Below are 461373 nucleotides of genomic sequence, written 5' to 3' on the forward strand. Positions count from 1 at the left end.
CGGCTGCGCCGGCGCAGCACTTGGCAGGCGCCGTGGGCCATGAGGTCGTTGGCTGCGAACACGCCGTCCGTGTCCGGGTGGCGGTCCAGCAGTCCGACATGGCCGCGATACCGCTGTCGAGGGTCAAGCCGCCCTCGGCGAGTGGGACGTACGGGCGGCCGGACGGGCGAGCGTGTCGCGGAACCCGGCCAGGTGTTCCCGGCTCGCCGCTACGTCCAAGGGGCCGCATGGCCGAGGCCCGCGTCGAGCAGGGCACCGAGGGTGCGGGCAGCGGCCGGGGTGTCCGCGAAGGACTCCGTCGCGCCTCGACGTACCCGTGCACGACGATCCTCGGTTCTGCGCCTCGCCCCAAGAGGGCCGATCCGACACTGCCCCTGATCGGCCCAGCCACGGGACGCGGCGGGACCACACCTCCCTGGGCGGCCCTCACCGCACCCGCCGATGACCAAGATAATTCACGCCTTATATTTTGATGTATTGACGGCCGGGCGGGCTGCCCCTAGCGTCCGATCGGCATCGCGCCCCACATCGCGACCGAGGAGACACGTGTGACCGACGTTCCTGCCGCCGTTCCTGCCGCGCGCGTCCGCGCACCCCGTCGGCGCAGACGCACGGCCGCCCTCACGACAGCCTTCGTGCTGCCGGCCGCCGCCGGTATCGCGCTGGCTACCGCCCCGAGTGCCGCCGCCGCGAGCATCCCCACCGCTCCCACCGCCGTCGTCAACGCAGGCAGCGGCAAGTGCGTCGACGCGAGCGGCGGTGCCACCGGGAACGGCACAGCCGTGCAGCAGTACGCCTGCAACGGCACCGGAGCGCAGTCCTGGCAGTTCACCCCGACCGACAGCGGCTACTACCGGATCGGCGTGGCCTCAGCGCCGGACCAGGTCTGGGACGAGACCGGCGTCTCCACCGCCGACGGCGCGCTGACCCAGCTGTGGCTCTACGGCGGCGGCGCCAACCAGCAGTGGCTGCCGGTCGCGGAGGCCTCCGGGACGTACCACTTCGTCAACCGCAACAGCGGCAAGTGCCTCGATGTGCCGTCCGCGTCCACCGCCGACAGCGTCCAGCTGCAGCAGTACACCTGCAACGGCACCGCCGCCCAGTCCTTCTCGCTGTCCGCCGGCATCACCCCGCCGGCCGGCACCCCGGACTTCGGCCCCAACGTCACGGTGTTCGACCCGTCGATGCCGACGTCCACCATCCAGTCGAAGATCAACCAGGTCTACAGCACCCAGCAGAACAACGAGTTCGGCACCCAGCGCAACGCCCTGCTGTTCACCCCCGGCACCTACAACGTCGACATACCCGTCGGCTACTACACCCAGGTCGCCGGACTCGGCCTGTCACCGGACCAGGTGTCCATCACCGGCGGAGGCGTGCACGTCGAGGGTCACACCAGCGACGGCAACGCCACCCAGAACTTCTGGCGCGATACCGAGAACATGTCGGTGAGCCCCAGCTCCGGCAGCACCATGTGGGCCGTCTCGCAGGCCGACCCGTTCCGGCGCATGGACGTGCACGGCAGCATGAAGCTGTGGGACGACACCCACGGCACCAGCACCAACTGGTCCAGCGGCGGCTACATCGGCGACTCGCGGGTCTCCGGCCAGATCAACTCCGGGACCCAGCAGCAGTTCCTCACCCAGGACACCGCCATGAACGGCGGCTGGACCGGGCACAACTGGAACATGGTCTTCACCGGCGACACCGGCGCCCCGGCGACCAGCTTCCCCAATCCGCAGTACACCACCGTCGCCCAGAGCCCGGTGATGCGCGAGAAGCCGTTCATCTACGTCGACAGCTCGGGCAACTGGCAGGTGTTCGTCCCCTCGGTGCGCACCAATGTCCAGGGCCCGGACTGGACGAACGGCAGCGCCCCGGGCACCTCGCTGCCGATCAGCCAGTTCTACATCGTCAAGCCCGGTGACACCGCCACGACGATCAACAACGCGCTCGCCGCCGGCAAGAACCTGATCGTCACCCCGGGCGTCTACCACCTGTCCGCCCCGCTCAACATCACCCGCCCCGACACCGTCGTCCTCGGCCTGGGCCTGGCCACCCTCGTCCCGGACAACGGCGTCACGGCGATCACGACCGCCGATGTCGACGGCATCGACATCGCCGGCCTGCTGATCAGCGCGAACACCACCAACTCCAACACCCTCATGCAGGTCGGCCCGACCGGCTCGACTGCCAGTCACACCGCCGACCCGATCGTGCTGCACGACGTGTTCTTCCGCATCGGCGGCGACATCGCCGGCAAGGCCACCCAGTCACTGGTGATCAACAGCAACGACGTCATCGGTGACGACCTCTGGCTGTGGCGGGCGGACCACACCAACGGCGTCGGCTGGACGACCAACCCGGCCGCCAACGGGCTGATGGTCAACGGCAACAACGTCACCATGTACGGCCTGGCGGTCGAGCACTACCAGAAGTACCAGACCACCTGGAACGGCAACGGCGGCCGCACGTACTTCTACCAGAGCGAGACCCCCTACGACGTGCCCGACCAGTCCGCCTGGACCACCAGCGGGGGCGACCTCGGCTACGCCTCCTACAAGGTCGCCAACTCGGTCACCTCACACGAGGCATGGGGTGTGGGTGTCTACGCCTACCTCCGCGACAACCCCTCCGTCGTCCTCGGCCATGCCATCGAGACACCCACCACGTCCACGGTGAAGTTCCACAGCATGGTCACCACGGTCCTGGGCGGCGACGGCACCATCAACCACATCATCGACAACACGGGCAATCAGGTAACCCCCAGCAGCAACGTGGCGTACCTGGTGAGCTATCCGTAAGTCCGGCAACGGACCCGACGGCACACAGGGTGCAACTTGTCCGTGCCCTCTGCGGGTGACGTGGGCCGGGCAGACCGGCCGGACAAGGAGACCCGTCCGGCGCCCGCGTCGAGGTGGCACGGGCGCCGGACACGCAGGGCGGCCACAGGCTCATTTGTTCCCCTGGGCCGGTTCACAGGCGGTCGCCCAGAAGCGCGTCAGCACCTCGGGGCAAGAACCAGAGCAACGCCCCTCGGTCGCCAGGGCCTACCGCATCCTCGCCGAAGGCGAAACGGTCGAGATCCCGACCTGACTCGGGGGCCGTGGCCGCGATGCACTTCCGCGGTGGGACGTCCCGCGCCACCGGTACCTGCCCCAAGATGAGTCTGGCGCACAGCAGGTGTCCACAGACGTGCGCCACCAGGTGTCGCAGACCTGCCACGGCGGAAAGCTGGAGGGCCGCGTCGGGTTTGTCCACATTCTGCGGTTGAAGGTAGACCCATAGCCCCGTGACCAAAGCGGGCGAAGCAGCTGCTGTACCACCGCTGACTCAGGGACCGAGGAGTGCTTCACGTCTGCGCGGGACCAGATCGCTTGCTGGTCGGGGCTGAATCCCATCCGATTCCAGTGGAAGATGATGTGCCTGGCCAGGATGCTGCGGAGACCGAGGCCTAGACGGTTCGTCTCCGCCGCATCAGCCGGAGCTCGGCCGCGAGATGACACGCATCCGACCAGGCAGGATCCGAGGGCGTGGCCGCTCCGTGGCGCCATCGTCGCGTAAAATCCGTCGAGTTCACTCGCGAATCCTTTGACCTTCTCTGCCTCGTGGTCCGAATCTCAAGAGTGCGACGACGGTACGGTGTCCGCCCTCGTTGAAGTCGGTCATTCGTTCGCGTGTCACGCATACGAATGATGTTGTGGGCGGAGCTGACCGTGCAGTGGTTGGCGTGCTGGTTGACTGTGCAGCTGCTGGGATCCGTGCCGTGACAGAAATGCCTCCGGCCCTTTGGAGAGCCGCCACGCGCTGCCGTTGTTCGCGAGAGAAGGGAAGTGCTCCGAACCTTGGCTGACTTGTGGCGCCGTTGCCGCGGAGGTCCGACCGGACGGCACTTTGCTGGCCCTGGGCGTTACGGAAAGGGGAGAGCAGCAGCGTGACACCCCGACGGCTGCCGCGAAGTCTCGAGCCGTTGGAAGGCGAGTCCCTGCCGGGCTTCCTGCTCCGCACGGCCTACCGCTTGGATCGCTCGCCCGTCCGAATCGCGGAGCTGTGCGGCCTGGACGTGCGGCAGCGTCGCCTCTCCTCCGCTTGCCTTCGAACCATCCGCGAGGAGACGCTGCGACAGTTCGCCTTCACCGCACGCCTGACCGAGCACGAAGCCGACGGTCTGACCTTGCGACGATTCACCCAGACCTATCCGCCACTGAGCAGGCTCCGCACGAGTACCAACAGGATCGGATCTGCCGCTTCGGTCAATTGGGCGATGACCCGCTCCAGCCGCTACTGTCCCGACTGCCTGAGGGGGGACACCAGGGCGGTCGAGCAATCCCTGGGCGGAGGGTGGCAGTTGCTCTGGCATCTTCCAGTCGTCTTTGCCTGCCTGCGCCACCGTCGCCTGCTGGAATACCTCTGCCCGGCATGCAACCTTCCGCTCAATGCGGCTGGCGGTGCAGCCGGTCACGGCCGTTCGACTCTGATCAAGAACGCCGGGCTGACCGGGCTACACCCTTTGGAATGTCGGAACACTGTTCCCCGTCACACCGGCGACCGGTCCGACAGCGCGGAGCGAGCCCGGAGCGTGCTGTGCAGAGCACGACTGGACGACTTCAACTCCCGCATCGGCACTGGCCTACCCGACGACGACTTGGATCAGCTCCTGAGCCTGCAACAGCGCGTCCTGGACTACCTCTCTCCGCAAGAGCGCGGGTGGGGCAGGGACGCCATGCCCGACAAGTCCTACTTCTCGGACCTGATCGCGATCACCCACCTCATGAAACTGACGTGGCCGCTGGGCGCGGAGTTCCTCCCTTCCTCTCACTTGGCAGCTCTCGTCCAGGCACACGCAGAACCCGTTATCGCGCAGCTCACGGCCGAACATCAGGGACGCGGAGTACGGAGCAACCGCGGTGCGAAGGTTGCCCCCAACGATTCCTTGATATGCGGTGCCCTACTCCTCGGAGCCGATGCGCTCCTGGGCGATCGCGAACTCGGCGCGCTCCGGGCCCGTGTTCAGCCACTTGCCAGCGAAGCGTACCGCCGCGCAAGAAGCTACGCCGGAGGCATCTGCAGGAGCGCCGACATTTCAGCGGCCCTCGCCCGTGCCACGGCCCGACGTATCCATGGGCTTCCCCTCCGCCGCAACCTGCGCACCGTCTCGACCCAGCATCGATACCGAGTGGAAGAGATCCCCTCTTTCCTGCCCCGGCCGTGGTTTGAACGGCACTTTGCCGCCTTCATCACGCTCTTGCCGAGCGGCGACGCAGCGATCGAACGTCACCTACGTCGGGCCGCATCCCTGCGACTGGCGGAGCTGGTGTCAGGCACAACCTGGGCCGAATGCGCGGCCGCGGTGGGCATGCAGCAGAAGCTTGCCGAGCGCACTCTCAAATACCTTGGACGCCACCTGGACGGACTCGGGCTCTGGCCGGCTTTCGAAGACGTCGTCGAACAGATTGCGAAACACCTGGATGCGACCGCGCCGCGCGTTGACTATGCCGATCGGCGCCGACGGCTGGCGTCTTGGCGCCTGCCTGTACACGACTGGCGCGCCATGTGTGACGGGCTTCCCAGGCTGGATCGGCTGAAGGAGAACGCAGACACGCGGATCGGTTCGGCCCTCATCTGGGCTGAGGCCACCCAAGGCGAGCGCATGCGCAGCCCGGTAGTGCTCGACCTTCGACAACGCGGCGAGGACACCCAGCCACTCGCCAGCAGGTTGGGCAGGCTCAGCGACGGGCTCAGAGGTCCAAGCCTGAGGCTGCGTCGCAGACTCCGGCTGTATGCAGAACACCTTGCGACTTCATGCGATCACAAGCTTGACCTGGCCGTCCCTGTGTTGCAGATCGTCCGTGACGAGACAGACTTGGCCTCCAACGCCAACCATGACAAAATTGCACAAGAGGGTCTCGAAGCGATGTCGTGGGCCGCGAGACCGGGCCGTGCGGTCCGTGAGTTGACGGACCCCGTCGAACAAATGGTGCCAGACACTTTGTGGAGCCTATTCCAACAAGTGGTTCCGACAACACCTGAACGCAAACCGGCTATCACGTCCCCACGCCATGGCGACCGGGAGAGCCTGGCTGCGATCGTGTTCACTGCGACCTCGGGCTGCGGCTGGACGCAACTCCCACTCGGGTTCGGACTCTCGGGTCAAACCGCATACCGACGGTTCATCGAATGGACCGAGGCGGGGGTGTGGGTCCGGCTGCGCCAGCTGCTCCCCGCCATCCCTGTTACTCAGGGCGAGTCGGACTGGCCCCGCCACGCCATCGATGCTGTCAGCGCCCGCGCCGACAAGAGGGAACACAGGCGGCACCGAATGGGCGTCACCTCAACAGGAGCGCAACAAAAGGGCTCATCGACGGACCTTGGGACGCACGCCAACCTGTTCGGCTGAGCCACGAAGAGGAGCAGGGCCGCCCGCGGCGCTACCTGGATGGTCACGAAGTCCTCATGGCTGTCTCCGTCGCAGCGGGACGGCTGGTCTGCCCTGGAGCGGGGACGAGCTGTCGGCCGCTGCCGAGGACGTCGCGACGGCGCCGATGCACGCTTCGCCAGCCCGCGACGGCGAGGGATCAGGACCGCCTCATAGGCGGCCGATGCGCCTGGAACCCCTCCTGACCTGCGGTGTACAAAAGTGCCAACTATCCTTCTGAAACTGGCAGGAAGGTCCGTGAGGCTAGTTGGCATCACTGCAGGTCAACATCGTGCGTTAGTGCCAACTAAGAATCCTGGTCACAGAGATGCGACCACGGATGTCAGTTGTCACAAACCGGGGATGGTTACGAACTGGCTTCCATCAGCACGAGCGCTCGATGGACTGCTCGGACCAGATCGTTCTGCGGTTCCAGCCATGGCGGCAGCCCCAGCGTCCGGCGAGTTGGGCGACTAGGAACAGGCGGCCCCGGCCTCCCTCGTCCGTGGTCCGGGGGCGGCGCATGCGAGGCTGGGTGCTGCTGGAGTCGGTGACCTCGCAGACCAGAACGTTGTGGCGGATCAGCCGCAGCTTCGCCGGTGCACGGCCGTGGCGAATCGCGTTGGTGACCAGTTCGCTCACGATGACTTCGGTGGTGAAGAGCAGGTCGTCCAGCCCCCACGTGGTGAGTTGGCGGGCCGTCCATTCGCCTTCGACACCCGGCTCCACCACTCGCCGGTCCTCTCCATCGTCAACCCCACGGCATGGGTGCTGCTGTGCGCGGCCCTCGGCAGTTACGTCCGGGTGCGCCGCGAGTACGCCGCCGCCCGCGCCGAGCACGCCGCCCGGGAGCGTGAGGAGGAGGCCCGGCACCGGGTGTTCCAGGAACGGATGCGCATTGCACGGGAGTTGCACGACGTGGTCGCCCATCACCTCACTCTCGCCGACGCCCAGGCCGCCACCGCCGCCCACCTCGCACGGACCCATCCCGGCCAGGCGCTCGACATGATCGGCATGCTGCCCCAGACCACCTCCGCCGCCCTGCGTGAACTCAAGGCCACCGTCGGCCTCCTGCGCCAGGACACCGACAGCGACACCGGCGACGGCCTGGCCCCCGCGCCAGGGCTGCGGGACCTGCCCGGCCTGGTCGACGCCTGCGCGACGGCGGGCCTGGCGGTGACCGTCACCGTCGACGGCAAGCCCCGTGGCCTGACCCCGGTGCTCGACCTGACGGCGTACCGGATCGTCCAGGAAGCCCTCACCAACGTCAGCAAGCACGCTGTCACCCCGACCGCCCGGGTCCGCCTCGCCTACACCCCCCACCACCTCACCGTGACCGTCACCAACGACACCGGCCCGCGCCGCCCGGCGACCTCCGGTGCCCTCAAGGGCGGTTTCGGTCTCGTCAGCATGCGTGAGCGGGCCACCGCGGTGGGCGGCACCTTCCACGCGGGCCACCGCCCGCGGGGCGGCTTCGAGGTCGACTGCACCCTCCCGCTCGACAGCGGCGAACACGGCCGCGAAGACAGTGCCGACGAAAGACCCACCGGTCCGACGTGATGCGTTCGTCTGCACCTGTCCGCCGACCGCGCGAGGAGGGCCGCGGAGAACAGCAGACCGCGCAGCCGCCTTCGAGGGCATGACCGGGCGGCGTTGCGGGAACGATCCGGGGATGACGTCGTGGCCGGGGCTGCCCTGTGGGAGGTAGCCGGAGACACCCAGCGGCTGTGGTCACACCTGCGGGCACGGGTGATCCCGGGCTCTTCACGCCGGACTCCGTGACCTGGCAGATGCACTGCGACCCCATGATGTGGGTCGCAGGCATCCGCGCGCTGTACCTGCAGGCCCTGCACCCGCGCGCGGTGCGGGGCGTGATCCAGAACTCCGACTTCCGCAAGGACGCGTGGGGCCGGCTCAGGCGCACCGCCGACTTCGTCGGCACGACGACCTACGGCACCACCGAGGCCGCCGAGCGGGCCGGCGCCCGGGTGCGCAAGATCCACAGCATGCTCACCGCGACCGACCCGGCGACCGCGGAGCGCTACGGCGTGGACGAACCCGCGCTGCTGCTGTGGGTGCACTGTGCCGAGATCGACTCCTACCTGCACGTCCTGCGCCGCTCCGGCTTCCCGCTCACCGACGCCCAGGCCGACCGCTACATAGCCGAACACCGGGTCAGCGCACGCCTGGTGGGCCTCGGCCCCGAGACCGTACCGGCGAGCCGCGCGGAGCTGGCCGCGTACTTCGAGAAGGTGCGCCCGGAGCTGGCCGCGGGACCCGAGGCACGCGTGGTGGACGACTTCCTGCTCCGCCCGCCGACGCATCCCCTCCTCGTACCGGCGCGCCACCTGCTGTGGCGGCGCGTGGCGCACCTGGCGTACGCCGCCCTGCCGCCGTACGCCCATGAGCTGTACGGCAGACCGGCCCCCGCACCCGCGGTCGTCACCCGCCGGCTGCGGGCCACGGGCCGGGTCCTGCGTGGTGTTCCCGCACACGTGCGCTGGCAACTGCCGCCCAAACACGTCCTGCGCGCGGTGGCGAGGCTCGGCCCGGGTGCGCGTCCAGCGCCGTACAAACTTGGACGATAGGCCGCCATACTGGACGAGCAGGGGGGTGTGTCGCGGATCGGGCCGGCGCGGTGCGGCCAGGGGCGGTCCGCGGCCGGCCTCCCGGGGGCGGGGCGGACGGCGACGGGGGCGGCGGATCGCGATGGGGGAGAACAGGCTCATTCAGGACCGGTACCGGCTGCTCGAGCTGCTCGGGCGGGGCGGGATGGGCGAGGTGTGGCGGGCCCGGGACGAGTCCCTGGGCCGGCAGGTCGCCGTCAAGTGCCTCAAGCCGCTCGGCCCTTACCACGACCCGGCGCTCGCCCGCGTCCAGCGGGAGCGGTTCCGCCGCGAGGCCCGGGTGGCCGCCGCGCTCTCGCACCGCGGGGTGACCGTCGTCCACGACTTCGGCGAGTGCGACGGGGTGCCGTACCTGGTGATGGAGCTGCTGGACGGCCGCGATCTGAGCCGGCTGCTCCAGGACGGCAAGGGGCATCCGCTGCCCGTGGACGACGTGGCGGACATCGCCGCCCAGGTCGCCGCGGCCCTCGCCTACACCCATCGACACGGCATAGTGCACCGCGACTTGAAACCGGCCAACATCGTGCGGCTGACCGACGGGACCGTGAAGATCTGCGACTTCGGCATCGCCCGCCTCGGCGACGACATCGGCTTCACCGCCCGGCTGACCGGCACCGGTGTCGCCCTCGGCACCCCGCACTACATGTCCCCGGAGCAGATCGTGGGCGGCGAGGTGGACCGGCGCAGCGACCTGTACTCGCTGGGCTGTGTCCTGTACGAAATCGCCACCGGGGAACCGCCGTTCGACCTCGAGGACGCGTGGGCCGTCCTCGTCGGCCATCGCGACACGCCGCCCCGCCCCCTGCGGGAGCTGCGCCCGGAGCTGCCCGGCCACCTCGAGGAGACCATCCTCGCCCTGCTGGCCAAGCGACCCGAGGAACGGCCGTACGACGCGGGGGAGCTGGCCCGTCGGATCCGGGCCGGGTGCGAAACGGCCGCAGCCGTCAAGGCCGTGGAACCGCGGGACGCGGTGCCCGGGACCCGGCTGCCGTCCTGGACCCGGGGCATGACCACCGGCCGCAAGGCACTCGGCGCCGGGCCGGGCACACTGCCGCCGGACCCCGGGGCGGCCCTGTCGGGCCGGTGGGCCGCGGCTTTGGAGGTGGTCGCGCCCCGAAAGGACGCGGCGCACCGCGCGAGCGGCTACGACGGGCCCGCGGGCGCCCGGCGACCGGGTACGGCCTTTCCCGAAAGGCGGCCCGCGCCGCCCGGCCCCGAGCATCCCGAGACCCTGGCCGGCCGCTACGAGGCCGCCTTCAGCCTGGTCCGCACCGGCCGCGTCGCCGAGGCGCTCGCCGCCTACACGGACATCGCCGAGACCAGGGCGCGGGTGCTCGGCACCGACCATCCGGACACACTCGCCGCCCGGCAGGAGACCGCCTACGCGCTCGGCCGGCTGGGCCGCCACTTCGAGGCCCACCAGGTGTACAGCGCGGTGCTGGCCGCCCGGGTGCGGGTCATGGGCCCGGACCATCCGGACACCCTGCGCTGCGGGCACAACCTCGCCTGCAGCCTGGGCCGGCTGGGCCGGCTCGACGACGCCTGCCGCACGGCCCGGGAGGTGGCCGACGCCCGGGCACGGGTGCTCGGCCCCGAGCATCCCGACACCCTGGTCTCCCACTGTGAAGTCGCATACGCCCAGGGCCAGTTGGGGTGCTGGGAGGACGCCCTGCGCCTGTACCGGTCGGTCGCCGAGGCCCGGGCGCGGGTGCTCGGCCCGGACCATCCGGACACCCTCGCCGCCCGCTACGAGATGGCGCTCAGCCTCGGCCGTCTCGGCCGCAGTGCGGACGCCCTGAGCCTGTACCGCGACCTGATCGAGGACCGCACCCGCGTCCTGGGCCCCGCCCACCCCGAGACCCTCCGGACCCGGCACGGCCTCGGGGTCAACCTCGGCCGGCTCGGCCGCTGGGAGGAGGCCCTGACCGAGGCCCGCGACATATGCCTGCTGCGCGAACACGCCCTCGGCCCCGCCCACCCCGACACGCTCGTCAGTCACCGTGAGGTCGCGGTCGCCCTCGGCTGGCTGGGCCGCTGGACGGATGCCCTCGCCGAGTACCGGCGGGTCGCCGCCGCCCGCGAGCGCGTCCTCGGCCCGGACCATCCCGACACCCTCGCCAGCCGCAACGACGAGGCCCACTGCCTGGAGCGGCTCGGCCGGGGCGCCGAGGCCGGCGAGCTGTACCGCAGGGTCGCGGTGGTCCGGCAGCGGTACGCGTCCGGGGGAGCCTGACCTCGGCCCGGGGCGCACCTCTGGCCGCCGTGGATCAGCACGTGTTACGAAGGACCATGGCTGCCAATGAGGGAACCCGCACCTACGACGCCGTCATCGTCGGCGGTGGACACAACGGCCTGGTCGCCGCCGCCTACCTGGCCCGGGCCGGCCGCTCCGTGCTGGTGCTGGAGCGGCTCGACCACACCGGCGGCGCCGCCGTCTCCACGCGCGCCTTCGCCGGCGTCGACGCCCGGCTGTCGCGCTACTCCTACCTGGTCAGCCTGCTGCCGCAGAAGATCGTGCGCGACCTCGGCCTCGACTTCCGGATCCGCGCCCGCACCATCTCCTCGTACACCCCCGCCGAACGCGACGGCCGGCCCACCGGACTCCTCGTCGGCGGCGGCGAGCAGCGCACCCGCGAGGCCTTCGCCCGGCTGACCGGCGGCGAGCGCGAGTACACGGCCTGGCAGCGCTTCTACGGCATGACCGCCCGAGTCGCCGAGCGGGTCTTCCCGACCCTCACCGAGCCCCTGCCCACCCGGGACGAACTGCGCAGCCGCATCGACGACGACACTGCCTGGCGCGCTTTGTTCGAGGAGCCGATCGGCGTCGCCGTCGAGCGGGACTTCGCCGACGACCTGGTGCGCGGCGTGGTCCTCACCGACGCCCTGATCGGCACCTTCGCCGACGCCCACGACCCCTCCCTGGTGCAGAACCGGTGCTTCCTCTACCACGTCATCGGCGGCGGCACCGGCGCCTGGGACGTGCCCGTCGGCGGCATGGGCGCCCTCACCGACGCACTCGCCGCCGCCGCCCGTTCGGCCGGCGCGGTCCTGCGCACCGGCCACGAGGCGGTGCGGATCGCCACCGACGGGGACCGCGCCGAGGTCACCTACCGCGCGGCCGACGGCGAGGGCGTCGCGGCCGCCCGGCACGTCCTGGTCAACGCCTCCCCGCAGGAACTGGCCTCGCTCACCGGGGACTTGGCTCCCGAACCGGCCGAGGGCGCCCAGCTCAAGGTCAACATGCTGCTCACCCGGCTGCCCAGGCTGCGCGACCCGGACGCCGACCCGCGCGAGGCCTTCGCCGGCACCTTCCACATCGCCGAGGGCTACCGGCAGCTCGCCACCGCCCACGCCCAGGCCGCCGCCGGCGAACTCCCCGCCGCGCCGCCGTCGGAGATCTACTGCCACTCCCTGACCGACCCCTCGATCCTCGGCCCCGGACTCGCCGAGCGCGGCTACCAGACGCTCACCCTGTTCGGCCTGCACACCCCCGCCAGGCTCTTCGACCGTGACAACGACGCCGTCCGCGACGAACTGCTGAAGTCCACCCTCGCCCAGCTCGACGCCCACCTCGCCGAGCCGCTCGCCGACTGCCTGGCCACCGACGCCGACGGCCGCCCCTGCATCGAGGCGAAGACCCCGCTCGACCTCGAACGGGACCTCGGACTGCCCGGCGGCAACATCTTCCACCGCGCCCTGTCCTGGCCGTACGCCCAGCAGGGCACGGGGCGCTGGGGTGTGGAGACGGCTCACGCGAACGTCCTGCTGTGCGGCGCGGGCGCCGTGCGCGGGGGAGGGGTGAGCGGGGTGCCGGGACACAACGCGGCGATGGCGGTGCTGGAGGCCACCGCGTAACAGGGCCGGCGGCAAAAGAATCTGACGGGACGTCAGAAAGGTCTTCCGTCGTCCGGTCCGCTGCGGCATCCTGCGCCCATGCAGACGGAGCTGAGCAAGAAACTGGGAGTCGAGCACGCCGTCTTCGGCTTCACGCCGTTCCCTGCCGTCGCCGCGGCCATCAGCCGGGCCGGCGGCTTCGGCGTGCTCGGCGCGGTCCGCTACACCGAACCCGACGACCTCGGGCGCGACCTCGACTGGATCCAGGCGCACGTCGGCGACCGCCCCTACGGGCTGGACGTGGTGATGCCCGCGAAGAAGGTGGAGGGCGTCTCCGAGGCGGACGTCGAGGCGATGATCCCCGAGGGGCACCGGCAGTTCGTGCGGGACACCCTTGCCAAGCACGGGGTGCCCGAGCTGGCCGAGGGCGAGGCCTCCGGGTGGCGCATCACCGGGTGGATGGAGCAGGTCGCCCGTACCCAGCTCGACGTCGCCTTCGACTATCCGATCAAGCTGCTCGCCAATGCCCTCGGCTCCCCGCCCGCCGATGTCGTCGCCCGCGCCCACGACCGGGGCGTCCTGGTCGCCGCGCTCGCCGGCAGCGCCCGGCACGCCCGCAAGCACCAGGAGGCGGGCATCGACGTCGTCGTCGCCCAGGGCTACGAGGCCGGCGGCCACACCGGTGAGATCGCCACGATGGTGCTCACCCCCGAGATCGTGGACGCCGTCGACCCGCTGCCCGTCCTGGCCGCGGGAGGCATCGGCAGCGGACAGCAGGTGGCCGCCGCCCTCACCCTCGGCGCCCAGGGTGTGTGGCTGGGCTCCATATGGCTGACCACCACAGAAGCCGACCTGCACGCGCCCGCACTGACCCGCAAGCTGCTCGCCGCCGGCTCCGGGGACACCGTCCGCTCCCGCGCACTGACGGGCAAACCCGCGCGTCAGCTCCGTACCGAATGGACCGACGCGTGGGACGACCCGGCCGGACCCGGCACCCTGCCCATGCCGCTGCAGGGCCTGCTGGTGGCCGAGGCGGTCTCCCGGATCCAGAAGTACGAGGTCGAACCGCTGCTCGGCACCCCCGTCGGCCAGATCGTCGGCCGGATGAGCAGTGAACGCAGCGTCCAGGCCGTCTTCGACGACCTCACCCGCGGCTTCGAGCGGGCCGTGGACCGCATCAACCGCATCGCCGGAAGGAGCGGCCGGTCGTGAACGCACCCGTCAGCACACCTCCCGCCGGTTTCTGGGCGCAGGCCGCCCAGCACCCCGGGAACACCGTCCTCATCGCCCCCGACGGAGAGGAGTGGACCGCCGGCCGGCTGCACGCCGCCGCCAACCGGCTCGTCCACGGGCTGCGCGCGGCCGGCCTCGAGCGCGGCGACTCCTTCGCCGTCGTCCTGCCCAACGGCGTCGAGTTCTTCACCGCCTACCTGGCCGCCACCCAGGCCGGCCTCTATCTGGTCCCGGTCAACCACCACCTCGTCGGCCCCGAGATCGCCTGGATCGTCGCCGACTCCGGCGCCAAGGTCCTCATCGCCCACGAGCGGTTCGGCGATGCCGCACGCGCCGCGGCCGACGAGGCCGGACTCCCGGACACCCACCGGTACGCGGTCGGCGAGGTGGCCGGTTTCCGGCCGTACGCCGGGCTCCTGGACGGGCAGCCGGAGTCGGCCCCCACCGGCCGCGAACTGGGCTGGGTCATGAACTACACGTCGGGTACGACGGGACGCCCGCGCGGCATCCGCCGCCCTCTGCCCGGCAGGACACCGGAGGAGGCCTACCTCGGCGGCTTCCTCGGCATCTTCGGCATCAAGCCGTTCGACGGCAACGTCCACCTGGTCTGCTCGCCGCTCTACCACACGGCCGTCCTGCAGTTCGCGGGCGCGTCCCTGCACATCGGCCACCGGCTGGTGCTGATGGACAAGTGGACCCCCGAGGAGATGCTCCGCCGCATCGACACCCACAGGTGCACGCACACCCACATGGTCCCGACCCAGTTCCATCGCCTGCTGGCCCTGCCCGAGGAGGTGCGGGCCCGCTATGACGTCTCCTCGATGCGGCACGCCATCCACGGCGCCGCCCCCTGCCCGGACCACGTCAAGCGGGCCATGATCGACTGGTGGGGGCACTGTGTGGAGGAGTACTACGCGGCCAGCGAGGGCGGTGGGGCCTTCGCCACCGCCGAGGACTGGCTGAAGAAGCCCGGCACGGTCGGCAAGGCCTGGCCCATCAGCGAACTCGCGGTCTTCGACGACGACGGCAACCGCCTCCCGCCCGGACAACTGGGCACCGTCTACATGAAGATGAGCACCGGCGGCTTCTCGTACCACAAGGACGAGGCCAAGACCCGCAAGAACCGCATCGGCGACTTCTTCACGGTCGGCGACCTGGGCGTGCTCGACGAGGACGGCTACCTCTTCCTCCGGGACCGCAAGATCGACATGATCATCTCCGGCGGGGTCAACATCTACCCGGCGGAGATCGAGTCCGTCCTGCTCTCGCATCCGGCCGTCGCCGACGCCGCCGCCTTCGGCATCCCGCACGACGACTGGGGCGAGGAGGTCAAGGCCGTCGTCGAACCGGCCCCCGGGCACGAACCCGGACCGGCCCTCGCCGCCGCCCTCCTCGGCCACTGCGCCGAGCGGCTCGCCGGCTACAAACGGCCCAAGAGCGTCGACTTCGTCGCCGAGCTGCCCCGCGACCCCAACGGCAAGCTCTACAAGCGGCGGCTGCGGGACCCGTACTGGCAGGGCCGCACACGTCCGGTCTGAGTCCGGTGCGGACCCGCCCCCTGGTGTTCCGGTGACCCGGCCGCGACGGCCGGTCGCCTCAGGCGGCAGCGTCATGTGCCTCCCAACATCACTGAGGGAAGCGGCGGTTGGGCCCGCCGGTTAGTGCTTCCCGCCCCGGTGCTTGACCTGCCCCGGTGACGGACCGAGGATCATGAGTCATGACGCAGGGACAGGGCAGCACGGTTGACGGGGTGCTGCGGCGCAGCGCCCGGCGCACCCCGGCGAGGGTCGCGGTCGAGTACGGCGAGCGCAGGTGGACGTACGAGGAACTCGACGACGCCGTCTCCCGCGCGGCTTCGGTGCTGCTCGCCGAGGGACTCGCGCCCGGCGACCGGGTCGCCGCCTACGGCCACAACTCCGACGCGTACCTGATCGCCTTCCTCGCCTGCGCCCGGGCGGGCCTGATCCATGTGCCGGTCAACCAGAACCTCACCGGCGACGACCTCGCCTACCTCGTCGCCCAGTCCGGCAGCACCCTGGCGCTCGCCGACCCGGACCTGACCGGTCGGCTCCCGGACGGAGTACGGGCGTTGCCGCTCAGGGACGCCGAAGGCTCCCTCCTTTGCCGCCTGCCGGACGCACCGCCGTACGACGGGCCGGAACCCCGCACCGAGGACCTGGTGCAACTGCTGTACACCTCCGGCACGACGGCCCTGCCCAAGGGCGCGATGATGACGCACCGGGCGCTCGTCCACGAGTACTTGAGCGCCATCACCGCGCTCGACCTGAGCGCCGGTGACCGCCCGGCGCACGCGCTGCCGCTGTACCACTCGGCGCAGATGCACGTGTTCCTGCTGCCGTACCTGGCGGTCGGCGCGACCAACCTCGTCCTGGACGCCCCCGACGGGGACCGCCTCCTCGACCTGATCGAAGCGGGCCGTGTGGACAGCCTGTTCGCGCCGCCCACCGTGTGGATCGCCCTCGCGGGCCGGCCCGACTTCGCCACCCGCGCCCTCGACGGCCTGCGCAAGGCCTACTACGGCGCCTCGATCATGCCCGTCCCGGTGCTGGAGCGCCTGCGTGGCCGCCTGCCGAAGCTCGCGTTCTACAACTGCTTCGGACAGAGCGAGATCGGCCCGCTGGCCATGGTGCTCGCCCCCGGCGAACACGAGGGCCGCCTGGACTCCTGCGGCCGGACCGTGCTCTTCGTGGACGCGCGGGTCGTGGACGACCGGGGAGAGGACGTGCCCGACGGCACGCCCGGTGAAATCGTCTACCGCTCACCGCAGTTGTGCGAGGGCTACTGGGACAAGCCCGAGGAGACCGCCGAGGCCTTCCGGGACGGCTGGTTCCGCTCCGGCGACCTCGCGGTGCGCGACGCCGACGGCTACTTCACGATCGTGGACCGTGTGAAGGACGTCATCAACTCCGGTGGGGTCCTCGTCGCCTCACGCCAGGTCGAGGACGCCCTCTACACCCACGAGGCCGTCGCCGAGACCGCCGTGATCGGCCTCCCCGACGACCACTGGATCGAGGCCATCACGGCAATCGTCGTCCTCCGCGGTGAGGTGACGGAGGATCAGCTGATCGCCCACGTGAAGGGGCAACTGACCCCCTTCAAGGCTCCCAAACGGATCCTGTTCGTCGACGAGCTGCCCCGCAACGCCAGCGGCAAGATCCTCAAACGCGAACTCCGCGACCGCTTCAGGCACTAGAGGTGCCCTGCGTCCTGCCCCGCGTCCCGCGGCCGCAGGTCCACGATCCGGCGGATCTTGCCCACCGACCGCTCCAGCGACTCGGGGTCCACGATCTCCACGTCCACCGAGACCCCGATGCCGTCCTTCACGGCCGCGACGATGGACCGGACCGCCGCCTCCCGCGTCTGCGTCGGCGCGTCCGCACGGGCCTCGGCGCGGACGGTGAGCCGGTCCAGACGGCCCTCCCGGGTCAGCCGGAGCTGGAAGTGGGGCGCCACACCGGGCGTGCGGAGCACGATCTCCTCGATCTGGGTCGGGAACAGATTCACTCCGCGCAGGATCACCATGTCGTCGCTGCGCCCGGTGACCTTCTCCATCCGCCGGAACACCCGGGCCGTGCCGGGCATCAGCCGGGTCAGGTCCCGGGTCCGGTACCGGACGACCGGCATGGCCTCCTTGGTCAGCGAGGTGAACACCAGCTCGCCCCGCTCGCCGTCCGGCAGCACCTCGCCCGTGACCGGGTCGACCACCTCCGGATAGAAGTGGTCCTCCCACACGGTCAGCCCGTCCTTGGTCTCCACGCACTCCTGCGCCACACCGGGACCGATCACCTCGGACAGGCCGTAGATGTCGACGGCGTCGATCGCGAACCGCTCCTCGATCTCGCGCCGCATCTGCTCGGTCCAGGGCTCCGCCCCGAAGACACCGACCCGCAGCGAAGTGGTGCGCGGGTCCACGCCCTGCCGCTCGAACTCGTCCAACAGCGTGAGCATGTAGGACGGGGTCACCATGATGACGGCCGGTTCCAGGTCCTGGATCAGCTGGACCTGCCGGGCCGTCATGCCGCCGGACGCGGGGACGACCGTACAGCCCAGGCGCTCGGCGCCGTAGTGGGCGCCCAGACCACCGGTGAACAGCCCGTAGCCGTAGGCCACGTGCACGACGTCGCCGGGCCGTGTGCCGGCCGCCCGCAGTGAGCGCGCCACCATGTCGGACCACATGGAGAGGTCGTTGTCCGTATAGCCGACCACCGTGGGGCGTCCCGTGGTGCCGCTGGAGGCGTGCAGCCGGCGGATCCGCTCCCGGGGAACGGCGAACATGCCGTACGGGTAGTTCTCCCTGAGGTCGGCCTTGGCCGTGAAGGGGAAGCGGGCGAGGTCCGCGAGAGAGCGGCAGTCCTCGGGGTGGACGCCGGCCTTGTCGAAGGATTCCCGGTAGAACGGCACGTGGTCGTAGGCGTGCCGCAGCGAGGCGCGCAGCCGCTCCAGCTGGAGCGCCCGCAGTTCCTCGGCCCCGAGCCGTTCGCCCGCATCGCGCAGGTCCGTCGCATCCGCCATCGAGACGTCTCCCTTGCAGGCCGTACATTCCGGACGACCGATCATTCGGTCGACTCGTTCGGGGTCAGTAATTCAGGCCGTTCGCCATCAGGCAAGAGGGGTGCACGAATTTTCCGTGCGGCGGTCCCGCCTCCGCGCCCGGGATGCGGCGCCCGTGCGTAAAAATGTTGCCTGCCGCCGGGGCGGGCCGACATGATCGCGGCCATGCCGACCTTCACCGCGACCGACGGAACCCGGCTCGCCTACCACCTGCGGGGCGCGGGCGAGCCCCTCGTGGTGCTGCCCGGCGGCCCCATGCGCGCCTCCGCCTACCTCCGGGACCTCGGCGGACTGACCGCGCACCGCCGGCTGGCCCTGCTCGACCTGCGGGGCACCGGCGCATCCGCGGTGCCGGCGGACCCGGCGACGTACCGCTGCGACCGGATGGTCGAGGACGTGGAGGTGTGGCGTGCGCACATGGGTCTGGAACACATGGATCTGCTCGCCCACTCGGCGGGGGCCGCCCTGGCCATGCTCTACGCGGCCCGGTACCCGCGGCGGATCCGGCGGCTGGTGCTGATCACCCCGAACCCGTCCGCGCTGGGCATGCGGACGACGCCCGAGGACCGGCTGGCCGCGGCCCCGCTGCGCGCGGACGAACCCTGGTTCGCCGAGGCCTTCCCCGCCTTCCGGGCCTGGCTCGCGGGCGAGGCGGACTTCGACGACGCCTTCGTGCCGTTCTTCTACGGCCGCTGGGACGCCGCCGCCCGGGCGCACGCGGACGCCGAGGTGGAGCAGACCAACGAGGAGGCGGAAGCGCGCTACTTCGGCGCGGGGGCCTTCACGCCCGGGGCGACCCGGGCCGCCCTCGCCGGCCTGACCGCACCCGTGCTCGTCCACGCGGGCGAACTCGACGGCGGCCCGCGTCCCGACCTCGCCCGCCGGGCCGCCGCGGCCTTCCCCGAGGCCGAGTTCGGCGTCCAGCCCGGTGCCGGTCACTTTCCCTGGCTGGACGATCCGGAGTGGTTCGCCGGCCGCGTCCTCGGCTTCCTCACCGGATCGGCGGGCGCCGCTCCGCCCTCGGCGGAGTAGGCGGCCCGGCCCCGGCCCGCCCCGTCACCGGCCGGGCTCGGACCCATAGGCCTTCAGGAAGCGGTCGCGGAAGCTGTCCATCGGCCAGACCGGGGCGTTCGCCGCGGGCTTCAGCCCCTCCGTCCAGCCCCAGCCGGAGATCCGGTCCAGCACGTCGGGGTCGTGCGCGACGATGCTGACCGGCACGTCCCTGCGGGGACTGTTCCCGGTGACCGTCGGCACCGGCTGGTGGTCGCCCAGGAAGACCAGGACCGTGTTCTTGCCGCCGTAGCGCTGCAGGAACCCGAGGAGGCTGTGCAGCGAGTACTCGATGGAGGCGCGGTACGCGGCGCGCACGCTCTCCGGATCCCTCCAGACCTCCTCCTGGGACTTGCCCTCACGCCTGATCTGCTGGAACACCGTGCCGTCGCCCAGCTTCGCCCAGTCGGTCATGCGCGGGACGGGCGCCCAGGGATAGTGGCTGGAGGTGAGGATGATCTCCGCCATCAGCGGGCCGCGGCCCCGCCGTGCGAACTCAGCACGCCGGAAGGTGTCCAGGGCGAACTGGTCCGGCACCTGCGACCAGCCGAAGTCCGGGCCGCGGTAGCCGAGGTGATGGCCGTCGTAGACGTGGTCCAGGCCGAAGAACCGGCCCTCCGGCCAGGCCACCAGCACACCCGGCACGACACCGGCGGTGCGCCAGGCACCCGTCCTGCGGAAGGAACCGGTGAGGGTGGCGCGGTCGCTGGAGGTGAGGCTGCGGAACCGCTGCTGGTTGCTGATCCACAGGCCGGACAGGAACGTCGAGTGGGCCAGCCAGCTGCCGCCGCCCGTCACCGGCGAGCGCAGCCAGCCGCTGCGCGCCGTGAACCCGGCCGCCCGGAGACCGGCCGTGCTCTCCTTGAGGACCGCGTCGATGCGCGGGGCCATCGCCGGATCCTCGATCGCCGAGCGGCCGTAGCTCTCGACGAAGGTGAACAGCACGTCCTTGCCGCGCAGGCCGGTGAGCAGCCGGCCGGGCGGGGTGTGGGCGAAGGCGTCGACGGCGGCCTGCTGCCGGAAGAGGCGGGCGTCGGCGAGGGAGACGCGGACCTGGTGGGCGCGGTCGCCGAGCAGGTCGGCGTCGAGCGCGGCGGCGAGGGGCTGGCCGCCGTGGTGCAGGCCGAGCACGACGGAGGTGATCCACGCGGTGCCCAGCACGAGGATGCCGCGGACCGACCGGGCGCTGTGGCGGACCAGCAGGGTGGTCAGGCGGACCGTGGCGCCCGTGGTCAGGACGAGGACCGCGACCCCGAGCAGCACGGCACCGGCGATGGCGGCCAGCTCACCGGCCCGGCCGGACGTCTCGCGCAGGTAGTCCGCCGCGTTGCCGAGCAGCCCCCAGTCCAGCACCAGGTCGAAGGGGCGGAACAGCACCGTGTAGAAGCCGATGTCGAGACATTTGAGGAGGGTGAGCAGCCCGACCAGCACACCGGCCGCCACCGCCCCGGCCCGCCGCGCCCGGGGCGGCAGCACGAGCAGTGCGACCGCGAGCAGGATGCCCTCGGCCGGCAGCCGGACGAACGCGGTGGGGGTGAGGTGGTCGGGCTGGTCCGGCAGCAGCAGCGCGCCCAGCAGGAGGGCGACGGCGAGGACAGTGGTGCCGATGGTCACCCCCCGCCCGATCCGGGTGTGCCGACGGCACCACGCGAACCGTGGACGAGGCGTGGGATGCGACACCGGGAGGTCCTTCCGTGCGGGGCCGGGTGCCGGTGCGGGAGGGACCCGGGCCGGCATCACTCGCACGACCGATCGTCACTTTTGGTAATCAATTGACGTCAATCGTGCGCACAGGGTAATCCTCCGGTGCGGTCGGGGCGCGGCGGGACACCCCGCGTCCACCGCCTGCGCCTCCTGCCTACGGCCGGTCCGCCGCCGCCGCCACCTCGTGGGCCCACCGGTAGTCGGCCTTGCCGCTCGGGGAGCGCCGGATGGACTCCGCGATCACCAGCTGACGGGGGATCTTGTACCCGGCCAGCCGGGTGCGGCAGTGGCTCTGGATGTCGGCGAGAGAGGGGTGCGCGGCTCCTTCGCGCAGTTGCACCACGGCCGCCACGTGGTTGCCCCACGTCGCGTCCGGCACCCCGGCGACCAGTGCGTCGTACACGTCCGGATGGGCTTTGAGAGCCTGCTCGACCTCCTCCGGGTAGACCTTCTCGCCCCCGGTGTTGATGCACTGCGAGCCCCGGCCGAGCACCGTGACCACGCCGTCCGCGTCGACGGTCGCCATGTCGCCGAGCAGCACCCAGCGCTGTCCGTCCCTGGCGAAGAAGGTCTCGGCCGTCTTCCTCGGGTCGTTGTAGTAGCCGAGCGGCACATGGCCGCACTGGGCGACCCGGCCGACCTCGCCCGCCGCGACCGGCTCGTGCGTCGCCGGATCCACCACCCGGGTACGGGAGTTGACCCGGATCCGGAAGCCGCGCTCGGGGCCGGAGTCCTCGGTGGCCGTGCCGTTGAAGCCGGACTCGGAGGAGCCGAAGTTGTTCAGCAGCATGGCGTTCGGGACCAGTTCACGGAACTGCCGGCGCACCGTCTCCGACATGATCGCGCCGGACGAGGAGACGCTGAACAGGGCCGAGCAGTCGGTGCCCTTCAGCGGTCCGCTCAGCGCGTCGATCAGCGGCCGGAGCATCGCGTCGCCGACCAGCGACATGCTGGTGACCTTCTCCCTCTCGATGGTCCGCAGCACCTCCTCGGGCACGAACTTGCGGTGCAGGACCACGCGTTGGCCGAAGTTGAAGCCGATGAACGCGGTCAGCGTCGAGGTGCCGTGCATCAGCGGGGGAGTGGGGAAGAAGGTGATCCCGGTGCCGCCGGCCGCGACCCGCTCGGCCAGTTCCTGCGGTGTCCGCACTGGCTCCCCGGTCGGCGCCCCGCCGCCCAGTCCCGCGAAGAACAGGTCCTCCTGGCGCCACATCACACCCTTGGGCATGCCGGTCGTGCCACCGGTGTAGATGATGAACTGGTCGTCCCCGGAGCGCGCGGGAAAGCCGCGTCGCGGCGACCCGGCGGCCTCCGCCCGGGTGAACGGCACCGCGCCCGGCACCCCGGACGCGTCCGCCCCCACGCACACCAGATGCCGCAGCCCCGGCACCCGCGGCAGCGCCCCCGCCACGCGGTCCGCGAACTCCGCGTCGAAGACCAGCGCGACCAGGTCGGCGTCCCGGTAGAGATACACCAACTCCTCTTCGACATAGCGGTAGTTGACGTTGACCGGGACGACGCGTGCCTTCAGGCAGGCCAGCACCGTCTGCAGGTACTCGACGCCGTTGTAGAGGTGCAGGCCCAGATGCTCCCCGGGGCGGATCCCGCTGTCGATCAGATGATGGGCGATGCGGTTGGCGGCCGCGTCCAGCTCCGCGTAGGTCAGCCGACGCTCCGCACCGGTGCCGGGATGATCGACGTACACGAGCGCCTCGCGGTCCGCGGCCACGTCGACGACCGACTCGAACAGATCAGCAAGGTTGTACTCCACCGCTCCTCCTGACCGTCGCTTCGCCGGTCATCAGAGCAAAGGGCGCCGCAACTGTGAAGGGTCCGCGCCAATAAATCTGACTGACTGTCAGAAAACCCTTGAAGTGCCTCCCCGCCTCCTGCAACCTGTTCTCGTTCTCACCGAGGGGAGACAAGCCCATGGGCGGGACGGAACACCTCACCGTGCGGCGCGAGGGCGCCACACTGGTGCTCACACTCAACCGGCCCGACGCCAGGAACGCGCTCTCGCTTCCGATGCTCGTCGGCCTGTACGACGGCTGGCTCGAGGCCGACGAGGACGACGGGATCCGCTCGATCGTGCTCACCGGCGCGGGCGGCTCCTTCTGCGCCGGAATGGACCTGAAGGCGCTCGCCGGCAACGGCATGCAGGGCGAGCACCACCGCGACCGGCTGAAGGCCGATCCGGACCTGCACTGGAAGGCCATGCTGCGTCACCACCGGCCCCGCAAACCGGTGATCGCCGCCGTCGAGGGGTACTGCGTCGCGGGCGGCACCGAGATCCTCCAGGGCACCGACATCCGGGTCGCCGGCCAGTCCGCGACCTTCGGTCTGTTCGAGGTCCGGCGCGGTCTGTTCCCGATCGGCGGGTCCACGGTCCGGCTCCAGCGCCAGATCCCGCGCACCCACGCCCTGGAGATGCTGCTCACCGGACGGCCGTACAGCGCCGAGGAGGCCGCCCGCATCGGCCTGATCGGCCATGTCGTCCCCGACGGCACCGCGCTGGACGAGGCCCTTCGGATCGCCGAGCAGATCAACGCCTGCGGTCCGCTCGCCGTCGAAGCCGTCAAGGCGTCGGTGTACGACACCGCCGAGATGCCGGAGAGCGACGGCCTCGCGGCCGAACTCACGCGCGGCTGGCCGGTCTTCGACACCGCCGACGCCAAGGAGGGCGCCCGCGCCTTCGCCGAGAAACGGCCCCCCGTCTACAAGCGCGCCTGACCGCCGAAGGAGTCCCCAAGGATGCCCGAAGTCCTGCAAGCACCCCTCGTCGTGGAGTTCCCCTTCACCCGCTCCCTGGGCCCCGTCCAGAGCGCCTTCCTCACCGGCCTGCGCGAACGCGTCGTGCTCGGCGTGCGGACCGGCGACGGACGCACCCTCGTGCCGCCCGTCGAATACGACCCCGTCACCGCCGAGGAGATCCGCGACCTGGTGGAGGTCGCCCCCACCGGGACCGTCACCACCTGGGCGTGGAACCACGAACCCCGCCGCGGCCAGCCGCTCGGCACCCCCTTCGCCTGGGTTCTGGTCCGGCTCGACGGCGCCGACACCGCCCTGCTGCACGCCCTCGACGCCCCCGGCCCCGTCGCCGTGCGCACCGGCATGCGGGTGCGGATCCGCTGGGCCGAGGAGCGCACCGGCGCCATCACCGACATCGCCTGCTTCGAGCCGTACGACGGAGAACCCGGACAACCGGGCGGCCACGCGGGCGAGTTCGAGGACCCGCTGACCGGGATCGTCGCCCCGGCCCGCCTCGACTACACCTACTCACCCGGCCGCGCCCAGTCCGCCTACATCCACGCCCTGTCCGAACAGCGGACCGTCGGCGAACGCTGCCCCTCCTGCCGCAAGGTGTACGTCCCGCCGAGGGGTGCGTGCCCCACATGCGGCGTGGCCACAGCGGAACAGGTCGAGGTAGGTCCCCGGGGCACAGTCACCACCTTCTGCATCGTCAACATCAAGGCGAGGAACCTCGACATCGAGGTGCCCTACGTCTACGCGCACATCGCCCTCGACGGCGCCGACCTCGCCCTGCACGCGCGGATCGGCGGCATCCCGTACGACCAGGTGCGCATGGGCCAGCGCGTGGAGCCCGTGTGGACCGAAGGCGCGCGATACCCCGACCACTACCGGCCCACCGGCGAACCCGACGCCGACTACGACACCTACAAGGAGCTGCTGTGACCCGGGAGATCGCGGTCGTCGCCTTCGCCCAGACCGACCACCGCCGCTCCACCGAGGAATCCTCCGAGGTGGAGATGCTCATGCCGGTGCTGCACGACGTGCTCCAGCAGACCGGCCTCAAGACCGCCGACATCGGCTTCACCTGCTCCGGCTCCAGCGACTACCTCGCCGGCCGCGCCTTCTCCTTCACCCTCGCCCTCGACGGCGTCGGCGCCTGGCCGCCGGTCTCCGAGTCCCATGTCGAGATGGACGGCGCCTGGGCCCTGTACGAGGCCTGGACCAAACTGCTCACCGGCGACGCCGACACCGCGCTCGTGTACTCCTACGGCAAGTCCTCACCCGGCTCCGTGCGCGACGTACTGACCCGGCAGCTCGACCCGTACTACGTCGCCCCCCTGTGGCCCGACTCCGTCGCCCTGGCCGCCCTCCAGGCACAGGCCCTGATGGACGCCGGCCACACCGACGAGCCCGCGCTCGCGGCCGTCGGCGCCCGCAGCCGGGCCGCCGCGGCCGCCAACCCGCACGCCCAGCTCAAGGGCCGCACCCCGCAAGGCGACTACATCGTACGGCCGTTGCGCACCGGCGACTGCCCGCCCGTCGGCGACGGCGCCGCCGCCGTGATCCTCGCGGCGGGGGAGCGGGCCCGTCAGCTGTGCGAGCGGCCCGCCTGGATCCGCGGCATCGACCACCGCATCGAGGCCCACGGGCTGGGCGTCCGCGACCTCACCGACTCACCGTCCACGCGGCTCGCCGCCGAGCACGCGGGCGTCTTCGAACGGCCCGTGGATACGGCCGAGTTGCACGCGCCGTTCAGCGCCCAGGAGGTGCTCCTGCGCAGGGTGCTCCGCCTCGGCGACGACGTGCGCGTCAACCCCTCCGGCGGAGCGCTCGCCGCCAACCCCGTCATGGCCGCCGGACTCATCCGCATCGGCGAGGCCGCCGCCCGCATCCACCGCGGCGCGTCCGACCGGGCCCTCGCCCACGCCACCTCCGGCCCCTGCCTCCAGCAGAACCTGGTCGCCGTACTCGAAGGGGATCCACGATGAGCAAGGAGCCCGTGGCCGTCGTAGGCATCGGCCAGACCAAGCACGTGGCCGCCCGCCGGGACGTGTCGATCGCCGGACTCGTCCGCGAGGCGGCCCGAAGGGCCCTGGAGGACGCCGAGTTGACCTGGGCCGACGTCGGCGCCGTGGTCATCGGCAAGGCGCCCGACTTCTTCGAGGGCGTGATGATGCCCGAGCTGTACCTCGCGGACGCGCTGGGTGCCGTCGGCAAGCCGATGCTCCGGGTGCACACCGCCGGATCCGTCGGCGGATCCACCGCCCTGGTCGCCGCCAACCTCGTCGCGGCCCGCGTCCACGGCACCGTCCTCACCCTCGCCTTCGAGAAGCAGTCCGAGTCGAACGCCATGTGGGGCCTGTCCCTGCCCATCCCCTTCCAGCAGCCGCTGCTCGCCGGGGCGGGCGGCTTCTTCGCCCCGCACGTGCGCGCGTACATGCGGCGCAGCGGCGCCCCGGACGCCATCGGCTCCCTCGTCGCCTACAAGGACCGGCGCAACGCCCTGAAGAACCCCTACGCCCATCTCCACGAGCACGACCTCACGCTGGAGAAGGTCCAGGCCTCGCCCATGCTGTGGGACCCCATCCGCTACTCCGAGACCTGCCCCTCCTCCGACGGCGCCTGCGCCATGGTCCTCACCGACCGCGCCGGAGCCGCCCGCGCGCCCCGCCCGCCCGCCTGGATGCTCGGCGGCGCGATGCGCAGCGAACCGACCCTGTTCGCGGGCAAGGACTTCGTCTCCCCGCAGGCCGGCAAGGACTGCGCCGCCGACGTCTACCGGCAGGCCGGCATCGCCGACCCGCGCCGGGACATCGACGCCGTCGAGATGTACGTGCCGTTCTCCTGGTACGAACCCATGTGGCTGGAGAACCTCGGCTTCGCCGAGGAGGGCGAGGGCTGGAAGCTCACCGAGTCCGGGGTGACCGAACTCGACGGGGACCTGCCCGTCAACATGTCGGGCGGTGTGCTGTCCGCCAACCCCATCGGCGCCTCCGGGATGATCCGCTTCGCCGAGGCCGCGCTCCAGGTCCGCGGTCAGGCCGGGGAGCACCAGGTGGACGGCGCCCGGAAGGTCCTCGGACACGCCTACGGCGGCGGCTCGCAGTTCTTCTCCATGTGGCTCGTGGGCGCCACGCCGCCCGGCGCCTGAGCGACTGGCCAAAGTCCTTCCCACGTGGCCTGTCGGCCGTAGGAAGCGGTCGCTAGGCTGAGCCGCGGACGACGAACCGGGAGGAGCACGGACGTGGCCGAGAGCACCATCCAGCAGCAGCCGCTCGCGGGCTGGGACAAGCCGGACCTCGACCTCAGCAACGCCGAATGGCAGTCCAGCAGCAGAGGTCTGGGCGATGTCCAGATCGCCTTTGTCGAGGGCTTCATCGCGATGCGCAACAGCGGCCGCCCGGAGAGCCCCTCCCTGATCTTCACGCCCGCCGAGTGGGGCGCCTTCGTCTCCGGCGCGCGGGAGGGGGAGTTCGACCTGACCTGAGCCGCGCCACCGACGGCACCGGTCCTCGGCGAGAGCCGGCCAGGAGCCGAACCGGGGGTGTTCCGGGCCGATTTCCGGACACGCGACCTGCAGCGCCCCACGGGGGCCGATGCCTGGGCCAGGCTGGCTCCAGCAAGGGGAAGGTCGCATTCCGGAGGTGAGAACGATGAGCACTGCACCGGTCATCGCAGCGGTCGACGGCTCGGACGACAGCCTGCGGGCGCTGGACTGGGCCGTCGCCGCCGCCCGGCGCCGCGCGGCAGTGCTGCGGGTGGTGCACGTACGGCAGTACGCCGCCTGGGGCCAGGCCGACGTGCTGGTCGCCGCGCCGCCCGAGGCGGAGGGCGACCCCGTCCTGGACGAGGTCCGCACCCGGCTGGCGGGCCGCGTCGAGGAGCCCGCCGTGGAGTACGTCGCCCTGGAAGGCGTACCGGGCGCCGTGCTGCCCGAACTCGGCACCGACGCCCAGCTGTTGGTCCTCGGCTCGCGCGGCCGCGGCGGCTTCGCCAGCCTGCTGCTCGGCTCCAACGGCCTCGCCGCCGCCCGGGACGCCGAGTGCCCGGTGGTCGTCGTGCCCCGGCCCGGCCGGGAGGTGCACGGCGACGGACCGGCCGAACCCGGGCCCCGGGTGGTCGTCGGCCTGCACGCCGACAGCCCCGACGACGCCACCCTCGGCTTCGCCTTCGCCGAGGCCGCCCTGCGCGAGGCCCGGCTGCAGGTGATCGCCGCCTACCCGTGGCCGGTGCAGACCTGGACCGCGCCCGGTCAGATTCTGCCGCCCGTGATCGACCAGGTCGCCGTGGAGAGCGAGACCCGTGCGCTCGCCGAGGGCTTCCTCGCCCCGCACCGGGGGCGGCACCCCGAGGTCCGCGTCGACACCGAGGCGCTGCCGGGTGACGCGGCCGGACACCTCGTCGCCGCCTCCCGGGACGCCGAACTGGTCGTCGTCGGCCGTCACCGCCGTCGCCTGCTCTCCCCGGCCCGCATGATGGGCTCGGTCGCTCAGGCCGTCCTGCTGCACGCGGCCAGCCCGATCGCGGTCGTACCACCGGAGTCCCCGCAGGAGTGAGCAAGCCCGGTGGCCCCTGCCGTCGGGGAGGTGTCCGCCGTGCGCCGGGCGGGGGTCCGCCGTTCCGCCGTCCCCTTGGCCGACGGCATTCCCGCACGCCCCGGCGCCCGCGCCGTGTCACCGGGTGCCCACAAGTCACCCCATGCGGCGCGGGCACGTACCATGGCCGCATGTCGTTCCTCCGCCGCCGCAGCGCCACTCCTGCCGGACCCGACTTCGACGTGCTGGCCATGGACCCGGGCGACTGGCCGGGCAACCTCGGCGCGGGCCTGCTGCCTGCCCCCGACGGCACCTGCCAGGGCGTCTTCCTGCGCTACGACCTCTTCGGCGGCCGCGGCCCCGCGATGATCATCGGCAATCTCCCCGAGGGCTCCCCGGCCCGCGAGGTCGAGGAGGGCGAGATCCCCTTCGAGGTGGGCCAGCTGCTGCTCGCGCTGGAGAACGACGAGGAGGTCACCGTCCTCGACACCGAGGACACCCCGGTCCTGCAGGGCGACAACCTCCTCATCGTGCGGCGGCTGAAGCTGTCCGAGTCCCGGATCTCCTGCGTCCAGTTCGACCGCAGCGACGGCATCCTCGTGACCATCGCCGCCTGGGACCGCCCCATCACCGACGACCTCTACGCCCTGCTGAAGCCGCTCCCGGCGGAGCTTTTCCAGCAGGGCTGAGGCCCGGGCCCGACTAGCCGGCCGAGCCCTGAAGCGTGACGTCGGCCGCGCGGACGAACCCGACCCGGTGGCCGTACTGGATCTCGTAGTACAGGTCCTTGCCCAGCACGACGCGGTGCGAGTCGGTGGTGAAGGTGACCGAGTAGTAGTACTCGCCCGGCACCTCGTCACCGACCACGTACTTCTGCCCGGCCGGGATCGTGTACGGCAGCGGCACCACCGACTGCGCGGGAACGCCCGCCGGGTAGGCCTCCTTCTCCGGATAGGCCCGGCCGTAGACCGGGATGCTCGCGAGGCCGTCCCTCGGAGTGATCACCAGCCCCTTGGCGGGCACCGCCACCGGCTCGTCGGACGGGTTGCGGAACCAGGCCTTCTGCCCCAGGTACCAGATCGCCGTCCAGTCGCCCCAGCGGTCCGCGACCGCGTACTGCTGGCCGGTGGCGACCCGCGAGGACAGATCGTTGACATCGATGGTCGGGTCCTTGCCCAGACCGACGTCCTTGATCAGAGGGGCGCTCGTGTCGTGGTCCGCGTACAGCCGCACCTCGCTGGAGCCGTGCGCGGTGCAGGGCGCGCCCGATGTGGTGCAGCCCGTGTACTCCGGCTGGTTCGACGCGTAGTCCGGCAGGATCGTCACCAGGCCGGAGCGCTTGCCCGCGGTGCGCTTGAAGGGGTGGCCCAGCAGCTGGAAGTAGTGCCGCCAGTCCCAGTACGGGCCCGGGTCCGTGTGCATGGCGGGGATGACGGACGTGGTCGGACCGGGAACGTTGTCATGGCCCAGGATGTGCTGGCGGTCCAGCGGGATGCCGTACGTGCGGCTCAGGTACTTCACCAGCCGCGCCGAGGACCGGTACATCGCCTCGGTGTACCAGGCGTCCGGGTTCGCCAGGAAGCCCTCGTGCTCGATGCCGATCGACGCGGCGTTGACGTACCAGTTGCCGGCATGCCAGGCCACGTCCTTCGCCTTGACGTGCTGGGCGATCAGACCATCCGTTGAGCGGATCGTGTAGTTCCAGGACACATAGGTCGGGTCCTGGATCAGATGCAGCACCCCGTCCCAGGTGCCCTCGGTGTCATGGATGACGATGTACCTGATGCGCTGCGACACCGGGCGGTCACCGAGGTCGTGGTTGCCGTAGTCGTTGTTGCCGAACTGGGCGTACGGCGCCCAGACCGCCTCGCAGGACACCGACCTCGGGCACTCGGTGCCGTCCGCGGACAGCGTGCGCAGGCCGGTCCGCTCCAGCTGGGCGGTGTCCGGGGCCAGTCCCGGCTCGGCGGCGAGGGCCACCAGCTGGCCGTCGTCCGTGGTGCGCTCCTCGCCCGTGTGCAGGACGTCGTACACGTCGTTCGCGTACGCCGCAGCGGTCGCCGTGTCGTCCGCCCCGGAGAAACGGGCCACCGCGCCGTACCAGTCGGCCGGGTCGGTGCTCAGCGGCTCGCCCAGCTCCTTCTGCGCGGCGGCGAGCAGGGCGGCGCCGCCGGTCACATTGGCCGCCGGGTCGGTGCGCAGCCTCCCGGCCGGCAGGCCCGTCAGCCGCGCCGCCCTCGCCAGCGTCTTCAGCCGGGCCGGCACGGCGGACTCGGCCGGCACGTCGATCCTCGGGTGCACGGCCGAGCGGGCGCCGTCGCCGCGGGCGTCCTCCGTGCCTTCGGCGTAGTGCTCCGTGGTGGCGATCGCGGTCCGGGCGTCGGTCAGGTGCATGGGGCCGTAGCCTCCGGTCACGCTGGGCGCGCCGCCGTGCCAGTCCCAGCGGGACTGGAGATAGGAGACGGCCAGCAGGACACTCTGCGGCACGTGGTACTCGTCCGAGGCCGTGGCGAACGCCTGTTGGAGCCGGCCGGCGGAGGAGTCGGTGGTGCTCTGCGCGGGAGCCGCGCCGAGCAGCGGCAGCAGCAGGGCCGCGGAGGCGAGCGGGACCGCCGCCCGCCGCAGTTGTCTGTTGCCGGGGACGGACGTGGAATCAGTGGCGGAACCTCGCAATGCGGCCTCCTGTGACGGGCGGGCGTGGCGGGGCATGCGGCGCCGAGCTGGGTCAGTGGTACCGGCTTGCCGACGATCCGTCAATGATGCCTTCGGGCCAGCGATTTCCCACGTCACGGAGGGAATTCGGCGAGTTTCGCGGTGGCGGTGCGCGGGCCTGCGGGGCGTCACCGGCCTACACCAGTGGCCGACGTGGCCTGAACGTGGTGCGGACGCACGAAGGTCCGCGATGCGCCGCCGCTCTGGCGCATCGCGGACCTTCGTGCCCCGGCAGGCAACGTTTGCCCGGAGCGATCGTTGCCTGCCCGGGCACTAGCCCCGTCAGCGAGTGCCGACCGCCGCCCGGACGGCCTTGCGGGCCATCTGACAGTCGTCGTGCAGCCGCCTGAGCAGCAGCCGCTGTTCCTCGCCGGACGGTGCCGCACCGGGGTGGGCCGCACCCGGTGCCGTCGGAGCCGTGTCCTGCATCGAACGCTGCACGGCCGTCTCGTACGTCCGGATCTCCCGGGTCAGCAGCAGCATCAGGTTCACCAGGAAGGCGTCCCGGGAGGCCGGGCCCGCCGACTGGGCGATCTGGCTGATCTGACGCCGGGCCACCGGCGCGTCCCCGAGGACCAGCCACAGCGTCGCCAGGTCGTACCCCGGCAGATACCAGCCCGCGTGCTCCCAGTCCACCAGCACTGGACCGGCCGGTGACAGAAGGATGTTCGAGAGCAGGGCGTCGCCGTGGCAGAACTGGAGCATGCCGTGCCGGCCCACCTCGTGGGCGATCCCGTGCAGCAGCTTCTGCAGGTCGCCGAGGTCCCGGTCGGTGAGCAGACCCAGCTCGTGGTACCGGGCGATCCGGGCGCCGTAGTCCAGCGGCATGTCGAACGTGCCCGCGGGAGGCCGCCAGGCGTTCACCCGGCAGATCGCCCCCAGCGCGGCCCGGATGTCCGGGCGGGGCGGCGCCTCCCCCGGATGCCGCAGCAGCGCCGCCACGCGGCCCGGCATCCGCTCGATCACCAGGGTGCAGTTGTCCGGATCCGCCGCGATCAGCCGGGGCACGCGGACCGGGGGCCGGTGCCGGACGAACGAGCGGTATGCGGCTATTTCATGGCGGATCCGCTCGGCCCAGGCAGGCGAGTGGTCCAGCAGACACTTGGCCACGGCCGTACTGCGCCCTGTCGTCCCGACGAGGAGGACGGACCGCCCGCTGCGCCGCAGCACCTGCACCGGAGCGAACTCCGGACAGATCCGGTGCACCGAAGCGATCGCGGAGCGCAGCTGCGCCCCCTGGGGACCGGACAAGTCGAGTCTCCCGCTGAGCGGTGGGGTACCGGGCTGGCCCGGTACCCGCCGGAGCCGGCCCGCGACCGGCACGGGTCCGCCCGGACGCGCCACCGGGTCGAGGTACGGCCCGCCGCCCGCCGGGCGGGAGCGCAGCGGCCGGGGCGGGGCGGACACGGAGGACGATGCTGCGTACATGGGAGATACAGATCCCTTCGTGTGCCTGCAGTGCCTGCCTGTGCAAGTCCTTGCGCGCAACCCGGCCCGGCCGCCCGAGGGCACCCTGGGGAATGCCCCTGTCATATCGACACGCATCTCGACTCTCATCGACTTGGGGAGACCGGGTCGGGGTGGCGCGTTCCTACCTGACACCCGATGGGCAGTGGCACACCATCTGGCGCACCCTGGCGAACCGTGGCGAATAGTCGCTCGGCAACCTCCACGGGGCTACTGTCAACTCAGCCGAGTACCTGGGGGCTTGACGTGAGCGGACAATCCAACACCCGCCTGGCGGACCTGTTCGGCCTGGCCGGCTGGTCCAAGGGCGAACTCGCGAGGCTGGTCAACAAGCAGGCGGCGGCCATGGGCCACCCCCAGCTGTCGACCGACACCTCCCGGGTGCGGCGGTGGATCGACACGGGAGAGATCCCGCGCGATCCGGTGCCGCGGGTGCTGGCGGCCCTGTTCACCGAGCGTCTCGGCCGTGTCGTGACCATCGAGGACCTCGGTCTGGTACGGCACGGGCGTAGCGGGAAACGGCAGGGCGACGGGATCGAGGAACATCCCGACGGCGTGCCGTGGGCGCCCGAACGGACCGCCGCGGTCCTCACCGAATTCACGGGAATGGACCTCATGCTCAACCGACGCGGCTTGGTGGGCGCGGGTGCCGCGCTCGCCGCGGGATCCACACTCAGCAGCGCCATGCACGACTGGCTGCACACCGACCCGGCCCTGAAGGCCGACGCCCCCGTCCTCGACGACCCCCTGCACGCCGACCCCGCTGGGTTCGACCGTTACGAGGCCGCCCCCATCGGGTCGCAGGAGATCGAGGAACTGGAGCGCTCGGTCGAGGTGTTCCGCGCCTGGGACGCGGCCCGCGGAGGCGGGCTTCAGCGCAAGGCGGTCGTGGGCCAGCTCAACGAGGTGGGCGGCATGCTCGCCTACCACCATCCACCCCATCTCCAGCGGCGCCTGTGGGGCGTCGCCGCCAACCTCGCCGTCCTCGCGGGCTGGATGTCGCACGACGTCGGCCTGGAGCCCACGGCGCAGAAGTACTTCGTCATCGCCGCCCACGCGGCCCGTGAGGGCGGCGACCGGCCCCGTGCGGGAGAGGCCCTGTCCCGGGCGGCCCGGCAGATGGTGCACCTGGGCCGGCCCGACGACGCGCTGGACCTGATGAAGCTCGCCCAGTCCGGCTCCGGCGACAGCCTCCAGCCGCGCACGAAGGCGATGTTCCACACCATCGAGGCCTGGGCGCAGGCGTCGATGGGCAAGGGCCAGGCGATGCGCCGCACCCTGGGCCAGGCGGAGGACATGTTCGTCGCCGACCGGGGCGACGGGGAGCCGCTGGACTGGATGCAGACCTTCAAGGACGAGGACCTGTACGGCATGCAGGCCCTTGCCTATCGCACGCTGGCGGAGTACGACCCGGGCGCGGCCGCGCACGCCCAGTACTACGCGGAGAAGGCGCTCGCCCTGCGCGTCGACGGGCGGGAGCGGTCGAAGATCTTCGACCACCTGTCCATGGCATCGGCCTGCTTCATCGCCGACGACCCGGAACAGGCCGACCGCTTCGCCCGGCTGGCCCTGATGTCCATGGGCTCGAACTCCTCCCGGCGCACCTGGGACCGGCTGCGCCAGATGTACCAGCTCACCGCCCAGTACGCCGAGTACCCGAAGATCCACGAACTGCGGGAGGAGATCAGGAACGCCCTGCCCAAGCCGAGGTCCAAGGGCAGCAGCGCACAGGCGTGAGCGCTCAGCCACAGGGGGCTGAGCACTCAATTCCCCGGGCGGTGCCCCGAGTTCACGTGGCGGCCTTGTTCACGTGGTGACCTTGGCGTTCACGTGGTGATCCAGGCGTTCACGTGGTGACCCTGGCGACGAGCACGCACGCGTCGTCCTCGCGTCCGGCTCCGCCGAACTCCTCGACCAGCGTCCGTACACAGTCCTGCGCGGTGCGCGCCGCGCCGAACCGTGGGGCGAGGCCGAGCAGCCGGTCCACGGCCGCCGTCGTGATGTGCCCCGGCACCAGCCCGTCGGTGTGCAGCAGCAGGAGGTCGCCCGGCTGAAGGGTCTCCTCTGCCTGCCCGTAGACGGCCCCACAGGTCGCGCCGAGCAGTACGCCGTCCGGCGCGTTCAGCATGCGCCCCGTCCCGTCGCGGAACAGCAGCGGGGCGGGGTGTCCTGCCTGTGCCCAGACCAGGGTGCGGGTCGCGGGCCGGTAGCGGCAGCAGACGGCGCTGCCCAGGGCGGGCTGCACGGTGGCGTCCAGTAACTGGTTGAGCATGCCGAGGAGTTCACCGGGCCGGCTGCCGGCCATGGCCATGCCGCGTACGGCACCGAGCAGCATCGCCATGCCCGAGGCGACGGCCACCCCGTGCCCGGTGAGGTCGCCGACGCTCAGCAGCGTCTCGCCGTCGGGCAGGTCGAGCGCGTCGTACCAGTCGCCGCCGATGAGGGTGCTCGCCGCCGCGGGGAGGTGGTGGGCGGCGAGGTCGAGGGGCCGCGATCCCTGGTGCGGCATGCGCAGGGACCCGAGCCAGGGCGGCAGCACGGCCTGCTGCACCTCGGCCGCGATCCGGTGCTCGGTCTGCTCCTGCCGGCGCCGGCGCTGCAACGAGTCATGGGTCTCGCGCACCGTCCGCTGGCTGCGGCGCAGTTCGCTGACGTCGCGCAGCACCGCCCACATCGAAGCCGTGCCGCCGTCCGCGCCGAGGACGGGCTCGCCCATCATGTGCACGGTCCGCACGGAGCCCTCGGACCGCAGGATGCGGAACTCGCCGTCGATCGGCTTGCCGTCGACCAGGCAGCCCGTCACCATCGCGGTCAGTGCCGTCCGGTCCTCCTCCAGGACCAGCGACGGCAGTTCGTCCAGGGTGAGGGCGGGGCCGGCCGGGTCGCGGCCGAGGATCTGGTACAGCTCGCCGGACCAGGTCGCCTCGTCCGTCAGCAGGTTCCACTCGGCGCTGCCGACCCGGCTGAGCAGCGAGCCGCGCGGAACGGCGGCCGGCGCGGTGCGGACGGGGAGCGCGGTGGCGGGTCCGTCCGGGTCGGACGGCGGCGCCGGGGCCGGGCCGTCCCGGAGCTGCGCCAGGTGGGCGTCCAGGTCGTCGAGTTGGTGCAGCGCGAGGTCGCAGAGGGCGCGCTGCCAGCGTTCCTCCGGGTCCGTGCCGTCGCTGCGGGTGTCCCGCCGTACGGCGTCCACGTCGCCCTTGAGCCGCCGCGTCTGCGTGATCAGCGCCTCGACCGAGCCGCGTCCGGGCGGCTGGGCGGCTGGGCGGCCCGCGGAGACTGGGGACGGCATGACGCACTCCGATGGGGGACGATACGGCCAGCAGGACGGGGGACCGTTACGACTGTGGCACAGCCCGCGACGCCCTGTAAGGGATTTGGCAACACACGATACGGTGGTGCTTCCGGCATATGCCAGAGTCTTCCCGGAGTGATCCGGGCGTATGGACCACGTACGCGCCGGGTGGCTCAAGTCGTAGGAATCCTACGAGAGTTGTCCCGTGCGGGCGATCTTCGCGTAGCGCTCATTCATGCGTTCGAGGCTCCTGTGTTCCCCTGCGTCACCTCCGGCCTGTACCCGTCGAACTCTGACCGGATTTGGCAGCATGTGAAACGCCTCCACGGACTCCATATAAGCATGGACATCACTGTCGAACAGCCCGTGCTCGCCCGGCTCGTCACCGCGGAGGACCAGGAGATCCCCGTGTCGGCCACGCTGCGCTACACCGCGGACGACCCGCTCGCCGTCTTCGTGGACTTCCCCGCCGAGTCCGCCCTGGAGGGCGAGGAGGTCACCTGGACCTTCGCGCGTTCCCTGCTCGACCAGGGACTGCGCGCCCCGGCCGGTCACGGGGACGTGCAGATCTGGCCGTACGGCCGCACCCGGACGGTGGTGGAGTTCCACTCGCCCCACGGCCTGGCCCTGCTGCAGTTCCACGCCCTTGCGCTGCGCCGGTTCCTGTTGCGCACCTACGACGTCGTGGCTCCCGGACAGGAGGATGTGGCAAGGGTGGTGGAACGCGGGCTCAGCGCTCTGTTCGGCGGGGTGTGAGCGGTACCGGGTGACTTTGACTCTTGTTCATCTTCGCCTCATCGCACGGGTATGGACCTTGACGATCACCCCGTGCACCCTGTCGCGCGGCGTGCCGCAAGGGCACTCCAGTGACGAGGACGGGGCGAATGACACCGATCAGCCGAAGAGGCTTCGTGGGACTGGGCGCATCGGTCGCGGCCGGTGTGGCTCTGGGCGCCGGCACCACCCGTACGGCGGCCGCGGCCGCCACGGCGACCGGCACGATCAAGGACGTGAAGCACGTGGTGATCCTCATGCAGGAGAACCGCAGCTTCGACCACTACTTCGGCCGTCTGAAGGGTGTGCGCGGCTTCGACGACCGCAGCGGTATCACCCTCGGCGGCGGCTACCCGGTCTTCAACCAGCCGAACGGGCTGGGCCGCCAGTACCCGTGGAAGCTCAGCGCGACCCCCTCCGCCGGCGGCACGGACGGCGAGACGCTGGCCCAGTGCAACGGCGACCTGCCCCACTCCTGGTCCTCGCAGCACTCCGCCTGGAACAAGGGCCGGATGGACAACTGGGTCGCGGGCGTCGGCAACGTCCGCTCGCTCGGCTATCTGGACCGCTCCGACATCCCCTTCCACTACGCGCTCGCGGACAACTACACCATCTGCGACGCCTACTTCTGCTCCACGCTCAGCGCCACCGGCCCCAACCGCACCTACCTGTGGAGCGGCAAGGTCGACTCCTCCAGCTCCGACGGGGGCGACGAGTCGGGGCTGACCTGGCAGACCTACGCCGAGGCGCTCCAGGCCGCCGGGATGTCCTGGAAGGTCTACCAGAACGCGGCCGACAACTACGGGGACAACGGCTGCGCCTACTTCAAGAACTTCGCGAACGCCAGGGCCGGTGACCCGCTCCACGACCGGGGCATGTCCTCGGTGCCGAGCGTGACCGGCTCGACCCCGGACGACATCGCCGCCGCCCTCAAGGCGGACGTCCTCGCGGGCACCCTCCCGCAGGTCTCCTGGATCGTGCCCAACCAAGCCTTCTCCGAGCACCCCTACGCCCCGCCCGGCGACGGCGCGCACTTCGTCAACCTCGTCTACCAGGCCCTCGCCGCCGACCAGGACGTCTTCGACTCGACCGTCCTGTTCCTCAACTACGACGAGAACGACGGGTACTTCGACCACGTCCCGCCCCCGTCGCCGCCCGCCGGCACGGCCGGGGAGTTCCTCAACGGGGTGCCGTTCGGCTTTGGCTTCCGCGTCCCGATGCTCGTCATCTCGCCCTGGACGCGCGGCGGTTGGGTGTCGTCCGAGGTCTTCGAGCACACCTCGGTGCTGCGCTTCCTGGAGACCTGGACGGCCGCCCTCGGCACACCCGTCAAGTGCGCCAACATCAGCGACTGGCGGCGCGCGGTGAGCGGCGACCTGACCGGGGTCTTCGACTTCGCCAACCCGGTGTACGGCGCGGTCTCCCTGCCCGCGACCGGCGTCATCGGCATCAACACCTGCGGCCCACTGCCCAATCCGGTGCCGACGGACAACGCCCTGCCCGCCCAGGAGTCCGGCACCCGGCCCGCCCGCGCGCTGCCGTACCAGCCGGGCGGCGCCCTGGACCACCTGGAGTTCGACGCGGCCGGCAAGATCCTCGCCTGGTTCACCATGACCAACCAGGGCGCCCAGGCCTTGCGCGCGGCCCACTTCTCCATCCACCCGAACGCCTACCGCGACACCACGCCGTTCCAGTACACGGTCGCCCCGGGCGGCACCGCCTCGGACTTCTTCAACATCGGCACGGGCTTCGGCGGCGGCAAGTACGACCTGAGCATGATCGGCCCCAACCGCTTCCTGCGCCGCTTCCAGGGCGACGCGACCAAGGCGGGCAAGTCGGCGGAGGTGAGCACCCGTTACGCGGTCGAGCCGGGCACGGGCAAGCTGGCGATCTACTTCAGGATGACCAACTCGGGCTCCTCGCCGGTGACGTTCACGATCACCTCGAACCACTACCGGGGCGACGGTCCGTGGACCTACACCGTCGCCGCGGGCGCCTCGGCCGAGGACTACTTCAACGCCGTCGCGTACCAGAACGGCTGGTACGACTTCACGGTGACCGTCGACTCGGACGCGACCTGGTCGCGCCGGTTCACCGGGCACCTGGAGACGGGCGCGGCCAGCGTCAGCGGCTGACCCCGGCGCGGGGGTCGTACAGGTCCGGGCGCGCGGCGAGTTCGACGGCCACCCGGCCGCCGGTCTCCAGCGCCCGGACCCCCGCCTCGGCGACGACGGAGGCCGCGTAGCCGTCCCAGACGCTCGGGCCGGTGACCTCGCCGCGCCGGGTGGCGTCGACCCAGCTCTGCACCTCGCGGTCGTAGGCGGCGGCGAAACGCACGAGGTAGTCCTGCGCCACCTCCTCGCGGGCGCCGCCGCCGCTGGTGACCACCATGGTGTGCTCGTCGCCGATCCGGGCGCTGCCCCTCTCGCACACCGCCTCGCAGCGCACCTGGTAGCCGAAACCGCAGTTCACGAAGACCTCCACGTCGACCAGTGCGCCCCGCTCGGTCTCGAACAGCACGAACTGCGGGTCGAGCAGGCCGGCCGGGGCGCCCGAGGAGGGCGTGGGCCGCAGCACGGTCACCGCCGTCAGCTCCTGCCCGAGCAGCCAGCGGGCCGCGTCGATCTCGTGCGAGACCGAGCTGTTGACCAGCATGGCGCTGGTGAAGTGGTCGGGGGAGGAGACGTTGCGGTGCGTGCAGTGCAGCATCAGCGGCCGGCCAAGGCCTCCCGCGTCCAGCAGGGTCTTCAGCCGCCGGTACTCGGCGTCGTAGCGGCGCATGAAGCCGATCTGCGCCAGCCGGCGGCCCAGCCGCGCCTCGGCCTCCACGACCCGCAGCGCGCCGCCGGCGTCCGGCACCATGGGCTTCTCGCACAGCACCGGCAGTCCCCGGGTGAAGGCGGCGAGCAGCACCTCCTCGTGGGCCGGGCCGGGGGAGGCGATCAGCACGGCTTCGACGCCGGGTGCGTCGAGCGCGGCCTCCGGGTCCGTGTGCACGCTCACCCCGGTGAGTGCGGCCACCGACTCCTTCGCCCGCTCGATGTCGGGATCGGCCACGGCGGCCACCCTGGCTCCGCTCACCACGAGTTCGAGGCGTCGTATGTGATCGGCTCCCATGTGTCCCGCACCCAGTACGGCCACACCCAGCAGGTCACCCATGCGCGCGCTCCCTTACGCCGACGATCACGCCGTAGCGTACGCCGGGCAGGGAGCGCTGCCGGGGGAGCAGTCCGGGGCGGCGGCCCGGGCATCGGCCGGGAAGGAGGGTTCAGTACCGCAGGACCCCGGCGATGCCGTCGGCGTCGCCCAGGGCGCCGTCGGGCACGAAGCGGACGTCGGCGCCGGTCTCCAGGCACTGCTCCACGATCTCGTCCACGATGTCCTCGCGGGACTCCAGGTCGCCGGGTTCGGCCGGCAGCAGATGGTCGCCGAGGTCGTTGGCGGTCGCCCGGAAGTTCTCCTCGACGGCCAGCAGCCGCACCCGGCCGTCGCGGGCGCTCTGCCACAGCTCGTCCAGGCCGGCCGCGTAGGTCCGGTGGCCGCGTGCCGAGGTCAGCTCCCGGAGCACGGACGTGGTGTCCCTGCGGGCCTCGGCCTCCAGCACCGGCCGCAGCGCCTGCCACACGGCCTCCGGGCCGGCGTGTGCGAGGCCGCCGTGCGGGACCTGGACGGCGGCTCCGGCCACGCTGCCGACCTCGTCCAGCAGGGACAGCGCCGCCTGTTCACCGGTGACGTACAGCGGCCGTGGCTGCTCGCGCAGGAGCGCGGCCATGGCGGTGTCCGCCTCGCGCAGGAACCGCCGTGTGCCCTCGTCGCGGTAGGCGCTCGGCGTGTCGCCGATCTGCTCCTGACGCTCGGGGTCGAAGTTCGGCTGCGGGCGCTCCAGCGGGAAGCCGCCGGACTCGTCGGCCACGACGTGCCCCTCGCCGCCGCTCCACAGGGTGACGCGGTCCGCGGAGACCGACAGCACCCAGAAGGGCCGTTCGGCCGCCTGTGCGGCGACCAGGTTGCGGGTGAGGAAGGTGTCCGAGAGGACCACACGCTCGGGGACGGTGCGGGCCAGGGACCAGACCTGGTGCTCGCCCGGGGCGGCGAAGATCACCAGACCGTCCTCGGCGTGTGCCAGGTCCACCTCCGCGAGCGCCCGGTCGAGCTGGGCCACGACGTCGTTGCGCCGCTCACGCGTGACGGACGGGTCGGCCTCCAGGCGCTTGCGTGCCTCGGTGACGACATTGCGCAGCCGGACGGGGTCCTGCCCGTTGTCGGGTTCGCGGCGGTGTGTCGGGGTCAGCACGGACACCGCCGGGTAGGGACGCGGGCGCCGCAGTTCGGCCAGGGTCGCGGGACTCAGTGCGTGCTCCATGACAGCACGATAGGGCCGATTCACCCGTATGGCATTCGGGGTGGGCCGGGCCCGGCGCGCGCGGCAGCTCCCGGTGGGAGCCGGTGACGAGGCGCCCCGCGGCCGGTTACCGTACCCGCCAGTAACCAGACTGTGCCGCAAACTCCAGGAGGCCCCCATGCCGCAGCTCGACGTCGCCGGAGCGGCTCTGACGTACGACGACGAGGGTCCCCGTGACGCCCCCGGGGCACCGCTGGTGTTCGTGCACGGCTGGACCGCGGACCGGCACCGCTGGGACCACCAGGCGGCGCACTTCCGCGCCGGGCGCCGGGTGATCCGGCTGGACCTGCGCGGCCACGGGCAGAGCACGGGGGCCGGGGTGCGCACCGTGGCGGAACTGGCGGACGACGTCCTCGCCCTGCTCGATCACCTCGAGGTCGAGCGGTGCGTGCTGGCCGGCCACTCCATGGGCGGGATGATCGCGCAGACCATCGCCCTGTCCCGCCCCGAGCGCGTGGAGCGGCTGGTGCTGGTCGGCACCGTCGCCCGGATGGCGTACAGCCGGGGGCGGGCGCTGCTCATGGCCGCATCCACCCGGGTGCCGTTCAGGCTGTTCGTCGCGGCGAACATCCAGCGCGCCTTCGCGCCCGGCTACCCGCGCGAGCAGATCCGGGCACACATCCGGGCCTCGGCCGCCGTCCCGCGCGAGGTCGTCATGACGCTGTACGGCGCCATGCGGGCCTTCGACGTCCTCGACCGGGCCGGTGAGATCCGCATGCCCACCCTGATCGTGCACGGCTACCACGACGTCCAGCTGCCGGTGCGGCAGGTGCTGCGGCTGGCCAAGGCCTGTCCGGACGCGGTCGTCCGCATCCTCGACGCAGGTCATGAGCTGCCCCTGGAGAAGCCGGCCGAGCTGACCGACGTGCTGGACCGGTTCCTGGCTGAAAAACTCTGACCGATAGGGCGCTTGGCGAAGTTTTTGCTTGTGGCCGGTCCGTTGCGGCGCCGGCCCGGCAGCAAGGGCTTCGCTGGATTTCGCGCGAGCAAAACATGGCCGGATCATGGGGGCGTGCGTGTCGTACGCGTTACGGCCGCGTTGACTGCCTCGGGCAACTGACGGAGGCTCGAGATATAGATGCTCGATACAACTGGTTTGCCGACTGGAGCCCGGCGCACCGTGGAAGTCACACGTGAGCCCGGGAACAGGCCGCGAACCGGAGGCAGGAGGTAGTGCATGTGCGGCATCACCGGATGGGTCTCCTTCGACCGTGACCTGGCCGCGGAGGCCACCACATTGCATGCGATGACCGAGACGATGGCCTGCCGGGGCCCGGACGACCGCGGCACCTGGACCGAGGGCCCGGCCGCCCTCGGGCACCGCCGTCTCGCGATCATCGACCTTCCCGGCGGCCGTCAGCCGATGTCCCTGTCGACTCCCGGGGGAACCATCGCCATGGTCTACTCCGGGGAGGCGTACAACTTCACCGAACTGCGCCGCGAACTCGAAGGCCGCGGCCACCGGTTCACCACCGACTCCGACACCGAGGTCGTGCTGCACGGCTACCTCGAATGGGGCGACGCGGTCGCCGAACGCCTCAACGGCATGTACGCGTTCGCCGTCTGGGACGGCCGCCACGACAAGCTCGTGATGATCCGCGACCGCATGGGCATCAAGCCGTTCTACTACTACCCCACCCCCGACGGCGTCCTGTTCGGCTCCGAGCCCAAGGCCATCCTCGCCAATCCGCTGGCCCGCGGCCGGGTCACGCTGGACGGCCTGCGCGAGCTGTTCGTCATGATCAAGACGCCCGGGCACGCGGTCTGGGACGGCATGCGCGAGGTGGAACCCGGCACCGTCGTCACCGTCGACCGCTCCGGACTCCGCACGCGTGTCTACTGGCGGCTGCGGACCCTCGCGCACACCGACGACCGTGACACCACCATCGCCACCGTGCGCTCCCTCCTCGACGACATCGTGCGCCGTCAGCTGGTCGCCGACGTGCCGCGCTGCACCCTGCTCTCCGGCGGCCTCGACTCCTCCGCGATGACCGCGATCGCCGCCCGGCAACTCGCTTCACAGGGCGAGCAGGTACGCAGTTTCGCCGTCGACTTCGTCGGCCAGACCGACAACTTCGTCGCCGACGAACTGCGCGGCACCCCCGACGCCCCCTTCGTGCACGACGTGGCCAAGCTGGCGCAGACCGACCACCAGGACATCGTGCTCGACGTGCAGTCCCTCGCCGACCCCGCCGTGCGCGAGCAGGTCATCCGCGCCCGCGACCTGCCGGCCGGGTTCGGCGACATGGACTCCTCGCTGCTGCTGCTCTTCCGTGCCATCCGCGAGAAGTCCACCGTGGCCCTGTCCGGCGAGTCCGCCGACGAGGTCTTCGGCGGCTACCTGCAGTTCTTCGACGAGGAGGCGCGCCGCGCCGACACCTTCCCCTGGCTGGTGCGCTTCGGCCGGCACTTCGGCGACGACGCCGACGTACTGCGCCCGGACCTGGCCAAGTCCCTCGACCTGGACAGCTATGTCGCCGACGGCTACCGCGGCGCGATCGCCGAGATCGACCGGCTGGACGGCGAGAGCGACTTCGAGTACCGGATGCGGCAGATCAGCCATCTGCACCTCACCCGTTTCGTCCGGGTCCTGCTCGACCGCAAGGACCGGGCGAGCATGGCCGTGGGCCTGGAGGTCCGGGTGCCGTTCTGCGACCACCGGCTGGTCGAGTACGTCTACAACGCGCCCTGGGCCCTGAAGTCCTTCGACAGCCGGGAGAAGAGCCTGCTGCGGGAGGCGGCCGCGGACGTCCTGCCGCGCTCGGTGTACGAGCGGGTGAAGAGCCCCTACCCGTCCACCCAGGACCCGCTGTACGCCGTAGCCCTCCAGGAGCAGGTCAAGGAGCTGCTCTCGCAGCCCTCCCACCGCGTCTTCGACCTGGTCGACCGGGACCTGGTCCGGCAGGCCGCGCAGCGCGAGACTCCGGTCAGCACCCAGGTGGAGCGGCGCGGTCTGGAGCGCACCCTGGACCTCGCCAAGTGGCTGGACATCTACGCGCCGGAGGTCGTGCTCAGCTGAGGCCGATGGCCCGCACGTCGACTTGCGCGGTCCGGTCCGCCGCGAGCCGGTAGCCGCCGGTGCCGTCCGCCGGCACCGGCAGCGCGGACCCGTCCGGGCCGCCGAAGGTCACGGCGGTCACCCGGTCCACGCCGCACGCGCGGGCGCCGCGGTCGCTGACGCTCACCCGCACCACGGCCGGCTCGCCGGGCACGGAAGCTCAAGGGGTCTCCCTGTCGATCCGATCCTGATACCCGGTCGCGCCGCTCCTGTCCCCGGTGGTCATCAGTCGTCGGAGCCGGATGTGGCGCTCCAGTCCCGCCCGTCCGCCGGGCAGGAGCTGCCGCTCGGCGGCAGGGAGCCGTACAGCAGGAAGTCGTCGACCGTCCGGTGCACACAGGCGGAGGAGGTGTACCCGGTGTGCCCGTCCCCCTTGTTGTCGAGCACCACGGCCGACGGCCCCAGCCGCGCGGCCGTCTCCACCGTCCACCGGTACGGCGTCGCCGGGTCGCCACGTGTGCCCACCAGCAGCATCTTCGCGGTGTCGACGTTCTTGACCCGGTCACGGATGAAGTCGGTGCCCTTGGGGCGGCCGTAGCACATCAGCAGCTCGGTGAGCCGGTAGCGGCCGAAGACCGGGGAAGCCTGCTCGTACGTGGCCAGCAGGTCCTTGACGTCCCTGGCGAGCCGGGCGGCGTCGGGCCGGTCGGGGTCGTCCGCGCAGTTGACCGCCATCAGCGCGGCCTGGAGATTGTCCGTCGGGATGTTCTGCGGATCGACCGTGCCGTCGCCCGAGCGGACGGGCAGGGCGGAGCCGCCCGAGGCGAAGTTCAGCACGCCGCGGGTGTCGCCGTCCTGGACCAGCGAGGCCAGCGCCCGCTCCAGCGAGGGCCACAACTCCTTGCTGTAGAGGGCCTGTACGAGGGCGCCCACCAGGTCCTGCCCGGAGAACTTGCCGCCGAGGTCGGTGGGGACCGGGTTCGCGTCGAGCGAGTGCACCAGCCGGACGACCTGGTCCCCGGCGGCACGCCGGTCCTGGCCGAACGGACACGCGATGTCCGCCGTACACCAGTCCAGGAAATCGTCCAGCGCGGTCTGCTGCCCCTCGGCCCCTGCCACCCCCTGCTCGGACAGCGGCTCGGTCAGGGTGTCCACGCCGTCGAGGGCGAACCGGCCGACCTTGTGCGGGAACTGCGCCGCGTACACCGCGCCGAGCCGGGTTCCGTAGGAGAAGCCGAGGTAGTTGAGCTTCCCGTCGCCGAGGGCCTGGCGGATGACGTCCAGGTCGCGGGAGGCGTTCACGGTGCCGATGTGGGACAGCACCGGGCCGGAGTAGCGCACGCACTGGCCGACGGCCTTCTTCAACTGCCCGAGCAGCGCCTGCGGATGGTCGAGGACGGCGGCGTCGTCCGTCGTGTCCGATGCCTCGTCGGCGCCGTCACCGCAGCTGACGGGGGAGGAGCGGCCGACGCCGCGCGGGTCGAAGGTGACCACGTCGTAGCCGTTGGTGAGGTCCATGAACTGCCGCCCGCCGGTGGCGAGTTCATCGACGCCCTGACCGCCAGGACCGCCGAAGTTCAGCACCACCGAGCCCTGCGACTTGCCCGTCGCCCGGTAGCGGGCCAGAGCTATGTCGAGGGTGCCGGCGCGGGGCCGGGCGTAGTCGAGCGGCACGGTGACCTTGGCGCACTGCAGGTCCTTCGGCATCTCCGGGCCCTTGCAGGCCGTCCAGGCCGGCTTTTGCCGGTAGAACCGGGACAGATCCGGCTGCGGCCGGTCACCGGGGGCGGCGGGCAGCCCGGCGCCGAGCAGCGCCAGGGCGAGGACTCCGGTACCCGCGCAGCGCCGCACGGCGGGCCGTGTGGACAGCTTGGCCAGCATCGATCGCCTCCCGGGCGCCTCTCGCGGACCGGGGACGGCACCCTCGGATCACCATAAGCGGGCCCCGGAGCGCCCGCCTCCGGACGAGCGGGACCGCGTCGGGTGCCTTATGATCCGCGGCTTTTGTTCCCTGTTGTTGATCATTGAGTGGCTTTACGCGCGGTTCGATAACACTGTCGCTCGACGGGGTGAAAGGCCGATAAGCCATAACTCGGATGGTTCACCCGCGTTTTACGTGGTGCGGGTGAGTGCCCGCGATGATGTCTGGAAGGCAGGGAACCTATGAGACGGGCTACCCGAAACGGTGTGATCGCCGTCGCCGCAGCCTCCGGAGCGATGGCCATGGCGCTGCCGGTGTCCGCCGCCTTCGCGGCCGACGGAGCCACCGCCGACGGCTCCGAGGCCGGCTCGCCCGGGCTGATCTCCGGCAACGGCATCCAGCTCCCGGTGCAGCTGCCGGTGAACGTGTGCGGCAACACCGTGAACGTGGTGGGGCTGCTCAACCCCGCGGCGGGCAACCGCTGCGCGAACACGGACGGTGGCGCTAAGCGCCACTCGGCCACCTCCGGCGGCGCCACCGCTCACGGCGGCGCGCAGGACTCGCCCGGGGTGCTCTCCGGCAACGGCGTCCAGCTCCCGGTCGACCTGCCGGTGAACATCAGCGGCAACAGCGTCGACCTGGTCGGGATCGGCAACCCGGCCCACGGCAACACCTCGGTCAACGGCGGCCCCCGCAGCCCCGAGCCTCCGCGCACCCCGGCCCCCCGCCACCCGGCGCCCGTGAGGCACAGCCCGATCCCCCTCGCCCCGCAGCCGGCGGCGTCCACCCTGGCCCACACCGGAATGGACGCGACCATCCCCGCGGCCGCCGCGAGTGCCGCGCTGCTCCTCGGCGGCGCGGTCCTCTACCGCCGCTTCCGCCCGGCCCGCTCCCGCTGACCCCCACCCCCACCCCCACCGCGCAAGCCCCACCGGTCGCCCGCCCGGTGGGGCCGCACGCGCGTGAAGTACGTTGTCCCGGTGACGGACGGCCTACGCGGGCGATGGCGGGTACTGCCGCGCCGGATGCGCTGTGCCCTGGTGCTGTACGCCGCCGGATTCCTGGAGGGGGCCTGCGCCCACGCGCTGGACCTGGCCCGCGGCGGACCGCACGTCTACGCCGCCTTCGGCCCGCCGCCGTTGCAGGTGTTCTTCGTCGCCCTGGTCGTCCTCGATCCGCTGGCCGCCGTGCTGACCCTGCGGGCACGGCCCTCGGGCATCCGGCTGGCGTGCGCGGTGATGACGCTGGACGTTCTCGCCAACTGGTACGTCAACCGGTCCTGGGTGGCGGCCGATCCCAGCCGGCTGCTGCGGCCGGTGGGGCTGCTGCCGATCAGTCTCTTCGGTCTGTTCGTCGTCGCGACGGCGCCCGCGCTGCTGCGTGCGGTGCGCGGTGCAGCAACGGCTGATCTTCCCGTGGCGCGGCCCGAGTCGATCCGGAAGGATGCGGCACGGCAGTCCGGTCCCGACGGAAATGGAGCGCATCGATGACCCCTGCGGCCCCCCACGACCTCGTCGTCACCCAGGCCACCCTCGACGACTGGCCGGTGATCGCCGGGTGGGCGGCGGCGGAGGGCTGGAATCCCGGTGTGTCCGACGGGCCCGCGTTCTTCGCGCAGGATCCCGCCGGATTCTTCCTCGGCCGGATCGACGGGGAGCCGGTGTCGGCCATCTCGGTCGTGAACTACGGCCCGGACTACGCCTTCCTGGGCTGCTACCTCGTCCGCCCCGACCTGCGCGGCCACGGCCACGGCCTCACCACCTGGAAGACCGCCCTGGCCCACGCCGGGGAGCGCACCGTCGGCCTGGACGGAGTCGTCGCCCAGCAGGACAACTACCGCCAGTCCGGGTTCGAACTCGCTTACCGCACGATCCGGTTCACCGGTACCGCCCTGGTGGGCGAGCCGTCCGCCGGGGTCCGCCCGGCCGGCCCCGCCGACCTCGCCGCGATCACCGCCCATGACAGCGCCTGCTACCCGGCCGACCGTCCGCGCTTCCTCGCCCAGTGGCTCACCGGCCCCGGCCACCGGGCCTTCGTCCGCCACGACGGCACACGCCTCACCGGCTACGGCGTGCTCCGTCCCGGCCGCGACAGCCTGCGCATCGGTCCCCTGTTCGCCGACACCGCCGAGGACGCCCGGGCGCTGTTCGCCGCCCTCACGGCCGAGGCCGCCGGACGTGAGGTCGCCATCGACGTGCCCGAGCCCAACGCGGCCGGCATCGCCCTCGCCGAAGCGGCGGGATTCCAGGCCGTGTTCGAGACCGCCCGGATGTACACCGGGCCGGTCCGCCCGCACGCCCAGCACCGTGTGTTCGGTGTCACCACCCTCGAACTCGGCTGATCCGTGAAGGAGCCACGGCCGTGAGCGACGCCGGTGCAGCTCCCGGACCTGGCCGGCCGAAGCGCGACCAGCCGTAATCCCGTTGATCGGCCGGAGCGGACCTGCTCAGCTGGACGCATGGACCACACAGCAGTGCTTGCCCGCTACGACCGGGACATGCGCGAACGCGCCCGGCCGGACGGCCCCGGTGCCCGGATCGAACGCGTCGGCGGGGTGGTGCGCCAGGTGGCGGACGCCCAGGGCTGGAACGGCGTGCTCTGGAGCGATCTGGACGCGGCCGGTGCCGACCGGGCGATCCAGGATCAGATCGACCGGTTCAGCGCCCTCGGCCGGGACTTCGAGTGGAAGCTCTACGGCCACGACCGCCCGCTGGACCTGGGCGCCCGGCTCGCCGCCGCCGGATTCCGGGCCGAGCCCGAGGAGACGCTGCTCGTCGGCGAGGTCGGCCGGCTCGCCCTGGACGCCGAACCGCCCATGGGCATCCGCCTCGTGCAGGCCGCCGACGAGGCCGGCGTCGACCTCGTCGTGGACGTGCACGAGAAGGCCTTCGGCACCGACGGCACCCGGCTGCGGCACCAGCTGCTCGCCCGGCTGGCCGCCGACCCCGGCGCGGTCGTCGCCGTGGTCGCGCTCGCCGGCAGCGAACCGGTCAGCGCCGCGCGCATGGAGCTGGTGCCCGGCACCCCGTTCGCCGGGCTGTGGGGCGGCGGCACCGTCGAGGCCTGGCGCGGCCGGGGCATCTACCGCGTCCTGGTGGCCCACCGCGCCCGGCTCGCCGCCGCCCTCGGCTACCGCTACCTCCAGGTCGACGCCTCGCCGATGAGCCGCCCGATCCTCGAGCGCCTCGGCTTCCACGCACTGAGTACCACCACGCCGTATCTGTACGGGGGGTGACCGCGCAGGCGCCCCGACCGCGGCCCCGCCGAGAGAGGCGCCCTCTTTCCCCGCGGGGAGCGCCGGTTCATTGCCGGGACTTTCTGTTCACCGGTCCTTCATGCCATGTACCTTTCAATCAGTCCACGCGTGTAGAACCCTCAACCCGGCTCTACGCGCGCAGACTTGGCGGCCCCACACACCGCCGCTCCCCACCCTTCATGGAGGTTCGCCGGATGCTTGGATCCAGGAGATCCCGCCGCAGACTCACCACCGCCCTGGCCGGATTCGGGCTGCTCCTCACCGGAGCCGCCGTCCAGGTCGGCGCCAGCACCCCCGCCCACGCGGCGACCGCGCATCGCGTGCTGTTCGACAACGCCCACGCCGAGACGGCCGGCAACGCCGACTGGATCATCTCCACCAGCCAGCCCGACCCGCTCGGTGAGAACTCCTCCCCGTCCGCCGAGACCGACTGGACCGGCGCCCTGTCCTCCTGGGGCGTGGCGCTCCAGAAGACCGGCGGCTACAGCCTGAAGACGCTGCCCTCCGGATCCAGCCTGAGCTACGGCGGCTCGTCCGCGCTCGACCTGTCGAACTTCGACACGCTGGTCCTGCCGGAGCCCAACACGCTGTTCACGAGCGCCGAGAAGACGGCGATCATGAACTTCGTGAAGAACGGCGGCGGGCTGTTCATGATCTCCGACCACACCGGAGCCGACCGCAACAACGACGGCTACGACGCGGTCCAGATCCTCAACGACCTCATGACGAACAACAGCGTCGACTCCACCGACCCGTTCGGCTTCTCGATCGACTCGCTGAACATCGCCTCCGACCACCCGGCGGCGATCAGCGACAGCACCGACCCGGTGCTGCACGGCTCCTTCGGCACCGTCACCAAGAGCCTCATCGCCAACGGCACCACCGCCACGCTCAAGCCCGCCGACAACTCGTCGGTCAAGGGCCTGCTCTACCGCACCGGATACTCCGGCAACACCGGAGCCTTCTTCCTGACCAGCACCTACGGCAGCGGCCGGGTCGCCTTCTGGGGCGACAGCTCCCCGATCGACGACGGCACCGGCCAGTCCGGCAACACCCTGTACGACGGCTGGAACGACTCCAGCGCCACCAACGCGGCCCTCGCGCTCAACGCCACTGCGTGGCTCGCCGGTTCGGGCACCAGCAGCGGCGGGGGCGGAGGCGGAGGGGGCGGCGGCACCGGCACCGGCACCTGCACGGCCGCCCAGCTGCTCGGCAACCCGGGCTTCGAGTCCGGCAACTCCACGTGGAGCGCCACCAGCAATGTCATCACCAACTCCAGTGGTGAGTCGGCTCGTTCGGGCTCTTACTACGCCTGGCTCGATGGCAACGGCACCGCCACGACCGACACCCTCTCGCAGTCGGTGACCGTCCCGTCCGGCTGCTCGACGGCCACGCTCAGCTTCTACCTGCACATCGACACGGCCGAGACCACGACCAGCACGGCCTACGACACCCTGAAGGTCCAGGTCCTGAACAGCTCCGGCACGGTCCTCGGCACCCTGGCCACGTACTCGAACCTCAACGCGGCATCCGGGTACACCCAGCGCAGCTTCGACCTCAGCAGCTACGCCGGGCAGACCGTCACCCTGAAGTTCACCGGCACCGAGGGCTCCAAGTACCAGACGTCGTTCGTCGTGGACGACACCGCGCTCAACGTCGCCTGAGCAGGCTGCACAGCTGAACGGGGTGGGCCGGCCGGGCCCACCCCCACCTGCGTCAGGCCGCCGGAACCGTCCACTCCGGCGTGTTCCAGCCCGTGACCCGCACGCCCGGTGCCGAACCGTGCAGGCCGGCCGTGCGGTACGTGGCCGTCAGCGTCACCGACTCGCCGGGCCAAAGGCTCACCTCGTCGTCCGACCAGCGCACCGGCAGCACCGGTGTGCCGTGGGCGTCCACGAGATGGACGTCGGTCAGGAGGGCCGGGGTCGTCCCGGTCCCGGTGTTGCGCAGGGTGACGGTGGTCGTCGACGTACCGTCCGACGACTCCGTGGCCGCCGTCGCCGACACCGGCACCGAGGCCATCGAGGCGAGCCCGCTGAGGTCGGCGTAGCTCGTCGTCGGCGTGTAGTACCAGGTGGTGCCGGACCAGTCGAGGGTGTCGGGGCGGGTGGAGAGCCAGTACACGTTGCGGCTCACCTCCTTGCCGGCCGCGTCCGTCAGGTCCAGGCGGAGCAGATGGGTCGCCGACGGTCCGCTCACCGAGGCCGGCAGCGTGAGCGCGGTGGTGTGGGCGCCGTCCCCGTTCACCGACACCGCGCTCACCTTCTTGTCGTACCTCTGTGTGCCGTCGGGGTCGAACAGCGTGGCCCGGGCGGTGAGTCCGTGTGCCGCGTCGTGCCGGCGGTTCACGACGGAGACCGAGCGGTCGTCGTAGCCGTACTGGATGTGCAGCGGCTCGTTCGCCTTCTTCGCACCGAAGTAGGCACCGCCCTGGTCCAGGTAGCGGTCCGTCAACTGCCAGTGCAGGGACGTCCAGCCGCTGTTGAACATCCAGTGGATCACCCCGGTCGACGGCCCGGCTGCGTCCGTGGCGTTGCGCGCGTACGCCTCGAACTGGGCGCGGACGTTCTCGTACTGGGCCAGCTGGGCCTTGCGGACGTAGTCGGCGAGGCTGGTGGGGGCGCCGTAGCGGCCGGACAGGGCGTTGTCGTAGATCGTCAGTGTGCCGAAGACGGGGGAGGGGGAGCGGTGGTACTGCTTGACGCCCGGGTCCTTCCAGAGGGTGTCGAGTTCGGCCGGGGTCAGCATGCGGCGCAGGGTGTCCAGGGTGGGGATGCTCGGGCCCGCGCTGGTCTCGGAGTTGAAGCCGGTGGCCCCGCCCTCGCGCTTGGCGTACCAGTAGCCGGGCGGCACCCAGTCGTACGGCCCGGTCATCTTCATGCCCGAACTTCCAAGCTGCGGCGAGGAGTTGTCCGAGGCGGCGGAGACCACCGGGTCCGGCCAGTCGGCGGCCCGCAGGGCGTCCAGATAGGTCTTCTCGATCTTCGCGTCGGGCGCGAAGTCGCTGCCGATCAGGAAGGAGAGCACGCTGGGGTGGTCGCGCAGCCGGGTGGCCTCGGCGGCCATGGACGCCTTCGCCACCGGATAGTCGGCGTCGGTCCACGGCTCCCCGGGCTCGCCGTCGCCGTTGACGTTGCCCTCCCACTTGTCGCAGCACTCCCAGCCCGGGAGGGTGAGCACGCCGTAGCGGTCGGCCAGGCCGAAGAACTCGTCCGGCTCCAGATGCCCTTCCAGGCGGATCGTGTTCAGGCCGAGGTCGACGGCGTACTTCAGCCGGTCCTCGACATAGCGGCTGTCCCAGCGCAGGAACTCGTCGGGCGACCAGCCGCCGCCCCTGACCAGCAGCGGGCGGCCGTTGATCCGGTACTGCCGGGCGCCGGCGGCGTTCAAGGGGGCCTGGACGTCGCGGATGCCGAAGCTCTCGTGCGCGGTGTCCGACGTCGTACCGGCGACGGACGCCCTCAGGTCGAGACCGTACAGCGGCTGTCCGCCCATTCCGGCCGGCCACCACACCTTCGGGGCGGTCAGGTGCAGGCCGGGGGTGTCGGCGGGGGAGAAGGAGACGGTCTTCGTCTCGTGCGCGGCGAGCGGGACCTGCCGGGTGAAGGTCGTCGTGCCGATGGTGCCGGTGATCTCGGCCGTGACCGGAGCGCCGGTGTCGTTGCGCGCCTGCGCCCTGACCGTGAGGCCGGCGGTGGCGAGGGACGGCACGGCCAGTTCGGTCACCACGTGTGCGTCGCGCAGTGCCACCGGGCCGCCCCTGCGGACCAGGACGTCGCGGACGATCCCCATGTTCCGGTCGGGCGGCGGCTGGAGCCAGTCGATCCAGCCCGTGGTCAGGTCCCTGTCCGGGTCGTTGGGCTGGATCCGGAAGGCCACCGTGTTGGTGCCGGGCCTCACCAGTGAGGTGACGTCCAGCTCGTGGTGGGTGTAGGTGCCGGCCACATCCTTGGCACTCGCGACCTGGTGGCCGTTGACATATACGTCGGCCGCCGAGACGACTCCGCTGAAGTCGAGGTAAGTGCGCCGGGCGGTGTCCTGGACGCCGAAGTCGGAGCGGTACCACCAGGGGACCTGGAAGTCGGCCTTCGGGATCTTCTGCTGGTCGACCGAGAAGAACGGATCGGCGTAGACGCCGTCGGCGAGCAACGCGGCCAGCACCGTGGAGCGGGGGCCCGCCGGGTACCAGCCCGTCGCCGGATAGCCGGGCGAGGACAGGGCGGCGGCGGAGTCGGTCACCTTCGCCGAGGACTGGATGGCGTATCCGGCGAGCGGGGTGCCGGCGCCCGCGGCGGAGGGCACGCGCGTGACGGGGCCCGACGACGCCCGGTGCGGGGCGCCGGCCCAGGCACCGCTGGTGAGCGAGCCGAGCAGAGCGAGGACCAGGGCGGTGACGGCGTACCGGCGTGCCGCGGGGGCGGGGCGAGGGAACACGGCGGTCTCCAGGCTCGTAAAGTTAGGAAACTTTACTAACCTGGCTCACGCTAGGGCGCCGCACCGGCCATGTCAATGAGCGTGGCCGAGGGCGGACTTCGGCGGGTCAGGCGCCGCCCGCCCGGCGCGCGAAGACCAGGTCCCGGGCGGTGTCCAGCGCCGTCGCCACCGCGCCCAGCAGCACCGCGTCCTCGCCGAGCCGGCTCGGGGCTATGCGCGGGCGCAGCGGGGTGAGGGTGCGCAGCCGCTCCTGGACCGGGCCGAGCAGCAGGTCGACGCTGTGGCCGACACCGCCGCCGAGCACCACGAGATCCGGATCGAGCACGGCGGCGGCCGCCGCCACGGTGTGCGCGATCCGCTCGCCCTCCAGCTCCACCGCCCGCACGGCCGCCGGATTGCCCTGCCGGGCCGCGTCGAAGACGGCCTTCGCCGTGAGCTGCCCGCTCATCCCGAACTGCCGGGCGGCCTCCACCACGGCCACTCCGGACACCGCGTCCTCCAGTCGCTCCGGCTTCTGCCGCCCCGGCCAGGGCAGGAAGCCGATCTCGCCGGCCAGTCCGTGCGCCCCGGTGAACAGCCGTCCCTCGCTGACCACGCCCATGCCGAGGCCGGTGCCGATCAGGATGTACGCGAAGAGCCGGCTGCCGGTGCCCACGCCGTACGCGTACTCGCCGAGCGCGGCGAGATTGGCGTCGTTGTGCACCTCCAGCGGCACGGCCAGCTCCTCGCGCATCCGGTCGACGAGCCCCGCGCGTCCCCAGCCCGGCAGATGCATCGCGTACCGCACCCGCCGCTGCTTCTCGTCGTAGACGCCGGGCGTGCCGACCACCCCGTGCACCACGTCGGCCGGGTCCACGCCCGAATTGGCGATCACCTGGCGGGCGGTGCCCACGACCAGGTCGGCCAGCGCGGCGGAGGTGCGGGCCCGGTTGCGTACGTCGGCCCGGGCGACCATCGTGCCGTCCAGGTCGGCCACCGCCACACGCAGCCAGCCGCGGCCGATGTCCACGCCCAGGGCGTGCCCCGCCGCCGGGTCGGGGGCGTAGAGCACGGCGGTGCGTCCGCGCTCCGGGGCGTGGGTGCCGACCTCGTGCACCAGTCCGGCCGCCGCCAGCGAGGCCAGCGCGCTGGAGACCGTCGGCTTCGACAGCCCGGTCTCGCGGGCCAGTTGCGCGCGCGAGGCGGCGCCCTGGGCGCGCAGCCGGTCCAGCAGCAACCGCTCGTTGGTGCTGCGCAGGCGCCGGCGGCTCCAGGGCTGTTCGTGCTGCTCTACGACGTCGCTCGCGGCCATCGCACCATTCTCATGCATTTCTGACGCCTACTTGACGCAGCTAGTAAGGCTCCTTAACTTTATCGCCCAGTCAGCCCGGCCCGGGCGAGTGCGCAGGCGGACGGGCCGCGCGCCCGTCGCGTCAGGAGTCCCCATGTCCGGTAGCCCGCCGCCCACGGGCGGCTTCCTGCGCCGTGTCGGCCTGTTCCAGGCCACGGCGATCAACATGAGTCAGATGTGCGGCATCGGCCCGTTCGTGACGATCCCGCTGATGGTCGCCGCGTTCGGCGGCCCGCAGGCGGTCATCGGCTTCGTCGCGGGCGCGGTCCTCGCGCTGTGCGACGGACTGGTCTGGGCGGAGCTGGGCGCCTCGATGCCCGGTTCCGGCGGCAGTTACCTCTATCTGCGCCAGGCCTTCACGTACCGCACCGGCCGGCTGATGCCGTTCCTGTTCGTCTGGACCGCGATGCTCTTCATCCCGCTGATCATGTCCACGGGTGTGGTCGGCTTCGTGCAGTACCTGGGCTATCTCGCCCCCGGTCTCGGGCAGACGGCGGGCGATGCGATCGGGCTCGGCATCATCGCCCTGGTCGTCATCCTGCTCTGGCGCGGCATCGAGCACATCGCCCGCATCACCGCCGTCATGTGGACCGTGATGATCGCCTCGGTGCTTCTGGTGATCACCGCCGCAGCCACCGACTTCAGCCCGCACCTGGCCTTCACCTACCCGGCGGGCGCCTTCGACCTGACGAGCAACCATTTCTGGCTCGGCTTCGCCGCGGGCCTGACCATCGGGATCTACGACTACCTCGGCTACAACACCACGGCCTACATGGGCGCCGAGGTCAAGGACCCCGGCCGTAACCTCCCGCGCTCGATCCTCTTCTCCATCCTCGGCATCATGGCGATCTACCTGCTGCTCCAGATCGGCACCCTCGGTGTGATCGACTGGCACCGGATGACCGATCCGCACGACATCGCCGCCACCTCGGTGGCCTCCGCGGTGCTGGAGAAGACCTGGGGCAAGGGTGCCGCCGACACGGTGACCGTGCTGATCCTCGTCACCGCGTTCGCCTCCGTCTTCACCGGCCTGCTCGGCGGCTCCCGCGTCCCCTACGACGCCGCCCGCGACCGCGTCTTCTTCCGCCCATACGCGAAGCTGCACCCGAGGCACCGCTTCCCGATGCTGGGTCTCGCGACGATGGGCGTGATCACCGCGGTCGGCTTCCTGATCGGCCGGCACACCGACCTTGCGACTCTGATTCAGTTGCTCACCACGGTCATGGTGATCGTCCAGGCGCTCGCCCAGATCGTCGCGTTGACCGTGCTGCGCAGACGGCAGCCGGACCTGCCCCGCCCGTACCGGATGTGGCTCTACCCGCTGCCGAGCATCCTCGCGTTCGCCGGCTGGTGCGTGATCTACGGATACGCCGACAAGAACTCCCCGGGCCGCCACCCCATCGAGTGGTCCCTGGCCTGGCTGGCCCTTGGCTGCGTGGCCTTCCTGGTCTGGGCCCGGCTGGAGAAGGTGTGGCCGTTCGGCGCGAAGGAGATCGCCGAGGAGGGCAAGTCGGAGGACAAGTCCCTTGAGGTGAGCTAGAGTTACGGCAGTCTTCGCGAGCCTCCCCGGGCCGGACCCCAAGTCCGCCGGGGAGGCTTTCGTTTATGACCGACACATTCCCACCGGACCTGACCGTCCGCCCCGCGATCCCTGAGGACCGGCCCACCGTCGAGCGGCTGTGGCTGATGTTCCACCACGACCTGTCCGAGTTCCAGGGCGCCCTGCCCGGCCCGGACGGCACCTTTCGCAATGAGCGGGTCGAGTCCGCCTTCACCCGGCCGGACTGGGTGCCGTACCTGTTCGTCAGCGACGGGCGGCCGGCCGGCTTCGCGTTCGTGCGCGCGCTGTACGCGCCGGTGCGGGTGCTCAACAGTTTCTTCGTCGTGCGCGGGGCGCGCCGCCTCGGGATCGGGACGCGGGCCGTACGGGAAGTGGTGCGCCGGCACCCCGGGAACTGGGAGATCGCCTTCCAGGACGCCAATCCGGCCGCCGTACGGTTCTGGCCGCACGTCGCCCGGGAGCTGGCCGGGGACGCCTGGACACGCCGGCTCCGGCCGGTACCGGACCGGCCGGAGCTGCCCCCGGACGTGTGGATCTCGTTCGCCGTGACCGGCTGAGCGGGGACATCGTCGGCCTGTGCCGCCATGGAGACGGCGCTGGTGCGCAGGGCGCGAGGTTGACATGCAAGAAATTGCCTGCATAACGTTGAGTGTGCGATCAGGGGACGACACCGGGATGGACAAGGTCTTCAGGGCGCTGGCCGACGACACGCGAAGGCGCCTGCTGGACCGGCTCCACGAGAACAACGGCCAGACCCTGGGTGAGCTGTGCGAGCGCATCGCCATGACGCGCCAGGCGGTCACCCAGCATCTGGCCGTCCTGGAGGCCGCCAACCTGATCAGCACGGTGCGGCGGGGGCGGGAAAAGCTGCACTACCTCAACCCCGTGCCGCTCCATGAGATCCAGGAGCGGTGGATCGACAAGTTCGAGCGCCCGCGCCTGAGCGCGCTCGGCGCCCTGAAGCGACGAGCCGAGGAAGCCATGACCGGCAAGCCCAGCTTTGTGTACGTCACCTACATCGCGAGCACGCCCGAGAAGGTCTGGGAGGCGCTCACCGACGCCGACCTGACCGCCGCCTACTGGGGCCACCGCAACGAGTCCGACTGGCGGCCCGGCTCGCGCTGGGCGCATGTGCGCACCGACGGCTCCGGCGTCGAGGACGTCGTCGGCCGGGTCGTCGAGAGCGAGCCGCCGACCCGGCTGGTCACCACCTGGGCCGCGCCCGCCGAGGAGGACCGGGAGGACCGGCACTCCCGGGTCGCCTTCGAGATCCAGCCGTACGAGGACATCGTCCGGCTGACCGTCGTCCACGAGGACCTCAATGACGAGGGCGAGCGCTCGCAGGTCGGCGCCGGCTGGCCGGCCGTGCTGTCCAACCTCAAGTCGCTGCTGGAGACCGGCCGGGTCCTGCCGCAGGAGCCGTGGCTGGTGCCGAGCGGCTGAAGCGGGCACGGGAGAGGCCGGTCCGCCACGCGGACCGGCCTCGCATGCTCCCCTCTGCTTTCGTCTGCTCCCCTTCTCGCGTCTCCCGTTACGGCGTGGGTGCGCTCTTCGCCGCCGTGCCGGCGCAGACCAGTCCCAGGACGAGCGCCAGTGCGCCGATGACGACGTTGTTGATGATCACGCCCTTGTCGGGGCCGCTGCCCACGATCCAGGGAGCGATGATCATCCAGATGCCCAGGGCGCACATGGCCCAGCTGAGGCCGTACATCCGCTCGGGGGCCCTGGTGAAGCCGAGGGCGAGCAGGCCTATCGCTATCCCCATGATCAGGTTGTGGGTCATGAGTGAGGGCTGGCTCGCCGTGTAATGCACGATCCACGGAGATGCCGCGCAGTACAGGCCGAGCAGGAACACCGGCCCGTCCACGAGCGCCACATCACGACCGCCGAGCATGCGGGCGTAGCGGGCCCGCATTTCGGAGACATCGGGGTGGGTCGCCATGTCACCCCTGTGCGAGACGTTGGCCATGACTCGTCTCCTTTGACTTTGCAGGCCAGACCGTGTCTGGTGCGATGTGATATGTACACCGCTTGGGTCCAGTTTGCTCTTATTTCGTCTTTATGTGTAGATGCCCGCATGTGGCCTGGGTCACTCCGGGGCCGTCCGCTGCGCTCGCGCGGCCCGGCATCGAGGTCCCGCAGAGAACCGACGGGGAACGCCGGCCGGCCGGGCACCGCGAAACGCAATTCAATGGTCCGCGATACGAGACCGGTCGGCGCTTCCTTGAACGGCCCTCGCCGGTGGCTGCCACGATCAACGGCATGACGATGCGACTGGACCTCACGCGGCGACGCCATGTCGACCTCGCACGCGTTTCCAGCGCCTCCTGTCGCGCCGCGGCCTGACCGCCCTTTGGCGAGTCCGCCGCGATTTCTGCTTCTTCTCGCCGTCTCGCCTTTCCGTCTGAATTCACCGTGCCTGCACGGCTGTTGAATTCGGCGTGCCTGAAAGCATTCCGCGCCAGCGGCACCGCATGTCCGCAACACCCGCGCAGTTCGCCCACCGGGACGCTCAACTCTCCTATGGGGCAACGGAGTCGGAGTCCCACGTGGCTCGCGTCCGGCTGTCGGCACGATCGCGCACCCCCAGAAACGAGGCACCCATGGCCACCGTCCTGTCCGTCTCCGGCAGCCCCTCCGCCACCTCGCGCACCGGCCGCCTGCTGCGCCACCTGGACCAGCGGCTCATCGCCCAGGGCCACGAGGTGATCCCGCTCGACGTCCGTACCCTGCCGGCCGAGGCCCTGCTCGGTGCCGACGTACGGCACCCCGCCATCGTCCGGGTCGCCGCACTGCTCGCCCGCGCCGACGGCGTCCTGATCGGCACCCCGATCTACAAGGCGTCGTACTCCGGGGTGCTCAAGGCGCTGCTCGACCTGCTTCCGCAGTACGCCCTGACCGGCAAGACCGTGCTGCCGCTCGCCACCGGCGGCTCCACCGCCCATGTCCTCGCCATCGACTACGCGCTGCGCCCGGTGCTCAACTCCATGGGCGCCGCACACATAGTTCAGGGCTGGTTCACCCTCGACAAGGACATCACCGTGGGCGAGGACGGCTCGGTGACCCTCGCCCGCGCCACCGCCGAGGCGCTCGGTCAGGTGGTGGACCAGTTCTCGGCCGCCCTCGGCCGGACCCCGGTCCTGGCGGCCGCGAGCTGAGCGGCCCCGACGCCGTGCGCAGGTGACCGGCCGTCGACGACCAGGAGGGCGGCCGACGTTCTCCTTCACCTCGCTGCCGGCCCGTCGCCGGTCGAACCGGCACCTCGGCCGGTACCCGCCGACCGGGCCCAGGCCGCTCCGGTCGGGCCTGCACTGACGGACACTCGAGAACGGAGACCCACGTGTCCCTCACCTTCCACTGGTTCCTGCCCGCCAACGGCGACAGCCGTCATGTCGTCGGCGGTGGCCACGGCACCCCGGCCACCGCCTCCGGCCGGGACCGGCCGCCCACGGTCGCCTACCTGAGCCAGATCGCCCGGGCCGCCGAGCAGCTCGGCTTCGCCGCCGCGCTCACGCCGACCGGGGCCTGGTGCGAGGACGCATGGCTGACCACCGCCATGGTCAGCCAGAACTCCGAGCGGCTGAAGTTCCTGGTCGCGTTCCGGCCCGGCTCGGTCTCCCCGACGCTCGCCGCGCAGATGGCGTCCACCTTCCAGCGGCAGAGCGGCGGACGGCTGCTGCTCAACGTCGTCACCGGCGGCGAGAGCCATGAGCAGCGGGCCTACGGCGACTTCCTCGACAAGGACGCCCGCTACCGCCGTACCGGTGAATTCCTGCACATCGTGCGGCAGTTGTGGGAGGGCAAGAGCGTCGATCTGCACGGGGAGCACCTCCAGGTGGAGGACGCGAAGCTCAGCCGGGTGCCCGACCCGGTGCCCGAGGTGTACTTCGGCGGTTCCTCGCCCGCCGCCGGCGAGGTCGCGGCCCGGTACGCCGATGTGTACCTCACCTGGGGCGAGCCGCCCGCCCAGGTCGCCGAGAAGATCGCCGGGATCCGCAAACTGGCCGCGGAGCACGGCCGTACCCTGCGCTTCGGCATCCGGCTGCACGTCATCACCCGGGACACCTCCGCCGAGGCCTGGGCGGAGGTGGACCGGCTGCTCGACGGCTTCGACCGGGAGACGGTGGAGGCCGTGCAGGCGGGGCTCGCGCGCAGCGAGTCCGAGGGCCAGCAGCGCATGCTCGCCCTGCACGGCGGCAGCCGGGAGGGCCTGGAGATCCATCCCAACCTGTGGGCCGGCATCGGCCTGGTGCGCGGCGGCGCGGGCACGGCCCTGGTCGGCAGTCATGACGAGGTGGTCGAGCGGATCAAGGAGTACCACGCCCTCGGCATCGACGAGTTCGTCCTCTCCGGCTATCCGCACCTGGAGGAGGCGTACTGGTTCGGCGAGGGCGTGCTGCCCCGGCTCGCCGCGCAGGGACTGTGGAGGCATCCCGACGGCACGACGTCCGGCGCCTCGCCGCAGGTGCCGTTCGCCAACTGACCGACCCTCCCCGGCGGACTGCCGGTTCCTGAGTAGCTTCCTCGGGCAGCCACAGGCCCGCCAGCTCCAGCGACACCGTGCGCGCGGCCGTGAGGGCGGCGAGCCGCATGGCTCCGAGGCGCGCAGCCCCGGCTGGCACGCGGGCCGGGGTGTCGTCGATCCGGGGCCCGCAGTGCGTGCACGAGGTGACAGGAGGCCGAGAGGCGACGTGCCGCACGCCGTCCGCACCGGCCCGGAAGGGCGCGGGCGTGACCTCCGCGTGTGAGCGCCGTCACCCTGGATCGCCGGAATGAACTTGAGGACATGAAAGGTTGGCAAATACATCAACCGAGACCTAGGCTCGGGCCGAACCCGCCCGTGCACCACCAGCGAGGCATCCGTGAACCACCCCGCCATCGAGCAGCCCGCCGACATCGTGTCCCGGCTGCGCGCCACCTTCGCCACCGGCCGCACCAAGCCCGTCGAGTGGCGCACCGGCCAGCTGCGCCGCCTGCGCGCGCTGCTCACGGACCGCGGCGCCGACCTCGCCGCCGCCCTCCACGCCGACCTGGGCAAGAGCCGCACCGAGGCCTACCGCACCGAGATCGACTTCACGATCCGGGAGATCGACCACACCCTCGACCACCTTCAGGAGTGGCTGCGCCCGGAACCCGCGCCGGTCCCGGCCCACCTCGGCGCCGACGCCACGGCCTGGACGCAGTACGACCCCCTCGGTGTCGTCCTCGTCATCGCGCCCTGGAACTACCCGGCGCAGCTGCTGCTCGCCCCGGTGGTCGGCGCGCTGGCCTCGGGCAACGCGGTCGTCGCCAAGCCGAGCGAGCTGGCCCCGGCCACCTCGGCCGCCCTGGCCGAGCTGATCCCGGCCTACCTCGACACCGATGCGGTCGCCGTGGTCGAGGGCGGCATCCCGGAGACCACGGCCCTGCTGGCCGAGCGCTTCGACCACATCTTCTACACCGGCAACGGCACCGTCGGCCGCATCGTGATGCGTGCCGCCGCCGAGCACCTCACCCCGGTCACCCTCGAACTCGGCGGCAAGTCCCCGGTGTTCGTGGACCGGGGCGCCGACCTCGACGTGGTCGCGGACCGGCTCGCCCGCGGCAAGTTCCTGAACGCCGGGCAGACCTGTGTGGCCCCCGACTACGTCCTGACCGACCCGGAGACCGCCGCCGCCCTGGAGCCCGCGCTGGTGCGCGCGGTCGAGGCGCTGTTCGGCACCGACCCGGCGGCCTCGCCCGAGTACGGCCGGATCATCAACGAGCGCCACTTCGACCGCCTCTGCGCCCTGCTCGACTCGGGCCGCGTGGCGACAGGCGGCGCGAGTGACCGTACGGCCAAGTACATCGCCCCGACCGTCCTGGCGGACGTCGACCCGGCGTCGCCCGTCATGCGGGAGGAGATCTTCGGCCCGATCCTGCCGATCGTCACCGTGCCCGGCCTGGACGAGGCGATCGCCTTCATCAACGACCGCGACAAGCCGCTCGCCCTGTACGTCTTCAGCGAGTCCGGGCGCACGCGCGGGCGCATCGCCGCCGAGACCTCCTCCGGCGGCCTCGGGTACGGCCTGCCGCTCGCCCATCTCACCGTCTCCGACCTGCCGTTCGGCGGCGTGGGGGAGAGCGGTATGGGCAACTACCACGGCCCCTACTCCATCGAGACCTTCAGCCACCGCAAGGCTGTGCTGGACAAGCCGCTCGGCTGAACGCACCCGGGTGGCCGGCCGGATGCGCGACTCTGCGCCGAACGACCGCCGAGACGAACACCGCGGACGCCGCCCGGCCGAACTGCGCGAGGCCGGCCTGCAGGCGACGCGTGCTCGCCGCACAGACGCAGCGTCTCGTCGTCGACGGGGTCGGGACGGTCCAGCGCAGACATCCGGCTCGGGCGTGACGCGCCGGGTCCCGGACGCGCCCGGTCCCGGGCGCGCCGGGAACCGGCTGCCCCGTGCCGAGCCCGGGCCCGTGCGCTCCGCCCGCCTGGCCGACCGCCGCAGTCCCCGCGCTGCGCCGCTCCCGCTCCCGCTCCCGGCTCTCGCATAATGGGCAGACGGGCGCACAGCCGTACGAAGGACCGGTTGACTACCATCGTGCAGAGGCAATCCCGGGCCGCAGACGAAGACGGGGTGAGGAACGTTCCATGACCGAGGCGAAGGACGAGCGCCGGCCGGCCGGTGAACTCGAGGCGAGCGTCATGGCCGCACTCTGGGCCGCCGGCACGCCCCAGACCCCCGGCCAGGTCCAGTCGAGCCTCGGCACGGACCTGGCCCGTACGACGGTGACGACGATCCTCACGCGGCTGCACGACAAGGGAGTGGTCGAGCGGCACCGCCAGGGGCGCGGGTACGCCTACCTGCCGGTGCGTGACGTCCAGGACGCCCAAGGCCTGACCGCGCGCCGCATGCACAGCGAGCTGGACCGCGACAAGGACCGCGAGACCGTGCTGGCCCGCTTCGTCGCCCAGCTCAGCCCCGACGACGAACGCGTCCTGCGGGATCTGCTCGAACCCGACGAACGATGACCGCGCTGCTTCTGCTGCCCCTGCTGCTGCCGTTCGCCCTGCCGGCCCTGGCCCGCCGGGCCCTGGACCGGCTGGCCCCCGTCGCCGCGCTGTGGGCCGTCACCCTCTGTGCGATCGTCCTCGCGGGCTGCTCACTGACCGCGCTCGGCGCGTTCGTCCTGATCGGGCTGCTCCAACTCCCGCTCTTCGCCGCGCTCGGCGAACTGGTCCGCCCGCTGCACACCGCCTCGGCCCTCGTCGTCCTGCCGGCCGCCGCGACCTCCGTGGGTGTCCTCGCCGTGTGCGGCTGGACCCTGGTCCGCTCGGTGCTGCGCCAGGCGCGCGCCTTCCGCGCCGCGCGCACCCAGGCCGGGCACGGCCCCGCCGCCGGCGATCTGTGCGTGGTGGACTCGCCCCGCCCGGACGCCTACGCCCTGCCGGGCCGCCCGCACCGCATCGTCGTCACCACCGCCATGCTGCGGAGCCTGGACGGCCTCGAACGCGAGGCGCTGTTCGCCCACGAGCGGGCGCACAACGACGGCGGCCACCACTACTTCCTCGCCGCCGCCGAACTCGCCGCCCACTGCCACCCCGCCCTGCGACCGGTCCGCGAGACGATCCGCCTCGCCGCCGAGCGCGCCGCCGACGAGGCCGCCGCGGCCCGGGTCGGCGACCGGCGGCTGACCGCCCGGGCCATCGCCCGCGCGGCCCTCGCCGGACAGGCCGCGCCCACCGAGCGGCCCGACTTCGCGGCCGCCGCGACCACCGGACCCGTCCCGCAGCGGGTCCAGGCCCTGCTGACCGCCGCCCCGCGCACCCCCCGGGCCGGCCGTGCGATCGCCGCTGTCCTCCTCGTCTGCACCGCCGTCTCCTGTGTGGCCGCGGGCACCGGGATGGCCGACGTCCACCACCGTGTGGAGATCGCCCAGGGCGACGAGAACCCCTGACCCGGCCCGCCGGGCGAGACCCGTGGCACACCTGTGGCAACGCGCGTAGAACCGGACTGGCGTCCAGGAAGTTTTACGTATAACCTCACCGGCTAACCACCCCCACCGGAAGGTCCCGATGCGACGCGTCGCCCTGGTCACCCTCGTCGTGGACGACTACGACGAGGCCATCCGCTTCTACACCGAGGCCCTCGGCTTCCGCCTGGCCGAGGACGCCCCGCGCCCGGACGGCTCGCGCTGGGTCGTCGTCGAGCCGGGCGGTGACGGCTCCGGCACCGGGCTGCTGCTCGCCCGGGCCAAGGGCGAGGAGCAGCGGGCCCGCGTCGGCGACCAGACCGGCGGACGTGTCGGCTTCTTCCTGCACACCGACGACTTCGCCCGCGACCACGCCCGCATGGCCGCGGCCGGCGTGACCTTCCTGGAGCAGCCGCGGCACGAGCCGTACGGCACCGTCGCCGTCTTCCAGGACCTCTACGGCAACCGCTGGGACCTGCTCCAGCCCGCCGACCACTGACATCCCACCGCACCACCCGAGGAAAGCCCTGCCATGACCGAGCCCCGCATCGACACCGAGACCCTCCGCCGGCTCCCCAAGGCCGTGCTGCACGACCACCTCGACGGCGGCCTGCGCCCCGCCACCGTCGTCGAACTCGCGGCGGAGATCGGTCACACCCTGCCCACCACCGACCCCGACGAGCTGGCCGCCTGGTACGTCGAGGCCGCCGGCTCCGGCGACCTGGTCCGCTACATCGCCACCTTCGAGCACACCCTCGCCGTCATGCAGACCCGTGAGGGCCTGCTGCGCACCGCCGAGGAGTATGTGCTGGACCTGGCCGCCGACGGTGTCGTCTACGCCGAGGTGCGCTACGCCCCCGAGCTGAACACCAGGGGCGGGCTCGCGCTCAGCGAGGTCGTGGAGACCGTGCAGGAGGGCCTCGCCGCCGGCATGGCCAAGGCGGCCGCCGCCGGCACCCCCGTCCGCGTCGGCACCCTGCTGTGCGGCATGCGGATGTTCGACCGGGTCCGCGAGGCCGCCGACCTCGCCGTCGCCTACCGCGACGCCGGTGTCGTCGGCTTCGACATCGCCGGCGCCGAGGACGGCTTCCCGCCCGCCGACCACCTGGCCGCCTTCGAGCACCTGCGCCGTGAGAACGTGCCGTTCACCATCCACGCCGGCGAGGCCCACGGCCTGCCCAGCATCCACCAGGCCCTGCAGGTGTGCGGCGCCCAGCGCATCGGCCACGGTGTGCGCCTGACGGAGGACATCCCCGACCTCGCGGCCGGCAAGCTCGGCCGGCTCGCGTCCTGGGTGCGCGACCGCCGTGTCGCGCTGGAGATGTGCCCGACGTCCAACCTCCAGACGGGCTGCGCCACTTCGATCGCCGAGCACCCGATCACGGCCCTGAAGGACCTCGGCTTCCGGGTCACCGTGAACACCGACAACCGCCTGGTGTCGGGGACGACGATGACCCGGGAGATGTCCCTGCTCGTCGAGGAGGCGGGCTGGACGGTGGAGGACCTGCGCACGGTCACGGTGAACGCCCTCAAGAGCGCGTTCATCCCGTTCGACGCGCGCAAGGCCCTCATCGAGGACGTCGTCCTGCCGGGTTACGCGGCCGTGCTCTGACCCAGTCCCCTGAGGTAGGCGGCCTGTCCGACGTGCTGAAGGTCGTCGGACAGGACGCTCACCAGGCGGACGCCCAGTGTGACCGGGGGATCCCAGCGCTCGTCCACGATCCGTTCCAGGTCCTTGGCGGCAAGTGAGCGCAGTACGCCGAGGGTCTGCTCGTGGACCGCGTCGTGATACCCGGTCAGCAGCTCGGCCGAGTCGACCTTCACCTTCGCGACCTGTGCGGGGGTGTGCCCGTACCCGTGGTCGTGCGCGGGCAGGTCGAGGCCGAAACGCTTCTGCCACTCCTGGGAGAGCCAGACCTGATCGAGGCCGAAGGCGTCGGCGATGTGGTCGTCCTGCACCCGGGTCAGGTGCCAGACGAGCCAGGCGATGGAGTTGGCGCCGGGCGTCGGCCGGTGGTTCAGCTCGTCCGGTCCGAGGCCGTCGAGGGCGGCATGGACTTCTTCCTGGATGCGGCCGTAGCCGTCGATGAGGATGTCCTTGGCATGCATAAGGTCCACCATCGCGCATCCGGCGCCCTCACGCGTCCGGAATCCAGCTCCCGCGGAAGCCCGGGGGTACCGCCCGGGCAGGTGCACCCGTGCCACCGGCGCGCCGGCCACCGGATCCGGGTCGTGCGGGCGACCGCCCCGGGGTGTCCACGACCAGGTGCCGGACGTGGTCCCGGTCCGGACGGTAGGCGATCAGCCGTGGGCGGTGAGGTGGTCGGCGAGCGCGGTGAGTTCGGCGGCGCCGCGGCCGAGGCGCTTCATCTCGTACACCGTGAAGATGACCCGGCAGTGCGAGGCGTGCGGTGGTAGGCGGAGGCGACCGCTCCGCCGCGCGAGCGGCACGACGAGGCGGGCTGAGCGTCATACTTCGGACAGGCGTGCTGTTCGACGGCGTCGGCGTCCGAACGGTCGAGCGGGGAACATGTTCGTTACGATCGAGTTATGACTGCCAGAAGAGAGCCGATCAGCCGCCGGGAGCGGCCGGCGAAGCCCGCCCTGTCCCGGCGCTGGATTGTGGACACCGCCGTGCGGATCATGCGGGCGGAGGGGCTGAGGAAGGTCACGATGCGCCGCCTGGCGCAGGAGCTGGATACCGGCCCGGCGTCGCTGTACGTCTATGTCGCCAACACCGCCGAGCTGCACGCAGCCGTTCTGGATTCCCTGCTCGGCGAGGTCGACCTGACCGGGCGGGACGTCGGTGAGGACTGGCGCGAGCAGCTTCGTGCCGTCATGACGTCGTACACCCAGGTGCTGTTCGAGCACCCGCAGCTGGCGCGGGCCGCGCTCGTCGCCCGCCCGAGCGGGGAGAACTACCTGCGCCTGGTGGAGCGCATCCTCGATCTCCTCTCGGAAAGCGGCGCCGGTCGCGAGCAAGTCGCCTGGGGGGTGGACAAGCTGCTCCAGGATGCGACGGCCACCGCTGCCGAGCACTCGACGCGTGAGCACGATCCCGCTTCCGAGGACGACTGGAACGCCACGGTGCGTGCACTTCACGCCGTGGACGCCGCCACGCATCCGGCGATCACCGCGCACATGCCCGCCCTGATCGGCGGCTCGGTGGCGGACAGGATCCGCTGGAGCTTCGACGTCCTCGTCAACGGCATCACGCACACGCCCGTTCCGGGCGCAGGAGGCTGAGTTCCGGGCGGGCTCGCCCGCCCGGCCGGCGGCTGCGGCTCGGTTGAACGCAGTTCTCTCGCCGCCTGCCGCTGACACACAAACTGTACAGAACTTGTTCGCAACGAACATGTTCGCTACGGTTGGACGGACTGAGGTGTTCCCCTACTGCTTTCGGAGGGCCCGTGAGCACCAGCCATTTCCCGATCGCGATCATCGGTGCAGGTCTCGGCGGCCTGACCGCCGCCCGTGTCCTGCACGTCAACGGCATCGAGTCGGCGATCTTCGAACTGGAGGCGTCGGCAGCGGCCCGTACGCAGGGCGGGATGCTCGACATCCATGAGGAGAACGGGCAGAAGGCCCTGCACGCCGCCGGCCTCCACGACGACTTCCTCAAGATCGTCCACCAGGGAGGTCAGGCCATGCGTCTCCTCGGCCCCGACGGCACGGTGCACGTGGCCGAGGAGGACGACGGCACCGGCGGCCGGCCCGAGGTGGACCGCGGCGACCTGCGTGACCTGCTGCTCGGCTCCCTGCCCGACGGCACGATCCACTGGGGCCGGAAGGTCACCGGCGCCCGGGCGCTGGACGACGGGCGCCACGAGGTGACGTTCGCCGACGGCTCGGCCATCACCACCGATCTCCTGATCGGCGCGGACGGCGCCTGGTCCCGGATCCGGCCGCTGGTCTGCGACGCCTGGCCCGCCTACACCGGCATCTCCTTCGTCGAGACCGACCTGTTCGACGCCGACACCCGCCACCCGCGCAGCGCCGCGGTCATCGGCGGCGGGTTCTTCATCGCCCTGGGGGGCGAACGCGGTGTCCTCGCGCACCGGGAGAGCGACGGCAGTCTCCACGTCTACACGGCGCTCAAGGCCGACGAAGGCTGGCTGGACACGGTCGACTTCACCGACCACGCTGCCGCCAAGGCCGCGGTTCTCGCCCACTTCGAGGGCTGGGACGAGGGCCTGCGCGCCCTGGTCGCCGACGCGGACACGATCACACCTCGCCGTATCCACGCCCTGCCCCTCGGACGCCGCTGGGACCGCGTCCCGGGCGTGACGCTGCTTGGTGACGCCGCCCACCTGATGTCCCCCTTCGCCGGGGAGGGCGCCAACCTCGCCATGCTCGACGGCGCCGAACTCGCCCTGACCATCGCCGCCCACCCCGGCGACACCGAAGCCGCCCTGGCAGCGTACGAGGAGGCACTCTTCCCGCGCAGCGAGGCGTCCGCCGCCGAGTCCGCCGCCAACCTGGACACCATGTTCGGCGAGCGCGGCCTGGAGCAGATGGTCGCCTTCTTCACCTCCGACCCGGCAGCCCAGTGAGGCCCGCTCTCACGGCCACCGCGCCCTCAGCCACCGAACCCCCCGCATCCAGGAGCACCTCATGACCGCACCCCATCAGCGCATCATTGCGGTGCGGCCGGGCCTCGACCTCGAAGTGCGCGAGGCCGGCACCAGCGGCAGCCCGGTGCTCGTCCTGCACGGCGGCCCCGGCCCCTCCAGCATCTCGCCCCTGATCGACCACCTGGCACCGGATCGCAGGGTGGTCGCGCCCACCCATCCGGGCTGGGACGCCACCGTACGGCCGGGCGACCTGGACTGCGTGCCCGCACTCGCCGCTGCCTACCTGGAACTTCTCGGCCACCTCGGGCTGAACGACGTGACGGTGATCGGCACGTCCTTCGGCGGCTGGGTCGCCACCCAGACCGTCCTGGACGACTGCGAGGGCCGGATCTCCCGGCTCGTCCTCATGGATGCCATCGGCCCCGTCATACCCGGCCAGCAGATCACCGTGCCCGCCGGTCCGCCGGCTCCGGCGTCGCAGCGCGGACCGTCCGCACAGGCGATGGCCGCCATGCGCGCCTACGCAGGGCCTGCCATGGCAGACGCCGGCATGCTGTCCCGCCTTTCCACCGTCACGTGCCCGGTACTGGTGATCTGGGGCGCCGACGACACAGTCGTCACCCCCGACTTCGGCCGCGCCTACGCCGCGGGGTTCCCCCACGCGCGATTCGAACTCGTCCCCGGCGCAGGACACCTGCCCATCCGCGAAAAGCCCGAGACGGTCTTCACCCATCTCGACTCCTTCCTCACCCACCGAACCTCGGCCACCGGCCGGTGAACCCCTGCTGTCCGGTTCCCCGTCCGCGGGCCGAACACCCCGCCGCCGGAGCGGACTTGGATCGCGAGGGACATGGTGCTCACGCCCATGAAGGTGGCTCCGAACAGGACAGCGGCGGCGAGCGCGGGGACACTTCCGGCGGACAGGGCGGGCAGCGCGTTGCCGACGGCCTGCAACGACAAGGAGATCGTCAGCAGGGCCGGGCGGGACATGCGCCGGGCCAGGCGCATCCACAGGGCCGCGGCCCCACCCCCGGAACCGGGTACCAGCTCATGCCGACGGGTCCCTCCTCGGCTCGGTGCCTCACCCCGGTCAACGATCAGGAGGTCTGGGGCCCCTCCTGGGGTGGTGTCAGGACCCCTGTCGCGCCGCCTGTTTCCAGGAGCGTGAGGAGCGCGCGGGCGGCGGGGCTGGTGGCCCGGTCCGGCGGCAGCAGGGCGACCGTCTCGTACTCCGCCTCGCCCGTGCCCTTCAGCGGCAGCGCCGTGAGCGCGGGCCGCTTGTGCCGGAAGTGCCGGGGCACGACCGCGATCCCGAGGTTCTCGTCCACCAGGTCCAGCAGACTGTGCACGTCGTTGACCTCCAGCGCGACCGTGCGCCGGATCCCGGCCGCGGCGAACGCGGCGTCGGTGGTGCGCCTCGGGCCCCAGTCCGGATGGAAGTCGACGAAGACCTCCCCGGCCAGGTCGTCCGGGGTGAGCACCGCGCCCGCCGAGGCCAGCCGGTGCCCCGGGTGGCACAGCACAGTCATCGGCTCGCTGGTCAGCGCCACCGAGCGCAGCTGGTCGGAGTCCGCCCGGGTGCGGTAGGCGAAGGCCAGGTCGAGCCGGCCGGCCGCGACCTCCTCGGCCAGCGCGCCCGAACCGGCCTGCCGCAGCCGGATCTCCACGTCCGGGTGCCGCCCCCGGAAGCCCGCCAGCAGCCGTGCCACCTGCACCCCGGCGATGCACTGCTCGGTGCCGAGGGCCAGCGTGCCGCGCAGCACGCCCTGCACCGCGGCCACGGCCTCGTGCGCCGAACGCACCTGCGCCAGGATCCGCTCGGCCTCCGCCAGCAGCGCCCGCCCCGCCTCGGTGAGCGTCACCCGCCGGGTGGTGCGCACGAACAGCGGCGCCCGCAGCTCCCGCTCCAACGCCCTGATCGACGCCGACAGACCCGACTGGGACACCATCAGGCGCTCGGCGGCCCGGGTGAAGTGCTGGTCCTCGGCGACGGCGACGAAGTGCTGGAGATGGCGCAGTTCCATGATTGAGAAGCCTAGCCGCACAATTCCATCGGATTCTCCTGTTGGACCGCTGCGTGGGGGGCGCGGAAGACTGACGCGGGCAGACCAGGTGCCAACCCCTCTGGAGTCGCGTTGTACACCGCACACCCCGACCGCTACGACGGCATGCCCTACCGGCGCACCGGGCGCAGCGGACTGCAGCTTCCCCTGCTGTCCCTCGGCCTGTGGCACAACTTCGGTCCGGACCGCCCGTCGAGACCCAGCGGGCCATCCTGCGCCGCGCCTTCGACCTGGGCGTCACCCACTTCGACCTCGCCAACAACTACGGCCCGCCGCCCGGCGCCGCCGAGTCGGCGCTCGGCGAGGCCCTGAAGGCCGACTTCGCGCCGTACCGCGACGAGCTGGTGATCTCCACCAAGGCCGGTTACCTCATGTGGCCCGGCCCGTACGGCGAATGGGGCTCGCGCAAGTACCTGCTCTCCTCGCTCGACCAGAGCCTTGCGCGGATGGGCCTGGACTACGTCGACGTCTTCTACTCGCACCGCCCCGACCCGGACACTCCGCTGGAGGAGACGATGGGCGCCCTGCACTCGGCCGTGCAGCAGGGCAAGGCGCTCTACGTCGGCGTCTCCAACTACTCGGCGGAGCAGACCCGCGAGGCCGCCCGCATCCTCGCGGGGCTCGGCACCCCGCTCCTCATCCACCAGCCGCGCTACTCGATGCTCGACCGGCGCCCCGAGGACGAGGGCCTGCTCGACGCCCTGGACGAACTGCAGGTCGGCTCCATCGCCTACTCGCCGCTGGAGCAGGGCCTGCTGACCGGCCGTTACCTCGACGGCATCCCCGAGGACTCCCGGGCCGCCGGCGACAGCCCCTTCCTCAACTCGGACGCGGTCACCGAGGACCTGGTCGCCCGGCTGCGCGCCCTCGACGAGATGGCCAAGTCCCGTGGCCAGACCCTGGCGCAGCTGGCGCTGGCCTGGGTGCTGCGCGGCGGCCGGGTCACCTCGGCACTGGTCGGCGCGAGCAGCCCGCGGCAGATCGAGGACAGCGTCGGCGCCATCCGCAACCTCGACTTCGACGCCGGGGAACTGGCACGGATCGACGCGATCGTCAGGCCTTAGCCCCACGACGGGGCAGTGCGTGGGCGCGACGGCGGAGGCTCACGGCTTCGGCGGCTCGCCCGCGCTCCAGACGATCGCCGGGGGCACCACCCGCCCGCACAGCGGAGTGCCCTTGGCGTCGGTGAGGGCGAGCCGGCCCACCAGCGCACCGCGCCGCCGTGCCTCGGCGAGCACCTGAGGCGGAACGCCGGCGAGCATCAGCTTGGCGCGCCGGAACATCCGGGACGACTCCTCCTGCGGCTGCCTGCCGAGCCAGGAGAGGCAGACGAAGCGTCCGCCGAGCCGGTTCTGCACGTACGGGCCGCTCAGCTCGCCGCCGGCGGTGAACGTGCAGGGGAGCGTCCAGGCCGCCGTCGGGGCGTCGCCGGGCTGCGGATCGAGCAGCTCGGCGGGCCGGTCCTTGCGCTGGACCGCGACCTCGATCCCGCTGACCCCGTGGAAGCCGGGCCCGGGAGGGCAGTCCCGGCCGGGCAGGGCGTGGCCTTCGATGCGCAGGAGCATGCCACCAGTGTGCGAGGCGGCGCAGGACAACGCCCCGTTCCCGGACCCCGGCGCGCGGCGCGCGATCGTCAGGCCGTCAGCCGCTCACTGACCTCCAGCCCGGCGAGTCGCGGGCTGGTGGCACACCACACGCCGGTCGCCGCACCCTGCGCGACGGTCTTCTGCTGCCGGGCAGGGTGGCGGCGGAACCCGCCGTCGGCCGACCGGAGTCAGGCACTCGCCGGCACCCGGTCCAGGAAGCCCAGCACCTGCCGGATCCGGCCCTCCGAGTCCAGGGTCACCACGTCGAACCCGGCGACCGGCGCCGCGCCGTCGGCCTCGTTCACCAGCTCCCAGCCGAAGCGCGCGGTGTCGTGGTGGCCGTCCACCGCACCGAGCGGGCGGAAGACGAACCCGGGGAACTGCTCGTGGGCCAGGGCGATCACGGCCGCTATGCCCTCGTGGCCGCGGACGTCGGCGAGCGGGTCGGTGTAACGGCCGTCCACGGCCCACGCGGCGGCGACCGCCTTCTTCAGCGCCTCCGGCTCGGTGGCGTTCCAGGCCTCGAAGTAACGGGCGGCGGCGCTCTCGTAACGGTTGGTGTTCACGGACACGGTGAATCAGCCTCCATCGAGGTCGTATCTGCTGGTCAGGGCCGGATCCGGGGACTTCGCCGATCCGGTGTGACCACCATGCCGGAGGCCGGTGGGGCGGGTCGATTACCTCCCCGGTAATGCCGGGGGGCGTGCACAGCCCGGTGCATTCCAGGTCAGAACAGGCCGTGAATATGCCCAACAGGCTGGCCGGAAAGTCATGGTGACAGTGTTTCGGGAGAGGCGATACTCGAACGTCAGGGGCACTTCACCGCACAGGAGCCGCACGGGAAGCGAGCGCTTCGGCCGGCACACCAGCGAGGCGACGGGGGAGTGAGACGTGCACGACGAGTTCCTGTGCCATGTCACGGCGTACGGCATGTGCGACGGCCGGCGCATCGGCGTACCGCTCGGCACCTATCGCGCGCCGACGCTGGCCCTGGCCCTGTGGTGGCTGCGGGACCGGGCGTCCTGGATCGCCGAGCGGCTCGACCCCAGCCCGGAGGACTCCGCCTTCCCGGCCGGCGCGCTGGTGCCGGTCGCCGAGACGGTCGCCGACGTGCCCTGCCTGCTGCGTGCCTGGTGCGCGGACGACGCCGGGCAGGAGCGCGTGGCCGACGAGCTGGCGGGCGGCCGGCTGGTGCGGATCGCCGCCAGCGACGACACCACCGAGTACGAACTGCTCGCCGAGTCCGTCGACGCGCTCCGTATGCAGCGCACTGTGCCGGCGCTGGTCGTACCCGTCGGCTGACACGTGTCGGCCCCTCCTGACAGACGAGCCCACATGTGGGTCAATCGGTACAATTCTGGCCATGGCGGAGCGGCCGATCGCCCCGACGGCGCCCGAACTCGTTCTGGAGACCGACACGGGCTCCACGGTGATGAGCCCGGGCCGCGACTACCACGTCGGGCGCGACCCGTTGAGCGACATCGTCTTCGACGATGCCCGGGTCTCGTGGCACCACGCCGTGCTGCGCTGCGACCGCGACCACTGGACCCTGGCGGACCAGCACAGCACCAACGGCACCTACGCCGACGGCCGCAGGATCGAGGAGTGGGGAGTGCGCCCCGGCAGCGTGATCCGCTTCGGCAACCCCACCGACGGCCCCCGCGCAGTCCCGGCCGGTGCCCCGGAACCCGCCCCCGACCGCCCCTGCGCGGTGTCCCGGCCCGAGTGGACCGGCACCTTCCGCCGCCCCACCAGCATCCGCCCGCTGCCCGTACGCACCGTCCGGATCGGCCGGGCATCCGACAACGACCTCGTCGTGGACGACCTGATCGTCTCGCGCCGCCACGCCGAACTGCGCACGCACACGGACGGCACGTACGAGATCGCCGACCTCGGCAGCCACAACGGCACCTTCCTCAACGGCCGGCCCGTCACCCGCGCCCCCGTCTGTCCGGGCGACGTCATCGGCATCGGCCACTCCGCGTTCTGCCTGGTCGGCGACGAACTCCAGGAGTACGTCGACACCGGCGAGGTCTGCCTCGACGTCCAGGACCTCACCGTCGCCGTCGGCGGTGACGGCGGGACCAAGGTGCTGCTCGACCACGTGTCCTTCCCGGTGGGCGAGAAGTGCCTGCTCGCGGTGGTCGGACCGAGCGGCGCCGGCAAGTCCACCCTGCTGAACGCCCTGACCGGGCAGCGGCCCGCCGACCGCGGCGCCGTCCTGTACGACGGCCGCGACCTCTACCGCGACTACGCCGAACTGCGCCAGCGCATCGGCCTGGTCCCGCAGGACGACATCCTGCACCCCCAGCTCACCGTGCGCGCCGCCCTCACCTACGCGGCCGAACTGCGCTTCCCCGAGGACACCGACCCGGCCGAGCGCCAGGCCCGGGTGACGGAGGTGATCCGCGAACTGGGCCTCGAGGAGCGCGCCGGCCAGCCCGTGCACAGCCTCTCCGGCGGGCAGCGCAAGAGGGTCAGCGTGGCCCTGGAACTGCTCACCAAACCCTCCCTGCTCTTCCTCGACGAGCCGACCTCCGGGCTCGACCCCGGCATGGACCGCTCGGTGATGACCATGCTGCGCGGCCTCGCCGACGACGGCCGCACCGTCATCGTCGTCACCCACAGCGTGCTCAGCCTCGGCGTCTGCGACCGCCTCCTGGTCCTCGCCCCCGGCGGCAAGGTGGCTTACTACGGGCTGCCCGGCGACGCCCTCGCCTTCTTCGGCTTCGAGCAGTGGCCGGAGGCCTTCGAGGCCTTCGACCGCGACCCGGACCGCGACTGGGCCGGGGACTACCGCGACTCGCCGTTCCACCGGCACTACGTCAGCGAGGCCACCACCCAGCCCCGCCACCCCGGCCCGGCTCCCCTCACTCCGGCACCACCGCTGCGCCCGCGCGGCTGGACCGCCCAGCTCGGCACCCTGGTCCGCCGCTACACGGCCGTGCTGAGCGCCGACCGCACCTTCCTGCTCGTCATGATCGCCCTGCCGTTCGTCATGGGCGCCATGGCCCGTGCCCTCGCCGGCGGCCGGCTCACCCCGGACACCGCGATGAACACGCTGCTCATCCTGTGCGTCGGCGCCGTCCTGGCCGGGGCAGCGGGCGCGGTGCGCGAACTCGTCAAGGAGCGCGCCGTCTACCGGCGCGAACGCGCCGTCGGCCTGCCCAGATCGGCATACCTGATGTCCAAGGTCGTGGTGCTCGGCACGATCACCGTCGCCCAGGCCGTCGTCCTCACCCTGGTCGCCCTGCTCGGCGTCGACCTGAACGCCCCCGGCGGCAAGGGCGTCCTGCTGCCACCGCTCGCCGAGATCACCCTGGCCGTCGCCCTGCTGGCGTTCACCGCGATGATGCTCGGCCTGCTCGTCTCCGCGCTGGTGCGCAAGGAAGAGGTGACGATGCCGCTGCTGGTGCTGCTCGCCATCGTCCAGGTCGTCTTCTGCGGGGCCCTGCTCAAGCTGAACGGTGTGCCCGGCCTCGAGCAGCTGTCCTGGCTGGTGCCCTCCCGCTGGGCGCTCGGCGCGATGGCCGGCACGGTCGGACTGTCCCGGATCGTGCCCGGCCCACTGACCGCCGATCCCCTCTTCCGGCACTCGACGGGCGTCTGGCTGCTCGACCTGGGCATGCTGGTGGTGCTGTCCCTCCTCAGCGGCCTCGCGGTCGCCCGGCTGCTGCGCCGGCAGGAGCCGGCCGTGATGCGGAAGTAGGCGGCACCGTGACAGCGACGACAGCGACACGGAAGCAGGCGCCCCGATGAGCAGAGCGACCGGCCCCGGATTCCAGCCCACGCACGTCGTCCCGCCGCACGGCATGCCCGCCTGGCAGGCCCCCGACCCCGCCCGGCCCACCGTGCCCCTCGACCCGCTGCTGCCGGTCCAGCTCCTGGAGCGGCGCGGCGACTGGGGGCACATCCGCTGCGCCAACGGCTGGGCCGCCTGGGTCGACGGCCGTCACCTCATCGCCGTACCGGAGGACCCGCCCGCGGCCGGCGGCCCGCCCGGCGACGCCGACCCCCGGCCCCTGCTGGCCCGGGCCACCGAGGCCCTGGCCGACTACCGGTCCGCGGTGGAGGAGCTGGCGGCCGGCACGCTCGACGGCGAGGACTTCGCCGGCCGCACCCGGGGCCTCAGGCTCGGGATCGTGGTCGACGGCGAGTCCATGTGGCTGTACGACCCCGAGGAAAGCCGCTGGGTGTACGGCGAGGGGCGGCGGCTGACCACCTACGCCACCGACCGCGAGGCCCCCAGCGGGGACGACACCGGACACGCCCCGACCCGGCTGGTCGCGCCCGACGGTGAGCAATGATGGCGCGCCAGACCAGCCTGTTCTCCGGCCGGCCCGCCGAACTGATCGGCCGGAAGGTGGCGAACTACCTGATCGAGAGCGAGGTCGGGCGCGGCGGCATGGCCGTCGTCTTCCGGGCCCGCGACCTGCGCCTGGACCGCACCGTCGCCCTCAAACTGCTCGCGCCCGAACTCGCCCGCAACGACACCTTCCGCCGGCGCTTCACCCACGAGTCCCAGGTGGCCGCCTCGATCGACCATCCGCACATCGTGCCGGTCTTCGACGCCGGTGAGACGGACGGGGTGCTCTACATCGCCATGCGCTACGTCTCCGGCAGCGACCTGCGCCGTCTGCTGGACGACCGAGGAGCGCTGCCGCTGCCGGACGCCGTACGGATCGCCGCGCAGGTGGCCTCCGCCCTCGACGCCGCCCACGCACACGGCCTGGTGCACCGGGACGTCAAGCCCGGCAACATCCTGATCGCCGAGGGCACCGACAGCGACCACCCCGAGCACGTGTACCTCACCGACTTCGGGCTCACCAAGAAGTCGCTGTCGCTGACCGGCTTCACCAGCGTCGGCCAGTTCGTCGGCACCCTCGACTACGTGGCCCCCGAGCAGATCTCCGGCCGCCCGGTCGACGGCCGCTGCGACGTCTACGGGCTGGCCTGCGTCGTCCACGAGACCGTCACCGGCCGTCCGCCCTTCCAGCGCGACGACGACATGGCGCTGCTGTGGGCCCACCAGTACGACGAGCCGCCTCCGCCGAGCACGGTCCGCCCCGGGCTCCCCCCGGCCGTCGACGCCGTCTTCGCCAGGGCCCTCGCCAAGAGCCCGGACGACCGCTACGACACCTGCCTCGCCTTCGTCGCCGCGCTGCGCGCCGCCACGTCCGCCACGGCCGCACCGGCGGCAGGCCCGCACGTCGGGTCCCCGGCGACCGAGACGGAGACCGGGTCACAGACATTGACGGAAACAGAGACAGTGGCGGAGACGGAGACGGGGACGGATACGGATCGCGTGGTGACCGGAACGCCGCCTCCCCCGCACTGGGCCGGACCCGTGTTCCACGGCTGAGCCACCGCGTCGGTCAGGGCGGGGGCGGCTCGCTCACCTCGCCCCGGCGCCGCACCGGCAGCGCCAGCAGCCCGCCCAGCAACCCGGCGACCCCACCCCACAGCGCGCCCAGGCCCACCGCCTGCCACAGCCGCGGCTTGAGGAACAGCTCGCCGGACAGCCCGCCGCCCAGATTGCCGATGCCGAGCAGGGACAGGCCGTAGTGCGCCGAGACACGGCCCGTCAGGCAGATCATCAGCACGGTCAGCGCCAGCGCGACGCCCAGGTGCAGGGCGTGCTGCCACAGCCGGATCCGGGCCGGTGAGCGGACCGCCATCCGGAACGCCACGACGAGCAGCAAAATCGCGGCCACGACCACCAGCCACCACCAGCGGCCGTCGTGGTCGGTGAGCGTGCGCAGGTTCAGGGCGGAGACGTCCGGGGTGCGCAGCAGCACGTCCAGGACATGGGGCACGGGCAGGCCGAACGGGCCGCCCACCCGGCCGTTCCAGGTCGCGCCCAGGCCGAGGGTGAGGGCCAGCCAGGCCAGGTTGGGCAGGCCGAGCAGGATCAGCGCGAACGTCGCGGGGGCGTGCCCGCGGGTGGCCGCCGTGATCAGCGCGACGACGAGGCCGACGACGACGTAGGCGAGGAGCAGGACGACCACCGCGTGTGCCGCAGGGCGCACCGACTCCTGGAAGCGCAGCAGCCGCCCCGGCAGCGGAGCCCCGCGCGCGACCAGCACCGCCAGCAGCAGCACTCCGGCCAGCCACAGCAGCCCGAACAGCACGGTGAGCGGCACGTCCGTGGTGAACCCGACCTCCGGCGCGGCGTTGAACAGCCCGGCCAGATCACTGAGCGTGCCGCTGCCCACGTCGACGGCGAAGGTCTGCCGGCCACCGAGCGCCAGGCCGATCAGCACGAGCAGCCACAGCGCCGCGAGCCGGGCGGCCCAGCCGGCCAGCTCCGAGGCCGAGGCCACCGCCCGGTGCCGCAGCGGACGCAGGAAGCCCGCCCCGATCACCAGGGCACCGGCGAGCGTCACCGACAGCGGGATCATGGTGACGCCGGCCCGGCTCTGCGCCAGCGCCCCCGCGTTGCCGGACAGTTCCACGCTGCCGCCGACGGCCGTGGCCAGGGTCGCGGCCACCACCCTCGGGAACGCGCCGTCCGGCAGATCCGCCGCACCGGCCGCCCACAGCCCCAGCGCGGCCACCAGGATCATCACGGCCAGGCCGGTCAGCACCACGCCCACGGCCTGGGGCCAGCCGTGGCGGGCGACGGGCCGCGCGGAGACGGTCGGAGGGCTCACGCTGCCACGCTAAGCAGCAGCCGGGCGCCCCGCCCGTCGGCTTGCGAGCGTCGTGACCCTGCGACACACAATGGGCTCAATGTGCATCCAATTGCACTAAAAGGCACTTGATTGAGAAAAGCCGCGCATCGCGACGGGAAGAAGTGCGCGACGGGAAGAAGTGCTCGTGAGCGTCGAACCTCCGTCCTCCGGCCGCCCCACAGGGCCGCCCTCGGGCCCCCTGTCGGGCTCCTCCCAGCCGCCCTCGGGACCGCCCGCCGGACCGCCGAGCGGCGGCACCGGGCCCAAGGGGCCGCGCGGGCCGTGGTGGAAGTCCGCACCGCGCGTCGCAGCCCTCAGCGCCGCCGTGGTCGCCGCCGTGGTGCTCGCCGTCGTCTTCACCCGTTCGGGTGGCGGCTCCTCGGCCAAGGGCGGCGAGGTCTTCCTGCAGTCCGCCGCCAGTGCCGGCCAGGATCCCTTCACGGAGTCGACGGCGAGGCAGAGTTCCGCCCCGCCGCCCTCCTCCGCCCCGGCCGCGCCCTCCGGCCCGGCGGGCGCGGTGCAGGGAGTGGAGGGCGGGGCGCCCGGCCTCTACGGCGGCACCCAGAAGACCGCGGCCTGCGATGTGGAGCAGCAGGTCAAGGCCCTCCAGGCGGATCCGGCCAAGACCAGGGCGTTCGCCTCCGTGGCCGGTGTCCCGTCGTCCGGCGTGCCCGCCTACCTGCGTTCGCTCACCCCGGTCCAGCTGCGCGTCGACACGCGCGTCACCAACCACGGCTACCGGGGCGGTGCCGCGACCAGCTACCAGTCCGTGCTCCAGGCGGGCACCGCCGTACTGGTCGACAGCCATGGCGTGCCCCGGGTCCGCTGTGCCTGCGGCAACCCGCTGACCTCGCCGGTCGCCGAGAAGAACACGCCCAGGCTGGTGGGCCCGAGCTGGCCGGCGTACCGGCCCTCGAACGTCGTCGTGGTGACGCCCGCGCCGACGGTCATCGACGTCTTCGTGCTCTACGACCCGCACCACGACTACTGGATCCACCGCCCGCACGGCGACCAGGGCTGGCGGCACGACGAGCACGCCAAGCCGCCGAGGTTCCCCCACCCCTGGAATCCGCCCCGGTCTCCGTCTCCGTCTCCGTCCCCGTCCCCGTCGTGCCCGCCCGGTTCGAAGCACTGCCCGTCCACACCGGGCAAGCCGAGCCCGTCGACGTCGTCCTCGCCCCCGGCCTCGTCGAGCCCGTCCCCCTCGCCCTCGGCATCCTCGCCTTCACCTTCGTCCTCGCCTTCGTCGAGCACGTCCCCGCCGACGTCCTCCTCGTCTTCCGGCTCGCCGTCCTCTTCGAACTCCTCGCCGTCCTCCTCGTCGTCGGGACCGAAGTCCTCGGTGTCGTCCTCGACGGGACCGGCCTCGACGGGGGCGTCCGCGTCCCAGTCGTCCTCGGCCGTGGCCTCCTCCACCGGGCCGTCGTCACCCTCCCCGGGGCCTCCGTCGGCCGTGGAATCCACTCGGCAGAGGACGCCCGGAGCGACCGGCGGGCCGCCGGTGACCGCCACCGAGCCGCAGCAGCCGGGACCGTCCACGGGGTGACGATCGCCACTGTGCGCGCTCGGCGAACGCTCAGGGGGACTGCCGGGCCCGGCTCGGGGTATCAGACCGGTGCAACAGGCGACCGGCCGGACCCGGCATTCGAGAGAGACAGCATGACCGAGCACGTGGGCGGGCCAGTGATCCCGACTGGTTTCGACGTAACCGTGGAACCGCTGCGCCGTGCGGCGCACTACAGCGGCGAACCCGGCTCCATCGCGGAGGCGCGGGCCTTCGCCGCCCGGTTCCTCCAGCAGCTGAGGACCGAGTGGTGCGCGACCGTCGACCGCGGTGCCGAGGGGGAACTGCTCCTGCTCGTGAGCGAGCTGGTCACCAACGCCGAGCAGCACAGCGGCGGCCCCTACATCCTGGAGCTGGAGGGAACGGACAGCGCCGTCACGGTCTGCGTGTACGACAGCAGCTCCGCCCTGCCCCGCCGCTGCCCCAGGGATCCCGCGCGCGTCGGGCGGCACGGACTGGAGATCGTGGACGCCCTGGCCACGGAGGTCGTCGTGGAGCGCGTACCCGTGGGCAAGCGGATACGCGCCCGCTTCGACCTCGAGCGCTGAGCCGATTTCCCTCAGGGCGCAATGCAGGGGCCTTGTCCCGCGGCCCCCGCCTCCTAGGCTGACGTGGGTGAGCAACCAGGTGAGCAACGAAGCCCGAGTGATCCCGCTGCGGCCTGCGCCCGCCCGCCCGCGGGAGCCCGAGTCCGAGCCCCGGGAGGTCAGGGAGCCCCTGTGGCGCGACCTGGTCGGTGAGGTGCTGCGCCGCGAGCGGCGGGCACAGGACCGCACGCTGAAGGACGTGGCCGACGCGGCCCGTATCTCGCTGCCCTACCTCTCCGAGGTCGAGCGCGGCCGCAAGGAGGCCTCCTCGGAGGTCCTCGCGGCCGCCGCGCACGCCCTCGGCCTGGGCCTCGGCGACCTGCTGTCCCTGGTCCACGGCGAGCTGACCCGGCGCACGAGCACGCACCGCCGCCCGGCCGCCGTACCGCAGCGGCCCTACAACGGCCTGTGCCTGGCCGCCTGACCAGGCGGCCGGATCACTTCTCCCGCAACTGCCGGAAGAACGCCCGGACATCGCCGACCAGCAGGTCCGGTTCCTCTATGGCCGCGAAGTGCCCGCCCCGGTCGAACTCCGTCCAGCGCACGATGTTCTCGGTCCGTTCCGCCTTGTGCCGCAGCGGAAGCTGGAGTTCGGCCGGGAACACCGCGAGCGCGGTCGGTGCCGTGGACGGCTCGGCGGGCCGGGCCTGCCGGCCGGTGGCGTGCGCCCGCTCGTAGTAGATGCGCGCCGACGAACCGGCTGTGCCGGTCAGCCAGTACAGCATCACGCCGGTCAGCATCCGGTCCCGGTCCACCGCCTCCTCCGGCAGTTCCTCGGAGTCCGTCCAGGCCCGGAACTTCTCGACGATCCAGGCGAGTTGACCGACCGGCGAGTCCGTCAGCCCGTAACCGAGGGTGTGCGGACGGGTGGCCTGCAGTCCGGCGTACCCCGCGTCCTCTCGCAGCCACGCGTCCCACCGGCGCCAGGACCGCAGCGTCCGCTCCCGCTCCTCGGGCTCGAGCGCGGCCAGCTCCTCCTCGGCCGGCTTGGTGAGCGCCTGCGCGCCCGGCAGCAGATTGAGGTGGACGCCGATCACCCGGTCCGGATGGGCGCGGCCCAGCTCGCGCGAGATCGCGGCGCCCCAGTCGCCGCCCTGCAGCCCGAACCGCTCGTAGCCGAGCCGCCGCATCAGCTCCGCCCAGGCATCGGCCACCCGGCCCGCCTCCCAGCCCCGGTCGGCCGTGGGCCCGGACAGCCCGAAACCGGGGATGCTCGGCACGACGACGTGGAAGGCGTCGGCCGCGTCGCCGCCGTGCGCCACCGGGTCGGTGAGCGGCCCGACGACGTCCAGGAATTCCACGATCGAGCCCGGCCAGCCGTGGGTCAGCACCAGCGCGGTGGCGTCCGGTTCGGGTGAGCGGATGTGGGCAAAGTGGACGTGCGCGCCGTCGATCGTGGTGGTGAACTGCGGCCACCGGTTCAGCTCGGCCTCGGCCGCGCGCCAGTCGTAGGTGTGCCGCCAGTGGTGGACCAGCTCCCGCAGATAGCCGGCCGGGACGCCGTACTCCCAGCCTGCGCCGGGCAGTTCGGCGGGCCACCGGGTGCGGTCGAGACGGTCGTACAGGTCGTCGAGGTCGCTCTGCGGGACCGACAGGCGGAAGGGTTCGATGCTCTCGCCGGGTGTGGAGGTCATGATCGGGATGCTAGATCGGGTTGCCGGGCGGAGACTGCACACGCCCGTCGCGGATTTTTCCGCCCGGTTCTGCGTCCGGCCGATGAGTTTCGCGGCGCGGAGCGGTCGGTACAGATGACCGCGTTCCCCGCCCAGGAGGTACCCATGACCACCAACGGCTTCATCACCTGTCTCTGGTTCGACGGCCAGGCCGAGGAGGCCGCCGACTTCTACGTGTCGGTCTTCAAGGACTCCAGCGTCGGCCGCGTGAGCCGCTACCCCGAATCCGGGCCCGGTGAGGCCGGCTCCGTGCTGACCGTCGAGTTCACGGCCAACGGCCAGAAGTTCGTCGCGCTCAACGGCGGCCCCCAGTTCACCTTCAACGAGGCGATCTCCTTCCAGGTCGTCTGTTCCGACCAGGAGGAGATCGACCACTACTGGACCAGGCTCACCGAGCACGGCGGCGAGGCCGGCCCCTGCGGCTGGCTCAAGGACCGCTACGGCGTCTCCTGGCAGATCGTCTACGGCCGGCTGCCCGAGATGCTGCACGGTCCCGACCAGGACGGGACCGCCCGCGCCTTCAAGGCCATGATGGGCATGGGCAAGCTGGACGTGGCCGAGCTGGAGAAGGCGTACGCGGGCGAGTAGCGGCCCGGACGCCCTCGCCGGGGCCCCTCACCCGTCCTCGGTGAGGATCTCGGCGATGACATGCCGGGAGTTCTCCGCCAGCGCCGGGTTGGTGTCCCAGTAGTACGGCAGCTGGATCAGCGAGATCGACAGGGCCCAGCCCCGCCCGCGCGCCCACTCGGCGTCGTCGGCGCCGACCGCCTCGCGGAAGGCGCCCCGGGCGGTCGCCGGCAGCAGGTTCCAGGCGATGATCAGATCCACGGCCGGATCGCCGACGCCGGCACAGCCGAAGTCGATCACGGCGCTCAGCCGGCCGTCGTCGACCAGCACATTGCCGGGGGAGAGGTCCCCATGGGCCCATACGGCGGGACCCGTGGGGGCCGGGGCGTCCAGGGCCCGCTCCCAGCGGGCGGTGACCGCGTCGGTGTCGATCCGACCGCCCAGTTCGGCGATGGCGGCGCGGGTCGGCTCGTCCCGGTCCTGGAGCGGACCGGCGCGGTGGCCCGGCGGGCCGCCCTGCGGGTCGATCCGGCGCAGGGCGCGGACGAACGCGCCGAGGTCCGCGGCGAGCCGCCGCGGACCCCGGACGGACCCCGCCACCGGATTGGTCCCCTCCAGCCAGCCGTACACGGACCACGGCCAGGGGAATGCGTCGTCGGGCTCGCCGGTCCCGAGCGGCTCGGGCACGGCCACCGGCAGCAGCGGCCCGAGCCGGGGCAGCCAGCGCTGCTCGTGTATCACGTCCGGTACGGCACCGGGCCGCCGAGGCAGCCGTACCACCAGGTCGGAGCCCAGCCGGAACATGGCGTTCTCGGTGCCGGACGACGCGAGCGGGCTTACCGGCAGGCCGGCCCAGCGCGGAAAGCGGCGGGCGACCAGCCGGCCGACCAGCGGGGCGTCGAGGTGCATCTCGTCCGCGTGCATACGCGGCGGTGGGGTGACGGCATTCATCGAAGGCCATCCCACCGCCCCGGCGCCCACGCTGTCGACCGGATTTCAGCGGATCGCGGCCCGGCTCAGATCCGGTCGGCCACGATCAGCAGGTACTGGAAGCTGCCGTTCTTGTACGCGGTGAGGAAGGCGTCCTCGATCCCCGTCACCAAGTGGTCGGCCTCCTTGCGTAGTTCCCAGTACGGAATCGTCGCCTCGGTCAGGTCCTCCACATGGACCGGCACGAGCCGGTTCCTGGCCATCGCGCGGAAGTACTCCGACCTCGGGTGGATGTCGCAGATGTAGTGCGCGTTGATCAGCGACACCTCGCGCGAGGCCCGGCCGTAGGTGTCGTTGTAGCAGCCGGTGACCGTCACGTAGCGTCCGCCGCGGCGCAGCAGCCGGGCGTGCTCGGCGAACAGCAGCTCCAGCTCGACGTACATCGTGGACTCGTTGTTCCACGAGGCCGCGTACGCACCCGACTCGAAACCGGTGTCCAGCATGTTCCGGTGGTGGTAGCGCACCTTGTCGCCGACGTCCCGCTTGCGGGCCATCTCATTGGCGAAGTCGGCCTGCTTGGCGGAGATGGTGACGCCGTCGGCGTGGCAGCCGTAGCGCAGGTTCGCCACGATGCTGCCGCCGCCCCGGCCGCAGCCGGCGTCGAAGACCCGGTCGGCGGGCGTGAGCGGGCCGAGGTGGCTCGCCAGCAGTTCGGCCTGGGCGTGCTCCAGCCGGTGCAGCTCGCCGGTGATCCGCTTCTTGCGCAGCTCCGGGTCGGGCTCGTCGAGCACCGACCGGTCGGCCTCCCCGATCCCGTAGTGATGGTGGTACAGATCGTCGATCTTTCCGAGTTCGAGGTTGACCGGGTTTTCCTCGGCGTTCCAGTAGTCCGCGACGCGGTTCTGGTACCTGGACTGGGTCGGCACCGGGGCTGACGTGGTGGTCTTCCGGGCGACAGGGGCGGTGGTCAACAGTGACTCCTCGAAGTGCGTCTGACGGTGTTTCGGTCGGGCTCGGGAATTACCAGTAGTCGGGCAGGTGGTAGCGGTTGGTGTTGGTGGCGTGCCACTCGTGGTTGCCCGCGACCCAGGCGGCCAGGCCCTCGGCGTAGCGCGCGATCAGGGGTGAGGTGGCGGACAGGGCGGCCGACTCCTCCTCGAAGGCCTCCATGATCCGGTTGTGGATCCCGACGGACTTCAGATAGGCCGCCTTGAGCCCTCGCCGGTCGTTGGCCGCGACCACCTGCGGCAGATTGAGGTGGTCCGGGTCGCTCGCCAGCTCCTTGGTGAAGGAGTACAGGTCGTTCACGATCGTGGTGGCGTTGCAGGCCAGGGCGGTGATCCGCTGGATCTCCGGGCGGGCGTAGACCTGCTCGGGCAGTTCGTAGCCGTCCACGGCGTCGACCAGCGACAGACAGGGCCGGAAGTTGTTGAACTGCCGCATCACCAGGTACTCCCAGACCCGGGGCGTGTACCGGGTCTCCATCCAGGCGGCCTCGCCGAGATAGCCCATGTGCAGCCGGGCCATGTCGTGCACGAACCGGTCGGTCTGGCTGGGCGTGGCGAAGGTGGCGAAGTCCTCGAGGGCGGAGCGGTACGAGCGCAGCGGGCCGTCGGCCTGGAGGCCCTCCTGCCACTCCGCCTCCAGCTCCGGGACGCCGTGGAAGGGGTCGAGCGCCGACTGGGCGATGATCAGCGGGCCACCGAGGCCGCGCCGCGATCCGCCCCGCCCCTCGTCCTCCTCGCAGTAGCAGGAGTCCACGATGTTCTCGGCGAGCAGCAGCTTGCCGGCGGCGGTCAGCCGGTCCAGGTCGAGCCCGCCCGGATGCTGCAGGACGACGGCACGGCCGAACTGGAAGTCCGAGAAGTCCCCCGTCCAGGCCTCGGGGAACAGATCCAGTTCCCGGGCCCAGGTCTCCAGCCGGCGGTCGATCTCGGCGGCCTTGTCCGGGTCGGCGGGCACGGCGGGCCGGTGGTGCAGAGCGGGGATCACTCCGGTGCGCCGGGCCGGGCGCAGGGCCTGGGCGAGGTTCGGTGGTCCGGGCAGCGTGTAGGCGGTCGTGGGTGTGCTCATGGCGTGCTCCAGGCCGTCAGTCGGCGGTCCGGCCGAGCTGCACGTTCTCCAGGATCCCCGCCGCGTCCGGGACGAGGATGGCCATGGAGTAGTAGGCGGTGACCAGGTAGTTGATGACGGCCTGCTCGTTGATGCCCATGAAGCGGACGTTCAGGCCCGGCTGGAACTCCTCCGGGATGCCGGTCTGGTAGAGGCCGATGACCCCCTGGTCGGCCTCGCCGGTGCGCAGCGCGAGGATGCTGGTGGTGTGGTCGTCGGTGATCGGGATCTTGCTGCACGGATAGATCGGCACTCCGCGCCACGCCGGTACCTCGTGCCCGTCGACGCTCGCGGTTCCGGGCACCAGACCGCGCCGGTTGCACTGCCGGAAGAACGCCGCGATCGCCTTCGGATGGGCGAGGAAGACCTTGGTCTTGCGCCGCATGGACAGCAGCTCGTCCATGTCGTCCGGGGTCGGCGGGCCGGTGAAGGTGCTGATCCGCTGGCTGTAGTCGACGTTGTGCAGGAGCCCGAACTCGCGGTTGTTGACCAGCTCCCACTCCTGGCGCTCGCGGATCTCCTCGACGGTCAGCCGCAGCTGCTGCTGGGTCTGGTCCATGGGGTCGTTGTAGAGATCGGCGACCCGGGTGTGCACCCGCAGCACGGTCTGGGTGAGGGACAACTCGTACTCGCGCGGGGCGAGTTCGTAGTCCACGAAGCCGCCCGGCAGCGTCGGCTCGCCGACATGGCCGGCCTGCAACGGGACCTCGGCCTCGCCCTTGCGGTTCATGGGCTTGCGCTGCTGCTCGACATACGTCTGCAGATGCGCGGCGAGGGACGGAACCCGAGCGGTGACCTCCTGGACGACCGCCCAGGGCAGGGCGAGGACCACGCCGGCGGTGTCGGCCCGCACCGAGGACAGCCACAGCGGGTCGGACTGGCCGACCGCCTCGTCGCCCATCTGATCGCCGGCCGCGACGACCCCGATCACCTCCTGGTCGCCGTACTTGCCGTTGGCGTAGCGGGTGAACCGGCCGTGGACGACCAGGTACGCCTCCGTCACGGGCTGGCCGGCCTCGAACAGCACCTGGCCGGCGCGCACCTCGCGGGGCTGGAAGCGCCCGGCGATCTCCTGCAGGACGTCGAGATCGGAGTAGCCGCGCAGGATCGGCAGCTCGGTCAGCGTGTGCGGAATGACCCGGATGTCGTCGGCGCCGTTGTGCTCGAAGTGCACCCGGCCGCGTCCGGTACGCAGCTGCAGGCGGCGGTTGACCCGGTAGGTGCCGCCCCTGACGTCCACCCACGGCAGGGTCTTCAGCAGCCACCTGGAGGTGATGGCCTGCATCTGCGGTTCGGATTTGGTGGTCGTGGTCAGCTGGCGTGCCGCCTGGGTGCCGAGGCTGGTGAGCGGCCTTTCGGCTTCGGGCGCGTGGGCGGGCTCTTCGACGGCGGAACCGGTGGCGCTGTCCGGTGTGGACACTTTCCCTCCAGCAGGGCGGAACGGGGGTGACTGGATCGGTCGGTGATGTGCGTGGTGGTGCTGCGCCGGACCAGCCAAACAGGCCGGATGATCACGGGGAAAGGCGTGAAAGGGGGCGGATTCATGCGTCGGTTGTGCAAACCCATGGTTTGTGTCAAACAAGCCGAGCGCGGCTTTCCGTACGCTGCACCACACCTCGTTGCGGTGGTTTCATGCCCGCCCTTCACTCTCCGGAATGACTTGGAGTGGCCGAGGAGTCACATCTTGTAATCGAAGGTGTCCCTGGCTCCGGCCCCGGCCGCTCGGCGCGCGTGCCGACGGCGGGATGGCTAGCGTGAGCAGCGGGGAGGCAAGCGCGAGCTGTCTGGACACGTCTTGACATAAGGACATCAGGAGGGCCGTGAGCATGGCCGTGCAACCCGAGGGAACGCCCTGTTGGGCTGATGCGATGTTCAGTGACGTCGAGGGAGCCAAACGGTTCTACGGCGACGTCCTCGGCTGGACCTTCGGCGAGTCGTCGCCGGAGTACGGCAACTACACCCAGGCCCATGTGGGCGGCAAGGCGGTGGCAGCGGTCGTCCCGCCCATGCCCGGCCAGGAGGGGCAGTCGCAGTGGTGCCTGTACTTCGCCTCGCCGGACGCCGCCGCCACCGCGCGGAAGGTCCGCGACAACGGCGGCGAGATCCTGATGGAACCGATGAAGGTCGGCGACTTCGGCACCATGTGCCTGGCCCGGGAGCCCAGCGGAGCCGTGTTCGGCGTCTGGCAGGCCGGTACCCACGAGGGATTCGAGGCGACCGGGACCCCGGGCGCCTACTGCTGGGCCGAGGTCTTCACGCGTGAACCGGAGAAGGCCGACACCTTCCTCTGTGCCGTCTTCCCCTACCGCATGAAGCAGATGGAGGACCACGCCGTCGACTTCCGGCTCTTCGACGTGGCCGAGAACACCGTCCTCGGCCGGATGAAGATGACGGACGACTTCCCGCCCGAGGTGCCGTCGTACATCAACGTCTACTTCACCGTCGACGACTGCGACCAGGCGGTGGAGCGTGCCGTCAAGCTCGGCGGTGTCCTGCGCTTCGGGCCGATGAGCAGCCCCTTCGGCCGGTTCGCGGCCCTCAGCGACCCGCAGGGCGCGAACTTCTCGGTGATCGACATCACGACCACCGAGGGGGAGATGCCGTCGGTCAGGGACGTGTGAGGTCAGGGGCGGGTCACCGGCCGCCCGCGGCCGGACGCCGGACACGGCCGGCCCTGCGGCCATGGCATGATCGTGCGCATGCGTGAACGTGTGGTGGCCGCGTGCGACGGGGCTTCGAAGGGAAACCCCGGACCGGCCGGATGGGCGTGGGTGGTCTCCGACGACGAGCGGACGCCCGCCCGCTGGGAGGCGGGCCCGCTCGGCCGGGCCACGAACAACGTCGCCGAACTCACCGCCCTGGAACGCCTGCTCACCGCGATCGAGCCGGATGTGCCGCTGGAGATCCGCATGGACTCCCAGTACGCGATGAAGGCGGTCACCACCTGGCTGCCCGGCTGGAAGCGCAACGGCTGGAAGACCGCCGCCGGCAAGCCGGTCGCCAACCAGGACCTGGTCGTGCGCATCGACGAACTGCTCGACGGCCGGTCGGTTCAGTTCCGCTACGTCCCGGCCCACCAGGTCGACGGCGACCCGCTGAACGACTTCGCCGACCGCGCGGCCAGCCAGGCGGCCTCGGTGCAGGAGACGGCCGGCAGCGCGCTCGGCTCCCCGGAGCCGCCGCCCTCGCCCGACACCCCGAAGGCGGCGGCCCCGCGCAAGAAGGCGCCCCGCCGCACCGGCGGCGGGGCGGCCTCCGCGGTGTCCGCCGTGTCCTCGTCGTCTCGCACCATCAAGGCCAAGTTCCCCGGCCGCTGCCTGTGCGGCCGCTCCTACGCGGCGGGCGAGTCCATCGCCAAGAACGCGCAGGGCTGGGGCCACCCGGACTGCCGTACGGCCGAGGCCTGATCAGCCGTCACCGGACGTCCCCGACGTCCCCGGCTGCCGCCGGCCGTCCCCGGGCGGCCCCGGCTGCCCTCAGCTGTCGAAGGTGTAGAACTTCGTGTGGTCCAGCAGGTCCGCCGGGCGCACGTCGTTCCACGGCTTCATGGTCTCGTTCAGGTCCACGACGTCCGCGGTGCCGCCCGTCGGCACATACCCCGCGTCCGGGTGCCGGCTCTGCCACTCGGCCCACAGCTTGTCGACGTAGGCGTGGTGCAGCCAGAACACCGGGTCGTTGGGGGAGACGCCGGTCCCCATCTGCCCGCCGACCCAGACATGGACCCGGTTGTGCAGATTGACTCCGCGCCAGCCCTCCAGGTTGTTGCGGAAACCGTCCGCGGCGCTGTTGTACGGCTCCATGTCGTACGTCGATATGGACAGCACCGACTCCACCTCCGCGCGCGTGGGCAGCTCGCGCACGCCCGTGCCGAGCGAACGGCGCAGGAACGTACGCCCGTCCACCCGCACGTTCATCGGCCAGTTGCCGGCCGACGCGGCGAAGGGACCGTCCATCACCCGGCCGTCGGAGCTGCGCCCGGTGCCGCCGAGGAAGTCCGGTGCCCACAGGGAGGCGCGCAGGGTGCGGTCGGTGCTCCAGTCCCAGTACGGCAGGGCGACCGAGGAGTCCACCGACTGCAGCGCCTGTTCGAAGTCGAGCAGGAATCTGCGGTGCCAGGGCAGGAACGACGGGGAGCGGTGTCCGGTCCGCTCGCCGGTGTCGGTGTCCGACATGATGAACTCGTTGTGCGTGCGGACGAAGTCGTCGTAGCGTCCGCTGCGCTTGAGTTCGAGGACGGCGTCGACGAACCGCTTCTTCTCGTCGACGGTCAAGGTGGCCTGGTTCTTGCGTACGGTCATGATGCGCGTTGCTCCGAAAGTCCTTGCGGGGGCGGTCAGTTGGCGGGGAAGGGCAGCAGCGGGGCGCCCTGCAGCTCGTCCACCGCGGCCCGGGCCGCGGCGCGCGGGGTGGCCACCGGGGCGTAGTGGCTGACGACGCTGATCCAGGTGCCGTCGGCGTTCCGCATCACGTGCAGCTGGACACCGTCGACCAACACCTCGAATCCGCCGCCGTGTTCGTGGTGGTGGCCCCCGCCGCTCATCGGACGGCCCTGTATCCGGCGGCCCTTGTAGACCTCGTCGAAGTGCCCCGGGGGCTGCGGCATCGGCATGGGGTGCTCGTGGTCCGCGGCCGTGGCGGCGGGCGCGACGACGGTGGCGGCGGTGGCCGTCGCGGCCAGGGCTGCCGCCGCGGTGAGCGCGCGGCGACGGCTGATGTCGGGCATGCGGGTCCTCCTGGAGGGGTGCCTACGGTGGTGTCGACGCATGCCTATCGAGGGCCCCGGGAGCGGGAGAAATCCCCCGGAGCCGGTTGGCCGTGATCCGGACAATTAACCACATGTCGTACAGGATTGAACGAAGTTGATCTTGCTGTGGCGAACGGTCGATCCACTCCGGAACGAGGAATTCCTTGCCCCGCCGGCCGCCTTTCCGGTGATCCTTCTCGGGTTCCGTCTGTCCGAGTGGTGCTGCTCACCACGCCAGACTGACGCGATAGCGAGGCCCGGCCACCCTGCTACCCTGCGGTCCCGTCCGAACACGTTCAGTGACTGACAGGGGTGTGTGCGTGAAGGTCGTCTGCGCCGGCGGCGGGCCCGCGGGCCTGTATCTCGCCATCCTGCTCAAGCGGCAGGACCCGTCCCACGACATCACCGTCCATGAGCGCAACCCGGAGGGCTCGACATACGGCTGGGGTGTGACGTACTGGCGCGGCCTGCTCGACCGGCTCCAGGAACACGACCCCGACTCGGCGTGGGCGATCGAGGACGCGTCCGTCCGCTGGAGCGACGGTGTCGCCCACGTCCGCGATCTGACGACCCGTCACCGCGGTGACGAGGGCTTCGGCATCGGCCGGCACCGGCTGCTCGAGCTGCTCGCCGAGCGGGCCCGCGCGCTCGGTGTGCGGCTGGAGTTCGAGAGCGAGCTGACCGAGCCGCCCGCGGGCGCCGATCTCGTCGTCGCGGCCGACGGAGTGCACAGCACCCTGCGCACCCGGCATGCCGAGGCCTTCGGCACCGAGATCGCCGCGGGCCGCAACCACTACATCTGGCTCGGCACCACCCGGGTCTTCGACGCCTTCACCTTCGCCTTCACCGAGACCCCGCACGGCTGGATCTGGGCCTACGGCTACGGCTACAGCGGCGAGCACAGCACCTGCGTCGTGGAGTGTTCCCCGGGGACCTTCACCGGCCTCGGCCTGGACCGGGCGGACGAGGCGGAGGGACTCGTGCTGCTCGAAAAGCTCTTCGCGGACGTCCTCGACGGCCACCGGCTCATCGCCCGGCCCGGCGCCGGCTGGCTGAACTTCCGCACCCTCACCAACCGCAGCTGGCGGCACGGCAACGTGGTGCTGCTCGGCGACGCGGCCCACACCACCCACTACTCCATCGGCGCCGGCACCTCCCTCGCCCTGGAGGACGCCATGTGCCTCGCCGGTGCCCTGCGCACCCACGCCGACCTGCCCGAGGCGCTCGCCGCCTACGAGCGCCGCCGCACGTCCGAGCTGCTGTCCGCGCAGAGCGCCGCCCGCTACAGCGCCCGCTGGTACGAGAACCTGCCCCGCTACATCGACCTGCCCCCGCACCGGATGTTCGCCCTGCTCGGCCAGCGCCACTCCCCGCTGCTGCCGTACGTCCCGCCGCAGCTGTACTACGGCCTCGACAAGGCGGCCGGGCAGCTGGAGGTGCTGCGCCGCCTCAAGCGGTGGCTCGGCCCGCGGGCGGCGCGCGCCCTGCATGCCCGGTCCACGGCCCGCCGCTGAGCGCTCCGCCGGACCTGCCACGCGCCCCCTCGAAGCGCTGCCCCCACCCATCCCCCCGCACAAGGAGTCCCGTCCATGGCCGTGCCCGTCACGTTCGACCAGACCTCCTCCGGCTACAGCGTGCAACGCGCCTACTGGCTGGCCTGCGCGGCCGACCTGGCCTACAAGGACCGTTCCGTCATCGAGGACCAGGCCGCCGGGTGGGGCTTCGGCCAGGTGCGGCACCACGAGACACGGTTCACCCCGCCGTTCCCGCTGCAGGACACCCAGGCCTACACCATGGCCGGTGACCGGATGATCGTGACGGCGTTCCGCGGCACCGAACCCACCAGGATCAAGGACTGGCTCACCGACGCCACGACCCCACCCGTCGCCGGCCCCGGCGGCAGCGGACACGTCCACCACGGCTTCGCCGAAGCCCTGCGCTCGGTGTACGAGGACGTCGCCGCCGCACTCGAGGGCCTGCGCACGAACGGACAGACGCTGTACTTCACCGGGCACAGCCTGGGCGGCGCCCTCGCCATGCTCGCCGGTGCCCGGATGTACCTGGAGCACCCGCACCTCGCGGCGGACGGAATCTACACCTTCGGCCAGCCGCGCACCTGCGACGCGGCCCTCGCCGAGGCGTTCCACCAGGGGCTCGGCGGCCGTACGTACCGCTTCGTCAACAACAACGACATCGTGCCCCAGTTGCCGCCCGAGCCCGTCTTCACCCATGTCCGGGCGCTGCGCTACATCGACTCCAAGGGCAAGCTGCACGACAGCATGCCGATGTTCTCCGCGCTCACCGACCGGGCCATGGGGCTGACCGCCGACGTCTTCGCGCCCGCCTCCGACGGAATCCGCGACCACTTCATGCACAACTACCTGACAGCCTTGGAGAGGAATCTGGGCTGACCGGAGCGGGGCCGGAATGCGGGTAAAAGCCTACGGAGAAACGGCCTTCACTCGATAGGGTGAATTGTTATTCACCGTGTCCTCACCCTGTCCCCGGGAGTGCAGATGGACCAGCCCGCCCCGATATCCCAGCCGCCCGGCAGCCCGGCCCCGGCACCCGCACTGCGGGACCGGCTCACCATCCCGGTGCTGGCGTCGGGCGGCATCCTCATGGCGGTCATGCAGACCGTCGTCGTTCCCCTGCTGCCGGACCTGCCCCGGCTCACCGGCGCCTCCGCCGCGGCCGTCTCCTGGACGGTCACCGCGACCCTGCTCTCCGGCGCCGTGCTCACCCCGGTGCTCGGCCGGGCCGGCGACATGTACGGCAAGAAGCGGGTCCTCACGGCCGCGCTCGCGCTGATGACCGTCGGCTCGGTGATGTGCGCCCTGACCTCGGACATCGGCGTGCTCATCGCCGCCCGCGCACTCCAGGGCGCCGCCGCCTGCGTCGTCCCGCTGTCGATCAGCATCCTGCGCGACGAACTCCCGCCGGAGCGCCGGGGTTCGGCGGTGGCGCTGATGAGTTCCACGGTCGGCACCGGCGCCGCGCTCGGGCTGCCGCTCGCCGCGCTCGTCGTCCAGTACGCCGACTGGCACACGATGTTCTGGCTCACCAGCGCCCTCGGCGCGGTGGGCGTCGTGGCCACCTGGTGGGCGGTGAAGGAGTCGCCGCTGCGCGAACCCGGCCGGTTCGACGTGGTCGGCGCGCTGGGGCTCGCCGCCGGGCTGGTGTGCCTGCTGCTGGGCGTCTCCCAGGGCGGCACCTGGGGCTGGGGCAGCGCACGGATCACCGGGCTGTTCCTCGCGGCGGCCGTCGTACTCGCCCTGTGGTGGTGGCAGCAACTGCGCACCGAACGGCCGCTGGTGGACCTGAAGCTGGTGAGCCGGCCACGGGTGGGCCTGTCGCATGTGGCCGCCCTGCTGACCGGGTTCGCCTTCTACGCCAACTCCCTGGTCACCGCACAGCTGGTACAGGCGCCCAAGGCCACCGACTACGGCCTCGGCCTGTCGATCGTCGCCACCGGCCTGTGCCTGCTGCCCGGCGGCGTGACCATGCTGCTGCTCTCACCGCTGTCGGCCCGGATCTCCGCCGCGCGCGGCCCGCGGATCACGCTCGCCCTGGGCGCCGCCGTCATCGCCTGCGGCTACACCGTGCGCATCGCCGACAGCCGCGACCTGTGGATGATCATCGTCGGCGCCACGGTGGTGTCGACCGGCACGACCCTTGCCTACTCCGCGCTGCCGACGCTGATCCTGCGCGCGGTCCCGGCGGGCCAGACCGCCTCTGCCAACGGTGTCAACGTCCTCATGCGCACCATCGGCCAGGCCGTCTCCAGCGCCGCCGTCGCCGCCGTCCTGGTGCGCCACAGCAGCCCGGTCGGCGGCGTCCCCGTCCCGACCCTGCACGGCTATCTGCTCGCGTTCGCGATGGCGGGCGCCGTCGCCCTCGCCGCCTGCGCGGCCGCCCTGACGATCCCCGGCGACGGCCCCACGCAGGGCACCCGCCGGGCCCCGGGCGCCGCCCGCGGTGCGCGCGACGAGGCGCTGGAGGGAGCATGAGCACCGTGAACACCCCGACCAGGCCGGACAGTCACGCCCCGGGCCGCCGTGACGCCGAGGTCACCAAGGCCGCCATCCTCAAGGCCGCCCGCCATCTCCTGGCCCGGCAGGCCCACGCCGACATCACCCTGAAGGCGGTCGCCGAACGGGCCGGTGTCAGCCCGCCGTTGATCCTGAAGTACTTCGGCAACAAGGACGCCCTGTTCGCCCGCGTCATGTCCTTCGACACGGACGCCGACGCCCTGCTGGACGCGCCGCTGCCCGGCCTCGGCCGGCACATGGCCCGGCACGTCCTGGCCAGCCAGCGCGACCGCGGCGCCGACCCGCTGCTGCGCATCGCCTTCGCCCCGCTGCACGCGGACCACGGCGAGATCCTGCGCGCCAACTTCCGCGCCCAGGTGACCGAACGCCTCGCCGCCCGGCTCACCGGCCCCGACCCGGGCCTGCGCGCCGAACTCGCCGTCGCCGCTCTCGTCGGCCTCGGCGTGATGTACGGCATCGCCCGCGGACCGCACCTGCGCCGGTCCGACGTCGACGCCGTCGCCGACCGCTACGGGCCGCTCGTACAGGCCCAGTTGACCCCGGCCGGCTGATCAGGGCTCCTCGTCCGGCCCGGGCCGGCTCGACACCGGGCGGCGCGACGACCAGGACGCGCGGCTCGTCGTACAGGACCGTCACCCGCGTGCCCTGGGCCGGGCAGGGCAGCCGGGCCACGAACGCGTCCTCGCGGTGGTCGGCAAGCGCGTCGATGTCAGCGCAGGAGGCGGTCCAGGAAGCCGTTCCCGAAGACCCGGTGCGGGTCGAGGCGGTCGAGGGTGGTGACCGCCCGCGTCCACACCTGACGGCCGAAGGTGCCGGGCACGGCCGTGCCGAGCACCTCGGGGTCGGCCCAGGCCGAATCGTCCGTGTACGCCCAGCCCTTGGACCACTCCGCGCGGGCGAGGGCGTACCGGCCGTCGTAGCGGCCGAGCAGGAACCGCTCCAGCTCGCGCAGGAACTCCTCGGCGTACGGTGTGCCGGGCAGGGTGAGGACGTCCAGCCACACCGCGGTGTCCCAGTCGGGATGCTCAGCGCTCGGCCGCACCGCCGACAGCAGCGGGGCCTCGGCACCGGGCACGCCGGCGTCGGCCGGATCGTCCAGGCCGGTCATCCGGATCTCCACCGACCCGTTGACCGGGAAGCGGCCCCGCGCGGCGTACGCGTCGAGCAACTCCCGGTAAAAGCTGGTGAATTCGTGCACCACCCGTTGCACCGCGGCCCGCGAGGTGAGCACCGCGTACCCGTTCGCCGTCACCCGCAGCGTGGTCGGCCGCAGATACAGCAGCGTGTTCTTCGACGGTCCCCACAGGTCGGCCGAGTCCGTTGCCGCCAGTCCCAGCCTGGCCACCGTGAGCTGCGCGTTGCCCACCTCCGGCGCCAGATACCAGCCCGCGCCCGCCACCAGCCTGCCCACCAGGTCGGCCACGAGCGTCGGCACGCTGTCGGAGAAGGGGTAGTTGTACGGCGAGGTGACGTGCCGTGAACCGGGCGGCCGCTGCGGCGCGACACTCCACTCCTTCAGCCACGGGAACTCGGTGAAGGCGAACCAGATCGCCTCGAGGCGGCCCGAGCGGCGCAGAAAGCTCTCCAGGGTGCGCCCGCCCGAGCCGGGCGCCGCGAACAGCTCCCGGGCCGGAACGTCGGTGCGGCTGACACAGCGCAGGTTGCAATCCGGGCCGACCCGCAGCACCACCTCGGTGACGAAGGCCCGCCCGAGGTGGGTCAGCAGCGCGGCACAGTCCGCCTCCGCACGGCGGAACGTGCGCAGGACGTACGCCCCGCTGTCCGCGTCCCACACCACCGCCGTCAGCTCCAGCACGCGATTGCTGAGCGAGCCGAACGCCGTTCCGGGCGGCGGGCGTTCCCCCTCGGCCGGTACGGCGGTGCCGTGCGCGTCGATCGCCAGGGCGCCGCCCAGCGTCAGGTCCCCGGGCGCGGGCGTGGCGGTCAGGCCCAGCCCGTGTCCCTCCAGGAAGGTGAGCAGGGCCTCCAGGGTCACCCCGGTGCCGGCGCGCACCGCCGAGCCGGACTCCAGGGCCAGACCGGTCAGACCGCCCGCGGTGTCGACCAGCAGGGTCCGGGTGTCCGCCGTCGTCCCCTCGGTGATCGTCAGCGGTGACCAGCCGTGGGAGCGGCCCCGCGGGCGGACCCGCCATCCGCTGCGCCGGGCCCAGTTCACCACGGCGAGCACCTGCTCCGGACCGCTCGGCGCACAGGCCCACATGCCCTCGGCGGTGATCTCGCCCGCCCAGTTGCGGTACACCGAGCGGTAGGGCGTCACCTCGGCTGGAAACCCGGGGAGTCCGGCCGCGGCCACCGCCGGGCCGGCTGCCGGCAGGACGGGTACGGCGGCCAGCGCGGCGGCGGTGCGCAGCACGCCGCGACGGCTGACGTTGTCCGAACTGTCATAACTGTCATACATGGAACAGGAGTTGTCTGGGGTGTCCATGGAACGATCGATCGCACGTTCACGGTAGGCGCGCGCCCCTTGCGCCCCGCGCTTTCGTCCGGCCATATCACCCGTGTGGGTGAATGACGTGCATCTGGTGCACAGCCGGCCCGCCGGAGCGGCCCGTTCCGCGTGAACCGTGCCGGGTGACACACTGGCGCCATGGACGAACGCGAATTCGGCAGGTCGGGCCAGTGGGCCTCGGTGGTCGGTCTCGGCACCTGGCAGCTGGGCGCCGACTGGGGCGACGTGGACGACAAGGAGGCCCTGTCCGTCCTCGAGACGGCGGCCGAGGCGGGGGTCACCTTCTTCGACACGGCCGACGTGTACGGCGACGGACGCAGCGAGGAGACCATCGCCACCTTCCTGCGCGGACGGCCCGATCTGCATGTGCTGGTGGCCACCAAGATGGGCCGCCGGGCCGAGCAGATCCCCGGGAACTACGTCCTGGACAACTTCCGCGCCTGGAACGACCGCTCGCGCCGCAACCTCGGCGTCGACCGCATCGACCTGGTCCAGTTGCACTGCCCGCCGACCCCCGTCTATTCCTCCGGCGCGGTCTACGACGCGCTGGACACGCTCGTCGAGGAGGAGCGGATCGCCGCGTACGGGGTGAGTGTGGAGACCTGCGCCGAGGCGCTGACCGCGATCGAGCGGCCGAACGTGGCGAGCGTGCAGATCATCCTCAACCCGTTCCGGATGAAGCCCCTGTACGAGGTGCTGCCCGCCGCCCGCGCGGCCGGAGTCGGCATCATCGCGCGCGTGCCGCTCGCCTCCGGCCTGCTGTCCGGGAAGTACACCAAGGACACCGTGTTCGCGGCCGACGACCACCGCACCTTCAACCGGCACGGCGAGGCCTTCGACCAGGGCGAGACCTTCTCCGGCGTCGACTACGGGACCGGGGTCGAGGCCGCCGCCGAGTTCGCCGCGCTCGCCCCCGAGGGGTACACGCCGGCTCAGCTGGCGCTGCGCTGGATCATCGAGCAGGACGGCGTCACGACGGTCATTCCCGGGGCCCGCACCCCGGAGCAGGCCCGGGCCAACGCGGCCGCGGCCAAGCTGCCGCCGCTGACCGAGGAGACCGTCACCGCCGTCCGTAGGCTGTACGAGCGCCGGATCAAGGACCAGGTCGAGCAGCGCTGGTAGCCGTCCGGGCGGCCACCGTTTGAACCAAGCGCCGGGCGGTTACAGGCACCGCATGACGGAGGAAGGACGGCGCAGGGGGCGCGACGAGAGCGAGGAGGAGCGGGCCGACCGGATGTGGGGTGAACTCATCCAGGAGGTCCGGGTCGCCCAGACGGGCGTGCAGATCCTGTTCGGCTTCCTGCTGACCGTCGTCTTCCAGCAGAAGTACGCCACCCTCCCCGGCAGCGATCGGGTCATCTACGTCGTCACCGTCGTCCTGGGCGCCTCCGCGACCGGTGCCCTCATCGGACCGGTGTCACTGCACCGTCTGGTCTCCGGCCGCATGGTCAAGCCCCAGGCGGTGCGGATCGCCTCCTGGATGACCTTCACCGGCCTGCTCCTCCTGCTCGCCACGATGGCCTCGGCGCTGCTGCTGATCCTCCGGGTCGCCACGCACAGCACCGCGGTGTCCTGGCTCGTCGCGGCCGTCGTCGCCTGGTACCTGCTGTGCTGGTACCTCCTGCCGCTGTGGATCCGGCGCCGCCATACGATCCCCCCGGCCGCCCCGGCCGCGCCGCCGCGCAGGGACACCGGCGGCGACGACCGGGGGCAGGGCTAGGCGAAGCAGGTGACGCCGAGCGCGTCCAGACACGGCGCACGCTCAGCCCCGCGGCTGCTCCCCGCGCGCCCCGCGCAGTGCGGTCAGGCAGCTGCCGATGGCCTGCTGGAGTTCCTCCAGACGCTGGACCATGTCGTCCTCGTAGAAGTCCTGAGCGTCGTCGAAGGTCAGCTCCTCGAACGCCTTGGTGGCCTTGTGCAGACTGCTGTAGAACTTGGTCCGCCGCTCCTGCACGCGCAGTTCGGGGTCGGCCTCCACCGCCTCGACCACGAGCGACTTCATGGCGTCGTAGGCCTCGGTGGCCCACTCGCCGCTGTCCTCGCCGTCCTCCAGCTCGTCGATCAGCGACAGATGCCGTTCGGCCTCCTCGCGCAGCTCGGCGGGCGCCTCGACGGTCTGTCCGGCGGGCGTCTTGATCTGCCCGGACTCGGCGATCTGGCGGACGTATCCGATCCGGTCGGCGGCCCGGCTCTCGGTCGCGACGGCCTTCTTCAGATCGTCGGTGCGTACGACGTCACGCGCCAGCTCGGCCTGCAGCTCGGGGTCCTCCCGGACCCGGTCCAGCAGGGCGGCGCGGGCCGCGCGGGCGGTGGCGGGGTCGGCGAGGATCGCGGCACGCAGGGCGGTCGGGTTCTCGGCGACCTCCAGTGCCTTGGTGGGGCGGATGCCCTCCGCCTCGGCGGCCTCGGCGATCGCGGTGCCGCGCTCGGAGGTGGCGCTGTTGCGGGAGACGTAGTAGCCCAACCACACGTCCGCGTCCGGCAGTTCGACGCCCTGGCCCGGTTCGAGGGCCTCGAAGTGCGGGACGAGCCCGTCGTCGGCGGCCCGGTCCCAGGCCTTGTAGTAGCGCATGACCCGCTCCGGGGAGCACTCGGCCAGCTGTGCGAACTCCTTCGCCGACACCTTCGGCGTCTCACCGGCGGCCTGCCCGCCCGGCCGCACGCTGCGCGCCACCAGCAGCGCGAAGGCCCAGCCTCCGGTGCGCGCGTAGACGCCGAACTCACGGGCGTCGCGCGCCACCAGGTCGGACAGCGGCGGCGTGGCCGGGGCGGCCGTCCCGGCCGTCTCGGACGGGTCGATGACCAGGGTCACGGATGACTCTCCTGCGGGATGATCAAGGGGATCGAGCGACTGTGTCCGGGGCCGGGCACAGACCGGAAAGCCTATCGGGACCGAGGGACGGCGCGGGGCGGACGGATCCCGCGCGGCCGCCGTGAACGAGCCGGGGTGCGCCCGCCCCCGGTCCGGCGACACCGTGACGGGCGAGGGCCCGCGGCTCAGCTGCCCGGCCGGTTCTCCGGCGTACGGAACGTGGCCAGGAAGGTCTTCAGCGCCAGCCGGTCGGCCGCCTCGTTCCAGGCCGCGGCCGGGGTGGTGAAGCGCAGCGAGAACCCCCGGTGACCGCCCAGCAGGAAGCCGCGCCCGAACGTGTGCACCCGGGCGGTGCCGGTGCCCGCCAGCCACTCCAGGTCGGCGGCCCGGTGGCCCTGGTACGTGGTGGCCCGTACGGAGCCGACGCGCTGGTAGCCCGGGAGCCGTTCCAGGACCGGTTCGACGTCCTCGTGCCAGACGGCGACCGGGTCCGGGCCCACGCGCTCGCTGTAGGTGACGGCGAGCGTGGGCGAGGCGCCGCCCGCGCCGAAGGTGATGCGGTAGGCGTCCGTGACCCGTGACGTGGTGAGCCGCTTCCAGCCGTCCGGCAGGGCCACGGAGAAGCCCTCCGGGGCGTTGTAGCGGCGATACCCGGCGGGCAGCGCGGCCGGGGCCGTCGCCGAGGCGGTCGGCGTGGGAGTGCGGGTCGCGGCGGGCGGGCCGGCCGGGGCGGCCGAGGAGGCGGGCCGGGTCGGTGCGTGTGCGGTGCCGGTGCCCGGCAGCTGGTGGGTCGCGGCCAGGACCGCGGCGGCGATGACGACCACGGCCAGTGCGGTGCCGGCGATCGCCGCCCGCCTGCCGTGCTCCTGCCCGGCGGGCCGCAGGCTCGGGTACGCGCGGCGCAGCCGGGGCACGGGGGCCGGCTGCCGGTCGGCGTCGGCGTCCTCGTCCAGGGCCCGGGTCAGGGCCGCGCGGACCACGGGCCGGGTCAGCCGTTCCCGCGAGTTCTTGCGTAGCAGCCCCTGCACGGCCTGGGTGAGCGGGCCCGCGCGCAGCGGCGTGCGCAGCGGCAGCCGGTCCACGGCCTTCAAGGTGGCCTCGGGCCGGCCGCGGTCCCGGAACGGGGGCCGGCCCTCCACCATCGTGTACAGCAGCGCGCCCAGCGCCCACAGATCGGCGGCCGGCCCGATGCGCTCGTCGCGGGCCTGCTCCGGCGACGCGTACGAGGGTGCCGTGAGCCGCGGCACCAGCGTCGCCCCGGCCAGCCCGAACCCGGTGACGACGACCGGGCCGCCGTCGGGGACGAAGACCTGGCCGGGGCTCAGCTCGCCATGGGTGATGCCCTCGTCGTGCGCGGCCTGGAGCACATCGAGCAGGTCCAGGCCGATCCGGGCCGCGCGCACCGCGTTGAACGAGCCCTCCCGGTCGAGGAGTTCGCACAGCGGGGTGCCGTCGATCCACTCGGTGACCGTCCACAGCGCGCCGGCCTCCACCACGGCGTCCACGACGGCGGCGACCTGGCCGGGGCGCAGCAGCCGCATGGTCTCCGAGGTGCGGACGACCCGGGCCGTCACACGCCGCACGGTGTCCTCGGCGGAGGGCTCCGGCAAGGTGGTCTGCGCCACCAGCCTGGGCTGCTGCGCCGTCACGTCCTCGGCGTACCACCACAGGCGGTTCGTCTCGTGGGCGAAGACCTCCAGGAGCCGGTACCGTCCGGCGACCAACTCGTGTACGGAGACGTGCGCCTTGACCATGGTCATCCCTCGCTGGAACCCCTGTTTCGTGTCTCCCAGGGGTACGCGGGGCGCGCGGGGGTGCGTTCAAAGGAATCCCGGATGCGCCCCCCTTTTTCCGGGGATTCCGGAACGCGCCCCCTCTACGCTCAGATCAGCCCGAACCGGTCGGCCCAGCCGGTCAGTTCGCGGGGTGTCGTGTTGCCGCCGCACACCACGAGCCCCACCCGGGCGCCGTCGCCGACCCGGGCCAGCACCTGCCGGGCCGCCGGCAGCAGACAGCCCGCGGCCGGCTCGGCCCACACCTTGGCGTGCTCGGCGAGGTCCAGCGAGCCCCGCACGGCGTCCCGGTCCGGGACCACCAGCACCCCCTCGACCAGCGCGGACACATGGTCGTACGTCAGCTGGGACACGGAGGGCGCGCTCAGCGTGGTGACGAGCGAGGAGACCGGCACCTGCAGTGGGCCGCCCGCCTCCAGCGCGGCCGACATGGCCTCGGCGCCCGCCGTCTCCACGCCCCACACCCGTACCTCCGGCCACCGGGCGCGCAGCGCGACCGCCACGCCGGCGATCAGGCCTCCGCCGCCGATGCTGACGAGCACGTCCGTCGGTGCCGCGCTCTCCTCGACGTCCTCGGCGAACTCCAGCCCCACGGTGCCCTGTCCGGCGATGACGACCGGATCGTCGAACGGATGGACCAGGGTCAGCCCCTCGTCCCGCAGCCTGAGCACCAGTTCGAAGGCACTGTCCATGCCGTCGGTCAGCCGCACCGACGCCCCGGCCTCCCCGGCCAGTTCGAGGGAGCGCGCCGGTGCGGTGCGGGGCATCACCACGGTCGCCTTCACATCGAGGGCCGCCGCCATCACCGCGAGGGCGATGCCGTGATTGCCGCCGCTGACCGCGACCACGCCCGCCGCCCGCTCGGCCTCGCTCAGCGACAGCAGCTTGGCCGTCGCCCCGCGCGCCTTGAACGATCCGGTGCGCTGGAGCAGTTCGAGCTTGGCGGTGACGGGCACGCCGAGCAGCGCGGTCAGGCCCGGGCTCGCTACGGTCGGCGTCCGTACGACGTGTCCGGCGATCCGTTCCGCGGCGGCTTCGATGTCCGTGATGCCGATCAAGGTGTCTCATCCTCCCGGCGCGGGGGTGGGAACCGCGCCTCTGGCACCCTGACCCGCACGGACTGCCGAGGTCAACGTCGTTTTGCAGTGGCTCCCATGACCCTCACAGCTCGCGGCCCACCAGGAAGTCCAGCAGCGCGAGCAGATCCGCCGCCGCCGGGGCGGCCAGGGTCGCGTCCGCGAGGAGCGCGCGGGCCGCGGCCGTGTGCGTACGGGCCTCGGCCAGCGCGGCCTCACGGCCCCCCGCCGCCTCGATCAGCGCGGCCGCCTCCTCGGCCCGTTCCGGACGGCCGAGCAGTTCGGGCAGCCGGCGGGCCACGGGGGAGGCGAGCGCGGCCAGCACCGGGAACGTCTTCTTGCCCTCGCGCAGATCGCCGCCCGCGGGCTTGCCGGTGACGGCCGGGTCGCCCCAGATGCCCAGCACGTCGTCGACCAGCTGAAAGGCGATGCCCAGCCGGCGTCCGGCCCGCTCCAGCGCGGTCACCGTGGCCTCGGGCGCCCCGCCGAGCGCGGCGCCCAGCGCGGCGGCGCAGCCCAGCAGCGCGCCGGTCTTGCCCTCCGCCATCGCCAGGTACTGCGCGGGGGTCACCCGCTGCGGGCCGGTGTGGGGCCGGGTGGCGAACAGCAGGTCGTCGGACTGCCCGCGCACCAGATCGGCGAGGGCCGCCGACAGCAGCCGTATCGTGCCGGCATCGCGTGCCGCGCCGGCGAGGGTCTGCACCGCGAGGGCGAACAGGGCGTCCCCGGCCAGCACGGCCGGCCCGGTGCCGTAGGCCCGCCACACGGCCGGGCGCCGCCGCCGGGTGCCGTCGCCGTCCATGATGTCGTCGTGCAACAGCGAGAAGGCGTGCACCAGTTCCACCGCGACCGCCGCCGGTACACCGGCCCGGCCGTCGGTGCCCGCCGCCTGCGCGCCGAGTACCGCGAGTGCCTGCCGTACGCCCTTGCCGCCCGGCGCGGCGGCGGGCGCGCCGCCGACCTCGCACCAGCCGAAGGAGTAGGCCGCCATCTCGGCCAGCCACGGATGCAGCCCCGCCACCGCCTCCTCGAGCGCCGGACGCACCAACTTCCGGCAGCGGGCGAGAACTTCGGCGGCGGACGGCGGGGCCTGCACCGTGGTCATCGGGTGACCTCCGCGTCCAGGCCGAACTCCTCCTGCGCCCGGGCCACCATCTCCCGTGCGTGCTTCAGCCCGCTGCGCTCCAATATCTGTGCCAGATCGGCGAGTTCGGCCGCGGTCTCGGCACGGTCCTGGCCGAGCCTGGCCCGCGACTTGGCCAGGCCCAGCCGGGCCAGTGCCTCGCCGCGCGGCTCGCTCATCGTGCGGAACTCCTCCAGCGCCAGCTCGTACAGATCCCGCGCCTCGGTGTAACGCCCGGCGCGGTAGAGGACGTTGCCGCGCATCTTGTGGTTGTAGGCGAGTGCGCTCGTCAGGTTCATCTCCCGGCAGCCGGCCTCCGCCCTGGAGAGCAGCTCCAGCGCCCCCTCGGTGTCCTTGTCGCGCACCGAGAGGATGTCGGCGAGGCCGCGCAGCGCCCAGGCGTGCCCGCGCCGGTCCTCGGCCCGCTCGGCTATCTCCGCGGCCTCCTCGAACAGCGCGTACGCCCGGTCGTGGTCGCCGGTGTTGCGGTGCATCTGCGCGATGCCCTCCAGCGCCCACACCGTGTGCCGGGCCTCCCCGCGCCTGCGGGCCTCGGCGAGCAGCTGCTCGTGCAGCCGGCCGACCGCGGCGTAGTCGCCCTGGATCCGGCCGGTCTCCGCGAGGCCGGCCAGCGAGTAGCCGCGGACGACGATGTCCCCGCCACGCTCGCCGAGTTCGGCCGCGAGCGCGAGCAGCCGCCAGGCCAGCGGGAACGCTCCGCGCTGCCGGGCGAGGGTGCCGCCGCTCCACAGCGCCCACGCCATCGCGCCGGTGTCACCGGCGTCGCGGGCGGCACGGTAACTCGCCTTCCAGGCCCGGTCCGCCTCCTCGATGCGGCCGAGCCGCCGCTGTGCCTCGGCGACGGCGAGCCCGCAGCGGGCCGCCTCGGCGTGCTGCCCGGACCGCTCGGCCTCGCGCAGCCGATCGGTGCCCTCGGCCAGCACGTCGACCAGTGAGGAGTTCACGGACAGGGTGGTCAGGGCGCCCTGGTATTCCGGGGCGAAAGCCTTGCCGTACATACGCACCTTTCTATACACGACGTGTATACATGTCGTGTATAGCGGGTCGGGACAGCGCCCCGGCCAAGGGACCGGGGCGCATCGGTCTGTTGCCGATCAAGACGTCGGTACGGCGCCGGGGGTTGCCCGTGCGGCGCAGATCACCTTGTGCGGGGTCAGTGCTGCTGTGCCTGCTGCCCGGTCGCCTCGCTCGGCCGCACCACGACGAAGCCGTCGCCCTGGAGCAGCAGTTGCACGGCCTCGCCCGAACCGCCGCGCAGCATCGAGCCGATGGACTGTGAGCGGTGCAGCGAGGTCTCCAGGTGTGCGGTCCAGCCGACCACCGCGTCCGTGTCGACGTACACCGGGGACTGCGCGGAGACCGGGATGACCAGCGGATTGCCCTCGCAGACCAGACCGAGCCGGCCCTGCCCGCCGAACACGCTGTTGAACAGCCCGCCGCCGGCGATGCCCGACCCCTTCACCGTCTTGATCTCGTACGACAGCGAGGGATCGAAGCACAGCACGTTGCGCCCGTTGACGGTGAACCGGTCGCCCGCTTCGACCTCGACGATGAAGCAGTTCCCGGCCTCGTGCGCGAACCAGACCTCGCCCTGTCCGCGCACCGCCATGAGGGGCAGTCCCTCACCGGTGACCGCACGCTTCAGCATGCCGCCGACGCCCTGCCCCTTGCGCTCGAACTTCAGGTCGCCCCGGTAGGCGACCATCGCGCCCTGGCGGGCGTACATCTCGCCGTCCACCACGTAGCGGATGCACTTGGCGTTCTCGACCGACATGCCCGGCTCCACGGCCGGCTGCACCACATGCTCACTGGAAAAGAGGTCACCCTTCATGGCGGGCATCGTGTCCCGGAAGATGCCGTTCTGCCAAGATCACGGAACGTGGCCGGTCAGCCACCGAACAGCTGGCACCAGTAGGTGCCCGCCCGGCCGCCACCGGCGAAGCCGACGCCTATGTGGCCGAACTCCCGCTTGAGGATGTTGGCCCGGTGCCCGGGGCTGTTCATCCAGCCCGTCACGACCTCGGCGGGGGAGCGCTGACCGCAGGCGATGTTCTCGCCGATCGTGCGCCTGCGGGAGCCCGCGGCGGCCGCCCGGTCCCAGGGCCGGGAGCCGTCGGGGCAGGTGTGGTCGTAGAAGTCGCGGGCCACCATGTCCGCGCAGTGCGCCTGCGCCGCGGCCGTGAGCAGCGGATCGACGGCGAGCGGCGGCAGACCGGCCCGGCGCCGCTCGCCGTTGGTGAGCGCCACGGCCTCGGCGGCCGTACGGGACAGCGCGTCCGGGGTCAGCGGTGCGGCCCACAGCGCGGTCCAGTACCGGTCACCCGCGTCGGCGTGGGCCAGGGCGGCGTGCGCGAAGCCCGGATCGAGCAGAATCGCCCGGGACCGTTCCGCCCCCAGGCAGTACTCCACGAAATCCGCGGCGGTGCGCGGACCGGAGACCAGATGCTCCCCGACGGTGATGTACGGGTAGCCGGCGCCGGTGATCCGCTGGTGGACCGACACCCCGTCCCGCCCCTCACCGCCGAGCCGGCCGGCGTCCGCCATGGCCCGGGCGTGCGAGCGGGCTGCGGACAGGAGCCGCGCATCGAGGGTGACGCGCGGCGAACCGGTCTGCGCGCGGGCCGAGTTGACCAGCCGCAGGAAGCCGTCGTCGGTGGGGGACGGGGGCTCGGGCGACGGCCCCGCCGCTGCGGCCGCCCCGCTCTGCCCGCCGTCGTCGGTGACGTCCACCCCGAAGTCCCGGGCAAGTCCGGCCAGGCCGTCCGCGTACCCCTGCCCGATCGCCCGCAGTTTCCAGCCGGCACCCGGCCGCAGGTACAACTCGGCGACCAGCAGCACGCTCTCCGGTCCCAGGCGGGGCGGCACGAACCGGGCCACGACGGACCCGTGGGGATCCGTCACCTCCAGCCGGGGAGCGGGCAGCCGCCCGAGGGGCGTACCGGACTCGGCCGCGCTGACGACGACGGTGACGCGGCAGGCGCCGCCGCGCAGCCGCCCCGGCTCCACGGCCAGGGTGTCACCGAGCAGCCGTACCCCCGCCGCCCGGGGCTGGTTGTAGAACACGAAGTCGGCGTCGCACCCGACCCTCCCGTCGGCCCCGGTGACGAGCGCGGACACGTCGAAGGGTCCGGCCACCCGCAGCCGCAGCGGCCCCTCGGGCAGCGGTGCGTTGCCCCCGGGGACGAGTTCGCGCGTCACACCGCGGACAACGCCCAGCACCCCGGCGGAGGTTCCCCTACCGCGCAGACTTCTTCCCGGCCTGCCCGCAGAACGCGGAGTCCAGTACCGCGCCCATCGCCTCCTGCACCTTCTCGTTGTTGGAGGTGTTGGCGACAGCCGCGAGAGAGCGTGAACCGTCCTTCGTGGCGAAGGCGTACGTGTAGTACCCCTGCACGACCCCGGTGTGCCCGTACACACGGACGCCGCACGACAGCTCGCGCCGCCGCAGCCCGAGCCCGTACGCCGTCGTGCTGTCGACCCGGCCGGCCTTCTCCATCTCGGCCAGCCGCGCGGCGGACAGCAGCCTGCCGCGCAGCAGAGCGGAGTAGAACGTGTCGAGATCCCGCGCGCTGGAGATGATCGCGCCCGCGCTCTGCGCCCACGACACCGTCTGGTCGGTGGCGTCGAGCAGCGGGGAACCGGGCTCGTCGGGGGTGAGGTATCCGTGGGCGTACCGGCCCGGGATCGTGGTCCTCGGGTGGACGTAGAAGGTGTCGCGCAGCTTCAGCGGCTTGAAGATCCGGTCCTCGTACGCCGTCCGCACGGAGTGTCCCGTGAGCTTCTCGATGAGCATTCCGGCGATGACGAAGTTGGTGTTGGAGTACGAGTACGCGGCGCCGGGCGCGTTGGTGCGGGGCTTCTTCAGCGAGAGGGCGACCAACTGGCGGTAGGTGAAGACCTTGTTCCGTACCGCCTCGAAGCCGGACACGCTGTGGGCGAACATCTCGTCGGTGTAGTCGTACAGCCCGCTGCGGTGGCTCAGCACCTCGCGGACGGTGATCCGGTCGTCCGGCAGCAGCTTCGGCAGATAGCGGTTGACCGGGGCGTCGAGCGACAGCCGGTGTTCGTCGGCGAGCTGGAGCAGGACGACGGCCGAGAAGGTCTTGGTGACGCTGCCGATGCGGAACCGGTCGTCGGCGGTGATGGCGCGCCGGGTGTTCCGGTCGGCCAGACCGTACGTCACCTTGTACGTTCTCCCGTGGTCCTCGATCCGGGCCAGGGCGCCCGGCGCGCCGTCGTCCACCGCCCGGCGCAGCGCCGCGGCCACGGCCGTGGTGTCCGGGGCCGCGGGCGCCGGTGCGGCGCCCGGCCCCGCGGTCGCCGCCCGGGCCGGGACCGCGAGGAGCGAGAGCGCGACCGCACCGAGGACCGCGCCCCGCCCCACTGTTGCTGAGACCATCCGGCACCTGCTTTCAGTGATGACGAGAACACTTACGAGAACTGAAACGACGTGGGATGCGACGTCGGTCACATTCCGGGCCTGGAACCTAGGGGATTGAGCCGTCGTCTCCACAGCCGACACACAGTTGGTCAGATGGTGATCACTCTGTGGCGCACATTCGTAAAAGATTGCCATAGAAGATAGCGAAATCGATCATTCCATCTTTACGTGCACATGACTGATCCGTAAGGGTTACCCTCCGGGGCCCGACCAGCCCCCCATGGCGCCCAACCGCGCCATGCCGCAGGGCGGTTGGTGATCCCGGCCGCCTTCGAACGAAGGAACCCTGATCAGTGCGTAGACCGCACATACGCAGCGTGGCCGTCGCCATCGCCGTGACGACCGCTGCCACGGGCCTGGCCGGTACGGCCTTCGCGGGTCCCTCCACGGGGGAGCGGTCCGCCGTGTCCGCCGCTACGAACGCCTCGGCGGTGGTGGACGCGGCACGCGCCGCGGCCTTCGCCCACGCCTCGGCGACCGGCGTCTCCAAGGGCGACGAACTGCACGCCCAGGACGTGATGGCCGACCCCGAGGGCGCCCGGCACGTCCGTTTCGTCCGAACGCACAACGGTCTTGCGGTGCTCGGCGGTGACCTCATCGTCCACCTCGACCGGGGGCTCGCCTACACGGGCGTGACCCGTGCCGCCGACCACGCCGTCCAGCCGGCCACCGGCAAGGCCGAGCTGACCGCGGACCAGGCCGCCGCGAAGGCCGCCCAGGCCGCCAAGGGCGAGGCGGGCACCGCCCAGCTCGTCGTGGACGCGCGCGGCGGCTCCTCCGCCCTCGCCTACCAGGTGACGGTCACCGACCAGGAGAGCACCAGCACCGTCGTCGTCGACGCCGTCACCGGCAAGGTGCGCAGCAACACCCCCGACAGCGACGAGTTCCTGTCGCCGAAGCTGCTCGAGGACCTGCGCAAGCACGGCGAGACGATCGACCCGGCCACCGGCGCCGTCTCTGCCGCTCCCGAGGCCGGCCTGCTCGGCTCCGGCACCGTTGGCGCCGCGGCGTACCCGTCGGCCGCGAAGGGCACCGGCAAGACCCTCTTCGTCGGCAACGTGGGCCTCACCACCACGCAGACCTCGCGCGGTCACTACCAGCTCACCGACCCGAGCCGGTACGGCACCGAGGTGCGCGACGCCAAGGGCAGGACGACGGAGAACTTCGGGCAGGGCACGAAGTTCACCAGCACCACCAACGTGTGGGGCAACGGCACGACCGCCAACCGGGCCAGCGCCGCCGCCGACGCCCAGTACGGCATCACCGAGACCCTGGACTTCTACAAGAAGACCTTCGGCCGCAAGGGCATAGCCGACAACGGCAAGGCCGCCCACGGCCTGGTCCACTGGGGCAACAAGGTCGCCAACGCGTTCTGGGACCCCACCTGCAACTGCATGCTGTACGGCGACGGCGACGGCAAGACCTTCAAGAAGCCGCTCGTCGTCCTCGACGTCACCGGTCACGAACTGACCCACGGCGTGGTCGACGCCACCGCCAAGCTGCAGCCGACCTACGTCGACGCCAACGGCAACCAGTACGGCGAGCCGGGCGCGCTGAACGAGTCCCTCGCGGACATCTTCGGCTCCAACGTCGAGTTCTTCGCCAACAACAAGAACGACACGCCGGACTACCTGATCGGCGAGAAGCTGGGCCTCGCGCAGAAGTTCCTGCGCCGCCTGGACCACCCCTCGCTCGACAAGCTCGAGGGCACGATCGACTACTGGTCGCCGGACACCTACTACACCGAGGTGCACGCCGGTTCCGGTGTCTCCTCGCACGCCTACTACCTCCTCGCCGAGGGCAGCGGCAAGAAGACCATCAACGGTGTCGCCTACGACTCGCCGACCTACAACCACTCCACGGTCAAGGGCATCGGCCGGTCCAAGGCGACCGCCATCTTCTACCGTGCGCTCACCCGCTACATGGTCTCCACGACCGACTTCCACGACGCGCGCATCGCGACGCTGAAGGCGGCCAAGGACCTGTACGGCGCGAACAGCACCGAGTACAAGACGGTGGACGCGGCGTGGGCCGCGGTCAACGTCACCGCCGCCAACACCCCGGCCGCCCGTCACTGACGCGGCCGCCGCAGCGCCGGACCCCTGGATGCCCCGCCCCGCGCGGGGCATCCGCACGTCCGCGGCCGGCGGCGGGACGGTGGCCGGCCCCCCCGCAGGAACGGCCGACCATCGACGTGCGCATCCGGCGCATCGGCGGGACCATGACCTGCGTGGGATACGCAGGCACGTCCCGGACCGTCCTCCTGCGGCCCGGCGAGTCCGTCACGCTCCGGGAAATCGCCCGGTGAACGGCTGGTTCGGACGCGGCTGCCGCGTCACCGCCGCCCTGCTGACGGCCGTCGGCTGCCAGTCCGCGTCCGCTCGCGCGGCCGGCCCGCCGCCCGCGTCCGCCGCCCGCGCCTTCGGGGTCGTCACCTGGGCGGCGAGCGCCGACCGCCTGGGCCAGGGCACGCCGGGCGAGGGCTACCGGCTGATCGTGCACACCAGCGTCGGCGGCACCGCACTGCGCGTCCGTGTGACCGATGCCTTCGGCGACCGCCCGCTGACCCTGGACAGCGTCTGGGCGGGTGTGCGCGACCGGGGCGCCGCGCTGCGCCCGGGCAGCAACCGGCGGCTGACCTTCGGCGGCGCCCGCACGGTCACCGTACGGGCCGGAGCCGTCGCCTGGAGCGATCCGCTGCCCGGCACGCTGCGGCCCGGCACGGACCTCGTCGTCAGCCTGCACACCCCGGACGCGGCCGGCCCGGCGACCGGCCACGGGATGGCGCTGCAGACGTCGTACACCGGGCACGGCGACCACACCGCCGAGGAGAGCGGTGCCAACTGGACGCGGACGACGGGCTCCTGGTGGTACCTGGACGCCGTGTCCGTACGGCCGCCGAGCGCGGCCACCGCGGCCGTGGCCGCTCTCGGCGACTCGATCACCGACGGCCGGCACTCCACCAGCGACCTCAACCGCCGCTGGCCCGACTACCTGGCCCGGCGCCTGCGCACGGCCCGCACCGACATCAAGGGGGTCGCCGACGAGGGCATCTCCGGCAACAAGGTCCTCGCGGACGGCGCCGGGCAGAGCGCCCTGCACCGGCTGGACCGGGACGTGCTGTCGCTGCCCGGCGTGCGCACCGTCTTCCTCTTCGAGGGCGTGAACGACCTCAAGGCGCACACCAAAGTCACCCCGGCCGAACTGATCGCCGGATACCGGGAGATCGCCCGGCGGGCGCACGCGGCCGGCAAGTGTGTCGTCGCCGCCACCCTCAGCCCGTTCGAGGGCTGGCCCGAATGGGACCCGGCCGCCGAGTCCGTACGCCAGCAGGTCAACCGGTACCTGCGTACCACCCACGACGTCGACGCCGTCACCGACTTCGACCGCACCCTGCGCAACCCCCGCGACCCCGAGCGGATCCGGCCCCTCTTCGACGGCGGCGACCACCTGCACCCCAACGACAAGGGCATGCGGGCCCTGGCCGACGCCGTCGACCTGCACCGGCTGGACTGCGCACGCTGAGCGGGGTTCCGGCCGGGCCGCTGCGACCCGGCCGGTTCAGCGCAGCGTCTGCGCCCAGTTCGCCGGCACCCGTCCCGCCGGGCCCGGCACGGGCTGGTCCTCGGGATGGCCGGCCGGCGGGGCCAGGTCGGGGCCCGAGGTGTACAACTCCTCGGTGGCGTAGTTCCAGAACCACTCCTCGCCCGGCTCGAAACTCCGGATCACCGGGTGCCCCGTGGCGTGGTAGTGGGCGGTGGCGTGCTTGGCGGGGGAGTCGTCGCAGCAGCCGATGTGGCCGCACTGCGCGCACCGGCGCAGATGGAACCACCAGCCGCCGCCCTCCTCGCACTCCACGCACCCGGTGCCGCTGGGCGGGACGCCCGGATCGATCGCCTCGGTGCCGTCGGTCCTGCTCATCGGCTCTCCTCCGTTTCCTCGCCGGGAGTTTCCGCGGTCAGGGGCAGCAGCACCTGGAAGCGGGTGTCGCCGGGCACCGACTGCACGCGCAGGGTGCCGTGATGCTTGTTGACGACGATCCGCCAGGAGATGTCCAGGCCCAGCCCGGTGCCCTCGCCGACCGGTTTCGTGGTGAAGAACGGGTCGAAGATGCGGTCCTTGATCTCCTGCGGTACACCCGGCCCGGTGTCGCGGAACTCCACCAGCAGCCGCTCGTGGTCGAGCGCCGTCCGTACGGTCAGCGTGCCGGTGCCGCCCGCGCTGTTGACGGCGGAGACCGCGTTGTCGATCAGGTTGGTCCACACCTGGTTCAGCTCCGCCGGGTAGGCGGGCACCGGCGGGAGCGTACGGTCGTACTCCTTGACGACCTCGATGCCCGCACCGATCTTGGCGGAGAGCATCAGCAGTGTGCTGTCGAGGAGTTCGTGCACGTCGACCACCCGGTAGGGCGCCCGGTCCAGCTGCGAGTACTGCTTGGCCGCGTCGACGAGATGCGAGATACGGGTGGTGGAGTCCTCGATCTCGTTCATCAACAGCTCGGTCTCGATGGTGTAGTTGAGCCAGCCGACCGCCCCGGGCAGGATCTCCTGGTCCACGGCCGCCGCGACCTGCTCCAGCCAGTCGACGTCGAGCCCGGCCTGCACGAACGTCGGCGCCACCTGCCAGCCGTAGTCGATGCCGTGGTCGTCCAGCCAGTCGGTGAGCAGGTCCTCCCGGTCCGCGGCCTCCAGCGGGCTGAGCACCGGGGCCTTCGCGACCCGCTCGGCCGTCCGCTCCTGGAGCTCCATCAGGCCCGCCAACGCCTCGCGGGAGAACGGGCCTTCGGCGATCAGGGCGAGCTTGCGCCGCATCTTGGCGACCCGTTCGCGCAGCGTGGCCGTGGCCCGTACGGCCGCCGCCGCGGGGTTGTTCAGCTCGTGCGTGAGCCCCGCCGACAGCGAGCCCAGCGCCAGCAGCCGCTCACGCTGCCCGATCATCGCCTGGGTGTTCTTCGCCCCGAAGAACAGGCCCTCCAGCAGGTGCACGGCCATCGGGAACCAGTCGGTCATGACCTCCGCGAAGATGTCCGCCGGCAGCACGAAGAACCGGGTCGGCTCCGTCACCCGCATCGAGTTGTTGTACACCTGCCGCACCCGGTCGCCGAGGTACGCCTGCATCGCGCCCGCGTACACCCCGCTCTGCGAGGTGCGGGTGACCTCCACGTCGTCGCCGCCGACCCGGCGCGACAGCACCACCGTGCCCTCGATCATCACGAAGAAACAGGTGGCCGTGTCCCCCTCGGTGTACACCGGGCCGGGGTCGAACAGCTCCACCCGCCCCTCGCTGCACAGCCGCCCCAACTGCTCGGCGCTGAGCTTCTCGAAGAGGAACAGCGAGCCGATCTCCTTCGGACTGCACGGCATGATCCGACCGCTCATGTCTGCTCCAGACCGTTCATGACTGTTCCAGATACCGGTGGACGAGCATCACGGCCATGGCCCCCTCGCCGACGGCGGATGCGACCCGCTTGGCGGACTCGGCGCGCGCGTCACCCGCCACGAACACACCGGGCACGCTGGTCTCCAGGTGGTACGGCGCCCGGTCCAGCTCCCAGCCGGCCGGCGGGCGGCCGTCGGGGGTCAGGTCGGGTCCGGCCAGGATGAACCCGCGCTCGTCGCGCAGCACCGCGTCGCCCAGCCAGTCCGTCAGCGGGGCGGCACCGATGAACACGAACATCCAGTGCGCGTCCACCCGTTCGCTCTCGCCGGTCACCGTGTGCCGCAGCGTCAGCTGCTCCAGGCGGTCCGCGCCGTGCGCCGCGTCCACGACCGTGTGCGGGCGCACCGAGATGTTCGGCGCCTCGTCGATCTGCTGGATCAGGTAGTACGACATCGAGGCCGACAGGTCCGGGCCGCGCACCAGCAGCGTCACCGACTTCGCGACCCGGGACAGGTACATCGCCGCCTGGCCCGCCGAGTTGGCGCCGCCGACGATGAAGATGTCCTGCCCCTGGCAGGCCGCCGCCTCCGTCAGCGCCGAGCCGTAGAACACCCCGCAGCCGGTCAGGTCGGTGCAGCCGGAAGCCTCCAGCTGCCGGTACTGCACCCCGGTCGCGAGGATCACGCTGTGCGCGGCGATCGCCGAACCGTCCGCGAACCGTACGATCCGGGCGGCGCCGTTGACCTCCAGCCCGGTCACCTCCCGCGCGGTCAGCATCTCGGCGCCGAACTTGGCCGCCTGCCGCCGCGCCCGGTCGGTGAGCTGGGCGCCCGAGACCCCGTCGGGGAAGCCCAGGTAGTTCTCGATCCGGGAACTCTGCCCGGCCTGCCCGCCGGTCGCCGACCGCTCCACCAGCACGGTCCTGAGCCCCTCGGAGGCCCCGTACACGGCCGCGCCGAGCCCGGCGGGCCCGCCGCCGATCACGACGAGGTCGTAGAAGTCGGCCGTGGGCCTCGTCGCCAGACCCACCTTCGCCGCCAGTTCGGGCGCCTCCGGTTCCACCAGGGTGCCGCCGTCCGGGGTGATCACCAGCGGCAGCCGCTGTCCGTCCTGCCCGGCGGCGGCCAGCAGCCGCTGTCCCTCCGGCTCGTCCACCGAGTACCAGCGGTACGGCACCTGGTTGCGGGCCAGGAACTCGCGCACGTCCGAGGACCGCGCCGACCAGCGGTGACCGACCACCTTGGTGCTGGGCACGGCCCGGTGGTCGCTGGTGCGCCAGGCCTGCAGCAGATCGTCCAGGACCGGGTAGAGCTTCTCCTCCGGCGGGTCCCACGGCTTGAGCAGATAGTGATCGAGGTCGACCACGTTGATCGCGTCGATCGCCGCGTTGGTGTCCGCGTACGCGGTCAGCAGCACCCGCCGTGCCCCGGGATACACATCCAGCGCCTGCTCGAGGAACTCGATGCCGTTCATCTGCGGCATCCGGTAGTCGGCCAGGATCACCGCCACCAGGTCGCCGCGCAGCTTCAGCTCGCGCAGCGCCTCGAGCGCGGACCGGCCGGATTCCGCCCGCACGATCCGGTACGACTCGCCGTAGCGCCGCCGCAGATCGCGGGCGACGGCACGGGAGACCCCCGGGTCGTCGTCCACGGTCAGGATGACGGTCCGCGCTGCCTCGGCGGCCTGTGTCATACGTCTCCCACCCCGAGTCGGTTCCCGCGGCACGGCGTCCAGGGGAGCGCCGCACCGGTTCTCAGCCATCGTATGTTCGACGGCGCCGATTCGCCCCGGGATACCGAGGGGCCGGTGATCAGCCGGGCTGCCGTTCCCCGAGCCTGCCGCGGTGCCGGTCGGCGTTCCCGGCGCGTCCGGGAGATGATCGTTCCCGGTGGTGCACGCGCATCACGCACCACGCGGCGACGACGAGGAGACCACGCATGACACGCCCGATCACGGCAGGGGTGGACGGTTCCGAGGAGAGCCTGGCCGCGCTGGACTGGGCCGCCCGGGAGGCCGTACGCCGGGGGCTGCCGCTGCGTGTGGTGCACGCCTGGCGCTATGCCGAGCAGCTCGCCACGGCCGACCGCAGCGCCCAGCGGGGGTGGGTGTCGCAGGGCGTGCGGGAGGCCGTGCGGGCCGTCGCCGAGCGGCATCCGCAGCTCGCCCCGGCCGTCGACGTCGTCGAGGGCGAACCCGCGCACGCGCTGGTCCGGGCCGCGGCGGAGGCCGAGATGCTGGTGCTGGGCTCGCGCGGGCACGGCCCGGTCGTCGGGTTCCTGCTCGGCTCGGTCGGCCTGCAGGCGATCGCCGAGTCGGGCCGGCCGGTCGTGCTCGTGCGGGCCGGGGACAGGCCGGCCGCCGAGGCCGCCGGGCGGGACGTCGTGGTCGGCCAGCAGGGCGACGGCGAGGACAGCGCCGCCGCGCTGCGGTTCGCGTTCGAGACGGCGGCAGCGCGTGGCGCGACCGTCAGGGCCGTCCGGGCGTGGACGCTGCCGCCGGTCTTCGCCTACAGCCCCGGTTCGCTCAAGCTGCTGGACGACGCGGGCGGCCTCGAGCCGTACGAGAAACAGGCGCTGGCCGACGCCTTGCGGCCCTGGCGGGAGCGGTTCCCGGACGTGCCGGTGGCCGAGCAGGTGGAGCTGGGCAGCGCGGGCCAGGTGCTGCTGGAGGCGGCCGGCCGGGCCCAGCTGCTGGTCGTCGGGCGCCGGGCGCACCGTACGGCCGTGGGCGCCCGGATCGGCTCGGTCGCGCACGGGGTGCTGCACCACGCCGGGTGCCCGGTCGCCGTGGTCCCGCACGACTGAGGCTATTGCGGGGCGGACCGTGCCTTGGGCAGCACGTTCTCGGTGTAGTCCTTGACGGCCGTGTCGAGGCCGATGTCGTGCTGTGCGCGCTCGGACAGGTACCAGCGGTGTTCGAGGAGTTCGTGGTAGATCTCGGCCGGGTCCATCGGGCCGCGCAGCTCGGGCGGGACGGCCCGCACGGCGGGCCGGAAGACGTCCCGCACCCAGCGGTGGGCGAGGACCTCGGGGCGGGCGGCGAGGGGATCGCCGGGCGCGTAGTCGTCCTGCGTGGCCATCCAGCTCTCCAGGTCGCCGAGCAGCCGTCGTGCCTGGTTCTCCTCGGTGTCCAGGCCGGTCAGCCGCAGCAGCTGGCGCTGGTGGTGGCCGGCGTCGACGACCTTCGGCACGAAGGTGACCGTGTCGCCGCCCGAGGAGTGCTCGATCTGCATCTCGGCCACGTCGAAACCCAGCTCGTTCAGGCGGCGGATGCGGCGCTCGATGTAGTGGTACTTGCCCGCCGGGTACACCGAGGTGCGCGTCAGCTCCTGCCACAGCCCCTGGTAGCGGGTGCAGATCTCGTGGCCGAACGCCACGGGATCGACCGACGGGTGCAGCGCGCCGGACGCCTCCAGGTCCAGCAGCTCGCCGCTGATGTTCACCCGGGCCAGATCGAGGTCGTACGCCCGCTGCCCGGGACTCAGCCGCGGGTGCAGGTCGCCCGTCTCGGCGTCGACCAGGTAGGCGGCGTAGGCGCCCGCGTCGCGCCGGAAGAGGGTGTTGGACAGCGAGCAGTCGCCCCAGGCGAAGCCGGCCAGGTGGAGGCGGACCAGCAGCACGGCGAGGGCGTCCATCAGCCGGTGCATGGTCGCCGGGCGCATGGTCGTCTCGAACATCGAGCGGTACGGCATCGACCCGCGCAGATGCCGGGTGACCAGGACCGGCTCCAGCGGTCCGCCCGCGCGGCCGGTGCGGCCGGTGACCACCGCGAGGGGGTCGACGGCCGGGATGCCGAGCCGGTCGAGGTCGCGCAGCAGCTCGTACTCGCGCAGCGCGGGCCGCTCGGCCAGCTCCTTGACGGCGATCACCTCGTCGCCGGCGTGCGCGTACCGCACGACGTGCCGGGAGATGCCCCTCGGCAGCGGCACCAGGTACTCCTCGGGCCACTCCTCCACAGGCACGTCCCAGGGCAGGGCGAGCAGGAGCGCGGGGTGCTCCGGGTTCGTGGCGTTGATCTGCAGGGCCATGGCACGAACCCTAAGGGCCCGCGCCGGAGTTCTAGGAGGCCCTTTCCCGGGCCTGCTCGGCCGCCGCGCGCACCGGACCGTGGTGCACCGGCCCGTGTCCCGGCAGCAGGGTGTCGCCGTCGAGCGCGCCGATCAGCTCCAGCGAGGCGATCGCCCGGGCGCGGTCGTGGTGGAAGAAGTCGGTCAGCAGCTGCGGGCCCTTGATCCGCGAGATCGCGTGCCCGCTGACCAGCGCGTCGCCGGAGATGACGATCCCGGCGTCGGGCAGGTGGTAGACACAGTGGCCGTCGGTGTGGCCGGGAGTGTGCACGGGCACGGGACGGCCGGGCAGATCGAGCTTGCCGTCCGCGGGGAACGGCTCGGGAGCGGTGACGGGGTGCTGCTCGGTGCCGCCGACCCGCACCGTGTGCACCGCCCAGGACAGCACGCCCGGCCGCCAGAGATTGCGCGCCACGTCGCCCACGGTGGCCTGCTGGAGGAACTCCCGGCGCGCGTGCGGGACTTCGGCGGGATGCAGGAGGACCGGGGTGCCGTGGGCCGCGCGCAGGTACTCGGCCGAGCCCAGGTGGTCGTTGTGCGCGTGCGTGATCAGCACGGCGGCGACCGCCTCCGGTGAACTGCCCACCGCCGCGAGGGACTCCAGGACCCCCTGCCGGTCCCCGGGGTACCCGGTGTCCACGAGGGTGACGGCGTCCCCGTCCTTGAGGATCACCCAGTTGACGTTGCTGCCGTGCACCAGATAAGTGCCGTCGGCGACTTGCCGTACTTGTGCCCGCATGGTCTCCCCGCCCCCCGGTTGCCGCTGATCGTCGCGGGACAGCCAACCAGATGGCCCACCGCCCCGCGCAAGAGGGGTGACCGCCCGCGTCAGCGCACTCCGTGCGGCCGGAACTGGACGCTGATGCGCGGGCCCGCGGCGCGTGCGGTCTTCGGCACGCAGTGCTCCCAGGTGCGCTGGCAGGAGCCGCCCATGACGATCAGGTCGCCGTGCCCGAGCGGGCGCCGCAGGGTCTCGCCGCCCGTGCCCACCGGGCGCAGCAGCAGGTCCCGGGGCGCGCCGACGGAGAGGATCGCGACCATCGTGTCCTCGCGGGCGCCCCGCCCGATCCGGTCCCCGTGCCAGGCCACGCTGTCCCGGCCGTCGCGGTAGAAGCACAGCCCGGCGGTCGTGAACGGCTCGCCCAGCTCCTCGGCGTAGTGCCGGGACAGGGCGTCGCGGGCCTCCCGCAGCACCGGGTGGGGGAGCGGGTCCCGGTCCGCGTAGAAGGCCAGCAGGCGCGGCACGGCCACCACGTTGTCGTACATCTTGCGGCGCTCGGCCCGCCACGGCACCTGCGCCGCCAGCCGCTCGAACAGGGCGTCGGCCCCGCTCAGCCAGCCCGGCAGGACGTCGATCCAGGCGCCGGCGCCCAGTCCGGTCCGGCGCAGCCCGTCCAGCGGGCCGAGCCGCAGCTCGTCGGTCTGGTCGAACAGGGAGCCCTGGAGGTGGGTGGACATGAGCCCAGCGTACTCCTTAATCGAATATACGTTCCCATCGGCTCGCTGCGGCCCGCCCCGCTCGTGCGCGGGGCTTTCGATACATCGGTGTATCGGATACATTCGCGTATCGAACGGAGGGCGGTGACGGTGAACGACACACCCAGGCGCGTCACCCGGCGCCGGGTCGCCACCCGGGCCCGGCTGCTCGAAGCCGCCTTCGAGGTGTTCGCCGCCAAGGGCTTCGGCCGGGTCTCCATCGAGGAGATCTGCGAGGCCGCCGGCTACAGCCGGGGCGCCTTCTACTCGAACTTCGCCACGCTCGACGAGCTGTTCTTCGCGCTCTACCAGGAGCGCGCCGACCTCATCGCCGCCCAGGTCGCCGACGCCCTCGCCGAGGGCGGACCCGATCTCGACGTGCCGGCGTCCGTGGACCGGGTCACCGAAGTGCTGCTGCTCGACGTGGACTGGCTGCTGGTCAAGACCGACTTCCTGGTGCACGCCGCCCGCGATCCGGCCGTCGCCCGGGCCCTCCTCGACCACCGCGCACGCCTGCGGGAGGCCGTCGCCGACCGGCTCTTCCGGGCCCGCGGCCACACCGCACTGCCCGCCGTGCTCGGCGACGTGGACGGCGCCGCGCACGCCGTGGTCGCCGCGTACGACGGAGTCACCACCCAGCTGCTGCTGGACAAGGACGTCGAGACGGCGCGGGCCTGGCTGAAACAGCTGCTCACCGCGCTCCTCACCGACGGCGGCAACACCCCATCCACGCACTGAGGATCTGAGGAAGGAACCGGACGCCATGGACGCGGACGTCATCGTCGTCGGAGCGGGCCTCGCCGGCCTGGTCGCGGCGCACGAACTCACCAGCCGGGGACGCAGGGTGGCCCTGGTCGACCAGGAGAACGCCGCCAACCTCGGCGGCCAGGCGTTCTGGTCCTTCGGCGGGCTCTTCCTCGTCGACTCCCCGGAACAGCGCCGCCTCGGCATCAAGGACTCCTTCGACCTCGCCTGGAACGACTGGCAGGGCAGCGCCCAGTTCGACCGGCTGGAGGACGAGGACTCCTGGGCGGTGCGCTGGGCGCGCGCCTACGTCGAGTTCGCGGCCGGCGAGAAGCGCTCCTGGCTGCGGGGGCACGGCATCGAACTGCTGCCGACCGTCGGCTGGGCCGAACGCGGTGATCTCAGGGCGACCGGACACGGCAACTCCGTGCCCCGCTTCCACATCGCCTGGGGCACCGGCACCGGCGTGGTCGAACCCTTCGTGGAGTACGCCCGCCGGGCCGCCCGGGACGGACTGCTCACCTTCCACCACCGCCACCAGGTGGACGAGCTGGTCATCGAGGACGGCACGGCCCGCGGGGTACGCGGCACGGTGCTCGCCGAGGACCGCTCGCCGCGCGGCGTCGCCTCCAGCCGCGACCGGGCCGGCGACTTCGAACTCACCGCCCAGGCGGTCGTCGTCACCACCGGCGGCATCGGCGCCAACCACGACATCGTCCGCCGCTACTGGCCCGAGCGGCTCGGCACGCCCCCGGCCGAGATGGTCACCGGCGTCCCCGCCTACGTCGACGGCCGCATGCTCGACATCAGCGCCGGCGCGGGCGTCCGCCTGGTCAACCGCGACCGCATGTGGCACTACACCGAGGGCCTGCAGAACTGGGACCCGATCTGGCCGGGCCACGGCATCCGCATCCTGCCCGGCCCGTCCTCCGTCTGGCTGGACGCCCTCGGCCGCCGGCTGCCCGACCCCTGCCTGCCGGGCTACGACACCCTGAGCACCCTCAGGCACCTGCGCACCACCGAGGACATCGCCGGGTACGACCACTCGTGGTTCATCCTCACCCGCAAGATCATCGAGAAGGAGTTCGCGCTCTCCGGATCCGAGCAGAACCCCGACATCACGGCGAAGGACCGGGGCGCCGTACTGCGCGACCGGCTGCTCGGCAAGGGCGCGCCCGGCCCCGTCCAGGCCTTCGTGGACAAGGGAGCGGACTTCGTGACCGCCGGCAACCTGGAGCAGCTGGTCGGCAGGATGAACGACCTGACCGGCAAACCGCTGCTGGACGCGGCCGGGGTGCGCCGCCAGATCGAGGCCCGCGACCTGCAGATCGCCAACCCCTACAGCAAGGACTCCCAGGTCCAGGGCATCCGCAACGCCCGCCGTTACATCGGTGACCGTCTCGGCCGGGTCGCCGTGCCGCACCGCATCCTCGACCCGGCAGCAGGCCCCCTCATCGGCGTCCGGCTGCGCGTGCTGACCCGCAAGACCCTCGGCGGCATCCAGACCGACCTCGACTCCCGCGCCCTGGCCGCCGACGGCACCCCCATCGAGGGGCTGTACGCGGCGGGCGAGGTGGCCGGCTTCGGCGGCGGCGGGGTGCACGGCTACAACGCGCTGGAGGGCACCTTCCTCGGCGGCTGCCTGTACTCCGGGCGGGCCGCGGGCCGGCACGCGGCCCGGCAGACGGGCTGAGGGCCCGGGACGGGAAGCGGGCTCGAGGCCCTCCGGGCGGTCAGCCCTTCAGCAGGTCCAGCAGCACCTGGGCATGACTGCGCTCGGGCGTCTTCGACGCCGTCAGCAGCGTCATCCGGCCCTTGCGGGCCGCCTTCCTGAGGCCGTCGAGCAGCTCGGCGGCCGCAGGGGCCGCAAGCTCCGTCTCGTAGCGGTGGCGGAACTCCTCGTACGCGCCGCCGCCGTGGAACCACTTGCGCAGCTCGCTCGACGGCGTCAGCTCCTTGGGCCACTCGTCGACGTGCGCCTCGTCCTTGGAGATGCCGCGCGGCCACAGCCGGTCCACAAGCACCCGCCGGCCGTCGTCGGACTCGGGCTCGTCGTAGATCCGGCGCACACGCACGCTCACTTCGGGCCCCTCTCGGATCGCGGACGGTGCCGTGAGCCTAACCGCGGTGTTCCGGCCACCGGGTGCGACGCGGCGTAACGTGGCCTGAAGGAGCGGAACACCAGGACACCACCGTGCCTACTCTGGCGGCCAGACGATCACCGGCCACTCCTCGAGGAGCGCATGTGACGCCATCCCCCAGACAGCCCGCCCGGCGCCGTACCACGATCCGCCGGGCGGTCCGCGCCACCGTCCCCGTCGCCGTTGCGGCACTCGTCGCCGCCACCGGACCCGCAGCGCCGGGCACCGTCGGCGCGCCCGGCGCGGGCGACCCCTACTTCCCGCTCAGCGGCAACGGCGGCTACCACGTCCGGCACTACGACCTGACGCTGCGCTACGACACCACGACCCGGCACCTCGACGCCGGTGCGGTCCTCTTCGCCCGCGCCACCCAGCCACTGACCCGCTTCGACCTCGACCTCACGGGCCTGCACGTCACCGGCGTCACCGTCGACCGCACCCCGGCCGCCTTCCGCCGCAGCGGCCAGGAACTCGTCGTCACCCCCCGCCACGCCCTCCGCGCGGGCCGGCCCTTCCGGATCGCCGTCACCTACCAGGGCACCCCCGGACCGGTCACCGACCTCGACGGCTCCGAGGACGGCTGGATCCCCACCGACGACGGCGCCTTCGTGGCGGGCGAGCCGCAGGGCGCGATGACCTGGTTCCCCGCCAACGCACACCCCAAGGACAAGTCGTCGTACGACTTCACGATCACGGTGCCGCAGGGCCGCACCGCCGTCGCCAACGGCGAACTGCTCTCCCGGCGCACCGCGCACGGGCGGACGACGTTCCACTGGCGCGAGACCCGCCCGATGGCCGCCTACCTGGCCACCGCGACCATCGGCACCTTCCAGGTCCAGCGCTACACCACCGCCGACGGCATCCAGGTCTACAACGCCGTGGACCCCCGGGAGGCGCGCGCCGCCGCGCCCGTGCTGAAGAAGCTGCCGGCGGTCCTCGCCTGGGAGAGCAAGCTGTTCGGGCCCTACCCGTACCGCTCCGCCGGCGCGATCGTCGACCACGACCCGGACGTCGGCTACGCGCTGGAGACCCAGACCCGGCCGCTGTACGACTCCGCGCCCGACCTGACCACCCTCGTTCACGAGAGCGCCCACCAGTGGTTCGGCGACTCCGTCTCGCTCGCCGCCTGGAAGGACATCTGGCTCAACGAGGGCTTCGCCACCTACGCCGAGTGGCTGTACACCGAACAGCACGGCGGTGACAGCGCCCAGAAGACCTTCGACGCCCTCTACGCCACCCCGGCCGGCAACGGGCTGTGGGCCTACCCGCCGGGCGATCCGGGCAACGGCGAGAAAATCTTCGGCACGCCCGTCTACTTGCGCGGCGCCATGGCCCTGCACGAGCTGCGGGGGGCCGCCGGCGACCGGGACTTCTTCCGGATCCTGCGCGCCTGGGCGGCGGACCACCGCGACGGGCACGGCACGACCGCCCAGTTCACGCGGCTGGCCGAGCGGGTGTCCGGAAGACGGCTGGACGGGCTGTTCCACACCTGGCTGTTCACCAAGGGCAAGCCGAACAGCGCCTGAGCGCTTACCGATTCCGAACAGACCCTTACCGGTTTCAAACAAGTGTCGGCCAAGGTCGGCACCATGATCCATCGCAGAACCGCCGTCGCGCTCCTCGCCTCCCCGCTGCTGCTCACCGGCTGCGGCGGCGGAGCCGAGGCGACCGAGCGCCGGACGCCGTCCACCCCTCCGGCGCCCACCGGCACCCCCACCCCCGAAGTCCAGGCCGCGCAGGCACCGCAGGGCATACCCGGTCTCGGCCCCGCCCGGACCGCCGCGCTCCCCGAACGCTGCGAGCAGGCCGTCGTCGTCACCGGACGCGGCAGGGACTCCCCGGACTGCACTGTCGTCCTGCACGAACGCACCGCCACCGGCTGGCAGGCCGGCCCCGCCTGGCCCGGCCACAACGCGCTGCACGGCTGGAGCGGCCACCACATGCTCGGCGACCTGCGCTCCCCGCTCGGCGTCTACACCCTCTCCGACGCCGGCGGCCTGCTCCCGGACCCCGGCAGCAAACTTCCCTACCACCACTCCGGTGGCTTCCACTCGCCCGGCAGCGGCTTCGAGGGCGAACCGCTCGAGGGCTGCTTCGACTACGTCGTCGCCATCGACTACAACCGCAAGCCGGGCACCTCCCCCCTGGACTGGACCCGGCCGCTCGGAGCCGGGCGCGGCGGGGGAGTCTGGCTGCACGTCGACCACGGCGGGCCCACCCACGGCTGCGTCAGCGTCGCCAAGGCGCACATGAAGGACCTGCTGCGCACCCTCGACCCGGACCGGCATCCGGCCGTCGTCATGGGGTACGCCGACTGGCTCGCCGCCTGAGCCGCTTAGGATCCGGACCCGTGTGCGCACATGTTCTGGTCGCCGAGGACGACGAGAAGCAGGCCGAACTGATCCGCCGTTCCCTCCTGGCCGAGGGACACACCGCCACGGTCGTGCACGACGGCGCCGCCGCGCTGGACGCCGCCCGGCGCCTGCGGCCCGACCTCCTCGTCCTGGACCTGATGCTCCCGGTCGTCGACGGCTTCGGGGTGTGCCGGGTGCTGCGCGGCGGCGAGGATCCGGAGATCCCGGTGGTCATGCTCACCGCCCGCTCCGCCGAGGACGACGTACTGCTCGGCCTCGAACTGGGCGCCGACGACTACATGACCAAGCCGTACAGCCCGCGCGAGCTGATGGCCCGGATCCGTACGGTGCTGCGGCGCAGCGGGCGCGGCGCGGGTGCCCGGGACGGCGACGTGGTCGTGCGGGCGGCCGGGCTCAGTGTCGATCCCGAACGGCACGAGGTGCGCTGCGACGGCGTACCGGTGGAGTGCACGCCCGCCGAGTTCCAGATCCTGCTGGCCATGGCGGCGGAGCCGGAGCGCGTGTTCAGCCGGCGGCAACTGCTGCACTGCACCCGCGGTTTCGACCGGGCCTCCACCGAGCGGGCCGTCGACGTGCACATCATGAACCTGCGCCGCAAGATCGAGGCCGACCCGCGCCGCCCGGCCCGCCTGCTGACCGTCTTCGGCGTCGGCTACAAGCTGAGCGGCACACGAGCGTGAGACGGCGCGAGTCCCGTTGCGGGCGGGAGGTGCCCGACAAGCGCCGGATCCCGTTGCGCAAACGGCTGCTCGTGCGGCTGCTGTCCGTCTCCGCCCTGATCGCCGTCTGCTCGGTGGCCGCCACCGCCTGGCTCGCGGTCACGACGACGACCAGCGCCCTGAAGGAGGAGCAGGGCCAGGACCTCGCGGCCGACAACAGCATCCTGGCCCGGCTCAGCGGATACGCCGCCACACACGCCGACTGGTCCGGTGTCCGGCGCACCGTGCGGGAACTGGCCGACCAGACCGGCCGCCGGATCGCGCTCACCACCGCCGACCGCACCCTGGTCGCCGACTCCGCGCCCCATGGCACCCCGCTGCCACCCCGGCCCGCGGCCACCGTCGACCCCCTGCACACCGACACCTACAGCGAGACCGGTGCCCAGCTCAGCGGCATCGACCCGCGCGTGGTGGGCCCCTACCTGCTCCCGGCGAGGGAGCGGGCGAAGCTGGACACGCTCGCCGCCGCCCGCAAGCGGTGCTACGAGCGCTTCGGCCTGCAGGCCACCGTCGTCCGCACCGTGAGCGGGCGCCCCGTCGTCACAGGCACGGACGGCACCGACCCCGCCGGCAACGGCGCCACGGCGTGCGAGGACGGACAGCTCAACGCGCCGACCCCGACCGAGCGCACGTCCCTGGACGCGCTCACGGACCTCGCCCGGCCCTGCCTGAAACGGGCCGGACTCGACCTCGACGGCCCGCTGTTCCTCACCTACGACCCCAGTGGCAAGGACCCCTTCGGCGGTGGCTACCTCTTCGCCAAGTACGCCAGGGCGGGCAAGGCGGCGACGGCACACGCGGCCCAGCAGTGCCTGCTGACCGCCCGGCGCGCCCAACTGGAGCCGTACGTCGCGCCGGTGGCCGAGCTGTTCCTCGGCATCGGCGACCAGAGCCCGTCCCGCTTCGACATGTCCGCGGCCAACAAGGCCAAGGTGATCGGCGCGGCCGGCCTCGTCCTCGCCGTCACCGTCGCCGTGACCGCCGTCGTCGCCGTCCGGCTGGTACGGCCCCTGCGCGCGCTGACCGAGGCCGCGGGGGCGCCGCCCGAACTGCACATACGGGTCCCGGTGACCACGAGGGACGAGACCGGCATCCTCGCCGAGGCCTTCAACGACCTGACCGAGCGCCGTGAACGCCTGGAGGCCCAGCGCAAGGCTATGGTCAGCGACATCGCCCACGAACTGCGCAGCCCGCTCACCAACATCCGGGGCTGGCTCGAGGTCGTCCGGGACAAGGTCGTCGACCCCGAACCGGCCCTGCTGGACTCCCTGCACGAGGAGGCGCTCGTGCTGCAGCGGATCATCGACGACCTCCAGGACCTCGCCGCCGCCGACGCCGGCACCCTGCGACTGCACCGTGAACCGCTGCGCGCCGCCGACCTGCTGGAGCAGGTGGCCGCCGCGCACGGTGTCGCCGCAGACACCGCCGGGGTCGCCCTGCGCACCTCGGCCGACCCCGCCGCCTGGCTGGACGCCGACCCGGTGCGGATGCGGCAGGCACTGGGCAACCTGGTCTCCAACGCGCTGCGGCACACCCCGGCCGACGGCACGGTCACGCTGGCCGCCCGCCGGGACGGCACCGATGTCGTGCTCACCGTCACCGACACGGGGACGGGGATCGCGGCGGAGGATCTGCCGCATGTCTTCGAGCGGTTCTGGCGCGCGGAGAAGTCCCGCAGCCGTCGTACCGGCGGCAGCGGGCTCGGCCTGCCCATCGTGCGCCATCTGGTCGCCGCCCACGGCGGCACCGCCGAGGCCACGAGCGAGCCCGGCACCGGCACGGCCTTCACCCTGCGCCTGCCCGGCACCGAGCCGCTCACCGACGATCCCCTCGGCACCGCCCCGCCCCACGACGAGTGCTGACGGTCCGGGTCCCGGGTCAGCGCAGGCGGGGCCGGGAGCGTGCGCGACGGCGCAGGGTCCGGCGCTCCAGCTCGGTCGTGCCGCCCCAGATGCCGGTGCTCTGGCCCGTCGCCAACGCCCAGTGCAGGCACGGCTCCCGGGCCGGGCAGAGCCCGCACACCGTCTTGGCCCGCTCGGTCTGCACCAGCGCCGGTCCGCTTGTGCCGACGGGGAAGAACAGGTCGGGGTCCACGTGACGGCAGGCGGCATGGTCGCGCCAGTTGTCCATCGCAGTCTCCTGGATTCGTCTCCTGGATGGGATCGAACTCGTCCGGTGGTCGAAAACCGTGCTCAGGGTTTCGGGTGACCGGTCAGCGCGGCGGGAAACGGGGCAACTGCCGGAAATCAGGCCGGAAACGGAGCAGATGGGCCGCGGGGCCGAGGACACCCGTGCCCGACCGGGCACCGGGGACGCGGAGTTGGGGACGATGGCCGGATGGGCCGCTCTGCCGCGCCGCCGTCGGACCACCGTACCCCGCCCCGGGCCGCCCGGCACCGGTCGGACGGCGGGATTCCGGTGTCCGACCGGTCAGCGGCGCAGCGTCTCGGCCGCCGTCGCCGTCACCGCGTCGGCCAGGGCCGCCAGTGCGGGGGAGTCGAGCTTCCACTGCTGCCAGTACAGGGTGACGTCCACCCACTGGCCGGGAGCGAGCAGGCGCAGCCGTTCCTCGGCGAACAGCTGCCCGGCCTGGGCCTCGGGGAGCAGGCCCCAGCCGAGCCCCGCGGCGACCGCGTCGGCGAACCCCTCGGAGGTGGGCACATAGTGCCGCAGGGGGCTCGCGGCACCGTGACCCAGCCGGCGTACGAAGGCGTCCTGGAGATCGTCCTTGCGGTCGAAGACCACGACCGGGGCCTCGGGCAGCAGCCGGGTCAGCGATCCGGCCAGGTGCCGTCGCGCGAACTCCGGTGCGGCGACCGGCAGATAGCGCATCCGGCCGAGCGGGCGGACCGTGCACCCCGGTACGGGTTCGGGCAGGGTCGTCACCGCCGCCATCACCAGCCCCTCGCGCAGCAGCGCCGCCGTGTGGCCCTCGTCCTCCCGGTGCAGTTCGAAGCAGAGGCCCTCCACCCGGGTCAGCGCCGGCAGGAACCAGGTCGCCAGCGAGTCTGCGTTCACCGCGACCGAGACCCGGGTCGGCTCCCCGGCGCCGCTCAGCCCCAGCTCGCCCCAGGCGTCCCGCTCCAGCCGCGCCAGCTGCCGGGCGAAGCGCACCAGCACCGCCCCGGACTCCGTGGGCCGCACCGGCTTGGTGCGCTGCAGCAGCACCCGGCCGGTGCGCTGCTCGAGCGCCTTGACCCGCTGGCTGACCGCCGACGGCGTCACATGCAGGGCCGCCGCGGCGGCGTCGAAGGTGCCCTCGTCCACCACGGCGAGCAGGGTCCGCACATGGTCCAGGGGAAGCTCGTTCATCACGGCAGCTAAGGATACGTAAGAATCTTTAGCTGTATTTGCGCGGGAGGGTCTCCTAGCGTCGACGGCATGAACCACGCCCTGACCGCCGCGGCCGCCGGATTCGGCAGCGGACTCTCCCTGATCGTCGCCATCGGCGCCCAGAACGCCTTCGTCCTGCGCCAGGGGGTGCGCCGCGACGCCGTCCTGGCCGTGGTCGGCATCTGCGCCCTGTCCGACGCGGTGCTCATCGCGCTCGGCGTCGGCGGGGTGGGCGCCCTCGTGGTGGCCTGGCCGGGCGCGGTCCGCGCGGTCGGGATCGTCGGCGGCGCCTTCCTGCTGTGCTACGGCGCCCTCGCCGCCCGCCGGGTGGTCCGGCCCGGCACCGGGCTGCGCGCGGAGGGAGAGGCGGCCGGCTCGCGCCGCCGGGCGGTGCTCACCTGCCTGGCGATGACCTGGCTCAACCCGCACGTCTACCTGGACACGGTGTTCCTGCTCGGCTCGCTCGCCGCCGACCGGGGCGCGCTGCGCTGGACCTTCGGGCTCGGCGCCGCGTGCGCCAGCCTGTGCTGGTTCGCCGCGCTCGGCTTCGGCGCCCGGCTGCTCGGCCGCTTCCTGGCCCGGCCCGGCGCCTGGCGGCTGCTGGACGCGCTGGTGGCCGTCACCATGCTCGCCATGGGCGCCCTGCTCCTGGCCGGATCCTGAGTCGACCGCTTCGGCCCGTACGGCTGGTGTGCTGAGATAGTTAGGTTCGCGAATCGAAAAGATGTAACGAGCAACCAGGACACCCGTGGACACGAGCGAGAGCAGCACCACCGAACCCGGCCCCACGCGGCAGGAGGCGACGGCCCTGCCCCGGCGCGGCTGGCGCCGCTGGGCGATGGACACCCGCCCCCTGCGCATCCCCGCCTACCGGCGCCTGTGGACGTCGACGATCGTGACCGCCGTCGGCAGCCAGCTCACCGCCGTCGCCGTGCCCAAGCAGATCTACGACATCACCCACTCCTCGGCCTGGGTCGGCTACGCGAGCCTGGCCGGTCTCCTGCCCATGGTGGCGTTCGCGCTGTGGGGCGGGGCCGTCGCCGACGCCGTGGACCGGCGCAAGCTGCTGCTGGTCACCAACAGCGGCATCGCGGTGACCTCGCTGCTGTTCTGGGCGCAGGCCGTCACCGGTCTGGACTCGGTCGCCGTCCTCATGGTGCTGCTCGCGCTCCAGCAGGCCTTCTTCGGCCTCAACGCCCCGGCCCGCAACGCCTCCATCGCCCGCCTGGTGCCCGCCGCGGAACTGCCCGCCGCCAATGCCCTCGGCTCCACGGTCACGCAGACCGGACTGGTGGCCGGTCCGCTGCTCGCCGGTGTGCTCATCCCGGTCATCGGGCTGCCCGAGCTGTATCTCATCGACGCCCTGGCCCTGTGCGTCACCGTGTGGGCCGTCTTCCGGCTGCCCGCGCTGCCGCCGCTCGGCGACGTCGCCGCCCGCCGGGCCGGGATACGTCAGATAGGCGAGGGCTTCCGCTACATCTCCCGGCACAAGGTGCTGCTGCTGTCGTTCCTCGCCGACATCGTCGCCATGGTGTTCGGCATGCCCCGGGCCCTGTTCCCGCAGCTGGCCGCCCAGACGTACCACTCGTACGGCGAAGGGCTCGCGCTCGGCGTGCTGTTCGCCGGCATCCCGGTCGGTGCGGTGCTCGGCGGCCTGTTCTCCGGGGTGTTCTCGCGGGCCCGCCGGCACGGCTGGATGGTGATCGCGGCGGTCGTCGGCTGGGGCGTGGCCGTCGCCGGGGCCGGGCTGAGCGCGAACCTGTGGGCCGCCATGGGCTTCCTCGCCCTGGCCGGGGTCGCCGACATGGTCTCGATGGTGTTCCGCGGTGCGATCCTGCTGTCGGCCGCGACCGACGAGATGCGCGGCCGGATGCAAGGTGTGTTCACGGTGGTCGTGGCGGGCGGACCACGCCTGGCCGACGTCCTGCACGGCACGGCCGGCTCCGCCTTCGGTCCCCGGGCGGCCGTGGCGGGCGGCGGCGCACTGGTCGTGGTGGTGATGCTGACCCTGGCCGCCGCGGTCCCGGCGCTGCGGCGGTACCGGATCTGAACGGGCCGGGCCGCCGGCCGGGGTCGCGTCACAGCAGACCGCTGCGCCGCCGGATCGCGTACTGGTCCATCAGCTTGCCGCGGGTCGTCTCCAGCCGGCCCGCGAGGATCTCGGCCACGGTCCGCACCAGCGACAGCCCGAGCAGCGGATCCTCCACGCACAGCGCGAGCACCGCGGGTCCGTCGAACTGGTAGGCCCGTACGTTGCTGAAGGCGACCGCCCCGAAGTCCCACTGGTACGGCGGGAACAGCCAGGACCAGCCGAGCAGGTCGCCCGCGCCGAGCGTGGCCACCGTGACCCGCTGCCGGGAGGTGACCTGCTGGTCCAGGTGGACCGCGCCGGAGCGGATCACCCAGAACCGGTCGGCGGTGCCGCCCGCCTCGAAGATGCGGGTGTCCTCCGGGAAGGAGACCTCCTCGGCCAGCTCCATCATGCGCTCGCGCTGCGCCTGGGGCAGGGCGGTGAGCAGTTTGATCGCTTTGGTCATGGCGCGGGGCTCCTCACCGGCGGCGGTGCGGGTGGTGTCGTCAAGCCCATTTCAGCCGCTGCCGCCGTTGCGGGCACCTCGAAGGGCGGGCACCGCGTGCCGGATCACCTGTCCGGTGGCGCGTGCGGGCAGCAGAAAGCCCTGGCCGGACGGGGGAGGCCGGCCAGGGCTGCTTGCGGTGACGCGGGGAGGGAGGGAAGGACGGTCCCGGTCCGCTCCGGCATCACGTATGTATGAACGATAAACCATCCGGTATGCATAAGTGCAATCCGGGGGTGGGTCACGTGACCTGTTTCACCTTCCCGCCGGTGCCGGTGTCCGGACGCGGTACTCCCAGCGGCCGGGCCAGACCCGAGACAGCCTCGTCCAGGCGCTGGAGATGGCGCAGCACCCGGTCGGTCACCCGGCCGTAGCGCGGGGTGCGCAGCGTGCCCGGCTCCAGCATCGAGGCGATGCTCGGGCCGGTCTCGATCGCCGCCGCGGAGCGCGGATCGGCGACATGCCCGGCGATCGCCTCGATGTTGTGCAGGATCCGCCTGCACGCCCCGCTCAGCCGGGGATCCGCGGCGATCGAGGGGTGCGTCGGCAGCAGCTCGGCCGTGGCCGCGAGGGAACGCGCGTGGTAGGCGCAGGTCTCCAGCAGCGCGACCACGTACCGGGCGGTGTCCCGGCGCGAGCGCAGCGGCGTGATCGGATGCGTCAGCGGGTCGATGGCCGCGCGCAGATCGGCCAGCGCCTGGTCCAGATCGCGCGCCTGCTCCACCAGATCCGCGCCGGCCCCGCCGCTCAGCTGGTCCACGGCGGCCCGGGTGACATCCTCCAGCCGGTCCAGCACCTCGACGAGCAGTTCGTTGGTACGGCGGTCGGTGCGGACCGGCAGCACCACCGCCGCCGCGATCACCCCGCAGGCCGCGCCGAGCGCCGTCTCCTCGATCCGCAGCACCAGCACCGACAGGCTGTAGGTGTTCAGCAGCGTGTACAGCAGCCCCAGCATCGCCGTCACGAAGAACGACATCAGCGTGTACGACAGGGGCGCGGTGTAGAACATCGCGAAGATGAACACCAGCACCAGCGCGAACGCCGTCCAGGTGCGCTGCCCGACCAGCCCGGCGAGCCCGATGCCGGCCACCACGCCGAGCACCGTGCCCAGCAGCCGGCGGTAGCCCTTGACCAGGATCTCGCCGGTGGAGGCGGTGTTGATGAACACGATCCAGCAGGTCAGCACCGCCCAGTACCAGCGCTGGCTGGACAGCAGCTCGCCGCCGGCGATGGCCAGCGAGGAGCCGACGGCCACCTGGACCGCGGCCCGCGTCGTGGGCCGCCTGAGCCCGGCCGGTTCCGGCTCCTCGGCCTCTCTCTCCTCGCCGGCCTCTATCGCGGCGTCCTCCGCGTCCAGCTCTTCCCGCGAGCGGATGGTGGCCGGGCTGTCGTCGGCCTCGTCCAGCGCTCCGTCCAGGGCGACCCTGAGGCCCAGCGCGGCCCGGGCGGCCTCGCCGAGGCCACGGAAGACGTCCTGCACGGCAGGGGAGGTCTTCGGCAGGTTCTCCTCCTCGCGGTAGCCCAGCAGCCGGTTGCGCAGCTGCGCGAGCGCCGTGCCCCGGGCCTCGCCGACCGGGCGGAGCATCAGCAGCCGCAGCGCCTGGAGGTCCCGGCGCAGCGCCGCCGTCGCCTCGTCCTGCACCGGCGGCGCACCACCGGAGGGCAGCAGGGCGCCGGGCAGGTGCAGCGTGAGGGTGTCGGTGCGCTCGGCACTGCGCGCGGTGAGCAGCAGCAGGCCGAGCCGCTCGGAGGCGATCTCGGCGTCGGCGATCCGGCGCTGGAGCAGCCGGGCCACCGCGGGGTCGGAGGTGCCGTCCTCCAGCCGCCCCTGGATCAGCAGCGCCGTCTCGTGCAGCCGGGCGGTGGCGGTGCGCAGGTCGTCCAGGACCTTGTCCACCTCGTCCGGGCCGGCGTCCAGCAACTCGGCCTGCACGGCGATCAGCTGGGCGAGCCGGGCGCGGAAGGCACGCCGCAGCCGGTCCAGCGTGCCCGCCGGGGTCTGCGGCAGCAGCACGAAACGGGCGAGGGCGCTGCACGCGAACGCCACGCAGATGACACCGGCCAGCCCGGGCAGCGCGGAGAGCGTCGCGTGGACGAACAGCGAGAGGAAGTAGATCTGGAAGCCGATCAGCCCCAGCGCCGTACCGCGGTCCCCGAACCGGCGGCTGTAGACCGCGCCGAAGATGAGGGCGACGAAGAACAGGTCGCCGATGACGACCCGTTGGTTCAGCAGCGCGCCCAGCGACACCGAGGCCAGCGCCACCGGCAGGCCGAGCGCGAGCGTGCCCGCCTGCTGGGAGCGCTGCTTCTCGCGGATGGCGAACGTCGACACCATCGCCGCCATGGCACCGGCGACCAGATGCGGCACCGGCACCCGCAGCGCGGCCAGGACGGCGAGGGTGAGGGCGATCGCGGTGACGGTGCGCAGCCCCGCGGTCAGCCGCAGCAGCCCGGGATCCGATGCCGCGAGCCGGTCCCGCATCCGTACCCGCCCCGACCGTCCCGCTGCCCTCACGCCGCCGCGCTCTCTCCCGTACCAGAAATCGATCTCCGTTCCAGCATCGCACGAGTGCCCGAGACACCTGCTGCCGGCCGGGGCGCGGGGCCGGATCGGCAGGCGGCCGCTCAGCCCTCCTGCCCGCCCCCGCCCTCCACCCGGGCCCGCACCTGTTCCGGTGTCAGATACGAGTCCGTGTACTCGAAGTCCTTCAGCCTGGCGGGCTTGCGGGCCTGGAAGCCGGTGCGGACGAAGTCGTCGCCGGCGACCGCGTTCAGCAGCCAGTTGGTCATCACGCGGGTCTTGGCCACATTGGTGCGCAGCGCCGACCAGTGGTAGCCGCGGGCCACCGCCTGGGCGGCCAGCCCGCGCAGCTCCACACCGAGCGGCTTGGACACGGCGTCCTTGCCGCCGAGATCGACGACGAGCCCGAGATCCCGGTGCACGTACGGCGTCAGGGGCTCGCCCCGCAGGGCCGCGATGACGTTGTCGGCGACCTTCTTGCCCTGCCGCATGGAGTGCTGCGCGGTGGGCGGGCAGACCGCGCCCGTCTCGGCCTTGGCCAGGTCGGGCACGGCGGCCGCGTCCCCGAGAGCGAACACGCCGTCGTGCCCGGGCACCGTCATCTCCGCGGTGACCACCAGCCGCCCGCGGTCCGTCTCGGCGCCGAGCGTGCCGATCAGCGGGCTCGCGACCACACCGGCCGTCCAGATCAGCGTGTGCGTCGGCACCACCCGGCCGTCGGTGAAGGTGACCTCCTCGGCGCCGGCCTTGTCGATCGACACCCCGAGCGACACCTCGACGCCGCGCCGGCGCAGGATCTCCTGTGCGCTGCGGCCGAGCTTCTCGCCCAGCTCCGGCATGAGCCGGGGCGCGATGTCGATGAGATGCCATTTGATCAGGCCGGGGTCCATGCGCGGATAGCGCTGCAGGGCGGCGTGGGTGAGCCGTTGCAGACAGGCGGCGGTCTCGGTGCCGGCGTATCCCCCGCCGACCACCACGAACTGCAGCCGCGCGGCCCGCTCGGCTGGGTCGTCGCTGGCGTCGGCGAGGTCGAGCTGGGTGATGACGTGGTCGCGGACGTAGGCGGCCTCGGCGAGGGTCTTCATCCCGAAGGCGTGCTCGGTCAGCCCCGGGATGTCGAAGGTGCGGGTCACGCTGCCCGGGGCCAGCACGATGTAGTCGTACGGTTCGTCGACGAGCTTGTCGGTGAGGGTGCGCACGACGCACACCTTCGCCTTCAGGTCCACGCCGATCGCGCCGCCCGGCAGGATCCGGGTGCGGTACTTCTTGCTGCGGCGCAGGCTGATGGCGATCGACTGCGGCGTGAGCACCCCCGAGGCGACCTGGGGCAGCAGCGGCAGATAGAGCTGGTAGGAGAACGGCGTCACCAGGGTGACGTCGGCCTCGTCGGGGGCGAGTTTCCGCTCCAGGCGGCGGACGCACTCGACTCCGGCGAAGCCGGCGCCAACCACCAGGATCCTGGGTCGTGTCACGGTGTTCATCCCTTTCTGCGGCTCCAGGCGGTCCGACTCGACGCCGTTCGCATGCCCTGGACCGCTGCGCACCGGCTTCGATCCCACCGCGCGCCAAGCCGCTGCGCCAGCCGGGTTGCGGCAGGCAGACGAACGCGTGGGCACCAGCATGCACCCACTCGAAGCACAGTGACCGGCTCTCGCACGGATAAACGTCGTACACGAGTCGGCGCAGGTCGGGCCGTGTCCGCTCAGCGGAGGGCGCCCGTCCGCTCAGCGGAAGACGTCGTCCGGCTCGTCCCAGTCCGCGGGCTCCTGCACACCCCGGCCGGCCCGGGAACGCGCCTGGTACATCGCCTCGATCTCGGCGGCGTAGTGCCGCACGACCGCGTCCCGGCGCAGCTTCAGCGACGGCGTCAGCAGGCCGTCCACCGCGGCGAACGGCTCGGGCAGGACCCGGTGGACCCGGATGGACTCCGCGCGCGAGACGGCGCTGTTGGCGGAGGCCACGGCCCGCGCGATCTCCTCCCGCAGCGCGTTCTCCTCGCGGCTCTCCCGGCCGGGGCTGCCGCCCGGCAGGGCCAGGGCGGCCCGCCAGTGCGCGAGGAACTCCGGGTCCAGGGTGATCAGGGCGCCGACGCAGGGCCGGTCGTCGCCGAGCACGACGGCCTGGTGGATCAGCGGATGCAGGCGCAGCCGCTGCTCCAGGGGGGCCGGGGCAACGCTCTTGCCCCCGCTCGTGACGATGATGTCCTTCTTGCGTCCGGTGATCGTCAGATAGCCCTCGGAGTCCAGCCGGCCGATGTCCCCGGTGGCCAGCCAGCCGCCGCGCAGCACGGTCCGCGTCGCCGCCTCGTCGCCGACATAGCCCTGGAACACCGACGGCCCGCGCACCAGGATCTCCCCGTCATCGGCCACCTGGACGTCCGTGCCGGGCAGCGGCCGGCCCACGGTCCCGGACTTCTCCCGGCCGAGCGGCTGCATGGTGATCCCGCCGGAGCACTCGGTGAGGCCGTACCCGTCGTTGATGACGATGCCGATGCCCTCGTAGAACAGGGTCAGTTCACGGCTGAGCGAGGAGCCGCCGGAGGTGCCCCGCACCACCCGGCCGCCGAGCGCCGCACGCAGCCTGCGGTACACCGTCCGTTCGTACACGGCGTGCTGCAGCCGCAGCTCGAGCCCGGGGCCCGGCCCGGTCCCCAGCCGGCGGCGCTCCTCGGCCAGGGCGAAGTCCCGCGCGGTCTGCACGGCCCGCTCGAACAGGGCGCCCCGGCCCGCCTGTCCGGCCCTGCGCAGGAAGTTCTTGTACAGCTTCTCGAACACCGACGGCACGCCGTACAGATACGTCGGCCGGAACGTGGCGAGCGCCGACGCCAGCGCCCCCTCGGACGCCTCCGGCTCGTGCGCCATCAGGACTCCGCCGCGGACACAGATGAGCATGATCATGATGCCGTACACATGGGAGAACGGCAGGTACGCCAGCACGGACGGCTGCTCGCCCGGGGGCGCCGCGGTGTGTGCCCAGCCGGCCAGCATGGTGTCGCAGGGGTAGGCGAGAGAACGGTGGCTCAGCGCGCAGCCCTGGGGGCGGCCGGAGGTGCCGGAGGTGTAGACGACGGCCGCGGTGGCGTCGGGCAGCACGATCCGGCGCAGCGACTCCACCGTGGTGTACGGCACGAACGCGCCCCGCTCGACGAGTTCGGGCAGCGCGCCCGCGTCCAGCTGCCAGACATGGCGCAGCCGGGGCAGCCGGGCGCACACCGTACCGACCGTCATGACGCCCTGCTCGTCCTCGACGACCACGGCCTCGCACCCGGCGTCCCGCAGGATCCACTCGACCTGGTCGCGCGAGGACGACGGATGCACCGGCACCACCTCCGCGCCCACCGCCCACAGCGCATGAGTGAAGACGGTCCACTCGTAGCGGGTGCGGGCCATCACCGCCACCCGGTGGCCCGGCGAGATCCCGGCGGCCACCAGCCCCTTGGCCAGGTCGACCACCTCGTCGCGCAGTTCGACCGCCGTCACCTGCTGCCACACGGTGGCCGAAGGATCCACGCGGTACGCGAGCAGCGGCAGGGCGGGGCTGCGTTCCGCGGTGTCGAAGAGGCTGTCGGCGAGGCCGCCGGTGAGCGGCGGGGCAACGGCGGGAGCGAGGGCGACGTCGCGCATGCACTGCTCCTGGTTGTACGGAGGGTCACACCGCCGATCGGCTCTGTGGTCGGCGGTGCTCGAATGTAGCGGAGGCGAGCGCGTTCGGTGCGAGGAACGGAGAAGTCGTGATCGTCTGATGACCCGGCCGTGTCTCTTCCTGTCGCTCAACGTCCCGATCCGCCCCGGAGTGCTCAGCCCTGGGTGTGCCGCACGCACTCGGCGACGACCGCCCCCAGGCTGCCGGTGCGGTCCAGCATCCCGAGCTGCTCGCGCGCGCCGGTGCCCCGGCGCAGCAGCCCGGCCAGGGCCTCCTCGGCCAGGGCCGCGTCGCCGCTGTCGGCGAGCGCCTCCCGGGTGTGCTCCAGCAGCGCGCGCACCACCTCGGGCGCGGGCCGGGGCCGCATCGTGGCGGGGTCGAGCAGATCCCCGTCCAGGCCGAAGCGGGCGGCGCGCCAGGCGGCCAGCCGCAGCAGGCTCACGCTGTGGCCGGCCGCCGGCCGGCCCGCCCGCCAGTCGCGGGCGGCCGTCTCCACCAGGGCACGGGTGAGCGCGGCGACGAGGACCGTGGTCTCCGCGCGCAGGCAGACGTCCGCCACCCGGATCTCCACCGTCGGGTACTTCGCGGACAGCCGCGCGTCGAAGTACACCATTCCCTTGTCGAGGACGACCCCGCTGGCCAGCATGTCGCTCACCTGCGCGTGGTAGCGCCCGGCCGAGCCGAACAGTTCGGTCGGCCCCGCCGAGGGACAGCGTGCCCACAACCGGCTGCGGAAGCTGGCGTACCCGGTGTCCCGGCCCTGCCAGAACGGAGAGTTGGCGCTGAGCGCACGGAGCACCGGGAGCCACGGCCGCAGCCGGTCCAGGACGGCGACGCCCTCCTCGTCGGACGCCACAGAAACATGTGCATGACAGCCGCAGACCAGCTGGTCCTGGGTGCCGATGCCGAACTGCCCGGCCATCCAGCGGTAGCGCTCCTGCTGGATGAGCGAGCCCGTGACCGGCAGCGGGCAGGTGGCCAGCGCGGCGACCGCGCCACCGGCCTCGCCGGCGAGCCGGGCCGCCTCCTTGCGGGAGCGCACGATCTCGGCGCCCAGTTCCGCCATGCCCGTGTGCGGATGCGTGGCCAGCTCGATCATCTGCCCGAACAGCTCGGTCTGGAACACCTCCTGCCCGGGGTCGTCGTGGACGGCCCGGGTGACGACGGCGGCCGACAGTGCCTTCGGCTCACCGCTGTCCGGATCGACCAGCAGGAGCTCCTCCTCCACACCGACAGTGCGCACGTGGGGCCGCCCTTCTGTTCAGGCCTCGAGGGGCAGACGAAAGTCCGTACGACCCTGACTGCCCCTCCGGCGTCCGCCGACACCTGCGCGGTCACCCCACGGGCGTCAACCAGACAGTGGCGAGCGGCGGCAGCGTGAGCCTGAGACAGCCGTCCTGCGGCCCGAGCGGCGCCCCGGGCACCCCGGCGCCGACCCCGCTGCCGCCGTAGCGCGCGTCGTCCGTGTTCAGCGTCTCCTGCCAGGCGGGGAAGGCATCCGGAACCCACAGGCGGTAGTCGCCGCGGACCACGGGGGAGAAGTTCGAGACCGCCAGCAGGGCGGAGCCCTCGGCGTCGAACCGGAGAAACGCGAATACGTTGTCGTCCGCCGCGTCACACAGCACCCACCGGAATCCGCCCGGATCGCTGTCCCGCTGCCACAGGGCCGGCGTCGCCCGGTACACGGTGTTCAGGTCCCGTACGAGATCCCGGACGCCCCGGTGGTCACCGGCGGAGTGGTAGTCGTCGCCGAGCAGCCACCACTCGGGGCCGTCCGGCTCGGACCACTCGGCCCCCTGGGCGAACTCCTGCCCCATGAACAACAGCTGTTTGCCCGGATGGGCCCACATGAAGCCCAGGTAGGCGCGGTGGTTGGCCCTGCGCTGCCACCAGTCGCCCGGCATCTTCGACACCAGCGCCTGCTTGCCGTGTACGACCTCGTCGTGCGAGATCGGCAGCACGTAGTTCTCGCTGTACGCGTACACCATCGAGAACGTCATCTCGTTGTGGTGGTACTTGCGGTGCACCGGCTCCTTCTGCACGTACTCCAGCGAGTCGTGCATCCAGCCCATGTTCCACTTCAGCCCGAATCCGAGTCCGCCGCTGTCGGTCGGCCGGGTCACCCCGTCCCAGGCGGTGGACTCCTCCGCGATGGTCACCACGCCCGGGCAGCGCCGGTAGACCGTGGCGTTCATCTCCTGCAGGAAGGCGACCGCGTGCAGGTCCTCCCGCCCGCCGAAGACGTTCGGCTCCCACTGCCCGGAGTCCCGCGAGTAGTCGAGGTAGAGCATCGAGGCGACGGCGTCCACGCGCAGCCCGTCGATGTGGAACTCCTGGCACCAGTACACCGCGTTGGCGACGAGGAAGTTGCGCACCTCGGTGCGCCCGAAGTCGAACTCGTACGTCCCCCAGTCCGGATGCTCGGCCCGCCGCCAGTCCCCGGGCTCGTACAACGGCTCCCCGTCGAACCGGGCCAGCGCCCAGTCGTCCTTCGGGAAGTGCGCCGGCACCCAGTCCATGATCACGCCGATCCCGGCCCGGTGCAGCGCGTCCACCAGGTGCTTGAAGTCGTCCGGGGAGCCGAGCCGCGGCGTCGGCGCGTAGTACGAGGTGACCTGGTAGCCCCAGGAGCCGCTGAACGGATGCCCGGCGACCGGCATCAGCTCGACGTGGGTGAAGCCCAACTCCTTGACATAGGCGGGCAGTTCGTCGGCTAGCTGACGATACGTCAGACCGGGTCGCCAGGAGGGCAGATGGACCTCGTACACCGAGAACGGCGCCTGGTGCACCGGTGTGCCGCCCCGGTGCGCCATCCACTGCGCGTCGCCCCATTCGTAGCGCGACACCGTGACGACCGACGCCGTGTCGGGCGGCACCTCGGTGCACCGCGCCATCGGGTCGGCCTTGAGGAACCGGTGGCCGTGCCGGGAGGTGATCTCGAACTTGTAGCGGGCGCCCTCGCCGATCCCGGGCAGGAACAGCTCCCACACCCCGCACGCGCCCAGCGAGCGCATCGGGTACTGCGTGCCGTCCCAGTACGTGAAGTCCCCGGCCACCCGCACCCCTTGGGCGTTCGGCGCCCAGACGGTGAAGCGGGTGCCGGTCACGCCCTGGTGCGTCATGGGCTCGGCGCCGAGCGCCTGCCACAGCTGCTCGTGCCGGCCCTCCCGGACCAGATGCAGATCCAGCTCACCGACGGCGGGCAGGAACCGGTACGGATCGTGCACCTCCTGCTCGCCGTCGTCGTACGTCACCAGCAGCGTGTACGACGCCGGGATCTCCGGCAGCGGCAGCACGGCCGCGAACAGACCGTCGCCCTCCGACACGAGTGGGCTGCGCGTGCCGTCGGCGACGACGCTGACCGCGCGGGCGTTCGGGCGCAGCGCCCGGAACAGGATGCCGCCCGGCACCGGATGGGCGCCCAGCAGGGAATGCGGATCGTGATGGGCGCCGCCGAGGAGCCGGCCGCGCTCGGCCGGGTCGAGCACAGCGGGCCGGGGGTCCCCCCGGCCGGAGCCCGGGACAGGGTCGGCCTTGACCGGTGCGGGACCGGCGGCCTCGGGACGCGCGGTGTCGCGCAGGGCCATGACGTCAGCCTCCCCACACGGCGAGCCGCTTGATCGCCGCCATCGGTACCGGCACCCAGTCCGGCCGGTGTCTCGCCTCGTACAGCACCTCGTAGACCGCCCTGTCCGTCTCGTGCGCGCGCAGCAGCGCGTGCTTCTTGCGTGGATCCCAGCCGGCGCGGGCCGCATAGCCCGCGCAGAACGCCTCCCGGCAGCGGCGCGCCCATTCGGGTCGCCAGGGGCGGCGCTGCCGGGCCGCGTAGTCGAAGGAGCGCAGCATCCCCGCCACGTCCCGCACCGGGGAGTGCGGGGCCTGCCGTTCGGCCAGCGGCCTCGACGGCTCGCCCTCGAAGTCGATGACGAACCAGTCGCGGCCGGCCCGCAGCACCTGGCCGAGGTGCAGATCGCCGTGGATGCGCTGGGCGGGCGGCCCGGTGTCGCACGTGGCGAGCGCCGCGAACGCGGCCCGCAGGCCCGGCACGAAGGGCCGCAGCCCCGGTACGGCGTGCGCGGCCGCCTCCAGCCGCGTGCCCATCGCCCGCGCCGTACGACCGTTCTCGCCCGGCCCGGCCGGGCCGAACGCCTCGGCCAGCGCGAGATGCACCTCGGCGGTGGCCCGGCCCAGCTCCCAGGCCTCGGCGGTGAAGTCGTCGCCCGCGGCGAGCGCGCGCAGCGCCAGCGTCCAGCCGTCGGTCGCGTCCGGCAGGAACGGCTGGAGCACGCCGAGGGTGGCCGGCTGCGGCTCGCTCGTACCGAACCAGGCCACCGGCGCCGGCACCCGGGTGCAGCCCTGCGCGGCCAGCGCGGCCGACACCTCCAGATCCGGATTGACGCCCGGCTGGATCCGGCGGAAGACCTTCAGGATGAACGCGTCGCCGTACACGATCGACGAGTTGGACTGCTCGGCGTCCAGCAGGCGCGGCGGCAGCCCGCCGGGCACCTCGGCGCCCGGGGCCGTCTCGAACCGCAGCGGACCCGCCGTACCGGGGTGCCGCAGCCGCTCGAGCAGCAGATGGGCCGAACGCGGGTCGTGCAGCGCGTCGTAGACCGCGAACCCGGCCAGCGGACCCTGCTCGGCGCGTCCGATGAACGCCCGCTCCAGCCGCGCGGCGGGCTGCTCGCGCAGGCCCAGCAGCAGCTGGTAGCAGTCGCCGGGCGGGGGAGTGCCGCCGGGCGTGGGCACCGGCGCATGCGAGGCGTGCACCAGCAGATGCAGACATCCCGGGAACAGCTCGGTCACGGACAGCACCGACAGATCCGTGACGGGCCGGTCCTTGCCCGCGAACCAGCGCTGCCTCGGCAGCCACTCGCGCAGCAGCCCCGCCAGCGAGGCCAGCGGCCCCTCGACGCCGGCCGCGGCTCTCGGTCGGACAGTGATGGTCTTCGGCATGACGCGTCCTTTCCTCGGCGCCGGGCGTTCAGCGGCGGCCGATCCGGGATGCGACTCGGGTGAGCCGGAACCAGTAGAAGCCGTGGCCTTGCAGGGTCAACAGATACGGCAGCTCACCGATGGCGGGAAAACGCACCCCGCCGATCAGCTCGACCGGGTGCCGGCCGTCGTAGGTGCGCAGGTCGAGTTCGGTCGGCTGGGCGAAGCGGGAGAAGTTGTTGACGCACAGCACGAGGTCGTCGCCGTACTCCCGCAGGAAGGCGAGCACCGCCGGATTGGAGGACTGCAGCTCGGTGAACGAGCCGAGGCCGAAGGCAGGGTTCTGCTTGCGGATCTCGATCATGCGGCGGGTCCAGTGCAGCAGCGAGGAGGGCGAGGACATCGCGGCTTCCACGTTGGTGACCTGGTAGCCGTAGACGGGATCCATGATCGTCGGCAGGTACAGGCGTCCCGGATCGGACTTCGAGAAGCCGGCGTTGCGGTCGGGGGTCCACTGCATGGGGGTGCGTACGGCGTCGCGGTCGCCGAGCCAGATGTTGTCCCCCATGCCGATCTCGTCGCCGTAGTACAGGATCGGCGAGCCTGGCAGGGACAGCAGCAGGGCGGTGAACAGCTCGATCTGGTTGCGGTCGTTGTCGAGGAGGGGGGCGAGGCGGCGCCTGATGCCGATGTTGGCGCGCATCCGCGGGTCCTTGGCGTACTCGGCCCACATGTAGTCGCGCTCCTCGTCGGTGACCATCTCGAGGGTCAGCTCGTCGTGGTTGCGCAGGAAGATGCCCCACTGGCAGTTCGAGGGGATCGCCGGGGTCTTGGCGAGGATCTCGGAGACGGGGTAGCGGGACTCGCGGCGCACCGCCATGAAGATGCGCGGCATGACGGGGAAGTGGAAGGCCATGTGGCACTCGTCGCCGCCGGAGGCGTAGTCCCCGAAGTAGTCGACCACGTCCTCCGGCCACTGGTTGGCCTCGGCCAGCAGCACGGTGTCCGGGTACATGGCGTCGATCTCCTTGCGCACCCGCTTGAGGAACTCGTGGGTCGCCGGGAGGTTCTCGCAGTTGGTGCCCTCTTCCGCGTAGAGATAGGGGACCGCGTCGAGCCGGAACCCGTCGATGCCGAGGTCCAGCCAGAACTTCAGGGCCGCCAGCACCTCTTCCTGCACCGCCGGGTTCTCGTAGTTCAGGTCCGGCTGGTGCGAGAAGAACCGGTGGAAGTAGTACTGGCCGCGCACCGGATCGAAGGTCCAGTTGGAGGCCTCGGTGTCGACGAAGATGATCCGCGCGTCCTCGTACTGTTTGTCGTCGTCGGCCCACATGTAATAGTCCCCGTACGGGCCGTCGGGGTTCTTGCGGGACTCCTGGAACCACGGGTGCTGGTCGCTGGTGTGGTTCATGACGAAGTCGATGATCACGCGCATGCCGCGCTGGTGGGCGGCGTCCGCGAACTCCACGAAGTCGGCGAGGTCGCCGAACTCGGGGAGCACGGCGGTGTAGTCCGAGACGTCGTAACCGCCGTCCTTCAAGGGCGATTTGAAGAACGGCGGCAGCCACAGGCAGTCCACGCCGAGCCACTGCAGGTAGTCCAGCTTGGCGGTCAGACCCTTCAGGTCGCCGATTCCGTCGCCGTTGCTGTCCTGGAAGGAGCGGACCAGGACCTCGTAGAAGACGGCGCGTTTGAACCACTCCGGGTCCCGGTCCTTGGCAGGTGTGTCCTCAAAAGTGTCCAGGACGGGTTCGTTGACGGTCATGAGGCTGCGGGCCCTCCGTTCTGGGGCGTCGGCCGCCCGACGTGGAGCACGTGCGCCGGCGTGCTGCCGGGCGTCAGACGCACGTAGTTGGTCCTGCCCCAGCGGTACGTCTCGCCCGTCAGTTCGTCGTGCACGGACAGGGCGGCGTTCCAGTCCAGGCCGAGTTGCGGCATGTCCAACGAGACCGTGGCCTCCTGGGTGTGATGCGGGTCGAGGTTGACGACCACGAGGACCGTGTCCGGCCCCGTGCTCTTGCTGTAGGCGAGCACGGCGTCGTTGTCGGTCCGATGGAAACGGAGGTTGCGCAGGCGCTGTAGCGCGGGGTGCCGGCGGCGGATGGTGTTGAGCCGGGTGATCAGGGGGGCGATGCTGCGGCCCTCGCGTTCGGCGGCCGCCCAGTCGCGGGCCTTGAGCTGGTACTTCTCGGAGTCGAGGTACTCCTCGCCGCCCTCGCGCAGCGGGGTGTTCTCGCACAGCTCGTAGCCGCTGTAGATGCCCCAGGTGGGGGAGAGGGTCGCGGCGAGCACGGCCCGCACCTCGAACGCGGGCCGCCCGCCGTGCTGGAGGTAGGCGTGCAGGATGTCCGGGGTGTTCACGAACAGGTTCGGCCGCATGTAGGCCGCCGCCTCACCCGTCAACTCGCCCAGGTACTCGGTCAGTTCCTGCTTGCTGTTGCGCCAGGTGAAGTACGTGTACGACTGCTGGAAGCCGATCTGGGCGAGGGTGTGCAGCATCGCCGGACGGGTGAACGCCTCCGCCAGGAAGATCACGTCCGGGTCCCTGCCGTTGATCTCGGCGATGACCCGCTCCCAGAACACCACCGGTTTGGTGTGCGGGTTGTCGACCCGGAAGATCCGCACCCCGTGGCCCATCCAGTGCCGCAGGATCCGCACCGTCTCCGCGACCAGCCCGTCCATGTCCGCGTCGAACGCGATGGGGTAGATGTCCTGGTACTTCTTCGGCGGGTTCTCGGCGTACGCGATCGTGCCGTCGGGCCGGTGGTGGAACCACTCCGGATGCTTCTCCACCCACGGATGGTCCGGGGAGCACTGCAACGCGAAGTCCAGGGCCACCTCCAGGCCCAACTCCCGCGCCCGGCCCACGAAACGGTCGAAGTCCTCCAGCGTGCCCAGGGCGGGATGGACCGCGTCGTGCCCGCCCTCCGGCGAACCGATCGCCCACGGCACACCCACGTCGTCCACACCGGCGGTGAGAGTGTTGTTCGGGCCCTTGCGGAAGGTCGTGCCGATGGGATGCACCGGGGGGAGGTAGACGACGTCGAAGCCCATGTCCGCGATCGGCTTCAGCCGGCGCGCGGCCGTACGGAACGTGCCGTGCGGCCGCGCGAGAGTGCCCTCCGAACGCGGGAAGAACTCGTACCAGGAACCGAACAGCGCCCGCTCCCGCTCCACCAGCAACGGCATCGCATCGGAAGCGGTCACCAGCTCCCGCAGCGGATGACGGACCAGCAGCGCCCGCACCTCCGGGGCCAGGGCCGCCTGCAGGCGCTCCTGCACCGGCCGGGAGTCGTCACCGAGGGCCCGTGCCGCGGCGAGGACGGCGCTTCGCTCCGGTCCCTTCGGCACTCCGGCGGCCGCCCGCTCGTACAGCTCGGCGCCCTCCTCCAGCACCAGCCCGACGTCGATCCCGGCCGGCACCTTCACCGCGGCCGCGTGCCGCCAGGTGGCCAGCGGGTCGGACCAGGCCTCCACGCGGTAGGTCCAGCGGCCGGTCGTGTCCGGGGTGATCTCCGCGCCCCAGCGGTCGCTGCCGGGGGACAGCTCCCGCATCGGCGTCCACGGGCCGCGGCGGCCCTTCGGATCGCGCAGGACCACATTGGCGCCCACGGCGTCGTGCCCTTCGCGGAAGACGGTGGCCGTGACCTGGAAGGTCTCCCCGGCCACCGCCTTCGCGGGGCGCCTGCCGCACTCCACGGCCGGCCGGACGTCACGTACGGGTACACGGCCGATGGCCGGGGTCCTGCGCATGTATCTCACCTCCGCCGTGCGCGAAGCCGGGCACCTGGCCCGGCTTCGCGATCCGAGAGGGACCGGCTCACGCCGGTCCCGAGGGGAACGCCTTGTACGGTGCCAGCTCAGGGGCTTGGCGCCGTGGAACGCCGCTCCGGTGGCGGCGCTCTTCTCGCCGACCGGCGCCCTCGCGGCCGGCCGTCCTGCTCGCGCAGGTAGGTGACCAGGTTGGTGCGCAGATAGCGCTCGGCCGCCTCCGCCGCCTCGCGGGCGCAGCGTTTGCCCATCAGCACACACAGCGTGTAACCCGAGTCCTCGAAGGTGGCCCGGACCGTGCGGTCGTGGGGCGAGGCGAGCATCACGCGCTCCCACGCCCGGTAACGCCGCAACTGCCTGGCCACTTCGGCCTTGGCGGGTAGCAGCATCGCCCTCTTCACCTTTCACGCTCTCGACTGGGCGCGTTCCCGACGGTCGGGTGGTGTCCGCGCGCGGAAGGGCACGGCACCGTTACGGCGATCGAGGCTTTCACTTATGGTGCACGCACGACGACGCAGCGTCTTGTTGGAGCTTCAACCACGGTTGGTGTGTCGGGTGCTCGTGTTGCACGAATGGCGTAGTGACCGCACCGTGGAGGTGACTCAGGAGCGATCAGCTCTCACGCTGTGTGTCTGGGATCCCTCCCGGACGGGCGAGGGGAGCACGAGCTTCGCCGGTGAGGAGTAAGCGACGATGAAGACCGCAGTGCCCTGCTACTACCACCTCGACGTGGAAGTCAGCCCGGAACGGGTGGGACAGGTCAGCCGCATCCTGGCCGCCCACCTGCGTTACTGGGACCTCGACAGCCTAGCCGAGCCCGTCTGCCGCGGTACCGAACTGCTGCTGCGGGCGATCCACCAGCACGCCTCGGACAAGCACACGTCGATCGAGATGTGGTGGAACGGACAGCACCTCATCACCGCCTTCGGTGACGACGACCCCGATCTGCGCCCCGACCAGGACCTGCGCTCCTGCCTCGCGGACATCGCCGCCATGAGCGACGGCTGGGGCTGCTGCACCTCGGACAGCGGCAGCAAGATCATCTGGTTCTCGCAGCGCGCCCGCGCCGGCGAACGCGTCCCGCTGGTGCCCACCGCCCCCGCGCCCACCCTGCGGCAGGGCCTGCAGGTGCCGCGCGAGATCCCGGTGGTGGTGCTGGCCCCTCCGGCCGGTGCGCCGGACGACATCCTGGAGGCCAGCCGGTGAGGGCTCGCACCTCCCGGTCCCGGAACGGGCTGCCCGTGTGGAGCGGGCAGCCCTACCCATTGGGTGCCTCGTTCGACGGACAGGGCACCAACTTCGCGCTGTTCAGCGAGGTCGCCGAGCGGGTCGACCTGATCCTGCTCGACGACGCGGGCACCGAGACCCCCGTCCGGCTGCACGAGGTCGACGGGTTCGTCTGGCACGCCTACCTGCCCGGCATCGCCCCGGGCCGGCGCTACGGCTACCGGGTGCACGGCCCCTGGCAGCCGTCCGTGGGCCACCGGTGCAACCCGGCGAAGCTGCTGCTCGACCCGTACGCCCGGGCCGTGGACGGCCAGATCGACAACCACGCCTCGCTGTACGAGCGCGCCCCGGAGGGACCGGCCCCCGCCGACAGCGCCGGGCACTCGATGCTGGGCGTGGTCACCGACCCGTACTTCGACTGGGGCGACGACCGCCCGCCCCGCACGCCGTACGCGGACTCGGTGATCTACGAGGCCCACGTACGCGGCCTGACCCGCACCCACCCGGACGTCCCCGAGCGCCTGCGCGGCACCTACGCCGGCCTTGCGCACCCCGCCGTCCTCGAGCACCTGACCTCGCTCGGGGTGACCGCGGTGGAGCTGATGCCGGTGCACCAGTTCGTGCAGGACGGCGTGCTGCAGGACCGGGGCCTCGTCAACTACTGGGGCTACAACACCATCGGCTTCTTCGCCCCGCACAACGCCTACGCCGCCTTCGGCAGCCGCGGCCAGCAGGTCAACGAGTTCAAGGCCATGGTGAAGGCGCTGCACGCGGCCGGCCTCGAAGTGATCCTGGACGTCGTCTACAACCACACCGCCGAAGGCAACGAGCGGGGCCCGACCCTGTCCTTCCGGGGCATCGACAACGCCTCCTACTACCGGCTGGTGGACGGCGACTGGGCGCACTACTACGACACCACCGGCACCGGCAACAGCCTGCTGATGCGGCACCCCTACGTGCTCCAGCTCATCATGGACTCGCTGCGGTACTGGGTCACCGAGATGCACGTCGACGGCTTCCGCTTCGACCTCGCGGCCACCCTGGCCCGGCAGTTCCACGAGGTGGACCGGCTCTCGGCCTTCTTCGACCTCATCCAGCAGGACCCGGTGATCAGCCGCGTCAAGCTCATCGCCGAGCCCTGGGACGTGGGCGAGGGCGGCTACCAGGTGGGCAACTTCCCGCCGCTGTGGTCGGAGTGGAACGGCAAGTACCGCGACGCCGTACGGGACTTCTGGCGGGCCGAGCCCGGCTCGCTCGGCGAGTTCGCCTCCCGGCTGACCGGCTCCTCCGACCTGTACCAGCACAGCCGACGCCGGCCGCGCGCCAGCGTCAACTTCGTCACCGCGCACGACGGCTTCACCCTGCGCGACCTCGTGTCGTACAACGACAAGCACAACGAGGCCAACGGCGAGGACAACCGGGACGGCGAGAGCCACAACCGGTCCTGGAACTGCGGCGCGGAGGGCGTGACGAAGGACCCGGCCGTCCTCGAGCTGCGCGCCCGCCAGCAGCGCAACCTGCTGGCGACGCTGCTGCTGTCACAGGGCATCCCGATGCTGTGCCACGGCGACGAACTCGGCCGCACCCAGCGGGGCAACAACAACGCCTACTGCCAGGACAACGCGATCTCCTGGATAGACTGGGAACTCACCGCGGAACAGCGGTCGTTGACGGAATTCACCCGGCACCTCATCGCCCTGCGCGCCGCCCATCCGGTGCTGCGCCGGCGCCGCTTCTTCCGCGGCGAGACCGCTACCAACGCCGCACAGCCGCTGCCCGACCTGATGTGGCTCAGACCCGACGCCCGCGAGATGACCGCCCGGGACTGGCAGCGCGGCGACGCGCACTCGGTCGCGGTGTTCCTCAACGGCGACGCCATCGCCGAACGCGACTCCTATGGGCGCCGGATGACCGACGACTCCTTCCTGCTGCTCGTCAACGGCTACTGGGAACCGGTCGACTTCCGCCTGCCCGGAACCGTCTTCGCCGAACGCTGGACGACCCTCATCGACACCGCCGACCCGGACGGCATCCCGGACGAACGCGAACACAAGGCCGGCACGAGGGTCCGCGTGGAAGCACGCAGCCTGATCCTGCTGCGCCGGAACGCGGTTCGCTAACGCCCCCGGCGTGAGGTCACCGTGAACTGCGCCCCGTCCGGATCCCGCAGGATCGCCTCGTCCTCCGCCTCGCTCAGCACACTGCCGCCGTGCTTCTCGGCCGCGCGGGCGCAGTCCAGGACGTCCGCGACGGCGAAGTGGATCTGCCAGTGCGGCCGTACGGAGGGATCCGGCGCCGACTCCACCGCGCCCGAGTCGATCCGGGCCACGATGTCGCCCTGGCTGCGCAGCACCACCTCGCCGCCCTCGTACTCCACCTGGCAGCAGCCCGGCCGCCCGGTCGCCCAGTCGAGGATCTCGCCGTAGAACATCGCGGCGTCGAAGGCGTCGCGCGTGTGCAGCCGGATGAACGTCGGCGACGCCCGCCGCCACGCCTCCCAGTTGCCGACCAGTTCCCCCTGCCAGATCCCGAAGGTCGCCCCGTCCCGGTCGGCGAGCAGCGCGGCCCGGCCCGGCGGGAAGGACAGCGGGCCGACGGCCGCCGTACCGCCGCGCTCGCGCGCCCGGGACACCGCCACGTCGGCGTCGGGCACGGCGAAGTACGGCGTCCAGGCGACCGCCATCTGCCACATGGCGGCGACGGCGGCGATCCCCGCCACCGGCACCCCGTCCGCCAGCGCTACGCGGAAGTGCTCGCCGAGTTTGACGCCGCGCCAGCGCCAGCCGAGGACGGCCGTGTAGAACTCCTGGGTGGTCCCGAGGTCGCGGCTGGTCAGGCTCACCCAGCACGGGGCGCCGAAGACGGAGTGCGTGGACACGACGTCGCCTCGACGTGGTCCACCGCCGGCGGGGGTGTCATGGTTCATGGCGGTCGGGTCCTGCCTCTAGGGGCCGGTCTGGCACCAGTGTCCACTGCGCGGGCCGGTTCGCGCTCTTTGACCTCACCTTTGGGGAAATATCTCTTTAGCAGAGGTAATCTTGGAATGTGGAACACGAGGCCCTCCCGGAGGAGCTGGCCGACACGCTGGTGCGGATACAGCGGCTGATCCGGCGGCGCCTGCGCGGCGGACTCACCCTGCCGCGGCTGCGCGGCGGCGAGGTGGAGCTGCTGCGGCTGGTCGAGTCCCGGCCCGGCATCGGCATCTCGGACGCGGCCAAGGCGCTGCACCTGGCGGGCAACTCCGTGTCGACCCTGGTCAATCAGCTGGTCAAGGGCGGATACCTGCTCCGGGAGACCGACCCGGCCGACCGGCGGGCCGCGCGCCTGCTGCTGACCGGGGCCGCCGAGAAAAGGCTCGCCGACTGGCAGCGCCGCCGGGCCGAGCTGGTCGGCCGGCATGTCTCCCGGCTCGACGAGGCCGACCGGGAAGCCCTCCGCGCGGCGCTGCCCGCGCTGCGCAAGCTGGCCGCCACCCTGCACGAGGAGGCCGAGGAACCATGACCCAGGCCGAGGATCACGACGGAGGTCCAGGCGCCATGACGAGTGACAGCGACACCGCCGGCCCGCCCGGCGGCCCAGCCGAAGAAGGCGTCGCCGAGGGAGTCACCGAGGCCGTCGCCTGCAGCGGTCTCGCCTACGCGTTCGGCGACACCAAAGCCGTCGACGGGCTCGACCTGGCCGTGTGCGCGGGCGAGGTCTTCGGACTGCTCGGCCCCAACGGCGCGGGCAAGACCACCGCCATCCGCTGCATCACCACCCTCCTGCCCGTCCCCGCCGGCATGGTCCGCGTCTTCGGCCATGACACCGCGAGGGAGCGCATGGCGGTGCGCCGGCTCCTCGGCTACGTCCCGCAGCAGTTGTCCGCCGACAGCGGGCTCACCGGCCGGGAGAACGTCGCCCTGTTCGCCCGCGTCTTCGACGTCTCCCGCCGCGAGCGCGCCGCCCGCGTCGCCCAGGCCCTCACCGCCGTCGGCCTCGCCGACGCCGCCGACCGGCTCGCCGGCACCTACTCCGGGGGCATGGTCCGCCGGCTCGAACTCGCCCAGGCCCTGGTCAGCGCGCCACGCCTGCTGATCCTCGACGAGCCGACGATCGGCCTGGACCCGATCGCCCGCACCGGCGTCTGGGAGCACATCAACGCCGTACGCGCCGCGACCGGCATGACCGTCCTCGTCACCACCCACTACATGGACGAGGCCGACCAGTACTGCGACCGGGTGGGCCTGATGCACCGCGGCCGGATCCGTGCGCTCGGCACCCCGGCCGAGCTGCGCCGGGGCCTGGCCGAACGCCAGGGCACCGGCACCCTGCCCACGCTGGAGGACGTCTTCCGCGACGTCGCCGGCAGCGGCCTCGAGGACACGTCCCAAGGAGGATTCCGCGATGTCCGCAGCACCCGCCGCACCGCGCACCGAGTCGGCTGACCGCACGGATCTCCTGCTCACCCCGCCCGTGCCCCGCGCGGGCTGGCGGGTGCTGCCCGCCAGGGTCGTCGCCATGTGCGCGGTCGAGCTGCAAAAGCTGCGCCACGACCGCACGGAGCTGTACACGCGCGCCGTCCAGCCCGCCCTGTGGCTGCTGATATTCGGCCAGACCTTCACCCGCATACGGGCGATACCGACGGGCGGCATCCCGTACATCGACTTCATGGCGCCCGGCATCATCGCCCAGTCGGCGATGTTCATCGCGATCTTCTACGGCATCCAGATCATCTGGGAGCGCGACGCCGGCATCCTGAACAAACTCCTCGTCACCCCGACGCCCCGCTCGGCGCTGATCACCGGCAAGGCGTTCGCGGCCGGCGTGAAGTCGCTGATCCAGGCCGTCGTCGTCATCGTCATCGCGGCCGTCCTCGGCGTGGCGCTGACCTGGAACCCGCTCAGACTGCTCGGCGTCGCCGCGGCCGTCGTCCTCGCCTCCGCCTTCTTCTCGTGCCTGTCGATGACCATCGCGGGCATCGTGATCAGCCGCGACCGGCTGATGGGCATCGGCCAGGCGATCACCATGCCGCTGTTCTTCGGCTCCAACGCCCTCTACCCCGTTTCGGTGATGCCGGGCTGGCTCCGGGCCGTCAGCAAGGTCAACCCGCTGAGCTATCAAGTCGACGCCCTGCGCGGGCTGCTGCTCGGCACGCCGTCGCATCTGGCCTTCGATTTCGCGGTGCTGGCGGTCGCCGCCGGGCTCGGCGTCACCGCGGCCTCGTCGTTGCTCGGCCGGCTGGCCCGGTGATCTTGCCGCGGACGTGATGTGCGGCACGCGCGCGTACCTTGCCGGAAGCGGCCGTGAAGGGATTCTTCCTGGGCAGCGCTTGATCAGCGATCAAAGCGGGCGAACCGGCTGGCCACAGCGCATTCTGCTCATTTGACAGTGCACAGAGCACACAGATAGACAGCAGCTCTCGAAGGTCGAGAGGGGCACTGTGTACGAGCCGAACGTGGTCGGGGACTGGCACGAGTACGAGGAGCATGCCGGTCTGCGGGTCCGCGTCCACCGCCTGGAGGCCGCCGAGCCGCCGCGCGGGCGCGACGACGCCGCCGCCGGTCTGACGTACTTCAGTGTCCGGGTGACCGTCGAGAACCGCGGCGCACGGCACTACGGCATCCATCTGGAGGACGGCCAGATCGACGTCCGCGTCGGTCCGGACGGCGAGGCCGCGTTCGTGGACTGGCGCAGCTCCCAGTTCATCGAGGGCTTCGACGTCTATCCGCTGCGCCGGGCCACCGCCGTGCTCTACGCCGCCGCCCCCGAGGCCGACCTCTCCCACGTGGACGTGCAGGTGCAGCTGCGGGTGGAGGAGGAGTGGACCGACCGCCGGCTGTGGGCGGGCGGCATCGGCCTGCTGGAGGCGACCGCCGCGACCGCCCTCACGGGCACCGCCCAGGGCGGCCTGGCCCACCAGGTCAGCGCGTTCCTGCGGGACCAGACGGAACCCGGCACCGCCTGACAAGGGCCGGCGGCGCCCGCCCGCAGGAACGCACCGGCTGCCCGGCCCGTACGGCCGGCGCGGGATGCCGTCGATGATCTCCGGGCGCCCTGCCGGAGCAGCGCCGCCGCGACCGAGGTGCCGGGCGTGGCGGGATCGGGCCGGCCCGCCCACTCGTGGGCGTTCGGGCGGGTCTTGCCGTCGGGCGTGAACACACAGGCGCGCAGGGAGAGTTCCCCGCCGCGGTCCACGCGCGCGTACCCGGCGACCGGGCTCTTGCGGCGGCCCTGCAGCACCTCGTCGACGGCAGCTCGCTCATGACAGACCCCGCTGGACCCCGCCCCTCACCCGAGATCCTCGGGCAGGTCGGCCGCCGACTCCTCCGGGGTGAGATCCGGGCGCAGCCGCAGCCAGGACGGCTGGCGCAGCAGCCCGGCCCGGGTACGGGTGCTGTAGCCGACCTCGCCGACCAGCCGTGGCAGCACCCAGCGGGCCCCCGCGATCCGCGGCACCGGCTCGAAGGGGCACCGGCTGCTCGCGCCGGCCTCGAGCAGCCGGGCCAGTTCCGCGCGCTCCGCCTCGCTCCAGCCGGTGCCCACCCCGCCGACGTACCGCAGCCGGCCGCCCTTGTCGCGCTGACCGGCCAGCAGTGCGCCGGGAAGCCCGGTCAGCCGTCCCCTGCCGGGCAGCCAGCCGCCGACGATCACGTCCTCGGCCCGCACGTTCCGGATCTTGATCCAGGCGCGGGAGCGCACGCCGGGCTCGTACACCGAGTCCAGCCGCTTGCACACGAGGCCCTCCAGGCCGTGTTCCCTGGTCGCCGCGAGCGCCTCGGCACCGTGCCCGGTGACCGCGGCGGGCGTCGACCAGTACGGCCCCGCCAGACCCAGCTCCTCGAGCCGGACCCGGCGCCGTGCGTACGGCTGCCGCAGCAGGGATTCACCCAGGTGGGGCACGTCGAACAGGGCCAGGTGGACCGGCACTTCGGCCGCTCGGCGTGCCGCCCGCGCGGGGGAGTGCGCGAGGCCCATCCGGCTCTGCAGCAGCTGGAAGTCGGCCCGGCCCCGCTCGTCCAGGGCCAGCACCTCGCCGTCCAGTACGGCCGGTGCACCGCCGAGGGCGCCGCCGAGCGGCCGGAGTTCGGGATAGGCCGCGGTGATGTCCTCGCCCGAGCGGGCGCGCAGGCGCACACTGCCGTCCCCGGGCAGGTAGACCATCGTCCGCTGGCCGTCCTGCTTGGTCTCGTACGCCCACCGCGCGTCCTGGGCGGCGGGCGGCAGCCTGCCCGCAGTGGCGAGCATCGGCGCGATGAGCGGCAGGGATACGGCGGTCACGGCTGAAGGTCTCGACCACATGCGGCGACCGCACGCGCCTTCGGCCGACGGTTCCCCTGAACGGGCCCGCGGCCGGGCGGTGCCTCCTGCCGCCCGGCCGCGCCGTCGCCCCGGCTTCCGGAACACGCCGCGTGGGCCCCTGCCCGCCGCGGCCCGGGCGCCGTGTCCGGGATGCCGGGGCGCGCCCAGGGTGCGGCGGCGTCCCTGCACGGCCCGCGCGTCCGCCTGTGCGCCCACCCTTGCCGAGGCTGCTCGGCGGGCTGTCTCTCAGCCCACCGTCTCGGCCGACGGCTCGGCCGCGGCAGGTGCCGGTTCCGGCGTGGCCGGGCGGTGGCGGGGGAGGAAGGAGGCGAGGAAGAAGGCGAGGGCGGCCGCGCCCGCGCCGATCGCCATGGCGACCTTGAAGCCGTTCTCGGACGGCAGCGCGTGCCCGCCGAGACTGATCGTCATCTGCGCGAGGATCACCCCCGCGACCGCGCTGGCCACCGAGGTGCCGATGGACCGCATCAGTGTGTTGAGGCTGCTCGCGGCGGCCGTCTCCGAGGGCGGGACCGCGCCCATGATCAGGGCCGGCGATCATCGGGACCAGCGCGTCGCTGAGCGCGCACACCACCGAACCGGCGACCAGCAGCACCAGGCTGGCCAGCAGCAGCCGGCGTTTGCCGAACATGTCGCCGAGGCGGCCCGCGACCGGCGTGGCGACGGCGGCGGCCAGCAGTGTGGCCGTGACCGCCCAGGCGGCGTTGGACGCCGAGGCGTGCAGATAGACGGGCAGCTCCGGGACGATCGGGATCACCAGGGTCTGCATCAGCGACACGGTGATACCGGCCAGGGCCAGCACGGCGACCACGGCACCCGGCCGCGACGGAGCGGATCTGCCGGTCCTGGCGGGCCGGGCGGAGGCGTCGGACATGAGAGGGAACCTTCCGAGGAGCAGGAAACCGGACATCGGCCGACGGGACCGGCCAATCCTTTAAGTCAAGTGATTGACTTACTTTAGTGAGCCGAAAAGGCGCCGCACGCGGGGCCTGTCCCAGGTGGGAGGGGCGCGCACCGTAGGCTTCACTGGCTGGACCTCGCCGCCCCGGTCGAGGACCTGGGGCGGGTGCGCGGGACTGGCCGCCCCGGGGCGGTGCGCAGTCCCGGAGCGGTGGTGAGCATGGCGCGCAGGACGGCGCGGACCGAACAGGTGAGCGCGACGCGGGAGGCGATCCTGGGCGCGGCGGAGCGGCTGTTCGCCGAGCACGGCGTGTACGCCGTCTCCAACCGTCAGGTCAGCGAGGCCGCCGGTCAGGGCAACAACGCGGCGGTCGGCTACCACTTCGGGACCAAGGCCGACCTGGTCCGCGCGGTCGCCCGGCGGCACGCCGAACACATCGAGACCCTCCGGGAGCGGGCGCTGGCGGCGGCCGGCGACTCCACGGACGTACGCGACTGGGTCGACTGCCTGGTGCGCCCGGTGACCGAGCACCTGGCCGGGCTCGGCAGCCCCACCTGGTACGCCCGGTTCTGCGCCCAGGTGATGACCGACCCGGCGCTGCACGAGATCATGGTCGAGGAGTCCATGACCTCACCGGCGCTCCGGCAGGCGATCGAGGCCCTGAACCGCACCCTGCCCGAACTGCCGCCCGAGGTACGCGCCGAACGCGGCCAGATGGTGCGCCAGTTGATCCTGCACACCTGCGCCGAGCGCGAACGGGCCCTCGCCGAGGGCACCTCGACCCCGCGCGCCAGTTGGGCGGAGGCGGCCACCGGACTCGCCGACGCGATCGTGGGCCTGTGGCTGGCACCGGTGAGCGATGGCTCCCGCCGTGTCCCGCGCACGTGACGCCTAGACGTCGACGGTGACCACGACCTTCTCGGCGGTCCCCGGTGTGCGTGCCGGCCGGAAGGCGCGATCTGCCTCGGCGAAGGGCACGCGGTGGCTGATCAGCCGGGCGAACCGCTCGTGGTGCTCGATCAGCTGGGGCGTGACCTCGAAGATCTCACTCGGGTGTCCCTGGGAGGCGATCAGGGTCAGTTCGCTGCGCAGCATGCCGCCGAGGTCGATCCCGGCGCCTTTCTTCTGCACGGCGGCCATGACCAGCCGGGCGCCCCACTTGGCGGCGCCGACGACCGTGTCGAAGACGGCGGGGGCCCCGGCCGCGTCGATGTAGACGTCGGTGCCCGGACGGGGCTGGCCGAGCGCGTTGGCGCTCTGCCCGTGCAGTTCGGCCAGCCGGGCGGCCACGTCCTCCTGCGTCGAGTCGATCACCGCGTCCGCGCCGCCGGCGAGGGCCGTCGCCAGCCGGTCCGGCAGGACGTCGACCACGACGACGTGCGCCACGCCCCGCAGCTTCAGCCAGATCGCGGCGCCGAGTCCGATCGGCCCGGCGCCGAAGACCACCGCCTTCTCCGACGGCCGCGCCCCGGACCGGTTGACGCAGTGCAGGGCGACGGCCATCGGCTCGTTGAGCGAGGCGACGTCGAAGGGCACGGTGCCGGGGAAAACGGCCACGCTCCGGCCGGGCACGGCGTTCTCGACCAGCAGGTACTCGCTCATGCCGCCATACCGTCCGCCGCAGCCGATGATCCCGGTGGGCGCGTCCTGCGGATTGACGACCTTCGGGGTGTGTGCCCGCGAGGGTCCGCCGGTCGCGAAAGCAGGTGTGCGGCTGCGGCCCGGTGGTGGGCCGGCCGGGCGGTTCCCGCGCCCCTGAGAGCGCTTCAGTCTCCCGCTGTCGAGATGCTCACCGCGTTCGCCGCCACCACCGCGCCGACGGCCGCCCACTCCGCACCGCCCAGGTCCTGGCCGAGGACGACCCAGCCGGCCACGGCCGCGAGGACCGGGTTGACGCTCATGAACAGGCCGAAGGTCTGCGCGGGGACATGGCGCAGGGTCAGCAGGTCGGCCAGGTACGGCACGGCGGACGACAGGGCGCCGGCCGTCACCGCGCACAGGAGGGCCCCGGCCGTCGGCGGATGACGCAGGGCGACGGCGATGCCGGCCGGCAGGAAGGCCAGCGCGGACACCGTCGCGGCGGCCGCGGCGCCCTGCGCGCCGGGTATGCGCCGCCCGACGACGCGGTTGAGCAGGATGTACGAGGCCCAGCAGCACGCGGCGACCAGGCCGAGGGCCATTCCGGCGTAGTCGGCTGAGGGGCGCGGACGCATCAGGACGACCACCCCGGCCGCGGCCAGCACCGCGCACCCGGCGTCCAGCCGGCGCCGTGCGGAGCAAAGGGCGACGGCGAGCGGCCCGAGGAACTCCAGGGTCACCGCGAGCCCCAGGCCGATCCGGTCGACGGCGCTGTACAGGGTGAGGTTCATCGTGCCGAACACCCCGGCCAGCAGCAGCACCGGCCACCACTGCCGCCAGGTGAAGCTCCGCAGCCGGGGCCGGCCGACGGCGAGCAGGGCGAGCGCGGCGACGTACTGGCGCACCGCGACCACGCCGAGCGGGCCGAGGACGGGGAAGGCCAGCGCGCCGACGGCGGCACCGGTCTGGTTGGAGAGCCCGCTGGCGAACATGGTGGCCACCCCGGTCAGCCGCCGGACCCGCGCCGGGGACGAGGACGGGGGCGAGGACGGGGACGGGGACGTGGTCATGGGTGCGGCCACGGCCGGGCGTTGGAGAGCGCGTCGCATACCCGGATCGTGCGTCTCCCGCACGCTTGCACATAATGCATGGTCCGCTCGATCTATACGCTGAGCGTATGCACGACCGCGACATCGACCTGCGCCAGTTGCGCTGCCTCGTGGCGATCGTCGACGAGGGCACCTTCACGGACGCGGCGATCGCGCTCGGCGTCTCCCAGGCCGCGGTCTCCCGCACCCTCGCCTCCCTGGAGCGGGCCCTGGGCGTTCGGCTGCTGCGCCGTACCTCCCGCGAGGTGATCCCGACCGCGACCGGACTGCGCGTGGTCGAGCGGGCCCGCCGGGTGCTCGCGGACGTCTCCGGCCTGGTTCGGGAGGCGACCTCGGGGCACACCCGGCTGCGCGTCGGCTACGCCTGGTCGGCCGTGGGCCGGCACACGGTCGCCTTCCAGCGCCGCTGGAGCGCGGCGCACGGGGAGACCGACCTGCACCTCGTGCGCGTCAACTCGCCCTCCGCCGGGCTTGCCGAGGGTGCCTGCGATCTCGCCGTCGTGCGCAGACCGCTGGACGACCGGCGGTTCGACACCGCCATCGTCGGCCTGGAGCGCCGGCTGTGCGCGCTCGCCGCCGACGACCGGTTCGCCCGGCGTCGTTCGCTGCGGCTCGCCGAACTGACCGACCGCACCCTGCTCGTGGACCGCCGTACCGGCACGGCCACTCCCGAGCTGTGGCCGCCGGGCGCCCGTCCGGCCGTCGAGGAGACGCACGACGTCGACGACTGGCTCACCGAGATCGTCGCGGGGCGCGGCATCGGCGTCACCGCGGAGTCGACCGCGAACCAGTACCCCCGGCCCGGCATCGTCTACCGGCCGCTGCGCGACGCCGAACCGGTCGCCGTACGGCTCGCCTGGTGGCGCGAGGACCCGCCCCCGGCCCTCCAGGCCGTCCTCGAACTGCTCACCGAGCTGTATCGCACGGCCTGAGCCACCCCGTCAGAAGGCGATCCCGCAGGGCGAGATGGCCGGAGCACAGCGGCAGCGGGCGCAGGCTCGTCACGGCCGGCTGACCCGCTCCTCGTACGGTGCCGCAACCCGGGTGTGCGGCACCGTACGCGTGCGTTCGGGCGTCACCCCTCCTCGTCCGGCTCCACGTCCCGGCCCGTGCACGCAAGCTCCCCGCCCACCTCTGCGCACGCCTCCACACCCCGGGGCGAGGAGACCGGGAGCATCGGACTGCTGTCCCCGGCAGAATCGTCGGCCGGATAGCCGGCCGAGAGCACGTTCTGGCCCGAGCGCACCGACACCTCCCGGGCCCGTGCCGAGCGCAGCCGCACCTGGGACCAGGCGGTGCCGCAGGCCGCCGAGTAGCGCAGCCGGACCGTGTAGGCGGGATCGGTGACCGTGCTCGTGGTCCGCGCGTCCCGGTCGCACATCGACGCGTCGGGCAGCTCGCCCTGGCACGAGCGGCCGTGACAGCGGGGCGCCGTCGGCAGGGGCTGCGCGGTGGGCGCCGTACCCGGGCGCGCGGCCAGCGTGACGGCGGCGGCCACCGCCGTGGCCGCACCGAACACCGCGAGCGCGGACAGCGGAAGCCAGGAGGGGTGCCACGAGGGGAGCCACGAGGGAAGGCGGGACGAAACACGTGAGGGACGTGCCGGCGAAACCGGCGGCGAAACCGGCGACTGAGCCTGCGCCGGAACCCGGGGCGGAGTCTGCGGCGGCGGCCCCGACGGCGTCCGGGGCGCAGCCGCCGGCCGCAATCGCCACGCACGCCATCCCGTCCGTCGCCTGGCGGACTTCCCGGGCGGACTCGCAGGGACCGCCGGCGGTGCCCCGGCGGTGTCCCACGCGGCCAGTACGGTGTCGGGGTCGGCGCCGGCGAGCCGGCAGAGCGCCTCCACGGCGGGCCGGGGCGGCGGTGTGCCGCCGGACAGATAGCGGTGCCACGCGGACTTGCTGTACGGGGTGCGCGCGGCCAGTGCCGCGAGGCTCAGCCCCGTACGGTCCCTCAGCTCGCGCAGTCCCGTCACTCGTGGGTCGTCCGGCGTGGTCGATGCTTGGGGGTGCCGCATCGTGCTCCTCGACTCCCTCTCCGCTATGGGCGATTTAGCCCCTGTTGTCGGGATGGCTTCCCGGGAGTGCCGCCCACGCAACACGCGGTGGGGTAGGAGGAAGGTGAGGTGCGGGCGTACCGAAGGCCCGTTCGGGGGTCGTCGAACGGGCCTTCGGTGGCTAGGCGTGCGCTGTCGTCCCGTCAGCACCAGGGCAGGACGCGGTCGGCGCGGACGTAGCGGGCCGAGACGTAGCCCCCGTGGTGCGCGAGGCGGTACCAGATGCGGTTCCCGGCCACCCACGAGCCGCGCGTCTTGCAGGTGAGTCCCACGAGCCGGCCCGCGTGCCGGTGGCCGATCACCCGGTAGCCGGTGCCCGGACCGGAGCGGACGTTGAGGCGGACGTGACGGGTGGTGACACGGCCGGTGGCACGCCGGACGAGACGGTACGACGTCCAGTGCCCCGCGTGCCCGCGGTGGTGGAGGCGGTAGGGGGCGGGGTAGGTGTGGCGCACGTGGTGCTGGGCGATGGCGCCGGGCACCGGATAGGGGGCCACGGCGCTCGCGGGGGCGGCCCCGGCCGCCGCGGGCAACAACGCGAGCACCGCGACCGTGGCCAGCAGTCCGCTCTTGAGGGTCCGTCGGATCATGGCAACCTCCGGCTGTCGTTCTCGTGACCACGAACAGTGATCACGACAGCCAGGGTTTCCGTGACGCGCCGTCAGAATGCCGTTCCGCCGTCCCCCGGGACGCCCGGGACGTCCCGGGGGACGGGCGCCGCTTCCGAAGTGCGGCCCGCCCGGCCGGCGGGAGAGCTGTTCCGCCGTCCCGCTCGTCTCCGTCCCGGTCCGGGGGACGCGTTACGGATCAGACCGTCTCGGCGAAGGTGATGGTCCGCTCCTTCAGCAACGGGAACACCGTGCCCCGGATCAGCTCCGCGAAGTGGGGCGTCTCCTTGTGCGCCTCGAAGCCGGCGCGGTCGGTGTATCGCTCGTACAGCAGGAACGTCCCCGGCCGGTCGACCACTTCGTGTGCCTCGTAGGCGAGGTTGGCGGGCTCGGACTGGACCAGTTCGCGCATCTTGCGGAGCGCGTCGCGCACGGTGCCGGCGTCGGCGGGCGCGCACTGGTACTGGGCGACGGCGGCGAAGGCCATGGGTTCCTCCGGTGTTCGAGACGGCCGTGGTCCTGCCGATTGCAGCACGCTCCCGCCGGGGAGCGGCCGGTACGACACGCGGCCGTCGCCCGTCGCGCGAGGGCTGCCCCAAGGCTCCTCCTGCCGAGGTGACGGGCGGTGGACAGAAGTTACTTGACTTACGCAACGAGCTGGTAAAGTGGCGGTATGCCCACGGAATCGCTGCCCGGCCTGCCCGATGCCTCCCCGGAGGTCGTCGACATCGAGCGCGCCCTGACGCGTATCACCTACCTCAGTGCACGGGCCCGGCAGCACGAGCGGCTGATGGGGCTGGCCGGTGTGCCGCTGGACCGGGCGGCGGTGGCACTGCTGCGGCAGATCGCAGACTGCGAACCGCTGCGGCCGGGGGAGCTGGCGCAGCGCCTGGGCGTGGAGGCCTCCCATGTGACGCGGACCGTGCAGCAGCTGCACAAAGCGGGCTATGCCAGCCGCGTCCCGGACCCCGACGACCGGCGGGCCCAGCGGATCCAGCTCACCGACGCCGGGCGGGAGGCCGTCGGCCGGATCAGGGAGGCCGGGGCCCGGGGGATGCAGCTCGCCCTCGCCGAGTGGCGGCCCGAGGAGCTGCGGCAGCTGGCCGGCCTCTTCCACCGCATGGTCGACGACTTCCTCGCGTACACGATCGAGGAGGACTCCGGCCGGGAGGCGGACGACGCCTCGCTCACGGCGGGCTGACGCCTCGCTTACCCGGCGGGCTGACGCCTTGCTCACGGCGGGCTGACGGCCGCTGCCCGGTCCCGGGGAACGGAGCACCCCGGGCGTACCGTCCAGTAATATCCGGCGGCAGATCGTCGGAGAAGGCTCGGAGAAGACATCGTGCCCCGGTGCGCACGCCAGGTGCCGCCGGGGACTGAGGGCGCGCGCCAAGCCGCCCGGAACGAGGAGGAGCGGTCGTGACGGAACGCATCCAGGTCGGGGACAAGGTCGAGGACTTCGCCCTGCCCGACGAGACCGGCGCCACCCGCCGGCTCACCGAGCTGCTGGCCGACGGGCCGGTGGTCCTTTTCTTCTATCCCGCCGCCATGACCCCCGGCTGCACCGCCGAGGCCTGCCACTTCCGCGACCTCGCCGCCGAATTCGCCGCCGTCGGCGCCCGGCCCGTCGGCATCAGCGGCGACACCGTGGACAAGCAGCAGGAGTTCGCCGGCCGGCACGGCCTCGGCATGCCCCTGCTCTCCGACACCGACGGCACGGTGCGCGAGCGGTTCGGCGTCAAGCGCGGTTTCTCCGTCGCCCCCACCAAACGCGTGACCTATGTCATCGCCCAGGACCGCACGGTGCTGGAGATCGTCCGCAGTGAACTGCGCATGAACACCCACGCGGACCGGGCCCTCGCCGCCCTGCGCACACACAAGGGCTGACCGGCTCCCGTCCCGCGCTTGATGCCCCGCAGCAATCGCATCATCCTGGGGCATATGAAGCATGGCGCCGCCGTGGCGGTCATCGATGCCCTGGGCAGGGTGGCCGGGTGGAGCGAGGGTGCGCGACTGCTCACCGGCCACCAGGCACGGGATGTCGTGGGCCGGCCCGCGACCGAGCTGCTCGCCGGGGACGTCCCGGACGACATACTGGCCGCGCGGGCCGGCGTCGTGGCACTGCGCCACCGCGACGGCCACCGCATCGACCTGGCCCTCACCGCCTGCCCCGTCACCGGAGCCGGCGGTGAGCCCGCCGGCTTCGTCGTCACGGCCGGCCCGTCCGCCGTCCCCCCGTCTGCCGCCCCCCTGGCCGCCGAGGCCTTCGAACAGGCCTCCATGTCCATGTCGGTCTTCGACCTCCAGCAACGCTATCTGCGCAGCAACGACGCAGCCTGCAAGGTGATGGGCGTCCCCGAGGAGGCGCTCACCGGCCGGTTCTTCGCGGACACCGTGGCGGATGCCGAGTACAACCGGGGCTTCCTGCGTCACCTCCAGGAGGTGGCCGAGACCGGCCGGCCCGTCCGGTACGAGAGCTTCGCCGGCGCGCCCGCACTGAACGGGGAACACCTCTGGAGCATCGAGATGTGGCCCTTGCGGGCCGGGTCCGGCGAGCTGACCGGCGTCGCCATGGCCGCCTTCGACAACAGCGAGCAGTACTGGGCCCGACGCCGCCTCGTCCTGCTGAACGAGGCGGCGACCGGCATCGGCACCACCCTGGACGTGGTGCGCACCGCCGAGGAGCTGATCGACATCCTCGTCCCGCGGTACGCCGACTTCGCCAGCATCGACCTGCTCGACTGGGTGCTCGGCGCGGAGGAGCCGCCGACGATCCCGGGCGGCGACGTCGTGCTGCACCGTGTCGCCCACGGCTCGAGCCGCGAGGGCAACCCCGGTGCGGCGGTCCGCATCGGTGAGACCGATGTCTATCCGCCCAACTCGCCGCCCGCCCGCGCCCTGCGCGAGGGCCGCTCGATGCTCAGCCAGGCCGGCGAGCCGGAGTTCATCGAGTGGCTCGAGGAGCGCAACGCGCGCTCGCCGAAGGCCCGTCCCTATCGGGACGCGGTCCACTCCATGATCGCCGTGCCGCTGCGGGCCCGCGGCACCACCCTGGGCGTGGCGGTCTGCGTCCGCACGGCCCACCCCGACGACTACGGCCCCGACGACGCCGTCTTCGCCGAGGAACTCGGCAGCCGCGCCGCCGTCTGCATCGACAACGCCCGCCGCTTCGACCGCGAACGCAGCACTGCCCTCGCCCTCCAGCACAGCCTGCTGCCGCGGGGACTGCCCGGACAGGCCGCGGTCGAGGTGGCCCACCGCTATCTGCCGTCCGGCTCCCTGGCCGGCATCGGCGGCGACTGGTTCGACGTCATCCCGCTCTCCGGGGGCCGGGTCGCCCTGGTCGTGGGCGACGTGGTCGGCCACGGCATCCAGTCCTCGGCCACCATGGGCCGGTTGCGCACGGCCGTCCGCACCCTCGCCGACGTCGATCTGCCGCCCGACGAACTCCTCACGCATCTGGACGACCTGGTCGTCCACCTGGCCGCCGAGGACAGCGGCGAGGAGGTCGCCGAACTCGGCGCCACCTGCCTGTACGCCGTATACGATCCCGTCTCCCGGCGGCTCAGCCTGGCCGCCGCCGGCCATCCGGCGCCGGCCGTCGTCCTGCCCGGAGGCGCCGCCGAGTCCGTCCCCATGAGCGCCGGACCGCCGCTCGGCGTCGGCGGGCTGCCGTTCGAGGCGACGGAACTGGAGCTGCCCGAGGGCTCCGTCGTCGCGTTCTACACCGACGGCCTGCTCGAGGACCGCGACCGGGACCTCGACGGTGCCACCGAGGAGTTGCGCCGGGCCCTGACCGCACCCGCCGACTCCCTCGACGCCCTGTGCGACAGCGTCCTCAAGGCCGTCCTGCCCGACCAGCCCGGCGACGACGTCGCCCTGCTGCTCGTGCGCACCCGCGCCCTCGGCGCCGACCGGGTCGCCACCTGGGATGTGCCGCCCGACCCCGCCGAGGTGGCCGCCTTCCGGCAGGCGGCCGGCGATCAGCTGACCGCCTGGGGACTGGACGAGGCCGCCTTCATCACCGAACTCGTCGTCAGTGAACTCGTCACCAACGCCATCCGCTACGGCGAACCGCCCATCCAGCTCCGCCTGATCCGCGACCGCGCCCTCATCTGCGAGGTCTCCGACGCCAGTTCCACCTCACCGCACCTGCGCCGGGCCAACGCCTACGACGAGGGCGGCCGTGGACTGCTCCTGGTCGCCCAGCTCACCCAGCGCTGGGGGAGCCGGCAGACCGGCCGGGGCAAGACGATCTGGGCCGAACAGGCGCTGCCCGAAGCCTGATCACCGAAGCACCGACTGCGCCTGCTGCGCGAGCTGAAGCACCGCCGCACCCTCGCGGCCGTCGCCGCCGCCCGGGCCTACGCCCCCTCCTCCGTCTCCCAGCAGCTCTCCCAGCTGGAGGCGGAAGTCGGCGTCCCGCTGCTGGAACCCGTGGGACGGCGGGTACGGCTGACCGAGCAGGCCGAGATCCTCGTCGCCCACACGGAAGCGGTCCTCGAGCGCCTGGAGCGCGCGGAGGCCGACATCGCCGCCTCGCTGAGCGACCTGACCGGCACCCTGCGCGTCGCCTCGTTCCAGACCGCAGCCCTGGCCCTGGTCCCGGCCGCGCTCGGCTTGCTCCGCGAGCGGCACCCGCACCTGCGCGTCCACGTCACCCACCTGGAACCGGAAAGGGCCCTCCCGGCCCTCCACGCCCGCGACTTCGACCTGGTCCTCGCCGAGGAGTACCCCGGCAACCCCGGCCCGCCGGACTCGAAGAGGAAGACCTCCTCGAGGACCCCCTCCGCCTCGCGTTGCCGAAGCCGGCCGACGGCGGCCCGGACGGCACCGAACGCCTGGACAGGGGCGGCCCGATGGCGGTGCTGCGCTCACTGGCCGGCCACCCCTGGGTGATGGAACCCGAAGGCACCGCCGCACGGCACTGGGCCATGACCCTGTGCCGCACCGCCGGCTTCGAACCCGACGTACGGTTCGAGACCACCGACCTGCTGCTCCACCTCCGCCTGGTCGAGCAGCGGCATGCCGCGGCCTTCCTGCCCGACCTGGTGTGGAGCGGTACGCCCGGACGGTCCCCGGCCATGTGTCTGCGGCAGCTCCCGCGCGGCCGGCACAAGCGCCGGATCTTCACCGTCGTACGCGGCGGCGGCAGCCGGCATCCCGCCGTCCTCGCCTGCCGGGACGCCCTGCGCGGCGCGGTGACCCTGCGTACCGGGCAGGCACCGGGCCGCCCTCGCTGACCTACTCCTCGCCCCGTGCGACCTGGGACAAGGTGCGTCCGGTGCGCACCGAGCGGGCCCGTCGGGGGTCGGGGCTGCCGTGTCCCGCCGAGCCCGCCGGGCCCTTGCGCACCAGCAGCCAGGACTCCTCCTCGTCCTCGCCGCCGCGGAAGCGGGTGAGCGCGTACTCGCCGTGCAGCTTGCTGCCGTGCAGGCGGAACGTGGCGTGCCCGTCCTCCAGCGACTCGGCGAACTCCACCGGGCGGCCCCTGCGGTCGTGGCTCAACGGCTCATAGGTCCCCTGGTCCCACACGATCACCGTGCCGCCGCCGTACTCGCCCTCCGGGATCACCCCTTCGAAGTCCTCGTACTCCAGCGGATGGTCCTCGGTCGGCACGGCCAGCCGCTTGTCCCCGGGATCGCTGGACGGGCCCTTGGGGATCGCCCAGGACCTCAGGACGTCGTCCACCTGGAGCCGGAAGTCGAAGTGCATGCGCCGCGCGTCGTGGATCTGCACCACGAAATGAGGCCCGTCCGCCCCGGCCCCGGCCTCGGCCGGTCGCCCCGTCGGCTCGTGGGTGCGCTCGAAGTCGCGCTTGTCGCGGTACGTCCGCAGCCGGTCCTGCGCTGCCATGGGCGTCTCCTCCCGTCAAGTGGCTTCATTCCGAGTGTCCGTCTTCCCCGCCCGCAGCGCCTCGCGCGCAGTGTTCAGCCCGCGATGCCGTCCAGCTCGGCCACCGCGTCCGCGGGCAGCTCCAGCGACGCGGCGGCGATGTTCTCCCGCAGGTGGTCCGGGGACGACGTGCCGGGGATCAGCGCGATGTTCGGGGAGCGGCGCAGCAGCCAGGCCAGCGCCACCTGCTGCGGCGAGGCCTCCAGACGTGCGGCGACCTTCGCCAGCGTCCCGGACTGCAGCGGCGTGAAACCGCCGAGCGGGAAGTACGGCACGAAGGCGATGTTCTGCGCCGCCGTGCGTTCCAGCAGCGCGTCGTCCCGCCGGTTGGCCAGGTTGTACAGGTTCTGCACGGTGACCACGGGCGCGATGGCACGGGCCTCGTCCAGCTGCGCGGCGGACGCGGCGCTCAGCCCCAGGTGCCGGATCAGCCCCCGCTCCCGCAGCTCGGCCAGGGCGCCGAACTGCTCGGCGACCGAGTCCTCGTTCGGGGTGTCCATGTCGCCCAGCCGCAGATTGACCACGTCCAGGACCTCCACACCGAGGTTGCGCAGGTTGTCGTACACCTGCGCCTTCAGGTCCTCGGGGTGCCGCGACATCATCCAGCTGCCGTCGGCTCCCCGGCGGGCGCCGACCTTGGTGACGAGGCGCAGGTCCTCGGGGTAGGGGTGCAGGGCCTCGCGGATGATCTCGTTGACGACGACCGGGCCGTAGAAGTCAGCGGTGTCGATGTGCGTGATGCCCGCGTCCACCACCGCGCGGAGCACCGCCACGGCCCGGGCCCGGTCCTTCGGCGGGCCGAAGACATGCGGCCCGGCCAGCTGCATGGCGCCGTAGCCGACGCGGGTCAGGGTCAGGCCGTCGGCCGGGGTGACGGTACCGCCGGGCTGTGCAGTCATGTCGTACCTCTCGCGATCTGTGGGCCGCCGGCTCCTCCGGCGGACTCGTGCTTCACCCTGCGCTCGTGCCGCCCGGCGTGGCAGTACCCCCGCGATCCTGGGAGTGGCAGGGACAGTCACCGCCGCCGGCCCGGCCGTACGGTGGGTGCCATGGACGGATCGAACGCGCTCGGTGAGTTCCTGCGCGCCCGCCGGGCGCTGGTGCGGCCCGAGGACGTGGGGCTGCCCGGCGGCGGTCTGCGCCGGGTGCCGGGGCTGCGCCGCGAGGAGGTCGCGATGCTGGCCGGCATCAGTTCCGACTACTACCTCCGGCTGGAGCAGGGCCGGGACCGCAACCCGTCCGTGCAGGTCATCGAGGCCATTGCGCGCGTGCTGCGGCTGGACGCCGACGCCACGGCCCACCTCGCCGGACTCGCCCAGGACCGGCCCGCCGGCGGGGTACGGTCCGGGCGCCGCGCGCACCAGGTCCCGCCGGGCCTGCTGCAGCTCATCGACGGCTGGCCGCGCAATCCCGCCTATGTGCAGAACCGCTACGCCGACTGCCTGGCCGCCAACGCCCTCGCCACCGCACTCACCCCGAACTACCGGCCCGGCGTCAACGTCCTGCGGGCCGTCTTCCTCGACCCCGCCGAACGCGAGCTGCGCCGGGACTGGGCGGACCTCACCGAGGAGGGCGTGGCCGTGCTGCGGTCCGAGGCCGGCACGGCCGCGGACGACCCGCGGCTGCGCGACCTGGTCGGCGAGCTGTCCCTGCGCAGCGAACGCTTCCGCACCCTGTGGGCCCGGCACGAGGTAAGGCCCCGGCGCGGTCGCACGAGCCACCTCACCCATCCGCAGGTCGGCGATCTGGTACTGCACTCGAACAAGCTCTCCGTGGACGGTACCGACGGACTCACCCTGGTCGTCTTCCACGCCGAGCCCGGCAGCCGCAGCGCCGAACTCCTCGACATCCTCGGCAGCCTCAGCGCGCCCGCGGGCGATGTCGCCCCCGAGCGCGTCGAGGACCCGTAGGGCGGGGCCGGCGCCGGCCTCCTCGCGCACCGTCGGCCACCTGTGCCATCGACCCGGCCGCGCGGATAGGGTGAGCGTTGATCGACCGCACGGTGATCAACCGCACGGGTGGAAGAGGGCGGCGGACGGCATGGGCGGTGGCGCGGAGCGCAGCGGCGCGGGCGGCGGACGGCCCACCTCACGGGATGTCGCCCGGCTCGCCGGGGTCTCGCACACCGCCGTCTCCTTCGTCTTCAACGGCCGTGCCGAGGGCAATCTCTCGCCCGCCACCCAGGAACGCATCCGGCAGGCCGCCGCCCGGCTCGGCTACCGGCCCGACCCGGTCGCCCGCGGCCTGCGCCGCCGCCGTACGGCCGTGATCGGGCTGGTCACCGACGAGATCGCCTCCTCCCCGTTCGCCGGCCGGCTGCTGCGGGGCGCGATGGAGACCGCCTGGGACAGCGACCATCTCGTGCTCACCGTGGACTCCGGCGGCGACCCGGCCAAGGAGGACGCGGCCGTCGCCGAACTCCTCGACCGGCGGGTCGACGGCATCATCTACGCGGCCATGTCCCTGCGCCGGGTCCGGGTCCCCGAGGGCCTGCACCGCACCCACTCCGTGCTCGCCAACTGCCTGCCCGACGACGACTCGCTGCCCGCCGTCGTCCCGGCCGAGCGGGCCGGCGGGCGCAGCGCCGCACGGCTGCTGCTGGAGGCCGGGCACCGCAGGGTCGCCCTGGTCGGCGGACAGGACGACATCGCCTCGGTGGAACGGCTGCGCGGCTTCCGGGACGCGCTGCGCGCCGAGGGCATCACGGTGCCCAAGGAGTGGGTCGTGCGTACCGGAGGCGAGATCAGCGGGGGCCACGAGGGCGCGTCCCGCCTCCTCGACGGCACCGATCCGCACCGCCGGCCCACCGGGATCTTCTGCTACAACGACCGGGTCGCGGCAGGCGTGCTGCATGCCGCGACCCGGCTCGGGATCGCCGTACCCGGCGCGTTGTCGGTGGTCGGCTACGACGACCAGGAACACATGGCCGCCTTCCTCACCCCGGCCCTGACCACCGTCGCGCTGCCGCACCGGGCGATGGGCGAGGCGGCGGCCCGGCTGCTGCTCGACGCGATCGACACCGGCCGCACCCCGCCCGCCACGGTACGACGGCTCGCCTGCCCCGTGGTCAGCCGCGCCTCGGTGGGACCTGCTCCCAGGCGCTGACCTCGGCGTCCCCGTCGACCTCCAGCTCGGCCACGTCGCCCGCGCGGCGGTACACCCGCTCGGTCACCGTCGCCCGTTCCGCGGCGAAGAGTTCGAGGAGCGAGCCGTCCACCAGGACCCGTACGGTCAGCGCCGCACCGGGCGGCACGCGCACCGTGACCGGAGCCGATCCCTCCGCTCCCGCGCGCGGCCAGCCGCCGCGGTCCAGGACGACGGTGCCCGCCGCCGGATCCAGACGGACGGTGAGCGACCGGTCCGCCGCCCGCAGCAGGGTGACGGTGGTGGTGCCGCGCGCGGTGACGCTCAGGTCGTACGCCACCGGAAGCGGCACCCGGCCCCGCCCGGTCGTGAACGGCCGGGGCGCGCGCAGGAGTTCCAGCTCCGGTGCCGGGAACACCCGCAGCGAGCCGTCCGGATGGACGTCGACCACCCTCGGCGCGGTCAGCGTGCCCGCCCAGCCCGCCGCCAGCACCGCCGGCTCCTCCCGCGCCTCCCACGACCAGCCCCACAGCAGGGCACGGCCGGGATCCTGGCGGACGGCGGGTGCGTAGAAGTCCCGGCCGTGGTCGAGCCGGCCACCCGCACGGGTCGTGAAGCTCAACTCGCCTTCCCGAGCGGCTTTCAGATGGCCCGTCAGATAGGCTGTGGAGCGCGGCTCCCCGTCCCACAGGGACACCACGAGGACGTGCTCGCCGTCTTTCGCCTCGTACAGCTGCGGGCACTCCCAGCCGGTCGCCTTGTCGCCGAAGGCACCGGCGGCGACCGGGTCGGCGCCGTCCAGCAGGACGCCGGCGAACCGCCAGTCGGTCAGCTCCTCGCAGTCGTAGAGGAGGACCGACGGGGTGCCGTCGGCGTGGCCCGCGCCGACCAGGGCCCAGCGCCGGCCGGCGTGGCGGAAGACGAACGGGTCGCGGAACATCACGACGTCCAGCCCGGCGGGCGGTGCCGCGACCACGGGACCGGGCAGTGGCCGCCAGTCGAGCAGGCGCTCGTCGCCGGGGTCCGCCGCACGGGCGAGGCAGACGGTGCCGACGCCGGTGTGAGTGCGGTCCACGCCCGTGTACACGGCGGTGGGAACGCCGTCGTCGTCCACCACACAGCCCGACCAGCAGCCCGCCTCGTCGGGGCCGCCGGGGGTCGGGGTGAGGGCGATCGGATGGTGCTCCCAGTGGGCCAGGTCGGGGCTGGAGGCGTGACCCCAGTGGACGTCGGCGTGCACCGGCGCGGCCGGGTTGTACTGGTAGAAGAGGTGGTGGCGGCCCCGCCAGCGGAACGGGCCGTTCGGGTCGTTGATCCAGCCCGCGGGCGGGCGGACCCGGAAGCGGGGAGCGGCCGGGTCCGGGGTGGCGGCGGGGCTCAACGGTTGACTCCCGCGGAGGTGATGCCCTCGCGCAGCGGGCGCTGGCCGACGGCGAACACGGCGACGGCGGGGATCATGGACAGGACGACACCGGCGAGCACGACGGAGATGGAGCCGGTGCCGAGGTTGCCCTGGAGGGACACCAGGCCCAGGGGGAGCGTGTAGTTCTGGCCGGAGGTCTCCAGGATCAGCGGGCGGAAGAACTCGTTCCAGTGGTAGTTGAAGGCGAGGACGCCGACGATCGCGAGGCCCGGCCGGGCCAGCGGGGCGTACACGGACCGGAAGATCCGCCACGGCCCGGCGCCGTCCAGCATCGCCGCCTCACCGAGGTCCTTCGGCATCCCGAGGAAGTACTGGCGCATCAGGAAGGTGCCGAACGCGGTCGGGAACGCCGGAATGATCAGACCGAGCAGGGTGTCGGTCAGACCCATCGACTTGAGCACCAGGAACACCGGAACGATCGTGACCTGCAAGGGGACCATCATGGTCGCCAGGACCAGCCCGAACAGCGGCTTCTTGAAACGGAAGTCCAGCCGTGCGAACGCGTAACCGGCGAGCCCCGCCGTGATCATCTGGCCGGCCGCGATCAAGGCGGTCACGAGCGTCGAGTTGAGCGCCAGCAGCCACACGTCGATCTGGTCGAAGACACCGCGGTAGGCGGCCGTGCTCGGATGGGCCGGAATGATCTGCGGCGGCAGGTCGAACGAGTCCGCCGGGGTGCGCAGCGAGGTGGAGACGGTCCAGACGACCGGACCGAGGGTGAGCAGGGCGCACACGGTCAGCCCGGCGATCCGCGCACACGGCCCGAGGGAGTACCGGGCGCGCCCGAGCGAGTCCCGGGCGCGGCTGAGGGTCAGGGTTGCTTGGCTCAAGGGGATCACCCGGCTCACTGGTAGTGGACGAAATGCCGGCTGAGCCGGAACTGGACGGCGGTCACCGCCATGATCAGCACGAACAGCAGCACGCCCACCGCGGACGCCTCACCGAACCGCAGCTGCTCGAAGGCCTTCTCGTAGATCACCATCACCACCGTCCGGGTGGAGTCGCCGGGCCCGCCGTCGGTGAGCACGTACGGCTGCTCGAAGACCTGGAGCGCGTTGATGATGCCGACCACCGAGGCCACCAGCAGGGTGGGGGAGAGCAGCGGCAGGGTGATGGCGAGGTGCTTGCGCAGCCCGGTCGCGCCGTCGAGTGCGGCGGCCTCGTGGATCTCCTTCGGGATGTTGTTCAGCCCGCCCACGAACAGCAGGAACGAGAAGCCGAACTGCTGCCACACGTACACGATGATCACCGTGGCCATCGCGCCGTGCTCGGAGGTCAGCCAGGGCACGGGAGCGATCCCGAACACCCCGATCAGCCAGTTGATCACTCCGAAGTCCTGGTTGAACAGATACTTCATCACGACCGAGATGGACGCGGCCGACAGCACGAGCGGGAAGAAGAACGCCGAGCGGAAGACCGAACGCAGCCAGGTGGGCATCCGGCCGTTCAGCGTGAGTGCGAGCGCCAGCGCGATCAGCAGTTGCGCGGCGACCGCGAACACCATGAAGACGAGCGTGTTGCGGAAGGAGACCAGGACGGTCGAATCGGTGAACACCGCACGGTAGTTGGCCGTACCGGCCCAGCCGGGCGGATCGATCACATTCCAGTGGAAGAGGCTCAGCACGACCGAGCCGATGATCGGTACGACCGTGAAGACCACGATCCCGACCACGGTCGGGGCCAGGAACAGCGCCGCCAGCAGCCGCGTGCCCCGCTCACGCGCCGAGGGCCGCGCGGCCGCCGGACTCGGGGCCGCGGCCCGGGACCGGACCGTGCGAACCCGGGTGCCCGCGGTGCCCGTCGTGCGCGCGGCGTCGGTGGTGTCCGTGGTGTCCGTCATGTGTCACGCTCCATGGCCTGCTCCAGATCGCCCTGCATCCGCCGCAGCGCCGGCCTCACCGAGCGCGGGCTCGCCAGTGCCGTCCCGGTGTGCTTCAGCAGCACCTGCGTCACCTCGGCGACCTGCGGCGGGGCCGGAATCGGGCCGGTGTCGGGGAAGCTGTCGAGGGTGTCGTAGAAGACCCGCCAGTGCGCCGGGCCGGTCTCCCGGTAGCGGGCCGCGGTCAGCATCGAACGGCGGGCCGGCGTCGTCTGGTTGGTCGAGAACAGCTCGGTCAGGGTGTCCAGCCGGGCCGAGTACTTGATGAACTCCCAGGCCGCGTCCTGCTTCTTCGAGGTGCGCAGCAGCGCGTAGCCCGCGGCGCCGAACTGGTGCCGCTGGGTGCGCCAGCGCGGGAAGTACCGCACGTCGAAACCGCCGTCGCGCATGCCGGCCAGATGCAGGCCGCCCGCCCAGAATCCGCCGGCCGGCGTGATGCCGACCCGGCCGGTGGAGAACACCCCGATCAGATTCTGGCCGTTGCCGCCCTCGGGCCGGGTGCACAGCCCCTCCTGGATCAGCGCGGCGAGATAGTCGTACGCCTCTTCGACCCGCCCGCTCGTCGCCTGTGGAGTCGTCCAGCGGAAGCCGCCCCCGCGCCCCTGCCGCCGGGCCGCCGGATAGAAGCCGTCCCACAGCCAGGACCCGCCGGGCGCCTTGGACTCGGACAGCAGATTGGTGCCGTTGGCGAACAGCCAGGGCACCACGCCGCCCCACAGCCGGTTCGTCCAGAAGTACGGCGTGAAATGGGAGTCGTTGGCCTTCTTCATCCGGCGCAGCAGCGCGGTGAAGTCGTCGCGGGTCCAGCCGTCCGCCGGGAGGTCCGCCCCCGCGCGCTCCAGCACATGCGTGTTGACGTACATGTCGGCCGCGTTGAACTCGATCGGCAGCTGGTACAGGCTGCCCTCGTACATCATCGACTCCACCAGCGAGGGATGGACGTCGGCGAAGTACTCCTTCAGCTCCGCAGCGTCCCGCCGCACCCAGGGGTCCAGCGCCACGCCCAGGTGCCGGGCGAACAACTGCACGCCCTCGGTGGCCACATAGACCAGGTCGGGCGCGGTGCCCGCCGCGATCTGCGTGAGGATCTTGGCGAAGAAGTCCGGCCAGTCCACGGCCTGCACCGCGTTGATCCGGACCTTGATGTCGGGGTGCAGCCTGCGGAAGCCCGTGACCAGGGCGCGGATTCCGTCCGGGGAGAACGCCGAGCCCAGGGTGGCGACGACGAGGGAGCCGTCGTCGCGGCCCGGGATGTCGGAGCCGGTGAGCCGGTCCCAGCTCGCGGCGGTACCGGCGAGCGCCGCGGCCCCCGCGCCGTAGGCGCCGTACCGCAGCAGGGCGCGGCGGGAGAGATGCGAGTCGGTCATCAGGTGCCTAACTCGTGTTAGCCAAGGTGTGATGCCCCAGATGATGAGAAGCGCCTCACGGCACTGTCAAGGTGCGGGAACGCTTGACCTTTAACGAGTTAGGTCCCACAGTCCTGGTCCCATGGATCGTCATGGACCGTCAGGAGAGGACCGAGGCGTGCTGCGCGGCCGCGGCCCGACCAGAAGAGCCCTGTTCACCACGACCGCCGCGGCAGCCGGCGCGGCCCTGCTGCCCACGGCACCCGCATCGGCCGCAGCACTGCCCAAGCCGGCGCGCGGCTGCCTGAGTTACCGGGCCGGCTACCACTTCACCGTCCCCGACCAGTGGAAGAACGACCCCCAGCGCCCGGTCTGGATCGACGGCGAGTACCACTACTACTACCTCTACAACGCCGACTACCTCGACGGCGAGGTGGGCACCGCCTGGCGCCTGGCCACCAGCACCGACCTGGTCTCCTTCACCGACCGCGGGATCGCGGTGCCCAAGGACACCACCGTCAACGGCGATGTGTGGTCGGGTTCGGCGGTCGTCGACACCGGCGACACGGCCGGCTTCGGCGCGGGCGCGGTGATCGCCGTCGTCACGATGTCACCGGGCGGCGGCACCGACCACCAGGAGCAGTTCCTGTACTACTCCACCGACGGCGGGCGGAGCTTCACGAACCACGGCACCGGTCCCGTGCTGCCCAGCCCCGGTGCGGGGGCCGACTTCCGTGACCCCAAGGTCATCCGTGACGAGGACCACGACCGCTGGGTGATGGCCCTCGCCGAGCGGAACACGATCGGCTTCTACCACTCTGCCGACCTCAAGTCCTGGACAAAGGCGGGAAGTTACCGCAAGGACGGCATCGGGGTGCTCGAATGCCCCGACCTGTTCCGGATCACCGCCGACGACGGCACACCGATGTGGGTGCTGGGCGCAAGCGCGGACGGCACAGGCTCCGGAGAGCCCAACACCTATGCCTACTGGACCGGTTCCTTCGACGGCGCTTCCTTCACCGCGGACCGTGCCGACCCGCAGTGGCTCGACCACGGCTGGGACTGGTACGCGGCGGTCACCTTCGGCAAACGACGGGCGGACGGCTCGTCCGACCCCGCCGCACGGTACGCGATCGGCTGGCTCAACAACTGGGCCTACGCACACACCACACCCACCATCGACGCGGACGGCTTCAACGGCACGGACTCCGTGGTCCGCGAGATCACCCTCAAGAAGTCCGCCTCCGGCGGCCATTACCTCGCCTCACAGCCGGTCGCCGCACTCGACACCTATGTCTCGCGCACGGTGAACCTCGGCGACCTGACCGTCGACGACGGCACCCGCCTCCTGGACTACACGGGCATCTCCTACGAGCTGAGGACCGAGATCACCTGGTCCCGACTCACCGGCGCGGGCGTCCAGTTGCGCCGTTCACCGGACGGCGGCCGGCACATCGACGCGGGTGTGTGGGGCGAGTACGCCTTCCTCAACCGGCGCGGCACCGTCAACCCCGCCGCCAGCGGCGACCGGCAGGAGAGCCGCAGCCCGTTCGACCCGGGCGCCGGGCGGGTGACACTGCGCATCCTGGTGGACCGCACGTCCGTCGAGATGTTCGTGGACGACGGCCGGTACGTGCACTCGAGCGAGGTGTTCCCGTACCTGGTGGACGACCGGCTCGCGCTGTTCGCGGCGGGCGGGACGGCCGTGTTCCGGAACACGGTGATACGGGAGTTCACCGTGTGAGGGAACGCGACGATGCCACAGAGGACCTAGTACCCGGCGGGGGACCGGTGCGGGTCCGCCTGCTGCACCCGCGCCGAGAAGTTGGAGCCCGATGTGTTCACGTGATAGCGGTCGCGCACGTAGTTGATCGTGGCGCACATGTCCGCGACCACGTCGTACGGTGTGGTGGCCGTGCCCGCCTGGTGGTATTCGGCGAACGTGCTGGGGATGCACTGGGTGGCACCTCGCGAGCAGTTCTGCGGGTGGCCGTCGGACACCTTCGGGCCGCGCGCGTTCACGTCGTTCAGGTTCACCCGGTACCTCGGGCTGTTGTAGGCGGACTCGCGCTGGGTGATGGTGACCAGCGCCGGGACACCGTACTCCGGGTCCATGCCGGTGAGTTCGCACGCCTGCTGCGCATAGCGGCGCATGGCCGGCTCCCCGGCGTCGTCGTGCGGGTCGTTGAAGGTGACCTGCCCCAGGGTGAGCCGTCCTCCTCCCGCGGCGGGAGCGGCGGCGCCCGTGCAGTCGACGGTGAAGCCGGCGAACCGGCCGAGGGCGGTGAGGGAGGCGCAGCCCGGTGTGCCGTCGGCGTCGGCCCCCGTGAAACCCTGGGCGAGTTGTTCGGCCCGGTAGGCGGCCCTCGTCTGATCGCCGAAGAAGCCCGTGGCTCCGTCGGGGATGCTGCGGCCCCGCGCGATCAGGGCCTTCTGTACGACACGGATGTCCTCGTTGGTCTCGCCGTAGCGGAGGTTGGACAGGGCGACCATGACGGCTCGCTTCCTTTCGGCTGGTCAGTCCTGGAGGGATGGGGTGAGCCGGATCCGCGCGTCCTGCCGCTGCGACGGCCGGGCCGGCGAGGGCGGGTTCCGGATGGCGGAGACGGCGGGCGCGGGAGCGGCGGCGCCGACGTCGATGACGGGCATGCCGGAGTCAGTGAGCATGCGTCGCGAACCGGATCCACCTCCGGTCGCGTCCGGTTCGGTGTCGAAGCTACAGGTGCGCCGTCAGCCCGCCGTCATCCTGGCGTCACCCGCTCTGGAGGACCGTGACCCCGTGGCGGGAGAGCATGCGCGCGAACTGCGGGGACGGCTCGACCCCCAGTTCCTCCCGCAGCAACCGCCGGAAGGAGCGGTAGTGACGGACCGCTTCCATGAGATTGCCCTCGGCGAGATGCGCGGACACGGCGGCCCGGTGCGCGCTCTCCCGCAGCGGTTCGGAGCGCACGCTCTCCCACGCCGCCTCAAGGGCGAGCGCCGGCCTTCCCTCCCGTACGAACACCTCGGCCAGGGCGTCGAGGGCGTGCAGCCGCAACTGCCGCAGGCGTTCGCGCTCGATCAGCACCCACTCCTCGTCCCAGCCCGGCAGCAGGTCGTCTGCGCCCAGCAGGCCCGGCGGGAGCTGCGCGGTGGGCGGTGGACAGCAGCCCTCCACGACACTCAGCGCCGTCTCGGTGAAGGAATGCACGTCGACGCGCAGGGCCGTGGCCGCAGCGAGCGAGTCTCCGCTGCACCGGACCAGCGACTCGTCACCGCGCGGAAGCTTCCACAGCGTGGTGCGCAGGCTGCCCCTGGCGCGGTCTTCGGTGACCTCGGGCCACAGCGTCCCGGCGAGCACCGTACGCGACACGCGCCGACGCAGCGCGACGAACGCCAGCACGCGCTGGGCGTTGCGGCACAGTTCGACGGCCTTGGCATCGCACTCCAGCCGGAACTGGCCGAGCAACCACAACTGGGGAGGGGAATCCACCTTGATCGCCTCGCTCACCGTGGCGAGGATGCGCGCCCCCGCGCAGGCAAGCCTCTTAACATCAGTCTCAGCTGGGGCGACCGGGCCGTGCAACCGCGCGGAGCAGCGGTGATCCGCCGCGGTTCGAGGCCCGGAACATCGGCCGAGGCCGGCGCCGACCCCCGGGGTACCGTTTGCGGACCCACCACCTCGGGGCGAGACTCGACAGCGGGGGCGGGAGCGGGGAATGGAGGGGGGCGGGAGCGGGGAAAGGAGGACGCAACCGTGCTGGTTCTCCGTTCAGTTCAGTTCAACACCGTTGGCGCCTGGCTGATGGCGAGGGCCGCGCCGACGCGCGCCGCCTCGCCCAGCCCCTCCGGAACCAGCGGCGATCCGGCCGTGATCTCCTGGGGGCACATCCAGGTTCTGCTGTGGCTGTTCCTGGGCGCCCTCGCGCTCATCGGGGTGATCCTGATGGTCGCCCGGTCCCTCGTGCCGAGCCGCTCGGCGTCGCAGGACGGCATCGTCCGCAGCTGGATCGCCCTGGCTCTCGTCGCCGGCCTCCTGGTGTTCTGCGCGGTGGCGTTCGCGGTACAGGACGCCAACCTCCGCAGCACGCTGATCGGGGCGCTCGCCGCGGCAGCCGGGGCCACGATCGCTTTCTACTTCTCCGGCAAACACGCCGAGGAGGCCCGCCAGGACGTGCTCAGTGCCGCGTTCGGCGGAGAGGAAGTCGTCCCCGACCTGATCAACTGCACGGAGGAACAGGCCGCCGCGCTCCTGGGCAGGACATCGCTCAAGCTCGACCTCGCGCCCGGCTCGGGACCGGCCACGTCGCCGGCGACCATTTCACGTCAGGACCCTGCCAGGGGAGCGACCGCGCCGAGGGGTACGGCGGTGAAGGTGAGCTATTCCGCCTCCGCCTCCGCTGAGGCTGAGGGGGAGCCGAGTACGACGGAGCAGCCCGGGCAGCCCGGCGGCGGGCAGCCCCCCGCCGGGCAGCCTGGCGCCTGATCAACTGCCGTGGGTCCGCCACGAGTTCGGCGGCGGACGGACCTGCCGCCGTCCCGGGGAGTACGAGCGGCGGCGCCTGCGGTTGCCGCACCCGGGTTCCGGTGGCGAGAACGCGCCGCCGGAGCGAGCATGGAAGCGAGCGAGCGGCAGCGCCCCCATCCACGACCCTGACCATCCCGGATGAGGCGTTCGTCATGTCATTGGTGGTGCGGCCCGCGGACATGCTCGTCGTGGACGTCAGCCTCGTCAATCTGCGGTTCGACGGCCGTCGCCTGGTGCGGCAGGATTCGGCCGTACCCACGCTCGTGGTCGTAGGGCTGCCGCCGCAGCACGTGCTGGAGCAGGCCTTCGAGCAGGTGCCCGCCGGCTCCGTGTCCGCCGTCACCGCCGGCCCGACCACCCTGGCCTTCTCGGTGCCGGCCACCCTGGACGGCCTGGACCCGTCACTGGACTCGCTGCTCGACTGGGCGAGCCTGGTGGCGATGACGGTACCGGTCGGACTGACGGCCCCGGACGCCGCCGGGCAGGCGGTGTTCCAGAGCATCCCCAGAAGCGTCATCGAGTTCCCCACCCGGCTGTTGATCACCTACGACGAGCCGGTCGAGTGGGTGATCCGGCCCGGTCCCCAACAGCTCGGCGGGCGCACCGCGTTGTGGCACGCCCGGCTGCATGGCAGCGCTCAGGACGGGGAGGTGCTGCTACGGGCCTTCGCGTCGGTCCAGGGCCGGGGGCCGTTGCCCGACGGCAGCCCGCTGGCCGTCCAGGACCTGCAGGACATCGTGACCCTCACCAGCCGGGCCGAACAGACCGTTCCCGGAAGGCCGCCGATCGACATCCCCAGCGCACCGTTGCGGTCCGAGCAGTTCATCGTCACGCCGCTGGGCTCCTCGGCCCATCTGCACGGCGCCTGGCCGGCACCGTCGGACACCGCCAAAGGGGAGTTGGCGGAGGCCGGGCTGCGCGTACCCGACCTGGAGGCGTACGACCACATCACGGGCCTGGGACGGGACCAGTACATACGCGTCGTCAGACGCGGCCGGCTGAACACAGGGCACGAGGTCTCGCACGTCAAGGAGTTCAGGAGGCTGTTCGCCGGCGACCCGAACGGCGGCATCGTCGCCTTCCTGCAGCGGCAGGACCGGGTCATCGTGAAGCAACCGGAGGTCCGGTACGGAGCGGGGTCCGGCTACCCGCACGACGGACGCGAAATGCCGTTCAGCGTGCTCCGTATCACCGACCGCGTCACCCCGCCGATCAAGCCGCCGGATCCGCCGTCGGCGGAGCCCGAAGGCCCGACGAGGCCGCTCAAGGACAGCACGTCCTTCTGGGTGCAGCTCCAGGACTCCGGTGAAGACCATCTGTTCACCCTGATCGGGACGGACCGGGAGGTGGTGGGCAGCCGGAAGGTCACGTTCAAGATGCCCCTGGTCTTCGTGCCCGACGGGCTGGACGACGCCGAGGCGGATGTGGGCAGGCGGCTCGCAGAAGCGGACCCGGACCCGCAACACCCCCGCATGAGGCGGGAGCTGCTGGGCCAGACGATGGCCATGGCCGAGCCTCCGGACGGCGCGTCAGGGAGTACGGCCCACGCGGTCGACACCCTGACCTTCGGGTTCGGAGGGATCGGCCTGCCTCATGTGTCCGCCGCATCGGTACGAGTCCACGCGGTCGAACAGTTCCTCCCGAACGCCGGTCCCCTGACCGTCGAATTCAACCCGACCTATCTCCAGCAGACCATGGCGGGGCATCCCGCAGGTGCGTACCTGGACCTCAAACCCGCGCTCCCCCTGGCCATGGGGGCGGAGAAGGCCGGCGGCCTAGCCGCTCCGCAGGCAGCGCTCGCAGTGATCACCAGCCAGGCGGGTGCCGTCCCGGACGTCTTCGGCCCGGACGGCAACGGGCTGTCGCCGACGCAGATGACGCAGGCCTTCGACGGGGCCAAGCTGCTCGGCCTCATCGAGCTGTCCAAGATCCTGGGCGCTGTCGTCAAGGACGACCTCAACCAGCTTCGCAACCTCGGCGACGAACAGATCGCCGGAATCCTCGGCGACGCGAACCGCGTGCTGCCGGCGCCGGTGCTGCGCGTCCGTGATCTGGCGGACGGGCAGGGCAAGGAACTGCGCTACGTGTGGAAGACCAAGCTGGCGACGCCGGATCCAACGGGGTTCCTCGTGTCGGCGCCCCCTCTGCCGGCCCAGCCCACGCTGACCCTGGACGCCCACACCGTCCGCTCGCAGGCCGCCGTCGACAACACCACCGTCGAGGGCAGCCTGACCAATTTCGGCCTGGCCTTCGGCGACATCGAAGTGGACTTCGCCGAGGTGAAATTCAAAGCCGGCCCCGGCAGGAAGCCCGACGTGACGGCTTCCGGCCTGGCGGTGAAGTTCACCAATGACCTCGAGTTCATCAACACGCTCCGCGATGCCCTGCCCGCGGACGTCTTCGGCGCCGGTGCCTTCGTGGACGTCCAGCCGACGAAGATCTCCGCGGGCTACAAACTCGCCCTTCCCTCCATCGCGCTGGGCGCCTTCACCCTGTCGAACCTCACCTTGGGCGCCGAGCTGACGATTCCCATCGACGACTCGTCCCCGGTCGGCTTCCGCTTCTCGGTCTCCGAACGGCAGCACCCCTTCAAACACCGCAGGGTGCGGTACCGCCCCCTGGCCGGCAGCGGGTTCCGCGACTGCTTTCCCGCGCAGTTCGCCGACCACGCCCAGGACGACCCCTCCGCCCAGGGAGCCCCGTCCGCACCGGCGCCCCTCTCCGTACAGGGAGCAGCGCAGGAAGTCTCGGTGCCCAGCAGCGCCCCGCCCGCAGCACCGCGGCTGCTGTACTGCGTGCCCACCCTGTCCCTGGAGCGCGCCACCGGACCGTCCGGTGCCATCGTCCAGCGTCGGCACGGCGGCGGTGTCCGGGTGTATCTGGACCGCCCTTGGTATTCCTCCGGAGACGGCGAACTGCTCGGCGTGGTCCTCGGCCAGCCCCCCGGGGGCGATCCGGCCGCCGCACAGGACGCCTGGGTCACCCTGATGGGCCGCGATCCCGTGCACCGTTCCGCACCCGTGGTCTTCCCGACCGCGGAGGTCTTCACCAACGCCGAGCGGTCCTCCGGTCCTCTTCAACTCCCCACACCGTCCGGCACGCTCACCGTCACGGTCGTGGGCTTCACCCCGCAGTTCGACAAGGACGAGCCGGGCGGGCGCTGGTTCTGCGACCTGGAACTGGACACCGGGGACGCCTGTCTGCCCTTCGTCCGGCTCGCCCTGGTCCGCTACCAGCCGGACTCGATCGAGCGGGCCGAGATCTCGCCGGTCGTGCTCGCCGACCTGGTACGCATCCTGCCCGACCGTGAACCGACCGTCACGCCGGGCGATTCGATCGCGGTCAGCCTCACCGGACCCTCCTGGGATCCCACCGGCTCGACTGCGCCGCGGATCACCGCCACGCTGCAGCGCAGGCACGACGTCACCACCGACGACGACCTCGGCTGGGTGACCCTCGAGGACACGGCCACGCAGCTGACCTCGATCGACGCCGAGTCCTCACACAGGCCCTTCTACACCGGCCAGGTCGCGCGTCCGGCCGTACGGCCCGGGGTGCCGCTGCGCCTCCTCGTGATGGAGACCGAGGGCATACCGGCCGACGGAACCACGCCGTCCACACCTCTGGGCCCGGTGGTCTACTGCGACACCGTCGACGTCCCGGCACAGCACGGCGGCGGCGACGAGGGAGACGACGGGCACCACGGCCACGGCGGGCCCGGTGGGCCGGATGACGGCCACGGCGGGTTCGGCCACCACTGACCGACCAAGGAAAAGCGCAGCTTCTGGAGATCACATCATGTTCGACAGCGTCCACAACTTCTGGATCCAGTTCAACGATCCGCTCGAAGGCCGCGTGAACTACATGTACCTGGACCAGAAGGGCTGGGTGAGCACCGGCATAGGCAACAAGATCGACGAGACGGCGCACGCGGACTCGGCGCCGACCGACGCGGAGCGGTCGCAATCGCTGGCCGAGGCGCGAGAACTCCACTGGATCGTCAACGACGACGGCTCGGACGCGACGGCCGATCAGGTCGCCGCCGACTGGGACACCGTCAAGGGGCACCTGGAGAAGGCGTCCGAAGGACACAACGCCTTCCAGCCGCCGATGACCAAGCTGCACCTGGACGACAGCGAGATCGATCGCAACGTGTTCGCCAAACTCGACCAGATGGAGTCCGTACTCCTCTCCCGTTCCGAGTTCAGCGACTTCGCCAGCTGGCCGGCCAATGCGCAACTGGCGACCTTGAGCATGTGCTGGGCGCTGGGGCCGACGCTCAACGACTTCCCCATGTTCCGGGCGGCCGTCGCCAACCATGACTGGAAGGGCGCCGCCGACCAGTGCCACTTCACCCCGGACGAGGGCACCATCCAGATCAGGAACAAGCTCGACCGGGAGCACTTCCAGCTGGCTCAGCTCGTCGCGGACCAGGGTCAGCCCGTGGACCAGATCGCGATGCAGCTGTCCGACGTCTTCGACGTGCAGGGCGCGCTGCTGGCCCTGGGATTCAAACCGGGTCGCCAGGACGGTGCGGACGGACCCCAGACGCAGGCCGCGGTCCAGGCGTTCCAGACGGCCAACGGACTCGACCCGAACGGCCGGTCCGACGACCCCGCCACGGTGAGCGCGCTGAGTTCCCAGCTCGCGAACGCGGGATTCAACGTGCTGTCCGCGTGATCCGTTCACGGTGTCACGTGAGAAGAAGAGAGGATCAGCCATGTCCTTCGACATCGATCTTTCGCATCCGTTCCCCTCAGGATTCACCGGTGGTGTCGGCGGACCGAACTTCGGCGACCACCAGCCGCCGAAGTGGTACATCCAGTTCGGCATGGATCTGGGGGCGGACGGGGGCACAGAGATCTTCGCCGCCTTCGACGCGCACATCACCAAGTTCACGCCGGACGACCCCTCCGCCGACACCGAGAAGGTCTACGGCGCCCAGCTGTTCATGCGCGCACCGAACGACATGATGGGCGGCTTCTACACGCATCTCACCGATGTGCCGCCGGACCTGGCCGTCGGGTCCTCGATCAGCAGGGGCGATCTGCTGGGCACCGTGCTCCGGTTCGACCCGACGTCCCCGCATGTCCATCTGGCACTGGTCGAGATCATCGGCGGGGCACCGAACGGCACCTACCAGGGTGTCGACCTGTACCAGCTCTTCCTGGACACGGCCAACACGGACAAGGTCACCACCGTGACGTTCATGCAGGACGGCACACCGCCGGTCGTCAACTGACCGGCGCCGCACCTCGCCCGCAGCGACCACGCGCGATCAGCCGGCCGGCCGCCGGCCCAGTGCCGGGCCCAGTTTCGTCGCCATGTCGGTGAGGATCTGGACGTAGTCCTCGTGCTCGAAGGCGAAGGGCAGCGCGAACGCCACCTCGTCCACCTCGCGGAACGCGGCATGCGCGTGCAGCCGTTCGGCGATCTGGGCCGAAGTGCCCACCAGGTCCGGGGCGAACAGCAGCCGGGCCGGGCCCTGCGGGGACGTCGTGCGCGGCAGGCGCCCGGCCGCGTACGCCTCGTACTTGGCACGCTGCTCCGGGCTCGCGGAGTCGGTGGGGATCACCACCAGTCCCTGGGAGACCCGGGCCGCCTCGCCGTCGGGATGGTGGGCGCGGAACTCCTTGATATGGGCCAGCTGGATAGCGGCGAAGTCCGGCTCCCCGTCGGCGTTCGTGGTGTCCTCGGCGTTCTCGGCCTTGACGACACTGCTGGTCAGGAAGTTCATCCCGTGCTCGCCGGCCCAGCGCGCCGAGCCGAGGCTGCCGCCGCCGTACCACAGCCGCCGGCCGAGGCCGGGGGAGTGCGGCTGTACGACGTCCGAGAACACTTCGAATCCCTCGGCCCCGCTGAAGTCGGTGGCGGGCTTGCCGCGCACGAAGTCCAGCAGCCGCCTCACCCGCTCGTAGGAGAAGTCCTCCGCGTCGGCGGTGTCCGGGTACAGCGCCTCCCTGACCTGCTCGTAGTGCATGGGCGGGCCGACGCTCACGCCCGGGTTCAGCCGGCCGCCGGACAGCAGGTCCACGGTCGCCAGGTCCTCGGCGAGGCGCAGCGGGTTCTCCCAGCCCAGCGGGATCACCGCCGTGCCCAGCTCGATGCGCCGGGTGCGCTGGGAGGCCGCCGCCAGGACCGCCACCGGGGAGGAGATGCCGTACTGCAGGTGCCGGTGGCGGACCCAGGCGCTGTCGAAGCCCAGCTGCTCGCCCAGCTCGATGATCTTCAGCGTGGACTCGTGACCCCGGGCCGGATCCGCCGCGTCGAACAGGCCGATCGTGAGAAAGCCGAGCTTGCGCAGCGGGCGAGGGGTGGACGGCACGGGCTCCTCCAGCGGTCGTACGTCGGCTCTGCCCCGATTCTCGCAGGCCAATGTGACAACTATGTGATCACTTCTGATCACTTCAGCGGGATGACGACCTCGTCCTCGACGGGGGGATCGAGTTCCTGCGCACGGTTGCCGGTCGCGGCGAAGCAGCGCAGCCGCACCTCCTCCGGGGCGACGTCCAGCCGCAGGAAGCACTTGAAGAACGGCGGGCTGTAGGTCGCCGAGCCGGGCGAGAGCAGCGAGGTGTACGTCTTGCGCACGGGCAGCCGGAAGCGGGACGTACGGTCCGGGCGGCCGCCGGTGCCGAGCAGGCTCGCGACCAGCCGGGCGCGCCGGGTCACCCGGGCGTCGGGGGCGGGCGCGCGGCCCGGCTCGATAGCGAGCCGCTCGGCGACGACGGCCGTCGCCTCGGACTCGCTCAGGGTGAAGAGGCGGGGCAGGCGCAGCCGGCGGCCGTACAGGCGGCTGTAGAAGGCCAGCGAGTCGCCGCGCAGCGGATAGCAGCGGAAGTCCCGCTCGGTCACCCCGCCGACCGACACGCGCGGGATGGTGTGCGTGGCGTGCATGAACGCCCCGCCGCCGCCCGAGACCACGTACTGGATGGTGCGGCCTTCCACGTCGACCGGATAGCGCTGGTAGTTGTGGATGTCGCCGCCGATCGCGGCCACGTAGTGGTGCTCCGGGTCCCGGACGATGTCGTCCACCGTGCCGCCGCCCTCGATGGCGCACGGGTGGTGCTCGCCGTCGACGTACAGCGGCGAGCCGGTGATGAGGATCTTCGGCTTGGGCCCCCGGGACACCTCGCGCAGCCAGGCGCCCTGCTCGGCGTCGAGCGTGCCCAGCAGGCCGGTGTCGATGCCGACGAGCCGCACCGGTCCCGCGTCGATCGCCCAGTACGGCCCCGGCTGCGTGGCCCGCTGGCCGGGAGCCGCGCGCAACTCACGGGCCGCCGCGAGCCGTTGCTCGTCGGTCGGACCCGGCCGGTGCCACAGCAGGGCGCGCCACCAGGCGCGGGTGAGCGGACGGGGGCGGGGCTCGGGATCCAGCGGCGGGGTGTCGGCGCAGAACACCCGCATGAACGCGCCGAGATCCTCGTACCAGTCGTGGTTGCCGGGTATCGCGTAGACCGGCGCCGGATAGTCCTGGTAGGGGCGGAAGAACTTGGTGCCGTAGTCGGCGGCGCTGCCGACCGGATAGATCACATCGCTCGCGATCACCGCGAACTCCGTGTCCTGACTCACCTTCAGAAAACCTGGCACGACGGCGTACTGGGGGTCGTCGCCCTCGCCGGTGTCCCCCATGACCATGAAGGAGAAGGCGTCGGGAACCTCACGTGTGATCACCTTGTCCGCGGGTGCCCCCGCCGACTCCCGGCGCGCCACCCAGCGGCTGCGGGTGTGCCCGGTGGGATCGCCGAACCAGGTCGCCAGTACACCGTTGCGGGCGGCCCACAGGGTGCGTGGGTTCAGCCACGACACCTTCTCGACGTGGTCCGGCATCAACTGCTTGTAGGCGCCGGGCTCGGCCGAGCCCCAGCCGGCGCCCTGGGCGGTATCGCGTGAGGAGTCAGACACCAGTGCACGGTAACAACGCGCCGGTCAGCGGAGGTTGGCGGGGCCCGTCGGGTCCGGGGCGGAGTCGCCGTAGCCATCGGGGCCACCGCGTTCACCACCGGCCTGCGCACCGTGGCCGGCGGTCAGGTCAGGTTCAGGCCGCCGTCGAGGAGGACGACCTCGCCGGTGAGGTAGGTGTGGGCGAGTACCGAGGCCACCAGGTCGGCCACGTCGGCGGGTTGGGCGGGGCGGCGCATGGGGGCGCGGTCCCGCCACAGTTCATGGGCCTTCGTCCAGTCCTTCGTCATCGGTGTGTCCACCAGGCCCGGGGCCACCGCGTTGACCCGTACGTCGGGTGCGAGCGCGGCCGCGAGCAGCCGGGTCACGTGGTTCAGCGCCGCCTTGCTCGCCGCGTACGGCACCGACGAGCCCTTGGGCCGCACCCCGGCGTGGCTGGTGACGTTCACGATGCCGCCCCCGCCCGGGGAGGTGCGCAGCGCCGGAAGCGCCGCGGTGCACAGGACCCAGGGCGCGATCAGGTTGACCTCCAGCAGGTGCCGCCAGTCCGCCGGTGTCGCTGCGGCCAGGTCGGCATGCGGGATCGGCCGGCTGATGCCCGCGTTGTTCACCAGCGCGTCCAGCCGCCCGTACCGGCCGAGCGCCGCCTCGACCAGACCGTGGGCCTCCTCCTCCACCGCCAGGTCGGCCCGCACATACGCGCCGCCCAGCTCGGCCGCCAGCGCCTCGCCGGCCCGCGTACTGCTGCGTGAATGCACGACGACGCGCATGCCGTCCGCCGCCAGGCGCCGCGCGACGGCTTCCCCGATCCCGGACGTGGACCCGGTGACCAGGGCAACGGGCCGATCGCTCTGTTCGCTCCTCATGATCGTCGATCATGTCATCCGCCCTGTGTGCGCCCGTCCACGGCGTCGGAGGCCGGAGTCCCGGATTCCGTCCGGCCTGATCAGCGGCCCGGGTAGAGGGAAAACCCTCGAATGCCCTCACCGTGACTGACATGTGCGGGTCAACGCTGCAATTCTTCCCCGGCACACCGCACTTCTGCGGTGTGCGCACGGATCACCGTTCCGCACAGCTCAGCTCACCCGGGCAGCAGACCCGGCTGCCCGTCTGTCACCGGCCGCGACCCGGCGGCCGCAGCAGGAGGAGTACGAGTGAGACCCCACAGACCCGTTCCCCACAGAGGTCGCAAGAGCGCCACGGTCGGAGCCGCCCTGATCTCCACCGCAGCCTTCCTTGCCGTAGGCATCCAGGCTTCCCCGGCGAGCGCCAAGCCCGCCGCTGCCCACCCCGGCCCGCTGCGCACCGGCAGCCTGGAGGCGAGGCTCAGCCCGGCCCAGCACCAGGCGCTGATGAAGAGCGCCCGCCTGCAGACCGGCGCCACCGCCCGCAGCCTCGGGCTCGGCGCGCAGGAGAAGCTGGTCGTCAAGGACGTCGTCAAGGACAACGACGGCACCGTGCACACCCGCTACGAGCGCACCTACGCGGGCCTGCCCGTCCTCGGCGGTGACCTGATCGTGCACACCCCGCCCGCCTCCCTGGCCGTGGGCACCGTGAGCGCCACCTACAACAACAAGCACAGGATCAAGGTCGCCTCCACCACCGCGACCTTCACCAAGTCGGCCGCCGAGAACAAGGCGCTCAAGGCCGCCAAGGCGCTCGACGCCAAGAAGGCCACCACCGACAGCGCCCGCAAAGTGATCTGGGCCGGCACCGGCACCCCGAAGCTCGCCTGGGAAACGGTGGTCGGCGGCTTCCAGGACGACGGCACGCCCAGCCAGCTGCACGTCATCACCGACGCCACCACCGGCAAGGAGCTGTACCGGTACCAGGGGATCAAGACCGGCACCGGCAACACCCATTACAGCGGGCAGGTCACGCTGACCACGACCCAGTCGGGCTCGACGTACACGCTGACCGACGGGACGCGCGGCGGTCACAAGACGTACAACCTGAACCACGGCAGCTCGGGCACCGGAACGCTGTTCTCGCAGTCCAACGACACCTGGGGCGACGGCACCACGTCCAACGCGGCCACCGCGGGCGCCGACGCCGCCTACGGGGCGCAGGAGACCTGGGACTTCTACAAGAACACCTTCGGCCGCAGCGGCATCAAGAACGACGGCGTCGGCGCGTACTCCCGCGTGCACTACGGAAACGCGTACGTGAACGCGTTCTGGGACGACAGCTGCTTCTGCATGACCTACGGCGACGGCTCCGCCAACAACGACCCGCTGACCTCGCTCGACGTGGCCGGGCACGAGATGAGCCACGGCGTCACCGCCAACACCGCGGGCCTGGACTACACCGGTGAGTCCGGCGGCCTGAACGAGGCGACCAGCGACATCATGGGCACCGGCGTGGAGTTCTACGCCAACAACAGCTCGGACCCCGGTGACTACCTCATCGGCGAGAAGATCAACATCAACGGCAACGGCACCCCGCTGCGCTACATGGACAAGCCCAGCAAGGACGGCAGTTCCGCCGACTCCTGGTACTCGGGCGTCGGCGGCCTCGACGTGCACTACTCCTCGGGTCCGGCGAACCACATGTTCTACCTGCTGTCCGAGGGCAGCGGCACGAAGGTCATCAACGGCGTGACCTACAACAGCCCGACCTCCGACAACGTCGCCGTCACCGGCATCGGCCGGGCCGCCGCCCTGCAGATCTGGTACAAGGCCCTGACGACGTACATGACGTCGAGCACCGACTACGCCGGCGCCCGCACCGCCGCCCTGAACGCGGCGGCCGCCCTGTACGGCGCCAACTCCACGCAGTACGCGGGAGTCGGCAACGCCTTCGCCGGCATCAACGTCGGCAGCCACATCACCCCGCCCGGCAGCGGAGTGACCGTCACCAGCCCCGGCAACCAGACCTCGACCGCCGGTACGGCCGTCAGTCTGCAGGTCCAGGCGAGCAGCACCAACAGCGGTGCCCTGACCTACAGCGCCTCCGGGCTGCCCTCGGGCCTGTCGATCGACAGCTCGACCGGCCTGATCGCCGGCACGCCCACCACCGCGGGTACCTACAACACCACGGTGACCGTGACCGACTCCACCGGGGCGACCGGCACCGCGACCTTCACGTGGACGGTCAACTCCAGTGGTGGTGGCGGCGGTTGCACCTCGACCCAGCTGCTGGCCAACCCCGGCTTCGAGTCGGGGAGCAGCGGCTGGAGCGCCACCAGCGGGGTCATCACCACCGACACCGGTGAGGCGGCCCACGGCGGCTCCTACAAGGCCTGGCTGGACGGGTACGGCTCCTCGCACACCGACACCCTGTCCCAGTCGGTGACGATCCCCGCGGGCTGCAAGGCCACCCTGACCTTCTACCTGCACATCGACACCGCCGAGACCACCACCGGCACCCAGTACGACAAGCTGACGGTGACCGCCGGCTCGAAGACCCTTGCGACCTACTCGAACCTCAACGCGGCCTCCGGCTACAGCCAGAAGTCCTTCGACCTGTCCTCCCTGGCGGGCTCGACGGTCACGCTGAAGTTCAACGGCGTGGAGGACTCCTCGCTGCAGACCAGCTTCGTCGTGGACGACACCGCCCTGACGACCGGCTGAGCGATCACGCTTACGACGCGGTCCCGCACCGAGGGGTGCGGGACCGCGGCATGTCAGCTCAGGGGATCCAGCGTGAGGTACGCCTGCTGCGGATTGCCGTCGTTCACCAGCGATTCCTGGTCGGCGACGTCGTCGAAGGCGAACGCGTAGGCCTTGCCGTCGGCCATCTGCGCATGGACCGCGCGGGCGTACTGGTTGGTCACCGCGTCCTGGTAGAAGTCCGCCGGCGTCGTGTCCGGCTGGTTCGAACTGGTCAGCAGCGTGGAGCGGTTGAAACCGGCGCACAGCGTGCGGGAGATGGGCCCGCGGACCTTGTCGTTGGGCGCGTCGAGCAGCTTGTGGCAGCCGAAGACGCTGTCCGCGTCCGGCTTCTGGAAGCTGGTGACGACCGATCCCGAGGCGTCGGTGAAGTTCATGACGCCGCCCGAGACCCGCCCGGAATACTTGGTGCCGGGCTGGTCGGCGAACGGCGTGACGGTCAGCGTCGTCGTCGCGTACTTCTGCCAGACGCGGTTGACGTAGTCGTCCATCACGCCCGCCGGCAGAGCCCCGGTCTCCACGCCGTACAACGGGGACAGGGCGCGCAGCACCGTGCCGTCGGAGCGGGTCTGGATCAGCCCGGCCCAGCCGCCCGGCTGTGCGCGCAGGGCGTTGAAGAAGCCCGTGTATCCACCGGACTTGAGATGCCCGGTGGTGCTCACACTGCCGTCGGCCCGCTGCACCCCGACCGCGTACGGCGCCGAGAACATGTCCACCTGGGTGCTGTTGAGCCACAGCCCGGAGTCGTTCAGCGTGTACTCGGACCAGTTGAACAAGATGTTCCTGTTGGGGTCGGACGGGTTCTGCACGGCGGGCTGGACGAGGCCGCCGGTGGTGAGCCGGAAGTCCAGCTTCTGGCCGTAGGAGAAGTAGATCCGGCCGGAGAACTTCGGTATCCGGATCGTCGTGGACTGGCCCGGGGCCGGACCCGCTATCGACGCGTCCGGTGCGGGTGTCGGCGGGTTGCCGCCCGCCGGCCAGGCGTGGAAGGCACCGCCGGCATCGGCCCAGCCCTGCTGTCCGGAGGAGAGCTGGGTGCCGAGGTCGTAGACGTAGACGGGCTCGGAACGGCCCGAATTGTTGGTGATCTTCAGTGGGACGGTGTCCGGGACGGCGGCGCCGGCGCGGTCCGGGGCGCCGAGGGCGAGTACGCCGCCGACCAGGGCCGCGGCGGCCGCCAGGGGCAGTGCGGGGCGTGTGAGTGTGTGCGGCACTCTCCTACCTCCGTGTGGGGTCGGGGTCGTACGGATATTGGTCCGTACCTGTCTGAGAGCGCTCTCAGACTCGTGCCGCGCCGCGTCCATGTCAATGCGTGGAACGAGATCGACTCCCGGCGCCCGCTGTGCGGCGGCGCCGGGAGCCGGTCGCGGTCAGGTGTGTGAGCCGGTGTCAGAAGGTGCGCTCGAGCAGGCCGAGCAGCGCCGCCCAGTGCCGCTCGTCGGCCTCCCTGTCGTACGACGGGGTGTCGGCCTGGGTGTAGCCGTGCTGCGCGCCCGGGTAGACCTCGCAGGTGTGCCGGACCCCGGCATCGGTCAGGGCCTTCTCGAAGCGCTCGATCTGCTCCGGCGGCAGCGAGTGGTCGTTGTCGGCGTGTCCGCAGTACACCTCCGCGGTGATGCGCGGGGCGCCCAGGTGCGGGCTGGTCGGATCGTCGGTGGCGAGCCCGCCGCCGTGGAACCCGGCCGCGGCCGCCACCCGGTCCGGATGCGCCGCCGCCGTCCACAGGGCGAGCCGGGCTCCCATGCAGTAGCCGGTGATCCCGACCGGCCCGTCGGCGACCAGCGGACTGTCGGCCATCCAGCGCAGATAGGCGGCGGAGTCCCGCCCGATCAGCTCCGGGGTGAGCGAGAACACGATCGGGCCGAGCTTCTTCCAGATGGTCGGGTCGGCGCCCGGGTCGATGAACTCGGGCAGCTCGACGACCGGGGCCCGGCCGAGGCGGTAGGTCACGTTCGGCACCAGCACCGCGTAGCCGGCGGCGGCCAGCCGGTCCGCCATCTTCTTGAGGTGCGGGCGCAGGCCGTAGGCGTCCTGGTAGAACAGCACCCCCGGACGGGGGTTCCCGTCCGCGGGGTGGACGAGGTAGGCGTCGGCTACGCCGTCCTCGGTCTGGATGTCGAGGTCGGTTCGCTGCAGTTCGGTCATGGTGAGCAGGCCTCCCTTGCGGAATGGGCGCCGGACTGCGGTCGCCCCCGGCGCCTGGGCTGCAACCATGCTGTCACGCAAGATCAACGGCGCCGCACCGGTGTCCCCTCAGGCCCCTGCCGTCACTCGAAGCGGCTGGTGTCCCCGGCGCCGCGCCGGACGATCTCCGCCTCACCGCCCGAGAAGTCCACGACCGTGGTGGGTTCGGTGCCGCACTCGCCGGAGTCCACCACCGCGTCCACCGTGTGGTCGAGCCGGTCCTTGATCTCCCAGCCCTGCGTCAGCGGCTCCTCCTCGTCCGGCAGCAGCAGCGTGCTGGACAGCAGCGGCTCGCCCAGCTCCGCCAGCAGCGCCTGCGTGACCACATGGTCGGGGATGCGCACGCCCACGGTCTTCTTCTTCGGGTGCAGCAGCTTGCGCGGCACCTCGCGGGTGGCCGGCAGGATGAAGGTGTAGCTGCCGGGTGTGGACGCCTTCACGGCCCGGAAGACGTCGTTGTCCACCCGCACGAACTGGCCGAGCTGCGCGAAGTCCCGGCACATCAGCGTGAAGTGGTGCCGGTCGTCGAGATGGCGGATGGAGCGGATCCGGTCGATGCCGTCCTTGCTGCCGAGCCGGCAGCCCAGCGCGTAACAGGAGTCGGTCGGGTATGCGATGAGCGCGTCCGAGCGCACAGCGTCGGCGATCTGGGCGATGCTGCGGGGCTGCGGGTTGTCGGGGTGCACGTCGAAGTACTTCGCCACCCGTCGAGCTTATGCCGTCGCCGGGTGCGGCACGCGCAGCCCCGGGGCCTGTTGCGAGATACTCATGCGGTCACACCTGTGCGGCATGCCTGTCAGGCCATGCCTGCCGCGGCCGTCATGCCCGAACCCGCGCCTGGCGGCGGGACGTCGGCAGCGTCGCCACGGCACTCGCCGACCGCATCGCCGCACGGCACCGGTCCCTGGACCGGCGCGTCGCCCGCGGCCAGGTCCGGCCCGGCGAGGTCGGGCCGGGTCAGGTCAGGCCCGAACCGCCGCACGGCCGCCTCGGCGCGCTGCGCCACGTTGCGGCACGACACTGCCCCGCACCTGTCCACTGGCCTCTGCGCCCAGCCGCAGGGGGCCGGCTCGACGGGCCCGTTGCCGTGATCGCCAAGTGTCAAGTGCCAAGTGCCAAGGACGCGAAGACCGGGGGCGACGGGCGGCGCGCCGGTCTCCAGGACCATGCCGGACACGCTGAACGCGGCCGTGGCCGGAGGGCAGGGACCGGGCGTTCGTGGCGGGCCTGCACGCCGCCGCCCTGGTCACCGACGCCCTGTGCCAGGCGGGCGCGGCCCCTCGCGGCAGCCGGGACGGGCGCGGGGGCGGCGCCGGGCGAGACGGAGTGAGCCACCTGTGACCCGGCCGCCCCGAAAGTCCCCCGCAGCCTCCCGCGTACTTCCCCGATTCACGGGCATCCGACCGGTGAGCCGCCCTGGGCACCCCCCCGCCCCGGGCGCCGCGTCTGCGCCGGCGGCCCGAAACCCCCCAGGGCCGTCGGCGGAGCCGCGTCCCGCGCCAGGGGACGCGAGCGGGCCCCTTCGGGTAACCTGCCGCAGCGTATGCCCAGGTCAACGCGGAGACGAGGAGGGGCAAAGGCAGGTGACCGACCGACCGGAAGAGGACCGGGTACTCGCGCAGCCGTACGGCGGCGGCGACGGCGACGACGGTGTCTGGGCACAACAGTTGCTCGGCCAACTGAGGCCCGCCGGACGCGATCTCGGCCGCCTCGTCACCTGGCTCGCCCGCAACACCGGAGCGACGGTGTGCCTGCAGGACGCGCACGGCGGCCTGCTCGCCGGTGAACGCCTGCCGCTCGACGCCTCCCTGGTCGCCGACGTCGCCGCCGGCCGGGTCGCCGCCGCGGCGCTCGAGGACGGCGTACGGCATGTGCGCCTGGTCGGGATACGGCGCCCGGGGCCCGGCCCGGCCGCGGGCGCCGTGCTGGCCGTGGCCCGGCCGACCCCCTTCGACCGGCACACCGCCGAAATCCTCAAACACACCGCGGGAGTGGTGGAACTTCTGCTCAGGGAGCGGGAGTTGGCGGAGTCGGGGCGGCGGCTGCGGCAGGCCACGGCGGACCTGCGGCTGGCGATCCTGCAACTGCTGATGGTGGAGGACACCGTCTCCGCTCGCCGGGTCGCCGCGGGGCTGTGGCCGGGACTGCTGGAGAAGGACAGCGCCCGTGTGTACGTCGTGGAGACCACCGCCGCCGAGCGCGACCGGCTCGCCGACGCCTGCGCGGACGCCACCGACGGCCGGGCGCTCGTCGTGCGCTGTCCCGCGGTGGACGGCCACGTCATCGTCGTCGGCCCGTCGTCCGAGGTGGGCGAGCAGCTGCGATCCCTAGTGGCCGGCCGGCCCGGCACCTTCCTCGGCGGCAGCCCCCGCCAGCGCCTCGCACTGACCGCCACCGCCTACGGCCAGGCCGTCACCGCCCTGGCGGTCGCCCGTTTCCGGCCCGAGCGGTCCGCGGTCTACGCCGCCCGTACCCGCCCCGCCCAGCTCATGGACCCGGCCGGGCTGTGCGCCTGGGCCGCCGGAGTGCTGCGCCCGCTGGACACGCTGCCGCACCATGTACACGCCGAGCTGCTCGCCACCACCGGGCTGGGGCTGGAGTTCACCGCGGTGAGCGCGGCCAAGGTGCTCGGCGTCAGCCGCAACACGGTCCGCGCCCGGATGGACCGGGTCGCCACGCTGCTCGGCGCCGACCTGTCCCGGCTGGCCGTGCGCGCCGTCGCCCACCTCGCGCTCAACACCGAGGCGGCGCACGGCCCGTGCGGCCCCGGCGGCCCCCCGTCCCATCCGCCGGCCGGGGGCGAGCTGAAGGAACTGCTCGGTACCCGCGCCCTGCGCTCCTGGGCCGACGGTCTCCTCGGCCGGCTCGACGGGGACGGCCGGGACCTGCGCACCACCCTGCGCGTCTGGATCGCCGCCGACGCGCACGCCGAACGCGCGGCCCAGGCGCTCGGCGTCCACGCCCAGACCGTACGCGAGCACGTCCGGGCGGCAGAACCCGTTCTGGAACGCCGGCTGACGGCCGGCGGCACCGATCTGTACGAGGCCGTCCTCGCTTACCTGGTCGCCGGTGAACTGCCCGTCCCGGAACTCGGCATGGCGAATCCGGACCAACCGGACGCACCTGTGCACGGGTGAGTGCCGGGCGGGCCGCGCCGGGCACCGGTGCGCTAGCCCGCAGCCGGTATCGCACGTAAGTTCAGTGTTCCGCGGGGCACGACCGGAACGGGGGACCGGTCGGGGCCCCGCGCTCCGGCACGGGAACCCGTCCTGGGGGTGGGCGGCCGGCGCGATGATCTCGGACATCTCCGCGAGCTGACGCAGCGTGATCTCGCCGCCGTCGGGCACCCCGTCGACGTACTTCGGCGACACCGAACGAACGGATGCAACTCGACCGCCCCGGCGTCCGGATGCCGACGGTCGCACCGGGCACGTCCGCCTCGCGGACGGGTCGTCCTGCCCGGGCCCGTTCCGCGTCCGCGGACCGCGGCCGAGCGCAGCTGACCGGTCACCGTCCGCACAGCGGCGCGAGCACGGCCAGCGTGCCGTTGGCCTGCCGCAGGACCTCCTCGAGGGGGCCGGGCGCATGGAGGGTGCCGGTGCCGTCGGGCGGGACGAGCCATTCCAGGAAGCGCGCGGGCCGGTACGGCGGCGGTACGGCGACCCAGGACCCCTTCGTCGCGTACCGCAGCCCGGCGCCGACCCAGCCCCCGGACGGGTCCGGCGGCACGAGGAACCCGACCCGGCCCGCCGCCGTGTCGACCAGCGTCGGCCCCGGCGCGGGCAGCTCCGGCTGCCACAGCAGGTCCAGGGCGAGCAGGCCGAGCCGGTCGGGGACGCTCAGCAGGTCCCAGAAGCGGCCCGCCTCCAGCAGCGCGATGCCCTCGCCGTGATCCCATTCCCACTTGCAGGTGCGGGGGTCCGCCGCCGCGGCGGCCAGCCACTCCACGCCCCGCGTCCACATCGTGTTCGTCATGCGCTGCTCCGGATGTCCTCGCTCGCCCGCCTCGGCGCAGGGAACGGCCATGGCCGGGCAGCTCGTCCCCCTGCACACCAACCCGGCATATGCATGCTCGTAGATATTTCTACCTGGCGGAAGGGGTGGCGCGGCCTGGCGTTTTGGCCGTTGTGTTCGAACTTCGGCTGCCGGTTCGTCAGTTGGGGGTGGGGGACGCGTCACCCTTCGGGGGCCGGGGCGAGGTGGCCCACGGCTCGGGCGACCGGTGCGTCGGGTGTCAGCACCAGCATGGTGACGTCGTCGCGGATCTCGTAACGCAGCCGCACCAGGTCCTGCCAGACCAGTCCGGGCAGCTCGGCGGACGCGGTGCCGGTCAGGCCGGCCAGCCGGGCGGGCAGCGGATAGAAGACATCACCGGCGCCCCGCGCCTCCCACACTCCGTCGGAGGCCAGGAACAGCCGGTCGCCCGGTTCGAGCGTGACGGTGACGCCCTTCGGTGGTTCCGCGCCGGCCAGCCCCAGCCCCAGCGGTGCCCCCGGCGCGACGGTCACTTCCATGGCGCGCCCGGCGTGCAGCAGCACGGGCGCGGGATGACCGCAGGCCACCACCCGCGCGGCGAGACCCTCGCCGGAGAACTCCAGCAGCAGCCCGGTGGCGAACAGCTCCCCGTGCCGCACATCCGCCGAGTCCACCGTCAGCCTGCGGTCCATCCGCGCCGCCACCGACTCCAGGTCCGGCTCGTCCAGCGCGGCCTCCCGGAAGGCACCCAGCAACGACACCACCGTCGCCACCGCCGACAGCCCGTGTCCCTTTACGTCCCCCATCACCGCACGCACCCCGTACGGCCCCGCACGGACGTCGAAGAAGTCCCCGCCCACCAGCGTCCCGTCCTGCGCGGCCCGGTAGAAACCCGTGCACCCCACGCTGCCGACCCGGGCCGGCAGCGGAGGCATCACGGCGCGCTGCACGGCCTCGCCGATCGCCCGCTCCGCGTCCAGCTGGGCGTCCCGGCGACTGCGTACATACGACACGAACACGCTCAGTACGGCCACGAACACGATGGTGAGCAGATCGGTGTTGCCCGGACGGTTCAGATGTGTGGCCGGGACGTTCAGCGCCACGACCACTCCGACGCCGAGGGCCGCGGTGGCCAGCGGGCCGTACGACAGGACCGCCAGCGGGGGGATCGCGCCCAGCAGGAAGCCGACGTCGGCGGCGTGGGGGGTGACCGCCGTGGCGGTACTGACGGCCACGAGCAGCGCCACGGGCAGCACCCGCACCCAGCGCGGCGGCGGCGCGCCCCGCAGCCAGCCGCGATCGTCCCGGGCCTCGCGCGACGACCCGCCGCGCACCGATCTCACATCCCCAAGCTACGCCGCCGTCCCGGCCTGGGCCTCCCCCTGCGGAGCCGGGGCGGCGGCGCAGCGCCTGCGCCGTCACGCGCCCCCGACCCGGGCTCGGGGGCCGGGACCGCTCCCTGGGCGACCGGAGCCGTGTGCCCCATCGATCCGAAGGCGCTGCGCCTGTCCGAGGGTGTCCCTTCGATCCGGGGGTGTCCTGATCCGAGGGTGCCCCATCGACCCGGCGGTGCGGTGATCGGCGGCGGTGCGGGGGAGGCCCGGTCGACTGCGCCGCGTCTGCCCTGCCCGTCGGACCGGACACGCCCCGCCCCGATCCGCCGACCGGCGCCGCCGCCCCTGATCCGTCAATTCCCGTCAGTCCGGTGTGTCGGCCAAGCGGGCCTCCGCCATCGCCAGGATCTCGGTGACGCGAAGGCCGAACGCGGCGTCGCAGGCGTGCGGGCGGCCCGTGCCGGCGGCGCTCAGCAGGGCGTCGGCGGCACGGATCAGCGCGGGGACCGCACCCTCCGCGCTGCCCGGCAGCAGCGTCGTCCCCGCCTCGCCGCGCAGCTCCACATCAGCCCCGGCCGCCGCCGGCGGCGCCGTCAGGCTCAGGGTGAGCGTGCTCGAGGCGCCGGTGGCGTGGTCGAGCACCAGATGCACGGTGTCCGCCGGACCGTGCGCCGCCGCCACCACGTGCCGTACGTCCCCGAGGACCGGCAGCAGCACCGACAGGGCGTGCGGGCCGACGTCCCACAGCGCGCCCTTCTCCCGCCGCCACGGCGAGGCCGCGAAGGGGCTGTCGGACGTGAACACCGCACCCAGCCACTGCGCCCGCGCCGTGAACCAGCCGGCCACGGCCGCCTGTTCGTCGATCCAGGCCTCCGGCTCCTTCTGGAAGCGCGCGGTGAAGAAGACCACGGACGCCACTTTGGCCCGCTCCGCCGCCTCCACGACCGCCCGGCCGTCGGCGACCGACACCGCCAGCGGCTTGTCCAGCAGCAGATGACGGCCCGCCCGCGCCGCGCGCACCGCCAACTCGGCCTGCACCGGCGGCGGCAGGGCCACGGCCACCGCGTCCACGTCGGCCAGCAGCGCGTCCACATCGTCGTACGCGGCGACGCCGTACTCCTCGGCCAGTGCCCTGGCCGCCTCCGGCCGGCGGCCCCACACCCCCGTGAACCGGAGGCCGGTGTGCCCGGCCAGCGCGGGGGCGTACGCCGCCCGGGCCCACGGGCCCGTTCCCAGCAGTCCGATACGCATGCAGCATTCCCTTCTCCGAGCCGGTCCCCGCACCTTCAAGAGGCTGCGCCCCGGTCGCCGTCCGCACACCTGTGAGCCGGATCGCCGTCCGCGGCAAGCCACTTGGCGATCGTCGCCGCGATCGGCTGACCTGTGTCCATCTCGACGAAACCGAACTGGCCGGACTGGTTGCACTCCAGGAACCACCAGATCCCGTCCGCGTCCTCCGCGAAGTCGAATGCGCCGTATGCCAGTTCCGCGCCCCTCATGTACCGCCGTACGCCCTCCGCGACGCGCGGGGGCACGTCCGCGGGCACCCAAGGGGAGACCGACGGGGCGAAGCGGACGTCCACGTCGTCCGGATGGGCGTCGGGGGCGGTGAGTTTGCGCGCGGCCAGCAGGGTGTCACCGACGACGGTGAGCCGGATGTCGGCCCGCTTGGCGATCCGCCGCTGAAGCAGCGTCGGACCGAAGGCGACCGCCGTGAAGTCCGTGTCCGGAGCCACCCTGCTGGTCGGCACCGCACGCGCCGGCTCCTGCGGATGCGCCCCGGAGACAGGCTTGACCACCAGGTCCGGATAGCGCTCCGCGAACTCCCGCGCCGCTTGCGGGAACGTCGTGATCAGCGTGGCCGGCACCGGGAGGCCGCCGCGCTGGGCGAGATGCAGTTGCCAGGGCTTGTGCCGGGCCCGCTGGGCGGCGTCCGGATGGTTCATCCAGCGTGCGTCGCTGCACCGCAGCATGCCGTACAGCGCCTGCGCGGACTCCTCGGTCAGCCAGGCGGACGGCTGGCCGGCACGGGCGGCCGCGGTCCCCGGCCTGCGCACCCACACGGAGCGCAGGCCGCTCATGCTCACCAGGCGCCCGCCGACGGACAGATGCCCGTGCCAGGCGTCCTGCACGTACTCGCCCGACAGCGCCACGCCGTTGGTCAGATCGGCGGGATCGAGCCGGACGACGGGCACACCGGCCTCGCCGAGCCGGAGGACCACCATGTCCGCCGTCACGTCCTCTTCACTCGTCAGGATGAGTACGGTCATCGCTCCGGATCCGCGGTTCAGTCGTCGAAGTGCGTCTTGGAGCCGGCGGTGGACGTCGTTGTCCCCAGTGCCCTCAGCGTCGCGTGGTCGGTGGCGGCGATCCGCCCGTCCGGGAGGACGTTCAACTGCAGTCCGGAGTCGTACGCATACGGAGTGGTGACGTCCAACTGCACAGCGGGGCGCGCGTAGTTGAGCGTGAACGGTTGCATGGTCTCTCCCTGGTTCGGCTTTTCACGTCCTTATACGAATCGAACGGGTGATTGGTTTCCTTACGCTGTGTAACCGCAGGTCGGAGCGGGTGCTGCGAGAGTGCCCGAACAAGGAGACAACATAACGTTGTCCCGTTGCCCGGGCGGGATAGCATGCCCGCATGGCACATGACGCCGATGACGCCGAAGACGTTCACTCCACGGCCCGACTGCGGCTCGCCGCCCTCGCGGCCGGCGCCGGCGCCGACGGTGCCCCGGCGCACCGGGTCGCCCAGGACGCGGGGCTCCTCGGCCGGCTGCTGTCGGTGACGGACCTGAGCAGGACCGGGGACGACACGGCACCGGACGTCACGGCGGACGACATCGGCGCCGCCCTCACCCTCGTCGACGGCCTGCGCCATCAACTGGACCGGCTGGAGAGCCAGGTGGTGATGGAGGCCCGGCGCCGGGGCATGGACTGGCGGCAGATCGCCTGGCACCAGGGACTGAACTCCTCCCAGGCCGCCTCACAGCGCCACCAGCGGCTGACGACCCGGCTGGAAGAGATCCGCCAGGGCGTCAGGTAGAAAGACGGATGTGGAAATGACGGACCAGCCCGATGAGCTGTTCGCGGCGGTGGACTCGCTCCTCGCGGCCGTGGACGGCGGCACCGTGCTCCCCGCCCCGGAGGAGCGGACGCGGCTGCGCGAGGCGGCCGGCCTGACCGAGGCCGCGGTCGCGCAGGCCCTCGGCGTGCGCGTGCCCAGCATCCAGGCGTGGGAGGCGGGCCGTGCCGAGCCGAGGGGCGACCGCCTCGAGGCCTACCGCCGCCTCCTGGAGGGCCTCTCCCAGCGCTACCCGTCCCGGCCCCGCCCCACCACCCCACCGGGCACACCCACGGCAGCCACCGCCCCGCCCGGACCGACCGCTCCGTCCGCCACCCCGTCCGGGTCGGCCACCTCGGCCGGCTCGTCCGGCTCATCCGCCACACCGTCGGGCTCGTCCGTCACCCCGTCCGGGTCGGCCGTTTCCTCCACCACATCGCCCGGATCGACTGCTCCGTCCGGCATCCCGCTCGGGCCGCCGGCTCCAGCCGCCGAGTCCGCCCAACCGGCCACGTCGCCCGCGCCTGCCACCTCGCGCACCCCCGGCGTGGCTCCCCGCCCGGCGACCCGGCGCCCAGCACGCCGTCCCGCCGCCCAAAAGGCCGCGCCCGGCAAGTCCCGCACCGGCTCCGCCGTCTCCGCCGGCACCACCCCCGACCCCGTCGACCCGCGCTTCGCGCACGGCCCCCTCGCGGTGGTCGACGCGGATGCCGACGGCCGGTTGAGCGCGTACTGCGTGGGCGGGCTCGTACTCGACGTGCCCGCCGCGTCGCTGCCCGCGCTGGTGGAGTGGATCCTCGCGGAGGCGCGGCTCGGACAGCCCCGGCTGCACCGGTCCGGCAAGGACTCCGATCCGCTCGTCGTCCTCACCGAGTCCGCGTGCGTGCACTACGGGCTGCCGCCGAGGCTGAGTGACGAGGAGCGGCTCGCCGGACGGATCCCGGATGCGCACAAGGTGGTCCGGCAGTTGCTCAAGGCCGACTGGCGGCTCACCCGGCGCGGCTTCGGTCCCTGGGCCTGGGTCTACCGCCCCGCCGAGGGCAGCCGGCGCAACAGCGTCCACTTCTGCATGCCGTCCTGGAACGCGCTGGACAGCCGGTACTGGGGCGACGCCGCCACCCTGCCCCCCGCCGAACTCGCCCACGTCCTCGGCGCGTACGCCACCCGCGTCCTCACCCCGTGCGGTTCCACTGCCGTGACGGGCCTGGAACTGATGACCGCCCTGCACCCGCCGACCCGCGCGGTACGCGACGAGCACGGCCAGTGGGTGTCGGCGCCGAACCCGGGAGCCCTGACCGAGGCCGTCGACTGTGCGCCCTGCGAGGCCCCGGACGGGCACCCGCTCCTCGCCCATCTGCCCCGCTTCCACGAACGCACCCCGGCCGAGATGCTCCGCGAGGAGGCCTACGACTGGGCCCGGCCGCTGACCGACGAGGAGTGCATGCTGCCGTACCTCGTCGGCATCGACGTCAACATGGCGTTCGCGGCGGCGGCCAACCGCACCGTCGTCGGCCTCGGCGCCCCGGTCCATGTGCACAACCCCCGCTTCGACGCGGCGCTGCCGGGCTCCTGGCTGGTCGACCTCTCGCACATTCGGCTCGATCCGGGCCTGCCGAGTCCCTTCACGCCGGACGGCGAGCCACCCGAGGGCCCGGCCTGGTACGCGACACCGACCGTGGCGTACGCCCTCGAACTCGGCTACGAGGTGGCGCCGTTGGAGGCGTACGTCCGCCCTGAGCACGGGCCGTACCTGGACGCCTGGTACACCAGGCTGCGCGACGCGTACGTCGCCACGATGGCCGACCTCGGCGTCACCACCGGCATGGCGCCCGAGGACTTCCTCGCGGCGATGGAAGGTCACAAGGACCGCGACCCGCGTCTCGCGCTCGTGCTGTCGGCGATCAAGGCCACGGTCAAGGGCGGCATCGGCAAGCTGCGCGAGCGGGGCCGCTCCGGCTGGCGGCCGGGGGAGCGCTGGCCGGCGCTGGACCGGCCGACCTGGCGCCCGGACATCCGGGCCGCGGTCATCTCCAAGGCCCGGGTCAACATGCACCGCAAGATGCTCGCCACCGCCCGCGCCACCGGCCGGTACCCGGTCGCGGTCCTCTCCGACTGCGCGGTGTACGCCGCCGCGGGCCCGACCCCGCTCGACTTCCTGCCGTACCGGGACGGTAAGCCGTTGCCCGGCGGGTTCCGGATCGGGGTGAGCCCGGGCATGGTCAAGCACGAGGGCACGCAGAGCGTCCTGTGGGCGGAGGGCCTGCGCGAGGAGCACGGCGACGATCTCAACCTCGCCCGCTACATCAAGTCCGGCCAGATCACCGCCCCGGACGCGGACGAGTAGCCGACGGCCGCGCCCCGAGCCCGCATCCCGCCCGGTGCCCAGGATCGCGTCCACACCCCACCCCGAGACGAGGACCGCGTCCGCGTCACGCCTCGAGCGCACCCCGGGCCCCCGTCAGGGCCCGCTCGGCGTACCCACGCCCGAACAGCACGGCGTGCACCAGCAGCGGGAACAGCTGGTGCACGCCGACCCGGTCCCGCCAGCCGTCGGTGAGCGGTGCCCTCTCCTCGTATCCGGCGAGCACCCGGTCCAGATGGGGGCAGCCGAACAGCTGGAGCATCGCCAGGTCGGTCTCCCGGTGTCCGCCGTGCGCCGCCGGGTCGATGAGCCGGACTTCGCCGTCGGCGCCCCACAGGACATTGCCGTTCCACAGGTCGCCGTGCAGCCGGGCGGGCGGCTCGGCGGGCCCGGCCAGCTCCGGCAGCCGCTCGCAGACCCGCTCGAACACGGCGGCCTCGCCCGGCCGGAGCGTGCCGCGGTCGACCGCGCCGCGCACATACGGCAGGACCCGGTGCTCCGCGTACCAGCGGGGCCAGTCGGCGCCGGGCGTATTGCGCATGGGGGCGAAGCCGATGAACGCGTTCTCGGGGCCGTCGGGCGGCGGCGCACCGAAGCGGGGTGCGCCGGCCGCATGCAGCGCGGCCAGGGCCTGGCCGAAAAGCAGCGCCGCTTCGGGGCCCGGGTGCCCGGTAGGCACGTGCTCCGTCACCATCCAGCGGTCGTCGTGACCGAGCACCGCCGGCACCCGGACCGCGCCCGCCGCGGCCAGCCAGCGCAGCCCGGTCACCTCGGCCCGTACGGCCCCGGGGGCGTCACCGCGCTTGACCATCACCCGGATGCCGCCGTCCAGCGTCACCTCCGCGGGCATTCCGGAGCCCGCCGGTGCGCCGGTGACCGGACGTCCGGTGAGCCGGAACGCTGCCCGGGCCGGATCCTCGTGAGCCTCGTCTCGGTTGACCACGACCCAAGAGTACGGCGTTCAACAGATGCACGGTGCAAGGAACTTCGAGCATTGCTACGACTGTTTCGAGCCAAAACCAGACAGTAACCGCCCGTGCTGATCCGGTACGGTTAGCGTGAGGGCGCCGCGCAGCCACACCAGGGGCACAGGGCCCCGACGGGACTAGCGCGCGGCGGAGGATTTCCTCTGTGACCACAGCATCCGTGCTGATGGCCGACGTCTTCGAAGTCCAGCCGTACACCTCCCACTGCGAGGTCATCCTGGGCGAGGGCGCGCACGCCGTGATCGGTGTGTCCCCGGGAAACAGCTACTTCTCGGCCCGACGCCTGCACGACCTCGCCCGCTGGGGACTGGACCACTTCGACCGGGTCGACTTCGTCTATACCGACCTGTACGTCGCCGAGAGGTACGAGGCGTCCGGCTATCCGCTCGACGAGGCCCGGCGCAAGGCGGTGAAGAACCTGCGCGGCGTACGCGCCAAGGTGAGGGACGCGGTGACGCGGGCCGACCCGGACGGTAAGCGGCTGGACTGGCACCCGATGTCGGAGTTCCGTACCAACCCCGCCTACCAGGAGATCCACCGGCACCTGAAGGAGAGGCTCGGCTCCGACGCTGCCTTCCGGGCCGTCTGCGACACTCTGGTGAATCGATTCCTCACCGCTCGCGGTGAGGAGCCGACCGAAGGACTGCGAGCCGTGTGCCTGGAGTACGTGTGCGCCGAGGCCCCGCTGTTCCTGGACACCCCCGCCATCCTCAAGGTGCCCTCCTCGCTCAACTGCTACCACCAACTGCTGCCGATGGCCGAGCTGTTGTACTCCCGCGGGGCCGGTCTGCGCGCCTCCCGCAACCAGGGCCACGCCATTGTCACCCCCGCCGCCGTCGAAGGAACCGCCGCATGACCACCGCCACCGGCATCCGCGCCGGCCACCCTCCTTTGCTCGACTTCCCGTTCTCCTGGGACGGCACCCGGGTCCCCGCCGAGGTCGAGGACGTACGCGCCGCCACCCCCGTACGGCGCGTACGGACCATCGCGGGCGACGAGGCCTGGCTGGTGTCGTCGTACGAACTGTGCGCGCAGGTACTGAAGGACGACCGGTTCTCCCTGAAGGACACCTCCGCTCCCGGAGTCCCCCGGCAGTACGCGCTCACGATCCCGCCCGAGGTCGTGAACAACATGGGCAACATCACCGGCGCCGGGCTGCGCCGGGCCGTGATGAAGGCGCTCAACCCGAAGTCGCCGGGCCTGATGGAATGGCTGCGTGAGGAGGCCCACCGCCTGGTGGACCGTTTGGTGGCCGACGGCCCCACGGCCGACCTGCGCGGTGCGTTCTGCGAGCCGTACTCGGCGGGCATGCACTGCCGCATCCTCGGCATCCCGCAGTCCGAGGCCCAGGCCTTCCTGCGCAGCCTGGACATCGCCTTCATGAACGCGCCGTGCCCGGTCACCGGCGCACGGATCAACTGGGACCGTGACATCGCCCGGATGACGGCGCTGCTCGACGATCCGGCGACGTACGGCCTGATGGGTGAACTCGCCGCCCTGCGGGACGACCCCGGCCACGCGCACGTGACCGCCGAGATGCTGGCCACCGTCGGCGTCACCCTGTTCGGCGCCGGCGTCATCTCCACCTCGGGCTTCCTCGCGATGGCACTGGTCTATCTGCTCACCCACCCCATCGCCCGCGACCTCCTCCGGGACCGCCCCGACCTGATCGGCCCCGGCGTGGAGGAACTCCTGCGGGTCAACCTCTCCATCGGCGACGCCCTGCCGCGCCTCGCCCTGGAGGACGTCCGGCTCGGCGACGTCGGCATACGCGCGGGCGAACTGGTCCTGGTGCTGGTCGAGGGCGCCAACCTCGACCCGGACAAGTTCCCCGACCCGCACCGCTTCGACATCGACCGCGACAACACCGCCGACCACCTCTCCTTCGGCGGCGGCGCCCACTACTGCCCCGCGACCGCGCTCGGCCGCGCCCACGCCCGCATCGCGCTGGAGGTCCTCCTCGACCGCCTGCCGGACCTCGCACTCGCCGTACCACCGGGTCAACTGGTATGGCGCACCGGCTTCATGAAACGCATCCCCGAACGACTCCCGGTGACCTGGTAACCAGGCCCTCGCGCCCCTCGTTTCTCGCCCACCCGCCCGTATCCCCGGCCCGGCAGAAAGGCCGGGGATACGGGCGGGTTCCCCCGGGGCCCGGTCGGCGGCCGACGGGGAGGGACGGGACGCCGGGGCCGGAGGGCTTCGGCGGGCTCGTCCGGCGACCCGTCAGCGCGTGGCGGTGTACGACCCCCGGGGCACGCCGACCGGGTTGCCCGGTGGCAGCAGCCCGGATGTTTCGACGGCATGGGCCAGCGGGGCCAGCAGCTCGGCCAGGCGGGCGGAGCGATCGGCGCCGAGCGCGGTCCACGGGTGCTCGGCGGCCGCGTCGGTCAGTGCCTCGACCTGCAGGTGCAGGGCCGTCCCGGCCGGGGTGAGCGAGCCGTCCGCCGTGCACAGGCCCCGCTCGCGCAGCCGGGCCCCGGCCGCCTCCCAGTCAGCCTGCTCCCACTTGCGCGTCTCCCGGAGGAACTCCCCGTCCGACTCGCCGGCCGCCGCCTTGACCAGCATCGCCTCGATCGGCCCGAGCCCCTGACTGACGAGCACCGCGACATGCGAGTCACCCCGGTGCTCGCGCAGGGTCGTCAGGCCCTGCCACAGCCGTGCGGTGGGGCGCTCTGGGCGCTCCAGCGCCTGGTTGGCGGCAGCCAGTACGCGCCCCGTGGTGTCCGCCGCGGCCGCGGCCTCCCATGCGAGGTCGGCGGCCTCGGCGAAGTCGGCGGAGCCGACCGTGTCCGCCCCGAAGAGGCCGGTCATCGCCGCGTCCAGGGCGTCCTCACGAGCGGCCAGCGCCTCGCCGGGCGTCGCGTACCCCCAGGCGTCCGGCAGGGCCCGGGCCACCCGGTCGGGGTGGAAGACGTAGAAGCAACTGGTCACCACGGACGAGGACACGGCCCCGAGCGGCGCGGCGCGCAGCGCGAAGTAACCCATCCAGTACCCGCGCAGCCCGAGGGCGTCCGCCGCCCGGCGCACCTCCGGTGCGAAGTACACGAGATCGTGCACCGGCTCGTACCGTTCCCACAGGGCTCGCGCCATCCCGTCCGCCACTGATTCCTCCCACCACGTCGGTGTGCCGTACTGTCGGCACCAGCCTGCGTTATGACGGCGGTCATAACAAGAGGCGAGAGAGAGCGGAGCCTTCGCCGTCCCCCGGTGGACGCGCGGTGCGGGATGGATGCAATAGACGTGGTCCGCCGCGCGACGAACCCGCCACGCCGCTCGATTCCCCCGGACGGCGGCCCGGACAAGGCGATCACTGGGACAGATGGGTGGCTCCGATGACCCGGCTGGGTGGCCCGGATGGTGGGAGTCGGGAGCCTCGCTGACGGTGGTTCATGTCGAGCCCGGGTCCATCCAGCTGATGCCGTATCCGCTGCCCGGTCACGACGGAAGGACATCGATATGCGTTCTGCCCGCAGGCTCCTGGCCTCGGCGGCCGTCACGGCCGCCGTCGCCTTTGCCACGCCCGGCGCCGCGCTCGCTGCCGCCCACATGGGAGACGACGGCGGCCGCGACGACTCCTCTTACAGCCAGGACCAAGACCGCGGCGGCAACCGCGACCGAGGGTCCGGCAACGACCACGGCCGGGACAATGACCACGGCCGCGACCACGACAACAATCGCGGGGACAACAACGAGAACGGCCGCGGACACGACGAGCCGCGTGGTGGAATTCACGCGGGCGGCGGAGCCCTTGCGCTGGTGCGGGGCGACGACCACGGCGGCGACGACCACGGCGGTGGCGATGACCACGGCGGTGGCGGCGACCACGGCGGCGGTGGTGACCACGGCGGTGGTGACCGCGGCCGGGGTGGGGACGACGAGCACGGCGGCGGTGGTGACCACGGCGGCGGCGACCGCGGTGGCGGCGACCGTGGCCGGGGCGAGCCCCGCGGTGGCCTGCACACAGGTGGCGGCGCGCTCGCCACCGTGCGGGGCGATGACCACGGCGGCGGTGACCGCGGCCGGGGTGGGGACGACGACCACGGCGGCGGTGGTGACCACGGCGGTGGTGACCACGGCGGTGGTGACCGCGGCCGGGGTGGGGACGACGAGCACGGCGGCGGTGGTGACCACGGTGGCGGCGACCGCGGTGGCGGCGACCGTGGCCGGGGCGAGCCCCGCGGTGGCCTGCACACAGGTGGCGGCGCGCTCGCCGCCGTGCGCAGCGGCGACCACGGCGGCGGCGACAACGACCGCAGTGGCGACAGTGGCCGAGGCGGTGACAGTGGCCGAGGCGGTGACAGCGGCCGTGGTGGTGACAACAGCCGTGGCGGTGGCGGTGGCGGTGGCGGTGACGGTGGCCGTGGCGGTGACAACAGCCGTGGTGGTGACAGTGGCCGTGGTGGCGACAACGACCGTGGCGGTGACAGTGGCCGTGGCGGTGACAACGACCGCGGTGGTGAAAGCGGTCGCGGGCGCGATGAGCCGCGTGGTGGCCTGCACACGGGCGGCGGTGCGCTCGCCGGCCCGAGTGTGACGGCGGGCGGCCTGGCGGCACTGGCCGTGGGCACGGCGGGCGTCTACCTGGTGCGCCGCCGGAAGGCCGGTCAGGCATCCTGATCCGACGACCTGTTCCTGAGGCTGCGGCCGCCGCCGATGTGCCCACTGCGTCGGCGGCCCGCCGCCCGGGGCGGTCCCCGGGTTCCTCCCCGTGCGCCGGGCCCTGGGCTCCGGCGAGCTCGTTCAACCCCTGTTCTGATTCTCCGTGCTGCCGTGCCTGAGTGAGGTGGTGTCCGATGGCAGCAGATTCCTCCTCCCCGAACTCCGGCGACACACAGCCGGGCGAGCACAGTTCCGGCCGCGGTGGGCGGCTGACCCTGTGGATCGTGGCGATCGTCGTCCTCTTCGTCAGCGTGCTCGGCAGCCACCACCGGATGGGCGATGCCCCGCAGACCTCCCGTGCCGCGGGTGCGGGTGCGGGCGCCGGCGCCGGCCCAGGCGCTGGGCCGGGTACCGGCGCGAGCACCGGTACCGGCACCGGCACGGGCGCAGGCGCGGGCGCCGCAGCGACGGCCGACCCGCAGCGGGAAGGCCCGGAGCTGCCCCGGTCCGCACCGACCCGCCTGCTCATCCCGAAGATCGACGTGGACGCTCCCTTCACCACCCTGGCCATCGGCGCCGGGAACCGGCTGCAGCCCCCGCCGGCCGACGACACCAACCTCGTCGGCTGGTACTCCAAGGGCGTCTCGCCCGGCGAGAAGGGCACCGCGATCATTGCCGGGCACGTCGACACCACGACCTCCGCGGCCGTCTTCGCCAATCTCGACGAGTTGAAGAGCGGCGACGAGTTCACCGTGCGGCGCGCCGACGGACGCGACGCGGACTTCGTCGTGGACGACGCCGAGAAATTCGCCAAGGACGCCTTCCCCGACAAGCGCGTGTACGGCAACGCGTCACGTCCCGAGGTCCGGCTGATCACCTGCGCGGGGCCGTACGACCACGAGGCGAAGGACTACACCGACAACCTGGTGGTCTTCGCCCACCTTGTATGAGCAGCCACGGGCGGGGTGGTGAGGCCCCGTACGTTTCAGGCGGCGCCGTCCGCGAAGGGGCCGCCCGGGGCGAACACGCGGGCGGCGAACCGCTCGCCGATGCGACGGTGCGCGGCGGCGTCCGGGTGGATGTCGTCGGGCAGCGGCAGCTCGCCGAAGTCGGCCTCGCCGTACAGGTCGCGGCCGTCGAGGTGGTGCAGGTTCCGGTCCCCGGCGGCCCGCTCGCGCACGATCCGGGCCAGTTCCTTGCGGATGACGTTCAAGGTGAGCTTCCCGCTCGCCGTCTCCGCCGGGTCCCCGGCGGCCCGGAACCGCAGCCGGCCCTCGCTCACCGCGGAGAAGTCGGGGGCGCTGGGACCCGGCGTGTCCTCGTGGATGGGGCACAGGATCGGCGAGACGACGAGCAGCGGTGTGTCGGGGTGGCCGTCGCGGATGGTGTCGAGGAAGCCGTGCACGGCGGGGCCGAACGCGCGCAGCCGCATCAGGTCGGCGTTGACCAGGTTGATGCCGAGCTTGACGCTGATCAGGTCGGCGGGGGCGTCGCGCAGGGTGCGCGCGGTGAACGGGTCGAGCAGGGCACTGCCGCCCAGCCCCAGGTTGATCAGCTCCACCCGGCCCAGGGCGGCGGCGAGGGCCGGCCAGGTGGTCGTCGGGCTCGCGGCGTCGGAGCCGTGGCTGATCGAACTGCCGTGGTGCAGCCACACCTTGCGGCCCCGGTCCGCCACGGGCTCGACCGGCGCATCGGTCCTGAGCGCGACGAGTTCGGTCGTCTCGTTGTGCGGCAGCCAGATCTCCACGTCCTTGGCCGTGTCGGGCAGTCCGGTGAAACGGAGGGTGCCGACCTGGCCGTGCCGGTGTTCGGCGCTGCCCGTTGTCATGTCGATCGTGAGTGTGTTGCCGCCGTCGACCCGGCCGCTGCCGGCGAGCCGTCCGTCGAGGAGCAGGTCGTACACGCCGTCCGGACGGGGCGGCGCGCCGACGTAGACCCGCTTGGTCGGCAGGGCGTCCAGCTCGATGCTGGTCGCGCGGGTGCGGAACACCAGCCGTACGCCGGAGGGCTGGGACTCCACCATGGCCAGCTGCGGGTCGGCGCACTGCGCGCGGGCGTGGGCGGGCAGCCGGTGCGGCAGCAGTCCGTGCTGGGTGTGTTCGAAGTCGAGTGCGCCGCGCAGGAGTTCGGGGGTGAGGGGGATGGTGTGCATGGTGTCGGCCTGCGTTTCGGGGATGCGAGGGGGAGGCGAGAGGGAGTGAAGAGAAGGGGCGCGGAGCGGGGCGAAACGGCTCAGGGAGTGGGCCAGTTGCGCAGCAGCGAGTCGAGGGCGTCGAGGATGCGCGTCCAGGACTCCTGCGAGTCGGGGGCGCTGTGACTGAATCCGCCGGCCGTCTCCAGGCTGACGTAGCCGTGGAAGACGCTGCCGAGCAGACGGACCGCATGGGTCTCGTCGGGCTCGCTCAGGTCGTAGCCGCGCAGGATCGCCCGGGTCATCTGCGCGTGCCGGCCGCCCGCGCTCGCTGCCGCCGCTGCGGCGTCGAGCGGGTGGCGGGTCGCCGCGAAGCGGCCGGGGTGGGCGCGGGCGTAGTCGCGGTACACGTCGGCGAACGCGGTCAGGGCGTCCTTGCCGGCCCGGCCGGCGAGTGCCTCGGCGGCGCGGTCGGCCAGCTCCTCCAGGGCGAGCAGCGCGATGCGGGTCTTGAGGTCCTGGGAACTCTTCAGATGCGAGTACAGGCTCGCGGCCTTGACGTCGAACCGCCGGGCCAGCGCGGACACGGTGACCTGCTCGAAGCCGACCTCGTCGGCCAGCTCGGCGCCGGCCCGGACCAGGCGCTCGGTGCTCAGACCTGCGCGAACCATGAATCTTCTCCTCTCCGCCGACATTCATTATGACCATGCCTAAAGGTATTAGGCAAATGAGGATGTGTTGTAGCCAGGTCGGGAGCCGAAGACGATGCCGGTCAGCGGGCGGTCGACTCGCGCGGCACCAGCGAGAACGGGCCGACGAACTCCTCCTGGTCCGCCGGCGGCCCCGCGCTGCCCAGCCGGGCGGCGAGCAGGCCGACGGCGCGCTCGGCCATCAGGTCGTGATCCGGATCCACCGTGGACAGTGACGGGACGAGGAAGGCGCTCTCGTCGACGTTGTCGAAGCCGATCACCTTGACCTGCTCCGGCACCCGCACCCCCGCGTCCGCCAGCCCCCGCAGCACGCCCATCGCCACCGTGTCCGTCACACAGAACACGCCGTCGAAGTCCAGCCCGCCCGCGACCATCGCCCGCGCCCGCCGGGCCCCCTCCGCCATGGTCAGCTCCGGCACGCTGTGCACCAGGGCCGCATCGGCGGGCAGCCCGGCGGCCCGGAGCGCCTGCCGGTAGCCGGTGTGGCGCAGGCTCGACACGTCGACCTCGTCACGCAGCGGACCGCGCACCACCGCCACCCGCCGGCAGCCCCGGTCGATCAGATGCCGCGTGGCGGCGGCCGACGCCTCGACGTTGGGCATGGCCACATGGTCCACGGGCCCCCCGAAGATCCGCTCGCCGAGGATCACCACCGGGTGGTCCACCTCGAGCGCCTCGACATCGGCCGGGCCCATCCCGACCGTACTGAGGATGAGCCCGTCGTAGAGCCGGTTGCGGGACGACGACAGTGCCGCCAGCTCGTTCTCCCGGCGGGCGCCGGTCTGCTCGATGCTCACCCGCAGGCCGTGCCGCCCGGCCGCGGTGATGATGGCCGCGGCCAGGCGGCCGTAGTACGGGCGGTTCACTTCGGGGACCGCGAGGCCGATGGTGCCGGTGCGGCCCTTGCGGAGGTTGCGGGCGGCCACATTGACCCGGTAGTCGAGCCGGGCCATCGCCGCGAGGACGCGCTCCCGGGTGGCGGGGCGGACATGGGGGTGGTCGTTGATGACATTGGAGACGGTCATCGCCGACACCCCGGCCGCCTTCGCCACGTCCTGGATCGTCGCCACGCTCACTCCCGCCCGCTGTCCTCCGCAAGACGATAGAGGGCGGCGCCGTGAGCGGGGACGTCGACGGTCAGCCGGCGGCCGTCGTGCGCGACCGCCGTACGGCTCCACAGCTCCCGGACCCGGTCGGCGGGCCGGGCACCGAGCGAGCCGAGCGGGACCTCGTACCGGCGGGGTCCGTCGGCGAGGGAGAACACGGCGGCGTAACGGCTGTGCCCGTCGGTGTCCCGGGCGGTCCACAGCACCAGGTCGCCCTCGCGCAGTACCTCGCGGTTGCCGGTGCTGTGCCACAGGACGGCCAACGCCTCGTCGTTGGCGAGGAGTTCGATGGTCTCCGGCGGACTGGTCGGCAGGTCGCCGCCCATCATCAGCGGCGACCGGGAGATCAGCCACAGGGTGAGCAGGCTGATCTGCTCCGGCCGGGTGAGCCGGGACAGCCGGTCCTCGCCGCGTTCGGCGCGGATGCCGATACGGCCCAGCGGCAGCATGTCGGCGTCCGCCCAGCCGCCCTCGCCCTGCCAGGGCGCCCACCGCGCCATCCGCGCGAACTGGGCTTCGACATCCGTCCAGCGGTCCCACAGGTCGTCGCAGACCCGCCACATGGTGGCGTGCTCGCGCAGATGGTCCAGACGGGCGAGGGAGACGTCGGTGCCGGGGGACAGGCTCAGCTCGATTCTCCGGCCGCCGCGCTCGATCGCCCGCGCGTAGGCAGCGATCTCCCGCTCGTGGTACGGGAAGAGCATGTCGTCGGCCTTGATGAAGTCCACGCCCCACTGGGCGAATTGGGCGATCTGGGAGTCGTAGTAGGCCTGGGCGCCCGGATGGTCGTGGTCAAGGCCGTAGTTGTCGGAGTTCCAGGGACAGACCGAGCCGGTGTCGGCGATCTCGTCGGCGGTGAAGTCCGTGCCGTGCACGGGCAGCCGGGCGGCCACGGCCCGGCGGGGGATGCCGCGCATGATGTGCAGGCCGAAGCGCAGCCCGAGGTCGTGCACCCGCCGGGCCAGCGGTGCGAAGCCGGCCCCTCCGGACGCGGAGGGGAACCGGCCCGGCGCCGGGAGCTGGCGGCCGTACGCGTCCAGGACCAGCGGCGCGTCCGGGTTGTAGCCGTGGGCGCGGGCCGTCGGCTCGTACCATTGGATGTCCACCACGACCGTGTCCCAGCCGTGGGGGAGCAGACGGTCGTGCAGGAATTCCGCGTTGGCGAGCACCTCGTCCTCGGTGACGGTCGTGCCGTAGCAGTCCCAGCTGTTCCACCCCATCGGGGGTCGCAGCCGGCGGTCGGGCAGGGGGCGGTCCGCCATCGGCACTCCTCAGCCCTCCACGGTCAGCGGTGCCCGGAGGGTGACGAAGGAGTGCGGGGGCAGGGTCAGTCCCAGTCCCCGGTCCAGGACCCGCACCCCGTCGCCGTCGAAGGCGCGCGGGGCCACTGCCTCGGGGGTCTGCGGGGTGTTGTGTGCCTGGAGCCTGTCCGCCGTGAGGATCCGTGCCCGGGCCTCGCCGATCCGGCCGCCGCGCAGGTCCAGGGTCACCTCGGCGCTCCGGTCGGCGTCCAGGTTGCTCAGCGAGACCAGCACCGTCCCGTCCTTGACGCTGGCGGAGACCGACACCGTCTCCAGCTCGGTGTCCCCGACGAGGCGCCGGGCACCGTCGACACGCAGATGAACGGGGAGCGAAGTGGCGTCCTGGTGGCCCTTGTTCATCTCGAAGACGTGGTACGTCGGGGTCAGCACCAAGGCGTCCCCGTCGGTGAGCACCATCGCCTGGAGCACATTGACGGTCTGCGCGATGTTGGCCATGACCAGGCGTGCGGCGTGCCGGTGGAAGATGTCGAAGTGGGTGCTCGCCACGAGCGCGTCGCGCAGCGTGTTCTGCTGGAAGAGGAAGCCGGGGTTCGTGCCCGGCTCGACGTCCCACCAGGTGCCCCACTCGTCCAGCACGAGGCCGACGGTGCGCCCCGGGTCGTAGCAGTCCATGACCGTCGAGTGACCGGTCAGGATCCGGTCCACGCGCCGGGCGGAGACCATCGTGCGGTAGTAGTCGCTCGTGTCGAAGTCCGTGGCGCTGCCCTTGGCCTCCCAGGGGCCCGCCAGCGTGTAGTAGTGCACGGAGAGCGCCTGGTAGTAGGTGCGCGCAGTGGCCTCGCAGCCGAAGCAGCCGATCTGCCGCATCAGCGTCTCGGTCCACTTGTAGTCGTCGTCGGAGGCGCCTGAGGCGATCCGGTACAGCTTGTTGTCGCCGTGGTCGCGGCAGTACGTGGCGTACTGGCGGGCCAGGTCCGCGAAGTACTCGGCGCGCATGTTGCCGCCGCAGCCCCAGGTCTCGTTGCCCGAGCCCCCAGAACCTCACCCGCCACGGCTCCTCGCGCCCGTTCTCCCGGCGCAGCCGCACCATCGGGCTGTCGCCGTCCCGGGTCAGGTACTCGACCCACTCGCTCATCTCGCGGACGGTGCCGCTGCCCACGTTGCCGCTGATGTACGGCTCGGCGCCGAGGAGTTCGCACAGCGCCATGAACTCGTGGGTGCCGAAGTGGTTGTTCTCCTCGACGTTCCCCCAGTGGGTGTTGACCATCCGGGGCCGCTGCTCGCGCGGTCCGATGCCGTCCCGCCAGTGGTACTCGTCGGCGAAACAGCCGCCCGGCCAGCGGAGGTTGGGAATGCCGAGCGCGCGCAGCGCGGCCACGACGTCGAGGCGGATGCCGCCTTCGTTCGGCACCGGGGAGTCCTCGCCGACCCAGAACCCGCCGTAGACACACCGGCCCAGATGCTCGGCGAAGTGCCCGTACAGGTGACGGCTGATCGTGGGCCCCTCGATGTCGAGGTTGATGATCGCGGTGGCGGTGGCGGTGGCGGTGGCGGTGGCGGTGGCGGCGGTGGTGGCGGCGGTGACGGTGCCGGGGGCGGTGGACACGCGGTACTCCGATCAGGGTCGGCCCGAGATCCTTTGTATCGATAAAAAAGTGGCAGCGCTCCACGACCGGGTCAAGAGCGCGGGCGGGAATTGGTTCGCGCGGCGGCGACCGGTCGTCCTAGCCTGCCCGGCATGGCAAAAGCACCCGTTCTCACGCCCCGGGCGGAGGACTTCCCGCGCTGGTACCAGGACCTGATCACCAAGGCGGAGCTGGCCGACAACGGCCCGGTGCGCGGCACCATGGTCATCCGACCGTACGGGTACGGCCTGTGGGAGCGGATGCAGCAGGAGATGGACGCCCGCATCAAGGCGACCGGCACCCAGAACGCGTACTTCCCGCTGCTCATCCCGGAGTCGTACCTGACCAGGGAGGCCGAGCACGTCGAGGGCTTCGCGCCCGAGCTGGCGGTCGTCACCCATGCGGGCGGCAAGGAGCTGGAGGAGCCCGTCGTGGTCCGCCCCACCTCCGAGACGATCGTCAACGAGTACTTCGCCAAGTGGGTGCGGAGCTACCGCGATCTGCCCCTGCTCATCAACCAGTGGGCCAACGTGGTGCGCTGGGAACTGCGCCCGCGCCTGTTCCTGCGCACCACGGAGTTCCTGTGGCAGGAGGGCCACACCGCGCACGCCACCTACGAGGAGGCCCGGGACTTCGCGGCACGCGTCCAGAGCGAGGTCTACGGCGCCTTCCTGCGCGACGTCCTCGCCATGGACTTCGTCTCCGGGCGCAAGACGGCACGGGAGCGGTTCGCCGGCGCGGTCAACACCCTCACGCTCGAGAGCATGATGGGTGACGGCAAGGCACTCCAGATGGTCACCAGCCACGAGCTGGGCCAGAACTTCGCCAAGGCGTTCCACACGCGGTACCTGTCGAAGGACGGGTGCCAGGAGTACGTCTGGCAGACCTCCTGGGGCTCCACCACCCGCATGATCGGCGCGCTGGTGATGGCGCACGGTGACGACGACGGGCTGCGCGTCCCGCCCCGGCTGGCACCGGTCCAGGCGGTGGTCCTCGCCGTCAAGGGCGACGAGGAGGTGTCGTCCGCCGTCCGCGCGCTCGGCGAGCGGCTGCGGGAGGCCGGCGTGCGCGTCCACGTCGACGACCGCACCGACGTGCCCTTCGGCCGGCGTGCGGTCGACTGGGAGCTGAAGGGCGTGCCCGTACGGATCGAGGTGGGCCCGCGCGAGCTGGAGCACGGCACCGCCGTACTGGTCCGCCGCATCCCGGGCAGCAAGGAGCCGGTCGCCGCCGCGGCGCTGCCCTCGCTGCTGCCCGGGGTGCTGGCGGACGACCAGGCCCTGCTGCTGGCGCAGTCCCGCCGGCGCCGTGAGGACCGCACGGTCGAGGTGACCACGATCGAGGAGGCCGCCGAGGCCGCGAGCGGCGGCTGGGCCCGTATCCCCTGGGAGGCACTGGGCCCGGCCGGCGAGGCCGGGCTGAACGAGCTGGGCATGTCGGTGCGGTGCCTGGTCACGGCGGACGGCCAGGTGCCGGCGAGTGAGGACGAACCGGGGGTCGTCGCGGTGGTGGGCCGGGCCTATTGACCGGTCCTGGTGAGACGGTTTGACCCCTGACGGGGCCGAGGGCCTTGCCGAGGGGTGGTCCGCGCTGCTGCGGGCCGCCCCTCTCGCGTGTCCGCCTTCGCGAACACCCACTTTTTTGTGCGTACTTGGCAGCCGGCACGTGGCCGGGAGAGACTTTTTCCCGAGGCCAGCGGCTCGGCGGCACGACGAAGGGGAGGTGACGACAGCGGCAGCCCGTCAGCGGGCCGCCGGTCGCTCGCGTTCGCGGAGCCGGACCAGGCGGCGGTGTCCCCAGTCCGAGACGGGGCCCAGGGCCTCGGACAGGTCACGGCCGAAATCGGTCAGCGAGTAGACGGTCTTCGGCGGCAGCACGTCGTGCACCTCCCGGTGCACCAGGCCGTCCTCCTCCATCTCGCGCAGCGCCTGCGTCAGCACCTTCTCGCTCAGCCCCGGCAGCCGGCGCCGCAGGGCGGCGGGCCGGTGCGGTCCGGACTCCAGCAGCCACAGCAGGGATGTCTTCCACTTGCCGTCGATCACAGCGATCGCGGCGGTCACCCCGCAGACGTCCGGGTCCTGGGCGCGGCTGCGTGTCATCGGCTTCCCCTTGGGTTCCTGACCGGGCCGTTCGGCCACTTTCCGCTACACGTACAGGAGTTGGAACATGTCCGTGTCCCCGGATCTTCCTGCCGTCACCGTGCTCGGTCTCGGCCCCATGGGCCGCTCGCTGGCCGCCGCGTTCCTGAAGGCGGGGCTCAGTACGACGGTCTGGAACCGCACGCCGGGCAAGGACCGGGAGCTGATCGCGCGCGGCGCCGTAGGCGCGGGAGCGGCCGAGGAGGCCGTGGCCGCCTCCGACGTGACGGTGGTCTGCGTGGTGGACTACGACGCGGTCGACGCCCTGGTGCGGGCCGCACCCGTCTCCCGCGTGCTGAAGGGCCGCACCCTCGTGAATCTGACCGCCGACACCCCGGCGCGCGCCCGGGACACGGCCCACTGGGCCGCTGCCCACGGGATCCGCTACCTGGACGGCGCGATCATGACCCCGGCGCCCAGCATCGGAACACCGGAGGCAGTCTTCCTGCACAGCGGGCCGCGGTCCCTGTACGACGAGCACCGCCCGGTGCTGGAGGCGCTCGGCGGCACGCACACCCACCTCGGCGAGGAGATCGGGCGGGCAGCCACGTTCGACATCGCGCTGCTCGACATCTTCTGGACCGCGATGGCGGGCTACGCCCACGCCGTGGCGATCGCCCGGGCGGAGGGCGTCACCGCCGGGGAACTGGCTCCTTTCGCGCAGGGCATCGGCGCGATCCTGCCGCCGCTGTTCGCCGGGTTCGCCCGGGACGCCGACGAGGGCACCTACTCCGGGGAGATCAACCCCATCACCTCGGCCGTGTCGGCCATGTCCCATGTCGTCGCCGTCTCCGAGTCCCACGGCATCGACGCGGCCGTGATGCGCGCGGCCGAGGGCATGGCCCGGCGCGTCGTCGGCCTCGGCCACGGCACGGACGGATTCATCCGGGTCGCGGAGGTACTGAGCCGACGCTGAGGCCCGCAGCCGCCACCGTCCCCCCGCCCGCACCCCAGGGCGCCGCGGTGTGACCTCGGCTGACCTGCGGCTTGTGCCCGGTAGGGGACAATGGAACGCTTCGACCGCCGGGCGTGACCAGGGACGGCGCGGCGGTGAGCGCGGGTTTTCCGGGCGGCGGACGAGACGAGGAGGGGCGCGATGGAGCTGGAGCTGCGGCATCTGCGGGTGCTGTGCGCGATCGCCGACGCCGGCAGTGTGGGGCGGGCGGCGACACAGCTCGGCTACTCGCAGCCCGCCGTGAGCACCCAGCTGCGCCGCATCGAGCGCCACCTCGGCGAGCCGCTCTTCGAACGCGGAACGAGCGGAGTACGTCCCACCCCCTACGGCGCCGAGGTGGTCGCCCAGGCCCGGGACGTGCTGGCCCGCGCCGACGCCATAGGCCACCGCACCTTGGCCGCACGGCCGCGCCGTACCCTGCGCGTGGCCGCGACCAACTCGCCCATGCTGTCCGGCACCGTCTCCCGCGTCCGTACCCGGCTGCCGGACGTGAACCTCGCGGTCACCAGCGTCTACGCGTCCTCACGGATCGTGGAGCTGCTGGAGGAGGGCGGGGCGGACGCCGCGATCGCCGCCGACTACCCGGGGATGGAGCTGCGCCACTCGGACGCCGTGAAGCACCGCGGGATCGTCACCGAGCCGACGTTCGTCGCCCTGCCCGCCCGGCACCGGCTGCGGCAGTGCGCCCAGGTGCAGCTGGCGGACCTGGCCGAGGACGCGTGGTTCGTGACCCCGGACGACGGTGCCGGCTGGCCCGGGGTGTTCTACGAGGCCTGCGCGGCGGCCGGGTTCACCCCGGTCACGGTCCACGAGTTCCTCGGCGACCAGGGCCAGCTGCAGAGCATGATCGCCGACGGCCTCGGGGTGTCCCTGGTGCAGCCGACGCTGCGGCCGATCCCGCACGTCGTGGTCAAGCCGCTGGTCGGCTCGCCGCTGTGGTGCCGTTACGTGCTGGTCTGGCGGCCCGACACCGTCGACGACGAGGTGCTGGAGGCGCTGTCCCAGTCCGCCATGGCCGCGTACCGCGATCTCGTCGCCCAGGCACCGCACCTGCGGGCCTGGGCCTCGCGCACCTGGAGCGTCACCGGGGCGTAGCGGCACAACGGCACGTCAAGCGCGCGTCGCGATGTTATGAGACGTCAGTGTCATGTGCTATGTCACACGGCATTGTTGGTCGGGAGGCCCGCTGAGACAGTGCCTCACACGCCTCAACACCCCACCGAGGCGCATCCCTTCGTGGAGGAACCCAGATGCGCTATCGCTTCGCGCTGCCCGGACGCGGACGCGGCCGAACGGCCGCACGCATGGCCGGTGCCGCCGCCGTCTGCGTCACCATGGCCGGCCTGCTCTCCGCGCCGGCACTGGCCGCACCCCGGCCGCCCTCCGGTACGGCGGCCGTGCCCCGCGCGCGCACCTCCGTGCCGTCGCCGGCCGGTGCCACCGCCGCTGCCACCGAGCGCCCCGCGAACCAGTCCCGTCGGCTCAGTCCGGCCCAACTCCCGCCGATCCAGCCCCTGTCGGCCCGCCCGGCGCGGAGAGCGGCCAAGGCGGCCTCGTGCACCCCGGCCGACTTCGGCAGCCGTACCGGCTCCGCCCTCGCCGCCTTCGTGAAGGCCTCGACCACGGACTGTGTGAACACCCTCTTCGCGGTCACGGGCCAGGACGCGCACGGCATCTTCCGCCAGCCCCAGATGCTCACCGTGGCGGCCGCGTTCACCCGCGCCGCCGCGCAGTACCGTGGTGACGACTCCGGCGGCCTGGAGCAACTGGTCCTGTTCCTGCGGGCCGGATACTACGTCCAGTTCAACCACTCGGCGGACGTGGGCCCGTACACCTCCCGTCTCACCACGGCCGTCACCACCGGACTGGACGCCTTCTTCGCCCGCTCGCACGCCTACGACGTGACGGCGGCCAACGGCGACATCCTCGGCGAGACCGTCGTCCTCACCGACAGCGCCGACCAGCAGGGCCGCTATCTCCCCGTCTACCAGCGGCTGTTGAGCGACTACGACAGTTCGTACGACACCGTGGACAGCATGGTCAGGGCGGTCAACGACGTCTACACCCCGCTGTGGCGCGGGAACTGGAACCCCGACTACGTCCAGGCGGTTGCCGCCGACCCGTCGGTCACCGACACCCTGCACGACTTCGCGCTGGACCACACCGACCTGCTCGGCACCGATCTGGCCTTCCTGGACTCCAACGCGGGCATGAACCTGGCCCGTTACGTGGAGCACCCCGAACTCCAGTCGGACGTACGGCCGTTGGCCAAGGACCTGCTGGACGAGTCGGAGATGACCGGCCCCACGGCCGCACTGTGGGTCGCGGTGGCCACACAGGCGAGTGCCTACGACGGTGCCGACTGCGCGTACTACGACGTCTGCGACCTGCCCGCCAGGCTCACCGCCGCCGCCCTGCCCGTCACCCACCACTGCGACGCGGCGCACACCGTCCGCGCCGAGTCACTGACGGCCGACGACCTCGCCGCCGTGTGCGCCAGCGTGCTGAACCAGGACGCCTACTTCCGGAACCTGGTCAAGGCCGACGGGCCGATACCCGGCCAGTACGCCTCCACCATCCAGCTCGTCGTCTTCGCCAGCCGCGCCGACTACCAGACCTACGCCGGCGCCATCTACGGCGTCAGCACCGACAATGGCGGCATCACGCTCGACGGCAACCCGTCCGACCCGGGCAACCAGACCACGTCGATCATGTACCAGAAGGGCTCCGACGACGGATTCACGGCCCGGATCTGGAACCTCAACCACGAGTACACGCACTTCCTCGACGGCCGTGACGACATGAAGGGCGACTTCGCCACGCAGACCTCGGTGCCGGACGTGTGGTGGATCGAGGGCCTGGCCGAGTACGTCTCCTACGGCTACCGGGGGCTGGCCGACGACCAGGCGGTCCAGGAGGCCGGCAAGCACACGTACACGCTGAGCACGCTCTTCGAGAACACCTACGCCAACAGCGACACGACCCGCACCTACCCGTGGGGCTACCTCGCCGTGCGCTACATGGCCGAGCACCACCCCGACGACGTCCAGCACATGCTCGCCCGCTTCCGCACCGGTGACTACGCCGGCGGATACGCCGTCTACCACGACGGCATCGGCACCCGCTACGACGCCGACTTCGACCAGTGGCTCACCACGTGCGCCGCGGGCGGCTGCGCCCAGCCCTCGAAGGCGTGAGCGCACCTGCCCCAGCAGGACGGCCGCCGACCGGAACCCCGGTCGGCGGCCGTCGTGTCCGAGGGCTACGGCATCACACGGCCGTGGCCGGGAACGTCGGGTACTCGACGCCCGAGACGTGCTGGACGACCCGGACGACCTGGCAGGAGTAACCGAACTCGTTGTCGTACCACAGGTAGAGGATCGCGTTGTCGCCGTCGACCTTGAGGGCGCCGGCGTCCACGATCGAGGCGTGGCGCGAGCCGATGAAGTCGCTGGAGACCGCGTCGGGCGCCGTGGTGAAGTCGATCTGGCGGCGCAGCGGCGAGGTCAGCGAGACCTCGCGCAGGTGGTCGTGGACCTCCTCGCGGGTGGTCTCACGGGCCAGCTGGAGGTTGAGGATCGCGATCGAGACGTCCGGCACCGGGACGCGGATCGAGCTGCCGCTGATCTTCGCCTTGAGTTCCGGCAGCGCCTTGGCGACGGCGGAGGCGGCACCGGTCTCGGTGATCACCATGTTGAGCGGCGCGGAACGGCCACGGCGCTCGGACTTGTGGTAGTTGTCCAGCAGGTTCTGGTCGTTGGTGAACGAGTGGACGGTCTCCACGTGGCCGCGCAGCACGCCGTACTCGTCGTCCATCGCCTTCAGCGGCGGGACGATGGCGTTGGTGGTGCACGAGGCGCAGGACAGGATCTGCTCGTCCGGCTTGACGGTGTCGTGGTTGACGCCGTGCACGATGTTCGGGACGTCGCCCTTGCCCGGCGCGGTCAGCACGACCTTCTCGATGCCGGGGCGCAGGTGCTTGGACAGGCCCTCGCGGTCGCGCCACTTGCCGGTGTTGTCGATGAGGATGGCGTCCCGGATGCCGTACTCGGTGTAGTCGACGGCCGTCGGGTCGTCGGCGTAGATCACCTTGATGGCGTTGCCGTTGGCCACGATGGCGCTGTTCGCCTCGTCCACGGTGATCGTGCCGTGGAACTGGCCGTGGATGGAGTCGCGGCGCAGCAGCGAGGCGCGCTTGACGAGATCCTCGGTGGCCCGGCCGCCGCCACCGCGCACCACGATGGCGCGCAGCCTGAGGCCGTTGCCGGAGCCGGCCTTCTCGATCAGCAGGCGGGCGACGAGGCGGCCGATGCGGCCGAAGCCGTACAGGACGACGTCGCGCGGCTCACGGCGCTCGATCTTGTTGCCGCCGGTCGCGCCGGCGACGGCCTCGGCGGTGAAGTCCGCCACGCTCAGCCCGCGGTCGTCGGCGTTGTACATGCCGGCCAGCAGGCCGAGGTCGATCTGGGAGGGCCCGAGGTCGAGGTCGGTCAGGGCCCGCAGGAACGGCATGGTCTCGGTGACGGACAGCTCCGCGCCGGCGATCTGCCGCGCGAAGCGGTGCGTCTTCAGGATGCTGACCACCGACTTGTTCACCAGGGAGCGGCTGTGCAGCAGGACGGTCACGTCCCGCTCGCGGTGCAGCTTCCCGATGAGCGGGATCATCGACTCCGCGATCTCCTCGCGGATCTTCCAGTTGGTGAACGAGTCGTCGTTGACAGTCACAACATCCATCTTTCGAGCTAGGCAGCGCTCATATGTTTACCACATGCTGTGTCGATCACTCCGGGCACCGTCGACGGGATGCCGATACGGGTGGTTTGCCCTGTTTCTGAGACAAGGAGGAATTTCCTGAATCAGGGTGGAAGTGTGTAAGAAACCCGGGTCGCGGATTGCACGTCTTACCAGGCGTGTTCAAGGTCAAGAGGGTGAGCACCTCATCCGTACCCCGGCCCGAGTCGGCCGTCCCGTCCGGTCCCCCGCGTCGTCCGGCCCTGCCCCGGATCGTCCGGCGAGGGACCCCCGAGGGCGTGCTGCCGGCCCTCGCTCTGTTCACGGCAGTCCGGTTCGCCGGGGTCCTGGCGATGATCCTCACCAACGCGGCGCGGGGCCACCCGCTGGTCAAGACCCTCGCCCACTCCTGGGACTCCCGCTGGTATCTGCACATCGCCGCCGAGGGCTACGGCCACAAGATCTGGATCACCCCGCAGGGCGCCGTCCAGGCCGACTGGGCGTTCTTTCCCCTGTACCCGGGCATGATCAGGGCGCTGACCACGGTCCTGCCGCTGACCCCCGGCCAGGCCGCCCTCCTCATCTCCTGGATCTGCGCGGTCGTGGCGGCGTACGGCGTCTACGCCATCGGCCACCACCTCTACGGACGTGGCGTCGCCACCGCACTGGTCGCCCTGTGGGCCGCCATGCCGCACGCCGCCGAACTGACCATCGCCTACACCGAGTCGCTGTTCGCCGCGCTCGCCATCTGGTCCCTGTACCACGTGATCAAGGGCAACTGGCTGTGGGCCGGAACGCTGGCCGCGCTGGCGGGCCTCGCCCGGCCCAGCGGTTTCGCGATCGCGGTGGCCGTCTCCCTGGCCGCCGCCTGGGAGGCGTGGCGCCGCCGCGGCCGGGTTCCGGTGAGCCTGTGGGCCGGCGCCGTGCTGGCCCCGCTCGGCTGGCTCGGCTACGTGCTGTGGGTGGGCAGTCAGACCGGAGACCTGCTCGGCGGCTACTTCAAGGTGCAGAGCGCCTGGGACTCCAAATTCGACTTCGGCATCGGCTCGGCCCGGTTCGTCAAGGGCCTGCTGCTGCACGGCGGGGGCGTCGTCTACCCGATGGCCCTGGTGATAGTCGCGGCGGGCGTCCTGCTGTTCGCGCTGCTGTGCCTGGAGCGTGCCCCGCTGGCTCTGGTGGTCTTCTCGGGGGTCCTGATCCTGCTCGTGGTCGGCGGATCCGGCTCCTTCTCCTCCAAGCCGCGTTTCCTGCTGCCGGCCTTCCCGCTGCTCATCCCCATGGCCCGCGCGCTCGCCCGGACCTGGCGGCTGCGCCCGGCCCACGCGGTCCTCGTCTACGGCGCCCTCACCATCACGTCTCTGCTGTTCGGTGCCTATCTGACGACGGTGGCCAAGTCCCCGCTCTGAGTCTCCGCAGGCTGTGACCCGGGCTGCTGCTCACGCCCGCCCGGGCTCGGCGTAGGGGAGTGCCGGTGTCATCAACAGGGTGCTGGTGGCACCGGTGAGCGGCCGCCCGCCCGGCCCTCGGCGTCGGCGCTGCACCTGGCCGTCCCAGGACTGGACACGGGTGGCACGCCGGCGCCTGGTCGCGCGAGCGTGCCACCCGTTGTCGGCGTGGGGTGCAGGTCAGCGCGGGTCGAACACCACGCTGGCGAAGCGCGCGCCGCTGGGCGCCGACTGGCCGGGGGCGAGCCGGGTCGCCGACCCCTTGCACTTCTTCTGCGCGTAGACGACCAGGGCCTTCTTCGTGGCGTTGCGGGCGGCGCGCGCCTCCTGCGCCATGTCGAGGCACTTGTGCTGGGGCGGGTTGTCGAGGGCGTACGCCTTGCCCTGGGGGCCGACCCAGATGAACGTGCCGTCCGCCGCGAGCGCGGTGCCGGTGGTGGTCAGAGCGAGGGCGAGTCCGCCGAGAACGGCGACGAGCGGACGGCACAGGCGCATGGTGGGGTCCCTCCGTGGGGGTGAAAAGGGGGTGAGAGAAGGAGCGGCCCGGGGCCGCAGCCGTAATCTCCCACTCCGGTACGGCCCGGCCCGGGCCCCGACACGGGCACGTCCACCGTCCGGGGGAGCGGAACGGATACCGGAATCGACCTCGCATCCGGACCCCGTCCGGGAGCACGATCAAGAGATATCGGTAAAATCTAGACGTTTGCCAGAAATTCAGGCAGATGGCCTGGGAAGGTCACCGCCCTGCCGGAAGTGATCGATGCCCCGCAAGCGCTCCACGGACGAAGGCGACGAACTGCTGGCCCGACTCGGCTCGCTCACCGCCCAGGCACGCGAGCGCGCGGAGCTGCAGCGCAGCCAGGTCGAGCTGGCCATCGCCCTGCAGCGCGGCATGCTGCCCCGGGACCTGCCCACCGCCCCCGGGCTGCATCTCGCCGTTCGGTACACCCCGGCCAACCTCGGACTCAACGTGGGCGGTGACTGGTACGACGCCTTCGCCCTGCCCGACGGCCGGATAGGGCTGGCCATCGGCGACGTCCAGGGACACAACATCGAGGCCGCCGCCTTCATGGGCCAGGTCCGGGCCGGACTGCGCGCCCTCGCCTCCGTCACCAGTGACCCGGGCGAACTCCTCGCCCGCACCAACGACCTGCTGCTCTCCCTGGGCAGCGACCTCTTCGCCACCTGCACCTTCATGCGCCTCGACCTGGTCACCGGGGTGCTGGAGAGCGCCCGCGCCGGTCACATCCCCTTCGTGTGGGCCACGGCGGACGGCAAGTCCGGCGTCGTCGACGACGAGGGCGGGCCGCCGCTCGGCATCGAGACCGGCATGTCGTACCCGGTGACCCGGCACCGGCTGACCACGGGCGGTGTGTTCGTCCTGCTCACCGACGGCGTGGTCGAAGGCCCCTCACTGACCATCGAGGACGGCCTCGACCAGGTGGTGCGCCTGGCCGGGATAGCCGCCGTCGCGAGCCTGAAGCCCCAGTCGCTGGCCGCCGCCGTGATCAAGGGCGCCGAGAGCGTCGGCCACGAGGACGACGCGGCCGTCCTCGTCGTCGGCCTGGACGCACCGTGCCACCGGTCGTGAGGGTCCTGACGCAGACCTGGGCGAGCCTGCTCCTTCGGTCCGGACCGCTGCGTCGCCGGCCCGGACGGGCCCCGTCCCGGCCGCGCGTGTGTTGTCGTCGGCCCGGGCGGGCCTGCTTCTGCGGCCTCGGCCGGCCTCGTGCCTCGTGCCTCGCGCCCTGTGGCTGGGGCCGGCCGGGCCGTTCGTGTGGTGTCGGGCGGCATTAGGCCATAGGGCCGGACGGCACCCGCTCTCGTCTCGCCGAGCCGGGGGTGCCGGTGTGAGATTGCTGCTGTGGTGGGTATCGAGGATCTGCGCCGGCCGGGCGGTTACGCCTTCCAGGTGGTGGCCGTCGCGGCCTGCTACTTCGGCGCGGGCCGGCTCGGACTCATGCGCGAACTGGTCGTCGAGGGCGCCGTCGTCACCCCCATCTATCCCGCCAGCGGCGTCGCCGTCGCCGCGCTGTTGATCCTCGGGATGCGCTGCTGGCCCGGCATCACGCTCGGCGCCTTCTTCGTCGTGCTGTCCATCACCATGCCCCGCCTCGACGTGCTCGGCACCCTCGCCGGCCAGACCGGCGCACCGGTGTGCGCTGCGCTCCTGCTGCGCCGGGCCCGCTTCCACACCGACCTGGGCCGGCTGCGCGACGGCCTCGCCCTGGTGTTCCTGGCCGCGTTCGGCGCCATGCTGATCAGCTCGACCGTGGGCGTCGGGCTCCTCGTCGTCATGGACAAGCTGGCCGCGCAGAGCTTCCCGCCGGTCTGGCTGGCCTGGTGGGTGGGCGACGCGATGGGCGTCCTGATCGTCACCCCGCTGCTGCTGTTGCTCTGCGGCGCCCGCTGGCCGCCGTCCCTGGCCCGCTGGAAGGAGGCGGCCGCGCTGACGGTCGTCGCCTGCTGTCTGGTGCCGGTGGCCGTCTACAGCTCGCTCAGCCTGCTCTACCTCGTCTACCCGCTCCTGATCTGGTCCGCCCTGCGCTTCCAGCTCGTGGGCAGCGCGCTGTGCGCGCTGTTGTGCTCCGTGCTGGCCACGGTGGCCGCGACGGACGCCGTCGGCGCGTTCGCCGGGCTGAGCCCGGTCGAGGTCATGGCCAAGCTCCAGGCGTTCAACGGCTCGATGGCCCTGACCGCGCTCCTGCTGTCGGCCGTGATCACCGAGCAGCGCAACACCCGCCGCTCGGTGGAGCAGGCCTGCCAGGAACTCGTCGAGGTCCTGGAACACCTCACCGCCGGCGAGGCCCCGCCGCCACGCCCGCAAGGGGATCCCGACGGCCCGGACGACGGGCTCTGGCGCAGGGGATCCCGGTGAGCCACCCGGGCCCGCCCGCTAGTGCCACGCCCCGGCTCAGGGCCGCACCGGTGGCGGCACCGGGGACGCGAGGCGTGCGACCCGGCTCGCCCGGGACTCCAGATAGCGCTGCTCGGCGATGCTGGCGGTGGCTTTCGCGGCGCTGCGGTAGTGCTCGTACGCCCCGGCCGTGTCGCCCGTCCGCTCCAGCAGATGCGCCCGGACGGACAGCAGGCGGTGGTGCCCGGCGAGCCGTCCGTCGTCGTCCAGCTCGGACAGCAGGGCCAGCCCGGCCGCCGGACCCTCGGTCTCGGCGAGCGCGATCGCGCGGTTGAGGGTGACCATCGGGTTCGGCGCGATCCGTTCCAGGATCAGATACAGCGCGTACACCTGCGGCCAGTCGGTCTCCTCGGCCGTGGCCGCGTCGGCGTGCGTGGCGGCGATGGCGGCCTGCAGCTGGTACGGCCCCAGCGCCGGGCCGGCCAGCGCCGTCCTGACCAGCTCCAGTCCCTCCTCGATCAGCGCGCGGTCCCACCGCTCGCGGTCCTGCTCGGCGAGCGGCACCAGGTCACCGGCCGCCGTCGTCCGCGCCTCCCGGCGGGCGTGGGTGAGCAGCATCAGCGCGAGCAGCCCGGTCACCTCGTCGTCGTCCGGCAGCTGCGCGTGCACCGTCCGGGTCAGCCGGATCGCCTCGTGCGCGAGGCCGGTGCGCTGCAGCTCGCTGCCCGAGGAGGCGGTGTAGCCCTCGTTGAAGATCAGATAGAGCACGTGCAGCACGACCCGCAGCCGCTCCTCGCGCTCCGGGCCCTCCGGCAGGCCGAACGAGCTGCCGGCGGCCCTGATGCGCTGCTTGGCCCGGCTGATCCGGGCCGCCATCGTGGCCTCCGGCACCAGGAAGGCGCGCGCGATCTCGGCCGTGGTCAGGCCGCCGACCGCGCGGAGCGTCAGGGCGGTCTGGGACGCCGCGGTCAGCGTCGGGTGACAGCACAGGAACAGCAGGACGAGCGTGTCGTCGGTGTCCGGTACGTCGCCGGGGGACACTTCGGCGGCCAGCGCCGACTCCCGTTCGCGTCGCGCGTGGTCGCTGCGCATCTGGTCGATCAGCCGCCGGGACGCGACCGTCGTCAGCCAAGCGCGCGGACTGTCCGGTACGCCCTCGTCCGGCCACTGCACGGCAGCGGCGAGAACGGCCTCCTGAACGGCGTCCTCGCACCCTTCGAACCGGCCGTACCGGCGCACCAGCGCACCGAGGACCCGCGGGGTGAGGTCACGCAGCAGGTCCTCGATCGCCGGTGCTGTCATGCCTCCAATTGTCCCTCGGAGAACATCACCTGCCGCACCTCGACCCCCAGGCCCGCGATCCTGGTGTCCGGGATCCGTGCCGCCAGCTCGATCGCCCGCTCCTTGTTCTCGCAGTCGATCAGGTAGAAGCCGCCCAGGTACTCCTTGGCCTCCAGGAAGGGGCCGTCGGTCACCACCGGCCGGCCGTCCCGGACGCGGACCACGGCGGCCTGCGACGGGTCGACCAGCGCCTGCGTGACGATCAGCTCGCCGGACTGCTTCAGCTCCTCGATGAACTTGGTGTGGCCGTCGCCGATGGCCGCCTTCTCCTCGTCGGTCAGCGCGTCCAGCACGGCCGGGTTGATGTGCAGGCCGATCAGGAACTTCATCGCGTGCTCCTCGTGCTCCTCGTGGTGCGCGGGCCCCGGCCGGGGCCCCTTCGACCGGTTGGTCGGAGCCGCTGCAGCCGTCTTGACATCCCCCGCCCGAAGATTCCCACGAGTTTTCCGCCGCCACGGAGATTTCCGCCGGCCCCGTGTCAAGAAGCTCCCGGCCGCTCCGACCCACCGCCGGGACGTCCCCGACCCACCGGGGACGTCGAGACCGATGAGAACCGAGAGAACAGGGAGTCACCGTGATGCGGGTCAACCGGGCATGGCTGGGACTGGCCGTCCTGATGCTGCCGACTCTGCTCGTCGCGATGGACATGACGGCACTGCTCCTCGCGCTGCCGCGGCTGAGCGCCGACCTCGGCGCCGGCAACGTCCAGCAGCTGTGGATCAGTGACAGCTACGGACTGATGGTGGCGGGCCTCGTCATCACGATGGGCACGCTGGGCGACCGGATCGGCCGGCGGCGGCTGCTGATGACCGGCGCGGCGGCCTTCGTGGTGCTGTCGGTCGCGGCGGCCTTCGCGGTCAGCCCGCTGATGCTGATCGTCGTACGCGCGCTGCTGGGCGTCGCCGGTGCGACCCTGGCGCCCTCCACCCTCGCCTTGATCACCAACATGTTCCGCGACGAGCGACAGCGCGGGAAGGCCATCGCGATCTGGGCGACCTGCCAGTTCACCGGCGGCGCGCTCGGCCCGGTGCTCGCCGGGTTGCTGCTGCAGCACTTCTGGTGGGGCTCGGTGTTCCTGGCCGCCGTACCGGCGATGCTCGTGCTGCTGCTCGCCGGGCCCGTCCTGCTGCCGGAGTTCCGCAGCGACCGGGCCGGGCGGCCGGACCCGGCCAGTGCGGCGCTGTCGCTCGTCGCCGTGCTGCTGCTGATCTACGGCGTCAAGCAGCTGGCCGTCGGGAGCGCCCCGGCCGGGCCGGCGGTGGCCCTCGTCGTCGGCGCCGCCGTCGGCCTGCTGTTCGTCCGCCGTCAACTGCGGCTTCCCGCACCGCTGCTGGACCTGCGGCTGCTGCGCAACCGCCCGTTCACGGCCGTCCTGGTCGCGCTGGTCTTCGCCGGTATCGCCATGGCCGGCACGGGCCTGCTGGTGACCCAGTACCTGCAGAGCGTGCTGGGTCACTCGCCGCTCACGTCGGCGCTGCTGTTCGCCCCCATGGGACTGGGCGTGGCGGTCGGCACGCTGACCGCGCCGGCGCTGGCGCGGCGGATGCGGCACACGACCGCGATCGCCGGCGGGCTGACGGCGTCGGCCCTGGGCGGCCTTCTGCTGACCGGTGTCCGCGCGACGAGCGGCCTGCCGCTGGTGATGACCGGGATCGCCGTGCTGGCGCTGGGCACCGGCCCGCTGTTCGCGCTCGGCACCGGACTGGTCGTCGGATCCGTACCCGCGGAGCGGGCCGGCTCGGCGGCGTCGATGTCGGAGACCGGCAACTACTTCGGCGGTTCGCTCGGCTTCGCGCTGCTCGGCGTGCTGGCCGCGGTGGTCTACCGCGACCGGATGCACGGCACGTCCGACTCGCTGGCCGGCGCGATCGCCGCCGGCCGGCACCTTCCGGCCGGACAGCGCGCCGAACTGCTGCACAGCGCGCGGGAGGCGTTCACCGCCAGTCTGCACGTCATCGGAGTCGTAGCCGCCGTCATCTTCGCCGGCCTGGCCGTCCTCACCCTGGCCATGCGCCCGGCAACCCGGGCCACACACGCGCCCGCACTGCGCGACTACGAGTCGACCCGCTCGTGACACCGGCCGGGACACTCGCGTCATTACTTACGCTTGATTGAACAGTCCAGACTGATAAACCTATCGTTAGTACGCATGGACACCGTTGCACTCGCCGCCGAACTCCGGCTGACCATGGGCCGCATCGTCCGCCGACTGCGCCAGGCGCACGCGGTCGGGGACGTGTCGCTCTCCGAGGTCTCGGTGCTGGCCAGGCTCGCCCGCACCGGCCCGGACTCGCCCGGCTCGCTCGCCGAGCTGGAGCGGGTCCGGCCGCAGGCGATGGCCACCACGATCGCCGGGCTGGAACAGCGCGGGCTGGTGCGCCGCACGCCCGACACCGCCGACGGGCGCCGGGCCATCGTCTCGCTCACCAGCGAGGGAGAGACCGTGGTGGAGCAGCGCCGCTCCGAGTCCGTGGGCCGGCTGGCCCACGCCCTGGACGAGTTCACCCCGCAGGAGAGGCAGGCCCTGTACGACGTCCTGCCCCTGCTCGACCGACTGGCGCAGCGGCTGTGAGCGGCCCCCGGTCCGCGCCGGACGGCCTCGGCGGCGGCATCCGCGGCCGGCTGGTGGCCCGCTCCGCCCGCCTGCGGGACACACCGCCGGGCCCCGGCTACAAGTGGGTCGCCCTGTCCAACACCACGCTCGGCGTGCTGATCGCCACGATGGACGCCTCCATCGTGATCATCTCGCTGCCGGCGATCTTCCGCGGCATCGGGCTGGACCCGCTCGCGGCCGGCAACATCGGCTACCTGCTGTGGATGATCCTCGGCTATCTGCTGGTCTCGGCCGTACTGGTGGTCGTCCTCGGCCGGCTCGGCGACATGTTCGGCCGGGTCCGGATCTACAACCTCGGTTTCCTGGTCTTCGCGTGCGCCTCCGTCGCCCTGTCCCTCGACCCGTTCCGGGCCGGCGCGGGCGCGCTGTGGCTGATCCTGTTGCGCGTCGTGCAGGCCTTCGGCGGGTCCATGCTCACCGCCAACTCGGCGGCCATCCTCACCGACGCCTTCCCGGCCCGCCAGCGCGGCATGGCCCTCGGCGTCAACCAGATCACCGCGCTCGCCGGGCAGTTCCTCGGTCTGCTCGCCGGCGGTCTGCTGGCCGCGGTCGACTGGCGGGCGGTGTTCTGGGTGAGCGTCCCTGTCAGCATCACCGGCACCGTCTGGTCGTATCTGAGCCTGCGCGAGACCGCGGCCGGCGGACGCGGCCGGATCGACTGGCTCGGCAACGTCACCTTCGCCACCGGCGCCGGCATCCTGCTCGCCGGCATCACCTACGGCATCCAGCCCTACGGCGGCCACCCCACCGGCTGGACCAACCCCTGGGTGCTCACGGGTCTGACCGGCGGAGTGTTCCTGCTGCTGGTGTTCTGCTTCGTCGAGACCCGGGTCGCCGAGCCCATGTTCCGGCTGTCGCTGTTCAAGGTGCGGGCCTTCGCCGCCGGCAACCTGGCCGCCCTGCTGACCGCGATCGCCCGCGGCGGACTGCAGTTCATGCTCATCATCTGGCTCCAGGGCATCTGGCTGCCGCTGCACGGCTACGACTTCGAGGACACCCCGCTGTGGGCCGGCATCTTCATGCTGCCGCTCACCCTCGGCTTCCTGATCGCCGGCCCGGTCTGCGGCTATCTGTCCGACCGGTTCGGCGCCCGCCTCTTCTCCACCGCCGGACTGCTCGTCGTCGCCGCGTCCTTCCTCGGCCTGCTCGCCCTGCCGGTGAACTTCGGCTACGGCGCCTTCGCGACACTGCTGCTGTTCAACGGCCTGGGCCAGGGCATGTTCTCCTCGCCCAACACCTCCTCCATCATGGGCAGCGTGCCCGCCCGCTACCGGGGCGTGGCCTCCGGGATGCGCTCCACCTTCCAGAACTCGGGCACGGCCCTGTCCATCGGTGTCTTCTTCACGCTGATGGTCTCGGGCCTCGCCAGTACCCTGCCGAGGACGCTCGCCGGCGGGCTGCAGGCCCACGGCGTGCCCGCGGGCACCGCCCACCAGGTGGCCTCGCTGCCGCCGGTCAGCACCCTGTTCGCCACCTTCCTCGGCACCAACCCCATCGGCCACCTGCTCGGCTCCGGCGGCACCCTGGACCGGCTGACCGCGGCCCAGCGCGCCACGCTCACCGGCCACACCTTCTTCCCCGAACTGGTCTCCGGCCCCTTCCACCACGGTCTGGGCATCGTCTTCAGCGTGGCGGCCGGCATGGCCCTGGTCTCCGCGCTGGCCTCCGCCCTGCGCGGCGGCCACGAACGCGCCGACGACGACACCCCCGAGGGCGGGCACGACACGAGCGGACACGGCTCGTGGCGGGCAGCGCGCTCCTCGTGATGGACGAACTTCGTCGCGGGCGAGCCGGGAAGTTCTTCCCCAGCCAGGCGGACGTGCTGTCCGTCACGGAGTGATTGGACGAAGCCCCTCGCCGGGCAGGAGAGTGCCCCCGGGCGACCGACGGCCCGGCAGGACGGGGTCAGCCGTGGCGCCGCCTGCGCACGAAGTGCCGTACGACGAGGGCCGCGACGAGCACGGCGGCGGCGCCGACGACGTACAGCAGATAGCGGTTGACCTCGTCGTAGATGACCGTGATGTGACTGCCCGCCAGGTAGGCCAGAGTCGTCCACAGGCCCACCCACAGCGCCGCGCCGAGCGCGTTGAACGCGAGGAAGCGGCGCCAGTGCATGCCCGAGGTGCCGGCGATGATGCCGTTGGCCTGGCGCAGCCCCTCGATGAAGCGGGCCACGGTCACGATCTTGCCGCCGTGCCGGGCGAAGAACTCCTCGGCCACCGCGAAGCGCTCCGGCGTCAGGAAGACGTACTTCCCCCACCGGTGCACGAACGCCCGCCCGCCGACCCGGCCGATCAGATACCCGATGTTGTCCCCGACGAGGGCCGCGACGAAGGCGATGACCGCCACCGCCACCACGTTCAGCCGCCCCGCGCCCGCGTACACCCCCGCCGCCAGCAGGATCGTCTCGCCCGGCGCGGGCACCCCGAAGTCCTCCACCAGGACCACCGCCCCCACCGCCCAGTACCCGTAGTGCTCGAGCAGCGGCGCCAGATGGGCCAGCGGGCCCGGGAGCGGAGGGGCGGACATGATTCAACGGTACGTCCCGGCGAACCGGTCGGTCGGTTGCGCGCACGCGCCGGCGGCGGCCGGGACCCGGAGCGGCTACGCGCCGAAGCGGGCGGTGCTCTCGTCGTCGCCGAGGCCGGGCTGGCAGGCGTGACACAGCTCGTGGTCCCCGTCGCGCGTGACGACGGTTCCCCAGCCCAGGCACACCTCGCAGTCGCGGGCGAGGGCCAGGTCCGGGCGGGGAGGCAGAAGGGGGCTGAGGTGGGCTCCGTGTGCCATGCGATTGCGGCTCCTCGGAAGTCGCGGTGGAAACGGCGCTGGGGCGAGGCGATGACAACGCTGTCAGCCGTGACTTCAGTATGTCCGACTTATGCCATATGTCAGTGATGAATGTCACATCGGAGTGCCCCTCTTCCAGGACCGCGCACCTCGGGGCCGGTCAGCCGAGGTGGCCCAGCCGGGCCTCCCGCCACAGGTCCACGCCGCCGTCGGCCGCGTACTTGTCGATCTCGGCCAGCTCCTCGGCGCTGAAGCCGAGGTTCTGCAGAGCCGCGACGTTCTGCTCCAGCTGCTCGGTCCGCGAGGCGCCGATGACCAGCGACGTCACCCGCTCGTCGCGCAGCGCCCAGGCGAGCGCCAGCTGGGCCAGGGTCTGGCCGCGCCGGGCCGCGATGTCGTTGAGGGCGCGCAGCCGGTGCCGCATGTCCTCCGTGAGCCAGGAGGCGTCGAACGACGTGCCCTGCGCGGCCCGCGAGTCCTGCGGCACCCCGTCGAGGTAACGGCCCGTCAGCAGCCCCTGGGCGAGCGCCGTGAAGCCGATGACGCCAAAGCCCTCCTCCTCGGCCGCGTCCAGCAGCCCGTCGGTCTCGATCCAGCGGTTGAGCATGCTGTACGACGGCTGGTGGATCAGCAGTGGGGTGCCCAGCTCGCGCAGGATCGCGGCCGCCTGCCGGGTGCGCTCGGCGTCGTAGGAGGAGATGCCGACGTAGAGGGCCTTGCCCTGGCGTACGGCGGTGTCGAGCGCGCCCATCGTCTCCTCCAGCGGCGTGCTCGCGTCCAGCCGGTGGGAGTAGAAGATGTCCACGTAGTCCACGCCCATGCGGCGCAGCGACTGGTCCAGCGAGGCCAGCACGTACTTGCGCGAGCCACCGCCCTGCCCGTAGGGGCCGGGCCACATGTCCCAGCCGGCCTTGGTGGAGATCACCAGCTCGTCCCGGTACGGCGCGAGGTCCCGCTTGAGCAGCCGGCCGAAGTTCAGCTCGGCCGCGCCGTACGGCGGGCCGTAGTTGTTGGCGAGGTCATGGTGGGTGATCCCGAGGTCGAAGGCGCGCAGGGCGATCTCGCGCTGGGTCTCGAACGGGCGGTCGTCGCCGAAGTTGTGCCAGTAGCCGAGCGACAGGACCGGCAGGTCCAGTCCCGAGCGGCCGGTGCGCCGGTAGCGCATGGTGCCGTCGTAGCGAGCGGGGTCCGCGACGTGGGTCATCGGGTCTTCTCCGGGTGGTGCCGTAGGGGGTCGCCCCTCCCTGTGCGGGCGGGCCCGTCCACCCTGCGTCCGCGCGCCGCGCAAGTCCAACCGCCGTCCCGGATGGGATTGAGCGGTTCCGCTTCTTAATCGGGCACGGGCTTCCCGGCGGGGCGCGGACGGCCATTCCCGGCGGCAGTGGTTGTTCGATCCTACGAACTTCACCCGAAGCGGGTTACCGGCTTGTCGCCTCTCTGATAGGAAACTTTCCTACCAGTGCCGGTATGGACCAACTCCCCACCCCCCGCCTTGACTTGGAGTCCCTGTGGTGCACGCAGACCGCGAAACAGCCCCCGCCGCCGTCTCCCGCCGGACCGTCGTCGCCCTGCTCGGCGCCGCCGTCGCCTCCGGTGCCCTGATCGGCACCCAGCGCGCGAGCGCGGCACCGACGGCACGGGCGGCGTCGACGGGCCTCGACGACCCGGCGAAGAAGGAGATCGCCATGGAACTCGTCTCGAGCGCGGAGAACTCCTCGCTCGACTGGAAGGCCCAGTACAAGTACATCGAGGACATCGGCGACGGGCGCGGCTACACGGCCGGCATCATCGGCTTCTGTTCCGGCACCGGCGACATGCTCGAGGTCGTCCAGCTCTACGCCGACCGCAAGCCCGGCAACATCCTCGCCAAGTACCTGCCCGCGCTGCGCAAGGTCAACGGCAGCGACTCGCACGCCGGCCTCGACCCGAACTTCCCCAAGGACTGGCGCAAGGCCGCCCAGGACGCCGTGTTCCAGCAGTGCCAGAACGACGAACGCGACCGCGTCTACTTCAACCCCGCGGTCGCCCAGGGCAAGGCGGACGGCCTGCGCACCCTCGGCCAGTTCTGCTACTACGACGCCATCGTCATGCACGGCAACGGCGACGACCCCACCAGCTTCGGCAACATCCGCAAGCGGGCCCTGCGCAGCGCCCAGCCGCCGGCGCAGGGCGGCGACGAGACGACGTACCTGGACGCCTTCCTCGACGCCCGGGTGTGGGCCATGAAGCAGGAGGAGGCGCACAGCGACACCAGCCGGGTCGACACCGAACAGCGGGTCTTCCTGCGCAAGGGCAACCTCGACCTGGACACCCCGCTCGACTGGAAGGTGTACGGGGACAGTTACCACATCGGCTGACCTGCCAGGCGCCGGACAGGAAGTCCGAGGACAGGCCGTCGGGTGCCGTTCCCGGGACACCGGGCGCGGCCCGGCGGCCTGCCGTGCGCGCAACGGGGGGAACCAGGGGAACCGGCTCCTGAGGCGGGCGCACTCGCGTGTCAGGGCCCTGACGAGAAAGATGGGCGGGGAGCGATCGGTCACACGGATGTCGATCACACCGAGGCGGAGGAACGGACTCATGCCGCACGAGCGAGCGGGCCGGCCGGCCGGCCCCGAGGACCTTGTCGACGTGGCCCGGCTGGTCACGGCGTACTACGCGCTGCACCCGGACCCGGCCGACCCCGGACAGCGGGTCGCGTTCGGCACCTCCGGGCACCGGGGCTCCTCCCTGGCGAGCGCCTTCAACGAGGACCACATCGCCGCGACCAGCCAGGCCATCTGCGAGTACCGTGCCGCCCAGGGCACCGACGGACCGCTCTTCCTGGGCGCCGACACGCACGCCCTGTCGGAGCCCGCCAGGGTCACCGCCCTGGAGGTGTTCGCCGCGAACGGCGTGAGCGTGCTCATCGACAGCGCCGACGGTTACACGCCCACCCCCGCCGTCTCGCACGCCATCCTCACCCACAACCGCGGCCGGACCTCGGCTCTCGCCGACGGCGTCGTGGTCACCCCGTCGCACAACCCGCCCGCCGACGGCGGCTTCAAGTACAACCCGCCGAGCGGCGGCCCGGCGGCCTCCGACGCCACCGCACGGATCCAGGACCGGGCCAACGAGATCGTCTCCGGCGGCCTGAAGGACGTACGCCGGGTGCCGTACGCCCGGGCGCTCGCCGCCGGGACGACCGGCCGGTACGACTTCCTCGGCACTTACGTCGGCGATCTGCCGAGCGTGCTGGACCTCGACGCGATCCGTGCGGCCGGGGTACACATCGGCGCCGACCCGCTCGGCGGCGCCTCGGTCGGCTACTGGGGCCGGATCGCCGAACAGCACCGCATCGACCTCACCGTGGTCAATCCGCACACCGACCCCACCTGGCGGTTCATGACGCTGGACTGGGACGGCCGGATCCGGATGGACTGCTCCTCGCCGTACGCGATGGCCTCGCTCATCGAGCGGCGCGACCAGTACCGCATCGCCACCGGCAACGACGCCGACGCCGACCGGCACGGCATCGTCACCCCGGACGCCGGCCTGATGAACCCCAACCACTACCTCGCGGTCGCCATCTCCTACCTCTACCGGCACCGCGACCGGTGGCCCGCCGGCGCCGGCATCGGCAAGACGCTGGTCTCCTCGACGATGATCGACCGGGTCGCCGCCGACCTGGGCCGTCAACTGGTGGAGGTCCCGGTCGGATTCAAGTGGTTCGTGGACGGACTGGCCGGCGGGACCCTCGGGTTCGGCGGCGAGGAGTCGGCCGGCGCGTCCTTCCTGCGCCGCGACGGCTCGGTGTGGACCACCGACAAGGACGGCATCATCCTGGCCCTGCTCGCCTCCGAGATCACGGCCGTCACGGACCAGACCCCGTCGGAGCACTACGCCCGCCTGACCGCCCGCTTCGGTGAACCCGCCTACGCCCGTGTCGACGCGCCCGCGACCCGCGAACAGAAGGCGCTTCTCGGCACGTTGTCCCCGGCGCGGGTCGGCGCCGACACGCTCGCCGGAGAGGCGGTCACGGCCGTCCTCACCGAGGCACCCGGCAACGGCGCGGCCATCGGCGGGATCAAGGTCACCACGGACAACGCCTGGTTCGCGGCGCGTCCTTCGGGCACCGAGGACGTCTACAAGGTCTACGCCGAGTCCTTCCTCGGCCCCGACCACCTCGCCCGGGTGCAGGAGGAGGCCAAGGCCGTGGTGCAGAGCGCGCTCGGCGGCTGACCGCCTAAGCTCAGCCGCGCCCGCGGTGCCGGCCGAGGCGGTCCAGGACCGCCTGGGCCATGGCCTGTTCCCCCTTGGCGTTGGGATGTGCCGGTGCCGCGGGGGAGGCGGGCTGGAGCGGCTCGATCCAGCGGTCCGCGGGCGACTTGCACATGTCGTGGCCGACCGTGGGGCCGTACGTGTCGACGTACTCGGCCCGGTTGACGGCGGCCACCAGCCGCAGCATCAGGTTCAGGCGCTTCTCGGTGTCCCGCAGATAGGGGAAGTCCCCTTGCGCGAACGGGACTTGGGGGAAGCAGCCACTGCCGTCGTCGGGCAGCAGGTCCGGGTAGCCGACGACGACCACCCGGGCGTGCGGCGCCCGGGCGTGCACGGCCCGCAGCACCCGGTCGACCTTCGGCGCGGTCCGGATGATCGCGAGGACCAACTGGTCCTGGCCGGATGCCTGGTAGGAGTGCTCGCACGGACTGCCCGTGGGGTCCTGGGCGGCGAGATGGACGCATGTACTGATGACCGGGCCGAACCCGACGTCGTTGCCGCCGATCTGAACCGTCACGAGATCCGTGTCCCGCCCCACCGCGTCCAGTTGGGGTGCGTTGCTGCCCTGTGCCTGCCACATCTCGGCGGTCGTCGCGCCGGCGCAGCTGACGTCCGTGAAGACGGCCGCCTTGCGCTGTGCGGCCACCAGGGAGGGGTAATTGTGGTCGGAGCGGGCGCAGTTGGCGTCCACCTGGCCGGGGATGCCCGGGCCCGAGGTGTAGGAGTCGCCGAGGGCCACGTAGTCGGGCGCGCGGCCGGGCCCGCCGGAGTGTGCGGCGGCCGGGGCCGTCGAGGCGGCGACGAGGGCGCAACCGCCCAGCGCCGCCCCGAGCACCGCGGCGCGCCGCCGGCCTCTCGTCCTGTCCGCCGGACGGATGTCCTTCGTCATGGATCCTCCCCTCGGTTCGACTGAGTCTGTATACCGTCCGGTAGGTCGCGCAGACCAGAAGCGGGAAGCAACGAGTTGCCGGAGGGACGCGTGCCGCCTCTGCCCCCGTCGAGCGGGCCCCGCCTGGCGAAGCAGCCCGGACGCCTCAACGCCCGGCTCAAAACAGGCAGTTGGCCGGGATGCGGCCCTGCGGGCAAACGGTGGGCCGCGTTCCGCCGGGAGCGGACCGTCGCGTCCCCGCCAATGTCGCCCGCGGTGCCCCCGGGCCCGCGGCGGCCGTCAGCCCCTGGTGTCACCCGGCCTCGGCGTGCGCGGATGTGGCCCACACACCGCTGTCACCCGGCCATCGCAACTTCTTCACACGGCTGTTGCTTTCGGCCGCCCGGTGGCGGGGGCCGCGTTGGCACCGAAGACGCCGCGCCGACCGCCTGCCTAGCCTCCCGGGCCATGCGATCACCTCTGCTGAGACGCCTCGGTCTCACCGCCGTCCTCGCCTTCGTCCTCACCGTCTTCGGGCTCGCCCCCGTCGCCGGCGCCGCCGATCCCGCACCCGCCGCCCTCACCTTCACCACCGACAGCGCCACCACCACACCGGGCGGCACGGTCAAGCTGTCGATGACGATCACGAACAACAAGACCTACGACATCCTGTTCGTATACCAGACCATCGACCCGACCTGGCTCACCACCCAGCGCCCGGACCTGAAGTACAGCTTCACCGGCTGCAGCCTGGCCACCGCCGCCGGTGGCACCGCCTGCTCCGGCACCGGCCCGACCAACCTCGGCGGCAACTATGGCGCCACCGTCCCGCCCGGTCAGAGCCGCACCGTCACGCTGACCCTGCAGATCGCGGCCGACTCCGGCTGCAACGGCAACATCGGCTTCTACTCGTACTACTACGCCGAGTTCAGCGACGGCACCAACACCAGCGGCGGGCCCGTCTACACGCCCGAGACGCGCGTGCTCTGCGTCTGACGGACTGCTCGGTTCCGCGGCCCGGGTGACCGGAATCGGCCCCAGGGCCGGGTGCGCCGCGCGGCACGGACCACCGCTTGCTCGCCCGGCGGACCGCCACGGTCCGCCGGTGCGTCGTACGGCGGCCGGACCAGCGGCCGGAGCCGTCCGTCCGGCGCGATCCTCCCTCGGCGCGGACGGGGAAACGGTCTTCCGGGTTGCCTCCAACTGCCTTTGGAAGCCTGCGCTTTTCCGTCAGGTTTCGTAAGCCGCCCACAAAAGCTACACAGAGCCATCACCATGTGACGCGACGGATGCGACGACGACCGGCTTCTGAGGGGGACGCCGGCGTCACGCAAGGGGGTGGGTCCGCGCCGCGGGGCCGTGCTCACCCCTGCCCGGGGAGGGGACTTCACCGCATGAAGCGGACCATCCGCACCACCGCCCTGGCGGTGGGCGTGCTGATCGCCGCGCTCGGCCTGCAGGCCGGCCCGGCACAGGCCGACACCACCGCACCGCGCATCGACCTCAGAGTCCTGGTGGTGAGCGACGGTGGTCCGGCCACCGACGCCATCGCCGCCGAACTCGACACCGCCGGAACGCCGTACACCAAGGTCGACCTCACCGACTCCGCCCGGCCGGCCATCGACGCAGGCTTCCTCGCCGACACCGTCGACGGCCGGCCGCGCGCCAAGTTCCAGGCCGTCGTACTGCCCAACGACAACCCGTTCGCCGCCGGCAGCACCGAGATGGCCGCGCTCGCCTCCTACGAGCAGACCTACGCCGTCCCGCAGGTCGACGCCTACACCTACGCCCGGCCCCAGGCCGGCCTGAACGTCCCGGCCTCCGGCGGCTACTCCGGCAGCATCGACGGCGTCCAGGCGCAGGTCACCGACGCCGGCCGGGCGGGCCCCTTCGGCTACCTCAAGGGCGCGGTGCCGTTCGAGGACAACTCGCCGACCGTGGCCGAGAGTTACGCCTACCTGTCGACGCCCGCGCCCGGCGCCGACTTCACCCCGTACGTCCAGGCCACCATCCCCGGCACCAGCACACAGGGCTCACTGGTCGGGGAGTACCGGCACGACGGGCGGCGCGAGCTGGTCGTCACCTTCGTCTACAACCAGTACCAGGAGCAGTTCCGGCTGCTGTCCCGCGGCATCGTGGAGTGGATGACCGGCGGGGTGCACCTCGGCGCCTCGCGCAACTACTTCGCCGTGCACGTGGACGACGTGTTCGCCGCCGACGACCGCTGGGACACCCAGCTCAACTGCACACCCGGGGACATCGACTGCACCAACAGCTCGGTCGCGCCCAACCCGGTCCGGATGACCCCGGCCGACGTCGACTACGCCACCGCCTGGGAGCAGAGCCACCACTTCACCTTCGACCTCGTCTACAACGGCGCGGGCAGCGTCGACCAGCGCCAGGACAACAACGGCGTCGACCAGCTCGCCGACAAACTCATCGCAGACCGCGACCGGTTCCGCTGGGTCAACCACACCTACACACACGCCTTCCTCGGCTGCGAGCAGAACACCACCGTCGTGCCGTGGACGTGCCAGACCAACGCCGACGGCAGCACCAAGTGGGTCGGGCGCGACACCATCGACCACGAGATCGCCACCAACCGCGCCTGGGGCCAGGCCGCCGGACTGCCGCTGCAGGACGACGAGTTGGTGACCGGCGAGCACTCCGGACTGCGGATCCTGCCGCAGCAGCCCGAGGACAACCCCAACCTGGCGCCCGCGCTCGGTGACAACGGCATCCGGTGGCTCGCCTCGGACAACTCCCGGGACCCTGAGCAGCGCCAGATCGGCCCCGCCACCACCGTCGCCCGCTATCCGGTGAACGTCTTCTACAACGCGGGCAGGGCCTCCGAAGAGACCGACGAGTACAACTGGCTCTACACCGGCCGCGCCCAGGGCGGCAGCGGCATCTGCGAGGACAACCCGGCCACCACCACCTGCCTTCCGGCCCCGCTGGACACCTCCACCGGCTACCAGGACTACATCGTGCCGCTGGAGACCCGCATCGCCCTCGGACACGTGCTGTCCAACGACCCCAAGCCGCACTTCATCCACCAGTCCAACCTCGCCGAGGACCGCATCGCCTACCCGGTCCTGAACGGCGTACTCGACGGCTACGACGCCCTGTTCGCGGACAACACCCCGCTGGTCAACGTGCGGATGAAGGACATCGGCACCGAACTGCAGCGCCGGGCCGCCTGGAAGACCGCGCTCGACGCCGGCCAGGTCACCGCCTACCGCATCGGCGGCGCCGTCACCGTGCAGGCGCCGAACGGCACCGCGGTCACCGCGAGCCTGCCCGCCGGCACCACCCTCGGCGGCAGCTCCTTCGGCACCGCCTACGCCGGCCAGGTGTCCGGCTGGACGCCCTCCTCCGGCACCGCACTCGCCTTCACCCTGCCCGGCTCCGCCGCCTGGGCCGCCACCGCGCACACCGGCGCGGCGGCCACCGCCCCAGCACCGCGCACCAAGGTTCCGGCGGGCGTGAAGAGGCAGGTCCCGTACGCCCCGAAGCACTGAACGGCGCACCGAAGAAAGGGCCGGTCCGACACCTCCCGGCTGCCCGGGAGGCCTGTCGGCCCGGACCGCACGACCACCCCACACCTCGGCCGTGGAGCACAGTCGATGCACGTTCACCGCGGCGCGCGCCGCTCCGGCGCGGCGCGCGTCACCCTGCTCACCGAAGGCACCTACCCGCACAGCCACGGCGGCGTCAGCGTCTGGTGCGACCAACTCGTCCAGGGCATGCCCGACCTCGACTTCGACATCATCGCCGTCACCGGCACCGGCCGCGAACCCGTCGTCTGGGACCTGCCCGCCCATGTCCACCAGGTGCTCCCCGTGCCCATGTGGGGAGCCCCGCCCGAGGGCCGCGCGCCCCGGGGCCGGGCGCTCGGCCGGCTCGCCGCCGCCCACGAACGCTTCCTGACCGCGCTGCTCGACCCGCACGCCGAGGACCAGTTCGCACCCGCGCTGTACACCCTGGCCCGGGCCGCCGGCGAGGGCACGCTGAGCCCGTTCCTGCGCGGCGACCGCGCCCTCGCCGTCCTCACCGCGGTGTGGAACCGGCCGGGCCTCGCCGTCCGCGAGGCCCGGCCCACCCTGCACGACGCGGTCACCGCCACCGCCCTGCTCGAACACGCCCTGCGCCCGCTCGCCGCACCACCACCGGCGCACGGTGTGGCCCACGCGGTCAGCGGCGGCGTCGCCGTCCTGCCCGGCCTCGCCGGGCTGGAGCGTCACAACGTCCCGCTGCTGCTCACCGAGCACGGCGTCTATCTGCGCGAGCGCTACCTCGGCTACCGCACCGCCCCCTACCGCTGGCCGGTCAAGGCCGTCGTCCTCGGCTTCTTCCGGCTGCTCGCCGAGGAGAGCTACCGGCGGGCCGCACTGATCACCCCGGGCAACCGCTACAACCGGCTGTGGGAGGAACAGGGCGGCGCCGACCCGCGGGCCATCCGCACGGTCTACAACGGCGTGGACCCCGCCGCCTTCCCGCCGGCCGGACCCGAGCCCGGCACCCCGACCCTCAGCTGGGCCGGCCGGGTGGACCCCATCAAGGACCTGGAGACCCTGATCCGCGCCTTCGCCCTGGTCCGGGCCGAGATACCCGAGGCCCGGCTGCGGCTGTTCGGCGGCACACCGCGCGGCGGGGAGGCGTACCGGGAGCGCTGCGCGGCGCTCGCGGCCGAACTGGGACACGCGGACGCCGTCACTTTCGAGGGCCGCGTCGACGACATCAAGGACGCCTACACGGCCGGGAACGTCGTGATGCTCTCCAGCATCAGTGAGGGCTTCCCGTTCACCCTCATCGAGGCCATGTCCTGCGGCCGGGCGACCGTCTCCACCGACGTCGGCGGGGTTCGCGAGGCCGTCGGCGACACCGGGCTCGTCGTCCCGCCGCGCGACCCGGCCCGGATGGCCGCGGCGGCGCTGGAGCTGCTGGGCGACGCCGGGCGGCGCGGGCGGATGGGGGAGGCGGCACGGCTGCGCGTGATCGAGCAGTTCACACTGCGCCGGACCATCGACACCTTCCGCTCCATATACCTCGAACTGCCCACCACAGAACGGTCGTTGACGGTGGAGCCGATCCCGGCCGGTGCGGGGAGCCTGGCCGGATGAGCGGACCGATGGCCCTCGAACCGGGCGGCACCGGACCGGACACCCTGGCCCTGCGGCTGGCCGGCACACCCACCCGCCCCCGCACCGGCCACCGCTCCGCGCGCGAGGCCGCCAGCCGGCTCGCGGCCGACCTCGCCGACCGCATCGGCCCCGCCGTCCACCCCTACGAGGTCGCCGCCCTGCTCGAGGCCGAGGGGCTGACCGCGGACCAGATCAAGGAACGGTACGGCCACCCGGACCTGTTCTCCCTCGCCGCCGCCCTCTACGACCAGGTGCCCCGCACCTTCCCCGAGCCGGCACCGGCGGCCGACCCCTGGCGCCCCGACCACCTGCGCTGTCTGCTGCGCGGGGTGCTGTTCGCCCTGCCGGGACTGGCCTACCTGCTCACCGCGCCCCTGTGGCACCCCGGCCGGCACGCCGCCGCGCCGATCGTCGCGGGCCTGGTGTCCTGGGCGTGGGGCCAGGCGCTCGGCCACCGGGCGTACGTCCGCATGGCGACCGGCCGCCGGGAGGCCGCCCGCACCCTCCTGAACGGCGCGCCCCTCGGCGCGGCACTCGCCACGGCCACCGCCGTCCTGTTCGCCGGCGCCGGCCCGGTGATCCTCGTGGCGGCGGCACAGTCCCTCTACCTCGCGGCGGCCGGTGTCCTGCTGGTGCTGGCCCGGGAACGGCACCTGCTCGCCGCGCTCACCCCGCTCATCGCGGGCGCGGCCCTCCTGCCCTGGCACGAGCCCGGCACGGCGCTGCGCACCGGAGCGCCCCTGCTCGCCCTGCTGGCCACGCTCGCCGTCACCGCCCACGCCCTGCACGGCGCCCTCGCCGCCCCCGCCGCGGCCGACGGCACCCCGCCCCGGCTGTCGGCGTCCCTGCCGTACGGCCTGTTCGGGCTGGCCGCGGGCGTGCTCGTGCTGCTCGAAGGACGGCAGGAGCCGTACGCCGTGATCGTCCTCACCGTGGGCATGGGACCCGCCGAATGGCTGCTGTACCGCTACCGGGGCCTCGCCGTCGCCGCGCTGCGCGCCACCGCCACACCCGCCGGGTTCCGTCTGCGGTCCGCCGGTGTCCTCGGCCTGTGTCTGCTCGGTCATCTGCTGCCGCTGCTGCCCGCCGCACTCCTCACCGGCGCCGCACCGGCCACCCTGCTGCTGCTCGCGGCCACTTTGTGGACCGCCCTGCTCCTCCAGGCGTTCGGGGCCGCCTGGCCACCGGCCGCCCTCTGTACCGCCGCGGCGGCCGGCGCCGGCGCGGCCACGCTGCTGCGCCTGCCCCCGGGCCCTGCCGCCCTGCCGCTGTGCTGCGGCGCCGCCGCGCTGTGTCTCGTCGCGCACGCGCTGTGGCTGCTCGGCAGCCCCGCCCGGCACGCCTGATCCGACCAACCCACCGGAAGGACTGACCAGTTGACCTCCGCACCGCTCGCCGCCGTCACCGGAGCCGAGGGCTTCATCGGCTCCCACCTCACCGAGGCCCTCGTCGCCCGCGGACACCGGGTCAGAGCCATGGCCCAGTACAACTCCTTCTCCTCCTACGGCTGGCTGGAGACCCTCGCCCCCGACGTACTCGACCACGTGGAGATCGTCCTCGGTGACGTCCGCGACCCCGGCTCGGTCCGTGCCCTGCTCGAAGGCGCCGACACCGCCTACCACCTGGCGGCCCTGATCGCGATCCCGTACTCCTACCGGGCCCCGCACAGCTATGTGGAGACCAACGTCACCGGCACCCTCAACGTCCTCGAGGCCGTACGGGCGCTCGGCACGCCCCGGCTCGTGCACACCTCCACCAGCGAGACCTACGGCACCGCCCGGACCGTGCCCATCACCGAGGACCACCCCATCAACACCCAGTCCCCGTACGCCGCTTCGAAGGCGGGCGGGGACCGGCTGGCGGACAGCTACCACGCGAGCTTCGCCACCCCGGTCGTGACCCTGAGGCCGTTCAACACCTTCGGGCCGCGCCAGTCGATGCGCGCGGTCATCCCCACCGTCATCGGCCAGGTCGCCGCGGGGGAGCGCACCCTCACCCTCGGCGACCTGCGCCCCACCCGCGACTTCACCTTCGTCAGGGACACCGCGCAGGCCTTCCTCGCCGTCGGCACCGCGCCCGCCGAACAGGTCGTCGGCCGTACCTTCAACGCCGGTACGGGCGGCGAGATCTCGGTCGGTGACCTCGTCGCACTCATCGGCAAGGTCATGGACACCGCCCTCGACGTGCGCGAGGACCCCGACCGGATCCGGCCCGCCAACTCCGAGGTGATGCGGCTCGTCGCCGACGCCACCCGGCTCACCGAGGCCACCGGCTGGGCACCCGCCCACACCCTCGAACAAGGCCTCGCGCACACCGTGGAGTTCTTCCGCGACCCGGCCAACCTGGCCCGCTACAAGACCGGCATCTACAACATCTGACCCGTCCGGCACGTCACGTCCTCTTCGAAGGAGAAGCCCATGCACGCAGTGATCCTGGCGGGAGGCAAGGGCGTCCGGCTGCGGCCCTACACCACCGCGCTGCCCAAGCCGCTCGTCCCCATCGGCGACCAGCACGCCATCCTGGAGATCGTGCTGCGCCAGCTGTCCGCGTCCGGCTTCACCCGCTGCACCCTCGCGATAGGCCACCTCGGCCAGATCATCCGTGCCTACGTCGGCGACGGCTCCCAGTGGGGCATGGCGGTCGACTACGCCACCGAGGACAGCCCGCTCGGCACCCTCGGCCCCCTGCTCCACCTCAGAGACCGCCTGCCCGACACGTTCCTCGTGATGAACGGCGACGTCCTCACCGACCTCGACTTCGCCGACGTACTGCGCAGGCACCGGGAGTCCGGCGCGCCGCTGACCATCGCCACCTACGCCCGCAAGGTGCACATCGACTTCGGCGTCCTGACCACCGACGCCAGCAAGGTCGTCGCCTTCACCGAGAAGCCCAGCATGGACTACCGCGTCTCCATGGGCGTCTACGGCCTCAGCCGCGCCACCCTCGACGGCTACACGGCGGGCCTGCCGCTCGGCTTCGACGAACTCGTCCTCGACCTCCTGCGCGGCCAGAACCCGCCGCACGCCTACGAGTTCGAGGGCTACTGGCTGGACATCGGCCGCCCCGACGACTACGACCGGGCCAACGCCGAGTTCACCAGCCGCAAGTCCCTCCTGCTCAAGGGAGCCTGACTACGCATGCGCATTCTCGTCCTGGGCGGCACCGGATACCTGGGCCGCCATGTGGCCGCGCGGCTGCGCGCGCTGCCGGGCGCGCAGGTCCTCGACGCCGGCCGCTCGTCCCGCGCCGAGTTCGGCGTCGACCTCGCCGCCGACCGGCCGGAGCGGCTCGCGAAGACCCTGGCCGCGGCCGCGCCCGACACCGTGGTCAACTGCGCGGGCGCCACCGGCGGCGACCCGCTGACCCTGGCCGAGGCCAACGCCCGTGGCCCCGCCCTGCTGTGCGCCGCGCTGCGCGAGTCGGCACCCACGGCCCGGCTGGTGCACCTGGGTTCGGCCGCCGAGTACGGTCCGGGTGCGCCGGGCACCCCGGTCAGCGAGTCGGCACCGGCCTGCCCGGTCACCCTCTACGGCGCCACCAAGCTCGCGGGCACGGTCGCGGTCACCACCTCCGCCCTGGACGGGGTGGTGCTACGGGTCGGCAACCCGGTGGGCCCCGGCGCGCCCGTGGCGAACCTGCCCGGCCGGGTGGCCTCGCTGCTCCGCTCGGCCGCGCCGGGCCCCGAGGCGGTGCTGCGCCTCGGCGACCTGTCCGCCCACCGCGACTTCGTCGACGTACGTGACGTCGCCCGGGCGGTCGCCCTGGCCGTCACCGTGCCCGGCCACCTCCCGCCCGTGCTCAACATCGGCGGCGGAACGGCCGTAGCCGTACGGGAGTTGGTCCATGGGCTGGCCCAACGGTCGGGATTCCAGGGCAGACTGGAGGAGGGCACGGGCGGATCCACCCGCTCGGCCCGGGTGTCGTGGCAGTGTTCCGACATCACCGCCGCCGAGCGCGCCCTCGGCTGGCGTCCCGTCCACGACCTGGACGACTCCCTGGACGCGCTGTGGGCGGCCACCGCACAGAGCGGACCGCTGCCATGAGTCTGCTGGTCCCGCTGTATGTGCACCCGGCCGAGGACCCCGGGGCCTGGCACCGGCTGATCACCGCGGCCGCCCGCACCTACGCGGTCGTCCTGAACCCGGCGAGCGGACCCGGCACCGCCCCGGACCCCGCGTTCACGTCCGTGGCCCGGGCGTTGCACGCGGCCGGAGCCCGGCTGCTCGGATACGTCGACACCGACTACGGCGTCCGGGACCGGGACCGCATCACCGAGGAGGTACGCCGGCACCAGTCCTGGTACGCGGTGGACGGCTGCTTCCTCGACCGGGTCACCGCCACCCGGGAGGGCCTGCCCGCCTGCCGCCGCCTGGTCCGGGAGATCCGGCGGCTCGGCGCGGCCACCGTCGTGCTCAACCCGGGCGTCCACCCCGCCCCCGGATACGCCCGTCTGGCCGACCTCACCATCACCTTCGAGGGCCACTGGTCCACGTACGCCGGGGCGTTCACCCGGCCCGCCTGGACGGGCCGGCATCCGCCCGACCGGTTCTGCCATCTCGTCCACGGCGTCCCCGAGGCCCTCGTCCCGCTCGCCGTGCGCACCGCGCACGAGCGGGGCGCGGCGGTGTGCGGGCCGGTGACCGGCGAACCGCCCAACCCATGGGCCCAGTTGACGCCGGCGCTGTCCGGGGAGGACGGTTGACCAGCGGGAACGGTGTGCGAAGCTGCGTGGGTCAGCACTCACGCAACGCAGGAGAGCCGTCTTCATGGCCATCATCCACCACACCACGCTCAAGCCCACGAAGCTGGAGCTGCTCACCGACTGGCTGCCCACCCGCCCCTGGTACCGCGGCGGCCCGGACGCCCCGGTGCTGACCAAGTCCGGCGGCTTCCGGCTGGACGACCCCGCGGGCGAGGTCGGCATCGAGTTCATGGTGGCCACGGACACCTCCACCCCCGAACCGACCGCCTACCTCGTCCCGTTGACCTACCGCGGCGCGCCGCTGGAGGGGGCGGAGCACGCCCTCATCGGCACGATGGAGCACGGGGTGCTGGGCAGGCGCTGGGCCTACGACGGCTGCCACGACCCGGTGCTGGTCGCCGAGTTGCTCTCCCTGATCACGGGCCAGGCCCAGGCGCAGGCCCAGAGCATCGACGACACCCCCGACCACGAGGTGACCTTCTCCTACACCGGCGCCCCCTTCACCCCGGACGGCTCCACGCCCGAACCGGCCGACGACCACGAAGGCACCCGCCTGCCCGCCCCGCACGGCGCGACCCTGCACGTGCACCGGGTCCTGACCCCCGTCACCGGGACGGCGCCACTGCGCCCCGAAGGCGCGATCGGCCATGTGGCACGCGGCTGGCAGGCGCCGGACGGCACTGCGGCGGCCGCGCTCTTCATGACGCTGCGCACGGCCTGATCCGGCACCTCCGCACGCGACTCCGCCCCGCGCTTCTGGCATGGCCCGATCAAATCTGACAGGCTTTCGCCAGTTCGACAGTCCGCGCCCTGGCCTGAGGGCGCGGGGCACCTCTCGGTGCAACGATCACGCAAGCCCGTTCGCGGCCGTCCCGGCGCACCCCAGCCGGCCGGCCGCCACCGAGCAGGCCGGGAATCCCGGCCGCCGCAAAGGAGAAGCGTGTGAGAACGACCCCCCACAAGGCCCTCGGCGCCGGTGTGCTCACCGTCGCCGCGCTGGCCGCCTTCGTGCTCCCCGGCACCCCCGCCATGGCCCGGCCCGCCGCGGCCCCCGCGGCCTGCACTCCGGTGCAGGCCGTCGGCAACGGCGGATTCGAGAACGGCACGTCGTCCTGGACCACGTCCTCGCCCGCGGTGATCACCGGCCGCGCCGGACAGACCGCCCACGGCGGCAGCTCCTACGCCTGGCTGGACGGCACCGGCAGCACCCACACGGACACCCTGTCCCAGCGCGTCACGATCCCGGCCGGCTGCGACCGGGCCACCCTGACCTTCTGGTTGCACATCGACACGGCCGAGACCACCTCGTCCACCCCGTACGACAAGCTCACGGCCAAGATCGGCAGCACGACGCTGGCCACGTACTCGAACCTCGACAAGAACACCGGGTACGTGCAGAAGTCGATCGACGTGTCGGCGTACACGGGGCAGACCGTCAGCCTTTCCTTCACCGGGACCGAGGACTCCAGCCTCCAGACGAGCTTCGTGCTCGACGACATCGCGCTCGACACCTCCGGCGGCAGTGCGCCGGGCGACTCCACCCGCACCCCGGCCGCGCCGTCGTACACCGTGAACCTCAGCAGCGACACGACCGGCACCGAGTGGACCGGGCACGAGAGCGCGACCTTCACCAATGCCTCGGCCACCGCGCTGAGCGAGGTCTACCTGCGGCTGTGGGACAACTACCACGGCACCTGCGATGCCATGCCGATCCGGGTCACGAACCTCACCGGCGGCTCGGCCGAGGCGCCCACCGTGGACTGCACCGCCCTCAAGGTCGACCTGCCGGCCCCGCTCGCCCAGGGGCAGAGCACGACCATCGGATTCGACCTCGGCATCACCGTGCCGAGCGGCGCCGACCGCTTCGGCCACGACGGTGCCTACAGCTTCATCGGCAACGCCCTGCCGGTCCTCGCCATCCGCGACAGCTCCGGCTGGCACCTGGATCCGTACACCAACAACGGCGAGTCCTTCTACTCCCTGGCCGCCGACTTCAAGGTGACCCTGGACCACCCCAGCAGCCTGCTGGTCCCGGCCACCGGCACCTCCAGCGACACCCCCGGAGCCGGCGGCCGTACGGTGACGACGGCGACGGCGTCGAAGGTCCGTGACTTCGCCTGGGCCGCCGGGCCCTTCACCAAGATCTCCGGGACCTCGTCGGCCGGTGTCGCGGTGAACGTCTACTCCGTCTCGGGCATCAGCTCCTCCAGCGCCCAGTCCATGCTCAGCACCGCCAAGAGCGCCGTGGACGCCCACGCGGGCCGCTTCGGCGCCTACCCCTACGGGGAGCTGGACGCCGTCCTCGACAACAACTACTGGTTCGGCGGCATGGAGTACCCCGGGTTCGTCCTGGACGTGGTCAGCAGCACCGCCCTCACCCATGAGATCGGCCACCAGTGGTGGTACGGCATCGTGGGCGACGACGAGTACAACAGCCCCTGGCTGGACGAGGCGTTCACCGACTACGCCACCGACCTCGCCCTCGGCAAGACCGGTGCCAACTGCTGGAACAGCGTCTCCTGGGCCTCCGCCGACGAGAAGATCACCAACTCCATGGCCTACTGGGACGCGCACTCCTCGCGCTACTCCACCGTCGTCTACGGCTACGGCAAGTGCGCCCTGCACGACCTGCGCCGCGTACTCGGCGACACCGCCATGGCCAAGCTGCTGAAGGACTACGCGACCGCGCACTGGTACGGCGTGTCGACCACGCCCGAGTTCAAGGCCGCCGCCCAGGCCGCCACGAGCACCGACCTGACCTCCTTCTGGACCCAGCACCGCATCGACGGCTGACAGCGACGGCCGATCCGGTGAGGGCCGGTCGCGCAGGGCGCCCCGGGTGTCCCACGCGACCGGTCCGCACGCGACCGGTGCCATCCATACGGACCAAGCAGGGCCCGGTATGGCCTCGTTGGGCGGTATCCGGAGTGCGGCGCGGCCCGACAGCCGGTCAGATGGGAACGTGCGAACCTCCATATCCCTTCAGCGCGGCCGATCCCACCTGGCCCTCACCGGCGCCCTGACCGGCCTCCTCCTCTCCGTGTCCACTCCCGCGGCCCTGGCCGCGTCGGTGCCGGACGTACCCCCGCGCGGCAGCGCGTACATGGGCATGGGCGTCCTCGCCCACGACGGAAGCCACGACGACCCGGACGACCCGCTCGTGCCGCGAGTGACCCAGACCGAAGGCGTGGACGTCTCCAGCTACCAGGGAAACGTCGACTGGCGGGGCCTGTGGGGCGACGGCACCCGGTGGGCCTACACGAAGGCCACCGAGGGCACGAGCTACAAGAACCCCTACTTCACCCAGCAGTACAACGGCCCGTACAACACCGGGATGATCCGCGGCGCGTATCACTTCGCCACCCCGGACACCTCCGGCGGCAGTGCTCAGGCCGACTACTTCGTGAAGCACGGCGGCGGCTGGTCCAAGGACGGCAAGACCCTGCCCGGCGCCCTCGACATCGAGTGGAATCCGTACGGCGGCGACTGCTACGGCAAGTCCCACAGCGGGATGGTCAGCTGGATCCGCGACTTCCTGAACCGCTACCGGTCACTCACCGGACGCGACGCCGTCATCTACACCGCGACCAGCTGGTGGAGCAGCTGCACCGGGAACTACGGCGGCTTCGCGGCGAACAACCCGCTGTGGATCGCCCGCTACGCCTCGAGTGCCGGGACGCTGCCGGCTGGCTGGTCGACCTACACGATGTGGCAGTACACCTCCACCGGGAAGACGGTCGGGGACCACGACCGGTTCAACGGCGGAGCGGACCGGCTGAAGGTCCTCGCGACGGGGTGAGCCGCTCCGGCTGCCCGGGCAGGGGTGAGGTGGACTCACCCCTGCGGGCGGTGACCGCTCAGCCGGTGGTCAGGAGAACACGACCGAGCGGAGCTTGAGCCGGTCGCCCAGGACCTTGCCGGGGTTCATGACGTAGTAGGTGCCGCCCTCGCAGCCCGGGTCGAGGAAGACGACGGCGGTGGCGTCCGTCTTGTTCTGCGGCGCGTAGGCGGACTCTTCGCCCGTCGCCCCGGGCAGGTCGATGCACTCCCCGCTCTTCGGGTCGGCGAGCGTGGCGATGTGCCGGGCGCCGTCCGGGCCGGTGTACGAGTACTGGAAGGATCCGGTCGCCGCGGAGGCCGACGTCGGCAGGGTGATGACGAGGGCCAGCGAGCCGGCGGCACAGGCCAGAGCGGTGCGCAGACGCATGTGCGCGGTCCTTTCGGGGGTGGGTGACGGCAACGTGATCGTCACTGCCCTCCGCCGTGCGGTGATATGCGCGGATCATCCGGATGAGGGACCAGCAGGGCCATGACGCCCTGGCGGGCGACGGTCACGAAGGCCTGGAGCCGGACCGCGGCCAGGGTCATAATTGGCACGTGTAACCTTGAGGAGGTGGACACCAGCCCGGGAAGCGGTGGGGAACCATGGCGAGGAAAGCGGCCGCGGCCGTCACGAGTGCGGATGTCGCACGGCTGGCGGGCGTCTCCCGGGCCACCGTCTCCTTCGTGCTGAACAACACGCAGGCGCATCGGGTCAGCGAGCCCACCCGCGCGAAGGTCCTCGCCGCGGCGGACACCCTCGGCTATGTGCCGCACGCCGCCGCCCGCTCCCTGCGGGCCGGCCGCACCAACCTGGTGCTGATCCCGGCCGCCGTGTCCGCCGTCGGCCGTCTGGTGAGCGGCTGGATCGACGAGCTGCACACGGAGCTGGAGCGGTACGGGTACACCGCCGTCCTGCACGCCGGGCGGTACGCCGACCCCGCCACCGCTGCCCGCGCCTGGGCCGAACTGCGCCCCGGCGCGGTCCTGGCGCTGGACGGCGCGAGCCTCACCCCGGCGGGCGCCCAGGTGCTGCGGCGCGCCGGCGTGCACGCGCTGATGGCCCTCGCGCCCCAGCCGGTCGAGGGTGTGTACACGGTCATCTTCGACCACCGGCGCGTGGGCGTGCTCGCCACCGAGCACCTCGTCGCCGGGGGGCGGCGCCGCATCGGTGTCGTCATGCCGCGCGAACGCGGCCTGTCCGCGTTCGCCGAACCCCGGCTGGCCGGCGCGCGGAGCGTGGCCGCCCGGACGCCCGCGATCGTGACGGCCGTGGACATGGAGCACACGCACGCGTGCGCCGTCGAGCTGGCGCACGACTGGGCGGCGCGCGGCCTGGACGGCGTCTTCGCCTACAACGACGAATACGCCGCGCTGCTGCTGCACGCCCTGCGGGACGCGGGTGTCGACGTGCCCGGCGAGGTCGCCGTCGTCGGCTGCGACGACCTCGTGACGGCGGCCCTGCAGCGCCCGCCCCTCACGACGGTCCGGCTGGACGCGCCGCCGGCCGCGCAGCTCGCCGCGGCCCTGCATGACCTGATCGAGACCGGCACCGCCGCACCGCTGCCGGCGGTCGAGCCCGTGCTCGTGCGCCGCGAGTCCGCCTGACGGCCCGCCGCGGCCCGCCGGGTGCCGCCGCCGGTCAGGCGGTCAGATGACCGCGCAGGAAGTCCACGCTGTGGGCCACGATGTCGGGCACCTCCGCCGAGCCGAGGAAGATGTGGTCGGCCCCCTCGACAGGCCGCAGTGTGACCTCGCCGCCCGCGGCCGTGAGCGCCCGGGCGAGGGTCTCGCTCTGGCCGTAGGACACCACCTGGTCCTGCAGGCCGTGGACCAGCAGGAACGGCGGCGGGGTGGCGCCCGTCGTGTACGTGACCGGGGCGGCCGCACGCGCCCGCTCCCGGCGCTCCTCCTCGGGCCCGCCGAGCAGGGTGGTGATCGGGTCCGGGTACGACGGCTCGCCCGGCAGGTGCGGCAGCGGGTGGGCGACGAGCGGCTCGATGTCCGACACGCCGTACCAGTCGACGACGGCCCGTACCGCGCTGTCCTCGTCCGTTACGCCCTCGCGTCCCTCGAGGCCGGCGCCGTGCGCGTCGGCGCGCACCAGCCCGGCCAGCGCGGCGAGATGACCGCCGGCCGACTCGCCCCAGACGCCGATCCGTTCCCCGTCGATGCCGAGGTCGCCCGCGTGGCGCCGGACGTACCGGATGGCGGCCTTGACGTCGTGCAACTGCGCGGGAAACGGGGCCTCGAGGCTGTGCCGGTAGTCGACGCTCACCAGGGCGAGGCCGGCGCCGAGGACCGTTCCGTGCAGCAGCTCCGCCGGCACCGTCGGCGGGGGATAGCGCCGGTCGCCCTCCAGCCAGCCGCCGCCGTGGATCCACACGACGGCCGGGACGGGTCCTTCGGCGGGCGGTACGTGGACGTCCAGCAGACGTGGCCGGTAGCCGGGCGAGGTGGCGTAGGACAGCCCGTCGAAGCGGCGCACGCCGTCGGCGGTGGTCACGGCGGGGGTGGGGGCGCGGAACGGGGGCGGCGGCCAGCCCGTGTCGAGCTGGGCGGGGGCGGCTGAGGTCATGGCGGGGCCTTCCGTCGGCGGCCTGGGTCCAGCGCGATGTTACACGTGTAACTCTCACGGGAGCGAGACCCTGCGGGGGAGGCTTTCAGCCGTGTTCCTCGGGCGCGGGCGCGGGGGCGGGTGCAGGTGCGGGCGAGAGCGTGCCGCCAGCGGACCGGCAGCGCCTCGAGCGGGCTCGTCAATGCCCTCGGAGCGGCGCCACAGGGTGCCGGGCGCGGTGCGGCGATGGGCCGGGCGGCCGATTTCGCGCCGTTTCACGTGGTTCGCCGGACACGCCGTGGATGCGCGGTTAGCGTGTGCGCGCACGGTTCGCGGGAGAGTGGACCGGCGTCGTCCCGCCCGTCGACAAGGGGGATTCACCCATGGACTTACTGCGCAGACCGCTCGCGCGACTGGCTGTCGCGCTGCTCGTGGGCGCCGGTCTGGTGCTGGCCGGTTCAGGCGCCGCGAGCGCCACGGCGAGCGCGGAGATACCGGCTCCCAGCGAGGGCGGCATCTCGGCCACGGTGACGTTCCACGGCGCCGTCGTCCCACAGCCGTACCAGCCGGATCCGAACGCCGCCTTCGGTGACCACAAGTGCCAGTTGATCTACCACGACTACGACCCGACGCCTGGCTGCGGCGGCTTCAAGCTCGACTTCACCCTGCACAACGTCCGCGCTCAGCCGGGCTACACCGCCGGTCTCAGCAGCACGGCCACCTGGTTCGACGGCTACGCCGACACCGCCCGCACCTTCGGCTGTCTGCGGCCCGACGGCACGTTCGACCACAGCACCGGCTTCGTCGTGCGCACCGCACACCAGGAGCTGATGCGCACCTACTACCTCGCCGAGGCCAACTGGGTGCTCTCCGCCCTGCGTTCGGACCCGACCCGGGACGCGGGCCCGTCCTACTTCATGAACTTCCCCGCGGTGCAGGTGAACTGCCCCGACGGCATGACGCCGACCCAGTACGGCCTGAAGGTCACGAACGTCAGCCTCACGATCGCCGACGACAACGTCTTCGGCCACACCACCTGGAGCACTCCCGGCCCGTTCTACGCCTAGGTGTGCTGTCCGGACAGGTTGGTGACGCGGCTGGCTGGTGGTTGGCCGCCGGTGCTGACGCTGACCGACCGGTGGCCGGCCTGTTCACAGCAGGGGCGAGCGGACGGCTGCTGCTCAGGGGGACCCCCGGGAGGCGCGAAGTGCCGGGAGGCACCGGCTGACCGCCCTCGGACACGGCCGTAACCTCGAGGTGTGTCCGAGATCGAGATCCTTCAGCTGCTGGTCTCCCCGATGCACCGGCTCGCGGGCCGCCCCGGCGACGGGATGCCCGGGCTGCCGCCGGGTGACCTGGTGACGACGGCCGAGGTGCGCGCCGGACTGGGCCTCGTCGGAGACCGGTACTTCAACCACCCCGCGCACCGCAACGCCTCGCTCACCCTCATGGCCGTCGAGCGGCTCCCGCGGCTCGGGCCGGACGAGCCGGACCTGCTCCGCACCCGGCGCAACGTCCTGCTGCGCGGGGTCGACATCGACGCCTACGTCGGCGCGACCGTCTTCCTGGACTGCGGTACCGGCCCCGTGGAACTGGCGGTGCGCAGCGCGGCCCGGCCCTGCGCCTGGATGGACACCACCCTCGGCCCCGGCGCCCAGCGCGCGCTGCGCGGCGGCGGGGGAGTGCGCTGCCGCCCCCTCACCGACGGCACCCTCACCGTCGGCCCGGCCCTGTTCGGGGTGCGGGAACCGGGCCCCGCATAGGCACGGTCAGGCAGGCGGTTCCCCACCGGACGGCAAGTGGACTGCGATGTGGACCAGTTGGGCCGGTACGGGGCACGAGTCACGGTGGTACCGCGCGCAGCGCGCGCAGCACCGCCCAGACGACCGAGACCATCGGGACCGCCACGATGGCACCGATCACCCCCGCGATGATGCTCCCGGCGATGACCGACACGGCGATGACGAGCGGGTGCAGCCGGACCGCCCAGCTCATCACCAGCGGATGCAGCACATGGCCTTCCAGCTGGCCGATCACCACGATCAGCGCCAGCACGGCCACCGCCGTCAGCGGTCCACGCCCCGCCAGCGCGACGATCGTCGCGACACTGAGTGCCACCGGCGAACCCACCAGCGGGACGAACGCCGCGAAGAACTCCAGCAGGGTCAGCGGCAGCGCCAGCGGCACCCGCAGCCCCAGCAGCGCGATCCCGACGAGCACGGCGTTGGTGGCGGCCACGATGATGATGCCGCGCGTGTACCCGGCGAAGGCCCGCCAGGCCGCCCGCCCCGCCCGGTCCCAGGCCGGGCGGGCGCCGCTCGGCAGCAGCTGGTCGCGCATCCAGCCCCACAGGCACTCGCCGGAATGGATGAAGAACACCGAGGCGAACAGCGCGAGCGCGCCCCCGGTGACCACCTCGACCGCCCGGCTCAGCCCGCTCACGGCGTTGCTGAGCAGGCTCGAGCGATGCGTCGAGATGTAGTGCGTCACCTGGCCCTGCAGCTCGGAGAGCCGGCCGGGGCTCAGCCGGAACGGCGGCCGCTGCAACCACTGCTCGATCCGGTGCACACCACCCCGGAACTCACCCGCCAGCCGCCCCGACTCGCCCGCCACCGCGTTGCCCACCAGGGCGAGCAGTGTCAGCAGGAGCAGCACACTGCCCACCAGCGCGACGGCGACGCACAGCGGGCGTGGCAGGAAACGGTCGAGCAGATCCGTCAGCGGGCGCAGCACTGAGGTGATGATCAGCGCCAGGAACAGGGCCGCGGCGATGAGCTGGAAGCTGCCGAGGAGGCTGAAGACGCCGTAGACGACGATGCCCACGAGGATGAGCCGCCAGGCGTAGGCCGCCGCGATCCTCAGCCACGGCACCGTCCGCTCGGCCACCGCAACCGCCACCGGCACCGGCACCGGGCTCGGGCGTGCGGCCGCCGGGAGCCGCACGGAGTAGGCGGGCCGGCTGCCCCGCACACCCCCCGTCCGGCGCCGTCCGCCCGGCCCCGCCGCCCGCCGACGCGCATCGCCCACCACCGCTCACGGCTCCTTTCCGTCACCACAGCTGACGGTCGGTCACATCTAGAGAACCGTAAGCGCCCGGCGGGGAGGGGCTCGTACAACGCGCCCGTGCGCTCAGGAGCCCGCCCGGCGGGCGGGCGAGGACGGCCCGTGGAAGACGACCATGGGGCTTCACAATCCCGGGCGTTGAACCCAGCTTCGAAACATTCGAATAGGGGTGGGCGGAATCCGATCTTGATGTTCGAAATATTCGAAACCTCCTTTTGTTGCTTCCCCACCCAGGCGCTTTCACCTGCAAAAATCGAGATCATCTCGCCTGCCTGCGGATGCGAATGTTTCGAAACATATACCGAAACTGTTGACAGTCGACGAGGGCAGACGAACACTCCCCACCACGCACCCCCACCGGCCACACGAGGAGGAGGCATCGCATGAACGCGTTCGACCATGCCCTGAGCCGCAGGAGCGCCGGCGCCCTGCTGCTGGGCGCCGCGGCCGGGCTGGCGCTGCCCGGCACCGCACGCGCCGCCACGGTCATCACCACGAACCAGACCGGCACCAACAACGGCTACTACTACTCGTTCTGGACCGACGCACAGGGCACGGTCTCCATGACCCTGGGCTCCGGCGGCAACTACAGCACCAGCTGGCGCAACACCGGCAACTTCGTCGCCGGCAAGGGCTGGAGTACCGGCGCCCGCAGGAACGTGACCTATTCGGGCAGCTTCAACCCGTCCGGCAACGGCTACCTGTCCCTGTACGGCTGGACGTCGAACCCGCTCGTCGAGTACTACATCGTCGACAACTGGGGCACCTACCGGCCCACGGGCACGTACAAGGGAGCCGTCACCAGCGACGGCGGTACGTACGACATCTACGAGACGACGCGGTACAACGCCCCGTCCGTCGAGGGCATCAAGACCTTCAACCAGTACTGGAGCGTGCGGCAGTCGAAGCGGACGGGCGGCACCATCACCACCGGCAACCACTTCGACGCCTGGGCCCGGGCCGGGATGACCCTCGGCAGCTTCAGCTACTACATGATCCTCGCGACCGAGGGGTACCAGAGCAGCGGCAGCTCCACCATCACGGTGACGTCATGAGGGCCGCACCGCGGCACTGGTTACGTCCGCTGACGGCGACCGCGGCCGCCGTCGCACTGGCCGCCGCCGCTGTACTCACCGCCGGCACCGCCCCCGCCCACGCGGCCACCTGCGGCGGTTATGCCGGACTCACCTTCGACGACGGCCCGTCCAACGCCCACACCCCGGCCCTGTTGAGCGCACTCAAGCAGTACGGGCTGCGGGCCACGGTGTTCAACGAGGGCCAGTACGCGGCCGCTTACCCCGCCCAGGTCCGGGCCGAGGCGGCCGCCGGGATGTGGATCGGCGACCACAGCTACACCCACCCGCATCTGACCGGGCTGAGCCAGGCGCAGATCGACTCCGAGATCTCCCGCACCCAGCAGGCGATCGCCGCGGCCGGCGGCGGTACGCCCCGGCTGTTCCGCCCGCCGTACGGCGAGACCAACGCCACGGTCCGGGCGGTGGCGGCCAAGTACGGTCTGACGCAGGTCATCTGGGACGTGGACTCGCAGGACTGGAACGGCGCGAGCACCGACGCCATCGTCCAGGCCGTGTCCCGGCTGACCAACGGCCAGGTCATCCTCATGCACGAGTGGCCGGCCAACACGCTCGCCGCGATCCCGCGCATCGCCCAGACCCTGGCGAGCCGCGGTCTGTGCGCGGGCATGATCTCCCCGCAGACGGGCCGGGCCGTCGCACCGACGGGCTGAACCGGCCCGTTTCCCCGTCGGTACGGTGCTTCCCCACCGTGCCGACGGGCTTCGCACGCTCCCTCGTGCCGCACGCGCGCCACCCGCGCGGCCCGCGCCGGTGCGCGCCGCCGGATCGACCGCGCACTTCGGCGGGCCGCCGCATAAGGATCGCGCGGGATGGCTGTTCAAATGTCAACAGAACGGTCGGTGTCCGCGCCCTCGCCGGGCCGGTGCCGCGGCGCGTGAACCGCCGGCCTCCGGGGTGGACCGCTCGCCCCGAACTTGTCTGGTCAAGTTTGGTCGTGGTTCTTCCGCTCGACAGCGGCGGCCGTTACTCATGTCCCGTTCATCGCGCACAGTCAGGCCGTGGGGCGACAGGTCCTCACGGCATCCTCAGCAACGGGACGAGGTACCACGTATGCGACTGCGCTGGAGATCCCTCGGCGGGCTGCTCGCCCTCCTCGGCGCACTCATCGTCTCCGCTCCGGCACCCGCCCAGGCGGCCGGGAGCAGCGGCAACCTCATCGTCAACGGCGATGCGGAGAGCGGCGGTTACTGCACCAGCGACTGGTCGGCCGCCACCACGGTGCCCGGCTGGACCACCGAGGCCGGCGGCCCGGACGTCATGTGCCACAGTGTCGCCTCCTTCGGCCTGCCCGGCGACGGCCAGGCCCCCGGCAAGGCCTTCTTCGGGCCGGGCAACTTCGGCGACGGAGCGATGACCCAGACCGTCGACGTCTCCTCGGCCGCCTCGGCCGTCGACGCGGGCGCAGTGCACTACAACCTCTCCGGCTGGCTCGGCGGCTGGACCACCTACGGCGGCTACGTCGCCGTAGGCCTGCACTTCCACGACGCCGGCGGTCACCCCCTCGGCGCCACCGCCAAGCTGCCCACCGTCTCCGCGTCCGACCGGGGCCTCGCGACCAAGTTCCTCGCGCGCACCGCCACCGGCGCGGTCCCGGCCGGAACCCGGTCGATCCAGGTCGAGGTGCAGTTCCTGTCGACGAGCAACGAGACCGGCTACCTCGACAACCTCGCCCTCACCCTGGACACCCCGGTCACCGCTCCGGCCCCGCTCGCGCCGCCCGCCTCCAGGGTTCCGGGCTACGACCACGTGTTCACGGTCATGATGGAGAACACCGACTACTCCGAGGTCATGAACGACCCGGCGGACACGCCGTACATGCACAGCCTCATGGCCCAGGGCGCCACGCTCACCGACCACCACGCCGTCTACCACCCGAGCGACGAGAACTACCTCGCCGTCGCCGGCGGCGACACCTACGCCAAGGGCGCCACGTACTTCCCGAACATCAACTCCCCCGAGCGCAACCTCGGTGACACCATCGAGGGCGCCGGCAAGACCTGGAAGGCCTACGAGCAGGGCATGGGCACCCCCTGCAACACCAAGAACAACAACGACAGTTACTACCAGCCCGACGACGCGCCCTTCATCAACTACACCGACATCAGCGGTGACGCCACACGCTGCGCGGCCCACCTGTTCGACACCACACAGCTGACCACCGACCTGAAGTCCGCGGCCACCACGCCGGACTTCTCCTGGATCGCCGCCGACGACTACTACGACGGCGAGGCCTCCGGCAACGGCAACGCCACCAGCCTGAAGACCCAGGACGGCTGGCTGAAGCAGACCCTCGCGCCGGTCCTCGCCTCCCCCGCCTGGACCCAGCAGCGGTCCCTGCTCATCCTGACCTGGGACGAGAGCCAGAGCGAGGCCTACGACCACGTGGCCACCACGGTCCTCGGCTCCCAGGGAACCGTCCCGGCCGGCACCAGCAGCCCGGCCCACTACGACCACTACGGCATCGCCCGCACCATCGAATCCGCCCTCGGCCTGCCCGGCCTCACGGCCAACGACACCTATGCCACCCCGCTCAACGCCGCGTTCGCACCGTCCACCGCGACGGCACCGACGCTCACCGGCGGCCTGGACGCGGTCGCGAACGGCGGCAACGTCACCTTCCGCTACGCGGTGGCGTCGACGGCCCAGGCGAACGCCAAGAACTGGATCGGGATCTACCCGGCCGGCGTCACCCCCGGCAAGCAGTCGTCGCTCACCTGGTCCTACGCCCCGAACGCCAGCGGCGCCCTCACCTTCTCGACCGGAAAGCTGAGCGGCGCGGGGACGTACGACGTGTACTACCTCGCCGACGACGGCTACTCGGTCCTGGCCGGACCGTTCTCCCTGACCGTCGGCTGACCGCTCACGACGGACAACGGGCCCACGCGCCGCCGCCGGCGGGACAGCCCACGGATCCTCACCCCGTGACAGGCTGATTCCACCGCCGTCTCCACCCGGCCGGCGCGTGGGCCCGGTCGTTCACAGGCCCAGGGAGATGGCCACGCGGGTCAGCTCGGCCGTGTTGGTGATGTTGAACTTGGCCCGGATCCGGCGCAGATAGGCGTCCACGGTGTGCGTGGACAGGCCCATGTGCCGGGCCGTCTGGAGGTAGGTGCGGCCGGCGGCGATGTGCCGCAGCGTCTCCCGCTCGCGGGGCGCCAGCGCGGGCAGGGGAGCGGCAGCGCAAGCGGGCGCGGGAGCTTCGGAGTGCGGCGTGGCGAGAATGGCACCCATGAGGCTGTCCTCCGGCGAGAAATCTGACCGATAAGGGTGATTTGCCCTAGTTCCTCCACGCTGTGCGCCGTACTTCATGACTCCGTCCGTCGACTGTCACAGGCACGTCACAGCAACGGGGAACCGGGTTCGGGCCACGTCGGGCAAGACCGGCCCGGTGGTCCGGTGGGCGCCACCCGGCACCCGGGGGGCGGAAACGTCGTACGGGTTCGGCGGGCGGCGGCGTGTACGCGCGGCCCGGTCGCGCCGCTCGCTTATCGTCGGCCAGACACCGACATCCGGAGTGATTATGGAAAAAACGGATGAATTGGTTGGTGTGGCCGAGGGCGTGACGGTCGTGGCCGTCGACCCGCCCGTGCGCCGCATCCGGCCGTGGCCGCACGGCGCCGCCTTCGCGATCGCGGCCTGCGGCACGGCCGTGCTCCTGCTCGCCGGCGCCTCGTGGCTGAACCAGCCGGCCGTCCAGGCCTGGCGCACCGTCTGCCTGGCCATCACCGTCCAGGCGCTCCCCTTCCTGCTGCTCGGCACCGCCCTGTCCGGGGCCATCAACGCCTTTGTGCCGGCCGAGCTGTTCACCAAGGTGCTGCCGAAGCGGGCCGCCCTCGCCGTGCCGGTCGCCGGGGTCGCGGGCGCGGTGCTGCCGGGCTGCGAGTGCGCCTCCGTCCCCGTCGCCAACAGCCTGATCCGGCGGGGCGTCACCCCGGCCGCGGCCTTCGCCTTCCTGTTGTCCGCGCCGGCCGTCAACCCCGTCGTACTGACCGCCACCGCCGTCGCCTTCCCGGGCAACCCCGCGATGGTCGCGGCCCGGCTGCTGGCCTCGCTCGCCACCGCGGCCGTGATGGGCTGGCTGTGGCTCTGGCTGGGCCGGGAGGAGTGGCTGCGGCCCGTCCTGCGGAACCGGCACACCGGCCACCGGCACGGCCGCGGCCGCTGGAACGAGTTCCGGCTCGGTTTCCAGCACGACTTCCTGCACGCCGGCGGTTTCCTCGTCCTCGGCGCCATGGCCGCCGCCACCTTCAACGTCGCGGTGCCGCGCTCGGTCCTCGACACCTTCTCCGGCTCGCCCTGGCTGTCGGTGCTCTTCCTCGCCGGGCTCGCCGTACTGCTGGCGGTCTGCTCGGAGGCCGACGCGTTCGTCGCCGCCTCGCTCGCCGGGTTCTCGCCGACCGCCCGGCTCGCCTTCATGGTGGTCGGCCCGATGGTCGACCTGAAGCTGATCGCCCTCCAGGCGGGCACCTTCGGGCGTGCCTTCGCCTGGCGGTTCTCCACGGCCACCACCGCCGTGGCCGTCGCCGCGAGCGTCCTGATCGGAGGCGCGCTGCTGTGAAACGCCCCGTTCAGACCCTGCTCCTGGCACTGACCGGCATCGGCCTGCTGCACGCGGCCCTGTTCACCGACATCTACCTGCGCTACGTCAAGGCCGGTCTGCGCCCCCTGCTCATCGCGTCCGGAGCGGTCCTGCTGCTGCTCGGCCTGGCGTCGGCGGTCGTCAGGGACGGACGGCGGCAGACGCACGACGCCGGTCACGGCAACGCACACGGGCATGGCAACCCACATGATCGCGGTCGCGATCACGGCCATGACCACTCCGGCGCCCCACGCATCGCCTGGCTGCTGTTCCTCCCGGCACTCAGCCTGCTCTTCTACGCCCCGCCCGCCCTGGGCGCGTACACCGCGGCCCGCTCGAACACCAAGCCGGTCACCGTGCAGAAGGGATTCGCTCCGCTGCCCGCGACCTCACCCCTGCCGCTGACCCTCACGGACTTCACCAAGCGCGTCCAGCAGGACCGCAGCCGGGCCATCAAGAACCACATCGTCCAGCTCACGGGCTTCGTCACCCCGGCCGAGGACGGCGACGGCTGGTACCTGACCCGCATCATCTTCACGTGCTGCGCCGCCGACTCGCAGACCGTGAAGGTCCGCGTGTACGGCACCGAGGCACCGTCCGCCAACACCTGGCTCGCGGTGACCGGCACCTGGCACCCCCAGGGCACCCTGGGCACGAAGACGGCGCGGACGGCGCTCGACGCCAAGGACGTCCGCCCCATCGCCCAGCCGGTGAACGCCTACACCGACGACCTGCCGCTCACGCCGTCCTAGTCCGGCGACCCGCCGTGCACGCCGTCCTGGTCCGGCGACCGGCGGGGCGGCGGCGCAGATCACGGCGGGCTCCTCCGCGGGTGCGGGACGCTCTCTCCTCGCCGGCTCCCGCGTCCCGGGCGCGCGTCGGCACGGCGCGGACGGAGCGGCACCGCGGGGGATCGGTGCCGCTCCTGATTCCACTGTCGCGCATCCCGTGCCGTCCTTTCCAGTGCCGTTCGGTCCTCGTCCGCAAGGCCGGACGGCCCGATTCGCCCACCAGCGCCACCGCCCCTGCTCTGACCTGCGCGGACGCTCCCTGCGCGGCCGTCGTGTCCCGGCGGGGACGGCCCGGTGCGAGGCAGCGCCATGCCCCTCTTCGCTGCCCGCGCCGCCGCGAGCCGGATTGAGGTGCACGATGGAGTCGTGGCACTCCCGCCCGCCCGGCACGGTGGAGAGGAGGCGGTGACGATGACCCGGACACCTCCCTCGGCGGTCACCCCGGTACGGCTGTGGCGGTGGCGGCGCAACCCGCTGCGCCGGCACAGCGACGTCGTCGAGGCCTGGATCGTCCTTGCGACCTGGGTACTTGCGGTCCTGTGCGGAGCCGTCGCCGGCCTCGTGGCGGCGCATGCCTCCGAATCGTCCTACTTGGCCCGCCGGGCCGAGGTGCACGCGTTCTCCGCGGTGCTCACGGACGATTCGGCGCGCACTCCCGCCTCCGGGACCGGCTACGACGACGGACGGGTCTGGGCCACCGTCCGCTGGACGGACGCGCACGGCAGGGTGCACACCGACCGGGCGAAGGTCGCCCCCGGCGATCCCGTCGGCTCCCGGGTCACGGTCTGGACGAACAGCGCGGACCGCGTCGTTTCCCCGCCCGTCACCGGCGCAGCGGCCGACATCCAGGCGGCCCTCACCGGCGTCCTCGTCGCCCCGTCGGCCGGCGCGGCGGTCTGGCTCGCGGGCTGGGGCGTGCGCGCCCGGCTCATCCGGCGGCGCATGGCCGAGTGGGACGAGGAGTGGAAGCAGATAGGCCCCCGCTGGGGCAACCTCAGCGGCGGCCGAGGCTGACCGGACACAGCACGACCCGCGTCAGGGCGGGAAGGGCCACCCGCTTCTCGCGGATCCGGATTGCGCGGTGCACGGCTGCCGGCCGCTTCTCCGCGTCTGTCTCGGTCCTTCCCGCCACTACCAGCACACCACGGAATCCGCCGTTCACCAAGGGGTAGTGCTGCCAACGGGGGGAATGCCGTCGGCCCGGACCCGGGGCCATGTCATTTGGAGTCACCTGGAGTCACCCGAAGCCACCTGAAAGGGTGGTCCCCCCGGCTTCCCTGCGCCCGGGCGCATGACCGGACCCCGGACGGTGAGACATTCGGGCATGGAGAAACCGGCTCCGGGCGACCCGCTCCCGGCCCAGCACACCCCGTCCCCGCTCCCGGCCCAGCACACCCCCTCCCGGCCCCCGGTCGTGTTCACGGCGGACTTCACCTCGGCCAGGCAGTGGGTGGCGGGCCGCTCTTGGGCGTATCCCGGTGGCGGCCCGGTCAACCCGGGCGACGACAAACTCGACCACCTGGTGCCCGACGCCTCCTACTCCCGGTCCGGTGTCTTCAGGGCCACCCGGCGGTCCGACGGCTACTGGGACTCGGGCCTGCTGACGACCGAGGGCAGCGAGGAGGGCTTCACCGTCCGCTCGGGGGACGTGCTGCAGGCCCGGGTACGGCTGCCCCGCGAGGTCGGGGCGTGGCCGGCGATCTGGACCTGGCGCGACGGCGACCAGGAGATCGACGTGTTCGAGTACCACCCGGACCATCCGGACGTCCTCGAGTTCGGCAACCACGTCCGCGGCGCCGGCCACTGCTTCCGCGACGCCGCCATCGGCCCCGGGGCCTGGGTCGACCTGCGCACCGAGTTCGGGGCCCGCTCCGTCGTCTGGTCGGTGAACGGCGTCCGGGCCTTCGCCGACGGCCGGGGCGTGGGGCGGGACTGGCACGCCTGCCTGATCGTCAACCTGTCGGTGTCCGCGGGCCGTTACCACCCGGCCCCCGCTCCACGGACGACGGAGATGACGTACGAGGTGAGCAGTCTCGTCGTACGCCGACGCGGCCGAACAGACCTTGATCACAAAGTTCACTGAACCGCTACAACCCTTGGATCCCTCCGTGTGTCCAGTACATGATCGGCCGGCCGACGGGCCGGTCATGGCCTGTTCCCTCCGAGGAGGAGATTCACCGTGCGCTCAGCCCTGCGTCCCACGGCGGCATGCGTGGCCGCCGCCGCGATCGGCGTCGGCGTTCCCGTGTTCGCCGTACCCGTGGCGCACGCGGACGAGCTCGCCCCGGATCTGGTGGTCTCGGCGCTGCCGAGCGCCGCCCCCAAGCCGGGCGAGGTGTACGACCGGTCTGTCACGGTCACCAACAAGGGCACGGCGGCCGCGCACGGATTCACCTTCCGGATCCGGCTGACCCGCGGCCTCGACTTCCCGCAGCATGCCGACGGCTGCGTCTACTCGACCACCGACGACCAGGTCCGGCAGGCGCTGTGCACGCTGGACACGGTGGTCGAGCCCGGGACCTCGGTGACCACCCCGGTCCGCTTCAAGGCGCTGCCCGAGGCGCTGATGGAGGCCGTCGAGTACGGCACGAGCCCCACCGGCGCGACCCCGGGAGAGGGGTTCGACGACAGCTACCGGCGGCTGACCCTGACCGCGGACAGCACGGCCGACCTGGTGGCCCAGGGCGACCTGACGGAGGGCGCGCCCGGCAGCCGGGTGACCGTCACCGCGACGCTGCGCAACGACGGCCCGGGCTGGATCCGGCGGCAGGACGGCGACGACCAGCCGGCCTTGACGGTCCGGATCCCGACGGGCACCGTCGCCGTGGAAGTGCCCGCGGACTGCGAGCCGTTCGGGACCGACGGTCCGACCGGACCCTCGGAACCGGGCCACTCCGCGTATGTGTGCGCGCCCGCCGACCACACCATCGAGGCCGACCAGTTCCTCGACTACACCTTCGTCCTCCAGGTCGGGAAGAACGCCCGGGACACCAGGGGCGAGGTGAGGGCCAGTTCGGTACACGGCAACCACCCGGCCTTCGACAAGAACCCGGCGAACGACACGGCGTACCTGAACGTCGACGTGACCGGCGGCGAACCGGGCACCGGCACCTCCGGCGGGACCACGACCGGCGGCACCTCCGGTGACAGCGGTTCCGGCACCGGCGGCCAGGGCGACGACCCGCACGGCCGGAACGGCGGCGGATCCGGCACGACGGGCACCAGGGGTACGACGGGCGGCACCGGGACCACGGGCGCGTCGGGTGGCACGGGCACGGCGGGTTCGGCGGGTTCGGCCACCGGCACGGCGGGTTCGACGTCGGGCACCTCGGAGGCGGCCGGCACCGACGGCAGCCTCGCCGCCACCGGCAGCGACGGCATGCCGCTGCTGGCCGGTGCCGCGGTGGGCGCGACCGCGATCGGCGGCCTGGCACTGTGGGCGGTCCGCCGCCGTACCACGGGGAAGTGACCGGGCCGAGTGTCCGGCCCCAGCGGCAGCCACGGCACACCGGGCGTGCGCTGCCGCGGCCCGCGGTGCCGGACCCGCACCCTGGGCAGGCAACCGCCATGGAGCGGGCAAGCGCGGCGCCGCCGCAGGTCCTGCGGCCCGTCGCGCTCCGGCGCCCGCCTCGGCCGGCCGTCCCTGCCACCGCCTCTACGACGTACCCGGCGCGGGCGGCGACACGGGCCGAGGCGATGCCCGTCCGCTCACAGTGGTGTCGCCGCCCGCAGCAGGAGCAGGAGCGTCAGCGCCGAGCCGGCCGAGAACATCGCGGAGAGCACGGTTCCGGTGGTCGCGGTCCACAGGGCCAGGCCCACGGCCGTGAAGACGGACGGCCAGGTGCGCGGGCCGGGCGCCGGTGCCAGCAGGGCGGCGACCCGGCGGGGGAGCGGGCCGGGGGCGGCCAGGGCGGCGAGTGCCGGTGCCGGGGCTGGGCGGGAGACGAGTGCCGCCGTGCCGATCGCGCGGGCGACGGCCCTGCGGCTGCCGACGGCCAGAGCGGCCTCCTCGTCCGCCCAGCGCTCCGCCGTGTAGGCGACCGCCGTCCGCAGCGGGCGCAGGAACGGGTTGGCGCGGGCGGCGAGCTGGACGAGCAGCAGGTGCCGGTGGTGGCGGGCGGCGAGGTGGGCCCGCTCATGGGCGAACAGGGCGCGCCGCTCCCGGGACGCGAGGCAGCCGAGCATGGCCGTGGACACCACGATCCGGTCGCGCGGCCGGCCCGGCAGCGCGTAGGCGTACGGCTGTTCGTCGGGCAGTACGGCGACCTGGGCGGACGGCAGCCCCTTCAGTGCCGCGTGGGCCCGTCGCCGTACCCGGCGATGGCGAAGCAGCGCCCGGCCGCAGGCGGCGACGACCGCCGGCAGCGCGGGGATCGCGGCCCTCCCGGCGACCTCGTGCCGGGGCACGCTTTCGCGCACCTCGGGGTCCGACCAGCCGTCCGGGAGAGGGTTGCCGGGCAGTTGGGCCGTGCCGACCACCATCAGCAGCGCCAGGCACACCGTGCTGCACAGCGCCATGAGGGTGGCCACCCAGGTCAGCAGGACGGTCGCGGTGCGCGGGTGGAGGCGTTGCTCGGCCAGGCGGGAGACCGGCCAGGCCGTGAGCGGCAGCACCAGGGGGAGGAGGACGAAGATTCCCATGCGCGCCCGGTCTCGTCCTCAGCCCTCGTCCGCGGTCTGGTCCAGCAGTTCGCGCAGCAGCTGTTCGTCGCCCTCCGGCAGGGCGGTGAGGAAACTGGCCAGCACCGCGCGGCGGTCCTGTTCGCCGTCGAGGACCTTGCGCATCTTCAGCGCGGCCAGCCCGGCCTCGTCGGCGGCGGGCAGCCACACGAACGACCGGCCCTCGCGGCGGCGCGTCACGGCGTTCTTCGCCAGCAGCCGGGCGAGGACCGTCATCACGGTCGTGTAGGCGAGGCCGGCGGCCAGACGTTCCTGCACCCAGCCGGCGGTCACCGGGCCCCCTGCCTCGTGCAGCGCCGCGAGCACCTGTGTCTCCAGCGCGCCCTGCGCCCTGCGCCGGCGGCGCGGATCGGGGTCCGTCACCCGCTGTCTCCCTTCTGCCCCGCCCTCGCGTGCCGGAGGAACGTCACATCGTACAGATCCGGCCGTGACGGCCGTGCCGTACGGCCCGTCGCTTCTACAGTGTTGTAGATTCCAGGCGGGTCCGGGACACGGATCCGGGAGATGGATCCGAGCCGACCGCGGGTGCGGAGGGAAGAGCCGTGCGTGTTCGCCTGTCCGGGCGCCGGACCCCAAGAGCGGGGTCAGTCGCGGGAGTTGCCGAACAGAATGCGGTATCCGATGAGCAGCACCAGGGAACCGCCGATCGCCGCGCCCCAGGTGTAGAGGTCGAAGAAGTGCTTCTCCACGGGGCGGTCGAGGAAACGGGCCGAGAGCCAGCCGCCGATGAAGGCGCCCGCGATGCCGATGACGGTGGTGCCGATGAGGCCGCCCGGGTCACGGCCCGGCAGCAGCACCTTCGCGATGGCTCCGGCGGCCAGGCCGAGGATGATCCAGCCGATGATGCCCACGGTGTTGTCCTCCAGTCGGTTTGCGTGTTTGCGCAAGCCTAGGGGTGGTTGAAGTGCCCGGCACAAGCGGTCCCCGGCCGCTGGTGAAGACCCGTCGAGGTTCTGCTACATGATTAAGACATTGCGCAACTGGGGAACCAGGAGTGCCCCGGTGGCGTTGATCAGGATGGACGCCGGAAACGCGAGCGGCTGCGGAGGACGTGGATGAGTGTGTCCCTGACCAAGGGCGGCAATGTGTCGCTGAGCAAGCAGGCCCCCGGCCTGACTGCGGTGACGGTCGGGCTGGGCTGGCAGGCGAACAGCGGATACGAGCTGGACGCCAGCGCGTTGCTCTGCGACCAGTCGGGGCAGGTGCTGTCCGACGAGCACTTCGTCTTCTTCAACAACCTGACCAGTCCCGACGGTTCGGTCCGCCACGGCGGCGCGGACGGCCCGGCCGGCGGTGACGACCAGCGGATCCAGGTCGACCTGACCCGGGTCCCGGCCCAGGCCGAGAAGATCGTCTTCCTCGTGTCCCTCTACGAGGGCGTGAGCCGGGGCCAGAGCTTCGGGCAGGTGCAGCGCGCGCACATCCGCGTCCTCGACCAGGACGGCGGCGCCGAACTCGCCCGCTACGACCTCGCCTCCGGTGGCCTGTCCGCCGAGACCGCGCTGGTCCTCGGCGAGCTGTACCGGCACGGCGCGGAATGGAAGTTCCGCGCGGTCGGCCAGGGTTACGCCACGGGCCTCGCCGGTATCGCCGGCGACTACGGCGTGACCGTGCTCCGGGAGACGTCCCCGAGCCCGGCCCCCGGCCCGGCATCGAGCCCGGCCCCCGGCCCGGCCGGCCCGGTAACCACACCGCGGACGACCGTCGGCGCGCCCGTCCCGCCCGCCCCACCCAAGCCGCTGGTCGCCGCCCCGTCGGCCCCGGCGTTCCCCGTATCCCCGCAACCCACCGGGAGTTCCACCGTGACCTGCTTCTTCGACCCCAACCACGGCCCGGGCATCACGACCGTGACCTGGTCCCCGCAGTGGGGCGTGCCCCGCCCCGTCCAGACCTGCGGCGGCTGCGCACAGCGCGTGCAGACCACGGTTCCGCCCTTCTACACCCCGCCCCAGCAGGGGTACCCGCAGCCCGTGCCGCAGGGTTACCCGCAGCAGGGCTACCCCCAGCAGGGATACCCGCAGCAGGGCTACGCGGAGCCGTACGGCGACCACCACGACCACCACCAGCAGGGCGGCGGCCGCCGCTTCGGCACCGGCGCGCTCATCGGCGCCGGTGCGGCCGGTCTCATCGGCGGCGCGCTGCTCAACGAGGCCTTCGACGACGACGAACCGGACGTCGAGATCAACAACTACTACGAGGACTGACCCGGTCCGCCCGGCCCGTGCCCACCCCGCGAACCCGTGCGCCCGCCGGCCCGTGCCCGGTGGGGCACGACCGCCCGGGCCGGGCGCCTACACTGGGTGGGCACATATGTGTCGGCTGTGACGAGGGCGGGGACGGGAGAGGGCTGTGACGGAGATCGCCGGTGGCTTCGAGGATCCTCCCGCCGAAGTGCTGGCGGAGGCCGCCGCGGCGTTCGGGCTGCTCGCCTCCTCCGCCCGGCTGCACCTGATGTGGGCCCTGTCCCAGGGCGAGAGCGATGTCACGCATCTCGCCGACCGGGTGGGCGGTGCGCTGCCCGCGGTCAGCCAGCATCTGGCCAAGCTGAAGCTGGCCGGACTCGTCCGCTCCCGCCGCGAGGGCCGGCGGCAGGTCTACTACATCGACGACCCCGACGTGGTCACCCTGGTCCGGGTGATGGTGGGTCAGCTGACCGCGCGCGCACAGCACGCCTCCGCCCCCGTCCACCGCCTGCGCGGGATCGGTGGCTGAGAGCGCCGCGCCCGCGGGACAGGACACCGAGGGGCCTGCCTTCGGTGCCGTGACGGCGATCGGCGCGGCCACGGCGGTGGCGCCGTCCCCCGCGCGGGCGGGCGGACCGACCCTGCTCGAGGTCCTGCGCGAGCTGGACACCGGCCCGCGCGGGCTGACCGAGGCACAGGCCGAGGAACGGCTCGTCCGCCACGGCGGGAACATCCTTCCGGCCCGCCAGGAGGCCTCCTGGCCGCGGCTGCTCGTCCGCAGTGCGCGAGACCCGTTCACCGCCGTCCTGCTCTGCCTCGGACTGGTCTCGGCCGTGGTCTCCGCCTGGGGGACCGCCTCCGTGATCCTCCTGCTCGTCGCGGTGAGCTGTGTGCTGAGGGCGACGGGCGAGCACCGCGCCGACCGGTCCACGGCCTCCTTGCGTGAACTCGTCGCCACCACCGCCACGGTGCTGCGCCGCGCCGAGGAGGACGCGCCGCCCACGGCCCGGGAGATCCCGGTGGACGAGCTGGTCCCGGGAGACGTGATCCGGCTCGGGCCGGGCGACCTGGTGCCGGCGGACGTACGCCTGCTGCGGGCCGGCGGCCTGACCGTGCACCAGTCCGCGCTGACCGGAGAGTCCGCCCCCGTCCCGAAGTCCGCCGACGACACACCGCACGGCACCGGCGCCGACGGGGCTCCCTCCGTCCGCACCGCACCGGCAGCGGGGGCGTTCCAGCAGCCGCAGTGGTGTTTCCAGGGCAGCAGCGTCGCCTCGGGCAGTGCCGTCGCGGTCGTCACCGCCACCGGAGCGCGGACCCGGTTCGCCGCCGCACACGTCCGGTCCTCCACGGACCGGGAGCCGAGCGCCTTCGACCGCTCGGTCCAGGGCGTCTCCTGGATCCTGATCCGGTTCATGCTGCTGACCCCGCCACTGGTGCTCATGGCCAACGCGGCGCTGCGCGGCCGAGGCCTGGAGACGCTGCCCTTCGCCGTCGCCGTCGCCGTGGGACTCACCCCGGAGATGCTGCCGGTCCTCGTCACCACCTGTCTGGCCCGCGGGGCCGCGCTGCTCGCCCGCACGCACGGCGTGATCGTCAAACGGCTGCCCGCGCTGCACGACATCGGCGCCGTCGACGTGCTGTGCCTGGACAAGACCGGCACGCTGACCCGGGACCGGCCGGTCGTGGACCGCGCGCTGGGACCCGACGGCCGGGCGGACCCCGCCGTACTGCACTGGGCCGCCGTCAACGCGTGGTGGACCCTGCAACTCGCCGACCTGCCGGAACCCGACGCCCTCGACGAGGCCGTCCTGGACACGGCCGACGAGGACGCGCTCGTGGCGTACGACGGTGTGGCGGCCGTCCCCTTCGACCCGGTGCGCCGTCTCGCCACCGCCGTCGTCCGCGCCCCCGGCCGTCTCGGCGTCCACACCCTGGTCGTGAAGGGGGACGTCCAGGCCGTCCTGGAGCGCTGCGCGCTCGGCGACGACGAGCGCGAGCGCCTGCACGCCGAGGCAACCCGGCACGCCGACGCAGGCCTGCGCGTCCTGGCCGTCGCCACCGCAGCACGCCCCGCCCGCACCCGCGGCTACACCCCGGCCGACGAACGCGACCTGACCTTCCGGGGGCTGATCACGCTGCGGGACGCGCTCGCGCCCACCGCCGCCGACGCCCTGAAGGTGCTCACCGACCGGGGTGTCGGCGTCAAGATCCTCACCGGCGACCATCCGGGCACGGCCGCCCGCGCCTGCCGCGACCTCGGCATCCCCCTCACCGGGACCGATGTGCTCGACGCCGGCCGCATCGACACCCTCACCGACGCCGAACTGCCCGGCCCGGCCGCCCGAACGACCGTCTTCGCCCGCTGCACACCCGAGCACAAAGCCCGGATCATCCAGGCCCTGCGCTCGGCCGGGCACACTGTCGGCTTCCTCGGCGACGGCGTCAACGACCTGCCCGCCCTGCGCGCGGCCGACGTCGGCATCGCCCCGCGCGACGCCGCCGACGTGGCCCGGGAGAGTGCCGACGTGGTGCTCGCCCGCAAGGACCTCACCGGCGTCGCCCACGCCGTGCGCGCGGGTCGGCACGCGAGCGGCAACATCGCCACCTATCTGCGCATCACGCTGTCCTCCAACCTCGGCAACGTGATCGCGATGCTCTCCGCGGGCCTGCTGCTGCCCTTCCTGCCGATGCTCCCGGCCCAGGTCCTCACCCAGAACCTGTGCTTCGACGCCGCCCAGCTCGCCTTCGCCCACGACCGGCCGCCCGCCTCGGTGCTGCGCCGGCCGACCGTACTGCGCCCCCGTGACCTGCTGCGGTTCATCATCGGATTCGGCGTGCTGAACGCCGTCGCCGACCTCGCCACCTTCGCCGTCCTGGCGATCGCGCTGCACGGGCTGGGGTCGGGGGACGACGAGGCGGTGTTCCACTCCGGATGGTTCACCGAGAACCTGCTCACCCAGGCCCTGGTGATGGTGCTGCTCCGCGCCGGCCGCGAGGACGCACGGGGACGCCGGGCCGGACCGGTGGCCAGGGCGGCGGCCGCCCTGGCCGTGATCGGCCTCGCCGTGCCGCCCTCACCGTTCGGCCCGGCCCTGGGCCTGACGCCCCTGCCCGCCCTCTACTACGCCCTGCTGACCGCGGTTCTGGCCCTGTACGCAGCGGGCCTGCTGGCGGCCAGGGCACGGTATCCGCGCAGGCGCCTGTGACGAGGGTCTCGCCACACATACCCTGCGCTGTTCTTAACCAGGGGGCGTACACTCCGCCTCCCGTGCCTGCCACGTGCGCACACGATTGCATCAGGTGCCTGACCTGTGAATTGAGTGTGTATCGGTGCTGTTCGGGGCCATAGCTTTGTTAGATTGCGCAACCATGCAAACGGGGTGGAGCAGCGCGCTTCGCCCGCCGAACATCGCCGCGCAGGCCTGGCCGTACACCCCACGGCCCGGACTGACGGGCCCGACCGTTCATGGGAGTGGGATATGAGCGACCCGTGGGACGGCCCCGCCGGCCAGGCCACGCGGAGCCGTAACGCACGGGTGCCGGGACAGCGCGCTGCCGAGCCCGACGGGGCGCGTGTGCAGGGCGGCAGGGCCGCGGCCCGCGCGGCCGCCCGCAAGCGCGGCGCCAAGCGAGGGCGCCGGGGCCGCCCGGTGGGGCGCGGCAGGCGGGTGCTGAAGATCATCGGCATATCCCTGTCGGTCGTCATCGTGCTCACGGCCGGCGCGGGCTGGTGGTTCTACCAGCACCTGAACGGCAACATCCACAGCGTCGCGCTCGACGGCAAGGGCGGCACCGAGAAGGCCGACGCCTTCGGCCGCACCCCCATCAACATCCTGGTGATGGGCTCGGACGGCCGCACCAGCAGCGAGGACTGCAAGCTCGGCGGCGGCTGCTCGAAGACCGGCGTGCAGACCGGCAGCAACGCGGACGTGGAGATGGTGGTGCACATATCCGCCGACCGCTCCAACGCCACGGTGATGAGCATCCCCCGCGACACCATGACCAAGGTGCCCGCCTGCACGGACAGCGAGACCAGGCAGTCCACGAACGGCTACTACGGCCAGATCAACAGCGCCCTGCAGTACGGCCCCGCCTGCCAGGTGGCCACAGTCCACCAGCTCACCGGCATCCCGATCGACCACTTCGTCAAGCTCGACTTCTCCGGCGTCGTGAAGATGTCGGACGCGGTCGGCGGCGTCTCCGTCTGCGTCAGCGACAACGTCTACGACACCTACTCGCACCTGAAGCTGTCCAAGGGCAAGCACACCCTCAAGGGCGTAGCGGCACTGGAGTTCGTGCGCTCCCGGCACGGCTTCGGCGACGGCAGCGACCTCGGCCGTACGACGACCCAGCACATCTTCCTCAGCTCGATGATCCGCAAGTTCAAGAGTGCGGGCACGCTCACCGACCCGACCGCGGTCTACGGCCTCGCCGACGCGGCCACCAAGGCGCTGACGGTGGACGACGGCCTGGGCACGGTGAAGAAGCTGATCTCGCTCGCCTCGGACGTGAACAAGGTGCCGACGAAGCGCATGACGTTCACGACGATGCAGACCGCCCCCGACCCGACCGACAACAACCGCCTCGTCGTCGGCCCGGGCGCCAGGACCCTGTTCTCGACCATCGCCAACGACCAGTCCCTGACGACCGGTTCGGGCGGCAAGTCGGCGGCGGCCTCGGCGACCGCCAAGCCCACCGCCTCGGCGGTGCCCGCGTCGAAGATCGCGGTGACGGTGGGGAACGGCACCACGGTCCCCGGCCGCGCCTCGGACATCGCGACCGCCCTGACCGACCAGGGTTTCGGCTCCGCCACGGTCACGCACGAGGCCTTGAGTTCCACGACGACCACGCTGACCTACGGCACCGGGCAGAAGGACGAGGCACAGACGGTGGCCAAGGCGCTCGGCCTGTCCTCCGCGCACCTCAAGCAGGGCACGGGTACGGGCCTGACGCTGGTGATCGGCGCCGACTGGCCGAGCGGCACCAGCTTCCCGGGCGGCAGTTCCTCGCCCGCGCCCGCCGACACCCACGCCGCCGTCTCCAACGCGCACGCCTCCACCGCCGACCAGGCCAAGACCTGCGCCCAGGTCAGCCAGTACCGCACGGTGAACCTCAACGGCGTCTCGATGACACCGGCGCAGGCTTACGCGGCGGCGAAGGACACGCCCGACTCCGACTCCTGACCGGCGGGCCGGGGCCCACGGGAGAACGGCACCGCCCGGCCGGCCGGGCGGTGCCCGGCGCACCGCTCAGGGACTGGCGATGTCGAAGCCGTACCGAAGGGGCTCGCTGGTCACGGCGTAGTCGCGGCGGTACAGGTACACCGCCTCCGCGCGCACGCCGTCGGGCGGGACCGCCTCCACCTTGCAGGGGTACGTCACCTGGATCACGCGCGGTCGCCCGGAGACCTTCATGCGCAGTCCGTCCGCCGGACCGCCCTCGAGCACCGCGGTCTCCCAACCCGTCACTTCGGTAGTCGCCACGGCGGACAGTTTAAGGGTTGCGCAAGTTTTGATCCGGTGAAGCCCGTCACTGGTGACCGGGCAGAACGCGTCTATCCTGAGGCGTGACGCATCACGGGGGAAAGGGTGACCGATGGACTGGGTCTGGTGGGTGCTGATCCTCTTCTGGACGGGCGGCTTCGCGTGGCTCGCCGACACCGTGCGCACCGCGTTGCGCAACCGGCACGAACGGAAGCTGGAGCTGATGGAGGCGGTGCGGCAGGACCGCCTCGCCGTGGAAACGGCCCAACAGACGCCGGAACCGGTCTGCGGGTGCAGCCACCACCTGGCCAAGCACGACAAGCAGGGCCGCTGCCACGAGCGCGTCGAGGTCCCCACGGCATGGGACGAGAACAAGAAGCCGCTGCGCTACGAGGCCGGTGAGTGCAACTGCCAGCAGTACGTCGGCCCCCAGCCGCTGTCGCAGGTGTACGCGGAGGACCTGACCGACCGGGCCTGAGCACGCGTCAGTCCGCCCGGCGGAACCCGCGGAGGGCGTGTTCGCCGGCCGGCTCCGCGCCGTCTCCCCGCGTTCTCATGGCCCGGCGGTACGGCGGAGCGCTACGCCGGCCGCTGCGAGGCGGCCGCGCCGGGTTCCAGGTCGGCCAGGGTGAGCGGGTGGGCCGGCGGGTCCGGCAGGGCGATGCGGGACGTGGGGTGCAAGCCGGGGCCGACGTGGAGCAGCTCGCCGGGGTCCATGGGCCGCCACAGCGGGTTCTCGTCCATGGGCTCGCTGGCCACGACGACGGAGGCGAGCGTGCCCAGGCGCGCCGACCGCACGCGCAGATGGCCGTCACGGCCGGCGTGGTCCAGATGCCGTGAGCCGTGCTGACCGCCCGCCGGGCGCCGCAGGACGTACAGCTCGTGGGTGGCGGGATAGCGCAGGGCCCACAGTTCGTCGGCGGTGATGAGGATGACGTTGAGGGCGTAGAGGGGAAGGTGCCCGGCCACCCAGCGCGCGGCGGACACGAGACCGGCGGACACATCACCGCCGTGCGCGGCGGTCTCCCGGGTGACCAGGGCGAAGAAGCGCTCCGAATCGGTGTCGCCGCGCACCGCTGAGAGGTCCTCGCCCAGGTGACGGTCGAGCGCGTCGAGCCCCTCGATCACACCGTTGTGCGCGAACAGCCGTCCTTGCTGGGCGAAGGGATGGGTGTTGCGCACGTCCAGGCCTCCGGTCGAGGCGTAGCGGATGTGGGCGAGGAAGGTGGCCGACTCGACCTCCCGGGCCTCCCGGGCGTAGGCGCGGTCCTCATAGGCGGCGATCGGTGCCTTGTGCACCTGCGGTGTTCCGTCCGCGTCGAAGTACCCGAGCCCGGTGCCGTCCGGTTCGCGGTGACTCTGCGCGCTGAGGCTGTCGGGGGCGTCCAGCAGCCAGAACGTGGCGTGGGTGCGGTGGGGAGAGCTGATCAGTCCGAACAGTCGGCACACGACGTCCTCCTTGTCACCGGTCCTCCGCCGAGTCCCGGCACCGTTGCGGCTGGGCGACCATGATCCCGCGCGCAGGGCGTGCCCGCACCCGGCCCGCTGCCCCGCGGACGACTTTGCCGGATGCCGGCGGATCCCGTGCACGGTCCCGCGGCACACAGTCCTCAACCGGCCGCTCGGAGCACCGAGCCGAGTGCCTCGCCGATGAGTCGTTGCCGGCCGGCTCGCTCTCGTCCACGAGCCGCTCGCCGGTGTCGCCGTAGCAGCCCGTCGCGGAGGCGGACACCAGGACCCGCGGTGGGGCGGTGGATTCGGCACAGGCCCGCGCGATGGTCGCGGTGCCGCGCGGGCGGCTGTCGCGGATCTCCCGCTTGCGGGCCGCCGTCCAGCGCTTGTCCCCGACCCTTGCGACGGGATGGATGGGTTGATTTTGACGGAATGTCAATTCGTGTGATCCTTTGTCCTGCCCCCACGAAAGGCAAGAGGTCATCCCATGCCCCCCGCACCGCGCAGGATCGACGTCCACCAGCACATCGTCCCCGCCTTCTACCGCGACCGGCTGGCCGAGGCCGGTATCGCCGAGGCGGGCGGACGCACCCTCCCGGGGTGGAGTGCCGAAGACGCGCTGGGGACGATGGATTTGCTGGGCACCGCCACCGCGATCGTCTCCGTCTCCGCGCCCGGCACGGCCTTCCTCGCCGATCCGGACGAGGCCGCCGAACTGGCGCGACGGCTCAACGACCACTGCGCGGCCCTCCCCACCGAACACCCCGGCCGCTTCGGCTGGTTCGCGACCCTGCCGATGCCCGACGTGACCGCCTGCGCCGCCGAGGCCCGGCGGGCCCTGGACGAACTGGGCGCCGACGGTGTCGTCCTGCTGGCCAACAGCGCGGGCACCTACCTCGGCGCGGACGGGCAGGACGCCCTGTGGCGCACCCTGGACGAGCGCGAAGCCGTCGTCTTCGTGCACCCCGCCGAACTGCCCGCGCCCGCCGTCGACGGCATCCCGCCGTTCGCCGCCGACTTCCTGCTCGACACGACCCGGGCCGCCTACCTCCTCGTACGCAACGGCATCGTCCGGCGGTATCCCCGTGTCCGCTTCATCCTCAGCCACGCCGGCGGCTTCCTGCCCTACGCCTCCCACCGGCTGGCCGGACCCCTCGCCGGTGACACCGGCCGCAGCCCCCTGGACGTCCTGGACGATCTGCGCGGCTTCTACTTCGACACCGCGCTGTCCTCCACCCCGGCAGCGCTGCCCACCCTGCTGGCCTTCGCCCGCCCCGGCCATGTCCTGTTCGGCAGCGACTGGCCCTTCGCCCCGGCGGCCGGCGCCCAGTACTTCGCCAACGGCCTGGACACCGGCGTCGACCCGGCCACACTGGCGGCCGTCAACCGCACCGGTGCCGAAGCCCTGTTCCCGCGGCTGGCGACGGCCTCCTGTGCCGTGCCGCCGGCCCGCCCGGCACCGGTCCGGCTGCGCCACGCCGCCCAGCGCACCGCGGCCCGCCTCTTCTTCAGGCTCCTCCAGCCCGGCACCGGGTGAGACGCGCGGCCGGGTGGTCCGGACACCACGGACATGCCCGTCGTGTCCTCGAACTCACCGGCGGACACGCGGCGCGGGCACGCGCCCGGGCCAGCGGAGTCCTGCGGGGGCTCGCTGGACGAGGTCCGCGGCGGCCGACTCCCAGGCGGGATGGGCGAAGACGAACCCGGCCTCCCGCAGCCGGCCCGGTATCACCCGGCGGCTCTTGAGCAGCAGTTCGGTGTCCGAGCGAAGTGCGAACGCGCCCAGTTCCGCCATCCAGCGCGTCGCCGGCAGCCCGACCGGGACGCCCCAGGCGGCGCGCAGCGTACGCATGAAGTCCCGTTGGCTCAGGGGGCCGGGGGCGGCGAGGTTGACCGGTCCGTCGATGTCGGCGCGGTCGATCAGGAACTCCACCGCGCGGACGAAGTCCTCGTCATGGATCCAGGAGACGTACTGCGCACCACCGGCGACGGGTCCGCCCAGCCCCAGCCGGGCCAGCCCCAGCAGGGCGTCGAAGACACCGCCCGGGTCCGGACTCATCACCATCGCCGAGCGCAGCGCCACCTTGCGTGTCGCCGGCGTCGGCGCCTCGCGCTGCGCGCGCTCCCAGTTCCGTGCGATCTCGACGCTGAAGCCCCAGTAGTCCGGCACCCCGGCCTCCGAGCCGCCGATCACGCCCGTCGCCTCGTCGTGCGCCGCGTCGAAACGATGGGCGTAGATCGTCGCGGTGCTCATCTGCAGCCAGACCCGCGGCGGTCGCGCGGACGCGGCGATCGCCTCGCCGACCACCCGCGCGGAGTCCACCCGGGAGTCCATCATGGCCCGCAGGTTCTCGGGGGTGTAGCGGCAGGAGACGCTGCGCCCCGCCAGGTTGATCACGACGTCGCAGCCGTCGACCGCCTCGGCCCACGGGCTGAGCGTGACCCCGTCCCAGCCGATCTGGCGCTCTCGCCGCGGATGCCTGGTCAGTACCGTGACCTCATGACCCGCCGCCGTCAGCGCGCGGTCGAGAATCGTGCCCACCTGTCCGGTGCCCCCGGGCAGAACCACCTTCATCACGCCCCCTTTCTGTCGGTCGGACCCAGCCTAGCCGTGCATTTGAACGCGTTCAAAAGGGGGAGTGGTGTGCATGTCCGTGGCTGTCGGCTCCGTCGCATAGGCTGACCCGCGAGAGGGCCGACGCCGGGTCGCCTCGAGGCGGAGAGGAGCAGCCCGTGGACACCGTCGGGGAGAGCCTGGACCGGGCGCTGGAAGGGGCCTTCACCCGTCCCGTCCCCAAGTCCGCGCAGGCCCAGATGAAGTACCTGGTCAAGCAGCTCAAGGGCACACGGCAGGCCGCCGGGCTGCTGGGCGTCTCGCAGCGCACGGTGGAGCGGTATGTGGCCGGTACGCTCAAGCACCCGCGCAAGGACCTCGCCGCGCGGCTGGAACGCGAGACCAGACTGCGCTGGCAGCCGCAGGTGCGGGCGCGGGCCAGGGACCGGGCCGCCACGGCGGAGGGCATCGTCGTCTCGGCGCGTGCCCGGTTCGGTTTCACCGCGGCGCCGGGCACCACCGACGACGCCCGCCTGCGCCACATCACCCAGGCGCTGCCGCCCCGGTGGGCCGAGCGCCTGTTCGCCGCCCGGGACCAGGGCGCCACCGAGTCCCAGTTGCAGGAGATCGCGGCCCAGGGGCTGGGGGAGATGTACTTCCGCGACGCCGGCCGCCGCGCGCACGGCCTGCTGGTGGAGTTCACCGACGTCGAGGACATCGACATCTCCCTCTGAACGGCGGTTGCCCCGCCCGGCCGGGGTGTGGGCCCGGCTCGTCAGGCCGGTGTCACCGGCAGCGTCAGCGCGGTCGGGCGCAGGCCCGGCGCGGTCGCCGAGAGGGTGAGCGGGCCGGGGCCCTTCGCGGGGCGCAGGATCGCCAGGGCGCGGCCGTGCCAGGTGTGGCGGCGCGGTTGCCGGAAACTGTCCACGTTGTGCGGGTTGCCGTTGGCGACCCCGGCGAGTTCGCCCGCGCCCGACACCTCGAAGGCCACCTGGACCGTCGCGTCGGGCACGAGCCGGCCCCGCCGGTCCACGGCCTCGACGTACACATGCGCCAGGTCGTCACGGCCCGTGGTGAGCGCCCGGACGTCCGGGGCGAGGCTCGAAGGCGACCGTGTCCGCCACCGCCGCGCCGAGCGCGAGCGCCTGTCGCCGGGTCACACCCCGGTCGTCGCTGTGTCCCGTCACCGTCTCTCCTGCCGGACAAGGGAATTGGGGGAGGCGTACGACGGCTTCGCTAGGCGCCGGCCAGGGCCGCGACCTCGGCCGCGATGAGCGACCGGCCGTAGACGCGGAAGTCGTCGACCGCGGCCTTCAGGTACGGGTCCGGGTACTGGGACCTGCCGATGTACGCGGCCCGGATGTGGTTGCCGAAGTTCGACGGTGACCGCCGTGTTGCGGCCCGCTTCGCGGCCGTCGACGTACAGCACGGCCGTGCCGGCTGCGTAGGTGACGGCCACGTGGACCCAGCGGTCGGTCGGCAGCGGGTCGGCGTCGATGCGCTGCTCCGCCCCGCCGCCGCTCGTGGTGATCGCGTAGCGCAGCGTCCCGGAGCCGCTCAGCGGGGTGAGGAACATGTTGGCGCCGACACCGGTGCCGAAGTCGCAGATCCGGCTCCAGGCGGCGGGCTGCCCGGACAGGTTCACCCAGGTCGCCACCGAGTAGGCGGACGCACCCGCCAGCAGGCCCTCGGCGAGGGCGACATGGCCGTCGGTGCGGTCCAGGTCCACGGCGCCGGAGATGTGCCCCTGGGTCCAGGAGGCTCCGCGGGCCAGGGTCGCCGTCCTCCCGTTGCCGGTGGCGTCGGCGGCCGATGTGCCGGAGGTCTCGTCGAAGCGGTGCCAGGCGGGCGAACTGCGGTGGCGGGGACGGCGGTTGGCCGGTCAGCCAGTAGACGTGTAGTACTGGTGGTGGACCCGGGCGACGGGCAGCAGGGACACCGTCTCGCCGTCGGCCGTCGCCGTGAAGCGCATGGGGTCGGCCGACGTCTGCCGGATCGCACCGGTGTCCAGCCGGGGCATCCAGCGGCTCTGCGTGCCGCCGTACGCCCCGGCCAGCACCACCGGGCCGTGCAGCACGGCCTGCACGTCCGGGTCGTCGGGGGCCGCCTCGACGGCCGTGCGCATCGGCAGGGAGACCTCGACCTGGTCACCGGTGCGCCAGTCACGCTCCAGGCGCCACCAACTGCCCGCGGCCGGACGGTCGGACAGCGTGCGGCCGTTCAGCTTGACGCCTGCCCCGTCGGCCCAGGCCGGGATGCGGACCTGCAACTCGTGGATCTGCTCACCCAGGCGGAACCGGTCGGTTGCTTCCGCAATGCCGCACGGCACCTCACGCCCGGCGGCCGGTTCGCGATCGAGCTGTGGGTGCCCGAGCTGCGCTCGCTCCCGCCGGGCAGGGCGGCCACCGTCTGGCGTGCCGATCCCGGCTATGTCGGCCTCGACACCTACGACATCCTCGACCAGCGTGTCGTATCGCACCACTTCCACTTCGGCGACACCGAGCAGGCCGAGCTGTACGGCAGCCCGCGCCGCTACATCTGGCCCGCCGAACTCGACCTCATGGCCCAACTGACCCGATTCGAGCTGGAGTTCCGGCACGCGGACTGGGAAGGCACCCCGTTCACCGCCGAGTCCCGCTCGCATGTGCCGGTGTACCGGCTCCCGGCCGCGCCGTAGCCGGGGAGCGACGGGCCCCGGGCGGCTTCAGCCGGGCGGACGGGTCAGGAAGGCAGCATGCGCAGGGCGTACAGCGCGGCGCCCAGGTCGGCGAGCGCGGTCGGGTCGGTGAGGGAGCGACCGGTCAGCTCCTCGACACGGCGCAGCCGGTAGCGCACGGTGTTCGGGTGGACGAAGAGCCGGTCCGCCGCCTCGGCGGCAGCACCGCCCGCGGTGAACCAGTACGCCAGCGTCCGCAGCAGTCGCCCCCGCTCCGCCTCGGGGAGCCCGAGGACCGGCCCGAGGGCGACCTCGACCAGCCGGCTCGCCTCCATCGGGGCCGCGGACACCAGCATGGCCAGCGGGCTGTCGTCGAAGCGCGTGACCCCGGGCCCGTCGCCGGGCAGCCCGGCCAGGGCCAGCCGGGCGAAGCGCAGGGCCTGCGGGGTCTCCCGCAGCGAGTCGAAGCGAGGGCTGATCCCGACCCGGGCCCGCCGTCGGCGCAGCGCCCGCAGGCTCACCGGCTCCGCGTCCCGGTGCGCGAGCGAGACCAGCCCGATCTGCTGGTCGGGCAGCAGCCGCCAGACCGACGACATTCCGGACCGGCGCAGCGCCGCCTCGATCCCGGGCAGCGGCTCCTGCCCGGGATCCGGCACGGCGGCGGCCACGACCGCGTAGGGGCCGCGCTCCGGCAGGCCGAGCTGCCGGGCCGCCTCCCAGGGCGTCGTACGGTCCGCGAGGGCGCCCGTGAACAGCGCCTCGGCCAGCGCCGAGCGGCGCGCCTCGCGTTGCAGCGCCAGCTCCGCGCTGGCCTCCCGGTACGCCGCCGCCACCGCCTCCGCGTAGCGGCCGAACAGTGCCCAGATCTCCGAGGAGCCGGCCACCAGCTCGGCGTCCGTGACGTCCGGGTGCCGGCGCGCCTCGTCGACCATCTCCGACCACAGCAGCTCGAACCCGACCCGGTAGGCGTGCAGCGTGTCGGCGAGCGGCACACCCTGCTCCGCCCGCAGGCGTCCGGTCTGCCGGGCGGCCCCCACGTCGGGTTCGGCGCCGAAGGCGAAACGGCCGAGGAGCAGGTCGGCGTTGTCCTCGCAGGAGTCCTTGAGGGACGCGAAGGGGATGAGCGCGTCGTCCGCGTACGACTCGACCTCCGCGCGGATGCGCTCGGTCATCAGCTCACCCAGCTCCGGAAGACGCGTACGCAGCGCCGCGCCGACGTGTGACAAACCCATGTGTGCAGCGTACGGCGGCGTGTTTGTTCCTGGGAACAACTCCGGCACGCGCGGACTGTGGGCGCGGCCATGGACGCCCGCGAGCGTGCGGGCAACCATGCCGTGAGCGTCGGCGGCGGGACCCGCGAGCGCCGAGAACAGGGGTGCGAGGAGGCATCATGGCCAATCTGGCGGACTTTCTGGTGGACACGGCGCGGCGCCTGCCCGACCACCCGGCACTGCGCCTGGGCACGGCGACCACCAGCTATGCCGAGCTGGACCGGCTGAGCGCCCAGGCCGCCGCCCTGCTGCGCACCGAGGGCCTGCGCACCGGCGACCGGGTCGCGCTGATGCTCCCGAACGTGCCCGAGTTCGTCGTCCTGTACTACGCCGTCCTGCGCGCCGGGGGCATCGTGGTGCCGCTGAACCCGCTGCTCAAGGAGCGCGAGACCGCCTACCACCTGCAGGACTCCGGCGCCGTCCTGCTCTTCGAGTGGCACGCCGCGCCCGGCGAGGGCACCGCGGGCGCGCGTGCCGCCGGGGTGCGCCACCTGGCGGTCGAACCCGCCGCCTTCGCCGGCGAACTGGCGCGCCTGGAGCCGCAGTACGAGGTGACCGCCGCCGCCGGGGACGACATCGCCGTACTGCTCTACACCTCGGGCACCACCGGACGCCCCAAGGGTGCCGCGCTGACCCACGCCGGGCTGCGCCACAACACCGAGGTCAACGTGCACGAGGTGCAGCAGATGACCTCGCAGGACGTGATCGTCGGCTGTCTGCCGCTGTTCCACATCTTCGGGCAGACCTGCACGATGAACGTCGCCGTCCACTGCGGCGCCTCGCTCACCCTCGTCCCCCGCTTCGAGCCGGGCGCGGTGCTCGACGCCATCGCCCGCGACCGGGCCACCGTCTTCGAGGGCGTGCCCACCATGTACGCGGCTCTCCTCCAGCACGCGGGCGCCGCCGATGCCGACGTGTCCAGCCTGCGCACGTGCCTCTCGGGCGGCGCCTCCCTCCCGGTCGAGGTCCTGCACGGGTTCGAACGGCGCTTCGGCTGCATGGTGCTGGAGGGCTTCGGCATGTCCGAGACCAGCCCGGTCGTCACCTTCAACCACCCCGACCGCCCGCGCAAGCCGGGCTCCATCGGCACTCCGATCCGTGACGTCGAGGTCCGGCTGCTGGACGAGACCGGCCGGGACGTCGCCGAGGGCGAGGTCGGCGAACTGGCCGTGCGCGGGCCGAACGTGATGAAGGAGTACTGGAACCGCCCCGAGGACACGGCCGCCGCCATCCCCGACGGCTGGCTGCGCACCGGCGACCTCGGCCGCCGGGACGAGGACGGCTACCTCTACATCGTCGACCGGAAGAAGGACCTGATCATCCGCGGTGGCTACAACGTCTACCCGCGTGAGATCGAGGAGGTCCTGCACGAGCACCCGGCCGTGGCCCTGGCCGCGGTCCTCGGTGTGCCCGACGAGCGGCTCGGCGAGGAGGTGGCGGCGGCGGTGGTGCTGCGCCCGGGAGTCCAGGCGGACGCCGAGGAGTTGCAGCAGTTCGTCCGGGACCGGGTGGCGGCCTACAAGTACCCCCGCCGGCTCTGGGTGACGGACGCGCTGCCGATGGGCCCGAGCGGCAAGATCCTCAAGCGGGAGATCACCGCACCGGCGACCCGAGGATGAACAAGTCGTTCACAATAGTCAGTTGACGTCATGTCGTGTGGTGCGGCAGGGTTGCCGCATGGCATCGACTGCTGATCAGACCGACCCCTTCCTCCCGCCGCGGCCCGAGCAGGCGCGGGCCCAACGGGTCCCCGCCTCGCTCTTCCGCATCGCCGAGCGGCACGCGGCGACGGACGAGCAACGGCGGCGCCAGACACACCCGTTGGTCCTCGCGCCGCACGAGGCGGTGCGGCTGGTGACGTTCCTGCTCAGCGGGGCCGCACTGGTCGAGGAAGGGGAGCCGGAGGTGGACCACGCCGACATCACGGCGGCGTTGAGCCTTGTCCCGCTGGTGCGGGCGGAGCTGGACGAACTGGAGGTCTCGCTCCTGCAGATGGCCCGCGGCAGGGGTATGACCTGGCCCGAGATCGCCTTCGGCCTCGGCCTCGGCACCCCTCAGGCAGCCCGGCAGCGCTACGAACGACTGGCCGACCGCACCGCCACCGACATCGCGCAGGAGATCTGACAGCCGGACCGGCCGCAGCGCGCCACGGACGTCACCATCCCGTGAACAGCAGATGGTTGAGAAGCAGAGCGAGTGCCGCTTGGGCGGTCAGCCAGGCGCGGGGGCGGGGCAGCAGGGCGCAGGCCGGGAGCAGCCACAGGGCGAACGGCAGCCAGATGCGTTCCGTCTCCGCCTTGCTCATGCCGGACAGATCGGCGGTCAGCAGGGCGAGCACAGTGGCCGTCACGAGGAACGCGAGGCGGACATGTGCCGCAGCGGGCCGGGTGGTTCGGGGGCCACGGCCGCGCAGCAGTGCGGCGGTCGTGCGGCGCAGGCCCGCCGCCGTGGCCGGCCCCGTGATGACCGCGGTGCAGGCCAGGTTGGCCCACACCCAGTAGCCGTAGGGGCGGGTGCCGCCCACGCCCTGGTAGTAGCGCGTGACGAGCAGGTGGTAGGCCTGCCACCAGTTGAACCCGGCGAGCGCGAACACCACCGGGAACACTGCCAGCCCCGCGAGCAACGGGAGCAACAGCACCGGGCGTTGCCGCAGTCCGGACCGGCCGAGCACGAGCACCGCCGCGCCGGTCAGGGCGAAGAGCGCCAGGCCGTAGGAGAGGTAGCAGGTCAGGCCGAACAGCAGGCCCGAGGCCGCCGCGCACCACAGGGACCGGCGTGTCACGGCGAGGGCGAGCAGGGCCACGGACCATGCGGCGACCGCGGCGAAGTAGCCGTCCGCGGAAACCCCCTGCCACACCGCGGCCGGGGCCAGGACCAGGAACGGCGCAGCCCGCCGTGCGAGCTTCTCGTCGGCCAGTGCGCGCAGGGCGACCAGCACGGCCACACACCCCGTCGCCCCGGTGACGATGACGAACATGCCCGCCCAGCCGCCCCCGTGAAGCCCGGTCCGGTCCAGCAGGACGAAGGTGAGCGTGGCGGCCGGCGGATGGCCGGCGATGTGCGCGGGCCAGGGGGCGGGGGTGCCGTCGACGATGTGGTGGGTGAAGTCGCGCAGGGTGGCCGGGATGTCGTGGAAGCGGCCGATGACCCGGAGGTACTCGTTGGCGGTGGTCAGCCTTCCCGCGATGCCGCGCTGCCAGCCGTCGATCCACGCGAGGGAGAAGATCCAGGCCAGGGCCGTCGCCCAGGCCGCCGCGAGCAGCGCCCGGAAGGACAGCCGGACGGCGAGGGCCGGGCCGTACGCCACGGTGGCTGCCGCCACCGCCAGGGCCGCCGGAGTGCCGGGGCCGAGGTGCGGGTCCCAGTCGGCGAAGAGCGGCGGCCAGTGCACGAACAGGGTGTGGCGGGTGTCCTGGATGTGCCGGCCGGCCAGGACGGCCGCCGTCACGAGGAGGGCGGCGGCGAGGACGGCGTACAGATCGCGGCGCAGGTCACGGTCGAGGTCGCGGTGGCGGAAGCGGATCACACCGAAACGCTAGGCCGGGGGAGCGGCCAGTGGCCGCCGTCCGGGCCGGACGTCAGCGTTTCGTCATGGGTCGCACCCCCTTTTCCAGGGGTCTTCCGGCCTACGGTCGGGACATGCGCGACCATCCCCGGCTTCCCACTTCCCCAGGTTTCTGGCGCAGCCCGCTGCGCGGCACCTGGTTCACCTCCGTGCTCGGCCTCGTCCTGCTCGTCGGCATCACCGTGCTGTTCGTGACCGGCCTGGTGTCGTACGCCGCGTACAACCCGGGCCTGTCGCGGGTGAACGACATGACACCGGACAAGGGCGTCCTGGGCTTCTACCTCTTCGCCTGGCCCACCGGCCCGGTGTGGCTGTACCGCTTCACCCAGGGCCTGCACGTCACCCTCGGCATCACCCTCGTCCCCGTGCTGCTGGCCAAGCTGTGGTCGGTGGTGCCGAAGCTGTTCGCGCTGCCACCGGCCCGCTCCCTCGCCCACGCGCTGGAGCGGATCTCGCTGCTGTTCCTGGTCGGCGGCGGGCTGTTCGAGTTCACCACCGGGGTGCTCAACGTCCAGCTGGACTACGTCTTCCCCGGCTCCTTCTACCCGCTGCACTTCTACGGCGCCTGGGTCTTCTTCGCCGCGTTCGTGGTGCACGCCGTACTCAAGGCCCCGACCGCGGTGCGCGCCGTACGGCACCGGCTGCGCGAGGGAAGCCACTTGGAGTCCCCGCGTCCCGACGCGCCCACCGTCTCCCGGCGCGGCGCGCTCGCCATGGTGGGCGGCGGCTCGCTGCTGCTGTTCCTGACCACGGTCGGGCAGACCCTCGGCGGCCCCTTCCGGCGTACGGCACTGCTCGCGCCGCACGGCACGGCCGATCCCGGCGGCGGTCCGAACGGCTTCCAGATCAACAAGACCGCCGCCTACGCCGGGATCACCGCGGCCGACACCCACGAGGACAACTGGCGCCTCGTGGTCACCGGCCGCACCGGCACCGTCCGCCTCAGCCGCGCTCAGCTGCTCCAACTGCCCCTGCACAGCTCGTCGTTGCCCATCGCATGCGTGGAGGGCTGGTCGACGGCGGACCAGTGGTGGCGGGGGGTGCGGCTGCGCGACCTCGCGGCGCTCGTCGGATACGACGGCGATCCGCCGGACGTGCTCGTGGAGTCGCTGCAACGCCACGGCGCCTTCCGCCGCGCGGCCCTGCGCGCCAACCAGGTGGCCGACGGGCGCTCCCTGCTCGCCCTGTTCGTCAACGGCGAGGAACTGTCCCCCGACCACGGCCACCCGGCGCGCATCATCGTGCCCGCCGCACCCGGTGTGCTCAACACCAAATGGGTGGCCCGGCTGACCTTCGGAGACCTGTGATGCCGCGACTCGTGCCACCGCGCCGCATCCCCCTCGGCAGTCCGTTCCAACTGCTGCTGCTCACCTGCTCGTTCGCGTTCACCGCGTACGCCGGCAGCCGGCTGTTCGCCGGTGACCGGCTCGGGGTGACCCTGTGGATCGTCGGCGCCGCCGTCCTGCACGACCTCGTCCTGGTGCCGCTGTACGCGCTGGCGGACCGGCTGGTCGTGCGCGGGCTCGAGGCGGCCGGGCGGCGCGGCTGGACGCCGTACGTACGGGTCCCGGCCGCGCTGTCCCTGCTGCTCCTGCTCGTCTGGTTCCCGCTGATCAGCCGGATGACGGCCCAGCGCTACCGGCTGGCCACCGGACTGTCCCCGGACGGCTTCCTCACCCGCTGGCTGCTGATCACGGCCGTCCTCTTCGGCGGCTCGGCGCTGCTGCTCGCGCTGCGGGCGCTGCGGGTACGCAGCGCGGCGAAGCACCGGCCGCCCGCCTCCCACTGAGCCACGGGCCGCCAGCCCGCCCGGCGCGCGTAGCGCAGCAGGGCGGGCGTGCCGAGGCGGGCCCAGGGGAAAGCCGCGCCGTGGGCGGTGGCGGCGACCGCGGCGACCACCTCGACCCGGGCGCGTTCGTCGACGTGTCCCGGCACGGTCTCGGCGATCAGCAGACCGCCCGGACGCAGCAGCCCGGCCACCCGCTCCAGCAGGGCGGCCGGGTCGCCGCCGATGCCGAGGTTGCCGTCCATGAGCAGCACGGTGTCCCAGCGTCCCTCGCCGGGCAGCGGCTCGAAGACGGACCGGTGCAGCACCGCCCCGCCGAGCCGTTGCGCGTGCTCGACGGCGGCTTCGCTGACATCGACGCCGAGGACGCTGCGGCCTCGGGCGGCGAGTTCCGCGACCAGCCGGCCCGGCCCGCAGCCGACGTCCAGGACCGCGCCCTCGCAGCGGTCCAGCACCGCCAGGTCGACGGGATCGGCCCGGCCGCACCAGCGCTCCACCTCCAGCGGCAGCAGCCAGCCGTCGGTGCGGCGCAGGAACAGCGGGCCGTGGCCGCAGCGCAGCGCGGCGGAGTACGGGTCGGCGGCGGCCCAGGCGACCGAGCCGCTCATCGCGGGCCGACCGGCAGGCAGCGGGCCAGCCGCGCCGCGAACCGGCCCGCAGGGGCCAGCGCGGCGACGGCGCGGGCGTCATCGACGGTGTCCACGTCCCGCAGCCGGGGCAGGTCGCACACCCGCAGCCCGGCGGCCAGCAGCCGCTCCCGCTGCACGGCCCCGGTCACCGGCGTCGACATGGGCACGCCCCGCAGCAGCGCGGGATCGGGTACGGCGAGGCCGAGGGCCCAGAAGCCGCCGTCCTGCGCCGGGCCGAACCAGGCGTCGCAGCCCGTGAAGTCCACGGTGAGCAGCTCCGGGGTGACCTGCGGGGTGTCCATGCCGATGAGCAGCGCCGGTCCGTCGCAGTGCGCGAAGGCGTCCGCCAGCCGCTCGTCCAGGGTGCCCGCGCACTGCGGCAGCACCTCGAAGCCCGGCGGCAGCCAGTCGCCCGGCGCGCCGTCCAGGACGAGGACCCGTCGGGTGGCCGGCGTGGCCGCCACGGCGTGCAGGGTGTCGGCGAGGGCGGCCTCCGCCAGACGTGCCGCCTCCCGCGGGGTGAACGGCGGGGTCAGCCGGGTCTTGACCCGCCCCGGCAGCGGTTCCTTGGCGATGACGAGCAGCGTGGTCACCGTACGAGCCCCCTCGCGGCCGGGGCCTCGGCGAGCACGCGGCTCATGTCCCGCACCGCCTGCCAGGTGCCGCGCCAGGTGCCGGTCACCTTGGACGCGCCGGTGCGCGGCCGGTAGGGCACGTCGTGCTCGGTGATGCGCCAGCCGGCGTCGGCCGCGCGGACGACCATCTGCAGCGGGTAGCCGCTGCGCCGGTCGGTGAGGTCCAGGGCGAGCAGCTGCTCGCGGCGGGCGGCGCGCAGCGGGCCCAGGTCGTGCAGGCGCAGCCCGGTGCGCCGGCGCAGCATCCGGGCCAGTGCGAGATTGCCCGCCCGGGCGTGCGCGGGCCAGGCGCCCCGCCCCTGCGGCCGGCGCCGGCCGAGCACCAGATCGGACGCGCCGCCGCGGACCTCCCGTACGAAGGGTTCGAGCAGCGCGGGATCGAGCGAGGCGTCGCAGTCGCAGAAGCACACGATGTCGCCGGTGGCCGCGGTCAGTCCGGCGTGGCAGGCGGCGCCGAAGCCGCGCCGCGGCTCGTGCAGCACCGTCGCGCCGAGCGCGCGGGCGATGTCGGGGGAGCCGTCGGTGGAACCGTTGTCGACGACGAGGGCGCGCCAGCCGGCCGGGATCCGGCCGAGCACCCAGGGCAGGGCCTCGGCCTCGTCCAGGCAGGGCAGCACCACGTCGACGTCCGTGGAAGTGGTCGTCACGGCTTTCACCTTACGAACGCCAACCGGGCATATCGGACTCCGGGACCTTACGAAACGCGGACGCCGGACCTGCTGCCCCGGCGGCGCCGACCTGGTGGTGCGAGGCTGGAGCCATGCAATCGCCGTACCCGCCCCACGGGGCCGAAGCCGCGGGCGAGGCGGCCCGGGTCCTCGTCGTCGACGACGATCCGACCGTCGCCGAGGTCGTCACCGGATATCTGCACCGCGCCGGCTATGTGGTCGACCGCGCCGACGACGGCCCGACGGCCCTCACCCGCGCCGCCGCCCACCGGCCCGACCTCGTGGTGCTCGACCTGATGCTGCCCGGCATGGACGGCCTGGAGGTGTGCCGGCGGATGCGGGACGGCGGCCCCGTGCCGGTCATCATGCTCACCGCCCGCGGCGACGAGGACGACCGCATCCTGGGCCTCGAGGTCGGCGCCGACGACTACGTCACCAAGCCCTTCAGCCCCCGCGAACTGGTCCTGCGCGTGGAGTCGGTGCTGCGCCGCAGCCGCCCCGCCGGTACGGGACACCGGCTGGCCGCGGCCGGACTCGCCGTCGACCCCGAAGCCCGCCGGGCCACCAAGAACGGCACCGAACTGGCCCTGACCCTGCGGGAGTTCGACCTGCTGGCCTTCTTCCTGCGCAACCCGGGCCGCGCCTGCAGCCGCGAGGACCTGATGCGGGAGGTCTGGGGCTGGGACTTCGGCGACCTGTCGACGGTCACCGTCCATGTCCGCCGGCTGCGCGGCAAGGTCGAGGACGACCCGGCCCGGCCCCGGCTGATCCAGACGGTCTGGGGCGTCGGCTACCGCTTCGAACCGGGAGAGGCGGTGTCCTGACCATGCGCGCCACTGTCCTCATCGCCCTGTACGCCTTCGCCGGTGCCGCCGTCGCGGGGGTGGCGGGAGCGGGCGTGCTGCGCCTGATCCGACGGCGCTCGCTCACCGCCTCCGTCGCCGTGGTCGCGGCGGTCGGCGTCGGCGCGATGCTCGCCGGCACACTCGCCGTGGCCTGGGCGATGTTCCTGTCCTCGCACGACCTGACCGTGGTCACCACCGTCGTCGCGATGGCGGCCGTGGTCTCGCTGGCCACCGCACTGCTGCTGGGCCGCTGGGTCGTCGCCCGCAGCCGTGAACTCGCCGACGCCGCCCGCTCGTTCGGCGACGCGGGCGCCTTCGCGGCACCACAGGTCCCGGCCACCGCCGAACTCGACGCGCTCAGCCGCGAGCTGGCCGCCACCAGCGCGCGGCTCGCCGAGTCCCGCGAGCGGGAGCGGGCGCTGGAGAAGTCGCGGCGCGAACTGGTGGCCTGGATCTCCCATGACCTGCGCACCCCGCTGGCCGGGCTGCGTGCCATGTCGGAGGCGCTGGAGGACGGTGTGGCCGCCGATCCCGACCGCTACCTCAAACAGATCCGCACCGAGGTCGAGCGCCTCAACGACATGGTCGGTGACCTCTTCGAACTCTCCCGCATCCACGCGGGCACCCTCCCGCTGAGCCCCGCCCGGATCTCGCTCTACGACCTCGTCGGCGACGCACTGGCAGGCGCCGACCCGCTGGCCAGGGAGCACGGGGTACGACTGGTGGGCGACGGCGTCGAGCGCGTGCCGGTGGAGGTGGACGCCAAGGAGATGACCCGGGTGCTCGGCAATCTCCTGGTCAACGCCATCCGCCGCACCCCGGCCGACGGCACGGTGGCGATCGCCGCCGAACGCACCGCCGACGCGGTGGTCCTGTCCGTCACCGACGGCTGCGGCGGCATCCGCGAGGAAGACCTCCCCCGCGTCTTCGACACCGGCTGGCGCGGCACCGACGCCCGCACGCCTCCGGCGGGTGCGGGGCTCGGCCTGGCGATCGTGCGGGGGATCGTGGAGGCCCACCAGGGCCGGGCGAGTGTCCGCAACATCCCCGGCGGCTGCCGTTTCGAGGTGACGCTGCCCGTGCCGACGCCGTGAGCCGCCGGCGCCGTTCCCGATGTCCGGCAGGTGCGGGCGCCGTGACGTGCTGAGCGGGCCCGCCGGTTCAGTCTTCGTGTCGGCGGGCCCGCCGGTTCAGTCCTCGCGTCGGCCGGCCTGCGCGAACTCCCGCATTCCCGCCGCGAAGCCGACCTGCGGCTTCCACCCCAGCGCGGACCGCAGCCGGGAGGAGTCCGCGGTGATGTGCCGTACGTCCCCCAGCCGGTACTCGCCGGTGACCACGGGCTCCGGTCCGCCGCACGCGGCCGCCAGCGCCCGGGCCAGCTCGCCGACGGTGCGGGGCTCACCGCTGCCGGTGTTGTACGCCGTCAGGACGCCCGGGGCCGCTTCCGCCTCCAGCGCCGCCACGTTCGCCTCCGCCACGTCCCGCACGTGGACGAAGTCCCGCCGCTGGCGCCCGTCCTCGAACACCCGGGGGGCCTGGCCACGGGCCAGCGCCGAGCGGAAGAAGGACGCCACCCCGGCGTACGGGGTGTCCCTGGGCATCCGGGGCCCGTACACGTTGTGGTAGCGCAGGGACACCGCCGACCCGCCCGTGCTGCGGGCCCAGGCGGCGGCCAGGTGCTCCTGGGCGAGCTTGGTCGCCGCGTACACGTTGCGGGGATCGGCCGGGGCGTCCTCGCCGACCAGGCCCGGGCTCAGTTCCGCCCCACAGCGCGGGCACGGGGGCTCGAACCGTCCCGCGTCCAGGTCGGCGACGGCCCGCGGGCCGGGCTGTACGACCCCGTGCCGCGGGCACGCGTAACGGCCCTCGCCGTACACCACCATCGACCCGGCCAGCACCAGGCGCCGTACACCCGCCTCCGCCATGGCCGCGACCAGCACGGCCGTGCCGAGGTCGTTGCGCGAGACGTACTCCGCCGCGTCCGCGACACCGTTGCCGAGCCCGACCATCGCCGCCTGGTGGCAGACGGCGTCCACACCGGCCAGCGCCCGGGCGAGCGCCGTCGGATTGCGCACGTCCGCGCCGGGATCCTCCCGGACGTCGTACACGAGCGGTTCGTGCCCGCTCGCGCGCAGCGCCTCGACGACATGGGACCCGATGAACCCGGCACCGCCGGTGACCAGTACACGCATACGGCCACGCTAACCGCGCACCGGCCCGCGACCGGCCGACGCGACCGGCACGTCATGACTCCGTAAGAGGCGGGCTCTTCGGTGAGCGGGGCCGGGCGCGCAACTCCGCTCCGGCAACGTCCCGTTGGCCGGTTCCGCGGGCCGGCGCACCCTTCGTGAGCGTTTCAAGAATCTCTGTCAGCAACGTTGACTACTGGATGCGGCACCCTCACATTACTTCTCGGTAGTACCTAGCCGTAACCACTGTGTCGCGGCACCTCCCCTTGCTCTGAGCCGCCGTTTTCTCGTGCACCAGCACACGCGCGGGCACCGTCATGCCCGCCTGCTTCGTGTCCCCACCCGAGAAGAGGGAGCACCCTCCCATGCCCACGCCTGCCCTGCGCCGCGTCACAGCCGCGGCTTCCGCACTCGCCGGGGCCCTGGCCCTCGGTCTCACCGCCGCACCCGCCCAGGCCACGACCCCCCTGAACTACGCCGCCCTCGGCGACAGTTACAGCGCCGGATCGGGTCTCCTTCCCATCGACGTCAGCAACCTGCTGTGCCTGCGCTCCACGGCCAACTACCCCCATGTCATCGCCGCCCGCACCGGGGCCCGGCTGACGGACGTCACCTGTGGTGCCGCCGAGACGAAGGACTTCACCGAGTCCCAGTACCCCGGTCTCGCCCCGCAGGCGGACGCCGTCACCTCCGGCACCGACCTCGTGACGATGACCATCGGCGGCAACGACAACGGCACCTTCATCAACGCCATGCTGGACTGCGGTACCGAGGGGATCCTCAGCGGGGGCAAGGGCAGTCCGTGCAAGGACAAGTACGGCACGTCCTTCGACGACGCGATCGACGCGAAGACGTACCCTGCGCTCAAGAACGCACTGGACGCCGTCCGGGCCAAGGCGCCGAACGCCCGGGTGGCGGTGCTCGGTTACCCGTGGATCACGCCCGCAACGGCCGACCCGTCATGCTTCGCCCAACTGCCCCTCGCCGAGGGCGACGTGCCGTACGTGCACGCCCTGCAGGCCCACCTCGACGCCGTCGTGCAGCGTGCCGCCGAGGAGACCGGGTCCACGTACGTGGACTTCTCGCAGGCCTCCGAAGGGCATGACGCGTGCCAGGCCATCGGCACCCGGTGGATCGAGCCGCTCCTCTTCGGGACGAACATCGTGCCCGTCCACCCCAACGCGCTCGGCGAGCAGCGCATGGCCGAGCACACCATGAGCGTCCTCGGCCTCGGCTGACCGGACCCCGGCCCGGTTCGAGCCCGTGCAAGGCCGTCGACCCGGAGCACCGCACCGGTCACGAAGGAGGCACGGTCGCTCAGCAGCCACGCGGCGGCCCCGGCGATCTCGTCGGAGCCGCCGCGCGGGGTCAGCTCCGCTGGAAGAACTCCACCTCGGCGAGCGCGACATGACGCTGCCCGGTGAGTCCCGTGACCTTCCGCAGCACCATCCGTACCTTCACCACGTCGTCGGTCCCGGTCGTGATCGTCTGTGTTCCCGGCTTGTCGCTGAGATCGATCTCCTTGCGGTGCACCGAGCCGTCCGCCGATGTCACCTCCAGGTCCATCTCGAGCGCCCGCGCCTGACGGGCGTACTCCTCGGGCTCCGTCGACGCGCCGTTCGTGATGATGAGGTCGACCAGCCGGAACGGCTTTCCGAAGGTGTACGTGATCGAGGCCCCCGCCCCGGGCGATCCCCAGTAGCGGTTGCTGAGCCCGTCGGTGGTGCTCTTCGCCGGATGCCCGGGCACCTCGGCACTGGCCTCGACACGCACCGGGGTGACCGCCTTGGTGCCGCTGAGCTTGTCCCGGGTGTCCTCGAACAGGGCGCGCCCGGCGGGCAGCAGGAAGAAGCCGCCCACGCACAGCGCCACGACCACGGCCAGGATCACCAGGAACCGGATGCCCCGCCCGGAGCCCGCCCGCACCTGGCGCCGGAACGGCCAGATGGTCCGCCACCAGGGCAGCGGGGCCCGGTCCTGCGCCGGGGCCAGCGGGCTGGCACAGCGACGGCAGAACCGGCGGCCCGGCGGATTCGGCGTGCCGCACACCCGGCACGGCAGCCCGGACACCTCCGTCTGCGCCGGCACCGACCGTACGACGGGACGCGGCGCCACCGGTTTCGCGGGCTGCACGGGCCCGACGGACTCGGGCTCGGGCTCGGGCGACGCCGGGGCAGACGGCGCGGGGCGCACGGGTGCGGTGCCGTTGTCGGTCTCGGGTCGCGTGCGGGACGTGGCGGCGTCGCCGGCCTGCGCGCCACCGTGCTCCTCGTCGTCGGCGCCGACCTCGGCCGTGGGCGGTCCCCCGGTGCCGGCCTCCGCCGCGGCGGACGTCCCGTCGGCGCCGGCTTCGGCCGTCGAACTTCCGTCCGAGGTGGGGCCGTTGTCTCCGGCCGGCCTCTCCCCGGCCTGTGCCGCCGGTGGCGGGTCCGCCGGAGCAGCCGGCTGTCCCAGCGTGGTGGTCGTGCCTTCGCGGCCCGTACGGCTCGCGTTCTGCGGATCCCGCCGGGACCGGCCCGTCAGCCTGGTCCGCAGGGACGACGTACGAGGCGGCGAGGTGGGCGAAGTGCGGGACGTCCCGGCACCGTTGGCGGGCTCGGGCGCGGGCTCCGGCTCGGGCGGCGCCGCCGGCTCCGGCGGAACCTCGGCGGCCGGTGCCGGGGATGCCGGGGCCGGAGCGGACGACTCCCGCGCCCCCTCCTGCGACCAGCCCAGGTACGACCCGCAGTTGCCGCAGAAGTCGTCACCGGGGTCGTTGGACGCCCCGCACGCGGGACAGGCGCGCATGGCGTCACCTCCCTTCGTCGGCGGGCGGGCCGGGCAGGACCTCCACCCGGCACGGGACATGCACCGGACACAGGGACCGGACGACCTCACGGACCCGGCCCTCGTCCACCTCCGGATCGCGGCCCGGCCACACCCGGACCAGCACTTCGCCGGACGGCTCCGGCGGCGGTTCGGCGCCCGCGGTACGGGACCACACCGCCCCGCCGTCGCCGCTGACCTCGGCGTTCACCCCGAGGGTGAGCCGCAGCCGCTCCACCAGGCCGCGCCGGGTGCCGCGCCAGCGATGCAGCTCCACCGCGCGCACCACCGCCTCGCGGCGCAGCTCCGCGGACCACTCGGGATCGTCGGCGGCGCCCACCCACGACGCCAGCCAGGCCACGAAGTCGAGCGGTGCGACCCGGGGGTCGAGATAGGCGGACAGGTTGTCGAGCGTCGCGAACACCGGGGCGAGGACCGTGTCCAGACCCGCGGTGAAACGCTGGGCGAAGTCGTCGTCGGCGTACAGCGCGGGCAGCAGCCCGCCGATCGGATGCCGGCTCGGCAGGCCGGGTACGGCGGCACGGCTCACGCCTGGATCCCCCCGCCCAGGGGCTGCACGACGACCTGGTGCTGGTAGGAGAACACCAGCGCGCCCGCGGCCACGTCGATGCGGTCCGCCGCAGCGCCCCGCCGGCCGGTGATCGGGTCGGCGGCGAACAGCCGGATCTCCTCCACCAGCGCGTTGCCGGTGGCGCGTTGCAGCAGCCCGAACACCTCCCCGTACTGCACCGGCCGCCCGAACGGCCACCCGGTGCCGTCCGGTCCGCCGTGCAGCGGGTTGAGGTACCGGAACAGCGCGGCGAGCGCCGCGTCCCGTATCCGGTCGCCGTCCTCGGGGTCCGCCGCGAGCCGGGCGACGACCGTGACGCCCTGGTAGACCGGCGGCTCCACCACCAGCCGGGTCCCGATCAGCCGCCGTTCGTCCAGGCTCTCGGTGATCACGGCGAGCACCTGGTCCGACGGGATCAGCTGCTCGAAGCGGAGCCGGTCGCCCTCGTCGGCCACCGCGTCCGGCACCACCAGCACCCGCACCGCACCGGGGCCCTCCGCCGCCGGCAGACAGCGCACCCGGCGCACCGAAGGGGCCGCCTGCCGGGCGATGATCTCGTAGTCCTCGGCCGTCACCGCCCGCTCCTGCATCCGCAGCGCGTCCGGTGCCCGCAGCTTGGCGTTGGCGAGGGTCTCCCCGTCCACGCCGCCACGCGCCGCCTCCCGGTTGGCCACCCGCGCGACGTACGGCACCGAACTGCGCAGCACCGAGATCGCGCCCCGGGCCACATTGCCGGCCGGGCCGCCGCCGGTGCGATAGCGGGACACCCGTATCTGGGCGCCCTTCTCCGGTACCGCCCCGCACGGCCGCAGCGTCCCGTCGGGTTCGCGCAGCGCGGGCGGGAAGGTGAACTCGCCCGTGGTGGCGTCGACTTGGACATGCCGGTCGGTGGGTCCCGAGCGGCCGAAGTGCTCCACGACGTCCCAGCGCCGCCACCCGTCGGCCGAGGAGACCTCCACCACCGGCGGCTCGCCGTCCAGCAGCACCGGCGGCCGGCCCAGCCGGAACGTCTGGCCCGGCACCCCCTCCGACGCGCCGAGCGGTACGTCGGTGACCGTTTCGGCGTGCTCGACGGTGCCGGTGCCGCCGACCGTGAACACCGTCGCCTCCCGCACGGTCGGGGACTCCGAGTAGAACGGCTGGCCCGGCTGTGCCTCGGTGACCCGGCAGCGCAGCCAGCCCGCCCGGGTGCCACCGATCACGGACGCGGTGTGCGCCGCCGGGACGTACACGATCACCTCGCCGGGCCGGTTCAGACCGCCGGTGGTGTCCGAGCCGGTCTCGCACACCTGCCAGCGCCCGCCGTCCCAGGCCTCCCACACCAGCGGCGGCTGGCGCGGGTCCACACCGACGCCCTCCACCCGGCTGTCCAGCCGTACGGCGACGATGCACCGCGGCACGGCCGTGGGCAGCCCGAACAGCAGCGCGTCTCCCGGCTCGGGCGCCGGCTGGAAGCACCGTACGTCACGGCCCTCGGCCAGTTCGCGCGTCCGGTCGGCCTGCTCACCGGTCCGGGGCGCGGTCACCAGCCGGGTCAACTCGCTCGGCACGATGCGCAGTTCGGCCGTGGTGGCGAACACCACGGGCTCCTCCGCCTCGCCGTCCGCCGTGGTCACCTCGGTGCCGGCGGGCAGGGTCACCGTGTCGGGCTGGGGCGCCGAAAGCCAGAAGTCGACCTCCGCGCTCGCCGCCGCCGGCGGGAACAGCCGGATCCCCAGCAGGTCCAGGAAGGCCGTGTAGTTCTTGTCCGGCACCCGGTTCAGCCGGTACAGCAACTGGTCCACGAGATAGGCGAACGTCTCGATCAGGGTGACGCCCGGATCGGAGACGTTGTGGTCGGTCCACTCCGGCGCGCGCTGCTGCACGTACCGCTTCGCCTCGTCGACGAGTTGCTGGAACCGCCGGTCGTCCAGATTGGGGGAGGGCAGGGCCATCAGTCCGCGACCGCTTCCTCGGCCCCCTCCTCGGAGGGGATCGTGTAGAAGGGAAACACCAGGTTGCGCCGGTCGTTGGTGGAACGCACCGTGTAGCGCACGTCGATGTAGAGGGTTCCGTCGTCCACCGCGTCGAAGGCCACCACCACGTCGTCCACGGCGATCCGCGGCTCCCACCGCTCCAGCGCCTCGCGCACCTGCTGGGCGATCCGCCCCGCGGTGGCGCCGTCGCCGGGCGCGAAGACGTAGTCGTGGATGCCGCAGCCGAACTCCGGCCGCATCGGGCGCTCTCCGGGCGCGGTGCCCAGCACCAGCCGGATCGCCTCCTCGATCTCCCGTTCCCGCTCGACCATGGCGATCCCGCCGGTCGGCCCGACCCGCAGCGGGAACGCCCAGCCGCGGCCGATGAACCGCTCGCTCATCACACGCCCCCGATCTGGACGGTCAGGTCGCCGCCCGAGATCATCGCGCCGCAGGTCGTCTGGTCGCGCATCCGCGCGGCCGGCAGCCCGCCGATGAGGACGGGGCCCGAGGTGAGCGCGGCCGGGTTCGGCATGACCACGTTCCCCGGCCCCAGGGCCAGGTGCGGGGGCACCGCGCAGGTGTGCAGGCTGCCCACGACGGCGGCGGGACGGCCGCCGATCAGCACGGTCGCCACCCGCACAGCGGCGCCGGGCGGCGGGGTTGCGATCACACCGCCGTGGTTGGTGGGGTCTCCGGTACGGGCTGCGGCCGGCATGGGGTGCTCCTTGGGGAAAGTCGGGGAGGCGGGGGTCAGTTGATCCGGATGAGCTTGGCCTTGAGGACGCCCAGCAGACCGCCGTCGACGGTGACCTCCGACGAGCCGTTGACGCTCACGGTGCGGCCGCCGATCTTCACTCCGACCCGCCCCTGGATGTCCACGTTCCGGCCCGACACGCTCACGTTGCCCCGCCCCGCGTCCAGGGTGATGCCCTTCTTGTCGAGCAGGACGGAGCTGAGGGGTTGCCCCCCCTTCCCGGCGTACACCTTCAGCTCGATCCGGTCCCGCCGGTCGTCCAGGAACACCTCGAGGCGCTCGTCGGCGCTCCTCAGCCGCACCCCGGAGGGACCCGGCGCCCGTGCGTCCAGCAGCTCCACCCGGTGTCCCGAACGGGACACGAAGGAACGGCGGTTGACCTTCCCGCTGGTGCCGTCGACCAGCGGCACGTCGTGCTTCGAGGGCTTGTCCACACCGTTGTAGAGCCCGCCGATGACGTACGGGCAATCCAGCAGGCCCTGTTCGAAGCCGACCAGCACCTCGTCGTTGACCTCGGGACTCACCACACCGCCGCCGCCCTTGCCGCCCCACTGCACGGTGCGCACCCAGTCGGTGACGTAAGTGTCGTCCAGCCAGGGGAACTTCAGCCGCACGGCACCGCGCTCGGCGCCGGTCGGCTCGCGCACGTCCGTCACCACGCCGATCGCCAGACCCGGCATGCGCGGGCCGCGGCCCGGCGCGTTGGCGCCGGTCACCAGGCCCGTCAGGGAGCGGTCCGGGCTGGCGCTGACCCAGACCGTCGTCCGGTACCCGCCGTGCGGCTCCAGGACGTGCTGCACCGCCGTCGCCGTGTACTTGCCGGAGAACGCCTGACCGACGTTGCCGAGCGCCACCGGCTCGCCCGCCCGCAGCCGCGGGTTGCCCTCGGCCAGTACCTCCAGCTCGCCGAAGCCCGCGCTGACCTGATCGGCCACGGCGTCGGCGACCGCGGTGGTCTCGGCCTGGGTGCGGTACGGGGTGTCGGTGACGGTCAGCTTCGCCGACTTGCCGAACCGGGCGGCCAGCGCCGGGCTCAGACCCGGCACCACCGTGTCACTGGTCACCGACGGCTTGCGGGCCACCAGCGGCCGCTTCGTGGTGACGTCCCAGCCGCGTACCTCCACCTGCGAGGCCCCGTCCGCGGCCGACAGCGATGCCCGCAGCGCCAGCAGGTTGCGCCCGTACTCCAGCACCATCGGGCTCCGGGTGGCCGGGGTCGAGGGCGCGGGTGCCCCGGACGCCTTCTTGGGCCTGGTGAACTGCAGCACGCCCTTGTCGTCGACGCGCACCTGCGCACCGCTCTCGCCCGCCAGGTACTGCAGGAAGTCCCAGTCGGACACGTTCGCCTGCGAGAGCTGCTTGTAGGTGACCGGCGCGGCCTCCACCTTCCCGCAGGTCAGCCCGGCCCCGGCGGCCACCTTGCGGACGATCGCCGACGCCGTCATGTTCCGGTACGCCACCACCTTGCGGCCCCGCTGCAGCCGGTGCGCGACGGAGTAGGCACGCACGACCGTGAACGACCCCGTGGAGTCCCGGTCGATCTCCACGGCCGTGACCTCGCCGCTGAACAGCCGCTCTCGCGCCTGCCCGGCGACCGTCACCACCGACACGCGCAGCGGGGTGCCGAGGGTGATGCCGGTCGACTTCAGGAACTCGTGGTCGGGATCGCGGTAGGTCAGCACGGCGGTGTCCGGCAGGCCCACGTTCTCGTCCACCACACAGCTCACCAGCTGCGCCGCCCAGATCTGCGGCAGTTCACCGGGGGCCTCCACGACGGGGTCCGCCGCGAACGACCGGCCGCCGCGCGCCTCGGGTGTGGTCACCGCTCCTCCTCACCGCCCGCGTCCCCGAGCGCAGGCACCACCAGTTCGGTACCGGGCACCAGGGCCATCGGGTCGTCGATCCCGTTCGCCTCGGCGATCACCCGCCAGGCCGTCGCGTCGCCGTACTCCCGCCACGCCAGCAGCGCCAGGCTGTCCCCGGCCACCACGGTGTGCGTACTGCGGGCCGTGCGCGCACCGGAGGTCGGGTTCTGCCCCGGGGGATCGACGCTCGCTTCCTCGATCGACAGGGAGCAGGTCGCGCGCAGCGGCTTGCCGTCCACGTCGAACAGCGAGTACGTCACCGACAGGCTCGACAGCACCCCGTCGAACGACGTCGTACGGGCCGAACCCCACTCGAACCGCACCCAGGGACTCGCCGGCTTCTTCCGCGCGAGGCTCGCCGGGGTCGGCACGCACCCCTTCATCAGCTTCTCGACCGCCTGCTCGACCGAGTTGTCGTGCTTCGAGGTGGCGTCGAGGAAGACCTCCAGGCTCAGCTCACGCGGCCCGCTGCCCACGAACTCCGGCAGCGCCGACTCCCCGGCCATCCGGGACGGGGTACGACGCCACTCGGTGGACTTGCGCAGCTGCAGGGAGTTGGGGTTGAACTGGAGGTTCAGCCGCGCGATCGTCCCGCCGGGCTTCGCGCCGACCGCCGCCGGGGGTTCCTTCAGGGTCAGCTGTGCCCTGGCCACGCTGGTGCGGACGGAAGCCATCAGGAAGGCCTCAGTCCCTCGTGGGCGATCTCCAGCGTCTCCACCGCCGCCTGCGAGGAGGACGGGTCGAACGACGGCCCCTCCCAGCGCACCGGCACGATGCCGAGCACCTGCCAGCTGATGATCCGGGTCAGATCCGGCTTGAGCGCCACGATCTCGCCGTCCTTCGGTTCCACGCGCCGCAGCGTCTCGTCGAGCCAGCGTGCGATCTTCGCCGTGTCGGCGGTGACCGGCCGGGTGAGCGTGATGTTCGACCAGGTGACCCGGCCGGGCAGCTGCCAGGTGAAGCCGTTGTTGCCGCCCTCGGCGTAGGTCTCCATCTCCACCTGCGCCCCCATGCCGGAGCAGCTGTGGAAGGCACCCAGGTCGTTGCCGCCGATCGCGAGCCGGAAGAACACGCTCGTCGCGAAGATGTTGTCCGTCATCCGTTGCCCATCCGTTCCCTGTCCTCACCGGCGTCCGTCGTAGGGGCGGCCCGCGCGTTCCCGGCCGCGCCGCAGATCGGCCCGGAGCAGACGGGCCATCGGCTCCAGCAGGCGCCGCGCCAGCTCGTCCAGATCGATCCCGGAGTCCTGCGCGACCACCTCCGGCCGGACGGTGTCCTTCCCCTGGGCCTTACCGGTTGCCGCGGGCGCGGAGGGCGTCCGCTGCACGGCCCGCCCGGGTACGGCGGTCACCGGCACACCGGAGGGAACGGCACCGGCGGCGGTGCCGGCCGGCTCCCGCCGGACGACGGGTGCCGCCGGGGAGGAGGCACCGCGCGGCACACCCGCCGGAGTGCGGATGGCGCGGACCACGGGCACGGGCGGGCCCGGCTGCCCGGCCGGCCCCGCCGGGCGGCCCTGCACCGGGGGCGCCTGCGGATCGGTGACCGGCAGCGCCTGCGGGTGTACGGGTGCGGCTCGCTGGACGGAGGGATGCGGCCGCACGACGGGGACGGTGCGGCGGGGCTGCGCGGAACTCGTTCCGTGCGGGGACGAGTTGCGCGAGGACGGATTGTGCGAGGGCACGTCGTGCGAGGACGCGTTGTGCGGGGCCGGCGGCGCCGGGGCGGTGACGTTCCGCTGTATGTGCGGCGTGGCGGGTGCCGGTCGGTGCGCCGGGCCCGGTTCGCGCCGCCAGGACGCGGGGACGACCGGACGCTCGGGGGTACGGGCGGCGGCAGGAGGCGTAAAGCCTTCTGGGACACGGGTGTTGACCGTCAGCGGCCGGGCGGGGAGGAGGGCGAGGCTGCGGTGCGCCGGCCGGTGCTGTGCCGTGCCGGGATGTGTGTCGATGACACCGGGGGGCCGGTCGCCGGCGGTGTCCGGGGTCCGTCCGGGGGCGGAGACGAGCGCGGGGACGGGTTCGGGGGCGGGGGCGGCGATGGCCCGGGCGACGACGACCGGAGTGGCTCCACCGGCTCCCGCGCGGGCCGGTGCGGTCCGCGTCCCCGTGGCGGCCGGTGCCGTCGCAGGCCTGTCCGAGGAGGCTGCTCGGACCTCCGCTGCGGGCACGCGCTGCACGGGACCGGGTCCGGGTGCGGCGGAGGGCGCGGAGCGAGGGGCGCCCTGAGTGACCAGGGGAGTGGCGGGAGCCGGTGCGGCGCCCGGCGCCGACGGCGAAGTTCCCTGAGGGGCAGGGGAGTCGGGCGCGGAACCACGCCGTTCGGTGTCCGTCGTGCCCAGCAGGGGCGCCGTGCCCTCGGGGGGACCGGAGGGACGCTCGGGTGCGCCTGTGGCGGGGTGGTCCGGGCGCACCGGGGTGCGCTGGACGTGTGGGGTGCGCTGGACCGGCGGGACGGCCGGGGCGGCCGGAGTGATCGGACTGCCCGGGGCGGCCGGAGCGGTCGGGCTGCCCGGGGAGACCGGACGGCCACTGGGACCGGCCGAGCGCGGCACGTCCGCGGTCGACGGCATCGCCGGAAGCGGCGCCCCCAGCCCGCCACGGGCCCGGGCGCCGGACGGGCGCGCGGGGTCGGGCGCCGGGCGTGCCGCCTCGGGCCTGGCAACCGGTTCGGCCGTCGGCGTCCTGTCGCTCCGGGGTGTCGCGGGGGCGCCGCCGTGCGGGGCCGGCGTGGCGGCAGGGGCGTCCGCCTGGCGCTGCACGACGGGCAGGTCCGTACCGGCCGCCGGGCTTGTCGTCTGAGGCGTGCCGGCGGGCAACGGCCGTGCGGTGGCGGGAAGTTCGCTCAAGGGCTCGCCGAGCGGCGGCCGTATGCCGGGTCGTGCCGGGGCGGCGGCGCGCTGTGCCGCGGGCGTGGGATCGGTGTCCTGGCTCGCGGCGGGAGCGGCGGCCGGCTCACCGGGACGGACCGTGGGCCGCACCGCGGTGATCCGCCGTACGGTGACCGTCGTCCGCCGGGCGACGGTCAGCGCGGGACCGAGGGAGTGCGGGCGTACGGGAGTTCGCCCGGCCGCCCCGGGCTCCGGCGCACCGGAAGGAGCGGCCTGTTGTACGGCCCCGGGGGTGGTCAACCGTTGCGCTTGTCGTGCGGTGCGTGCGGACTCCGGTGTCGTACGCCGGCCCGACGCAGGCCGGGGCACGGGTGAGTCACCGTAGGTGTTCGGGACCACGGCGACGCGTCGTACCACCGGAATCTCCGGTCCGGGTGCCGGATGCCCCGGCTCGGCGTGCCGCACCGCAAGCGTGGCCTCGGACCCGCCCTCGGACCGCTGGACAGGCATCTTGGGCGCGGCAGCCGGCACGAGAGGATCCGCGGCCACGAGCGCACGGCTGGGCGCGGTCGTGTCCGCCTGGCGCTGGACGGACGGGGTCGCGGCCGGAGGACTTGTCCGCCGTGACGGGGTGTCAGCCACATGCGCGCGCCCGGCCGGACCGAGAGCCGCCGAAGTCGGCGAATTCGCCGAAGTCACCTTGCCCGCCGTGTCGTTGCCCTCATGGTTGTCCATGAGGGCGGGCTCCGGACGGGGGTTCACGGTCGGCGATGCGCCGGACCCGTCGGCGAAGTCGCCGCCTGCCCGGGGCGCGGACCGTGAGTCCTTCCGCCTGCCGGTGTCACGGGCGCCGGTCGCACGCTTCCCGCGGGACACCTGCGGAGCACGCGCGGCGGAGGACTGCCCGAGGCCGGTGGTCGGATCGGCCCCAGCAGGCTCTTCGGCGTCCGTGCGCACGGTGCGCAACAGCAGGGGGCCGCCGTCGGCGTAGGCGCCGCCCGGTGCGGCGGGGCTGGTGACACCGTGGATCAGGCCGACCGGGGCGGAGGGCACCAGCGCATGGCCGAGGCCGTTGTCGAAGGACGGGTTCTGCCAGGACGCGAGGCCCGAGCGGAAGACGAGACCGTCGCTGACGCCGAGCGGGGCGCGGGCCACGGTCGGCGTCAGCGGGGCGGTGCGGCGCCAGCCGCCGTCCCAGTCGCCCGGCACGGACGGACCGGCGGCGCCGGGCACGGGCGCCGGACCGCTCGCGCCCGAGCCGGACGTACGCGCGGCGGACCCCGGCGCGGCAGAGCGCGCCGCAGCCCGGCGGCGCAGTCTGTCCCGCCATGCCATGTACTCAACCACCTTCGTTCACGCGGGTGTTGATACGAGCGATCTCGGTCACCCACTGCCGGCGCTCGGCGTGGGTGAGGCCGAGGATCTCCTCGCGCTGCCAGTGGAAGTGATAGGCGATGTACGCGATCTCCTCCCGCAGCCGGGGGAGTGCGTACGTCACGATTCCCCCAGGCGCCCACCCGAGAGGTCGACCTCGAAGGCGCCCTCGCAGTGCGGGCAGGTCACCGCCGCGCGGGTGTGCCCCTCGCTGTTGACGCGGCGGTAGAAGTCCTGGAGGAACGCGACGTCGGTGGCGTACATCCGCTCCACGATCCCCGCGTGCACGTCGGTGATGGTGCCGAGCCGGGTGATCACCTGGCTCAGCAGCACCACGCTCAGATAGGCCGGGTTCTCCTTCACCCGCAGGTCGATCTGCGGCCGCAGCTCGTCGCGGGCGGTGGCCAGGCGCATCGCGCCGTGCCGGTGCAAGGTGCCCGCCTCGTCCACGTACCCGCGCGGCAGCTCGAACTCGAACTCCGTGCGCAGCCCGTGGTCCTGGGGCGGGGCGGGGCGAGCCGCCGGAGCCTGGGGCTGGGGTTGCTCGGCCGCCTGGGTGGCCGGCGCCGTCGCCTCCAGGAACTCCTCCAGGTTGCCCGCCGTGACCGTACGACGCCTCATTCGACGACGATCTCCTCGAACACGATCGTGACGGTCTCGGTGGCCGGGGAGGACTCGCCGGCCTTGAGGGAGGGGCCCTCCCACTTGGAGGCCCAGCCGTTCATGAGCTGGATACGGCGGACCGTGTCGCCCTTGGTGTCCTTGATCTCGATCGTCAGGTTCTGCCGGGCGGTGTCGACGGCACCGTTGTTGAGCGTCTCCTTGATCCACTTGGTGAACTCACTGCTCTTGTCGAGTCCCCGCGTGATCGTGATCTCGCCGGCCTGCCGCGCTCCGGGCTGCTTCCGGATGATCTGCTTGCCCGTCGACGTGACCTGCTTGACCTCGACGACCTCCTCCTCGACGGAGAACCCGCTGATCTCCTGGATCGACTCGACCATGTACCCGCCGAGCTGCACGCCGAAGACGTGTGTCGAAAGAGCATCGCCCTCTGCCATGACTGTCTGTCACCTTTCCTTGACCGACCCGCGGGTCACTCGTCGATGAGGCTGGTGCTGTCGGAGAACTGGGCCAGCCGGAACACCACGAACTCGGCGGGCTTGACCGGGGAGACGCCGATCTCGCAGACGACCCGGCCCTGGTCGATGGAGGTCTGCGGGTTGTTGTCACGGTCGCACTTGACGTAGAACGCCTCCTCGGCGGTGCGGCCGAAGAGCGCGCCGCGTCGCCATTCCTCGGTGAGGAACGCGGTGACGTTGCGCCGGATGCTCGACCACAGCCGGTCGTCGTTCGGCTCGAAGACCACCCACTGGGTGCCCAACAGGATGGATTCCTCGAGGTAGTTGAAGAGCCGACGCACGTTCAGGTAGCGCCAGGCCGGGTCGGAGGACAGGGTGCGGGCGCCCCAGATCCGGATGCCGCGGCCGGGGAAGGCGCGCACGCAGTTCACGCCGATCGGGTTCAGCAGGTCCTGCTCGCCCTTGCTGAGCCGGGTCTCCAGGTCCACCGCGCCGCGGATGACCTCGTTGGCGGGCGCCTTGTGCACCCCGCGCTCGGCGTCGCTGCGCGCCCACACGCCGGCGACGTGACCGCTCGGCGGGACCGTGGTGTTGCGCCCGGCCGCCGGGTCGAAGACCCGCACCCAGGGGTAGTAGAGGGTGGCGTACCGGGAGTCGTAGCCCGCCTCCTCGTTGCGCCAGTGGCGCACCTGCTGGGCCGTGAGCCCAGGCGGGGTGTCCAGCACCGCGACCCGGTCGCCCATCTGCTCGCAGTGCGAGATGACGGCGAGCTGGACGGTGCGCACGCCCTCGGCGTCGATGTCACCGCGCTGGTGGGCACCCATCAGGTCCGGCACCGCGACCATCGTGATCTCGTCGATGGCCTCGAGTCCGGCGAACCCGGTGCGGGCGCCGGCGTCACCGACGTACTCGGCCGGGTCGAGCCGGGACGCCGCGCCGGAGCCGGGCACCGCGGGTGTGGCCGGGGCGTCGGGCACCGCCACCGTCCCACTGGCCGGGCGGGACTGCGTGGCGTCGCGCTGCTCGGTGACCTCGACCAGCTTGGAGGCCCGGAGCTGGGTGACCACATAGCCCTTGACGTTCTTGCGGGTGGAGACGTCGTAGGTCTCGACGACCTGGTCGCCCTGGCGGACCAGCAGCTTGAAGCGGTCCTCGGGCGGGTTCTCGCCGTCCGCGTCGGCGATCTCCACGGACACACCGGATGCGCCGGGCCGGGCCGCGAACTGGAATCCGCCGAGCGCGACCGGTTCGGCGGCCCGGACCTCCCGGGGTCCCCGGCCGGTGTCCGCCGAGGCGGTGGCGCCGTCGCGGGCCCCGCCGATGCGCACCACGTAGGCCGCGCCGCCGCCGTTGGAGAAGTAGCCGTACACGGCGTGCGCGAGGTAGGTGCCCTCGGTGAAACCGCCGAACAGCTGGGTGTACTGGTCCCAGTTGGTGACCAGGGTCGGTTCGTGGAACGGCCCGCTCTGGGCGAATCCGACGAACGCGGCGACGGCGGTGCCGACCCCTTCGATCGGGCGGGCACCGGACTGCACCTCCTCCACGTACACGCCCGGGGTGAGGTACGTCGGCATGCTCGCTCCTTACATCCATCGGGTCACCTGCGTCGATGCCGAGTCTCCGAGGCGGGTGAGGCCTGGCGACAGGGGCGTGGGTACCTTGCCGGGGGCAACCGCGCTGCCTTTCCGGACGCCCGCACGGACCATGGGGGAAGGAACCCCGGCCCGGGGCGGCCGAGTTCGGTGAAGCCGCAGGTCGGCTGGGCACCTCAGGCGTCGAGGACGTCCGCCAGGTACGGCCCGAACTCGCTCTCCAGCACCAGCCGGCCGAGCTTGCGGTACTCCTGCACCACCGACGACACCAACTGCCGCATGGTGAGCGGCTCCTGGGACTCGGCGGCGAGGTAGGCGGCGGTCACCGCGCAGGCCCGGATCGAGCCGCCGGCGAGTTCGAAGCGGTCCGCGCAGAAGCCGAGGTCCAGGTCGGCGGCGCGGGGCAGCCGGTCGCCCAGGCACCGCTCCCACAGGGCCAGGCGCTGGGCGGCGTCGGGCACGGGGAACTCCGCCACCACGTCGAGCCTGCGGGTGAACGCCTCGTCCAGGTTGGCCCGGAGATTGGTGGTCAGCACGGCGATCCCGTCGAAGGACTCCATGCGCTGCAGCAGATACGCCGACTCGATGTTGGCGTGCCGGTCGTGCGCGTCCTTGACCTCCGAGCGCCTGCCGAAGATCGCGTCGGCCTCGTCGAACAGCAGCACCGCGTTGACCTGGGACGCCTCGGTGAAGATCCGTTCCAGGTTCTTCTCGGTCTCGCCCACGTACTTGTCGACGACCGTGGACAGATCGACCACGTACAGGTCCATGCCGAGGTCGGCGGCGACCACCTCGGCGGACATGGTCTTGCCGGTCCCCGACTCGCCCGCGAACAGCGCGATCACCCCGCGCCCCCGGCCGCCGCCCGGCCGCATCCGCCACTGCCCGAGCACCTGCTCGCGATGCCGGGCGCGCACGGCCAGCTCCCGCAGCCCGCGCCGGGTCGGGGCCGGCAGCACCAGGTCGTCCCAGCCGACGCCCGGCTCGATCCGGCGGGCCAGCCGGGCGAGTCCCGCGCCGCTTTGCGCCCGTACGGCGGCGCGCAGGTCCTCCGGGGAGACCGGGCGCCCGGCGAGGGCTGCCGTGCGCACGGCAGCCCTCGCCGCGCGGTGCAGTTGTCCGCCGTCGAGGCGGTGCGCCGCGACCGCCTCGGCGAGATCGCCGGCGTCGCCGCTCACGGAGGCGCCGGCCTGGGCGAGGGCGTACTGCCAGCGCGCGGCCTGCCGCTTCGGGGAGGGTGCGGTCACCGGCAGGACGACAGGGGTGTCGGCCGCCCACGCCGGGTCCCAGCCGTCCGCGCCGTGGGTGAAAAGAGGGATGCCGCGCAGCGCCGCGCACAACTCGCTTGCGCTGCGGACCCGTTCGACGGGCGCGGAGGGCAGCTCGTCCAGCGGGCCGAGGACGACTCCCGAGCCGGTGAGGCGGGCCTCCAGTGCCGCGACCCGGGCGAGCGCGGGCAGCTCCGCCGAGCGCCGGGCGAGCGCCGCCGCGTCCAGGACCAGCGTGTCCAGACCGGCCGTGCGCAGGGCCGCGACGGCGAGGCCCGGCGCGTCACCGCCCCGGGCCCGCAGATGGACCAGGCCCGGTCCGGACCGGGCGGCGCGGGCCGCCCGCCGCACCTCGTCGGGGTCGGCCGCCGGATCCTGGGCGGCCGTGCCGAGGACGCCGGCGAGCCGGGCGTCGGGCGCGGTGTCGCCCAGCAGATACGCCGTCACCCGGTCCGGCACCGCGAGGACCCGGGACAGCGGCGGGCGCTCCGGTTCGGTGATCTCCAGCAGCCCGCCCGCGACCAGGGGCGCCGCCGGGGCGAGCCGGAACCGGGCGGCCGAGGCCGGTGCGAGCCCGCACAGCTCCAGGGCGAGCCCGACCGTGGGCCGACGGCGGGTCAGATCGTCGTTGAGATAGCCGTAGAGCCGCTCGAAGCGGGCGTCCAGATCCGGGGCCAGCGCGATCAGCAGCAGGTCGAGATCGAGTGGCGACAGGCCGAAGCGTGCGGCGAGCGTGCCGAGGACCGAGCCGGGCGGTGGGGGCTCAGGGGCGTGGCCGGGTACGTCGAGGCCGCCGGGCTCGTCGAGGAGCCGCTGGGCGGCCTGCGGGGTGAGGTACTGCCCCCGGTACGGGTCGTCGGGGTCGGGGTCGACGGCGCGGCGGGCCGCCACCGCGCGGCGCACCCGCTCCTCGACCAGGCGCAGCCGTTCCCACAGCGGATCGACGCCGATGTCCGCGACCGTCTCCTCGAGGTACGTCACGGCTGGCGGCCTCCCCGGCGGCGGCGCGCGGGAGCCGGCCGCCGCTCGCGGGGAGCGGCGAAGCCCTCCGGCCCCGGGTCGCTCACCCCCTCGTACCGCAGCCGCCGGCCCGGCACGGGTTCCCCATCCGCCTGCCGGTGCGCGGAGCGCACCACGAGCCCCTCGGTGACCGGAGGTCCCGCGGCCCGGCTCGCCGCGGCGAGGGGCGCGCACACCCGGACGCCGAGGGACGCCTTCAGCTCGCCGCCGAGCGCCGACCACACGTCGGAGGCGGCCGGCGCGTCCAGGGTGGCCCCGGCGGTGTCCAGGGACACGGTCAGGCCCAGCTCGGCGAGCGAGCCGGTGAGATGCCCTTCGGGCAGCGCGTCGGCGGCCGCCAGCGTGCCCAGCACCTGCGACAGCAGCCGGTGTTCGTCCTGCGGGCGGCTCGCCCACGCGGTGACCAGGTACGTCAGCTCGAACCAGCGCGGCGGGGTGCGCCGCGCCACCACGTACCCGTCGGCGTCGTACACCTCGCCGGCGCCGCTGCCGCGCCGGGCCGCGTCCTCCCGGATGTCGTACAGGAACACGCACACGGTTGGCGCGGTACGGCGGGCCGCCCAGTCACGGGTCGGGGCGTCGAAGACGATCTCGACCCCCGACGCCTCGAGCCCGGACTCGCCGAGCAGCCCGCGCAGCGCCTCGTCGACCTCGTGGATCACCGGCGGGTCACCTCGTCGGGCGGCTGCACACTGCCGTTGACCACCAGGAAGCCGGTCTTCACCGGGGAGAATCCGGGCCCGCTCGCGGTGATGGTGCGCGGACCCGTCTGGTCCTTGGTGAGGATCAGCAACTGGCCGATGAAGGTGCCGTCCGGCCCCGGCACGGTCGGTACCGCTGCGGCGGTGATGCCCGGCTTCCAGGTGAACCGCACCGGCACGCCCGGCGGGAAGTCCTTGCCGCGCACCGAGGTGACGAAGCCGGGCTTGCCGATCGGCGGCACCGCGACGATCTTCGGCTGGAGGATCCGCAGCGTGGTCTGCGTCCGGTTGTCGCCCGGGTCGGCGTCCGTGCCCGTGGTGGTCAGGACGCCGGTGGCGCGGCCGGTCGTCGCGTGGTCGGGGGAGAGCACCACCCGTACGACCGTGCTCTCGCCCGGCGCCAGGTCCGGGAGCGCGCACACCCAGTCGCTGTCGCAGCCGGCGGGCGGCCCGCCGCCCGGGATCTGGGCGGGCAGAGCGATCCGCAGCCGCAGCCCGGTGGCCAGCGCGTTACGGCCGTTGCGCACGGTGTACGTCACCACGACCCGGCCGCCGACATAGCCCGGGTCGGGCTGGGCGGTGACCCGGACCCCGGGACCGGCCTTCGGCGCGGGCGGTGTCGGGGGCGTCGGAGGTGTCGGAGGTGTCGGGGGCGGGCTGGTCGGCGGGGCGGCCTTGCGCACCGGTACGACGGTCCGTGCGGTGTTGTCGCCGGGCTGCGGGTCGATGACACTGCCGGTGACCGACCAGTCGATGGGCTGGTCGCCGATGGCGCGGCCGGTCACCGTCACGGTCACCGGTACGGTCGTGCCCGGTGGCACCACCCCGATGTCGCACTGCAGGGAGGCGGCGTCGCAGCTGCCGCCCGGGCGGCGGATCCGGGTGACGGAGACTCCGGCCGGCGGTGCGATGGTCAGCCGGGTGCCGGGAGAGGCGGCCGGGCCGTTGTTGACGACGTCGACGCGGATGTCCGTGGAGTGCCCGACGGTGACCGCGGGCACCGTGCCCGGCGCGCGCACCGCCAGGTTCACCGACTGCTGGACGCCGGGCTCTTTCTGACGGCCCGGCAGTTCCAGGGTGAGTGCGCTCTCGTGACCGGTCGTGACGTTCAACAGGTGCAGTTTTTCAGGACAGTTGACCGGTGCATCGGTACGGGAGCTGTAGACGATCCCGTTGCCGTCCGCCGTCCAGGCCGCGTCGCGCGGCTGGTGCGGACCGGTGACCGAGGTGTCCGGCAGCTCCTGGTGGCAGCCGTCCGCGGTGGACCGCGCCGCTTCGGGCAGCAGTACCCGGCAGCTGTCGCCGGACGCCGAGGTGAGCAGCAGACCGTTGCGCTCGTTGACCCGGCCGCCGCCGTCCTTGCGGTTGAAGGCGATGAGGGTGCCGTCCGGGGAGAACGCGGGACTGTCGTCGATGACCGTGCAGTTGCCCGGGCAGATGGACGCGCTCAGGTCACGCTGCCGGTCGAGGGCGTCGACCGGCACGGTCCAGATGTGCTTGTTGCCGCCGCCCCCGTCGATCGTCATGTTGCGGGTGAACGCGAGCCGGGTGCCGTCGGAGGACCAGGTCGGCTGCGCGTCGCCGCCCGTCTGCTGCCCGGCGGGCGGGACGATCTCGCGCACGATCGCCCCGGTCGCCGCGTCGGCGACGAGGATCCGGCCCGGCCCCGAGGCGGAGCCGACACCGCCCGGCGAAGTCCGGGTGAACGCCAGGTACTTGCCGTCCGGCGAGAAGGTGGGGTCGGTGTCCCAGTCCCTCGGTCCGCGCCCCGCCAGCGGCATCGGCGCCGGGTTGGAGCCGTCGGCGTCCACCGTCCAGATCCGCTCGATCCGGTTGTCCGGACCGCCCTCGAACCGGGTCACCACGATACGGCGGCCGTCGGGTGTGTAGTTCTGCCGCTCGGTCCACGGGTCGTAGCCGGTCGCCGGCTCGAACAGCGGGTCCTTGGTCGGATCGGTGTTGGTGTCGGCCGCCGGGTCCTCGTCCAGGATGGTCAGTCCGAGGTCGCGCGGGTCGGCGCCGTCCATCCGGACGTCCTGGAGCGTCACCACATGCTCGCCGTGCGGCCCCGCGTTCGTGGTGCCGCCCTTCGCCGTGGTGCGGTCCACCACGACGTAACCGCCGCTCCGCGGGCCGGCCCAGGTCGGCGAGCCGACCGCGCGGTCCTCGCTCAGCACCAGGTTCGGGGCCGCCGAGGGATGGTCCACCTGGTACACATGGTCCCAGTCGCCCTGGCAGCCGCAGGTGCGGTCCGGGCTGAGGAACAACACCCCCTCCCCATCGGGCAGCCAGGCTGCCCCATGGGTCCGCCAGTCGGTCGAGGTGCCGGTGAGCAGCGGCTGGTCCCCGGCCGTGCCGCCGGTGACCCGCAGCCGCGGGCCCGTCGACGAGTCGGCAGTGTAGGTGTACGCGATGAGGTCCCGGTGCGACCCGTCGTCCACCGGGTTCCACACGGGCTCCGTCGCCGTGCCGAGCGCGCCGGTGACCCGGTTCGCGGTGCCCCCGGCCAGCGGCCGGACGTAGATCTGGAACCCGAGCACCGCATCGCCGTTGCCGGAGTACGCGAGGCGTTTGCCGTCCGGTGAGACGGTCGGACTCTCCTCGTCGGACGGCGTGTCGGTCAGCCGGGTCAGTCCGGTGCCGTCGGTGCGCACCAGCCACAGGTCACGCTGCTTCTTGCCGTTCGGGCCGCCGGGTTCCGCCGAGTCGAAGACCACGGCCTTGCCGTCCGGGGTGAGCCGGGGGTGTGCCGCGTCCCGGCCACTGGTCAGCTTGCGCACCGAGCCGTCCGGAGCGCGCAGGTAGATCTGCGGATTCTTCGAGTCGCGGCGGCTCGCGAACACCATCGTGTCGCCCAGCGCCGACGGCTGGACGTCGAAGTGCGCCGGACCCGCCCCGAACAGCGGGTCGCTGGTCTTGGCGTCGACCACCTTGCCGAGGCTGCGGTGCCCGGTGCCGGCGTAGGCGATCCGGGTGGCGGAGGCGGTGGGCGCCTGCGGCCGGGCCTCGGCGCTGTCCGGGCCCGAGGCCGCGGTCACCGCGAGGAGCGGGACCAGCAGGAGCAACGACGCGCCGAATCTCCCCAGCCGGCGCTCCCCGCCGGGGCCAGCGGTGCCGTTCACGGTCCACCTCGCAGTCTTGGAACACCAGGATGTGCCCCGCCACTGTGCGCCCGCGCGCGTGTCGCGCGGCAGGGCGGCGGGGCCGTGTCCGGGGGAAGCACGGGCTGCGCTTTCGGGCAGCCGGCGGGTGCCGGGCGCGCTGCGGGCGGGGGGCTGCCCGCAGCGCGCCCGGATACCGGACCGGTGTGTCAGATCAGCCCGTTGCGCAGCGCGTAGCCCACCGCGTGGGCCCGGTTGCGCAGCTGCAGCCGGGTGGTGATCTCATGCAGCACGTTCTTGACGGTCCGCTCGGAGTACGCGGTCTTCTGCGCTATCTCCGCCGTGTCGAAACCTTCCGCCACCAGGCGCAGCATGTCCGCCTCGCGCGCGGTCAGCGTGGACAGGGCCAGGCCGCGGGGGTCGAGCGCCGAGCGCTGCAGACCGCCCACATGGGTCAGTAACTTGCCGAGCAGGTCGCCCGGGAGCACGCCCTCACCCTTCGCCATCGCGAGCACCAGGTGCAGCAGCCGGTCCTGGTCCGCCTCGGCGCGCCGCAGCACGGCCGCGACACCGCACTCGATGACCCGCTGCAGCGCCGCCGTCTCGAACGTGCCGACGACGAGCCCGGTGCGGGTGCCGGGATTGCGCTGCAACCGTTCCAGCAGGGCTATGACTTCGTCGTCCACGGCGTCGACGACCACGAGCGACGTCCGCGCCCCGTCCGCCTCGGCCTCGTCGACCAGTTCCACCTCGGGGCGCTGGCGCAGCTGGTGGACGACACCGATGCGCAGCACCAGGTCCTGGGCGTAGACGGCGACGGACACCCGGCGCGGCCGGTCCTCGGGCGCGGTTCGGTGTGTGGTCGCGGCGGGGTTGGTCGCGCGTGGTGTGCGGGCGGTCATGAGCGGGATCTCCTTCACGGAGCCGGACATACTGAGTACCTGTTTCATGACGAGAAGAGCGGAGAGGGACACAGGAGGCCAAGGAGGCGCGCGGAACGCGCGATACCGCTCCAACGGCGGACCACGCGCCGTATCGGCAGAGTTCAACGGCCGTACCGATCAGCGGAGTTGACCTTGACCGCTCGGGGCACGCCGACTGCCCGGGTGTTGCCCTCGCACCTCTCGTGGCACCGCGGTGCCGGTTCTACGGTCGTGGCGTGACGCCATCTGCAGCCTCTTCTGGACCCGGAGCCCCCGGCCTCGACATCGCCGCCGTGACGGTGACACCGGGCGGTACCGCCTCCACCAGCCTGACCGTCCGCAACGACAGTGACATCGTCGAGGCGTACACCCTGGAGGCCGTGGGCGACTGCGCGGCCTGGACCACCGTGGAACCCGCGCGGGTATCGCTCTACCCCGGTACCTCCGAGACGGTGACGATCCGCCTGGCCCCACCGCGCTCCCCGGAGGTCCGCGCGGGTGATGTGCCGCTGGGCGTACGTGTGTTGCCGGCCGAGCACCCCGAGTCGGTCACGGTGCCCGAGACCACGGTGCACATAGAGCCGTTCCACGAGCTGCGCACCGAGATCCTCCCGCGCCGCCGGCGCGGCTGGCTGCGGGGCCGCTACCGGCTGGCCGTGCGCAACGAGGGCAACACACCGGCCCAGGTCTCCTTCGCGCCGGAACAGGCGGGGGAGGAGCTGAAGTTCGGCTTCATCCCCGCCGAACTGGCCCTGGAGCCCGGCGAGTCGGCGGAGACCAGCCTGCGGGTGCGCACCGGCAAACCGGTCTGGTTCGGCAAGCCGGTGGTCTGGCCATTCACCGTGCAGGCCACCGACGCCGTGGCGCAGGAGGACGCCGAGGGGCCCGGAGCGCTCGTACGGCCGCCGCTGGAGGCGGAGTTCGTCCAGATCCCGGTCTTTCCGAAGTGGCTGCTGGCGCTGCTCGCGGCGCTGCTCGCGCTGATCCTCGCCTGGTTCGCGCTGGTCCGCCCGGCGGTGCGCAGCGCCGCCAAGCAGGCGGCCAACGAGGTGGTCCAGCCCCGCCCGACACCGGGCGGCGGCCAGAACGGGCAGTCCCCCGGGACCGGTTCGGGCAAGGGCACGGGAGCCCAGCAGGGCGGCCAGGGCGCGAACCCGTCGGGCACCGGCGGCGACAACCCCGGCGGCACGGTGTCCGGGACGGGGGCCGGGCAGCAGAGTTCGACCACCATCGACGTACAGACGTCCGGCGGAGGGGACAAGACCGGGACCTATGTGGTCCCGAAGGGCAAGATCTTCGGTATCACGGACATCGTCGTCGCCAACTTCCAGGGCGACGAGGGGGTCATGACCATCACGTTCGGTGACCGGAAGATCACCACGATCGCACTGGAGACCTTCCGCAACCAGGACTACCACTGGGTCACCCCCATCAAGATCCCGGAGGACGCCACCGTCACCATGAACGTGACCTGTGCGAAGCCGGGGACGCCGGCCACCGGCAGGCAGGCGACGCAGTGTCATGAGGTCCTGAATGTCAGTGGTGTGCTCAACGACGTCACGCGGTGAGCTGGTTCCTGCGGACATCGTTCGCCTCGTGTGGCCCGAGGGGAAGAGGTGACTCTTACCTCGACCGAAAACCGACACGAGAGTGGATGTAACGTGCATGTTTCAGTCGCCGCCCCGCGTCCTGGAATCAAGCCTTCCGTGCGGTCGCGGGCCCGGCGCTCGAAGTAACGCGTGCCGGAAGACGATTGGCCGGTTTACGCGCCGCCGTCCTGCCTGTGCGGGACGGCGGCCGTGTCTTCCGGCGGCGTGCCGAAGGACTGCTTCGGCAGCCGGCGGCCGGACAGCGGCACGGCCGCGCCGGGAGCGAAGCGGTAGCAGGTCACCAGGCCGTGCCCGGGTGTGACCCGGCTGCTCGCGGCAGAGCCGGTCCGGCTCAGCCGTCCCGGCCGCCGCAGCGGCGTCGGCCTCACCGCTCACGCCCGCGAAATCGCGGCGCGTATCCGCGCGGAGCGGGAGTGATCCGGCGGGCGCGAGGGGGGTGCGGTGCAGGGCGTGGACCGCATGAGGGAAAATGGTTGCCTAGAGAAACCAGCGGGATCGTGTGAAAGGTCCTCCATGCCGCACCTCACCATCGACTACTCCTCCCACCTGACCGGCGCCTTCGACCCGGCCGGCCTGGTGAAGGAGCTGCACCCGCTCGTGGTCGAGGAGTCCGGCACGACCGGCGTGTGCAAGACACTGCTGCGCCCGGTGGAGACGTACGTCGGCGAGCACCCGAGCCGGGAGGCGGCCTTCGTGCACGTGGAAGTGGGGTTGATGCCCGGCCGGCCCGAGGCGCTGAAGACGCGGCTGTCCGAGGGGGTCCTGGCGCTGCTGGAGAAACACCTGCGAGTGGAGGGCGTGCCCGATGAGGCGGTCTTCTCGGTGGAGGTGCGGGACCTCGGCGGCTCCTACCGGCTGTCGCCGTCCGCGCGCTGAACCCCCGGCCCCTCGCGGGGGGCCGCCCTGTCCGCGACGAGCCCGAATTCGCTTGAGCGCCGTTCCGGTCGCGCACTAGGTTGCCCGGATGGATCCGTTCTTACCTGCCTGGGCGGCGCTGCGCACGGCGGTCGCCGAACTCCCGGACGAGGACTTCGAGCGGCCGTCCGGGTGCGCCGGCTGGCTGGTGCGGGACCTGGTGTGCCATCTGGTCATCGACGCCCAGGACGTGCTGATCACCCTGGTCACGCCCGCGACGGGCGAGGCGACCGTGGACGCGGTCACCTACTGGAACGTCGTCGAACCCCCGACCGGCGAGGATCCGCTGGATGCGCTGGTTCCCCGGCTGGCCGCAGCCTACGGCGAGCCGCGGTGGCTCAAGTTCCACCTGGACGACGTCGGTTCGGCCGCCGCCCGTGCGGCCGGGCTCGCCGATCCCGCCGCGCGCGTCGGCACCCGCGACGAGGTGCTGACCGTCGGCGACTACCTGTCCGCGTACGTCGTCGAATGGACCCTGCACCATCTCGACCTGATCGCACATGTGCCTTCGGCCCCCGAGCCGCCCGCCGGGACACTCGCGGCGGCACGCGCGTCGCTGGAGAAGATCGCGGGCGTCGTCTTCCCCGCCCCGCTCTCCGACACCGACGCGCTGCTGATCGGCACCGGACGGCGTCCGCCGACCGGAGCCGAACGGGACGTACTGGGAGATCTCGCCGCGAGGCTCCCCCTTGCTCTCGGCTGAACGGATCCTCGTGCCCGGCCGAGCAGCACCTTGTGTCCCCGCGGTCCGACACGGCCCGGACGAACGACGCCTGAAGGGATGAATCCCGTACCCGGTCACTACCATGTGGCCCCGACACAACCAGTCGACCGAAACGTCCGATACGTTCCGGTCGGGGTCGCCGATGCCAGGGACCGCTCCCCGGGCTGCGGTGATCTTCCTGCCCAGGAGGACCTTCCGCATGTTCCGACGTATTGGCAACACCGTCGTCCGACATCCCGTATGGACGATCGTGGCATGGCTGATAGCCGCAGTGGCGATCGTCGCCACTGCCCCGAGTCTGCCCTCGAACAGCGACGAGAGCAGCTTCCTGCCCAAGAGTTACGAATCCATCAAGGCGGCGGACATCCAGGAGAAGGCGTTCCCCAGCGCCTTCACCCCGTCCGCGATCGCGCTGTACCAGCGCACCGACGGCGGCAGGCTGTCCGCCACCGACGAGCAGGACGTCGCCCGGATCACCACCGAACTGGGCAACAAGCACATCGACCAGGTACAGAAGGTCGTCCCCGGCCCGCCGTCCAAGGACGGCAGGTACGCCATGACGCTGGTCCAGATGGACAGCAAGAGCGCCGGCCAGCCCAAGCAGGCCGACGCCGCCAAGGTGCTGCGCGCCGACGTCAAGCAACTGGTCGGCGGTACGCACCTCGACGTCAAGCTCGGCGGCTCCGCCGCGCAGACCCTCGACCAGCAGGACTCGTCCAAGCGCGGTCAGGCACTGATCGGGGTCGGCACCTTCGTGATCATCCTGGTCACGCTGCTGATCATATTCCGTGCGCCGATCCTGGCCGTCCTGCCGCTGGTGCTCATCGGCCTGGTCGCGGCCGTAGCCAACGGGCTGATCGCCTACGCCACCAAGCTGTTCGGCCTGCAGGCCAACAGCTCGATCTCGGCAATCCTGATCGTCGTGCTGTTCGGCGTGGGCACGGACTACTTCTTGTTCCTGATGTTCCGATACCGCGAGCGGCTGCGCGCCGGTGACGAGCCCAAGGCGGCCATGGTCAACGCCGTCGACCGGGTCGGCGAGGCCATCGCCTCGGCCGCCGGGGCCGTCATCATCGCCTTCCTGGCGCTGGTGCTGTCCACGCTGGGCTTCCTGAGGCAGATGGGCCCGGCCCTCGCCATCGCGGTCGGCGCCACCCTGATCGCCGGTCTCACCCTGATCCCGGCGGTCGTCTCGCTGATCGGACCGAAGGTCTTCTGGCCCTCGAAGTCCTGGCAGCGGGAGCCGGCCAACGCCCGGTTCGCGGCCCTCGGCCGAAGTGTGCAGCGGCGCCCGGCGCTGACCGCCGCGGTCTCCGGGATCGTCCTCGTCGTGCTGTCGCTCGGCACCCTCGGCTACAAGGCGACCTTCGACCTGGCGTCAGGTTCCATGCCGAAGACCAAGGAGTCCATGGTCGTCCAGGGCCAGATGCAGAAGGCGTACTCGGCGGGCGCCGCAGCGCCCACCGACGTCTACCTGTCCAGCGCCGAGGGCAAGCCGCTCGACAAGTCGGGCTTCACCGCGTACGCGCGGCGGCTCGGGGCCGTGGACGGGGTCGCGAGCGCCCGGATGACCCAGGTCAACCGGGACGGCACCACCGCGGACTTCACCGTCACGCTCAAGTACGAGGCGTCGACGGACAAGGCGATAGAAGCGGTGGGCAGGGTCCGCGACGTGGCCCACGTGGACGCGCCCGCGGGCACCAAGGCCGTCGTGGGCGGCATGTCCTCGATCTACAAGGACTTCAACGCCGCGGTCGACCACGACTACAGGACCGTCTTCCCGGTCGCCGCCGTCCTCATCATGGTCATCCTGGGCCTGCTGCTGCGCAGCGTGGTCGCGCCCTGGTACCTGATGGCCTCGGTGGGCCTCGGCTTCGGCGCCACGCTGGGCGCCACCGTGTGGATCTTCCAGAAGGGAGAGGGCAACACGGGCCTGACGGCCATGCTCCCGGTGATCATGTATCTGTTCGTGGTCGCCATCGGCACCGACTACAACATCCTCATGATCGCCCGGCTCCGTGAGGAGGCCCGCGCGGGCCGCGAGCCGCGCGAGGCGGCCGGCAATGCGCTGAAGTACGCCGGACCGACCGTCGCCGCGGCCGGCTTCATCCTGGCGGCGACCTTCGCCACGATGATGCTGGCGGGCAACTCGCTGCTCACGGAGATGGGTTTCGCGGTCTCCTTCGGCATCATCGTCGCCGCCTTCGTCATGGCGATGTTCTTCACGCCGAGTCTGACCGCGCTGATCGGCCACGCGGCGTGGTGGCCGGGCCACGGGGACCGCGCCGACGGGCCGGCGGCGGGGGCGGGCACCGGCGCGCACGATGCCGCCGGCGCCGGCCGGGACTCCCTCGTGCACGATCCGGCGGGGCGCCGCAGCTAGGGGGTGTGCCCCCCTAGCGCCACCGTGACAGGGGGTCCTGCCGGGCCACGCGGGCCCGGCAGGACCCTCCTTGTCCATGCCGTTGCGCTGCCGCCGTCGCGCCCGGGAAGCCCCGCCCCGGGCCGGCTGTGCGGCGATCCGCGCCGCCGCCGGGACGGAGCGTCACGGGCGTCCGCGGCGCGGGTCGGGCAGGCGGTGGGTCATGAAGGGCCTGCTGGTGGTGAACTCCCGGAATCTCAGGGCGGCTTCGGAGAGGTAGGCGTCACGGCTCCACACCAGGGAGAGGGTGCGGAAGCAGTCGGGCGCGTCCATGTGCACCCAGGCGACCGGGACCAGGGTCTGAGTGCCGAGCCGGCGGGACATCGCCGGGATCAGCCCGATGCCCAGCCCGGCGCTGATCATGTCCTGGGTGGCGCCGGGTTCGTCGCCCTCGCAGGACAGCACGGGAGTGAGCCCCTCGGCCGCGAACAGCCGGTCGAGCAGGCTGCGTTGCCAGTTGCCGGGACGCGTGGAGACGAACGGCTCGTCGGCGATGTCACGGATCGTCACACGCTCGCGCCCGTCGAGCCGGTGCCCGAGCGGAACCGCGAGCAGCACCTCCTCGCGGAGCAGCTCGACGGCGTCCAGCCGCGCACCGGCCAGTTGCTGTGAGGCGACACAGAAGTCGACCTCCCCGGCGCGCAGTTGGCGCTCCATCTCCGCCGCGTCCGACTGGTGGAGCCGGACGTCGGCACGCGGATACGAGGCCCGGAAGCTGCCGAGGAGATGGGTGATGGTCAGCAGCGTCTCGGAGGCCACGCCGACCCGGCCGAGCCCGGTCTCGCGCGCGTCGCCGAGCGCCCGGCGGCCGTCGTCGAGTTCGCTCAGGGCGCGGTCGACATGGCGCAGGAACATCACGCCGTACGCGTTGAGCCGGATACGGCGCCCGTGCCGGTCGAAGAGCGGGCAGCCCAGCTCGTCCTCCAGCCGTGCGATGGTCCGGCTGAGCGAGGGCTGGGCGACCCGCAGCTCCTCGGCGGCACGGCTGATGTGCTCGTACCGGGCGACGGTCTGGAAGTAGCGCAACTGAAGAAGATCCACCGTCCGCCTCCGCTCATGCCTTCCGGGCCATCATCACATCGCCGGGACCGGACTTGGACCGCATGAGCGCTGCTCCCCGCGAGTAGTACCGGGGTACTACTCCACGGCCCCGGTTCCGTCCCCGGTACCACCGGATTCGGGGGCGGCGGATCTTAGCTTGGTCGCAGAGGCGCCCGGCACGACGGCCGGGCGTCGCTGTCCCACAGAGAGAGTGCGCATGATCGAGGCACAGCAGCTGACCAAGAGGTACGGCGAGAAGACGGCCGTCGACCGGCTGGACTTCACCGTCAAGCCCGGCACAGTGACCGGCTTCCTCGGCCCCAACGGCGCGGGGAAGTCCACGACCATGCGCATGATCGTCGGACTCGACGCCCCGACCAGCGGCTCCGTCACGGTCAACGGCAGCCCCTACGCCCGGCACAGGGCACCCCTTCAGGAGGTCGGGGCGCTCCTGGAGGCCAAGTCGATCCACCCGGGCCGCTCGGCCTACCACCATCTGCGCGCACTCGCGCTGACCCACGGCATTCCCCGGCGCCGCGTCGACGAGGTCATCGACCTCGCCGGCCTCGGCAGCGTGGCGAAGAAGCGTGCCGGTGCCTTCTCTCTCGGCATGGGCCAGCGCCTCGGCATCGCGGCCGCACTGCTCGGCGACCCCCAGACGGTGATGCTGGACGAGCCGGTCAACGGTCTGGACCCGGAGGGCGTGCTCTGGATCCGCACCCTGCTGAAGGCGCTCGCCGACGAGGGCCGGACCGTGTTCGTGTCGTCCCACCTGATGAGCGAGATGGCCCTGGTGGCGGACCACCTCATCATCGTGGGGCGCGGCCGGCTGCTGGCCGACACCACGGTGCCCGACCTCATCCGCGAGGCGGGCGGCGACACCGTGAAGGTCGTCACGCAGGACCCGGCCGGGCTGCGGGACGTACTGGCCGGGCCCGGCGTCGACGTCACCGGGCGCATCGGTTCGGAGGAACTCCAGGTCACCGGCCTGACCGCGCGTGAGATCGGCCTCAAGGCGGCTGAGCGCGGCATCGCGCTGTTCGAGCTGAGCCCGCGGACGGTGTCGCTCGAGGAAGCGTTCATGAACCTGACCAAGGACGCCGTGGAGTACCACGGCTCCACGACCGCGACCGAGACCCTGGAAGCCGCCGGGAGGCCCGCATGAGCACCCTGACCACCACCACGGCCGAGGCGCCCCCGACCGCTCCCGCCCGCCCCGCCTACCGGGTCACCGGACGGCGCGTGCTGTCCTCGGAGTGGGCCAAGCTGTGGACGCTGCGGTCGACGTGGATCACCCTCGGGCTGGCCCTGCTGTTCCTGATCGCGTTCGGGCTGATCGCCTCGGCCCGCTACAAGTCCAACATCAACTCCGGTCATCACATGGACGGGGACTTCGCCCGTTCCACGGCCGTCAGCCTGTCCCTCTTCGGTACGCACTTCGCCCAGCTCGCCCTCGGCGTCCTCGGTGTGCTGGTCACGGCGGGCGAGTACTCGACCGGCATGATCAGGTCCACGCTCGCCGCCGTCCCCCGCCGGCTGCCCGTCCTGTGGTCCAAGGCGGCCGTCTACGGCCTGGTCGCGCTCGTGATCGCGACCCTCGGCGCGTTCGTCACGTTCGGGATCGGCAGCGGGATCGTCTCCGGCACGCCCGCGGCCATGGGCTTCTCCCACGCGGGAGTCGTCCGCAGCCTGCTGGGTGCCGGGTTCTACCTCGGTCTGGTCGGCGTGATCGGCACCGCCCTCGGCGCGCTGCTGCGCTCGGTGGCCGGAGGCATCTCGGTCCTGGTCGCGAGCCTGATGCTGGTCCCCGGCCTGATCTCGCTCCTGCCCAGCTCCTGGCAGGACCACATCAGCCCCTACCTGCCGAGCAACGCCGGTGAGTCGATGTTCGCCCTGACCCACGACTCCACCGTCCTGTCGCCCACGGCCGGTCTGCTGGTCTTCCTCGGCTGGACGGCGCTCGCCCTGGCGGGGGCCGCGTACCGGCTGGTGCGCAGCGACGTCTGACCTGCCTGCACCATGGGTGGGTGACACCGATGACGACCACCACCGACGACATCAGCGGCATGGGACCGCTGGTCGCCCGGATTGCCCGGGCCGGCCAGCGGCTGCGCCAGGCCGACCGCGCCCACCCCTGGGTGCTGGACACCGCGGTGGTGGTCGTCGTCTTCCTGATGTTCTGCCTGCCGGACCTGCTGCACGGGCACGTCGGGGACGGCGACGCTCCCCGCCGCCTGCGCCTCGCCTTCGCCCGGCTCTCCCGGCCGGGCATGCTGGCCTTCCAGACGGGGCTCGTACTGCCCCTGCTCTGGAGACGGCGCCGGCCCATGGCGGCCTTCGGCGTCATCGCTGCCGTCTTCGTCGCCCAGTGGTCCCTGGGCGCCGTACTGCACGCCGACGTCGCCCTGTTCATCGCCCTGTACAGCCTCGCCCTGCACGGAAGCCTGCGGCAGCTGCCGTGGGCCTGCGGGGTCATGGCGGTCGGCATGATCCTCGTCGCGCTCCGCACGGCGCCCGCGATGTCCGTCTGGGACGCGCTGTTCTTCCTGTTCAGCGCGATGATCGCGGCCCTGGCGCTCGGTCTCATGGTCCGCATCCGCCGTGCCCAGCTCGCCGGGCTGCGCGACCGTGCGGCCCGCCTGGAGATCGAGCGTGACCAGCGCAGCAGGCTCGCGACCGCCGCCGAACGCACCCGGGTGGCCCGCGAGATGCACGACATCGTCGGACACAACCTCTCCGTCATGATCAGCCTCGCCGACGCCGGCGTGTACGCCACGGACACGGCGCCCGAACGCGGCAAGGAGGCCCTGCGCCTCATCGGCGACACCGGCCGGATGGCCCTCGGCGAGCTGCGGCGCGTCCTCGGCGTGCTCCGCGAGGACGCGGACGGCGCCTCCAGGGCGCCCGAACTCAGTCCGCAGCCCGGCGTCGCGGATCTCCAGACGCTGTGCGACGGTGTGCGCACGGCCGGCCTGGAGGTCGTCTACCGGACCGTCGGCGAGGTGGACGCCCTCGACAGCGGGGTGCAACTGGCGGTCTACCGCATCGTCCAGGAGGCCCTCACGAACACCCTCAAGCACGCCGGCGCCGACACCCGGGTGAGGCTGTCGGTCGTCGTCGAGGACACCCGGCTGGTCATCCGGGTCCGGGACAACGGCCCGGGCGGGCACCCGGGACCGCCGAGCGAGGAAGGACACGGCCTGGTGGGCATGCGAGAAAGAGCGGCACTCTACGGAGGGCACGTCAGCGCCGGGCCCGCGCCCGGCGGCGGCTGGGACGTGGAAGCGACGCTCGATCTGACACCCCAGGGCGGTGCCCGGTGACGACCGTGCTCGTCGTGGACGACCAGCCGCTGCAGCGCTTCGCCTTCCGCATGCTCCTCGACGCCGTCCCTGAGACGGAGGTCATCGGCGAGGCCGCGCACGGCGGCGAGGCTGTCCGCAAGGCCGCCGAACTGCGCCCCGACGTCGTCCTGATGGACGTGCGCATGCCCGGCATGGACGGCATCGAGGCCACCCGCCGGATCACCGCCGCCGGCGACCGCTCGCGCGTCCTCGTCCTGACCACCTTCGACCTGGACGAGTACGTCCACGCCGCTCTCCGGGCCGGGGCCAGCGGCTTCCTCCTCAAGGACGCGCGCCCCGAGGAACTCCTCGCCGGGATCCGCGCCGTCGCCGCAGGCGACGCGGTCATCGCCCCGTCCCTGACCCGCCGCCTGCTCGACGAGTACGCACGCTACGGTCCCGTCCGCGGCACCGGTGACGACGCGCGGCTCAGTTCCCTCACCGACCGCGAGCGCGAGATCCTCGTCGCCATCGGCAAGGGCTGGACCAACGGTGAGATCGCCGCCCGTTTCGTGCTGTCCGAGTCCACGGTCAAGACCCATGTGGGCCGCGTCCTGGCCAAGATCGGCGCTCGCGACCGGATCCAGGCCGTGATCTTCGCCTACGACCTCGGACTCGCCCGCCCCGGCGCCGGGTGAGCCACGGCGGCGCACGGTCACCTCGGCACCGTGAACGCGGGGACGCCGGGGCGAGACCGGCGGCGAGTTCCCGCTGCGTGGCGGCGCGGCGGCCTCGAGCGAGGCATCCCACGGATCCCGGGACACCCGACCGCCGGACGCGAACCGCGCAGGCCGCCAACGGGGCAGGCCGCCCCGAGCGTTCAGGGCGGCCGCGACCGAGCGCGTCCGAGTGTCCCGTGGCCGATCGCCGGGTCCGAGGGGCACGGGATGCCTAAACTGGTGCGGCGCGTGTGCGCCGGACCTTCGCCCGGCGGTCTCATCGGGGCGCGCGGCCGACTCCCAGAAGGGACGGGGCATGCCGGAATCCGCGGGGCCGAGGCACCGCCGTTGGCTCACCGTCGTGGTCCTCGCCGTGGCGCTGTACGTCGTCCTGCGGGCCGCGGGCCTCTTCGGCGGCGACGACGACAGCGACGACACTCCGTCGCCGGCGAAGGCGTCGGCCTCCGCGCCGACGCCCTCGCCCCGCGCCTCCGGCCCCTCTCCCGCGGCGGCCACCTCCTCGTACGACCCCGCCGCGTACACCGCGCAGGTCCGGACCCGGGCCCGGCAGAGCGCCGTCAGCGCCCAGCTGCTGATGGCGATCCTCTGCAACGAGGCGTACAAGCCGCACGATCCGGCCTTCGAACGGGCGTGGCAGAAGTACAAACCCGACGCCGCCTTCGGCATCGCGAACATGCACCGCGCCACCTTCGACGAGGTCAAGCAGGGCCGGGACTTCGCGGACCGCCGCTGGGAGGAACTGCCCGACGACCGCGGCCTCGCGATCGAGGCGGCGGCCTGGTACCTGCACGACCTGGCGGCCCAGCTGCCCGCCCGCCTGCCCGCCGCGTACACGAGGGACGACCTGCTGGCGCTCGGCTACAACACCGGCGCGGGAAACATGCTCGCCTTCGCCCGTGGCGCGCCCCTCGGCGACCAGGCCCGCTCGTATCTGGACCGGTTGCACGCGAACTGGGCCAAGGCGGGACGGGCCCTCGGCGCGGGCTGAGGCGACCGCCCGGTGCTCCGGTGCCCGGCCGGCGACGACGAGCCGCGCACGGTTGTACGGTTGCGCAAAGAAGCAATCTTGTGAGGGGTGGGCGCGATGCTCCGCAACGGACTGGAACCCTGGCATCTGCTGATCGTGGCGATCGTCATCATCCTGCTGTTCGGCTCGAAGAAGCTGCCGGAGGCCGCCCGCGGACTGGGCAGGTCCCTGCGCATCCTCAAGAGCGGGACCAGGACGCTGAAGGACGACACCGCCGCCATGGTTCAACCTTTGCGCACATCATGGAACCAGGGCGGCGAGGACGACGTTCAACCCGATGACGGACACAGTTGACGCACAGTCGGGAGGACGAGTCGTGGGAGTTTCCCTGGGCAAGGGCGGCAACGTGTCGCTGAGCAAGCAGGCGCCGGGGCTGAGCGCGGTGGTGGTCGGACTGGGCTGGGACGTACGGACCACCACCGGTGCGGACTACGACCTGGACGCCTCCGCCCTGCTCTGCGACGCCTCCGGAAGGGTGGTCTCCGACCAGCACTTCGTCTTCTACAACAACCTCAAGAGCCCCGACGGATCGGTGGAGCACACCGGTGACAACCTCACCGGCGAGGGCGAGGGCGACGACGAGTCGATCAAGGTGAACCTGGCCGCCGTACCGGGAGAGGTCGCCAAGATCGTGTTCCCGGTCTCCATCCACGAGGCCGATGTGCGCGGCCAGAGCTTCGGCCAGGTGCGCAACGCGTTCATCCGCGTCGTGAACCAGGCGAACGGCCAGGAGATCGCCCGCTACGACCTGTCCGAGGACGCCTCGACCGAGACAGCGATGGTCTTCGGCGAGCTGTACCGGCACGGTGGCGAGTGGAAGTTCCGCGCGGTGGGCCAGGGATACGCCTCCGGCCTGCGCGGCATCGCCGCCGACTTCGGCGTCAACGTCTGACGAAGTCGGCGGCGAGGACGGCGACCCATGACGCCGAATGCCGCCCAGACCACCGGTTCTCCTGACACACTCGGACAGTCGAACCCGCCCGCAGGGCATGCGACTTGCTCGAGACAGGAGAAGCCTCGTTGCGTCCTCTCACCGACAACCCCGTCACCAGCCCCCAGGACGACTCCTTCCATTTCGGGCCGTACGTCGACGTCCTGCACGAGGCGGTGGAGCAGGCCACGCCGCTGCCGCTGACCGTCGGTGTGTTCGGCTCCTGGGGCGCGGGGAAGTCCAGCTTCCTTCGGCTGTGGGAGCGGCGGTTCGAGGCGGGCAACGCCAAGACCATCTGGTTCAACCCCTGGAAGTACGACCGCAAGGTCGAGGTCTGGGCGGCCCTGCTGCACACCATCCTCGCCGAGATGGAGCAGGTGGAGACCCTCAAGGACAGGGCCGTCAAGCTCGCCAAGGCGGCGACCTGGCTCTCGGTCCGCGCGGGTCTGGGCACCGCGGCGGCGCTCGGCACCGGGGGTGTCATCAAGCGCGAAGACGTGGACAAGCTGCTGACGGGGCTCTCCGAGGGGGACGCGGAGCAGTACCGGCAGGTGAACCACTTCGAGGCCGACTTCGCCGACGCCGTACGGGAGTTCGTCGGCGAGGGTGGCCGGCTGGTGGTCTTCGTGGACGACCTCGACCGCTGCACCCCCGAGTCGGCGATGACGGTGCTGGAGTCGCTGAAACTCTTCCTGGCGCAGTCCCAGTGTGTCTTCGTCCTCGCGCTCGACGTGGATGTGCTGGCCGCGATCGCCACCAACAAGTTCGGCCAGGCACTCAAAGGGGCGCCGGCGGAGGTGGCGTCCGGCATGGCCTACCTCGAGAAGATCGTCCAACTGCCCTTCTTCCTGCCGGACGTGGGCTTCGACACCCTCCGCGAAGCGTTCAGGCCCTATGTCTCGGACCTGTCGGAAGACGACTTCTTCTGGGAGCTGCTCCGCCGCGGCCTGGGCGGCAATCCGCGCCGGCTCAAGCGCTACATCAACGTCTTCAACATGGCTCTGGCGGTATCGCGCGCCCAGATGAAGGGTCAGATGTCCCGCGAGTTCCGCCTACAGCTCGCGGTGCTGCTCATCATCCGTACGCTGCACCGCGGCTTCTACCACACACTCACCACCGAGCCCGAGGCCTGGATGCTGCTGACCAGGTGGTTCGAGCAGGTCCAGACCAATCCGGCCACGCGGCAGAACTACCACATGCAGGTCCCCGAGTACCTGCACGGGTTCGTGGCGGAACCGGTCCTCGAGCGCCTCCTCACCCACGGCGGCCCCGAGCGCCTGATTCCACCGGACGGCAAGGCCGTCCAGCAGATGATCACCACTCTGCGCAGCACCGCCGGCCCGGCGGATCCGGAGTAGGCCCACGCGCCGGCCGGACCGCCGTGATCCCGGCGGTCCGGCCGGCGGTGTCGCAGGTGTGTGGACGCGGCTCAGAGGGGCTGTGGGCAGAGGGCGGCCAGATAGGCGCCGTAGAGCACCGACACGGTGGTGAGGGCGCCGTACAGCAGCCGGGTCCGGTGCCGGCGGGTGTGCCAGGCCGTCGCCAGGGCGCGGGCCGCCGGAAGGAGCAGGGGAAACGCCGGGAGCAGGAAACGGGGTTTGGAGGAGAAAGGGCCGGACACCGCGACCACCAGCAGGAGCAGCACGCCGGAGAAGACCACCAGCGCCAGCGGGGCCCGGTCCAGGCACAGCAGGCAGAACAGCACGACGCCCGCCATGACGACCAGCACGGCCATCGGATAGGCCGCCCCCGTGCCGTGCAACGGCATCGACCGCAGAATACGCAGCGGCCCCACCGTGAGGTCCAGCTGGGACCTCCAGGCGCTCTGCACCCGGAAGTAGCCGTGGAACAGGTCACCGGTCTGCGCTCCTGCCCACAGGACATAGGCCACCCAGCCCAGCGGACCGAGGGCGGCACCGGCCCACAGCCCGGGTGGCACGCGCCCTCGTCGTCGTACGGCCTCGTGCACGGCGGCTGCGGTGACGGCCGCGGCGGCCGCGATGCCGCTCGGCCGGGACAGACCGGCCAGCAGCGCGAGCGCGCCCGCCGCCGGCCAGCGGCCCTTCAGCACGGCGTACAGGGACCAGGCCGCGCACGCCGTGAACAGCGGCTCGGTGTAGGCCAGGTTCAGGATCACGGCGTGGGGCAGTGCCGCCCACAGGGCGACGAGCCAGGCGGCGACCGTCGGCCCGTACAGGTGGTGTCCGATCGCGTGGATGCCGTAGGCGGCGATCAGCGCGCAACCCCAGGCGATGAGCAGCCCGGACTGTTCCGTGGTGAGGTCCGTCAGGACGCTCAGCGCCCGGATGAGCCCCGGATACAGGGGGAAGAACGCCCAGTCGGCCTGGACCGCGCCCGTCGAGGTGATGCGGACCTGGGTGCCGTAGCCGTGCTCGGCGATGTGCAGGTACCAGACCGAGTCCCAGGCATGGGCCAGGCTCTTGCCGAACGGGTGGCCGGCGAGGCGGTCGGCCGCCACCACCACGGCGACACCGGCGAGGCGGACGGCGGCGAAGAGGGCGAGGGCCCGCAGGACACCCTGCGGACTCTCCACCGGTGGACGCCCGGCGCCGCCGGGACGGTCGGATCGCCTCAGCGGGGAGGACGTGCTCACTCTTTGACCATGAGCGGCCGGGCAACCGAACGCAATCCGGGACGCACCCGCCGGGGTCCCGCGGGGAACGCGGGCGGACGGGAGACGGGCCGGGTGCGGACGGGGGACCGTGTGGTCGCCGGCCGCGCTCCCGGCCCGGTACTCCCGCAGCGGGCGGGCGACGCCCCCTAGCCGCGCTCCTCCTGCGTACGGGCGGCCCGGCGGGAGCGCAGGATCTCGGCCAGCAGCGGGATCACGGAGACGACGACGATCAACGCGACCAGCGGCAGGAGATAGCGGTCGACGTTCGGGATGGAGGACCCCAGCGCATATCCGCCGAGCGTGAGGCCGAGGCTCCACACCAGGCCGCCGGCCGTCTGCCACACCGTGAACGTGCGCGTCGGCACGCCCAGCGCGCCCGCCATCGGGTTGAGCACCGTGCGCACCACCGGCACGAAGCGGGCCAGTACGACCGCCTTGGCGTGGCCGTAGCGCTCCAGCAGCTCCTCGGCCCGCTGGGCCCCCTCGAGCAGCCGCTTCGACCGGCTGCGGGCGAGCAGCGTCCCGCCCGCCTTCCGGCCGAGGAGGAACCCGAACTGGGCGCCGGCCAGTGCGCCGACGGCCGCCGAGACCAGCAGCGGGCCCAGCGAGAGATGGACGCTCTGGTCGGCCGTTCCCGTGCAGAGCAGGCCTGCGGTGAACAGCAGGGAGTCTCCGGGCAGGAAGAAGCCGATGAGCAGCCCTGTCTCGGCGAACATCACCACGCCGACGCCCAGGACGCCGAACGCGGCCAGCAGCGAATGGGCGTCCAGTACGTTGACGGCCAGCTGCGCAGCGAGGTGCGTCGGTGTGGTCATAGGCCCCGAGCCTTCCTGAGAGTGACTACAAACATGTAGACGTTCCGATGAACTGTAGACGAGTGGGGAGAGTGAAGCGTTCCCGGTGCCTAACGGCCGCGGCGGTCCGTGGCACCGGTACGGGCAGGGTGAACATCATGCACCGGGTCGACGCCGGGCAGGCCGTGGTCGCACAGCCGGCCGACCTCGTAGCCCTGCTCCTCGCAGGTGTCGAGGATGCGGGGGACGGCGCCCAGGGCCGAACGCCAGGCGCCCGGGGCGGAGGTGCAGTCCGAGTCGTGCAGCAGGATCGTGCCACCGCCGTCCAGGTCCGCGGTCACCGTCCGGTAAACCGACTCCGGTGTGGCCCGGGCGGTCCAGTCCTCGCCCCAGCAGGTCCACAGCACCGGCGTGAGCCCGAGGCACCGTGCCGCCACATGGGCGGCGGCGGACATGACGCCGTACGGCGGCCGGAAGAGCGTCGGCCGTGTACCGGTGATGCCGGCGACCGTGTCGCGGGCGCGGGCGAAGTCGTCGTACGTCGCGCGCGGGCCGCGCAGCAGCAGGGGCCGGTGCCGCCAGCCGTGGATGCCGATCTCGTGACCCGCGGCGGCGATCTCGCGCACCACGCCGGGGGAGCGGTGCGCCTCGCTGCCGAGCAGGAAGAACGTGGCGCGCACCCCGCGCCGGTCGAGCAGCCGCAGGAAGAACGGGGTGGACAGCGGGTCGGGGCCGTCGTCGAAGGTGAGGGCGACGTGGTCCGGGCGTCCCCGGCCGGAGAGGCGGGGCATGGTCCGATTGCGCAGAGGCCCGAAGGTGGAGACGACGGGGGCACAGTGGACCGCGGCGAGCGCGGCGGCGGGCAGCGCGGCCAGCGCGGCCGTGCGCAGCGGGCGGGTGATCGTCATGAGCGGTGTCCCTCCGTCGTGCGGGCGGGCGAGAGGCGGTCGAAGCCGGGGCCGTGGCCGAGGGAGTGCAGCGGCGCGGGTCCGTCGTACGTCGTCGCGCCCCCGGTGCCGACGGCGCACGTCCCCACCGCGCTTGCCGCGGCGGCGGTGGCCGCGAACCGCCGGGCGCGCGGGCGCCGTCGCGGGCGGGGTCCCGCGGGCGGCGGCGGGCCCGGGCGGTGGACGCGGCCTATCTCGGCGGCGGGGCCGTCCTGCGGGGAGCGCGCGAACAGGGCGAGCGCGGCCTCGCGCCGGCGCTGCCCCAGCGGGCCGCCGACCAGCTCGCCCAGCACGCTCTTGAGGTCGGCGGGATCCCGGATCCACACGGCCACGCCCGCCTCGTCCAGGGCGGCGGCGTTGGTCAGCCCGTGGCCCGGTATGCAGCGGTAGCCGGCCACGGGCAGGCCCGCGGCGAACGCCTCCAGGGAGGTCAGCCCGCCCGCGTTCTGGACGAGCACGTCCGCCGCGTGCATCAGGCCGGGCATGTCGTCGACCCAGCCGAAGGCGTGCTCGATCCCGTCCGCCCGCAGCTGCCGGACCAGGGTCCGGTTGCGGCCGCAGACGACCACCGGGACGGCGGCACCGCAGTCCCGCAGCTCCCGCGCGACCTGCCGGACCGGGCCGACCCCCCAGGACCCGGCGACCAGCAGCGCGAGCGGGGTGCGCTCCGGCAGCCCGAACCCGGCCCGCGCGCGGGCGCGTTCCGCCGGGTCGCAGGGGCGGAACCGGGGGTCGGTGACCGGCCCGCACACCCGGACGTCGCGGGCCCCGGCCGCACGGGCCTGCGCGGCGGGCACCGCGTGGGCCGCGAGATGGACGTCCACGCCGTCCGCCACCCACAGCGGGTGCACCGAGAAGTCGGTCAGGTAGGTGACGACGGGGACGGCCAGGCGTCCGTCGAGGCGCAGGCTGCCCAGCACCCGACTGGCTCCCGGGTAGGTGGAGACGACCGCTCCCACGTCCGCACGCAGCGCGCGCAGGACGCGGTCCTCGGCGCTGCGCAGCAGGGCCCGCGCCGCCGGGCCGCCGCCACCGGCGCGTTCGGTGCCGGCGTAGATCCGCTGGTAGGCCCAGGGGGCCAGGACGAGCATGCGGTGGTAGCCGTCCCGCACGGCCCGGCCGAGCCCGGCGGGCAGCATGTCCAGCAGGTCGTACCGGTCGACAGCGAATCCGTCCGCGGCGAGGCGGCGCTCCAGCTCGGCGGCGGCGCCGTCATGGCCGGCGCCTACGCTCGCCGAGACGATGGCGACCCGGCGCGAGCCCCGCGCCGGGTCGCGGGGAGCCGGCAGGAGACCCGCGGGTGCGGGCCTCGGCAGCATACGTCCGGGAATGACCATGGGCTTTCCTCTGCGCAGGTGGAAGGATGCGCAACTACAAGTTGTCGTAGTTCGCGTACGAAGCCCGGAGCATACCTTCTACGACCAGTAGGAGATCGCCGGGTAGCCTTGGCCACGGCACGGCGACGGAAGGGTGAACGGTGAAAGGCTTCAGGGATGGCGGCGTCCCCGGCAGGCGGGCGCGCGGCGAACTGGAGAGCAATGTGCTCGCCGCCCTCTGGTCCGCGGACGGACCGCTGACGGCTCGTCAGGTCCTGGAGCGGCTGCCGGGCGATCTGGCCTACACGACGGTCCTGACGATCCTGTCCCGGCTCTACGGCAAGGGCATGCTCGTCCGGCACCGCGAGGGCCGCGGCTACGCCTACGAACCGGAGCGCGACGAGGCCTCGCACACCGCGCACCGGATGAAGTCGCTGCTGGAGGGCGGCTCCGACCGCGAGGCGGTACTGACCCGTTTCGTCTCCGAACTGTCCGAACAGGACGAGCAGTTGCTGCACCAGCTGCTGTCCGGACACGACGGCCGCGACGGCGCCGGGCACTGAGCCGACGGGAGTGAGCCGGTGCTGATCAGCGTCTATGTCCCGCTCGTCGTCACGGTCGTGCTGAGCGTCCTCGCGCCGCGCCCGGCCCGCCGGCTCGCCCCGCGCCCCGCCGCCTGGGCCCTGGCCTGCGCCGCGCTCGTGACGACCGTCGGCTGGACGGGCTCGCTGGCCCTGCTGGCCTTCACCGGGATCGCCCAGATCCCCGAGGTGGCGGCGGAGGGCCGCTGGTCGGTGGACGTTCTGCGCGCCGAGGACCCCGTCCACCTCACGGTCGCGATCGCCGGCGCCCTCGTCCTGATCGCGGGCTCCGGCTCCCTGGTCCTCGCCGCCGTACGGCAGATCAGGCATCTGCTGTGGGCCCGGCGCGAGTGTGCCCGCGTGCCCGGCGACAGCGAGCTGGCCGTCATCGACACCGACGCCCCCCAGGCGTTCGCCCTGCCCGGCGCGCCCGGCCGCATCGTCGTCTCGCGCGCCATGCTGAGCTGCCTCGACGACGAGGAACGCGCGGCCCTGCTCGCGCACGAACGCGCCCATCTGCGCGGCCGGCACCACCTGTTCCAGACCCTGTGGCGACTCACCGCCGCCGTCAATCCGCTGCTGCGGCCCCTCGCCGACGCGGGCGGCTACGTCCTGGAGCGCTGGGCGGACGAGGAGGCGGCGGCGCACGTCGGCAGCCGCAGGGCCGTCGCCCGCGCCGTCGGCCGGGCAGCTCTCGCCGCCTCCTCCCACGCTTCGGACACCCCGGCGCTCGCCGTCACCGGCGGCGCCGTACCCCAGCGGGTCCGGGCCCTGCTCGCCCCGCCCCCGCCCCGCCGCACCCTCCCCATCGCCGGCGGCGCGCTGCTGCTCACCCTGTGCTGTGCCGGCCTGGCCAACGCCGCCTCCGACAGCGACCGCATGGTCGACGACGCACAGCGGGCGCAGTGCGTCTCGGCGGCCGGACAGGTGGGCGCGGACGCCCACTTGTGCTGTCGGCACCACGGGCCGGACCAGGGGCAGGATCACGGGCCGAACCAGGGGCCGGACGAGCGGCACAGGTAGCCGGACGGCTCAGCGGGCGCCGTGGCCGCGGCGGACCGCGGCCCGGGCGATGCGCGCGGCGGCGAACTCGGTTCCGGCGACGAACCGCATCATGGGCCCGAACATCGGGGCGGCCAGCGACCCGGTGAAGTACAGACCGGGCACGGACGACTCGAACGTGCCCGTCAGATCCGGGGCCTTGGCGCCCGGCACGCACACCAGCGCCTGCCGCAGCCCGGGCGAGAGGAACGGCAGGGCGTCCAGGTCGAGGCGGTAACCGGTGGCCGCGAGGACATGGTCGACGGTGAGCGCGGACGTACGGCCCCGCCCGGTGAGTTCCAGGCGCACCGTGGCCTCGGGCGTCACCTCGGCGTGGGTGACGCGGCACGAGGTGAGCACCGGGACGACACCCTCGACCCGCTCCCGCAGCCACCAGCCGCCCGACGGGCCCAGCGCGCGCCGGAAGAGCAGCAGCCGTGCGGACGCGGGCAGCGGTCGTACGGCGTAGGGGGCCGTGCACACCGTGGCCAGGACCCAGCCCGTGCCCAGGGGCGAGGCCGGCCGGGCCAGGCGCTGAGCCCAGGGCCGGGTCGGGACGGGCGTCGTTCCCCAGCGCACCCGGCCCGCCCGGACCAGCACCCGCGCCTCGGCGCCTGCCTCGTGCAGCAGGGCGGCGCTCTCCAGGGCGGACTGGCCGCCGCCGATCACGGCGACCCGCTGCCCGGCGTAGTGCGAGAGGTCGGTGTGGTGGCTGGTGTGCGACACGAGGGCTCCGAGCCCGGGCCCTTCGGGGGTCAGCCGCCGCAACTCCTGTGGGACATGGGCGAGTCCGTTCAGTCCGGTGGCCACGACGACGGTCCCGGCGGCGAGTTCCCGCCCGTCCGCCAGCCGCACCGCGAAGTCCCCGGCGGCGTCCCGGTCGAGGGACACCACCCGGGCGGGATCCACGTCCCCGACGTACTGCTTCTGGAACCACTGCCCGTAGCGTACGAACACGTCGCACGGGATCGGGGTCAGTTCGGTCAGCTCCGGCTCACCCTGCAGCCGGCGGAAGTCGGCGAGCCGCGCGCCCGGTTCGGGCGCGGACAGATCGGTGGCCGCGGGGGTCGACTTCAGGAACATCCCGGTGGCCATGGCGTGCCGCCAACTGCCCATCACCTCCCCGAAGATGCGCACCGGTACCCCGGCGGCCCGCAGATGAGCGGCCACCGACAGCCCGTACGGTCCCGCCCCGACCACGACGACCGGAAGCCCCGCGCGCCCGGTGAACGCCCGCTCGGGGGCGGGGCGTTGACCGGGAAGCGACTGCGTCATGCATCCCCCTGCTGGTCCGCTCGCCGCCTTCCCCAAGGCGGCGCGACAAGTCGGGATGGTGCGACCGCCGCCGCACTCGTCCCCCCTCCGCCGCCGAGTGTGACCCGCCAGGCCGCGACGGTGTGCGAAATAGGCGCACGTTGCCCGAAACATGGTCGAACCGTGTGAGGTGCATTGCCTTGTCGCGCGCCCCGGCACGTCGCGCGCCCCCGCCGGCTGGAGGCGTCGCGGCTCAGCGGGCGCGCAGGGCGGCGAGCGTGGCCGCGAGGTCGGCCGGGCGCGGCCGGTTGTGCGGCAGCCTGCCCAGGACGGCCGCCATGCCGCAGGTGTCCGTCAGAGCGGAGAAGACCAGGCCGCCGGCGATGCCCGCCGAGAGGATCTCGAAGGCCGGGTGGACGAGCAGGCCGAGGACCAGGCCCAGCAGCACCAGCGTGCCCGCGGTGAAGCGCACCTGCTGCTCCATGGACCAGCCCGCCTTCGTGCCGCGGGCCACGGGCCGGTCCAGCTCGTGCCCGGCACCGGCCCAGCCGGCGGTGCCGCCGGTGAGCGTGGCCGCCGGGATGCCCTGCTCGGCGAGGAACCCGCAGGCGTTGCCCGAGCGGGCGCCGGAGGCGCACACGAGGAGGACCTCACCGCGTTCGGCCGCGTGCCGTATCTCGGGCAGCGCGCGCCGGAGCTGGTCCACGGGGATGTTGAGGGCCCCGGGCAGATGACCGGAGGCGAACTCGCCGGGCGTGCGCACGTCGATGACGGTGAACTCCCGCAGCCGGGTGCGGGCCTGCTCGGCGCCGATGGCGACGGGGGAGTGGGGGCTGGTCATGGCTGGTGATCCTTTGCAGGTCGTCGCCGTCCCGCGAAGGGACGTACAGTTACCCCTAGGGGTATCGGGTGAGGAGTTGATCGTGGAGCTGGAACTCGAGGGCGAGTCCCTGAAGGCCGTGTTGAACCGGCTGCGGCGTGCGCAGGGCCAGATCTCCGGGGTGATCCGGATGATCGAGGAGGGCCGGGACTGCGAGGACGTCGTCACGCAGCTGGCCGCCGCCTCACGGGCGCTCGACCGGGCCGGGTTCGCGATCATCGCCACCGGTCTGCAGCAGTGCGTGGCCGACATCGAGTCCGGCAGGAAGAACGGCGAGGACGCCGAGGCGATGCGCGCCCGCATGGAGAAGCTCTTCCTGTCCCTGGCCTGAGGAGCCGGGTCCCTGGCGTGAGGAGCCGGGTCCCTGGCGTGAGGCGTCCGGTGTCCTCGGCGTGCGGCGTCCGGTGTCCCCCGGCGGAGGGCGTCCGGTGTCCCCGGCGTGCGGCCACGGCGGTCACAGCACCGCGTCGGCCAGCATGAGGCCGGCCACCGCGAGCAGGACCACGGCGAAGGCCCGCTGAAGGGTCCGCGCGGGCAGCTTCGCCGACAGACGCTTGCCGTCCCAGGCGCCGAGCACGGCCGCCCCCGCGAACGGCCCGATGAGGGCCCAGTCCAGGCCGTGCGCCGTACCGGTGCGCATCGCCAGTGCGGCCAGCGAGTTGACCGTGATCACCAGCAGGCTGGTGCCGACGGCCGCACGCATCCGCAGACCGAGGACGCTCACCAGCGCCGGGACCGCGAGGAAGCCGCCGCCCACGCCGAGTACGCCGGTGACGGCGCCGAGCCCGGCACCCGCGGCCGCCGCCCGGCCCGGCCGTACCCGCACGCCCTCGGCCGAAGCCGGGCGCGGCCGGAGCATACGGACCGCGGCGGCGCCGGCGACCAGGGCGAAGCCGAGCGTCAGCACGGCCGCCGGCAGGCGCGAGGCGAGCGCTCCGCCCAGCATGGCCGGGCCGATGCCGGCCGACGCGAACAGCAGCCCCGTACGCCAGCGGACGTGGCCGTCGCGGGCGTGCGCGGACAGGGCGGTCGCGGAGGTGACGGCCACGACGATCAGAGCGGCCGTGGTGGCCGCGACGGGCGTGAATCCGAGCAGGTAGATCAGGGCGGGGACGGCCAGCACACTGCCACCGCCGCCGAGCGCCCCGAGCGTCAGACCGATGACGGCCCCGGCGGCCAGGGCGAGGAGCACCGCGCTCATGCGACGATCCCGCGCCCGCCGGCCTGATCCACCACCGGCAGCACCCGCGCCTCCTCGGGCAGCGAGGCCCCGGTGGCCAGGGCCCCGAGGGGCAGATGCAGGGCACCCGGGGCGTGGCCGGCCCGCCACTCGTCGGGCTCCCGGATGTCCAGCAGCACGGCGTCCGCGCCAGGACGGCTGTGCCCGGTGCGGGCGGCGGCCTCCGGTACGGCCAACCGCTGCGGGCCGCCGTGGTCCTGTCGGAAGAGACTCATCGTGGATCTCGCTTCTGCCTCGTCTTCTCGGTGCGGTGAGCTGCGGCGACGTGCGGTCACGGGGTGCGGACGGCCAGCCCGGCCCGCTCGGCCGAGTCGAAGGAGTCGTCGACGGCCACGACGTCGCGGCCCTCCGCGTCCAGCAGCGAGGCGGCGATGGCCGCGCGCATGCCGCCCGCGCAGTGCACCCACACCTGCCCCGCGGGCACCTCGTGGAGGCGCAGGCGCAGGGTGTGGACGGGGATGTGCACCGAGCCGTCGATGAAGCCGCCCGCGCGCTCGGAGTCCCTGCGGACGTCCAGCACGACCAGGCCGTCCCGGGACCGCCCGGCGAGATCGGCGAACGTGGCCCGCGGGAAGGCGGCCAGGGCCGTGCCCTCGGGCACCCAGCGCGCCGGATCGCCGGTGGCCGCGGCGGCCGGGCGCTCGATCCCGACCCGGGCCAGCTCACGCTGGGCGGCGGCGAGCTGATCGGGGGACTCGGCCAGCAGCGTCACCGGCTTGCCCCACGGGATCAGCCAGGCCAGATAGACGCCGAGCTGCCCCGAGGCGTCGAAGTTGAACGAACCCGCGACGTGCCCTTCGGCGAAGGCGACGCGATGGCGCAGGTCCACGACCCACTCCCCGGCGGCGAGCCGCGCGGCGATCTCGTCGGCGTCCGCGACGGCGGGCGGGGTCAGGTCGAGGGGCGCGGGGCCGCCGGCATTGGCCGGGCCCATGTGCGTGTAGTACGCGGGAACGTCGTCCAGGCTGGCCAGCAGGCCGGCGACGAAGGTGTCGACGTCCTGGACGAGCGCCTCGTTGGCGGCCTTCTCCTTGCCGATCGTCGTGGCGTCGCCGCTCGCCTGGCCGGAGGCGCAGAAACTGCCGAAGCCGTGCGTGGGCAGCACCTGGGTCTCGTCCGGCAGCTCGGCGGCCAGACGCCGCGCGGAGGCGTGCTGGGCCCGGGCCAGGTCCTGCGTGAGACGCGGCTCGACCAGGTCGGGGCGGCCGACGGTGCCGATCAGCAGTGAGCCGCCGGTGAACACCGCGACGGCCGACCCGTCGTGCTCCAGCGCGTACGACGTGTGGTGCGGGGTGTGGCCGGGCGTCGCCAGCGCGCGCAGGACCAGTCCCGCGGCGGTGTCGATCTCGTGCCGGTCGCCGTCGCGCACCGGCACGCGCTCGAAGGAGACCCGGGCGCCGGCGGGGACGAGATAGGCGGCGCCGGTCAGCCGGGCCAGTTCCGGGCCGCCGGTCACGTAGTCGTTGTGGAGGTGGGTCTCGACCACATGGGATATCCGCACGCCGCGCCGCGCCGCCGCCGCGATCATCCGGTCGACGTCGCGCGGCGGGTCGACCGCCACCGCCGTCCGCTCGCCGCCCGCCAGATAGCTGCGGTTGCCCAGCCCCGGCACCTCGATCGTGTCGACGAAGAACACCAGGTACTCCCTTCTCGTGAATTAATTACCCCCGGGGGTATGTGTTCGACAGTAACACGGATACCCTGGGGGGTATTCCTGGAGAGGCTTCGACCCCTGGTCGCCGCTCACTGCCGGGGAGCGGGGCCCTGCGGTGTGTTCTGAAGCCAGTCGGGTGATCGACGGGCCGGTCCCGGGCTCAGGTGCGGCCCGTCGCGGGCTCGGCCGGAGAGACTGCCGCCATCCCAGTGGAGGTGGCGAACAGGATGCTCAGCGACAGCACAACGACGATCGCGGCCGAGCGCCCGCTCGTGGCGGACGTCGTCGCCGGCGCGCAGCGCGTGGCGGAGATCGCGGCGCGGTGCGCCGAGGAGACGGAGGCCGCCCGTCGGCTCGAGCCCGAGGTGGTCGAGGCGGTACGGGAGGCCGGCTTCGGCAGGCACTTCGTGCCCGCGGCCTTCGGCGGCGCGGAAGGCAGCTTCGTGGACATGACCGCGGCGGTCACCGTGGTCGGCCAGGGCTGCGCCTCGGCGGCCTGGGCCGCCTCGCTGTCCGCGTACACGGCCCGGTACGGGGCCTATCTGCCCCCCGAGGGCCAGGCCGAGATCTGGGCCGACGGCCCGAACGCCCTGATGGCGGGCGCGCTCATGCCGGCCGGCAAGGCCGAGCCCGGCTCCGGCGGCTGGCGGCTCAGCGGCGAGTGGAAGTACATCAGCGGTGTGCGCTTCGCGGAGTGGGTCTTCGCCTGCTCCGCCGTGCCCGACGGCCGGGTGGGCCCCGACGGGCGCCCCGAGGTGCGGTTCTTCGCGGTGCCGCGGGCGGACATCACCGTGAAGGACACCTGGTTCACGATGGGCATGCGCGGGACCGGCAGCGACACCATGGTGCTGGACGACGTCTTCGTGCCCGAGTGCCGGAGCCTGTCGAGGTTCGACATCAACGCGGGCCGGGCGACCGCTTCCGAGGCCCGATGCCACACCGTCCCCGTGGACGCCCTGAACGGGCTCCCCCTGGCCGTCCCGGTGCTGGGCGCCGCCCGCGGCGCGCTGCGCGTCGGCGCCGAACAGGCCATGCGGCGGCTCGACCGGCGCGGCGGCCCGGTGCGCGAGAAGCCGCAGGTACAGATCGAGCTGGCCCGGTCGGCCGGCGAGGTGGACGCGGCCGAACTCCTCATGCAGCGGGCCGCGCGGATCGCCGACGGCCTCGAGCAGGCACGGGAGGGCGAGGCGGCGGTCCGGGGGCCGCGGGACCTCGCGCTGGCGGTGGAGCTGCTGGTGTCGGCCGTCGACCGGATCTTCAAGTCCGGTGGAACCGCGGTCCACTTCGAGGCCGACCCCCTCCAGCGGTTCTGGCGGGACGTCAGCACCGCCGCCTCCCATATGATCTTCGACTTCGAGACCACAGGTGCGGCCTTCGGCGCCTGGGCGCTCGGCGCCGAGGGCGCGGAGCGCAGACGCTGAGCCGGCTCCGGTCCCGACCGAGCCGTGGTGGCGACGCACGCCACCACGGCTCGTCGTCCGTCGGTACCGGTGCCGCCCGCTGACGCCACTGGGGGAGTGCGCCGGTCAGGCGGTCCGGCGAGGGAACCGATCTCCACCTGATAACGTCTACTCACTTGTAGACGTTCATGTTCCGGACGTCTTCGAGTCACCTGAACGTCCACTCTGCGAGGCCGTGCGTTCCCTGGCGCGTGCCGCAGCCGAGTCATGGCCCGGAGATCCGCTTGATGACGACTTCCTCCCCGACCACCCAGGCGCTCGACGGCGCGGCCATAGACGGCGGCCTGTACACCGACGTCACCGACTTCGCCCACCACACGCACTGGCTGAACGGGGCCATGTCCGCGTACAGCGCGTACGGCACCGGAATCTTCGCGCTGCTCCTGCTGGCCGCCTGGTGGCGGGCCCGGCGGCAGGGGAGCACCGCGATGGCCGTCGTGCTGGCCACGCCGTTCGCCGTCGTCCTCGCCTACCTGGTCAACAGCGGGATCAAGACGGTCTTCCAGGAGCCCCGCCCGTGCCGGGCGCTGCCCCACGACTTCCTCATCGAGGCGTGCCCGGCCCCCGACGACTACGCCTTCCCCAGCAACCACACCACCGTCGCCTTCGCCTTCGCGGTGGCCCTGATCCTCGTCAGCCGGTGGCTCGGTTCCGTCGCCCTGCTCGCGGCGGTGGTGATGGCGGGCTCACGCGTCTACGTCGGCGCGCACTACCCCCACGACGTGGCCGTGGGTGCCCTGGTCGGCAGCGTCGTCGCGCTCGCCGCGATCCTCGTGGCACGCCGCTTCGCGCCCCCGCTCGTGGACCGGTTGCGCGACGGAGCGCTGCGCCCCGTGCTCACCGCCTAGCCGGGCCCCCCGGCGCGAGGATCTCGGCCCTGCGGGCGCCCGGCGCGCCTCGGTGCGCCGGCGCCCGGCGACGAGCAGCGGCAGCCGGGCCCGGCCGTACGGCCATACAGCCGTACGACCGTTCGAAGGCGGGACGGTCGCGCAGGCAGGCGGCCTCCCCGGCGGTGTTCGCGAGGGCGCGAAGGGCGCCGCGTGGGCGGTGAGCCGCATCAGTGGGTGGCCCCCTCGGTGACCTTCAGGTCCTGGCCCGCCGGGGTGGTGGCCGCCGCGAGGAGCAGGGCGCCCAGGCCCCGGGCGACCGTGGCGGGCTCCAGGGCCGGGGCGGTGCCGTCGGTGACCTGCTCAGGCGCCCACGGCACATGCACGAAACCGCCCCGGACATGCGGGAGTTCGGTGGCGATGAGGTGGGCGAGGCCGTACGCGACGTGGTTGCAGACGAACGTACCGGCCGTGTGGGAGACGGCGGCGGGGACGCCGGCCGAGCGCAGGGCCGCGACGCAGGCCTTCACGGGCAGGGACGAGAAGTACGCGGCGGGGCCGCCCGGGACCACGGGCTCGTCGACGGGCCGGCGGCCGGCGTTGTCGGGGATGCGGGCGTCGTCGATGTTGAGGGCGACACGTTCGACCGTCACGCCCGGCCGGCTGCCCGCCTGGCCCAGGCACACGATCAGCTCGGGGTCAGCGGCCCGCACGGCGGCGCGCAGCGCGTCGATGGACTCGCCGAAGACGCAGGGCAGCTCGGCGGCGGTGACCGTCAGCCCGGCGGGCGGCTCGGCGGCCACGAGACGGGCGGCCTGCCAGGACGGGTTCACGCTCTGGCCGCCGAAGGGGGCGAAGCCGGTGATCAGTACGCGGGTCATGACATGTCCTTCCGGCGGGGCAGGGTGCTTGCGTCCGAGGGGCCGGCGGGCCGTGTCGTTCAGAACGCGAAGAGCGCCATGATCACGGTGGCGCAGACCAGCAGCGCGAGCGCCGTCGGGATCTGGGTCTTGATCGGGCCGTACTGGTCCTTCAGTTCGAGCAGGGTGGCCGGGACGATGTTGTAGTTGGCGGCCATCGGTGTGCACAGCGTCCCCGAGAAGCCGGCCAGCATGCCGATCGCGAGGACGGCCGGGACGTCTCCGTGCATCTGCTCGATGAGCACGGGCCACCCGATCGCCGCGGTCATCACCGGGAACGCGGCGAACGCGTTGCCCATGATCAGGGTGAACAGGAACATGCCGACGCAGTACGCCACCACGGCAAGGTACGTGGAGTGGTCCGGCAGCACGTCGTGCGCGATCCTGCCGACCTGGGTGCCGACCCCGGCCAGCGCGAAGATCGAGCCGAGTACGGCGAGGAGCTGGGGCAGCAGCAGGGCGGAGCCCATGGCCTCCAGCATGGAGCGGCCGGAGTGGAGCGGGACGGACAGCCTGCGCTCACCGGTGACCAGCATGCCCACGGTGAGGGCGACGAGGCAGCCGACGCCGAGCCCGATGAGCGTGGCCTTGCCCTTCTCGAAGAGGCCGGAGGTGTCGAGCGCGGAGGCGCAGACGATGGCCACGAGCGGGATCGTCAGCGCGGGGACGAAGATCCTGCCGCCGAGCCGGGTCGCGGAGGCCTCGCGTTCCCCGGCGGTGCTGGTGACCGGTTCGCCCTTGCCGAGGAAGTTGAACCCGGCGAGCACGATCAGGGCGAGGACGGCGACGCCGAGCGGTTCGGCGGGCAGCGTCCAACCGCCGTTCTTCGCCGTGGCGTTGGCGACACCGGTGCCGTAGGGGAAGGTGAGCCCGAGCAGGCCCCAGAAGGCGGCGGAGGTCCAGCGCCTGGGGTTGGAGCGGTCGGCCGTCATCTGTACGGCCATGACGACGAAGACGAGCCCCACGAGCCAGTAGAGCCATTCGACCTTGATCACTTGGCGGTCCCCTTCGGCAGCGGCAGGTCGTGCTCGGCGTGGGAAAGGGCCATCTCGCGCTGCAGCTGCCGGTCCAGGAGCAGCAGCCGGGCGCCGTGCACGAGGAAGGCGCAGACGGCGAGCGGGACGGCCCACAGGGCCAGCCGGGCCGGCTCGAGGTCCTGGTGGTACGTCGAGTTCACGAACCCGGTGATCAGCAGGATCGAGCCGATCGCGAGGAAACAGTCCTCGCCGAAGAACAGGCCCACGGTGTCGGCCGACGCGGCGTAGGAGCGCACCTTCTCGCGCAGGCGGTCGGGCAGCGCGGCGCCCCTCGAGCGTTCGGCGGCGGCCTCGGCCATGGGCGCGACGAGCGGTCGTACGGTCTGCGCGGGGCCGCAGATGCTGGTGAGGCCGAGGGCCGCGGTGATCTGACGGACCAGCAGATAGGCGGTGAGGAACCGGCCGGCGCTCAGGGCGCCGAGCCGGCCGATGAGCCGGCGGGCCTGCTCGCGCAGTCCGTAGCGCTCCAGCAGGCCGATCACCGGCAGGACGACGGCGAAGACGGTGACCGAGCGGCTGTCGGCGAAGGACCGGCCGAAGGCCGCGAGGACCTCCAGCGGGTTCATCCCGCCGAGCAGCCCGGTGAAGACACCGGCGACGCCGACCACGAGGACGGGATTGCGGCGCGTGACGAATCCGAGGATCACCACGACCACGCCGAGGAGAACGATCATGCGGTCCTACCTTCTTCCCGCGGGACGGGGCTGGGCGCCCGGGCGGTGCGGATCCGGGGGTCCGGATCCGGGCGGATGCAGGGACCGTAGGGGATCGTTCAACGATCGAACAAGGGCTGGGACAGAAAAAATCGATGTCTTGTCGGATCGTTCAACAATCGACTACGTTGCCGCTGTGATCGACCTCAACGCGGACCTCGGTGAAGGCTTCGGCCGCTGGACCCTCACCGACGACGACGCCCTGCTCTCCGTCGTGACCAGCGCCAATGTCGCCTGCGGCTTCCACGCGGGCGACCCCGCCGTCATGCGCCGCGTCTGCGACCTCGCCGCCGAGCGCGGCGTACGGATCGGCGCCCAGGTGTCGTACCGCGACCTGGCCGGGTTCGGCCGGCGCGCGATGGACGTGCCCGGCGACGAGCTGGCGGCCGAGACGGCCTACCAGATCGGGGCCCTGCGCGTCTTCGCCCAGGCCGCCGGGGCCGAGGTGGCCTACGTCAAGCCGCACGGCGCGCTCTACAACCGCACCGTGCACGATGCCGAACAGGCCGCGGCCGTGGTCGCGGGCGTGCGGCTGGCGGGCGGGACGCTGCCGGTGCTCGGCCTGCCCGGGTCACGGCTGCTCGACGCCGCCGAGGACGCGGGCCTGACCGCCGTGCCCGAGGCCTTCGCCGACCGCGCCTACACCCCCACCGGCACACTCGTGCCACGCCGCGAGCCGGGCGCCGTGGTGACCGACGAGGACGCGGTGGTCCGGCGCGCGCTGGCGTTCGCGGTGGACGGCGCGGTCGAGGCCGTGGACGGTACGACCGTCGCCGTGACCGCCCGCTCCCTGTGCGTGCACGGCGACACCCCGGGTGCCGCCAGGATCGCGACGCGCGTGCGCGCGGCCCTGGCGGCGGCCGGAGCCGAGGTCGGGGCCTTCGCATGACCGCGGGCCGGCCGCTGCGGGTGCGCCCCGCCGGGCGGCACGCACTCCTCGTCGAACTGCCGGACGCCGAGCGCACCGGCGCCTTCCACGCCGAGCTGCTGCGGCGGCGCGCGGCGGGCACCCTGCCGCCGGTCGAGGAGATCGTGCCCGGCGCGCGGACCGTGCTCCTGGACGGTGTCCCGCACCCCGAGGAGCTGGCCCGCCGGATCGCCGGCTGGGAGGTGCCGGCCCGCGCCACGGACGAAGGGGAGGCCGTGGAGATCCCCGTACGCTACGACGGCCCGGACCTGGCCGAGGTGGCCGCCCTGTGGCAGGTCGGCGTCGACGAGGTCGGCGTACGGCACTCCGCGTACACCTACCGCGTCGCCTTCTGCGGGTTCGCACCCGGCTTCGGCTATCTCACCGGCCTGCCCGCCGAGCTGCACGTGCCGCGCCACGACACCCCCCGCACCCGGGTGCCGGCCGGTGCGCTCGGCCTCGCCGGTCCCTACAGCGCCGTCTACCCGCGCGCCACCCCCGGCGGCTGGCGGCTGATCGGCACGATGCCGGACCCGGCCCCGCTGTGGGACCTCACCCGGGACGAACCGGCGCTGCTCACACCGGGGACGCGCGTACGGTTCGTGGCCGAGGGCGGCGCACCATGACCGCCACGCTCACCGTCGTACGCGCCGGTGCCCTCACCACGGTCCAGGACGCCGGCCGGCGCGGCCACGCCCACCTGGGCGTTCCCCGCTCCGGCGCCCTCGACGCGCCCGCCCTGGCCCTGGCCAACCGGCTGGTCGGCAACGCCCCCGGCGCCGCCGTCCTGGAGACCACCCTGACCGGCTGCGCCCTGCGCCCCGACCACACGGTGACCGTCGTGGTCGGCGGCGCGCCCTGCCCGGTGACCGTCGACGGACGCCCGGCCGCCTGGGGAGTGCCCGTACGGGTACCCGCCGGTGCCGTCCTGGACGCGGGCGGTGTCACCGCCGGCGTGCGTTCCTACGTGGCCGTCGCCGGCGGCATCGCCGTCGAACCCGTCCTGGGCAGCCGCTCGACGGACCTGCTCTCCGGGCTCGGCCCGGCCCAGCTGCGCCCGGGGGACGTCCTCCCGCTGGGCACCGCCGCCCCGCGGACGCCGCCCGCCCACGTCGCCCCCTGGCCCGCGCCGCCCACCGTACTGCCCCTGCCGCTGCGGCCCGGCCCCCGAGCCGACTGGTTCACCGCCACGGCGCTGCGCACCCTCACCGCGGCGACCTACCGCGTCTCGCAGCACAGCAACCGCATCGGCCTGCGCACCGAGGGGCCACCGCTGGACCGCGTCCGCACCGGTGAACTGCCGAGCGAGGGCATGATGCTCGGCGCCGTGCAGGTGCCCCCCGACGGGCGCCCGGTGGTGTTCCTGCACGACCACCCGACCACGGGCGGCTACCCGGTGATCGGCGTCGTCCCGGAAGCCGCCCTGGCCGCCGCCGCCCAGGCCGCGGCGGGGACACCGGTCCGCTTCACCCCGGGCTGACGCACCGGCCGGAGCCGGCAACGACATGCCGGGCGCTTCGCGCGGGGCGGTTCCGCAGGCACGGGCCGCCATGTCCCCGTCCGCCCGGTCCCGGCGGAGTACGCCGCCCCGGCACCCTGGCCGGGGCCCTGGTGGTCGCCCTGTCGCACACAACTGACCGGCCCGGACGGGTCCGTGGTGGTGCTGCCGGGCGGAGCCTGATAGGCATGGCGGGTGCGATTCGAAAGTGTTCCCATGCCGGCGGGGGTCCAGGCCCGCCCCCGGGACGTGCGCGGATATCCGGTACCGGCGATCACCCCGTGGGAGAACGACGAGCCGCGGTTCGCCCTGACCGACTACGACCGCAGCGCCGCGTGCGCGCGCAAGCGGCTGTGCTCGGTGTGCAACCAGCCGATGCCGCAGGGGCCGGTGTGGCGCGTGGTGGGGGCCGCGGAGAGCGGGGCGATCGGGGACGCGCTGGCCGCCGGGCGGCCGTATCGCAATCTGGCACCGACCCTCGAGGGACCGGGACACCGCGCCTGCATGCTGTACGCCTCGATGGTGTGCCCGTACCTGGCCCGGCCCAACGCCCGGCGCGGGCTCTCGGCGGCCGAACCGGACGAGATGACCTCCCATGTGGTGCGCGGTGCCGTCCGGGGCGCGATGGGCGCGGTGGTGGGCTTCGCGGAGTACGAGTACGCCGTCACGAGCAGCCAGGTGCTGTTCCGGTTCCTCGACGTCGTGGAGTTCCTGCCGCACGACACCGCCGATGCCCACCTGGACGAACTGCGGGCCGAGCTGGCCCGGACGGCGAAGTGACGCGCACTCCGCTCCCCGGGCCCGCCCGGCCCGTCGCGTCGGCCCCTGTCAGGGGCGGTAGGCCGCCAGGCCCGTCGTCGACGTGACCTTGACCGGGTGGCCGGTGCCGTCGGACGCCAGGGTCACTGTGCCGGACGGGGTGCGCACCGCGAGGGTCTTGCCGTCGGGGGACCAGGCCGGCTCGGTGTAGTCGGCGGTCGCGTGCGGCGTGAGGTCCGTGATGTGGTTGCGGTGCATGAAGTCCTCGACCAGGACGTGGTCGTGACCCGCGACCGAGCGCACGAACACGACCTCTTCCTCGTTCGGGGACAGCGCGGGCTCGGAGCCCTGGGTGAGCCTGCTGCCCTGCTGGCGCAGGTAGTCGTCACGGATGTAGACGGCGCCGGTGTCGACGTTGGCGTAGACCGAGCTGCCGTAGTGCCCGCCGGCGTTGGGCCACACGTTGCCGGTCTGCGGGATCGCCCCGCCCGGGCCGGGGTCGCCGTTCAGGGACAGCGTCTTCGGCGTGCCGTGGACGGCCTTGGCGGAGATGTACTTCAGCCGCGACACACCCTTGTCGCGGGCCGCGAAGATGAGGTTGTCCTTGGCGGGGATGCCGTTCTGGGTGTCCTTCGCGGTCACCTGCCAGGTCGGGTGGGACCAGTTCTGGTCGCCGGGGTTCTTGGCGACGACGACGCGGCCGCTGCCGTTGGCGCTCGCCACGTCCAGGTTGCCGGAGCCGTCGATGAAGGCGGCCTTGGCGCCGTCCGGGGACCAGGCGAGGTCCCGGACCGGCACCGCGAAGTCCACCCGGTGCCCGCCGATCAGCACGTACCTGGTGCCGTTGCTGACGGTCAGGGTCCCGTGCGCGGCACCGGTGGCGGCCGAGGCGGCACCGGAGGCGCCCAGCAGCGCCGTGCCGGTGACCGAAGCGGCCACTGCGATGGCGGCGGCGATGGTACGGGTTCGCGTGGTCATGTCTGATTCCCCCAGGAATGTGGTCAGGTGAGAACCGAGTTTGACAGCCGTCGATCTTCGGATGGTCCGCTCGGTGTCACAGGGGCGTAACACGGCTGCGTGCGGGTGATTGACTACGTGGCATGGACTCGACTCCGCCGCCGACGGCCCGGAACGTACCGCCGTTCGACCCCGAACTGACAGGCGCGTTGGCCGCGTTGGGGGAGGAGGCCAGGGAGCCGTTCACGCACGAGAACCTCGCCGCCCGGCAGGCGCGGGACGCCGGGGCCCGGCCCCGGCCGACGGTCCACGACCTTCAGGACGACGGCCGTTTCGAGGTGGCGGAACTGCGGGTGCCCGGCGCGCCCGGCGCTCCGGACGTCACGCTGGTGAGCGCACGGCCCGCCGGGAGCACCGGACCGCTGCCGCTGCTCTACTACATGCACGGCGGCGGAATGATCATGGGCAACGCGTGGTCCGTGCTTCCCCAGATACTGCGGGCCTGGGCGCTCCCGCTCGAGCTGGCCGTCGTCTCCGTCGAATACCGGCTGGCGCCCGGGACGCGGTACCCCGGACCGGTGGAGGACTGTTACGCCGGATTCGCCTGGGCGGCCGCGCACGCGAGCGCGCTCGGCATCGACGCCGACCGCGTCGTCGTCGGCGGAAAGAGCGCCGGCGGCGGACTGGCCGCGGCACTCGCCCTGCTCACCCGGGACCGGGGCGGCCCGGCCCCGATCGGGCAACTGCTCCTGTGCCCGATGCTCGACGACCGGGGCGACACCTTCTCCAGCCACCAGATGGCCGGCGTCGACCTCTGGGACCGGACCTCCAACGCGACCGCGTGGCAAGCGCTGCTGGGCGACCGCTACGGCGCCGCCGACCTGCAGCCCTATGCCGCCCCGGCCCGCGCCACGGATCTGTCACGGCTGCCCGCGGCCTACATCGAGGTCGGGTCCGCCGAGACGTTCCGGGACGAGGCCGTCGCCTATGCCGACGCGATCTGGCGGGCCGGGGGCCAGGCCGAACTGCACGTGTGGCCCGGCGCCTACCACGGCTTCGACACCTTCGCACCTCTGGCGGCCCTCAGCCGGGACGCCCGCGACGCCCGCACCCGCTGGCTGCGGCGCGTCCTCGGGCGGCCCGCAGACAGCTGAACAGGAGCCGCCGGGAGGGCAGTTGACCGCCGCGCTCCCCGTAACCCGTCCGTAGGACCATGGCGTCGTGCTCGGGGGTACGGCCCGCTGACCGACCAGCCGCCGTACTGCTGACCCCGCAGCGGCAGAGGCCCCCTCCCGGCGCCGTCCCCGAGACCGCCGGGCGCGTGATCAGGGGCGGCCGAAAGCAGAAGCGGGCCGCTGACAGCGTCCGCGACGGTACGTCAGCATGACGGCCATGGCCGACATGACGAACACTCCGCGCCGGATCGCCGACGACCACGTCGCACAGGTCGCCGCCCTCGACCCGATGACCTCGACCCGGCTCGGCCTGCACCCCGAGGACGACCGGCAGCCGGATCTCTCGCCCGAGGGGTCCGAGGCGCTCGCCGACGTGGCCCGGCGCACCCTGTCCGCGCTCGACGCCGCCGAACGGGACGGCGAGAAACGCGGCATCGTGTTCGAGGAGGCCGAGCGGAACTGCGCCCGGCTGCTGCGTGAACGGCTGACCGCCGAACTCGTCGTGCACGAGGCGGGCGACGAGTTCCGCCAGCTGCGCAACGTCAACTCGCCCCTGCACAAGGTGCGCGGCATCTTCACCCTGATGCCCACCGAGACCGACGAGCACTGGGCGGCCGTGGCGGGGCGGCTGCGCAACCTGCCCGCCGCTCTGGACGGCTACCGGGCCACCCTGTCCGAGGGCATCGTCCGCGGACTGCTGTGCGCGCCCCGCCAGGTCCACGCCGTGACCGGGCAGCTCGCCGCATGGACCGGTCAAGAGGCCGACGGCGCAAGCTGGTTCGCCACCTTCGTGGCCCCCGGCCCGGACCGGCTCAGGCCTGAGCTGGACGACGCCGCCGACCGGGCGACGGCCGCCGTGGCCGGCTTCCGCGACTGGCTGCTCACCACCTACCTGCCCGCCGCGGACGGCACCCCCGACCCCGTCGGCCGCGAGCGCTACCTGCGCTCGGCCCGCTGGGCCACCGGCGCCGCCCTCGACCCGGCCGAGGCCTACGCCTGGGCCTGGGAGGAGTTCCACCGCACGCACGCCGAGATGCGGGCCGAGGCCGACCGCATCCTCCCGGGCGCCACCGTCCGGGAGACCATGGACCACCTGAACCGGCACGGTCACGCCATCACGGGCGAGGAGAACATCCGCGCCTGGCTCCAGCAGATCATGGACGAGGCGATCGACGCCCTCGACGGCACCCACTTCGACATCTCCGGCCCCATCCGCAGGGTCGAGACCTGCATCGCACCCCCGGGCAGCTCGGGTGCGCCCTACTACACCGGCCCCAGCCTCGACTTCGGCCGCCCAGGCCGCACCTACCTGCCCACCCTGGGCCAACAGACGTTTCCCACCTGGGAGATCGTCAGCACCTGGTACCACGAGGGTGTGCCGGGGCACCACTTGCAGACCGCCCGCTGGACCGCCGCCGCCGACCGCCTGAGCACCTACCAGATCACTCTCGGCGCGGTCAGCGCCGACAAGGAGGGCTGGGCCCTGTACGCGGAACGGCTGATGGACGAGCTGGGCTTCCTCACCGACCCCGCCCGCCGCCTCGGCTACCTGGACAAGCAGATGCTCCGGATCATCCGCGTGATCATCGACATCGGCATGCACCTGGAACTCACCATCCCGGCCGGCTCCGGCTTCCACCCGGGCGAACGCTGGACCCCGGACCTCGCCACCGCGTTCATTGCCGCCCACCACGGCAGCGAGACGGCGCGCCGCACCAGTGAGATCGACCGCTACCTCGGCTGGCCCGGCCAGGCCATCGGCTACAAGCTGGGTGAGCGAGCCTGGCTGCAGGGCCGCGACGCCTGCCGTCGCCGCCTCGGCGCCGGCTTCGACCTGCGCACCTGGCACACCGGGGCTCTCACCCTGGGCTCGCTCGGCCTCACCGACCTGGCGGGCGAACTCGCCTCGCTGTGAGGCGCCGTCAGGGCGACGGCCGGCCGAAGGCGACCGGTCCAGTGGTCCCGCTCGGCGAAGGCGGCGGATTCGTCGACATCGACCCGGGTGATCCTCTTGGCCGACCAGAAGCACGAGTCCTCGCTGCGTTCCAAGTCGTAGTGTTCGGGCCGCCAAGGCCACCCCGGCACCGTGGGAAGCCGGTGCGATCCCGGCACGGTCCCGCCGCGCCTCGGCGAGTACGGCACTGAGAAGATCGTTCGAGACCTGCGGGTGCACCGGAGTCCGGAAGGAACGATCGAGATCATGCGCGTCAACGTGGCCCGTGGCCTGACGGAGGTGCTCGGATGACCGGCACCACGGGAACCGGTCTGCCGCACTCCGGCGAACCGGTCCTGTTCCACACCGCCGGCCGGGCCGCCCACATCACCCTGAACCGGCCCAAGGCCCTCAACGCCCTCAACCACGAGATGGTGCGCCGCATCGACGCGGCGCTGACCGCCTGGGAACACGACCCGGCGGTGGAGACCGTGGTCATCACCGGCGCGGGGGAGCGCGGCCTGTGCGCGGGCGGCGACATCCGCGCCGTCCACGACGACGCGCGCGACGGGGACGGCACCGCCTCGGCCGCGTTCTGGCGTGACGAGTACCACCTCAACGCCCGCATCGCCCAGTATCCCAAGCCGTACGTCGCCGTGATGGACGGCATCGTGATGGGCGGTGGGGTCGGCCTCTCCGCGCACGGCAGCGTCCGGATCGTCACCGAGCGGTCACGGATCGCCATGCCGGAGACCGGCATCGGATTCGTCCCCGACGTGGGCGGCACCCACCTCCTCGGGCTGGCACCCGGTGAGCTGGGCACCCACCTCGCCCTGACCGGCGCGCAGATCGGCGCCGGTGACGCCCTGCTGTGCGGGCTCGCCGACCACTACGTACCCTCCGCCGCACTCCGGGACCTCGTGGACGACCTCGCGGCCATCTCCGTGCACGACGCCCTCGCACGTCACGTACAGCCGCCGCCGCAGGGGGAGCTGGCCGAGCGGCGGGAGTGGATCGACCTGTGCTACGGGACCGGCACGGTCGAGGAGATCCTCCGCCGGCTGCTCGCTCACGGCGACCCGGGCGCGAAGGAGGCGGCCGAGACCCTGCTCGCCAAGTCGCCCACCGCCCTGAAGGTCACCCTGGCTTCGATGCGCCGCGCCCGGCGCCTCGGCGTGCTGGAGCGGGTGCTCGACCAGGAGTTCCGCGTCTCCTGCGCCGCCCTGAGCACCCCCGACCTGGTGGAGGGCATCCGCGCCCAGGTCATCGACAAGGACCGCAGTCCGAGCTGGTCTCCGGCGGCCCTCGCCGAGGTCTCCGACGCCGATGTGGACCGCTTCTTCGCCCCGCTCGGCGACCGCGAACTGGGGCTCGCCGGGCCGAACGGGAACAATTCCCGCACGTCGCGCGCTGTTCGTGACAAGTGATGGCTGGTGCCGGAACCGACCGGCAAGGGAGCGTGAGACCGATGACGACGGCAGACGGCGGCCGTCTCGGGCGGGCCGAGGACAGTCGGGCGGGCGAGTCCCGTCTCGTGACCACGTGCGGACGCAGCATCGAGGTACGGCACCTGCGCCTCGGACGTCCGGACCGGCCCGTCGGCCGGATCGCCCTGGCCGTGGGGGAGGACCGGGGCGGCGAGCCGGGCGTCTGGGCGGCACTCACCCCGCAGGAGGCGCGCGGCCTGGCCCGCATGCTGCTCGTGGAGGCCCGTGCGATGGAGCGGTCCGCGGAAGGCGCGTTCAGCGGTTGATCTCCGTGGCGGTGGAGGTGGCGGTGGCCGTGGTCGACAGGTCGATGGCCCGGTCGACGTCCTGCGGCTGCAGCACGCGCAGGATGCCTTCCAGCAGGTAGTAGTCGGCGTACGGCAGGGAGACCTCGATGCCGTCCTCTGCGGGGCGGTTGCGGGTGCAGCGGGCGACGATCGCCTCCGCACGGGTGGACCTCGTCGTCAGGCAGGTCTCCGAGAGCGCGGTGAGGATGCGCAGCGCGATCCGCCGGTACTCCGCGCTGCCGGTCGCGGCGGACAGGTCGAGCAGCCCGCAGGCCATCACGGCACCCGCCGACGCGTCCTTGATGTCATGGGGCTGCTGCGGCGCGCGGTAGTCCCACACGGGCACGTGGTCCGGAGTCAGCACCCCTGTGGCGTAGTCGGCGAGTCTGCGCGCCGTGGAGAGGAACGGCTGATGGCCGGTCCGGCGGTACATGGTGGTGAATCCGTAGATGCCCCAGGCCTGTCCACGCGACCAGCAGGAGGAAGGGCTGTAGCCCTGGACGGTGTTCGGGCCGATCGGCGCGCCGGTTGCCGGGTCGAAGTCGAAGACATGGGGAGTCGAGCCGTCGGGGCGGGGAAAGTACCGCTGCGCGGTCTTGGCGTGCTCCACGGCGACGCCGAGGTATTTCTCGTCCCCCGTCCGCCGGCCGGCGAAGGCCAGCAGGTCGAGGTTCATCATCGTGTCCATGATGACCCGGCCCGCGTTCTGCGGGTCGTCCAGCGCTCCCCAGGCCCGGATGAAGCGCCCACGCGGGTTGTAGCGCTTGATCAGTGAATCGGCCGCTTGCACGGCGCCCGCGCTCCAGGTGTCGTCACCCGTCAGCCGCCAGGCGGTGACCCAGGACGGACAGAAGAGGAAGCCGAGGTCGTGGGTGGTGGTGTCGTACCGGCGGGGAGCGAGCCTGCGGGCCGAGTCCAGCGCCAGCCTGCGGAACACATCGTCGCCGCTGCGCAGGTACGCCATCCACAGGGTCCCCGGCCAGAACCCTCCCACCCAGTCGCCGTCCTTCGAGAAGACCCACTTCTCGAACTTCGTGCCGATGGGAAAGGCGCTCACTCCCGGCGCGACGGCGCGCAGCTTCTCCACCGCGTAGTCCGCCGCCGCCTCGAGCGTGCGGGTGTCCGAGGCCGGCACCCGCTCGCCCGAAGTCTGCGCGGCCTGTGCCGGACTGGCGGCGGTCGCCGTGGCGCCGGCTGCCACGGCGAGCACGGTACGCCGGGAAATGCTCATGGGTGGCCTCCAACTCAAAGGTGTGGCAGGGGCGTTGAGCGAGTCTGGCACGGCTGCGGCGTCCACGTACACCCACGTGTGCCAAGTTCATATATGTGAATTCTCACTCTGGTCCTGACGCACCCAACTTCCCCTCACCGTAGGTCAGTTGGGGCACAGCCCGGCACACTGAGCGCCACCCGGAGCGGGTGTGCCGGTCGGCTTCCGTTCCCCTAGCGTTCAACCGGCCACCCCTGTCACCGTTGTGTGCCCTCCTTAACCTCCTTGAGGCTTGTGAAGGAAGGGGCTCATGGACACACTCCTCGCGATCCGGGCGCGTGGGATCACCAAGTGTTTCGGCGAGGTCGTCGCACTCGAAGGCATCGATCTGGATGTGACACAGGGTCAGATCCATGGCCTGGTCGGACCGAACGGCGCCGGCAAGACGACCTTGCTCGGCCTGCTGCTCGGGCTGGCCGTCGCCGACAGCGGGAGCCTGGAGATCCTCGGTGCGCCGGTCGGACGGGCGTACGCCGCTCCCGACGCAGTCGCCGGCTTCGTCGACGGGCCGGGACTCTACCCTTCGCTCACCGCGCGGCAGAATCTCGCCGCGCTGGCCGCACTCCGCGGCGCCGACGCCCGAACCGCGGGCGTCGACGCCGCACTCGAGCAGGTCGGACTCACCGACGTCGCCGACGACAAGACCCGTGGCTTCTCGCTGGGCATGCGCCAACGGCTCGGGCTCGCCGCCGCCCTGCTCACCAAGCCCCGGCTGCTCGTTCTGGACGAACCGTCCAACGGCCTCGATCCGGCCGGCAAGAGACACGTCCACGGCGTCCTCAACCGGCTCGCCGCGCAGGGCACCAGCGTCGTGCTCTCCAGCCACCGCATGGACGACCTCGAGGCGCTGTGCTCCGAAGTCACCATTCTCGCCACGGGACGGGTCGTCTTCTCCGGCCCACTGAGCAAACTGGCCGCCGAGAACCGCGAACTCGACTACCGGCTCGTCACCTCCGACCCACAGGCCGCCCGCCGACTGGCCGCCGAGGCACCCGGGATCCGGACGGTGGACGGCCCCGGAGTCGAGGCGCTCGTCGTACGGGCGCTGGTGCCCGACCTCGACGAACTGGTCACACGGCTCGTGGGCGCGGGCATCGCACTGCGCGAACTCGCCCCCGTGGTGTCCCCGCTCGAGGCCGCGTTCCTCGCCCTCACCGAACAGCAGAAGAGCGACGGCGAGCAGCGCAAGACCGTGGCCGAAGAACGGAAGACCGTGGCAGGGCAGCGGAAGCCCGGTGCCGAACGGCGGGAGACGGACCCCGGCCGGCGCCAGGCGGGCGCCGGGCAGCAGGAGGCCGGCCGATGACCGCGACCGTCGTCGCCCCCGGCCGCAGGGCCGGCACCGGCCGTGTCTCGGTGGCCCGGGGCTACCGCTTCGAACTCGTCAAACTCGTCTCGCAGTGGCGGATCCGGCTGCTGGTCCTGGCCTGCTGGATCGCCCCGGCGCTCTTCGTCGCCGGAGTGAGCCAGCAGAGCACGCTGCCCTCCGACACCCTCTTCGGCCGCTGGATGCTCTCCACGGGCTGGGCCGGACCCCTGGTGATCCTCGGTTTCTCGGGCACCTGGGCGCTGCCGCTGCTGACGTCCGTGGTCGCCGGTGATGTGTTCGCCTCCGAGGACCGGCTCGGCACCTGGCGTCACCTGCTGGTGGCGGTCCGCTCCCCGCGGCGGATCTTCGCGGCGAAGGCACTGGCATCGCTCACCGTGATCCTGCTGCTCGTGACCGGCCTGGCCGCCTCGAGCACGGTCGGCGGGCTCGTGGCGATCGGCAACCGCCCGCTGGTCGGACTCGACGGCCATCTGCTCTCCCCGGGGGACGCCGCCGGCAAGGTCCTGCTCGCCTGGGCCTGTGTGCTGGCCCCGACCCTGGCCCTCGCCGGGATCGGGCTCCTCGGGTCCGTCGCGCTGGGGCGGTCCCCGATGGGACTGCTGCTGCCCGCGGTCGTCGCGCTCGCGATGCAGCTCGCCCAGATGCTGCCGCTGCCCGTCGCTGTCCGACTCGCCCTGCCCAGCTGGGCGTTCATCGCCTGGAACGGCCTGTTCACCAGCCCCGCCCAGCTCGGGCCGCTCGTCATCGGCATCGTGGTCAGCCTGGTGTGGGCCGTGACCGCGACGGCCATCGCCCATCTGCTCTTCCTGCGGCGCGACTTCACCAACCTGTCGGACGACGGATCGGCGCGCCGCGTGCTCACCGCCGGGCTGCTGCCGCTCGCCGGGCTGGTCGCCGTCACGGTCGCGGTCGTCGCCGCGGTGACCGGTGCGACCAGCGGCTCCGGGATCCGGCAGGACAAGGTGCAGCGCTCGCTCGCGACGGCCTTCGCCCACCTCTACCGGATGCAGACCGCTCAGCTCCACCGGCCCGCCGTCACCGAGGCGCAGCTGGAGTCCTCGGCGGCCTGTACCAAGGGTGATGTGCAGGACGGCGCCGAGGGCGCGGGCAACGACTGGCGGTGCGTCGTCTCCTGGCACCTGCCCGGCACCCAGACCGCGGGGCAGGCCGTCTACCAGCTCGACATCACCGCGGACGGGCGGTTCGTGGCCGACGGCGACGGACCGAAGGAAGTGAACGGCTACTTCCTGGTGCGCACTTCGACCGGAGACGCGCCGAACCCCCTCTGGCAGTTCGACGGCAACGTCGACCTGATCTCCACCTCCCCGAAGGGATGACGTCATGCAGATAACGCGCCGTCGCCGGCAAGCCGAGAAGGAGTATTACGTCCTGCTCGGCAGACGTGTCGGCCGCCGGGCGACCCTGCTCACGGCTTGCATCACCACGGCCGCGCTGGCCACCGGCACAGCGGTCGCCTCGACGCGCCAGTTCGGCACCGACCAGGTCGGCCAGGTCACCGCCAAGGGCCAGGTCGTCTCCGCCGACCAGTACATCAACCCGTACGGCAGCCGTCTCGTCATCAACGACGGCAAGATCATGTCGTCGACCGTCAGCCCGGACGGCAGCCACCTCGCGGCCTCCGTCACCGACGGAGACGCGGCGCTGGTCCTCGTGGACCTCAAGACCGGGCAGGTGAAGCAGAAGGTCGGCGCCAACGCGGCGGACGACCTGCGCATCAAGAGCGGCTCCGTCGGCCAGGAAGGCCCGACGTACTCGCCCGACGGCAAGCAGCTGTGGCTGGGCCAGACCGATGGCTACACCAAGTTCACCGTGAACGCCGACGGCACCCTCGCCGACCCGACGACCGTCTCGATCCCGGCCGACGGTGCCAAGCACGCCCTGGTCGGCGCGGCGGTGTTCTCGGCCGACGGGTCCACCGTGTACTCCGCGGTCAACGGCCAGAACCGGGTGGTCGCCATCGACGCGGCGACCGGCGCCGTCAAGCAGAGCTGGTCCGTGGGCAACGCCCCGCGCGGTATGGCCCAGGCCGGCGGCAAGCTCTACGTCAGCAACGAGGGCGGCCGTCCGGCGAAGCCCGGCGAGACCACGATCAACTCCTACGGCACCCAGGTCCCGGCCAGCCCGAAGACCGGTGCCACCACCACCGGCACGGTCAGCGTCATCGACCTCGCCGACCCGTCCGCTCCCGTCGGCACCGTCGACGTCGGTCTGCACCCGACCGCCGTGTACGCCAAGAACGGCGCGGTGTTCGTCACCAACACCGCCGACAACAACGTGTCGGTCATCAGCACCAAGAACGACAAGGTCGTACAGACCATCTCCACCCAGCCGTGGCCGGAGGCCTCCGTCGGCTACGAGCCCAACGCGGTCACCCTCACCGACGACGGCCACCTCCTGGTGACGCTGGGCCGTGCCAACGCCGTCGCCGTCTACCGGTACACCTCCGCGCAGGAGCCGGTCTCCTACGTCGGCCTGCTCCCGACGGACTACTTCCCCGCGGAGATCACCACCGTCGGCAAGACGGTGGTCGTCTCCAACACCCGTGGCATCGACGCCCGCCGCCCCGACAGCGCCGGCCACGGCACCCACGACACGACGTCCAGCCTGACGCAGTTCGCGCTGCCCAGCGACCGGGTCATCCGCTCCGAGACCCGCAAGGTCTTCCAGCAGAACGGCTGGACCGAGGGTGCCGTGCAGCTGGCCGCGAAGAACAGCAAGTCCCGGCCGGTGCCGGTCCCGGCGAGGCTCGGCGACCCGTCGACGATCAAGCACGTCTTCCTCATCGTCAAGGAGAACCGGACCTACGACCAGGTCTACGGCGACATCGCGAAGGGCAACGGCGACCCGTCGCTGACGCAGTTCGGCGAGAACGTGACGCCGAACCAGCACGCCCTGGCCGAGCAGTTCGGGCTCTACGACAACACCTACGACATCGGCACGAACTCGGCCGAGGGCCACAACTGGCTGATGCAGGCCGACAACCCCGAGTACACCGAGTCCTCGGCCGGTGAGTACGCGCGCAGCTACGACACCGAGGACGACGCCCTCGGCCACCAGAAGACGGGCTTCCTGTGGAGCGGTGCGCAGGCGGCCGGCAAGACCGTACGGGACTTCGGCGAGTTCCAGCAGTTCCTGACCAAGCCGTCCGGGGCGAGCTGGCAGAACCTGTACTGCGACGCCAAGAACATGGACGCGACCGGGCAGGGCACCGCGTACCCGCTGAACTCGTCCTCGCCCATCCCGTCGCTCAACAGCGTCTCGGTGCCCGGTTTCCCGAAGTTCGACACCAGTGTCCCGGACGTCTACCGGGAGCAGATCTGGAAGCAGGACTTCGAGAAGAACGGTCCGGCGAACCTGAACATGTTCTGGCTCTCCAGCGACCACACCGGTGGCCCGGCGAGCCCCGCCGCCCAGGTCGCGGACAACGACCTCGCGACCGGCAGGATCGTCGACGAGATCTCGCACAGCAAGTACTGGAAGGACTCGGCGATCTTCGTCGTCGAGGACGACTCCCAGGCCGGCCTCGACCACGTCGACGGGCACCGGGCGCCGATCCAGATCATCAGCCCCTGGGCCCAGCACGACACGGTCGACAGCCACTACTACTCGCAGATCACGATGATCCGTACCATCGAGCAGATCCTCGGGGTCCGCCCGATGAACCAGAAGGACACCGCGGCCACCCCGATGCGCGGCGCCTTCACCCAGCACCCGGACTACACGCCGTTCACGGCGCTGCCCAACCGGACCTCGCTGACCGACGGGCTGAGCACTCCGCCGTCGTGCGGCGTGGACACTCCGGCGAAGCAGGACGTCAAGGCGGCCGCCGTACCGGCGACGAAGGTGCCGGCGGACAAGCGGGCGCTCGCGGCCCAGTGGAACGCCTGGAAGTCGAAGCAGCGGCTGACCGGCCCGAGCGCTGTGCCCGACTACGCGAACCCGGCGCAGATGAACCACCTCACGTGGTACGAGACCCACAACTGGACCAAGCCGTACCCCGGTGAGAACAAGATCTACGCACCGGACGACGTGCCTGGCGCCTACATCCCCTCCGCGGAGAACGACGGCTGACCCGGCTCGACCCGGGACAGCGCCCCCGGCCGGCTTCGACGCCGGACGGGGGCGCTGTCATGGGCGGGCGGCCCGTCCGTCACGACCGCAGGGCGGGCGTGTTCTCAGCCAGGCTGTCGAACCCGGCCGCCGGGCTCCTCGCAGGGGTGCGGCGCACCTCCTGTGGGGGAAGAGGTGCGCCGCACGCGGGGTGGAGCGGTCCGAGGGCTAACTCAGCGTGAAGTCGTCGGCGTGGACGTCGGACTGGCCGTACCAGCCGTGGACGTAGACGGTGACACCCCCGCTGCTGCCGGTGGTGAAGGTGACCGACAGCTGGTTCCAGCTCGTGCTGTTCGACCACGTGCTGGCGGTGGCCCCGCCGCTGACCCCGATGTAGGCGTACGGGCCCTGGACCCAGCCGGTGAGCGTGTAGGTGTGGTTGGGGGAGAGGGTGACGCTCTGGTCGCACTCGCCCGTGCTGCTCGCGCTCGGGGTGACCTGGAGGCTGTGGCTGCCGGAGTGGACCGCGCCGGAGACGACCGTGCTGCCGCCCGTGCAGGTCCAGGGGCTGAGGCTGCCGGTCTCGAAGCCGGCGTTGGCCAGTGAGCCGCCGCCCCCGCCGCCTCCACCGCCTCCGCCGGAGGTGACGGTGAGCGTGTAGGTCGCGCTGTGGCTGCCGCTGGGTGCGGTGCCGGTGACGGTGACTGGGTAGCTGCCCGCGGCCACGGACGAGCCGACCGCCGCCGTCAGCGTGGACGTGCCGCCGGAGGTGACGGATCCAGGGCTGAAGGAGACGGTGACGCCGGAGGGTGCGCCGGAGGCGGAGAGGCTGACGGATTCGGCGCTGCCGGAGGTGACGGCCGTGCTGACGGTCGCGGTGGCGGAGCCGCCCTGGGCGACCGAGGCGGAGCCCGGCGCCAGGGACAGCGAGAAGTCACTGCTCGTGCCACCACCGCCGCCTCCGCCGGAGCTGCCCTCGTACGGCACGAACGCGTCCGTGAACGCGAGGCTGCTCTGGCTGATCTCGCTGCAGGTGGGCAGTGAGTTGGCGCTTCCGCTGCACGGCTGGTCCCGGTTGGCCGACCAGAACGCCAGCCGTCCGACGCCGTTCTGCGCGGCGAAGTTCTCCACGGTCCGGGCGTCCGCCAGGGTGAAGGTGGAGCCGTCGTCGTTCTTGCCGATCATCGGGGTGATCCCGAGATTGGCGTACGTGTAGCCGGAGTCGACGGACTGCATCTGCGCCAGGGTGGCCTGGGCCGCGTCGACGGCGCCCTGCCCCATCTCGGTGCCGGTGCCCGCGTAGTAGTCCATGGCCATGATGTTGACCACGTCGATCTTGATGCCGGCGTTCTCGGCGGCCTTGAGGATGTTGACGCCGTCGTTGGTGAGGCCGCTCGTCAGTACCGGCAGGGTCATGGAGAACCGCAGGCCGGGGTTGGACGCCTTGAGGTCCTTCATCGCCTGCATCTGCCGGGCCGCAGCCGCGGTGTCCGCGACGGCGGCGCCCTCGACGTCGAAGTCGAGCTGGGTGACGCCGTAGTCGTTGATGATCGCCTGGTATCCGGCGTCGATGCTGCTCTGGGTGGTGCAGGTCCAGGCGAGCGGCTCACCGCTCGCCCCGCCGGAGGAGATGATGACGGAGGCGCCCTCGGACCTCGCCCTGGCGATCTCGGGATCCGTGTAGGAGTCGTTGCCGATGGGGAGCGTGTCGCCCCAGATCTGGTTGCAGCCTTCACCGAGCACGAAGGCCGCGGTGTAGGCCTTGAGGCCGTGTCCGGTGATGGCCGTGTCGAGCAGGCCTTCCTGACTGTTCGACATGTCGGCATAGGGCGCTACGGAATAGACGCTGCTCGCCGCCGCGCTGCTGGCAGGTGCCAGGGCGACGGCCGCGCCGGTGGCCGCGAGCGCGAGTGCGCAGGCGGACGCGGCAAGTCTTGCCAGGTGCATGACAGTGCCCCTTTCGGGGATGCCCTAGGGCGTTGAGTGGTGGGGTGGTGCCGTACCGGGCCGACGTTGGTACATACCAAACCGCCAGACGGTTTACCCGTCAAGAGGACTAGACCAAATCGGAACCATCCGGGGTTCTGATGCCTGTTCAGGCCACCACGTCAGGGCGAGCCGCATGCGGCCGGGCCCGAACTCGACACGCACGAAGGACAGTCAGGATTCGTTCCGCCTCCCGAGGAGCCGCGCGTGCCGGACCGGCACGACGCCTCCGCGAGCAGTGCGCTCTCGTGTTCGGGGCCCGCCCCGGCCGTGTGCCCCTAGGAAGCTGGTGGAACGGAATCCGTGAACGGCCCGTGCGGCACGAGCGCGGGATGACCGATGAGGGGCAGAGCGATGGGGATCGGTGCGCAGCGGGGCGTCGTGGCCGTGCTCGGGCTGGGCGTGGCGGTGGCTCTCGCGGGCTGCGGGTCGGGGAGCGGGGGCGGCACGGGTGGCGACGGATGGGGGGAGGGGGCCGGGGCGCCGTCCTCGACGGCGGATTCCTCGCGAGGCTCGTCCGCTTCTCCGGCCGCCTCGCGACCCGCTTCCGCGCCGACCGGCACCGGGGGCGGAGAGGGCAGCTCCGACGTCGGTGCCTGCTACGACGGGCGCTGCCGGCTCGTGGTGACGAAGGAGCCGACGCGCATCCCGGTCGACAGCCGGTTCGGCGTGGGTTCACTGGAGGTCACGGGCGTCAGGGCACGCTCGGTGGTGGTGCAGGCCTCGGGCAACGGTGCGTTCCTCACGACGTCGGTCGGCGAGGGCGGAACCGGCAGCATGAACGGGCTGAGCTTCCGTGTGGCGGAAGTCCGTGGCGGGACGGCCGTACTGGACTTCTTCCCCTCGAAGTAGCTTGCGCGCAGGCGCGGTTCATCGGCGCCGGCCCCTCCTGCGCAGGCGCGGTGCGGCGCCGCTCACGGTCCCTCGCCCTTGTTGTGTCGCGCGTTCATGCCCGGCCCGAGCGCCGAAGCGGCCGTACCGTGGATCCGGGCGCGCGGGAGGGGTCCGGGCGCCGGCCGGGAAGAGGCGGATGGCGTGCCGTCCGCCAGGATGTGGGAGGTCGTCCGGATGCCTGCACTCGCCGGCAGGGTGTGTGTCGTCAATGGGGCCGCCAGCAGGATCGGCCAGGCCGTCGCCGAGCGGTTCGCGAGGGAGGGCGGCACGGTCGTCGGGGTCGATCAGACCGGGCACTCCGTCGGGGAACTGTCGTTCCGGGCCGACCTGGCCGACGAGCCCCAGGTCCAGGCGATGTACGCGGAGGTGGTGGGCCGGTACGGCCGCCTCGACGTCATCCACAACAACATGGGCCTGATGGACCGCGGCGACGGCAACGCGCTGGACCTGAGCCTCGAGACCTGGCGCAGGGTGCAGGACGCGAACCTGACCAGCATCTTCCTGGCGTGCAAGCACGGCATCCCGCACCTGCTGAGCACGCGGCCCGCCGGTGGTTCGGTCATCAACTCCGCGTCGTTCCTCGCCGCGGTCGGGTCGGCGACGGCCCCCATGGCGTATACGGCCGCCAAGGCCGGTGTGGTGCAGCTGACCAGGGATCTCGCGGTCCATCTGGCGCGCAGCGGCGTGCGCGTCAACGCCGTGCTGTTCGGGCCGGTCGAGACGCCGGAGCAGCGGGCCGTCTTCGACCGCAACCCCGGCGCGCTGGACAAACGGATGGTGCACTGGCCCATGGGGCGATTCGGCACGATGGAGGAGGCCGCCGGCGCGGTCGCCTTCCTGGCCGGCGACGACTCCGGCTTCATCACCGGTGCGGCCCTGCCGCTCGACGGCGCGATCACCGAGGCGTTCACCGTTCCCGAGTGACGGCCGGCTGCCGCGGGCCGAAGTGTTTCGCCGCGGGATTTCGGGGCCGGGGCCGTCCTAGTGCCCCGGCAGGCAACGTTTGCCCGTCAAGGAGCGGCGTCCGGTGCGTGCTCTCGGTGTGCCGGCCGGATGCCCTCGTACTGGACGTACTTGGGCTTCCGGGCGGTGCGGCGAGTGGGGGCACCTCCCGGCCGAAGGCTGGGGGAGCGTGCCGGGCGTCGCGACGGGGCGAACGTTGCCTGTTGGGGCACTAGGGTGGGGGTATGGGCGGCGACGTGGTGACGCTGTTCCTGTGCGGTGACGTGATGCTCGGGCGCGGCGTCGACCAGATCCTCGCGCACCCCGTGGACCCGGAGCTGCGCGAGGACTACGTCGCGGATGCCCGGGAGTACGTGCGGCTGGCCGAGGCGGTCAGCGGGCCGATCCCCGCGCCGGTCGACCCCGCCTGGCCGTGGGGCGAGGCGCTGGAAGTGCTGGAGCGCGGAGCCCCGGACGTCCGGATCGTGAACCTGGAGACCGCAGTCACGCGCAGCGACGACTTCGTGCCGGGCAAGGGGGTCCACTACCGGATGCACCCGGCCAACCTCGCCGCCCTGTCGGTGGCCCGGCCCGACGTGTGCGTCCTGTCCAACAACCACGTGCTGGACTTCGGCCGGCCGGGCCTGGAGGAAACGCTGGACAGCCTGGCCGGTGCGGGGCTGCGGACCGCGGGCGCGGGCCGCGACGCCGACGAGGCCTGTGCGCCCGCCGCGGTCCCGGTCGGTCCCGGCAGCCGTGTCCTGGTCCTCGCCCTCGGCGCGCTGTCCAGCGGCATCCCGCCCGGCTGGGCCGCGACCACGGACCGGCCGGGCGTCGCCTACGCCCGTGACCTGTCGGCGGCGGCCGCGGCGAGCGTCGTCCAGCGGGTGCGGCGGGCGAGGGGACCGGGCGACACGGTCGTCGTCTCGGTGCACTGGGGTTCCAACTGGGGCTATCTCGTCCCCCGCGAACAGAAGCACTTCGCGCACGCCCTGATCGACGGTGGGGTCGACCTGGTCCACGGACACTCCTCGCACCACCCCCGTCCCGTCGAGGTGTACCGAGGCCGGCTGATCCTCTACGGCTGCGGCGACTTCATCGACGACTACGAGGGCATCTCGGGCTACGAGGAGTACCGCGACGACCTCCGCCTCGGATACCTCGTCTCGGTGGACGCGGACACCGGGGGCCTGACCGGCCTGCGGATGTGCGCTCTGCGGGCACGGCGGATGCGGCTGGAGCGTGCGGGGGACGCGGACCGCGCGTGGCTGTGCGCGACCCTCGACCGCATCAGCCACGGCGTACGCGTCGACGTGGCCGCCGACGGCATGCTCAGCCTCGTACGGGGGCCGGAGACGGGCCGCTGACGTCTATGTCCCGTCCTCCTCCTCCGCTGGCGCGCGCAGACGCTCCTCGCACCAGTCCCGGACCGCGTCGGCGACCTGCTCCAGGGCGCCCGGTTCCTCGAACAGGTGGGTGGCCCCCGGGATCACCCGCAGGGAGTACGGGACCCGCAGCCGGCGGGCGGCCTCCTCGTTGAGCCCCAGCACCTGGTGGTCCTGACCGCCGACGACGAGCAGGACGGGCGCGCGCACGGCGGGCAACGCGTCGCCCGCCAGGTCCGGCCGGCCGCCGCGCGAGACGACGGTCAGGACGCGCTCGGGCCGCTCGGCGGCGGCCTGGAGGGCCGCGGCCGCTCCCGTACTGGCGCCGAAGAGCACGATGGGCAGGTCACGGGTGCCGGGCCGGTCACCGAGCCACTCCATGGCCGCCACGAGGCGGCGCCCCAGCAGCGTGATGTCGAAGCGGTGCTCGCCGGTCACCACGTCCCGCTGCTCCTCCTCGGCGGTGAGCAGGTCGATCAGCAAAGTGCCAAGGCCGGACTCGCGCAACGCCGCGGCCACGGCCTGGTTGCGCGGACTGTGCCGGGAACTGCCGCTGCCGTGAGCGAACAGCACCACGGCACGTGCGGACTCCGGCACCACGAGATCACCAGGGAGCGCCGCACCCTCGGCGGGGACCACAACCGTCTCGGACATCATGGTCATCAACTTCCCCGGAGGACCGCGAGGATCCTCGGCCGTACGGTCGAATTTCGTGTATAGCCCACCTGCCCCGCTGCCGGTCCACCGTCGGCCGGATGCCGATTGAAAGCCCAACAAGACATGGCGAACGCGCCTTGTGCACCATGGTTGAAGGATGAAGGGAGGAACGATGACGACTGCGAAGGACATCATGCATCGGGGTGCCCAGTGGATACCCCGGCACGAGACGCTGGACCGTGCGGCGCAGATGATGCGGGACCACGGAGTGGGCGCGCTTCCGGTCAGCGATCCCGACCAGGGTGACCGTATGGTCGGCATCATCACCGACCGCGACATCGTGGTGAAGTGTGTCGCCGAGGGCCACGACCCCGCGCGAGTCACCTGCGGCGACATCTGCGAGGGCACACCACGCTGGATCGACGCCGCCTCCGACATCTCCGATGTCCTGAGGGAGATGGAGGGCCGCCAGATCAAACGCCTTCCGGTGGTCGAGAACAAGCGTGTGATCGGCATGATCAGTGAGGCCGACATAGCCCGGCGTCTCTCCGGCGACAAGCTCGCCGAGTTCGTGCAACGGGTATACGCGTGACGATCCCGCAGCCGGGGCCCGACCGTCGCGTCGAGCCCCGGCTCATTTCATCGAGCACGGGCCTCTGAGCAGGGGCAAACTCTCGCCGGACCTCCTCTGGGCGATCCCCGGGCCGGCCCCGCAGCGCACGTCCAGCGGCACGCCCCGCTCCGCGAACGCCCGCTCAGCAGCCGCGAGTTCGCCGTGCGCGGCGAAGCGCAAGTGGATCTCGGAGGGCACTCGCCTGCGCAGGGTGCGCTGCGGATTGAGGTGGGCCTCGTCCAGGGTCTGCACGGCGATAGGCCGGCGCTCGGTGGCTGCGCGGCCGGACAGCGGGCCATGGAAGTGCCCGCCGGGGCCAGGTCGAGCCCTCGGGGGGCGACGAGGTCGAGACCGGGTCCGCCCTCGGGCGCCCACGGCGGAGCCGGGCTGTTCACCGGTTCCCCACCCGGGCATAATCTTCAACAAATTGTTGAAGAGGGTGGAGGGGAGTCATGCCTACGGCGGGGCAGGCAGTGCTGCGCGGGGTCGCGCAGGTGGCGTTCAGCGCGAGTCCGTGGACCGGGTTGCTGTTCACCGCCGGGCTGTTCGCGACGGACTGGCGGATCGGCCTCTTCGGCCTGCTCGGCGCGGCGGCCTCCACCGCGGCGGCGGCCGTGCTGGGCGCCGACCGGGACGGTCTGGCCAAGGGGCGGGAGGGCTACTGCGGTTGCCTCACCGCCATCGCCCTCGTCGTCCGGCACGGTGCCTCATGGCGGACGGCACTGCTCGCCGTCGCCGCCGGCGCGGTCTGCCCGGTGATCGCGGCGGCGGGCGCCCGCCTCCTCGGCGGAATCGGGCTGCCCGCCCTGACCGCCCCCTTCTGCCTGGTCGCCGGGGCACTGACGAGGGCGCTGCCGACCGGCGCGCCGGTCCTCACGACGCCGCCTGACCGCACCGGGTTCACCACCCTGACGGCCACCGAACTCGCGTATGCCTTCTGCGACAACATCGGCCAGGTCTTCTTCCTGAACACCTGGTACGCGGGCCCGATCCTGCTCGCCGGTCTGCTGGCCGTCTCCCGGAAGGCGGCTGCGGCCGCCGCGTGCGGCAGCGGTGTCGCCGTCCTCACTTCCTGTGCCCTGGGTCTGCCCGCCGAGCGGATCAGAGAGGGGTTCTACGGCTACAACGCGGTACTGGTCGCCCTGGCCCTGGGTGCGACCTTCCTGCCTTCGACGCTGTGGACCACCGGATACGCCGCACTGGCCGTCGTGTCCTCGGTCCCTCTCACCGCCGCCTGGTCGGCCTTCGTCCAGCCCTTTGGCGGGGCCGCCTTCACCTGGCCCTTCGTCGTGACCACCTGGCTCTTCCTGGCGGCGGCTCCCGCGCTGGACCTAAGTCCCGGCGCCGCCGCGCGCGAGGCGCCGCACCCGGCCCCGGCGACGCCACCGCCCTGATGGATCAGCGCAAAGGTGCCCGTGCAACATGCCGGTGCGGGCCTGCTCTCTGCCCTCACAGGCAGCGGAGTCTGCCCGTGCGGACCTGGCGCCGACGGTGAAGTACCGGGTATGCAGGGGGTGTTGGATTCCGTGTGAGAAGAGGCCCATGCGAGCCCGAGACAATTCCAAGGATCCCGGCACCGACAGCGTGCGCGCCTCGGCCCGTGCGTCGCGGGCGGCGGGGAGCCGACGCGCCGAAGAGGCCCCGTCCCCCGCGCTCCTGGGCCTGCAGGGCACCGTCGGCAACGCGGCGGTCGTGCAGATGCTCCGCGCGGCCGGGCGCATCGGGGAAGAGGAAGCGCACCGGCACACCGACGACTGCGGGCACGCCGGGACCGGGGGACCCGCCGTACAGCGTTCCGCGGTGCACGACGTGTTGCGCGGGCCCGGACGGCCGCTCGACGGCGCGACCCGCACCGACATGGAGACACGCCTCGGTGCCGACTTCTCCGACGTGCGCATCCACGACGGCGCCGCCGCCCGGGCCTCCGCCGCGGAGATCGGGGCGCGCGCGTACACCTCGGGCAGCCATGTGGTCATCGGCGCGGGCGGCGGCGACAAGCACACGCTGGCCCACGAACTGACCCATGTGGTCCAGCAGCGCACGGGCCCCGTCGCCGGCACCGACAACGGGGCGGGACTGAAGATCTCCGACCCTTCCGACCGGTTCGAACGCGAGGCGGAGGCCAACGCGAGAAGGGCCATGTCCGGAGGGGCCGCCGCGGTGCAGCGCGCGGCGCTGGACCCTGCCGGCCAGTCGCCGGGCGGGCAGCGGCCGGTCCAGCGCACCACCGAGTCGGGGAACCGGCCACCGATCAACCACGCGAACCCCGCAGACGACTGGTTCGCCGACGACACCGCCCCGGCACGCGCGGACGGGCTCGTGCTGAGCGGCCACGGCAGTTGGGAGGCGGCGTCCGGGTTCTTCCGGGTGCCGAGGGGCACGAGGGTGCACTTCTACACCGTCCACGGCCAGACCGTCCCGGACGACCTGGGCGGACAGGTGGAACAGGGCGCCGAGCAGCGCGGCGATGTGGAGCAGGGCCGGCAGGCCGGAGCCTCGCGCACCGTGGTGGGCGGCCGCACCGTGCAGGACTACATGATCTCCTACCCCTCCGGCCTGACGATCAGGGGCGACCCCGTGGTGGCGACCCCCGCGGGCGGCGGGTACGACGTCGAGTTCAACCCGGGCACCCCTGCCGCCGCGGTCATCCACGTCGCCACGCTCACCGATCCCCAACTCGCCGGGCATTCCGTCGTGTTCGACGGCGACGTGCTGCTGAGTGACATCCTGCACGCGGACATGGGTGACGTGCACTTCGCCGCCTGCCGTTTCGTGGAGACCGGCCGCCCGGGCACGAGGAACCAGGAGGACGGGCTCTTCAATCCGTGACCCGTGCCGGGCGGCGCCGGCGCGATCCCTCAAGCTCGGGCACCGGCCTCGGTCCGTTGCTGACGCCGGCGGGAATCTCACCGCAGACCGGCGGGCGCCCCCGCGCGCAGACCGTCCATGACCAGGTCGAGGAGCCGGTTGGCGCGGGGGCGCCAGTCGTCGTGCGGAGGGAGTTGCCACAGGCCCGCGATGGCGAGGAGGAAGTCGTCGCCGGTGACTCCGGGACGGATGGTGCCGGCTTGTTCATTGGCGCGGAGCAGGAGTTCGGCCGCGGATGTCACCGGCGTGTGGGGCGGCTTCGCCGGGCTTCCCGGCGCGCTGGTGACCTGCCGGATCGCGTCGGCCAGTCCGGCCTTGGTCATGGCGAACTCGGCGAGCCGGTCCATCCAGGCGCGCAGGGCCTCGTCCGGCGCCCGGGTCTCGAGCAGACGGGCCGCCTTGTCGGCGACCTGGTGCATCTCATGGCGGTAGATCTCGAGGACGAGTGATTCGCGGTTGGGGAAGTTGCGGTAGAACGTACCCTGCCCCACCCCCGCCTTCCTGGCGATCGCGCTCAGCGGGGCGTCGGCGCACCGCGACAGTTCGGCCAGTGCCACTTCCAGGATGCGCTCGCGATTGCGCTGCGCGTCCGAGCGTCTGGGTGAGTCCTTCTGCTGAGGCACTCGTCCTCCTCGAGGGTTCGCGGCCGAACCCCGCCCTTGCTAAGCGGACAACTGTCCGTTACGTTTCCCGGTAGCGGACAACTGTCCGGTTGCGTCCACCATAGCTGCGGGCGCGACCCTGCGGCAGTCTCCGGCTGTCACCGTTCGGTCCCAGTGCCTGCACCTTCGTACCTTCGCTCTGCCCCGCGGCTCAGGCCCGCACGGCGCACCGTCCGCGCCGCCGGGTGGCCGGTCGCCGGACCCTTCCGTCTGTCCTGCACATGCGAAAGAAGCTACTCATGGCCTTATCGACGTCCAGTGTCATCACCTTGAAGATCAACGGCGAGACGTACACACTGCCCGTCGACCACCGCACCACCCTGCTCGACGCGCTGCGTGAGCGCCTCGATCTCACCGGCACCAAGAAGGGCTGCGACCAGGGGCAGTGCGGTGCCTGCACGGTCTTGCTGGACGGGCGCAGGGCCGTCGCCTGCCTGCAGCTGGCCGTGGCGGCCGAGGGCCGCGACATCACCACCATCGAAGGCGTGGCCGACGGCGAGCGGTTGCACCCGGTGCAGCAGGCCTTCCTCGATCTGGACGGCTTCCAGTGCGGCTACTGCACGCCGGGGCAGATCTGTTCGGCGATCGGGGTGATCGAGGAACACGCGGCGGGCTGGCCGAGCGCCGTCACCGAAGACGTACGCCCCGAAGCGGGGCCGCCGTCCCTGACCGCCGACGAGATCCGGGAGCGGATGAGCGGCAACCTGTGCCGCTGCGGCGCGTACGTCTCGATCGTGCAGGCCGTGGCCCGGGCGGCGCAGGAGCAGGCCGACGAGCGAGGCCTGAGCACCCTCGAGGATGCCAAGGAGGCGGCGGTATGAGGGAGTTCGGCTATCAGCGGGCCTTCGACGTCGCCGGCGCCGTCGCACTGCTCGGCGCCGATCCGGACACCCGCCTGCTCGGCGGCGGCACCAACCTCGTCGACCTGATGAAGAGCGGCGTCGAGCGGCCCGCCCGGCTCATCGACATCCGCGAACTCCCGCTGGACGGCATCGAGCCGACGCCCGAGGGCGGCCTGCACATCGGCGCCACCGTCACCAACGGCGACCTCGCCGCCCACCCCGAGGTCCGGCGCCGCTACCCGGCGCTCGCGCAGGCGGTGCTGGCAGGCGCCTCCGGGCAGCTGCGCAACATGGCCACGGTCGGCGGGAACCTGCTGCAGCGCACCCGCTGCGGCTACTTCACCGACGTCACCAAGCCCTGCAACAAGCGGGTGCCCGGCAGTGGTTGCCCGGCGATCGAGGGGGAGCACCACAACCACGCGATCCTCGGCGCCTCCGGCCACTGCGTGGCCGTACACCCTTCGGACATGGCCGTCGCCCTGAGCGCGTTCGACGCCGTCGTCCACTTCCGAACGGCCGACGGACCGGACCAGTTGACGCTCGCCGACTTCTACCTGCCCGTCGGTGACACCCCGGATCGCGAGACCGCCCTGCCGACGGGCGCACTGATCACCGGCGTCACGCTGCCTCCCGCCCCCGTCGCCGCCGTCTCCCGCTACCGCAAGGTGCGCGAGCGGGCCTCGTACGCCTTCGCCATCGGCTCGCTCGCCGCCGCGCTCGAGGTCCGTGACGGGGTCGTACGGGACGCGCGCCTGGCCTTCGGCGCCGTCGCCTCCCGGCCCTGGCGGGCCACCGAGGCCGAGCGGGTCCTGGTCGGCGCGCCGGCCGGCAGCGAGACCTACGCCGCCGCGGCCGATGCCGAACTGGCTGCCGCACGGCCACTGCCGCACAACGGATACAAGGTGGAGCTGATGCGCAACCTCGTGGTCGCCGTCCTGTCCGAACTCGCCGAGGAGAGCGCGCGATGACCACCGCGACGACCGCCAAGGGGGCAGGCTCGGTCGGCACCGCGCACACCCGTGTGGAGGGCCGCGACAAGGTCACCGGAGCCGCGCGCTACGCGGCCGACATCCCCTTCACCGAACTCGCCCACGGCTGGCTGGTGTTGTCCACCGTGGCACGCGGCCGCATCCGCTCGCTGGAGACCGGGCCCGTCCTCGCCATGCCGGGCGTGCTCACCGTGCTGCACCACCACAACGCCCCGCACGTCGAGACCGACTACGTCGGCGGCCTGGGCACGCCGCCGGACCCGACCCTCGCCCTCTTCCAGCACGACCGGGTGCCGTACCTGGGCTGGCCGGTGGCGCTGGTCGTCGCCGAGACGCCCGAGCAGGCGAGGGAGGCCGCCGAGGCACTCGTGGTGCACTACGACCGGGAGCCCCACGACGTCGCGTTCGCCGCCGACCGCCCGGACGCGTACGCCGCGGACGGCGTCAGGCCGTCAGTGGAACGCAAGGGAGACCTGGCGGCCGAACTCGCCGCGTCCGCCGTCGTCGTGGACGCCGAGTACACCACGCCCGAAGAACACCACAGCATGATGGAGCCGCACGCGGCGACGGCCCGCTGGGACGGCGGCAGGCTCGACCTCGTCGACTCCAACCAGAGCACCACGTGGGTCGCGGGTGAACTCGCCCACCTGTTCCACCTCGATCCGGCCGCCGTGCGGGTGCGGTCCGACCATGTCGGCGGCGGCTTCGGCAGCAAGGGCGTGCGCGCACACCAGGTGGCCGCCGCGATGGCCGCGACCGTCCTCCAGCGGCCGGTGCGCGTCGTCCTGACGCGCCGTCAGATGTTCTCCCTGGCCGGCTACCGCAGCCCCACCACGCAGCGGGTCAGGCTGGGCGCCGACGCCGATGGACGGCTGCGCGCGCTGGAGCACCGCGCCCTGAGCCAGACCTCGACCGTGTTCCAGTTCGTCGAGCCGAGCACCAGCGCATCACGCGTGATGTACGACGCCGACGCCCACCACACGGCCAACGAGGTGGTGCGGCTCGACGTGCCGACGCCGACCTTCATGCGGGCGCCGGGCGAGGCGCCGGGATCGTTCGCCCTGGAATCGGCGATCGACGAACTCGCCGAGAAGTGCGGCATCGACCCGATCGAGCTGCGTGTACGCAACGAGCCCGCGCAAGGACCCGTCTCCGGGCTGCCCTTCATCGGCCGCGACCTGGTCGGCTGTTTCCGCGAGGGTGCCCGCCGGTTCGGCTGGGCGCACCGCGATCCACGGCCGGGCCGGCGCCGAGAAGGACGCTGGCTGCTCGGCACCGGCACGGCCGCAGCCTCCTTCCCCGCCCACGCCATGCCGTCCACGGCGACCGTGACGGCCGAGGCCGACGGCACCTTCACCGTGCGCATCGCCGCGGCGGACGTCGGAACCGGCGCGCGGACCGCACTCACCCTGGTCGCCGCCGACGCCCTGGAGGTGCCCGCGGACCGCGTCCGCGTGCACATCGGCGACAGCGACTTCGGGCCGGCCGCCATCTCCGGAGGCTCCATGGGCACCCGCTCCTGGGCCTGGGCGATCATGTCCGCGGCCGGCGAGCTGCGCGAGCGACTCGCCCTGCACGCCGACATCCCGCCGGAGGGCATCACGGTGCGCTCGGACACCACCGAGGCCATCGGCTCCCGCCCGCAGCGGGAAGAGCACTCCTTCGGTGCGCAGTTCGCCGAGGTCGCCGTGGACGCCGGCACCGGCGAGGTGCGCGTGCGCCGCATGCTCGGCATCTTCTCGGCCGGCCGCATCGTCAACCCGCTGACCGCCCGCAACCAGCTCGTCGGCGGCATGGTGTGGGGCGTCTCCATGGCCCTGCACGAGGAGGCGGTACGCGACCGGGCCACCGGCGGCCTCTACGGCGCCGACCTCGCGGGCTACCACGTCGCCACCCACGCCGACATCCTGCGCATCGAGGCGGACTGGATCGACGGGGGCGACGACGCGGACGACCCGGTCGGCATCAAGGGCATCGGCGAGATCGGCATCGTCGGTGCCGCGGCGGCCGTCGCCAACGCGGTCTGGCACGCGACCGGCGTGCGCCACCGCAGTCTGCCCATCCGGCCGGACCGGGTCCTCGGTGCGGCTGCGGAGGCGCCGGATGCTTGACCTGGCCGGGGAGTTGAGGGGCTGGATCGAGGAGGGCCGGGAGTTCGCGGTCGCCACCGTGGTGGCGGTCGGCGGCAGTGCGCCGCGCGGCCCCGGCGCCGCCCTCGCCGTCGACAGCGCGGGCACCGTCATCGGCTCGGTCTCCGGCGGCTGTGTGGAGGGCGCGGTGTACGACCTGTGCCTCGAGGCGCTGCGGACCGGGCAGAGCGTGCGCGAACGGTTCGGCTACAGCGACGAGGACGCCTTCGCCGTGGGTCTGACCTGCGGCGGGACGATCGACTTGCTGATCACGCCCGTCACCGGACAGACGCGGACCGTTCTGGCGTCGGCACTGTCGGCCGCGGCCGGCCACGAGCCGGCGGCGCTGGCCCTGGTCGCCCGGGGTCCGGCCGAACTCCTCGGCCGCGTCCTGCTGGTCCGGCCCGACGGCACCTGCGAGGGCGGTCTGGGCGGTCATCCGGACCTGGACCGGGTGGCGGCCGCCGAGGCGCGGGCCCTGCTGGAGGCGGGCCGCACCGGCACGGTGGATCTCTCGGCGAGCGCCGCGAGAGGGGAGCCGCGCCGGACGGAGTCCGGGGGAGGTGCGCACTGCCCCGGCGGCCTCACCCTGCTGGTCGAGTCGAACGTGCCGCCCCCGCGCATGATCGTCTTCGGTGCCGTCGACTTCGCGGTGGCGCTGGCGCGGGCCGGCAAGTTCCTCGGGTATCACGTGACCGTCTGCGACGCCCGCCCCGTCTTCGCCACGCACGACCGGTTCCCGGAGGCCGACGAGGTGGTCGTCGACTGGCCGGACCGCTATCTGCGGCGCACCGGGACCGACGCCCGCACGGTGCTGTGCGTGCTCACCCACGACGCGAAGTTCGATGTGCCCCTGCTGACGGCTGCCTTGCGGATGCCGGCGGCGTACATCGGCGCGATGGGCTCACGCCGCACCCACGAGGACCGCGCGCGACGGCTGCGGTCGGAAGGGGTGAGCGAGCGGGAGCTGGCCAGGCTGCGCTCGCCGATCGGCCTCGACCTCGGCGCCCGGACGCCGGAGGAGACCGCGTTGTCGATCGCTGCGGAGATCGTCGCCGTCCGGCGGGGCGGGACGGGCGCTCCCCTGACCGGTTCGAACACGCCGATCCACCGCGACGCTGCGGTACCGGGGAGGCCGGCGGCCGCCTGAAGGAGTAGAGTATTCATCGACCGATGAATTACTGCTCTCGCGAAGGGCAGGACTGCCATGGAACAGACCACGTGCTGCGTCGTGGGCGGCGGCCCCGCGGGCATGGTGCTCGCCCTCCTGCTGGCCCGGTCGGGCATCGAGGTGACGGTGCTGGAGAAGCACGGCGACTTCCTGCGTGACTTCCGCGGCGACACCGTCCACCCGTCCACCCTGGCGCTGCTGGACGAACTCGGTCTGGCCGAGCGCTTCGCCCGGCTGCCGCAGCGCCGGGTCCGCACGGTCCAGCTGCCGGTCGGGCCCGGCCGCTCGATGGTCACGGTCGGAGACCTCTCGGTGCTGCCCGGTCCCTACAACTACGTGGCGATGGTGCCCCAGTGGGACCTGCTGGACCTGCTCGCGGACGAGGCCGGCCGCGAGCCGGCCTTCCGGCTGCGGCTGAACACGGAGGCGACCGCCTTCCTGGTCGAGTCCGGACGTGTGACGGGGGTGCGCTACCGCACGGCGGACGGCCGCACCGGAGAGCTGCGCGCCCTGCTCACCGTCGCCTGCGACGGCCGCGGATCACTCGCCCGCTCCCGGCCGGAACTGCGACCGCGCCGCTTCGCCTGCCCGATGGACGCGTGGTGGTTCCGGCTGCCGCGCCGGGAAAGCGACCCCCAAGGGCTCGTCGGCGGCGCCGGTGACCGCTTTCTGACCGCGATGATCGACCGCGGTGACTACTGGCAGTGCGCCGGACTCATCCCCAAGGGCACCGACACCCGGCGCCGGGCCGCCGGCCTCGACCGCTTCCTGGCCGAGTTCGCGGCCGCCGTCCCCTGGATGGCCGACCGTGTGCACGCCCTGCGTTCCTGGGACGAGGTCAAGCTGCTCGACGTACGCCTGGACCGGCTGCGCCGCTGGCACCGCCCCGGCCTGCTGTGCATCGGCGACGCCGCGCATGCCATGTCCCCGGTCTTCGGCATCGGGATCAACCTCGCGGTGCAGGACGCCGTGGCCGCCGCCCGGTACCTCACCGAGCCGCTGCGCCGCAGGACCGTCGGCCTGCACGACGTACGCCGCGTGCAGCGCCGCCGCCTTCCCACCACGGTCACGACACAGGCCCTGCAGCGGCTGGCCCATGCCCGCTTCGTCGGTCCCGTCCTGCAGGGCAGGCCGCCCTTCGGCAGCGTGGCACGGGCCCGCCGCGTGGGGCGCCTGCTGGCCGAGTCCCGGACGGTCCGCCGGATCCCCGCGTACTTCATCGGGTACGGCGCCCTGCGGGAGCGGCCGCCCGCCGCGGCCGTCCGGCATCGGCCGCGGAGTTCATGATTTGCCGGTGGGGTGATCCGGTGAGCGGGGGCCGGGTGCCGGCGTCATGACTCCTGGGGGAGTGTCTTGATCCAGTCGCCGATGGTCACCACGTCGGCCTCGCGGGGGAAGACACGCTCCAGGAGAATCCGGTGAACCTCGAGATCGAGGTCGTCGCAGGCGTCGGAGAGCACGATCTGGCGGTACTGGCGCTCGGTCGCCTCACGCAGGGTGCCGAGGACCACGCCGCTGGTGGCGAGCCCGGCCAGCACGAGGGTGTCGATGCCGCGGGCCCGCAGCACCGTGTCCAGGTCGGTGCCGGAGAACGCGCCGAAGAAGCGCTTCGCGACGACCGGCTCCTCCGGGCGCGGCTCGAGCGCCGGATGGATCGCGGTCATCGGATGGGACTCGGTCAGAGTGTCCGTGCCGAGCAGCCCGGCGAAGGCCTTGTTGTCCGGGCTGATCTCCGGATGCCCGTCCCGGAATCGCACCACCACGTGGATCAGCGGGACGCGCGCCGCCCGTGCGGCCGCGACCAAGGTGCCGATCCTGGCGAGATACCCTTGCGCCCTTTCCTCCAGCCGCGCCACCACACTGCGCTGAACGTCCATGACCAGCAGCGCCTGTGCCGCCATCGGTCCCCCTCTGAGATCGGTTGATGAGGTCGGCCGTGAAACACGCATCACGTGCGGGTATCAGTTGACCACGGCGCGACGGCAGGCTTCCCGCAGGACACGATCGGCAGGTTCGCGGGTGCTTTCCGGGTCGCCTAGGATCATGGGCATGTCCGCCCTGCGCGAGCGTTCCGCTCTCAGTCAACTGGCCCCCGGTGAGCAGCTCTTGGGGTATGGCAACGTCGTCCCCGCCAACAGCGCCAAGGGCATCGGCATCGGCGCTGCCGTCGCGAACCAGCTGGTCAACAACTTCGGCGCGCAGTCCGCCGGAGCCGGCAGCATCGCCGCCGGGATGCCGCGCACCTCCGGCGCGCTGCTGCTGCGCGTGACCGACCAGCGGGTCGGACTGGTCAGGCCCCTGGACGGCACACCGGTGTGGGAGGTGCCGAGGTCCTGGGTGGTCCGCGTCGAACGCCGGCCCCGGACACAGCTGATGGCCCGCTTCCGCCTGCACTACGCCGACGGCTCCTGGCTCGCCTTCCTCACCATGCGACGCCGTACGCTCGAGCAGTTCCGCTCACTCATCGGCTGACCCTGCCTGGCCCGGGCCCGTCCGACGGCGAACCCGGGCGGCGGCCGCCACCCCGGCGCCGACTAGTTCGCCGGTTTGGTCAGCAGGAGTTCGGTGTTGTGGTCGGCGGCGGAGCCGATACGGGTGCCAGGGGTCGCGTACGGGTCGTTGTAGGCGAGTTCGCGGTACAGGGCGGCCAGGCCCGGGTCCGAGGTGTCGGCGAAGTCGGTCCGGTACGGCGCGGCGGACTCGATCAGCGTGGTGAACAGCGACAGCGTGCCGTCCTGGTTGTCGGCGATCTCGATGATCCGGGCGTGGTGGGGGTAGTCCACGTGGGAGGCGGTGTTGATCTCCCAGAAGGCGCGCTCGGCGACGCTGTGGCCGTGCGGGATGATCTGGTTGGTGTGGGTGTGGCCGTTGACCCAGGCCACGACGTTCGGGAAGCGCTGGAGCAGTGCGACCAGCTCGTCACCGCTGTGGCGCCCTTCGAAGGGGTGGTACGGGTCGGGGAGCAGGTTGCCCATCGTGCCACTGGTGTGGTGGCTGAAGACGACGACGAGACGGCTGTCGGATCCGCCGCGCACCACGCTGCCGTCGCTGTCGTACCAGTGGCCGCTGTGCGCCTTGAGAACCGACTCCAGCCAGTTCAGCTGCGCGGTGCCGAGGGAACCGTCCGCGAAACCGGCCCGGTTGGTGGTGTCGAGGCTGATGCCGAGGACGCCGTCGGCGAGGTCGAAGGTGTAGTAGAGGTGACCGCTGCTCACCGAGTCCTTGGTGAATCCGTGGCCGACCGGACCGGCGCCCGTGCAGGCGGGGTTCAGGTGTGCCTGCGCGAACTCGGTGGGGGTGAACGGGTGGCGCCGCTCGTCGGGCGTGACCGTACGGATCGCACCGCCACCGGTGAGCAGTTTGCTCAGCAGGAGTACGGCCTCACCCGGGTCGTGCAGCAGCGCGTCCGCCAACTGCGCCGCCGTGGCGTCGTCGCAGCCCTCCAGCTTGCGCGAGCCGGTGTAGAGGTCGTTGAGCAGACCCAGGTCGGGCAGGCTGCCTTCGATGCTGTCGTCGTGGTTCCCGACGGTCGTGTACCAGGGGACGGTCAGACCGGGCGCGTCGAAGGGGCGGATCGCGCCGCTCAGGAATCCGCCGATCTGCGGCAGTCCCTTGGCCTTGTACGCGTCCTGGAGGGAGGACTCGGGGTTCCAGTACTGCGCGCTGCCGGAGTTCTGGACGCCCTCGTAGCGGGCGAGGTCACCGCTGTTCGGAGTGATCCGGCCGCCGCTCATGACGGTCAGGTACCAGTCGAGTTCGATCCGCTCGTGGTTGTCGGTGTTGTCGCCGGTGGCCATCACGAAACTGAACGGCAGCCCGGTGTACGGGCCTTGGCGCACCTGGTTGACCCGCTCGACGAGGGAGGAGGCACCGCGCACGGTGAGCGTCTCCTGCGGACGGTGCGCGCTGTCGTTGAACCGCGCCAGGTACTCGAACCGCACGGGTGACTCGGTGTCCGTCAGGTGCAGGTCCGTGAACTGCACGAAGGAGGCGAGCCCCGTCCGGCGGTCGTCCCTGCCGGACGCGGCGCCGGCCAGCTCGCCGCGTACCGCCAACGGCCAGCCCGGTCCCGGCGTCAGCCGCTTGTACGCCCCGTCGCCGACCGGCGTCGCCACCTGCTCCAGGGTGGTCCCGTCGATCCGCACGGCCCGCGCCGCCGTGGTGGCCAGGGCCCGGTCGAGCGCCCGCGCCCGGCCGGCCGTCAGGACCGGCAGGACGGCGCTCCCCGCGGCAACCGCGGACATCCCTGACACAAAGCGACGGCGGCTGATCCCGCTCATGAATCCCCCTTGTCCATGAAGGCACTTGTGCGCCGGGCCGGCTGCCCGACGCGTGCGCCCCGGAATCCTTACTGACGAGTAGGCAGGCGTCCAGGGCCTGGCGGAAAACTTGGGGGAAACACTGTGAACGCGTGACGGCTCCCGGCAAAATAGTTGCGGCATTGCGCAATGGTGCAGCTATGATCGCGGTGATCGCAGACACCGCACCGTCCCCAGGCGCCCGCACGGGCGGGGAAGCCGGAGGAAGCCGACATGACCGGCGTGAAGAGCTTCACCAGCTTCACCGTCTCGGGCTACGGCCCCGAACGCCCCCGCTGGACGCGGCTCTTCGCCCGCGACTCCCCGGTCCGGCGCCTGGACTGGCCGATACTGCTGTCGGCCCTGGCGCTGTCGTTCATCGGCTCGCTCCTGGTCTACTCCGCGACCCGCAACCGCACCGAGATCAACCAGGGCGACCCGCACTACTTCCTGATCCGGCACCTGATGAACCTCGGCATCGGCTTCGTCCTGATGGCCGGCACCATCTGGCTGGGCCATCGCGGCCTGCGCAACGCGGCGCCGATTCTCTACGGCCTCTCGGTCCTCGGGGTGCTGCTCGTGCTCACCCCGCTCGGCGCGACCATCAACGGCAACCGCAACTGGATCGTCCTGGGCGGCGGATTCTCCCTCCAGCCGTCGGAGTTCGTGAAGGTCACGATCGTCCTGGGCATGGCGCTGCTCCTCTCGGCCCGGGTCGACGCGGGGGACCGCACGTACCCCGACAGCCGCACCGTCATCCAGGCGCTGGGCCTGGCCGCCGTGCCGATCATGGTCGTCCTGATGATGCCCGACCTCGGCTCGACGATGGTCATGACGGTCACCATCCTGGGCGTGCTGCTCGCCTCAGGCGCCTCCAACCGCTGGATCTTCGGCCTGCTCGCCATCGGGATCCTCGGCGCGGTCGCCGTATGGCGGCTGCACATCCTCGACCAATACCAGATCAACCGCTTCGCCGCCTTCGCGGACCCGAGCCTGGACCCTTCCGGAGTCGGCTATAACACCAACCAGGCCCGGATCGCCATCGGTTCCGGCGGACTGACCGGCGAGGGGCTGTTCCACGGTGCGCAGACCACCGGCCAGTTCGTACCCGAGCAGCAGACCGACTTCGTGTTCACGGTCGCGGGGGAGGAACTGGGCTTCGTCGGCGCGGGCCTGATCATCGTTCTGATCGGCGTGGTGCTGTGGCGCGCCTGCCGCATCGCCCGCGAGGCGACGGACCTGTACGGCACGATCGTCGCCGCCGGTGTCGTCGCCTGGTTCTCCTTCCAGTCGTTCGAGAACATCGGCATGGCACTCGGCATCATGCCGGTCGCGGGCATCCCCCTGCCGTTCGTCTCCTACGGCGGCTCGTCGATGTTCGCGGTGTGGGTGGCGGTCGGACTGCTGCAGTCGATCCGGATGCAGCGCCCCCTGCAGGCGTAGCGGCCCGGTACCGCTCGGCTGTTACAAGACAGGGACATGGCGTCGATGAACGACCGTCGCGACCGTCCCGTCACTTCTAATGACCACGCCAATCGACATGTAGCTGGCTTTTGGCGCGAAGATCGGATCTCGTCATGGAAGGGACATATCTCTGATGATCTCGAAGCGGCGTTCCCTGCGCACAGCCGTCGTCGGTGCCCTCGGCACGGCCTCCCTCGCCCTCGCGGGCACCGCGATGGCTGCCACCCCGGCCGCCCACGCCACGACTGCCGTCGTCGCGCGCCAGTCCCAGGCCGCCAAGCCCGGCATCACCGCCACACCGTCGGTGACCTCGGTCCGCGCCTGGCAGCTCTTCCGGGTCACGGGCAAGACCACCGGCCTCAAGGCGGGCAGCCAGGTCACCCTCCAGCAGAAGCAGCACGGCAAGTGGGTCGGCCTGCCCGCTTCCACGCCCGTCCTGCACAACGGCTCCTACTCGCTGCGCGTCAAGCTGGGCCTGAAGGGCAAGAACGACCTGCGCATCGTCAGCGGTACGACGGCCTCACCGGTCTTCAACGTGACGGTCCGCTGAGCCCTGCCGGCCTTTGCCGGCAGCGGCCGGGGAAGTGTGTTCAGGAAGCGTGCGATGCCGGACCTCGGCGCGGGCCGAGGCCCGGGTCGGCGGTGGTCCTGCGGTGCCTCCCGTGCATGCCCGAACTCCCGCGATGGTGGTGTGCCCCGTTGACCATCATGGCCATGGCCAGGCAGAAGATGAGCGCCAGGGCGAGGCCCGAGCAGAAGAGGGCGAGGGGGCCGAGGGTGGCGATGTCGTGGCCGAGCACCGACACGGTGTGGCCCGGACCGTTGGACAGGTTGTCGCTGATCGCCAGGGCCGTGAAGGCCACCGTCGCCGCGAAGAGAAGCAGTCCGAGGAACAGCATCCGATTCATCCCCTCAGGGAGTCGTCGATCCTTTTCGAGTACCGGCTACCGAGTACCTGAAAGACGGCGCATTACACAGTGCGGCCGTCAGGCGACCCGGTACTTCTCCGCATCGTTCGTCCGCAGGGTCAGCCCGTGTCCGGGGCCCTGCTCCGGCCGGACCGTCCCACCGGTGGCGTCCAGGGCGCCGTCGAAGAACATCGACTCGATGCGCACGTGGTCGTGGAACCACTCGATGTGGCGGAGGTTGGGGATCGCGGCGGCCACGGCGGCATGGGCGTTCGGGGCGCAGTGGGCGGAGACCTCCAGCCCGTGGGCGTGGGCGAGGGCGGCGACCCGCAGGAAGTCGGTGATGCCGCCGCAGCGCGTCGCGTCGATCTGGAGACAGTCCACGGCGCCCGCCGCGATCATGCGGGCGAAGTACGACAGGTCGTAGCCGTACTCACCAGCGGTCACGTCACACCGCAGCGCGTCGCGGAGCAGCCGAAGGCCGGTCAGGTCGTCCGAGGGGACGGGCTCCTCGAACCAGCTGACGCCGTATTCGGCGAAGCCGTCGCCGAGGCGCAGCGCCTGCTTGCGGCTGTAGGCACCGTTGGCGTCGACGTACAACTCGGCGTCGGCGCCGATGGCCCGGCGGGCCGTGCGGACACGGGAGAAGTCCCACAGGGGCTCGTGACCCCAGTCCCCGCCGATCTTGATCTTGACGCGTGGGATGTGCTGCCCGTACACCCAGCCGCCGAGCTGCTCGGCGAGGCGCCCGTCGGAATAGGTCGTGAACCCGCCGCTGCCGTACACGGAGACACGCGCACGGGCCGCGCCGAGCAGGCTGACGAGGGGAAGTCCCAGGAGGCGCGCCTTGAGATCCCACAGGGCGATGTCCATCGCCGAGATCGCACACGCGGTGATGCCGGGCCTGCCCGCGTTCCGCACCGACCTGCACATCGCGTCGTGCAGAGCGGGGATGTCCAGGGCGTCGTGCCCCTCGACCAGGGGAGCGAGGTGCTCGCCCAGCATCAGCCCGACGGCAGCCGGGCCGTACGTCCAGCCCGTGCCGGTCTTGTCACCCGCCGCGACCTCGGCGATCACCATGGTCGTCGAGTCCCACGCGAATGTGCCGTCGGCCTCGGGGCCGTCGGTGGGCACCGTGTACACGGACACGTCGGGTCGCCGGAGTTTCATCACGCACCTGCCGAGACGAGGAACCAGTGTCAGCGGTCGTCGTGAGGGAGTGGCACCACCTTCGTGCGGAGATCTCGGTCACCTTCCGAGTAACCGGCGTACGGGGGCGGAAACGTACGCACGCACCATGCGTGACCCGGCAGAACGTCCTTCCGGAGCGCGGGCTCACCGCGGACGGCCGCGTGTGCGCCGCGGCCGGTACACCGTCAGGGCCTCGGACAGTTTGTCCAGTGTCACTTCGCCGTCCACGTCGATGACCTCGCCGTCGTGGGCGAGGAGCGTGCCGGGCGGCAGGCCTGTCACGGTCAGGCGACCCGGGTGGACCGCCGAGTGGACCCGCGAGCGGCTGAACGGGCCCGCGACCGCCGCGGCGAGCAGCCGCAGCGCCGGCCGGCGTCCGCCGTGCACCACCCGCACATCGAGCCGCCCGTCCGCCAGATCGCCCCGGCGGCCCGGTGCCAGACCTCTGCGGTGGTAGGTGCCGTTGCCGGCGAACAGCAGCCACACCGGGCGGGTCCGCCCGTCGATCCGGGCCTCGAGCGGGTGCTGGTCGGCGCGCAGCACACGCAGGGCCGCGAGCACCCCGGCCGGCCAGCCACCGATCCGGTGCGACCAGCGCTCGCGCTCGCGCACCAGCTCGGGATACACACCCAGACTGCAGGCGTTGAGGAAGACCCCCTGTGCGGTACCGGAGGTGAACCGCCCCACGTCCACGCGCACCGCGTGGCCCCGCGCGAGGGCCCGGCCGAGGTCCCGTACGCCATCCACGCCCAGATCGTGGGCGAAGTGGTTGAGCGTGCCGCCGGGCAGGACCGCCAGGGGCAGTCCATGGCGCAGGGCCACCTCGGCCGCCGCGTTCACGGTGCCGTCGCCGCCGCACACGCCGAGCACCCGGGCGCGAGCCGCCGCCTTGTCCAACTCGCCCTTCAGGCGGCGCGGTTCACAGGCGACGACCTCGGCCTTCGGCAGGGCGGCATGCAGCGAACGGACGGCATCCGTGCTGCCGGCCGCGGTATTGGTGACGATCACCAGGCCCGCGCCGTCGGGCAGCGCGGGCACCTCGGCGCTGGACCGGTCCGGCGCGGCGGCACCGGACCTCGTCGGCACGAGCGCGCGTACGGCGAAGGCGGCGCCCGCCCCGAGGACCGCACCCGCGAGGACGTCGCTGGGGAAGTGGACGCCGGTGTAGACGCGGGACATGGCGACGGAGAAGGCGACCGGCGCGACGGCCGCGCCCCATGAGGGCGACTCCAGTGCGACGCCGGTCGCGAAGGCGGCGGCGGAAGCGGAGCGGCCGGAGGGGAAGGACGTGGTGATCGGGCGGCGCTCGAGCCGCCGGACGAGCGGGACGGGCTCCAGGGCGGGGCGGGGGCGGCGCACCGAGCGTTTGCCGAGCGTGTTGATGGTCAGGGAGGCCAGTGCCAGACAGGCGAGGCCCCGCGCGGCGGCCCGCCGGGCGCGCGGGGTGCCGCTCGCGGTCATGGCGGCCGCGGCGGTGAACCACAGGACACCGTGGTCCGCCGCGCGGCTGAGCCGCGGCAGGACGTGCTCGGCGGCGGGCCAGTGCAGTGCGGCGGCCGCCTCGAACAGCCGCTGATCCTGGGCGAGCAGCCGTGCGCCCGGCCCGCGACGGCCGGGGTCCGGGACAATGAGGTCGGCATCCGGTGTCATACGGCACCGGGTACCTGCGCACGGCCGTTCTTCGCGCCGGCGTGGCACGGCATGCCATCGCCTCGCCTCTTGGCGGAGGGTTTAGCGTCCCGGCCCCTGGGCAGGGGACAGACAGAGTGTTTCGGACAGGAGGCACATCCGTGGGAGCGACGTTTCGCGTCGCCCGGATGCGGCCGGTCCGGATACGGTCGCGATTCCACGGTGATCATCGATCCATCTCACATGAGGGTTGCGATGCACCATGCGAACTCAGACGAGCACGCAGCGCCATCCGCACTCGGACGCCCCCGACACCGAAGAAGCCTTCCGCCGGATGGCCGAGCTGCCACCGGGTCACCAGCGCGACACAGTCCGTGAGGAACTGGTCGAGGCGTGGCTGCCGATGGCCGACCGTATCGCGGGCCGGTTCCGCAGCCGGGGCGAAAGCTACGAGGATCTGCGCCAGGTCGCGGCCCTGGGGCTGGTCAAGGCGGTCGACCGCTTCGATCCGGAGCGCGGCAAGGCCTTCGAGAGTTACGCCGTTCCGACGGTCACGGGCGAGCTGAAGCGGCACTTCCGCGACCACATGTGGACTCTGCATGTGCCGCGCCGCGTCCAGGACCTGCGCAACCGGGTACGCGCCGCCTGTCAGGACCTGTCCCAGGGTGTCTCGGACCGCTGGCCCACCGTCGGCGAGATCGCCGAGCGGGCCGATCTGAGCGAGGAGGACGTCCGGGTCGGACTCGAGGCGCTCGAGAGCTTCAGCGCGTTGTCCCTCGACGCCGAATTCCCCGGCAGCGACGACGGATACTCGCTCGGTGACGCGCTGGGTGTCACCGACACGGCCCTCGACACCGTCGTGGACCGCGAGGCCGTCAAGCCCCGCCTCGAGGCGCTGCCCGAGCGTGAACGCGCCATCCTGTACATGAGGTTCTTCAAGGACATGACCCAAAGCCGCATCGCCGAGCAGCTGGGGATCTCGCAGATGCACGTCTCCCGTCTGATCAGCCGGTGCTGCCACCAACTGCGCGACGAGGTCCTGCAGGACGTCGCCTGACGTGACCGGAGCACCGGGGCCGGAGCACCCGGAGTCCGAGTCCGGGCTCCAGTCTCCGGTGTCCGTCTAGCGCCGCAGGAGGCGGTGCCCGGCCGCCACGGCGCCGGCGGCCGCTGCGAGACCGGCGAACGCGAGCGCGTCGTGATGGCGCGAGGCCCACTCCTGCGCCACGCGCGGCCTGGCTCGTTCGTCGAAGCGGCCGTGCGCGCCGAAGTCCCGCCCGCCGGCGCCGTCCAGCGGCTGCCACAGGTTGTGGCGGGCGCCGGACGGCTGCGGCTCGTCGGTCATCTGGGAGGCGTAGCCGGTGCGGGCCAGATAGCGGTCCAGCAGCCCCGGAACCACGGCGTTGGCGACGAGTGTGCCCACGGTGCTCCCGCCGACCCAGTACTCACGACGGCGCGGATGATCGGCCGCGTGCACGACGGCCCGGGCGGCCGGCTCGGGCTGGTAGATCGGCGGGACGGGCTGAGGCCGGCGTGGCATCCGGGCCAATGACCAGTCGAACTGCGGTGTGTTGACCGCCGGCAGCTGGACCATGGTGACCGACACCCCGCTGCGGCGGTGCAGGAGTTCGCAGCGCAGCGCCTCGTTCCAGCCCTGGATCGCATGCTTGGCGCCGCAGTACGCGGACTGCAGCGGGATGCCGCGGTAGGCGAGCGCCGAGCCGACCTGTACGACGGCGCCGTGGTCGCGCGGCAGCATCCGGCGCAGCGCGGCCTGGGTGCCGTACACGTAGCCGAGGTAGCAGACCTCGGTGACCCGGCGGAACTCCTCCGGTCCGACGTCGGTGAACTCCGCGAACACCGTGGTGAAGGCGTCGTTGACCCAGACGTCGATCGGGCCCAGTTCGCTCTCGGCCCGCGCCGCCGCGTCCTCGACCGCGCGGGGGTCGGCCACGTCCGCCTCCAGTGGCAGCGCCGTACCACCGGCGCGGCGCACCTCGTCGGCCACCGCCGCGAGCCCGGTGCGGCCGCGCGCCACGAGGGCCACGCGGTCGCCGCGCGCGGCGAAGGCCCGGGCGACGGCCCGGCCGACGCCGCCGCTGGCGCCGGTGACCACGACGACCCGGGGGCTGTGTGAACTGCGAGCCGACAGCCGGAACATGACCATGCGCCTTTCGTCTCTCTCGTCGTCACCGGGCCGCTGTCACCGAGACGATGACCGGTGCAGCTCCTTGCGGCGCGGATGCCCGTGGTGGGCATGCGCGCGCTTGCGGGCACCCGGCAAGAACTCCTGGACCTTGGCCTTGAAGCCCTGCCTGACCACGGCCTCGCGTTCGACGTCGCCCTTGAGGACGGCCTTCGCGGTGGACTCCATCTGGTCCCAGGTCGCGTGCGGCGGGATCGGCGGCACGGAGGGGTCGGTGAGGAACTCGACCACCGCCGGGCGATCCGCCCGCAGCGCCTTCTGCCAGGCGTCGAGGACGCCGTGCGGCTTCTCCACGCGGATGCCCAGCAGGCCGAGCGACTCGGCGAACGCCGCGTAGGACACGTCCGGGATCGACTGGGACGGCACGAACTGCGGCGAGCCGCCCATCGCCCGCAGCTCCCAGGTGACCTGGTTGAGGTCCTGGTTGTTCCACACCGCGATCACCAGCCGCGGATCGCTCCACAGGTCCCGGTACTTGCTCGCGGTGATCAGCTCCGCCATCCCGTTCATCTGCATCGCCCCGTCGCCGACCAGCGCGATCGCCGGACGGTCCGGGTGCGCGAACTTCGCCCCGATCGCGTAGGGCACGCCGCTGCCCATCGTGGCCAGGGTTCCGGACAGCGAGGCCCGCATCGACCCGCGCAGATGCAGATGGCGGGCGTACCAGTTGGCCACGGAGCCCGAGTCCGAGGCGATGATCGCGTCGTCGGGCAGCAGCGGATCGAGCGACCACGCCACGAACTCCGGGTTGATCGGGTCGGCCGACTGCTCGGCCCGCCGCGTCATCACCCCGCGCCAGCGCTCGGTGTTGGCGGTGATCTGCTTCTGCCACGCCCGGTTCTTCTTGCGGCGCAGCAGGGGCAGCAGCCTCGTCAGGGTCGCCCGGGTGTCACCGACCAGGTTGACCTCGTATGGATAGCGCATGCCGACCATGTGCGGGTCGATGTCGATCTGCACACCCCTGGCCTGGTCGAACTCGGGCAGGAACTGGGTGTAGGGGAAGCTCGAACCGATCGTCAGCAGCGTGTCGCAGTCCCGCATCAGCTCGTACGACGGGCGTGTGCCGAGCAGCCCGATCGCCCCGGTGACATAGGGCAGTTCGTCGCTGAGCACGTCCTTGCCGAGCAGTGCCTTCGCCACCCCGGCGCCCAGCGTCTCCGCGACCCGCTCGACCTCCTCGGCGCCGTCCGCCGCGCCCTGGCCGACGAGCATCGCGACCTTCTCGCCGGCGTTGAGGATCTCGGCGGCGCGGTGCAGCGCGGCGTCGTCGGGCTGCGGAGCGAAGTGCTCGCAGCCGAGGCTGGAGGGGACCATCTTGAAGGCATGGGTGGGCGGCGAATAGTCCAGCTCCTGGACATCGGCCGGGACGATCACCGCGGTCGGGCACCGGCGCGTCGAGGCGGTGCGGATCGCCCGGTCGAGCACGTTCGGCAGCTGCTCGGGCACGTTGACGGTCTCGACGAACTCCGACGCCACGTCCTTGAAGAGCGTGTGCAGGTCGATTTCCTGCTGGTAGGAGCCGCCCATCGCGCTGCGGTTGGTCTGCCCCACGACGGCCACCACCGGCACGTGGTCGAGCTTGGCGTCGTACAGCCCGTTGAGCAGGTGGATGGCGCCCGGACCCGACGTCGCCACGCACACGGCGACGCGCCCGCTGAACTTCGCGTATCCGACGGCCTCGAACGCCGACATCTCCTCGTGCCGGGACTGGATGAAACGCGGCTCGTTCTCGGCGCGGCCCCACGCGGCCAGCAGCCCGTTGATGCCGTCGCCGGGATATCCGAAGACGCAGTCCACGCCCCACTCGCGCAGACGGGCCAGGATGTGGTCGGACACCTTGGTGGTCATGGCCTCCTCCTCGACAGTGCCGGTCGCTGCCGGGTACCGGCAGCAGGCGGGACCGGGATGCACTTGCGGAGTAACCCTCGGGTGAGGCGGAAAACCTCCCGGAGGCCGGGCCGGGCCGGGCGGGGCCGAGCCGGTCCGCGGTCAGGTGATCCTGATCGTGCGTGCCTGTCGGGTCCGCTCCGCCGCTCCGGGAGCCGACGACGCGGCCAGGAGCCGTTCCGCGCGGGCCACCGCGTCGGCGACGTCGCGTTGGTCCATGAGCACGCACAGTGTGTAGGCGGCGTCGTCGAGCCGGAGCCGGCGAAGCGGGTTCGCCGGCTCGCGCAGCAGACGGGCCTGCGCGTACCGGTACGAGCGCAGTGCCGCGGCGACGGTTCTGACGTGGGGCATCAGCATCTTCGCGTCCTTTCGCCGGACCGGGCCGATCGGCGCGGTTCACCTCCGCGGGCGAGCGGGGGATCCGTTCCATAGTGCGCGCCCGCATCCGCGCCAGCGACTCATACCGCTGCGCACACCTCCCGTCACGGCACGTCAGGCCAGGTCGTCCAGGTGACGCTGCGCCCCGGCCAGGGAGCGGCGGCAGCGGCCCAGCCCCTTCCACGGGTCCCCGTCCTTGTCCAGACGCTCGGGGACGGTGCGCAGGGTCCACCGCCGCGGGCCCAGCCGCGGATCGTCCAGCTCCGCCCAGTCCAGGGGGGTGGCGACGGGGGCGTGCGGGCGGGCGCGTACGGCGTAGGGGGCGACCGAGGTCTGGGCGTAGGCGTTGCGCTGGGTGTCCAGGTAGAGCCGGCCCCGGCGCTTGTTCTTGCGTGCCTCGGTCGTCAGCCGGTCGCTGTGCCGCGCGGCGAGCACGTCGGCGACCGACCGGGCGAAGTGCCGCGCGGTGTCGAAGTCCGTGCGCCGGTCGAGCGGGACCAGCAGGTGCAGGCCGCGGGATCCCGTCGTCATCAGCGCGGGCCGCAGCCCGAGTTCGGTGAGCAGGTCACCCAACTGCCGCGCGCCCCAGCGGACGTTCTCGAAGCCGTCGCCCGCGCCGTCGGGCGGGTCGAGGTCGAAGACCAGCCGGTCGGGGCAGTCCAGGCAGTCCGCGGGGCTCAGCCACGGGTGCGGCGTGATGCACGCCTGGTTGGCGAGGTAGAGGAGGGTGGCGGTGTCGTCGCAGACCGCCATGGTGAGGCTGCCGCCCTCCTTGGGCACCCGGACCGTGCGGATCCAGTCGGGGAAGTAGCCGGGAACGTCCTTGTGGTAGAAGGACCTTCCCTCGTATCCGTCGGGCCAGCGTTCCATCACCAGGGGCCGGCCCCTGAGGTGGGTGAGCATCGGGCGGGCGACGGTGCGGTAGTAGTCGACCAGTTCCGCCTTGGTGATGCCGTCGTCCGGGAACAGTTCCTTGTCCGGGTTGGACAGCGGCACGCTGCGGCCGCCGACCCGTATCGCGTCCTTGGTCTTCGCCTGCGCACTCATGGGGATCCACCCCTTCCACCGGGAGAGCGGCCGGTCGCCTCCTCCGAGTGCCCGCCGGGCCCGGCCGCATGCCGACGGATCCCGGCCGGGCGGGCCACGCGGGCGGTGGCCGGCGGGTGGGCGGACCCGCGGGACCGGGCGGAGCAGGTGCTGCGGTGCGCTACACGGTCATGGCGACGAGCAGCACCGCCACACCGACCGCGAGCCAGGTGACGTAGTCGCCCAGATGCCCCGAGTGCAGTCGGCGCAGCGGTACGACGACGCGCCGTCCCACCGTCTCGCAGGCCGCCGCGGCACGGCCCGCCAGCGGCGACCGCAGCGCGGGACCCCAGACGGCGGCCGCGGCGAGGAGCGCCGCCAGGGCGGTCGAGGCGAGCGCGAGCAGCACGCCCTCGGCACTCCAGCCGACGTCGGGTACCGGCGAGGACGGTGCGACGGGGTGTCCGTAGACCGCGGCGGTGTAGGCGGTGCGGTCGGTGAACTGCCGAGCGGCCTGGGCGAGCGAGACACCGAGCCCGGGCAGCAGCCCGACGGCGAGCGAGGCACCGAGCAGCACGGCGGGCACGGCGAGCATCGGGACGGGGACACGGCGCTGGGGATCACGGATCTCCGGCTCTTCACCGTCACCGGTGGTCTCCGGACCGGCGTACCGCTCCCGCGGCCGGGGACCGGCACCGGCGAAGATCCGGGCACCGGCGCGCAGCACGGCCGCGCCCGTGACGGCCGACACCCCTACGAACACCACGGGCAGCCAGGGAAACCGCTCCTCGCCCGCGCTCTCGGTGACGGCCTTGCCGAGGGCCGTGCCGAATGGCGGCAGACCGGCGAGCGCGAAGCCGCCGAGGGCGAACAGCGCACCGGCGAAGGGCAGATCGCGGCCGCGCCGGTACAGCCCGTGCTCGTCGACGGAGCCGTGCCGGTCCAGCAGGACACCCGTGACCGCGAACAGGGCCGCCTTCACTCCGGCGTGGGCGACGACGTAGAGCGCCGTACCCGCGGTCCCGGCGGGGGTGAGCAGTGCCGTTCCGATGAGGAAGAGGCCGACGTGGCCGACGGTGGAGAAGGCGAGCAGACGCTTGAGGTGCCGTTGCTGCCAGCACATCACGGCACCCACCAGTGCGGTCAGCACCCCGGCGGCGACGAACACGGCGCGCAGGTGCGGCTGCGCGATGCTGTGGGGTCCCGAGAACACCACCCAGTAGACGCGTGCGGTGCCGTACACGGCGAGTTCCACCATGACGCCGGACAGCAGCATGCACACCGGGGTGGGCGCCACGGAGTGGGCATCGGGCAGCCAGAAGTGCAGCGGCACCACCGCTGCCTTGACCAGCAGCCCGGTGACGACCAGCACGAAGGCGACGGCCGTCAGGGTGTCGGGGCGGTGCGCCGCCAGCCGCACACCGATCTGCGCGAAACCGAGTTCACCGGTGCGGGCGTACACCAGCCCGATGCCGAGCAACGAGCAGTACGCGCCGAGGGAGTTGACGACGCCGAAGATCAGTGCGCCCTGCACCGGCCGCGGGTCTTCGATGCGATAGCCGGTGAGCGCGTAGGCCACCGCCCCCATCAACTCGAAGAAGACGAAGGCGTCGAACAGGTCGCCGGTCAGCGCGAACCCGCACATGCCCGCCTCGAACAGCAGGATGAGGGCGGGGAAGGTGCCCGCGTGCGCCACGGGCGGCTCCTCGAAGTAACGCCAGGAGTAAGCGACGACCGCGAGGACCAGCGCGCTGGTCAGCAGCGCGAGGCCGATGCCGATCCGGTCGCCGACCATCACGATGCCGACGCTCTCGCCGTGGACCGGGGACCAGCCGCCCAGCCAGGAGACGCTGTGCCCGTCGCCGGTGCGCAGCCACAGCAGGCCGAGGAGGGCGACCTCCAGCACCGCCCACGCGGTGACCAGCGCGTCGATGGCCGGGCGCGGCAGCCATCGCCCGCCGACCACCAGGACGACGGCGCCCAGCAGCGGAACGGCCACGGCGAGCGGCAGCAGATCGGAGGTGTGCACCATGCCCGGCCCGTCAGCCCTTCAGCCCGGTCAGGGCGTCGGGGTCGACCGTGCCGTGCCGCTTGCGGACCTGGATGGCGAGTGCGAGCAGCAGCGCGGTGACGGTGGCGCCCACGACGACGTCGGTGAGCGCGAGGGCCTGGACGACCGGATCCACGGTGCGGGTGCGCAGCGCAGTGTCGGTGAAGTACGGTGCGATGCCGCCGCGTCGGTAGCCCACGGTGAGCAGCAGCACGTACGTCGACGACTGTGCGACGGCGAGACAGCCGACGGCGTGGATGATGTTGCGGCTGGTGATCATTCCGTAGACGCCGGCGAGGAAGATCCAGCCGGCCGTGAGGAAGGGCAGGATCGTCATGTGCCGCCTCCCGTGCCCGAGTTCTGTGCCGGCATCGTCTCGACGGCCTGGTCGAGGAACGAGGCGAGCAGGACGACGATGCCGGAGCCGACCTCGACACCGACCGCCGCGTTGAGCAGGGGCACCAGGCCACCGGAGGAGAGCTGCCCGAACGTGCCGAGCGGCAGCACGTTCTGCAGGTAGGCCACGCCGGCGATCAGTCCGGCGAACCCCAGCGCGGCGAAGGCGCCGGCGCCGAGGGCGTCGGCCACGTCGAGCACGGCCAGCGGCCGGATCCGTTTCAGCACGCGGTAGTCCGCGGCGATGTACGCCATGTGCAGTCCGGTCGCGAGGATGACACCGCCCTGGAAGCCGCCGCCCGGTGACAGCTGGCCGTGCGCCACGATGTACACCCCGGTGAGCAGCGTGATCGGCAGCATCACCAGGCCCAGCAGCCGGGTGCTGGGCAGGACCCGTCCCGCTCTCGGCCGCCCGGTGCGTTCGTCGCGGGCGTGGCGCAGCAGTGCCAGGGTCCCGAGCACCGAGGCGAACAGGATCGACTCCTCCCCGAGGGTGTCCAGGGCGCGCTGGTCGAAGTTGACCGAGGAGACCACGTTGGCGGTGCGCTGACGCAGGGACGCCGCCACCGCGCGGTGGGCGTACGGGTGCACCGTGGTGCCGAAACGCGGCAGTGCGGTGCAGGCGGCCGTGTACACCACGGCGAAGACGGCGGCCGCGGCCCAGAAGAGCCGGATGCGTGCCTTACGGCTCATCTGCGCCTCCGCCCCTGCGGCCGTCCCGGTCGCGACGTGGACCGGTGGGGCGGCGCACCTTCCGTACCGTCAGCAGGATCAGCAGCGGGGTGATCGCCGTGCCGACGGCCAGCTGGGAGAGAGCCACGTCGGGCGCCTGCAGGAGGGTGAACAGCACGGTGAGACACAGGCCGAGGACGGCCAGCTGCACGGCCTGGCGCGCCGGGTCGCGGGTCAGGGCCGCCGCGGTGGCACTCGCCGCCACCAGCGCCAGCGCGAGGGCGATCAGAATCTCCTGAGCGGTGGCGGCGCTCACTGCGAGGAGTCCTCGCGCAGCAGACCTTCGTGCTGGGCCGTCGCCCTGCCGATCGCCATGGCCGTGACCGCTCCGCCGAACGCGACGATCACGGCGATGAGGAGCAGCTTCACCGCGGCGCGCCCCGGCCCGGTCTCGACGGCCAGGGCGAGGGCGACGAGCGGCACGCCGGCAGTGGTGGCGGGGGTGAGTGCGTGCAGACGCGCGAACGGCCGGGCAAGTGCCGTCAGGCTGAGGGCGGACAGCAACAGCACACCGGTGCCGGCGACGAGCAGGACCAGTGCGCACACATGACGGACTGTCATCTCATGCCTTCCCGCGCGCAGTCGTGTCGGGGGCCTCCATCGACCGTCCGCCCAGGAAACGGGTGAAGACCAGGGTGCCCGCGGGTCCCAGGACGGCGAGGACGAGGGCGACGTCCGTGAAGGAGCTGCGGCCGAGGCCCTGGGCCGTCAGCAGGAGGACGGCGGTGACGAGGGCGGTCGCCAGGTTGAGCCCCGCGAGCCGCTCGACCGCCGTACCCCGGCCGGCGGCCCACACGCACGGTGGCATCCCCAGGGTCAGCAGCACCGCGGTCGCGAGCAGCCACGCGTTCATCGCCGCCGCCCCTCGGTGAGCACGTCCTCCAGCCGCGTCCGGTCCGCGGTGAGGAAGTGGGCGACGGCGGTCCGCGGGGCGTTCCCCCCGTCCTGCCGCCCGGGTACGTCGACGACGTAGGCGCCGGGAGTGGACGACAGCAGGGCACCGGCCCACGCGGCGCCCGTACCGCGGGCCAGCGTCACGGTCCGCAGACTCCCTTCGGCCGGACGGCCGGCGAGGACCCGTGCCGTGACCGCGCACAGCCGCGCCAGGTCGGCGAGGACCGCGCCGGGCCACGCGAGAGCCGCCGCACCCCAGTTCCGGGTGCCGCCCAGCCGGGCCCGCGACGCCGTGTGCACGGCCCGTGCGGCGAGGGCCGTGAGCGCCGCTCCGCCCGCGGCCACGACGAGTTCGAGGACCGAGACCGAGCTGATGAACATCAGGTTGACGACGACCAGCACCGCCCACCACGCCAGCACCTCGCCCACCGCCGCTGTCGTCTGTCGCATGGCCCCTCCTCACCACCGTGCGTCCGCGCGGACCAGCAACGTGTACCGCGCACGGCGATCGCCATGCCTCGCGCACGCCGGGAAGGCCGGCCCGGCGGGCCGAGCATCACCGTGATGGAGCATCACCCTCCAGCACCACGGGCGGGGTGCCGGTGCCGAGCCATGGCTCCAGAGTGTGCAGGGTCCGGCCTCGGCGGCCCGCACCTGCTCGGAAGAGAGACTGTCGGGGTGTACGGCGGCCATGGCGGCCGCGTTCCCGGAACCGCCCAGGACAAACGACGGCATGCAGTGGACCTGGGCGGGTACTCGCGGACCTCGGGACGACGCGCCGCGGAATCCCGGAATCCCGGAATCCCGGAATCCCGGAACGCCGGTGGAACGCGGAATCGGGGGCTGCGAGGGACTGTGCCATGACTGCGAAGACCGGCATGAAGGCGCGCGGGACGTCCGGCGGGAAGACCGGAGGAGCCACGGATGCGGCGGTGGTACGGGCACTGCTCGACCGCCAGGAGCGTACGTACGCGGCGCAGGCCGGCATCCGGCTGCGCAACACGCCCGCGCCGCTCTACCAGACGCTCGTACTGGCGACCCTCCTCAGCGCTCCCATCAAGGCCGATACGGCGGTGGCGGCCGCCCGTGCGCTGTTCGACGCCGGGCTGCGCGACCCGCGGTCGATGGCGAAGGCGTCCTGGCAGCAACGCGTGGACGCCCTCGGCAGGGGCGGCTACCGGCGCTACGACGAGCGCACCTCCACCCTGCTCGGCAAGGCGGCCGAGACGCTGATCGACCGCTGGGGCGCTGATCTGCGCCGGCTGCGCGAGGAGCCCGACCCGAAGCAGGCCCTGCTGGACATACCGGGGATCGGGCCCACCGGGGCCGACATATTCCTGCGTGACGTGCAGGGCGTCTGGCCGGAGTTCGCGCCGTACGTCGACCGCAAGGCCCTGGACGGGGCCCGGCGGCTCGGACTGCCGGTCTCGCCCGAGGAACTGGGCGGCCTCGTCCGGGTCCGTGACCTGACCCGCCTGGTGGACGGCCTGGTGCACGCCGCGCTCGACAAGCCGCTCGCCGACGAGGTGGCCGCCGCAGCCAGGACGGCGTGACACGCCGTGTTCCACCGGTTCCCGGCAACAGTGGCACGGCGCCTTCGGGAAGCGCAGGATGGATGAGCCGGAGCAGTACCCGAGGGGCGTACGGCGCGTCGGATTCCGGAGGGGTCGATGACCACGGACGGCGGCTCGGCCAGGGCCGACGACGAGCGCATCCACCAGCTCGAGGAAGAAGTCGACCAGCTGAGGCAGGCCGTCAGCTCACACGCGGTCGTGGATCAGGCGATCGGGATGATGGTCGCGCTGGGCCGTGTCGCACCGGATCAGGGGTGGGCCGTGCTGAGGGACGTGTCCCAGCACACGAACATCAAACTGCGCCATGTCGCGGAACTGATCGTCATCTGGGGACGGCAGGGCGAGATTCCCCGGGAAATCCGCGCCGAACTGGAGGACGCCCTTGATCGTCATGGCCCCGCCCAGATCCCGGGTGCCCCGTCGACGGACTGACGGGGCGGGTCCTGCCGGGCACTGCGCCTTTGCTCCGCCTCGTCCTTGACCAGCAAGGACAGCAGCGCCGCGACGGTCAGGTCGGCCTCGGCGGGATGGCGCAGGACCTTGCTCGGGTCGATCTTGTACGCATTGCCGCGCCCCTCACGGATGTGGGAGAGGTAGCCGTCCCGTTCCAGATCCGAAATGATCTTCTGTACGGCGCGCTCGGTGAGGCGGCACCGTGCCGCGATGTCTCGGATGCGCGCGGTGCGGTCGTCGGCGATGGTGGCCAGGACCCGGGCGTGGTTGGTGAGGAAGGTCCATCCCGTGTGCGGCTCCGGCACTCCATCCATGGTCACGTTCCTATGGCTCGGTGTTCGGGCAAAAACATGAACTGGTATTCCGGTATGGCTAGACGCACGAAGAACGTGCGCGTGACCTTGACGAGCCGAGTACCCGACGAGAGGCAGTCATGCAGGAGCCTTTGATACAGGCCCGTCCTGACGCCGGCCGAGTCCGCATGCGCGTGGCAGGCGACCTCGGTCTCGACAACAGTCACCTTCTCGAGCACTCCCTGAGAAGCGCCCTGGGCGCCTCGGCCGGCGGTGTCGACCTCGATCTGAGCCGGGGCAGGTTCCGCGACTGGTCGGCTCTCGACATCCTGCTGACCGTGCGGCGGGAGGCACTCGCCGAGGCCAAGACGCTCACCATCGCGGCCACGAGCCCCAGCTGCAAGCGGCTGCTGGTCCGCACCGACACCTACCCGCTCTTCACGCCCCCCGGGGACAGTGCCGCAGGCGCCCCGGGCGAGAGGCCCCAGGCGGCCGGCGACGAGGTCCGCGACGGCCTGGGAGCGGAGGTCGTGCGGCTCCGGCGGGCCATGCGGACCCGGCCGGACATCGATCTGGCCCGGGGCATCCTCATGGCCTCCTTCGGTCTCAGCTCCCGTGACACGTGGACGGTGCTGGTCACGGCGTCGCAGCGGACCAACACCAAGCTGTACCGGCTGGCCAGGGACGTGGTGACCACGGTGACGGGGGACCCGCTGCCCGAATCCGTGCGCTGGCAGCTGTCGGCCGCCGTCGCCGAGGTCCACGCCCGCGGCGAACGTCACGACGCGGCGAGCGACGGCCGATCGGCCGGGCGTCGAGGCCCTCGCGTGCGTTGAACTCCGCGCGGTGCCTCACGGACGGGGCGCGGACCCGAATCTGTGCGAGCGCCCTGGCAAGCCGCAGCAGTACGACGCGCAGGGCCGCTCCTCAGCGGCCGGGGCCATGCTCCGCGGCGACATGCGCACTCGGGGTGGCGGCGTCCCCCAAGAGGCCGCTCCACCACGTCTGGATCCGCGAGCACGGCGTGGACCTGCCCGAGGTGGCAAATGGGCGTGGGAGGGCTGAGCCGGCCGGTGTGAGACCCGGTGAACCGCACCCCCGGCCACGCGGGGCTCACAGCTGCTCCGAGCGGTCGGGGACGTAGGTCCGCAGATCACGTGGCGGCCGCTCGTAGCCGGTGGAGGCCGGCCGCTCGGGCAGCTTCAGCGCGGGCTCGGGTACGTCGTGGTAGGGAACGGAGTCCAGCAGGTGGGCGATCATGTTCAGCCGGGCCCGCCGCTTGTCGTCGCTCTCCACGATGTACCAGGGCGCCTCGGAGATGTCGGTGTGCACCATCATCTCGTCCTTCGCCCGGGAGTACGCCTCCCAGCGGGTGATCGACTCCAGGTCCATCGGCGACAGCTTCCAGCGCCGCAGGGGATCCTCCAGACGGCGCCGGAACCGCTCCAGCTGTTCCGCGTCGCTCACCGAGAACCAGTACTTGCGCAGCAGGATCCCGTCCTCGACCAGCATCCGCTCGAAGATCGGGCACTGGCGCAGGAACCGCTCGTGTTCTTCCGGGGTGCAGTAGTCCATGACGTGCTCGATCCCGGCCCGGTTGTACCAGGACCGGTCGAAGAGCACGATCTCCCCGGCGGCCGGCAGGTGCGCGACGTACCGCTGGAAGTACCACTGGGTGCGCTCGCGCTCCGTCGGCGTGGGCAGCGCCGCGATCCGGGCCACACGAGGGTTGAGATGTTCCGTGAGCCGCCGGATGGCGCCGCCCTTGCCGGCCGCGTCCCGCCCCTCGAAGATGATCACCAGCCGGGCGCCCTCGGTGCGCACCCACGCCTGGAGTTTCGCCAACTCGGTCTGCAGACGCAGCAGTTCGGCCTCGTACGGCTTGCGCGACAGTGACTCCGCCTTCTTGTCCGTCATGTCCCCATTCTCGCCGCGGCCCGGCGTCCCGGCTGCCCGGAGCCTGACCCCCAGCACGTGAGGTGTGTGCTCGAGCGGGCGGGAAGAGGCGGTGACGCGGCGCCCGCGACCGTGGTGACACAGCCGCGCCCCGCCGCGGGAGCGTCATGTGCCGGACGGGGCCAGCTGTGCGGCGGTGTGCTCCAGCAGCATCTCCAGGGCCGCCGGATAGGCACTGTGCGGCATGTGCCGGGCGAGGAGCCGGGCCGTGGTGGCGATGTTCGGATGCGACTCGGCGGGCAGGCGCGCATAGGTGGTGTGCCACATCTCCTCGTCGCCCGCGCGAGCCTCGTCCGCCAGCGCGAGGGACCCCGCGTCGAGCGCGGCGAAGGCGAGGCTCTGGTCGATGAACGTGTGGTAGACGCGGACCGCCACCGGGTCGGGCAGCCCGGCGCCGCGCAGGATCCCGAGAATGGTCTCGTCCACCGCGATCTCGCGCGGCCTGCCGGTGACCCGGCTGGCGGTGAGCAGGGCCGCCTGCGGGTGGGCGAGGTAGGCGTCGTAGATGGCCCGGCCCAGAGCGCGCAGGTCCGCGCGCCAGTGCCCGGTCGCCGTCCAGCTGTCGAGGGCCCGTCCCATCAGCTCGTCCCCGATGGCCCGGGCCAGATCGTCCATCCCGGCGAAGTAGCGGTAGAGGGTGCTCGGATCGGCGCCCAGCGCCGCGCCGAGACGGCGTGCCGTCAGCCCCGTGCTGCCGTGCTCCCGCAGCACGCGCAGGGCGGTGTCCACGATGATCTCCTCGGACAGCACGGTGCCGGTGCGCGTGGGCCGCCGTCGCCGGCGCGCCGCCTCCCGCACCACTTGCTTCGCCATGTCGGTCGTCTCCTCGGTCGCCGGCCGTCGGCCGTTCTCCCCGGTCCGGACCCGGCGGCTCTTATGCCAACAGCATTGACCTTATATCCCGGAATCCCGTTGCATCGAGCCCGTCCGGAAGGCGCCCGCCTCCTGGAGGACCGGAAGAAAGGTGTGTGTCATGCGCGTACTTCTCGTGGGCGCGGGTGGCGTCGGGACGGCCGTCACCCGGATCGCCGCCCGCCGCGGCTTCCTCGCCCACATGGTCGTGGCCGACTACGACCTCGCCCGTGCCGAGGCCGCGGTCACGGCGCTCGGGGAGCGCGGCGACCGGTTCAGCGCACATCGGCTGGACGCCTCGGACGAGGACGCGGTCCGCCGGATGCTGGCCGACGAGCGTTGCGACGTGCTCCTCAACGCCACCGACCCCAGATTCGTGATGCCGCTCTTCCGGGCGGCCCTGGAGGCCGGTACGCACTACCTGGACATGGCGATGTCACTGTCCGTGCCGCACGGCTCCCGCCCGTACGAGGAATGCGGTGTGAAGCTCGGGGACGACCAGTTCGCGCTGGCCCACCGCTGGGCGCAGGCCGGGCGGCTGGCCCTGGTCGGCATGGGCGTCGAGCCGGGCCTGTCGGACGTCTTCGCCCGCTACGCGGCCGACGAACTCTTCGACGACATCGAGGAGATCGGCGTCCGGGACGGCGCCGACCTGACCGTCGAGGGCTACGGCTTCGCACCCTCCTTCAGCATCTGGACGACCATCGAGGAGTGCCTCAATCCGCCGGTGGTCTACGAGAAGGACCGCGGCTGGTTCACCACCGCTCCGTTCAGCGAGCCCGAGGTGTTCGACTTTCCCGAGGGCATCGGTCCGGTGGAGTGCGTCAACGTGGAACACGAAGAGGTGCTGCTGATCCCCCGCTGGGTGGACGCCCGCCGTGTCACGTTCAAGTACGGCCTCGGCGGCGACTTCATCGCCAAGCTGAAGACCCTCCACGAACTGGGCCTGGACTCGACGGCCGAGGTGGCCGTACGCGGGGACGGCGGACCTGTGAGGGTCTCCCCGCGCGACGTCGTCGCCGCGTGCCTGCCGGACCCGGCCGGGCTGGGAGACCGGATGACGGGCAAGACCTGCGCTGGCACATGGGTCAAGGGCACCAAGGACGGGGCGCCGCGCGAGGTGTACCTGTACCACGTGGTCGACAACGAGTGGTCGATGCGCGAGTACGGCTCGCAGGCGGTCGTCTGGCAGACGGCGGTCAATCCGGTCGTCGCCCTGGAACTGCTGGCCGGCGGCGCCTGGTCCGGCACGGGCGTTCTCGGCCCCGAAGCCCTGCCCCCGCGCCCCTTCCTGGACCTGCTGACCGACTACGGCTCACCCTGGGGCCTGCGCGACGAGAACTGACGGCGCGCCCCCGCACACCTGGTCCCTGTCGTCACCGGAGCCCCAACTGCCTGTTCTTCACGTATTGTTCGCATGAACGTCCCGGCGTTGGGAACGCCGGCCTGACAACGGTGAAGGGCCGGGTCCCCCGAGGGAGGACACCGGCCCTTCGGGCACAGGCGCAGGTGTTGCCGCGGACTCAGCTGAGGCCGAGGCGCGACAGCGCCGTGGTCCAGTCGGTGATGATCGCGTTCTGCGCGTCCGCGAGGCTGACGGTGCCCGCGCAGACGGCCTTCTTGAGCTTGTTCTCGACCGTGTCCTTGTTGGCCGCGGTCTTGGCACCGTACTGCGGCTCGGGCCAGAGGTTGAGTTCGCTCTTGGGGGCGCCGCCGAGTTCGAGGGGGACGAAGTGGTCCTCTTCGTAGTCGGAGGTGTTGGTGTCCGTGTAGCCGTACTCCACTATTTGCTTCTTCTTCAGCGCGGTGGTGTACGAACTGGGGGGACGCACGGTCGCGGTCCAGCCGGAGACGCAGATCGTGGAGTCGATGGTGGCCTGCGTGACGTCCGGGTTGAGGTCGCCGGGCTGACAGCTGGGGTCGGGCAGGGGGAGGTAGGCCTCGCTGCACGACTGCGCGTGCGCGGTGCCGGCGGTCACGGTGAGCCCGGCGGCGGCTAGGGCGAGTGTGGACAGGGTTGTCACCAGGGGGCGCGCTATGCGGGACATGTGGGGATCTCCCGGTGTGGTGCCCGGCAAATTTCCGGGCGGGCATGAACATGACACCACTGGCTCATCTATGCGGGTAGAACCCTTTACTGCCCCGGGAGATCCTTTGGTTGAACGTTTATTCACACGGGGGCGCACACAGGCCAAGTCGTGGCCTGAACTTGGTTGTTGACAAGTGCCGCTTGACGCTGCTCGTGCCGCCGAACCATTCAGGCCGACCGGCTCCGTGCGGATGGCCTGTGCCGCCGGCCCGTCAGCGGACGCCGGGGCGCCCCGGCCGCGGGGACGTCCCGGCCGCCCGCGTGCGTGCCGTCCGTCAAACCACGGTGTTCAGGAGCAGGATGACGCCCAGTGAGGTCAGGGACAGCACCGTGTGGGCGACGGTCCAGGTGCGCAGCGTTCCGCCCACCGACAGCCCGAAGTACTCCTTGAACATCCAGAACGAGGCGTCGTTCACATGCCCGGGGAAGGCCGCACCGGAGCCGAGCGCCAGGGCGGCCAGGGCCGCGTGCGGGGAGTCGAGACCCAGTGCCATCGGGCCGACGATGCCGGCCGCCGCCACGGTGGCCACCGGATCCGGGTTGATCCCCAGAACGCGGGACACCGCCACCCGCGGGGTCCTGGTGTCGGTGTCCGCGTCCAGCCCTCGGGGATCAGAGACGGAAGATCCGGCGGGCGTTCCCGGACAGGAACAACTCGGTGGCTTCTTCGTCCAGGTCGAGGTCGGCGAGGTGTTCCAGTGCCTGGACGGGGGAGATCATGGGGTAGTTCGTGCCGAACAGCACCTTCCTGCGGCCCCGGCCGCGCACATAGTCGACCAGCTCTCGTGGGTAGCGGCGGGTGGTGTAGGCGCTGGTGTCGATGTAGACGTTGGCGTGTTTGTCGGCCACGGCGATCATCTCCGTGGTCCACGGGTAGCCGATGTGCCCGCAGACGATGGTCAGTTCGGGGAAGTCGAGCGCGACCTGGTCGATGTAGGGGATGGGGCGGCCGGTTTCGGAGGGGCGCAGCGGTCCGGTGTGGCCTACCTGGGTGCAGAAGGGGATGCCGAGGTCGACGCAGGCGGCGTACAGCGGGTAGTACAGCCGGTCGGTGGGCGGCAACTGCCACAGCCAGGGCACGATCCGCAGGGCCACGAAGCCGAGTTCCTCGACGGCGCGGCGCAGTTCGCGCACGGCTCGCACCGGCCGGGTGAGGTCCGCGCCAGCGACCCCGCGCAGCCGTCCGTCGGAATGGGCGACGAACTCGGCCACCTCGTCGTTGCTGATCAGTACGCCCTGGGGGCCGTACCATGCCGCCGACAGGCCGATCTCCACATCGGCCGCGGCCATGGCGGCCACGGTGGCCTTGACCGGCAGCGGCTCCTCCAGCAGTCCCTGCCCCGTCCACCGGCGCAACGACTCGAACATCTCGTGGTTGGAGTGACGGAGCGTGGGGTGCTGCATCCACACATCGATGACCGACACGGCCTCCTCGCCTCTCTCCGCAAGCGGCTAAGCGAACGCTTACCCGTAAGCGTAGGCGCTGGGTGCGACCGACGGCTACCCGCTCCGGCTCCGGAGGCGTCCGGAACCGAGGAGGAGATGATCGAGGAACTCGACGGCGTACGGCTTCCTGTCCGTTCCGCGGCGGGGACGGCCGGGCAGTCGCTCCTCAGCGGTGCCCGGCCGTCCCGTTCGCCGGTGGTGCGGCCAGGGCTCAGTGCCCGGCCCCTGCCTCGGGCCGCGCGTGACGCGGCAGGAGGAACGCGAGCAGGAAGGTCAGCGCGAGCATGCCGTCGACGATCCACAGCACCGTCTTCATGACGGAACCGAAACCGCTCCGGAAGGCCGACGACGCGGTGCCCCGCAGCGCGGCGGGTATGCGGGCGCCGGCCTGAGGCGAGGTCACGACGGACCGGGTGTCCTTGTCCAGGCGCACGCACGACGCCGGGGTCGCGGCGGGATCCTTGGCGACGGCGCGGTCCGAGGCGCACCTGCGCAGGTCCGCCACCACACGGTCCCGGGCGGCGGGCGCGACGTGCGCGGCGGCCAACTGCCCCCGCAGGCCGTCCGCGTGGTGGTCCACGGCGGTGGCGATCCCGCCGCCCAGCAGACCGAAGAACACGGTGCCGAGGAGGGCCACACCGAAAGAGCCGCCGAGCTGCTGCATCGCGGTCATCGTGCCGGACGCCGATCCGGTCTCGTGCTGCTCGACGCTGGCGAGCACGATATCGAAGAACGGTGCCATGAGCAGGCCCATTCCGATGCCGGTGACGAGCAGAGCCGGCACCAGCTGCCAGGGGCCGACGGCGCTTCCGGCCATGTCGAGGGTCAGCCACACGCCGAACACGCCGACCGCCATGACCAGCGCGCCCGCCTGCAGCACGGCCCGTCCGAACCGGGCGACGCCCTGGGCGACGCCGAAGCCGACGATCATGCCGCCCGACCAGGGCACCATCACCAGGCCCGCCTTGAGGGGCGAATAGCCGAGGCCGATCTGGGTGTAGAGGTTGAAGACCAGCATGAAGCCCTGCATGGTCGAGAAGAAGACCAGCCCGAGGGTCATGCCGCCGCTGAATCCACGCTTGCGGAACAGGCTGGGCACGACCAGCGGGTCCCGGCCCGCCCTGCTGCGGCGCGACTCGTACACGGCAAAGGCGGCGAAGACGAGTGCCGAGGCGCCCATCATCAGGAACGTCCACATGGGCCAGTCGTACTCACGGCCCTGGACCAGCGGGAAGATGATGAGCAGCGCGCCCAGCGAGACCAGGAGCATGCCGGGGATGTCCAGGCGCGGCCTGCTGCCGGACCTGCCCCTCGGCAGATAGCGCAGGGCACCGAGGAAGGCCGCGGCACCGAGCGGCAGGTTGATCAGGAAGATCATCCGCCAGCCGGTGCCGAAGTAGTCGGCGTCCACGAGCCAGCCCGCCAGGATCGGCCCGCACACCGCGGACAGTCCCATGACCGGGCCGAACATGCCGAAGGCCTTCTGTGACTCCTGCGGCGGGAACATCTCCTTGATCATGCCGAGGCCCTGCGGCAGCATCACCGCCCCGAACAGGCCCTGGACGACTCGCGCGCCGATCAGCATCCCGGGGGACACGGACACCGCGCACAGCAGCGAACCCAGGGTGAAGCCGGCGGCGCCTATGAGGAACATCCGGCGGCGGCCGTGGATGTCCCCGAGCCGCCCTCCGGTGACGAGTCCGACGGCCATCGAGAGGGTGTACGCGGCGGCGAGCCACTGCAGAGTGGAGGCACCGCCGCCGAGATCGGCCCGCATGGAGGGGCCGGCGATGTTCGTGACCACGGCGTCGAGGAGATCCATCACCTCGGCCGCGAGTATCACGAAGAGCGCAGCCCAGCGCCATCGGTAGGGCGCCGGCGAGTCGGTGGGCGCCTCGGCGGACGCGACACCGGTGGTGGACATCGGAACTCCTTGGAGAAGACGGCGCCGCGGTGACGACCGGGCGCGGTCGGGCGGGTGGTGGACCGGGCGCGAGGTGAACACTGTTCACTGTAGCTGAACGGTGCTCATGGAGAGAACGCCGTTCATTAAGATATAGCGCAATCTCGCGACCTGGACAAGATATATCGCGTGTTGCGAGTGGCCGTGGGGTGGCTCGGGCGAAGGAGAACACTGTTCTCCCGGTGCCTAGACTGTCCTCATGAGTGACGCGGCCGCCGGCACCCCCGCATCCCCTCCGCCGTCCCCCTGGGAGCGCGAGCGCCCCGCCCGCGTACACGTCACGCCCGCGCGCGCGCCGCTTTCGCGTGAGCGGGTCGTCGAGGCCGCCTTCGACGTGCTGGACCGCCAGGGGCTCGACGGGTTGTCGATGCGTCAGGTGGCCTCTGAGCTGGGCGTCGCGGTCTCCGCCCTCTATGCCCACGTCCGCTCCAAGGACGACCTCCTGGAGCTGATGTACACCCGGCTCTTCGACGGGTTCCAGATGCCGGAACCCGACCCGGAGCGGTGGCAGGAGCAGGTCCGGGACTACGCCCGCACCGGACGGCAGCGCCTGATGTCCCACCGGGACATGGCCCGGATCTCCATGGCTCACGTCCCCTTCACCGCCGAACTGCTGCCGCACGTCGAGGGGTTGCTCGCCATCTTCCGCACCGCCGGACTGCCCGACCGTATCGCCGCGGAGGCCGGAGACCTCATCTCCACCTACATCGACGGTTTCGTCCTGGAGGAGGGCATGTGGCAGGACCGGGCCGCCGTCCGGCACGGCGGTGACGGCGGATCGCCGGCCAGTCCGGACTGGCGCGAGATGGCCGACGAGATGCAGAACTACTTCGCGTCCCTGCCCGCGGCGGACTTTCCCCATCTGCGCGCCCTGTCCGGGCTGATCGTGACGGGCTCCAACGACGAGCGTTTCGACGTGGGCCTGGAGATCATTCTGCGCGGCCTGGCGAGCTACCTGCCGGGCTCGGCGACCCCCTGACCCTGGACGTCTGCCCGGACTCCGAGCGCATCCTGACTGCGGCTGCCGTCCCGTCACGCCCGAAGCATTGACAGGAATCCTGTCCGTAACCAGACTGCGGACCAACAGGAAACCTGTTTGTTGAGACTTTGATGATGGTGGGGAGTGGGGCCATGACGACCACCTTCGACACCGACCCCGGGCAACTTTTCATCGGCGGCCGGTGGCGCGAGGCCGCGGACGGCGCCCGGATGGATGTCGTCGACCCGTCCACCGGCCAGGTGATCACGACCGTCGCGGAGGCAGGCGCCGGGGACGTGGACGCCGCCGTACGCGCGGCCAGGGACGCTTTCGACTCCGGGCCGTGGCCCCGGATGAGCGGCCGGGAACGCGGTCGCGTGCTGCATCGTGTCGCGGAGCTGATCCGTGCGGGCGCCGAGGAGATCGCGGCCCTGGAGAGCCTCGACGTCGGCAAGCCGATATCCCTGTGCAGCGCGGTCGACGTGACGAACGCGGCCAACGACTACGAGTACTACGCCTGTCTCGCCCAGAGCCAGGACGGCGCCACCCGCGACACCCCCCTGAGCGCCTTCGCCTACACGCGCCGCGAGCCGCTCGGCGTCGTAGCCGCCATCACGCCCTTCAACTTCCCGCTGATCCTCGCCGGTTCGAAACTCGCCCCGGCCCTCGCGGCCGGCAACACCATCGTGCACAAGCCCGCCGAGGAGACCCCGCTCAGCGCCCTGCACATGGCTCGCCTGCTGACGGAGGCAGGCGTCCCCGACGGAGTCGTCAACGTCGTCACCGGCACGGGGCCGGTGGCGGGCGAGGCCCTGCTGCGCAACCCGGGCGTCGACAAGGTCGCCTTCACCGGCTCCACCACGGTCGGCCGGCACGTGGCGAGTGTGGCGGGTGAAGGACTCAAGACCGTCATGATGGAACTGGGCGGCAACGCGGCGCACATCGTCTTCGAGGACGCCGCCCTGGACAAGGCGGTCGCCGCGATCATCAAGGGTTTCGTCTTCAACACCGGCCAGTTCTGCATGGCCGGCCCTCGGCTGCTGGTCGCCCGCCCGGTGCACGACACCCTGGTGGGTCTTCTCGCCGAGGCGGTCGCGCAGGTGCCCGTCGGAGATCCGCGCGATCCGGGGACCGTCGTCGGGCCGATGGCGGGGCGGGGGCACCTGGAGAAGGTCGAGGAGTACGTCGACCTGGCCCGCAAGGAGGGCGCCAGGGTGGTCGTCGGCGGCGGGCGGCTCGACCTGGGCGGCGGCTACTACTACAGGCCCACGGTGATCACCGGCCTCGCCGACGACTCCCGAGTGGTTCAGGAGGAGATCTTCGGCCCCGTCCTCACGGTCCAGCCCTTCGACTCCGAGGACGAGGCGGTGGCACTCGCCAACTCCACGCCGTACGGCCTCGCCTCGGGCATCCAGACCACCCATCTCGCCCGCGCCCACCGTGTCGCCGAGCGGCTGCAGGCCGGCATCGTCTGGATCAACGACTGGGCCATGCTCGACCCCGCGGTGCCCTTCGGCGGCGTCAAGGAATCCGGCTTCGGCCGCGAGTACGGCCCCGAGGCCCTCGCCGCCTACAGCAAGGTCAAGTCCGTCGTCGTCTCGCTCGACTGAGCGCCCGCGCAAAGGAGTTCACCGCATGACCACCCTCACGCGCGCCGCCGTGGTCGAATCCGGGGGAGCACCCTTCACGCTCTGCGATGTCGAACTCGACACCCCGCGGCCGGACGAGGCCCTCGTCCGCATGGCCGCGACCGGCCTGTGCCACACCGATCTCGGCGTGGCGAGCGGCGGTCTGCCGTTCCCGCTGCCCGCCGTCCTCGGCCACGAGGGAGCCGGTGTCGTCGAGGCCGTCGGCCGGGACGTGACAGGAATCCAGCCCGGCGACCATGTCGTGCTGTCCTTCACCTCCTGCGCGGACTGCCGCAACTGCCGCGAGGGACACCCCGCGTACTGCGCCACCTGGCTGCCGCTCAACCTGACCGGCGGCCGGCGTGCCGATGGCACCAGCACCATCAGCCGCGACGGCGCCGCGCTCGGCGGGCACTTCTTCGGCCAGTCCTCCTTCGCCGAACGCGCGCTGGTGGACCGGCGCAGCCTGGTGAAGGTCGACCCCGAGGTGCCGCTGACGTCCATCGCCCCGCTCGGCTGCGGGGTGCAGACCGGGGTCGGTGCCGTATGGAACGTCCTCAATCTCCGGGCGGGCAGCACGCTGGTCGTCCTCGGTGCCGGTGCGGTGGGCCTGTCAGCGGTGATGGCCGCCGCCCTCACCCCCGCCGCCCGGATCATCGCCGTCGACCGGTTCGCCGAACGGCTCGCCCTGGCAGAGGAGTTGGGTGCCACACACACCGTCAACGCGGCCGAGGCCGACCTCGGTGACACGCTCGCGCTGCTGACCGGCGGGCACGGCGCGGACGGTGTCGTCGAGACCACGGGCAACGTAGCCGTCCTGCGCCGGGGCGCCGACGCGCTCGCCGCCCGCGGCACCCTGGTCGTCGTCGGCGCCCCGCCCTTCGGCACCGAAGTCGCCCTGGACGTCAACGGGTTGCTGCCCGGCAGACGCATCGTGGGTCTCACCCTCGGGGACGGCGAGACCCAGACCTTCATCCCCGCCCTCGTCCAGCTCGTCGCGCAGGGGCGGCTGCCGCTGCACCGCCTGGTGAGCACCTATCCGTTCACGGACGTCAACCAGGCGGCACGGGACATGAGCGCGGGCAAGACGATCAAGCCGGTGCTCACCTTCTGAACACGCGGGTCGACGCCTCCGGTGCAGGGGGCAACTCCCATCGACTGCCTGGCCGTCGAGGACTCGGCATGGTTTGCCGCAGGCCGCCGGCCCCACCCACGGGGCAGGCATCCGGGGCAGGTTCGCCGGCTTCCGGCTGAGGGCCCAGGGGGCTGCGGGTTGTGCGCGGGACGGCTGTGGCAGGATGCCGCGATGACCTCCAGCGCACGCATACCAGCAGTCGTTCCGACGGGCCGGATGGCCGGGATGGACCAGCCGGTGCTCGGTCTTCCCAGCGGCCTGGAGCTGCGTCCCTGGCGCCTGTCCGACGCCGACGCCTTGGTGGCCGCGGGCCAGGACCCGGCGGTGCGTCACTGGAACCGCCTGTTCGTGGAGACACCGGAAGAGGCCTGCCGGCGGATCGAGAGGATGCGTGAGCGTTGGCGGGCCGAGGCGAGCGCGCTGTGGGCCATCGCTCGACCCGCTGGCAGGGCCGTGGGACTGATCGGATGGGGCGACATCGACCTCCGCGGCGGGAGCGCCGAGATCCTCTACTGGACCCTGCCCTCGGTTCGCGGCGCCGGGGTGGCGACCGAGGCCACGAGGCGGGTCAGTGAGTGGGCCCTGAACGACCTCGGCCTGCACCGCCTGCGGCTGTGCCACTCGGTGGCCAACCCGGCGTCCTGCCGTGTGGCGGACAAGGCCGGATTCTCCTTCGAAGGCACCCTGCGCAGCGCCCTGTTGCACGCGGACGGATGGCACGACGAGCACCTGCACGCTCTGGTCCAGGGCGACATCTGACAACCCACCACATAGGGGCACTGCGGTGCCGGACAGGGGGCGAACCTACGCGATGGATCGACCGACGAGTCATCGGGCAAGGCCGGCGTTGCCGCGTCGGCCGGGCAGGCGCACCCGCGCCGGAACCCGCTTCGAACACGGCCGGCTCGGCGGACACCCGTCGGCGGTGACGGCATGAGCGCCCTCGCCGCCCGGGCCTTCAGCACCACACGGCTGGACCTGCTGCCGCTGCGCGTCGAACACGCCGACGAGATGGCCGGGGTGTTGTCCGATCCGGCCCTGCACACCTTCATCGGCGGTACCCCGGACACCGCACCAGCCCTGCGCTCGCGCTACCAGCGCTTGACCGCGGGCTCTGCGGACCCGGCCGTCTCCTGGCTGAACTGGGTGATCCGGCTCCGTGACGACGCCTGCCTGACCGGCACCGTCCAGGCGACGGTCAGCGCCTCCGGCCACGACCTCAGCGCCGAGATCGCCTGGGTGGTGGGGACCCCGTGGCAGGGAAGAGGCATCGCCACCGAAGCAGCCCGCGGCCTCGTCGACTGGCTGGGCCGGCAGCCGGTGCGCACCGTCATCGCTCACATCCACCCGGGGCACCGGGCATCCGCCGCTATCGCCGCAGCCGCCGGGCTCACACCGACCGACGAACGCCACGATGGCGAGATCCGCTGGCGCCGAACCGTGTGCGCTGTTCCGTGAGAGACCTTCGGCGCACGGCGCACTTCACCCGGCCGGCGCCGAGGCACTTCGAGCATGCTGTCGCGGGATCGCCACCGGGCCGTTGACCAGCGACGACAGGTGGTGAACGATGACGGCCGTGACCGTTGTGCGTATGCCCAAGCCCCGCTTCGCCGTCCTCGGTGCCGGTAGCATCGGCTGCCATCTCGGCGGCCATCTCCTCGCCGCCGGGCATGACGTGGCGTTGATCGGCCGGCCCGCCACGATGGAGGTGCTGCGCGAGCGGGGACTCACCCTCAGCACCTCCGTCCGGCCGCCCGTACAGCTCCCGCCGGACCGGCTGACGCTGGCCACCGGACCCGAAGCCGCGGCTGGCGCCGACTACGTGCTGGTCACCGTGAAGACCGCCGGAACCGAGGCCGCCGCCAAAGACCTCGCCGCTCATATCGCCCCCGGCGCGGTCGTGGTCAGCTTCCAGAACGGGCTGCACAACCCCGCCACCCTGCGCGCCGCGCTCCCCGGCCACACCGTGCTGGCCGGGATGGTGCCCTACAACGTGGTGCAGTCCGAGCCCGGCACCGTGCACCAGGGCATGCCGGGCAGGCTCATGACCGAGCCCGACGACACGCTGCTCACCGCCTTCCGCGGGGCGGGCCTGGCCATCGAGGCCCGTACCGACATGTCCGAAGTGCAGCACGCCAAACTGCTGATGAACCTCAACAACGCGATCAACGCCCTGTCCGGGCTGCCGCTGCGCGACCAGCTCGGCCGGCGGGCGTTCCGTCGCTGCCTGGCCCTGTGCCAGCGCGAGGCCCTCGCCGTCTACCGTTCCGCCGGGATCGCCCCCGCCCGCCTCGGCCCCACCGCGCCCGGCGTAACCCCGTACGTACTGGGGCTGCCCGACGCCCTCTTCCGCCGGGTGGCGGCGGCCTCCCTGCGGATCGACGCACAGGCGCGTTCCTCGATGTGGGAGGACCTGCAGCGCGGCCGGCCCACGGAGATCGACTCGCTGCAGGGCGAGATAGTCGCCCTCGCCACCGCCCACGGACGAAGCGCGCCCGCCAACGCGCGTCTGGTCACCTTGGTGCACGAGGTGGAGTCCGCGCCGCGCACATGGACGGGACCGGAGCTGTACGCGGAGCTGCGCGCGGCGCTGTGAACCGCATGGAGGGAGTTCGCGAGGGCGTCGTGGTCACGTACGAGCGCGTGCTGCCCGGCATACCGTCCACACCGCCGGGCCGTCACGGCCGCCAACTGGGACACGTACGGTCCGCACGCCCAGGAACACACCACGGAACTCACCGGGTTCTTCGCGCAGAAGCCGGGCCACGCGCCCGCCGCCCTCGCGGACCAGCGAACCGCGAAGGCCGAGGTGTTCTCCCTCGGCGCCAGCCTGTTCGCGGCGATCGAGGGCCGCTCGCCCTACGGCGAATTCGAGCATGTCATGGGCTACTTGGCCCGGGCCCTCGAAGGGCACGTGGACGCCCCGCGACGGGCGGGCCCGCTCACCGAACCACTCACCGCGCTCCTCGAGGTGGAGCCCGGGAAGCGCCCGGACGCGGCCCGGGCACGCGCCTTGCTCACGCAGGCCGCGCCGCCGCCCGCGCACATCGAGGAGTACGTCCAGGAGCACCTGAGCCAGGACGGGCCGGGGGACACGCAGACCACCCTGCGGCCCGGCCGGACGCTGGCCCTGCCGTCCCTCACCCTGTGGCTGCCGCGGAAGGCACGTGGCCGTCGCCGGGTGCTGACGGAAGCGGCGGCGGCCCTGGCCGTGGCGGGCTCGCGGTCGGCCTCGCCCTCTTCGGCCCCTGGGGCTCCGACCACGCCATCGGCCTGGCCATCCACTCCACGGGCGCCCACGTATCCGGCAACAGGACCGACCCGCACGTCCGTTACGAGGTCGGCATCGACGCCTCCTCCCGCCCCGGTTACCGCGGGCCGGAGCCGGGCGGCGCACCCTGACCGGTCCCGGCCGCTCGCGTCAGCCGATCAGCTTGTGCAGCGCCACGGTGCCGGCTCCGGCGGTCGCCAGGCCCGTGGCGACCGCCTTGGGCACGGATCCCTCCGAGAGGAACATGAGCCCGCCCATGACGAGGCCGCAGAACGCCGCCGCCAGCAGGACCACCGCGGTGTGCAGGGACACGAACGGCGGCGGAGCAGTGGGCGGCAACCCGGCTGAGTCCGGTGAGCCGGGCGCTTCCGGGCGGACGGGTACGGGAGCGTGCGGGTCCCGAGCCATCGGGAGTCTCCTTGGATCAGGGCGAGCGCGGGGATGACGGCCTCATCGGGCGCGTTGCCGTCGGGCAGCCAGGCGGAGGGTCAAGGCGACGTACGGGCCGCTGCGCAGTGTGACGCGCAGCAGGTAGGCCACTCGGGTACGCAGGGGCTGCTCGCCCAGGTCGACCCACTCCGCCATCCACTCCTCGGGCCAACGGTCCCGGGCCTCGGCGGGCAGGATGTGCGCGAGTGCGTCGAACAGAGGCCTGGCCCGTCGGATGCGCCGTCCGGTGCGGTCGTCCGCACTCGTCGCGGGCTCGGCTCCGGAGGAGGCGGGATGCTGCTCTTCCGGCTGTGGCGGTATCTGTCCGAAGGGACGGCGATCGTCAGTACCGTGGTCGCCTCCCGGTGCGGGGCCGAAACGCCGAGAGGTGTAGCCGTCGTTCTCCGGTCCTTCGCGACGGCCGCCCAAGTTCTCCACCCAGTAGAGCTGTTGGTGGCGGCGTTGGTCGAGGGAGTCGCTGATCCTCTGGGCCTCGTCCCGGGTGGCGTACCTGCCGACCCGGTACCGGTTGCCCTGATCGTCCTCGCGGATCACTAACCAGGGGAGCTTGTTGGGGTCGTAGTCCTCGTTGCCGACATCGTGCATGCTGCAGCCTCAACTCCCCAGGCCGTCGGCAGGCCGAAGGCGTGCGGAAACGGCGCCTCCCTGGTAGGCGGCGGCGAGAGCGAGGCGGGCGGACTCGGCGCCGCTCGGCGTGAAGCGGTAGTAGCGGCGGCGCGGCCGGGGCGGATCGGTCTTCTCGATCTCGCTCTGGTCCTCCCAGAAGGACTCGAGCCACCCGGTGTCCTCCAGCCGGGCGAGGATCGGATGGATGGTGCCGGTGGGAAGCCCTGCCTCCTGGGAGAGTTCGAGACCGTAACGGGCTTTCGTGGGGCTCTCCAGCAGGGTCCGCAGCACCAGTTGTGTCTGGAGCGTCATACGCGGCGTCTTGGCCATGCAAGAACTCTAGTATGGCAGCCACCTGGACCGCAGAGGAATGCCGCATCCGCTCCGGGGGGAGCTGCCGGTCGCCGTGGGGAGCGGAGTGGGTGCACGTGTCCACGCCGGCCTGTAGGTTGGCGGCGCCCGGCGGGACTCCGCCCGGCAAGGAGCGGGGCGAAGGGGCGGGCGGGCGTTGGGCGTCGTACTGATGGCACTGGGGGGCACGATATCGGTGCCGGGCGGCCCGCGGGGAACGCGACTGACCGGTGCCGAGATCACCGCTGCCGTGCCGGGCCTGGCCGAACTGGGGGTCCCTCTCGAGGTGCGGGACGTGCAAGCCGTACCCAGCGGAAGTCTCACCTTCGCGCAGGTCCTCGACGTCGTCGCCATCGCCTCACGGGCCGTGGCCGAGGGCGCGGACGGCGTCGTCGTCACGCAGGGCACCGACACCCTGGAGGAGACGGCCTTCCTGATCGACCTGGTGTGGCCGCACGAGGCGCCGTTCGTACTGACGGGCGCGATGCGGCAGCCGGCCATGGCGGGCGCGGACGGTCCTGCCAACGTGCTCGCCGCCGTGCGTGCCGCCGCAGCCGGACAGACGCGCGGCGCGGGTGTGCTGGTCGTCCTCAACGACGAGGTGCACGCGGCACGTTGGGTACGCAAGACCCACAGTACGAACCCCGCGACCTTCGCCTCGCCGAGCACCGGTCCGCTCGGGCACGTCGTCGAGGGCAAGGTACGGATGCTCCTTTCCCCTGCCCGGCACAAGCCTCTGCCGGCCGGATTCGACCGGGAGCGGCTCGAGGGCGCCCGTGTCGCCCTGCACGTGGTCACCCTGGACGACGACGGCGCACAGCTCGAGGGACTCGAGGCCACGCACCAGGGCCTGGTCGTCGCCGGTTTCGGCGTCGGCCACGTACCGGCTGTGCTCGCTCCGCGACTCGGCACGCTGGCCGAGCGCATGCCGGTCGTGCTGACCTCGCGCACCGGCAGCGGTTCGGTCCTGCGACACACCTACAGCGCCCCCGGCTCGGAGACGGACCTGCGCCGACGCGGCCTGATCGACGGCGGCTTCCTCGACCCGTACAAGGCCCGGGTACTGCTCCGACTGCTGCTGGCCGCCGGCGCCGGGCCCGAGGACATCGTCGAGGCGTTCGCTCAGCACGGCTGAGCCTGTCCCACCGGTCCCGGCCCGGCGGTACAGCCGGTACGGTGCGCTGTCGGCCTGCGTAGTCACGAGACGGTGGTCAGTTGCCGGGACCAGGACGAGTGGGCGGCCGCGGCCAGCACCAGTCGCTCACGGGGCGGCTTCGGGCCCACAGGGCGCCACAGGAGGTCGGCGTCGCCGGCCCCGGCGCTCCGGGTGCGCAGCGCGACCAGGTCGTCGTGGCCGATGAGGCGATGACGGAACAGCGTGTGGTTGCTGTGATCCTCGATGAGCGTCCTGGGCGTCCAGCCGTGCTCTCGCAGACACTCGAGGACGGCTGACGCATAGCCGGGAGCACGCTCGGCGGGGAACCACAGCAAACGCTGACCGAGCAGCTCCGGCCAGGTCAGTTCCGGTCGGCCGGCCAGTGGATGGCGGCTGTGCAGGACGACGCCGAGCGGTTCGTCGCTGACCGTGCACAGCGTCAGGCCCGAGTCGTCCACGGGGGTGCGCAGGATGCCGAAGGCCAGGGTGCCCGCGCGCAGCAGCTGGCCCTGACGCTCGGAGTCGACCGGTTCGTAGCCGACCCGCAGGCGCTGACCACGCGTCATGATCTGCTCCGCTCGGGCCAGGACGGGCTGTGCCACGCCTCGGCACAGGCCGACGGTGGCCGTCAGCGCAACGGCGCGTGCGGCAGCGGTGGACGAACGCAGCTCGCCCAGAGCCCGGTTGACACCGCCCAGCAGCAGCCGTCCCTGCTCGGTCAGCTCCATGCCCCTCGGCAGGCGCTGGAACAAGGGTGCGCCGATGGCGCGCTCCAGCAGCCGGATCTGCTGACTGAGGCTCGGCTGGGCGATGTGCAGGCGCCGGGCCGCCTCGGTGACGGTGCCGGCCTCGGCGACGGCCGCGAAGTAGCGCAGCTGTCGCAGCTCCACGTTCGGCAGGTCGTCCGTGCCCGGTGCACCCCTGTGATCAGCTGCCATAGGCGCCAGCCTATAGGTGCGTCACCAATGGGTCTTGGCGCCGTGGAGGTCACCTGGCGTTTGCTGTGGTCATGTTCGTGATTGTGCTGAAGTACTGCGCGCCGCTGGAGACGATCGATGCCCTCAAGGAGGCTCACTACGCCAACCCCGACGGAGTGTTCGCCAAGGGAATGGCACGCATGGCGGGCCCCTTGGAGCCCCGTACGGGCGGGGTGATCATCGCCGACGGTGAGCGAGCCGCCGTCGAGGCGGCCGTCGCCTCCGACCCCTTCGTCATCAGCGGCGCGGCCACCGCCGACATCCTCCCGTTCCGGCCCGTCTGGACGGCGGAGCCGGCCACCGTGCCGCAGGCGGCCGGGACGACGTCGCCGGGTGCGGATGTGGTCCCGGCACCTGATGCCGCCCTCCGCTGAGGCCCCCACCCCCGACCAGAACGCCGATCTCCCCCCGGCCCACCGGCCTTCCTCGGTACGCGTATCGACGTGGACAGGCGGGCAGCAACTGCCTTGACCAGGGCTCGTTTTCGGGCGATTTCAGGTGCCGCCACGGGACGCCGTGCAGGGCGGAGTCCGTGTCCCCGATCGCCGGTGGGGCGCGCCGGTGTCCGACAGCAGGGCTGTTCGGGCAGCCGACCGGACGATCACACACGTCCCGGCGCCTGTGGACACGGGCGCGAGCGGGCCGCCGTAGCCGCGCCCGTCCCCGGGCGGGGCGTGGCCGAGACCCGCGCCTGTTTATCACCTGTTCAGTGGGGGGGCGGTTGACTTGGGGGCTGATGCCAGGCAGGGGGACCGTGACCGATGGTGGGGGGCTTGGATGCTGGGCGAGACGGTGTTCCGCAGCGGGGATCTGCCGGCACAGGACCGGCTGGCCGCCCTGGACGAACTCTGGGTCAACAGCGCGCACCCCATGCGGGTGGTCAGCGATGCCCCCGAGCGGTTCCGGGCGACGGTGCGGACTGTGGACATCGGGGCGGTGAACGTGGCGGGGCTGGCACTCTCGCCGTCCGAAGTGCAGCGGACGCCGAAGCTGATCCGGCAGGCAGACCCCGAGCTGTGCTCGGCCATCGTGCCCTTGAGCGGCTCACTCGTGGTGAGCCAGGCCGGGCGGGACATGACGCTGGGCGCCCGTGAAATCGCGCTTTACGACAGTTCTCGGCCGTTCCGCATACGGTTCACCGGGCAGGGCGGGGCGACCAGACTCGTGCGTGCGCACATACCCCGGGCGCTGCTGGCGTTACCTGCCCACGGGCTGGAGCGGCTGCTGGCGAGACCACTGCCGGCAGGCGCGGGGTTCGAGGCACTGCTGAGCCGGCTGCTCGCCGATGTGACCTCGCCCTCCACCGCCTACCGGCCCCACGACCTTCCCCGGCTGGGCGTCCTCGCCCAGGACCTGCTGACCTCGGTGGTCGCCCACCACCTCGAAGCGGACGGCGCGACGCCGGACGACTCGCGCCGAAGAACGTTGCTGCTGAGCATCGAGACGTTCGTACGACAGCATCTGGGCGACCCGGAGCTGTCGCCGGAAACCGTCGCGGCCGCCCACCACATCTCGATCGGCCACCTGCACCGCCTGTTCCGGACCCGTGAGACCACGGTCGCGGCCTGGATCCGCCACCAGCGTCTGGAATGCGCCCGCCGCGACCTGACCGATCCGGCACTGCACGGCGTGCCCATCCACCTGATCGCGACGCGCTGGGGCTTCAAGGACCACCCGACCTTCACCAGAGCCTTCCGCTCCGCCTACGGCGCCTCGCCCAAGGACTACCGCCGCACACCCGGGACCGTGCCTCAGCGACAGGAAACGAGGCGCTCGGTGCTGCGGCGCCCTCCCGTGGCCACGCCCTGACGTGGAGATCGACCAGGAGCAGGGAAAGTGATGCCGCACGATCCGCGAATCGAGTCCATCGCCTGGAGTGTGGTGATCGAACTGTCCAACGTCCGCGGGTCGAAGCGGCGCATGAAACCAAGGGAGATCAGCGCGGACCCCGTGCGCCGCTCCTCGCGGACGACCCGGCGGCATTCCTGCGCGGTCGGGGCGAGCGGCTTCTCGCACATCACCGGCTTCCCGGCCCGTACGGCGGCGACGGCCAGGTCCGCATGGGTCGTGTCATGCGACGCGATGACGCCGGCGTCGACGTCCGGGTCGGCGATGAGCGCGCAGCCGTCGTCGGCCGGCCGGGCTCCGACCGCCTCGGCGACGGCGGTGGCCCGTTCCTCGTCGACGTCGGCGACGCTCACGACCTGGGCGCCGGACACGGAGCGGTGCAGTGTGCCGACGTGATGGGCGCCCATGTTGCCCGCGCCGACGACCCCGATGCGGACCGTGCTCACGCCAGGCTCACCCACGTTCCCTGCTCGGCCGAGCGTCCCATCGCGTCCAGTGCCACCGCGCTGGCCACTGCGTCGCTCAGAGTGGCGCCCACCGCGGTGCCCTCGCTGATGGAGCGCAGGAAGCGGTACGCCTCGATCACCTTCAGATCGTCGTAGCCCATGCTGGTGGCCGCCCCCGGCTGGAACGCGGCGTATTCCCCGTGGCCGGGGCCGACGTACACCGTGCTGACGGGCTGGTCCTGGTAGGTGGTGCCGCGGCTGACGGCGAGCGCGCCCATGCGGCGGAAGTCCCAGGAGACCGCGCCCCTGGTGCCGTGCACCTCGAAGCCGTAGTTGTTCTGCTCACCGACCGAGACGCGGCAGGCCTCGAGGACACCACGGGCGCCGGAGGCGAAGCGCAGCAGGCAGCTGACGTAGTCCTCGTTCTCCACCGGCCCGGGTTCGCCGCCGGTGGCGAGGCTGTGACCGGCCGTGGCGCCGGTCGGGCGGGCCCGCTCCGGCACGAAGACCGTGGTGTCGGCGGTCAGCGAGGTGATCTCACCCAGCAGGTACCGGGCCAGGTCGACGCCGTGCGAGGCGAGGTCGCCCAGGACCCCGCTGCCGCCGCGCTCGCGCTCGTAGCGCCAGGTCAGGGCGCCCTTGGGGTGGGCGGCGTAGTCGCTGAACAGACGGATACGGACGTGGGTGACCGTGCCGATCTCACCGGAGGCGATCAGCTCTCGGGCCGCCTCGACGGCGGGCGCGTTGCGGTAGTTGAAGCCGACCGTACCCTGCACGCCCGCCTTCGCCGCCGCGTCGGCCACCGCGCGGGCGTCCTCGGCCGTGAGGCCCACCGGCTTCTCGATCCAGATGTGCTTGCCGGCCTCGGCCATCGCGACGCCGATCTCGCGGTGCAGGAAGTTCGGAGCGGTGATGCTGACCGCCTGGACCCGGGGATCGGCGGCCACCTCACGCCAGTCCCGGGTCGCGGAGGCGAAGCCGTACAGCCCGGCCGCCTCCTCCGCCCGGCCGGGTACCTCGTCGGCGACGGTGACCAGTTCCGGCCGAAGGGACAGCTGGGGGTAGTGATGGTGCAGGCGGGCGTACGCCTGCGTGTGCACCCGTCCCATCCAGCCGAATCCCACGACGGCGACGCCGAGCGTATTCACCATGAGCGCCCTTCTTTGGACCGTTCCAGAGCCTTGGCGCTCACCATGAATGCCGTATCTCCTGAATGTCAAGGGCTTTACAGAGGCAGATGGCATATGGAACGGTCCAGGCATGAGTGCTCCGACCATCCGTGACGTCGCCGAACGGGCCGGCGTGTCCAAGTCCCTGGTCTCGCTGGTGCTGCGCGGCTCGGAGGGCGTGCGACCGGAGAAGCGCGAGGCCGTCCTGGCCGCGGTCGAAGCACTCGGGTACCGGCCCAACGCGGCCGCGCGCAGTCTGAGTGAACGGCGCACCCGCACGGTGGGGGTGCTGCTCAACGACATGCGCAACCCCTGGTTCGTGGAACTGCTCGACGGCCTGGGCGCGCGGCTCCACGACAGCGGCCTGCACATGCTGATGGCCGACGGCCACCTCAACCGGCGCCTCGGCGAGGACCTGACGCGCACCTTCACCGAACTGCGCGTCGACGGTCTGATCGCCGTCGGCACGCTGCAGGATCCCCAGGCGCTGCGCGCCGCGGCCGGCCTGGTTCCCACGGTCGTCGCCGGCACCCGCGAGCCGGTGCTGCCCGGTGTGGACATCGTCGCGAACGACGACGAGCACGGAGCCCGCCTGGCCACCGAGCACCTCATCGGCCTCGGTCACCGGCACATCGCCCACATCGCCGGTCAGGGCGCGGTCGGCGATCTGCGCAGACGCAGTTTCGAGGCGACCATGCGCGAGCACGGCCTGGCCGGCACGGCGGTCGTGGAACAGGGCGACCTCACCGAGGAGGGCGGCTACCGCGCCGCCGTCCGGCTCCTGAGCCGCCCGCGGCGCCCGACCGCCGTCTTCGCGGTCAATGACATGACCTGCGTCGGCGCGCTCTCCGCCGCCGAGGAGACCGGCCTGCGGGTCCCGTTGGACCTCTCCCTGGTCGGCTACGACAACACATACCTCTCGCGCCTGCGCCACCTGTGGCTGACCACCGTGGACAACGCCAGTCGTGATGTCGGCCGACGCGCCGCGCAACGACTGCTCGACCGGATGGGCGAGCCGGACCGCCCGGGCGAGGTCGACCTGACCACTCCCATCCTCGAAGTGAGAGGTACGACTGCCCCGCCGCGCGCCGGAAGCTGACGGCCACGGTGGCTGCCACCTCCCTAGGCGTCGTAGGAGGGGACGCGGGCTGCGAGTTCGGGCGCGAAGTGCCGTGCCTGGGCTCCCCAGTCGTGGTCGGTCGTGCCGAAGTGCCGGAGGACGCCGAGCAGTTCGTGCGCCTCCGAGAGGGGGAACAGGGGCAGGCGTGGTTCGTGCGGTTCGGGCATGCGGAATGCCGGGTCGAGGAGTTCGTTCACGCCGGGGGCAAGGGGCACCGGCCCCGCGGGTTACGGGCGCCGACCACGCCTGGGCAGGTCCTTTGCCGAACGCATGCCGTGACGTCGGCCCTGGCCGAGGAGGAGTCCGGCCAGGTCGTAGGTGATCGTGACGCGTGCTCAGACACCTGCGACGATGTCAGGGTGAGCGGTCCGCAGCAAGGTGCGTGCGGCGTCCTTGGCGTGACGGGCGGCCTCCGGGGACCCGCAGATGGCCGCTGTGGTCATCGCGCCCTCGGCGAGGAGAACGAGCTGGTCGGTCAGCCACGCGGGTGCGTCGGCGGCAGCCACGAGGTCGGCGACATATCGCCGGAAGGCATTCTTGTGGGCCTTCGCGATATCGGCCACAGCCTGGGAGGTCGCTCCCAGCTCCCCGAAGGAGTTGATGAAGCCGCAGCCGCGGAAGCCCGGCTCGTTGAACCAGAGGAAGAGCCAGTCGAAGACTGCCAGAATCCGCTGCGTGGGTGCGTCATAGGTATCCACGTACTGAGCCAGATCGCGAAGCCATCTCGCGTCCCGCCGCCTCAGGTACGCCTCGACCAGGGAATTCTTGGAAGGGAAGATCTGGTACAGGCGTTTGAGGGGTACTGCGGAGGCGGTGCGAATCGCATCCATTCCCACCGACTGTATTCCGCGGCCGTAGAACAGTTCCTCTGCCGCGTCGAGGATCCGCTGCTCGGTCGCTTCGCGTTCCACCTCGATCACCCCATTCTCGAAAACGAACGTTCTCCCACGGTATAGCGTGCCGGGTCACGAGTGCATTCCCGGGTGCGGGCCGGCCCGCAGCTTCGACTACCGCGAACTCAGCGAGCGCTGCCCGCGCCTGGTCGTGCTGCACATCGGGCGCCGGGGCGGCGCCACCTGGCTGAGCGCCGAGCAACCCGGCTCCATGGCAGGGGAGAGACGGCTCAACCTGGCAGCGCCGTACGTTCTCCGGCTTGAGGGAAGATCCGACTGGACCTCGGTCAGTCGAGGCCTTCGACTATGCGGAAGTCGCGCTCGACGCCGTCGGAGAGGGCGACCAGCGCCTCCTGGTAGGCCGCACTCTCGCGCACTGCGACGGCCTGCTCGAAGCTGTCGAACTCGATCAGGACGGTGCGCTCGGCGATTCCGGCGTCATGCGCCACGACCCGACCGCCACGGACGAGGACCCGGCCGCCCCCGGCCTCGACGGCCAGGCGGGCCAGCTTGTTGTAAGCAGCCAGCTTCTCAGGATCTGAAATGGTGCGGTAGACGCTGACCCAGTAGCCCTTGGGCATGGAACCTCCAGTGTGGGGATGAGTGCATCTGACTTACGGGTTGGTCTCGGACGAGCGTCGGCGGGCGAGAGCGAGGCTTGTCAGCGTCGTGATCGCCATGGCGCCGATGCCGACCAGCGCCGCGGTGGTGTAGGCGCTGTCGTCGGGGAAGAGGTGGCCGGGGCCGGTGCCCGCGGCGAGGATCAGGCCGCCGATGGCGCTGCCCAGGGAGTACCCGACGCTGCGGACGACGTAGTTGAAGCTCATGGCGCTCGACGTCTCGCTCTTGGGGGTGACGGCCAGGATGACGCCGGGCATCGCGGCCGAGAAGCCGCCGACGCCGAAGCCGAGCACGCCCATCGCCGCGAACAGTTCGGCCAGGTCCGACCGGGCCGCCGCGAACAGGGCGAACCCGCCGCCGACCACGACGGCGCTGCCGGCCAGGAGCTGGGGGTCGGCGATCCGCGTCCGGGCCCGCGGCGTGAGCTTGCCGGCGACGAACCCCAGCACCGAGAACGGGATGAGGACCAGCCCGGCGACGAAGGTCGTCAGCCCGAAGCCGTAGCCGGCGCCGTGCGGCGTCTGCGCGTACCGGGTGATGAGCGTGAGCAGGAGGTACATGCCGATCCCGCCGACGAACATGGCGAGGTTCGCCCCGGCGACCGCCGGGTGCCGCACCGCCCGCACATCGACCAGGGGCGTCGTGCTGCGCAGTTCGATGACGGCCCAGACGCAGAGCAGCACCACCGCGACGACGGCGAGGCCCGCCGCCACGGCGAGGTGCCGGCTCCACAGATTCCGTTCGCCGGCGAGGAACAGCACCAGGAGCAGCGCAGCGGCCAGGACGACCGCACCTGGCACGTCCACGTGGGCGGAGCGGCCTTCGGGGGCTTCGGGCATGGAGCGCCACGCGGTCAGGAGGGCGGCGGCGGTGACGACCAGGCCGAGGCCGTAGGCGGCCCGTACCCCGCCGAGTTCGGCGAGCAGTGCGGCCAGCGGGTAGCCGACGCCGGCCCCGATGATCGAGACCACCGAGATCAGGGCGATCACGGCCGCGCTGCGCTCCTCGGGGAGGTGGTCCCGGGCCACGCCCATCATCAGCGCCGTCAGCCCGAGTCCGGCGCCCTGGGCCGCCCTGCCGGCCAGCAGCCACGCGAACGGCAGCGGCAGCACGGTGAGCGCGCTGCCGGCGACGACGACCGCCAGCGTGGCGAGGATCGTGGCCCGCCGGTGCGGGCCGGCTCCGAGCCGGCCCAGGACCGGCGTGGCGACGGCGCCGCTGAGCAGCGCGACGGTCAGCGTCCACTGCGCGCTGCCGAGCGAGACGTGGAACGAGGTCGCCACGCTGGTGATGAGCGGCGTCCCGAGGCTGGCGACCGCCGCCACGACCAGAGCGATGAACATCAGGGCGGGGACCAGCAGCCACGCCTCGGAACGCGCCACCGGGAACGCCTTCGCCGCGACCCCGCCGACCGGCTGCCCGGTCACTGCTTCGGCCCTTCGCGGTCCTGGCTTTCGAGTTCTGCCAGATGCTCCAGCGCCGGCAGGGCCGCCACCAGCGCCTCGACCTCGTCGCCGGTGAGCCCGCCGATCAACCGCTCGAACGCGTGGACGCCCGCCTGGCGCCGCGTCCGGACATAAGAGGCGCCGGCCTCGGTCAGGCACACCAGCGTGACGCGCTTGTCGGACGCGTCGCCCCGCCGCTCGACCAGGCCGGACTCCTCCATCACCCGGACCAGGGCGGTCATCGCGGGCTGGGTGACGCCCTCGACCGCGGCCAGATCGGTGATGCGCCGCGGGCCGGTCCGGTCCAGGGTGGCCAGGGTGGCGGCGGACGTCAGGCTCATGTCCCGGGGCAGGCGTTTCGCGGCCCTGGTGGCCAGGCCGTAGAGGGCTGCCCCGATGGCGGCGGACGCGTCAGAAACGGCGTCTTGACGACTCATGGTCGAAGCATAGCATTTTTATATTCATAATTTATGGTTCGGCACATACGGCGGCGGGCGGTGGACCGTCGCCGGCGAAGTGTGCGCTGGATATGTGTGTCTCGTGTGCAGTGACTCGGCTGCGTACGGGTGTTGCGGCCCACGCGCGCACTCACCGGCAGCACGGTCCGGTCGCAGGGTTCTGAGTGACTGCACATGCCCGTGCCCGACGTCGCGCTTCTCGCGGGCATCGCGTGCGCAGCGAGCCTCCCGACCCCCCCGTGCCCCGCCCTTGTTCGTCCACCCGCCCGCAGCCGGATCGGTGTTGTGGACGCAAGTGGGTCAACGGCTCTCGCTGCTGCGAGAGTTACCCCGTTACGTCAAGGGCGCTGCTCTGTCGGCGAGGGTGTGACCGAGGACGTGGTCGATCGGTTCGTGCATGGCATGGCATGGCATGGCATGGCATTGCATTGCATGGCTTGACCGCGCCTCGTATGGGCCGCGGTTTCAGGCGGTGACGGGCTGGCTCGTGCTCGTGGACCGGGCGGCACCGGCCGTGTAGAAGACGGACTTGCCGCGCTTGCTGCGCCGGACGTTTCCCTTGGCGACCAGGGCCTCAAGGGTGCTGCGTACGACGGTGATCTTGATGCCGCGCTCCGGGTACGCCTTGCTCAGGGCATCGGCGACGTCGAGGGCCGAGCGGGGATCGCCTTCGTCGCTGAGGTGAGTGACCACGAGGTCGCGCAGCGTCGGGCCCTGGTCCTTGCCCTGCTTGGCCGGCTGAGTGGAGCGGGCGGCCGGCGCGGTCTTCGTGTCGGCTGTCGACTTCTTGGCACGGCTCGTCCGCACCTTGCCGGCCTGTGTCGCCGGCGTCGCCTGCCGGGGAACCGAGGCGGTCTTGTCACTGCCCACGGCGGCCGACTCGTCTGCCTGTTCGGCATGTCCCAGTGCCTGCTGCATGTTGACCAGCAGAGCCTGGTCGTGGCGCAGTGTCGCCAGTTTCTCCTGGAGGGCCGCCACCTCACTGTCGAGGCGTTCCTGCTCCTCAGCGTTGCGCTTCAAGTCTTCTGCCAGCCGGGCGGCGTAGACCGGCCCGAGGCTGGTGGATTCGTCAAGGTTCTCGGCCACAGTGGCTCTCTTCCCAAGGTGATGTGCCGTTTGCGTTCCCGCATAGTACTCACAACGTTTGTGGATACCTCCTCATGTGTACCCGGTCTGTGGCAGTAGGTGAGAAGAGGTGCCGCTGTCGAGCGCGACCTCCAGGAAGTCCAGGTGCCGGTACGCCACACGCACCGGAGTTTGAGTCACTGTGACGTGGTCGTCGCGTAAGTGAGTCAATGCCCAGGGACAACTGCACCGCGAAGTTCGCCACCCGGGTGACACAGCTGAACTGCGGCGACCCTGCCGACTCCGCCACCGCCGTCGGGCCCGTCGTCAACTCCCGTGCGGAGCGGCGCATCACCGCACTTGTCGAGGACGCCCGAGCCCGGGGAGCGACCCTCGGCTCACTTCCCGATCTGAGTCGGGCACCGGCGACAGGGGACGACTTCAGAGCCCGAGGTCGGAGAGGCCCGGGTGGTCGTCGGGCCGGCGGCCCAGCGGCCAGTGGTACTTGCGCTCCTCCTCGGTGATGGGCAGATCGTTGATGCTGGCGTGGCGCACGCGCATGAGGCCGTTGTCGTCGAATTCCCAGTTCTCGTTGCCGTAGGAGCGGAACCACTGGCCGGAGTCGTCGTGGCACTCGTAGGCGAACCGCACCGCGATGCGGTTCCCGTCGAAGGCCCACAGCTCCTTGATGAGGCGGTAGTCCAGTTCCCGGTTCCACTTGCGGGTCAGGAACTCCACGATGTGGTCGCGGCCGGTGACGAACTCCGCGCGGTTGCGCCAGCGTGAGTCGGGCGTGTAGGCGAGGGCGACCTTCTCGGGATCGCGGGTGTTCCAGCCGTCCTCGGCCTGGCGGACCTTGGTGACCGCCGTTTCCCGGGTGAACGGCGGGAAAGGTGGACGCTGCTCGGACATGACGTACTCCTCTGGGAAGCCCTATGGGGTGAGAACGTTCGTTCCCGCATACCCCTACACTAGGAGAACGGTCGTTCTCGCGCAAGGCTGTTCCTCCTGTTCGGCGGCGCTCATTGGACGTTCTGCCGATGGAATTCAGCGTCCGTGGTTCGGAAAGCACATTGCGTACCGGGGTGTCGGCGGTTTGGATTGCCGAAGTCAAGGCGGGGGCTGCTCTCCCGGCATTGAGAAGGGGGATGACATCCTTGCTCGACGGCTGCACGCCCTGGCCGGAGGAGTTCGTCGACCGGTACTGGGCGGCCGGGCACTGGCGTGGCAACACGCTGGACAATCTGCTGCGCGACTGGGCCTCGCAGTACGGACCGCGGACCGCGCTCGTGCACGGCGACACGCGCATCACGTACGCGAACCTGAACCGGCGGGCGGACCGCATGGCCGCCGGATTCCGGCTGCGCGGCCTCCGGCCCGGGCAACGGGTCGTCGTCCAGCTGCCGAACGTACCCGAGTTCGTCATCACCGTGTTCGCGCTGATGCGCGTCGGCGCGGTACCCGTGTTCTGCCCGCTCGCGCACCGCGCGTCCGAGGTGTCCCACCTGGTGCGGGTCACCGAAGCCGTCGGCTACGTCGGTCCCTCGACGTGCCAGGGCTTCGACCACACGGCGATGGCCGCCCACGTCGCGAGCCAAGGGCCCTTCCTGCGGCGGGTGTTCACCTACGAGGCGGCGGGCACCTCGTCCCCGTACGGCGGCCTTTCGACCGATCCGTCGGGCTGTCACTACTTCCCGCTGGGCTCCATCGACGCCCCGCCCGAGCGCCCGCTCCCGCAGAGCGCCGGCCGGGTGGCGTTCTTCCTGGTCTCCAGCGATGCCACGGCGCCGCCCAGGCTCATTCCGCGCACCCACAACGACTACGCCTACCAGGCGCGGGCCGCGGCCGAGCTGGTGTCGCTCACCCGGAGCGACGTGTATCTCGCCGCGCTGCCCGCCGAGTCCAACTTCGCCTTCGGCTGCCCCGGCATCGTCGGCACCCTCTCCGTCGGCGGCACCGTCGTCCTGGCCGACGAGCCGGTACCCGCCGAATGCTTTCCGGTCATCGGACGAGAGCGTGTCACCGTCACGTCGGTGGTGCCCGCCGTCGCACAGCGCTGGCTTGACGAACTCCCCACGCACCAAGCTGACTTGAGCAGCCTGCGGCTCCTGCAGATCGGCGGTGCGCCCTTGCGCCGGGCGACCGCCGAACGGCTGGGCCCCGCATTGGGCTGCCGCCTGCAGCAGGTCTTCGGCATCGCTGGGGGGCTGCTCACGCTCACCCGGCCCGGCGATCCGGACGAGACCTTGCACACCACACAGGGCCGCCCGCTCTCGCCCGACGACGAGATCCGCATTGTCGACGCCGACGGCAAGGACGTACCCGACGGGGAGTCCGGCGAACTCCTCGCGCGCGGCCCGTACACCCCGCGCGGTTACTACCGGGCACCCGACCACAACGCACGCTCCTTCACCGCTGACGGCTACTTCCGCACCGGCGACCTCGCGCGGCGCACCCCGGACGGCAACCTGGTGGTGACCGGCTCGGCCCGGTGGGGGAGCGGAGGCGGACGGCCGTGATCTCCGCCCGCTCCCCAGTGCCCGGCGGGTGCTGTCGTACCTCTGGTCTGGTCTGGTCTGGTCTGGTCAGGGCAGGACGAGCCGCTGCCCCGGGCGGATCACGTCCGGGTCCGGGCCGATGACGTTCCGGTTCGTTCCGTACAGCCGCTGCCAGCCGCCGGGTACGGCGGCCCGCCATGCGACATCGGACAGCGTGTCGCCGTCCTGCACGGTGTACGACGTGCCGCGATGCTGCTGGGTGCCGCCGTGCGAGCGGGACCCGGGTGCGGCGTGCGGGGGAGCGCTGAGGCGGGTGGCCGGCCCGCTGTGCCCGCTGCCGCGTGTGAGGCGCGCCCGTACCGAGCAGACCGGCCACGCTCCCGGCCCCTGCCGGGCGAGCACCGCTTCCGCCACGTTGATCTGCGCCGCCCGGCTCGCCAGATCGGCCCGGGGCGCGTAAGCGGTCCCGCCGTAGGCCACCCAGGTCGGCTCGGTGAACTGCAGCCCGCCGTAGTTGCCGTTGCCGGTGTTGGTGCTCCAGTCGCCGCCGCTTTCGCAGCCGGCCACCCGGTCCCAGGTGCTGCCGGAGGCCGCCTGGCTGGTGGCCGGCGCGAGGAGGGGCAGGATGATGCCGAAGCTGCCGAGGGTGAGGGCGGTGCGGAGCGACGGCAGGAGCCGTGGGGACGTGGTACGGCGGTGCCGCGGTCGTGCGGTCATAGGCCTTCCTCTCCACTGCGGTTCCCGCCCGCCGGTGGTCCCGGCGGGCTGTAGGAAGTACGGCAGTGACGCCCGGCCCCTCACAAGGCGCGAACAGCTCACGGATCGTCGTGCGCCGCCGTGTGCTACCGCGCGCTTTGATGACGATCCGTCAGTTCACTTGGGTTGCGCGCACACAAGTGCGCATGGGCGCACGGAAGTTGAGCCACCGGTTCGTGACGGCACGGCACCGCCGCAGACAGGGCCGTGGGGGCGGCGCATGCCTACGGCGGGGTGCCGGGCGCTCCGCCCGGATGCGGCGGCCGGTGTGAGACGGTCGCAGTACCGGGCACTGCGGCGAACGGGCCAGGAGGCGCACACGATCACCAGCCGCGCCGTGATCCGCGTCTTGGACAACGCAAGGGGGCGGATCCAGGTGGATCCGTTCGATCCGCGGGCTGGTCAGGTGAGCGATGCGGTCAGCTCGTAGCGTCCTGAGGGAAGGCGGTACGCGGCAGTGCCGTCCGTGAAGCCGAGATACTGAACGCCTTGCGTGTGGGCCAGGGGCGTCCTGCCGTCACGGACGGTGGACGGGTCGGTGGTGGGGACGGACAGCGTCGCCGTGCTGTTGGCGGGGACCGCCACCCGGTAGGTGAGGGTCCGGTGGTCGGTGCGCCACTCGCTGACGATCTGGCCGTAGGGCGACAGGTGCGAGCCGGACACGTGGGTGATCCGCCCGGTCGGGTCGAGGTGCGGCCGGAGGAAGAAGTGACGGAAGCCGGGGCTGGCCGTGTCCTTGGCGATGCCGGCCATGCTCTCGTACATCCACTCCATGATCGCGCCGTAGGAGTAGTGGTTGAAGGAGTTCATCGCTACCGGGCCGAAGCCGTCCTGCTTGGAGTACGAGTTCCAGCGTTCCCAGACGGTGGTCGCGCCGTTTTCGACGGAGTACAGCCAGGACGGCATGGCGTTCTGGTGGAGCAGCCGGTAGGCGAGGTCGGCGCGGCCCTCGGCGGTGAGCACGGGGGCGAGGACGTTGACTCCGAGGAAGCCGACGGAGAGGGTGTTCTCCGCGTACTGGACGCGCGTGCTGTCGGGGTGGGCCGCCTTGTAGGCGGCGTCGTTGCCGATGTTCTCGGCCAGCAGGGTGACCAGTTGGCGGCGCTGGGCCTCGGTGTCGTAGAAACCGAGCTTGAGCACCCACAGCAGGGCGGTCTGGGTGTCGTCCTCGGTCTTGGTGGTGCCGCCCGGCGTCCCCGCCGGCGGATCGCCGAGGCTGGAGCGCACGGTGATCACGCCGCCCTCGGTGCTCAGGTACTTGCTGATGAAGGCCCGTTTGATGTGGGAGAAGAGGTCCTGGTAGGCGTGTGCCTCGGTGGTGCGGCCGGTGGCCGCGGCCATGTCCGCCATGAGTCGCGCGCTGTAGCCGTAGTAGACGTCGCTCATGAGCTGGGTGCTGGTCTGCTGGAAGGCGAGCCAGTCACCGAAGATCGCGCCCTGCCCGGCGTAACTGTCCTTGGTGCGCCGGTGGATCCAGTCCATGTACGTCGCCATCGCCGCCCAGCTGCGGTCGATGACGGTGCTGTCGCCCGACATCTGCCACACCGTCCAGGGAACGACGACGCCGCAGTCCGACCAACCGCTCGCGGGCTCCGGTGAGTTGTACCGGTTGCCGGGCGCGACATGGGTGAACTGGGCGTGGTCCGCGCCGTAGGTCTTCTGTGAGTCGACGAGGATGTCCTCGAAGTGGCTCAGGAAGGCGACGGCGTCGACGTTGTACAGGCCGGTGTTGGAGAACAGCTGGGTGTCACCGGTCCAGCCGAGGCGTTCGTCGCGCTGCGGGCAGTCGGTGGGGACCCACAGGTAGTTTCCGCGCTGGCCCCAATGGACGTTGCTGATCAGCTGGTTGACCTTGTCGTCGTCGGTGGCGACCGAACCGGTCTCGCGCAGTGCCGACGTGGCGACCCTGCCGGTCAGACCCGTGACGGTGACCGGGCCGCCGGTGACGGTGACGGAGGCGTACCGGAAGCCGTAGAAGGTGAGCGAGTCCTGGTGGGTTTCCCCGTGCCGGTCGCCCTTGAGGATGTAGGTGCTGGTCGCCTTCGCACCGCGCAGGTTGGCGCGGTAGACCGAGCCTTCCGGGCCGTCGGCGCCCTTGCTCGCGTCGTTGAGCATCTCACCGAAGCGGAGGGTGACCTGGGCGCCGGCGGGGCCGCGCAGGGTGTAGCGGGGCACGCCGACCATGTTCTGCCCGAGGTCGAAGACCGCGGTGTCGCCCTCGGTGAGCGTCACCTGCGCGGTGGCCGCCCGGTCCGGGTCGGTGACCGTGCGCGAGGCGTCGACGACGACGTGTCCCTTGCCGTTGGGGCTGCCGTCCTGGCCCGCGACCCCGGTGCAGACGGTGACGGACCGCGGTCTGCGGTCCCACTCGGGGGTCAGCCGGGCGCTCTCGCCGGGGTGAGCGACGAGCCCGGCGCCGGGGAAGCGGGTGGCGTAGGGGTGTTCGGTGACGTCCGCCCAGCCGGAGTCGTCGTAGCCGTTCGCCGCCCAGCCGGGCAGTTCCCTGCGGGCGTCGTAGGTCTGGCCGTCGTAGATGTCGTCGGCACGGTGGGGGCCGGTGTCCGTGGCCTTCCAGCCCGAGCCCGGCACGGTGACCAGGGCCTGTGCCGAGCCGTCGGCGTAGCGCAGCAGCAGTTTGGCCTTGAGGGCGAGCGGGTTGCCGCCCTGGGAGTAGTAGACGCTGCCTTCGGAGATGCGGCCGTTGTACCAGCCGTTGCCCAGGACGGCGGCGAGCGTGACCCGCCGGTCGGCCGCGAGCAGTCCGGTGACGTCGTAGGTGAAGTAGCAGGTGGTGGTGTCGTAGTTCGTCCAGCCCGGGGTGAGCAGCTCCTCGGTGGCAGTGCCGGTGGCGCCGTCGAGCGGTACGGCGACTCGGCGGCCGTTGACGTACGCCTCGTACACGCCGAGCGCCGACACATACAGCCGGGCCTCGCGCACGCGCCCCCGGAGGGCGGCCTCGTGGCGCAGCAGCGGGGCGCCGGGACTGTTCGGTTTCTTGCCCGCCATGGTGATCCAACGGGCGCCGTCCCAGCCGGTCGTCCCGTCCGTGCTGAGCAGGCCCGTCTCGAAGGAGGCGACCGGGGTGCCGGAAACGGCCCGCCCGTTCTCGTCCCAGACCAGGACCGTCCAGAAGTAGCGGGTCGACGGCCGCAGTGCCCGGCCCCCGTACCGTACGGCCACCGAGTCCGCCGAGGCGACGCGGCCGCTGTCCCACACGTCCGCCCGCCCGGCGCGCAGCCGCTCGGCGGTGCCGGCCACCAGGAGCCGGTACGCGCTCTGCCGGCGGCCGCGGACCGAGGACCTCATGCGCCAGCCGAACCGTGGCGCGGCCGCGTCCACCCCCAGCGGGTTCGTGCGGTGTTCGACCGTCAGACCTTCCACTCCCGTGTCCCCTGCGATCGGTACGGGTGCCTGTGCCGCACCGGCTCCGCCGGTCCCGCCCGCCGCGATCACCGGGACCGAACCCAGCGCGGTGGCCAGAACGGTCCTGCGCCGTATGCCTCCGCCCGTCGTGCCGTCAACTCCGTCATTCATGCCGTGTCCTTTCGGCCGCCCCGATTTTTGTATCGATTCAGCTCGATCGGCCGCTGAAGCTAGTGCCGGATGTGGCCCCTGTCTACCACTCCAGCAGCAGGAACATCGGACAGAATCAAACAGAAGCAGCCAGGGCAAAGAGAATATTGAAACCGTTCAAAAGCGGAGTGCTGGCTTCAGGACCGAGTTGTGCTGCGGAGCAGGCAGCGGAGGAACCCGAGGCCTGTGGGATGCGTCGTACGAGGAGCGGGGGCCGGGATCGGAGGCCGCCGGGTGCTGGAGCGATCGGGCCGGGCTGGGGGACACACGTGGCAAGAGCCTTCTCGAAGAGGCCGGGAGCCGGCTCCGTGACGGGCAGCCGTTGCCGAGCCGCCACCGCCATGGCCGGCTGTGCGGCAGTGGTGGCAGCCGGCGCGCTGCTGGGACCGCCCGGCACCGCACAGGCGGCGTCCACCACACCGGTGCCGGACACGGCCCCGCCCGCGGTGCGCGCCATGCCTCTGGCCGGTGCCGTGCCGTCTTCACGGCAACTGTCCGTCCAGGTGTGGCTGAAGCCGGATGTGGCCGGTGCCACGGCGTTCGCCGAAGCGGTCTCCACACCGGGCAGCGCCGAGTTCCACCACTACCTGACCCCGGACGCCTACACCGCCAGGTTCGGCCCCTCCGCGGAACACGCCCGGGCGGTCGCGGACTGGCTGGACGCGAAGGGGCTGACGCGGGTGAAGGTCAGCACCGGCCGTGACTATGTCTCGGCGACAGGGCCGGTGGCGAAGGTGCAGTCGGCGTTCCACGTGCGGATCAACCAGTACCGCGCCGAGGACGCGCACGGCAGGCCCACGGTGATCCAGTCCGGCGACCGCGACGTGTCGGTGCCGTCCTCGCTCGCGCCCGACGTGCTGGCGGTGACCGGGCTGGGCGGCACCCGGCCGGCCACGACCCGCACCGCGATCACGCCGGAGCCGGGGCGCCCCACCGCGACGGCGAAGCCACCGACGTGCTCCCGGTACTGGGCCCAGCACACGCAGGCCTTTCACCCGGCCTACCAAGGACTCACCGAGGCAGCGCTGCCGGTGTGCGGGTACACGGCCGGCCAGATCCGTGCCGCCTACGGGGCCACGTGGACGGACACCGGCAAGGGCCAGACCGTCGCGCTGACCGAGGACGAGACGCCGACCGCGATGTTCCGGACACTGAAGGAATACGCGAAGAGCAACCACCTGCCCGCGCCGAAACCCTCCCGGTTCCGGGAGATCCGAACCGGAAGCTCCTGTGGCGCCTCCGCACACGGCGCGGCGCAGTCGCCCGCCGTCAACGACGAGGCGGAGATGGACTCCGAGGCCCTCTACGCCATGGCACCCGACGCCGAGCAGCTGATGGTGATCGGAGGAGGCTGCGACGAGGACCAGGCGCTGCTCGACGCGGCCCTCGCCGTGCTGACGGGCGACGGCAAACGCCCCAGCGCCTCCATCGAGTCCAACTCGTGGCAGATTCCGCTGGGTGAGGTGCCGGAGCGGACCGTGCACGCGATCGATGTGCGGGCCGCTGCCGAAGGAGTCGGCGTGTACTTCGCCTCCGGAGACACTCCCGGCCTGACCGTGACCGACTCCGACCCGTACGCGGTGGCGGTCGGCGGCACCAGCCTCGGCATCGGGGCGGCGGACCACCGGGTCTTCGAGACCGGGTGGTCCGACGACTACGGATCCCTGAACCACGGCAAGTGGTCCGACCTGGGCATCAGCGGGGGCGGCGGGGGCACCAGCCTCGTCTACGGGCAGCCCGCCTACCAGAAGGGTGTCGTACCCGCGTCGATGTCGCGTGTCCGCATCGGCAAACGGACCGCCACCGACCGGGCCGTGCCCGACATCGCTGCCGACGGCGACCCCGACACCGGCCTGCTGACCGGGTACACCGAGTCGGACGGCAACGGAAAGCCCGGACCGTACCGGACCGTGGTGAACGCCGGCACCAGCCTGGCGTGCCCGCTGATCGCAGGCTTGGTCGCCGACGCGCAACAGGGCCGGAAGCCGTTCGGCTTCCTCGACCCACTGATCTACCGACTCGCCGGCACAAGGGCGTTGCACGACGTCCTGCCGGTCGGCCCCCGCACGCCCCAGCAGGACCGGGCCGCCTATCTCCCGGCTGACGGCTCCCCGGACGGCACGGGCATCGACGTCTTCGACTCCCAGGAACACACCTACACCGAGCAGGTCACCGCCAAGGGCTACGACACCATGACGGGCGTCGGCACACCCAACGGCGCCGCCTTCATCGCCGGACTGCGCCGCGCCGCTCACTGAACGGGCGGGCCGGCCGGACGGCCGTTTTCCGGCGACCGGGTGCCGCGGCCGGCTATTCGTCGTCCGACGCCGGGGTCAACTCGACGTCGAGCACGTCCTCGTTCTGGAACAGGTCCGCGGCCAGCCGCGCCGGGTCCTCGGTGCCCTCCAGTTCCAGCAGCACGCGCGCGGCGTCGTCGGCGCGGCCGGGCAGCCGCTCGACCCTCACCTGCGTGATCCGGAACCCAAGACGCGTGCAGGTCTGCATCAGCCGTGGCAGCAGCGCCGAACCCGTCCGATAGGTCAGGCGTGCTTCGAAGGCGGAGGGTACGGTCTCCGGGATCAGGCGGGACGTGAAAAGGGGGTAGCCGCGTACCACCAGGAAGTGCAGGGCCGTCACCGCCAGCGCGAGAATGGGCAGCCCGCCGCCGCAGGCCATGCCGACGGCGCAGGTCAGCCAGATGGTGGCGGCCGTCGTCAGACCCCGTACGGCGTCTCTGCGCACGAAGATCAGGCCGCCGCCTATGAACCCGATCCCGGACACGATCTGTGCGGCCACCCGGGAGGGATCGAAGGAGATGTGCTCCAGCCCGAGCACCGCGGTGAACCCGTGCTGGGAGACCTCCATCATCAGCGCGCTCGCGATCCCGACGAGCGTGTGTGTGCGCAGACCGGCGCTCTTCTGCTGGGCCGCGCGTTCCCAGCCGATCAGGCTCGACAGCACCAGCGCCAGCGCCAGTTCGGCAAGCTGCCGCGGTCCCTGGCCGTTGTGGATGTCCCACAACGGTGCCGCCAGTTCAGCCCCTGCCATGCCCACCTCGCAGATCGCCCGCCGATGTTCCGGACCGGCGCCTACCCTGCGACGGGGCCGCGACGCGTACGGAGGGCTGATCTCGTGGGACCAGGTCGACGAGGTCAGGCGGTCATCTCACCGCGGCCCCCGCCGGGGCGGGGCGGCGTCGGCCGCCGGTCCGCGGTGTCGACGGGTCCCGGTTCCTCCCGAGCCGTCCATGCGGGGTGCTCGGGCGGGAGCAGCGGCCCCGGGAACGTCAGTAACCGCTCAAGAGCGCCCGCACCTTGCGCAGCGTCTCCGGGCCGGCGGCGCTGTGCCAGCGTGACGGGTCGGCCGGGCGCCGTCCCCACAGCAGCAGGACACGGGTGGCCGCGTCGCTCTCGACCGTGGCGGAGCCCTCGGGGGCGGCGAGCCGGATGGTGCCGCCGTCCGCGTCGGCGGTCACCACGACGTCGTCCATGCCCGGTGTGCGCAGGCGCCCCTCGACCCGGCCCTCGGGTCCCCGGTCCAGACCGGTGCGGCCACGCTCCAGCAGGGGGCGGCCGACCGACACCACGCTGTGCTCCGTCATCCACGGCTCGTTGAGCGCCTGCACCGCCGTACGGTCGTCGCCGGTCAGGTCCCAGCGGTGCAGGATCAGCTCCTCGCGCATGTGCTCCGCGAACAACGGGGGCCTCACGGACCGCCCGGTCCACATGATCTCCGTCTCCGGGGACAGGTCCTGCGCGGCGGCCGCGGCCACCTCGGCGAGCTGTTCGCAGTGGTTCAGGAACGCCGCCCAGAGTTCGGAGTCGGACATGCGCCGAAAGGGGGCCTCACGGTTAAAACCCCTGGTCTCCACCGGCGAACCGTCGAGGAACGCCCGCAGCACCCGGGCCAGTTCCTCGGCATTGCCCGTCTGGTGGACCAGGACGTCCCGCACCGTCCAGGCCTCGCACCACGTGCCGTCATCGGCCTGCCGCCCCTGGACGGCGTGGACGAACGGGGCCAGCTCGGGGAGGGTGTCCTCGACTCGGGATGGAATCATGCGCCATGGGTAGCCCGGACGGCCGTCGGTCAAACAGGCCCGTCCCCCTCGCACCAGCGAATCTCCCCGCACAGGGGTTGTCCTGACAATCACCCGGCACCTAGGGTCGCCTCGTATGGAGCAAGCGCTTTCTGCATAGTGCCTGACTCCGTCTGCCGAGCCCTCAGGAGCGTTGCATGTCCTTGCCCGCACCCCGCCGCCGCGTCGCCGTCATCGGCACCGGCGCCATCGTCACCGGCAGCCATCTTCCCGCGCTCAGAGCCCACGCCGAGCGCGCCGAACTCGTCGCCGCCGTCGATGTGGACGAGGGCAGACTGGACGCCTTCCGGCAGGAGGCGGGTGCCCGGATCGCCGGGTTCACCTCGACCGAGGCCATGCTCGACGCCGTACGCCCGGACCTGGTTCTCATCGGCACGCCGCCCGCGCTGCACCGTGAGCAGACCGTCGCCGCGCTCAAGGCGGGTGCCTGGGTGCTGTGCGAGAAGCCGCTGTGCCTGTCGCTCGCCGAGTACGACGACATCGCAGCCGCCGAGGACGCCTCAGACGCCTACGCCTCGGTGGTGTTCCAGCACCGCTACGGCTCCGGCGCCGTACACGCCCGGGACCTGATCACGAGCGGCGAGCTGGGCGCCCCCCTGGTCGCGCACTGCCAGACGACCTGGCACCGGGACGCCGGCTACTACGCCGTACCGTGGCGCGGCCGGTGGGCGAGCGAGGGCGGCGGGCCGACCATGGGACACGGCATCCACCAGTACGACCTGCTGCTGCACCTGCTCGGTGAGTGGGAGGAAGTGCGGGCCATGGCGGCCCGGCTGGTCCACGACGTCGAGAGCGAGGACGTCTCCACCGCCCTGGTCCGCTTCCGCGGCGGCGCGCTGGCCACCGTCGTCAACAGCGTCCTGTCCCCGCACGAGGTCAGCCGCATCCGCGTCGACTGCGCCGACGCCACGCTGGAACTGACCCACCTCTACGGGCACGGCAACGCCGACTGGGTCTACACGCCCGCCCCGCACGTCGACGCCGGGCGCGCCGCGGCCTGGCGTACCCCCGCGCACGACGTGCCCAGCTCGCACACCGCCCAGCTCGGCGCCCTCCTCGACGCGTTCGACCGCGGTGAGCGGCCCCCGGGCAGCGGTCCCGACGCGCGCGCCACCCTTGAGTTCGCCGCCGCCCTGTACAAGGCGGCGTTCACCGGACACCCGGTGCGGGCGGGCGAGATCGGCCCCGGCGACCCCTACTACGCGGCCATGCACGGCGACCACCCCGACTGGGCCCCGAAGGAGCGCGCATGAGCATCCGAGTCAGCCACGTCCACGGCGAGCACCTCGCGGTCCGGGCGCCGAACGGCACCGAGATCCTCCGCTACGTCTACCGCCCCGACCCGGACGCCTTCGAGGCCCGCAAGCCCTACGCCCATCCCGTGCGCACCCTCGCCGGCCGCACGGTGACCGGATACCGCCCGAGCGACCACCGCTGGCACAAGGGCCTGCAGATGACGGCCAGCCATCTGTCGGGGCAGAACTTCTGGGGCGGCAACTGCTATGTGCACGGCGAGGGTTACCTCCGCCTGCCCGACCGCGTCGGCTCCATGCGGCACGACGGTTTCACCGGCCTCTCGGTCAGCGACGAACGCCTCGACGTCACAGAGGAGTTGACGTGGGTCGAGAACGGCGGCCGGGAATGGGCCCGCGAGGTGCGCGGTCTCGCCGTGCACACGGTGGACGAGGAGGCCGGCGCCTGGACCCTGGACTGGTCCATCCGCCTCACCAACGTCCATGACGAGCCCCTGCTGTTCGGCTCGCCGACCACCGCGGGCCGCGAGATGGCGGGCTACACCGGGCTGCAGTGGCGCGGCCCGCGCGACTTCACCGGTGGCGGCGTCTTCACGCCCGACTCCGAACCCGCCCTCGGCGCCGCGAAGGTGATGGGCAGTCAGGGGCCGTGGCTGGCCTTCACCACCGAGCACGACGAGACCGATGCCCACTCCACCCTCGTCTTCGCCCACGCCCCCGAGAACCTGGACGAGTCGTCCGCGATCCATGCCTCGCACTGGTTCGTGCGCTCCGAACCGATCCCGACGGTCGCGTTCTCCTGGGCGTTCTTCGAGGAGTTCGCCCTGCCGCCGGGCGAGAGCTTCGGCTACCGCTACCGGGTCGTGATCGCCGACGGCGCCTGGGACCGCGACCGGGTCAGCCGCCACCTGGAGGGCCTGCCGTGGTGAGCCGAGCGACGCCCGCGCCGCCCCGTCCGCTGCCCGGAGCCGTAGGCCTGTCCCACCTGAGCGCCTACGACTGGGAGGCCGCCGACGGCGTCTGCGGCGGCAGCCCCCATCTGCACCTGGTGTGCACCGAGGCGTATGTCGTCACCGGGGGCCGGGGCGCGGTGCAGACCCTGAGTCCCGACGGCTACCGGGACATCCCGCTGGGGCCCGGCTCCCTCGCCTGGTTCACCCCGGGCACCGTGCACCGCATGGTGCAGGGCGGCGATCTGCGGATCACGGTGCTCATGCAGAACAACGGCCTGCCCGAGGCCGGGGACGCCGTGTTCACCTTCCCGCCCGAGGTCCTCGCCGACCCCGGGCGGTACCGGGCCGCCGCCACCCTGCCGCCCGGCACCGGGCCGGACACGGAAGCCGCCGCCCGGCGCCGCCGGGACCTGGCGGTCGAGGGCTACCTCCCCCTGCGGGAAGCCCTGATCGCCGGGGACAGCGGCCCGTACCGTGCCTTCCAGCAGGCCGCCGCCCGCCTGGTCCGCGCCCGCGTGCCCGCCTGGCGCGAGCTGTGGCGCACCGGCGCCCTCGCCACCGCCGAACGCACCGGCGCCCAGCTCGACGCCCTGGAGTCCGGCGACCCCGCCTACCTCGCCGACGCGACCGCGTACCGGAGCGAGCCGAGCCGGCTGGGCGGCTTCGGGATGTGCGGGCGCCGGGACGAGTACGCCCTGCCCGGCACGACGCTGCCGTACGACGGCAAGCCCATGGGCTGACCGCCGCCCGGCAGCGGCGAATCGGGAGACGCCCCGAGGAGAGGAAGAGGTGACCTCGGCATGCCCGGACACAGGACAAAGGGGTTCTGCGCGTCGGCCGCCGCACTCGCCCTGTGCGCGATGCTGGCCGGCTGCGGCGGATCCGGGGAGTCGGCCGGCGGCGGCAAGACCGTGCTGCGCTACACGTGGTGGGGCAACCCCGACCGCGCCGAGCGCACCGAGAAGGCCATCGCCCTGTTCGAACAACGCCACCCGAACATACGGGTGCAGACATCGTTCTCCGGCTACGACGCCTACAAACAGAAGCTCGCCACGCAGGCCGCCGGCGGCGACGCACCCGATGTGATGCAGCTCGACTACCGGCAGATCGACCAGTACGCCTCCGGCGGCGTCCTGCTCGACCTGGGCCGGCAGCAGCGGGTGCTGCGCACCGCCGGCATCGACCCCGGACTGCTGGCCACCGGCCGGGTGCGCGGCGCCCAGTACGCCGTACCGCAGGGCCGCGGCACCGAGACCGTCGTCTACGACGTCCAGGCCTGGCGCAGCTCCGGAGTACCGCTGCCCGGCCGCGGCTGGACCTGGGACCAGTGGGCCGACGCGATGCGCGCACTGGCCCGGAAGACCGGGAAGCCCGGCGGCACCGACCCTGGGCAGAGCGAGGACGCCTTCGAGGTCTGGCTGCGCGGCCAGGGCAAGGCGCTCTACACCAAGGACCGGGGGCTCGGCTTCACCGCCGCGGACCTCACCCGCTGGTGGACCTTCACCGACCGGCTGCGCCGCGAGGGCGCCGTATCGCCCGCCGAGCAGACCACCCAGCTCGACGGATCCGTCGAGAACACCCCGCTCGGCCGCGGCAAGGCCGCCTCCGACGCCAACTGGGACGCCCCGGCCAGCGGTTACGGCGCCCTCGTCAAGAGCGGAGTGGCGCTCGCCCCGATGCCGTCCGGCGCGGACGGCACCCCCGGCCAGTACTTCAAGCCGTCGATGTTCCTCGGCATCGGAGCCCACACCGGCCACCCCGGGCAGGCGGCCCAGCTGATCGACTTCCTCGTCAACGACCCCGACGCGGCGAAGATCCTCGGCGCGACCCGCGGCATCCCCGTCAACGAGACGATCCGCAAGGAGACCGGGCCCCGGCTGACCGGCTTCGACAAGACCGTCGCCGGCTTCCAGGCCTCCCTGGAGGGCAGCCTCAAGGACCCGCCGCAGGCCCCGCCCTCCGGCGACAACGCCCTGCAGACCACCTTCCAGCGCGACTACGACCAGGTGTCGTACGAGCGCATGTCGCCCCGCAAGGCGGCCGCGAACTATGTCACCGAGGCGAAGGCGGAGCTGAGGTCATGACCACCACCGGCATCCCGGCGCCCACCGCCCGCCGGTCATCCGCCACGGCACGGCGCCGCCCGAAGCACGAACGCCAGGGCGCCGCCTGGGTGTTCCTCTCCCCATGGGTGCTCGGCGCGACCGTCCTGACGCTGCTGCCGATGGCCGTCTCGCTGTACCTGTCGTTCACCGACTACGACCTGTTCAACCCGCCGCACTGGGTGGGCCTGCGCAACTACGCGCAGATGTTCACCGAGGACCCGCGCTACTGGCGCTCGGTGCTGACGACCCTGACCTACGTCGTCATCGCCGTCCCCCTCCAGCTCGCCCTGGCACTGGCGGTCGCGCTCGCCCTCAAGGGCATGAAACGCGGCAAGGCCTTCTACCGCTCCGCGTTCTACGCCCCCTCCCTGCTGGGCGCCTCGATGTCCGTCGCCCTGGTGTGGCGGGCGGTCTTCAACGACGGCGGCACCGTCGACCATCTGCTCGGCACCGGTGGCTGGGTCAACGAGCCGGGCTGGTCCCTGCTCGCCGTCGCCCTGCTGACCGTGTGGCAGTTCGGCGCCCCCGTGGTCATCTTCCTCGCCGGGCTCCAGCAGATACCCGCCGAACTGTATGAGGCCGCGGCCGTCGACGGGGTGGGGAAATGGCGGCAGTTCGTCTCCGTCACCGTGCCGATGCTGTCCCCGGTGCTGTTCTTCAACCTGGTCCTGCAGACGATCCAGGCCTTCCAGGTCTTCACGCCCGCCTTCGCCATCAGCGCCGGCAAGGGCGGCCCCGCCGACTCCACACTCGTCTACACCCTCTACCTCTACGACCGCGGCTTCGTCGCCTCCCACATGGGCTACGCCTCCGCCATGGCCTGGGTCCTGCTCATCGTCATCGGCGCCGTCACCGCCGTCCTCTTCCGCACCTCGCGGACCTGGGTCTTCTACGCCTCCGAGGGGGAGCGATGACCACAACCGCCCCGCCCCGCAACCGCGTTGCCCGGGGCCGCATCGCCCTGCACGCCGGCTGCCTGGCCGCGCTGCTCGTCATGCTGTACCCGCTGGCCTGGCTGCTGGCCACCTCGCTCAAGCCCGCGAACGAGGTCATCGCCAGCCTCGACCTGCTGCCCAGTCACCTCGAGTGGTCGAACTACAGCACCGCCCTCGACGGCGTGAACGGCGTCTCCATCTGGCGGCTGCTCGGCAACTCGCTGCTGATCGCGGGCGGCGCCGTCTTCGGCAACGTGTTCAGCTGCTCGCTCGCCGCCTACGCCTTCGCCCGGCTGCGCTTCCGCATGCGCCGCCCCCTCTTCGCCTTCATGATCGCCACGATCATGCTGCCGCACCACGCGGTCCTGATCCCGCAGTACATCATCTTCAACAAGCTCGGCCTGGTGAACACCTACTGGCCGCTGATCCTGCCGAAGTTCCTCGCGACCGAGGCGTTCTTCGTCTTCCTCATCGTGCAGTTCATGCGCGGCCTGCCCCGCGAACTGGAGGAGGCCGCCCGCATCGACGGCTGCGGCCCCTTCCGCAGCTTCTTCTCCATCGTCCTGCCGCTGACCCGCCCCGCGCTGATCACCACCGCGATCTTCACGTTCATCTGGACCTGGAACGACTTCTTCACCCAGCTCATCTACCTCTTCGATCCGGACAAGTTCACCCTCACCCTGGCGCTGCGCTCCTTCGTGGACGCCTCCAGCCAGTCGTCGTTCGGACCGATGTTCGCGATGTCGGTGATCGCTCTGCTGCCGATCGTGCTGTTCTTCCTCGCCTTCCAGCGCTTCCTCGTGGAGGGCATGGCCAGCTCCGGACTCAAGGGGTGACCACGATGTCCCAGACCCGCACCCGGGAACCGGGCGAGCTGTTCGGCCCCCGCATGACCCTGTTCGCCGACACCCTCAGCGTCGGCCTCGCCACCGCCGTGGCCTGCCTGCCGCTGCTGACCGCACCGGCCGCCCTGTCCACGGCCTGCGCGGTGCTGCGCGGCGCGGGGGAGGGACGCCCCGCCACCGCCGGACGCTTCGTGACGCTTCTGCGCTGGCGCCTCGGCCTCGCCGACCTCGCGGCAGGAGCCCTGACCGTGGCCGTGCTGCTCCTGTCCGCCGCGGACCTGGCCCTGGCCCGCACCGGCCTGCCCGCTGGTCCGCTCTTCGTCGTGGTGGCCACGGCCATCACGACCGGCGCGATCCTCGTCGGCCTCCGCGCCTGCGCCCGTCCCGAGTCCCGCACCACCTGGAGAACGGCGCTGCGCGCCGCCGCTCACGACACCGTCCACGACCCCGGCGGCACCGGCCTGATCCTGCTGGCCCTGGCGGCGGTGGCCGCGAGTGCCTGGGCACTGCCACCACTCGCCTTCCTCACCCCTGGGCCGCTGGCCCTGGCACTCACCGCGGTCGACGTGCGGTACGGGGGGAGCCGGCACTGACCTCCGGCGGGCGGGAGAGAGGTCTGGGCGGCCTGGTCACGCCGGCCCGTGCGCCGACCGGGCCGCAGGCGCCGGGCGCGATGGCCCGTCCCGGCCCGTGGCGTGCGGCCGGCCTCAGGCTTATGAACGTTTGGCCCCCGCTGGTCCGCCGCCCCGGGAGTGGCGGACCAGCGCCTGCGAGGCGCCGTCGCGGGGTAACCGGAACCTACGCTTCCCTGAGCGGCGACGGAAGCCCCACCGCCGTGTGGTCCACCTCACAGATTTCACATGGCGATCGGCTGTGATCAGGGACACGATCCGGTGCGGTGCCCGTGGCATGTCACATTCGGCCGGGCTCTCCGGTCTCCACTGGTGAACGCGAATTCCCGCACCGGAGGCGATTGCCATGGCCCGTATCTCGCTCAGCCCGCCGCGCACCCTGCTGTACCGCATCAGCGAGTGGTACTCCAGGCGCACCTACGGCGCGGTCCTCGACCCCGTCCGTGCGCTGGCCCACAACCGCAAGGTCATGCTGACCGACGCGCGGCTGGAGATGTCGCTCGCCAAGTGGAACAAGCTGGACCCCCAGCTCAAGTTGCTTGCCGTGATGGCCAGTTCGCATGTGATCGGCTGCTCCTGGTGCACCGACTTCGGCTACTGGGAAGCCCACAACGAAGGCATGCCGAGTGCGAAGCTGCACGCCGTACCGTTGTGGCGCGATCACCGTGAGGAGTTCACCGAGGCCGAGCTGGACGTGCTGGAGTACGCCGAGGCGATGTCGCAGACCCAGCCGACCGTCACCGACGAGCTGGCGGCCCGGCTGATCGAGCGGCACGGTGAGCCCGCATTCGTCGAACTCACCGCGATGGTCGCCGTGGAGAACCTGCGCTCCCGGATGAACAGCGCCTTCGGCCTCACCGGCCAGGGCTTCTCGGACCGCTGCGCGCTACCGTCGCGTGCGTGACCGCACTTGAACTCTTCGAGGAACACCGGCCGGAGCTGTTCGGCATCGCCTACCGGATGCTGAGCAGCGCCGCCGATGCCGAGGACATCCTCCAGGACGCCTGGCTCAGGTGGAGCACCGTCGAAGTCGGCTCCGTCGCTCACCCTCGCGCCTACCTGTGCCGGATCGTCACCAATCTCTCGATCAACCGCTCGCAGTCGGCCGCCGCCCAGCGTGAGTCGTATGTGGGCCCCTGGCTGCCGGAGCCCCTGGTGAGCGCGCCGGACGCCAGCGGCGGCGTCGAGCGGGCGGAGGCGATCTCGCTGGCCATGCTGGTGGTGCTGGAGACGCTGTCGCCCCTGGAGCGGGCGGTGTTCATCCTCAAGGAGGTGTTCGGCTTCGGGTATCCCGAGATCGCCGGGATGCTGGAGCGGACCGAGGCGTCGGTGCGTCAGGTCGGCAGCCGGGCCCGCAGCCATGTGCAGGCCCGCCGCCCCCGGTACGACGCGCCCGCCGAGGTGCGGCGCAAGGTCACCGACGAGTTCCTGGCCGCCTGCGTCGGCGGCGACATCAACCGGATGATGGCCCTGCTCGCCCCCGACGTGACCGGCTGGACCGACGGCGGCGGAAAGGTCCGTGCCGCACTGCGCCCGATCTTCGGGGCCGACAAGGTCGCCCGCTGGATCCTCGGCGTCATCTCCACCTCGATCCCGGACGCCGGCGTGCGGGAGGTACTGGTCAACGGCCTTCCGGGCCACCTCTTCACGTCGGGAGACCGGCCGGACTCGGTGGCCGGCTGCGACATCGCGGAGGACGGCACGATCAGCGCCATCCGGCTGATCCGCAATCCTGACAAGCTCACCCGCGTCCGGCTCGCCGAGGACTGACCGTCGGGCGGGGTCACTCACGGCTCCCTTCCTTTCGGGTTGTCCGGACCGAAGCCCTGGTCCTTCGCCGGGCCCGCCTCGTGCCCGCCACCAGGCGGTGAGGGGGCGTCACATGCACAACGGTTCCGGGATGTTGGGAAAGCGGTTACCGGGGCGTAGCGAATGGACGTCCATGAGCCCTAGGCTCTGCGCGACCACCGAGCACCGTGAGAGGGGATTGGCGTGCACGTGATTGGCATGCACATGATTGTCCGAAGAATGCGGGCCGCGCTGCCGGCCGTCTCGGCTCTGCTGCTCGCCCTGACAACGATGCCGTCCGCCCACGCCGACGACCTCGCCGGGACCACACTGGCCGACGTCTCCGGCACCGGCATCCACAACACGTACAACGACAAGTCGGCGTACACCTACCTCGCCGACGCCCTGGACACCGGCACCTCCCTGATCGAACTGGACACCTGGGCCAATGTGTTCACCGGCAAGTGGAACGTGAGCCACAGCAACCCGCTGGGCAGTGACAACAACTGCGTCAAGGCGAGCGCGGCTTCCGGGCTCTACACCGGAGACCGCAACCAGAACCTGGACAGCTGCCTCGACGACATCCGGATCTGGCTGCAGGCCCACCCCTCCAGCCACCCGGTCATGGTCAAGATCGAGATGAAGAACGGGTTCGACAACACCCTCGGCATGATCCCGACCACGTTCGACAGCTACGTCAAGGCCCATCTAGGCAGCGTCCTCTACACCCCCGCCGACCTGCTGACCAAGAGCGACGGCACCCGCTACCCGGACCTCGACACCGCCGCCCGCGCGAACAACTGGGCCGGATACACGGCTCTGCGCGGCAAGGCGGTCGTGGAGATCATCCCGGGCACCTTCGAGCAGGCCGTCGACCCCGCCTCCACCTGGGTGGACGCCGTCTACGCCCAGCATCTGAAGGACCTGTACGCCGCCGGGACCATCGACCGGGCCGCCGTCTTCCCGAGCGTGCTCGGCGCGCAGGCGGGGGACCCGCGCACCCGCTACAGCGACACCACCCTGCGGCCCTGGTTCGTGGTGTTCGACGCGGACGCGGCCGCATGGGCCGGCGACGGCGACACCCGGTGGTACGACACCAACCACTACCTGACCGTCGTCACCGATGCCTACGACGTGCCGCCCGCCCTCAGCTCCTCCGACCCGTCCCTGGCCGACGCCCGGGCCCGCGTCGCCGAACTCGCCGCCGACGGCGCCTCCTACATCTCCAGCGACTGGATCACCGCCCCGGCGAACGGCGTCCTCGGCGAGGTGCTCGACCGTGGCTGACGCCCTGCGCTCCCGCACACTGCTGCGGTTGCTGGCGGCCGGAGCGATGGCCCTCGCCTTCGCCCTGCCCGGCCGGCTCGCCCCCGCGGCAGCGGCAGCGGCCGCGACCGTGACGGACCCCGTGCCGCTGGTCAACCCCTACATCGGCACCGGCTCCAACAACGACTTCAGCGCCGGGAACACCTTTCCCGGGGCCGACGCCCCGCACGGCATGCTGCAGTGGTCCCCGGACACCACCTCGCGGCCCAAGGGCGGCGGGTACAACTACGCCGACTCGGCGGTCTCCGGCTTCAGCCTCACTCATGTCTCCGGCGTCGGCTGCGACGCGGCCGGGGACCTGCCCATCCTGCCCGTCGTCGGCGCGATCGGCTCCGACCCCGGCTCCACGACGGAGTCGTTCTCCCACGCGAACGAGACGGCGTCACCCGGTTACTACTCCGTCTCCCTCGGCAACAGCACCGGCGTCGCGCTCACCACGACCACGCACGCGGGGATCGGCCAGTTCACCTTCCCCGCCTCCACCCAGGCCGACCTGCTGCTGAAACTGAACGGCACGCAGACCCCGTACGCCTCCTCGACGCTGAACGTGACGGGCGGCGACACCGTGACCGGCTCGGTGACCAGCACCGGTTTCTGCGAGGCCACCAACCCTTTCACCGTCTACTTCGCCCTCACCTTCGACCACCCCTTCACCGCGAGCGGCGGCTACAGCGGCGGTGAGTACCTCACCTTCGACGCCACGAGCAGCCGGACGGTCGAGGCCAGGGTCGGTATCTCCTACACATCGGCGGCCGAGGCGGCCGCCAACCGGGACGCGGAGGTCACGGGCAAGAGCTTCGCCGACGTGAAGTCCGCCGCGACGACGGCATGGCGCAACGAACTGTCGAAGATCACGGTCGGCGGCGGCACCAGCGACCAGCAGACCGTCTTCTACACCGCCCTCTACCACGCCTCGCTCTTCCCCAGCGTGGTCAGCGACGCCGACGGCTCCTACCGCGGCTACGACGGCGCCGTGCACACCGTGACCGCCGGCCATGGCGCCCAGTACACCGACTTCTCCAACTGGGACACCTACCGCTCCCAGGCGCAGCTCACGGCGCTGCTCGACCCGTCGGCCGCCTCCGACATGGCGCAGTCGATCGTCAACGACTACGAGCAGGGCGGCACCCTCACCAAATGGGGCATGGCCACCGGCGAGACGCACATCATGGTCGGCGACCCAGCCGTGCCCGTGCTGGCCGGCTACTACGCCTTCGGCGCACGGAACTTCGACACCGCAACGGCCCTGTCCGCCATGATCAAGGAACAGACCACCGACACCGACGTCACACCCGGCGTGACGTACCTCGACTCCTTCGGCTACCTGCCCACCAACTCGCTGTACGGCTGCTGCCACGAGTACGCCACCACCGCCACCCAACTCGAGTACGACACCGACGACTTCGCGCTGTCGGTGTTCGCGGGCGAACTCGGCGACAGCGCGCACCAGAGGACGTTCCAGGACCGCGCGCAGGACTGGGAGAACATCTTCAACACCTCCTCGGGCTACATCCAGCCACGGCACTCCAACGGTCGCTGGATGGACGGGTTCAACGCCAAACTGATCACCGGGACCTCGGCCAACGACTTCGCCGAGGGCGACGCCTTCACCTACACGCCGATGATCCCGTTCAACCTCGCCGGGCTGGCGTCGCTGGAGGGCGGCAGCTCCTCGCTGGCGTCGTACCTGGACAGCGTGCTCAGCGGCTATCAGGGCCTGGGCAGCGTCATCGGCACCCAGTCCAACATGGGCAACGAGCCCAGCATCGGGCTGCCGTGGGAGTACGACTGGGTGGGCGAGCCGTACAAGACGCAGTCCACGGTGCGCGCGGTCCAGGACCAGCTGTGGACCAACGCCGCCGGCGGCGAGCCCGGCAACGACGACCTCGGCGAGATGAGCGCCTGGTACGTCTGGTCCGCGCTCGGCCTCTACCCGGAGATACCGGGCACCGCGGACCTCGCCATCGGCAGCCCGCTGTTCACTTCGGCCGTCGTCACCGCGGGCGGGCACACGCTCAGGGTCAACGCCCCTGCGGCTGCGGACAGTTCGCCCTACGTCCAGGCCCTGACCCTGAACGGCAGCGCCTGGAACAAGCCCTATGTGCCGGCTTCGTACGCCGGCTCGTCCGCCGAGCTGGACTTCACCCTCTCCTCGAGCGCCGACACCCAGTGGGCGTCGCAGGCCTCGGCCGCACCGCCGTCCTACGCCGGCAGCCCGGGCACGGGAGTGGCCCAGCCCAGCGGCCCGCTCACCGGGACGGCCACCGGCACGTGCGTCGACGACGCCGGCGCCGGCACCTCCAACGGCACGGCCATCCAGACCCACACCTGCAACGGCACCGATGCACAGACCTGGAAGGTCGTCCCCGACGGCACCCTGCAGGTGCTGAACGACTGCATGGACGTCACCGGCGGTGCGACCACCTCCGGTACGAAGATCCAGCTCCACACCTGCAACGGCACCCAGGCCCAGCAGTGGCAGCCCGACAGCAAGGGTGAACTCGTCAACCCGGTCTCCGGCCTGTGCCTCACCGACTCGAGCAACGGTGCGACCAGTAAGACCCAGTTGACCCTCGCCCCCTGCACGGGCAGCACCGGCCAGCGCTGGACCCTGCCCTCCTAGTGCCCCTGCCGGGGCGCTAGGCCGGCCGTGGCCCTCCCGCCGCAAGCGTGGGAGGGCCACTGTCATGGTGTGTGCCGCCGGGCGAACGGGGGCGTCAGTGGTGTGCGGCCGACGTGGTGGTGTAGGGGGCCGCGGCATGCTGGGCGGCGTAGAGGAGCGCGGGTTCGATCTTCGGCCAGAAGTAGCTGTCCTGGCAGGAGTACGGCGGTGTGAAGCCGTCGCAGCCGACGCCGTCGCTGTCGCCGATCTCGATGGTGAAGCTGGCCAGGCCGAGCTTGTCGTAGGTCCAGTCGTCGGTTCCGCCCGAGGCGTTGTAGAGGATCTCGCCGGCCTGGCCGTACTGGTACCCGGTCAGCGAGCCCATGTGGGCGGCCAGCGCGCGCAGGGCGGCGTCGTTGCCGGTGTGCACGCCGGCGTTGTACTCCCAGGGGAAGAGCACCATGCTGGCGTCGCTGTGCAGGGTGATCATCATGCCCTTGGCGGTCGACGGCGCCGGGTCCCGGTCGCCGGTGCCGGTGCGTACCGCGGGGAACAGCTCGCGGAAGAGGCTCTCCAGAGCGGTGTTCTCCGCCTCCGAGTCGCTCGCGGGACCGCCGTAGGTCTGGTCGCAGGACGCGCTGGAGGTGCCGGAGGTGTTCCAGTGGGTGCCGGCGTTGCGATTGAGGTCGACGCCGATCTGGCTGTACGCGCTCACCCCGCACCGGGAGCCGTGCGAGTCGTCCGCGTTCTTGCGCTGCAGGACAGGGTTGTCGCCGCCCGCCGCGACCATGTCGACACCGTCGGGGTTGGCGTCGGGCACCACCCACATCTCGGTGCTGTCCATCAGCCGGGTGATCGCCGAGTCCTTGCCGTAGCCGCTGGTCAGCGCGTCGATCCAGCGCCACGACATCTCTCCGGTCGTCAGCTCGCGCGCGTGGATCTGACTCATCAGGAAGAACCGTGGCTTGGCCGAGTTCGGGTTGAGTGAGCAGTCGCCCGTCTGGATCTTGGTGATGCATATCGCCTTGAGGTCGCGGCCGCCCCGCCCGTGCTGTTTGAGCCAGGACTGGCCGTATGTCACCACCTTGGCGAGATCGGGGTGTTGGGAGACGGTGGTGTCCAGGTGGGAGTACTGCGCGGTGACGGTGTGATAGCCGCCGTCGAAGGTGTCGCCCGCGGCGCGCGGCACCGTGGTGGAGGAAGGTATCGCCTCGGTCAGCGTGGTGGCGATCGCGGGAGTGAAGCCGAGGCGTCGCAGTCCCGCCGCGGTCGAGGCGTCGCCGGCGACGAACAGGCTGTCGCCCTGCCTCTTTTCGAGCAGGTCGTATCCGGAGTCGACGAGGCGTTCGGCGTCGGTGCGCGGATTGCGCGTGGGCACGCGGTAGACGACGACCGTACGCTGCCCGCCGTGGGCGCGGCCGGTGGTGGTGGCTCGGCCCGCTGTGGCGTCCGCGCCGGTGCCAGCCTGTGCGACCTGCGGTAACAGGGCCGCGGCGACGATGACGGCACCGGCGGTCAGGCCCGCCAGGCGTTTGTATGCCATGGAGGTGACCTTTCGTGGGGGATGGACCCCCTCAATATGGCATGGCCATGGCGAGAACGACATGGGGTGTGCGCCACGGCCCTCGTGCACGCGAAAGCCGGGCGGCCTGCCACTGGTGGACCTGGCCGGCCAGGATCGGAGAACTGGGCGCGCACACCGCCGATCGGCTTGCCCGAGCTGCCGCAGCCGAGGTCGGCGCGCTCGACGACGACGATCGTGCACCCCGGCCTCGGCGAGGTGGAACGCGGTGCCGGCACCCATCACGCCGCCACCGATGATCACAGACGTCGACGTCCCTCACATGACGCGAGGCTCAGTGCTCCGCGGTGCAGCAGCCGTTTCGGAGTGCGGTGCTCGCGGCGGTCTCCAGCCGGCAGAAGCAGGACGCCTCGATCGCCACGTCCGCCATCGCCGCGGCGATCTTCAGTTGCTGGGCCACGATCCGTGCCTCTCCCTCCTTGCCGAGCCGCACGAGGCACTCGTGGAGGCCGTGCAGGGCCCAGACGTTGCCGGGGTGCTGCAGTGCGCGCGGCAGGGTGTCGTCGAGTCCGAGGTCGGCACGGTAGACGGCCTCGGCCTGCGCGACCAGGCCCTGTTCGAGGAGCAGTGCGCCGTAAGCGTGCCGGGTCGGCTGCATCCACCCCCACGGCTCGTCGTAGGGAAGGCCGTCGTCCAGCTCGATCGAACGGCGCAGTGCCGCGAACGCGGCTTCGTGGTTCCCCTTGCGGTACTCCAGCTCCCCGTCCAGCATGTGCGCGGCGATCGCCAGGATGTCCGCACAGGTGTTGTTGAACAGCATCCGGCTCGCCGGCACCCGGGCGAGCGCGTCGTGGAAGAGGTCACGTTCGGTGGCGGCCTCGTCGATCCGGCCCAGGGCCGAGAGGGCGACGCCGCGCGCGTACCGCAGCATGGCCGTGGTCACGCAGTACAACTGCGCGTCGGCGGGCATCGCGAGGCCCAGCACGTCCTGCCAGCGGCCGAAGCGGATGAGCACGTGCACCCGCATGGCGAGGAAGCCCTCCAGCCAGTCCGCCATGGGCGGGCTGGCCACGCGCAGCAGTTCCTCGGGCACGGCCGCTTCGAGCCGGGCCGCCGTTTCCACCGCGTCCTGGAAGCGACCGAGGAACATCGCGCCGTAGATCTTGAAGTGGAGGTTGTGACACCGGTACAGGGTGTAGAAGTTCATCGCCCCGGCCCTGGTGTGGAACTTCTCGTCGGCTGCGATCGCCTCGGTGTTGTCGGAGATCACCCGGCGATAGTCGCCGCAGAGCACCTCCAGGTGCGACGGCATGTGCTGGAGGTGGCCCGCGTCCGGCACCAGACCGCGCAGCCGGTCGCCCATCGGCAGGGCCGCCTCGGGCGTCGGGGACATCTCCATCAGGTGGATGTACATGTGGAGCAGGCCCGGGTGCCGCGTGCCCGCCTCCATGGCGATCGCCTGCTCGAGTACCGCCCTGGCCTCGAGGGCGCGCGAGCCGGGCACGGGCCGGCCCGTGCGCAGGTCCCACAGCTGCCAGGGCGTGAGGTTCATCAGGGCGTCGGCGTACAGGGTGGCCACGTCGAGGTCGTCGGGGGCCAGCCGGTGGACGTCCCGCATGCGGTCGGCGTAGGTGGTGTTCCATACGGAACAGTCCTCGGCGCCCGGGGCCCGGGACCGTGGATAGCGGGCACCCAGTGCACCGATGAGGGCCTGTTCGACCGGGGTGGCGCCGGCGGTCTTCGCCTGTGCGCGCCGTACGGCGGCATGCGCACGCTCCGCCGTCCGCCCCAGGTCCTCCGCGTCGAAGGACTCCCACGGCTTGTTGTAGTTGGGACCGAGCGCGTAGGCCAGGCCCCAGTCCGCCATGGCACAGCCGGGATCCGCCGCGAGGGCGGCCTCGAAACACCGGACGGCCTCCTCGTGGTTGAAGGCGTACGTCCAGTTCAGCCCGCGGTCGAACCACGTCTGCGCCTCGGCGGACGTCGTCGTCACCGGCCGGCCGTGGCTGCCGAGGTCGTAGTAGCGCATACGAACTCCTCAAGGCTGGCCGCCGGCCGTCCCATTGACGGGACGGTGACGGCACGACGATGACCGGTGCGACGACCCTAGGCGAAAGACGGCCGGGACACTGCCCATTCACGCCGGAGAACAACCGGGCGCCACGTCCGGGTGGTGGCGCGGGGCCGGCCACCCGGCGGCGGCTCCGTCGTGTGCGCCTCGGCGCGCACCGGCGTACGCGGCCGGGCTGTGCGCCGCCCCGGCCGCGATGTCCACCGCCTCGCCCGCGGCCCCCGCCTGTTGCCGCGGTCAGCCGATGGCGAAGTAGGCCAGGCTGCCGAGGCCGGCGAGGGTGCAGTAGACGGCGAACGGGACGAGGGTGCGGTTCTCGAAGTACTTGACCAGGTAGCGGGTCGCGAGGTAAGCGGCGATGAAGGCGGCGACGCTTCCCGCCAGCAGCGGTCCACGCAGGCCGTTGCCCTCGGGACCGAGCAGTGGAGGCAGTTTGAGCAGCGCCGCTCCGCCGATCACCGGCGTGGCGAGCAGGAACGCGAAACGGGCGGAGTCCTCGTGGTTGAGACCGCGGAAGATGCCCGCGCTGATGGTCGATCCGGAGCGGCTGATGCCCGGCAGCAGGGCGAGGATCTGGGCCGCCCCGATCACCAGGGCCTGGCGGATGGTCATCCGCGTGATCCGCCGGTCCGACAACTCGTCCGGGCTCAGGTGCTCCTCGCCCGGCGCCACGGCGTCGGCCGCCCGCCTGCGGCCCGTGCCGCCGCGCCGCAGGCGTTCGGTGACGTAGAGGACGATGCCGTTGAGGGCCAGGAAGATCGCGGTCGGCACGGGGCGCCCGAGCGTCGTACGGAACACCTTGTCGAGCGCGACGCCGGCGACGCCCACCGGGATGCAGGCCGCGATGATCAGCCAGGCGAGCCGCTGGTCCACGGTCTGGATGCGTCGTTGCGTGATCGACGTCGACAGGCCGCGGATCACCCGGACCCAGTCGCGCCAGAAGAAGACCACCAGAGCCAGCGCCGTGGCCAGGTGGAGGCCGACCAGCTCATTGAGGTACAGGGAATTGTCGGCGGAGACGTCCAGGTCGTGCTTCCAGTGCCCGCCCAGGAGGGCGGGGATCAGGATGCTGTGCCCGAGGCTGGAGACCGGGAACAGCTCGGTGACGCCTTGCAGCAGGCCGACGCCTATGGCTTCGGGATAGGTCAGGACGGACATGCAGGCCCTTTGACTCGGAATGCAGGCAGTGTGAGGTTTCGGACAACGCTCGCGGCGGCTCGGATCAGTCAGAAAGCTACTACATCTTGTAGGAATTTGTGGGCCGGGTCAGGCGTATTCATCCCGACGACCTGCAAGGTTTACTGCCTCCTTACCCGTGCCGACCGGGGCGCGTGGGTGTGGGCGAGGTGCCCCCGGTGGTGCCGCCGCCGTTGGTGCCTCCGCCGTTGGTGCCTCCGCCGGTTGTGCCGGTGGTGGTGCCGCCGTTGCCGGTGGTGCCGCCGAGGAGTCCGCCGCCGGTCGTGCCGCCGGTCGTGCCGGTGGTGGTGCCGGTGGTGTCGGTCGGGCTCGGGGCGGGGCACTGTTTCTTGTGGTGGCGGCAGGCTCCGGTGGAGGGGCTGGGCTTGGCGGGTGTGCTCGGGTGGGGGTGGGTGTGCTGCGGGTGGCGGTGGGGGTGGGCTGGGGGGCGCCGGGTTCGTTGCTGCCGTGGCCGAGCGGGGGTGCGGGCGGGAACTGCTGGACGGGCTGTCCCTGGAGGGCGGCGGTCATGTAGGCGGTCCACACCTCGGTGGGCATGTCGGCGCCGAAGACCTTGGAGAACCCGCCGACGCCCTTCATCGACTGCAGGCCGGAGTTCTTCGGGTCCTCCTTGAACATGGCGACGGAGGTGACCAGTTGCGGGGTGTAGCCGATGAACCAGGCGGACTTGTAGTCGTCGGTGGTGCCGGTCTTGCCGGCCGCCGGGCGGTTCAGGGCTTGCGCGTTGGTGCCCGTTCCGCTCTTGACGACGCCCTGCAGGACGTCGGTGACGGTGCCTACGGTGGAGGCGGGCATGGCCGTGGTGCCTTTGGGTTTGTCGAAGCCGGGCAGTGGCTGGCCGCCGGCGATGACCTTGGTCACCGAGTACGGCTCGTGCTGGACGCCGTTGTCGTCGAAGGTGGCGTACGCGTCGGCCATGCGGATCGCGGAGGGGGTGGAGGTGCCGATGTAGAAGCCGGGGGTGTCGTACTGCAGGCTCTTGCGCAGCAGGCCCGCCTTGAGGGCCTCGCCCTCCACGTTGTCGTAGCCGACGTACTCGCCGAGCTGGACGTAGGGGGTGTTGACGGACTGTTCCATGGCCTTGCGCAGGGTGATGTAACCCCATTTCGTGGGGACGTCGTTGCGCTGGTGGAGCAGGCCCGAGGGGTCGGAGGGATCCGGCATCTGCCGGCCCTGCTGGTCCTTGACGGTGATGCCGTCGTCGCCGTCGAACTTGGAGTCGGGGGTGATGGGCTGGGGCGCCTGGCCCGGGGAGAGCACGGCGCCGTGGTCGAGGGCGGCCGCCAGGTCCAGGGGCTTGAAGGTGGAGCCGACCGGCACACCGGTGGCGTCCGCGTTGTCGGTCCAGTGGCCCTTGTCCCAGCCCGCCCCGCCGTACAGGGCCACGACCGCGCCGCTGGACGGGTCCAGCGAGGCGGCACCGACCTGGACGTCCTTGTCGGCCGCGCGGCGGGCGGGGTCGAGGTGCTTCTTCTGCATCGCCGCGACGGACGCCGCCAGCGCGTTCACCTTCTTCTTGTCGAAGGTGGTGTAGATCTGGTAGCCGCCGTGGCCCAGCTGCTGGTCGGTGAGCGAGGAGTGGGCCTGGACGTACTTCTTCGCGGTGTCCACCAGGTAGCCGGTCTGCCCGGACATCCCCGCCGAGGGGGTGTACGCCTTGGGCGTGGGGAAACCGGCGGCCAGGTACTGCTGCTCCTGCGCCTGGCTGATCTTGTTGATGGTGGCCATGCGGTCCAGGACGTACTTCCAGCGGGCCTGGGCCTGGGCCCTGGCCTGGGGGTCGGTGTCGGCGTGCATCAGCAGGCTCGGCTCGTTGACCGCGGCGGCGATGAACGCGCCCTGGCTGACGGTCAGTTCGGAGGCGTGCTCGTGGTAGTAGGCGCGGGCCGCGGCCTCGATGCCGTAGGCGTCGCGGCCGTAGTAGCAGCTGTTGAGGTAGCCCTGCAGGATCTGCTGCTTGGACATCTGGCCACCGATCTTCAGGGAGATCATGATCTCCCTGAGCTTGCGGGTGACCGACTGGTTCTGGGAGAGGTAGGTGTTCTTCACGAACTGCTGGGTGATGGTGGACCCGGACTGCACCTCGCCGCCGGTGGCCATGTGGTAGACGGCGCGGAGCATGCCCTGCGTGTCGACGCCGGGATCGGTGTAGAAGGTGGCGTTCTCCGCGGCGAGGAAGTCCCACTGCACCAGCTTCGGCACCTGGGCCAGGTCCACGTTCTGCCGGTTGGTCGAGCCCTGCGTGGCCATCACCGAGCCGTCGGACCAGTAGTAGGTGTTGCTCTGCTGCTGGGTACTGGGATTGGCACTCGGGATCGTCGTCGTCGCATAGGCGTACCAGAACAGACCGACGAAGGCGCCGAAGAGCACCACGAAGGTGCCCAGCACCTGCTTCCACGAGGGCAGCCACCGCCGAAAGCCGCGCTTGGGCGCGCTCGCACGGCCCGCGCGTGCGCGCCGACCGCTGCGCGGGGCATCCGCGCGTGGCGCGTCCGCGCCCTGGCGGCGCGCTCGTGCGCCCCCGGTCTGGGCCGCTCTGCGCGCCGCGGCACGGCCGCCGTCCCGTACGCCGTCCGGCCGGGACGCTCCGGTCCCCTCGGACGGCCTGCGCCGGTGTCCGCTCATGCTCGCCACTCCTCAGCCAGGAACAGGCAGCCCGCCATTGCGAAGCCGACCCGCCCCGCAGTGCTGCGCAACGGAGGACTGGCCTGGGGCGGACTGACACACCTGGAGTTGTCCTACGAGCTGTAAGGCTAACCGGCGCCCGCCGCGCGCCAGCAACCTCCCCTCGGCAAAGTCCCGCAACGCCCGGCGACGGGCGTGCTGCGCGCACGGAAGGGACAGGAAGGCCGGGCATGGCTCACGGCGGCGGTGGCGAGCACGCCGACCGCAGGGAGCGGGCGCATGGCTGCGCGCGCATCTCGTCGGTGCCATGAAGAACGGGTCGGCGTCGGCCTTGGTGTCCATGCTCTCGCCCGTCCGGGTGCCGTCGAGTCCCGGGGAGAGGGGGACGATCGCCGCGGGCATCAGAGTGTGGTCGGCCAGGGGACCGTGGTCTCGGTCGGGGCGCCGTAGTCGATGCCGGGGACGTTCCAGCCGTAGAGGCGGCCGACCTGGGTCCGGAACCAGGTGGTGGCGGCGAGTTCGGCGATCGTGTCGGTCGTGGCGGTGGCCCGGCGTTCGTGGACGGCGGCCTGGGCCTTGTCGTCCAGTTCCCAGCTGTCGAGACGGATCCGCTGCTGCTCGTCGAGTTGGAGCGGTGCCGCGCCGGTGAGTTGCTGACACAGCCTGGTGGCCTGCTGGGCGGTGCTGTGGAAGCCGTCGCCGAGGACGGCATGGAGGAGGCTGGTGTAGAGCGCGACGGAGGGGGTGGCGGTGGAGGCCTGCGTCACGGCCGCGCCCGCGACGACGGTGTGGGCCCCTCCGCCCAGCGGGGTCAGGCTCTGCTGCAGGTCACGTGCGGTGTCTTCGAGGTGCTGTTTGGCGCTTCCGATGGTTCCGGCCCGGTAGACCGGTGCGGTCAGTTCGGAGCCGACGTAGGAGAGCGCGACGGTGTGGAAGCCTTCGCGGATCAGGCCGCGGCCGGCCAGGGCGTCGGTCCACAGCCGCCAGTCCGCGCCGCCCATCACCTGCACCGTCGCGTCGCGCTCCGCCTCGGTGGCGGGCTCGAGTTCCAGGGAGCCGACGAGCGGGCAATCGCCGGGAATCTTGTCGGTGTCGTCGTGCTGACCGCCCGCCACCGCACCGGCGATCGCCGCGGCGAGCCGTGTCATGGGTGTGTGGCCCGTCAGACGCCGTAGTGAATGCGTCTGCC

The 461373-nt window shown here is 72.2% G+C and carries 412 protein-coding genes, 13 pseudogenes and 1 riboswitch (1 of these 426 cut by a window edge); of the genes and pseudogenes, 216 read left to right on the plus strand and 209 right to left on the minus strand.

Annotated elements, in window-relative coordinates; genetic code table 11:
* Positions 1–228 (minus strand): annotated as a pseudogene (locus A6P39_RS37005) (substrate-binding domain-containing protein); its annotated part reaches 183 nt to the left of the window's first position; the annotation flags it as partial.
* A gap of 320 nt (positions 229–548) precedes the next feature.
* On the opposite strand from A6P39_RS37005, the gene A6P39_RS37010 reads away from it, so the two are divergent.
* Together A6P39_RS37010 and A6P39_RS37015 are read left to right on the plus strand one after the other, a co-directional pair.
* Positions 549–2804: an RICIN domain-containing protein gene (locus tag A6P39_RS37010; protein ID WP_079133627.1), complete on the plus strand. Its 2256-nt coding sequence runs from the start codon at positions 549–551 to the stop codon at positions 2802–2804.
* A 1130-nt stretch (positions 2805–3934) separates the two neighbouring features.
* The gene (locus A6P39_RS37015) at positions 3935–6397 is read left to right on the plus strand and encodes a TniQ family protein (RefSeq protein ID WP_267893359.1); all 2463 of its coding nucleotides are present in this window, start codon (positions 3935–3937) and stop codon (positions 6395–6397) included.
* Positions 6398–6799: 402 nt separating this feature from the next.
* On the opposite strand, the pseudogene A6P39_RS37020 reads toward A6P39_RS37015, so the two are convergent.
* Positions 6800–7117 (minus strand): annotated as a pseudogene (locus tag A6P39_RS37020) (ATP-binding protein); the annotation flags it as partial.
* Between the two features lie 24 nt (positions 7118–7141).
* Here A6P39_RS37020 and A6P39_RS37025 point away from each other — a divergent pair.
* From A6P39_RS37025 to A6P39_RS37055, 7 genes and pseudogenes are all read left to right on the plus strand, one after another.
* Positions 7142–7975, plus strand: a pseudogene (locus A6P39_RS37025) (sensor histidine kinase); the annotation flags it as partial.
* A 230-nt stretch (positions 7976–8205) separates the two neighbouring features.
* Entirely contained in the window at positions 8206–9003 is a 798-nt protein-coding gene (locus tag A6P39_RS37030; RefSeq protein WP_079133645.1) for an oxygenase MpaB family protein, read from the plus strand.
* Positions 9004–9124: 121 nt separating this feature from the next.
* The gene (locus A6P39_RS37035; protein WP_067051768.1) at positions 9125–11275 is read left to right on the plus strand and encodes a serine/threonine-protein kinase; all 2151 of its coding nucleotides are present in this window, start codon (positions 9125–9127) and stop codon (positions 11273–11275) included.
* Positions 11276–11331: 56 nt separating this feature from the next.
* Entirely contained in the window at positions 11332–12897 is a 1566-nt protein-coding gene (locus A6P39_RS37040; RefSeq protein WP_067051767.1) for a phytoene desaturase family protein, read from the plus strand.
* A 78-nt stretch (positions 12898–12975) separates the two neighbouring features.
* Positions 12976–14088: an NAD(P)H-dependent flavin oxidoreductase gene (locus A6P39_RS37045; protein ID WP_067051766.1), complete on the plus strand. Its 1113-nt coding sequence runs from the start codon at positions 12976–12978 to the stop codon at positions 14086–14088.
* A complete protein-coding gene (locus tag A6P39_RS37050; protein ID WP_067051764.1) occupies positions 14085–15647 on the plus strand; it encodes an acyl-CoA synthetase in 1563 nt (520 codons plus the stop codon). Before A6P39_RS37045 ends, A6P39_RS37050 begins: the two co-directional genes overlap by 4 nt.
* A gap of 179 nt (positions 15648–15826) precedes the next feature.
* On the plus strand, positions 15827–17323 hold the full coding sequence (locus A6P39_RS37055; protein WP_067051761.1) for an acyl-CoA synthetase: 1497 nt from the start codon (positions 15827–15829) through the stop codon (positions 17321–17323).
* On the opposite strand, the gene paaK is transcribed toward A6P39_RS37055, so the two are convergent.
* Complete coding sequence (gene paaK, locus A6P39_RS37060) at positions 17320–18642, minus strand: phenylacetate--CoA ligase PaaK (RefSeq protein ID WP_067051759.1); 1323 nt, start codon at positions 18640–18642, stop codon at positions 17320–17322. The genes A6P39_RS37055 and paaK overlap by 4 nt on opposite strands.
* A gap of 204 nt (positions 18643–18846) precedes the next feature.
* Here paaK and A6P39_RS37065 point away from each other — a divergent pair, with 204 nt between their 5' ends.
* A complete protein-coding gene (locus A6P39_RS37065; RefSeq protein WP_199840921.1) occupies positions 18847–19713 on the plus strand; it encodes an alpha/beta fold hydrolase in 867 nt (288 codons plus the stop codon).
* 24 nt (positions 19714–19737) lie between these two features.
* Here the strand turns inward: A6P39_RS37065 and A6P39_RS37070 are convergent, their stop codons facing one another.
* Entirely contained in the window at positions 19738–21345 is a 1608-nt protein-coding gene (locus A6P39_RS37070) for a sulfatase (protein WP_079133624.1), read from the minus strand.
* A gap of 244 nt (positions 21346–21589) precedes the next feature.
* Positions 21590–23206, minus strand: a complete 1617-nt coding sequence (locus A6P39_RS37075; RefSeq protein ID WP_067051755.1) for an acyl-CoA synthetase — start codon at positions 23204–23206, stop codon at positions 21590–21592.
* Between the two features lie 158 nt (positions 23207–23364).
* On the opposite strand from A6P39_RS37075, the gene A6P39_RS37080 reads away from it, so the two are divergent.
* The 7 genes from A6P39_RS37080 (at position 23365) to A6P39_RS37110 (ending at position 29410) form a co-directional block, all read left to right on the plus strand.
* On the plus strand, positions 23365–24165 hold the full coding sequence (locus A6P39_RS37080) for a crotonase/enoyl-CoA hydratase family protein (protein WP_067051753.1): 801 nt from the start codon (positions 23365–23367) through the stop codon (positions 24163–24165).
* Positions 24166–24186: 21 nt separating this feature from the next.
* A complete protein-coding gene (locus A6P39_RS37085; RefSeq protein WP_067051751.1) occupies positions 24187–25128 on the plus strand; it encodes a Zn-ribbon domain-containing OB-fold protein in 942 nt (313 codons plus the stop codon).
* A complete protein-coding gene (locus tag A6P39_RS37090; protein ID WP_067051749.1) occupies positions 25125–26174 on the plus strand; it encodes a thiolase domain-containing protein in 1050 nt (349 codons plus the stop codon). The genes A6P39_RS37085 and A6P39_RS37090 overlap by 4 nt, the downstream gene beginning before the upstream one ends.
* A complete protein-coding gene (locus A6P39_RS37095) occupies positions 26171–27337 on the plus strand; it encodes a thiolase domain-containing protein (RefSeq protein ID WP_067051747.1) in 1167 nt (388 codons plus the stop codon). Before A6P39_RS37090 ends, A6P39_RS37095 begins: the two co-directional genes overlap by 4 nt.
* A gap of 93 nt (positions 27338–27430) precedes the next feature.
* Positions 27431–27673: a DUF397 domain-containing protein gene (locus tag A6P39_RS37100; RefSeq protein WP_067051745.1), complete on the plus strand. Its 243-nt coding sequence runs from the start codon at positions 27431–27433 to the stop codon at positions 27671–27673.
* Positions 27674–27839: 166 nt separating this feature from the next.
* Entirely contained in the window at positions 27840–28742 is a 903-nt protein-coding gene (locus A6P39_RS37105; RefSeq protein ID WP_067051743.1) for a universal stress protein, read from the plus strand.
* A 170-nt stretch (positions 28743–28912) separates the two neighbouring features.
* Positions 28913–29410 carry a hypothetical protein gene (locus A6P39_RS37110; RefSeq protein ID WP_067051741.1) on the plus strand — a complete coding sequence of 166 codons (498 nt, stop codon included), beginning with the start codon at positions 28913–28915 and terminating at the stop codon, positions 29408–29410.
* Between the two features lie 13 nt (positions 29411–29423).
* On the opposite strand, the gene A6P39_RS37115 is transcribed toward A6P39_RS37110, so the two are convergent.
* The gene (locus tag A6P39_RS37115) at positions 29424–31394 is read right to left on the minus strand and encodes an N-acetylmuramoyl-L-alanine amidase (protein WP_067051739.1); all 1971 of its coding nucleotides are present in this window, start codon (positions 31392–31394) and stop codon (positions 29424–29426) included.
* A gap of 321 nt (positions 31395–31715) precedes the next feature.
* Complete coding sequence (locus A6P39_RS37120; protein ID WP_067051737.1) at positions 31716–32861, minus strand: aminoglycoside phosphotransferase family protein; 1146 nt, start codon at positions 32859–32861, stop codon at positions 31716–31718.
* 285 nt (positions 32862–33146) lie between these two features.
* Between A6P39_RS37120 and A6P39_RS37125 the strand changes: the two genes are divergently transcribed.
* Positions 33147–34637, plus strand: a complete 1491-nt coding sequence (locus A6P39_RS37125) for a DNA-binding protein NsdB (protein WP_067051736.1) — start codon at positions 33147–33149, stop codon at positions 34635–34637.
* Between the two features lie 109 nt (positions 34638–34746).
* On the opposite strand, the gene A6P39_RS37130 is transcribed toward A6P39_RS37125, so the two are convergent.
* On the minus strand, positions 34747–36189 hold the full coding sequence (locus tag A6P39_RS37130) for a PP2C family protein-serine/threonine phosphatase (protein ID WP_067051735.1): 1443 nt from the start codon (positions 36187–36189) through the stop codon (positions 34747–34749).
* Between the two features lie 345 nt (positions 36190–36534).
* Between A6P39_RS37130 and A6P39_RS37135 the strand changes: the two genes are divergently transcribed.
* On the plus strand, positions 36535–36948 hold the full coding sequence (locus tag A6P39_RS37135) for an SsgA family sporulation/cell division regulator (protein ID WP_067051734.1): 414 nt from the start codon (positions 36535–36537) through the stop codon (positions 36946–36948).
* Between the two features lie 128 nt (positions 36949–37076).
* A complete protein-coding gene (locus tag A6P39_RS37140; RefSeq protein ID WP_067051733.1) occupies positions 37077–39101 on the plus strand; it encodes a phosphocholine-specific phospholipase C in 2025 nt (674 codons plus the stop codon).
* On the opposite strand, the gene A6P39_RS37145 is transcribed toward A6P39_RS37140, so the two are convergent.
* Both A6P39_RS37145 and A6P39_RS37150 read right to left on the minus strand, forming a co-directional pair.
* Entirely contained in the window at positions 39091–40125 is a 1035-nt protein-coding gene (locus A6P39_RS37145) for a Gfo/Idh/MocA family protein (RefSeq protein WP_079133623.1), read from the minus strand. The two genes, A6P39_RS37140 and A6P39_RS37145, sit on opposite strands and share 11 nt — an antisense overlap.
* A 109-nt stretch (positions 40126–40234) precedes the next feature.
* Positions 40235–41329, minus strand: coding sequence for a baeRF3 domain-containing protein (locus A6P39_RS37150; protein ID WP_067051732.1), 1095 nt, complete (start codon positions 41327–41329; stop codon positions 40235–40237).
* A gap of 157 nt (positions 41330–41486) precedes the next feature.
* On the opposite strand from A6P39_RS37150, the gene A6P39_RS37155 reads away from it, so the two are divergent.
* Positions 41487–42266, plus strand: coding sequence for an alpha/beta fold hydrolase (locus A6P39_RS37155; RefSeq protein WP_067051731.1), 780 nt, complete (start codon positions 41487–41489; stop codon positions 42264–42266).
* A gap of 279 nt (positions 42267–42545) precedes the next feature.
* Positions 42546–44387 carry an asparagine synthase (glutamine-hydrolyzing) gene (gene asnB, locus A6P39_RS37160; protein WP_067051729.1) on the plus strand — a complete coding sequence of 614 codons (1842 nt, stop codon included), beginning with the start codon at positions 42546–42548 and terminating at the stop codon, positions 44385–44387.
* Here the strand turns inward: asnB and A6P39_RS37165 are convergent.
* On the minus strand, positions 44380–44580 hold the full coding sequence (locus A6P39_RS37165) for a hypothetical protein (RefSeq protein WP_067051727.1): 201 nt from the start codon (positions 44578–44580) through the stop codon (positions 44380–44382). The genes asnB and A6P39_RS37165 overlap by 8 nt on opposite strands.
* Before the next feature lie 71 nt (positions 44581–44651).
* Positions 44652–46247, minus strand: coding sequence for an alpha/beta hydrolase (locus tag A6P39_RS37170; RefSeq protein WP_067051725.1), 1596 nt, complete (start codon positions 46245–46247; stop codon positions 44652–44654).
* Positions 46248–46553: 306 nt separating this feature from the next.
* Between A6P39_RS37170 and A6P39_RS37175 the strand changes: the two genes are divergently transcribed.
* From A6P39_RS37175 to A6P39_RS37195, 5 genes are all read left to right on the plus strand, one after another.
* Positions 46554–47186 carry a chaplin gene (locus tag A6P39_RS37175; RefSeq protein ID WP_067051723.1) on the plus strand — a complete coding sequence of 211 codons (633 nt, stop codon included), beginning with the start codon at positions 46554–46556 and terminating at the stop codon, positions 47184–47186.
* A 63-nt stretch (positions 47187–47249) separates the two neighbouring features.
* Complete coding sequence (locus tag A6P39_RS37180; RefSeq protein ID WP_199840919.1) at positions 47250–47777, plus strand: hypothetical protein; 528 nt, start codon at positions 47250–47252, stop codon at positions 47775–47777.
* Positions 47774–48628 (plus strand): GNAT family N-acetyltransferase, encoded by an 855-nt coding sequence (locus A6P39_RS37185; protein WP_067051721.1) that lies wholly within the window; start codon positions 47774–47776, stop codon positions 48626–48628. Before A6P39_RS37180 ends, A6P39_RS37185 begins: the two co-directional genes overlap by 4 nt.
* Before the next feature lie 117 nt (positions 48629–48745).
* Positions 48746–49522 carry a GCN5 family acetyltransferase gene (locus A6P39_RS37190; RefSeq protein WP_067051720.1) on the plus strand — a complete coding sequence of 259 codons (777 nt, stop codon included), beginning with the start codon at positions 48746–48748 and terminating at the stop codon, positions 49520–49522.
* A 215-nt stretch (positions 49523–49737) separates the two neighbouring features.
* Entirely contained in the window at positions 49738–51207 is a 1470-nt protein-coding gene (locus tag A6P39_RS37195; RefSeq protein WP_067051719.1) for a hydrolase, read from the plus strand.
* A 52-nt stretch (positions 51208–51259) separates the two neighbouring features.
* Here the strand turns inward: A6P39_RS37195 and A6P39_RS37200 are convergent, their stop codons facing one another.
* Together A6P39_RS37200 and A6P39_RS37205 are read right to left on the minus strand one after the other, a co-directional pair.
* Positions 51260–53977, minus strand: a complete 2718-nt coding sequence (locus tag A6P39_RS37200; protein WP_067051718.1) for a glycoside hydrolase family 2 protein — start codon at positions 53975–53977, stop codon at positions 51260–51262.
* Between the two features lie 106 nt (positions 53978–54083).
* Positions 54084–55268 carry an ROK family protein gene (locus A6P39_RS37205; protein WP_067051717.1) on the minus strand — a complete coding sequence of 395 codons (1185 nt, stop codon included), beginning with the start codon at positions 55266–55268 and terminating at the stop codon, positions 54084–54086.
* Between the two features lie 133 nt (positions 55269–55401).
* Here A6P39_RS37205 and A6P39_RS37210 point away from each other — a divergent pair, with 133 nt between their 5' ends.
* The 3 genes from A6P39_RS37210 to A6P39_RS37220 all read left to right on the plus strand — a co-directional run bounded on the left by A6P39_RS37210 (position 55402) and on the right by A6P39_RS37220 (position 58311).
* Positions 55402–56847: an APC family permease gene (locus tag A6P39_RS37210; RefSeq protein ID WP_079133622.1), complete on the plus strand. Its 1446-nt coding sequence runs from the start codon at positions 55402–55404 to the stop codon at positions 56845–56847.
* Positions 56848–56912: 65 nt separating this feature from the next.
* Positions 56913–57425, plus strand: a complete 513-nt coding sequence (locus A6P39_RS37215) for a GNAT family N-acetyltransferase (protein WP_067051716.1) — start codon at positions 56913–56915, stop codon at positions 57423–57425.
* A gap of 118 nt (positions 57426–57543) precedes the next feature.
* The gene (locus A6P39_RS37220; protein ID WP_067051715.1) at positions 57544–58311 is read left to right on the plus strand and encodes an ArsR/SmtB family transcription factor; all 768 of its coding nucleotides are present in this window, start codon (positions 57544–57546) and stop codon (positions 58309–58311) included.
* A gap of 88 nt (positions 58312–58399) precedes the next feature.
* Here A6P39_RS37220 and A6P39_RS37225 read toward each other — a convergent pair whose 3' ends face one another.
* Positions 58400–58837: an SPW repeat protein gene (locus tag A6P39_RS37225; protein ID WP_067051714.1), complete on the minus strand. Its 438-nt coding sequence runs from the start codon at positions 58835–58837 to the stop codon at positions 58400–58402.
* A gap of 299 nt (positions 58838–59136) precedes the next feature.
* On the opposite strand from A6P39_RS37225, the gene A6P39_RS45635 reads away from it, so the two are divergent.
* The 8 genes from A6P39_RS45635 to A6P39_RS37260 all read left to right on the plus strand — a co-directional run bounded on the left by A6P39_RS45635 (position 59137) and on the right by A6P39_RS37260 (position 66421).
* Positions 59137–59214, plus strand: a complete 78-nt coding sequence (locus A6P39_RS45635; RefSeq protein ID WP_351405193.1) for a putative leader peptide — start codon at positions 59137–59139, stop codon at positions 59212–59214.
* A 257-nt stretch (positions 59215–59471) separates the two neighbouring features.
* On the plus strand, positions 59472–60026 hold the full coding sequence (gene ssuE / locus A6P39_RS37230) for an NADPH-dependent FMN reductase (RefSeq protein WP_067051712.1): 555 nt from the start codon (positions 59472–59474) through the stop codon (positions 60024–60026).
* A gap of 182 nt (positions 60027–60208) precedes the next feature.
* A complete protein-coding gene (locus A6P39_RS37235) occupies positions 60209–61351 on the plus strand; it encodes an LLM class flavin-dependent oxidoreductase (RefSeq protein WP_067051710.1) in 1143 nt (380 codons plus the stop codon).
* Between the two features lie 379 nt (positions 61352–61730).
* Positions 61731–63053 carry an aldehyde dehydrogenase family protein gene (locus tag A6P39_RS37240; RefSeq protein WP_067051708.1) on the plus strand — a complete coding sequence of 441 codons (1323 nt, stop codon included), beginning with the start codon at positions 61731–61733 and terminating at the stop codon, positions 63051–63053.
* 434 nt (positions 63054–63487) lie between these two features.
* A complete protein-coding gene (locus tag A6P39_RS37245) occupies positions 63488–63868 on the plus strand; it encodes a BlaI/MecI/CopY family transcriptional regulator (protein WP_067051706.1) in 381 nt (126 codons plus the stop codon).
* On the plus strand, positions 63865–64794 hold the full coding sequence (locus A6P39_RS37250) for a M48 family metalloprotease (protein ID WP_067051705.1): 930 nt from the start codon (positions 63865–63867) through the stop codon (positions 64792–64794). The genes A6P39_RS37245 and A6P39_RS37250 overlap by 4 nt, the downstream gene beginning before the upstream one ends.
* Positions 64795–64912: 118 nt before the next feature.
* Complete coding sequence (locus A6P39_RS37255; protein WP_067051703.1) at positions 64913–65308, plus strand: VOC family protein; 396 nt, start codon at positions 64913–64915, stop codon at positions 65306–65308.
* A 33-nt stretch (positions 65309–65341) separates the two neighbouring features.
* Positions 65342–66421 carry an adenosine deaminase gene (locus A6P39_RS37260; protein ID WP_067051702.1) on the plus strand — a complete coding sequence of 360 codons (1080 nt, stop codon included), beginning with the start codon at positions 65342–65344 and terminating at the stop codon, positions 66419–66421.
* Here A6P39_RS37260 and A6P39_RS37265 read toward each other — a convergent pair.
* Complete coding sequence (locus tag A6P39_RS37265) at positions 66403–66918, minus strand: mycothiol transferase (RefSeq protein WP_107304448.1); 516 nt, start codon at positions 66916–66918, stop codon at positions 66403–66405. The genes A6P39_RS37260 and A6P39_RS37265 overlap by 19 nt on opposite strands.
* A 192-nt stretch (positions 66919–67110) precedes the next feature.
* Entirely contained in the window at positions 67111–67260 is a 150-nt protein-coding gene (locus A6P39_RS37270; RefSeq protein ID WP_234379093.1) for a hypothetical protein, read from the minus strand.
* Between the two features lie 99 nt (positions 67261–67359).
* On the opposite strand from A6P39_RS37270, the gene A6P39_RS37275 reads away from it, so the two are divergent.
* The 3 genes from A6P39_RS37275 (at position 67360) to A6P39_RS37285 (ending at position 70161) form a co-directional block, all read left to right on the plus strand.
* The gene (locus tag A6P39_RS37275; protein WP_067051698.1) at positions 67360–68055 is read left to right on the plus strand and encodes a TetR/AcrR family transcriptional regulator; all 696 of its coding nucleotides are present in this window, start codon (positions 67360–67362) and stop codon (positions 68053–68055) included.
* Positions 68056–68219: 164 nt separating this feature from the next.
* Positions 68220–69362 (plus strand): FAD-dependent oxidoreductase, encoded by a 1143-nt coding sequence (locus A6P39_RS37280; protein ID WP_067051696.1) that lies wholly within the window; start codon positions 68220–68222, stop codon positions 69360–69362.
* A 61-nt stretch (positions 69363–69423) separates the two neighbouring features.
* Complete coding sequence (locus tag A6P39_RS37285) at positions 69424–70161, plus strand: alpha/beta fold hydrolase (RefSeq protein ID WP_079133620.1); 738 nt, start codon at positions 69424–69426, stop codon at positions 70159–70161.
* Between the two features lie 319 nt (positions 70162–70480).
* On the opposite strand, the gene A6P39_RS37290 is transcribed toward A6P39_RS37285, so the two are convergent.
* Positions 70481–71407 (minus strand): LysR substrate-binding domain-containing protein, encoded by a 927-nt coding sequence (locus A6P39_RS37290; protein ID WP_067051694.1) that lies wholly within the window; start codon positions 71405–71407, stop codon positions 70481–70483.
* Positions 71408–71518: 111 nt separating this feature from the next.
* Here A6P39_RS37290 and mgrA (A6P39_RS37295) point away from each other — a divergent pair.
* Positions 71519–72510: pseudogene (gene mgrA / locus A6P39_RS37295) on the plus strand (L-glyceraldehyde 3-phosphate reductase).
* 39 nt (positions 72511–72549) lie between these two features.
* Here the strand turns inward: mgrA (A6P39_RS37295) and A6P39_RS37300 are convergent.
* On the minus strand, positions 72550–73011 hold the full coding sequence (locus tag A6P39_RS37300; protein WP_067051691.1) for a DUF5990 family protein: 462 nt from the start codon (positions 73009–73011) through the stop codon (positions 72550–72552).
* A 209-nt stretch (positions 73012–73220) separates the two neighbouring features.
* Complete coding sequence (locus tag A6P39_RS37305; protein ID WP_067051689.1) at positions 73221–73604, minus strand: nuclear transport factor 2 family protein; 384 nt, start codon at positions 73602–73604, stop codon at positions 73221–73223.
* Positions 73605–73923: 319 nt separating this feature from the next.
* Here A6P39_RS37305 and A6P39_RS37310 point away from each other — a divergent pair, with 319 nt between their 5' ends.
* The 4 genes from A6P39_RS37310 (at position 73924) to A6P39_RS37325 (ending at position 78394) form a co-directional block, all read left to right on the plus strand.
* Positions 73924–74334 carry a hypothetical protein gene (locus A6P39_RS37310; protein ID WP_067051687.1) on the plus strand — a complete coding sequence of 137 codons (411 nt, stop codon included), beginning with the start codon at positions 73924–73926 and terminating at the stop codon, positions 74332–74334.
* Between the two features lie 61 nt (positions 74335–74395).
* Complete coding sequence (locus A6P39_RS37315; protein WP_275883940.1) at positions 74396–76741, plus strand: ABC transporter ATP-binding protein/permease; 2346 nt, start codon at positions 74396–74398, stop codon at positions 76739–76741.
* Between the two features lie 46 nt (positions 76742–76787).
* Positions 76788–77339 carry a hypothetical protein gene (locus tag A6P39_RS37320; RefSeq protein ID WP_067042298.1) on the plus strand — a complete coding sequence of 184 codons (552 nt, stop codon included), beginning with the start codon at positions 76788–76790 and terminating at the stop codon, positions 77337–77339.
* On the plus strand, positions 77339–78394 hold the full coding sequence (locus tag A6P39_RS37325) for a serine/threonine-protein kinase (RefSeq protein WP_079133231.1): 1056 nt from the start codon (positions 77339–77341) through the stop codon (positions 78392–78394). Before A6P39_RS37320 ends, A6P39_RS37325 begins: the two co-directional genes overlap by 1 nt.
* Positions 78395–78407: 13 nt before the next feature.
* Here the strand turns inward: A6P39_RS37325 and A6P39_RS37330 are convergent, their stop codons facing one another.
* A complete protein-coding gene (locus A6P39_RS37330; protein ID WP_067042295.1) occupies positions 78408–79685 on the minus strand; it encodes a streptophobe family protein in 1278 nt (425 codons plus the stop codon).
* A gap of 166 nt (positions 79686–79851) precedes the next feature.
* Here A6P39_RS37330 and A6P39_RS37335 point away from each other — a divergent pair.
* From A6P39_RS37335 to A6P39_RS37345, 3 genes and pseudogenes are all read left to right on the plus strand, one after another.
* A pseudogene (locus A6P39_RS37335) lies at positions 79852–81027 on the plus strand (DUF6777 domain-containing protein); the annotation flags it as partial.
* 338 nt (positions 81028–81365) lie between these two features.
* Complete coding sequence (locus tag A6P39_RS37340) at positions 81366–81818, plus strand: ATP-binding protein (RefSeq protein WP_067042286.1); 453 nt, start codon at positions 81366–81368, stop codon at positions 81816–81818.
* 67 nt (positions 81819–81885) lie between these two features.
* Positions 81886–82281 (plus strand): helix-turn-helix domain-containing protein, encoded by a 396-nt coding sequence (locus tag A6P39_RS37345; protein WP_067042283.1) that lies wholly within the window; start codon positions 81886–81888, stop codon positions 82279–82281.
* A gap of 13 nt (positions 82282–82294) precedes the next feature.
* Here A6P39_RS37345 and A6P39_RS37350 read toward each other — a convergent pair whose 3' ends face one another.
* Positions 82295–83491: an epoxide hydrolase family protein gene (locus tag A6P39_RS37350; protein ID WP_067042280.1), complete on the minus strand. Its 1197-nt coding sequence runs from the start codon at positions 83489–83491 to the stop codon at positions 82295–82297.
* Between the two features lie 144 nt (positions 83492–83635).
* On the opposite strand from A6P39_RS37350, the gene A6P39_RS37355 reads away from it, so the two are divergent.
* Positions 83636–84118: a VOC family protein gene (locus A6P39_RS37355; protein WP_067042312.1), complete on the plus strand. Its 483-nt coding sequence runs from the start codon at positions 83636–83638 to the stop codon at positions 84116–84118.
* A gap of 27 nt (positions 84119–84145) precedes the next feature.
* On the opposite strand, the gene A6P39_RS37360 is transcribed toward A6P39_RS37355, so the two are convergent.
* The 4 genes from A6P39_RS37360 to A6P39_RS37375 form a co-directional block, all read right to left on the minus strand.
* Complete coding sequence (locus A6P39_RS37360; protein ID WP_067042277.1) at positions 84146–85048, minus strand: aminoglycoside phosphotransferase family protein; 903 nt, start codon at positions 85046–85048, stop codon at positions 84146–84148.
* A gap of 65 nt (positions 85049–85113) precedes the next feature.
* Positions 85114–85998, minus strand: coding sequence for a geranyl diphosphate 2-C-methyltransferase (locus A6P39_RS37365; RefSeq protein ID WP_067042274.1), 885 nt, complete (start codon positions 85996–85998; stop codon positions 85114–85116).
* 49 nt (positions 85999–86047) lie between these two features.
* Complete coding sequence (locus A6P39_RS37370) at positions 86048–87100, minus strand: family 2 encapsulin nanocompartment cargo protein terpene cyclase (protein ID WP_067042271.1); 1053 nt, start codon at positions 87098–87100, stop codon at positions 86048–86050.
* A 16-nt stretch (positions 87101–87116) separates the two neighbouring features.
* On the minus strand, positions 87117–88559 hold the full coding sequence (locus A6P39_RS37375; protein WP_067042267.1) for a family 2B encapsulin nanocompartment shell protein: 1443 nt from the start codon (positions 88557–88559) through the stop codon (positions 87117–87119).
* 406 nt (positions 88560–88965) lie between these two features.
* Here A6P39_RS37375 and A6P39_RS37380 point away from each other — a divergent pair, with 406 nt between their 5' ends.
* Both A6P39_RS37380 and A6P39_RS37385 read left to right on the plus strand, forming a co-directional pair.
* Entirely contained in the window at positions 88966–89760 is a 795-nt protein-coding gene (locus tag A6P39_RS37380; RefSeq protein WP_067042264.1) for a VOC family protein, read from the plus strand.
* A 66-nt stretch (positions 89761–89826) separates the two neighbouring features.
* Entirely contained in the window at positions 89827–90546 is a 720-nt protein-coding gene (locus A6P39_RS37385) for a ribonuclease H family protein (RefSeq protein WP_067042261.1), read from the plus strand.
* 69 nt (positions 90547–90615) lie between these two features.
* On the opposite strand, the gene melC2 is transcribed toward A6P39_RS37385, so the two are convergent.
* Together melC2 and melC1 are read right to left on the minus strand one after the other, a co-directional pair.
* Positions 90616–91437 carry a tyrosinase MelC2 gene (gene melC2 / locus A6P39_RS37390; protein WP_067042259.1) on the minus strand — a complete coding sequence of 274 codons (822 nt, stop codon included), beginning with the start codon at positions 91435–91437 and terminating at the stop codon, positions 90616–90618.
* A gap of 35 nt (positions 91438–91472) precedes the next feature.
* Positions 91473–91862 (minus strand): apotyrosinase chaperone MelC1, encoded by a 390-nt coding sequence (gene melC1 / locus A6P39_RS37395; protein ID WP_067042257.1) that lies wholly within the window; start codon positions 91860–91862, stop codon positions 91473–91475.
* Positions 91863–92197: 335 nt separating this feature from the next.
* On the opposite strand from melC1, the gene A6P39_RS37400 reads away from it, so the two are divergent.
* The 4 genes from A6P39_RS37400 (at position 92198) to A6P39_RS37415 (ending at position 96486) form a co-directional block, all read left to right on the plus strand.
* Entirely contained in the window at positions 92198–93397 is a 1200-nt protein-coding gene (locus A6P39_RS37400) for an FAD-dependent monooxygenase (protein ID WP_067042254.1), read from the plus strand.
* Positions 93398–93472: 75 nt separating this feature from the next.
* The gene (locus tag A6P39_RS37405) at positions 93473–94294 is read left to right on the plus strand and encodes a lipase family protein (protein ID WP_199840735.1); all 822 of its coding nucleotides are present in this window, start codon (positions 93473–93475) and stop codon (positions 94292–94294) included.
* 105 nt (positions 94295–94399) lie between these two features.
* Positions 94400–95893, plus strand: coding sequence for an MFS transporter (locus tag A6P39_RS37410; RefSeq protein WP_067042251.1), 1494 nt, complete (start codon positions 94400–94402; stop codon positions 95891–95893).
* On the plus strand, positions 95890–96486 hold the full coding sequence (locus tag A6P39_RS37415) for a TetR/AcrR family transcriptional regulator (protein ID WP_067042248.1): 597 nt from the start codon (positions 95890–95892) through the stop codon (positions 96484–96486). Before A6P39_RS37410 ends, A6P39_RS37415 begins: the two co-directional genes overlap by 4 nt.
* Positions 96487–96644: 158 nt before the next feature.
* Here the strand turns inward: A6P39_RS37415 and A6P39_RS37420 are convergent, their stop codons facing one another.
* Entirely contained in the window at positions 96645–98381 is a 1737-nt protein-coding gene (locus A6P39_RS37420; protein WP_443053018.1) for a cholesterol oxidase substrate-binding domain-containing protein, read from the minus strand.
* A gap of 162 nt (positions 98382–98543) precedes the next feature.
* Here A6P39_RS37420 and A6P39_RS37425 point away from each other — a divergent pair, with 162 nt between their 5' ends.
* Together A6P39_RS37425 and A6P39_RS37430 are read left to right on the plus strand one after the other, a co-directional pair.
* Positions 98544–99527, plus strand: a complete 984-nt coding sequence (locus A6P39_RS37425) for an aldo/keto reductase (protein WP_067042242.1) — start codon at positions 98544–98546, stop codon at positions 99525–99527.
* 52 nt (positions 99528–99579) lie between these two features.
* Complete coding sequence (locus A6P39_RS37430; protein ID WP_234378794.1) at positions 99580–100125, plus strand: DUF6328 family protein; 546 nt, start codon at positions 99580–99582, stop codon at positions 100123–100125.
* Between the two features lie 42 nt (positions 100126–100167).
* On the opposite strand, the gene A6P39_RS37435 is transcribed toward A6P39_RS37430, so the two are convergent.
* The 8 genes from A6P39_RS37435 to A6P39_RS37470 all read right to left on the minus strand — a co-directional run bounded on the left by A6P39_RS37435 (position 100168) and on the right by A6P39_RS37470 (position 109629).
* Positions 100168–101217: a hypothetical protein gene (locus tag A6P39_RS37435; RefSeq protein WP_067042239.1), complete on the minus strand. Its 1050-nt coding sequence runs from the start codon at positions 101215–101217 to the stop codon at positions 100168–100170.
* Positions 101218–101402: 185 nt separating this feature from the next.
* A complete protein-coding gene (locus A6P39_RS37440; RefSeq protein WP_067042235.1) occupies positions 101403–102977 on the minus strand; it encodes a serine/threonine-protein kinase in 1575 nt (524 codons plus the stop codon).
* Positions 102978–103099: 122 nt separating this feature from the next.
* Positions 103100–104068 carry a threonine/serine dehydratase gene (locus tag A6P39_RS37445; RefSeq protein WP_067042233.1) on the minus strand — a complete coding sequence of 323 codons (969 nt, stop codon included), beginning with the start codon at positions 104066–104068 and terminating at the stop codon, positions 103100–103102.
* A 103-nt stretch (positions 104069–104171) separates the two neighbouring features.
* Positions 104172–105191, minus strand: coding sequence for a polyprenyl synthetase family protein (locus tag A6P39_RS37450; RefSeq protein WP_067042231.1), 1020 nt, complete (start codon positions 105189–105191; stop codon positions 104172–104174).
* Positions 105188–106228: a tetratricopeptide repeat protein gene (locus A6P39_RS37455; RefSeq protein ID WP_067042228.1), complete on the minus strand. Its 1041-nt coding sequence runs from the start codon at positions 106226–106228 to the stop codon at positions 105188–105190. Before A6P39_RS37455 ends, A6P39_RS37450 begins: the two co-directional genes overlap by 4 nt.
* Positions 106229–106383: 155 nt before the next feature.
* Positions 106384–107061: an AIM24 family protein gene (locus tag A6P39_RS37460; RefSeq protein ID WP_067042225.1), complete on the minus strand. Its 678-nt coding sequence runs from the start codon at positions 107059–107061 to the stop codon at positions 106384–106386.
* A gap of 56 nt (positions 107062–107117) precedes the next feature.
* Complete coding sequence (locus tag A6P39_RS37465) at positions 107118–108449, minus strand: CAP domain-containing protein (RefSeq protein WP_234378793.1); 1332 nt, start codon at positions 108447–108449, stop codon at positions 107118–107120.
* A gap of 16 nt (positions 108450–108465) precedes the next feature.
* Entirely contained in the window at positions 108466–109629 is a 1164-nt protein-coding gene (locus A6P39_RS37470; protein ID WP_067042222.1) for a serine hydrolase domain-containing protein, read from the minus strand.
* 335 nt (positions 109630–109964) lie between these two features.
* Here A6P39_RS37470 and A6P39_RS37475 point away from each other — a divergent pair, with 335 nt between their 5' ends.
* The gene (locus A6P39_RS37475; RefSeq protein WP_067042219.1) at positions 109965–111749 is read left to right on the plus strand and encodes a M4 family metallopeptidase; all 1785 of its coding nucleotides are present in this window, start codon (positions 109965–109967) and stop codon (positions 111747–111749) included.
* 226 nt (positions 111750–111975) lie between these two features.
* Entirely contained in the window at positions 111976–113196 is a 1221-nt protein-coding gene (locus A6P39_RS37480; RefSeq protein WP_067042216.1) for an SGNH/GDSL hydrolase family protein, read from the plus strand.
* A gap of 36 nt (positions 113197–113232) precedes the next feature.
* On the opposite strand, the gene A6P39_RS37485 is transcribed toward A6P39_RS37480, so the two are convergent.
* From A6P39_RS37485 to A6P39_RS37495, 3 genes are read right to left on the minus strand one after another with little or no spacing between them, the layout of a single operon-like run.
* Complete coding sequence (locus A6P39_RS37485; protein ID WP_067042213.1) at positions 113233–113592, minus strand: UBP-type zinc finger domain-containing protein; 360 nt, start codon at positions 113590–113592, stop codon at positions 113233–113235.
* On the minus strand, positions 113589–115049 hold the full coding sequence (locus A6P39_RS37490; RefSeq protein WP_067042210.1) for an ATP-binding protein: 1461 nt from the start codon (positions 115047–115049) through the stop codon (positions 113589–113591). The genes A6P39_RS37485 and A6P39_RS37490 overlap by 4 nt, the downstream gene beginning before the upstream one ends.
* Positions 115050–115065: 16 nt before the next feature.
* Positions 115066–116742, minus strand: coding sequence for an FAD-dependent oxidoreductase (locus A6P39_RS37495; protein WP_067042207.1), 1677 nt, complete (start codon positions 116740–116742; stop codon positions 115066–115068).
* 245 nt (positions 116743–116987) lie between these two features.
* On the opposite strand from A6P39_RS37495, the gene A6P39_RS37500 reads away from it, so the two are divergent.
* Entirely contained in the window at positions 116988–117854 is an 867-nt protein-coding gene (locus tag A6P39_RS37500) for a universal stress protein (protein ID WP_067042204.1), read from the plus strand.
* 2 nt (positions 117855–117856) lie between these two features.
* Here A6P39_RS37500 and A6P39_RS37505 read toward each other — a convergent pair whose 3' ends face one another.
* From A6P39_RS37505 to A6P39_RS37515, 3 genes are all read right to left on the minus strand, one after another.
* Positions 117857–119077, minus strand: coding sequence for a DUF4032 domain-containing protein (locus A6P39_RS37505; RefSeq protein WP_067042202.1), 1221 nt, complete (start codon positions 119075–119077; stop codon positions 117857–117859).
* Positions 119078–119108: 31 nt separating this feature from the next.
* Positions 119109–119855, minus strand: a complete 747-nt coding sequence (locus A6P39_RS37510; protein ID WP_067042199.1) for an MBL fold metallo-hydrolase — start codon at positions 119853–119855, stop codon at positions 119109–119111.
* Between the two features lie 89 nt (positions 119856–119944).
* The gene (locus tag A6P39_RS37515) at positions 119945–120574 is read right to left on the minus strand and encodes an alpha-ketoglutarate-dependent dioxygenase AlkB family protein (RefSeq protein WP_067042197.1); all 630 of its coding nucleotides are present in this window, start codon (positions 120572–120574) and stop codon (positions 119945–119947) included.
* 129 nt (positions 120575–120703) lie between these two features.
* Between A6P39_RS37515 and A6P39_RS37520 the strand changes: the two genes are divergently transcribed.
* Both A6P39_RS37520 and A6P39_RS37525 read left to right on the plus strand, forming a co-directional pair.
* Entirely contained in the window at positions 120704–121330 is a 627-nt protein-coding gene (locus A6P39_RS37520; protein ID WP_067042304.1) for a TetR/AcrR family transcriptional regulator, read from the plus strand.
* Between the two features lie 25 nt (positions 121331–121355).
* Positions 121356–123029 carry an FAD-binding dehydrogenase gene (locus tag A6P39_RS37525; protein ID WP_067042194.1) on the plus strand — a complete coding sequence of 558 codons (1674 nt, stop codon included), beginning with the start codon at positions 121356–121358 and terminating at the stop codon, positions 123027–123029.
* Positions 123030–123069: 40 nt separating this feature from the next.
* Here A6P39_RS37525 and A6P39_RS37530 read toward each other — a convergent pair whose 3' ends face one another.
* Complete coding sequence (locus tag A6P39_RS37530; RefSeq protein ID WP_199840733.1) at positions 123070–123417, minus strand: DUF488 domain-containing protein; 348 nt, start codon at positions 123415–123417, stop codon at positions 123070–123072.
* Positions 123418–123581: 164 nt separating this feature from the next.
* On the opposite strand from A6P39_RS37530, the gene A6P39_RS37535 reads away from it, so the two are divergent.
* From A6P39_RS37535 to A6P39_RS37550, 4 genes are all read left to right on the plus strand, one after another.
* Positions 123582–125003 (plus strand): M1 family metallopeptidase, encoded by a 1422-nt coding sequence (locus A6P39_RS37535; protein ID WP_067042189.1) that lies wholly within the window; start codon positions 123582–123584, stop codon positions 125001–125003.
* A gap of 63 nt (positions 125004–125066) precedes the next feature.
* The gene (locus A6P39_RS37540; protein ID WP_067042301.1) at positions 125067–125807 is read left to right on the plus strand and encodes a L,D-transpeptidase family protein; all 741 of its coding nucleotides are present in this window, start codon (positions 125067–125069) and stop codon (positions 125805–125807) included.
* A gap of 20 nt (positions 125808–125827) precedes the next feature.
* Positions 125828–126532, plus strand: coding sequence for a response regulator transcription factor (locus A6P39_RS37545; protein ID WP_067042185.1), 705 nt, complete (start codon positions 125828–125830; stop codon positions 126530–126532).
* A 29-nt stretch (positions 126533–126561) separates the two neighbouring features.
* Positions 126562–128433 (plus strand): sensor histidine kinase, encoded by a 1872-nt coding sequence (locus A6P39_RS37550; RefSeq protein WP_067042181.1) that lies wholly within the window; start codon positions 126562–126564, stop codon positions 128431–128433.
* A gap of 16 nt (positions 128434–128449) precedes the next feature.
* Here A6P39_RS37550 and A6P39_RS37555 read toward each other — a convergent pair whose 3' ends face one another.
* Both A6P39_RS37555 and A6P39_RS37560 read right to left on the minus strand, forming a co-directional pair.
* A complete protein-coding gene (locus tag A6P39_RS37555) occupies positions 128450–128701 on the minus strand; it encodes a WhiB family transcriptional regulator (protein WP_067042178.1) in 252 nt (83 codons plus the stop codon).
* A gap of 300 nt (positions 128702–129001) precedes the next feature.
* Complete coding sequence (locus tag A6P39_RS37560) at positions 129002–129886, minus strand: LysR family transcriptional regulator ArgP (RefSeq protein WP_067042175.1); 885 nt, start codon at positions 129884–129886, stop codon at positions 129002–129004.
* Positions 129887–129952: 66 nt separating this feature from the next.
* Here A6P39_RS37560 and A6P39_RS37565 point away from each other — a divergent pair, with 66 nt between their 5' ends.
* Together A6P39_RS37565 and A6P39_RS37570 are read left to right on the plus strand one after the other, a co-directional pair.
* Entirely contained in the window at positions 129953–130567 is a 615-nt protein-coding gene (locus A6P39_RS37565) for a LysE/ArgO family amino acid transporter (RefSeq protein WP_067042173.1), read from the plus strand.
* A gap of 85 nt (positions 130568–130652) precedes the next feature.
* On the plus strand, positions 130653–131954 hold the full coding sequence (locus A6P39_RS37570) for an MFS transporter (RefSeq protein ID WP_067042171.1): 1302 nt from the start codon (positions 130653–130655) through the stop codon (positions 131952–131954).
* Positions 131955–131982: 28 nt separating this feature from the next.
* On the opposite strand, the gene A6P39_RS37575 is transcribed toward A6P39_RS37570, so the two are convergent.
* The 10 genes from A6P39_RS37575 to A6P39_RS37620 all read right to left on the minus strand — a co-directional run bounded on the left by A6P39_RS37575 (position 131983) and on the right by A6P39_RS37620 (position 147738).
* Entirely contained in the window at positions 131983–132441 is a 459-nt protein-coding gene (locus tag A6P39_RS37575) for a cyclic nucleotide-binding domain-containing protein (RefSeq protein WP_067042169.1), read from the minus strand.
* Between the two features lie 280 nt (positions 132442–132721).
* Positions 132722–134962, minus strand: a complete 2241-nt coding sequence (locus A6P39_RS37580; protein WP_067042166.1) for an FUSC family protein — start codon at positions 134960–134962, stop codon at positions 132722–132724.
* Between the two features lie 143 nt (positions 134963–135105).
* Positions 135106–136482, minus strand: coding sequence for an NAD(P)/FAD-dependent oxidoreductase (locus tag A6P39_RS37585; protein WP_067042163.1), 1377 nt, complete (start codon positions 136480–136482; stop codon positions 135106–135108).
* Positions 136483–136725: 243 nt separating this feature from the next.
* Positions 136726–138624, minus strand: coding sequence for an AMP-dependent synthetase/ligase (locus tag A6P39_RS37590; protein ID WP_067042160.1), 1899 nt, complete (start codon positions 138622–138624; stop codon positions 136726–136728).
* Between the two features lie 173 nt (positions 138625–138797).
* Positions 138798–139886 carry a glutamate--cysteine ligase gene (locus A6P39_RS37595; RefSeq protein WP_067042157.1) on the minus strand — a complete coding sequence of 363 codons (1089 nt, stop codon included), beginning with the start codon at positions 139884–139886 and terminating at the stop codon, positions 138798–138800.
* A gap of 91 nt (positions 139887–139977) precedes the next feature.
* Positions 139978–142230: a 1,4-alpha-glucan branching enzyme gene (gene glgB, locus A6P39_RS37600; RefSeq protein ID WP_067042154.1), complete on the minus strand. Its 2253-nt coding sequence runs from the start codon at positions 142228–142230 to the stop codon at positions 139978–139980.
* A gap of 4 nt (positions 142231–142234) precedes the next feature.
* Positions 142235–143599 (minus strand): maltokinase N-terminal cap-like domain-containing protein, encoded by a 1365-nt coding sequence (locus A6P39_RS37605; RefSeq protein ID WP_067042152.1) that lies wholly within the window; start codon positions 143597–143599, stop codon positions 142235–142237.
* A gap of 28 nt (positions 143600–143627) precedes the next feature.
* Positions 143628–145343: a maltose alpha-D-glucosyltransferase gene (treS, locus tag A6P39_RS37610; protein ID WP_067042150.1), complete on the minus strand. Its 1716-nt coding sequence runs from the start codon at positions 145341–145343 to the stop codon at positions 143628–143630.
* Positions 145340–147331: an alpha-1,4-glucan--maltose-1-phosphate maltosyltransferase gene (locus tag A6P39_RS37615; protein ID WP_275883941.1), complete on the minus strand. Its 1992-nt coding sequence runs from the start codon at positions 147329–147331 to the stop codon at positions 145340–145342. Before A6P39_RS37615 ends, treS begins: the two co-directional genes overlap by 4 nt.
* Before the next feature lie 107 nt (positions 147332–147438).
* Positions 147439–147738, minus strand: a complete 300-nt coding sequence (locus A6P39_RS37620) for a DUF5133 domain-containing protein (protein WP_067055765.1) — start codon at positions 147736–147738, stop codon at positions 147439–147441.
* Positions 147739–148042: 304 nt separating this feature from the next.
* On the opposite strand from A6P39_RS37620, the gene A6P39_RS37625 reads away from it, so the two are divergent.
* Together A6P39_RS37625 and glgX are read left to right on the plus strand one after the other, a co-directional pair.
* Entirely contained in the window at positions 148043–148555 is a 513-nt protein-coding gene (locus A6P39_RS37625) for a pep a2 (protein WP_067055768.1), read from the plus strand.
* A gap of 29 nt (positions 148556–148584) precedes the next feature.
* Positions 148585–150696, plus strand: coding sequence for a glycogen debranching protein GlgX (gene glgX / locus A6P39_RS37630; protein ID WP_067055774.1), 2112 nt, complete (start codon positions 148585–148587; stop codon positions 150694–150696).
* Here the strand turns inward: glgX and A6P39_RS37635 are convergent.
* Positions 150693–151502, minus strand: coding sequence for a VOC family protein (locus tag A6P39_RS37635; RefSeq protein ID WP_275883942.1), 810 nt, complete (start codon positions 151500–151502; stop codon positions 150693–150695). The genes glgX and A6P39_RS37635 overlap by 4 nt on opposite strands.
* Positions 151503–151621: 119 nt before the next feature.
* Between A6P39_RS37635 and A6P39_RS37640 the strand changes: the two genes are divergently transcribed.
* From A6P39_RS37640 to A6P39_RS37655, 4 genes are all read left to right on the plus strand, one after another.
* Complete coding sequence (locus tag A6P39_RS37640; protein WP_067054583.1) at positions 151622–152077, plus strand: MarR family winged helix-turn-helix transcriptional regulator; 456 nt, start codon at positions 151622–151624, stop codon at positions 152075–152077.
* A gap of 35 nt (positions 152078–152112) precedes the next feature.
* Complete coding sequence (locus A6P39_RS37645) at positions 152113–153000, plus strand: ABC transporter ATP-binding protein (RefSeq protein WP_443053020.1); 888 nt, start codon at positions 152113–152115, stop codon at positions 152998–153000.
* A complete protein-coding gene (locus A6P39_RS37650) occupies positions 152960–153805 on the plus strand; it encodes an ABC transporter permease (RefSeq protein WP_067054581.1) in 846 nt (281 codons plus the stop codon). The genes A6P39_RS37645 and A6P39_RS37650 overlap by 41 nt, the downstream gene beginning before the upstream one ends.
* 190 nt (positions 153806–153995) lie before the next feature.
* On the plus strand, positions 153996–154520 hold the full coding sequence (locus A6P39_RS37655) for a hypothetical protein (protein ID WP_067054579.1): 525 nt from the start codon (positions 153996–153998) through the stop codon (positions 154518–154520).
* 63 nt (positions 154521–154583) lie between these two features.
* Here the strand turns inward: A6P39_RS37655 and A6P39_RS37660 are convergent.
* The 4 genes and pseudogenes from A6P39_RS37660 to A6P39_RS45645 form a co-directional block, all read right to left on the minus strand.
* A pseudogene (locus A6P39_RS37660) lies at positions 154584–154795 on the minus strand (hydroxymethylbilane synthase); the annotation flags it as partial.
* Positions 154796–154843: 48 nt separating this feature from the next.
* Positions 154844–155800 (minus strand): ATP-dependent DNA ligase, encoded by a 957-nt coding sequence (locus A6P39_RS37665; protein ID WP_199841007.1) that lies wholly within the window; start codon positions 155798–155800, stop codon positions 154844–154846.
* Positions 155801–156100: 300 nt separating this feature from the next.
* Positions 156101–156394 (minus strand): hypothetical protein, encoded by a 294-nt coding sequence (locus tag A6P39_RS45640; protein WP_067054575.1) that lies wholly within the window; start codon positions 156392–156394, stop codon positions 156101–156103.
* Positions 156395–156401: 7 nt separating this feature from the next.
* Positions 156402–156746, minus strand: a pseudogene (locus tag A6P39_RS45645) (MFS transporter); the annotation flags it as partial.
* A gap of 246 nt (positions 156747–156992) precedes the next feature.
* On the opposite strand from A6P39_RS45645, the gene A6P39_RS37675 reads away from it, so the two are divergent.
* On the plus strand, positions 156993–157661 hold the full coding sequence (locus A6P39_RS37675; RefSeq protein ID WP_079133773.1) for a TetR/AcrR family transcriptional regulator: 669 nt from the start codon (positions 156993–156995) through the stop codon (positions 157659–157661).
* A 3-nt stretch (positions 157662–157664) separates the two neighbouring features.
* Here A6P39_RS37675 and A6P39_RS37680 read toward each other — a convergent pair whose 3' ends face one another.
* Positions 157665–158375, minus strand: coding sequence for a zinc-binding dehydrogenase (locus A6P39_RS37680; RefSeq protein WP_107304516.1), 711 nt, complete (start codon positions 158373–158375; stop codon positions 157665–157667).
* A 164-nt stretch (positions 158376–158539) separates the two neighbouring features.
* A complete protein-coding gene (locus tag A6P39_RS37685; protein WP_067054573.1) occupies positions 158540–159352 on the minus strand; it encodes an EamA family transporter in 813 nt (270 codons plus the stop codon).
* Between the two features lie 176 nt (positions 159353–159528).
* Between A6P39_RS37685 and A6P39_RS37690 the strand changes: the two genes are divergently transcribed.
* Positions 159529–160392: a LysR family transcriptional regulator gene (locus A6P39_RS37690; protein WP_067054571.1), complete on the plus strand. Its 864-nt coding sequence runs from the start codon at positions 159529–159531 to the stop codon at positions 160390–160392.
* Between the two features lie 143 nt (positions 160393–160535).
* Here the strand turns inward: A6P39_RS37690 and A6P39_RS37695 are convergent, their stop codons facing one another.
* The 3 genes from A6P39_RS37695 to A6P39_RS37705 all read right to left on the minus strand — a co-directional run bounded on the left by A6P39_RS37695 (position 160536) and on the right by A6P39_RS37705 (position 162614).
* On the minus strand, positions 160536–161480 hold the full coding sequence (locus tag A6P39_RS37695; protein ID WP_079133771.1) for a DUF2690 domain-containing protein: 945 nt from the start codon (positions 161478–161480) through the stop codon (positions 160536–160538).
* A gap of 182 nt (positions 161481–161662) precedes the next feature.
* A complete protein-coding gene (locus A6P39_RS37700; protein WP_067054566.1) occupies positions 161663–162109 on the minus strand; it encodes an SH3 domain-containing protein in 447 nt (148 codons plus the stop codon).
* Positions 162110–162326: 217 nt separating this feature from the next.
* Positions 162327–162614: a putative quinol monooxygenase gene (locus A6P39_RS37705; RefSeq protein ID WP_067054563.1), complete on the minus strand. Its 288-nt coding sequence runs from the start codon at positions 162612–162614 to the stop codon at positions 162327–162329.
* A 186-nt stretch (positions 162615–162800) separates the two neighbouring features.
* Here A6P39_RS37705 and A6P39_RS37710 point away from each other — a divergent pair, with 186 nt between their 5' ends.
* The 4 genes and pseudogenes from A6P39_RS37710 to A6P39_RS37725 all read left to right on the plus strand — a co-directional run bounded on the left by A6P39_RS37710 (position 162801) and on the right by A6P39_RS37725 (position 167370).
* Entirely contained in the window at positions 162801–163328 is a 528-nt protein-coding gene (locus A6P39_RS37710) for a MarR family winged helix-turn-helix transcriptional regulator (protein ID WP_067054561.1), read from the plus strand.
* 218 nt (positions 163329–163546) lie between these two features.
* Positions 163547–164014, plus strand: a complete 468-nt coding sequence (locus A6P39_RS37715; protein ID WP_067054559.1) for a peroxiredoxin — start codon at positions 163547–163549, stop codon at positions 164012–164014.
* Between the two features lie 54 nt (positions 164015–164068).
* A complete protein-coding gene (locus tag A6P39_RS37720; RefSeq protein ID WP_067054557.1) occupies positions 164069–166414 on the plus strand; it encodes an ATP-binding SpoIIE family protein phosphatase in 2346 nt (781 codons plus the stop codon).
* A gap of 15 nt (positions 166415–166429) precedes the next feature.
* Positions 166430–167370: pseudogene (locus tag A6P39_RS37725) on the plus strand (LysR family transcriptional regulator).
* A gap of 1 nt (position 167371) precedes the next feature.
* On the opposite strand, the gene A6P39_RS37730 reads toward A6P39_RS37725, so the two are convergent.
* Positions 167372–167983 carry a DNA polymerase ligase N-terminal domain-containing protein gene (locus A6P39_RS37730; RefSeq protein ID WP_067054555.1) on the minus strand — a complete coding sequence of 204 codons (612 nt, stop codon included), beginning with the start codon at positions 167981–167983 and terminating at the stop codon, positions 167372–167374.
* A 74-nt stretch (positions 167984–168057) separates the two neighbouring features.
* Positions 168058–168921 (minus strand): oxidoreductase, encoded by an 864-nt coding sequence (locus A6P39_RS37735; RefSeq protein WP_067054553.1) that lies wholly within the window; start codon positions 168919–168921, stop codon positions 168058–168060.
* A 150-nt stretch (positions 168922–169071) separates the two neighbouring features.
* Between A6P39_RS37735 and A6P39_RS37740 the strand changes: the two genes are divergently transcribed.
* Both A6P39_RS37740 and A6P39_RS37745 read left to right on the plus strand, forming a co-directional pair.
* Positions 169072–169932, plus strand: a complete 861-nt coding sequence (locus tag A6P39_RS37740) for a helix-turn-helix domain-containing protein (protein ID WP_067054551.1) — start codon at positions 169072–169074, stop codon at positions 169930–169932.
* Between the two features lie 130 nt (positions 169933–170062).
* Positions 170063–171127, plus strand: coding sequence for a LacI family DNA-binding transcriptional regulator (locus A6P39_RS37745; RefSeq protein WP_067054549.1), 1065 nt, complete (start codon positions 170063–170065; stop codon positions 171125–171127).
* On the opposite strand, the gene A6P39_RS37750 is transcribed toward A6P39_RS37745, so the two are convergent.
* The 4 genes from A6P39_RS37750 to A6P39_RS37765 are packed head-to-tail and all read right to left on the minus strand — an operon-like array spanning position 171090 to position 175775.
* Positions 171090–172487: a glycoside hydrolase family 32 protein gene (locus tag A6P39_RS37750; RefSeq protein WP_067054547.1), complete on the minus strand. Its 1398-nt coding sequence runs from the start codon at positions 172485–172487 to the stop codon at positions 171090–171092. The two genes, A6P39_RS37745 and A6P39_RS37750, sit on opposite strands and share 38 nt — an antisense overlap.
* Positions 172484–173359 (minus strand): carbohydrate ABC transporter permease, encoded by an 876-nt coding sequence (locus A6P39_RS37755; protein WP_199841004.1) that lies wholly within the window; start codon positions 173357–173359, stop codon positions 172484–172486. The genes A6P39_RS37750 and A6P39_RS37755 overlap by 4 nt, the downstream gene beginning before the upstream one ends.
* A gap of 14 nt (positions 173360–173373) precedes the next feature.
* On the minus strand, positions 173374–174369 hold the full coding sequence (locus A6P39_RS37760; RefSeq protein ID WP_067054545.1) for a carbohydrate ABC transporter permease: 996 nt from the start codon (positions 174367–174369) through the stop codon (positions 173374–173376).
* Entirely contained in the window at positions 174366–175775 is a 1410-nt protein-coding gene (locus A6P39_RS37765; protein WP_067054543.1) for an ABC transporter substrate-binding protein, read from the minus strand. Before A6P39_RS37765 ends, A6P39_RS37760 begins: the two co-directional genes overlap by 4 nt.
* 157 nt (positions 175776–175932) lie before the next feature.
* Here A6P39_RS37765 and A6P39_RS37770 point away from each other — a divergent pair, with 157 nt between their 5' ends.
* Entirely contained in the window at positions 175933–177498 is a 1566-nt protein-coding gene (locus tag A6P39_RS37770) for a glycoside hydrolase family 32 protein (protein ID WP_443053021.1), read from the plus strand.
* A gap of 26 nt (positions 177499–177524) precedes the next feature.
* Here A6P39_RS37770 and A6P39_RS37775 read toward each other — a convergent pair whose 3' ends face one another.
* The 3 genes from A6P39_RS37775 to A6P39_RS37785 form a co-directional block, all read right to left on the minus strand.
* Positions 177525–178247: a hypothetical protein gene (locus A6P39_RS37775; RefSeq protein ID WP_199841003.1), complete on the minus strand. Its 723-nt coding sequence runs from the start codon at positions 178245–178247 to the stop codon at positions 177525–177527.
* 24 nt (positions 178248–178271) lie between these two features.
* On the minus strand, positions 178272–178421 hold the full coding sequence (locus A6P39_RS37780) for a hypothetical protein (protein ID WP_159396191.1): 150 nt from the start codon (positions 178419–178421) through the stop codon (positions 178272–178274).
* Between the two features lie 85 nt (positions 178422–178506).
* Positions 178507–179244: an AfsR/SARP family transcriptional regulator gene (locus A6P39_RS37785; RefSeq protein WP_067054539.1), complete on the minus strand. Its 738-nt coding sequence runs from the start codon at positions 179242–179244 to the stop codon at positions 178507–178509.
* 246 nt (positions 179245–179490) lie between these two features.
* Here A6P39_RS37785 and A6P39_RS37790 point away from each other — a divergent pair, with 246 nt between their 5' ends.
* The 4 genes from A6P39_RS37790 to A6P39_RS37805 all read left to right on the plus strand — a co-directional run bounded on the left by A6P39_RS37790 (position 179491) and on the right by A6P39_RS37805 (position 185503).
* The gene (locus A6P39_RS37790) at positions 179491–180219 is read left to right on the plus strand and encodes a PASTA domain-containing protein (RefSeq protein WP_067054536.1); all 729 of its coding nucleotides are present in this window, start codon (positions 179491–179493) and stop codon (positions 180217–180219) included.
* Positions 180220–180413: 194 nt separating this feature from the next.
* The gene (locus A6P39_RS37795; RefSeq protein ID WP_159396190.1) at positions 180414–184022 is read left to right on the plus strand and encodes a hypothetical protein; all 3609 of its coding nucleotides are present in this window, start codon (positions 180414–180416) and stop codon (positions 184020–184022) included.
* A 37-nt stretch (positions 184023–184059) separates the two neighbouring features.
* The gene (locus tag A6P39_RS37800; protein WP_067054532.1) at positions 184060–184941 is read left to right on the plus strand and encodes a peptidoglycan-binding domain-containing protein; all 882 of its coding nucleotides are present in this window, start codon (positions 184060–184062) and stop codon (positions 184939–184941) included.
* A 40-nt stretch (positions 184942–184981) separates the two neighbouring features.
* Positions 184982–185503, plus strand: coding sequence for a peptidoglycan DD-metalloendopeptidase family protein (locus A6P39_RS37805; protein ID WP_067054531.1), 522 nt, complete (start codon positions 184982–184984; stop codon positions 185501–185503).
* 36 nt (positions 185504–185539) lie between these two features.
* Here A6P39_RS37805 and A6P39_RS37810 read toward each other — a convergent pair whose 3' ends face one another.
* The 3 genes from A6P39_RS37810 to A6P39_RS37820 all read right to left on the minus strand — a co-directional run bounded on the left by A6P39_RS37810 (position 185540) and on the right by A6P39_RS37820 (position 189029).
* On the minus strand, positions 185540–186586 hold the full coding sequence (locus A6P39_RS37810; RefSeq protein WP_067054529.1) for an LLM class flavin-dependent oxidoreductase: 1047 nt from the start codon (positions 186584–186586) through the stop codon (positions 185540–185542).
* A 77-nt stretch (positions 186587–186663) separates the two neighbouring features.
* A complete protein-coding gene (locus tag A6P39_RS37815; RefSeq protein WP_067054527.1) occupies positions 186664–188166 on the minus strand; it encodes a metallophosphoesterase family protein in 1503 nt (500 codons plus the stop codon).
* A 122-nt stretch (positions 188167–188288) separates the two neighbouring features.
* Positions 188289–189029 carry an SDR family NAD(P)-dependent oxidoreductase gene (locus tag A6P39_RS37820; RefSeq protein ID WP_067054525.1) on the minus strand — a complete coding sequence of 247 codons (741 nt, stop codon included), beginning with the start codon at positions 189027–189029 and terminating at the stop codon, positions 188289–188291.
* 288 nt (positions 189030–189317) lie between these two features.
* Here A6P39_RS37820 and A6P39_RS37825 point away from each other — a divergent pair, with 288 nt between their 5' ends.
* Positions 189318–191735 (plus strand): M4 family metallopeptidase, encoded by a 2418-nt coding sequence (locus A6P39_RS37825; protein WP_067054523.1) that lies wholly within the window; start codon positions 189318–189320, stop codon positions 191733–191735.
* Positions 191736–191788: 53 nt separating this feature from the next.
* Here the strand turns inward: A6P39_RS37825 and A6P39_RS37830 are convergent, their stop codons facing one another.
* The 4 genes from A6P39_RS37830 to A6P39_RS37845 form a co-directional block, all read right to left on the minus strand.
* Positions 191789–192988, minus strand: coding sequence for a glycoside hydrolase family 64 protein (locus tag A6P39_RS37830; protein ID WP_234379217.1), 1200 nt, complete (start codon positions 192986–192988; stop codon positions 191789–191791).
* 175 nt (positions 192989–193163) lie between these two features.
* A complete protein-coding gene (locus A6P39_RS37835) occupies positions 193164–193919 on the minus strand; it encodes a dienelactone hydrolase family protein (protein ID WP_067054521.1) in 756 nt (251 codons plus the stop codon).
* A gap of 122 nt (positions 193920–194041) precedes the next feature.
* Positions 194042–194662 (minus strand): L-threonylcarbamoyladenylate synthase, encoded by a 621-nt coding sequence (locus tag A6P39_RS37840; protein WP_067054519.1) that lies wholly within the window; start codon positions 194660–194662, stop codon positions 194042–194044.
* Between the two features lie 92 nt (positions 194663–194754).
* Positions 194755–194979: a hypothetical protein gene (locus A6P39_RS37845; protein WP_067054517.1), complete on the minus strand. Its 225-nt coding sequence runs from the start codon at positions 194977–194979 to the stop codon at positions 194755–194757.
* Between the two features lie 197 nt (positions 194980–195176).
* On the opposite strand from A6P39_RS37845, the gene A6P39_RS37850 reads away from it, so the two are divergent.
* On the plus strand, positions 195177–195299 hold the full coding sequence (locus tag A6P39_RS37850; protein ID WP_267893387.1) for a hypothetical protein: 123 nt from the start codon (positions 195177–195179) through the stop codon (positions 195297–195299).
* A 242-nt stretch (positions 195300–195541) separates the two neighbouring features.
* Entirely contained in the window at positions 195542–197095 is a 1554-nt protein-coding gene (locus A6P39_RS37855; RefSeq protein ID WP_067054515.1) for a helix-turn-helix domain-containing protein, read from the plus strand.
* Between the two features lie 370 nt (positions 197096–197465).
* Here A6P39_RS37855 and A6P39_RS37860 read toward each other — a convergent pair whose 3' ends face one another.
* From A6P39_RS37860 to tgmA, 5 genes are all read right to left on the minus strand, one after another.
* The gene (locus A6P39_RS37860; RefSeq protein ID WP_067054513.1) at positions 197466–197933 is read right to left on the minus strand and encodes a hypothetical protein; all 468 of its coding nucleotides are present in this window, start codon (positions 197931–197933) and stop codon (positions 197466–197468) included.
* A 200-nt stretch (positions 197934–198133) separates the two neighbouring features.
* Positions 198134–199276 carry a PP2C family protein-serine/threonine phosphatase gene (locus A6P39_RS37865; RefSeq protein ID WP_067054511.1) on the minus strand — a complete coding sequence of 381 codons (1143 nt, stop codon included), beginning with the start codon at positions 199274–199276 and terminating at the stop codon, positions 198134–198136.
* Between the two features lie 354 nt (positions 199277–199630).
* A complete protein-coding gene (locus tag A6P39_RS37870; RefSeq protein ID WP_067054509.1) occupies positions 199631–200518 on the minus strand; it encodes a Gfo/Idh/MocA family protein in 888 nt (295 codons plus the stop codon).
* A gap of 35 nt (positions 200519–200553) precedes the next feature.
* Positions 200554–201537, minus strand: coding sequence for an ATP-grasp ribosomal peptide maturase (gene tgmB / locus A6P39_RS37875; RefSeq protein ID WP_067054507.1), 984 nt, complete (start codon positions 201535–201537; stop codon positions 200554–200556).
* 17 nt (positions 201538–201554) lie between these two features.
* Positions 201555–201746 (minus strand): putative ATP-grasp-modified RiPP, encoded by a 192-nt coding sequence (tgmA, locus tag A6P39_RS37880; RefSeq protein ID WP_020938095.1) that lies wholly within the window; start codon positions 201744–201746, stop codon positions 201555–201557.
* 161 nt (positions 201747–201907) lie between these two features.
* On the opposite strand from tgmA, the gene A6P39_RS37885 reads away from it, so the two are divergent.
* A complete protein-coding gene (locus A6P39_RS37885) occupies positions 201908–202312 on the plus strand; it encodes a hypothetical protein (protein WP_067054505.1) in 405 nt (134 codons plus the stop codon).
* Between the two features lie 16 nt (positions 202313–202328).
* Complete coding sequence (tap, locus tag A6P39_RS37890) at positions 202329–204674, plus strand: telomere-associated protein Tap (RefSeq protein ID WP_067054503.1); 2346 nt, start codon at positions 202329–202331, stop codon at positions 204672–204674.
* 85 nt (positions 204675–204759) lie between these two features.
* Here the strand turns inward: tap and A6P39_RS37895 are convergent, their stop codons facing one another.
* On the minus strand, positions 204760–205542 hold the full coding sequence (locus A6P39_RS37895) for a fructosamine kinase family protein (RefSeq protein WP_067054587.1): 783 nt from the start codon (positions 205540–205542) through the stop codon (positions 204760–204762).
* Positions 205543–205823: 281 nt separating this feature from the next.
* Here A6P39_RS37895 and A6P39_RS37900 point away from each other — a divergent pair, with 281 nt between their 5' ends.
* Positions 205824–206534, plus strand: coding sequence for a tRNA-dependent cyclodipeptide synthase (locus A6P39_RS37900; RefSeq protein ID WP_234379215.1), 711 nt, complete (start codon positions 205824–205826; stop codon positions 206532–206534).
* Positions 206531–207742 carry a cytochrome P450 gene (locus A6P39_RS37905; protein ID WP_067054501.1) on the plus strand — a complete coding sequence of 404 codons (1212 nt, stop codon included), beginning with the start codon at positions 206531–206533 and terminating at the stop codon, positions 207740–207742. Before A6P39_RS37900 ends, A6P39_RS37905 begins: the two co-directional genes overlap by 4 nt.
* A 162-nt stretch (positions 207743–207904) precedes the next feature.
* On the opposite strand, the gene A6P39_RS37910 is transcribed toward A6P39_RS37905, so the two are convergent.
* Both A6P39_RS37910 and A6P39_RS37915 read right to left on the minus strand, forming a co-directional pair.
* Complete coding sequence (locus tag A6P39_RS37910; RefSeq protein WP_067054499.1) at positions 207905–208783, minus strand: SCO6745 family protein; 879 nt, start codon at positions 208781–208783, stop codon at positions 207905–207907.
* A gap of 333 nt (positions 208784–209116) precedes the next feature.
* Positions 209117–210181 carry a hypothetical protein gene (locus tag A6P39_RS37915; protein ID WP_275883943.1) on the minus strand — a complete coding sequence of 355 codons (1065 nt, stop codon included), beginning with the start codon at positions 210179–210181 and terminating at the stop codon, positions 209117–209119.
* A gap of 293 nt (positions 210182–210474) precedes the next feature.
* Here A6P39_RS37915 and A6P39_RS37920 point away from each other — a divergent pair, with 293 nt between their 5' ends.
* On the plus strand, positions 210475–211230 hold the full coding sequence (locus A6P39_RS37920) for a class F sortase (protein ID WP_067050402.1): 756 nt from the start codon (positions 210475–210477) through the stop codon (positions 211228–211230).
* Between the two features lie 35 nt (positions 211231–211265).
* Here the strand turns inward: A6P39_RS37920 and A6P39_RS37925 are convergent, their stop codons facing one another.
* From A6P39_RS37925 to A6P39_RS37945, 5 genes are all read right to left on the minus strand, one after another.
* Positions 211266–212432 (minus strand): GDSL-type esterase/lipase family protein, encoded by a 1167-nt coding sequence (locus A6P39_RS37925; protein ID WP_067050399.1) that lies wholly within the window; start codon positions 212430–212432, stop codon positions 211266–211268.
* A gap of 80 nt (positions 212433–212512) precedes the next feature.
* Positions 212513–213082, minus strand: coding sequence for a TetR/AcrR family transcriptional regulator (locus A6P39_RS37930; RefSeq protein WP_067050396.1), 570 nt, complete (start codon positions 213080–213082; stop codon positions 212513–212515).
* A gap of 101 nt (positions 213083–213183) precedes the next feature.
* Positions 213184–214191, minus strand: a complete 1008-nt coding sequence (locus A6P39_RS37935) for a LacI family DNA-binding transcriptional regulator (RefSeq protein ID WP_079133560.1) — start codon at positions 214189–214191, stop codon at positions 213184–213186.
* A gap of 2 nt (positions 214192–214193) precedes the next feature.
* Positions 214194–215489 carry a glycoside hydrolase family 27 protein gene (locus tag A6P39_RS37940; RefSeq protein WP_234379037.1) on the minus strand — a complete coding sequence of 432 codons (1296 nt, stop codon included), beginning with the start codon at positions 215487–215489 and terminating at the stop codon, positions 214194–214196.
* Positions 215490–215498: 9 nt separating this feature from the next.
* Positions 215499–216485: an alpha-L-arabinofuranosidase C-terminal domain-containing protein gene (locus tag A6P39_RS37945; protein ID WP_234379035.1), complete on the minus strand. Its 987-nt coding sequence runs from the start codon at positions 216483–216485 to the stop codon at positions 215499–215501.
* Between the two features lie 742 nt (positions 216486–217227).
* Here A6P39_RS37945 and proS point away from each other — a divergent pair.
* Positions 217228–218640 (plus strand): proline--tRNA ligase, encoded by a 1413-nt coding sequence (gene proS, locus A6P39_RS37950; RefSeq protein ID WP_067050394.1) that lies wholly within the window; start codon positions 217228–217230, stop codon positions 218638–218640.
* A 216-nt stretch (positions 218641–218856) separates the two neighbouring features.
* Here the strand turns inward: proS and A6P39_RS37955 are convergent, their stop codons facing one another.
* Positions 218857–219213: a winged helix-turn-helix transcriptional regulator gene (locus A6P39_RS37955; protein WP_067050391.1), complete on the minus strand. Its 357-nt coding sequence runs from the start codon at positions 219211–219213 to the stop codon at positions 218857–218859.
* A gap of 67 nt (positions 219214–219280) precedes the next feature.
* On the opposite strand from A6P39_RS37955, the gene A6P39_RS37960 reads away from it, so the two are divergent.
* The 3 genes from A6P39_RS37960 to A6P39_RS37970 all read left to right on the plus strand — a co-directional run bounded on the left by A6P39_RS37960 (position 219281) and on the right by A6P39_RS37970 (position 223404).
* Positions 219281–220168 (plus strand): NAD(P)-dependent oxidoreductase, encoded by an 888-nt coding sequence (locus tag A6P39_RS37960; protein ID WP_067050389.1) that lies wholly within the window; start codon positions 219281–219283, stop codon positions 220166–220168.
* A gap of 180 nt (positions 220169–220348) precedes the next feature.
* Positions 220349–221302 (plus strand): LysR family transcriptional regulator, encoded by a 954-nt coding sequence (locus tag A6P39_RS37965; RefSeq protein ID WP_067050386.1) that lies wholly within the window; start codon positions 220349–220351, stop codon positions 221300–221302.
* 155 nt (positions 221303–221457) lie between these two features.
* The gene (locus A6P39_RS37970; RefSeq protein ID WP_067050383.1) at positions 221458–223404 is read left to right on the plus strand and encodes a collagenase; all 1947 of its coding nucleotides are present in this window, start codon (positions 221458–221460) and stop codon (positions 223402–223404) included.
* A gap of 73 nt (positions 223405–223477) precedes the next feature.
* Here the strand turns inward: A6P39_RS37970 and A6P39_RS37975 are convergent, their stop codons facing one another.
* On the minus strand, positions 223478–224932 hold the full coding sequence (locus tag A6P39_RS37975) for a glyceraldehyde-3-phosphate dehydrogenase (protein WP_067050379.1): 1455 nt from the start codon (positions 224930–224932) through the stop codon (positions 223478–223480).
* 203 nt (positions 224933–225135) lie between these two features.
* On the opposite strand from A6P39_RS37975, the gene A6P39_RS37980 reads away from it, so the two are divergent.
* Positions 225136–226344: a glycosyltransferase family 39 protein gene (locus tag A6P39_RS37980; RefSeq protein WP_331454176.1), complete on the plus strand. Its 1209-nt coding sequence runs from the start codon at positions 225136–225138 to the stop codon at positions 226342–226344.
* Between the two features lie 219 nt (positions 226345–226563).
* Here the strand turns inward: A6P39_RS37980 and A6P39_RS37985 are convergent, their stop codons facing one another.
* Entirely contained in the window at positions 226564–226878 is a 315-nt protein-coding gene (locus A6P39_RS37985) for a hypothetical protein (RefSeq protein ID WP_067050373.1), read from the minus strand.
* Between the two features lie 265 nt (positions 226879–227143).
* On the opposite strand from A6P39_RS37985, the gene A6P39_RS37990 reads away from it, so the two are divergent.
* Entirely contained in the window at positions 227144–227974 is an 831-nt protein-coding gene (locus A6P39_RS37990; RefSeq protein ID WP_067050370.1) for a PP2C family protein-serine/threonine phosphatase, read from the plus strand.
* A gap of 273 nt (positions 227975–228247) precedes the next feature.
* The gene (locus tag A6P39_RS37995) at positions 228248–229261 is read left to right on the plus strand and encodes an MASE1 domain-containing protein (RefSeq protein ID WP_067050366.1); all 1014 of its coding nucleotides are present in this window, start codon (positions 228248–228250) and stop codon (positions 229259–229261) included.
* 36 nt (positions 229262–229297) lie between these two features.
* Here A6P39_RS37995 and A6P39_RS38000 read toward each other — a convergent pair whose 3' ends face one another.
* Entirely contained in the window at positions 229298–230542 is a 1245-nt protein-coding gene (locus tag A6P39_RS38000; protein WP_067050363.1) for an RNA polymerase sigma factor, read from the minus strand.
* Positions 230539–230910, minus strand: coding sequence for a YciI family protein (locus A6P39_RS38005; protein ID WP_067050360.1), 372 nt, complete (start codon positions 230908–230910; stop codon positions 230539–230541). Before A6P39_RS38005 ends, A6P39_RS38000 begins: the two co-directional genes overlap by 4 nt.
* A gap of 248 nt (positions 230911–231158) precedes the next feature.
* Between A6P39_RS38005 and A6P39_RS38010 the strand changes: the two genes are divergently transcribed.
* The 3 genes from A6P39_RS38010 (at position 231159) to A6P39_RS38020 (ending at position 234961) form a co-directional block, all read left to right on the plus strand.
* Positions 231159–232655, plus strand: a complete 1497-nt coding sequence (locus A6P39_RS38010) for an MFS transporter (RefSeq protein ID WP_067050357.1) — start codon at positions 231159–231161, stop codon at positions 232653–232655.
* A 75-nt stretch (positions 232656–232730) separates the two neighbouring features.
* Positions 232731–233153 carry a MarR family winged helix-turn-helix transcriptional regulator gene (locus tag A6P39_RS38015; protein ID WP_067050354.1) on the plus strand — a complete coding sequence of 141 codons (423 nt, stop codon included), beginning with the start codon at positions 232731–232733 and terminating at the stop codon, positions 233151–233153.
* Between the two features lie 149 nt (positions 233154–233302).
* The gene (locus A6P39_RS38020) at positions 233303–234961 is read left to right on the plus strand and encodes an MFS transporter (RefSeq protein WP_234379041.1); all 1659 of its coding nucleotides are present in this window, start codon (positions 233303–233305) and stop codon (positions 234959–234961) included.
* A gap of 139 nt (positions 234962–235100) precedes the next feature.
* On the opposite strand, the gene A6P39_RS38025 is transcribed toward A6P39_RS38020, so the two are convergent.
* The 3 genes from A6P39_RS38025 to mgrA (A6P39_RS38035) all read right to left on the minus strand — a co-directional run bounded on the left by A6P39_RS38025 (position 235101) and on the right by mgrA (A6P39_RS38035) (position 237186).
* Entirely contained in the window at positions 235101–235724 is a 624-nt protein-coding gene (locus A6P39_RS38025; RefSeq protein WP_067050351.1) for a DedA family protein, read from the minus strand.
* A 75-nt stretch (positions 235725–235799) separates the two neighbouring features.
* Positions 235800–235982, minus strand: a complete 183-nt coding sequence (locus A6P39_RS38030) for a hypothetical protein (protein ID WP_067050348.1) — start codon at positions 235980–235982, stop codon at positions 235800–235802.
* Positions 235983–236142: 160 nt separating this feature from the next.
* Positions 236143–237186 (minus strand): L-glyceraldehyde 3-phosphate reductase, encoded by a 1044-nt coding sequence (gene mgrA, locus A6P39_RS38035; protein WP_067050345.1) that lies wholly within the window; start codon positions 237184–237186, stop codon positions 236143–236145.
* A gap of 304 nt (positions 237187–237490) precedes the next feature.
* Here mgrA (A6P39_RS38035) and A6P39_RS38040 point away from each other — a divergent pair, with 304 nt between their 5' ends.
* Both A6P39_RS38040 and pgm read left to right on the plus strand, forming a co-directional pair.
* Positions 237491–238339, plus strand: coding sequence for a chitosanase (locus tag A6P39_RS38040; protein ID WP_067050342.1), 849 nt, complete (start codon positions 237491–237493; stop codon positions 238337–238339).
* Between the two features lie 220 nt (positions 238340–238559).
* Positions 238560–240200 carry a phosphoglucomutase (alpha-D-glucose-1,6-bisphosphate-dependent) gene (gene pgm / locus A6P39_RS38045; protein ID WP_067050339.1) on the plus strand — a complete coding sequence of 547 codons (1641 nt, stop codon included), beginning with the start codon at positions 238560–238562 and terminating at the stop codon, positions 240198–240200.
* Between the two features lie 10 nt (positions 240201–240210).
* Here pgm and A6P39_RS38050 read toward each other — a convergent pair whose 3' ends face one another.
* Positions 240211–241128, minus strand: coding sequence for an SGNH/GDSL hydrolase family protein (locus A6P39_RS38050; protein WP_199840886.1), 918 nt, complete (start codon positions 241126–241128; stop codon positions 240211–240213).
* 447 nt (positions 241129–241575) lie between these two features.
* On the opposite strand from A6P39_RS38050, the gene A6P39_RS38055 reads away from it, so the two are divergent.
* The 11 genes from A6P39_RS38055 to A6P39_RS38105 all read left to right on the plus strand — a co-directional run bounded on the left by A6P39_RS38055 (position 241576) and on the right by A6P39_RS38105 (position 254752).
* Entirely contained in the window at positions 241576–242103 is a 528-nt protein-coding gene (locus A6P39_RS38055; RefSeq protein ID WP_067050335.1) for a hypothetical protein, read from the plus strand.
* Positions 242104–242501: 398 nt separating this feature from the next.
* Positions 242502–244628, plus strand: coding sequence for a hypothetical protein (locus A6P39_RS38060; RefSeq protein WP_067050333.1), 2127 nt, complete (start codon positions 242502–242504; stop codon positions 244626–244628).
* Positions 244629–244733: 105 nt separating this feature from the next.
* A complete protein-coding gene (gene pelF, locus A6P39_RS38065) occupies positions 244734–246230 on the plus strand; it encodes a GT4 family glycosyltransferase PelF (protein ID WP_067050330.1) in 1497 nt (498 codons plus the stop codon).
* On the plus strand, positions 246227–247597 hold the full coding sequence (locus A6P39_RS38070) for a hypothetical protein (protein ID WP_067050327.1): 1371 nt from the start codon (positions 246227–246229) through the stop codon (positions 247595–247597). The genes pelF and A6P39_RS38070 overlap by 4 nt, the downstream gene beginning before the upstream one ends.
* Before the next feature lie 30 nt (positions 247598–247627).
* Positions 247628–248629 carry a GDP-mannose 4,6-dehydratase gene (locus tag A6P39_RS38075; RefSeq protein ID WP_067050323.1) on the plus strand — a complete coding sequence of 334 codons (1002 nt, stop codon included), beginning with the start codon at positions 247628–247630 and terminating at the stop codon, positions 248627–248629.
* Positions 248630–248668: 39 nt separating this feature from the next.
* A complete protein-coding gene (locus A6P39_RS38080) occupies positions 248669–249382 on the plus strand; it encodes a nucleotidyltransferase family protein (protein WP_067050320.1) in 714 nt (237 codons plus the stop codon).
* A gap of 6 nt (positions 249383–249388) precedes the next feature.
* Entirely contained in the window at positions 249389–250294 is a 906-nt protein-coding gene (locus A6P39_RS38085) for an NAD-dependent epimerase/dehydratase family protein (protein WP_067050318.1), read from the plus strand.
* Positions 250291–250953 (plus strand): spherulation-specific family 4 protein, encoded by a 663-nt coding sequence (locus A6P39_RS38090; RefSeq protein WP_067050315.1) that lies wholly within the window; start codon positions 250291–250293, stop codon positions 250951–250953. The genes A6P39_RS38085 and A6P39_RS38090 overlap by 4 nt, the downstream gene beginning before the upstream one ends.
* Positions 250954–251017: 64 nt before the next feature.
* Positions 251018–251674, plus strand: coding sequence for a maltokinase N-terminal cap-like domain-containing protein (locus tag A6P39_RS38095; RefSeq protein WP_067050311.1), 657 nt, complete (start codon positions 251018–251020; stop codon positions 251672–251674).
* 221 nt (positions 251675–251895) lie between these two features.
* Positions 251896–253746, plus strand: coding sequence for a M1 family metallopeptidase (locus A6P39_RS38100; RefSeq protein WP_079133559.1), 1851 nt, complete (start codon positions 251896–251898; stop codon positions 253744–253746).
* Positions 253747–253915: 169 nt separating this feature from the next.
* Entirely contained in the window at positions 253916–254752 is an 837-nt protein-coding gene (locus A6P39_RS38105; RefSeq protein WP_443053023.1) for a lysozyme, read from the plus strand.
* Between the two features lie 69 nt (positions 254753–254821).
* On the opposite strand, the gene A6P39_RS38110 is transcribed toward A6P39_RS38105, so the two are convergent.
* Positions 254822–255160 carry a hypothetical protein gene (locus A6P39_RS38110; RefSeq protein ID WP_067050308.1) on the minus strand — a complete coding sequence of 113 codons (339 nt, stop codon included), beginning with the start codon at positions 255158–255160 and terminating at the stop codon, positions 254822–254824.
* 41 nt (positions 255161–255201) lie between these two features.
* The gene (locus A6P39_RS38115) at positions 255202–255330 is read right to left on the minus strand and encodes a hypothetical protein (protein WP_267893346.1); all 129 of its coding nucleotides are present in this window, start codon (positions 255328–255330) and stop codon (positions 255202–255204) included.
* Positions 255331–255378: 48 nt separating this feature from the next.
* Between A6P39_RS38115 and A6P39_RS38120 the strand changes: the two genes are divergently transcribed.
* Positions 255379–256380: a LacI family DNA-binding transcriptional regulator gene (locus A6P39_RS38120; RefSeq protein WP_067050305.1), complete on the plus strand. Its 1002-nt coding sequence runs from the start codon at positions 255379–255381 to the stop codon at positions 256378–256380.
* Between the two features lie 34 nt (positions 256381–256414).
* Here the strand turns inward: A6P39_RS38120 and A6P39_RS38125 are convergent, their stop codons facing one another.
* Complete coding sequence (locus A6P39_RS38125; protein ID WP_079133557.1) at positions 256415–257350, minus strand: alpha/beta hydrolase; 936 nt, start codon at positions 257348–257350, stop codon at positions 256415–256417.
* Positions 257351–257712: 362 nt separating this feature from the next.
* Between A6P39_RS38125 and A6P39_RS38130 the strand changes: the two genes are divergently transcribed.
* Positions 257713–258396, plus strand: a complete 684-nt coding sequence (locus tag A6P39_RS38130) for a hypothetical protein (RefSeq protein WP_067050302.1) — start codon at positions 257713–257715, stop codon at positions 258394–258396.
* A gap of 192 nt (positions 258397–258588) precedes the next feature.
* Positions 258589–259092, plus strand: coding sequence for a molybdenum cofactor biosysynthesis protein (locus A6P39_RS38135; RefSeq protein WP_107304427.1), 504 nt, complete (start codon positions 258589–258591; stop codon positions 259090–259092).
* A 79-nt stretch (positions 259093–259171) separates the two neighbouring features.
* Here the strand turns inward: A6P39_RS38135 and A6P39_RS38140 are convergent, their stop codons facing one another.
* Positions 259172–260356, minus strand: a complete 1185-nt coding sequence (locus A6P39_RS38140; RefSeq protein ID WP_443053024.1) for an AI-2E family transporter — start codon at positions 260354–260356, stop codon at positions 259172–259174.
* A 419-nt stretch (positions 260357–260775) separates the two neighbouring features.
* On the opposite strand from A6P39_RS38140, the gene A6P39_RS38145 reads away from it, so the two are divergent.
* The 3 genes and pseudogenes from A6P39_RS38145 (at position 260776) to A6P39_RS38155 (ending at position 264345) form a co-directional block, all read left to right on the plus strand.
* Positions 260776–261447, plus strand: a complete 672-nt coding sequence (locus A6P39_RS38145; RefSeq protein WP_067050296.1) for a glycoside hydrolase family 11 protein — start codon at positions 260776–260778, stop codon at positions 261445–261447.
* Positions 261444–262136 (plus strand): annotated as a pseudogene (locus A6P39_RS38150) (polysaccharide deacetylase family protein); the annotation flags it as partial. The gene A6P39_RS38145 and the pseudogene A6P39_RS38150, both read left to right, overlap by 4 nt.
* A 403-nt stretch (positions 262137–262539) precedes the next feature.
* Positions 262540–264345, plus strand: coding sequence for an alkaline phosphatase family protein (locus A6P39_RS38155; protein WP_067050291.1), 1806 nt, complete (start codon positions 262540–262542; stop codon positions 264343–264345).
* A 120-nt stretch (positions 264346–264465) separates the two neighbouring features.
* On the opposite strand, the gene A6P39_RS38160 is transcribed toward A6P39_RS38155, so the two are convergent.
* Positions 264466–264720: a response regulator transcription factor gene (locus tag A6P39_RS38160; RefSeq protein WP_079133555.1), complete on the minus strand. Its 255-nt coding sequence runs from the start codon at positions 264718–264720 to the stop codon at positions 264466–264468.
* A gap of 289 nt (positions 264721–265009) precedes the next feature.
* Between A6P39_RS38160 and A6P39_RS38165 the strand changes: the two genes are divergently transcribed.
* The 5 genes from A6P39_RS38165 to A6P39_RS38185 all read left to right on the plus strand — a co-directional run bounded on the left by A6P39_RS38165 (position 265010) and on the right by A6P39_RS38185 (position 270328).
* The gene (locus A6P39_RS38165) at positions 265010–266047 is read left to right on the plus strand and encodes a permease (RefSeq protein WP_234379033.1); all 1038 of its coding nucleotides are present in this window, start codon (positions 265010–265012) and stop codon (positions 266045–266047) included.
* A complete protein-coding gene (locus A6P39_RS38170; RefSeq protein ID WP_067050288.1) occupies positions 266044–266820 on the plus strand; it encodes a TIGR03943 family putative permease subunit in 777 nt (258 codons plus the stop codon). The genes A6P39_RS38165 and A6P39_RS38170 overlap by 4 nt, the downstream gene beginning before the upstream one ends.
* A 450-nt stretch (positions 266821–267270) precedes the next feature.
* Positions 267271–267873 (plus strand): Rv1733c family protein, encoded by a 603-nt coding sequence (locus A6P39_RS38175; protein WP_067050284.1) that lies wholly within the window; start codon positions 267271–267273, stop codon positions 267871–267873.
* 310 nt (positions 267874–268183) lie between these two features.
* Positions 268184–268942, plus strand: coding sequence for a family 16 glycosylhydrolase (locus A6P39_RS38180; protein ID WP_067050282.1), 759 nt, complete (start codon positions 268184–268186; stop codon positions 268940–268942).
* Between the two features lie 96 nt (positions 268943–269038).
* Positions 269039–270328: a hypothetical protein gene (locus tag A6P39_RS38185; RefSeq protein ID WP_067050279.1), complete on the plus strand. Its 1290-nt coding sequence runs from the start codon at positions 269039–269041 to the stop codon at positions 270326–270328.
* Positions 270329–270567: 239 nt separating this feature from the next.
* On the opposite strand, the gene A6P39_RS38190 is transcribed toward A6P39_RS38185, so the two are convergent.
* From A6P39_RS38190 to A6P39_RS38200, 3 genes are all read right to left on the minus strand, one after another.
* On the minus strand, positions 270568–271500 hold the full coding sequence (locus tag A6P39_RS38190; RefSeq protein ID WP_067050275.1) for a M56 family metallopeptidase: 933 nt from the start codon (positions 271498–271500) through the stop codon (positions 270568–270570).
* A gap of 18 nt (positions 271501–271518) precedes the next feature.
* Positions 271519–271902 (minus strand): BlaI/MecI/CopY family transcriptional regulator, encoded by a 384-nt coding sequence (locus A6P39_RS38195; RefSeq protein ID WP_067050270.1) that lies wholly within the window; start codon positions 271900–271902, stop codon positions 271519–271521.
* Positions 271903–272123: 221 nt separating this feature from the next.
* Positions 272124–272390, minus strand: coding sequence for a GlsB/YeaQ/YmgE family stress response membrane protein (locus tag A6P39_RS38200; protein WP_067050267.1), 267 nt, complete (start codon positions 272388–272390; stop codon positions 272124–272126).
* Positions 272391–272594: 204 nt separating this feature from the next.
* On the opposite strand from A6P39_RS38200, the pseudogene A6P39_RS38205 reads away from it, so the two are divergent.
* The 4 genes and pseudogenes from A6P39_RS38205 to A6P39_RS38220 form a co-directional block, all read left to right on the plus strand.
* Positions 272595–273152, plus strand: a pseudogene (locus tag A6P39_RS38205) (TerD family protein); the annotation flags it as partial.
* A 736-nt stretch (positions 273153–273888) separates the two neighbouring features.
* A complete protein-coding gene (locus tag A6P39_RS38210) occupies positions 273889–274251 on the plus strand; it encodes an ArsR/SmtB family transcription factor (protein ID WP_067050261.1) in 363 nt (120 codons plus the stop codon).
* Positions 274244–276931: a magnesium-translocating P-type ATPase gene (gene mgtA, locus A6P39_RS38215; protein ID WP_067050259.1), complete on the plus strand. Its 2688-nt coding sequence runs from the start codon at positions 274244–274246 to the stop codon at positions 276929–276931. The genes A6P39_RS38210 and mgtA overlap by 8 nt, the downstream gene beginning before the upstream one ends.
* A gap of 273 nt (positions 276932–277204) precedes the next feature.
* Positions 277205–278908: an LCP family protein gene (locus A6P39_RS38220; protein WP_275883944.1), complete on the plus strand. Its 1704-nt coding sequence runs from the start codon at positions 277205–277207 to the stop codon at positions 278906–278908.
* Between the two features lie 66 nt (positions 278909–278974).
* Here the strand turns inward: A6P39_RS38220 and A6P39_RS38225 are convergent, their stop codons facing one another.
* Entirely contained in the window at positions 278975–279208 is a 234-nt protein-coding gene (locus A6P39_RS38225) for a hypothetical protein (protein WP_234378823.1), read from the minus strand.
* Positions 279209–279320: 112 nt separating this feature from the next.
* On the opposite strand from A6P39_RS38225, the gene A6P39_RS38230 reads away from it, so the two are divergent.
* Complete coding sequence (locus A6P39_RS38230) at positions 279321–279686, plus strand: hypothetical protein (protein ID WP_067043880.1); 366 nt, start codon at positions 279321–279323, stop codon at positions 279684–279686.
* 101 nt (positions 279687–279787) lie between these two features.
* On the opposite strand, the gene A6P39_RS38235 is transcribed toward A6P39_RS38230, so the two are convergent.
* The gene (locus tag A6P39_RS38235) at positions 279788–280657 is read right to left on the minus strand and encodes a class II glutamine amidotransferase (protein WP_067043877.1); all 870 of its coding nucleotides are present in this window, start codon (positions 280655–280657) and stop codon (positions 279788–279790) included.
* A gap of 13 nt (positions 280658–280670) precedes the next feature.
* The gene (locus A6P39_RS45650; RefSeq protein ID WP_199840758.1) at positions 280671–281099 is read right to left on the minus strand and encodes a hypothetical protein; all 429 of its coding nucleotides are present in this window, start codon (positions 281097–281099) and stop codon (positions 280671–280673) included.
* Between the two features lie 48 nt (positions 281100–281147).
* Between A6P39_RS45650 and A6P39_RS38245 the strand changes: the two genes are divergently transcribed.
* Positions 281148–282197, plus strand: a complete 1050-nt coding sequence (locus A6P39_RS38245; RefSeq protein ID WP_067043874.1) for an amidohydrolase family protein — start codon at positions 281148–281150, stop codon at positions 282195–282197.
* Between the two features lie 54 nt (positions 282198–282251).
* Here A6P39_RS38245 and A6P39_RS38250 read toward each other — a convergent pair whose 3' ends face one another.
* Positions 282252–283235, minus strand: coding sequence for a TIGR01777 family oxidoreductase (locus tag A6P39_RS38250; protein WP_067043871.1), 984 nt, complete (start codon positions 283233–283235; stop codon positions 282252–282254).
* A gap of 158 nt (positions 283236–283393) precedes the next feature.
* On the opposite strand from A6P39_RS38250, the gene tpg reads away from it, so the two are divergent.
* The gene (tpg, locus tag A6P39_RS38255; protein ID WP_067043868.1) at positions 283394–283948 is read left to right on the plus strand and encodes a telomere-protecting terminal protein Tpg; all 555 of its coding nucleotides are present in this window, start codon (positions 283394–283396) and stop codon (positions 283946–283948) included.
* A gap of 41 nt (positions 283949–283989) precedes the next feature.
* On the opposite strand, the gene A6P39_RS38260 is transcribed toward tpg, so the two are convergent.
* From A6P39_RS38260 to A6P39_RS38275, 4 genes are all read right to left on the minus strand, one after another.
* The gene (locus A6P39_RS38260) at positions 283990–284262 is read right to left on the minus strand and encodes a hypothetical protein (RefSeq protein ID WP_067043865.1); all 273 of its coding nucleotides are present in this window, start codon (positions 284260–284262) and stop codon (positions 283990–283992) included.
* 13 nt (positions 284263–284275) lie between these two features.
* On the minus strand, positions 284276–284401 hold the full coding sequence (locus tag A6P39_RS38265; RefSeq protein ID WP_267893299.1) for a hypothetical protein: 126 nt from the start codon (positions 284399–284401) through the stop codon (positions 284276–284278).
* Complete coding sequence (locus A6P39_RS38270) at positions 284398–284943, minus strand: LamG domain-containing protein (protein ID WP_267893298.1); 546 nt, start codon at positions 284941–284943, stop codon at positions 284398–284400. Before A6P39_RS38270 ends, A6P39_RS38265 begins: the two co-directional genes overlap by 4 nt.
* A 153-nt stretch (positions 284944–285096) precedes the next feature.
* Entirely contained in the window at positions 285097–285483 is a 387-nt protein-coding gene (locus tag A6P39_RS38275) for a beta-L-arabinofuranosidase domain-containing protein (protein WP_267893297.1), read from the minus strand.
* Between the two features lie 6 nt (positions 285484–285489).
* On the opposite strand from A6P39_RS38275, the pseudogene A6P39_RS38280 reads away from it, so the two are divergent.
* Positions 285490–285891, plus strand: a pseudogene (locus A6P39_RS38280) (SAM-dependent methyltransferase); the annotation flags it as partial.
* Positions 285892–285935: 44 nt separating this feature from the next.
* On the opposite strand, the gene A6P39_RS38285 reads toward A6P39_RS38280, so the two are convergent.
* On the minus strand, positions 285936–287102 hold the full coding sequence (locus A6P39_RS38285) for a PucR family transcriptional regulator (protein ID WP_067043861.1): 1167 nt from the start codon (positions 287100–287102) through the stop codon (positions 285936–285938).
* Positions 287103–287260: 158 nt separating this feature from the next.
* Here A6P39_RS38285 and A6P39_RS38290 point away from each other — a divergent pair, with 158 nt between their 5' ends.
* The gene (locus A6P39_RS38290; RefSeq protein WP_067043857.1) at positions 287261–288760 is read left to right on the plus strand and encodes a long-chain-fatty-acid--CoA ligase; all 1500 of its coding nucleotides are present in this window, start codon (positions 287261–287263) and stop codon (positions 288758–288760) included.
* Positions 288761–288818: 58 nt separating this feature from the next.
* On the plus strand, positions 288819–289265 hold the full coding sequence (locus A6P39_RS38295; RefSeq protein ID WP_067043854.1) for a DNA-binding protein: 447 nt from the start codon (positions 288819–288821) through the stop codon (positions 289263–289265).
* Between the two features lie 31 nt (positions 289266–289296).
* On the opposite strand, the gene A6P39_RS38300 is transcribed toward A6P39_RS38295, so the two are convergent.
* On the minus strand, positions 289297–290667 hold the full coding sequence (locus tag A6P39_RS38300; RefSeq protein WP_067043851.1) for a hypothetical protein: 1371 nt from the start codon (positions 290665–290667) through the stop codon (positions 289297–289299).
* Positions 290668–290780: 113 nt separating this feature from the next.
* Here A6P39_RS38300 and A6P39_RS38305 point away from each other — a divergent pair, with 113 nt between their 5' ends.
* Complete coding sequence (locus A6P39_RS38305) at positions 290781–292013, plus strand: molybdopterin-dependent oxidoreductase (RefSeq protein ID WP_079133278.1); 1233 nt, start codon at positions 290781–290783, stop codon at positions 292011–292013.
* A 328-nt stretch (positions 292014–292341) separates the two neighbouring features.
* On the opposite strand, the gene A6P39_RS38310 is transcribed toward A6P39_RS38305, so the two are convergent.
* The 3 genes from A6P39_RS38310 to A6P39_RS38320 are packed head-to-tail and all read right to left on the minus strand — an operon-like array spanning position 292342 to position 294412.
* A complete protein-coding gene (locus A6P39_RS38310; RefSeq protein WP_067043848.1) occupies positions 292342–293100 on the minus strand; it encodes a class I SAM-dependent methyltransferase in 759 nt (252 codons plus the stop codon).
* Positions 293097–293714: a TIGR04282 family arsenosugar biosynthesis glycosyltransferase gene (locus A6P39_RS38315; RefSeq protein ID WP_067043845.1), complete on the minus strand. Its 618-nt coding sequence runs from the start codon at positions 293712–293714 to the stop codon at positions 293097–293099. Before A6P39_RS38315 ends, A6P39_RS38310 begins: the two co-directional genes overlap by 4 nt.
* The gene (locus A6P39_RS38320; protein ID WP_067043842.1) at positions 293711–294412 is read right to left on the minus strand and encodes a glycosyltransferase family 2 protein; all 702 of its coding nucleotides are present in this window, start codon (positions 294410–294412) and stop codon (positions 293711–293713) included. The genes A6P39_RS38315 and A6P39_RS38320 overlap by 4 nt, the downstream gene beginning before the upstream one ends.
* 104 nt (positions 294413–294516) lie before the next feature.
* Here A6P39_RS38320 and A6P39_RS38325 point away from each other — a divergent pair, with 104 nt between their 5' ends.
* On the plus strand, positions 294517–295248 hold the full coding sequence (locus tag A6P39_RS38325; protein ID WP_067043839.1) for a response regulator transcription factor: 732 nt from the start codon (positions 294517–294519) through the stop codon (positions 295246–295248).
* A gap of 2 nt (positions 295249–295250) precedes the next feature.
* On the plus strand, positions 295251–296363 hold the full coding sequence (locus tag A6P39_RS38330) for a sensor histidine kinase (protein ID WP_067043836.1): 1113 nt from the start codon (positions 295251–295253) through the stop codon (positions 296361–296363).
* Positions 296364–296459: 96 nt separating this feature from the next.
* On the opposite strand, the gene A6P39_RS38335 is transcribed toward A6P39_RS38330, so the two are convergent.
* Positions 296460–297461, minus strand: a complete 1002-nt coding sequence (locus A6P39_RS38335) for an NAD-dependent epimerase/dehydratase family protein (protein ID WP_067043832.1) — start codon at positions 297459–297461, stop codon at positions 296460–296462.
* A 362-nt stretch (positions 297462–297823) separates the two neighbouring features.
* Here A6P39_RS38335 and A6P39_RS38340 point away from each other — a divergent pair, with 362 nt between their 5' ends.
* Positions 297824–298696 (plus strand): SGNH/GDSL hydrolase family protein, encoded by an 873-nt coding sequence (locus A6P39_RS38340; protein ID WP_067043829.1) that lies wholly within the window; start codon positions 297824–297826, stop codon positions 298694–298696.
* 130 nt (positions 298697–298826) lie between these two features.
* Here A6P39_RS38340 and A6P39_RS38345 read toward each other — a convergent pair whose 3' ends face one another.
* The 17 genes from A6P39_RS38345 to A6P39_RS38425 form a co-directional block, all read right to left on the minus strand.
* Complete coding sequence (locus A6P39_RS38345; protein ID WP_234378821.1) at positions 298827–300245, minus strand: zinc ribbon domain-containing protein; 1419 nt, start codon at positions 300243–300245, stop codon at positions 298827–298829.
* Positions 300246–300249: 4 nt separating this feature from the next.
* A complete protein-coding gene (locus A6P39_RS38350; RefSeq protein WP_067043827.1) occupies positions 300250–300813 on the minus strand; it encodes a phage tail protein in 564 nt (187 codons plus the stop codon).
* Entirely contained in the window at positions 300810–302768 is a 1959-nt protein-coding gene (locus A6P39_RS38355) for a putative baseplate assembly protein (protein ID WP_067043823.1), read from the minus strand. Before A6P39_RS38355 ends, A6P39_RS38350 begins: the two co-directional genes overlap by 4 nt.
* Positions 302768–303190, minus strand: a complete 423-nt coding sequence (locus A6P39_RS38360) for a GPW/gp25 family protein (protein WP_067043820.1) — start codon at positions 303188–303190, stop codon at positions 302768–302770. Before A6P39_RS38360 ends, A6P39_RS38355 begins: the two co-directional genes overlap by 1 nt.
* A complete protein-coding gene (locus tag A6P39_RS38365; protein WP_067043817.1) occupies positions 303190–303507 on the minus strand; it encodes a PAAR domain-containing protein in 318 nt (105 codons plus the stop codon). Before A6P39_RS38365 ends, A6P39_RS38360 begins: the two co-directional genes overlap by 1 nt.
* Positions 303508–303542: 35 nt before the next feature.
* Positions 303543–305369 (minus strand): VgrG-related protein, encoded by a 1827-nt coding sequence (locus tag A6P39_RS38370; RefSeq protein ID WP_067043814.1) that lies wholly within the window; start codon positions 305367–305369, stop codon positions 303543–303545.
* Positions 305366–306085 carry a CIS tube protein gene (locus tag A6P39_RS38375; protein ID WP_067043811.1) on the minus strand — a complete coding sequence of 240 codons (720 nt, stop codon included), beginning with the start codon at positions 306083–306085 and terminating at the stop codon, positions 305366–305368. Before A6P39_RS38375 ends, A6P39_RS38370 begins: the two co-directional genes overlap by 4 nt.
* Positions 306085–306510 carry a phage tail protein gene (locus tag A6P39_RS38380; protein ID WP_067043807.1) on the minus strand — a complete coding sequence of 142 codons (426 nt, stop codon included), beginning with the start codon at positions 306508–306510 and terminating at the stop codon, positions 306085–306087. Before A6P39_RS38380 ends, A6P39_RS38375 begins: the two co-directional genes overlap by 1 nt.
* Positions 306511–306534: 24 nt before the next feature.
* Positions 306535–309576 (minus strand): hypothetical protein, encoded by a 3042-nt coding sequence (locus tag A6P39_RS38385; protein ID WP_159395992.1) that lies wholly within the window; start codon positions 309574–309576, stop codon positions 306535–306537.
* A gap of 4 nt (positions 309577–309580) precedes the next feature.
* Positions 309581–309739 carry a DUF6760 family protein gene (locus A6P39_RS38390; RefSeq protein WP_179023800.1) on the minus strand — a complete coding sequence of 53 codons (159 nt, stop codon included), beginning with the start codon at positions 309737–309739 and terminating at the stop codon, positions 309581–309583.
* Positions 309736–310236: a hypothetical protein gene (locus A6P39_RS38395; protein WP_067043801.1), complete on the minus strand. Its 501-nt coding sequence runs from the start codon at positions 310234–310236 to the stop codon at positions 309736–309738. The genes A6P39_RS38390 and A6P39_RS38395 overlap by 4 nt, the downstream gene beginning before the upstream one ends.
* The gene (locus tag A6P39_RS38400; protein WP_067043798.1) at positions 310233–310673 is read right to left on the minus strand and encodes a phage tail protein; all 441 of its coding nucleotides are present in this window, start codon (positions 310671–310673) and stop codon (positions 310233–310235) included. The genes A6P39_RS38395 and A6P39_RS38400 overlap by 4 nt, the downstream gene beginning before the upstream one ends.
* Before the next feature lie 35 nt (positions 310674–310708).
* Positions 310709–312268: a phage tail sheath family protein gene (locus A6P39_RS38405; protein WP_067043795.1), complete on the minus strand. Its 1560-nt coding sequence runs from the start codon at positions 312266–312268 to the stop codon at positions 310709–310711.
* Between the two features lie 194 nt (positions 312269–312462).
* Complete coding sequence (locus A6P39_RS38410; RefSeq protein WP_067043790.1) at positions 312463–314535, minus strand: ATP-binding protein; 2073 nt, start codon at positions 314533–314535, stop codon at positions 312463–312465.
* Positions 314532–315236 carry a DUF4255 domain-containing protein gene (locus A6P39_RS38415; RefSeq protein ID WP_067043787.1) on the minus strand — a complete coding sequence of 235 codons (705 nt, stop codon included), beginning with the start codon at positions 315234–315236 and terminating at the stop codon, positions 314532–314534. The genes A6P39_RS38410 and A6P39_RS38415 overlap by 4 nt, the downstream gene beginning before the upstream one ends.
* Positions 315233–318397: a DUF11 domain-containing protein gene (locus A6P39_RS38420; protein WP_067043784.1), complete on the minus strand. Its 3165-nt coding sequence runs from the start codon at positions 318395–318397 to the stop codon at positions 315233–315235. Before A6P39_RS38420 ends, A6P39_RS38415 begins: the two co-directional genes overlap by 4 nt.
* Positions 318398–318585: 188 nt before the next feature.
* The gene (locus A6P39_RS38425) at positions 318586–319278 is read right to left on the minus strand and encodes a LuxR C-terminal-related transcriptional regulator (RefSeq protein WP_067043937.1); all 693 of its coding nucleotides are present in this window, start codon (positions 319276–319278) and stop codon (positions 318586–318588) included.
* Positions 319279–319535: 257 nt separating this feature from the next.
* Here A6P39_RS38425 and A6P39_RS38430 point away from each other — a divergent pair, with 257 nt between their 5' ends.
* Positions 319536–320867, plus strand: a complete 1332-nt coding sequence (locus A6P39_RS38430) for a COG1470 family protein (protein ID WP_234378819.1) — start codon at positions 319536–319538, stop codon at positions 320865–320867.
* Positions 320868–321061: 194 nt separating this feature from the next.
* On the opposite strand, the gene A6P39_RS38435 is transcribed toward A6P39_RS38430, so the two are convergent.
* Positions 321062–321277 (minus strand): hypothetical protein, encoded by a 216-nt coding sequence (locus A6P39_RS38435; protein ID WP_067043777.1) that lies wholly within the window; start codon positions 321275–321277, stop codon positions 321062–321064.
* A 145-nt stretch (positions 321278–321422) separates the two neighbouring features.
* On the opposite strand from A6P39_RS38435, the gene A6P39_RS38440 reads away from it, so the two are divergent.
* The 3 genes from A6P39_RS38440 (at position 321423) to A6P39_RS38450 (ending at position 324931) form a co-directional block, all read left to right on the plus strand.
* Positions 321423–321785: a 5-carboxymethyl-2-hydroxymuconate Delta-isomerase gene (locus tag A6P39_RS38440; RefSeq protein ID WP_067043774.1), complete on the plus strand. Its 363-nt coding sequence runs from the start codon at positions 321423–321425 to the stop codon at positions 321783–321785.
* An 88-nt stretch (positions 321786–321873) separates the two neighbouring features.
* Positions 321874–322527, plus strand: a complete 654-nt coding sequence (locus A6P39_RS38445; protein WP_067043771.1) for a maleylpyruvate isomerase N-terminal domain-containing protein — start codon at positions 321874–321876, stop codon at positions 322525–322527.
* A gap of 220 nt (positions 322528–322747) precedes the next feature.
* A complete protein-coding gene (locus A6P39_RS38450) occupies positions 322748–324931 on the plus strand; it encodes an MMPL family transporter (RefSeq protein ID WP_067043768.1) in 2184 nt (727 codons plus the stop codon).
* A gap of 162 nt (positions 324932–325093) precedes the next feature.
* Here the strand turns inward: A6P39_RS38450 and A6P39_RS38455 are convergent, their stop codons facing one another.
* Positions 325094–326011, minus strand: coding sequence for a LysR family transcriptional regulator (locus A6P39_RS38455; RefSeq protein ID WP_067043765.1), 918 nt, complete (start codon positions 326009–326011; stop codon positions 325094–325096).
* 217 nt (positions 326012–326228) lie between these two features.
* On the opposite strand from A6P39_RS38455, the gene A6P39_RS38460 reads away from it, so the two are divergent.
* From A6P39_RS38460 to A6P39_RS38495, 8 genes are all read left to right on the plus strand, one after another.
* Positions 326229–327176 (plus strand): ABC transporter ATP-binding protein, encoded by a 948-nt coding sequence (locus A6P39_RS38460; protein ID WP_067043762.1) that lies wholly within the window; start codon positions 326229–326231, stop codon positions 327174–327176.
* Positions 327173–328018, plus strand: a complete 846-nt coding sequence (locus tag A6P39_RS38465) for an ABC transporter permease (protein ID WP_067043759.1) — start codon at positions 327173–327175, stop codon at positions 328016–328018. The genes A6P39_RS38460 and A6P39_RS38465 overlap by 4 nt, the downstream gene beginning before the upstream one ends.
* 29 nt (positions 328019–328047) lie before the next feature.
* Positions 328048–329334: a sensor histidine kinase gene (locus A6P39_RS38470; protein ID WP_067043756.1), complete on the plus strand. Its 1287-nt coding sequence runs from the start codon at positions 328048–328050 to the stop codon at positions 329332–329334.
* Positions 329331–329993 carry a response regulator gene (locus A6P39_RS38475; RefSeq protein WP_067043753.1) on the plus strand — a complete coding sequence of 221 codons (663 nt, stop codon included), beginning with the start codon at positions 329331–329333 and terminating at the stop codon, positions 329991–329993. Before A6P39_RS38470 ends, A6P39_RS38475 begins: the two co-directional genes overlap by 4 nt.
* Before the next feature lie 337 nt (positions 329994–330330).
* Positions 330331–331023 carry a hypothetical protein gene (locus tag A6P39_RS38480; protein WP_067043750.1) on the plus strand — a complete coding sequence of 231 codons (693 nt, stop codon included), beginning with the start codon at positions 330331–330333 and terminating at the stop codon, positions 331021–331023.
* A 96-nt stretch (positions 331024–331119) separates the two neighbouring features.
* The gene (gene tatA / locus A6P39_RS38485; protein WP_079133280.1) at positions 331120–331356 is read left to right on the plus strand and encodes a Sec-independent protein translocase subunit TatA; all 237 of its coding nucleotides are present in this window, start codon (positions 331120–331122) and stop codon (positions 331354–331356) included.
* Between the two features lie 22 nt (positions 331357–331378).
* Positions 331379–331954 carry a TerD family protein gene (locus A6P39_RS38490; RefSeq protein WP_067043744.1) on the plus strand — a complete coding sequence of 192 codons (576 nt, stop codon included), beginning with the start codon at positions 331379–331381 and terminating at the stop codon, positions 331952–331954.
* 128 nt (positions 331955–332082) lie between these two features.
* The gene (locus tag A6P39_RS38495) at positions 332083–333351 is read left to right on the plus strand and encodes a KAP family P-loop NTPase fold protein (protein WP_067043741.1); all 1269 of its coding nucleotides are present in this window, start codon (positions 332083–332085) and stop codon (positions 333349–333351) included.
* Positions 333352–333422: 71 nt separating this feature from the next.
* Here A6P39_RS38495 and A6P39_RS38500 read toward each other — a convergent pair whose 3' ends face one another.
* From A6P39_RS38500 to A6P39_RS38515, 4 genes are all read right to left on the minus strand, one after another.
* Positions 333423–334607, minus strand: a complete 1185-nt coding sequence (locus tag A6P39_RS38500) for a hypothetical protein (RefSeq protein WP_234378818.1) — start codon at positions 334605–334607, stop codon at positions 333423–333425.
* A gap of 167 nt (positions 334608–334774) precedes the next feature.
* The gene (locus A6P39_RS38505; protein ID WP_067043736.1) at positions 334775–335443 is read right to left on the minus strand and encodes a DedA family protein; all 669 of its coding nucleotides are present in this window, start codon (positions 335441–335443) and stop codon (positions 334775–334777) included.
* Between the two features lie 89 nt (positions 335444–335532).
* Complete coding sequence (locus A6P39_RS38510; RefSeq protein ID WP_067043734.1) at positions 335533–336330, minus strand: polysaccharide deacetylase family protein; 798 nt, start codon at positions 336328–336330, stop codon at positions 335533–335535.
* On the minus strand, positions 336327–337706 hold the full coding sequence (locus A6P39_RS38515; protein ID WP_234378817.1) for an MGDG synthase family glycosyltransferase: 1380 nt from the start codon (positions 337704–337706) through the stop codon (positions 336327–336329). The genes A6P39_RS38510 and A6P39_RS38515 overlap by 4 nt, the downstream gene beginning before the upstream one ends.
* Positions 337707–337846: 140 nt before the next feature.
* Here A6P39_RS38515 and A6P39_RS38520 point away from each other — a divergent pair, with 140 nt between their 5' ends.
* Together A6P39_RS38520 and A6P39_RS38525 are read left to right on the plus strand one after the other, a co-directional pair.
* Positions 337847–338248, plus strand: a complete 402-nt coding sequence (locus A6P39_RS38520) for a BlaI/MecI/CopY family transcriptional regulator (protein ID WP_067043727.1) — start codon at positions 337847–337849, stop codon at positions 338246–338248.
* A gap of 18 nt (positions 338249–338266) precedes the next feature.
* Positions 338267–339289, plus strand: coding sequence for a M56 family metallopeptidase (locus tag A6P39_RS38525; RefSeq protein ID WP_067043723.1), 1023 nt, complete (start codon positions 338267–338269; stop codon positions 339287–339289).
* Between the two features lie 9 nt (positions 339290–339298).
* On the opposite strand, the gene A6P39_RS38530 is transcribed toward A6P39_RS38525, so the two are convergent.
* Both A6P39_RS38530 and A6P39_RS38535 read right to left on the minus strand, forming a co-directional pair.
* Positions 339299–340582: an FAD-dependent oxidoreductase gene (locus tag A6P39_RS38530; RefSeq protein WP_067043720.1), complete on the minus strand. Its 1284-nt coding sequence runs from the start codon at positions 340580–340582 to the stop codon at positions 339299–339301.
* 232 nt (positions 340583–340814) lie between these two features.
* On the minus strand, positions 340815–341402 hold the full coding sequence (locus tag A6P39_RS38535) for a rhodanese-like domain-containing protein (protein WP_067043717.1): 588 nt from the start codon (positions 341400–341402) through the stop codon (positions 340815–340817).
* Between the two features lie 82 nt (positions 341403–341484).
* Between A6P39_RS38535 and A6P39_RS38540 the strand changes: the two genes are divergently transcribed.
* A complete protein-coding gene (locus A6P39_RS38540; RefSeq protein ID WP_067043715.1) occupies positions 341485–341772 on the plus strand; it encodes a metal-sensitive transcriptional regulator in 288 nt (95 codons plus the stop codon).
* Between the two features lie 123 nt (positions 341773–341895).
* Here the strand turns inward: A6P39_RS38540 and A6P39_RS38545 are convergent, their stop codons facing one another.
* The 3 genes from A6P39_RS38545 to A6P39_RS38555 are packed head-to-tail and all read right to left on the minus strand — an operon-like array spanning position 341896 to position 344317.
* Positions 341896–342642: a sulfite exporter TauE/SafE family protein gene (locus A6P39_RS38545; protein WP_067043711.1), complete on the minus strand. Its 747-nt coding sequence runs from the start codon at positions 342640–342642 to the stop codon at positions 341896–341898.
* Positions 342639–342896, minus strand: coding sequence for a rhodanese-like domain-containing protein (locus A6P39_RS38550; RefSeq protein WP_159395991.1), 258 nt, complete (start codon positions 342894–342896; stop codon positions 342639–342641). The genes A6P39_RS38545 and A6P39_RS38550 overlap by 4 nt, the downstream gene beginning before the upstream one ends.
* A gap of 56 nt (positions 342897–342952) precedes the next feature.
* Positions 342953–344317: an MBL fold metallo-hydrolase gene (locus A6P39_RS38555; RefSeq protein WP_067043705.1), complete on the minus strand. Its 1365-nt coding sequence runs from the start codon at positions 344315–344317 to the stop codon at positions 342953–342955.
* 245 nt (positions 344318–344562) lie between these two features.
* On the opposite strand from A6P39_RS38555, the gene A6P39_RS38560 reads away from it, so the two are divergent.
* Both A6P39_RS38560 and A6P39_RS38565 read left to right on the plus strand, forming a co-directional pair.
* The gene (locus tag A6P39_RS38560; RefSeq protein WP_067043931.1) at positions 344563–345756 is read left to right on the plus strand and encodes an acyl-CoA dehydrogenase family protein; all 1194 of its coding nucleotides are present in this window, start codon (positions 344563–344565) and stop codon (positions 345754–345756) included.
* A gap of 266 nt (positions 345757–346022) precedes the next feature.
* Positions 346023–346643, plus strand: a complete 621-nt coding sequence (locus A6P39_RS38565; protein WP_067043702.1) for a phosphatase PAP2 family protein — start codon at positions 346023–346025, stop codon at positions 346641–346643.
* Positions 346644–346852: 209 nt separating this feature from the next.
* On the opposite strand, the gene pcp is transcribed toward A6P39_RS38565, so the two are convergent.
* Genes pcp through A6P39_RS38580 form a run of 3 tightly spaced genes read right to left on the minus strand, consistent with a single transcriptional unit; the run spans position 346853 to position 349253 of the window.
* Positions 346853–347503: a pyroglutamyl-peptidase I gene (gene pcp / locus A6P39_RS38570; protein WP_067043699.1), complete on the minus strand. Its 651-nt coding sequence runs from the start codon at positions 347501–347503 to the stop codon at positions 346853–346855.
* A 59-nt stretch (positions 347504–347562) separates the two neighbouring features.
* Entirely contained in the window at positions 347563–348537 is a 975-nt protein-coding gene (locus A6P39_RS38575; RefSeq protein ID WP_067043696.1) for a DUF979 domain-containing protein, read from the minus strand.
* Positions 348534–349253: a DUF969 domain-containing protein gene (locus tag A6P39_RS38580; RefSeq protein WP_067043693.1), complete on the minus strand. Its 720-nt coding sequence runs from the start codon at positions 349251–349253 to the stop codon at positions 348534–348536. The genes A6P39_RS38575 and A6P39_RS38580 overlap by 4 nt, the downstream gene beginning before the upstream one ends.
* 175 nt (positions 349254–349428) lie before the next feature.
* Between A6P39_RS38580 and A6P39_RS38585 the strand changes: the two genes are divergently transcribed.
* The 4 genes from A6P39_RS38585 (at position 349429) to A6P39_RS38600 (ending at position 352477) form a co-directional block, all read left to right on the plus strand.
* Positions 349429–350181, plus strand: coding sequence for a LamB/YcsF family protein (locus tag A6P39_RS38585; RefSeq protein WP_067043690.1), 753 nt, complete (start codon positions 349429–349431; stop codon positions 350179–350181).
* Positions 350178–350825, plus strand: a complete 648-nt coding sequence (locus A6P39_RS38590) for a 5-oxoprolinase subunit B family protein (RefSeq protein ID WP_067043687.1) — start codon at positions 350178–350180, stop codon at positions 350823–350825. The genes A6P39_RS38585 and A6P39_RS38590 overlap by 4 nt, the downstream gene beginning before the upstream one ends.
* Positions 350822–351679, plus strand: coding sequence for a biotin-dependent carboxyltransferase family protein (locus tag A6P39_RS38595; protein WP_067043684.1), 858 nt, complete (start codon positions 350822–350824; stop codon positions 351677–351679). The genes A6P39_RS38590 and A6P39_RS38595 overlap by 4 nt, the downstream gene beginning before the upstream one ends.
* Positions 351680–351913: 234 nt before the next feature.
* A complete protein-coding gene (locus A6P39_RS38600; RefSeq protein WP_067043681.1) occupies positions 351914–352477 on the plus strand; it encodes a hypothetical protein in 564 nt (187 codons plus the stop codon).
* Between the two features lie 48 nt (positions 352478–352525).
* Here the strand turns inward: A6P39_RS38600 and A6P39_RS38605 are convergent, their stop codons facing one another.
* Positions 352526–353434: a PD40 domain-containing protein gene (locus tag A6P39_RS38605; protein WP_067043659.1), complete on the minus strand. Its 909-nt coding sequence runs from the start codon at positions 353432–353434 to the stop codon at positions 352526–352528.
* A gap of 122 nt (positions 353435–353556) precedes the next feature.
* Here A6P39_RS38605 and A6P39_RS38610 point away from each other — a divergent pair, with 122 nt between their 5' ends.
* The 4 genes from A6P39_RS38610 to A6P39_RS38625 all read left to right on the plus strand — a co-directional run bounded on the left by A6P39_RS38610 (position 353557) and on the right by A6P39_RS38625 (position 358274).
* Positions 353557–354567, plus strand: coding sequence for an alpha/beta hydrolase (locus tag A6P39_RS38610; RefSeq protein ID WP_067043656.1), 1011 nt, complete (start codon positions 353557–353559; stop codon positions 354565–354567).
* A gap of 238 nt (positions 354568–354805) precedes the next feature.
* Positions 354806–356503 (plus strand): DUF885 domain-containing protein, encoded by a 1698-nt coding sequence (locus tag A6P39_RS38615; protein WP_067043652.1) that lies wholly within the window; start codon positions 354806–354808, stop codon positions 356501–356503.
* Between the two features lie 128 nt (positions 356504–356631).
* Positions 356632–356761, plus strand: a riboswitch (cobalamin riboswitch).
* A gap of 68 nt (positions 356762–356829) precedes the next feature.
* Entirely contained in the window at positions 356830–357948 is a 1119-nt protein-coding gene (locus A6P39_RS38620; protein WP_067043649.1) for an enoyl-CoA hydratase/isomerase family protein, read from the plus strand.
* A 41-nt stretch (positions 357949–357989) separates the two neighbouring features.
* Complete coding sequence (locus A6P39_RS38625; RefSeq protein ID WP_067043646.1) at positions 357990–358274, plus strand: hypothetical protein; 285 nt, start codon at positions 357990–357992, stop codon at positions 358272–358274.
* On the opposite strand, the gene A6P39_RS38630 is transcribed toward A6P39_RS38625, so the two are convergent.
* Entirely contained in the window at positions 358264–359526 is a 1263-nt protein-coding gene (locus A6P39_RS38630; protein ID WP_107304305.1) for a glycoside hydrolase family 88 protein, read from the minus strand. The genes A6P39_RS38625 and A6P39_RS38630 overlap by 11 nt on opposite strands.
* 289 nt (positions 359527–359815) lie before the next feature.
* On the opposite strand from A6P39_RS38630, the gene A6P39_RS38635 reads away from it, so the two are divergent.
* The 3 genes from A6P39_RS38635 to A6P39_RS38645 are packed head-to-tail and all read left to right on the plus strand — an operon-like array spanning position 359816 to position 364987.
* Positions 359816–360871 (plus strand): ABC transporter ATP-binding protein, encoded by a 1056-nt coding sequence (locus tag A6P39_RS38635; protein ID WP_079133275.1) that lies wholly within the window; start codon positions 359816–359818, stop codon positions 360869–360871.
* Positions 360868–362232 carry an ABC transporter permease gene (locus tag A6P39_RS38640; protein ID WP_067043643.1) on the plus strand — a complete coding sequence of 455 codons (1365 nt, stop codon included), beginning with the start codon at positions 360868–360870 and terminating at the stop codon, positions 362230–362232. The genes A6P39_RS38635 and A6P39_RS38640 overlap by 4 nt, the downstream gene beginning before the upstream one ends.
* Before the next feature lie 4 nt (positions 362233–362236).
* Entirely contained in the window at positions 362237–364987 is a 2751-nt protein-coding gene (locus A6P39_RS38645; RefSeq protein ID WP_067043640.1) for an alkaline phosphatase family protein, read from the plus strand.
* A 207-nt stretch (positions 364988–365194) separates the two neighbouring features.
* On the opposite strand, the gene A6P39_RS38650 is transcribed toward A6P39_RS38645, so the two are convergent.
* On the minus strand, positions 365195–366913 hold the full coding sequence (locus tag A6P39_RS38650; protein WP_067043638.1) for a carbohydrate binding domain-containing protein: 1719 nt from the start codon (positions 366911–366913) through the stop codon (positions 365195–365197).
* A gap of 393 nt (positions 366914–367306) precedes the next feature.
* On the opposite strand from A6P39_RS38650, the gene A6P39_RS38655 reads away from it, so the two are divergent.
* From A6P39_RS38655 to A6P39_RS38665, 3 genes are all read left to right on the plus strand, one after another.
* Entirely contained in the window at positions 367307–367804 is a 498-nt protein-coding gene (locus A6P39_RS38655; protein ID WP_067043635.1) for a hypothetical protein, read from the plus strand.
* A 216-nt stretch (positions 367805–368020) separates the two neighbouring features.
* Positions 368021–368770 carry an SDR family oxidoreductase gene (locus A6P39_RS38660; protein WP_067043925.1) on the plus strand — a complete coding sequence of 250 codons (750 nt, stop codon included), beginning with the start codon at positions 368021–368023 and terminating at the stop codon, positions 368768–368770.
* Positions 368771–369033: 263 nt separating this feature from the next.
* Positions 369034–370155, plus strand: coding sequence for a CapA family protein (locus A6P39_RS38665; protein ID WP_067043633.1), 1122 nt, complete (start codon positions 369034–369036; stop codon positions 370153–370155).
* A gap of 3 nt (positions 370156–370158) precedes the next feature.
* On the opposite strand, the gene A6P39_RS38670 is transcribed toward A6P39_RS38665, so the two are convergent.
* Positions 370159–370830 (minus strand): dienelactone hydrolase family protein, encoded by a 672-nt coding sequence (locus A6P39_RS38670; protein ID WP_067043922.1) that lies wholly within the window; start codon positions 370828–370830, stop codon positions 370159–370161.
* A 172-nt stretch (positions 370831–371002) separates the two neighbouring features.
* On the opposite strand from A6P39_RS38670, the gene A6P39_RS38675 reads away from it, so the two are divergent.
* Positions 371003–371422 carry a CBS domain-containing protein gene (locus A6P39_RS38675; protein WP_067043630.1) on the plus strand — a complete coding sequence of 140 codons (420 nt, stop codon included), beginning with the start codon at positions 371003–371005 and terminating at the stop codon, positions 371420–371422.
* Positions 371423–371464: 42 nt separating this feature from the next.
* Here the strand turns inward: A6P39_RS38675 and A6P39_RS38680 are convergent, their stop codons facing one another.
* Positions 371465–371695: a hypothetical protein gene (locus tag A6P39_RS38680; protein WP_067043628.1), complete on the minus strand. Its 231-nt coding sequence runs from the start codon at positions 371693–371695 to the stop codon at positions 371465–371467.
* A 200-nt stretch (positions 371696–371895) separates the two neighbouring features.
* On the opposite strand from A6P39_RS38680, the gene A6P39_RS38685 reads away from it, so the two are divergent.
* A complete protein-coding gene (locus A6P39_RS38685) occupies positions 371896–372837 on the plus strand; it encodes an urea transporter (protein ID WP_079133274.1) in 942 nt (313 codons plus the stop codon).
* Between the two features lie 148 nt (positions 372838–372985).
* A complete protein-coding gene (locus tag A6P39_RS38690) occupies positions 372986–374272 on the plus strand; it encodes an eCIS core domain-containing protein (protein WP_107304302.1) in 1287 nt (428 codons plus the stop codon).
* A 77-nt stretch (positions 374273–374349) separates the two neighbouring features.
* On the opposite strand, the gene A6P39_RS38695 is transcribed toward A6P39_RS38690, so the two are convergent.
* Positions 374350–374934: a TetR/AcrR family transcriptional regulator gene (locus tag A6P39_RS38695; protein WP_067043619.1), complete on the minus strand. Its 585-nt coding sequence runs from the start codon at positions 374932–374934 to the stop codon at positions 374350–374352.
* 278 nt (positions 374935–375212) lie between these two features.
* Between A6P39_RS38695 and A6P39_RS38700 the strand changes: the two genes are divergently transcribed.
* Genes A6P39_RS38700 through A6P39_RS38720 form a run of 5 tightly spaced genes read left to right on the plus strand, consistent with a single transcriptional unit; the run spans position 375213 to position 381391 of the window.
* Complete coding sequence (locus tag A6P39_RS38700) at positions 375213–375794, plus strand: (2Fe-2S)-binding protein (RefSeq protein WP_067043617.1); 582 nt, start codon at positions 375213–375215, stop codon at positions 375792–375794.
* Complete coding sequence (locus tag A6P39_RS38705) at positions 375791–376783, plus strand: FAD binding domain-containing protein (protein WP_067043615.1); 993 nt, start codon at positions 375791–375793, stop codon at positions 376781–376783. Before A6P39_RS38700 ends, A6P39_RS38705 begins: the two co-directional genes overlap by 4 nt.
* The gene (locus A6P39_RS38710) at positions 376780–378915 is read left to right on the plus strand and encodes a xanthine dehydrogenase family protein molybdopterin-binding subunit (protein ID WP_067043613.1); all 2136 of its coding nucleotides are present in this window, start codon (positions 376780–376782) and stop codon (positions 378913–378915) included. Before A6P39_RS38705 ends, A6P39_RS38710 begins: the two co-directional genes overlap by 4 nt.
* Positions 378908–380083 (plus strand): XdhC family protein, encoded by a 1176-nt coding sequence (locus A6P39_RS38715; RefSeq protein WP_067043919.1) that lies wholly within the window; start codon positions 378908–378910, stop codon positions 380081–380083. The genes A6P39_RS38710 and A6P39_RS38715 overlap by 8 nt, the downstream gene beginning before the upstream one ends.
* 57 nt (positions 380084–380140) lie before the next feature.
* Positions 380141–381391, plus strand: coding sequence for an FAD-dependent oxidoreductase (locus A6P39_RS38720; protein ID WP_067043610.1), 1251 nt, complete (start codon positions 380141–380143; stop codon positions 381389–381391).
* A gap of 44 nt (positions 381392–381435) precedes the next feature.
* On the opposite strand, the gene A6P39_RS38725 is transcribed toward A6P39_RS38720, so the two are convergent.
* Positions 381436–382005, minus strand: coding sequence for a cysteine hydrolase family protein (locus tag A6P39_RS38725; protein ID WP_067043608.1), 570 nt, complete (start codon positions 382003–382005; stop codon positions 381436–381438).
* Between the two features lie 148 nt (positions 382006–382153).
* On the opposite strand from A6P39_RS38725, the gene A6P39_RS38730 reads away from it, so the two are divergent.
* Positions 382154–382576 (plus strand): hypothetical protein, encoded by a 423-nt coding sequence (locus tag A6P39_RS38730; protein WP_067043606.1) that lies wholly within the window; start codon positions 382154–382156, stop codon positions 382574–382576.
* Positions 382577–382638: 62 nt separating this feature from the next.
* On the opposite strand, the gene A6P39_RS38735 is transcribed toward A6P39_RS38730, so the two are convergent.
* On the minus strand, positions 382639–384384 hold the full coding sequence (locus A6P39_RS38735) for a TIGR03767 family metallophosphoesterase (protein WP_067043603.1): 1746 nt from the start codon (positions 384382–384384) through the stop codon (positions 382639–382641).
* Between the two features lie 252 nt (positions 384385–384636).
* Here A6P39_RS38735 and rodA point away from each other — a divergent pair, with 252 nt between their 5' ends.
* Positions 384637–385845 (plus strand): rod shape-determining protein RodA, encoded by a 1209-nt coding sequence (gene rodA, locus A6P39_RS38740; protein ID WP_067043601.1) that lies wholly within the window; start codon positions 384637–384639, stop codon positions 385843–385845.
* A gap of 154 nt (positions 385846–385999) precedes the next feature.
* A complete protein-coding gene (locus A6P39_RS38745; protein WP_067043598.1) occupies positions 386000–386416 on the plus strand; it encodes a hypothetical protein in 417 nt (138 codons plus the stop codon).
* A 40-nt stretch (positions 386417–386456) separates the two neighbouring features.
* Here the strand turns inward: A6P39_RS38745 and A6P39_RS38750 are convergent, their stop codons facing one another.
* From A6P39_RS38750 to A6P39_RS38760, 3 genes are all read right to left on the minus strand, one after another.
* Positions 386457–386774 (minus strand): hypothetical protein, encoded by a 318-nt coding sequence (locus A6P39_RS38750; RefSeq protein ID WP_234378815.1) that lies wholly within the window; start codon positions 386772–386774, stop codon positions 386457–386459.
* A gap of 78 nt (positions 386775–386852) precedes the next feature.
* Positions 386853–387944 (minus strand): enolase C-terminal domain-like protein, encoded by a 1092-nt coding sequence (locus tag A6P39_RS38755; RefSeq protein ID WP_067043592.1) that lies wholly within the window; start codon positions 387942–387944, stop codon positions 386853–386855.
* 165 nt (positions 387945–388109) lie between these two features.
* Complete coding sequence (locus tag A6P39_RS38760; protein WP_067043589.1) at positions 388110–389615, minus strand: bifunctional phosphatase PAP2/diacylglycerol kinase family protein; 1506 nt, start codon at positions 389613–389615, stop codon at positions 388110–388112.
* Positions 389616–389856: 241 nt separating this feature from the next.
* Between A6P39_RS38760 and A6P39_RS38765 the strand changes: the two genes are divergently transcribed.
* Positions 389857–390651 (plus strand): RNA polymerase sigma factor SigF, encoded by a 795-nt coding sequence (locus tag A6P39_RS38765; protein ID WP_067043586.1) that lies wholly within the window; start codon positions 389857–389859, stop codon positions 390649–390651.
* A 66-nt stretch (positions 390652–390717) separates the two neighbouring features.
* Here A6P39_RS38765 and A6P39_RS38770 read toward each other — a convergent pair whose 3' ends face one another.
* From A6P39_RS38770 to A6P39_RS38820, 11 genes are all read right to left on the minus strand, one after another.
* Positions 390718–391761, minus strand: a complete 1044-nt coding sequence (locus tag A6P39_RS38770; RefSeq protein WP_079133273.1) for an SDR family oxidoreductase — start codon at positions 391759–391761, stop codon at positions 390718–390720.
* A 36-nt stretch (positions 391762–391797) separates the two neighbouring features.
* Positions 391798–393648, minus strand: a complete 1851-nt coding sequence (locus A6P39_RS38775) for a thiamine pyrophosphate-requiring protein (protein ID WP_067043582.1) — start codon at positions 393646–393648, stop codon at positions 391798–391800.
* A gap of 141 nt (positions 393649–393789) precedes the next feature.
* Complete coding sequence (locus A6P39_RS38780) at positions 393790–394038, minus strand: DUF5133 domain-containing protein (RefSeq protein ID WP_234378814.1); 249 nt, start codon at positions 394036–394038, stop codon at positions 393790–393792.
* A gap of 141 nt (positions 394039–394179) precedes the next feature.
* The gene (gene ligD / locus A6P39_RS38785) at positions 394180–395112 is read right to left on the minus strand and encodes a non-homologous end-joining DNA ligase (RefSeq protein ID WP_067043577.1); all 933 of its coding nucleotides are present in this window, start codon (positions 395110–395112) and stop codon (positions 394180–394182) included.
* 160 nt (positions 395113–395272) lie between these two features.
* Positions 395273–397123, minus strand: coding sequence for a complex I subunit 5 family protein (locus A6P39_RS38790; RefSeq protein ID WP_067043574.1), 1851 nt, complete (start codon positions 397121–397123; stop codon positions 395273–395275).
* 10 nt (positions 397124–397133) lie between these two features.
* A complete protein-coding gene (locus A6P39_RS38795; protein WP_067043571.1) occupies positions 397134–397478 on the minus strand; it encodes a sodium:proton antiporter in 345 nt (114 codons plus the stop codon).
* On the minus strand, positions 397475–398230 hold the full coding sequence (locus tag A6P39_RS38800) for an MnhB domain-containing protein (protein WP_067043568.1): 756 nt from the start codon (positions 398228–398230) through the stop codon (positions 397475–397477). Before A6P39_RS38800 ends, A6P39_RS38795 begins: the two co-directional genes overlap by 4 nt.
* Entirely contained in the window at positions 398220–398525 is a 306-nt protein-coding gene (locus A6P39_RS38805; protein ID WP_067043565.1) for a Na(+)/H(+) antiporter subunit B, read from the minus strand. Before A6P39_RS38805 ends, A6P39_RS38800 begins: the two co-directional genes overlap by 11 nt.
* A complete protein-coding gene (locus tag A6P39_RS38810; protein ID WP_067043562.1) occupies positions 398522–398830 on the minus strand; it encodes a monovalent cation/H(+) antiporter subunit G in 309 nt (102 codons plus the stop codon). Before A6P39_RS38810 ends, A6P39_RS38805 begins: the two co-directional genes overlap by 4 nt.
* Before the next feature lies 1 nt (position 398831).
* The gene (locus tag A6P39_RS38815; RefSeq protein ID WP_067043560.1) at positions 398832–399122 is read right to left on the minus strand and encodes an MrpF/PhaF family protein; all 291 of its coding nucleotides are present in this window, start codon (positions 399120–399122) and stop codon (positions 398832–398834) included.
* On the minus strand, positions 399119–399613 hold the full coding sequence (locus A6P39_RS38820; RefSeq protein WP_079133272.1) for a hypothetical protein: 495 nt from the start codon (positions 399611–399613) through the stop codon (positions 399119–399121). Before A6P39_RS38820 ends, A6P39_RS38815 begins: the two co-directional genes overlap by 4 nt.
* 428 nt (positions 399614–400041) lie before the next feature.
* On the opposite strand from A6P39_RS38820, the gene A6P39_RS38825 reads away from it, so the two are divergent.
* Together A6P39_RS38825 and A6P39_RS38830 are read left to right on the plus strand one after the other, a co-directional pair.
* Positions 400042–400716 carry an endonuclease gene (locus A6P39_RS38825; protein WP_067043913.1) on the plus strand — a complete coding sequence of 225 codons (675 nt, stop codon included), beginning with the start codon at positions 400042–400044 and terminating at the stop codon, positions 400714–400716.
* A gap of 117 nt (positions 400717–400833) precedes the next feature.
* Entirely contained in the window at positions 400834–401169 is a 336-nt protein-coding gene (locus tag A6P39_RS38830) for an ANTAR domain-containing protein (RefSeq protein WP_067043553.1), read from the plus strand.
* Here the strand turns inward: A6P39_RS38830 and A6P39_RS38835 are convergent.
* Positions 401127–401504, minus strand: a complete 378-nt coding sequence (locus A6P39_RS38835) for a helix-turn-helix transcriptional regulator (RefSeq protein ID WP_067043550.1) — start codon at positions 401502–401504, stop codon at positions 401127–401129. The two genes, A6P39_RS38830 and A6P39_RS38835, sit on opposite strands and share 43 nt — an antisense overlap.
* A gap of 167 nt (positions 401505–401671) precedes the next feature.
* Between A6P39_RS38835 and A6P39_RS38840 the strand changes: the two genes are divergently transcribed.
* On the plus strand, positions 401672–402319 hold the full coding sequence (locus A6P39_RS38840) for an ANTAR domain-containing protein (RefSeq protein WP_107304300.1): 648 nt from the start codon (positions 401672–401674) through the stop codon (positions 402317–402319).
* A 277-nt stretch (positions 402320–402596) separates the two neighbouring features.
* On the opposite strand, the gene ppk2 is transcribed toward A6P39_RS38840, so the two are convergent.
* Positions 402597–403400 (minus strand): polyphosphate kinase 2, encoded by an 804-nt coding sequence (gene ppk2 / locus A6P39_RS38845; RefSeq protein WP_067043544.1) that lies wholly within the window; start codon positions 403398–403400, stop codon positions 402597–402599.
* Positions 403401–403544: 144 nt separating this feature from the next.
* Positions 403545–404252, minus strand: a complete 708-nt coding sequence (locus A6P39_RS38850; protein ID WP_067043542.1) for a TetR/AcrR family transcriptional regulator — start codon at positions 404250–404252, stop codon at positions 403545–403547.
* Positions 404253–404412: 160 nt separating this feature from the next.
* Between A6P39_RS38850 and A6P39_RS38855 the strand changes: the two genes are divergently transcribed.
* Entirely contained in the window at positions 404413–405636 is a 1224-nt protein-coding gene (locus A6P39_RS38855; protein ID WP_067043539.1) for a saccharopine dehydrogenase family protein, read from the plus strand.
* A 178-nt stretch (positions 405637–405814) separates the two neighbouring features.
* Here A6P39_RS38855 and A6P39_RS38860 read toward each other — a convergent pair whose 3' ends face one another.
* From A6P39_RS38860 to A6P39_RS38875, 4 genes are all read right to left on the minus strand, one after another.
* Positions 405815–406339, minus strand: a complete 525-nt coding sequence (locus tag A6P39_RS38860; RefSeq protein WP_067043536.1) for a hypothetical protein — start codon at positions 406337–406339, stop codon at positions 405815–405817.
* A 316-nt stretch (positions 406340–406655) separates the two neighbouring features.
* Positions 406656–406943 carry a GntT/GntP/DsdX family permease gene (locus A6P39_RS38865; RefSeq protein WP_159395990.1) on the minus strand — a complete coding sequence of 96 codons (288 nt, stop codon included), beginning with the start codon at positions 406941–406943 and terminating at the stop codon, positions 406656–406658.
* A 49-nt stretch (positions 406944–406992) separates the two neighbouring features.
* The gene (locus tag A6P39_RS38870; RefSeq protein WP_067043530.1) at positions 406993–407805 is read right to left on the minus strand and encodes an amidohydrolase family protein; all 813 of its coding nucleotides are present in this window, start codon (positions 407803–407805) and stop codon (positions 406993–406995) included.
* A 232-nt stretch (positions 407806–408037) separates the two neighbouring features.
* The gene (locus A6P39_RS38875) at positions 408038–409750 is read right to left on the minus strand and encodes an MFS transporter (RefSeq protein ID WP_067043527.1); all 1713 of its coding nucleotides are present in this window, start codon (positions 409748–409750) and stop codon (positions 408038–408040) included.
* Between the two features lie 238 nt (positions 409751–409988).
* Between A6P39_RS38875 and A6P39_RS38880 the strand changes: the two genes are divergently transcribed.
* From A6P39_RS38880 to A6P39_RS38910, 7 genes are all read left to right on the plus strand, one after another.
* Complete coding sequence (locus A6P39_RS38880; protein WP_067043523.1) at positions 409989–410768, plus strand: TetR/AcrR family transcriptional regulator; 780 nt, start codon at positions 409989–409991, stop codon at positions 410766–410768.
* Between the two features lie 152 nt (positions 410769–410920).
* The gene (locus A6P39_RS38885; RefSeq protein WP_067043521.1) at positions 410921–412378 is read left to right on the plus strand and encodes an aldehyde dehydrogenase family protein; all 1458 of its coding nucleotides are present in this window, start codon (positions 410921–410923) and stop codon (positions 412376–412378) included.
* A gap of 25 nt (positions 412379–412403) precedes the next feature.
* Positions 412404–413510 carry an NAD(P)-dependent alcohol dehydrogenase gene (locus tag A6P39_RS38890; protein WP_067043518.1) on the plus strand — a complete coding sequence of 369 codons (1107 nt, stop codon included), beginning with the start codon at positions 412404–412406 and terminating at the stop codon, positions 413508–413510.
* Positions 413511–413702: 192 nt separating this feature from the next.
* Positions 413703–414290 carry a GNAT family N-acetyltransferase gene (locus A6P39_RS38895; protein WP_067043515.1) on the plus strand — a complete coding sequence of 196 codons (588 nt, stop codon included), beginning with the start codon at positions 413703–413705 and terminating at the stop codon, positions 414288–414290.
* Between the two features lie 174 nt (positions 414291–414464).
* A complete protein-coding gene (locus tag A6P39_RS38900; RefSeq protein ID WP_067043513.1) occupies positions 414465–414989 on the plus strand; it encodes a GNAT family N-acetyltransferase in 525 nt (174 codons plus the stop codon).
* Between the two features lie 118 nt (positions 414990–415107).
* On the plus strand, positions 415108–416127 hold the full coding sequence (locus A6P39_RS38905; protein WP_443053026.1) for a 2-dehydropantoate 2-reductase: 1020 nt from the start codon (positions 415108–415110) through the stop codon (positions 416125–416127).
* A 551-nt stretch (positions 416128–416678) separates the two neighbouring features.
* Positions 416679–416933, plus strand: a complete 255-nt coding sequence (locus A6P39_RS38910; RefSeq protein ID WP_067043510.1) for a hypothetical protein — start codon at positions 416679–416681, stop codon at positions 416931–416933.
* A 19-nt stretch (positions 416934–416952) separates the two neighbouring features.
* On the opposite strand, the gene A6P39_RS38915 is transcribed toward A6P39_RS38910, so the two are convergent.
* The 3 genes and pseudogenes from A6P39_RS38915 to A6P39_RS38925 form a co-directional block, all read right to left on the minus strand.
* Positions 416953–417210 carry a hypothetical protein gene (locus A6P39_RS38915; protein WP_067043507.1) on the minus strand — a complete coding sequence of 86 codons (258 nt, stop codon included), beginning with the start codon at positions 417208–417210 and terminating at the stop codon, positions 416953–416955.
* Positions 417211–417654: 444 nt separating this feature from the next.
* Positions 417655–417837: pseudogene (locus A6P39_RS38920) on the minus strand (hypothetical protein); the annotation flags it as partial.
* A 9-nt stretch (positions 417838–417846) separates the two neighbouring features.
* A complete protein-coding gene (locus A6P39_RS38925; protein WP_067043504.1) occupies positions 417847–418188 on the minus strand; it encodes a PadR family transcriptional regulator in 342 nt (113 codons plus the stop codon).
* A 178-nt stretch (positions 418189–418366) separates the two neighbouring features.
* On the opposite strand from A6P39_RS38925, the gene A6P39_RS38930 reads away from it, so the two are divergent.
* A complete protein-coding gene (locus tag A6P39_RS38930; protein ID WP_067043501.1) occupies positions 418367–419344 on the plus strand; it encodes an asparaginase in 978 nt (325 codons plus the stop codon).
* 62 nt (positions 419345–419406) lie between these two features.
* On the opposite strand, the gene A6P39_RS38935 is transcribed toward A6P39_RS38930, so the two are convergent.
* Complete coding sequence (locus A6P39_RS38935) at positions 419407–420303, minus strand: LysR family transcriptional regulator (RefSeq protein WP_067043498.1); 897 nt, start codon at positions 420301–420303, stop codon at positions 419407–419409.
* Positions 420304–420374: 71 nt separating this feature from the next.
* Between A6P39_RS38935 and A6P39_RS38940 the strand changes: the two genes are divergently transcribed.
* A complete protein-coding gene (locus A6P39_RS38940; protein WP_107304308.1) occupies positions 420375–420716 on the plus strand; it encodes a YciI family protein in 342 nt (113 codons plus the stop codon).
* A gap of 403 nt (positions 420717–421119) precedes the next feature.
* A complete protein-coding gene (locus A6P39_RS38945) occupies positions 421120–422151 on the plus strand; it encodes a helix-turn-helix domain-containing protein (RefSeq protein ID WP_067043495.1) in 1032 nt (343 codons plus the stop codon).
* Here the strand turns inward: A6P39_RS38945 and A6P39_RS38950 are convergent.
* Together A6P39_RS38950 and A6P39_RS38955 are read right to left on the minus strand one after the other, a co-directional pair.
* Entirely contained in the window at positions 422094–422636 is a 543-nt protein-coding gene (locus A6P39_RS38950; protein WP_079133270.1) for a Gfo/Idh/MocA family protein, read from the minus strand. The genes A6P39_RS38945 and A6P39_RS38950 overlap by 58 nt on opposite strands.
* The gene (locus tag A6P39_RS38955; RefSeq protein ID WP_067043491.1) at positions 422633–423787 is read right to left on the minus strand and encodes a Gfo/Idh/MocA family protein; all 1155 of its coding nucleotides are present in this window, start codon (positions 423785–423787) and stop codon (positions 422633–422635) included. Before A6P39_RS38955 ends, A6P39_RS38950 begins: the two co-directional genes overlap by 4 nt.
* A 109-nt stretch (positions 423788–423896) precedes the next feature.
* On the opposite strand from A6P39_RS38955, the gene A6P39_RS38960 reads away from it, so the two are divergent.
* Positions 423897–424904 (plus strand): LacI family DNA-binding transcriptional regulator, encoded by a 1008-nt coding sequence (locus A6P39_RS38960; RefSeq protein WP_067043488.1) that lies wholly within the window; start codon positions 423897–423899, stop codon positions 424902–424904.
* A gap of 23 nt (positions 424905–424927) precedes the next feature.
* Here the strand turns inward: A6P39_RS38960 and A6P39_RS38965 are convergent, their stop codons facing one another.
* The 6 genes from A6P39_RS38965 to A6P39_RS38990 all read right to left on the minus strand — a co-directional run bounded on the left by A6P39_RS38965 (position 424928) and on the right by A6P39_RS38990 (position 429428).
* A complete protein-coding gene (locus A6P39_RS38965) occupies positions 424928–425140 on the minus strand; it encodes a hypothetical protein (RefSeq protein ID WP_234378813.1) in 213 nt (70 codons plus the stop codon).
* Between the two features lie 120 nt (positions 425141–425260).
* The gene (locus A6P39_RS38970; RefSeq protein WP_067043900.1) at positions 425261–425836 is read right to left on the minus strand and encodes a TetR/AcrR family transcriptional regulator; all 576 of its coding nucleotides are present in this window, start codon (positions 425834–425836) and stop codon (positions 425261–425263) included.
* 269 nt (positions 425837–426105) lie between these two features.
* Positions 426106–426399 (minus strand): DUF1330 domain-containing protein, encoded by a 294-nt coding sequence (locus A6P39_RS38975; RefSeq protein ID WP_067043483.1) that lies wholly within the window; start codon positions 426397–426399, stop codon positions 426106–426108.
* Between the two features lie 33 nt (positions 426400–426432).
* Entirely contained in the window at positions 426433–427866 is a 1434-nt protein-coding gene (locus tag A6P39_RS38980) for an MFS transporter (protein WP_067043480.1), read from the minus strand.
* Positions 427863–428225 carry a MarR family winged helix-turn-helix transcriptional regulator gene (locus A6P39_RS38985; protein WP_067043477.1) on the minus strand — a complete coding sequence of 121 codons (363 nt, stop codon included), beginning with the start codon at positions 428223–428225 and terminating at the stop codon, positions 427863–427865. Before A6P39_RS38985 ends, A6P39_RS38980 begins: the two co-directional genes overlap by 4 nt.
* Before the next feature lie 582 nt (positions 428226–428807).
* Complete coding sequence (locus A6P39_RS38990) at positions 428808–429428, minus strand: hypothetical protein (RefSeq protein WP_067043475.1); 621 nt, start codon at positions 429426–429428, stop codon at positions 428808–428810.
* 209 nt (positions 429429–429637) lie between these two features.
* Between A6P39_RS38990 and A6P39_RS38995 the strand changes: the two genes are divergently transcribed.
* Positions 429638–429931, plus strand: coding sequence for an aldehyde dehydrogenase family protein (locus tag A6P39_RS38995; RefSeq protein WP_107304299.1), 294 nt, complete (start codon positions 429638–429640; stop codon positions 429929–429931).
* Here the strand turns inward: A6P39_RS38995 and A6P39_RS39000 are convergent.
* On the minus strand, positions 429849–430319 hold the full coding sequence (locus A6P39_RS39000) for a nuclear transport factor 2 family protein (RefSeq protein WP_067043472.1): 471 nt from the start codon (positions 430317–430319) through the stop codon (positions 429849–429851). The two genes, A6P39_RS38995 and A6P39_RS39000, sit on opposite strands and share 83 nt — an antisense overlap.
* Positions 430320–430555: 236 nt before the next feature.
* Here A6P39_RS39000 and A6P39_RS39005 point away from each other — a divergent pair, with 236 nt between their 5' ends.
* Positions 430556–431926, plus strand: a complete 1371-nt coding sequence (locus A6P39_RS39005; RefSeq protein WP_067043470.1) for a (2,3-dihydroxybenzoyl)adenylate synthase — start codon at positions 430556–430558, stop codon at positions 431924–431926.
* A gap of 66 nt (positions 431927–431992) precedes the next feature.
* On the opposite strand, the gene A6P39_RS39010 is transcribed toward A6P39_RS39005, so the two are convergent.
* Together A6P39_RS39010 and A6P39_RS39015 are read right to left on the minus strand one after the other, a co-directional pair.
* Positions 431993–432622, minus strand: a complete 630-nt coding sequence (locus A6P39_RS39010; RefSeq protein WP_067043467.1) for a LysM peptidoglycan-binding domain-containing protein — start codon at positions 432620–432622, stop codon at positions 431993–431995.
* A gap of 441 nt (positions 432623–433063) precedes the next feature.
* Positions 433064–436195: an alpha-L-rhamnosidase gene (locus A6P39_RS39015; protein WP_079133269.1), complete on the minus strand. Its 3132-nt coding sequence runs from the start codon at positions 436193–436195 to the stop codon at positions 433064–433066.
* 347 nt (positions 436196–436542) lie between these two features.
* On the opposite strand from A6P39_RS39015, the gene A6P39_RS39020 reads away from it, so the two are divergent.
* Positions 436543–438492 (plus strand): S53 family peptidase, encoded by a 1950-nt coding sequence (locus A6P39_RS39020; protein ID WP_234378811.1) that lies wholly within the window; start codon positions 436543–436545, stop codon positions 438490–438492.
* Positions 438493–438544: 52 nt separating this feature from the next.
* Here the strand turns inward: A6P39_RS39020 and A6P39_RS39025 are convergent, their stop codons facing one another.
* Together A6P39_RS39025 and A6P39_RS39030 are read right to left on the minus strand one after the other, a co-directional pair.
* Positions 438545–439282 carry an MgtC/SapB family protein gene (locus A6P39_RS39025; protein WP_067043464.1) on the minus strand — a complete coding sequence of 246 codons (738 nt, stop codon included), beginning with the start codon at positions 439280–439282 and terminating at the stop codon, positions 438545–438547.
* A 238-nt stretch (positions 439283–439520) separates the two neighbouring features.
* Positions 439521–440291 carry a maleylpyruvate isomerase N-terminal domain-containing protein gene (locus A6P39_RS39030; RefSeq protein ID WP_067043461.1) on the minus strand — a complete coding sequence of 257 codons (771 nt, stop codon included), beginning with the start codon at positions 440289–440291 and terminating at the stop codon, positions 439521–439523.
* Between the two features lie 176 nt (positions 440292–440467).
* On the opposite strand from A6P39_RS39030, the gene A6P39_RS39035 reads away from it, so the two are divergent.
* The 11 genes from A6P39_RS39035 to A6P39_RS39085 all read left to right on the plus strand — a co-directional run bounded on the left by A6P39_RS39035 (position 440468) and on the right by A6P39_RS39085 (position 452790).
* Positions 440468–441583, plus strand: a complete 1116-nt coding sequence (locus A6P39_RS39035) for a Gfo/Idh/MocA family protein (RefSeq protein WP_067043458.1) — start codon at positions 440468–440470, stop codon at positions 441581–441583.
* Positions 441580–442512: a PmoA family protein gene (locus A6P39_RS39040; protein WP_067043454.1), complete on the plus strand. Its 933-nt coding sequence runs from the start codon at positions 441580–441582 to the stop codon at positions 442510–442512. The genes A6P39_RS39035 and A6P39_RS39040 overlap by 4 nt, the downstream gene beginning before the upstream one ends.
* Complete coding sequence (locus tag A6P39_RS39045; protein WP_067043451.1) at positions 442506–443276, plus strand: cupin; 771 nt, start codon at positions 442506–442508, stop codon at positions 443274–443276. Before A6P39_RS39040 ends, A6P39_RS39045 begins: the two co-directional genes overlap by 7 nt.
* Before the next feature lie 60 nt (positions 443277–443336).
* Entirely contained in the window at positions 443337–444620 is a 1284-nt protein-coding gene (locus tag A6P39_RS39050; protein WP_067043449.1) for an ABC transporter substrate-binding protein, read from the plus strand.
* On the plus strand, positions 444617–445555 hold the full coding sequence (locus A6P39_RS39055; RefSeq protein WP_067043446.1) for a carbohydrate ABC transporter permease: 939 nt from the start codon (positions 444617–444619) through the stop codon (positions 445553–445555). Before A6P39_RS39050 ends, A6P39_RS39055 begins: the two co-directional genes overlap by 4 nt.
* A complete protein-coding gene (locus A6P39_RS39060) occupies positions 445552–446412 on the plus strand; it encodes a carbohydrate ABC transporter permease (protein WP_067043443.1) in 861 nt (286 codons plus the stop codon). Before A6P39_RS39055 ends, A6P39_RS39060 begins: the two co-directional genes overlap by 4 nt.
* A 5-nt stretch (positions 446413–446417) precedes the next feature.
* Complete coding sequence (locus tag A6P39_RS39065) at positions 446418–447014, plus strand: hypothetical protein (protein ID WP_067043892.1); 597 nt, start codon at positions 446418–446420, stop codon at positions 447012–447014.
* Positions 447015–447399: 385 nt separating this feature from the next.
* The gene (locus tag A6P39_RS39070; RefSeq protein ID WP_067043439.1) at positions 447400–447957 is read left to right on the plus strand and encodes a carboxymuconolactone decarboxylase family protein; all 558 of its coding nucleotides are present in this window, start codon (positions 447400–447402) and stop codon (positions 447955–447957) included.
* Positions 447954–448823: an RNA polymerase sigma-70 factor gene (locus A6P39_RS39075; RefSeq protein ID WP_067043436.1), complete on the plus strand. Its 870-nt coding sequence runs from the start codon at positions 447954–447956 to the stop codon at positions 448821–448823. The genes A6P39_RS39070 and A6P39_RS39075 overlap by 4 nt, the downstream gene beginning before the upstream one ends.
* A gap of 258 nt (positions 448824–449081) precedes the next feature.
* Positions 449082–450128: a hypothetical protein gene (locus A6P39_RS39080; protein WP_107304298.1), complete on the plus strand. Its 1047-nt coding sequence runs from the start codon at positions 449082–449084 to the stop codon at positions 450126–450128.
* Entirely contained in the window at positions 450121–452790 is a 2670-nt protein-coding gene (locus A6P39_RS39085) for a lectin (RefSeq protein WP_079133267.1), read from the plus strand. Before A6P39_RS39080 ends, A6P39_RS39085 begins: the two co-directional genes overlap by 8 nt.
* 94 nt (positions 452791–452884) lie before the next feature.
* Here A6P39_RS39085 and A6P39_RS39090 read toward each other — a convergent pair whose 3' ends face one another.
* The 6 genes and pseudogenes from A6P39_RS39090 to A6P39_RS39115 all read right to left on the minus strand — a co-directional run bounded on the left by A6P39_RS39090 (position 452885) and on the right by A6P39_RS39115 (position 461332).
* The gene (locus A6P39_RS39090; RefSeq protein WP_067043433.1) at positions 452885–454312 is read right to left on the minus strand and encodes a M14 family zinc carboxypeptidase; all 1428 of its coding nucleotides are present in this window, start codon (positions 454310–454312) and stop codon (positions 452885–452887) included.
* A gap of 131 nt (positions 454313–454443) precedes the next feature.
* Positions 454444–454573, minus strand: a pseudogene (locus A6P39_RS39095) (FAD-dependent oxidoreductase); the annotation flags it as partial.
* Positions 454574–454625: 52 nt separating this feature from the next.
* A complete protein-coding gene (locus tag A6P39_RS39100) occupies positions 454626–456320 on the minus strand; it encodes a hypothetical protein (RefSeq protein ID WP_067043430.1) in 1695 nt (564 codons plus the stop codon).
* Positions 456321–456599: 279 nt separating this feature from the next.
* Positions 456600–457520 carry an undecaprenyl-diphosphate phosphatase gene (locus tag A6P39_RS39105; protein ID WP_067043427.1) on the minus strand — a complete coding sequence of 307 codons (921 nt, stop codon included), beginning with the start codon at positions 457518–457520 and terminating at the stop codon, positions 456600–456602.
* Between the two features lie 108 nt (positions 457521–457628).
* A complete protein-coding gene (locus tag A6P39_RS39110) occupies positions 457629–460184 on the minus strand; it encodes a transglycosylase domain-containing protein (protein ID WP_275883947.1) in 2556 nt (851 codons plus the stop codon).
* Positions 460185–460585: 401 nt separating this feature from the next.
* Complete coding sequence (locus A6P39_RS39115; RefSeq protein WP_067051489.1) at positions 460586–461332, minus strand: hypothetical protein; 747 nt, start codon at positions 461330–461332, stop codon at positions 460586–460588.
* Positions 461333–461373 lie beyond the last annotated feature (41 nt).

This window comes from Streptomyces sp. FXJ1.172 (genome assembly GCF_001636945.3).
GTDB lineage: Bacteria > Actinomycetota > Actinomycetes > Streptomycetales > Streptomycetaceae > Streptomyces.

Coding starts and splice junctions, on each gene's coding strand:
- A6P39_RS38005 (WP_067050360.1), bottom strand. CDS start 230,910: ATGAAGTTCCTGATCGGCCTGCACATCAACCCGGCCGTGCTGGACGCG.
- proS (WP_067050394.1), top strand. CDS start 217,228: ATGGCAAAAGCACCCGTTCTCACGCCCCGGGCGGAGGACTTCCCGCGC.
- A6P39_RS37225 (WP_067051714.1), bottom strand. CDS start 58,837: ATGGCCAACGTCTCGCACAGGGGTGACATGGCGACCCACCCCGATGTC.
- A6P39_RS38725 (WP_067043608.1), bottom strand. CDS start 382,005: ATGGCGGCACAGGCGCTGCTGGTCATGGACGTTCAGCGCAGTGTGGTG.
- A6P39_RS38530 (WP_067043720.1), bottom strand. CDS start 340,582: ATGACGCAGTCGCTTCCCGGTCAACGCCCCGCCCCCGAGCGGGCGTTC.
- A6P39_RS38305 (WP_079133278.1), top strand. CDS start 290,781: ATGCGCGACCATCCCCGGCTTCCCACTTCCCCAGGTTTCTGGCGCAGC.
- A6P39_RS38915 (WP_067043507.1), bottom strand. CDS start 417,210: ATGGCTCGGGACCCGCACGCTCCCGTACCCGTCCGCCCGGAAGCGCCC.
- A6P39_RS38760 (WP_067043589.1), bottom strand. CDS start 389,615: ATGACACCGGATGCCGACCTCATTGTCCCGGACCCCGGCCGTCGCGGG.
- A6P39_RS39010 (WP_067043467.1), bottom strand. CDS start 432,622: ATGACCGCACGACCGCGGCACCGCCGTACCACGTCCCCACGGCTCCTG.
- A6P39_RS38110 (WP_067050308.1), bottom strand. CDS start 255,160: ATGCGTCTGCGCACCGCTCTGGCCTGTGCCGCCGGCTCGCTGGCCCTC.
- A6P39_RS38670 (WP_067043922.1), bottom strand. CDS start 370,830: ATGATGTCCGAGACGGTTGTGGTCCCCGCCGAGGGTGCGGCGCTCCCT.
- A6P39_RS38155 (WP_067050291.1), top strand. CDS start 262,540: ATGCGACTGCGCTGGAGATCCCTCGGCGGGCTGCTCGCCCTCCTCGGC.
- A6P39_RS38875 (WP_067043527.1), bottom strand. CDS start 409,750: ATGTCCACCACCGGTGTCGCGTCCGCCGAGGCGCCCACCGACTCGCCG.
- A6P39_RS39000 (WP_067043472.1), bottom strand. CDS start 430,319: ATGTCCGAGCAGCGTCCACCTTTCCCGCCGTTCACCCGGGAAACGGCG.
- A6P39_RS37680 (WP_107304516.1), bottom strand. CDS start 158,375: ATGAGCGAGTACCTGCTGGTCGAGAACGCCGTGCCCGGCCGGAGCGTG.
- A6P39_RS38085 (WP_067050318.1), top strand. CDS start 249,389: ATGCGCATTCTCGTCCTGGGCGGCACCGGATACCTGGGCCGCCATGTG.
- A6P39_RS38675 (WP_067043630.1), top strand. CDS start 371,003: ATGACGACTGCGAAGGACATCATGCATCGGGGTGCCCAGTGGATACCC.
- A6P39_RS37205 (WP_067051717.1), bottom strand. CDS start 55,268: ATGGCCGCGAGCGACGTCGTAGAGCAGCACGAACAGCCCTGGAGCCGC.
- A6P39_RS37780 (WP_159396191.1), bottom strand. CDS start 178,421: ATGCTCACTGACTCCGGCATGCCCGTCATCGACGTCGGCGCCGCCGCT.
- A6P39_RS38780 (WP_234378814.1), bottom strand. CDS start 394,038: ATGCCCCACGTCAGAACCGTCGCCGCGGCACTGCGCTCGTACCGGTAC.
- A6P39_RS38365 (WP_067043817.1), bottom strand. CDS start 303,507: ATGCCGGCCGCAGCCCGTACCGGAGACCCCACCAACCACGGCGGTGTG.
- A6P39_RS39035 (WP_067043458.1), top strand. CDS start 440,468: ATGTCCTTGCCCGCACCCCGCCGCCGCGTCGCCGTCATCGGCACCGGC.
- asnB (WP_067051729.1), top strand. CDS start 42,546: ATGTGCGGCATCACCGGATGGGTCTCCTTCGACCGTGACCTGGCCGCG.
- A6P39_RS38835 (WP_067043550.1), bottom strand. CDS start 401,504: ATGGATGGAGTGCCGGAGCCGCACACGGGATGGACCTTCCTCACCAAC.
- A6P39_RS38295 (WP_067043854.1), top strand. CDS start 288,819: ATGGCATCGACTGCTGATCAGACCGACCCCTTCCTCCCGCCGCGGCCC.
- A6P39_RS38505 (WP_067043736.1), bottom strand. CDS start 335,443: ATGACCACACCGACGCACCTCGCTGCGCAGCTGGCCGTCAACGTACTG.
- A6P39_RS37795 (WP_159396190.1), top strand. CDS start 180,414: ATGTCATTGGTGGTGCGGCCCGCGGACATGCTCGTCGTGGACGTCAGC.
- A6P39_RS38705 (WP_067043615.1), top strand. CDS start 375,791: ATGAGGGAGTTCGGCTATCAGCGGGCCTTCGACGTCGCCGGCGCCGTC.
- A6P39_RS38190 (WP_067050275.1), bottom strand. CDS start 271,500: ATGGGAATCTTCGTCCTCCTCCCCCTGGTGCTGCCGCTCACGGCCTGG.
- A6P39_RS37625 (WP_067055768.1), top strand. CDS start 148,043: ATGAAGACCGCAGTGCCCTGCTACTACCACCTCGACGTGGAAGTCAGC.
- A6P39_RS37170 (WP_067051725.1), bottom strand. CDS start 46,247: ATGCTGGCCAAGCTGTCCACACGGCCCGCCGTGCGGCGCTGCGCGGGT.
- A6P39_RS37135 (WP_067051734.1), top strand. CDS start 36,535: ATGGACATCACTGTCGAACAGCCCGTGCTCGCCCGGCTCGTCACCGCG.
- ssuE (WP_067051712.1), top strand. CDS start 59,472: ATGGCCACCGTCCTGTCCGTCTCCGGCAGCCCCTCCGCCACCTCGCGC.
- A6P39_RS38660 (WP_067043925.1), top strand. CDS start 368,021: ATGCCTGCACTCGCCGGCAGGGTGTGTGTCGTCAATGGGGCCGCCAGC.
- A6P39_RS37920 (WP_067050402.1), top strand. CDS start 210,475: ATGGCAGCAGATTCCTCCTCCCCGAACTCCGGCGACACACAGCCGGGC.
- A6P39_RS37350 (WP_067042280.1), bottom strand. CDS start 83,491: ATGACCTCCACACCCGGCGAGAGCATCGAACCCTTCCGCCTGTCGGTC.
- A6P39_RS37930 (WP_067050396.1), bottom strand. CDS start 213,082: ATGGTTCGCGCAGGTCTGAGCACCGAGCGCCTGGTCCGGGCCGGCGCC.
- A6P39_RS38595 (WP_067043684.1), top strand. CDS start 350,822: ATGACCGCCACGCTCACCGTCGTACGCGCCGGTGCCCTCACCACGGTC.
- A6P39_RS38250 (WP_067043871.1), bottom strand. CDS start 283,235: ATGAAGGTGGTTCTGCCCGGGGGCACCGGACAGGTGGGCACGATTCTC.
- A6P39_RS37870 (WP_067054509.1), bottom strand. CDS start 200,518: ATGCGTATCGGACTGCTGGGAACGGGCCCGTGGGCCCGGGCGGCGTAC.
- A6P39_RS37275 (WP_067051698.1), top strand. CDS start 67,360: ATGACTGCCAGAAGAGAGCCGATCAGCCGCCGGGAGCGGCCGGCGAAG.
- A6P39_RS37300 (WP_067051691.1), bottom strand. CDS start 73,011: ATGCTCCTGCGCATCGAAGGCCACGCCCTGCCCGGCCGGGACTGCCCT.
- A6P39_RS38840 (WP_107304300.1), top strand. CDS start 401,672: ATGCGCGTGGCAGGCGACCTCGGTCTCGACAACAGTCACCTTCTCGAG.
- A6P39_RS38885 (WP_067043521.1), top strand. CDS start 410,921: ATGACGACCACCTTCGACACCGACCCCGGGCAACTTTTCATCGGCGGC.
- A6P39_RS38470 (WP_067043756.1), top strand. CDS start 328,048: ATGACGACCACCACCGACGACATCAGCGGCATGGGACCGCTGGTCGCC.
- A6P39_RS38440 (WP_067043774.1), top strand. CDS start 321,423: ATGCCGCACCTCACCATCGACTACTCCTCCCACCTGACCGGCGCCTTC.
- A6P39_RS38460 (WP_067043762.1), top strand. CDS start 326,229: ATGATCGAGGCACAGCAGCTGACCAAGAGGTACGGCGAGAAGACGGCC.
- A6P39_RS38340 (WP_067043829.1), top strand. CDS start 297,824: ATGCCCACGCCTGCCCTGCGCCGCGTCACAGCCGCGGCTTCCGCACTC.
- A6P39_RS38510 (WP_067043734.1), bottom strand. CDS start 336,330: ATGACGATCACCCGCCCGCTGCGCACGGCCGCGCTGGCCGCGCTGCCC.
- A6P39_RS38960 (WP_067043488.1), top strand. CDS start 423,897: ATGAGTGCTCCGACCATCCGTGACGTCGCCGAACGGGCCGGCGTGTCC.
- A6P39_RS37675 (WP_079133773.1), top strand. CDS start 156,993: ATGGCGCGCAGGACGGCGCGGACCGAACAGGTGAGCGCGACGCGGGAG.
- A6P39_RS45635 (WP_351405193.1), top strand. CDS start 59,137: ATGCGACTGGACCTCACGCGGCGACGCCATGTCGACCTCGCACGCGTT.
- rodA (WP_067043601.1), top strand. CDS start 384,637: ATGACCGGCGTGAAGAGCTTCACCAGCTTCACCGTCTCGGGCTACGGC.
- A6P39_RS37370 (WP_067042271.1), bottom strand. CDS start 87,100: ATGAGCACACCCACGACCGCCTACACGCTGCCCGGACCACCGAACCTC.
- A6P39_RS38955 (WP_067043491.1), bottom strand. CDS start 423,787: ATGGTGAATACGCTCGGCGTCGCCGTCGTGGGATTCGGCTGGATGGGA.
- A6P39_RS37905 (WP_067054501.1), top strand. CDS start 206,531: ATGACCACCGCCACCGGCATCCGCGCCGGCCACCCTCCTTTGCTCGAC.
- A6P39_RS38650 (WP_067043638.1), bottom strand. CDS start 366,913: ATGCACCTGGCAAGACTTGCCGCGTCCGCCTGCGCACTCGCGCTCGCG.
- A6P39_RS38750 (WP_234378815.1), bottom strand. CDS start 386,774: ATGAATCGGATGCTGTTCCTCGGACTGCTTCTCTTCGCGGCGACGGTG.
- A6P39_RS37990 (WP_067050370.1), top strand. CDS start 227,144: ATGCCCCGCAAGCGCTCCACGGACGAAGGCGACGAACTGCTGGCCCGA.
- A6P39_RS37555 (WP_067042178.1), bottom strand. CDS start 128,701: ATGGACAACTGGCGCGACCATGCCGCCTGCCGTCACGTGGACCCCGAC.
- A6P39_RS37360 (WP_067042277.1), bottom strand. CDS start 85,048: ATGAATGCCGTCACCCCACCGCCGCGTATGCACGCGGACGAGATGCAC.
- A6P39_RS37130 (WP_067051735.1), bottom strand. CDS start 36,189: ATGCCGTCCCCAGTCTCCGCGGGCCGCCCAGCCGCCCAGCCGCCCGGA.
- A6P39_RS37405 (WP_199840735.1), top strand. CDS start 93,473: ATGGCCGTGCCCGTCACGTTCGACCAGACCTCCTCCGGCTACAGCGTG.
- A6P39_RS38055 (WP_067050335.1), top strand. CDS start 241,576: ATGCGATCACCTCTGCTGAGACGCCTCGGTCTCACCGCCGTCCTCGCC.
- A6P39_RS37150 (WP_067051732.1), bottom strand. CDS start 41,329: ATGGAGCACGCACTGAGTCCCGCGACCCTGGCCGAACTGCGGCGCCCG.
- A6P39_RS37185 (WP_067051721.1), top strand. CDS start 47,774: ATGACCCCTGCGGCCCCCCACGACCTCGTCGTCACCCAGGCCACCCTC.
- paaK (WP_067051759.1), bottom strand. CDS start 18,642: ATGGCGGATGCGACGGACCTGCGCGATGCGGGCGAACGGCTCGGGGCC.
- A6P39_RS37765 (WP_067054543.1), bottom strand. CDS start 175,775: ATGACCGACTCGCATCTCTCCCGCCGCGCCCTGCTGCGGTACGGCGCC.
- A6P39_RS38095 (WP_067050311.1), top strand. CDS start 251,018: ATGGCCATCATCCACCACACCACGCTCAAGCCCACGAAGCTGGAGCTG.
- A6P39_RS37740 (WP_067054551.1), top strand. CDS start 169,072: ATGGACGGATCGAACGCGCTCGGTGAGTTCCTGCGCGCCCGCCGGGCG.
- A6P39_RS38465 (WP_067043759.1), top strand. CDS start 327,173: ATGAGCACCCTGACCACCACCACGGCCGAGGCGCCCCCGACCGCTCCC.
- A6P39_RS38895 (WP_067043515.1), top strand. CDS start 413,703: ATGACCTCCAGCGCACGCATACCAGCAGTCGTTCCGACGGGCCGGATG.
- A6P39_RS38180 (WP_067050282.1), top strand. CDS start 268,184: ATGGAGAAACCGGCTCCGGGCGACCCGCTCCCGGCCCAGCACACCCCG.
- A6P39_RS37885 (WP_067054505.1), top strand. CDS start 201,908: ATGGCACATGACGCCGATGACGCCGAAGACGTTCACTCCACGGCCCGA.
- A6P39_RS37505 (WP_067042202.1), bottom strand. CDS start 119,077: ATGGCCCTGCAGATCAACGCCACGAACCCGGAGCACCCCGCGCTCCTG.
- A6P39_RS37035 (WP_067051768.1), top strand. CDS start 9,125: ATGGGGGAGAACAGGCTCATTCAGGACCGGTACCGGCTGCTCGAGCTG.
- A6P39_RS38795 (WP_067043571.1), bottom strand. CDS start 397,478: ATGACGATCCTGCCCTTCCTCACGGCCGGCTGGATCTTCCTCGCCGGC.
- A6P39_RS37970 (WP_067050383.1), top strand. CDS start 221,458: ATGCGCTATCGCTTCGCGCTGCCCGGACGCGGACGCGGCCGAACGGCC.
- A6P39_RS37710 (WP_067054561.1), top strand. CDS start 162,801: ATGCCCACGGAATCGCTGCCCGGCCTGCCCGATGCCTCCCCGGAGGTC.
- A6P39_RS38600 (WP_067043681.1), top strand. CDS start 351,914: ATGCCGGCGGGGGTCCAGGCCCGCCCCCGGGACGTGCGCGGATATCCG.
- A6P39_RS38125 (WP_079133557.1), bottom strand. CDS start 257,350: ATGACCTCAGCCGCCCCCGCCCAGCTCGACACGGGCTGGCCGCCGCCC.
- A6P39_RS38395 (WP_067043801.1), bottom strand. CDS start 310,236: ATGAGGCGTCGTACGGTCACGGCGGGCAACCTGGAGGAGTTCCTGGAG.
- A6P39_RS37105 (WP_067051743.1), top strand. CDS start 27,840: ATGAGCACTGCACCGGTCATCGCAGCGGTCGACGGCTCGGACGACAGC.
- A6P39_RS38995 (WP_107304299.1), top strand. CDS start 429,638: ATGCCCAGGGACAACTGCACCGCGAAGTTCGCCACCCGGGTGACACAG.
- A6P39_RS37355 (WP_067042312.1), top strand. CDS start 83,636: ATGACCACCAACGGCTTCATCACCTGTCTCTGGTTCGACGGCCAGGCC.
- A6P39_RS38665 (WP_067043633.1), top strand. CDS start 369,034: ATGGGCGGCGACGTGGTGACGCTGTTCCTGTGCGGTGACGTGATGCTC.
- A6P39_RS37605 (WP_067042152.1), bottom strand. CDS start 143,599: ATGCCGAAGACCATCACTGTCCGACCGAGAGCCGCGGCCGGCGTCGAG.
- A6P39_RS39055 (WP_067043446.1), top strand. CDS start 444,617: ATGACCACCACCGGCATCCCGGCGCCCACCGCCCGCCGGTCATCCGCC.
- A6P39_RS37580 (WP_067042166.1), bottom strand. CDS start 134,962: ATGCGGGACCGGCTCGCGGCATCGGATCCCGGGCTGCTGCGGCTGACC.
- A6P39_RS37585 (WP_067042163.1), bottom strand. CDS start 136,482: ATGAACACCGTGACACGACCCAGGATCCTGGTGGTTGGCGCCGGCTTC.
- A6P39_RS38800 (WP_067043568.1), bottom strand. CDS start 398,230: ATGAGCCGTAAGGCACGCATCCGGCTCTTCTGGGCCGCGGCCGCCGTC.
- A6P39_RS37860 (WP_067054513.1), bottom strand. CDS start 197,933: ATGACGAACACGATGTGGACGCGGGGCGTGGAGTGGCTGGCCGCCGCG.
- A6P39_RS37965 (WP_067050386.1), top strand. CDS start 220,349: ATGGAGCTGGAGCTGCGGCATCTGCGGGTGCTGTGCGCGATCGCCGAC.
- A6P39_RS38030 (WP_067050348.1), bottom strand. CDS start 235,982: ATGGCACACGGAGCCCACCTCAGCCCCCTTCTGCCTCCCCGCCCGGAC.
- A6P39_RS37635 (WP_275883942.1), bottom strand. CDS start 151,502: ATGAACCATGACACCCCCGCCGGCGGTGGACCACGTCGAGGCGACGTC.
- A6P39_RS38550 (WP_159395991.1), bottom strand. CDS start 342,896: ATGAGTCTCTTCCGACAGGACCACGGCGGCCCGCAGCGGTTGGCCGTA.
- A6P39_RS39040 (WP_067043454.1), top strand. CDS start 441,580: ATGAGCATCCGAGTCAGCCACGTCCACGGCGAGCACCTCGCGGTCCGG.
- A6P39_RS38515 (WP_234378817.1), bottom strand. CDS start 337,706: ATGGTCATTCCCGGACGTATGCTGCCGAGGCCCGCACCCGCGGGTCTC.
- A6P39_RS38730 (WP_067043606.1), top strand. CDS start 382,154: ATGTCCGCCCTGCGCGAGCGTTCCGCTCTCAGTCAACTGGCCCCCGGT.
- A6P39_RS38535 (WP_067043717.1), bottom strand. CDS start 341,402: ATGACCAGCCCCCACTCCCCCGTCGCCATCGGCGCCGAGCAGGCCCGC.
- A6P39_RS38820 (WP_079133272.1), bottom strand. CDS start 399,613: ATGCGACAGACGACAGCGGCGGTGGGCGAGGTGCTGGCGTGGTGGGCG.
- A6P39_RS39065 (WP_067043892.1), top strand. CDS start 446,418: ATGTCCCAGACCCGCACCCGGGAACCGGGCGAGCTGTTCGGCCCCCGC.
- A6P39_RS37095 (WP_067051747.1), top strand. CDS start 26,171: ATGAGCAAGGAGCCCGTGGCCGTCGTAGGCATCGGCCAGACCAAGCAC.
- A6P39_RS37760 (WP_067054545.1), bottom strand. CDS start 174,369: ATGACGGACACCACGGACACCACCGACGCCGCGCGCACGACGGGCACC.
- A6P39_RS38620 (WP_067043649.1), top strand. CDS start 356,830: ATGACCGGCACCACGGGAACCGGTCTGCCGCACTCCGGCGAACCGGTC.
- A6P39_RS38880 (WP_067043523.1), top strand. CDS start 409,989: ATGAGTGACGCGGCCGCCGGCACCCCCGCATCCCCTCCGCCGTCCCCC.
- A6P39_RS38610 (WP_067043656.1), top strand. CDS start 353,557: ATGGACTCGACTCCGCCGCCGACGGCCCGGAACGTACCGCCGTTCGAC.
- A6P39_RS38590 (WP_067043687.1), top strand. CDS start 350,178: ATGACCGCGGGCCGGCCGCTGCGGGTGCGCCCCGCCGGGCGGCACGCA.
- A6P39_RS37285 (WP_079133620.1), top strand. CDS start 69,424: ATGACCGCACCCCATCAGCGCATCATTGCGGTGCGGCCGGGCCTCGAC.
- tgmA (WP_020938095.1), bottom strand. CDS start 201,746: ATGCAACCGTTCACGCTCAACTACGCGCGCCCCGCTGTGCAGTTGGAC.
- A6P39_RS38825 (WP_067043913.1), top strand. CDS start 400,042: ATGAAGGCGCGCGGGACGTCCGGCGGGAAGACCGGAGGAGCCACGGAT.
- A6P39_RS37540 (WP_067042301.1), top strand. CDS start 125,067: ATGATCCATCGCAGAACCGCCGTCGCGCTCCTCGCCTCCCCGCTGCTG.
- A6P39_RS38230 (WP_067043880.1), top strand. CDS start 279,321: ATGGACTGGGTCTGGTGGGTGCTGATCCTCTTCTGGACGGGCGGCTTC.
- A6P39_RS38765 (WP_067043586.1), top strand. CDS start 389,857: ATGCGAACTCAGACGAGCACGCAGCGCCATCCGCACTCGGACGCCCCC.
- A6P39_RS37320 (WP_067042298.1), top strand. CDS start 76,788: ATGAGCAGAGCGACCGGCCCCGGATTCCAGCCCACGCACGTCGTCCCG.
- A6P39_RS38330 (WP_067043836.1), top strand. CDS start 295,251: ATGCGCGCCACTGTCCTCATCGCCCTGTACGCCTTCGCCGGTGCCGCC.
- A6P39_RS38375 (WP_067043811.1), bottom strand. CDS start 306,085: ATGGCTTCCGTCCGCACCAGCGTGGCCAGGGCACAGCTGACCCTGAAG.
- A6P39_RS38735 (WP_067043603.1), bottom strand. CDS start 384,384: ATGAGCGGGATCAGCCGCCGTCGCTTTGTGTCAGGGATGTCCGCGGTT.
- A6P39_RS37800 (WP_067054532.1), top strand. CDS start 184,060: ATGTTCGACAGCGTCCACAACTTCTGGATCCAGTTCAACGATCCGCTC.
- A6P39_RS38425 (WP_067043937.1), bottom strand. CDS start 319,278: ATGACCGCCCGCACACCACGCGCGACCAACCCCGCCGCGACCACACAC.
- A6P39_RS37155 (WP_067051731.1), top strand. CDS start 41,487: ATGCCGCAGCTCGACGTCGCCGGAGCGGCTCTGACGTACGACGACGAG.
- A6P39_RS38175 (WP_067050284.1), top strand. CDS start 267,271: ATGACCCGGACACCTCCCTCGGCGGTCACCCCGGTACGGCTGTGGCGG.
- A6P39_RS37245 (WP_067051706.1), top strand. CDS start 63,488: ATGACCGAGGCGAAGGACGAGCGCCGGCCGGCCGGTGAACTCGAGGCG.
- A6P39_RS38560 (WP_067043931.1), top strand. CDS start 344,563: ATGCTCAGCGACAGCACAACGACGATCGCGGCCGAGCGCCCGCTCGTG.
- A6P39_RS38025 (WP_067050351.1), bottom strand. CDS start 235,724: ATGTCCGCCCCTCCGCTCCCGGGCCCGCTGGCCCATCTGGCGCCGCTG.
- A6P39_RS37735 (WP_067054553.1), bottom strand. CDS start 168,921: ATGACTGCACAGCCCGGCGGTACCGTCACCCCGGCCGACGGCCTGACC.
- A6P39_RS39025 (WP_067043464.1), bottom strand. CDS start 439,282: ATGGCAGGGGCTGAACTGGCGGCACCGTTGTGGGACATCCACAACGGC.
- A6P39_RS37120 (WP_067051737.1), bottom strand. CDS start 32,861: ATGTACGCAGCATCGTCCTCCGTGTCCGCCCCGCCCCGGCCGCTGCGC.
- A6P39_RS38160 (WP_079133555.1), bottom strand. CDS start 264,720: ATGGGTGCCATTCTCGCCACGCCGCACTCCGAAGCTCCCGCGCCCGCT.
- A6P39_RS37255 (WP_067051703.1), top strand. CDS start 64,913: ATGCGACGCGTCGCCCTGGTCACCCTCGTCGTGGACGACTACGACGAG.
- A6P39_RS38385 (WP_159395992.1), bottom strand. CDS start 309,576: ATGGCATGGCGGGACAGACTGCGCCGCCGGGCTGCGGCGCGCTCTGCC.
- A6P39_RS37645 (WP_443053020.1), top strand. CDS start 152,113: ATGACGAGTGACAGCGACACCGCCGGCCCGCCCGGCGGCCCAGCCGAA.
- A6P39_RS38245 (WP_067043874.1), top strand. CDS start 281,148: ATGCCCCCCGCACCGCGCAGGATCGACGTCCACCAGCACATCGTCCCC.
- A6P39_RS38015 (WP_067050354.1), top strand. CDS start 232,731: ATGGACACCGTTGCACTCGCCGCCGAACTCCGGCTGACCATGGGCCGC.
- A6P39_RS38565 (WP_067043702.1), top strand. CDS start 346,023: ATGACGACTTCCTCCCCGACCACCCAGGCGCTCGACGGCGCGGCCATA.
- A6P39_RS37490 (WP_067042210.1), bottom strand. CDS start 115,049: ATGAGCGGTCGGATCATGCCGTGCAGTCCGAAGGAGATCGGCTCGCTG.
- A6P39_RS38940 (WP_107304308.1), top strand. CDS start 420,375: ATGTTCGTGATTGTGCTGAAGTACTGCGCGCCGCTGGAGACGATCGAT.
- A6P39_RS37575 (WP_067042169.1), bottom strand. CDS start 132,441: ATGACCAAAGCGATCAAACTGCTCACCGCCCTGCCCCAGGCGCAGCGC.
- A6P39_RS38975 (WP_067043483.1), bottom strand. CDS start 426,399: ATGCCCAAGGGCTACTGGGTCAGCGTCTACCGCACCATTTCAGATCCT.
- A6P39_RS37315 (WP_275883940.1), top strand. CDS start 74,396: ATGGCGGAGCGGCCGATCGCCCCGACGGCGCCCGAACTCGTTCTGGAG.
- A6P39_RS37430 (WP_234378794.1), top strand. CDS start 99,580: ATGACGGAGGAAGGACGGCGCAGGGGGCGCGACGAGAGCGAGGAGGAG.
- A6P39_RS39070 (WP_067043439.1), top strand. CDS start 447,400: ATGGCCCGTATCTCGCTCAGCCCGCCGCGCACCCTGCTGTACCGCATC.
- A6P39_RS37385 (WP_067042261.1), top strand. CDS start 89,827: ATGATCGTGCGCATGCGTGAACGTGTGGTGGCCGCGTGCGACGGGGCT.
- A6P39_RS38090 (WP_067050315.1), top strand. CDS start 250,291: ATGAGTCTGCTGGTCCCGCTGTATGTGCACCCGGCCGAGGACCCCGGG.
- A6P39_RS37665 (WP_199841007.1), bottom strand. CDS start 155,800: ATGCTCGCCACTGCGGGCAGGCTGCCGCCCGCCGCCCAGGACGCGCGG.
- A6P39_RS38355 (WP_067043823.1), bottom strand. CDS start 302,768: ATGGCCCTGCCCTCCCCCAATCTGGACGACCGGCGGTTCCAGCAACTC.
- A6P39_RS38625 (WP_067043646.1), top strand. CDS start 357,990: ATGACGACGGCAGACGGCGGCCGTCTCGGGCGGGCCGAGGACAGTCGG.
- A6P39_RS37340 (WP_067042286.1), top strand. CDS start 81,366: ATGACCGAGCACGTGGGCGGGCCAGTGATCCCGACTGGTTTCGACGTA.
- A6P39_RS38450 (WP_067043768.1), top strand. CDS start 322,748: ATGTTCCGACGTATTGGCAACACCGTCGTCCGACATCCCGTATGGACG.
- A6P39_RS37460 (WP_067042225.1), bottom strand. CDS start 107,061: ATGAAGGGTGACCTCTTTTCCAGTGAGCATGTGGTGCAGCCGGCCGTG.
- A6P39_RS38720 (WP_067043610.1), top strand. CDS start 380,141: ATGGAACAGACCACGTGCTGCGTCGTGGGCGGCGGCCCCGCGGGCATG.
- A6P39_RS37525 (WP_067042194.1), top strand. CDS start 121,356: ATGGACGCGGACGTCATCGTCGTCGGAGCGGGCCTCGCCGGCCTGGTC.
- A6P39_RS37210 (WP_079133622.1), top strand. CDS start 55,402: ATGTCCGGTAGCCCGCCGCCCACGGGCGGCTTCCTGCGCCGTGTCGGC.
- A6P39_RS37945 (WP_234379035.1), bottom strand. CDS start 216,485: ATGCGCGCCGAGTACTTCGCGGACCTGGCCCGCCAGTACGCCACGTAC.
- A6P39_RS37110 (WP_067051741.1), top strand. CDS start 28,913: ATGTCGTTCCTCCGCCGCCGCAGCGCCACTCCTGCCGGACCCGACTTC.
- A6P39_RS37470 (WP_067042222.1), bottom strand. CDS start 109,629: ATGGTCTCAGCAACAGTGGGGCGGGGCGCGGTCCTCGGTGCGGTCGCG.
- A6P39_RS38775 (WP_067043582.1), bottom strand. CDS start 393,648: ATGACCACCAAGGTGTCCGACCACATCCTGGCCCGTCTGCGCGAGTGG.
- A6P39_RS37695 (WP_079133771.1), bottom strand. CDS start 161,480: ATGCGGCACCCCCAAGCATCGACCACGCCGGACGACCCACGAGTGACG.
- A6P39_RS38580 (WP_067043693.1), bottom strand. CDS start 349,253: ATGATCGTTCTCCTCGGCGTGGTCGTGGTGATCCTCGGATTCGTCACG.
- pelF (WP_067050330.1), top strand. CDS start 244,734: ATGCACGTTCACCGCGGCGCGCGCCGCTCCGGCGCGGCGCGCGTCACC.
- A6P39_RS38070 (WP_067050327.1), top strand. CDS start 246,227: ATGAGCGGACCGATGGCCCTCGAACCGGGCGGCACCGGACCGGACACC.
- A6P39_RS38010 (WP_067050357.1), top strand. CDS start 231,159: ATGCGGGTCAACCGGGCATGGCTGGGACTGGCCGTCCTGATGCTGCCG.
- mgrA (WP_067050345.1), bottom strand. CDS start 237,186: ATGACCCACGTCGCGGACCCCGCTCGCTACGACGGCACCATGCGCTAC.
- tap (WP_067054503.1), top strand. CDS start 202,329: ATGACGGACCAGCCCGATGAGCTGTTCGCGGCGGTGGACTCGCTCCTC.
- A6P39_RS37775 (WP_199841003.1), bottom strand. CDS start 178,247: ATGGTCGCCCTGTCCAACCTCCGCTACGGCGAGACCAACGAGGACATC.
- A6P39_RS38815 (WP_067043560.1), bottom strand. CDS start 399,122: ATGAACGCGTGGCTGCTCGCGACCGCGGTGCTGCTGACCCTGGGGATG.
- A6P39_RS37960 (WP_067050389.1), top strand. CDS start 219,281: ATGTCCGTGTCCCCGGATCTTCCTGCCGTCACCGTGCTCGGTCTCGGC.
- A6P39_RS37895 (WP_067054587.1), bottom strand. CDS start 205,542: ATGCCCGCGGAGGTGACGCTGGACGGCGGCATCCGGGTGATGGTCAAG.
- A6P39_RS37820 (WP_067054525.1), bottom strand. CDS start 189,029: ATGAGGAGCGAACAGAGCGATCGGCCCGTTGCCCTGGTCACCGGGTCC.
- A6P39_RS39115 (WP_067051489.1), bottom strand. CDS start 461,332: ATGACACGGCTCGCCGCGGCGATCGCCGGTGCGGTGGCGGGCGGTCAG.
- A6P39_RS38290 (WP_067043857.1), top strand. CDS start 287,261: ATGGCCAATCTGGCGGACTTTCTGGTGGACACGGCGCGGCGCCTGCCC.
- A6P39_RS38400 (WP_067043798.1), bottom strand. CDS start 310,673: ATGGCAGAGGGCGATGCTCTTTCGACACACGTCTTCGGCGTGCAGCTC.
- A6P39_RS37040 (WP_067051767.1), top strand. CDS start 11,332: ATGGCTGCCAATGAGGGAACCCGCACCTACGACGCCGTCATCGTCGGC.
- A6P39_RS37805 (WP_067054531.1), top strand. CDS start 184,982: ATGTCCTTCGACATCGATCTTTCGCATCCGTTCCCCTCAGGATTCACC.
- A6P39_RS38130 (WP_067050302.1), top strand. CDS start 257,713: ATGGACTTACTGCGCAGACCGCTCGCGCGACTGGCTGTCGCGCTGCTC.
- A6P39_RS38985 (WP_067043477.1), bottom strand. CDS start 428,225: ATGAGCCTGACGTCCGCCGCCACCCTGGCCACCCTGGACCGGACCGGC.
- A6P39_RS38285 (WP_067043861.1), bottom strand. CDS start 287,102: ATGGGTTTGTCACACGTCGGCGCGGCGCTGCGTACGCGTCTTCCGGAG.
- A6P39_RS37515 (WP_067042197.1), bottom strand. CDS start 120,574: ATGTCCACCCACCTCCAGGGCTCCCTGTTCGACCAGACCGACGAGCTG.
- A6P39_RS38715 (WP_067043919.1), top strand. CDS start 378,908: ATGCTTGACCTGGCCGGGGAGTTGAGGGGCTGGATCGAGGAGGGCCGG.
- glgB (WP_067042154.1), bottom strand. CDS start 142,230: ATGGCCCTGCGCGACACCGCGCGTCCCGAGGCCGCCGGTCCCGCACCG.
- A6P39_RS38480 (WP_067043750.1), top strand. CDS start 330,331: ATGCCGGAATCCGCGGGGCCGAGGCACCGCCGTTGGCTCACCGTCGTG.
- A6P39_RS38755 (WP_067043592.1), bottom strand. CDS start 387,944: ATGAAACTCCGGCGACCCGACGTGTCCGTGTACACGGTGCCCACCGAC.
- A6P39_RS38380 (WP_067043807.1), bottom strand. CDS start 306,510: ATGACGGACAACATCTTCGCGACGAGCGTGTTCTTCCGGCTCGCGATC.
- treS (WP_067042150.1), bottom strand. CDS start 145,343: ATGACCGTCAACGAACCCGTCCTGGACACTTTTGAGGACACACCTGCC.
- A6P39_RS38360 (WP_067043820.1), bottom strand. CDS start 303,190: ATGAGCGAGCGGTTCATCGGCCGCGGCTGGGCGTTCCCGCTGCGGGTC.
- A6P39_RS37615 (WP_275883941.1), bottom strand. CDS start 147,331: ATGCGCAGGACCCCGGCCATCGGCCGTGTACCCGTACGTGACGTCCGG.
- A6P39_RS37425 (WP_067042242.1), top strand. CDS start 98,544: ATGGACGAACGCGAATTCGGCAGGTCGGGCCAGTGGGCCTCGGTGGTC.
- A6P39_RS38690 (WP_107304302.1), top strand. CDS start 372,986: ATGCGAGCCCGAGACAATTCCAAGGATCCCGGCACCGACAGCGTGCGC.
- A6P39_RS45640 (WP_067054575.1), bottom strand. CDS start 156,394: ATGGGCGCGGTCCCGCCCTCGGAGACGGCCGCCGCGAGCAGCCTCAAC.
- A6P39_RS38830 (WP_067043553.1), top strand. CDS start 400,834: ATGACCACGGACGGCGGCTCGGCCAGGGCCGACGACGAGCGCATCCAC.
- A6P39_RS37620 (WP_067055765.1), bottom strand. CDS start 147,738: ATGCTGCTACCCGCCAAGGCCGAAGTGGCCAGGCAGTTGCGGCGTTAC.
- A6P39_RS37450 (WP_067042231.1), bottom strand. CDS start 105,191: ATGACCACGGTGCAGGCCCCGCCGTCCGCCGCCGAAGTTCTCGCCCGC.
- A6P39_RS37380 (WP_067042264.1), top strand. CDS start 88,966: ATGGCCGTGCAACCCGAGGGAACGCCCTGTTGGGCTGATGCGATGTTC.
- A6P39_RS37745 (WP_067054549.1), top strand. CDS start 170,063: ATGGGCGGTGGCGCGGAGCGCAGCGGCGCGGGCGGCGGACGGCCCACC.
- A6P39_RS39100 (WP_067043430.1), bottom strand. CDS start 456,320: ATGCGCTACTACGACCTCGGCAGCCACGGCCGGCCGGTGACGACGACG.
- A6P39_RS37565 (WP_067042173.1), top strand. CDS start 129,953: ATGAACCACGCCCTGACCGCCGCGGCCGCCGGATTCGGCAGCGGACTC.
- A6P39_RS38925 (WP_067043504.1), bottom strand. CDS start 418,188: ATGGCCAAGACGCCGCGTATGACGCTCCAGACACAACTGGTGCTGCGG.
- A6P39_RS37420 (WP_443053018.1), bottom strand. CDS start 98,381: ATGGACACCCCAGACAACTCCTGTTCCATGTATGACAGTTATGACAGT.
- A6P39_RS37055 (WP_067051761.1), top strand. CDS start 15,827: ATGACGCAGGGACAGGGCAGCACGGTTGACGGGGTGCTGCGGCGCAGC.
- A6P39_RS39015 (WP_079133269.1), bottom strand. CDS start 436,195: ATGAATGACGGAGTTGACGGCACGACGGGCGGAGGCATACGGCGCAGG.
- A6P39_RS37190 (WP_067051720.1), top strand. CDS start 48,746: ATGGACCACACAGCAGTGCTTGCCCGCTACGACCGGGACATGCGCGAA.
- A6P39_RS37250 (WP_067051705.1), top strand. CDS start 63,865: ATGACCGCGCTGCTTCTGCTGCCCCTGCTGCTGCCGTTCGCCCTGCCG.
- A6P39_RS37080 (WP_067051753.1), top strand. CDS start 23,365: ATGGGCGGGACGGAACACCTCACCGTGCGGCGCGAGGGCGCCACACTG.
- A6P39_RS37215 (WP_067051716.1), top strand. CDS start 56,913: ATGACCGACACATTCCCACCGGACCTGACCGTCCGCCCCGCGATCCCT.
- A6P39_RS37705 (WP_067054563.1), bottom strand. CDS start 162,614: ATGGCCTTCGCCGCCGTCGCCCAGTACCAGTGCGCGCCCGCCGACGCC.
- A6P39_RS37500 (WP_067042204.1), top strand. CDS start 116,988: ATGACACGCCCGATCACGGCAGGGGTGGACGGTTCCGAGGAGAGCCTG.
- A6P39_RS38345 (WP_234378821.1), bottom strand. CDS start 300,245: ATGCGCGCCTGTCCCGCGTGCGGGGCGTCCAACGACCCCGGTGACGAC.
- A6P39_RS39080 (WP_107304298.1), top strand. CDS start 449,082: ATGCGGGCCGCGCTGCCGGCCGTCTCGGCTCTGCTGCTCGCCCTGACA.
- A6P39_RS38685 (WP_079133274.1), top strand. CDS start 371,896: ATGCCTACGGCGGGGCAGGCAGTGCTGCGCGGGGTCGCGCAGGTGGCG.
- A6P39_RS38860 (WP_067043536.1), bottom strand. CDS start 406,339: ATGTCCCGCATAGCGCGCCCCCTGGTGACAACCCTGTCCACACTCGCC.
- A6P39_RS39005 (WP_067043470.1), top strand. CDS start 430,556: ATGACATCCTTGCTCGACGGCTGCACGCCCTGGCCGGAGGAGTTCGTC.
- A6P39_RS38545 (WP_067043711.1), bottom strand. CDS start 342,642: ATGAGCGCGGTGCTCCTCGCCCTGGCCGCCGGGGCCGTCATCGGTCTG.
- A6P39_RS37955 (WP_067050391.1), bottom strand. CDS start 219,213: ATGACACGCAGCCGCGCCCAGGACCCGGACGTCTGCGGGGTGACCGCC.
- A6P39_RS38935 (WP_067043498.1), bottom strand. CDS start 420,303: ATGGCAGCTGATCACAGGGGTGCACCGGGCACGGACGACCTGCCGAAC.
- A6P39_RS38945 (WP_067043495.1), top strand. CDS start 421,120: ATGCTGGGCGAGACGGTGTTCCGCAGCGGGGATCTGCCGGCACAGGAC.
- A6P39_RS38770 (WP_079133273.1), bottom strand. CDS start 391,761: ATGGTCATGTTCCGGCTGTCGGCTCGCAGTTCACACAGCCCCCGGGTC.
- A6P39_RS38335 (WP_067043832.1), bottom strand. CDS start 297,461: ATGCGTGTACTGGTCACCGGCGGTGCCGGGTTCATCGGGTCCCATGTC.
- A6P39_RS37290 (WP_067051694.1), bottom strand. CDS start 71,407: ATGGAACTGCGCCATCTCCAGCACTTCGTCGCCGTCGCCGAGGACCAG.
- A6P39_RS39110 (WP_275883947.1), bottom strand. CDS start 460,184: ATGAGCGGACACCGGCGCAGGCCGTCCGAGGGGACCGGAGCGTCCCGG.
- A6P39_RS38020 (WP_234379041.1), top strand. CDS start 233,303: ATGGACGCCTCCATCGTGATCATCTCGCTGCCGGCGATCTTCCGCGGC.
- A6P39_RS37415 (WP_067042248.1), top strand. CDS start 95,890: ATGAGCACCGTGAACACCCCGACCAGGCCGGACAGTCACGCCCCGGGC.
- A6P39_RS38615 (WP_067043652.1), top strand. CDS start 354,806: ATGGCCGACATGACGAACACTCCGCGCCGGATCGCCGACGACCACGTC.
- A6P39_RS38050 (WP_199840886.1), bottom strand. CDS start 241,128: ATGACGAAGGACATCCGTCCGGCGGACAGGACGAGAGGCCGGCGGCGC.
- A6P39_RS38700 (WP_067043617.1), top strand. CDS start 375,213: ATGGCCTTATCGACGTCCAGTGTCATCACCTTGAAGATCAACGGCGAG.
- A6P39_RS37030 (WP_079133645.1), top strand. CDS start 8,206: ATGCACTGCGACCCCATGATGTGGGTCGCAGGCATCCGCGCGCTGTAC.
- A6P39_RS38325 (WP_067043839.1), top strand. CDS start 294,517: ATGCAATCGCCGTACCCGCCCCACGGGGCCGAAGCCGCGGGCGAGGCG.
- A6P39_RS38310 (WP_067043848.1), bottom strand. CDS start 293,100: ATGAGCGGCTCGGTCGCCTGGGCCGCCGCCGACCCGTACTCCGCCGCG.
- A6P39_RS37495 (WP_067042207.1), bottom strand. CDS start 116,742: ATGACACAGGCCGCCGAGGCAGCGCGGACCGTCATCCTGACCGTGGAC.
- tatA (WP_079133280.1), top strand. CDS start 331,120: ATGCTCCGCAACGGACTGGAACCCTGGCATCTGCTGATCGTGGCGATC.
- A6P39_RS37440 (WP_067042235.1), bottom strand. CDS start 102,977: ATGACCATGGTCAAGGCGCACGTCTCCGTACACGAGTTGGTCGCCGGA.
- A6P39_RS39030 (WP_067043461.1), bottom strand. CDS start 440,291: ATGATTCCATCCCGAGTCGAGGACACCCTCCCCGAGCTGGCCCCGTTC.
- ppk2 (WP_067043544.1), bottom strand. CDS start 403,400: ATGACGGACAAGAAGGCGGAGTCACTGTCGCGCAAGCCGTACGAGGCC.
- ligD (WP_067043577.1), bottom strand. CDS start 395,112: ATGAGTGCGCAGGCGAAGACCAAGGACGCGATACGGGTCGGCGGCCGC.
- A6P39_RS37485 (WP_067042213.1), bottom strand. CDS start 113,592: ATGAGCAGGACCGACGGCACCGAGGCGATCGATCCGGGCGTCCCGCCC.
- A6P39_RS38710 (WP_067043613.1), top strand. CDS start 376,780: ATGACCACCGCGACGACCGCCAAGGGGGCAGGCTCGGTCGGCACCGCG.
- A6P39_RS37510 (WP_067042199.1), bottom strand. CDS start 119,855: ATGCGGGCACAAGTACGGCAAGTCGCCGACGGCACTTATCTGGTGCAC.
- A6P39_RS37700 (WP_067054566.1), bottom strand. CDS start 162,109: ATGATCCGACGGACCCTCAAGAGCGGACTGCTGGCCACGGTCGCGGTG.
- A6P39_RS37140 (WP_067051733.1), top strand. CDS start 37,077: ATGACACCGATCAGCCGAAGAGGCTTCGTGGGACTGGGCGCATCGGTC.
- A6P39_RS39105 (WP_067043427.1), bottom strand. CDS start 457,520: ATGTCCGTCCTGACCTATCCCGAAGCCATAGGCGTCGGCCTGCTGCAA.
- A6P39_RS38640 (WP_067043643.1), top strand. CDS start 360,868: ATGACCGCGACCGTCGTCGCCCCCGGCCGCAGGGCCGGCACCGGCCGT.
- A6P39_RS37195 (WP_067051719.1), top strand. CDS start 49,738: ATGCTTGGATCCAGGAGATCCCGCCGCAGACTCACCACCGCCCTGGCC.
- A6P39_RS39060 (WP_067043443.1), top strand. CDS start 445,552: ATGACCACAACCGCCCCGCCCCGCAACCGCGTTGCCCGGGGCCGCATC.
- A6P39_RS37720 (WP_067054557.1), top strand. CDS start 164,069: ATGAAGCATGGCGCCGCCGTGGCGGTCATCGATGCCCTGGGCAGGGTG.
- A6P39_RS38810 (WP_067043562.1), bottom strand. CDS start 398,830: ATGACAGTCCGTCATGTGTGCGCACTGGTCCTGCTCGTCGCCGGCACC.
- A6P39_RS37985 (WP_067050373.1), bottom strand. CDS start 226,878: ATGCGCCTGTGCCGTCCGCTCGTCGCCGTTCTCGGCGGACTCGCCCTC.
- A6P39_RS37925 (WP_067050399.1), bottom strand. CDS start 212,432: ATGCACACCATCCCCCTCACCCCCGAACTCCTGCGCGGCGCACTCGAC.
- A6P39_RS38635 (WP_079133275.1), top strand. CDS start 359,816: ATGGACACACTCCTCGCGATCCGGGCGCGTGGGATCACCAAGTGTTTC.
- A6P39_RS37650 (WP_067054581.1), top strand. CDS start 152,960: ATGTCCGCAGCACCCGCCGCACCGCGCACCGAGTCGGCTGACCGCACG.
- A6P39_RS38605 (WP_067043659.1), bottom strand. CDS start 353,434: ATGACCACGCGAACCCGTACCATCGCCGCCGCCATCGCAGTGGCCGCT.
- A6P39_RS37690 (WP_067054571.1), top strand. CDS start 159,529: ATGCACGACCGCGACATCGACCTGCGCCAGTTGCGCTGCCTCGTGGCG.
- A6P39_RS38790 (WP_067043574.1), bottom strand. CDS start 397,123: ATGGTGCACACCTCCGATCTGCTGCCGCTCGCCGTGGCCGTTCCGCTG.
- melC2 (WP_067042259.1), bottom strand. CDS start 91,437: ATGACCGTACGCAAGAACCAGGCCACCTTGACCGTCGACGAGAAGAAG.
- pgm (WP_067050339.1), top strand. CDS start 238,560: ATGCCGCACGAGCGAGCGGGCCGGCCGGCCGGCCCCGAGGACCTTGTC.
- A6P39_RS37835 (WP_067054521.1), bottom strand. CDS start 193,919: ATGACCGAACTGCAGCGAACCGACCTCGACATCCAGACCGAGGACGGC.
- pcp (WP_067043699.1), bottom strand. CDS start 347,503: ATGACCCGCGTACTGATCACCGGCTTCGCCCCCTTCGGCGGCCAGAGC.
- A6P39_RS38645 (WP_067043640.1), top strand. CDS start 362,237: ATGCAGATAACGCGCCGTCGCCGGCAAGCCGAGAAGGAGTATTACGTC.
- A6P39_RS38080 (WP_067050320.1), top strand. CDS start 248,669: ATGCACGCAGTGATCCTGGCGGGAGGCAAGGGCGTCCGGCTGCGGCCC.
- A6P39_RS38745 (WP_067043598.1), top strand. CDS start 386,000: ATGATCTCGAAGCGGCGTTCCCTGCGCACAGCCGTCGTCGGTGCCCTC.
- A6P39_RS38655 (WP_067043635.1), top strand. CDS start 367,307: ATGGGGATCGGTGCGCAGCGGGGCGTCGTGGCCGTGCTCGGGCTGGGC.
- A6P39_RS38855 (WP_067043539.1), top strand. CDS start 404,413: ATGCGCGTACTTCTCGTGGGCGCGGGTGGCGTCGGGACGGCCGTCACC.
- A6P39_RS38850 (WP_067043542.1), bottom strand. CDS start 404,252: ATGGCGAAGCAAGTGGTGCGGGAGGCGGCGCGCCGGCGACGGCGGCCC.
- tgmB (WP_067054507.1), bottom strand. CDS start 201,537: ATGACCGTACTCATCCTGACGAGTGAAGAGGACGTGACGGCGGACATG.
- A6P39_RS37940 (WP_234379037.1), bottom strand. CDS start 215,489: ATGGCGGACCGCCCCCTGCCCGACCGCCGGCTGCGACCCCCGATGGGG.
- A6P39_RS37220 (WP_067051715.1), top strand. CDS start 57,544: ATGGACAAGGTCTTCAGGGCGCTGGCCGACGACACGCGAAGGCGCCTG.
- A6P39_RS38120 (WP_067050305.1), top strand. CDS start 255,379: ATGGCGAGGAAAGCGGCCGCGGCCGTCACGAGTGCGGATGTCGCACGG.
- A6P39_RS39090 (WP_067043433.1), bottom strand. CDS start 454,312: ATGGCATACAAACGCCTGGCGGGCCTGACCGCCGGTGCCGTCATCGTC.
- A6P39_RS37145 (WP_079133623.1), bottom strand. CDS start 40,125: ATGGGTGACCTGCTGGGTGTGGCCGTACTGGGTGCGGGACACATGGGA.
- A6P39_RS37260 (WP_067051702.1), top strand. CDS start 65,342: ATGACCGAGCCCCGCATCGACACCGAGACCCTCCGCCGGCTCCCCAAG.
- A6P39_RS37325 (WP_079133231.1), top strand. CDS start 77,339: ATGGCGCGCCAGACCAGCCTGTTCTCCGGCCGGCCCGCCGAACTGATC.
- A6P39_RS38445 (WP_067043771.1), top strand. CDS start 321,874: ATGGATCCGTTCTTACCTGCCTGGGCGGCGCTGCGCACGGCGGTCGCC.
- A6P39_RS38165 (WP_234379033.1), top strand. CDS start 265,010: ATGGAAAAAACGGATGAATTGGTTGGTGTGGCCGAGGGCGTGACGGTC.
- A6P39_RS39050 (WP_067043449.1), top strand. CDS start 443,337: ATGCCCGGACACAGGACAAAGGGGTTCTGCGCGTCGGCCGCCGCACTC.
- A6P39_RS38060 (WP_067050333.1), top strand. CDS start 242,502: ATGAAGCGGACCATCCGCACCACCGCCCTGGCGGTGGGCGTGCTGATC.
- A6P39_RS37265 (WP_107304448.1), bottom strand. CDS start 66,918: ATGCATGCCAAGGACATCCTCATCGACGGCTACGGCCGCATCCAGGAA.
- A6P39_RS38890 (WP_067043518.1), top strand. CDS start 412,404: ATGACCACCCTCACGCGCGCCGCCGTGGTCGAATCCGGGGGAGCACCC.
- A6P39_RS38900 (WP_067043513.1), top strand. CDS start 414,465: ATGAGCGCCCTCGCCGCCCGGGCCTTCAGCACCACACGGCTGGACCTG.
- A6P39_RS37045 (WP_067051766.1), top strand. CDS start 12,976: ATGCAGACGGAGCTGAGCAAGAAACTGGGAGTCGAGCACGCCGTCTTC.
- melC1 (WP_067042257.1), bottom strand. CDS start 91,862: ATGCCCGACATCAGCCGTCGCCGCGCGCTCACCGCGGCGGCAGCCCTG.
- A6P39_RS38630 (WP_107304305.1), bottom strand. CDS start 359,526: ATGAGCATTTCCCGGCGTACCGTGCTCGCCGTGGCAGCCGGCGCCACG.
- A6P39_RS37065 (WP_199840921.1), top strand. CDS start 18,847: ATGCCGACCTTCACCGCGACCGACGGAACCCGGCTCGCCTACCACCTG.
- A6P39_RS38220 (WP_275883944.1), top strand. CDS start 277,205: ATGAGCGACCCGTGGGACGGCCCCGCCGGCCAGGCCACGCGGAGCCGT.
- A6P39_RS37410 (WP_067042251.1), top strand. CDS start 94,400: ATGGACCAGCCCGCCCCGATATCCCAGCCGCCCGGCAGCCCGGCCCCG.
- A6P39_RS37590 (WP_067042160.1), bottom strand. CDS start 138,624: ATGCGCGACGTCGCCCTCGCTCCCGCCGTTGCCCCGCCGCTCACCGGC.
- A6P39_RS37455 (WP_067042228.1), bottom strand. CDS start 106,228: ATGTACGGCAAGGCTTTCGCCCCGGAATACCAGGGCGCCCTGACCACC.
- A6P39_RS38405 (WP_067043795.1), bottom strand. CDS start 312,268: ATGCCGACGTACCTCACCCCGGGCGTGTACGTGGAGGAGGTGCAGTCC.
- A6P39_RS37085 (WP_067051751.1), top strand. CDS start 24,187: ATGCCCGAAGTCCTGCAAGCACCCCTCGTCGTGGAGTTCCCCTTCACC.
- A6P39_RS37730 (WP_067054555.1), bottom strand. CDS start 167,983: ATGGCAGCGCAGGACCGGCTGCGGACGTACCGCGACAAGCGCGACTTC.
- A6P39_RS38000 (WP_067050363.1), bottom strand. CDS start 230,542: ATGACAGCACCGGCGATCGAGGACCTGCTGCGTGACCTCACCCCGCGG.
- A6P39_RS38145 (WP_067050296.1), top strand. CDS start 260,776: ATGAACGCGTTCGACCATGCCCTGAGCCGCAGGAGCGCCGGCGCCCTG.